450 protein-coding genes, 5 tRNA genes, 4 pseudogenes and 1 riboswitch (2 of these 460 running past the window's edge) are annotated in these 454805 nt (G+C 61.5%); of the genes and pseudogenes, 228 read left to right on the top strand and 231 right to left on the bottom strand.

Translation table 11 applies throughout. The features are described from left to right. The 3 genes from zwf to edd form a co-directional block, all read left to right on the top strand. Positions 1 to 869 carry the 3' portion of a glucose-6-phosphate dehydrogenase gene (gene zwf / locus RL_RS03945; RefSeq protein ID WP_011650507.1) on the top strand. It extends 607 nt beyond the left edge of the window, so 869 of the gene's 1476 nt are visible here — the last part of the coding sequence; the start codon falls outside the window, past its left edge; its stop codon occupies positions 867 to 869. Positions 870 to 879: 10 nt separating this feature from the next. Continuing rightward, positions 880 to 1578 (top strand): 6-phosphogluconolactonase, encoded by a 699-nt coding sequence (pgl, locus tag RL_RS03940; protein WP_011650506.1) that lies wholly within the window; start codon positions 880 to 882, stop codon positions 1576 to 1578. Positions 1579 to 1654: 76 nt separating this feature from the next. Beyond that, entirely contained in the window at positions 1655 to 3478 is a 1824-nt protein-coding gene (gene edd / locus RL_RS03935) for a phosphogluconate dehydratase (protein ID WP_011650505.1), read from the top strand. Between the two features lie 80 nt (positions 3479 to 3558). Here the strand turns inward: edd and RL_RS03930 are convergent, their stop codons facing one another. The 6 genes from RL_RS03930 to RL_RS03905 all read right to left on the bottom strand — a co-directional run bounded on the left by RL_RS03930 (position 3559) and on the right by RL_RS03905 (position 10613). Further along, complete coding sequence (locus RL_RS03930) at positions 3559 to 3912, bottom strand: hypothetical protein (protein ID WP_008523602.1); 354 nt, start codon at positions 3910 to 3912, stop codon at positions 3559 to 3561. Positions 3913 to 4088: 176 nt separating this feature from the next. Beyond that, positions 4089 to 5177: an ABC transporter ATP-binding protein gene (locus RL_RS03925; protein ID WP_011650503.1), complete on the bottom strand. Its 1089-nt coding sequence runs from the start codon at positions 5175 to 5177 to the stop codon at positions 4089 to 4091. 19 nt (positions 5178 to 5196) lie between these two features. Then, entirely contained in the window at positions 5197 to 6849 is a 1653-nt protein-coding gene (locus RL_RS03920) for an alpha-glucosidase (RefSeq protein WP_011650502.1), read from the bottom strand. A gap of 34 nt (positions 6850 to 6883) precedes the next feature. Beyond that, the gene (locus RL_RS03915) at positions 6884 to 8047 is read right to left on the bottom strand and encodes a carbohydrate ABC transporter permease (protein WP_011650501.1); all 1164 of its coding nucleotides are present in this window, start codon (positions 8045 to 8047) and stop codon (positions 6884 to 6886) included. 1 nt (position 8048) lies between these two features. After that, positions 8049 to 9062, bottom strand: coding sequence for a carbohydrate ABC transporter permease (locus RL_RS03910; RefSeq protein ID WP_011650500.1), 1014 nt, complete (start codon positions 9060 to 9062; stop codon positions 8049 to 8051). Positions 9063 to 9251: 189 nt separating this feature from the next. Further along, positions 9252 to 10613 carry an ABC transporter substrate-binding protein gene (locus RL_RS03905; protein WP_011650499.1) on the bottom strand — a complete coding sequence of 454 codons (1362 nt, stop codon included), beginning with the start codon at positions 10611 to 10613 and terminating at the stop codon, positions 9252 to 9254. A gap of 309 nt (positions 10614 to 10922) precedes the next feature. Between RL_RS03905 and RL_RS03900 the strand changes: the two genes are divergently transcribed. After that, complete coding sequence (locus RL_RS03900) at positions 10923 to 11948, top strand: LacI family DNA-binding transcriptional regulator (protein WP_011650498.1); 1026 nt, start codon at positions 10923 to 10925, stop codon at positions 11946 to 11948. A gap of 13 nt (positions 11949 to 11961) precedes the next feature. Here the strand turns inward: RL_RS03900 and folD are convergent, their stop codons facing one another. From folD to RL_RS03770, 26 genes are all read right to left on the bottom strand, one after another. Beyond that, positions 11962 to 12861 (bottom strand): bifunctional methylenetetrahydrofolate dehydrogenase/methenyltetrahydrofolate cyclohydrolase FolD, encoded by a 900-nt coding sequence (gene folD, locus RL_RS03895; protein ID WP_011650497.1) that lies wholly within the window; start codon positions 12859 to 12861, stop codon positions 11962 to 11964. Positions 12862 to 12981: 120 nt separating this feature from the next. Further along, the gene (locus RL_RS03890) at positions 12982 to 14754 is read right to left on the bottom strand and encodes a succinoglycan biosynthesis protein exop (RefSeq protein WP_041936174.1); all 1773 of its coding nucleotides are present in this window, start codon (positions 14752 to 14754) and stop codon (positions 12982 to 12984) included. Positions 14755 to 14975: 221 nt separating this feature from the next. Continuing rightward, positions 14976 to 15815 (bottom strand): WecB/TagA/CpsF family glycosyltransferase, encoded by an 840-nt coding sequence (locus RL_RS03885; protein ID WP_041936173.1) that lies wholly within the window; start codon positions 15813 to 15815, stop codon positions 14976 to 14978. A gap of 291 nt (positions 15816 to 16106) precedes the next feature. Continuing rightward, the gene (locus RL_RS03880) at positions 16107 to 16646 is read right to left on the bottom strand and encodes a hypothetical protein (protein ID WP_011650494.1); all 540 of its coding nucleotides are present in this window, start codon (positions 16644 to 16646) and stop codon (positions 16107 to 16109) included. Then, positions 16646 to 17011, bottom strand: coding sequence for a hypothetical protein (locus RL_RS03875; protein ID WP_003545575.1), 366 nt, complete (start codon positions 17009 to 17011; stop codon positions 16646 to 16648). The genes RL_RS03880 and RL_RS03875 overlap by 1 nt, the downstream gene beginning before the upstream one ends. Positions 17012 to 17135: 124 nt before the next feature. Further along, positions 17136 to 17699 (bottom strand): rod-binding protein, encoded by a 564-nt coding sequence (locus RL_RS03870; RefSeq protein WP_011650492.1) that lies wholly within the window; start codon positions 17697 to 17699, stop codon positions 17136 to 17138. Positions 17700 to 17731: 32 nt separating this feature from the next. After that, positions 17732 to 18145: a hypothetical protein gene (locus RL_RS03865; RefSeq protein ID WP_003545570.1), complete on the bottom strand. Its 414-nt coding sequence runs from the start codon at positions 18143 to 18145 to the stop codon at positions 17732 to 17734. Between the two features lie 7 nt (positions 18146 to 18152). After that, entirely contained in the window at positions 18153 to 18905 is a 753-nt protein-coding gene (locus RL_RS03860) for a flagellar biosynthetic protein FliR (protein WP_003545568.1), read from the bottom strand. Beyond that, the gene (flhA, locus tag RL_RS03855; protein ID WP_011650491.1) at positions 18902 to 20989 is read right to left on the bottom strand and encodes a flagellar biosynthesis protein FlhA; all 2088 of its coding nucleotides are present in this window, start codon (positions 20987 to 20989) and stop codon (positions 18902 to 18904) included. Before flhA ends, RL_RS03860 begins: the two co-directional genes overlap by 4 nt. Positions 20990 to 21180: 191 nt before the next feature. After that, positions 21181 to 21447, bottom strand: a complete 267-nt coding sequence (gene fliQ / locus RL_RS03850; RefSeq protein WP_009992823.1) for a flagellar biosynthesis protein FliQ — start codon at positions 21445 to 21447, stop codon at positions 21181 to 21183. 99 nt (positions 21448 to 21546) lie between these two features. Then, complete coding sequence (flgD, locus tag RL_RS03845) at positions 21547 to 21975, bottom strand: flagellar hook assembly protein FlgD (protein WP_011650490.1); 429 nt, start codon at positions 21973 to 21975, stop codon at positions 21547 to 21549. Beyond that, complete coding sequence (gene flbT / locus RL_RS03840) at positions 21966 to 22415, bottom strand: flagellar biosynthesis repressor FlbT (RefSeq protein WP_011650489.1); 450 nt, start codon at positions 22413 to 22415, stop codon at positions 21966 to 21968. The genes flgD and flbT overlap by 10 nt, the downstream gene beginning before the upstream one ends. Next, positions 22412 to 22759, bottom strand: a complete 348-nt coding sequence (gene flaF, locus RL_RS03835; RefSeq protein ID WP_003545562.1) for a flagellar biosynthesis regulator FlaF — start codon at positions 22757 to 22759, stop codon at positions 22412 to 22414. The genes flbT and flaF overlap by 4 nt, the downstream gene beginning before the upstream one ends. Before the next feature lie 34 nt (positions 22760 to 22793). Then, a complete protein-coding gene (locus tag RL_RS03830) occupies positions 22794 to 23840 on the bottom strand; it encodes a flagellar hook-associated family protein (protein ID WP_011650488.1) in 1047 nt (348 codons plus the stop codon). Positions 23841 to 23843: 3 nt separating this feature from the next. Next, positions 23844 to 25331: a flagellar hook-associated protein FlgK gene (gene flgK, locus RL_RS03825; protein ID WP_011650487.1), complete on the bottom strand. Its 1488-nt coding sequence runs from the start codon at positions 25329 to 25331 to the stop codon at positions 23844 to 23846. A 19-nt stretch (positions 25332 to 25350) separates the two neighbouring features. Then, complete coding sequence (locus tag RL_RS03820; protein ID WP_003545559.1) at positions 25351 to 26652, bottom strand: flagellar hook protein FlgE; 1302 nt, start codon at positions 26650 to 26652, stop codon at positions 25351 to 25353. A 125-nt stretch (positions 26653 to 26777) separates the two neighbouring features. Next, positions 26778 to 27449 (bottom strand): transcriptional activator Rem, encoded by a 672-nt coding sequence (locus tag RL_RS03815; RefSeq protein WP_003545558.1) that lies wholly within the window; start codon positions 27447 to 27449, stop codon positions 26778 to 26780. A gap of 280 nt (positions 27450 to 27729) precedes the next feature. After that, positions 27730 to 28287, bottom strand: coding sequence for a transglycosylase SLT domain-containing protein (locus RL_RS03810; protein ID WP_003545557.1), 558 nt, complete (start codon positions 28285 to 28287; stop codon positions 27730 to 27732). Continuing rightward, positions 28235 to 29668: a flagellar hook-length control protein FliK gene (locus RL_RS03805; protein WP_011650485.1), complete on the bottom strand. Its 1434-nt coding sequence runs from the start codon at positions 29666 to 29668 to the stop codon at positions 28235 to 28237. Before RL_RS03805 ends, RL_RS03810 begins: the two co-directional genes overlap by 53 nt. Then, positions 29665 to 30960 carry a chemotaxis protein MotC gene (gene motC / locus RL_RS03800; protein ID WP_011650484.1) on the bottom strand — a complete coding sequence of 432 codons (1296 nt, stop codon included), beginning with the start codon at positions 30958 to 30960 and terminating at the stop codon, positions 29665 to 29667. The genes RL_RS03805 and motC overlap by 4 nt, the downstream gene beginning before the upstream one ends. A 4-nt stretch (positions 30961 to 30964) precedes the next feature. After that, on the bottom strand, positions 30965 to 32296 hold the full coding sequence (locus RL_RS03795) for a MotB family protein (protein ID WP_011650483.1): 1332 nt from the start codon (positions 32294 to 32296) through the stop codon (positions 30965 to 30967). Beyond that, positions 32293 to 32922 (bottom strand): hypothetical protein, encoded by a 630-nt coding sequence (locus RL_RS03790; RefSeq protein WP_011650482.1) that lies wholly within the window; start codon positions 32920 to 32922, stop codon positions 32293 to 32295. Before RL_RS03790 ends, RL_RS03795 begins: the two co-directional genes overlap by 4 nt. A 201-nt stretch (positions 32923 to 33123) precedes the next feature. Next, complete coding sequence (locus RL_RS03785) at positions 33124 to 34086, bottom strand: flagellin (RefSeq protein WP_003545552.1); 963 nt, start codon at positions 34084 to 34086, stop codon at positions 33124 to 33126. 300 nt (positions 34087 to 34386) lie between these two features. Then, the gene (locus RL_RS03780; RefSeq protein WP_003545550.1) at positions 34387 to 35298 is read right to left on the bottom strand and encodes a flagellin; all 912 of its coding nucleotides are present in this window, start codon (positions 35296 to 35298) and stop codon (positions 34387 to 34389) included. 244 nt (positions 35299 to 35542) lie between these two features. After that, positions 35543 to 36451 (bottom strand): flagellin, encoded by a 909-nt coding sequence (locus RL_RS03775; RefSeq protein WP_011650481.1) that lies wholly within the window; start codon positions 36449 to 36451, stop codon positions 35543 to 35545. A gap of 282 nt (positions 36452 to 36733) precedes the next feature. Further along, complete coding sequence (locus RL_RS03770; protein WP_011650480.1) at positions 36734 to 37639, bottom strand: flagellin; 906 nt, start codon at positions 37637 to 37639, stop codon at positions 36734 to 36736. 429 nt (positions 37640 to 38068) lie between these two features. Between RL_RS03770 and RL_RS03765 the strand changes: the two genes are divergently transcribed. Next, positions 38069 to 40042 carry a glycosyl transferase gene (locus RL_RS03765; RefSeq protein ID WP_011650479.1) on the top strand — a complete coding sequence of 658 codons (1974 nt, stop codon included), beginning with the start codon at positions 38069 to 38071 and terminating at the stop codon, positions 40040 to 40042. A gap of 145 nt (positions 40043 to 40187) precedes the next feature. Here the strand turns inward: RL_RS03765 and fliP are convergent, their stop codons facing one another. From fliP to flgF, 13 genes are all read right to left on the bottom strand, one after another. Then, on the bottom strand, positions 40188 to 40925 hold the full coding sequence (gene fliP, locus RL_RS03760; protein WP_003556541.1) for a flagellar type III secretion system pore protein FliP: 738 nt from the start codon (positions 40923 to 40925) through the stop codon (positions 40188 to 40190). Continuing rightward, complete coding sequence (locus tag RL_RS03755) at positions 40922 to 41428, bottom strand: flagellar basal body-associated FliL family protein (RefSeq protein ID WP_011650478.1); 507 nt, start codon at positions 41426 to 41428, stop codon at positions 40922 to 40924. Before RL_RS03755 ends, fliP begins: the two co-directional genes overlap by 4 nt. A 12-nt stretch (positions 41429 to 41440) precedes the next feature. Further along, positions 41441 to 42157, bottom strand: coding sequence for a flagellar basal body L-ring protein FlgH (gene flgH / locus RL_RS03750; protein WP_011650477.1), 717 nt, complete (start codon positions 42155 to 42157; stop codon positions 41441 to 41443). Beyond that, positions 42154 to 42696, bottom strand: coding sequence for a MotE family protein (locus RL_RS03745; RefSeq protein WP_011650476.1), 543 nt, complete (start codon positions 42694 to 42696; stop codon positions 42154 to 42156). The genes flgH and RL_RS03745 overlap by 4 nt, the downstream gene beginning before the upstream one ends. Continuing rightward, on the bottom strand, positions 42693 to 43814 hold the full coding sequence (locus RL_RS03740; protein WP_011650475.1) for a flagellar basal body P-ring protein FlgI: 1122 nt from the start codon (positions 43812 to 43814) through the stop codon (positions 42693 to 42695). Before RL_RS03740 ends, RL_RS03745 begins: the two co-directional genes overlap by 4 nt. Continuing rightward, positions 43811 to 44293 carry a flagellar basal body P-ring formation chaperone FlgA gene (gene flgA / locus RL_RS03735; RefSeq protein WP_003545535.1) on the bottom strand — a complete coding sequence of 161 codons (483 nt, stop codon included), beginning with the start codon at positions 44291 to 44293 and terminating at the stop codon, positions 43811 to 43813. Before flgA ends, RL_RS03740 begins: the two co-directional genes overlap by 4 nt. Positions 44294 to 44309: 16 nt before the next feature. Further along, positions 44310 to 45098 carry a flagellar basal-body rod protein FlgG gene (gene flgG / locus RL_RS03730; RefSeq protein ID WP_003545534.1) on the bottom strand — a complete coding sequence of 263 codons (789 nt, stop codon included), beginning with the start codon at positions 45096 to 45098 and terminating at the stop codon, positions 44310 to 44312. Between the two features lie 19 nt (positions 45099 to 45117). Continuing rightward, positions 45118 to 45459 (bottom strand): flagellar hook-basal body complex protein FliE, encoded by a 342-nt coding sequence (locus tag RL_RS03725; protein ID WP_028743724.1) that lies wholly within the window; start codon positions 45457 to 45459, stop codon positions 45118 to 45120. A 2-nt stretch (positions 45460 to 45461) separates the two neighbouring features. Next, positions 45462 to 45878, bottom strand: coding sequence for a flagellar basal body rod protein FlgC (gene flgC / locus RL_RS03720; RefSeq protein WP_003545531.1), 417 nt, complete (start codon positions 45876 to 45878; stop codon positions 45462 to 45464). 4 nt (positions 45879 to 45882) lie between these two features. After that, a complete protein-coding gene (flgB, locus tag RL_RS03715) occupies positions 45883 to 46275 on the bottom strand; it encodes a flagellar basal body rod protein FlgB (protein ID WP_003545529.1) in 393 nt (130 codons plus the stop codon). A 254-nt stretch (positions 46276 to 46529) separates the two neighbouring features. Continuing rightward, positions 46530 to 47072 (bottom strand): hypothetical protein, encoded by a 543-nt coding sequence (locus RL_RS03710; RefSeq protein WP_011650473.1) that lies wholly within the window; start codon positions 47070 to 47072, stop codon positions 46530 to 46532. Between the two features lie 2 nt (positions 47073 to 47074). Then, entirely contained in the window at positions 47075 to 48475 is a 1401-nt protein-coding gene (gene fliI / locus RL_RS03705) for a flagellar protein export ATPase FliI (RefSeq protein ID WP_011650472.1), read from the bottom strand. Between the two features lie 113 nt (positions 48476 to 48588). After that, positions 48589 to 49323 carry a flagellar basal-body rod protein FlgF gene (gene flgF / locus RL_RS03700; protein ID WP_011650471.1) on the bottom strand — a complete coding sequence of 245 codons (735 nt, stop codon included), beginning with the start codon at positions 49321 to 49323 and terminating at the stop codon, positions 48589 to 48591. A 254-nt stretch (positions 49324 to 49577) separates the two neighbouring features. On the opposite strand from flgF, the gene motA reads away from it, so the two are divergent. The 6 genes from motA (at position 49578) to RL_RS03670 (ending at position 54885) form a co-directional block, all read left to right on the top strand. Next, positions 49578 to 50450 (top strand): flagellar motor stator protein MotA, encoded by an 873-nt coding sequence (motA, locus tag RL_RS03695; RefSeq protein ID WP_011650470.1) that lies wholly within the window; start codon positions 49578 to 49580, stop codon positions 50448 to 50450. Beyond that, positions 50451 to 51401 (top strand): FliM/FliN family flagellar motor switch protein, encoded by a 951-nt coding sequence (locus RL_RS03690; RefSeq protein WP_003545522.1) that lies wholly within the window; start codon positions 50451 to 50453, stop codon positions 51399 to 51401. It begins immediately after the preceding gene. A gap of 65 nt (positions 51402 to 51466) precedes the next feature. Next, a complete protein-coding gene (gene fliN, locus RL_RS03685; RefSeq protein WP_011650469.1) occupies positions 51467 to 52054 on the top strand; it encodes a flagellar motor switch protein FliN in 588 nt (195 codons plus the stop codon). A gap of 28 nt (positions 52055 to 52082) precedes the next feature. Beyond that, entirely contained in the window at positions 52083 to 53123 is a 1041-nt protein-coding gene (gene fliG / locus RL_RS03680) for a flagellar motor switch protein FliG (RefSeq protein ID WP_003545520.1), read from the top strand. Between the two features lie 233 nt (positions 53124 to 53356). After that, the gene (gene flhB, locus RL_RS03675) at positions 53357 to 54436 is read left to right on the top strand and encodes a flagellar biosynthesis protein FlhB (protein WP_028740339.1); all 1080 of its coding nucleotides are present in this window, start codon (positions 53357 to 53359) and stop codon (positions 54434 to 54436) included. Positions 54437 to 54441: 5 nt separating this feature from the next. Continuing rightward, on the top strand, positions 54442 to 54885 hold the full coding sequence (locus tag RL_RS03670; protein ID WP_011650466.1) for a hypothetical protein: 444 nt from the start codon (positions 54442 to 54444) through the stop codon (positions 54883 to 54885). A gap of 82 nt (positions 54886 to 54967) precedes the next feature. Here RL_RS03670 and RL_RS03665 read toward each other — a convergent pair whose 3' ends face one another. From RL_RS03665 to RL_RS03605, 13 genes are all read right to left on the bottom strand, one after another. Next, a complete protein-coding gene (locus tag RL_RS03665; RefSeq protein WP_011650465.1) occupies positions 54968 to 55714 on the bottom strand; it encodes a transcriptional regulator VisR in 747 nt (248 codons plus the stop codon). Positions 55715 to 55722: 8 nt separating this feature from the next. After that, positions 55723 to 56469, bottom strand: a complete 747-nt coding sequence (locus RL_RS03660; protein ID WP_041936172.1) for a transcriptional regulator VisN — start codon at positions 56467 to 56469, stop codon at positions 55723 to 55725. Between the two features lie 402 nt (positions 56470 to 56871). Then, positions 56872 to 58557: a flagellar basal-body MS-ring/collar protein FliF gene (gene fliF / locus RL_RS03655; RefSeq protein ID WP_011650463.1), complete on the bottom strand. Its 1686-nt coding sequence runs from the start codon at positions 58555 to 58557 to the stop codon at positions 56872 to 56874. A 314-nt stretch (positions 58558 to 58871) separates the two neighbouring features. Beyond that, positions 58872 to 59261, bottom strand: a complete 390-nt coding sequence (locus tag RL_RS03650) for a chemotaxis protein CheT (protein ID WP_003545510.1) — start codon at positions 59259 to 59261, stop codon at positions 58872 to 58874. 16 nt (positions 59262 to 59277) lie between these two features. Beyond that, complete coding sequence (gene cheD / locus RL_RS03645) at positions 59278 to 59832, bottom strand: chemoreceptor glutamine deamidase CheD (RefSeq protein ID WP_003545509.1); 555 nt, start codon at positions 59830 to 59832, stop codon at positions 59278 to 59280. Next, the gene (locus RL_RS03640; RefSeq protein ID WP_003545503.1) at positions 59829 to 60218 is read right to left on the bottom strand and encodes a response regulator; all 390 of its coding nucleotides are present in this window, start codon (positions 60216 to 60218) and stop codon (positions 59829 to 59831) included. The genes cheD and RL_RS03640 overlap by 4 nt, the downstream gene beginning before the upstream one ends. Beyond that, positions 60219 to 61262, bottom strand: coding sequence for a protein-glutamate O-methylesterase CheB (gene cheB, locus RL_RS03635; protein ID WP_011650462.1), 1044 nt, complete (start codon positions 61260 to 61262; stop codon positions 60219 to 60221). Continuing rightward, positions 61259 to 62167: a protein-glutamate O-methyltransferase CheR gene (gene cheR / locus RL_RS03630; protein WP_011650461.1), complete on the bottom strand. Its 909-nt coding sequence runs from the start codon at positions 62165 to 62167 to the stop codon at positions 61259 to 61261. Before cheR ends, cheB begins: the two co-directional genes overlap by 4 nt. Beyond that, positions 62164 to 62631 carry a chemotaxis protein CheW gene (locus RL_RS03625; protein WP_003545496.1) on the bottom strand — a complete coding sequence of 156 codons (468 nt, stop codon included), beginning with the start codon at positions 62629 to 62631 and terminating at the stop codon, positions 62164 to 62166. The genes cheR and RL_RS03625 overlap by 4 nt, the downstream gene beginning before the upstream one ends. 4 nt (positions 62632 to 62635) lie before the next feature. Further along, entirely contained in the window at positions 62636 to 64921 is a 2286-nt protein-coding gene (locus RL_RS03620) for a chemotaxis protein CheA (protein ID WP_011650460.1), read from the bottom strand. 17 nt (positions 64922 to 64938) lie between these two features. Then, positions 64939 to 65304: a chemotaxis response regulator CheY1 gene (gene cheY1, locus RL_RS03615; protein ID WP_003545492.1), complete on the bottom strand. Its 366-nt coding sequence runs from the start codon at positions 65302 to 65304 to the stop codon at positions 64939 to 64941. Then, positions 65301 to 65597 carry an STAS domain-containing protein gene (locus RL_RS03610; RefSeq protein ID WP_003545491.1) on the bottom strand — a complete coding sequence of 99 codons (297 nt, stop codon included), beginning with the start codon at positions 65595 to 65597 and terminating at the stop codon, positions 65301 to 65303. Before RL_RS03610 ends, cheY1 begins: the two co-directional genes overlap by 4 nt. A 63-nt stretch (positions 65598 to 65660) precedes the next feature. Continuing rightward, positions 65661 to 67295: a globin-coupled sensor protein gene (locus RL_RS03605; RefSeq protein WP_041936171.1), complete on the bottom strand. Its 1635-nt coding sequence runs from the start codon at positions 67293 to 67295 to the stop codon at positions 65661 to 65663. 624 nt (positions 67296 to 67919) lie between these two features. Here RL_RS03605 and RL_RS03600 point away from each other — a divergent pair. After that, positions 67920 to 69341 (top strand): ArnT family glycosyltransferase, encoded by a 1422-nt coding sequence (locus tag RL_RS03600; protein WP_011650458.1) that lies wholly within the window; start codon positions 67920 to 67922, stop codon positions 69339 to 69341. An 81-nt stretch (positions 69342 to 69422) separates the two neighbouring features. On the opposite strand, the gene RL_RS03595 is transcribed toward RL_RS03600, so the two are convergent. Beyond that, positions 69423 to 69722, bottom strand: a complete 300-nt coding sequence (locus RL_RS03595) for a helix-turn-helix transcriptional regulator (RefSeq protein WP_011650457.1) — start codon at positions 69720 to 69722, stop codon at positions 69423 to 69425. 34 nt (positions 69723 to 69756) lie between these two features. Here RL_RS03595 and ybaL point away from each other — a divergent pair, with 34 nt between their 5' ends. The 4 genes from ybaL (at position 69757) to RL_RS03575 (ending at position 75555) form a co-directional block, all read left to right on the top strand. Beyond that, positions 69757 to 71577, top strand: a complete 1821-nt coding sequence (ybaL, locus tag RL_RS03590; RefSeq protein ID WP_041936170.1) for a YbaL family putative K(+) efflux transporter — start codon at positions 69757 to 69759, stop codon at positions 71575 to 71577. 54 nt (positions 71578 to 71631) lie between these two features. Continuing rightward, complete coding sequence (locus RL_RS03585) at positions 71632 to 72012, top strand: hypothetical protein (RefSeq protein ID WP_041936169.1); 381 nt, start codon at positions 71632 to 71634, stop codon at positions 72010 to 72012. Positions 72013 to 72095: 83 nt separating this feature from the next. Then, the gene (secD, locus tag RL_RS03580; protein ID WP_011650454.1) at positions 72096 to 74657 is read left to right on the top strand and encodes a protein translocase subunit SecD; all 2562 of its coding nucleotides are present in this window, start codon (positions 72096 to 72098) and stop codon (positions 74655 to 74657) included. A 181-nt stretch (positions 74658 to 74838) separates the two neighbouring features. Continuing rightward, positions 74839 to 75555 (top strand): sensor histidine kinase, encoded by a 717-nt coding sequence (locus RL_RS03575; protein ID WP_011650453.1) that lies wholly within the window; start codon positions 74839 to 74841, stop codon positions 75553 to 75555. 102 nt (positions 75556 to 75657) lie between these two features. Here the strand turns inward: RL_RS03575 and RL_RS03570 are convergent, their stop codons facing one another. From RL_RS03570 to RL_RS03560, 3 genes are all read right to left on the bottom strand, one after another. Then, complete coding sequence (locus RL_RS03570) at positions 75658 to 76095, bottom strand: response regulator (protein WP_003545475.1); 438 nt, start codon at positions 76093 to 76095, stop codon at positions 75658 to 75660. A 30-nt stretch (positions 76096 to 76125) separates the two neighbouring features. After that, positions 76126 to 76830: a response regulator transcription factor gene (locus RL_RS03565; RefSeq protein WP_011650452.1), complete on the bottom strand. Its 705-nt coding sequence runs from the start codon at positions 76828 to 76830 to the stop codon at positions 76126 to 76128. A gap of 480 nt (positions 76831 to 77310) precedes the next feature. Then, the gene (locus RL_RS03560; RefSeq protein WP_011650451.1) at positions 77311 to 77688 is read right to left on the bottom strand and encodes a response regulator; all 378 of its coding nucleotides are present in this window, start codon (positions 77686 to 77688) and stop codon (positions 77311 to 77313) included. Between the two features lie 28 nt (positions 77689 to 77716). Between RL_RS03560 and RL_RS03555 the strand changes: the two genes are divergently transcribed. The 4 genes from RL_RS03555 to RL_RS03540 are packed head-to-tail and all read left to right on the top strand — an operon-like array spanning position 77717 to position 83676. Beyond that, a complete protein-coding gene (locus RL_RS03555) occupies positions 77717 to 80023 on the top strand; it encodes a sensor histidine kinase (protein WP_011650450.1) in 2307 nt (768 codons plus the stop codon). Further along, positions 80010 to 80435, top strand: a complete 426-nt coding sequence (locus RL_RS03550) for a response regulator (RefSeq protein WP_003545468.1) — start codon at positions 80010 to 80012, stop codon at positions 80433 to 80435. The genes RL_RS03555 and RL_RS03550 overlap by 14 nt, the downstream gene beginning before the upstream one ends. 4 nt (positions 80436 to 80439) lie before the next feature. After that, a complete protein-coding gene (locus RL_RS03545; RefSeq protein WP_011650449.1) occupies positions 80440 to 82035 on the top strand; it encodes a response regulator in 1596 nt (531 codons plus the stop codon). A gap of 21 nt (positions 82036 to 82056) precedes the next feature. Further along, positions 82057 to 83676: a VOC family protein gene (locus RL_RS03540; RefSeq protein ID WP_173364430.1), complete on the top strand. Its 1620-nt coding sequence runs from the start codon at positions 82057 to 82059 to the stop codon at positions 83674 to 83676. A gap of 12 nt (positions 83677 to 83688) precedes the next feature. On the opposite strand, the gene RL_RS03535 is transcribed toward RL_RS03540, so the two are convergent. The 3 genes from RL_RS03535 to RL_RS03525 all read right to left on the bottom strand — a co-directional run bounded on the left by RL_RS03535 (position 83689) and on the right by RL_RS03525 (position 86777). Continuing rightward, entirely contained in the window at positions 83689 to 84594 is a 906-nt protein-coding gene (locus tag RL_RS03535) for a DMT family transporter (protein ID WP_011650447.1), read from the bottom strand. A 215-nt stretch (positions 84595 to 84809) separates the two neighbouring features. After that, on the bottom strand, positions 84810 to 86294 hold the full coding sequence (locus RL_RS03530) for an FAD/NAD(P)-binding protein (RefSeq protein WP_011650446.1): 1485 nt from the start codon (positions 86292 to 86294) through the stop codon (positions 84810 to 84812). A gap of 54 nt (positions 86295 to 86348) precedes the next feature. Further along, positions 86349 to 86777, bottom strand: a complete 429-nt coding sequence (locus RL_RS03525; protein WP_011650445.1) for an OsmC family protein — start codon at positions 86775 to 86777, stop codon at positions 86349 to 86351. 144 nt (positions 86778 to 86921) lie between these two features. On the opposite strand from RL_RS03525, the gene RL_RS03520 reads away from it, so the two are divergent. The 6 genes and pseudogenes from RL_RS03520 to RL_RS03500 all read left to right on the top strand — a co-directional run bounded on the left by RL_RS03520 (position 86922) and on the right by RL_RS03500 (position 91121). After that, on the top strand, positions 86922 to 87182 hold the full coding sequence (locus RL_RS03520) for a hypothetical protein (RefSeq protein WP_011650444.1): 261 nt from the start codon (positions 86922 to 86924) through the stop codon (positions 87180 to 87182). A 46-nt stretch (positions 87183 to 87228) separates the two neighbouring features. Then, a complete protein-coding gene (locus tag RL_RS03515) occupies positions 87229 to 87462 on the top strand; it encodes a DUF2188 domain-containing protein (protein ID WP_011650443.1) in 234 nt (77 codons plus the stop codon). An 18-nt stretch (positions 87463 to 87480) separates the two neighbouring features. Continuing rightward, positions 87481 to 87606 (top strand): annotated as a pseudogene (locus RL_RS38945) (Ku protein); the annotation flags it as partial. A 288-nt stretch (positions 87607 to 87894) separates the two neighbouring features. Beyond that, on the top strand, positions 87895 to 88629 hold the full coding sequence (locus RL_RS03510; protein ID WP_011650442.1) for a GDSL-type esterase/lipase family protein: 735 nt from the start codon (positions 87895 to 87897) through the stop codon (positions 88627 to 88629). Positions 88630 to 88672: 43 nt separating this feature from the next. Continuing rightward, positions 88673 to 90028 (top strand): O-antigen ligase family protein, encoded by a 1356-nt coding sequence (locus tag RL_RS03505; protein ID WP_011650441.1) that lies wholly within the window; start codon positions 88673 to 88675, stop codon positions 90026 to 90028. A 67-nt stretch (positions 90029 to 90095) separates the two neighbouring features. Further along, a complete protein-coding gene (locus RL_RS03500; protein WP_025393122.1) occupies positions 90096 to 91121 on the top strand; it encodes an acyltransferase family protein in 1026 nt (341 codons plus the stop codon). Between the two features lie 31 nt (positions 91122 to 91152). Here the strand turns inward: RL_RS03500 and RL_RS03495 are convergent, their stop codons facing one another. Both RL_RS03495 and RL_RS03490 read right to left on the bottom strand, forming a co-directional pair. After that, positions 91153 to 92298 carry a right-handed parallel beta-helix repeat-containing protein gene (locus RL_RS03495; RefSeq protein WP_011650439.1) on the bottom strand — a complete coding sequence of 382 codons (1146 nt, stop codon included), beginning with the start codon at positions 92296 to 92298 and terminating at the stop codon, positions 91153 to 91155. 74 nt (positions 92299 to 92372) lie between these two features. After that, on the bottom strand, positions 92373 to 93032 hold the full coding sequence (locus tag RL_RS03490; RefSeq protein ID WP_011650438.1) for an esterase/lipase family protein: 660 nt from the start codon (positions 93030 to 93032) through the stop codon (positions 92373 to 92375). A gap of 694 nt (positions 93033 to 93726) precedes the next feature. Between RL_RS03490 and RL_RS03480 the strand changes: the two genes are divergently transcribed. The 10 genes from RL_RS03480 (at position 93727) to RL_RS03435 (ending at position 102698) form a co-directional block, all read left to right on the top strand. Next, on the top strand, positions 93727 to 94209 hold the full coding sequence (locus tag RL_RS03480; RefSeq protein ID WP_003545449.1) for an MSMEG_0572/Sll0783 family nitrogen starvation response protein: 483 nt from the start codon (positions 93727 to 93729) through the stop codon (positions 94207 to 94209). 75 nt (positions 94210 to 94284) lie between these two features. Then, positions 94285 to 95331 carry a Nit6803 family nitrilase gene (locus RL_RS03475; protein ID WP_011650437.1) on the top strand — a complete coding sequence of 349 codons (1047 nt, stop codon included), beginning with the start codon at positions 94285 to 94287 and terminating at the stop codon, positions 95329 to 95331. Then, positions 95258 to 96376, top strand: coding sequence for an MSMEG_0568 family radical SAM protein (locus RL_RS03470; RefSeq protein WP_011650436.1), 1119 nt, complete (start codon positions 95258 to 95260; stop codon positions 96374 to 96376). Before RL_RS03475 ends, RL_RS03470 begins: the two co-directional genes overlap by 74 nt. Continuing rightward, on the top strand, positions 96373 to 96915 hold the full coding sequence (locus RL_RS03465; protein ID WP_011650435.1) for an MSMEG_0567/Sll0786 family nitrogen starvation N-acetyltransferase: 543 nt from the start codon (positions 96373 to 96375) through the stop codon (positions 96913 to 96915). The genes RL_RS03470 and RL_RS03465 overlap by 4 nt, the downstream gene beginning before the upstream one ends. A gap of 2 nt (positions 96916 to 96917) precedes the next feature. Further along, complete coding sequence (locus RL_RS03460; RefSeq protein WP_011650434.1) at positions 96918 to 97892, top strand: sll0787 family AIR synthase-like protein; 975 nt, start codon at positions 96918 to 96920, stop codon at positions 97890 to 97892. Continuing rightward, positions 97889 to 99058: an MSMEG_0565 family glycosyltransferase gene (locus RL_RS03455; RefSeq protein ID WP_011650433.1), complete on the top strand. Its 1170-nt coding sequence runs from the start codon at positions 97889 to 97891 to the stop codon at positions 99056 to 99058. Before RL_RS03460 ends, RL_RS03455 begins: the two co-directional genes overlap by 4 nt. After that, positions 99051 to 99338, top strand: a complete 288-nt coding sequence (locus RL_RS03450) for an MSMEG_0570 family nitrogen starvation response protein (protein WP_011650432.1) — start codon at positions 99051 to 99053, stop codon at positions 99336 to 99338. The genes RL_RS03455 and RL_RS03450 overlap by 8 nt, the downstream gene beginning before the upstream one ends. 11 nt (positions 99339 to 99349) lie before the next feature. After that, positions 99350 to 100624, top strand: coding sequence for an MSMEG_0569 family flavin-dependent oxidoreductase (locus RL_RS03445; RefSeq protein WP_011650431.1), 1275 nt, complete (start codon positions 99350 to 99352; stop codon positions 100622 to 100624). A 2-nt stretch (positions 100625 to 100626) separates the two neighbouring features. Then, the gene (locus tag RL_RS03440) at positions 100627 to 101487 is read left to right on the top strand and encodes a Pnap_2097 family protein (RefSeq protein ID WP_011650430.1); all 861 of its coding nucleotides are present in this window, start codon (positions 100627 to 100629) and stop codon (positions 101485 to 101487) included. Between the two features lie 179 nt (positions 101488 to 101666). Further along, positions 101667 to 102698, top strand: a complete 1032-nt coding sequence (locus RL_RS03435; RefSeq protein WP_011650429.1) for a LacI family DNA-binding transcriptional regulator — start codon at positions 101667 to 101669, stop codon at positions 102696 to 102698. Here RL_RS03435 and RL_RS03430 read toward each other — a convergent pair. The 12 genes from RL_RS03430 to RL_RS03375 form a co-directional block, all read right to left on the bottom strand. Beyond that, complete coding sequence (locus tag RL_RS03430; protein WP_011650428.1) at positions 102695 to 103705, bottom strand: zinc-dependent alcohol dehydrogenase family protein; 1011 nt, start codon at positions 103703 to 103705, stop codon at positions 102695 to 102697. The two genes, RL_RS03435 and RL_RS03430, sit on opposite strands and share 4 nt — an antisense overlap. Before the next feature lie 56 nt (positions 103706 to 103761). Beyond that, positions 103762 to 104550, bottom strand: coding sequence for an L-iditol 2-dehydrogenase (locus RL_RS03425; protein ID WP_011650427.1), 789 nt, complete (start codon positions 104548 to 104550; stop codon positions 103762 to 103764). 135 nt (positions 104551 to 104685) lie between these two features. Further along, positions 104686 to 105744 carry a carbohydrate kinase family protein gene (locus RL_RS03420; protein ID WP_011650426.1) on the bottom strand — a complete coding sequence of 353 codons (1059 nt, stop codon included), beginning with the start codon at positions 105742 to 105744 and terminating at the stop codon, positions 104686 to 104688. Beyond that, positions 105744 to 106415 (bottom strand): D-lyxose/D-mannose family sugar isomerase, encoded by a 672-nt coding sequence (locus RL_RS03415; protein ID WP_011650425.1) that lies wholly within the window; start codon positions 106413 to 106415, stop codon positions 105744 to 105746. Before RL_RS03415 ends, RL_RS03420 begins: the two co-directional genes overlap by 1 nt. Beyond that, the gene (locus RL_RS03410) at positions 106415 to 107569 is read right to left on the bottom strand and encodes a Gfo/Idh/MocA family protein (RefSeq protein WP_011650424.1); all 1155 of its coding nucleotides are present in this window, start codon (positions 107567 to 107569) and stop codon (positions 106415 to 106417) included. The genes RL_RS03415 and RL_RS03410 overlap by 1 nt, the downstream gene beginning before the upstream one ends. Before the next feature lie 22 nt (positions 107570 to 107591). Then, positions 107592 to 108416, bottom strand: coding sequence for a class I fructose-bisphosphate aldolase (locus RL_RS03405; protein WP_011650423.1), 825 nt, complete (start codon positions 108414 to 108416; stop codon positions 107592 to 107594). Between the two features lie 137 nt (positions 108417 to 108553). Then, positions 108554 to 109327, bottom strand: a complete 774-nt coding sequence (locus RL_RS03400; RefSeq protein WP_011650422.1) for an SDR family NAD(P)-dependent oxidoreductase — start codon at positions 109325 to 109327, stop codon at positions 108554 to 108556. An 11-nt stretch (positions 109328 to 109338) separates the two neighbouring features. Continuing rightward, entirely contained in the window at positions 109339 to 110064 is a 726-nt protein-coding gene (locus tag RL_RS03395) for an SDR family oxidoreductase (protein WP_003545418.1), read from the bottom strand. A 30-nt stretch (positions 110065 to 110094) separates the two neighbouring features. Continuing rightward, positions 110095 to 111372 carry a D-tagatose-bisphosphate aldolase, class II, non-catalytic subunit gene (locus RL_RS03390; RefSeq protein ID WP_041936168.1) on the bottom strand — a complete coding sequence of 426 codons (1278 nt, stop codon included), beginning with the start codon at positions 111370 to 111372 and terminating at the stop codon, positions 110095 to 110097. Continuing rightward, positions 111372 to 112349: a tagatose kinase gene (locus RL_RS03385; RefSeq protein WP_011650420.1), complete on the bottom strand. Its 978-nt coding sequence runs from the start codon at positions 112347 to 112349 to the stop codon at positions 111372 to 111374. The genes RL_RS03390 and RL_RS03385 overlap by 1 nt, the downstream gene beginning before the upstream one ends. Before the next feature lie 30 nt (positions 112350 to 112379). Further along, entirely contained in the window at positions 112380 to 113594 is a 1215-nt protein-coding gene (locus tag RL_RS03380) for an ROK family transcriptional regulator (protein WP_011650419.1), read from the bottom strand. A gap of 62 nt (positions 113595 to 113656) precedes the next feature. Then, entirely contained in the window at positions 113657 to 114541 is an 885-nt protein-coding gene (locus RL_RS03375; protein WP_011650418.1) for a sugar phosphate isomerase/epimerase family protein, read from the bottom strand. Between the two features lie 297 nt (positions 114542 to 114838). On the opposite strand from RL_RS03375, the gene RL_RS03370 reads away from it, so the two are divergent. From RL_RS03370 to RL_RS03345, 6 genes are all read left to right on the top strand, one after another. Next, a complete protein-coding gene (locus RL_RS03370; RefSeq protein ID WP_041936167.1) occupies positions 114839 to 116272 on the top strand; it encodes an extracellular solute-binding protein in 1434 nt (477 codons plus the stop codon). 97 nt (positions 116273 to 116369) lie between these two features. Beyond that, a complete protein-coding gene (locus tag RL_RS03365) occupies positions 116370 to 117245 on the top strand; it encodes a carbohydrate ABC transporter permease (protein WP_003545408.1) in 876 nt (291 codons plus the stop codon). Positions 117246 to 117249: 4 nt separating this feature from the next. Beyond that, on the top strand, positions 117250 to 118086 hold the full coding sequence (locus RL_RS03360) for a carbohydrate ABC transporter permease (RefSeq protein ID WP_003545407.1): 837 nt from the start codon (positions 117250 to 117252) through the stop codon (positions 118084 to 118086). Between the two features lie 4 nt (positions 118087 to 118090). Then, the gene (locus RL_RS03355) at positions 118091 to 118297 is read left to right on the top strand and encodes a DUF2160 family membrane protein (protein ID WP_003556377.1); all 207 of its coding nucleotides are present in this window, start codon (positions 118091 to 118093) and stop codon (positions 118295 to 118297) included. A 57-nt stretch (positions 118298 to 118354) separates the two neighbouring features. Continuing rightward, positions 118355 to 119416, top strand: a complete 1062-nt coding sequence (locus tag RL_RS03350; RefSeq protein WP_011650416.1) for an ABC transporter ATP-binding protein — start codon at positions 118355 to 118357, stop codon at positions 119414 to 119416. A gap of 11 nt (positions 119417 to 119427) precedes the next feature. Then, entirely contained in the window at positions 119428 to 120153 is a 726-nt protein-coding gene (locus RL_RS03345; RefSeq protein ID WP_011650415.1) for an SDR family oxidoreductase, read from the top strand. 9 nt (positions 120154 to 120162) lie between these two features. Here the strand turns inward: RL_RS03345 and RL_RS03340 are convergent, their stop codons facing one another. The 5 genes from RL_RS03340 to RL_RS03320 form a co-directional block, all read right to left on the bottom strand. Beyond that, complete coding sequence (locus RL_RS03340; protein WP_028740374.1) at positions 120163 to 120432, bottom strand: hypothetical protein; 270 nt, start codon at positions 120430 to 120432, stop codon at positions 120163 to 120165. A 611-nt stretch (positions 120433 to 121043) separates the two neighbouring features. Next, positions 121044 to 122471 carry an L-arabinose isomerase family protein gene (locus RL_RS03335; protein ID WP_011650413.1) on the bottom strand — a complete coding sequence of 476 codons (1428 nt, stop codon included), beginning with the start codon at positions 122469 to 122471 and terminating at the stop codon, positions 121044 to 121046. A gap of 28 nt (positions 122472 to 122499) precedes the next feature. Next, positions 122500 to 123504 carry an ABC transporter permease gene (locus RL_RS03330; protein ID WP_011650412.1) on the bottom strand — a complete coding sequence of 335 codons (1005 nt, stop codon included), beginning with the start codon at positions 123502 to 123504 and terminating at the stop codon, positions 122500 to 122502. Beyond that, on the bottom strand, positions 123501 to 125060 hold the full coding sequence (locus tag RL_RS03325; RefSeq protein ID WP_011650411.1) for a sugar ABC transporter ATP-binding protein: 1560 nt from the start codon (positions 125058 to 125060) through the stop codon (positions 123501 to 123503). The genes RL_RS03330 and RL_RS03325 overlap by 4 nt, the downstream gene beginning before the upstream one ends. Positions 125061 to 125082: 22 nt before the next feature. After that, positions 125083 to 126252: a sugar ABC transporter substrate-binding protein gene (locus tag RL_RS03320; protein ID WP_041936166.1), complete on the bottom strand. Its 1170-nt coding sequence runs from the start codon at positions 126250 to 126252 to the stop codon at positions 125083 to 125085. A 190-nt stretch (positions 126253 to 126442) separates the two neighbouring features. On the opposite strand from RL_RS03320, the gene RL_RS03315 reads away from it, so the two are divergent. Next, positions 126443 to 127312, top strand: a complete 870-nt coding sequence (locus RL_RS03315) for a helix-turn-helix domain-containing protein (RefSeq protein WP_028740378.1) — start codon at positions 126443 to 126445, stop codon at positions 127310 to 127312. A 324-nt stretch (positions 127313 to 127636) separates the two neighbouring features. Further along, the gene (locus RL_RS40410) at positions 127637 to 127822 is read left to right on the top strand and encodes a hypothetical protein (protein WP_028740379.1); all 186 of its coding nucleotides are present in this window, start codon (positions 127637 to 127639) and stop codon (positions 127820 to 127822) included. 38 nt (positions 127823 to 127860) lie between these two features. On the opposite strand, the pseudogene RL_RS40405 reads toward RL_RS40410, so the two are convergent. The 3 genes and pseudogenes from RL_RS40405 to RL_RS03290 form a co-directional block, all read right to left on the bottom strand. Next, positions 127861 to 127950 (bottom strand): annotated as a pseudogene (locus RL_RS40405) (LysR family transcriptional regulator); the annotation flags it as partial. 45 nt (positions 127951 to 127995) lie between these two features. Further along, positions 127996 to 128760: a response regulator transcription factor gene (locus RL_RS03305; RefSeq protein ID WP_011650408.1), complete on the bottom strand. Its 765-nt coding sequence runs from the start codon at positions 128758 to 128760 to the stop codon at positions 127996 to 127998. A 777-nt stretch (positions 128761 to 129537) separates the two neighbouring features. Then, positions 129538 to 130623: a hypothetical protein gene (locus RL_RS03290; protein ID WP_041936165.1), complete on the bottom strand. Its 1086-nt coding sequence runs from the start codon at positions 130621 to 130623 to the stop codon at positions 129538 to 129540. Between the two features lie 464 nt (positions 130624 to 131087). On the opposite strand from RL_RS03290, the gene RL_RS03285 reads away from it, so the two are divergent. From RL_RS03285 to RL_RS03270, 4 genes and pseudogenes are all read left to right on the top strand, one after another. Then, positions 131088 to 131663: a hypothetical protein gene (locus RL_RS03285; protein ID WP_011650405.1), complete on the top strand. Its 576-nt coding sequence runs from the start codon at positions 131088 to 131090 to the stop codon at positions 131661 to 131663. Positions 131664 to 131753: 90 nt separating this feature from the next. Then, positions 131754 to 133469: a type I secretion system permease/ATPase gene (locus RL_RS03280; RefSeq protein WP_011650404.1), complete on the top strand. Its 1716-nt coding sequence runs from the start codon at positions 131754 to 131756 to the stop codon at positions 133467 to 133469. Positions 133470 to 133483: 14 nt separating this feature from the next. Further along, positions 133484 to 134944 carry an HlyD family type I secretion periplasmic adaptor subunit gene (locus RL_RS03275; protein WP_011650403.1) on the top strand — a complete coding sequence of 487 codons (1461 nt, stop codon included), beginning with the start codon at positions 133484 to 133486 and terminating at the stop codon, positions 134942 to 134944. Positions 134945 to 134951: 7 nt separating this feature from the next. After that, positions 134952 to 135209: pseudogene (locus tag RL_RS03270) on the top strand (transposase); the annotation flags it as partial. A 183-nt stretch (positions 135210 to 135392) separates the two neighbouring features. On the opposite strand, the gene RL_RS03265 reads toward RL_RS03270, so the two are convergent. From RL_RS03265 to RL_RS03210, 12 genes are all read right to left on the bottom strand, one after another. Continuing rightward, positions 135393 to 135740 carry a helix-turn-helix domain-containing protein gene (locus RL_RS03265; RefSeq protein WP_011650401.1) on the bottom strand — a complete coding sequence of 116 codons (348 nt, stop codon included), beginning with the start codon at positions 135738 to 135740 and terminating at the stop codon, positions 135393 to 135395. A 9-nt stretch (positions 135741 to 135749) separates the two neighbouring features. After that, a complete protein-coding gene (locus RL_RS03260; RefSeq protein ID WP_011650400.1) occupies positions 135750 to 135995 on the bottom strand; it encodes a type II toxin-antitoxin system RelE family toxin in 246 nt (81 codons plus the stop codon). A gap of 148 nt (positions 135996 to 136143) precedes the next feature. Further along, positions 136144 to 136219: transfer RNA gene (locus RL_RS03255), tRNA-Phe, on the bottom strand. Positions 136220 to 136398: 179 nt separating this feature from the next. Then, positions 136399 to 136611 (bottom strand): DNA gyrase inhibitor YacG, encoded by a 213-nt coding sequence (gene yacG, locus RL_RS03250; RefSeq protein WP_011650399.1) that lies wholly within the window; start codon positions 136609 to 136611, stop codon positions 136399 to 136401. A 129-nt stretch (positions 136612 to 136740) separates the two neighbouring features. Beyond that, positions 136741 to 137361, bottom strand: coding sequence for a Maf-like protein (locus RL_RS03245; protein ID WP_003545339.1), 621 nt, complete (start codon positions 137359 to 137361; stop codon positions 136741 to 136743). Positions 137362 to 137419: 58 nt separating this feature from the next. Next, entirely contained in the window at positions 137420 to 137638 is a 219-nt protein-coding gene (infA, locus tag RL_RS03240) for a translation initiation factor IF-1 (RefSeq protein ID WP_003545338.1), read from the bottom strand. Between the two features lie 123 nt (positions 137639 to 137761). Beyond that, positions 137762 to 138247, bottom strand: coding sequence for a low molecular weight phosphatase family protein (locus tag RL_RS03235; protein WP_011650398.1), 486 nt, complete (start codon positions 138245 to 138247; stop codon positions 137762 to 137764). Continuing rightward, entirely contained in the window at positions 138244 to 138717 is a 474-nt protein-coding gene (locus tag RL_RS03230) for a UPF0262 family protein (RefSeq protein ID WP_011650397.1), read from the bottom strand. The genes RL_RS03235 and RL_RS03230 overlap by 4 nt, the downstream gene beginning before the upstream one ends. A gap of 4 nt (positions 138718 to 138721) precedes the next feature. Beyond that, positions 138722 to 140020, bottom strand: coding sequence for a histidinol dehydrogenase (gene hisD / locus RL_RS03225; RefSeq protein WP_011650396.1), 1299 nt, complete (start codon positions 140018 to 140020; stop codon positions 138722 to 138724). Positions 140021 to 140075: 55 nt separating this feature from the next. Next, on the bottom strand, positions 140076 to 140507 hold the full coding sequence (locus RL_RS03220) for a DUF2948 family protein (protein ID WP_003545314.1): 432 nt from the start codon (positions 140505 to 140507) through the stop codon (positions 140076 to 140078). A gap of 108 nt (positions 140508 to 140615) precedes the next feature. Then, entirely contained in the window at positions 140616 to 141908 is a 1293-nt protein-coding gene (gene murA, locus RL_RS03215; RefSeq protein ID WP_011650394.1) for a UDP-N-acetylglucosamine 1-carboxyvinyltransferase, read from the bottom strand. 107 nt (positions 141909 to 142015) lie between these two features. Further along, positions 142016 to 142210 carry a hypothetical protein gene (locus RL_RS03210; protein WP_025393091.1) on the bottom strand — a complete coding sequence of 65 codons (195 nt, stop codon included), beginning with the start codon at positions 142208 to 142210 and terminating at the stop codon, positions 142016 to 142018. A gap of 153 nt (positions 142211 to 142363) precedes the next feature. On the opposite strand from RL_RS03210, the gene RL_RS03205 reads away from it, so the two are divergent. Next, positions 142364 to 142438 (top strand) — tRNA-Thr (locus RL_RS03205). 582 nt (positions 142439 to 143020) lie between these two features. Further along, the gene (locus RL_RS03200; protein ID WP_011650393.1) at positions 143021 to 143263 is read left to right on the top strand and encodes a DUF982 domain-containing protein; all 243 of its coding nucleotides are present in this window, start codon (positions 143021 to 143023) and stop codon (positions 143261 to 143263) included. A gap of 253 nt (positions 143264 to 143516) precedes the next feature. Here RL_RS03200 and RL_RS03195 read toward each other — a convergent pair whose 3' ends face one another. Further along, entirely contained in the window at positions 143517 to 143780 is a 264-nt protein-coding gene (locus RL_RS03195) for a hypothetical protein (RefSeq protein ID WP_011650392.1), read from the bottom strand. Positions 143781 to 143938: 158 nt separating this feature from the next. After that, positions 143939 to 144199, bottom strand: a complete 261-nt coding sequence (locus tag RL_RS03190) for a BON domain-containing protein (RefSeq protein WP_011650391.1) — start codon at positions 144197 to 144199, stop codon at positions 143939 to 143941. Positions 144200 to 144377: 178 nt separating this feature from the next. On the opposite strand from RL_RS03190, the gene RL_RS03185 reads away from it, so the two are divergent. Both RL_RS03185 and RL_RS03180 read left to right on the top strand, forming a co-directional pair. Next, a complete protein-coding gene (locus RL_RS03185; RefSeq protein WP_011650390.1) occupies positions 144378 to 144644 on the top strand; it encodes a hypothetical protein in 267 nt (88 codons plus the stop codon). Between the two features lie 107 nt (positions 144645 to 144751). Further along, on the top strand, positions 144752 to 146809 hold the full coding sequence (locus RL_RS03180) for an ATP-dependent helicase (RefSeq protein WP_011650389.1): 2058 nt from the start codon (positions 144752 to 144754) through the stop codon (positions 146807 to 146809). 11 nt (positions 146810 to 146820) lie between these two features. On the opposite strand, the gene RL_RS03175 is transcribed toward RL_RS03180, so the two are convergent. From RL_RS03175 to mscL, 5 genes are all read right to left on the bottom strand, one after another. After that, positions 146821 to 147885, bottom strand: a complete 1065-nt coding sequence (locus RL_RS03175; RefSeq protein WP_011650388.1) for an enoyl-CoA hydratase/isomerase family protein — start codon at positions 147883 to 147885, stop codon at positions 146821 to 146823. Positions 147886 to 147968: 83 nt separating this feature from the next. Further along, positions 147969 to 149930 (bottom strand): putative bifunctional diguanylate cyclase/phosphodiesterase, encoded by a 1962-nt coding sequence (locus RL_RS03170; protein ID WP_011650387.1) that lies wholly within the window; start codon positions 149928 to 149930, stop codon positions 147969 to 147971. A gap of 106 nt (positions 149931 to 150036) precedes the next feature. Further along, entirely contained in the window at positions 150037 to 151071 is a 1035-nt protein-coding gene (gene galE, locus RL_RS03165) for a UDP-glucose 4-epimerase GalE (protein ID WP_028740389.1), read from the bottom strand. Positions 151072 to 151448: 377 nt separating this feature from the next. Further along, a complete protein-coding gene (locus RL_RS03160) occupies positions 151449 to 152615 on the bottom strand; it encodes a pyridoxal phosphate-dependent aminotransferase (RefSeq protein ID WP_011650385.1) in 1167 nt (388 codons plus the stop codon). A 122-nt stretch (positions 152616 to 152737) separates the two neighbouring features. Then, entirely contained in the window at positions 152738 to 153175 is a 438-nt protein-coding gene (gene mscL / locus RL_RS03155; RefSeq protein WP_011650384.1) for a large conductance mechanosensitive channel protein MscL, read from the bottom strand. A gap of 222 nt (positions 153176 to 153397) precedes the next feature. Here mscL and RL_RS03150 point away from each other — a divergent pair, with 222 nt between their 5' ends. Continuing rightward, positions 153398 to 156919: a PAS domain-containing hybrid sensor histidine kinase/response regulator gene (locus RL_RS03150; protein ID WP_011650383.1), complete on the top strand. Its 3522-nt coding sequence runs from the start codon at positions 153398 to 153400 to the stop codon at positions 156917 to 156919. A gap of 111 nt (positions 156920 to 157030) precedes the next feature. Here RL_RS03150 and RL_RS03145 read toward each other — a convergent pair whose 3' ends face one another. Continuing rightward, positions 157031 to 157588 carry a TetR/AcrR family transcriptional regulator gene (locus RL_RS03145; RefSeq protein ID WP_041936163.1) on the bottom strand — a complete coding sequence of 186 codons (558 nt, stop codon included), beginning with the start codon at positions 157586 to 157588 and terminating at the stop codon, positions 157031 to 157033. 138 nt (positions 157589 to 157726) lie between these two features. Between RL_RS03145 and RL_RS03140 the strand changes: the two genes are divergently transcribed. Beyond that, complete coding sequence (locus RL_RS03140; protein WP_011650381.1) at positions 157727 to 158929, top strand: MFS transporter; 1203 nt, start codon at positions 157727 to 157729, stop codon at positions 158927 to 158929. 9 nt (positions 158930 to 158938) lie between these two features. On the opposite strand, the gene RL_RS03135 is transcribed toward RL_RS03140, so the two are convergent. Next, a complete protein-coding gene (locus RL_RS03135) occupies positions 158939 to 159382 on the bottom strand; it encodes a YybH family protein (RefSeq protein WP_011650380.1) in 444 nt (147 codons plus the stop codon). A 93-nt stretch (positions 159383 to 159475) separates the two neighbouring features. Continuing rightward, positions 159476 to 159880: a GFA family protein gene (locus RL_RS03130; RefSeq protein ID WP_011650379.1), complete on the bottom strand. Its 405-nt coding sequence runs from the start codon at positions 159878 to 159880 to the stop codon at positions 159476 to 159478. Positions 159881 to 159938: 58 nt separating this feature from the next. Here RL_RS03130 and RL_RS03125 point away from each other — a divergent pair, with 58 nt between their 5' ends. After that, a complete protein-coding gene (locus RL_RS03125) occupies positions 159939 to 160439 on the top strand; it encodes a MarR family winged helix-turn-helix transcriptional regulator (protein WP_049778409.1) in 501 nt (166 codons plus the stop codon). A 190-nt stretch (positions 160440 to 160629) separates the two neighbouring features. Here RL_RS03125 and RL_RS03120 read toward each other — a convergent pair whose 3' ends face one another. From RL_RS03120 to RL_RS03100, 5 genes are all read right to left on the bottom strand, one after another. Next, positions 160630 to 160839 carry a cold-shock protein gene (locus RL_RS03120; protein ID WP_003545273.1) on the bottom strand — a complete coding sequence of 70 codons (210 nt, stop codon included), beginning with the start codon at positions 160837 to 160839 and terminating at the stop codon, positions 160630 to 160632. Positions 160840 to 161103: 264 nt separating this feature from the next. Then, positions 161104 to 163317 carry a 3-hydroxyacyl-CoA dehydrogenase NAD-binding domain-containing protein gene (locus tag RL_RS03115; RefSeq protein WP_011650377.1) on the bottom strand — a complete coding sequence of 738 codons (2214 nt, stop codon included), beginning with the start codon at positions 163315 to 163317 and terminating at the stop codon, positions 161104 to 161106. Positions 163318 to 163333: 16 nt separating this feature from the next. Further along, on the bottom strand, positions 163334 to 163717 hold the full coding sequence (locus RL_RS03110; protein ID WP_011650376.1) for a cupin domain-containing protein: 384 nt from the start codon (positions 163715 to 163717) through the stop codon (positions 163334 to 163336). 2 nt (positions 163718 to 163719) lie between these two features. Next, the gene (locus RL_RS03105; protein ID WP_011650375.1) at positions 163720 to 164928 is read right to left on the bottom strand and encodes an acetyl-CoA C-acetyltransferase; all 1209 of its coding nucleotides are present in this window, start codon (positions 164926 to 164928) and stop codon (positions 163720 to 163722) included. Between the two features lie 141 nt (positions 164929 to 165069). After that, positions 165070 to 166866 (bottom strand): acyl-CoA dehydrogenase C-terminal domain-containing protein, encoded by a 1797-nt coding sequence (locus tag RL_RS03100; RefSeq protein WP_011650374.1) that lies wholly within the window; start codon positions 166864 to 166866, stop codon positions 165070 to 165072. Positions 166867 to 167138: 272 nt separating this feature from the next. Here RL_RS03100 and RL_RS03095 point away from each other — a divergent pair, with 272 nt between their 5' ends. From RL_RS03095 to RL_RS03065, 7 genes are all read left to right on the top strand, one after another. Continuing rightward, positions 167139 to 167840, top strand: a complete 702-nt coding sequence (locus RL_RS03095; RefSeq protein WP_011650373.1) for an SDR family NAD(P)-dependent oxidoreductase — start codon at positions 167139 to 167141, stop codon at positions 167838 to 167840. Between the two features lie 215 nt (positions 167841 to 168055). After that, positions 168056 to 168421, top strand: a complete 366-nt coding sequence (locus RL_RS03090) for a VOC family protein (RefSeq protein ID WP_011650372.1) — start codon at positions 168056 to 168058, stop codon at positions 168419 to 168421. A 327-nt stretch (positions 168422 to 168748) separates the two neighbouring features. After that, a complete protein-coding gene (locus tag RL_RS03085; protein WP_011650371.1) occupies positions 168749 to 172552 on the top strand; it encodes a peptidoglycan-binding protein in 3804 nt (1267 codons plus the stop codon). Between the two features lie 312 nt (positions 172553 to 172864). Further along, positions 172865 to 173788 (top strand): sulfite exporter TauE/SafE family protein, encoded by a 924-nt coding sequence (locus RL_RS03080; RefSeq protein WP_003545257.1) that lies wholly within the window; start codon positions 172865 to 172867, stop codon positions 173786 to 173788. Next, complete coding sequence (locus RL_RS03075; RefSeq protein ID WP_028740400.1) at positions 173788 to 174588, top strand: TIGR02186 family protein; 801 nt, start codon at positions 173788 to 173790, stop codon at positions 174586 to 174588. Before RL_RS03080 ends, RL_RS03075 begins: the two co-directional genes overlap by 1 nt. Positions 174589 to 174789: 201 nt before the next feature. Then, entirely contained in the window at positions 174790 to 175347 is a 558-nt protein-coding gene (locus RL_RS03070; protein ID WP_011650369.1) for a dihydrofolate reductase family protein, read from the top strand. A gap of 143 nt (positions 175348 to 175490) precedes the next feature. After that, positions 175491 to 176072 carry a transglycosylase SLT domain-containing protein gene (locus RL_RS03065; protein ID WP_003545252.1) on the top strand — a complete coding sequence of 194 codons (582 nt, stop codon included), beginning with the start codon at positions 175491 to 175493 and terminating at the stop codon, positions 176070 to 176072. 32 nt (positions 176073 to 176104) lie between these two features. Here the strand turns inward: RL_RS03065 and pdeM are convergent, their stop codons facing one another. The 3 genes from pdeM to RL_RS03050 all read right to left on the bottom strand — a co-directional run bounded on the left by pdeM (position 176105) and on the right by RL_RS03050 (position 180149). Beyond that, positions 176105 to 176830, bottom strand: a complete 726-nt coding sequence (gene pdeM, locus RL_RS03060) for a ligase-associated DNA damage response endonuclease PdeM (RefSeq protein WP_041936162.1) — start codon at positions 176828 to 176830, stop codon at positions 176105 to 176107. 24 nt (positions 176831 to 176854) lie between these two features. Further along, positions 176855 to 179365, bottom strand: a complete 2511-nt coding sequence (locus RL_RS03055) for a ligase-associated DNA damage response DEXH box helicase (protein WP_011650367.1) — start codon at positions 179363 to 179365, stop codon at positions 176855 to 176857. Positions 179366 to 179516: 151 nt separating this feature from the next. Next, positions 179517 to 180149 (bottom strand): YitT family protein, encoded by a 633-nt coding sequence (locus tag RL_RS03050; RefSeq protein ID WP_011650366.1) that lies wholly within the window; start codon positions 180147 to 180149, stop codon positions 179517 to 179519. Positions 180150 to 180282: 133 nt separating this feature from the next. On the opposite strand from RL_RS03050, the gene RL_RS03045 reads away from it, so the two are divergent. The 3 genes from RL_RS03045 to RL_RS03035 all read left to right on the top strand — a co-directional run bounded on the left by RL_RS03045 (position 180283) and on the right by RL_RS03035 (position 181740). Next, entirely contained in the window at positions 180283 to 180783 is a 501-nt protein-coding gene (locus RL_RS03045) for an RrF2 family transcriptional regulator (protein WP_003545245.1), read from the top strand. Positions 180784 to 180805: 22 nt separating this feature from the next. After that, positions 180806 to 181267, top strand: a complete 462-nt coding sequence (locus RL_RS03040) for a carboxymuconolactone decarboxylase family protein (RefSeq protein WP_011650365.1) — start codon at positions 180806 to 180808, stop codon at positions 181265 to 181267. A gap of 71 nt (positions 181268 to 181338) precedes the next feature. Beyond that, on the top strand, positions 181339 to 181740 hold the full coding sequence (locus tag RL_RS03035; protein ID WP_011650364.1) for an endonuclease domain-containing protein: 402 nt from the start codon (positions 181339 to 181341) through the stop codon (positions 181738 to 181740). A 273-nt stretch (positions 181741 to 182013) separates the two neighbouring features. Here the strand turns inward: RL_RS03035 and RL_RS39815 are convergent, their stop codons facing one another. The 3 genes from RL_RS39815 to RL_RS03025 form a co-directional block, all read right to left on the bottom strand. Then, positions 182014 to 182181: a hypothetical protein gene (locus RL_RS39815; protein WP_155251645.1), complete on the bottom strand. Its 168-nt coding sequence runs from the start codon at positions 182179 to 182181 to the stop codon at positions 182014 to 182016. A gap of 153 nt (positions 182182 to 182334) precedes the next feature. Further along, a complete protein-coding gene (locus RL_RS03030; protein WP_041936161.1) occupies positions 182335 to 182970 on the bottom strand; it encodes a YitT family protein in 636 nt (211 codons plus the stop codon). A gap of 211 nt (positions 182971 to 183181) precedes the next feature. Further along, entirely contained in the window at positions 183182 to 184114 is a 933-nt protein-coding gene (locus RL_RS03025; RefSeq protein WP_011650362.1) for a class I SAM-dependent DNA methyltransferase, read from the bottom strand. A 201-nt stretch (positions 184115 to 184315) separates the two neighbouring features. On the opposite strand from RL_RS03025, the gene RL_RS03020 reads away from it, so the two are divergent. The 3 genes from RL_RS03020 to RL_RS03010 all read left to right on the top strand — a co-directional run bounded on the left by RL_RS03020 (position 184316) and on the right by RL_RS03010 (position 186513). Then, positions 184316 to 184582: a DUF6460 domain-containing protein gene (locus RL_RS03020; RefSeq protein ID WP_024321021.1), complete on the top strand. Its 267-nt coding sequence runs from the start codon at positions 184316 to 184318 to the stop codon at positions 184580 to 184582. Between the two features lies 1 nt (position 184583). Then, positions 184584 to 185081 (top strand): CAP domain-containing protein, encoded by a 498-nt coding sequence (locus tag RL_RS03015; RefSeq protein ID WP_011650360.1) that lies wholly within the window; start codon positions 184584 to 184586, stop codon positions 185079 to 185081. A gap of 85 nt (positions 185082 to 185166) precedes the next feature. After that, entirely contained in the window at positions 185167 to 186513 is a 1347-nt protein-coding gene (locus RL_RS03010; protein WP_011650359.1) for an MATE family efflux transporter, read from the top strand. Here the strand turns inward: RL_RS03010 and RL_RS03005 are convergent. Then, positions 186489 to 187577: a quinone-dependent dihydroorotate dehydrogenase gene (locus RL_RS03005; protein ID WP_011650358.1), complete on the bottom strand. Its 1089-nt coding sequence runs from the start codon at positions 187575 to 187577 to the stop codon at positions 186489 to 186491. The genes RL_RS03010 and RL_RS03005 overlap by 25 nt on opposite strands. Next, on the bottom strand, positions 187574 to 187927 hold the full coding sequence (locus RL_RS03000) for a DUF952 domain-containing protein (RefSeq protein ID WP_028740405.1): 354 nt from the start codon (positions 187925 to 187927) through the stop codon (positions 187574 to 187576). The genes RL_RS03005 and RL_RS03000 overlap by 4 nt, the downstream gene beginning before the upstream one ends. Before the next feature lie 284 nt (positions 187928 to 188211). Between RL_RS03000 and RL_RS02995 the strand changes: the two genes are divergently transcribed. The 5 genes from RL_RS02995 (at position 188212) to RL_RS02975 (ending at position 191398) form a co-directional block, all read left to right on the top strand. Next, positions 188212 to 188610 (top strand): hypothetical protein, encoded by a 399-nt coding sequence (locus RL_RS02995; RefSeq protein WP_011650356.1) that lies wholly within the window; start codon positions 188212 to 188214, stop codon positions 188608 to 188610. A gap of 91 nt (positions 188611 to 188701) precedes the next feature. Next, positions 188702 to 189349: a response regulator gene (locus RL_RS02990; RefSeq protein WP_011650355.1), complete on the top strand. Its 648-nt coding sequence runs from the start codon at positions 188702 to 188704 to the stop codon at positions 189347 to 189349. Between the two features lie 121 nt (positions 189350 to 189470). Next, the gene (locus RL_RS02985) at positions 189471 to 190148 is read left to right on the top strand and encodes a S24 family peptidase (RefSeq protein ID WP_011650354.1); all 678 of its coding nucleotides are present in this window, start codon (positions 189471 to 189473) and stop codon (positions 190146 to 190148) included. 11 nt (positions 190149 to 190159) lie between these two features. Then, the gene (locus RL_RS02980) at positions 190160 to 190882 is read left to right on the top strand and encodes a thermonuclease family protein (protein ID WP_011650353.1); all 723 of its coding nucleotides are present in this window, start codon (positions 190160 to 190162) and stop codon (positions 190880 to 190882) included. A gap of 102 nt (positions 190883 to 190984) precedes the next feature. Continuing rightward, positions 190985 to 191398: a tellurite resistance TerB family protein gene (locus RL_RS02975; protein ID WP_003545221.1), complete on the top strand. Its 414-nt coding sequence runs from the start codon at positions 190985 to 190987 to the stop codon at positions 191396 to 191398. A 28-nt stretch (positions 191399 to 191426) separates the two neighbouring features. On the opposite strand, the gene RL_RS02970 is transcribed toward RL_RS02975, so the two are convergent. Next, the gene (locus tag RL_RS02970; protein WP_011650352.1) at positions 191427 to 192302 is read right to left on the bottom strand and encodes a transporter substrate-binding domain-containing protein; all 876 of its coding nucleotides are present in this window, start codon (positions 192300 to 192302) and stop codon (positions 191427 to 191429) included. Positions 192303 to 192880: 578 nt separating this feature from the next. Here RL_RS02970 and RL_RS02965 point away from each other — a divergent pair. After that, a complete protein-coding gene (locus tag RL_RS02965) occupies positions 192881 to 194869 on the top strand; it encodes a methyl-accepting chemotaxis protein (protein WP_011650351.1) in 1989 nt (662 codons plus the stop codon). 207 nt (positions 194870 to 195076) lie between these two features. Here RL_RS02965 and RL_RS02960 read toward each other — a convergent pair whose 3' ends face one another. After that, positions 195077 to 195457 (bottom strand): VOC family protein, encoded by a 381-nt coding sequence (locus RL_RS02960; RefSeq protein WP_011650350.1) that lies wholly within the window; start codon positions 195455 to 195457, stop codon positions 195077 to 195079. A gap of 424 nt (positions 195458 to 195881) precedes the next feature. On the opposite strand from RL_RS02960, the gene RL_RS02955 reads away from it, so the two are divergent. Further along, positions 195882 to 196160 (top strand): hypothetical protein, encoded by a 279-nt coding sequence (locus tag RL_RS02955; protein ID WP_011650349.1) that lies wholly within the window; start codon positions 195882 to 195884, stop codon positions 196158 to 196160. A 79-nt stretch (positions 196161 to 196239) separates the two neighbouring features. On the opposite strand, the gene RL_RS02950 is transcribed toward RL_RS02955, so the two are convergent. After that, positions 196240 to 197388 carry a helix-turn-helix domain-containing protein gene (locus RL_RS02950; RefSeq protein WP_011650348.1) on the bottom strand — a complete coding sequence of 383 codons (1149 nt, stop codon included), beginning with the start codon at positions 197386 to 197388 and terminating at the stop codon, positions 196240 to 196242. 354 nt (positions 197389 to 197742) lie between these two features. Here RL_RS02950 and RL_RS02945 point away from each other — a divergent pair, with 354 nt between their 5' ends. From RL_RS02945 to RL_RS02925, 5 genes are read left to right on the top strand one after another with little or no spacing between them, the layout of a single operon-like run. Next, a complete protein-coding gene (locus RL_RS02945; RefSeq protein WP_011650347.1) occupies positions 197743 to 198789 on the top strand; it encodes a UDP-glucuronic acid decarboxylase family protein in 1047 nt (348 codons plus the stop codon). Beyond that, positions 198789 to 199775, top strand: coding sequence for a UDP-glucose 4-epimerase GalE (gene galE / locus RL_RS02940; RefSeq protein WP_011650346.1), 987 nt, complete (start codon positions 198789 to 198791; stop codon positions 199773 to 199775). Before RL_RS02945 ends, galE (RL_RS02940) begins: the two co-directional genes overlap by 1 nt. Then, positions 199772 to 201679 carry a glycosyltransferase family 2 protein gene (locus RL_RS02935; RefSeq protein ID WP_011650345.1) on the top strand — a complete coding sequence of 636 codons (1908 nt, stop codon included), beginning with the start codon at positions 199772 to 199774 and terminating at the stop codon, positions 201677 to 201679. The genes galE (RL_RS02940) and RL_RS02935 overlap by 4 nt, the downstream gene beginning before the upstream one ends. 19 nt (positions 201680 to 201698) lie before the next feature. Then, positions 201699 to 202637: a glycoside hydrolase family 26 protein gene (locus RL_RS02930; protein ID WP_041936160.1), complete on the top strand. Its 939-nt coding sequence runs from the start codon at positions 201699 to 201701 to the stop codon at positions 202635 to 202637. An 18-nt stretch (positions 202638 to 202655) separates the two neighbouring features. Further along, positions 202656 to 203165, top strand: a complete 510-nt coding sequence (locus tag RL_RS02925; protein ID WP_011650344.1) for a DUF995 domain-containing protein — start codon at positions 202656 to 202658, stop codon at positions 203163 to 203165. Positions 203166 to 203295: 130 nt separating this feature from the next. Here the strand turns inward: RL_RS02925 and RL_RS02920 are convergent. Together RL_RS02920 and RL_RS02915 are read right to left on the bottom strand one after the other, a co-directional pair. Next, positions 203296 to 203369 (bottom strand) — tRNA-Gly (locus RL_RS02920). 58 nt (positions 203370 to 203427) lie between these two features. Further along, the gene (locus RL_RS02915; RefSeq protein ID WP_011650343.1) at positions 203428 to 204522 is read right to left on the bottom strand and encodes a 2'-deoxycytidine 5'-triphosphate deaminase; all 1095 of its coding nucleotides are present in this window, start codon (positions 204520 to 204522) and stop codon (positions 203428 to 203430) included. A gap of 73 nt (positions 204523 to 204595) precedes the next feature. Then, positions 204596 to 204674, top strand: a riboswitch (SAM riboswitch). Between the two features lie 42 nt (positions 204675 to 204716). Here RL_RS02915 and RL_RS02910 point away from each other — a divergent pair. Then, on the top strand, positions 204717 to 205901 hold the full coding sequence (locus RL_RS02910) for an O-succinylhomoserine sulfhydrylase (protein WP_011650342.1): 1185 nt from the start codon (positions 204717 to 204719) through the stop codon (positions 205899 to 205901). 232 nt (positions 205902 to 206133) lie between these two features. Beyond that, positions 206134 to 206526 (top strand): Co2+/Mg2+ efflux protein ApaG, encoded by a 393-nt coding sequence (apaG, locus tag RL_RS02905; protein ID WP_024321046.1) that lies wholly within the window; start codon positions 206134 to 206136, stop codon positions 206524 to 206526. A 135-nt stretch (positions 206527 to 206661) separates the two neighbouring features. Here apaG and RL_RS02900 read toward each other — a convergent pair whose 3' ends face one another. From RL_RS02900 to RL_RS02885, 4 genes are all read right to left on the bottom strand, one after another. Further along, positions 206662 to 207249 (bottom strand): hypothetical protein, encoded by a 588-nt coding sequence (locus RL_RS02900; RefSeq protein WP_041936159.1) that lies wholly within the window; start codon positions 207247 to 207249, stop codon positions 206662 to 206664. Between the two features lie 134 nt (positions 207250 to 207383). After that, positions 207384 to 208376, bottom strand: coding sequence for an Hsp33 family molecular chaperone (locus RL_RS02895; protein WP_011650339.1), 993 nt, complete (start codon positions 208374 to 208376; stop codon positions 207384 to 207386). A 91-nt stretch (positions 208377 to 208467) separates the two neighbouring features. Continuing rightward, positions 208468 to 209382, bottom strand: coding sequence for an ornithine carbamoyltransferase (argF, locus tag RL_RS02890; RefSeq protein WP_011650338.1), 915 nt, complete (start codon positions 209380 to 209382; stop codon positions 208468 to 208470). 42 nt (positions 209383 to 209424) lie between these two features. Continuing rightward, complete coding sequence (locus RL_RS02885) at positions 209425 to 210624, bottom strand: aspartate aminotransferase family protein (RefSeq protein ID WP_028740449.1); 1200 nt, start codon at positions 210622 to 210624, stop codon at positions 209425 to 209427. 420 nt (positions 210625 to 211044) lie between these two features. On the opposite strand from RL_RS02885, the gene RL_RS02880 reads away from it, so the two are divergent. Then, positions 211045 to 211578: a GcrA family cell cycle regulator gene (locus RL_RS02880; protein ID WP_011650336.1), complete on the top strand. Its 534-nt coding sequence runs from the start codon at positions 211045 to 211047 to the stop codon at positions 211576 to 211578. A gap of 320 nt (positions 211579 to 211898) precedes the next feature. Here the strand turns inward: RL_RS02880 and phoB are convergent, their stop codons facing one another. The 8 genes from phoB to phoR form a co-directional block, all read right to left on the bottom strand. Beyond that, positions 211899 to 212582, bottom strand: coding sequence for a phosphate regulon transcriptional regulator PhoB (gene phoB, locus RL_RS02875; protein WP_003545181.1), 684 nt, complete (start codon positions 212580 to 212582; stop codon positions 211899 to 211901). 133 nt (positions 212583 to 212715) lie between these two features. Continuing rightward, on the bottom strand, positions 212716 to 213429 hold the full coding sequence (gene phoU / locus RL_RS02870) for a phosphate signaling complex protein PhoU (RefSeq protein WP_011650335.1): 714 nt from the start codon (positions 213427 to 213429) through the stop codon (positions 212716 to 212718). A 44-nt stretch (positions 213430 to 213473) separates the two neighbouring features. After that, positions 213474 to 214289, bottom strand: coding sequence for a phosphate ABC transporter ATP-binding protein PstB (pstB, locus tag RL_RS02865; protein WP_003545178.1), 816 nt, complete (start codon positions 214287 to 214289; stop codon positions 213474 to 213476). Positions 214290 to 214304: 15 nt separating this feature from the next. Next, complete coding sequence (gene pstA, locus RL_RS02860) at positions 214305 to 215627, bottom strand: phosphate ABC transporter permease PstA (RefSeq protein WP_011650334.1); 1323 nt, start codon at positions 215625 to 215627, stop codon at positions 214305 to 214307. Then, complete coding sequence (pstC, locus tag RL_RS02855; protein WP_011650333.1) at positions 215624 to 217105, bottom strand: phosphate ABC transporter permease subunit PstC; 1482 nt, start codon at positions 217103 to 217105, stop codon at positions 215624 to 215626. The genes pstA and pstC overlap by 4 nt, the downstream gene beginning before the upstream one ends. 165 nt (positions 217106 to 217270) lie before the next feature. Continuing rightward, positions 217271 to 218305 carry a substrate-binding domain-containing protein gene (locus RL_RS02850; RefSeq protein WP_011650332.1) on the bottom strand — a complete coding sequence of 345 codons (1035 nt, stop codon included), beginning with the start codon at positions 218303 to 218305 and terminating at the stop codon, positions 217271 to 217273. 471 nt (positions 218306 to 218776) lie between these two features. Next, the gene (locus RL_RS02840) at positions 218777 to 219178 is read right to left on the bottom strand and encodes an endonuclease domain-containing protein (protein WP_011650331.1); all 402 of its coding nucleotides are present in this window, start codon (positions 219176 to 219178) and stop codon (positions 218777 to 218779) included. A gap of 88 nt (positions 219179 to 219266) precedes the next feature. After that, positions 219267 to 220490 (bottom strand): phosphate regulon sensor histidine kinase PhoR, encoded by a 1224-nt coding sequence (phoR, locus tag RL_RS02835; RefSeq protein WP_011650330.1) that lies wholly within the window; start codon positions 220488 to 220490, stop codon positions 219267 to 219269. 239 nt (positions 220491 to 220729) lie between these two features. Here phoR and ppk2 point away from each other — a divergent pair, with 239 nt between their 5' ends. Then, on the top strand, positions 220730 to 221611 hold the full coding sequence (gene ppk2, locus RL_RS02830) for a polyphosphate kinase 2 (protein WP_011650329.1): 882 nt from the start codon (positions 220730 to 220732) through the stop codon (positions 221609 to 221611). Between the two features lie 97 nt (positions 221612 to 221708). Here ppk2 and RL_RS02825 read toward each other — a convergent pair whose 3' ends face one another. After that, positions 221709 to 222896: a hypothetical protein gene (locus RL_RS02825; protein ID WP_011650328.1), complete on the bottom strand. Its 1188-nt coding sequence runs from the start codon at positions 222894 to 222896 to the stop codon at positions 221709 to 221711. A gap of 285 nt (positions 222897 to 223181) precedes the next feature. Between RL_RS02825 and RL_RS02820 the strand changes: the two genes are divergently transcribed. The 15 genes from RL_RS02820 (at position 223182) to RL_RS02750 (ending at position 235315) form a co-directional block, all read left to right on the top strand. After that, on the top strand, positions 223182 to 224141 hold the full coding sequence (locus RL_RS02820) for an NAD(P)H-dependent flavin oxidoreductase (protein WP_011650327.1): 960 nt from the start codon (positions 223182 to 223184) through the stop codon (positions 224139 to 224141). A gap of 110 nt (positions 224142 to 224251) precedes the next feature. Beyond that, positions 224252 to 224327, top strand: a tRNA-Thr gene (locus RL_RS02815). Positions 224328 to 224638: 311 nt separating this feature from the next. Further along, complete coding sequence (gene ccoN, locus RL_RS02810; protein WP_011650326.1) at positions 224639 to 226282, top strand: cytochrome-c oxidase, cbb3-type subunit I; 1644 nt, start codon at positions 224639 to 224641, stop codon at positions 226280 to 226282. 3 nt (positions 226283 to 226285) lie between these two features. Then, positions 226286 to 227038, top strand: a complete 753-nt coding sequence (ccoO, locus tag RL_RS02805) for a cytochrome-c oxidase, cbb3-type subunit II (RefSeq protein ID WP_011650325.1) — start codon at positions 226286 to 226288, stop codon at positions 227036 to 227038. 18 nt (positions 227039 to 227056) lie between these two features. After that, positions 227057 to 227227 (top strand): CcoQ/FixQ family Cbb3-type cytochrome c oxidase assembly chaperone, encoded by a 171-nt coding sequence (locus RL_RS02800; protein WP_011650324.1) that lies wholly within the window; start codon positions 227057 to 227059, stop codon positions 227225 to 227227. Beyond that, positions 227218 to 228096: a cytochrome-c oxidase, cbb3-type subunit III gene (ccoP, locus tag RL_RS02795; RefSeq protein WP_011650323.1), complete on the top strand. Its 879-nt coding sequence runs from the start codon at positions 227218 to 227220 to the stop codon at positions 228094 to 228096. The genes RL_RS02800 and ccoP overlap by 10 nt, the downstream gene beginning before the upstream one ends. After that, positions 228093 to 228287, top strand: coding sequence for a hypothetical protein (locus RL_RS02790; RefSeq protein WP_018244634.1), 195 nt, complete (start codon positions 228093 to 228095; stop codon positions 228285 to 228287). Before ccoP ends, RL_RS02790 begins: the two co-directional genes overlap by 4 nt. Further along, positions 228288 to 229112 (top strand): DUF2189 domain-containing protein, encoded by an 825-nt coding sequence (locus RL_RS02785; protein ID WP_011650322.1) that lies wholly within the window; start codon positions 228288 to 228290, stop codon positions 229110 to 229112. Positions 229113 to 229125: 13 nt separating this feature from the next. Continuing rightward, positions 229126 to 231393 (top strand): heavy metal translocating P-type ATPase, encoded by a 2268-nt coding sequence (locus RL_RS02780; RefSeq protein ID WP_011650321.1) that lies wholly within the window; start codon positions 229126 to 229128, stop codon positions 231391 to 231393. Then, on the top strand, positions 231394 to 231552 hold the full coding sequence (gene ccoS / locus RL_RS02775) for a cbb3-type cytochrome oxidase assembly protein CcoS (protein WP_028740460.1): 159 nt from the start codon (positions 231394 to 231396) through the stop codon (positions 231550 to 231552). A 34-nt stretch (positions 231553 to 231586) separates the two neighbouring features. Then, positions 231587 to 231898, top strand: coding sequence for a hypothetical protein (locus RL_RS02770; RefSeq protein ID WP_041936157.1), 312 nt, complete (start codon positions 231587 to 231589; stop codon positions 231896 to 231898). Positions 231899 to 232016: 118 nt separating this feature from the next. Beyond that, complete coding sequence (locus RL_RS02765; RefSeq protein WP_011650319.1) at positions 232017 to 232397, top strand: hypothetical protein; 381 nt, start codon at positions 232017 to 232019, stop codon at positions 232395 to 232397. Between the two features lie 259 nt (positions 232398 to 232656). Beyond that, positions 232657 to 234147 (top strand): MDR family MFS transporter, encoded by a 1491-nt coding sequence (locus tag RL_RS02760; RefSeq protein WP_011650318.1) that lies wholly within the window; start codon positions 232657 to 232659, stop codon positions 234145 to 234147. Positions 234148 to 234221: 74 nt separating this feature from the next. Further along, positions 234222 to 234788, top strand: coding sequence for a phosphotransferase-like protein (locus RL_RS02755; protein ID WP_041936156.1), 567 nt, complete (start codon positions 234222 to 234224; stop codon positions 234786 to 234788). Between the two features lie 275 nt (positions 234789 to 235063). Continuing rightward, positions 235064 to 235315, top strand: coding sequence for a hypothetical protein (locus RL_RS02750; RefSeq protein WP_173364451.1), 252 nt, complete (start codon positions 235064 to 235066; stop codon positions 235313 to 235315). 156 nt (positions 235316 to 235471) lie between these two features. Here the strand turns inward: RL_RS02750 and RL_RS02745 are convergent, their stop codons facing one another. After that, a complete protein-coding gene (locus RL_RS02745; RefSeq protein ID WP_011650315.1) occupies positions 235472 to 235849 on the bottom strand; it encodes a nuclear transport factor 2 family protein in 378 nt (125 codons plus the stop codon). A 127-nt stretch (positions 235850 to 235976) separates the two neighbouring features. On the opposite strand from RL_RS02745, the gene RL_RS02740 reads away from it, so the two are divergent. Beyond that, the gene (locus RL_RS02740; RefSeq protein WP_011650314.1) at positions 235977 to 236435 is read left to right on the top strand and encodes a MarR family winged helix-turn-helix transcriptional regulator; all 459 of its coding nucleotides are present in this window, start codon (positions 235977 to 235979) and stop codon (positions 236433 to 236435) included. A 26-nt stretch (positions 236436 to 236461) separates the two neighbouring features. Here RL_RS02740 and RL_RS02735 read toward each other — a convergent pair whose 3' ends face one another. Then, positions 236462 to 238462: an ABC transporter ATP-binding protein/permease gene (locus tag RL_RS02735; protein ID WP_011650313.1), complete on the bottom strand. Its 2001-nt coding sequence runs from the start codon at positions 238460 to 238462 to the stop codon at positions 236462 to 236464. A gap of 164 nt (positions 238463 to 238626) precedes the next feature. Here RL_RS02735 and RL_RS40400 point away from each other — a divergent pair, with 164 nt between their 5' ends. Further along, complete coding sequence (locus tag RL_RS40400; protein WP_028740467.1) at positions 238627 to 238815, top strand: hypothetical protein; 189 nt, start codon at positions 238627 to 238629, stop codon at positions 238813 to 238815. Between the two features lie 219 nt (positions 238816 to 239034). After that, positions 239035 to 239505, top strand: coding sequence for a nucleoside deaminase (locus RL_RS02730; protein ID WP_011650312.1), 471 nt, complete (start codon positions 239035 to 239037; stop codon positions 239503 to 239505). 65 nt (positions 239506 to 239570) lie between these two features. Here RL_RS02730 and RL_RS02725 read toward each other — a convergent pair whose 3' ends face one another. Further along, a complete protein-coding gene (locus RL_RS02725; RefSeq protein WP_011650311.1) occupies positions 239571 to 240470 on the bottom strand; it encodes a GntR family transcriptional regulator in 900 nt (299 codons plus the stop codon). A 226-nt stretch (positions 240471 to 240696) separates the two neighbouring features. Between RL_RS02725 and RL_RS02720 the strand changes: the two genes are divergently transcribed. The 7 genes from RL_RS02720 (at position 240697) to RL_RS02690 (ending at position 248770) form a co-directional block, all read left to right on the top strand. Next, positions 240697 to 242199 carry a UxaA family hydrolase gene (locus tag RL_RS02720; RefSeq protein ID WP_011650310.1) on the top strand — a complete coding sequence of 501 codons (1503 nt, stop codon included), beginning with the start codon at positions 240697 to 240699 and terminating at the stop codon, positions 242197 to 242199. A 150-nt stretch (positions 242200 to 242349) separates the two neighbouring features. Further along, positions 242350 to 243369, top strand: coding sequence for an aldo/keto reductase (locus RL_RS02715; RefSeq protein ID WP_011650309.1), 1020 nt, complete (start codon positions 242350 to 242352; stop codon positions 243367 to 243369). Positions 243370 to 243378: 9 nt separating this feature from the next. Continuing rightward, positions 243379 to 243825, top strand: a complete 447-nt coding sequence (locus RL_RS02710; protein WP_011650308.1) for an RbsD/FucU family protein — start codon at positions 243379 to 243381, stop codon at positions 243823 to 243825. 208 nt (positions 243826 to 244033) lie between these two features. Beyond that, a complete protein-coding gene (locus RL_RS02705) occupies positions 244034 to 245023 on the top strand; it encodes an ABC transporter substrate-binding protein (RefSeq protein ID WP_011650307.1) in 990 nt (329 codons plus the stop codon). Between the two features lie 108 nt (positions 245024 to 245131). Further along, the gene (locus RL_RS02700; protein ID WP_011650306.1) at positions 245132 to 246685 is read left to right on the top strand and encodes a sugar ABC transporter ATP-binding protein; all 1554 of its coding nucleotides are present in this window, start codon (positions 245132 to 245134) and stop codon (positions 246683 to 246685) included. A 27-nt stretch (positions 246686 to 246712) separates the two neighbouring features. Next, the gene (locus tag RL_RS02695) at positions 246713 to 247687 is read left to right on the top strand and encodes an ABC transporter permease (RefSeq protein ID WP_003545129.1); all 975 of its coding nucleotides are present in this window, start codon (positions 246713 to 246715) and stop codon (positions 247685 to 247687) included. 63 nt (positions 247688 to 247750) lie between these two features. Further along, positions 247751 to 248770 carry a zinc-binding alcohol dehydrogenase family protein gene (locus RL_RS02690; RefSeq protein ID WP_011650305.1) on the top strand — a complete coding sequence of 340 codons (1020 nt, stop codon included), beginning with the start codon at positions 247751 to 247753 and terminating at the stop codon, positions 248768 to 248770. A gap of 204 nt (positions 248771 to 248974) precedes the next feature. Here the strand turns inward: RL_RS02690 and RL_RS02685 are convergent, their stop codons facing one another. Next, positions 248975 to 249700 carry a copper homeostasis protein CutC gene (locus tag RL_RS02685; RefSeq protein WP_011650304.1) on the bottom strand — a complete coding sequence of 242 codons (726 nt, stop codon included), beginning with the start codon at positions 249698 to 249700 and terminating at the stop codon, positions 248975 to 248977. Then, positions 249697 to 250938 carry a LysR family transcriptional regulator gene (locus RL_RS02680; protein WP_011650303.1) on the bottom strand — a complete coding sequence of 414 codons (1242 nt, stop codon included), beginning with the start codon at positions 250936 to 250938 and terminating at the stop codon, positions 249697 to 249699. The genes RL_RS02685 and RL_RS02680 overlap by 4 nt, the downstream gene beginning before the upstream one ends. A 521-nt stretch (positions 250939 to 251459) precedes the next feature. Between RL_RS02680 and RL_RS02675 the strand changes: the two genes are divergently transcribed. The 6 genes from RL_RS02675 to RL_RS02650 all read left to right on the top strand — a co-directional run bounded on the left by RL_RS02675 (position 251460) and on the right by RL_RS02650 (position 258289). Beyond that, positions 251460 to 252368, top strand: coding sequence for a glycine betaine ABC transporter substrate-binding protein OsmF (locus tag RL_RS02675; protein WP_011650302.1), 909 nt, complete (start codon positions 251460 to 251462; stop codon positions 252366 to 252368). A 91-nt stretch (positions 252369 to 252459) separates the two neighbouring features. Beyond that, entirely contained in the window at positions 252460 to 253626 is a 1167-nt protein-coding gene (locus RL_RS02670) for an ABC transporter permease (RefSeq protein ID WP_011650301.1), read from the top strand. Continuing rightward, positions 253623 to 254567, top strand: a complete 945-nt coding sequence (locus RL_RS02665; RefSeq protein WP_011650300.1) for an ABC transporter ATP-binding protein — start codon at positions 253623 to 253625, stop codon at positions 254565 to 254567. Before RL_RS02670 ends, RL_RS02665 begins: the two co-directional genes overlap by 4 nt. Then, complete coding sequence (locus RL_RS02660) at positions 254564 to 255313, top strand: ABC transporter permease (RefSeq protein ID WP_011650299.1); 750 nt, start codon at positions 254564 to 254566, stop codon at positions 255311 to 255313. Before RL_RS02665 ends, RL_RS02660 begins: the two co-directional genes overlap by 4 nt. 47 nt (positions 255314 to 255360) lie before the next feature. Continuing rightward, positions 255361 to 255756: a VOC family protein gene (locus RL_RS02655; RefSeq protein ID WP_011650298.1), complete on the top strand. Its 396-nt coding sequence runs from the start codon at positions 255361 to 255363 to the stop codon at positions 255754 to 255756. Between the two features lie 79 nt (positions 255757 to 255835). Continuing rightward, positions 255836 to 258289, top strand: a complete 2454-nt coding sequence (locus RL_RS02650) for a glycoside hydrolase family 2 protein (RefSeq protein WP_041936155.1) — start codon at positions 255836 to 255838, stop codon at positions 258287 to 258289. Between the two features lie 49 nt (positions 258290 to 258338). On the opposite strand, the gene RL_RS02645 is transcribed toward RL_RS02650, so the two are convergent. Then, positions 258339 to 258731, bottom strand: coding sequence for a PRC-barrel domain-containing protein (locus tag RL_RS02645; protein ID WP_011650296.1), 393 nt, complete (start codon positions 258729 to 258731; stop codon positions 258339 to 258341). A 260-nt stretch (positions 258732 to 258991) separates the two neighbouring features. Between RL_RS02645 and RL_RS02640 the strand changes: the two genes are divergently transcribed. From RL_RS02640 to otsA, 3 genes are all read left to right on the top strand, one after another. Then, entirely contained in the window at positions 258992 to 260692 is a 1701-nt protein-coding gene (locus RL_RS02640) for a long-chain fatty acid--CoA ligase (RefSeq protein ID WP_011650295.1), read from the top strand. A 151-nt stretch (positions 260693 to 260843) separates the two neighbouring features. Further along, positions 260844 to 262469: a glucose-6-phosphate isomerase gene (gene pgi, locus RL_RS02635; protein ID WP_028740477.1), complete on the top strand. Its 1626-nt coding sequence runs from the start codon at positions 260844 to 260846 to the stop codon at positions 262467 to 262469. Between the two features lie 550 nt (positions 262470 to 263019). Beyond that, positions 263020 to 264426 carry an alpha,alpha-trehalose-phosphate synthase (UDP-forming) gene (otsA, locus tag RL_RS02630; RefSeq protein WP_011650293.1) on the top strand — a complete coding sequence of 469 codons (1407 nt, stop codon included), beginning with the start codon at positions 263020 to 263022 and terminating at the stop codon, positions 264424 to 264426. A gap of 317 nt (positions 264427 to 264743) precedes the next feature. Here otsA and RL_RS02625 read toward each other — a convergent pair whose 3' ends face one another. From RL_RS02625 to RL_RS02615, 3 genes are all read right to left on the bottom strand, one after another. Further along, positions 264744 to 265670 (bottom strand): carbohydrate kinase family protein, encoded by a 927-nt coding sequence (locus RL_RS02625; protein WP_011650292.1) that lies wholly within the window; start codon positions 265668 to 265670, stop codon positions 264744 to 264746. A gap of 62 nt (positions 265671 to 265732) precedes the next feature. Beyond that, positions 265733 to 266422, bottom strand: coding sequence for an orotate phosphoribosyltransferase (locus RL_RS02620; RefSeq protein WP_011650291.1), 690 nt, complete (start codon positions 266420 to 266422; stop codon positions 265733 to 265735). A 71-nt stretch (positions 266423 to 266493) separates the two neighbouring features. Then, the gene (locus tag RL_RS02615) at positions 266494 to 267150 is read right to left on the bottom strand and encodes a TetR/AcrR family transcriptional regulator (RefSeq protein ID WP_011650290.1); all 657 of its coding nucleotides are present in this window, start codon (positions 267148 to 267150) and stop codon (positions 266494 to 266496) included. Positions 267151 to 267251: 101 nt separating this feature from the next. On the opposite strand from RL_RS02615, the gene RL_RS02610 reads away from it, so the two are divergent. From RL_RS02610 to RL_RS02595, 3 genes are all read left to right on the top strand, one after another. Further along, complete coding sequence (locus RL_RS02610; protein WP_011650289.1) at positions 267252 to 268076, top strand: NmrA family NAD(P)-binding protein; 825 nt, start codon at positions 267252 to 267254, stop codon at positions 268074 to 268076. After that, a complete protein-coding gene (locus RL_RS02605; RefSeq protein WP_028740480.1) occupies positions 268064 to 268561 on the top strand; it encodes a DUF1772 domain-containing protein in 498 nt (165 codons plus the stop codon). Before RL_RS02610 ends, RL_RS02605 begins: the two co-directional genes overlap by 13 nt. A gap of 611 nt (positions 268562 to 269172) precedes the next feature. Beyond that, positions 269173 to 269733, top strand: a complete 561-nt coding sequence (locus RL_RS02595) for a hypothetical protein (RefSeq protein ID WP_032992372.1) — start codon at positions 269173 to 269175, stop codon at positions 269731 to 269733. Between the two features lie 7 nt (positions 269734 to 269740). Here RL_RS02595 and RL_RS40395 read toward each other — a convergent pair. From RL_RS40395 to RL_RS02560, 8 genes and pseudogenes are all read right to left on the bottom strand, one after another. Next, a pseudogene (locus tag RL_RS40395) lies at positions 269741 to 269929 on the bottom strand (diguanylate cyclase); the annotation flags it as partial. Between the two features lie 33 nt (positions 269930 to 269962). Then, positions 269963 to 270499, bottom strand: coding sequence for a glyoxalase superfamily protein (locus tag RL_RS02590; protein ID WP_028740483.1), 537 nt, complete (start codon positions 270497 to 270499; stop codon positions 269963 to 269965). A gap of 190 nt (positions 270500 to 270689) precedes the next feature. Beyond that, entirely contained in the window at positions 270690 to 271868 is a 1179-nt protein-coding gene (locus RL_RS02585) for a GGDEF domain-containing protein (RefSeq protein WP_028740484.1), read from the bottom strand. 180 nt (positions 271869 to 272048) lie between these two features. Next, positions 272049 to 273095, bottom strand: a complete 1047-nt coding sequence (gene pyrC, locus RL_RS02580) for a dihydroorotase (RefSeq protein WP_011650283.1) — start codon at positions 273093 to 273095, stop codon at positions 272049 to 272051. Positions 273096 to 273167: 72 nt separating this feature from the next. Then, positions 273168 to 273800, bottom strand: a complete 633-nt coding sequence (locus tag RL_RS02575) for a nucleoside triphosphate hydrolase (RefSeq protein WP_011650282.1) — start codon at positions 273798 to 273800, stop codon at positions 273168 to 273170. Then, positions 273797 to 274594, bottom strand: a complete 798-nt coding sequence (locus RL_RS02570; RefSeq protein ID WP_011650281.1) for an ATP-binding cassette domain-containing protein — start codon at positions 274592 to 274594, stop codon at positions 273797 to 273799. Before RL_RS02570 ends, RL_RS02575 begins: the two co-directional genes overlap by 4 nt. A gap of 2 nt (positions 274595 to 274596) precedes the next feature. Then, positions 274597 to 275661, bottom strand: coding sequence for an ABC transporter permease (locus RL_RS02565; RefSeq protein WP_028740485.1), 1065 nt, complete (start codon positions 275659 to 275661; stop codon positions 274597 to 274599). 155 nt (positions 275662 to 275816) lie between these two features. Continuing rightward, positions 275817 to 276836: a sugar ABC transporter substrate-binding protein gene (locus RL_RS02560; protein WP_011650279.1), complete on the bottom strand. Its 1020-nt coding sequence runs from the start codon at positions 276834 to 276836 to the stop codon at positions 275817 to 275819. Between the two features lie 228 nt (positions 276837 to 277064). Here RL_RS02560 and RL_RS02555 point away from each other — a divergent pair, with 228 nt between their 5' ends. The 4 genes from RL_RS02555 (at position 277065) to RL_RS02540 (ending at position 281677) form a co-directional block, all read left to right on the top strand. After that, positions 277065 to 278312, top strand: coding sequence for an ROK family transcriptional regulator (locus RL_RS02555; RefSeq protein ID WP_011650278.1), 1248 nt, complete (start codon positions 277065 to 277067; stop codon positions 278310 to 278312). After that, the gene (locus RL_RS02550) at positions 278296 to 278772 is read left to right on the top strand and encodes an RbsD/FucU family protein (RefSeq protein WP_011650277.1); all 477 of its coding nucleotides are present in this window, start codon (positions 278296 to 278298) and stop codon (positions 278770 to 278772) included. Before RL_RS02555 ends, RL_RS02550 begins: the two co-directional genes overlap by 17 nt. A 234-nt stretch (positions 278773 to 279006) precedes the next feature. After that, a complete protein-coding gene (locus RL_RS02545) occupies positions 279007 to 279681 on the top strand; it encodes a hypothetical protein (RefSeq protein ID WP_011650276.1) in 675 nt (224 codons plus the stop codon). Between the two features lie 451 nt (positions 279682 to 280132). After that, complete coding sequence (locus tag RL_RS02540) at positions 280133 to 281677, top strand: putative bifunctional diguanylate cyclase/phosphodiesterase (protein WP_028740487.1); 1545 nt, start codon at positions 280133 to 280135, stop codon at positions 281675 to 281677. Positions 281678 to 281728: 51 nt separating this feature from the next. Here RL_RS02540 and RL_RS02535 read toward each other — a convergent pair whose 3' ends face one another. Together RL_RS02535 and RL_RS02530 are read right to left on the bottom strand one after the other, a co-directional pair. Then, positions 281729 to 282706, bottom strand: a complete 978-nt coding sequence (locus RL_RS02535) for an SDR family NAD(P)-dependent oxidoreductase (RefSeq protein ID WP_011650274.1) — start codon at positions 282704 to 282706, stop codon at positions 281729 to 281731. 45 nt (positions 282707 to 282751) lie between these two features. Then, positions 282752 to 283510 carry an SDR family NAD(P)-dependent oxidoreductase gene (locus RL_RS02530; protein WP_011650273.1) on the bottom strand — a complete coding sequence of 253 codons (759 nt, stop codon included), beginning with the start codon at positions 283508 to 283510 and terminating at the stop codon, positions 282752 to 282754. 160 nt (positions 283511 to 283670) lie between these two features. Between RL_RS02530 and RL_RS02525 the strand changes: the two genes are divergently transcribed. Beyond that, positions 283671 to 284282, top strand: coding sequence for a TetR/AcrR family transcriptional regulator (locus RL_RS02525; protein ID WP_011650272.1), 612 nt, complete (start codon positions 283671 to 283673; stop codon positions 284280 to 284282). A 403-nt stretch (positions 284283 to 284685) separates the two neighbouring features. Here the strand turns inward: RL_RS02525 and RL_RS02520 are convergent, their stop codons facing one another. Beyond that, the gene (locus RL_RS02520) at positions 284686 to 285426 is read right to left on the bottom strand and encodes an SDR family NAD(P)-dependent oxidoreductase (protein WP_011650271.1); all 741 of its coding nucleotides are present in this window, start codon (positions 285424 to 285426) and stop codon (positions 284686 to 284688) included. 99 nt (positions 285427 to 285525) lie between these two features. Here RL_RS02520 and RL_RS02515 point away from each other — a divergent pair, with 99 nt between their 5' ends. After that, positions 285526 to 286176, top strand: coding sequence for a TetR/AcrR family transcriptional regulator (locus tag RL_RS02515; protein WP_011650270.1), 651 nt, complete (start codon positions 285526 to 285528; stop codon positions 286174 to 286176). A 288-nt stretch (positions 286177 to 286464) separates the two neighbouring features. Here RL_RS02515 and RL_RS02510 read toward each other — a convergent pair whose 3' ends face one another. The 4 genes from RL_RS02510 to RL_RS02495 form a co-directional block, all read right to left on the bottom strand. Beyond that, the gene (locus tag RL_RS02510) at positions 286465 to 287502 is read right to left on the bottom strand and encodes a 4-hydroxyproline epimerase (RefSeq protein WP_011650269.1); all 1038 of its coding nucleotides are present in this window, start codon (positions 287500 to 287502) and stop codon (positions 286465 to 286467) included. A gap of 15 nt (positions 287503 to 287517) precedes the next feature. After that, the gene (locus RL_RS02505; protein WP_011650268.1) at positions 287518 to 288228 is read right to left on the bottom strand and encodes an SDR family oxidoreductase; all 711 of its coding nucleotides are present in this window, start codon (positions 288226 to 288228) and stop codon (positions 287518 to 287520) included. A gap of 9 nt (positions 288229 to 288237) precedes the next feature. Further along, positions 288238 to 289488 (bottom strand): NAD(P)/FAD-dependent oxidoreductase, encoded by a 1251-nt coding sequence (locus RL_RS02500; RefSeq protein ID WP_041936154.1) that lies wholly within the window; start codon positions 289486 to 289488, stop codon positions 288238 to 288240. A gap of 181 nt (positions 289489 to 289669) precedes the next feature. Further along, complete coding sequence (locus RL_RS02495; RefSeq protein ID WP_028740492.1) at positions 289670 to 290947, bottom strand: alpha/beta hydrolase; 1278 nt, start codon at positions 290945 to 290947, stop codon at positions 289670 to 289672. Positions 290948 to 291146: 199 nt separating this feature from the next. Between RL_RS02495 and RL_RS02490 the strand changes: the two genes are divergently transcribed. Then, a complete protein-coding gene (locus tag RL_RS02490; RefSeq protein WP_041936153.1) occupies positions 291147 to 291530 on the top strand; it encodes a hypothetical protein in 384 nt (127 codons plus the stop codon). 543 nt (positions 291531 to 292073) lie between these two features. On the opposite strand, the gene RL_RS02485 is transcribed toward RL_RS02490, so the two are convergent. The 6 genes from RL_RS02485 to RL_RS37185 form a co-directional block, all read right to left on the bottom strand. Then, a complete protein-coding gene (locus RL_RS02485) occupies positions 292074 to 292970 on the bottom strand; it encodes an aldo/keto reductase (protein ID WP_011650264.1) in 897 nt (298 codons plus the stop codon). A gap of 308 nt (positions 292971 to 293278) precedes the next feature. After that, positions 293279 to 293914, bottom strand: coding sequence for a TetR family transcriptional regulator (locus tag RL_RS02475; RefSeq protein WP_011650262.1), 636 nt, complete (start codon positions 293912 to 293914; stop codon positions 293279 to 293281). A 19-nt stretch (positions 293915 to 293933) separates the two neighbouring features. After that, on the bottom strand, positions 293934 to 294605 hold the full coding sequence (locus RL_RS02470; protein WP_011650261.1) for a class I SAM-dependent methyltransferase: 672 nt from the start codon (positions 294603 to 294605) through the stop codon (positions 293934 to 293936). A 239-nt stretch (positions 294606 to 294844) separates the two neighbouring features. Then, entirely contained in the window at positions 294845 to 295150 is a 306-nt protein-coding gene (locus tag RL_RS02465; RefSeq protein ID WP_028740495.1) for a hypothetical protein, read from the bottom strand. Positions 295151 to 295304: 154 nt separating this feature from the next. Continuing rightward, positions 295305 to 295676, bottom strand: a complete 372-nt coding sequence (locus RL_RS02460) for a hypothetical protein (protein WP_011650259.1) — start codon at positions 295674 to 295676, stop codon at positions 295305 to 295307. 191 nt (positions 295677 to 295867) lie between these two features. Continuing rightward, positions 295868 to 296188, bottom strand: coding sequence for a hypothetical protein (locus RL_RS37185; protein WP_011650258.1), 321 nt, complete (start codon positions 296186 to 296188; stop codon positions 295868 to 295870). Between the two features lie 198 nt (positions 296189 to 296386). Here RL_RS37185 and RL_RS02450 point away from each other — a divergent pair, with 198 nt between their 5' ends. Next, the gene (locus RL_RS02450) at positions 296387 to 297085 is read left to right on the top strand and encodes a class I SAM-dependent methyltransferase (RefSeq protein WP_011650257.1); all 699 of its coding nucleotides are present in this window, start codon (positions 296387 to 296389) and stop codon (positions 297083 to 297085) included. An 89-nt stretch (positions 297086 to 297174) separates the two neighbouring features. On the opposite strand, the gene RL_RS02445 is transcribed toward RL_RS02450, so the two are convergent. Next, the gene (locus tag RL_RS02445; protein WP_028740498.1) at positions 297175 to 297762 is read right to left on the bottom strand and encodes a hypothetical protein; all 588 of its coding nucleotides are present in this window, start codon (positions 297760 to 297762) and stop codon (positions 297175 to 297177) included. Between the two features lie 211 nt (positions 297763 to 297973). Here RL_RS02445 and RL_RS02440 point away from each other — a divergent pair, with 211 nt between their 5' ends. Both RL_RS02440 and RL_RS02435 read left to right on the top strand, forming a co-directional pair. Next, positions 297974 to 298465 carry a hypothetical protein gene (locus RL_RS02440; protein WP_011650255.1) on the top strand — a complete coding sequence of 164 codons (492 nt, stop codon included), beginning with the start codon at positions 297974 to 297976 and terminating at the stop codon, positions 298463 to 298465. A gap of 216 nt (positions 298466 to 298681) precedes the next feature. Next, on the top strand, positions 298682 to 300160 hold the full coding sequence (locus RL_RS02435) for a hypothetical protein (protein ID WP_011650254.1): 1479 nt from the start codon (positions 298682 to 298684) through the stop codon (positions 300158 to 300160). 26 nt (positions 300161 to 300186) lie between these two features. On the opposite strand, the gene RL_RS02430 is transcribed toward RL_RS02435, so the two are convergent. Then, the gene (locus RL_RS02430; protein WP_011650253.1) at positions 300187 to 300483 is read right to left on the bottom strand and encodes a hypothetical protein; all 297 of its coding nucleotides are present in this window, start codon (positions 300481 to 300483) and stop codon (positions 300187 to 300189) included. Positions 300484 to 300613: 130 nt separating this feature from the next. Then, positions 300614 to 300796 (bottom strand): hypothetical protein, encoded by a 183-nt coding sequence (locus RL_RS02425; RefSeq protein ID WP_011650252.1) that lies wholly within the window; start codon positions 300794 to 300796, stop codon positions 300614 to 300616. A gap of 196 nt (positions 300797 to 300992) precedes the next feature. Here RL_RS02425 and RL_RS02420 point away from each other — a divergent pair, with 196 nt between their 5' ends. Further along, a complete protein-coding gene (locus RL_RS02420; RefSeq protein WP_011650251.1) occupies positions 300993 to 301514 on the top strand; it encodes a hypothetical protein in 522 nt (173 codons plus the stop codon). A gap of 175 nt (positions 301515 to 301689) precedes the next feature. Further along, positions 301690 to 301935 (top strand): DUF982 domain-containing protein, encoded by a 246-nt coding sequence (locus RL_RS02415; protein WP_041936151.1) that lies wholly within the window; start codon positions 301690 to 301692, stop codon positions 301933 to 301935. A gap of 92 nt (positions 301936 to 302027) precedes the next feature. Here RL_RS02415 and RL_RS02410 read toward each other — a convergent pair whose 3' ends face one another. The 8 genes from RL_RS02410 to RL_RS02375 all read right to left on the bottom strand — a co-directional run bounded on the left by RL_RS02410 (position 302028) and on the right by RL_RS02375 (position 311999). Then, positions 302028 to 302246: a hypothetical protein gene (locus RL_RS02410; protein ID WP_011650250.1), complete on the bottom strand. Its 219-nt coding sequence runs from the start codon at positions 302244 to 302246 to the stop codon at positions 302028 to 302030. Between the two features lie 28 nt (positions 302247 to 302274). After that, entirely contained in the window at positions 302275 to 304206 is a 1932-nt protein-coding gene (locus RL_RS02405) for a membrane protein (RefSeq protein ID WP_011650249.1), read from the bottom strand. A gap of 678 nt (positions 304207 to 304884) precedes the next feature. After that, entirely contained in the window at positions 304885 to 306756 is a 1872-nt protein-coding gene (locus RL_RS02400) for an adenylate/guanylate cyclase domain-containing protein (protein WP_011650248.1), read from the bottom strand. Between the two features lie 90 nt (positions 306757 to 306846). After that, positions 306847 to 307598 (bottom strand): IS5 family transposase gene (locus RL_RS38920; RefSeq protein WP_122330842.1). Its coding sequence is split into 2 segments (ribosomal slippage): positions 306847 to 307268 and positions 307268 to 307598, totalling 753 coding nucleotides; the frame shifts between segments, so codons are not numbered across the junction. 143 nt (positions 307599 to 307741) lie between these two features. Continuing rightward, positions 307742 to 308071, bottom strand: coding sequence for a hypothetical protein (locus RL_RS40380; RefSeq protein WP_086935538.1), 330 nt, complete (start codon positions 308069 to 308071; stop codon positions 307742 to 307744). Next, positions 308064 to 308140: transfer RNA gene (locus RL_RS02385), tRNA-Arg, on the bottom strand. The genes RL_RS40380 and RL_RS02385 overlap by 8 nt, the downstream gene beginning before the upstream one ends. A gap of 122 nt (positions 308141 to 308262) precedes the next feature. Continuing rightward, a complete protein-coding gene (locus RL_RS02380) occupies positions 308263 to 309783 on the bottom strand; it encodes an ATP-binding protein (RefSeq protein WP_041936149.1) in 1521 nt (506 codons plus the stop codon). Positions 309784 to 310001: 218 nt separating this feature from the next. Next, entirely contained in the window at positions 310002 to 311999 is a 1998-nt protein-coding gene (locus RL_RS02375; RefSeq protein ID WP_011650243.1) for a methyl-accepting chemotaxis protein, read from the bottom strand. A gap of 419 nt (positions 312000 to 312418) precedes the next feature. Here RL_RS02375 and rpmH point away from each other — a divergent pair, with 419 nt between their 5' ends. The 8 genes from rpmH (at position 312419) to RL_RS02335 (ending at position 318018) form a co-directional block, all read left to right on the top strand. Next, on the top strand, positions 312419 to 312553 hold the full coding sequence (gene rpmH, locus RL_RS02370; RefSeq protein WP_003545006.1) for a 50S ribosomal protein L34: 135 nt from the start codon (positions 312419 to 312421) through the stop codon (positions 312551 to 312553). Positions 312554 to 312573: 20 nt separating this feature from the next. Then, on the top strand, positions 312574 to 312975 hold the full coding sequence (gene rnpA / locus RL_RS02365; protein ID WP_020048241.1) for a ribonuclease P protein component: 402 nt from the start codon (positions 312574 to 312576) through the stop codon (positions 312973 to 312975). Then, a complete protein-coding gene (gene yidC, locus RL_RS02360) occupies positions 312975 to 314768 on the top strand; it encodes a membrane protein insertase YidC (protein ID WP_041936148.1) in 1794 nt (597 codons plus the stop codon). The genes rnpA and yidC overlap by 1 nt, the downstream gene beginning before the upstream one ends. A 152-nt stretch (positions 314769 to 314920) precedes the next feature. Continuing rightward, the gene (yihA, locus tag RL_RS02355) at positions 314921 to 315574 is read left to right on the top strand and encodes a ribosome biogenesis GTP-binding protein YihA/YsxC (RefSeq protein ID WP_011650240.1); all 654 of its coding nucleotides are present in this window, start codon (positions 314921 to 314923) and stop codon (positions 315572 to 315574) included. A gap of 267 nt (positions 315575 to 315841) precedes the next feature. Continuing rightward, complete coding sequence (locus tag RL_RS02350) at positions 315842 to 316051, top strand: cold-shock protein (protein ID WP_011650239.1); 210 nt, start codon at positions 315842 to 315844, stop codon at positions 316049 to 316051. Positions 316052 to 316184: 133 nt separating this feature from the next. Continuing rightward, entirely contained in the window at positions 316185 to 316409 is a 225-nt protein-coding gene (locus RL_RS02345; protein WP_003544998.1) for a hypothetical protein, read from the top strand. 120 nt (positions 316410 to 316529) lie between these two features. After that, on the top strand, positions 316530 to 316805 hold the full coding sequence (locus RL_RS02340; RefSeq protein ID WP_003544996.1) for a hypothetical protein: 276 nt from the start codon (positions 316530 to 316532) through the stop codon (positions 316803 to 316805). Between the two features lie 136 nt (positions 316806 to 316941). After that, entirely contained in the window at positions 316942 to 318018 is a 1077-nt protein-coding gene (locus RL_RS02335) for a sensor histidine kinase (protein ID WP_041936147.1), read from the top strand. Between the two features lie 272 nt (positions 318019 to 318290). Here RL_RS02335 and RL_RS02330 read toward each other — a convergent pair whose 3' ends face one another. The 3 genes from RL_RS02330 to RL_RS02320 all read right to left on the bottom strand — a co-directional run bounded on the left by RL_RS02330 (position 318291) and on the right by RL_RS02320 (position 320225). Continuing rightward, positions 318291 to 318845, bottom strand: a complete 555-nt coding sequence (locus tag RL_RS02330; RefSeq protein WP_011650236.1) for a fasciclin domain-containing protein — start codon at positions 318843 to 318845, stop codon at positions 318291 to 318293. A 124-nt stretch (positions 318846 to 318969) separates the two neighbouring features. Further along, entirely contained in the window at positions 318970 to 319689 is a 720-nt protein-coding gene (locus tag RL_RS02325; RefSeq protein WP_041936146.1) for an anti-sigma factor, read from the bottom strand. Beyond that, positions 319686 to 320225, bottom strand: a complete 540-nt coding sequence (locus tag RL_RS02320) for a sigma-70 family RNA polymerase sigma factor (protein ID WP_041936145.1) — start codon at positions 320223 to 320225, stop codon at positions 319686 to 319688. Before RL_RS02320 ends, RL_RS02325 begins: the two co-directional genes overlap by 4 nt. Before the next feature lie 143 nt (positions 320226 to 320368). Here RL_RS02320 and argB point away from each other — a divergent pair, with 143 nt between their 5' ends. Beyond that, on the top strand, positions 320369 to 321256 hold the full coding sequence (argB, locus tag RL_RS02315; protein ID WP_011650234.1) for an acetylglutamate kinase: 888 nt from the start codon (positions 320369 to 320371) through the stop codon (positions 321254 to 321256). Between the two features lie 67 nt (positions 321257 to 321323). Then, positions 321324 to 322472, top strand: coding sequence for an alpha-hydroxy acid oxidase (locus RL_RS02310; protein WP_011650233.1), 1149 nt, complete (start codon positions 321324 to 321326; stop codon positions 322470 to 322472). 171 nt (positions 322473 to 322643) lie between these two features. Here the strand turns inward: RL_RS02310 and RL_RS02305 are convergent, their stop codons facing one another. The 3 genes from RL_RS02305 to bchE are packed head-to-tail and all read right to left on the bottom strand — an operon-like array spanning position 322644 to position 326069. Then, positions 322644 to 323414 (bottom strand): isocitrate lyase/PEP mutase family protein, encoded by a 771-nt coding sequence (locus RL_RS02305; protein WP_011650232.1) that lies wholly within the window; start codon positions 323412 to 323414, stop codon positions 322644 to 322646. Continuing rightward, complete coding sequence (locus RL_RS02300) at positions 323411 to 324484, bottom strand: bifunctional transcriptional activator/DNA repair enzyme AdaA (protein WP_011650231.1); 1074 nt, start codon at positions 324482 to 324484, stop codon at positions 323411 to 323413. Before RL_RS02300 ends, RL_RS02305 begins: the two co-directional genes overlap by 4 nt. 55 nt (positions 324485 to 324539) lie before the next feature. After that, on the bottom strand, positions 324540 to 326069 hold the full coding sequence (gene bchE, locus RL_RS02295; protein WP_011650230.1) for a magnesium-protoporphyrin IX monomethyl ester anaerobic oxidative cyclase: 1530 nt from the start codon (positions 326067 to 326069) through the stop codon (positions 324540 to 324542). 189 nt (positions 326070 to 326258) lie between these two features. Here bchE and RL_RS02290 point away from each other — a divergent pair, with 189 nt between their 5' ends. Together RL_RS02290 and RL_RS02285 are read left to right on the top strand one after the other, a co-directional pair. Next, a complete protein-coding gene (locus RL_RS02290) occupies positions 326259 to 326984 on the top strand; it encodes a pyrimidine 5'-nucleotidase (RefSeq protein ID WP_011650229.1) in 726 nt (241 codons plus the stop codon). A gap of 104 nt (positions 326985 to 327088) precedes the next feature. Next, positions 327089 to 327730: a calcium-binding protein gene (locus RL_RS02285; protein ID WP_011650228.1), complete on the top strand. Its 642-nt coding sequence runs from the start codon at positions 327089 to 327091 to the stop codon at positions 327728 to 327730. A gap of 75 nt (positions 327731 to 327805) precedes the next feature. Here RL_RS02285 and RL_RS02280 read toward each other — a convergent pair whose 3' ends face one another. After that, on the bottom strand, positions 327806 to 328672 hold the full coding sequence (locus tag RL_RS02280) for an LOG family protein (RefSeq protein ID WP_003544970.1): 867 nt from the start codon (positions 328670 to 328672) through the stop codon (positions 327806 to 327808). 194 nt (positions 328673 to 328866) lie between these two features. Between RL_RS02280 and dapD the strand changes: the two genes are divergently transcribed. From dapD to RL_RS02265, 3 genes are all read left to right on the top strand, one after another. Next, on the top strand, positions 328867 to 329727 hold the full coding sequence (dapD, locus tag RL_RS02275) for a 2,3,4,5-tetrahydropyridine-2,6-dicarboxylate N-succinyltransferase (protein WP_011650227.1): 861 nt from the start codon (positions 328867 to 328869) through the stop codon (positions 329725 to 329727). Between the two features lie 101 nt (positions 329728 to 329828). Further along, a complete protein-coding gene (dapE, locus tag RL_RS02270; protein WP_011650226.1) occupies positions 329829 to 331022 on the top strand; it encodes a succinyl-diaminopimelate desuccinylase in 1194 nt (397 codons plus the stop codon). Further along, a complete protein-coding gene (locus RL_RS02265; RefSeq protein ID WP_011650225.1) occupies positions 331009 to 331605 on the top strand; it encodes a hypothetical protein in 597 nt (198 codons plus the stop codon). The genes dapE and RL_RS02265 overlap by 14 nt, the downstream gene beginning before the upstream one ends. A gap of 6 nt (positions 331606 to 331611) precedes the next feature. Here RL_RS02265 and truA read toward each other — a convergent pair whose 3' ends face one another. The 6 genes from truA to RL_RS02235 form a co-directional block, all read right to left on the bottom strand. Beyond that, entirely contained in the window at positions 331612 to 332430 is an 819-nt protein-coding gene (truA, locus tag RL_RS02260; RefSeq protein ID WP_011650224.1) for a tRNA pseudouridine(38-40) synthase TruA, read from the bottom strand. After that, positions 332430 to 333365: a methionyl-tRNA formyltransferase gene (fmt, locus tag RL_RS02255; RefSeq protein WP_041936144.1), complete on the bottom strand. Its 936-nt coding sequence runs from the start codon at positions 333363 to 333365 to the stop codon at positions 332430 to 332432. Before fmt ends, truA begins: the two co-directional genes overlap by 1 nt. Before the next feature lie 20 nt (positions 333366 to 333385). Next, positions 333386 to 333805 (bottom strand): type II toxin-antitoxin system VapC family toxin, encoded by a 420-nt coding sequence (locus tag RL_RS02250; protein ID WP_011650222.1) that lies wholly within the window; start codon positions 333803 to 333805, stop codon positions 333386 to 333388. Continuing rightward, positions 333802 to 334062, bottom strand: a complete 261-nt coding sequence (locus RL_RS02245; protein ID WP_011650221.1) for a FitA-like ribbon-helix-helix domain-containing protein — start codon at positions 334060 to 334062, stop codon at positions 333802 to 333804. Before RL_RS02245 ends, RL_RS02250 begins: the two co-directional genes overlap by 4 nt. Positions 334063 to 334127: 65 nt before the next feature. Beyond that, positions 334128 to 334643 (bottom strand): peptide deformylase, encoded by a 516-nt coding sequence (def, locus tag RL_RS02240; RefSeq protein ID WP_011650220.1) that lies wholly within the window; start codon positions 334641 to 334643, stop codon positions 334128 to 334130. A 96-nt stretch (positions 334644 to 334739) separates the two neighbouring features. Further along, positions 334740 to 336236: a globin-coupled sensor protein gene (locus RL_RS02235; protein ID WP_011650219.1), complete on the bottom strand. Its 1497-nt coding sequence runs from the start codon at positions 336234 to 336236 to the stop codon at positions 334740 to 334742. A gap of 206 nt (positions 336237 to 336442) precedes the next feature. On the opposite strand from RL_RS02235, the gene RL_RS02230 reads away from it, so the two are divergent. The 3 genes from RL_RS02230 (at position 336443) to RL_RS02220 (ending at position 341451) form a co-directional block, all read left to right on the top strand. Beyond that, complete coding sequence (locus RL_RS02230) at positions 336443 to 337669, top strand: DNA recombination protein RmuC (RefSeq protein ID WP_011650218.1); 1227 nt, start codon at positions 336443 to 336445, stop codon at positions 337667 to 337669. Positions 337670 to 337863: 194 nt separating this feature from the next. Next, complete coding sequence (locus RL_RS02225) at positions 337864 to 338763, top strand: ribokinase (RefSeq protein ID WP_011650217.1); 900 nt, start codon at positions 337864 to 337866, stop codon at positions 338761 to 338763. A gap of 348 nt (positions 338764 to 339111) precedes the next feature. Then, the gene (locus RL_RS02220) at positions 339112 to 341451 is read left to right on the top strand and encodes a methyl-accepting chemotaxis protein (protein WP_028740524.1); all 2340 of its coding nucleotides are present in this window, start codon (positions 339112 to 339114) and stop codon (positions 341449 to 341451) included. 87 nt (positions 341452 to 341538) lie between these two features. Here RL_RS02220 and ptsN read toward each other — a convergent pair whose 3' ends face one another. From ptsN to lptC, 7 genes are all read right to left on the bottom strand, one after another. Continuing rightward, positions 341539 to 342003, bottom strand: coding sequence for a PTS IIA-like nitrogen regulatory protein PtsN (gene ptsN / locus RL_RS02215; RefSeq protein WP_011650215.1), 465 nt, complete (start codon positions 342001 to 342003; stop codon positions 341539 to 341541). Between the two features lie 70 nt (positions 342004 to 342073). Beyond that, entirely contained in the window at positions 342074 to 342649 is a 576-nt protein-coding gene (gene raiA / locus RL_RS02210; RefSeq protein ID WP_011650214.1) for a ribosome hibernation-promoting factor, HPF/YfiA family, read from the bottom strand. Positions 342650 to 342941: 292 nt separating this feature from the next. Continuing rightward, a complete protein-coding gene (locus RL_RS02205) occupies positions 342942 to 343865 on the bottom strand; it encodes a DMT family transporter (RefSeq protein ID WP_028740525.1) in 924 nt (307 codons plus the stop codon). 130 nt (positions 343866 to 343995) lie between these two features. Next, positions 343996 to 345555: an RNA polymerase factor sigma-54 gene (rpoN, locus tag RL_RS02200; protein ID WP_011650212.1), complete on the bottom strand. Its 1560-nt coding sequence runs from the start codon at positions 345553 to 345555 to the stop codon at positions 343996 to 343998. A 173-nt stretch (positions 345556 to 345728) separates the two neighbouring features. Next, complete coding sequence (gene lptB / locus RL_RS02195; protein WP_003556077.1) at positions 345729 to 346505, bottom strand: LPS export ABC transporter ATP-binding protein; 777 nt, start codon at positions 346503 to 346505, stop codon at positions 345729 to 345731. A 40-nt stretch (positions 346506 to 346545) separates the two neighbouring features. Continuing rightward, positions 346546 to 347187 carry an LptA/OstA family protein gene (locus tag RL_RS02190; RefSeq protein WP_011650210.1) on the bottom strand — a complete coding sequence of 214 codons (642 nt, stop codon included), beginning with the start codon at positions 347185 to 347187 and terminating at the stop codon, positions 346546 to 346548. 15 nt (positions 347188 to 347202) lie between these two features. Further along, the gene (lptC, locus tag RL_RS02185; RefSeq protein WP_011650209.1) at positions 347203 to 347868 is read right to left on the bottom strand and encodes an LPS export ABC transporter periplasmic protein LptC; all 666 of its coding nucleotides are present in this window, start codon (positions 347866 to 347868) and stop codon (positions 347203 to 347205) included. 225 nt (positions 347869 to 348093) lie between these two features. Here lptC and sppA point away from each other — a divergent pair, with 225 nt between their 5' ends. The 3 genes from sppA (at position 348094) to RL_RS02170 (ending at position 349858) form a co-directional block, all read left to right on the top strand. Continuing rightward, positions 348094 to 349044: a signal peptide peptidase SppA gene (gene sppA, locus RL_RS02180; RefSeq protein WP_028740526.1), complete on the top strand. Its 951-nt coding sequence runs from the start codon at positions 348094 to 348096 to the stop codon at positions 349042 to 349044. Between the two features lie 29 nt (positions 349045 to 349073). Further along, positions 349074 to 349373 carry an integration host factor subunit beta gene (locus RL_RS02175; RefSeq protein WP_003544934.1) on the top strand — a complete coding sequence of 100 codons (300 nt, stop codon included), beginning with the start codon at positions 349074 to 349076 and terminating at the stop codon, positions 349371 to 349373. Positions 349374 to 349525: 152 nt separating this feature from the next. After that, the gene (locus RL_RS02170) at positions 349526 to 349858 is read left to right on the top strand and encodes a LapA family protein (protein WP_003544923.1); all 333 of its coding nucleotides are present in this window, start codon (positions 349526 to 349528) and stop codon (positions 349856 to 349858) included. Between the two features lie 38 nt (positions 349859 to 349896). Here the strand turns inward: RL_RS02170 and RL_RS02165 are convergent, their stop codons facing one another. Continuing rightward, positions 349897 to 350331 (bottom strand): GNAT family N-acetyltransferase, encoded by a 435-nt coding sequence (locus RL_RS02165; protein ID WP_011650207.1) that lies wholly within the window; start codon positions 350329 to 350331, stop codon positions 349897 to 349899. 37 nt (positions 350332 to 350368) lie between these two features. After that, a complete protein-coding gene (locus RL_RS02160; protein WP_011650206.1) occupies positions 350369 to 350824 on the bottom strand; it encodes a CoxG family protein in 456 nt (151 codons plus the stop codon). 68 nt (positions 350825 to 350892) lie between these two features. On the opposite strand from RL_RS02160, the gene RL_RS02155 reads away from it, so the two are divergent. From RL_RS02155 to RL_RS02130, 6 genes are all read left to right on the top strand, one after another. Continuing rightward, on the top strand, positions 350893 to 351540 hold the full coding sequence (locus tag RL_RS02155; RefSeq protein ID WP_011650205.1) for an NUDIX hydrolase: 648 nt from the start codon (positions 350893 to 350895) through the stop codon (positions 351538 to 351540). Between the two features lie 186 nt (positions 351541 to 351726). Beyond that, positions 351727 to 352824: a class I SAM-dependent methyltransferase gene (locus tag RL_RS02150; RefSeq protein ID WP_011650204.1), complete on the top strand. Its 1098-nt coding sequence runs from the start codon at positions 351727 to 351729 to the stop codon at positions 352822 to 352824. Further along, the gene (locus tag RL_RS02145; protein ID WP_028740529.1) at positions 352821 to 353681 is read left to right on the top strand and encodes a TrmH family RNA methyltransferase; all 861 of its coding nucleotides are present in this window, start codon (positions 352821 to 352823) and stop codon (positions 353679 to 353681) included. The genes RL_RS02150 and RL_RS02145 overlap by 4 nt, the downstream gene beginning before the upstream one ends. Beyond that, entirely contained in the window at positions 353678 to 354181 is a 504-nt protein-coding gene (gene lspA / locus RL_RS02140; protein ID WP_011650202.1) for a signal peptidase II, read from the top strand. The genes RL_RS02145 and lspA overlap by 4 nt, the downstream gene beginning before the upstream one ends. A 55-nt stretch (positions 354182 to 354236) precedes the next feature. Then, the gene (locus RL_RS02135; RefSeq protein ID WP_028740530.1) at positions 354237 to 356519 is read left to right on the top strand and encodes a PAS domain-containing hybrid sensor histidine kinase/response regulator; all 2283 of its coding nucleotides are present in this window, start codon (positions 354237 to 354239) and stop codon (positions 356517 to 356519) included. A gap of 108 nt (positions 356520 to 356627) precedes the next feature. Continuing rightward, positions 356628 to 357506, top strand: a complete 879-nt coding sequence (locus tag RL_RS02130; RefSeq protein ID WP_011650200.1) for a GNAT family N-acetyltransferase — start codon at positions 356628 to 356630, stop codon at positions 357504 to 357506. A gap of 379 nt (positions 357507 to 357885) precedes the next feature. Here RL_RS02130 and RL_RS02125 read toward each other — a convergent pair whose 3' ends face one another. After that, positions 357886 to 360171, bottom strand: a complete 2286-nt coding sequence (locus RL_RS02125) for an NADP-dependent malic enzyme (protein ID WP_003544898.1) — start codon at positions 360169 to 360171, stop codon at positions 357886 to 357888. A 113-nt stretch (positions 360172 to 360284) separates the two neighbouring features. Between RL_RS02125 and mutS the strand changes: the two genes are divergently transcribed. The 4 genes from mutS to murJ all read left to right on the top strand — a co-directional run bounded on the left by mutS (position 360285) and on the right by murJ (position 367993). Continuing rightward, on the top strand, positions 360285 to 363011 hold the full coding sequence (gene mutS / locus RL_RS02120) for a DNA mismatch repair protein MutS (RefSeq protein ID WP_011650199.1): 2727 nt from the start codon (positions 360285 to 360287) through the stop codon (positions 363009 to 363011). A gap of 12 nt (positions 363012 to 363023) precedes the next feature. Next, positions 363024 to 363299, top strand: a complete 276-nt coding sequence (locus RL_RS02115; RefSeq protein ID WP_020048201.1) for a hypothetical protein — start codon at positions 363024 to 363026, stop codon at positions 363297 to 363299. A gap of 154 nt (positions 363300 to 363453) precedes the next feature. Then, a complete protein-coding gene (locus RL_RS02110) occupies positions 363454 to 366360 on the top strand; it encodes a [protein-PII] uridylyltransferase (protein WP_011650198.1) in 2907 nt (968 codons plus the stop codon). 52 nt (positions 366361 to 366412) lie between these two features. Beyond that, positions 366413 to 367993, top strand: coding sequence for a murein biosynthesis integral membrane protein MurJ (murJ, locus tag RL_RS02105; RefSeq protein ID WP_011650197.1), 1581 nt, complete (start codon positions 366413 to 366415; stop codon positions 367991 to 367993). A 23-nt stretch (positions 367994 to 368016) separates the two neighbouring features. On the opposite strand, the gene RL_RS02100 is transcribed toward murJ, so the two are convergent. Continuing rightward, positions 368017 to 368445 carry a YcbK family protein gene (locus RL_RS02100; protein ID WP_028740532.1) on the bottom strand — a complete coding sequence of 143 codons (429 nt, stop codon included), beginning with the start codon at positions 368443 to 368445 and terminating at the stop codon, positions 368017 to 368019. 187 nt (positions 368446 to 368632) lie between these two features. On the opposite strand from RL_RS02100, the gene RL_RS02095 reads away from it, so the two are divergent. From RL_RS02095 to RL_RS02020, 16 genes are all read left to right on the top strand, one after another. Continuing rightward, a complete protein-coding gene (locus RL_RS02095) occupies positions 368633 to 369031 on the top strand; it encodes a VOC family protein (protein WP_041936143.1) in 399 nt (132 codons plus the stop codon). Between the two features lie 130 nt (positions 369032 to 369161). Beyond that, complete coding sequence (gene trpS, locus RL_RS02090; RefSeq protein WP_011650195.1) at positions 369162 to 370226, top strand: tryptophan--tRNA ligase; 1065 nt, start codon at positions 369162 to 369164, stop codon at positions 370224 to 370226. 130 nt (positions 370227 to 370356) lie between these two features. Then, positions 370357 to 370848 carry a universal stress protein gene (locus tag RL_RS02085; protein WP_003544884.1) on the top strand — a complete coding sequence of 164 codons (492 nt, stop codon included), beginning with the start codon at positions 370357 to 370359 and terminating at the stop codon, positions 370846 to 370848. Between the two features lie 219 nt (positions 370849 to 371067). Further along, positions 371068 to 371634: a NifU family protein gene (locus RL_RS02080; protein ID WP_011650194.1), complete on the top strand. Its 567-nt coding sequence runs from the start codon at positions 371068 to 371070 to the stop codon at positions 371632 to 371634. 88 nt (positions 371635 to 371722) lie between these two features. Then, positions 371723 to 372385 carry a tRNA (adenosine(37)-N6)-threonylcarbamoyltransferase complex dimerization subunit type 1 TsaB gene (tsaB, locus tag RL_RS02075; RefSeq protein ID WP_011650193.1) on the top strand — a complete coding sequence of 221 codons (663 nt, stop codon included), beginning with the start codon at positions 371723 to 371725 and terminating at the stop codon, positions 372383 to 372385. After that, positions 372382 to 372882 carry a GNAT family N-acetyltransferase gene (locus tag RL_RS02070; protein ID WP_003556053.1) on the top strand — a complete coding sequence of 167 codons (501 nt, stop codon included), beginning with the start codon at positions 372382 to 372384 and terminating at the stop codon, positions 372880 to 372882. The genes tsaB and RL_RS02070 overlap by 4 nt, the downstream gene beginning before the upstream one ends. Positions 372883 to 372964: 82 nt before the next feature. After that, the gene (locus tag RL_RS02065; protein WP_003544875.1) at positions 372965 to 373393 is read left to right on the top strand and encodes a Fur family transcriptional regulator; all 429 of its coding nucleotides are present in this window, start codon (positions 372965 to 372967) and stop codon (positions 373391 to 373393) included. A 27-nt stretch (positions 373394 to 373420) separates the two neighbouring features. After that, positions 373421 to 374218 (top strand): lysophospholipid acyltransferase family protein, encoded by a 798-nt coding sequence (locus RL_RS02060; protein WP_011650192.1) that lies wholly within the window; start codon positions 373421 to 373423, stop codon positions 374216 to 374218. A gap of 403 nt (positions 374219 to 374621) precedes the next feature. Continuing rightward, positions 374622 to 376043, top strand: a complete 1422-nt coding sequence (miaB, locus tag RL_RS02055; protein WP_011650191.1) for a tRNA (N6-isopentenyl adenosine(37)-C2)-methylthiotransferase MiaB — start codon at positions 374622 to 374624, stop codon at positions 376041 to 376043. Positions 376044 to 376061: 18 nt separating this feature from the next. Then, positions 376062 to 377111, top strand: a complete 1050-nt coding sequence (locus RL_RS02050) for a PhoH family protein (RefSeq protein WP_003544862.1) — start codon at positions 376062 to 376064, stop codon at positions 377109 to 377111. Continuing rightward, on the top strand, positions 377111 to 377626 hold the full coding sequence (ybeY, locus tag RL_RS02045; protein WP_011650190.1) for an rRNA maturation RNase YbeY: 516 nt from the start codon (positions 377111 to 377113) through the stop codon (positions 377624 to 377626). The genes RL_RS02050 and ybeY overlap by 1 nt, the downstream gene beginning before the upstream one ends. Beyond that, a complete protein-coding gene (locus tag RL_RS02040; RefSeq protein ID WP_011650189.1) occupies positions 377623 to 378768 on the top strand; it encodes a hemolysin family protein in 1146 nt (381 codons plus the stop codon). The genes ybeY and RL_RS02040 overlap by 4 nt, the downstream gene beginning before the upstream one ends. Positions 378769 to 378848: 80 nt before the next feature. Further along, complete coding sequence (lnt, locus tag RL_RS02035; RefSeq protein ID WP_028740536.1) at positions 378849 to 380453, top strand: apolipoprotein N-acyltransferase; 1605 nt, start codon at positions 378849 to 378851, stop codon at positions 380451 to 380453. A gap of 152 nt (positions 380454 to 380605) precedes the next feature. Then, positions 380606 to 381022, top strand: coding sequence for a helix-turn-helix domain-containing protein (locus RL_RS02030; RefSeq protein ID WP_003544853.1), 417 nt, complete (start codon positions 380606 to 380608; stop codon positions 381020 to 381022). 178 nt (positions 381023 to 381200) lie between these two features. Continuing rightward, complete coding sequence (metK, locus tag RL_RS02025; RefSeq protein ID WP_003544852.1) at positions 381201 to 382439, top strand: methionine adenosyltransferase; 1239 nt, start codon at positions 381201 to 381203, stop codon at positions 382437 to 382439. Between the two features lie 8 nt (positions 382440 to 382447). Beyond that, positions 382448 to 383149: a tRNA (guanine(46)-N(7))-methyltransferase TrmB gene (locus RL_RS02020; RefSeq protein WP_011650187.1), complete on the top strand. Its 702-nt coding sequence runs from the start codon at positions 382448 to 382450 to the stop codon at positions 383147 to 383149. Between the two features lie 56 nt (positions 383150 to 383205). On the opposite strand, the gene RL_RS02015 is transcribed toward RL_RS02020, so the two are convergent. Continuing rightward, complete coding sequence (locus RL_RS02015) at positions 383206 to 383601, bottom strand: hypothetical protein (protein ID WP_244432346.1); 396 nt, start codon at positions 383599 to 383601, stop codon at positions 383206 to 383208. A 347-nt stretch (positions 383602 to 383948) separates the two neighbouring features. Here RL_RS02015 and RL_RS02010 point away from each other — a divergent pair, with 347 nt between their 5' ends. Further along, positions 383949 to 384215 (top strand): DUF2277 domain-containing protein, encoded by a 267-nt coding sequence (locus RL_RS02010; RefSeq protein ID WP_011650185.1) that lies wholly within the window; start codon positions 383949 to 383951, stop codon positions 384213 to 384215. Positions 384216 to 384266: 51 nt separating this feature from the next. On the opposite strand, the gene RL_RS02005 is transcribed toward RL_RS02010, so the two are convergent. Together RL_RS02005 and RL_RS02000 are read right to left on the bottom strand one after the other, a co-directional pair. Further along, positions 384267 to 384524, bottom strand: a complete 258-nt coding sequence (locus RL_RS02005) for a DUF1150 family protein (protein ID WP_003544838.1) — start codon at positions 384522 to 384524, stop codon at positions 384267 to 384269. A gap of 47 nt (positions 384525 to 384571) precedes the next feature. Continuing rightward, positions 384572 to 384997, bottom strand: coding sequence for an Hsp20 family protein (locus RL_RS02000; RefSeq protein ID WP_003544836.1), 426 nt, complete (start codon positions 384995 to 384997; stop codon positions 384572 to 384574). A 278-nt stretch (positions 384998 to 385275) separates the two neighbouring features. Between RL_RS02000 and RL_RS01995 the strand changes: the two genes are divergently transcribed. Next, positions 385276 to 386220 (top strand): nucleoside hydrolase, encoded by a 945-nt coding sequence (locus RL_RS01995; RefSeq protein WP_011650184.1) that lies wholly within the window; start codon positions 385276 to 385278, stop codon positions 386218 to 386220. A gap of 38 nt (positions 386221 to 386258) precedes the next feature. Here RL_RS01995 and grpE read toward each other — a convergent pair whose 3' ends face one another. Then, positions 386259 to 386891, bottom strand: coding sequence for a nucleotide exchange factor GrpE (gene grpE, locus RL_RS01990; protein ID WP_011650183.1), 633 nt, complete (start codon positions 386889 to 386891; stop codon positions 386259 to 386261). A 110-nt stretch (positions 386892 to 387001) separates the two neighbouring features. Next, on the bottom strand, positions 387002 to 388090 hold the full coding sequence (gene hrcA / locus RL_RS01985) for a heat-inducible transcriptional repressor HrcA (protein WP_011650182.1): 1089 nt from the start codon (positions 388088 to 388090) through the stop codon (positions 387002 to 387004). A gap of 128 nt (positions 388091 to 388218) precedes the next feature. Here hrcA and rph point away from each other — a divergent pair, with 128 nt between their 5' ends. From rph to hemW, 4 genes are read left to right on the top strand one after another with little or no spacing between them, the layout of a single operon-like run. Further along, positions 388219 to 388938: a ribonuclease PH gene (gene rph, locus RL_RS01980; protein ID WP_011650181.1), complete on the top strand. Its 720-nt coding sequence runs from the start codon at positions 388219 to 388221 to the stop codon at positions 388936 to 388938. Further along, on the top strand, positions 388935 to 389360 hold the full coding sequence (locus RL_RS01975) for a VOC family protein (protein ID WP_011650180.1): 426 nt from the start codon (positions 388935 to 388937) through the stop codon (positions 389358 to 389360). The genes rph and RL_RS01975 overlap by 4 nt, the downstream gene beginning before the upstream one ends. After that, positions 389361 to 390005, top strand: a complete 645-nt coding sequence (gene rdgB, locus RL_RS01970; protein WP_011650179.1) for an RdgB/HAM1 family non-canonical purine NTP pyrophosphatase — start codon at positions 389361 to 389363, stop codon at positions 390003 to 390005. A gap of 9 nt (positions 390006 to 390014) precedes the next feature. Beyond that, on the top strand, positions 390015 to 391217 hold the full coding sequence (gene hemW, locus RL_RS01965) for a radical SAM family heme chaperone HemW (RefSeq protein ID WP_011650178.1): 1203 nt from the start codon (positions 390015 to 390017) through the stop codon (positions 391215 to 391217). Positions 391218 to 391285: 68 nt separating this feature from the next. Here the strand turns inward: hemW and RL_RS01960 are convergent, their stop codons facing one another. The 5 genes from RL_RS01960 to mutM all read right to left on the bottom strand — a co-directional run bounded on the left by RL_RS01960 (position 391286) and on the right by mutM (position 397088). After that, complete coding sequence (locus RL_RS01960; RefSeq protein ID WP_011650177.1) at positions 391286 to 392368, bottom strand: saccharopine dehydrogenase family protein; 1083 nt, start codon at positions 392366 to 392368, stop codon at positions 391286 to 391288. A 137-nt stretch (positions 392369 to 392505) separates the two neighbouring features. Further along, on the bottom strand, positions 392506 to 394056 hold the full coding sequence (dnaA, locus tag RL_RS01955) for a chromosomal replication initiator protein DnaA (RefSeq protein WP_028740542.1): 1551 nt from the start codon (positions 394054 to 394056) through the stop codon (positions 392506 to 392508). 857 nt (positions 394057 to 394913) lie between these two features. Continuing rightward, a complete protein-coding gene (rpsT, locus tag RL_RS01950) occupies positions 394914 to 395192 on the bottom strand; it encodes a 30S ribosomal protein S20 (protein ID WP_003544819.1) in 279 nt (92 codons plus the stop codon). A 192-nt stretch (positions 395193 to 395384) separates the two neighbouring features. Beyond that, on the bottom strand, positions 395385 to 396158 hold the full coding sequence (locus tag RL_RS01945; protein ID WP_011650175.1) for an enoyl-CoA hydratase: 774 nt from the start codon (positions 396156 to 396158) through the stop codon (positions 395385 to 395387). A gap of 39 nt (positions 396159 to 396197) precedes the next feature. Continuing rightward, positions 396198 to 397088 (bottom strand): bifunctional DNA-formamidopyrimidine glycosylase/DNA-(apurinic or apyrimidinic site) lyase, encoded by an 891-nt coding sequence (mutM, locus tag RL_RS01940; RefSeq protein WP_011650174.1) that lies wholly within the window; start codon positions 397086 to 397088, stop codon positions 396198 to 396200. A 149-nt stretch (positions 397089 to 397237) separates the two neighbouring features. Here mutM and ubiE point away from each other — a divergent pair, with 149 nt between their 5' ends. The 8 genes from ubiE to RL_RS01900 all read left to right on the top strand — a co-directional run bounded on the left by ubiE (position 397238) and on the right by RL_RS01900 (position 407201). Then, positions 397238 to 398014: a bifunctional demethylmenaquinone methyltransferase/2-methoxy-6-polyprenyl-1,4-benzoquinol methylase UbiE gene (gene ubiE, locus RL_RS01935; RefSeq protein WP_011650173.1), complete on the top strand. Its 777-nt coding sequence runs from the start codon at positions 397238 to 397240 to the stop codon at positions 398012 to 398014. Between the two features lie 62 nt (positions 398015 to 398076). Continuing rightward, positions 398077 to 399651, top strand: coding sequence for a 2-polyprenylphenol 6-hydroxylase (ubiB, locus tag RL_RS01930; protein ID WP_011650172.1), 1575 nt, complete (start codon positions 398077 to 398079; stop codon positions 399649 to 399651). Positions 399652 to 399843: 192 nt separating this feature from the next. Then, complete coding sequence (locus tag RL_RS01925; RefSeq protein ID WP_011650171.1) at positions 399844 to 401430, top strand: aromatic amino acid lyase; 1587 nt, start codon at positions 399844 to 399846, stop codon at positions 401428 to 401430. Between the two features lie 23 nt (positions 401431 to 401453). Further along, positions 401454 to 402833, top strand: coding sequence for a dihydroorotase (locus RL_RS01920; protein WP_011650170.1), 1380 nt, complete (start codon positions 401454 to 401456; stop codon positions 402831 to 402833). Next, positions 402830 to 404110, top strand: coding sequence for a Zn-dependent hydrolase (locus RL_RS01915; protein WP_011650169.1), 1281 nt, complete (start codon positions 402830 to 402832; stop codon positions 404108 to 404110). Before RL_RS01920 ends, RL_RS01915 begins: the two co-directional genes overlap by 4 nt. Beyond that, positions 404091 to 405188: a DUF917 domain-containing protein gene (locus RL_RS01910; protein ID WP_011650168.1), complete on the top strand. Its 1098-nt coding sequence runs from the start codon at positions 404091 to 404093 to the stop codon at positions 405186 to 405188. The genes RL_RS01915 and RL_RS01910 overlap by 20 nt, the downstream gene beginning before the upstream one ends. A 3-nt stretch (positions 405189 to 405191) precedes the next feature. Further along, entirely contained in the window at positions 405192 to 405521 is a 330-nt protein-coding gene (locus RL_RS01905; protein ID WP_011650167.1) for a TfoX/Sxy family protein, read from the top strand. A gap of 18 nt (positions 405522 to 405539) precedes the next feature. Then, a complete protein-coding gene (locus RL_RS01900) occupies positions 405540 to 407201 on the top strand; it encodes a urocanate hydratase (protein WP_011650166.1) in 1662 nt (553 codons plus the stop codon). 17 nt (positions 407202 to 407218) lie between these two features. Here RL_RS01900 and RL_RS01895 read toward each other — a convergent pair whose 3' ends face one another. After that, on the bottom strand, positions 407219 to 407605 hold the full coding sequence (locus RL_RS01895) for a VOC family protein (RefSeq protein ID WP_011650165.1): 387 nt from the start codon (positions 407603 to 407605) through the stop codon (positions 407219 to 407221). After that, complete coding sequence (locus tag RL_RS01890) at positions 407602 to 408852, bottom strand: MFS transporter (protein ID WP_011650164.1); 1251 nt, start codon at positions 408850 to 408852, stop codon at positions 407602 to 407604. The genes RL_RS01895 and RL_RS01890 overlap by 4 nt, the downstream gene beginning before the upstream one ends. 91 nt (positions 408853 to 408943) lie before the next feature. Between RL_RS01890 and RL_RS01885 the strand changes: the two genes are divergently transcribed. After that, on the top strand, positions 408944 to 409822 hold the full coding sequence (locus tag RL_RS01885; protein WP_028740549.1) for a LysR family transcriptional regulator: 879 nt from the start codon (positions 408944 to 408946) through the stop codon (positions 409820 to 409822). Between the two features lies 1 nt (position 409823). Here the strand turns inward: RL_RS01885 and RL_RS01880 are convergent, their stop codons facing one another. After that, positions 409824 to 410729 carry a LysR family transcriptional regulator gene (locus RL_RS01880; protein ID WP_011650162.1) on the bottom strand — a complete coding sequence of 302 codons (906 nt, stop codon included), beginning with the start codon at positions 410727 to 410729 and terminating at the stop codon, positions 409824 to 409826. A gap of 126 nt (positions 410730 to 410855) precedes the next feature. On the opposite strand from RL_RS01880, the gene RL_RS01875 reads away from it, so the two are divergent. The 3 genes from RL_RS01875 (at position 410856) to coaBC (ending at position 413886) form a co-directional block, all read left to right on the top strand. Then, entirely contained in the window at positions 410856 to 411620 is a 765-nt protein-coding gene (locus RL_RS01875) for an SDR family oxidoreductase (RefSeq protein ID WP_011650161.1), read from the top strand. A 135-nt stretch (positions 411621 to 411755) separates the two neighbouring features. Continuing rightward, complete coding sequence (locus RL_RS01870; protein ID WP_011650160.1) at positions 411756 to 412505, top strand: SDR family oxidoreductase; 750 nt, start codon at positions 411756 to 411758, stop codon at positions 412503 to 412505. Positions 412506 to 412680: 175 nt separating this feature from the next. Continuing rightward, the gene (gene coaBC, locus RL_RS01865) at positions 412681 to 413886 is read left to right on the top strand and encodes a bifunctional phosphopantothenoylcysteine decarboxylase/phosphopantothenate--cysteine ligase CoaBC (protein WP_011650159.1); all 1206 of its coding nucleotides are present in this window, start codon (positions 412681 to 412683) and stop codon (positions 413884 to 413886) included. A gap of 10 nt (positions 413887 to 413896) precedes the next feature. Here coaBC and RL_RS01860 read toward each other — a convergent pair whose 3' ends face one another. Continuing rightward, the gene (locus RL_RS01860; RefSeq protein WP_028740553.1) at positions 413897 to 414709 is read right to left on the bottom strand and encodes a class II glutamine amidotransferase; all 813 of its coding nucleotides are present in this window, start codon (positions 414707 to 414709) and stop codon (positions 413897 to 413899) included. 257 nt (positions 414710 to 414966) lie between these two features. Here RL_RS01860 and RL_RS01855 point away from each other — a divergent pair, with 257 nt between their 5' ends. The 5 genes from RL_RS01855 to RL_RS01835 all read left to right on the top strand — a co-directional run bounded on the left by RL_RS01855 (position 414967) and on the right by RL_RS01835 (position 420275). Then, a complete protein-coding gene (locus RL_RS01855; RefSeq protein ID WP_011650157.1) occupies positions 414967 to 415878 on the top strand; it encodes a pirin family protein in 912 nt (303 codons plus the stop codon). Positions 415879 to 416210: 332 nt separating this feature from the next. Further along, positions 416211 to 416888, top strand: coding sequence for a FadR/GntR family transcriptional regulator (locus RL_RS01850; protein ID WP_011650156.1), 678 nt, complete (start codon positions 416211 to 416213; stop codon positions 416886 to 416888). Further along, positions 416885 to 418177, top strand: a complete 1293-nt coding sequence (locus tag RL_RS01845; protein WP_041936142.1) for a CynX/NimT family MFS transporter — start codon at positions 416885 to 416887, stop codon at positions 418175 to 418177. The genes RL_RS01850 and RL_RS01845 overlap by 4 nt, the downstream gene beginning before the upstream one ends. A 100-nt stretch (positions 418178 to 418277) precedes the next feature. Then, a complete protein-coding gene (locus RL_RS01840; protein ID WP_011650154.1) occupies positions 418278 to 419807 on the top strand; it encodes a S10 family peptidase in 1530 nt (509 codons plus the stop codon). Positions 419808 to 419873: 66 nt separating this feature from the next. Then, positions 419874 to 420275 carry a GFA family protein gene (locus RL_RS01835; protein WP_011650153.1) on the top strand — a complete coding sequence of 134 codons (402 nt, stop codon included), beginning with the start codon at positions 419874 to 419876 and terminating at the stop codon, positions 420273 to 420275. Between the two features lie 26 nt (positions 420276 to 420301). Here RL_RS01835 and RL_RS01830 read toward each other — a convergent pair whose 3' ends face one another. Further along, the gene (locus tag RL_RS01830) at positions 420302 to 420883 is read right to left on the bottom strand and encodes an Lrp/AsnC family transcriptional regulator (RefSeq protein ID WP_011650152.1); all 582 of its coding nucleotides are present in this window, start codon (positions 420881 to 420883) and stop codon (positions 420302 to 420304) included. Positions 420884 to 420910: 27 nt separating this feature from the next. Between RL_RS01830 and RL_RS01825 the strand changes: the two genes are divergently transcribed. Continuing rightward, complete coding sequence (locus RL_RS01825; RefSeq protein WP_011650151.1) at positions 420911 to 421297, top strand: RidA family protein; 387 nt, start codon at positions 420911 to 420913, stop codon at positions 421295 to 421297. Between the two features lie 45 nt (positions 421298 to 421342). Here the strand turns inward: RL_RS01825 and RL_RS01820 are convergent, their stop codons facing one another. Continuing rightward, positions 421343 to 422050, bottom strand: coding sequence for a glutathione S-transferase family protein (locus RL_RS01820; protein ID WP_011650150.1), 708 nt, complete (start codon positions 422048 to 422050; stop codon positions 421343 to 421345). Positions 422051 to 422164: 114 nt separating this feature from the next. Between RL_RS01820 and RL_RS01815 the strand changes: the two genes are divergently transcribed. Then, the gene (locus RL_RS01815) at positions 422165 to 423055 is read left to right on the top strand and encodes a LysR substrate-binding domain-containing protein (protein ID WP_011650149.1); all 891 of its coding nucleotides are present in this window, start codon (positions 422165 to 422167) and stop codon (positions 423053 to 423055) included. A gap of 3 nt (positions 423056 to 423058) precedes the next feature. On the opposite strand, the gene RL_RS01810 is transcribed toward RL_RS01815, so the two are convergent. Further along, positions 423059 to 424642, bottom strand: a complete 1584-nt coding sequence (locus RL_RS01810) for a peptide chain release factor 3 (protein WP_011650148.1) — start codon at positions 424640 to 424642, stop codon at positions 423059 to 423061. 91 nt (positions 424643 to 424733) lie between these two features. Here RL_RS01810 and dut point away from each other — a divergent pair, with 91 nt between their 5' ends. Beyond that, entirely contained in the window at positions 424734 to 425204 is a 471-nt protein-coding gene (gene dut / locus RL_RS01805) for a dUTP diphosphatase (RefSeq protein WP_011650147.1), read from the top strand. Continuing rightward, the gene (locus tag RL_RS01800; protein ID WP_011650146.1) at positions 425204 to 426103 is read left to right on the top strand and encodes a GNAT family N-acetyltransferase; all 900 of its coding nucleotides are present in this window, start codon (positions 425204 to 425206) and stop codon (positions 426101 to 426103) included. Before dut ends, RL_RS01800 begins: the two co-directional genes overlap by 1 nt. 6 nt (positions 426104 to 426109) lie before the next feature. Here RL_RS01800 and RL_RS01795 read toward each other — a convergent pair whose 3' ends face one another. Continuing rightward, entirely contained in the window at positions 426110 to 426574 is a 465-nt protein-coding gene (locus RL_RS01795; protein WP_011650145.1) for an Lrp/AsnC family transcriptional regulator, read from the bottom strand. Between the two features lie 99 nt (positions 426575 to 426673). Between RL_RS01795 and RL_RS01790 the strand changes: the two genes are divergently transcribed. Beyond that, positions 426674 to 427588 carry a DMT family transporter gene (locus RL_RS01790; protein WP_011650144.1) on the top strand — a complete coding sequence of 305 codons (915 nt, stop codon included), beginning with the start codon at positions 426674 to 426676 and terminating at the stop codon, positions 427586 to 427588. A 47-nt stretch (positions 427589 to 427635) separates the two neighbouring features. Here the strand turns inward: RL_RS01790 and RL_RS01785 are convergent, their stop codons facing one another. Continuing rightward, positions 427636 to 428154 carry a Dps family protein gene (locus RL_RS01785; RefSeq protein WP_003544754.1) on the bottom strand — a complete coding sequence of 173 codons (519 nt, stop codon included), beginning with the start codon at positions 428152 to 428154 and terminating at the stop codon, positions 427636 to 427638. Between the two features lie 232 nt (positions 428155 to 428386). Between RL_RS01785 and RL_RS01780 the strand changes: the two genes are divergently transcribed. Together RL_RS01780 and cysK are read left to right on the top strand one after the other, a co-directional pair. Then, a complete protein-coding gene (locus RL_RS01780; RefSeq protein WP_011650143.1) occupies positions 428387 to 429004 on the top strand; it encodes a LysE family translocator in 618 nt (205 codons plus the stop codon). Positions 429005 to 429149: 145 nt separating this feature from the next. Beyond that, positions 429150 to 430112: a cysteine synthase A gene (gene cysK, locus RL_RS01775; RefSeq protein ID WP_011650142.1), complete on the top strand. Its 963-nt coding sequence runs from the start codon at positions 429150 to 429152 to the stop codon at positions 430110 to 430112. 227 nt (positions 430113 to 430339) lie between these two features. On the opposite strand, the gene RL_RS01770 is transcribed toward cysK, so the two are convergent. From RL_RS01770 to rsmI, 5 genes are all read right to left on the bottom strand, one after another. Further along, on the bottom strand, positions 430340 to 431872 hold the full coding sequence (locus tag RL_RS01770) for a YifB family Mg chelatase-like AAA ATPase (RefSeq protein ID WP_011650141.1): 1533 nt from the start codon (positions 431870 to 431872) through the stop codon (positions 430340 to 430342). 174 nt (positions 431873 to 432046) lie between these two features. Next, positions 432047 to 432994, bottom strand: coding sequence for a glutathione synthase (gshB, locus tag RL_RS01765; protein ID WP_011650140.1), 948 nt, complete (start codon positions 432992 to 432994; stop codon positions 432047 to 432049). A 94-nt stretch (positions 432995 to 433088) separates the two neighbouring features. Next, on the bottom strand, positions 433089 to 433592 hold the full coding sequence (locus tag RL_RS01760) for a cupin domain-containing protein (protein ID WP_041936140.1): 504 nt from the start codon (positions 433590 to 433592) through the stop codon (positions 433089 to 433091). 112 nt (positions 433593 to 433704) lie between these two features. Then, on the bottom strand, positions 433705 to 434073 hold the full coding sequence (locus RL_RS01755; RefSeq protein WP_011650138.1) for a YraN family protein: 369 nt from the start codon (positions 434071 to 434073) through the stop codon (positions 433705 to 433707). Next, on the bottom strand, positions 434063 to 434980 hold the full coding sequence (gene rsmI / locus RL_RS01750; RefSeq protein ID WP_011650137.1) for a 16S rRNA (cytidine(1402)-2'-O)-methyltransferase: 918 nt from the start codon (positions 434978 to 434980) through the stop codon (positions 434063 to 434065). The genes RL_RS01755 and rsmI overlap by 11 nt, the downstream gene beginning before the upstream one ends. A gap of 259 nt (positions 434981 to 435239) precedes the next feature. On the opposite strand from rsmI, the gene dnaN reads away from it, so the two are divergent. From dnaN to RL_RS01720, 6 genes are all read left to right on the top strand, one after another. After that, positions 435240 to 436358: a DNA polymerase III subunit beta gene (gene dnaN, locus RL_RS01745; protein WP_011650136.1), complete on the top strand. Its 1119-nt coding sequence runs from the start codon at positions 435240 to 435242 to the stop codon at positions 436356 to 436358. Positions 436359 to 436568: 210 nt separating this feature from the next. Further along, positions 436569 to 437168, top strand: a complete 600-nt coding sequence (pmtA, locus tag RL_RS01740; RefSeq protein ID WP_003555979.1) for a phospholipid N-methyltransferase PmtA — start codon at positions 436569 to 436571, stop codon at positions 437166 to 437168. 1 nt (position 437169) lies between these two features. Beyond that, positions 437170 to 437751 (top strand): histidine phosphatase family protein, encoded by a 582-nt coding sequence (locus tag RL_RS01735; protein ID WP_011650135.1) that lies wholly within the window; start codon positions 437170 to 437172, stop codon positions 437749 to 437751. 6 nt (positions 437752 to 437757) lie between these two features. Then, complete coding sequence (gene pyrF / locus RL_RS01730; protein ID WP_011650134.1) at positions 437758 to 438465, top strand: orotidine-5'-phosphate decarboxylase; 708 nt, start codon at positions 437758 to 437760, stop codon at positions 438463 to 438465. Between the two features lie 29 nt (positions 438466 to 438494). Then, a complete protein-coding gene (locus RL_RS01725; protein WP_003544731.1) occupies positions 438495 to 438782 on the top strand; it encodes a DUF1330 domain-containing protein in 288 nt (95 codons plus the stop codon). Between the two features lie 112 nt (positions 438783 to 438894). Next, positions 438895 to 439875, top strand: a complete 981-nt coding sequence (locus RL_RS01720; RefSeq protein WP_011650133.1) for a complex I NDUFA9 subunit family protein — start codon at positions 438895 to 438897, stop codon at positions 439873 to 439875. 681 nt (positions 439876 to 440556) lie between these two features. Here RL_RS01720 and RL_RS01710 read toward each other — a convergent pair. Beyond that, positions 440557 to 441354 (bottom strand): undecaprenyl-diphosphate phosphatase, encoded by a 798-nt coding sequence (locus tag RL_RS01710; RefSeq protein ID WP_011650132.1) that lies wholly within the window; start codon positions 441352 to 441354, stop codon positions 440557 to 440559. Between the two features lie 232 nt (positions 441355 to 441586). Here RL_RS01710 and RL_RS01705 point away from each other — a divergent pair, with 232 nt between their 5' ends. From RL_RS01705 to RL_RS01665, 9 genes are all read left to right on the top strand, one after another. After that, a complete protein-coding gene (locus RL_RS01705) occupies positions 441587 to 442279 on the top strand; it encodes a glutathione S-transferase family protein (RefSeq protein WP_011650131.1) in 693 nt (230 codons plus the stop codon). Between the two features lie 12 nt (positions 442280 to 442291). Next, on the top strand, positions 442292 to 443449 hold the full coding sequence (gene queG / locus RL_RS01700) for a tRNA epoxyqueuosine(34) reductase QueG (RefSeq protein WP_011650130.1): 1158 nt from the start codon (positions 442292 to 442294) through the stop codon (positions 443447 to 443449). Continuing rightward, entirely contained in the window at positions 443449 to 444318 is an 870-nt protein-coding gene (locus RL_RS01695) for an SDR family oxidoreductase (RefSeq protein WP_011650129.1), read from the top strand. Before queG ends, RL_RS01695 begins: the two co-directional genes overlap by 1 nt. 409 nt (positions 444319 to 444727) lie before the next feature. After that, positions 444728 to 445090: a septal ring lytic transglycosylase RlpA family protein gene (locus RL_RS01690; protein ID WP_011650128.1), complete on the top strand. Its 363-nt coding sequence runs from the start codon at positions 444728 to 444730 to the stop codon at positions 445088 to 445090. Positions 445091 to 445234: 144 nt separating this feature from the next. Continuing rightward, positions 445235 to 446524 (top strand): RsmB/NOP family class I SAM-dependent RNA methyltransferase, encoded by a 1290-nt coding sequence (locus RL_RS01685; RefSeq protein WP_011650127.1) that lies wholly within the window; start codon positions 445235 to 445237, stop codon positions 446522 to 446524. Positions 446525 to 446813: 289 nt separating this feature from the next. Next, complete coding sequence (locus tag RL_RS01680; protein ID WP_011650126.1) at positions 446814 to 448088, top strand: imelysin family protein; 1275 nt, start codon at positions 446814 to 446816, stop codon at positions 448086 to 448088. Between the two features lie 47 nt (positions 448089 to 448135). Then, a complete protein-coding gene (locus tag RL_RS01675; protein ID WP_011650125.1) occupies positions 448136 to 449674 on the top strand; it encodes a di-heme oxidoredictase family protein in 1539 nt (512 codons plus the stop codon). After that, the gene (locus RL_RS01670; RefSeq protein WP_041936139.1) at positions 449674 to 450774 is read left to right on the top strand and encodes an imelysin family protein; all 1101 of its coding nucleotides are present in this window, start codon (positions 449674 to 449676) and stop codon (positions 450772 to 450774) included. The genes RL_RS01675 and RL_RS01670 overlap by 1 nt, the downstream gene beginning before the upstream one ends. Before the next feature lie 4 nt (positions 450775 to 450778). After that, a complete protein-coding gene (locus tag RL_RS01665; RefSeq protein WP_011650123.1) occupies positions 450779 to 451858 on the top strand; it encodes a DUF1513 domain-containing protein in 1080 nt (359 codons plus the stop codon). 56 nt (positions 451859 to 451914) lie between these two features. Here RL_RS01665 and RL_RS01660 read toward each other — a convergent pair whose 3' ends face one another. Beyond that, positions 451915 to 452991: a DUF2252 family protein gene (locus RL_RS01660; protein WP_011650122.1), complete on the bottom strand. Its 1077-nt coding sequence runs from the start codon at positions 452989 to 452991 to the stop codon at positions 451915 to 451917. 270 nt (positions 452992 to 453261) lie between these two features. On the opposite strand from RL_RS01660, the gene RL_RS01655 reads away from it, so the two are divergent. The 3 genes from RL_RS01655 to guaA form a co-directional block, all read left to right on the top strand. Next, positions 453262 to 453711 carry a PaaI family thioesterase gene (locus tag RL_RS01655; RefSeq protein ID WP_003544704.1) on the top strand — a complete coding sequence of 150 codons (450 nt, stop codon included), beginning with the start codon at positions 453262 to 453264 and terminating at the stop codon, positions 453709 to 453711. Next, positions 453708 to 454346, top strand: a complete 639-nt coding sequence (locus RL_RS01650; RefSeq protein ID WP_011650120.1) for a 5'-methylthioadenosine/S-adenosylhomocysteine nucleosidase — start codon at positions 453708 to 453710, stop codon at positions 454344 to 454346. The genes RL_RS01655 and RL_RS01650 overlap by 4 nt, the downstream gene beginning before the upstream one ends. Positions 454347 to 454438: 92 nt before the next feature. Continuing rightward, on the top strand, positions 454439 to 454805 hold the start of the coding sequence (gene guaA, locus RL_RS01645; RefSeq protein WP_011650119.1) for a glutamine-hydrolyzing GMP synthase. 1196 nt of this gene lie beyond the right edge of the window; 367 of the gene's 1563 nt are visible here — the first part of the coding sequence; its start codon is at positions 454439 to 454441; its stop codon lies off the right edge, out of view.

Genomic DNA, 454805 nt, shown 5'->3' with positions numbered 1-454805 from the left:
TGTGGAACGCCAACTACATCGACCACGTGCAGATCACCGTGGCTGAATCGGTCGGCCTCGAAGGCCGCGCCGGCTATTACGACACGGCGGGCGCATTGCGCGACATGGTGCAGAACCACATCCTGCAGCTCCTCTGCCTGACGGCGATGGAAGTGCCCTCGTCGATGGATTCGGAAGCCGTTCGCGACGAGAAGCTGAAGGTGCTGCGGGCGCTGAAGCCGCTCAATGCCTCCAACGTCGAGCAGGCGACGGTTCGCGGCCAGTATCGCGCCGGCGCCTCGGGCAGCGGCCCGGTCAAGGGCTACCTCGAAGAGCTCGAAGGCGGCGTGTCGAATACCGAGACCTTCGTTGCCATCAAGGCCGAGATCAACAACTGGCGCTGGGCCGGCGTTCCCTTCTATATCCGCACCGGCAAGCGGCTGACCGGGCGCATGTCCGAGATCGTCATCACCTTCAAGCCGATCCCGCACGCCATCTTCGACCAGGCGGCTGGGCGCATCAACGCCAACCAGCTGATCATCCGCCTGCAGCCGGATGAGGGCGTCAAGCAGTCGCTGATGATCAAGGATCCAGGTCCGGGCGGCATGCGCCTGCGCAACGTCTCGCTCGACATGAGCTTCGCCCAGGCCTTCAACGTCCGCAATCCCGACGCCTACGAGCGCCTGCTGATGGACGTGATCCGTTCCAACCAGACGCTGTTCATGCGCCGCGACGAAGTCGAGGCTGCATGGAAATGGGTGGATCCGATCCTCAAGGGTTGGGAAACGACCGGCCAGCAGGTGCAGGGCTATACCGCCGGCACCTGGGGTCCGAGCCAGGCCATCGCGCTGATCGAGCGTGACGGCCGTACCTGGCATGACGAAATCTAGGACGAAATCGATGGCATCGACCCTGCATTCCTTCGCCAGCGCCGCAGACCTCGCCAGCAGTCTCGCCGACAAGGTCGCGGATACACTTTCGGCGGCGATTGCCGCCCGCGGAACGGCGTCCATCGCCGTTTCCGGCGGCTCCACGCCGAAGGTCTTCTTCCAGGCGCTTTCGACGCGCGACATCGCATGGGACAAGGTGACGATCACGCTTGTCGACGAACGTTTCGTGCCGGCCGACAATCCACGCTCGAACCATCTGCTGGTCGATGCCAATCTGCTGCAGAACAAGGCAAAGGCGGCACACTTCCTGCCGCTCTACCAGGATGCTGCCTCCGCGGAGGAGGCGGCAAGGCTTGCAACCGAGAAGACCAGGGCGATCAGTTCACCCTTCGATATCGTCATCCTCGGCATGGGTGGCGATGGACACACCGCCTCGTTCTTTCCCGGCGGCAGCAATCTTGCCAAGGCGATCGATGCATCGACGCCGCGCGGCATCATCACCATGGAAGCGGAAGGAGCAGGCGAGCCGCGCCTGACCTTCACCTTCTCCAGTCTTCAGGATGCCGCACTCCTGGTTCTCCATATTGAGGGCGAAGGCAAAAAAGACGTTCTCGCCAAGGCGGAAGGCAGCGGTGACGAGGCAGAAATGCCGATCCGCGCCGTTCTGCGCCGGGCCACTTCCCCGGTCGAGATCTACTGGGCTCCCTGATCAGCCTTAGATCCATTGAGATTTAGGCCAGAGCCGCCGAAACAGATAGAGACAACGAACAAGGCAGGGATATTCCATGTCCGCTCACGCACGCATTTCTGCGATCACCCATCGCATCGTCGAACGCTCGAAACCCACCCGCGAGCGCTATCTGGAACGCCTGCGCGCGGCCGCCTCGCAGGGCGTGCAGCGCTCAGTGCTTGGCTGCGCCAATCTTGCCCACGGCTTCGCGGTCTGTTCCCCCGCCGACAAGGATGCGCTCGCCGGCGACCGCATCCCCAATCTCGGCATCATCACCGCCTATAACGACATGCTCTCGGCCCACCAGCCGTTCGAGACCTATCCGGCGATCATCCGCGAGGCAGCCGCCGAAGCAGGCGGCGTGGCGCAGGTGGCCGGCGGCGTGCCGGCGATGTGCGACGGCGTCACCCAGGGACAGCCGGGCATGGAGCTCTCGCTCTTCTCGCGCGACCTGATCGCCATGTCGGCGGGCGTCGGCCTGTCGCACAACATGTTCGATGCCGCCCTCTTCCTCGGCGTCTGCGACAAGATCGTGCCGGGCCTGGTGATCGCAGCCCTGTCCTTCGGCCACCTGCCGTCGATCTTCGTTCCGGCCGGTCCGATGACCACGGGCCTGCCGAACGACGAGAAGTCGCGTGTGCGCCAGCTTTTCGCCGAAGGCAAGGTCGGACGCGCCGAACTGCTGGAGGCGGAATCGAAATCCTATCACGGCCCCGGCACCTGCACCTTCTACGGCACCGCCAATTCCAACCAGATGCTGATGGAGATCATGGGCTTCCACATGCCCGGCTCGTCCTTCATCAATCCGGGCACGCCGCTGCGCGAAGCGCTGACGCGCGAAGCCGCCAAGCGGGCGCTGGCGATCACCGCGCTCGGCAACGAATTCACGCCGGCGGGCGAGATGATCGACGAGCGCTCGGTCGTCAACGGTGTCGTCGGCCTGCATGCGACCGGCGGCTCGACCAACCATACGCTGCACCTCGTCGCCATGGCGCGGGCAGCCGGCATCCAGCTCACCTGGCAGGACATCGCCGAGCTTTCGGAAATCGTCCCGCTGCTTGCCCGCGTCTATCCGAACGGACTGGCCGACGTGAACCATTTCCAGGCGGCCGGCGGCATGGGTTTCCTGATCAAGGAACTGTTGAAGCACGGCTTGGTGCATGACGACGTGCGCACCGTCTTCGGCCAGGGTCTTGCAGCGTATACGGTCGACGCCCGTCTCGGTGGAAACGGCGCCGTCCTGCGCGAGCCGTCGCCGGAAAAAAGCGTCGATCCCAAAGTGCTCTCCAGCATCGAGACGCCGTTCCAGGCGAATGGCGGGTTGAAGATGCTGCGCGGCAATCTCGGCAAGGCGGTCATCAAGATATCCGCCGTCAAGCCGGAGCGTCACATCATCGAAGCGCCGGCGATCATCTTCCACAGCCAGCAGGCGCTGCAGGACGCCTTCAAGGAAGGCAAGCTCAACCGCGATTTCATCGCCGTCGTGCGCTTCCAGGGCCCGAAGGCGAACGGCATGCCGGAACTGCACAAGCTGACGCCACCGCTCGGCGTGCTGCAGGACCGCGGCTTCCGCGTGGCGCTGCTCACCGACGGGCGCATGTCCGGCGCATCCGGCAAGGTGCCGGCCGCGATCCACGTCACGCCGGAAGCGGTCGACGGCGGTCCGATCGCCCGCATCCGCGAGGGCGACATCATTCGCCTCGACGCGATCAAGGGCACGCTCGAGGTGCTCGTCGATGCGGCCGACATGGCCGAGCGTGAACCTGTCGTCGTCGATCTTTCCGACAATGAATTCGGGATGGGCCGCGAGCTCTTCGCACCGTTCCGCCGCGCCGTCGGACCTTCGGACCAGGGTGCGAGCGTGCTCTTCCACCACTGAGCGTGGTCACTGGAGACAGACAAAAACCCACGGGGCGCGCGCAGCACCCCGTGGGTTTTTGATTTCAGTCGGATGGCCCCTCAGGCGCGGATATCGAGAACGTAGTCGCGGTGCGCCGGATGGGTGCTGTAGACGAAGATCTTGTTCAGCTCCTTCTGCGTCAGCAGGCGCAGGAAGCGGACTTCGACCGTGTTGTTGGCGTTGACCTTCATCAGCAGGCAGCCGACCTTGGTGATGCGGGCATCCGGAATATCCAGATAGAACTGCTTCGGCAGGTTGAACTGGGTCAGGATCGCGAGTGTCGCGCTGCTCATCGAAATCCGGACAATGTCGCAGCGGCGCGAAGCCGCGTGCATGACGCCCTTTTCCGTATATTCGATGCGCGCCGCATTCATCGTGTCCTCCATCTTGAACCGCGCCTCGCGGTCATACATGAAGGATTCTTCCTTGCTCAGGAAATGAGATTTTGGCTGTGACGGATTGGAAGCGGCCACGTGCTTATCCCCCTCATAAATTGACGAGGAAAAGGTAGCAGCCGATCTTTAACAGAAAGTGAGAATTCAGCCCATCCCGCACAATTCTTAGGACTATCACCCCAAAAATGGCCGCCTCATTTCCGGTAGGTGTGACCAGTTGCGTCAAAGAGATGCAACTTCTGCCTGTCGGCGGCAAACCGCATCCTCTGGCCCTTCTTCACATCATAGATGCCGGGCAGCTTGACGACGATCGGCTCGCCGGGAACCAGGCCCTCGATATAAAGCAGCGTCACTTCGCCGAGCGCTTCGACGATCGACACTTCCCCCTCGAAAAGGTAGTCGGCGCCATCGGCAACCCGGAGATCCTCCGGACGAACGCCGAAGCTTGCCTGCTTGCCCATTTCGGATGCATCGGTTGCCACATCGAGCGTCACCGACATGCCGCCGGTCAGCGTCACCGTCGTCTGGCTTCCAGTCCCTGATATCGTCGCGGGGATGATGTTCATGGCTGGCGAGCCGATGAATTTCGCAACAAAGAGGTTTGCCGGGCGCTCGTAGAGGTCCAGCGGCGCACCGACCTGCTCGATATTGCCGGCGGAGAGAACGACGATGCGGTCGGCGAGCGTCATCGCCTCGACCTGGTCGTGGGTGACGTAGATCATCGTCGTATCGGCCATCTGTTCGTTCAGACGGGCGATCTCGATGCGGGTCGCGACGCGCAGCGCGGCATCGAGGTTGGACAGCGGCTCGTCGAACAGGAAGACCTTCGGATCGCGGCAGATGGCGCGTCCGATCGCCACGCGCTGGCGCTGGCCGCCGGAAAGCGCCTTCGGCAGGCGACCGAGATATTGGGTCAGCTGCAGGCTCTCGGCCGCCGCTTTGACGCGGCGATCGATTTCCTGCTTGCTTTCGCCGGCGATCTTCATGCCGAAAGCCATGTTATCGAACACGGTCATATGCGGGTAGAGCGCATAGGACTGGAAGACCATGGCGATGCCGCGCTTGGAGGGCGGCACGTCATTGACGAGATGGCCATCGATATACATCTCACCGCCGGTGATCGCCTCGAGACCGGCGATCATGCGCAAAAGCGTGGACTTGCCACAGCCGGACGGACCGACGAAGACGATGAATTCGCCCTGCTTGATATCGAGGTCGATACCGTGGAGAACGTCCACGGAACCGTAGGATTTGCGGATATCCTTCAGCGTCAGTCCAGTCATTTCTCTCTCCCCTTAGTTCCTAGGCAAGACGGGCGAAATACGCCCCCCAGGCCGGAATATCGATCTTGTCGCCATAGTTGTTGCTGGTAAAGCCGTGGCCCGTCAATGCCTGCCATTCTCCCGCAGGCAGAATGACGGCGGCCTCGGCCGGGCTCATGTTGAAGATGCAGAGCAGTTTCTCATTGCCATATTCACGGGTGAAGACCAGGCTATCGCCCTGTTGTTCCTCGAATTCGATCTCGCCCTTGGCAAAAGCCGGGTGCAGCTTGCGGAAGGCGATGAAGCGGCGATAGTGCTCCAGCACGGAAGCCTCGTCGCCCAGCTGGACGCTGACGGCACGCAGGATATGCTCAACCGGCACCGGCAACCAGGGCTTGACCGTCGAGAAGCCGCCCTGGGCGACCTGGCTGTCCCAGACCATCGGCGTGCGGCAGCCGTCGCGGCCCTTGAACTCCGGCCAGAACTGGATGCCATAGGGATCCTGCAGATCCTGATAGGCGAGATCGGCTTCCGTCAGTGCCAGTTCCTCGCCTTGATAGAGGCAGACGGAGCCGCGCATCGTCATCAGCAACGAGGCATAAAGCTTGGCAAAGGCGTCGTGATCGGCGACCAGCCCGCCCCAACGGCTGACATGGCGCATGACGTCGTGATTGGAGAAGGCCCAGCAGGCCCAGCCATCGGGTGCGGCGGCTTCGAAATCCTGCATCACCTCCTCGACGCGCTCCGGCGTCAGCGGATCGGGCGCCAGGAACTCGAAGGCATAGCACATATGCATCTTGTCGTTGCCCGAGGTGTATTCGCCGACGATTTCGAGGCCGCGCTGGCTATCGCCGACTTCGCCGACGGCGGCGATAGCCGGGAACTCCTCGAGAACGGCGCGAAAGCGCTTCAGAAAGGCAAGGTTTTCGGGCCGGTTCTTGTCGTAGATATGCTCCTGAAAATTATAGGGATTGACCGCCGGCGCCGTCGAGGCGTTGCGGCGCTCGGGCGCGAGCGCCGGATTGTCGCGCAGCTGCGTGTCATGGAAATAGAAATTGATGGTGTCGAGGCGGAAGCCGTCGACGCCGCGATTGAGCCAGAAGCGCACCACGTCGAGCAGACGGTCCTGCACCTCAGGATTATGCAGGTTCATGTCCGGCTGCGAAGTCAGGAAATTGTGCATGTAATATTGCATGCGCGTCGGATCCCACGCCCATGCCGAGCCGCCGAAGATCGACAGCCAGTTGTTCGGCGGCGTACCGTCCGGCTTGGCGTCGGCCCAGACATACCAGTCGGCCTTGGCATTGGTCTTGCTGGAGCGGCTTTGCACGAACCAGGGATGCTGATCCGAGCTGTGAGAGATGACGAGGTCGATCATCACGCGGATGCCGAGGCGATGAGCCTCGGCGATCATCGTGTCGAAATCCACCAGCGTGCCGAAGATCGAATCGACATTCTCGTAGTCGGAGACGTCATAACCGAAATCGCGCATCGGCGAGGTGAAGAAGGGCGAGATCCAGATCGCATCGACGCCAAGGCTTGCCACATGTGGCAGGCGGGCGGTGATGCCCTTCAGGTCGCCGATGCCGTCGCCATTCGAATCCTGGTAGGAGCGCGGGTAGATCTGGTAGATCACCGCGCCGCGCCACCAGTCCTTGTCAGGGGTCGAGATCGATTGGGAAGCCACGTTCATGGAATATCCTGTTTGAAGTCACGTTCGGGAATGGTCAGCCTCCCTTGACCGATCCCGCCAGCAGACCGCGCACCAGATAACGCTGCAGCCCGAAGAAGACGAGTAGCGGCACGATGATGGTGACGAAGGCTGACGCCGTCAAAATCTCCCAATTGCCGCCGCGCGAGCCGAGCAGCGCGTTCAGGCTGCCGGTCAGCACGATGTGGTCCTTGTCGGTGCCGAGGAAGACCATGGCGACGAGCAGGTCGTTCCACACCCACAGGAACTGGAAGATGGCGAAGGAGGCGAGTGCCGGGAAGGACAGAGGCAAAACGATGCGGACGAAGATCTCGAAATCACTCGCGCCGTCGACGCGGGCGGATTCGATGATCTCCTTCGGCAGGCCGGCGATATAGGCCCGCAAGAGATAGATGGCGAGCGGCATGCCGAAAGCGGTATGGGCCAACCAGATGCCGGGATAGGTCTTCGACGGCTGGCCGAGGATGTTGCCGATCTCGTTGTAGAGGCGCAGCAGCGGGATCAGCGACATCTGCAGTGGCACGACGATGAGGCCAACGACGAGCGCAATCAGCAGCCCGCGGCCGGGAAACTCCATCCAGCTCAGGGCATAAGCGGCGAAAGCGGCAATCAGGATCGGGATGATCGTCGCCGGAATCGTCACGGTCAGCGAGTTGATGAAGGATTGGCCGATGCCCTCGCTGGTCAGAACCGTGTTGTAGTTCTGCATCGTGAATTCCGGCGGCGCGGAGACGGATGCATAGATGCGCCGCGGGCGTTGGTCGGGCGAAAAGGCGGCGTTCTTCACATAGCGGTAGCTGCCGTCGCTATTGATCTGCAGAGTTTCGCCGTCGCCGAGATCGGCGGTCTCACCGGCCTTGAAGGCGGCCGGCTGCTGCACGCGGTTGCCGAAGGCCTTCACCTCGCGACCGGTCTGGCCTTCCAGCACATTGCCTGAGATGACGTAGCTGGCGCCCTCTTGCTTTTGCTGGTCGGGTGTACCGAGGCGGACCGCGGCGGTTTGCGTCGAGCCGACGAAGGCCGTCCACCAGCCGGAGACAACGATCTGGTCCTTGTCGCGAAGCGCGCTGACGAAAATGCCGAGCGTCGGGATGAGCCAGATGATGACGATCAGCAGAACGGCGAGATGAACGAAGAGCCGGGCGGGGCCGATCTTGAAGTAGCTTCCGATAGCGGTCATCTCAGTGCCCCTTCAGTTCGCGATTGGCGCGGCGCACGTTCCAGACCATGATCGGCGTGACGGCGAGCATGATGATGATGGCGATGACCGCACTTCGGCCGGAATCGCCGCCGCCGCGGAACATCCAGTCGAACATCAGGTTCGCTAGCACCATCGTCTGCCACTGGCCGTTGGTCATCGTCAGCACGATGTCGAAGACCTTGAGGACGAGGATGGTGATCGTCGTCCAGACGACGGCGATGGAACCCCAGACCTGCGGCACCATGATGCGCCAGAAGATCTGCCAGCCATTGGCGCCGTCGATCACGGCGGCTTCGATCGTCTCCTCGGGGATGCCGCGAAGGGCGGCCGACAGGATGACCATGGCGAAACCGGTCTGGATCCAGATCAGAATGATCATCAAGAAGAAGTTGTTCCAGAAGGGAATGGAGATCCACACCTCCGGCGTACCACCGAAGGTCTGCACGATGGCGTTCAGCAGGCCGATCTGGACGTCGTTGCCGCCGCGATATTCATAAATGAATTTCCAGATGACCGAGGCGCCGACGAAGGAGATCGCCATCGGCATGAAGACGATGCTCTTGGCGATATTGCCCCACCAGATGCGATCGGTCATCACGGCGATGACGAGGCCGAAGAAAGTGCAGGCAGCCGGCACGACGGCGAGCCAGAGAATGTTGTTGAAGATCGACTGGCGGAATTCGCGGTCGCCGAGCGCCCATTTGTAGTTGGCGAGGCCGACGAACTGCAGACCGGCACGGTCGTAGAAGGAGAGGATGAAGGTCGCAACAACCGGATAGACGAGATAGACGATGAGCAGGAAGAGCGCCGGGCCGATGAACAACCACGGCCGGACAAGCGCACGTCGGTTAAGATTGCGCGATGCGGCGCGGATGTCACCATCCTTCACCGGCAGAGCGAGATCCAGGATCTTGTTCGAAAAATAGAAATAGGCCGAGCACGCGACAACGGCAACGACCACGACGCTTAAAGCGGACACTATCTGCGACAGCATTTCGTCCCTCCCCCTGCTTCCCCTGATCTTATTCCGACCGGTTTTTATTCTGACCGGTCAACGCCGGTCATCGTCAATCTATTTGTATTGCCCAATCACAATATATCCTGCGATGGCCGGGCTCTTTGCGAGTCCGGCCAGTCATGCAAAGCCATGCCGCCGGCAAGCCGGCGGCATAATTTTGAAAGATTACTTGATGCCGTCCCAGGCGCTCTGGATTTCGCCTGCAGCCTCTTCAGCGGACTTGCCGCCGACGAAATCGACCATGCCGGTCCAGAAGGCGCCGGCGCCGATCTTGCCCGGCATCAGGTCGGAACCGTCGAAGCGGAAGGTGGTGGCGGAGGTCAGGATATCGCCTTCCTTCTTCATCTGCGGGTTGGCATAGGCCTCGGTGCTGACGCTCTTATACGGCGTCAGGAAGCTCGACTGCGCCATCCAGACCTCATGCGCGATCGGGGTCTTCAGGAAGTCGATGAAAGCGCGAGCAGCCTTCGAGTCCTTGGCGATCGAGACGAGCGTGCCGGCGCCGAGAACCGGCTTGCCGAGTTCGGGATGCGAAGCAAAGGTCGGCATGTAGAAGAAGTCGGCATCCTGACCGAGCTTCGTGCCTTCAGGGAAGAAGGACGGGATGAACGAGGCCTGATGGTGCATGTAGCACTTCGGCGGAACCGCGAAGAGGCCCTTCGGGCTGTCGCGGAAATCGGTCGAGGCCACGGCTGCGACGCCGCCATCGACGTATTTCGCGTTCTTGGCGAACTTGCCGAACTCGTCGATCGCGGCGACGACGGCCGGATCGGTGAACTTCAGCTCGTTGGTCGTCCACTTGTCGTAGGCTTCCGGCGGCTGCATGCGCAGCATGATGTCCTCGACCCAGTCGGTCGCCGGCCAGCCGGTGGCGCCGCCGGAACCGAGACCGATGCACCAGGGAACGCCGCCGTCCTTGACGATCTGGTCGGTCAGGGCATGCAGCTCTTCCATGGTCGTCGGGATCTTGTAACCGGCTTCCTCGAAATTCTCCGGAACGTACCAGACCAGCGATTTTACGTCGGCCTTATAGGGGAAGGCGTAGAAGGCTTCCTTGCCGTCCTTGCCCTTGTAGGTGCCGTAACCGACCCAGCTGTCGCCGGCGCCGTAATTGTCCTTGATCCACTTGGAGTTGTCATCGCCGAGCGGCGTCAGAAAGCCCTTGCTGGCGAGATCGGCCAGAAGGCCAGGCTGCGGCAGAACGGCAATGTTCGGCGGCGAGCCCGCCTGCGTGTCGATGACAATCTGCTGTTCGTAGTTTTCGGAAGAGGAGTATTTGGCATCGATGCCGGTGGCTTCGGTGAAATAGGCAAGCACGCTCATGAAGAACGCCTCGTCCTCGCCGCGCCACGGCCCGAAGATCGTCAGCGGCTGACCCTTCAGATCGGCATGAGCAGCCTTGAACTCGTCATAGCTCTTCCAGTTGAACTTGGAATCCTGTCCCGGGGCAAATTTCAAATCGGCCGCGGACGCAGCACCGGCAAAAAGCGCTGCCACGGCAACGCCCATCAAAAATGACTTTTTCATGTGATCAACCTCCCATCACAATCCCAACCGCGCCGAATTCCCTCAATAAGGAAATTTCAAAGCGCTTTGACCCCCAACTCATTCCACTTTCGGTGGAATGGAGTCAAGTCAATTCGCGAAAACCCGCTGTGAACACACCAGATATAGCGGCATATCGCGGCGCAATAGCGCCTATCGGGAAATATGGAGCGATTTTTCTTGAGTCAAGCGCGCCACATGATACACAATTGAAAGCGCTTTGGATGCCACTGGGAGGCGGCAGGCCTTTTCAAGACGGCAGACGGGCGGGGCCGGGAGGAAGCATAGCAGGTGAATCTCAAACAGCTATCGGAATTGCTGGGGCTGTCGCAGACGACGGTGAGCCGGGCGCTCAACGGCTATCCCGAGGTCAATGAGGCGACCCGGGAGCGTGTGCTCCAGGCTGTCAAGGAGACCGGATACCGGCCGAACAAGGCGGCGCAGCGGCTTGCGACCGGCAAGGCAGGCTCGATCGGCCTCGTCATGCCGACGGCGCCCGGCCACCAGTCCGACGTGCATTTCGGTGAATTCCTGGCCGGGCTCGGCGAAGAGGCCGTGCGCCACGATTTCCACTTCGTCATCATGCCGGCCGACCCGGATGACGAGGTGGCGGCGCTGCGCCGCCTTGCGATCAGCGGCAATGTCGATGCCCTGTTCGTCGCCTATATGCGCGGCCACGACCCGCGGCTCGCCATGCTGAAATCGCTCTCGATGCCTTATGTCGTACACGGCCGGTCCTTCGGTTCGGAGCCGGACTATCCCTATCTCGACATCGACAATGAAGGCGCCTTCTACGATGCAACGCGGCTCTTGCTGCAGCTCGGTCATACGCGCTTTGCGCTGATGAACGGACCGATGCATCTCGATTTCGCCATCCGCAGGAAGAACGGCGTCATATCGGCCCTTGCCGAGCGCGGGCTCACGCTCGAGGATGGCTGCACGAGCCACGCGCTGATGACGGACGAACAAGGCCTGCTGGCGATGGAACATTTCCTGCAATTGCCGGAGCGGCCGACGGCGATCCTCTGCTCCAGCACGGTGCTGGCGCTTGGCGCGATCCGCGCGGTCAACCAAGCCGGATTGCGGCTCGGTGAGGATATCTCGCTGATCGCCCATGACGACGTGCTGCCGCTGCTGAAACCGGAAAGCTTTTCCGTGCCGCTGACGACGACGCGCTCTTCACTGCGGGCGGCGGGCGTTCGCATCGCGCAACGGCTAATCGGCACGGTGAAGCAGGCCGGCCCCTTCCCCGACCAGGAGCTCTGGAAGACAGAGCTGATCGTCAGAGCCTCGACCGGTCCCGTTCCCCAGGCCTAGAGCCTTTCCTGGTTCAAAACTGCGGCGGTGTCTGCCCCGCGGTACGGTGGGCGGCAATGACCGTGTTGGCCATCAGCATGGCGATGGTCATCGGCCCGACGCCGCCGGGAACCGGAGTGATGGTGCTGGCGACCGCCGAGACCTCCTCGAAGGCGACGTCGCCGACGAGCCGGGTCTTGCCCTCGCCTGTTTCGGGGGCTGCCACCCGGTTGATGCCGACGTCGATGACTGTCGCACCGGGCTTGACCCAATCGGCCCTGACCATCTCCGGCCGGCCGACGGCGGCCACCAGGATATCAGCGTTGCGGCAGACCTCGGCGAGATTTTTGGTCCTGGAATGCGCAATCGTCACCGTCGCATTGGCGTTGAGCAGCAATTGCGCCATCGGCTTGCCGAACAGGTTGGAGCGGCCGATGACGACGGCGTTGAGGCCGGAGAGATCCTCGCCATGGGTGCGGCGGACGAAGACCATGGCGCCGGCCGGGGTGCAGGAGACCAGTCCGGTCTTCAGGTCGCCGGTGGCGAGCTTGCCGGCATTGACGACGCTCAGGCCGTCGACATCCTTTTCCGGCAGGATCGACTGGATGATCGCCTCGCTGTCGAGCGGCTTCGGCAAGGGCAGTTGCACCAGAATGCCGTGGATCGACGGATCGGCGTTGAGGGCAGCGACGAGAGCTGCCAGATCCTCCTGCTTCGTGTCAGCCGGCAGCGTATGCTGAACGGACTTGAAGCCGCACTCCTTGGCCATGCGGCCCTTGGAGCCGACATAGGCGTGGCTTGCCGGGTCGTCGCCGACGATGACGACCGCAAGGCCAGTGGTGACGCCGCTGCTCTTTTCCAGCGCCGCCGTCGCACTCTTGACCGTCTGAATGACCGATGCAGCTACGTTCTTTCCGTCGATTACTGTCGTCACGCGTCTCTCCGCCCTGTTTCGCGTCAATCTATGGATACTCGGCGAGCGTCAATTGCCCGCTAACGCCCTATCCTGTCGGAAAGCGGCAATGCAATAGCAAGCTTGCAAGGAAATGTTCGTTCAGCGCAGCGGCTGCCGCACTTCGAGCGCATGAACACGAAGCCGGTCACGCAGGCCGGAGATTTCGGAGCGCAGCAGCTCCATTTCGTCGACCGGCGCGGGGGCCGGCACAGGCATCGAGGGCAGTGGGGCCTGCGGCCGGGATACGGGCATTCTTTCCGCTGTGGAACTGGCGACAGGCCTACGCAGCCGGAGCAGGAAAGCCGCGGCAAGGCCGATCGCAAGGCCAGCCGCGGCACCGGCCAGCGCGCGGCCGATCAGACCATCGCTTCCCGATACTGCGGTTGCCAACGCCGGCTTCAGGAGAACGATACCACCGTTGGCGGCCGTTTCCACCGCTGCGGACGTCGCCTCTTCGAGGCGAGAGCGGGCGGCATTCGTCTTTTCGCTGAGTTCGGTCAGGCGTGACAAATCGACGCCGGTGTCCCGGCTCTGGGCGATCAGCGTGTTGCGGCGATCGTTCAGGCCCTTGCGCGCCTCGACGGCGGCCTTGGCAGTGAGGTTGGCAGTCTGGGCAAGACGGGTAAGCTCCTTGCCCATATTCTCCTTCAGACCGTCCGTTTCGGCCTGCTGCTGCAAGAGGCGCGGATGGCGCGGGCCGAGTTCGGCCGAAAGCTGCGCAAGCGTCGTTTTGGCGACGGCATATTTGTCGCGCCAGTCCTGCAGCGCCGGCGAGAGCATATCGGAGGGGAGCGAACCGTCGAGCACTTCGGCAAGTTTTGCGGCCTTGAGCCGGTCGGCCTGCGCCTTGGCGGCAAGGATGTTCTGGTCGGCGGCCTTCAAATCGGCATCGAGCCGGTCGATCTGGCGGCGAAGATCGATCGCCACCTTGACGTTGCCCTCGCCGCTCTTCGCGGTGAAGGCGGCAAGCTCCGCTTTCATCTCGTCATAGGCTTTACGCAAGGCGGTATCGGTCTCGACGTTGCCGCCGGTTCCGTCTGCCGCGGAAACCGCTTCGGCAAGCCTTGCGGCGATGCGCATGGATTTGCCGCTGTCGCCGGTCGTCACCCTGACGAGGATGGTGCCGGCGGCGGCATCGGGCAGTATCTCGACCGCATGTTTCAGCGTCGCCTCGGCGCGCGAGGCCGGATCGGCAGCAGCACCGGTCGCCGAAAGAAGATCGAGAGCGACGCCGAGCGCATTGGCGCTGGCGCCGGCAAATTCGGAATCATGATCGAGTTTCAGGGCGGCGACCGTCGAAGCAACCACCCTCGCCGACAGCAGTCCTTTCGCGGCGGCCTTGGTGAGGCCAGCGCGGCTTGCGGCATCGCTCTTCACCGCAAGCGTCGCCTCGGCACGGTAGAGGGCCGGCGAAGCTGACATCAGCGCCGGCAAGCCCGCGCCGATGATCGTCGCGGCGACCACCATCATCGCAAGGCCGATCCCGCTCGCCCGACGCCGCGGCGCTACCGGCCGGGGTGCGGCGGGTCCTTCAGGGACCGCGGCGAGCGGTTCGGGTGAGATCATCGGCTCGTCGGCCGGAACAATTAGCTCTTCATCGTCCGCCGGCTCCTGAGGAAGCGGATGGCCGACGTCGTTGGCGGCCCGGAGGCGGTTGCCAAGGATGGTTTCGATGCGGTCGACCAGCGGTGCGGTGCGCGCCGTTCTTCCGCGCTGTTCTTCCAGCGCGCGGCCGATGGCGCGCAGCAACTCGGCTTCGGGCGGCGCGATATCCGGCCGGTTCGACCGGGACACCCCATAGGTATCCTCATGAGCACGCGGCCCTGCGGCTGCGCGATCCTGGAAGCTGTTTCTGGCCCTGATATCGTACATTTGCGCCACATCTCATGCACATGATGGCCGAGTTCGCTCATCCGCACGGATGCAGATGATTAAGCCACTCTAAATATTCATGGCAAAGAAATGGTTAACCACTGCAGGCAAGAACTAAGCATAATTCCTCAAATCGGAAACGATTTGAGGACAAAATTATGCGGCAATTTAAGATGCTGCAGCGTTCTTTGCGCGACTGAAAAGACGCGCGGCGCGGTAGGTCAGCCTGCCTTCTTACGATCCGAGTGCGGCTGCAGCGCGCTGCCGTGCTCTTCCGGATGGCTGAGGATCCTTTCGCGCCGGCGGAAGCGGTAGCGCAGGACATGGAAGAGGAAGACCGGGATTCCGATGACGTAACGGCGCCAGAGGCGCGTCGGCTCCTGCAGCAGGCGATAGGCCCATTCCAGGCGCATCATCCGCACCGTCCTCGGCGCGCGTGGGACGGCGCCGGAGACGAAGTCGAAGAGAGCGCCCACCGTCAGCACCAGACGCGCATGATCGGAGCGGATATTGTTGTGAACCCATTTCTCCTGCAGCGGCGTCCCCATGCCGACGATCAGGATGTCGACCTTCTGGCGCTCGAGTTCCTCAATGACATCAGTGGGATCGACCTTGTCGAAGTAGCCGTCGGAAACGACGACGAATTCGTGCCAGGGCGTGTGCCTGCGAAAATTTTCCGCCGCCGCCTCGACGACCGAGCGCTTGCCACCGATGAGGCCGATGCGGCGCGGAACCTCCATGAAGGTCAGGAAGGCCGGTACGAAATCCGTGCCGTTCAGATTGGCCGGAAACGGCGCGCCATGGGCGATCTGCGATGCAATGTTGAGGCCGATGCCATCGGGCAGCACCAGATTGTGCGACATGATCCGGTAATATTCGTCGTCGTGCAGCGCGGTCAGCATGTTGTGGGCGTTGACGAAGCAAACCACGGTCTGGCCGACCGGAATGGAGGCCAGCTCGTTGATGAAAACGAGGGCGTCGTCCCAGCCGAGATCGCAGACCGGCAGATCGAAGATCGTCCGCCGCGATGCGAGCACCGCGAAGTTTGCAATCAGATTCATTCCTACCTCCTGCCGAGGGTGCTGCATGCGCCCGACATCCCGGAAAACAAGCCCATATTTCCGCACCAGATGCCTCGAAAGGACCGGTCGCGTCCCGCCAGGTGGGCGTCGCTCCGATCCCGGATAAGCGGCGCATGCCAAGCTGTGGCACCTGATATAACAGGACGGTTTCAAACAACCCTTAGGAAAATTCCTTGAATTTCCATGCTCGTATAAGTGGTTTATTAACCACACGAGCCAACGACAAACGGCGCCCTCGGGCGCCGTTTGTCGTTGCTGATCTGATAATGTCTAGTGGGCGGCTGGCGCCGGTGCTTCGGTGGCCGGGGCGGTCTCGACGATCTTGACGGGTGTGCCCACCTTCTTCGGCTGACCGGCGGAGCTTTCCTTGACCTCTTCCTTGGAGAGATAGTCGAGCTGCTCCAGCATCACGTCGGCGACGTATTCGCCGCCGAGGCGCTCGTTCATGCCCTTCTTGATCTCTTCGCGGAAAGCCTTCGGATCGAAGGATTTGATATGGGCGATATCGACCATCTTGTTGCCGACCAGCAGGCTGAAAAGCTCGTCCGTCGTCATCTCGCTCAGCGGCAACGTCACGCCTTTCAGCATGTCCTTGTTCATCATGAACGAAACGCGGCCGAGGAAATAGCCGGTGATCGCACCGTTGCCGATGATCGGCACCGTGATCGTTTCGCCCTTCACCAGTTCAAGCGCACTCTGCTTGGAATCCGTTGCTGCGGGCGCCGGCGCGGTCGCCAGGTACACCGAGAAATAGACCGATGCCAAGGTGATGGCGCAAACCCAGATACCGGTGAGGACGAGCTTGATCATCAGTTTCCACGCGCGGCGAATTGTTCCTGGGAATAGGTGCCGTCGGCGTCGGCGTCCTGAACTGCGTTCTTCAGCAGGTCGGCGACAGCGCGAACCGCTTCGAGATGCGCCTCGACGCGACGGGCATTGAGAACCAGCTTCTTCTTCAGGCCGTGCAGCTGATCGAGATGGGCAGCGGCAAGCTCGGCCGGATCGGTATCGCGGAAAAGCATCGACAGCTCGTAGAGGCAGCGGCTCTTATGCGCATTGGAGACCTTGAGATCGAACTGCGGATCGTTGCCGATCCGCGTGTTCTCATTGTCGATGATCATTTCGAGGCGTCCGAGAACGGATTTGATCCTGTATTCGTTCGAAATTATTTCCATTGTACCCTCGATTATGCGTCGCTTAGAGCATGATGCCGAAAAGTGTGATCGGTTTTCGGACGACATCATGCTCTAACTATATAATTTAGAACAGGATTCAGATTTCCGGCCCGTTGGCCTGAAATCATCCTGTTCTATCAGCCTTGGCGTCCGCCGTCGGCGTGCCAAAGGTCTTGCGCTGGAAGTCGTCGATCATGCTGAGCGCAGTGTTGCGGTCATCGTCGTCGGTGGAGGCATTGACGATCTTGCCTTCCTGGCGGCGCAACTGCTCGCTGTACATCTGCTTGGCGATGCCGATGCCGTCTCCCTTGGCCATGACGTTGCCGAGCTGTTCTGCCATCATGCCTTTCCAGATATCGCCGGTCGCGCCCTTGCCGTAGACGTCTTCGCTTTCGTTCGGCAGCATGGACTTGACGAAATTCTGCAGGACCATGGCCTCGAACTTCCGGTAGCTTTCCGGAACTTCCTCGGTCTTGGTGCGGTTCTGGATGTTGGCGAGGCCGCTCTTCTGGCCGACATGATCGAGAACGTCGACCGTATTGGAGAAGCCCTTGCCATTCTCGGCGAGGCTCGTTGCGGCAAAGGCCGCACGATTTGCCTTCAACTTTTCTTGGGCCGCCTGGACCTCCATGGGGTCGGCAGCTTTGACAACGTCCAGGACCAGATCACTGGGGGGCGAAATAGCCACGTTACAATCCTCTGAATTTAAGATCGTAACGACTATGGTTTTTGAAGCTTGCTGGAGGCTGGCGTTGCGAATTGCTGATCGATGACATCGTAGACGGCATTGTCATCGGCCTCGCGGCGCTCGACTTCCAGGGCTTCCTTCATGCCGTCTTCGAGGCGGTCGCCCTTGGCGCGCTCGCGCGTCAGCCGCATCTCGTGGATCTGCTGCATGCCGGTCAGCTGCTGGTCCTTGATGGTGAGCCTGCCGAATCGGTCGGCGTAATTCTGCGAAAAGGCGTGGTGGACGGGGTCCATCGAGCCGAGCGCGAGGATGACGTCGTCCATCGCCACATTGACCTCGACACGCTGACGGCTGGTTTCGGCCAGGTCGTTCTCGGCCATTCTTTCGATATGCCGCTGCACCGAGAGCAGCCGCTTGAGCTTCTGGGAGCGCTTCTTTTCGATCATATCAGCCTCATCGCCCGATATAGATCGAGCCGAAGGACTGGCCGAACTGGCTGACCATCGCCGCAATCGAGAAATAGATCAGGAAGAGCCCGCCCATCAGCAGATAGGGCGTGGAGATGAAGTAGACCGGGATCTGCGGCGCCAGCTTGTTGATGAAACCGATCGAGACGTTGAAGATCAGGCCATAGATCAAAAACGGACTCGACAGCCGCAGCATGATGTAGGTGGTCTGCTCCAGCGTATCGGTAAAGGAGATCAGCGTCGCGCGCATCTGCATCAGGCCGCCGAAGGGCATGGTCGTATAGGAATCGATCAGCGCGCGGAAGACGATGTGATGGAAATCCATGATGAAGAGGATCATCATGCCGGCAAAGGTGATAAAGGCCGACAGGCTGGTCTCCGGCGTGTCTTCGAGGATGTCGGCGGAACCCGGCTGGGTGTAGCCGACCATCATGGCGGTGATCGAGGCGGCGAACTGCATGCCGAGCGTGTAGATCCTCGCCAGCATGCCATACATCACGCCGATCAGCGATTCGCTGAAGATCAGGCCGATATAGGTTCCGGCACCGGTGTGAACGGCCGGATAGACGGTATCCCAGAGCAACGGCATGACGGCGATCGAGAGCGCGCCGGCGATGAAGACGCGCAGCTGTTGGGGCACGCGCGCCGAGGAAAAACCCGGAAGAGCCAGCACACAGCCACCGATCCGGCAGAAAACCAGAAACAGCGCGAGAACGGTCCCTTGCGGGTCTGTTATCATGAAATAGAGCCCAAAATCTTTATCTCGATGCCCTTGGCCAGTTCGACATGCGACAGGATCGGGAGCGTGGCGAACAGCCTCTCGATGATCATGCGCACATAGGAGCGTGTTTCCGGCGACGTGACAAGGGCGAATGGCAGGCCGCGATCCATGAACTCACGGATAACTTTGGTGGCCTGTTCGCTGAACTCCTCCAGGCTGCGCGGATCGATGTCGAATTCGATCACCTCGCCCTTGGCGTCGCGCTTCAGCGCCTGGTGGAAAGCCAGATCCCATTTGCTGCCCAGCCGCAGCACGCGCAGCACGCCGTTGTCGGCGAGATCGCCGCAAAGCTGCTGGGCCATGCGGATGCGGACATGCTCGACGATCTGCTCGGTCTTCCTGACATGCGGAGCGAGCTCGGCCACCGCCTCGAGAATGAGGTGCAGGTTGCGGATCGAGACACGTTCGGCAAGCAGCAGCTTCAACACTGCCTGCAGGCCGGAATAGGACATGTGCGACGAGCAGATCTCGTCAGCGAGCTTCTTGTATTCGGGGTCGAGCCGATCGATCAGCACCTTGACGTCCTTGTAGGACAGCAGCTGCGGCAGGTTGTTGCGGATGACCTCGCTCATATGGGTCAGCACGACGGAGACATTGTCGATCGGCTGGAAGCCCTCGCGTTTCAGATCGTCGGCGAAGTTTTCGAGGATCGAGACGGCAGGCATGCCGAAAGCGGGTTCGCGGATTTCGTCGCCGGGAATGCTCGGCCGGCGGCCGGCGCCGGTAACGACGAGGACTTCGCCGACGCGCAGCAGGTTGGAAGCGACGGTCGTGCCGTGGATACGGATCTGATAGGACTTCTCGGCGATGGCGATATCGTCGGTCACCTTGATCTCGGGCACGACGAAGCCGTATTGGGTGGCGAACTTCTTGCGCATCTTGCCGACGCGGAAGGCGAGCTCCTGGTGGGCGCCGAGCAGGCGCGTCGAGACCATCTTGCCGAGTGCGAGCTCGATTTCGGAGGTGCGCAGCACTGCCTTGACCGAATCCTTTTCCAGTTCCTTGTTCTGGACGACCTTCTTTTCTTCCTGCTCGCGGCGAAGCATGTTCTCTGCCTCGACCTGACGTGGGATGAACCAGGCGCCGAAGGCGAGAAGACCGCCGAGGACCACGAAGGGCACAAACGGCAGACCCGGCATCAAGGCCAGGATGAACATCAGCACCGCCGAGACGGAAAGCGCACGCGGATAACCGCTCAACTGGTTGACGACCGCCTGGTCGGTGGAGCCGGTGGTGCCGCCGCGAGAGACGAGAAGGCCGGCGGCCAGCGAGACGATGAGAGCCGGCATCTGTGCGACGAGGCCGTCGCCGACCGAGAGCTTGACGAAGACGTCAGCGGCTTCGCCGATCGGCATGCCGTGGCGGAAATAGCCGATGATGATGCCGCCGAAAATGTTGATGCAGGTGATGATCAGGCCGGCGACGGCATCGCCGCGCACGAACTTCGACGCACCGTCCATCGCACCGAAGAAGGAGCTTTCCTCCTCGAGTTCCCTGCGCCGGCGCTGGGCTTCCCTCTCGTCGATGATGCCGGCCGAGAGATCGGCGTCGATCGACATCTGCTTGCCGGGGATGGCGTCCAGGGTGAAACGCGCGCCGACTTCGGCGATACGCGTGGCGCCCTTGGTGATGACGATGAAGTTGATGGTGATGAGGATCAGGAAGACGATCAGACCGATGACGAAGTCGCCGGACATCACCAGGCTTGCGAAACCGGCGATGACGCCGCCTGCCGCATCGTGGCCCTCATGGCCATGCGAAAGGATCACGCGTGTCGTCGCGATGTTCAGCGCCAGCCGGGTCATCGTCGCGATCAGCAAAATGGTCGGGAAAGACGAGAAATCCAGCGGTTTCTGGATCCACAGCGCGACCATCAGGATCAGCACCGAGAAGGCGATCGAGAAGGCCAGTCCCATATCGATCAGGAACGGCGGGATCGGCAGGAAGAGGATGCAGATGATACCGATGATGCCGAGGGCAAAACCGACATCGCGCAGGCTCGGGGCGACTTTTGGAATGGGGAGTGCAGGTGGTTGCGCCATGACGATTCCGTCTCTTCATGAGAGGAGGCGGACACGCAGCCCGCCCAATTCGGATCGAGAGTTAAATGGCGAAGCTTGCGCGAAGGTGGCTCAGAGCGGTTCAGCTTCTCATGGAAGGGTAGAACCGCTCTAGCCTTTGTTTCTACGCAATCCCGGACGCAAAACCGCTGCACACTTTTGCTGGAATTGCTCTAGAAGCCGGACTGGATGCGCGAGAAGACCAGATTGGTGAAAATCGAGATCTGCGAGCCGACGAACGGCGCCGTGACGCCGACCGTGATCAGCACGGCGACGATCTTCGGCACGAAGGTCAGTGTCGCTTCCTGCACCTGGGTCAGCGCCTGGATCAAGGCAATGACGAGACCCACCACCATCGCCGCGATGACGGCGGGACCGGCGGCAATCAGGACGGTCCAGATCGCCGCCTGAAACAGATCCAATGCATCAGCTTCATTCATCCGAAGGCAACCTCATATCGCCTTGAAGCGGCCCCGCCAAGGCCGGACCGCCATTGATTGGTATCACCCGAGCTATGCGGCGCACCGGCGCCTTGGGTATCAGGTATCGCTGGTCGGCGCCTTGTCGGCAATAGTGATTCCCGCCTGCACGAGTATATTACCACCATCCGTGGTCGTCGCTATGATTCCGTCCGAATAAACCTTGACGGATTCGATGGTGCCTTTGACGGTGCCGTCGGCGCTTTCCATATATTTGCCGACGTAGCTGCTGGCCTGGGTGAGGCTCGAGCTTGCGAGCAGCGTGTCGAGCTTGGTGTTGGTTTGGATCGTCTGCTCGACCTGCGAGAAGCTCGCCAGCTGCGACATCTGCTCGCTGGCGTCGACCGGATCGGTCGGATCCTGGTTCTTCATCTGCGCGATGAGCAGTTGAAGGAAATTGTCGTAGTTCAGCGTCGCCTTCGACTGGGCCGTGCTCGTCGTGCTTGTCGTGCTCGACGTGCTCACGCTCGATGTTGCATCTACCGCCATGGTGCAATCTCCCTGCGAATCTGCTCGACCATCGTCGGCGGCATTTCGTGGTTGTTGAGGATATTGTCTTCGATCGCGTAGAGACCGCGGATCGCCTTGAGCGCGTCGAAGGCGCGGCCGGTCGAGACGAGCGCATCGATGCGCTTCAGTTCGGCGAGGATCTCCTCGTTCCTGAAGCAGGAGAGCAGCATGGTGATCGACTTGCGGAACAACGCCGTCGAATGGTCCTTGCCCTCAGGGTTGATGAGGATCATCTGCGCGATGAAATAGAGCTGACGCAGCGGCGTCGTGGCTCCCTCCGGCTGGAGGACATGGTTTTCGAGAAGGAACGTCACATCATTCAGGAATTCCAGCGCGACCTTCCGGTCCACGCGCAGGACGGCGCCGTTGATGAAGATTCTTTCTCCGGCTTTCAGAGAAATGCGAAGTGTACTTTTCATTTAAGTCCATCCCTGATGATGGTGGTAACGTCGATGATGCCCTGGTAGTTATTAGACTGACGTTTTCTGATCCTGTCGCATTCCTTCAATATCCAGATCGCGATCGAGATGAGGTTGGCCCTGAGCTCGATCTCCAGCTGGTTGTCGGGATGTTTCAGATCCTCGATGAAGCTGATCCACACCCGGCGGGTATAAAACAGGGCTTCAATGGCTTCCCGGCCGTATTTTTCCTTTTCGCGCGCCAACGACAGCAGGTCTATGGACCGGTCAAGAACCTGCCATTCCCGCTCTTTCGCGTCGGCCACCGAGTCCTGCATGACTTCGGCATATGAGAACTGATACATTCATGCATCCTTCTTTATTGCGCGCCTTTGCTCATCAAAGGTAGTTTACAAGACTCAACTGCTGGATCTTCGAGACGATCGTGTAAGCGGTTTCAAGCTGCGTTTCCAAGGTCTTGACGAGGGTCGAGGCTTCGTAGGGATCGACGCCTTGGAGATCGACGAGCTTGTTCTTGATGATGTTGGACTGGGCGTCGAGGGCGTCGTTGGACTTCTTGACGCGCTCTTGGGAAAGGCCGAGCTGGCTTGCCTGGGTCACGAGGCCGCTGGTCGCCTTCGTCGTATAGCTGATCGCCTGCTTGGACACAGTACTCATCGCATCGCTGCTGAGGCCCTGGCCCAACAGTGCCGAGGTCATCACCGAGGCGAGCGCGAAGTAACGCATGCCCTCGGAATTGGCATTGGTCGAGGATTCGATCACTTCGGAGTTGCTGATGCGGCTCGTCATGTTCTGGCTCGATGCCTGCGACCAGCCGGTCGTCGGGTCGGTCCAGGCCGCCTCGGTGAACATCGGCTCTACCGTCGTGGTGATGAAGGTCTCCATTTCGGTGCCCGTGAGATCACTTACCGACTTGCCGAGACCTGTCGCATACGTGTTCAATGCGGTGACGATGTCAGCGCTCGTCGCGGCGGTCTTGTCGGTGAGTGGCTGAACATCGGTATTGATGCCGGAGAACAGATATTCGCCGTTCACCATGGTATTGGCCGTGTCCATCATGGTGGAGAGCGCGCTGGTCGCCGACTGGATGGCGACGGTGATGCTGCCTGGGTCGTGGCTGCCCTGGAGAGCCGTCAGCTTCGAAACGAGGCCGTCGCCGACGTCCTTCATCTTGGAAAGGCCGAGCTGCGAGGATTCCATGCGCGCGGTGACAAGCGAATTGCTTGATTTGATCGAGGCTATCCGGTCGACCTCGCGGCTGAAGTCGACGCTCCTGGCGGCGTTGCCGCCGAGCGAGACACCGATATCGGCATAGACTCCCGTCGTCGCTTCCATCGTCGCCTTCGTCATCTGGTTCTGCGCCTGACGGATCGTCAACCGCATCGCATTCTGAATGGCCGAACTTGAAATAAATGAGCTCTTCATGGCTTAACTCGCAATATCCAGCAATGACTTCAACATTTCGTCAACGGCGTTCAGGATCTTGGTCGCCGCCTTGTAGGACTGCTCTATGTCGAGGAGCAGCGTCAGCTCCTCATCCAGGTTGACGCCCGTCTCGTTGGAATAGGCTTCGTCGGAGCGTGACAGCGCCGCCGAGGTGTTCTCCGCCGCTGTCGTGGCATTGCTGCGGTACTGTTCGAGCCAGCCGAGGGAATTCGTGGCGAATTCCATGATGCTGACGTTTGAATCGATGCCGGTCGTGGCGTCGAACCCGACCGGCGTCCCCGCCGCTGGGTCGAAATCGATGTCGGAGCCCAATGCGGTATAGAGACGATCGAGTTCAGTCGTATAACCGCTGGCGCCTGACGTGTTCAGGACGAGCCCGGTCAAGTTGATGCCACCATCGCGCAGGCGCATCGGATCGCCGCCTTGCGAGGTGATGACGCGGCTGCTGACCGTGATGGTCGCCGCCATGCCGGCAACCGCGGTGGCGCCGGTATCGACCGTGCCGCCGCTCCAGGTGAAGAGGCCTGGCACATAGGCCGGACCGGCCACCGTGTTCTGCTCCTTGAAGAGCGAGACCAGGCCGCGAGCGACTTCGTCGAGCTGCTTCTGGAAGTTCGGGGCGATTTCGTCGCGCACCTGGAGGAGAGACTGAAGGCTTCCCTGCCCCGTCGTCGTCGATCCGCTGCCGCGCGGTAGTGCCACACCGTCAACATAGACCGAGTTGCCGGCGATGGTCGCGGTATAGACGTCCTGAGACTTGAACGTCACCTCGCGCGGGATCGTCTCGAAGAGGATCGTCCCGTCAGACGTGCTCAGCACCATGTCGTTATTGTCGCGCGTCGTTGTGTTGACACCGACGATCTGCGAAATCTGCTTGAGAGCCTTTTCACGTTCGTCGAGAGCGCCGGAGGCATCCGCACCCGAGGACGTGGCGGTCTTCACCGCGTTGTTGGCCTTCTCGAAGTCGCTGAGAAGTGTATTCAGCTTATCGACGTCAGTGGCGATCTGCTTGTCGGCGGTGGCGCGAACGTTCTGAACGGATTGCGAGGCATTGTTCAGCGAGTTGGCGACGTCCTGGGCGGCGGTGATGGCGCCCTGAGCGGCGACAGTGCTGCCCGGCGTCGTGCGGAAGGCCTGAAGCTTCTGCTGGAAAACACCGAGATAGGTGGATGGCGACGTTTCGTAGTCGTTGCCACCCACGATCGACTTCAGGTCCTCGAGACCGCTCAGCAGGGTCTGCTGGGCGCTGTCCTGAGAGGATGTCTTCAGGTATTGGCGCAGCAGCGCCTCTTCCTGCGCCCGGTCGATCTTGACGACCTGCGCGCCATTCAAGGACGTGGTGAGCATCGCCTGCCGGCGCACGTAATCTTTGTTGCCGGCATTCGAGATATTGTTCGATACGACACTGCTCTGAGTGCCCGTATTGTTGAATATGCTCTGCGCGGTATTAAGTGCTGACGTGAGCGACATGGCTTACACGGTACCTTGCTTATCTCTTGAGGTTGACGAGAACGTCCATAATGTCGGAACCCGTCTGGAACACCTTGGAATTGGCGGTATAGCTGCGTTGCGATTCGATCATCTCGGTCAGCTCGCCGGCGAGGTCGACATTCGAGCCTTCGAGGGCACCTGCCTTGATCGTGCCGAGACCGTTGGTCTGCGGGAAGCCGGTGACAGTGACGCCCGACTGGCCGTTGGCGCTGTAGACGTTGCCGCTCATCAGCGTCAGCTTGTCCGGGCTCGCGACGTTGGCCAGCGGAATGCGGTAGAGCGGCTTGGTGCTGCCATCCTCGTATTTGGCGTAGACGATGCCGTCACCGTCGACGGTGACGTCCTTGACCGGGCTGGCGGCCTGGCCGTTCGGCGTACCGGTGCCGGCAAAGTCGGCGCCGAGCTGCGTGAAGCCCGTGAGATCCATGTCGATCATCTGGCCGGTCCTCGCCGTATCGTCGATCGTGACGGCACCCGTCGAGTTGGTTATTTTTCCAGTGGCGTCGAAATCGAGCGTGGTCGTGCCGATAGCGGCGGTGCTGTAAGGGAAGGAGGTCGTGCCGCCCGTCGCAGCATCGGCGTTGCGGAAGATCGCAACTTCCCAGGTGCTGGCAGTCGCAGGAGTTGCCGGCGGCGGTGTCGTGACCGAGGTCTTCGTGAAATAGAAGTCGTACATCACCTTGTTGCCGAGAGAGTCGTAGGCGACCATCGAGAACTTCTTGGTGTCGGCTGTCGTGGTGGCACTGTTGGCGCTCGGGCGATCCGCCGCGGTCGAAACGACATTGGCGCCGGAATCGAGGTTGCCCTTGAAGACCCCTGATGTCGAGGCGATGGCGGTCAGCCCTTCCTGATTGACATTGACGGGAACGAGGCCATCGAAGCCGTTGACGACGACGGCGGGAGAGCCGGCGTCATAGGAATAACCCATCAGCTGAAAGCCGGCGGCGTTGACGAGGTTGCCTTCGTCGTCCTTGGTGAAGTCGCCGGCGCGGGTCAGGACCGGCGTACCGTCCGCACCCTGGACGATGAAGAAGCCGTCGCCCGAGATCGCGAGGTCGGTGCTCGAGGTGGTGTAGGAAATATCGCCCTGGTCGGAAACGGCCTGGCGGACCGAGGTCTGAACGCCGCCGGAATTGTAGTTGCCGCCCGAGGAGGGCAGAACCAGCGACGAGAAGCTCGTCGACACAGCCTTGTAACCGGTGGTGTTAACGTTGGCGATGTTGTCGGCGACGGTGCTGAGGCGGTTGGCCTGCGCGTTCATCCCCGATACTGCCGTCTTCATGCTGCCGAAAATGCTCATCTGAAAACCTCGTTTTACCTGTTATGCACGAGAGTATTTGTCGGGCCTTGCGTGAAGCTGTCTGTCATGGCGAGTTGCGAGGCCAATATTGACGTTCAGCCGGGCGCCGCCGCCCGGCCGAGAAATCAGGCCCAATCGATGCAGTAGCCAAGGAAGCGCTTGGAATCGACCGGATCGACGCCGAGCTTTTTGCGCAGCTTCTTGCGCAGCTTCGAGATGTGGCTTTCGACGACATTCTCCTCGACCTCTTCATCGAAGATGCCGTAGATGGCGTTGAAGATCTGGGTCTTGGTGACCCGGCGACCGCGATTGGCGATCAAATATTCGAGGATGCGGCGCTCGCGCCGGGGAAGTGCGAAGACTTCGCCGTTGATCTCGGGGTCACGACCATCCGAGAAGACGCGGATCCCGCCGATCTCGGTGTAGTTGGTGATCGCCTTCAGCCGGCGCCGGATCGCCGCCGCCCTTGCGAGGATCTCGCGGGGATGCACCGGTTTGCGCACCACGTCGTCGACGCCGCAATCGAAAAGCGCAAGGGTGTTTTCGAGCGAGTGCTGGTCGCTGACCGCAATCACCGGCGCCATCGACCGATCCCGGATCGCCCGGGGCAGTTCGAAGTTGCGCTGGCCCTGACCGATCAGAAAGGCCTCGACTGCAGCTATATCGGAATCGGCGGCGGTCTGTACCCACTCGCCGAATTCCGCAGGATCAAAGCCGGTGGAGGGAATGCCCTCACGACCGAACAGAGATGTGTATCCATCTTTCACGAGCTCACGCTCATCAACCACTACGATCATTCGTCCGCCTCCGAATCAGTGTGGCACTTCGATGATCTATGGGTACGAATCGCACGAATCGGCGACAACTCGTTAAAGTTAATGGCAGAAACTAATAATTGATTAAGATCTGGGTAGCGATTTGATCTATATCTAGTGGGTATGCCTGCTTATGCACACCAAAATTTCGTGGAAAAGTTAACAGTCGGTTAAATATGACTTGCGCGGGAGATTCCCGCCGGATTCCCGCCACATTGTGACACAGTTTCGTCACAATACGCCTATTCCATCTTCGGTTGAATCAATTTCGACAAAAGTTACTCGCATTGAGAGTCCACTTGCCGTAGCCGGTGGCGACGAGATTGGAGATAACGCGGCAGACATATTGCTTCTGCGCCGGATTGTTGTTGGGTCCGGCATGGTATCTGGCTACCGCCATCGTCCATGTCTCGTGACGGTCATGCAGATTGCGGAGGAATTTTGCCGCATACTCGACGTTGCGATGCGGGTCGAACATCTCCTCGGCGGAGCGGAAATTCTCGCCGTGAAAGTAATGGTTGATCTGCATGCAGCCGATGTCGATGAGCTTGGCGCCGCTGTTGCGGGCGACATCGAACTGCCGCATCGCGTCCTGCTCCGAGGGCGGAAAGATCGCCTTGCCTTCGACGTTCATGGCGTAGGGATAGAGCGAGCCCTTGCGGCCGGTCTCCGTCAGACCGACCGAATAGAGGATGCCTTCCGGGATGCCGTATTTGGCCGCTGCCGACTGGATCTCGCGTTCGCAGGCGCCGGTGGAGGCGATTGCCTCAGAGGTAAACGCCGCCAGTGCCGCTGCTGCCGCCAGAACGAGTGTCTTCAATACTGGTATCGCCTGCGCCATTGAAGCCTCCGTCCGTCCGCTGTGCCGTCTGATTTTGGCGCTCGCGCGCCTCGCCGCCCTGCCCCTGTTGAGGAAGCGACTGCTGCTGAGAGGCCTGGCCCTGATTGCCGGCGTCGGGACGCTCGACCGGCGCCATGCTGATGGTGACGTTTTCGACCGCGTAACCCTGGCTGCGCAGAGCTTCGAGAATCTTGCCGTGATCTTCCTTCATTTGACGATAGGCCGCTCCGGTATCGACCTTGAGGTCGATGTTCAGGGCGTCGCCGGACAGGCGCATGGTCGCCGTCACCAGGCCGAGATCGAGCGGGTTCATCTGGATCTTCAACGTATTGACCACCTTGCCGGTGCTCGTCCATTCCGCCGCGTTGGAGAGCGCCGAGCTCGGCTCCATGGCGCGCGCCCATTCGGAATCGCCGGCGAGAGCGGCGGTGACGGCGGCGGAATTCGTATTCTGCATCAGGCCGATATAGCGGCGCGATTCGAGCACCGAAACGTTTTCGACATCGGCCTTCGTCGTGCCATCTTTCGGCCCGGCCTGATCCGTGCCGATGTGGACATCCATCGACACGCCGCGGCCATCGGCGCGGCTCAACCTGAATGTCTTGCCATCGGCGGCTTCGGCAGTCTCCGATCCGGGAACCTTGATGTCATTCGCCTTGCCGCTCTCGTTATTGCCGCTGACCGCGGCAAGAGCGTCGGACGCATGGCCGCCCGCCTTGGCTTCGATACTATCGAGTTTCTTGTCGCCCGCTCCAGCCTCATCGACCTTGGCGGAGAGGTGATGTGCGGTGGCCGCCGGCAAAGTCACGGTCCCGTCGGCAGGCTCCTGCTTCAGCAGACCCAGGACATCGGAAATGCCGCCGTCATCATCGTCGCTGACCTTGTCCGTATCGGTTTCCAACGCGTCGGCCTTGGTGTGTTTGCCGCCCTTGGCTGCCGGAGCGACCTCGTCTGCGGGACTGTCCTCCGGATCGAGCTTGCCGAAGGCGAGATCGGCCGGCATTTTGACCTCAGCCTTTGCGGGCTTTGTCGTGGCCTTTTCAACACTGGCAATCGTTTCCGGCTGCACCTCGGCCTGTGCCTTCAGCGCGGCGTCGCTAAGGTCGATCAACGGCTTTGCACTGCTGCGGCCGCGGATCGTCCGCGCCACTTTCTCGGCGCCGCCATCGGCAGCCACGCCCTGATCCGGCTGCGCATCGTCGGGCTCGTCATTGACGGCATCGCTGCCTGCCTTGGCAAGCGCGTCGAAGAAGCCGTTCTTCTGGCCGTCGGCATCACCTTTTCCGGCCAGTCGCGCGGATTTCGCAACCGCAGCCGTCTCCGTACCGGAGGCTCCGCCCGAGACGCTTATATCCATCATTGTTCGTTGCCTTCTTGCGCCAGAAGACCGTCGATCTCGTCGAGCTTGGATCGACTGGTCGTCACAAATGCGTTGAATGAGGGGTCGGTATCCTGGCTTTGGCCAGTCGATGCCACACCTCCCGGAACAGGCTCGGAAAGCGCGCCTGGCGCTCCCGGTTGCATGGCTATCGCCGCAGCCTTTTCAGAAGTGATTTCTTGATGATCAGTGTTAAGATTGGAGGCTTGCGTCAAGCTTGCCGGGTCGGGAGCGCGCAGGATCTGCTCGGCAACGGATCGCGCCGCCTCCTGCAGCGCCTGATCCCGCCGCGACAGCGCGTTGCCGTCGATGCCGCTGACATTCTTTGCTGCCTGATCGATATCCTCCGTGGGAAGGCCGGCCATGCCGCCATAGAAATCTGCGAGCGGACCGAAAGCATTGTCGGTGCCGCCGCCAAGCGACTGCACGCGTCCGACCGCCATGCGCGCCAGCTCCGGCTTGCCTGATATCGCGGCGGCGCGGGCGATGCGCAGATAGACCTCGCGTTGGCGCGGTGCGTCCATGAAGGACAGGATGTCGATGACATCCTGCGGTTTCACGTCGTGATCGTGGCCGACGACGAGGGTGACGAAAAGATCGGCGAACTGGCTGGCATAGGGCGAATGCAGGAATCGTCTGACATAGCGTTGCGAATAGGCCATTCCCCTGTCGAGCATCCCCTTGTCGACGCAAATGGCGACTGAGCGGCGCAACGCCGCCTCCTCGACGATCGTACCCGGGGCGGCAAGACGCGCCTGGTCGTAGAGATCCAGCGCGTCTGTCGGTTTCGTCGCGATCAGCACGTTGCCGCCGATCAGCGCAAGATAGGGTCCGATCTTCTTGTCGCGATATTCCCTGGCGGTCTCCTGCAGCGTCTTGGCGACGAGGAGGCCCTTGCCGCTCAGATATTTGCGCAGCACGTCGGTAACGCGGTTGTCGAAATAGCCGTTGACGTCGTGGGCGATCAGATATTCGAGCGTCTGGGGATTGCCGCCGCTCATCGTGTAGATCAGCGCTGCGTCGACATTGCGGTCGTCGTCGAAGATCGACGGTTCGACGGTGCGCAGCCGCGTGTCGATCGTGCCCAGCATGAAGCGCTGCATCTCACCGGCCGAATGATCGCCGGTAACGACGGAATCCTGCACGAATTGCAGCGACCGCAGCATCTTGTAGGGCGCGAGATCGTCCGAATCCTGCGCATTGGCTGCGGCCGGCGAAAGCATCGCCAGGCCGAGGGCCACAAATCCGACGTAACGATGCTGCCGACGCGCCATTCGACTATCCTTGATCCGCCTGCACCAGAATCTCGATCCGGCGGTTGGTCGCGTTGAACGGGTCAGACGGCAGCTTCAGCCGACGGTCGGCGAAGCCGGAGACCTGGGAGATGCGTTTCTCGTCGAGCCCGCCACGTACAAGCATGTAGTAGGCGCTCTGGGCGCGGTCCATCGAAAGCCGCCAGTTCTCGTTCTGCGTGCCCTTATACTGGCGACCGTCCGTGTGGCCGCGGATGGCAACCGCACCACCCCGCTCCTTCAGGATCGCGCCGATCTTTTCCATGGCGAGCACCATTTCCTGGCGCGGAACGGCAGAACCGATATTGAACATCGAATCGTCGGTCTGGTCGGAGATGCTGACCAGCAATCCGCCTTCGGACGCCGTCACTGTCAGGCCTTCGGCGAGCTTGCCGGCCACGCCGCCGATCTGCTGGGCGATCTGCGCCTGCAGCTGCTCGGCTTCCTTCTTCTGCTGCTGCTCGGTCTCGGCGGCACTCTTGTCCGCATCCTTCTGATGATCGGCGTCTTTCTGAGCTTCGGCCTTCTTGTCCTCAGGCGACCTGCCACCCGGCGTCTTGCCGTCCTTAGCCCCGACCGCGCCCTTGGTTTCCTTCGTTTCTTTGGTTTCCTGGGCGGCCTTCTGATCGGTGGTCAGCGGTATCGGCTTGGCGTCCTCAAGCTTGGCGATCTCGGTTGTCTCGCTCTCGACCGCCTGCTCGTCGCTCTTGCCGGGCGGCAACGGCTTGCCGGCCGTCGTGACCTCGACCTGTTTCGTCCAGAAATCCGGATCGAAGGGATCACGATAGGCCTCGCCGCCATCGGCGCCGGTGGCCGGGCCGGAATCGGCGGCACCGCCATCGCCCTTGGCGCTGACATTGGCCTGCTGGCCGACTTCCTGGGCGATCTCGGCAAGAACCGAATAGGGGTTTTCGAAGAAATCGGCCTCGGAATAATTGGTTTGGTCGCCGGAGGTCGATGTCTGGTCGTCACCATCCGCCGCGGCCTTGCCGTCGTTCGGATCTTCTTCCTTCTGTTTCGACTTCTCCTGCTTCTCCTCACCCTCGGCGTTGTCGACGGGCTTCTTCAGGCCCTTCTCGGTCGGCTTTTCGTCGGAGAGCTTGATCGGATTGAAATAGGTCGCGACCGAGGCCTTGGTCTCCTCGTTGGCGGCATTGACCAGCCACATGACCAGGAAGAACGCCATCATCGCCGTCATGAAGTCGGCATAGGCAATTTTCCACGCACCGCCATGGGCGCCATCGTGATCACCGCCGCCATGTCTCTTGACGATGATGATCTCGTTCTTGCCGTGGTGGTGGTTTTCGCCTTCGCTCATTCCAGAACTTTCTTCAAGCTGGCCGCCCAGGCGGACATACGGGTGACGATAACGGAATCACCGATTTCGACGGCAAGATCGATATCGTCGGTCTCAAGGTGGCGAACCGCGCCGGCATGTTCGCCGAGCTCGGCCTTCAATATATCGAAAAGGCGGGTCGAGCCCCTGACGACGATCGCCCCGGCCGCGCCTTCGAGGATCGCATCACGCAGCAGGGCGGCGAGGCTTTCGGCAGCCTTCGCGGCGAGCGCTTCCGTCATTACAGGCGCGATGACCTGAGCAGCGCCGGCGCTGACCAGCTGAGCGACCTCTTCTGCAATATCGCGGATGCGGGATGCAATGACCGCCGCCGCCTCGACTTCGTAGCGAAGCTTCAGTTCATCCAGTTCACGCGCATGGACCTCCGCCAGCGTCCGCGCCTCGCGTTCGTATTTCTCGGTCAATTCCACGGTCGCTGCGGCATGACCTTCCGCGTAGGCTTCGCGGCGCTCCGCCTCGACGTCGATTGCCGGTTCGCTCGGCATTTCGGGGAAATCGTCGCCACCGAAATCGTTCATGTCGAGGATCGGCGCTGACGATTCCGGTTCACCGAAATCCTTCAAATACCGGGAAAGCGTAATGCTCATAAAAACCATCCAGCATTCGGGAGGCATGCAGCATGCCCGCCCCCGCTTAAAGTGACCTTGCGCGCCGGCATCCCCTTCGAAACGGGCAAGGGCCTGACCCTGCACCGGCATGGATTCGGACGATGCCTTCATGCCGGAAACTAGGCAGTCAAACTTGCGCGAGGATGAATGGCGCCGCCGCCACCGTGATCGCGCCCACCCCTATTCCAGCAGGATCAGGATCTTGCTTGCGGCCGTGTTGAGGATCGAGATCGCTTCGACGGCCATCTGCTTCTGGGTCTCGATCGCCTTCTGCCGGATCGAAGCTTCGTCCATGTCGGTGTCGACGAGCGCGCCGACGCTCTTGTCGATCGAATCGGCCAGATCGGCGGTATAGTCGATCTGATCGTCGATGCGCGTCTTCATCACGCCGATGGACGCGGCCGTCGTCGTCAGCGAGGAGAGAAGCGCGTCGGTGACGTCAAGCATGTCGGTGAGTTGCGCATCGGTCGTGTTGTTGTCGATCGCAATTTCCGTACCTGTCGCCGGCGTGGTCGAGTTGGCGTTCAAAAGATAGTAGTTGCGCGACGTCGCACCGCTGTTGTTGATCGCGTTGGCATCGACCGACTTGGTCAACAGGCCGCCGCTCGCATTGTTCTTGTCGATGAGGATGGTCTGCGACGATGGGAAATCTATGGTCTGGGCCTGGTATTCGCCGGTCGGAGCGCGCACGAAACCGGAAATGATCGACCATGTCGGCGGCGCAGCAGTGTCGCCGTTCAACAGCCAGTTCTCTCCCGCAAACGACGTCGATTCGACTATCGTCTGCAACTGCTCTTTGTATTCACTGATCTCGGCGTTGATCTTGTCCTTGTCGGTGCCCGGCTCTCTTGCCGAAACCAGCTTGGCGCGAATCTCACCTATGAGATCGATCGCCGAGTTCATCGCCGTATAGGTCGCATCCACCTTGGCAGCGCCAAGACCGAGCGCATCTCCGACCGTTCCGAGATTGGTGCTGTCCGAACGCATGACGGTCGCGACCGACCAGTAGGACGCATCGTCGGCGGCCGTCTCGATACGATATCCCGAGGACACTTGCTGTTGGGTCTGGCTGGCTTCTTTGTTGATGCTGCGCAGCACCGCAAGCGCATTCACCGCGGCCGCGCTGGTAATCTTAACGGTCATCGACAGGTCTCGGAATCGGGGTGAAAGGGCAGGCCGGATTGCCGGCGGCGACTGGTGTGGCGTCATGCCTCCGGCAGGGTTTCCACCGGTGTGTCGCAAAAGCAAATCAACTCAAAGCGAAGTTAACTCGATATCAACCTGTTGGGCAAGAGCGCGGCGCCGAGCTTGGCGCGTGAACAGAAATTTCGGTCAAACTATTGATATAAAAGAAAGAACCGCGCCGTTTCGGGCGCGGTCCGGGAGGCTTTACACGTGCTGCCAGACGATGGCGCAAGATTCGGTCCAGCTTCAGCGCCTGACTTAGCTGCGGAACAGCGTGAGGATGTTCTGAGCGCTGGAGTTGGCGATCGACAGCGACTGGATGGCCAGCTGTTGCTGGGTCTGCAGGGCGCTGAGCTTGGAGGATTCTTCTTCCATATTGGCGTCGACGAGGCGGCCGACACCGGAGTCGATCGAATCGCTAAGCGCGCTGACGAAGCCTTCCTGCAGCTCAATGCGAGTGGAAATAGAGCCGAGCTGCGATGCAGCCTTGGTCATCGCCTCAAGGCCTGCCTCGATTGACGTCAGGGCCATGGAGATCTCAGGCGAATCGAAGTTGGTGATGTCCATCGAGTAGATCGAGCCGATCGTACCGGATGATGTGCCGATAAGGCCGGAGCTGGTCTCGATCGCGCCGGTCGAGTCCATGCCGAAGAGAACGTTGCCCGCCGAGCTCGTGTCCAGAATGTAGTCCGTCGTCTTGACCGAGACATTGCCGTTGCCATCGCGGACGAACGAGGAAACGACGCTCTTTGTGCCGTCAGCGCCGGCAACCCAGTTTTCACCGGAGAAGGAAGCCGATTGCGCGATGCTCAGGAGCTGTTGCTGCAGCTGGCCGATTTCTTCCTGCACTTTAGCCTTGTCGACACCCTTTTCGGTTGCAGCGACGATCTTCGCCTTGATCTCGCTGATGACATCGATGGCACTGTCCATGGCGGAGTAAGCGGTGTCGACCTTGGCGGCGCCGAGGCCAAGAGCGTCGGAAACGGCAGAAAGTGCCTTGTTGTCGGAACGCATGGTCGTTGCGATCGACCAGTAAGCGGCGTTGTCGGCCGCCTTTTCGACGCGGTAACCCGATGATACGCGGTTCTGCGTGTCCTCAAGGCTGTCGTTGATGCCGCGGAGTGTCTGGAGAGCGGCCATCGCCGCGACGTTTGTCAAAATGCTGGTCATGAAATGATTGCCCCTCGTTGGCAAATGGAAAAAAGGGACATTCCGGAAGGCCACCGGGAACGGGGATCAGCTTCATGCCTGTTAACCGGTTCTTAAATTTGGTTAACTCACCGCCTCGTTGGACGCAGAAAACAGCATTATGGTTAATCATTGGTTAACAGCCATTAAAAAAGCCGCGCTCCATCGGAGCGCGGCTCGATACCATGCCCGCCGGAGACCGGCGGGCTGATGTTTCCGAGGGTTATTAGCCGCGGAACAGCGTGAGGATGGTCTGCGAAGAGGAGTTCGCGATCGACAGCGACTGGACGGCCAGCTGCTGCTGGGTCTGCAGGGCGCTGAGCTTGGAGGACTCTTCTTCCATGTTGGCGTCGACGAGACGGCCGACACCGGAGTCGATCGAGTCGCTGAGAGCGGAGACGAAGTTTTCCTGCAGTTCGATGCGCTTGGAGATCGAGCCGAGCTGAGCGCCGGCGCTGGTCATCGCCTTCAGAGCCGATTCAACGTTGGTCAGAGCCGACTGGATTTCGCCGAGGGTGAAGTTGGTGATGTCCATTGCGTAGACAGAACCGGTCGCACCATTCGAAGTACCGAGGATACCCGTGGAGGTTTCGACCGAGCCGACGCTCATGCCGAACAGAACGTTGCCCATGGAGGAGCTGTCGAGAACATAGTCGGTCATCACGACCGAAACGGCGTTGGAGCCGTCGCGGACGAAGGAGGCAACGACGTTCTTGGTGCCGTCAGCGCCAGCAACCCAGTTTTCACCGGAGAAGGAAGCCGACTGAGCGACGCTCAGGAGCTGCTGCTGCAACTGGCTGATTTCTTCCTGGACCTTGGCCTTGTCGACGCCGCTTTCAGTGGCGGCAACGAGCTTCGCCTTGATGTCGCCGACGACGTCGATGGCGCTGTCCATGGCGGAGTAAGCGGTGTCGACCTTTGCAGCGCCGAGGCCGAGAGCGTCGGAGACAGCCGAGAGAGCCTTGTTGTCCGAACGCATGGTCGTTGCGATCGACCAGTAAGCAGCGTTGTCGGAAGCCTTGCCGACGCGATAGCCGGACGAAACGTGGGCCTGGGTTTCTTGGAGACCCTGGTTGATGCCACGGAGAGTCTGGAGGGCTGCCATTGCAGCGTTATTGGTGTTGATGCTCGTCATAGTTTGCTTGCCCCTTGTTGGCAGATTTTAAACAGGGACATTCCGGATTTTCGGCCGGCCCACAGCGATCAGCATCATGCCTGTTAACCATTTCTGTTAAGGTTAACTCGCCGTTTCGATGGGCCTAGAAAACACCAAGATGGTTAAGGAAAGCTGAATTCGAATTGGAAATTACTTAAAAATATCTGATGGTTAGAAGGATTTTCATTAACCTTATATTAAAATATTTCGCGGCCGGGGATGACCCGGCCGCGAGACTTGGAAACCTTGTGCCGACCGGTCTTAGCGGAAGAGCGACAGGATGTTCTGCGAAGAGGAGTTCGCGATCGACAGCGACTGGATCGCCAGCTGCTGCTGGGTCTGCAGGGCGCTGAGCCTGGAGGACTCTTCTTCCATGTTGGCGTCGACGAGACGGCCGACACCGGAGTCGATCGAGTCGCTGAGAGCGGAGACGAAGTCGTCCTGGGCGTCGATGCGGCTGGAGAGCGAGCCGAGAGCAGCGCCGGCGCTGGTCATGGCCTTCAGAGCCGCTTCAACGTTGGTCAGAGCCGACTGGATCTGGCCGGACGTAAAGCTGGTGATGTCCATCGCGTAGATCGAACCGGTCGCACCAGTCGAAGTACCGAGGATACCCGTGGAGGTTTCGACCGAGCCGCCGCTCATGCCGAACAGAACGTTGCCTGCAGAGCCGCTGTCGAGAATATAGTCGGTCGTGGTGATCGAAACGGCGTTGGAGCCGTCACGGACGAACGAGGAGACGACGCTCTTGGTGCCGTCAGCGCCAGCAACCCAGTTTTCCCCATTGAAGGAAGCCGACTGAGCGATGCTCAGGAGCTGCTGCTGCAGCTGACCGATTTCTTCCTGGACCTTGGCCTTGTCGACGCCGTTTTCAGTGGCGGCAACGAGCTTCGCCTTGATGTCGCCGACGACGTCGATGGCGCTGTCCATGGCGGTGTAAGCAGTGTCGACCTTGGCGGCGCCTACGCCGAGAGCGTCGGAGACGGCCGAGAGAGCCTTGTTGTCCGAACGCATGGTCGTTGCGATCGACCAGTAAGCAGCGTTGTCCGAAGCCTTTTCAACACGGTAACCAGAAGAAACGTGGTTCTGCGTGTTGTTCAGGTTCTGGTTGACGCTGCGCAGCGTCTGGAGAGCGGCCTGTGCGGAAGAATTCGTGTTAATGCTTGTCATAAGTCTGTCCCCTGGAAACTAGATACAAAAAGGAGGACATACCGGACTATAGTACCGGCGATGACGGACCAGCTTCATGCTACTCGGCGCCTGTTTTGTTTGGCCCAAACCCGTCATGTCCAGGGCAATCTCGCAGCCAATGCTTGCCAACTCCTTAAAAATACAGACCCTCGGCCGGCTCCTCGCAGGGCATAGTTAATGCCTTCTCACAAGGCTTAGTTAATGCCTGCTGAAGATAATTTTTGGCATCCGAATTCGAGCGGCAAAAGCGAATTTTACCGGCGGAAGGGGCGCTTTCCTGGGACAGTCGAGGCTTTCCGGACAAAGCAGGTATTCATCGCGCCACCGGTTTCAAGCAAGCTTCGAATGCCAGTATGGCAGATGCCGGATTAGCATCATCGGACTGACCTCGTTTTGGGAGGACGGTCCATGCGCGCTTCGGCGATCGACAGCCATGCCAGAACATTTCCTTCACGGAGTTGGGTTTTGAACAGCAAAGTTTCGTTCTCTGCGGCATCCAAGGATTACCAGATGGGCCGCTACACACAGTCCTTGGCGACGCTCAACCAGTTGATGGACATCCAGCCGGACGCCAAGACCTATGCGCTGCTGGCCAAGAACCTCGTGCAGCTCGGCTTCAAGGCCGATGCCGCGAAAGCCTATGGCCTGGCCGGCAACTGCGAAGGACCGAATTCCTACGAATACCAGAAACAGGCTGCCAAGCTGCATTACGAGACCGGCAACGAGGACGATGCTCTGCTGATCGCCATGCGAAACCTCACCAAGGCGCAGGAAGACCCGGAGCTCGCCTTCATCATCACCGCGATCTATCTGAAGCGCCAGCAGCGGGATATCATCCGCCCGTTCAAGACGGTGCTGTCGCAGAGTGCCAATCCCGATCATATGCGCCTGGCGGCCCTGCTGCTGAGCGACGATCTGAACGACGCAACCAACCAGAACCTCGCGCGCAACATCTTCAAGCGTTTTCCCGGCAACCTCGCATTTCGCTTCCTTCACCTTGTTTTCGCTCGCGAATTCAATGAGTTCGAAGAGGCGAACAAGCATCAGGCGGTGATCGACGCGGCCCTTGCAAAGGGCGATATCGAGATCCTGCGCAAGGACAACCCGTTCTATCATCTGCACTGGTGCGGCAACGAAGACTTCAACCGGTATGCGACGATCGGCACCACCCCCCTCAACCAGGAACGGGTGGCCTTCCGCCGTAACCAGCCGCACAGTTGGTCGGACAAGATCCGTATCGGCTACATGTCATCAGACTTCTGGGATCGCCACGCAACGATGAAGCTCTTGCAGCGCATCCTCGAACTGCACGACAAGGACCGGTTCGAGGTGACGCTCTTCTGCCATACGGGCCCGGAATACCTCAAGCACAACACGATCGACCGCAGCCGCTGGGGCCGGATCGTCACCGTTCACGGCTTTTCCGATCAGGCGGTGCTGGAAGTGGTGCGCGAGCACAATATCGACATCATGGTCGACCTGAAGGGCCACACGTCGGGCAGTCGCGCGACGGCCTTCAACCTGCCGCTCGCACCGGTGCATGTCGGCTGGCTCGGTTTCCCCGGCAGTACGGTCAATGTCGACCTCGACTACGTCATCGGCGACCATTTCGTCCTACCCGAGGTGGCCAAGCCCTTCTACCATGAGAAGTTCTGCCGGCTGCCGGAGAGCTACCAGCCGAACGACCCGATGCATCGTCCGAAGCCGCGTCCTGTCACCCGCGAGCAACTCGGCCTGCCGGAAGACGCCTTCATTTTCGCGTCCTTCAACGGTAACCGTAAGATCACGCCGGAGACGATCGGCAGCTGGTGCCGTATCCTGAAGCGCGCCCCAAACAGCGTACTCTGGTTGATGGCGAATACGCCGCGCAACCAGGCAAACCTTCTGAAGCAATTCCAGGGGGCAGGCATTTCGCCCAAGCGGATCATCTTCTGCCCGCGCGCGCCCTATGAACAGCACATCGACCGCCAGCAGGCGGCCGACCTCGGCATCGATACCTTCCCCGTCAACGGCCACACGACCACCTCGGAGCAGCTCTGGGGCGGCCTGCCGGTTCTGACCGTCAAGGGTACCAACTTCGCGTCACGAGTCAGCGAGAGCCTGCTCAGGGCCATCGACCTGCCCGACCTCGTCGCGCCCGACCTGCAGGCCTATGAGGATATGGCCGTCGAACTGGCTGAGAATCCCGGGCGGATCGCCGAATACAAGGCGCATCTCAAGGAGAAGCGTTATATCGCACCGCTCTTCGATGCCGAACGGTTCTGCGACCACCTGGAGAACGCCTATGAAGTCATGGCCGAGCGCGCCAGGCAGGGTCTTGCACCCGATCACATGGACATTCCGGCGCTGCCGCCGCGCACGGCGCCGTTCGCCGCCGAGTGAGGCTTTTCGACCGCTACAGCGTCGCGCGTCTTTCAGACGGGTAAAGGACGCTGTAGCACTTTGAATTGTTGCATAGTGAAAGAACCCGCCGGAGCAATTTCCGACGGGTTTTCTCATTGGCGAATATCCAAGCGGCGGCAGCCGGTCAGCTGAACGAGCGCACCAGACTGCCGACGAGCAGGTTCCAGCCGTCGATCAGCACGAAGAAGAGAATCTTGAAAGGCAGCGAGATCGAGGTCGGCGGCAGCATCATCATGCCCATCGCCATGGTGATGGTTGCGACGATGAGGTCGATGACGAGGAACGGCAACACGACCAGGAAGCCGATCTCGAAGCCACGGCGAATCTCGGAAATCATGAAGGCCGGGATCAGCACGCGGTAGTCGATCGGATCGGTCGTCTGGATATTCTGTCCGCGTTCGCGCGCGAGATCGACGAAGAGCGCCAGATCCTTGTCGCGGGTATTGGCCGCCATGAAGGTGCGGAAGGGTTCGGCGATACGCTGGACCGCCTCGGTCTCGTTGATCTGATTGGCAAGCAGCGGCTGCACGCCGTTCTGCCAGGCCTGATCGAAGGTCGGCGACATGACGTAGAAGGTCATGAACAGCGACAGCGACAGGAGGATCATGTTGGAGGGCGTGGAGGAGAGGCCCATCCCTGAGCGCAGAATCGAGAAGGCGATGATGAAGCGCGGAAAGCTCGTCACCATGATCAGGATACCCGGCGCGACCGAAAGAATGGTCAGCAGGCCGAATGTGCGGATGATCCAGGCAGCGACGGAGCCATCGACCGGCACGTTCAACAAGTCAGTCGGCAGCTGCTGTGCCACCGCCAGTTCCGGTACCGCCATCATGGCGGCAAGGAAGACTATGAGACGAATCATTCGATGACAAATGTCCTGAACATGACCTTCGATACCCGCCCTTGCGAGCGCAGGTCAACACGTTCCTGTATGTCATCCTTGAGATATTGAAAGCCCCGCGGTCCCTCGATCTGCTGGAGGGAAACGGTCCTGATATAAGCGAGGATATCCTGGTGAATATCCTCGGAAACCTTGACATCCGGAGGCCCGTTGAACAGCAGCGCGACTTCGAGTCGCACCCAGTTTTCTGAGGGGTAGGCGAGGTTCGAGGTGATCGGCTCGAGCTGGACGACGTTGTTGGCCTCGGTCGAGATGCGCGCCAGGCCTTCCTCGGCCTTCTTCTTCGCCTCCGCATCCTTGGCCTGCTCGACCTCCTTGGCACCCTTGATGTTGGGTGCGACGATCGTACCGACCGCCCAGCCGCCGCCGGCGCCGAGCAGGGTCAGGACGGCGATGCCGATGATCGTCATCAGCGAGCCGGATTTCTTGTGCGATTGACCTGCGCTTGCGTCTGGCTCTGCCATCGTCGTTCAGCCTCAAAGCGGCGAGAAAAGATCGACGGCCTGCTGGCCGCGCGGAGGCTGCTGCACTTCCATCAGGCGGCCGCGGCCGCCGTAGGAGATGCGGGCTTCGGCAATCTTGTCGTAGGAGATCTGGTTGTCGGCATTGACGTCCTGCGGGCGAACGATACCGGCGACGTTCAGGATGCGCAGTTCCTGGTTCAGGCGAACTTCCTGCGAGCCCGAGATGACGAGGTTGCCGTTTTCGAGAATGCCGGTGACGACGGCGGCGACCAGAAGGGTGAGCTTGTCGGTGCGCTCGATCTTGCCCTTGCCGTCGGTGCTGGTGTCTGAGCCATAAGTCAGGTCGGTCTTCGACTCGGGCGTCCAGCCGAAGATCTGGGCGTTGACGTCCCAGTTCATGCCGCTCGAATTCGTGCGGCTGCGGTTGGTCTCGTTGTCGAAGGAGGCCTTGTCGTTGATCTGGATGTCGACGGTCAGGATGTCGCCGACGTTGAGCGCGCGCGCATCCTTGAAGAGGGCGGCCTGCGAATCGCTCCACAGCGAATAACCCTGCGCCACGGCGCGCGGCTGCTTCGGATAAAGCGCCATCTGTGGCGTCTGACCGTAGGCGAGGCCGCTGCCGATCGGGCTCATGGCAGGCGCACGGCCGATCTCGCTGACCGCCGTCGGAGACTGGCAACCCGCAAGGAGTGCGAGGGCGGCGATCGCGGCCGGGAAACGCATATTCATGAAGGATCCTTCGACGTATTGGGATCGGACGCACTGGCGATGACGCTGGCGATGACCGCGGCCTTCTCAGGGTCCATCTCGTTGAGGATGAGGCTCGACTGACGCGGGCCGAGCCGCATGATCACGGCGGAGGCCACCTCGATCTTCATGTCCTGCAACTGAAGTGCGGCCGCATCCGGCTTCATCTTCCTGTAGATTTCAGTGAGGCCGGCTTCCGCCTGCTTCAGGAAATCGTCCCGCCGCTTGAGCCAGTCCTGGTATTCGGTCTTGCGCTTGTCCATTTCCGCCATGCGGGCGTCGATGTCGGCGCGAAGCTTTTCCAACTCCTGCTTCTGCAGGAGGTAACGCTGGTCGCGGGCGGGCTCTGCGATGTTGGTGCAGAACTGCTTGATCTCATCCTGGGAGGTGATGTCGCCTGCCGGCGCATGTTCCTGCGCGAAGGCGCCGGGGATCGACAGAAGGACGAGGCCCGCGGCCGGCAGCGCCAGCCGGCGCAGCAATTGCAGAACGGTCATGTCAGGGTTGATGATGTCAATCATTGCAGCACAAGCTCCGCCTGCAGGGCGCCTGCCGACTTGATGCCCTGGAGAATGGCGATGATGCCATCCGGTTTCACACCGATATTGTTGAGGCCGGCGACAAGGGTCCTGAGATCTGGACCATCGATGATGGCGACGCGCCCGCCGGTCTGCTCGGCCGCGATATCGGTCTGCGGCTGGACGGCGGTCCGGCCGCGCGAGAAGGGTTCGGGCTGGATGATCTGCGGCGTCTCGGTGACCTGAACCGTCAGGGTGCCGTAGCTGACGGCGACCGGCGAGACGCGGACGTCGGAGCCGATGACGATCGTTCCGGTGCGCTCGTTGATGACCACCTTGGCCGGCGTGTCGGTTTCGACGATGAGATTTTCGACGTCGGCCATCAGCCGGGTGAGATCAGCCGCGCGCGGCTTCTGGATCACGACTTCCTGTGAATCCTTGGCTTCGGCGACCGGGCCGCCGAAGCGCGCCGAGGCATAACCGTTGACGATGTCGGCGATACGGATCGCAGTCGAGAAGTCTGGGTTGCGCAATTGCAGGACGAGATTGACCGAGTCCTTGAAGCGGGACGGCAGTTCACGTTCGATGATCGCGCCGCCGGGCACGCGGCCTGCAGTGGTCACGCCTTCGGTCACGGTCGCCGCCTGGCCTTGCGCCTGGAAACCGGAGACGATGACAGCGCCCTGCGCAACGGCGTAGATCTGGCCGTCGGCGCCGGAAAGCGAGGTCATGACGAGCGTGCCGCCGCGCAGCGACGTCGCGTCGCCGAGCGAGCTCACCGTGACGTCGATACGACTGCCGGGACTTGCGAAGGGCGGCAGGTTGGCGGTGACCATCACGGCCGCGGTATTCTTGGCGTTGGACTGACCGCCCTGCGTCGAGATGCCGAGATTTTGCAGCATCGCCCGCATCGACTGCTCGGTGAAGGGCGAGGCACGGAAGCCGTCGCCGGTTCCCTGCAGGCCGACGATGAGGCCATAACCGATCAACTGGTTATCGCGCCCGGCCTGAAGGGAGGCAATATCCTTGATGCGGGAGGTCAGCGCCCAGGCGGGCGCGACATTAGCCAAGCTCATGGCGAGAACCGCGACAAGGGTGACGAAACGGAAGAACAATTTCATTTTGCCCTCACATGGACCGTGCCGTCCGCAAGCACCGTGCCGCTGACGATGACGCCGGAGTCCATATTGCGCGCGCGAACGACCTGCCCGATCGTGCCGTCTTCGAGCGGCGTGCCGGCGGCGGAGATCGTCATCGCGCCGAGCGATAAGACCAGGCGGATCGAAGAGCCGCGCGTCACCGTATAGGCCTCGCGCAGACCCGAAACCGAAATCGTGCGGCCCGGCAACAGCGTGCGCTTGGAAACCATGCCTTCGACCTGGGAAATGGATTTGGCATAATCGCCGGCGAGGTTGGGGTTGGTGACCTCGACCTCCTGAAGCTGGCTCGACGACAATGTGTCGCCGGGGTAGATGATCGTCGTCGGGACGACGGCATAACCCATGCCGGCATCCACGTCCGCGGGCAAGAAAATGCCCGCGACTGCGATCGTGGCTGCCGCCACCCATCCTGAGATGTGTCCTGCCCGGCAAAACATCATGTTTCGGCCCTTCCCTTTACTTCAGGTTCTTGCTGACGATGGAGGCCATTTCATCAGCGGTGGTGATCACCTTGGAATTCATTTCGTAAGCGCGCTGGGCCGAGATCAGCTCGGTGATTTCCTTCACCGGGTCGACGTTCGAAGATTCCAGGTAACCCTGCTTCATGTAGGCGAAACCTTCCTCGTCAGGATTGCCGATGACGGCTTCGCCGGAGGCCGGCGTTTCCTGGAAGAGATTGTCGCCGAGCGGCTGGAGACCCGCCTCGTTGACGAAGTCGGCAAGAGTCAACTGGCCGAGCTCGGTCGCCTCCGTCGCTCCCGGCAGCTTGGCCGAGACCTGGCCGGAGCGGCTAATCGTCAGTTCGGTCGAGCCCGTCGGAATGGTGATGCCGGGAAGGACCTCGTAGCCGTCGATGGTGACGAGCTGGCCCTGGTCGTTCTTGTTGAAGGCGCCGGCGCGGCTGTAAAGCGTCGTACCGTCGGTCGACTGGATCTGGAAGAAGCCCTTGCCGATCAGCGCTACGTCGAGATCGTTGCCGGTCTGGGTCAGTTCGCCCTGGAGATGCAGGTTGCGGACCGCCGAGGTCTGGACGCCGAGGCCGATATTGGCACCTTCCGGAACGACGGCCTGGTTGGCGCGGTTGGCGACACCCTTGGCACGTTCGGTCTGGTAGAGAAGATCCGAGAATTCGGCGCGAGCGCGCTTGAAACCGGTCGTATTGATGTTCGCGATGTTGTTCGCGATGACTTCCAGATTGGTCTGCTGGGCATCCATGCCCGTTGCTGCGATGGCGAGCGCTCTCATGTGTTCGTCCTCAAATCAGTTACATCTGCATCTTGGTGACTTCGAGAAAGGCCGAGACGACCTTGTCGCGGATGGCAATGGCGGTCTGCAGCGTCTGCTCGGCCTGGAGCATGGAATCGACGACTTCGCGCGTCGTCGCCGTGCCCTTGATACCGGCAAAGGACATGCTTTCCGCACCCTTCAGGCTGTTGACCGCATCGCTCGCCATGTTGCCCATGACAGAGGCGAAGCTCATGCCATTGGCCGCACCTGCGGCGCCCGGCATTGTGGCGGCAGACGACGAGGCGGAATTTTCGGTGTCGACGGCGCCGAGCGCACGGGTCATCGAAAGGTTGCTGACATTCTGGACGCTGCTGATCATTATTATTGGCTCTTCAGGAGGTCGATCGTGGAGGAGATGAGATCGCGGGTCTGTTTGATGGTCTGCAGATTGGCGTCGTACGAGCGGTTGGCTTCGCGCATGTCGGCCATCTCGACCAGGATATTGACGTTCGGCAGTTTGACGACGCCCTTCTGGTCCGCAGCCGGATTGCTGGGGTCGAATTCAGTGCTGAAGTCGCCTTCGTCGACGCCGACCTTTTTGACGCCGACAGTCTCGACGCCGTTGCTGCGATCCATCTGCTGGCCGAAAGTAATCGTCTTGCGGCGATAGGGGTCGGCGCCGGGCGTGTCGCCGGTCGAGCGGGCGTTGGCGATGTTTTCCGAAACGATGCGCAGGCGCGTCGACTGCGCCTCGAGCCCGGAACCGGCGATTTTCATTGCTGCTGAAAGCGGATCCATGACTTTACCTCCTGACCGTCATCAACATCATGCGGTTGAAGGAACTGACCAGCGAGGTGTTCAGATCGTACTGGCGCTTGATATCGCCCGACTTGGAGAGCTCCTCGGCCAAACCGACCGTATTGCCGGATTCCTGGACGCCGATTTCCTGGTCGAGTGCGGCGTCCTTGACGTCGATATCGCCGCTGTCGCTGAAATCGTTGCCGCTGAGATGCGCCGGATTGGTGCGCGCCATGTTGATATTGGAATTGTCGAGCACCGCATCAAAGGGCGTAACGTCCTTGGCGCGGAACTTCGGCGTATTGGCATTCGCGATGTTGCCGGCAACAACCTGCTGACGGATCGTCAGCCATTCCGCCTGCCGCGAAGCCAAGTCGAAAAGTTGGATCGGTTGCATGAGAACTCTCCGTTTTTACTATCCCGAACCTAGTGCGGTAATCTTGCGTGGGACTTACGGGGAATTCAGGCTTCGGGGCGGTTTTCGGCGAAGGCCGCCGCGATGACAGTGCCGCGCGTCTTTCGGACGCGCAAGGACGCTGTAACTCTTTGAATTGCTGCGCCATTTCTTAAGTCGGAATCGATTTAAGGAAAAAAGGGGGCTCCGGCCGGTTCGCGGCGGAGCCCCTGTTGCCTTCGGCGTTACGGACAGGTTCAATTGTTCTTGTAGATCTCGCCTTTGGAGGTGACGATCACCCATTTGCCGTCGCGCTGCTCGAGTGTCGCAAGGCGGCTTTCGTCGGGCAGGATCGAGCCGATGCGCACCACATACATGCCCGAGGGATCCTCGATCAGCGCCCGGCCGTTGGAAACATGCAGCAGGCGGAAGGAAGATTTGCCGGGGAAAGGCTGATCTTCCTGTATGGCGCGGCCATCGCGCTCCTTGCCGAGATCGGAGACCGTCGCCGTCGTCAGCGGATCGATCGGCGGGGCCTTCTTGTCCGCCTCGTTCTTGTTGACCATGGCAAGCGGCGAGACGCTGAAGACGTTGCGGGCCGGCCAATCCGGCAGTTCACGCGAATTCTCGCTGCCGGCGACATTGATGCCGAATTTGTCCGCGTTGAAGAAGACGTACCAGGGAAAGAAGGCGGAGGCGCCGGCAAGCGCGAGGCCGGAGAAGGTCAGAAACCGATCCAGGATGGCGGCTTTCCTGCGCTGCTTCAGGGAAGCGATACGTTCGTCGTCGAAATCAGCCACGTCTAGCCTCTCCTCTGAATAGGTGCGCCCTGATTGCCCATGCCGGCTGCAGCCTTGAGCGCGCCGGCGAGATCGGCGAAAGCGTCGAGCGAGTCGCGATCGCCCGGAGACTGCTTCAGAACGTCGTAAATAATCGGCACCTGCTTGATCGCCATGTCGAGATCGGGATCAGCACCTTGGCGGTAACCGCCGATCATGCGCAGGTCGCGCGTCTCTTCGAAACGATGGATCAGCACCTTCAGCCGCGATACCAGCTTTTCCTGATCCGGCGTCCAGGCCTTGCGGGCAAGACGCGAGATCGAGGCGAGCGGATCGATCGGCGGATACCGCCCTTCTTCGGCGAGACTGCGCTGCAGGACGATATGACCGTCGAGGATGCCGCGGGTCGAATCGGCGATCGGGTCATTGTGATTGTCGCCGTCGACGAGGATCGAGATGATCGCCGTGATGGTGCCGGCGCCCTCCGGACCGGGACCGGCGCGTTCCAGGAGGCGCGGCAGCTCGGTGAAGACGGAGGCGGGATAACCGCGCGCGATCGGCGGCTCGCCGGAGGCGGTCGCCACTTCGCGGATCGCATGGGCGAAACGCGTGACGCTATCGACGATGAAGAGGACGTTCTCGCCCTTGTCGCGGAAATGCTCGGCGATAGTGACCGCCGTCAGCGGCGCCATCTTGCGCAGCATCGGGCTCTCGTCGCTGGTGGCGACAACGGCGATCGCCTTTTTCATATTGCTGCCGAGCGTATCCTCGATGAATTCGCGCACTTCGCGGCCGCGTTCGCCGACGAGCGCAATGACAACCTTGTCGAAGGCATCGGCGCGAGCGAGCATGGACAGAAGCGTCGACTTGCCGACGCCGGAACCGGCGAAGATGCCGAGGCGCTGGCCGAGGCAGAGCGGCGAGAAGATGTCGATCGCGCGCACGCCGGTCTTGAAGCCGGTCTCGACACGCTTGCGGGTCATCGAGGGCGGCGCGGTATTGGAGATCGAGCGGCGATCGAGGCCCTCGGTGATCGGGCCCAACCCGTCGATTGGCTCGCAGAGCGAGTTGACGGTGCGCCCGCACCAGCTGTCCGTCGGTGAAATGCGGAAGGCGCCCTTGCGGATGACGGTATCATGGATGCCGATCGGTTCGCCGGGTTCGATCGGGCAGACATATATCAGTTCCGGCTCGACGCGCACGACCTCGCCGAGATGGATGCCGGTGGCCGATTTATGGGCCACGAACTCGCCGAGACGAACATGGCGGGAGAGACCGTGAACCGTGTAGTGGCCGGCAGCGATGGTCTGCACGCGGCCGCCATGGGCAACCGCGAACTCCGGCGATGCGTATCGGTCGACGAGGTCGGACAGATGCGCCAGCTTCGGAGAAAGACCGTCCACTGATAGTAGCGTGGTGCTCATGCTTCAAATCCCGCCCTAAAATACGTCGCGTGCAGCTTGCTGCATGCGACGTATTTTGGATCGTTGTTCTTGTGCGTGTCCCAAAACCGCCGGACACTTTTGGGCGACATGCATTAGCGGCTGCCCCCAAGCGTCTGAACGGCTTCCTTGAAGGAATCCTCGCTGTCGCGCATCAGCGACGAGACGCTTTCGAAGGCGCGGTTGACCTCGATCAGCTGGGTGATCTCGCGCATGGCGTTGACGTTGGAGTTTTCGAGATAACCCTGCTCGACACCGACATTGAAGCGGTCGACGACGGCGCGCGGCTGCTCGGTGGTCATGATGCCGCTGTTTTCGTAGCGCAGGTAACCCTTGCTGACATCGGCCTCGAACAGGCCGAGAGAGCCGATCTGGCGGCCGCCCTGATAGATGATGCCGTCTGTGCCGACGGCCGGCTCGCCGCCTGTCGTGTTGAGCTGGATCGGCGCGCCGCCAGCGTCGAGAACCGGGTATCCGCGGATCGAGACGAGTTCGCCGGTATCCTTGATCGTAAAGCGGCCGTCCCGCGTCAGAACCTGGCCGGCCGGCGTGTCGAGCGCAAACCAGGCATCCCCCTTGATGGCGAAATCGAGCATGTTGCCGGTGTGCTGCAACTCGCCATTTCCCTCGTTCAGGTAGTCGTTGCCCTGGGAAACGAAGGCGACCTTGGTGTTCAGCTTGTTCCTGGTGGCTGCCACCATCTCGTCGAACTTCACCTCGGTGGCGCGAAAACCGGTCGTGTTCACGTTCGCCATGTTGTCTGCGATGGTGGTCAGGCGCTTTTCGAGGGCCATCTGCGACGACAGAGAAACATAAAGACCGGATTGCATGTCGGTAAGCTCCAAGCATTGGCGATGAACGGAACGAAAGGCCGGGCGTCGTCTTATGTGGTTCGGCCGGGATTTCGCTGAGGCGGCATCTCAGAAACGGGCGCTCGCACCCATTCGTCCCCTTTAGACTGACGGCAGATGCTTGCGCGAAGCTGGCACGCGGAAATGCCTCGCGAGCGGGCCTTTCATCAGCCTCACGCAAGGCAGAAACCCTATCGGTCTCAATGAAAAGCAACGTTCAGATTGGGCTGACGATGAACATCATTATCGGATTTATAGTGACTTGCGGCTGTGTCATCGGCAGCTTCATGGCGATGGGCGGCGACGTGAACGCTCTGTTCCAGCCCTTCGAATTCGTCATCATCGGTGGCGCCGGTCTCGGCAGCTTCATCATGGCGAACCCGATGAAGGTGGTGAAGGATTCCGGCAAGGCGCTCGGCGAAGCCTTCAAGCATGCCGTGCCTAAGGAACGTAACTATCTCGATACGCTCGGCGTGCTCTATTCGCTGATGCGCGACCTGCGTACCAAGTCGCGAAACGAAATCGAAGCCCATATCGACAATCCGGCCGAATCGACGATCTTTCAATCGGCTCCGACCGTTCTGAAGAACAAGGAACTGACGGCGTTCATCTGCGACTACGTGCGCCTGATCATCATCGGCAACGCCCGCAGCCACGAGATCGAGGCGCTGATGGATGAAGAGCTCAACACCATCATGCACGACAAGATGAAGCCCTATCACGCGATCCAGATCATGGGCGATTCCTTCCCGGCGATCGGTATCGTCGCGGCCGTTCTCGGCGTCATCAAGGCGATGGCCCACATCAACGATTCGCCCGAAGTGCTCGGTCACCTGATCGGCTCGGCGCTCGTCGGCACCTTCCTCGGCATTCTCTTGTCCTACTGCGTCTGCTCGCCGCTGGTCTCCCAGATCAAGGTCGTGCGCAACAAGCAGCACCGCCTCTACGTCATCGTCAAGCAGACGCTGCTTGCCTATATGAACGGCTCGGTACCGCAGGTCGCTCTCGAATACGGTCGCAAGACGATCTCGGCTTACGAGCGTCCGTCCATCGATGCGGTCGAGCAGGAAATGATGAACCCAGGCGGCGAAAACAAGGCGGCTTAAATGACTATGAGCAATGCTTCGCACGACAAACCGGCGATGGATCCTGCCCTCCTCGCCAAGCTGACAGGCGGGCTTGGCGACAGAGGCAGGGTCGCCAAGATCTGCAGCTCCTTCGGGGAAATCTACAGCGAATTCTTTCCCGACGTTATCAAAAGCGAGACCGGCCTCGACGTGACGGTCAACTATCTCGGCTGCGAGATCGGCTACAAGAACCACCTCATCGAAGACCTGAGCGCGAACGTCACACTCGTCGACGCGACGCTGCGCAACTGGTCGCAGAACATTACGCTTGCCTGCGGCAACGGCTTCGTCATCACGCTGATGGAGCATCTGCTCGGCGCCACAGCCGATACGATCGAGGAACCGGCCGACCGGCTGCTGTCGATCATCGAGCTCGATCTGGCGGTCATGGTCTTCGACAAGATCGCCAAAGTGCTGCGCTCGGCCGTCAACGCGCCGGGCGGTTTCGAACCGAGCCTTTCAGCCCCGTACGCCCATGATATGCGCGCCCGGCCGCAGGAGGATCGTCCGGATGAATTCGCGGCCGCCATCAACATGTCGATCACGCTTGCCGGCATCGTTTCGGAATTTTCGTTGATCGTTCCGCAGACGGCACTGCTCAAGACCAAGGTGACGCCGCCGAAGCCGAAACGCCAGGCCAGCAGCAACTCAGCGGAATGGACCGAACAGCTCGGCGACCAGGTCCGCCGCTCGCATGTCACGCTCGAGGCCAAGATCAGGCTGCAGGACCTGACGCTGCGCACCATATCGAAGCTGATGGTCGGCGACGTCATTCCGTTCCGCGACCACGGCGACGTGCGTGTCGAGGTCAGCGCCAACAGCAAGGAATTGTATGTGTGCGAGTTCGGGCGTTCAGGCGAAAACTACATGGTCCGCGTCAAGGATACGATGAACTCGGATGACGAACTCATCCGTCATTTAATGAATTAATCGGTTCTCTGGCTTTTGGGCTGCAAAGGCAGTTTGAGGCAAGTTTCAACTGGAATAGTGATTTCATGGCTACGAAGAAAACACAGCAGAACAGCGACCTCTCCCTGGATCTTCCGGGCAGCGAAGCCGATCTCGACCAGGCGATCGACGATCTGCGCGGCGTGCTGAAGCAGGATGCCGATGGCGACCTGTCGCAGTTTGGCGACGACCCGCAGAGCGACCCCTTCGCAGCAGGAACGGACCTGGCGGCCTTTGGCGGCGAGACTTCGGAAACCCCGTTTGGCAGCGACGATTTCGGCGGCGACTTCGGCGGCGGTGATGCCAGCCCGGCGGCCGGCATGGACTTCGGGAGCAGCCCCTCCTTCGAGGCGTCGCCGGCCCCGCTCGGCAGCGCTTTGAATTCCAACTTCGACCTGATCATGGACATCCCGATCGACGTCCAGATCATGCTCGGCACCAGCCGCATGCAGGTCTCCGGCCTGATGAACCTCAACGAAGGGGCGACGATCGCCCTCGACAAGAAGATCGGTGAACCGGTCGAGATCATGGTGAATGGCCGCAGGATTGCCCGCGGCGAAATTACGGTGCTTGATAACGACGACACGCGATTCGGTGTGAAACTGATTGAAGTTTTGAGTACGAAAAAAGCCTGATCCCTGTGTGGGACGGAGAGGTTAGACCATGATGGACTTTGACGATTTCGGCGGCGCACTAGCCGGGAAACCGTTGACCCAGGCTGAAAAGGCGGCGGCTGTTCTTCTCGCTATGGGAAAGGGCGTCGCCGGCCGGCTGTTGAAATATTTCACCCAGGCCGAACTGCAGACCATTATCTCATCCGCCCAGTCGCTGCGCGCTATTCCGCCGGACGAGTTGCTGTTGCTCGTCTCCGAGTTCGAAGACCTCTTCACCGAGGGCGCCGGACTGATGGACAACGCCAAGGCGATCGAGGCCATTCTTGAGGAAGGCCTGACGCCCGACGAGGTCGACAGCCTGCTCGGCCGCCGCACCGCATTCCAGGCTTACGAAACCTCGATCTGGGATCGCCTCAGCGAGGCGGAACCGACATTCGTCGCCCAGTTCCTGCTGCGCGAACATCCGCAGACCGTCGCCTATATTCTTTCGATGATGCCCTCCTCCTTCGGAGCCAAGGTGCTGCTGCAACTTCCCGACAACCGCCGCGCCGACATCATGAACAGAACGGTCAACATGAAGGCGGTCAGCCCGAAGGCTGCGCAGATCATCGAAAACCAGGTCATGACGCTGCTTGCCGAGGTCGAGGCAGAGCGCAATGCGGCCGGCTCGACGAAGGTCGCCGATCTTATGAACGAGCTCGACAAGCCGCAGGTCGACACGCTGCTTAGCTCGCTCGAATCGATCAGCCGCGAGTCGGTCAACAAGGTTCGCCCGAAGATCTTCCTGTTCGAGGACCTCATGTACATGCCGCAGCGCAGCCGCGTCATGCTGCTCAACGACATCTCGACGGACGTGCTCACCGTTGCGCTACGCGGGTCGCCCCCCGAGATCCGCGAATCGGTTCTCTCCGCCATCAGCCCACGCCAGCGCCGCATGATCGAATCGGATCTGCAGAGCGGCATGGGTGGCGTCAATCCGCGCGAGATCGCGATTGCCCGCCGCGCCGTGGCGCAGGAAGCGATTCGCCTGGCCAATTCCGGCCAGATCGAGCTCAAGGAAAAGGAAGGCGACGCTTCGGCGGCCGCCTAACACGTCGAGACTGTTGACAAATCCGGCATGCCGAAAGGCGGCTGTTGATCGCCGTGCCACAGGCGACTACCCTTCCAGCAATAGACCGTGCTCTAAAGCGCGTCGCATAGAACTCGGTTCTTGCGACGCGCTTTAGGTCCTTGCTCTGATGCATGTCGTCCTTCCAAAAACGCCGCGCGTTTTTGGCCGACATGTATTGGCTGCGGCCTGTTTCTTTGACGGAGGGCCGCGACTTGGCAGACGATGACAAGGACAGCAAAACAGAAGCCCCAACCGCGAAAAAGCAAAGCGATGCCGCGGAAAAGGGCAACGTGCCGTCTTCGCGGGAACTGTCGATCTTTGCGACGATCCTCGCCACCTTCATCTATCTGGTGTTCTTCCTTCCAGAAAGTGTCGGGCGCATGACTGAAATGCTGCGCGACATCTTCGAGCAGCCCGACCAGTGGAAGATCGAGACGGGACCGGATGTCCTGGCGCTGTTCGTCCGGATCGGTTGGGCAAGTGCGGCGCTGGTGGCGCCCGCCTTCATCCTGTTCATGGTGTTCGGCGTCGCCTCCTCCGTCTTTCAGAACCTGCCGACGCCGGTGCTCGAACGCATCCGGCCGCAGGCCTCGCGTATCTCGCCGATCAAAGGCTGGTCACGGCTGTTCAGCGTGCCCGGCCTGGTCGAATTCGGAAAATCGCTGTTCAAGGTTGTCGTCGTCGGGGTGATCCTGTTTTTCGTGCTCAGGAGCGAATATTTCGGATCGATCGACGCGATGTTCTCCGATCCGCAGACGATCCTGGTGCGAATGATGGCAGCGATGCGCAAGATCATCATCGTCATGCTGATTGCCACGGCGATCGTGGCGATCGCCGATCTTTTCTGGACGCGCCATCACTGGTTCACCGAGTTGAAGATGACGCGGCACGAGGTGAAGGAAGAAAACAAGCAGGCGCAGGGCGATCCCTTCGTCAAGAGCCGGCAGCGCTCGCTGATGCGCGACCGGGCGCGCCGGCGCATGATCGCCAACGTGGACCGCGCGACGCTGGTGATTGCAAACCCGACGCATTATGCGGTGGCGCTGCGTTATGCGCGCGAAGAGAACGACGCGCCGGTGGTGCTGGCCAAGGGTCAGGACCTGATTGCGCTCAAAATCAGGGAGATCGCCGAGAAGAACGGCATACCGGTGTTCGAAGATCCGCCACTTGCGCGCTCCATGTTTGCGCAAGTCTCGATCGATAGTGTCATCCCGTCAGTCTTCTATAAGGCGGTAGCGGAGCTCATCCACCGGGTCTACGCTGCGGACGCCAAGAACAAACGGGTCAGATAAGCCGAATGAAAAAATGCCCCCACTCTACCCAGCGTGAAAAGATCCTCGCAGACGCGATCAGCCCGGTCGCCACTGAACTGCGCCTTCTGGATGCTTCTGACCTTATTTCACTGCTGCGCTTCGAGTATTACGGCAACCTTTCCGATCTCGTCGCTTCGGCGGCGGAGCTTTTCTTTCATCCGGGCACGGTGAATTTCGGCCTGGGCGGCAACTATACTCTGGAGTGGGGCGGCAACCCCGAAGTCGTTCTCGATCTGGAAATCAAGCCGCGCGGCGTCACCGTTTACGCGCAGCTCACCCTTGCCGAAGATCACGCCGGCATCGAGATCAGCCATATCGCTTTCCAGGATCCCTCGGCCGATCCGGACGAGAACACCATCTTCCTCAAAAAGAGCCTTCGGGAAGCGCGTTACAGCGTCAACCAGCCGCCGCAGGCGCTGACCGGCTGACTTTCTTCCATGCACACTTTTGCGCGACATGCTCTCGCGCGTCTGAAAAGACGCGCGGCGCTGTAAGCGACAACGCGTGGGTTCAGCTGATATAACCGAGCCGGATCGCCTTGGCTATCGCCTGGATGCGATTGACGGAATCAAGCTTGATGGTCGCCGAGCCGAGATAGGCGTTCACGGTGTGCACGGACAGGCCGAGCTTGTCGGCAATCTCTTCGCTGATGCGGCCGTCGCCGGCAAGCTGCAGACAGGCGATCTCGCGTTCGCTGAGCGCTTCTGCGGCAGCCGTGCGGCGTTCGTCGAGCGAGAGCAGATCCATCATGATATGGCAGCAGCGACCGTGCAGCTCGACGATGGTATCGCTCGATGGATCGATCTCATCGCCGGTGAAAAGGATGAAACCATTGCCGACGGCGCCGAGCCGCACCGGAAAGGCAAGTCCGGAGAAGGGCAGAATACCGTCCTGCAGTCGCGTCATGAACGGCGAGAAGTCTGCCGGACCGGGTGCCGCACGGTCGTAACCGCCCGCCCATGAGAGCGGCAGCAGCGACTTGTCGATATGGTCGAGAAGAATATCGCCGTAGGCGTCCGTGAAGGCCTTGCCGAAACCGGCATTGGAAGAACCCCAGTTCTCAAGCTCGCAGACAAGCCGCTGCTTTGCCGGAAGGCCCGAGCCGCTGACGCGGAAGATCGCGAAGCCTTGCGCTTCGGCGAGCTTCTGCATCGCGATCAGCCGCGGAAAAAGATCGGACCGGCTGGAAATCCTGTTCACACGCACCGTGCGCAGCTGCTCGGCGCTGCTCATCGTCCTGCCTGCTGGATAGCCCATAGATCCCCCTATACGAGATTATTGCGGACGGCGAAGGCTATGGCCTCGGACCGGGTCTTGGTCGCCGTCTTGCGCATCACGCTGGTGATGTAGTTGTTGATGGTATTGCGAGAGATTCCGAGGATCATCGCGATCTCGTCGCTGGTCTTGCCCTCGGCGATCCAGAACAGGCATTCCAGCTCGCGGTCGGTCAATTCGAAATCGCGATCGACCTTCGTCCCACCGCAGCGCAGGAAGCTCGCTACATAACCTGCAAGCAGGCCTACGTCCCGCAGGCGCTCCGGCGAAAGGATGAACCCCTCGCCGAACAGGAACATCAAAGACAGCCGCGACCGGCCGACATTGAAGGTCACCGAACAATATTGACGGCTGGCGCCATCCGGAACCTCGGCACTGTCAGGCAGAAGAGCAAAATTCGGCTGGAAGACCTGCATGCATTTTTCCAGCTCCGTCGACCGGGCATAGCCGCGAACCAGATCATTGGCGATGTCCCTGACCAGATCGAAAGGCCAGTCCGACGAAACAATGAAATCGAGGCCACTTTCCTGAAGAAGATCGCAGCGCGCCAGAAGGTAGTGCGACGCACCCACGTAGTCCGTCAATGCGCGCAAACCAGACTGCAACCTGCCGGTGCTGGCGACGCCATGGAGGCGCTGGAGCAGCTCGTCGCGCGGCAACAGATCCGGCACCACCGCACTCGCGAAATTCGCCATATGCCTCTCGCCTTTGCTCGCCTGAATTACATTCATATCCATTGGCAATGTCCTGCGGCTGAGAAACGATCGAACTCGGTGCAACAGCAATTTTTCTGCAAGGGATTCAAGTCAAGTCCCGCTCGAATCCCATTTCGAATCACCCAAGGGTAAGCCAGTCGATGCAAATCACCATCTCCGACTTCTAGGGATTTACTTTCGCTGCCGCCAATGCACTGATTCGACCGCTCGTTCCAGCCTTCAAGATATAGGGAGGCTAAGGTGATTCTGGCGGTATCGCAACTTGCTTCGCGTTTTACGCGAGTCCATCTCATCATATCGCCCTACAGCCGCATTTTAGTGGTCGGGTCTTTCGCATTTCCAGTCACGGCTTTCCAGCAAACAGCGGTTAGGGATCCAGCTTCGGTACCGACATGAAAAAAGGCCGGTTGCCCGGCCTTTCCTTTACGCTGCTTCGTCGATCGCCCATTTCCTGAGGATTTTCGCGGCGCGTTCCTCGTTGATCTCAACCATACGGGAAAGCTTGCGTTCCGGGCCTTCCTTGACGCGACGATTGAAGTTTCCATCGTCGTCGCCGAGACTGAGCAGGTCCTCGGTACTGTCGAAGCCGAAGTCGGATCCGAAGCCGTCCATGAGAGCGCCGCCGGGTGCTCCCGATGCAGGCGCGAAGTCCGGAAGCTCGAGGCCAGCCGCTTCCGGCGTCGCGTCGCCGAAAGCCGCGGAGGTGCCGTTGATGCTGCGCACCAGAGGCCGCAGGCCCATCCAGACCACCACGAAAGCGACCGCGACAAAGGCGAGCGAGTTGATGATGCCGGCAAGGTTGCGGCTCAGCATGTCCATGACGCGGACACCGCCGGTGGCGTCTTCGAGCAGCTGGTTCTCAAGGAAGTCCATGGCCGTCACGGTGACGACGTCGCCGCGCTTGGCGTCGATGCCGGCCGCCGAAGCGACGATCTTCTGCATTTCGGCAAGATAGGCGTCGACCTTGGCCTGATCGGCGGGCTCACCGACCATCTTGGCGATGCGGCCCTTGTTGACCACCACGGCGATCGAAAGCTTTTCGACCTTATAGCTGCTGCGGGTCGTCGCCGTCGTCTTGCTGTTGATTTCGTAGTTGGTCTGCTCTTCGCGCTTGTCGGACTTATCCTGCGATTCAGGCCCGGCGGAACCGCCGGCCTCGGGAGCCGCCTGCGGAATGTTCTGCTCGACCGTCGTCGCGCTATCGGACTGCTTCTGCTGCGACTGCTGGGCTTCCTTCGTCGAGCGGACCGAGCGTTCGACCTTGGATTCGGGATCGTAGGTCGTTTCCTGGATCTGCTGGGCGTCGGTGTTGAGATCGGCGGTGACGCTGGAGCGGAAGTTGTCCATGCCGAGGAAGGGTGCCAGCGCCTTGTCGATGTTGGATTCGACTTCCTGTTGAACGTTCTGGACGATGTTGAGCGAGCGGTTCAGCGAGCTGTTGCTCGCCTCGTCGCCGGAAGCGAGCAGCTGACCGGCGGAATCGAGGATGGTCACGTCATCGACGTCAAGCCCCGGCACGGCCGAGGCGACGAGGTGGCGGATCGAGGTCGCCGCGCTGCGCCCGGTGGTGGCGCTTGCGCGAATCATGACGGATGCGGTCGGTTTCTGCTCCGCTTTCCGGAAGTTTCCAACCTCCGGCATGACGATATGGACGCGCGCGGCTGTGATACCCGAGATCGACTGGATGGTGCGGGCGATTTCGCCTTCCAGCGCTCGAACCCGCGTTACCTCCTGCATGAAGGAGGTCAGGCCGAGGGAGCCGACATTGTCGAAGAGTTCATAACCGGCATTGGCGCTGTTCGGCAGGCCGCGCTCGGCAAGCATCAGGCGGGCCTTGCCCGTCATCCCCGCGGGAACGCTGATGCTGGAGCCATCCGTGCCGACTTGGAAATTGATGTTGGCTTCGGCAAGCGCCATGCTGATCTGGTTGAGATCCGGCGAATCCAGACCGACATAGAGCGTTTCCTGTGCCGGCTTGTTGACGAAAAGGGCGGCCGCAAGGATGATTGCAATGGAAAGGGCACCGACGCCTCCAAGAATCATCAGGCGTGTTCGGCCCAGGGAACCGAAGTTCTTAAAGATCTGAACTAATTGATTTAACAGATTCATTCTGTTCTCGCACGATTCGTCAAAGACAAAGCAGGCTTATTGCCTCATCAGACGAATAGTCGGCGAAACTTGTGCGAGCGTTTCGTGAGAGCGAGCGGGAGCGAAAAGGCCTAAAGTAATTCCAGCAAAAGTGCGCAGCGGTTCTGCGTCCGGAATTGCGCAAGAATAAGGAGAGAGCGTTTCAGTGACTCGGAGAAAAACGGGGACGTTTTAAAGCATGTCGCGCAAAAGTGTGCGGCGGTTTTGCGATAACGACATGCGTAAAAACAAAGAGCTAAAGCGCAAGGAGCGTATCTGAAAGATCGCGACGCGCTTTAGAAGAAATCGAAGTCGCCGGCTGCCTTGCTCAATGGCTGGGAGTGGCCGTGGCGTGTGGCGCCGCCCAATGCCTTCTGCATCTCCGCCAGCTTGACGAGGCTGAGCGCAGTTGCGACGTCGACTGCCCAGCCGTGCGGGATTTCGCCGGTGATGGTGTCGATGAATTCGGCAAGGCCGCGCGATTTCTGCACGGCCAGATCAATGCCCTGCATGACCTTCATGGCATCCGGCGAATTCAGGATTTCGGCGCCGCCGATTTCGAGAAGCTGCGGCTCGATGCGCTCGATGAGATAGGCGACATCGTGCAGTTCGGAAACGATGCGCATCAGGATGTCGCTCAGCGCTTCGACAGGCGCAGGCGGCTCCATCATCTGGGTAAATGTCATATGAAAATCCTCGCCATCAAAAAAATTCGATACTGGTTTCGACAGGCTTCTGCGGAGCGGCGGGACGCTGCTCGAGAGCGACGGTTCTCTGCGTTTCGGCGCCGGTCAGCGGGTATTGCCGGGCACGACCGGAGACCGGCCAATATTCAAGCTTGCGTCCATGCTCTCCGCCAGTCGAGGAACCGACCACCGGAATGCCTTCATCCCTCAGGAACTGCACGGCGAAGGCCGCGTTCTGCTCACCGACATTGGAGAATGTCGAGATCGTCTTCGCGCCGCCGAAGATCTTTGCCTCCAGCCGGTCGCGCCGGGCGCCCTGCTTCAGGAGACCGTTGATCAGCAGTTCCATCAGATGTACGCCGTAGCGCGTGGCATCGCCGCCTGATGTCGGCGACGTCGCCGAACCGGGCAGCAGAAAGTGGTTCATGCCGCCGACACCGGCGACAGGATCTCTGAGGCACGCAGCCACGCACGAACCGAGAATGGTCGAGAGGACCGCATTCGGATCGTTCAGAACCTTGTACTCGCCCTGAATGATGTGCACGCGGCGGGCTGCCCCCTCAGTGATCATTTCAGGGCTCCAAACACGGCTTCGATCGCCGCTTTCATCTTCTCGATCGTGAACGGCTTGGCGAGCACGTTGTTGGCGCCGAGCTGGGCCGCCTTCTGCACCAGTGCGCGGTCACCCTGGGCGGTCAGGATGATGAAGGCCGCCTTTTTGGTGTTGGGGTTGGTGCGCACGGCCTGAAGGAAGCCGATGCCATCCATCTTCGGCATGTTGAAGTCCGAGATCACCAGGTGGTGCGGCTGCTCGGCCATGATCTTCATGCCCTGCTCACCGTCACCAGCCGATGTGATCTGCTTGAAACCGAGCTGGGTCAGCGCATCGCTGAGCAGCAACCGGCTCGTTACCTGATCGTCGACGATCAGAACTTTGATTTTCTCCGCGAGCGACATTTATTCGGTCCCTTCCTTTCGGGCGGCTGTCATTTTCAATATTTCTTCACCGATGGCAGACAGCGGCAGCTGCTGCTCAACGGCGCCAAGTTCGTGAGCAACCCTTGGCATTCCGTAAACGACACAGGTTTTTTCGTTCTGGCCGAGCGTTCTGGCGCCGGCGTGGCGCATTTTCAACAATCCGGCGGCGCCATCGCGGCCCATTCCGGTCAAAATCACGCCGACGGCGTTGCGGCCCGCCAGTTCCGCGACCGAATCGAATAGCACGTCCACCGACGGGCGGTGACCGTTGACCGGCGCGCGGTCGATGAGACGGCAGCACGGCGCCGAGGCACCGCTGACCTGCAGGTGCCGCTCGCCGCCGGGGGCCAGATAGATCTTGCCGATTTCGAGCCGGGCGCCGTCGGTCGCTTCCTGCACCACCGGCGCACAGAGGCGGTTCAGCCGTTCGGCGAAGCTCTTGGTGAAGGTCGGCGGCATATGCTGGGTGATGACGGTCGGCGGGCAATTCGCCGGAAATTTCTGCAGCACGGCAATGAGTGCCTCGACGCCGCCGGTCGACGAGCCGATCGCGACGATCTTGCGGCCGACGCGGAAGTCGGCCACCGAGGGTGGTGGCGCGACGGCGACGACCGGCTGGGAATACTGGCGTTGCGTGCGCGCGGCGGCCTTGACCTTCTCGGCGAGGTCGCCGAAAGGCCTGAGTTCGCCCGGCGCCGGCTTGCCGACACAGTCGAAGGCGCCGATCTCCAGCGCCGCAAGCGTCGCCTCGGCGCCGCGATGGGTCATCGTGGATACCATGATCACCGGCATCGGACGCAGCGTCATGATCTTTTCGAGGAAATCGAGGCCGTTCATGTTCGGCATCTCGATGTCGAGCGTCAGGACGTCGGGGTTCAGCCGCTTGATCGCCTCGCGCGCTTCCAGAGCGTCGCCGGCCTGGCCGATGACGTTGACCTCGGGGTCGGAACTCAGCACGGCGGTTATCAGGCCTCGCATCGTCGCGGAGTCGTCAACAACGAGAACTCTTGCCGGAGCGCTCATGCCTTCCTCCCGAGACCTTTGGCCGTGTAGCGATAGGTCGTGATGCCGATATTGTCGAAGACGTGTTTTGCCTCACCCGAAACACGCTCGGAATGGCCGATATAGAGATGACCGCCCTCCGGCAGCAGGCCGGCGAAGCGCTGCCAGATCTTCATCTGCGTAGGCTCGTCGAAATAGATGACGACGTTACGGCAGAAGATGACGTCGAACTTGCCCTTGAACGGCCATTGCGCCATCAGGTTCAGCTCGTTGTAGGTGATCAGTCGCTTTACGCGGTCGTCGACCTGGAACTTCCGGCGGCCCTGTATCTCGACTTCGCTGAACCATTGCTTGCGCATGGCAGGCGACACGGTTTCGAGCGCATTTTCGTCATAAGCGCCGGCACGGGCGATCGCGAGGATCTTCGGATCGATATCGGTCGCCAGGATCTTGAAGTCGTAATCCGCGACATTCGGCATCAGCGACAGCACCGTCAGCGCGATCGAATAGGGTTCCTGCCCGTCGGAGGAGGCGGCCGACCATATGCGCACCCTGCCGCCCGATTTCGCCCGCTGCAGAAGCTCCGGCAGGACATGGTCGCGCAGATGGTCGAAATGGTGGTTTTCGCGGAAGAAGCGGGTAAAATTGGTCGTCAGATGCGAGAGCATTTCGCGGCGCGGCGCAGCACCCGCCGGCGAAGCGACAAGGTCGCAATATTCCCGGAAGCCTGACAGGCCGAGATTGCGGATATGCTTCGACAGGCGCGAATAGACGAGCGACGCCTTCGTCTCGTTGAGGAAGATGCCGGCATCCGAATAGATCATCGCAGCGATCTCGGTGAGGTCGCGGCGCGTCAGCGGATATTCTCCGCTCGCCAGGACCTCGTCGGATCCCTGCCTCTGATCTTTTGCGCCCATTACACTCATGCGGCTTCGCTTTCGGTCTCTGGAAAGAGGGATTCGAGTTCGATCAGGCAGATCATGCGCTTCTCGATGGCGAGAACGCCGCGGGCAAATTGACGCTCGAGCTCGGAAGAAATCTCGGGCGTCGGCTGGATGGTTTCGTCGGTCACCGTCAGGATATCGGAAACGGCATCGACCAGCAGGCCGACGACCTTGCGCCGGACCTGGGCGACGATGATGACATGACGGGCAGTCGGATCGGCCGGCTTCATGCCGAGCCGGGCCGCAAGATCGATGATCGGCAGCACCGCGCCGCGCAGGTTGATGACACCCAGCATATAGCCAGGCGAATGCGGCATGGCGGTTGCCGGGGTCCAACCGCGGATTTCGCGAACCGACATGATGTTCACGCAAAATTCCTGATCCCCGATGCGGAACGCGATCAGCTCGCGATCCCCCTCGTTCAGATTTTTTACAGTGTACGACATTCCCTTATCCCACCGCTGCTAACGACATTTCCGCTTTGAGCGACTGGCCGCGCGAGGCGCCGACAACCGCGTCGACATCGAGGATGAGAGCGACACGCCCGTCACCGAGGATGGTGGCGGCGGCAATGCCCGGCACATGGGTGTAGTTCGCTTCCAGGCTCTTGATGACCACCTGGCGCTGACCCTGGATGGCATCGACCATCAGGGCGCGCTGGCCGCCGCCTTCGGATTCCACCAGAAGCGCCACGCCCTCGACCGGATTGGCCTGGGTGGCGCGGAAATTCAGGATGCGGCCGACATCGACGAGCGGGCAGAAGCTGTTGCGGATCGAGATCAACCGGTGGTTCGCACCGAAGGAGTGGATCGCGGCGGCTTCCGGCTGCAGGGTTTCGACGATCGCGGTCAGCGGCACGACCAGCGTCTGGCCGGCGACGGTGACCACCATGCCGTCGAGGACGGCGAGCGTCAGCGGCAGGCTCATGGTGAAGACCGAGCCGTGACCGGGCTTCGAGGTGATGTTGATGCGGCCGCCGAGCGCCTGGATCGAGCGCTTGACGACGTCCATGCCGACGCCGCGGCCGGAGATGTCGGAGATCTTGTCGGCCGTCGAGAAGCCCGGCAGGAAGATCAGGTTGTCGATTTCTTCGTCCGACAGGTTGGAATCGGCCGGGATGAGGTCGTTGTCGATCGCCTTCTGGCGGACCTTCTCGCGGTTGATGCCGGCGCCGTCGTCGGCAAGCTCGATCAGGATGCGTCCCGAGCGATGCTTGGCGGTCAGGCGGACCGTGCCTTCGGTGTTCTTGCCGGCGGCTGCACGCTTTTCGGGCGTTTCGATGCCGTGGTCGACGGCATTGCGGATCATGTGGGTCAGCGGTTCGGCGAGCTTGTCGATGACCGTCTTGTCGACTTCAGTGTTTTCACCTTCGGTGATCAGGCGGATCGACTTGCCGGTCATGTCGGCGATTTCGCGGACGATACGCGACATGCGCTGGAAGACCGGCTTCACCGGCTGCGCGCGGATCGCCATAACCGAGTCCTGGATCTCGCGGGTAAGCTGCTGCAGCTCCTCGAGGCCCATATTGATCGAGGAGGTGCCGGTCGTGTCGTTCTCGATGACGCTCTGCGACAGCATCGCCTGGTTGATGACCAATTCGCCGACGAGGTTGATGAGGCGGTCGACACGGTCGAGATCGACGCGGATCGTCTGGCCGGCGCCGGCGGCATTGTTCTGGGCGGCGGCACTTGCTGCGGCCGCTGCGGCGGCTGCCGATTCCTTCTTCTCGACGCGGGCGGCGACAATCTGCGTGACGTTGGAGGCAGTCTCGGCGGCAGCAACGGCTGCGGCCGTCTCCTCGGCCCGCGCGTCCGAGGCGGAAATCTCTTCCATTGCACCGGTTTCGTCCAGGATCGACAGATCGAAGGGAACCGGCACCATCGGCAGTTCGTCGTTGCTGGTCGCGTCAGCCCTTGCTTCTTCGACCGGCTTGACCGTCAGTTCGCAATCCCACTCGGCGAATTCGAAGACGGTGCGGATGGCGTCCTCGCCCTTGTCGGTCTTGATCGTGACGTTCCAGAAGAAATAAGCGCCTTCCGGATCGAGTTCCTCGAGGCCCGGCAGGTCATCCGTATTGCAATAGATCGTCATTTCACCCAGGCGCGAGAGATCACGCAGCAGCAGGGTGGCGTCATTGCCCTTGGAATAGAGTTCGTAGCGCGGCTTGAAGATGACTTCATAGGTCGGCATGCCGCCCGCATCGTCGTCGCCGCCAAAATCGTCGAAGGAAAAGGGGACCGGCTGGAAGCCGCTGTCGTCAGTCGGCTTGGTGGTCGGCGCCGGAGCGGCCGGAGCAGCCTTTGCGGCGGTCTTCGGCGCAGGCGCCTCGGCTGAGGCCGAGGGAGACGGCAATTCGCCGTTGGCCAGCGCCTCAAGCTCCTTGACGAGGCCGCGGCTGCGGCTTTCATCGACGCTGCCGCCGTCGCGCGCAGCATTCGTCAGGTCGGCGAGCACGTCGGCCGACTTCAGCATCACCTTCAGGACGTCCTGGTTCGGCTCAAGCTTGTTGGATCGAACGCAATCGAGAGTGGTCTCGAAAACATGGGCGAAGGCGACCAGATCGTCAAGGCCGAAGGCGCCGGCGCCACCCTTGATCGAATGCACGGCACGGAACACCGCATTGACGGTTTCCGGATCGCGATCGCCATCATTCATTTTCAGAAGACCGGATTCCAACTCGGCGAGCTGTTCCTCGCACTCCTGGAAAAAGATCTCTTTGATTTCGTTCATATCCATAGGAGCAAATCCTGGGTTTAAGCGGTTACACGCTCAATGGCATCGATCAGCTTGGCCGGGTCGAAAGGCTTGACGATCCAGCCCGTGGCACCGGCCTGGCGGGCGCGGTTCTTCTTTTCCGCGTCGCTTTCGGTGGTCAGGACCAGGATCGGGATCGCCCGATATTTCTCGTTGCGGCGGACACCTTCGATGAAGCCGAATCCATCGAGACGCGGCATGTTGATGTCGGTCACAATGACGTCAGGATTGGACTCTTCGAGGACCTCGAGGCCCTCGATGCCGTCTTCCGCCTGGATCGTCTCGAAGCCGGCATTGTTCAGCGTCACGAGAAGCATGTTTCGGATGGTGCGGGAATCATCCACGGTCAGCACTTTTTTCTTCATTGCCGAATCTCCTTGGCAAGCAGGTGGTCAATATTGACGCCAACCAGCTGCATGGTTTTCTGAAATGCGTCGGACACCTTGGAGAAGGTGAACGGCTGCTTGTCCTGCTCCCAGGTCTTCTCGGCGGACATCAGAACCTGGGCGCAAAGAGCGCCGATCCGTTCGACGCCGGAAGCGTCTATCGAAAGACCGCTGCCCCGGAGAGAAAGGAGTTTATCGCGCAAGGCGGAAGCCTCGTTGAGGTCGAGCACCGCCGTCAAATCCAGCGTCTTGCCACTCTTCTTTGCTGCCATCAGCTTTTCCTTGTCCCCTTGTCCACGGCCCGAAAAGACGAGCTGAGGCAATCATCCGATAGGTTAGTAAACATTCCGCCCACCTCCGACGCTTGCGAACGCTTGCGGAAGGCCAAAATCATCATTTTCGTATTCGTCCGCGACCGGTGCCGGGCGGGTAGTGCCCTCAAGGGCGCGCGGCGGTGTCGCGCGCACCGGCGCCGGGCGCCCGGCAGTGGCATTTTCCCGGGCGATGCGGAATTCGCGAATCGTCTGGCCAAGCTCGAGAATGACAGTGTGGAGGTGGTCGGCGCCTTCGGCCGAGCGCTCCGCAAGGCCGGCGCTGTCGGCCACCTCACTACCCAGACCCTTGACGTCTGATGTCACGCTGTCGAGGCTTGCGGCATGTTCGCCGGTTCGGGTGGCGATGCCTGATATGGCGGCGTTGATGTCGGTGACCTGGCGCACGATGCTGCCGATCGAATCCTGTGTGCGGCCGACCATCTGCACGCCGGCGTCGACCTGCGCCTTGGTCGTCGTCACCAGGGTCTTGATCTCGCGGGCGGCTTCGGCCGAACGCTGGGCAAGGGCGCGGACTTCCTGGGCGACGACGGCAAAACCGCGGCCGGAATCGCCGGCTCGGGCGGCTTCGATGCCGGCATTCAGCGCCAGAAGATTGGTCTGGAAGGCGATCTCGTCGATCGCGCCGATGATCTGGCCGATCTTTTCGGCCGACTGCTCGATATCGGCCATGGCGCTGATCGCGCGGCCGACGACCTCGCCGCTTTCCTCGACGGCAGCGCGCGTCGTGGCGGCCGCCTGTTCGGCAGCGCGGCTGTCGGCAGCACCGTCGCGGACACTACCAGCGATGCCGGCAAGGGCAGCAGCGGAAAGCTGCAGCCGGTCGGCCTGGCCGGACGCCGTGCCGGCAAACTGCCGCGACAGGCCGGCAAGCGAACCTGTCGCCGCTTCGGCCTTGACCGTGCGCTCGGTAATGGTGGTGAACTCGGCCTGGAGGCCGTCCAACGCGCCGTTCAGCGCGACGGCGATGCCGCCATAGGCGCCGTCGCCGTCGACCGGCGCGCGCCGCGTCAGGTCGCGTGCGGAGAGGCTTTCGATAACATCGCCGAAGATCCGGGTGATTTCGGCCTCGTTGTCGGCACGCTGGTCGGCGAGCGCGCGGCTCTGGGCGGCGCGCAGCGCATTGAAGCGGAGCGAGACAGCGATTTCCACATCGACCATGACGATGCGGATGATCGCTGTCATCAGATCGGAGATTTCGCGGGCGCGGCGCTTGGCCGACGGCAGCAGCGGACGGCCGGCGATCTCTTCGGCGAGACCGGAAACGACATGCTCCAGCATGACGCCATGGCCGGCGACGTGCCAGCGCGGGTCGAGGCCCATCTTGCTTTCGGTATCGGAGAGAACCTTGACGCGCTCGGCATAGAGGCTGTCGAACCGCGCATCCGTCAGCACGTCCCAATGCGAGGACTGCAGATCGTGCAGGCGCTCGACCTGGCGCTCGCTCTCGAAATTGCGCGAAGCGTCGGGGAATGTCTGGAACCTATGGAAGAGATCCCTGAGGCCTGCCTTCAGATGGGCTTCGAGCGCCGGCCGGTTGCGGCGCACCAACTCGCACTGGTCGGCATCGAGACCGGCAAAGCGCAGGCGGTCGCGCAAGCTACCTGCCTGCGCTCCACGAGCCTGATCTGATGGCATGTCCTGCCTCAACGCCTGTCCCCAACCACTTTCCGGGCGAAGGCCCGGCCAAAAACTTGCGCAGCATCCGTTGAACGCGAAGCATGGAGACGGTCCTCACCACCGGTTACAACCGGCGGATCGAAACCCCTGATCAGCTATGTTTCGGAGCTGTCTGAAGAGATGGATACCGGATCAACCCGGTACGGCGGGACGGCGTCATGCCTGGTGGGAACGAGTGCATCTTCCCATTCCGACGTGTACATCAATGTTTATGGTTAATTCCTTGCTTGAAGGTTAATAAGCCTTTCGGAGGACAGGCTTTTGAAGCAATTCAAGGCCGTTCGCAGCAAATACTGTTGCGGAGTTGCATGGCTGCTACAAGGTACACGCAAGCTCCGTGTTATATGCCGGTCGATAACCAAGACATGACGTCGACAAGGACAGAGCAATGATTGTTCTCGGATTGGGTGCCTGCTTAATTGCAATGACGCTGCTTGCAGCCATCGCCCGCCTCGATTCCCTCGCCGCAAACCGCGACATCCGCGCCCTTCGGGTGTTCTAAAACCCATCCTTCCCCGTTGGCAGTCCGGCACCTTTGGTGTATCGCACTCGCGCCTTTCATGTCAGCGGAACTATCGGTTCATGTCCCCCAGATCTGGTCTCCTCATCGTTCTTGGCTTCACGCTCTGGCGCGTCGTCATGCTCAATTTCGATGCGACGGACTTTTTCGTCGACGAGGCGCAGTACTGGTTCTGGTCGCAAAACCTCGACCTCGGCTATTATTCCAAGCCGCCGATGATTGCGTGGGTGATCCGGGCGATGACCGAGCTTTCCGGCTCCAACGCCATCTATTGGATCAGGCTGCTAGGACCGCTGATCCACATGGCGGCGGCACTGGTATTGATGAAGACGGCAAAACGTTTCGTCGGGCCGGAGATCGAAGGCTGGACTGGCGCCACCTACATCACGCTCCCCGGTGTGGCGCTTTCTTCGGTGTTCTTCTCGACCGATGTGATCCTGCTGTTCTTTATCGCGATCGCCTTGCTTGCCTATTTCGGCTTGACGCAGCGGCGCTCGGTCGGGCTGGCGCTGGTCATGGGCCTTGGCGTCGGCCTCGCCTTCCTGACGAAATATGCCGTGCTGTTCGTCGTGCCGGGTGGCGCGATTGCCCTCCTCCTCATTCCGGCGGCGCGCATCGCCGTTCGCGATGTCATCATCGCGGTCGCGGTCGCGGCGGTCGTCGCCCTGCCGAACCTCTGGTGGAACCTGCAGCACGACAATACGACGGTGCGGCATACGCAGGACATTGCCCATTGGAGCGAACTCGGCATCAATCTCCGTCGCGGGCTTGAATTCTTCGCCGCCCAATTCGGCGTCGTCGGACCGATCATCTTCTTTGCGATGCTCTGGGCGGTCTACCGCATGATCAGAGGCAGGAGCGACGATCGGGAAAAGATGCTGGTCTGGCTGTCGATGCCGGTGGTGCTGCTCATCACGCTGCAGGCAACGGTCGCCAAGGCCTATGCCAACTGGGCGGTGACTGCCTATGTCGCAGGCACCATCCTTGCCGTCTGGCTGCTTTACCTGAAGTGGCCGAAGGGGCTCAGGCTGTCGCTCACCATCAACGGCATCGCCAGCCTGCTCTTTCCGCTGGCGACGATCTTTCCGCATCAGTTGCTGCTGCCGAACGGTGACGCGCTGATGAAGCGCTATCTCGGCCGCGCCGAGGTCAGCCGCGAGGCCGCCGCACTCGCAACCCAGGCCGGCACCGACATTATCGTCACCGACAATCGCGATATGGTCGCCGATCTTTTCTATACGCTCCGCGATGCATCCTACAGGATTTATGCGCGGGCGCCCGCAGGCCTGCCGGAGAGCTATTACGAACAGGAATTCGCTCTGCCCGCCGACATCACCGGCAAGGTGCTTTTCCTGACGGACGGGGCCTTCACCTGCGCCACCGAGACGCCCGAAGTGCTGAAGAACTGGCAGCCGACGGAGGGCAACTACAAGGGCAAGACGCTTTCCATCTACAAGGTCTCTGCCACCTGCCTGGCGCCCTGAGCAGGTTTCAGCCCGCTCTATGACAGCGCCAAGCCTTTTTCAGAGGTGCGGCGCGCTAACACTTTGAATTTCTGCATGATTTTATGCAGTGGGCAGGCAGAGACCGGTGCCCGTCCCTTCGATCTCCACGAATTTGACGCCGCCTTCCTCGAAGGCGAGGCGCAGCTGCGCCTCCGTCGCCCGATGGATGTCGTGGTGCCGGCCCTCGTAATCGCGGATGGTGCTGCGCGAGACGGCGGCCTTTTCGGCAAGGTCGGTCTGGGTCCAGTCCAGCAGGCCGCGCGCCGCGCGGCAGAGAGCGGGGGTGAGAATTGTTTCCCTTGCGCCTTGACCCATGATTTCAAGTTGCCCATATTGGTCGATATAGACCATATATGTCATGTTACGAACGGGATTTCCAGATCGGGAGACAATGATGCCACACGATACGCCCTTGATTTCGACAATCGTCGGCGGCCTCGTGCTGGCTTTCATCTTCGGCGCCTTCGCCCATCGGCTGCGGATGCCGCCGCTCGTCGGTTATCTGATCGCCGGCGTGCTTGTGGGGCCACATACGCCAGGTTATGTGGCGGATCAGAACCTTGCGCCGGAGCTTGCCGAAATCGGCGTCATCCTGCTGATGTTCGGCGTCGGGCTGCATTTCTCCCTGAAAGACCTGCTGTCGGTGCGCGGCATCGCCGTGCCCGGCGCGATCGTGCAGATCGCTTTCGCGACATTGCTCGGCTGGGGGCTCGGCGCCTTCATGGGCTGGTCGACCGGCGGCAGCCTGGTCTTCGGCCTGGCGCTTTCTGTCGCCTCCACCGTCGTGCTGCTGAAGGCGCTGCAGGAGCGGCGCCTCGTCGAGACGGAGCGCGGCAGGATCGCCGTCGGCTGGCTGATCGTCGAGGATCTCGCCATGGTGCTGGCGCTGGTGCTGATCCCGGCCGCAGCCAGCATCGGCGGTGAGGGTCACGCTCCCGTCGAGCCGCTCTCGGCCGGGCTGAGCCGCCTGTTCGGCCTCGATCTCGGCATCGGCGGCATGATCGCCATGACACTGGTGAAGGTGGCACTGTTCGTGGCGCTGATGCTGGTTTTCGGCCGCAAGCTCATTCCCTGGACGATGCACCGCATCGCCCATACCGGTTCGCGCGAACTCTTCCGGCTCGGCGTGCTGGCGATCGCGCTCGGCGTCGCCTTCGGAGCGGCGAAGCTCTTCGGCGTGTCGCTGGCGCTCGGCGCCTTCTTTGCCGGCATGGTGCTTGCCGAAAGCGAGCTCAGCCATCGCGCCGCGCAGGAGAGCCTGCCGCTGCGCGACGCCTTTGCCGTACTGTTCTTCGTCTCGGTCGGCATGCTGTTCGATCCGAACATCCTGATCGACAAACCGCTGCCGATCCTCGCCACCATCTTCATCATCGTCATCGGCAAGTCGGTCGCCGCGCTCCTCATCGTGCTCGCCTTCAAGAAGCCGCTCGGCACGGCGCTGACGATTTCGGCAAGCCTCGGCCAGATCGGCGAATTCTCCTTCATCCTCGCCGCCCTCGGCGTCGAACTCGGGCTGCTGCCGGAGGAAGGCCGCGATCTGATCCTTGCCGGCGCCATCATCTCGATCATCCTCAATCCGCTGCTGTTCTTCCTCTGCGACCGCATGCGGCCGCTGCTGGATGGTGCAAAGCGCGAAGACGTCGTGGCAGACCCTGCTCCCGCAGCAGATGCGATAGCGGCGCAAGAGGAGATGCCGCCCGAAGACGACGAGGTGCACCCGACCACTCTCAGCGGCCACGCCATTCTCGTCGGCTACGGGCGGGTTGGCAGCATCGTCGGACAGAATCTCAAGTCGTCAGCCACACCTTTTCTCGTCATCGAGGACTCCGACAAGCGCATCGGCGAGCTGAAGGCGCAGGGTATCGAAACTCTGTCGGGCAATGCGGTGATGCGGGAAACGCTCGACCTTGCCAATCTCTCTGGCGCCCGCAGCATTGCCATCGCCATCCCGAACGCCTTCGAAGCCTGCCGCATCATCGAGCAGGCCCGCAGCGTCAATCCATCGATCCTCATCGTCGCCCGCGCCCATTCCGACGCCGAGGTCGATGAGCTGACGCACTATGGCGCCGACACCGTCATCATGGGCGAGCGTGAAATCGCGCTGGGCATGGTTGACCGGCTCGCCCAAGTGCATCATGAGAGTGTGCCCTATGAAGACGGGCATGAGCCTGATACAATTATGCTGACGGATGACCCTCCGCCGGAAAGAGAATAAGAGATTGGCGCGCTTTTGAGCCGATACGGGAGTGACATCGCCGGGACGGAGAAGATGGAGCTGGACCAGCGCCGTCTGACGAGCCGTATCGCCGCTTCCCTCCTCGTCGCCGTCCTTGCCTATCTCGGCCTGCTTTTCGGCGGCAATCTGGTGATCTCGCCGGCCGCCGCCGCCAATACGCTTTCCTCTTCCGATCGGGATTCGCAGCCGCCGCAGCTGACTGCGCGCGATGCCGTGCGCGGGCTGCTTGCCACTGAACGCAAGCTTGCACCGAAGCAGGCGGCGCATGACGCCGGACCGCTTGCCCTTGCCGTCGTCCCGGCTGTCGATTTTTCCGGCTGGACCATGGCCGCGCCTTTTCCGGCATTTGAAGCTTTGCTTCATGCCGCAGTCTCCAGGACCCATCAGCCGCGCGCACCGCCGGTCGCTGCCTGACGCTCGCGCCGATCGGCGCTTCCGACCATTGACGACATGCCGCCAGCGCCCGAGCGCCGGCCCTCGATATCAAGGAATACAACATGCGTACTTCACGATGGCTGGTGGCCACCTATACGGTGATCATCGTACTCGGCCTATTGATCGCCCTGCCGAACGTCCTGCCGCAATCCGTCCTCCAGCGCGTGCCGGCCTGGCTGCCGCATGAGCAGGTGTCGCTCGGCCTCGACCTTCGCGGCGGTTCGCACCTCGTTCTGGAAGTCGACGAAGCCGACCTTACCAAGGAGCGGCTGCAATCGCTGCTTCAGGACGCGCGCCGCGTGCTGCGCGAAAAGGGCATCCAGCCGAAAGCCGTGGTCCGCAGCCAGAACCAGATCGTCGTGACGCTTGCCGATGCCGCGCAGAGCGATGCTGCCGTCACCGAACTCAAGACACTTGCCAACCCGATCAGCACCGGCCTCAGCGCCGGCCAGGCGGATCTCGATGTCACGGCGAACGGCGCCACCATCACCGTCGGCTTCTCGCGGGCCGGCATCGCCGCCAATGTCGACAATGCCGTCCAGCAGAGCCTCGAGGTCATCCGCCAGCGCGTCGACCAGGTCGGCGTCTCCGAGCCGACCATCCAGCGCATCGGCGCCAACCGCGTGCTCGTCCAGCTTCCGGGCGCGCAGGATCCGTCACGCCTGCGCGAACTGCTTGGCTCCACCGCCAAGATGTCGTTCCACATGCTGTCGCCGAACAATGCGCCCGGGCCCGGCGTGACCATGCTGAAGGACGATGAAGGCAGGTCCTATCCGGTCCTCGACCGCGTCGAAATCTCCGGCGACCGCCTTTCGGATGCCCGCGTCAGCTTCGACCCGAACACGCGTGAGCCGATCGTCAGCTTCCGCTTCGACAGCGCCGGCGCCACTCGCTTTGCCGAGATCACCCGCCAGAACGTCGGCAATCCCTTCGCCATCGTCCTCGACGACAAGGTGCTGAGCGCACCTGTCATCCGCGAGCCGATCACCGGCGGTTCCGGCCAGATCTCCGGCAGTTTCTCGGCCGACAGCGCCACGACGCTGGCCGCCATGCTGCGCGCCGGTGCCCTGCCCGCCAAGCTGACCGTCATCGAAGAACGCACCGTCGGCGCCGACCTCGGAGCCGACGCCATCAGGATGGGCATTTATTCCGGCATCGTCGGCTTTGTGCTCGTCGCAGCCTTCATCTTCGTTCTCTACGGCACCTGGGGCTTCCTGGCGAATATCGCGCTGTTGATCCACACGATCCTGACCTTCTCGGCGCTAACGCTGGTGGGTGCGACGCTGACGCTGCCGGGCATTGCCGGTGTCGTTCTCGGCATCGGCCTCGCGGTCGACGCCAACGTTCTCATCAACGAGCGCATCCGCGAAGAAACGCGCAAGGGCAAGAGCGCCTTCGCCGCCATCGACACCGGCTTCCGCCGTGCCTATTCGACCATTATCGACGGCAACATGACGGCCCTGATCGCTGCGGCCATCCTGTTCTTTTTCGGCTCCGGACCGGTTCGCGGCTTTGCCGTGACCATGGCGCTCGGCCTGATCATCTCGATGTTCACATCGGTCGCCTTCGTGCGTGTCGCGATGATCGAGATCACCCGCCGCCGCAAGCTCAAGGTGCTGAACATCCGGCCGTTGATCCCGTTCAGCCCCTATGACAAGCACATCGAGTTCATGAAGGCCCGCTTCTTCGGCGTCACCGTCTCGGCGCTGCTTTCGATTGCCTCCGTCGTGCTCTTCATTCATCCCGGCCTCAACTACGGCGTCGATTTCCGCGGCGGCATCCAGATGGCCGTCAAAACCCAGGGCGCGGCCGATCTTGCGAAGTTCCGCGAAGGTCTTGATAGTCTCGGCCTCGGCGAAATCACTCTGCAGTCCTTCGGCGACAAGAGCAGCATTCTCGTTCGTGCCCAACGGCAGGAAGGCGGCGAAGAGGCGCAGACGGCAGCGGTGACCAAGCTGAAGGCCGAAGTCACCAAGATCGATCCGACCGCCACGGTCGAAGGCACCGACGTCATCGGTCCGAAGGTCAGCGGCGAGCTTGCCTGGGCCGGTATCCTGTCGGTGGTGATCGCAAGCTTCGCGATGCTCATCTACATCTGGGTGCGGTTCGAATGGCCATTTGCCGTCGGCGCCATCGTCACGCTGGTGCTCGACGTCACCAAGGCGATCGGCTTCTTCGCGATCACCGGCCTCGACTTCAACCTGACGGCGATCGCCGCCATCCTGACGCTTGTCGGTTATTCGGTGAACGACAAGGTCGTCGTCTATGACCGCATGCGCGAAAACATGCGGCTCTACAAGTCGATGCCTTTGCGCGAGATCATCGACAAGTCGATCAACGAGACGCTGGCGCGAAGCCTTTACACCAATGCGACGGCCTTCCTCGCGCTGGTGCCAATGGCGATCTGGGGCGGCAGCGCGGTCTCTAGCTTCGCGATCCCGATGGTCTTCGGCATTCTCGTGGCCGGCGCCTCGTCGATCTTCATCGCGGCACCCATCCTGCTCTTCCTCGGCGACTGGCGCCGCCGCCATGCTAAGGCGGCAGCGGCAACCGATGAGGCAGTCGAGATCATTCCGCCCGGAACAGGGTCGCCCGCGCAAGTCCGCGAGCTAATATCCCGTTGACGCATCCTTGAAGAGGGCGCCGGTTGCAGAGCCGGCGCCCTCTTTCTATTGTCGGATACGATAATTCCTGAAATCGGAATCGGTTTAAGGATAAAATAATGCAGCAATTCAAAGTGCTACAGCGTTCTTCGCGCGTCCGAAAAGATGCGCGGCGCTCTTAAAAGATCGGGGAAACCGCCAGATGTCATCCGACCCGACGAGACCGCCGGAAACCAACAGTGCCAGTGACAGTGAGGAGCGAATCAAGCGTTTCCTCGCGACCGCCTCGCACGACCTGCAATCGCCGCTCCGCCATATCGCCATGTATGCCGAACTGCTGCTCGACGATCTCGAGGAGACTCTCGACGGCGAACAGCTTCAGAGCCTGCGGATGATCATGGAAAAGGCGCAGACGGCACAGCGCCTTACCAAGGCATTGATGAGCCTTGCCGGCGGCACACCCCAGGTGACGCCTGAAGAGGTCGATCTGCAGGCGCTCGCCGAAAATGTCTGGGGCGAACTGACCGACGAGACGGCGGTCGGCGAGGCGGCGCTCGAAAGCGACGGCCTGCCCTCCATCCGTACCGACCCTGCCCTCTTCGGTCTGGCGCTGCGGCATCTGCTGACCAATGCCCTCATGTATCGCGGGGAAGCGGCGCCGCATGTGGCCATTGCCGCGGAGCGCGAGGGGACGGACTGGTTCATCCGGATTTCCGACAATGGAATGGGCATCGATCCGGCTTATCGGGAGCGGATATTCGAGCCTTTCTGGAAATTGCCGAAGCCCGGAACGGTCCAGGGCGCCGGTCTCGGATTGACCACGGCGCGGGAGTTTCTGGCGGCGCTTGGCGGCGATATCAGCCTCGAACATTCGGATGAAAGCGGCAGTCGCTTCATCATCCGCCTTCCGATCACTTGAAATCAGCAATTTCCAGCAAAAGTGTGCAGCGGTTTTGCGTCCGGAATTGCGCAAAAGAAAGAGATAGAGCGTTTCCGCGACTCGGAGAAAAGCGCAAATGCTCTAAATGCTGTAATCGTCCTTCCAGAAATCCGGGACGTCATATGTCACATATTCGCGGATGATGTGCTGCAGCGTCTGGGCATCGATTTCGTCCTTGCCGATGCGGAAATCGACGCCGTAATCCGGGAATTCCTGGAAATAGCCGCCCGATATATCGGTCGAGACGACGCCGATCGGACCGGTGTAACCGATGCCGCGCAACTCCGGCACCGTGTCGCGGAAATCGGCATTGGGCAAAAGGCGATTATCGAGCAGGATGAGATCGAAGCGCGCCGCGCGGATCTTTTCCAGCGCGTCACCGATCGATTGCGAATATTCAACCTCGACGGCCGGCTCGGAGAGATCGGCGATCTTCTTCTTGAGCGCGCGGAATTCGATGAATTCGTCGTCGACAAAGAGAACCTTTACGGCATTCCTTCGGCTCGTTTCGGTGATCATCGTCTCATTCCCCCAATCCCGAAACCAACTTCACGAAACCAAACCATTCCTCAAGGCGATCGCCACCATATGAACGCGGTTCACAGCGTCAAGTTTGCGCGCGGCGGCGGTGATGTGCGAATTGACCGTATGTTCGGAAAGACCGAGAATGATGGCGATCTCCGCCGACGTCTTGCCTTCGCTCGTCCATTTGACGATTTCCGATTCGCGCTGGGTCAGGCGTCCGGACATTTCCGGCGTCAGGATTTCCTCGTAGAGCTTGTCAAAAATGCGCATGGCGTCGAGAAGCATGTCGGCGATCTCACTCTGATCCGGCTCCTGACGCTCGCCGCAGAGGACGAGGCAATATCGCCGCCCTTCCGGCGTGAACAGCGGGATGAAGAGAAAGACACCGCTCAGGAACTCGTTAAAAACAAGATCGGACGGATAATCTTCCGGCTGTGCGCTCCGGCCATGGACCGGCGTTGCCAGGAACTGGGCGGTCTTCGCCCGCACGGTGCCCAGCGCTTCCTTCAACGTGGTGATGAAAAGGCCGACACGCCGCTCGGCAACATTGGTGATGACGATATCGCGTTCACCGAAAGGGGCCGAAGCCTCGGAAATGCGGGCCAGCGCGAAATTATCGAAGTTGTAATGCTGTGCCGCCGATTTCAGCAGACGGAAAAAATCGGTGCGGTTGATCGCCCGGCTCAGTTCCGGTCCGGCATGAAAGGGAATTGCCGGGGCATTGTTCATTCCTACTCTTCCTCTCCTCCCGCCAATGCCTCTAATCCCGAAATCTTGGGATATACGTCTTAAACGCGAAGAGCTACAAAAATTGCGAGACGATTGATGAGAGATATCGAAAACGGGGACTTTCGATATGTAAGGCGGAAATCATCAATTATCTCAACGACAGGTGATGCACGGGCAGATTTTACTGAGGGGCAGTAGTTCTTACCTGGGTATCGTATTCTTCCTGCATTCAACATCCATGAATGCGAGAAGGCAGTGCCAGACGTAAGCGCGAGAGAGCCGATAGACCCATTCAGCTAAGGGGTTGGCTGATGTTCGTGGCGGCGAACGCGGGTTGATCGGTTCTCTCAGCGCTTATTTTGCGTTCCATATTCTTCGCTTCGGTTGCATCTTGTGATGCGTCCTCGACCTTGTCAATTGCGGTTTGTCAGATGGCTTGGACGAATGGGAGGGAATAGGGCATACGGCTTTCGCCGTTTTCTACATCTCAAGATTGAGAATGATCGCGGCAAGGTCAAGTGGCTTTTCCAGATAGACATCGGCGCCGGCATCGAGTGAGCGCGCGCGGTCCTCGGCAGCATCCGATCCGCTGCAGATAGCAAGCCGCATCGCCTTGAAACGATCATCCAGGCGCAACCGAGTGATCAGGACGATGCCGCTATCGAGCGGCATGTAGAGATCGGCGACCAGCAGATCGGGCGAGGTCTTGCCTTCCGCCGCGCGCGTCTCCAGTGCCTCCAACGCCATTTCGGCGGTCGAGAAACAGAATAGATCGACGTCTAACTGCTGCTTTTTGCTCATATAGTCGACATAGAAGAGGTCATCCTTGCTGTCGTCGACATAAAATAGGGTGGTCATCTAGCACCGTGATCTGGATATTGTTCGAATGAACCTCGCTGTCCTTCGACATCACCATACCGCGGTTCCACTAAAATTCGATATACCTCATCGCAGATCATTTCGCAAAAAGCGCGGCACCGCCCTGCCTTGCCTCTTGAGTATTCCTCGATTTCGGAAAAGATTGCCGCGCAAACCGAAGGAGGACACACGGGTGCAGGATCAGGGCAACGTGGACCTGCAGGACCAGCCAAGGCGACACTACCGTGGCTTTGCGATTGCCGTCGGCTGCCTGATGTTCCTTCTCGGCGTGACGGCGCTTGCCGGCTGGCTGCTGCAGGCCGAGATTGTCATTTCGCTGGTTCCCGGCTTTCCGTCGATGGCCTTCAATACCGCGCTCTGCTTCGTGCTTTCCGGCGTGGGGCTTGCCGCTTCGACACTCGCCGCCCGCCGTTTTCGAGCAACGGCGGCGATCACGGCAGGGCTTGCGGCGGCGATCGCCGCCGCCCGGCTCGTGGAAATCGTGATGATCGGGCGGAGTTTTCACAATGTCGACGTGTTGATCTCGCGTTTCCTGGTTTCGCCGGATTTCATTGCCGAGATCGGCGGCGGCATGGGGCCGAACACGGCGCTGGTCTTTCTGATCGCCAATCTCTCGCTGCTGCTCTCGCTCCAGGTGGAGAGGTCGAGAAGCCAGGTGGTGCAGGAATTGACGAGCTATGTCGTCATCACCCTCGGCATGATCGCGCTGGCCGGCTATGTCACCGATGCCGAACAGGGCTACCGCTGGGGCCCCTATGCGGCGATGGCGCTGCATACGGCGGTCGGCATGGTGATCTTCGGCTCCGGGCTTCTCGCCCGCTCCTGGTGGATGCAGCCGGCAAACCGGGCGCAGATCCCGCTCTGGATCCCGGCTGCGGTCTGCTTCACCGGCCTTCTCGTCGATCTCTATACGCCGCTGGGTGTCGCCAACGGCATTCTCTATGTACCGCTGGTGCTGACGGCGCTCTGGTTCGGCAACAGAAATGCGCCGCTTTTCTTCGCCTTTGCCTGTACCGTGCTCCTGATGCTCGGCTTCTTCGCCGTCAAGCACGACGAGTCCGGCTTCTGGCAGGAGATCGCCAACCGCACCATTACGGCTGCCACGCTTTGGCTGATCGCGCTCTTCGTCTTCTATTTCATGCGCAACACCCATCATCTGGAAAGCGAGCGTGTCCGCTTCGGCGCGCTGGTGCGCGGCACGCCTGATGCCGTCGTCGTCATCGACGAGCGTGGAACGATCAAGAATTTCAATCCGGCGGCTGAAAGCATGTTCGGCTACTCCCCGCAGGAGACGATCGGCAAAAACATCAAGATGCTGATGCCCGAACCCTACCATTCCGAGCATGACGGCTATCTCGCCCATTACCGGCAGACCGGCGAGGAGCGCATCATCGGCACGACGCGCATGGTCTCCGGACGACGCAAGAACGGCATCGTCTTTCCGATCGATGTTTCCATCAGCGCCGTCGTCACCGGCCATACGAAAACCTTCGTCGGTATAGTGCGCGACATCAGCGAGCGCGTCCGGCAGGAAGAACGGATGAAAACGACGCTTTCCCAGCTCGAGGCCTATACGGCCGAGCTCGAGCGCAGCAACCACGACCTCGATGAATTCGCCTATATCGCCTCGCATGATCTCAAGGAACCGCTGCGCGGCCTGCACAACCACTCCCGCTTCCTGTTGGAGGATTATGAAGACAAGCTCGATGCGGACGGCGTGCGCCGGCTGAACCGGCTCGTGCGTCTCAGCCAGCGCATGGAGAAACTCGTCAACGAGCTTCTTTATTTCTCCCGGCTCGGGCGCCAGCAACTGGCGGTCAAACGCACCGATATCGGCCTGATCGTCAAGGATGTCGTCGCGACGATGGAGTTGCTGCTCGAGGAGCGGCACGCCAAGGTCATCATCGACGGCCGGCTGCCGGAGGTGGTCTGCGATGCGCCGCGGTTGACCGAAGTGTTCCGCAATCTCATTACCAACGCGGTCAAATACAACGACAAGCCGGCGCCGCTCGTCTCGATCGGCTATCTTGACCGGTTCGTCGGCAAGGACGGCACGGTTGCCCGCAACGTGTTTTTCGTTAAGGATAACGGCAAGGGCATTCCGCAGGAATTCCACGAGGATATTTTCCGCATTTTCAAACGGCTGGAAAAGTCGCAGGATTCCGACGACGGGACCGGGGCAGGCCTCACCTTCGTTCGCAAGATCATCGCCCGGCACAATGGCGATATCTGGCTGGAATCCGAGGTCGGCACCGGCACGACATTCTACTTCACTCTGGGAAAAAAGCGCGAGGGGCAGAATGCAGCAGCGTGATACGCAACCGATCCTGATCGTCGAGGACAGCGAAGACGATTTCGAAGCGACGATGCGCGCCTTCAAACGCACCAACCTGCGCAATTCGATCCGCTGGGCGGCCTCCGGTCAGGAAGCGCTCGACATGCTCGCCGAGATGGTGCCGAAACCCGGGCTGATCCTGCTCGACCTCAACATGCCGGGTCTTGACGGCCGCAAGACGCTGGAGGCGATCAAGTCGAACGCCGGCTGGCGCAAGATTCCGGTGGTGATCCTCACGACCTCCGACGACGAACGCGATATCGAAGGCTGCTATGCGCTCGGCGCCAATACCTATGTGCAGAAGCCGGTGGATCTCGACGGGCTCTTCGCCGCGATCCAGCGGCTGAAGGAATACTGGTTCGAAATCGCGATCCTGCCACTCGAGGACTGACAGATTGGCGGAACACTGCTCTATTCTCATCATCGACGACAACATCGACGATCTCGAGGTCTATCGCCGCATATTGGGCCGCGTTTCCAGCACTGCCTATACCGTCGTGGAGGCGGAGACGGGTGAAGAGGGTCGTGCGCTGAACGGCCGGAAACGGCCGGACTGCATCCTGCTCGACTATTCACTGCCGGGGCGCGACGGGCTCGGCGTTCTTGCCGATATCCTGGAGGATGACCCCGCCGCCAACGTCATCATGCTGACCGGCCAGGGCAACGAAACCGTCGCCGTCGAGGTGATGAAGAGCGGCGCGCGCGACTATCTGACAAAGGATTCGCTTTCGCCGGAGACACTGCATCGCTGCATTCAGAACGCCATCATGCACGGCATGCTGGAAGCGAAGCTGGAGCAGAAGCGGCAATCGCTTGAGATCTTCACCCGCGCCATGGCCCATGATTTGAAGGAGCCGCTCCGGACGATCAAATCCTTCAGCCGCATCCTGCACGGTTCTGCGGCGCTTCCGGCCGAAGACCGGGAATTGCTCGATTACGTGCTCAGCGCCGCCGACCACATGGAAGACCTGATCGTCAAGGTCTCGGGCTTCACCAAGCTCGAGGCCTCCGGGGGGCTGGAACTCAGGCCGGTCTCGCTCTCCGATGTGCTCAACCAGGTGGAGGACAATCTGCGCCAGCAGACCGAAAGCCGCGGAGCCGTCATCATCCGCGGGGCGCTGCCGGAGGTCATGGGCGATGCGACGCTGCTGACCCAGCTCCTGCAGAACCTGGTGTCGAATGCCGTCCGCTATTGCGAGCAGAAGGTTCCGGAGATCAGCATCACAGGCGAAGCGCTGGCCGATACCTGCCGCCTCACCGTGCGTGACAACGGGCCCGGCATCGACCCCGAGCACCGCGAGCTGATCTTCCAGCCGTTCAAGCGTCTCGTCGGGCGTGGCATCGAAGGCACCGGGCTCGGCCTTGCCATCTGCCGCCGCATCGCGCAGATGCATGGCGGCTCGATCTGGTGCGAGGCAGAAAATGGGCCGGGCGCCACCTTCATTCTCGAAGTGCCGCTCGCCGAGGCGAGGCCCGCGCCATCAGCCGCATCGGCCGTGCCGCACAGCGCCAGATCGGCGGAGCAGCCAGGCGAAGGTTCGGGCAGGCTCGCCGAAGTGCTGCTGGTCGAAGACAGCCCTGCCGACATCCAGCTTCTGAAGATCAAGCTGATGCGGCGGGACAAGGTGAATTTCAACCTGCATGTCGCCACCAACGGACGCGAGGCGATGCGGCTGCTCGAAGAACGCGCCGGCATCGCCGATGTGCCGCAGATCGACCTGATGCTGCTCGACATCAACATGCCGATCATGGACGGCTTCGAGGTGCTGCGTGCGCTTTCTGTCGATGTCCGTCTCAAGCGCATTCCCGTCTGTATCCTCAGCACCTCAAGCGATGAGACCGACATGCAGCGGGCCAGAAATCTCGGCGCACGTGCCTATATGGTCAAGCCGCCGACCCTGCAGCAACTGGAAGAGGCACTTGAAGATGTCGAGCATTTGGAGTTGTTGCAGCGCGGCGATTCGCTTGCGCTTTGTGCGGAACAAAATTAAGCGATCGTCATTGGCAACGGTATGACCTTCGCAGCTCTCATACTCGCGCTCCTGACGACACCGCTTCAATCAGGACTGCTCTCGATGGTATCAGGCATACATCACATCACGGCCGTCACCCGCAAGGTGCAGGCGAATGTGGACTTCTACGCGGGATTTCTCGGCATGCGGCTCGTCAAGCAGACAGCCGGTTACGAGGACGCGACGCAGCTTCATCTGTTCTATGGCGATGCCGCAGGAACGCCGGGCTCGCTGCTGACCTTCCTCACCTGGGAAGATGGTGCGCCCGGCCGGGCCGGTTACGGCCAGATCAGCGAAATATCGCTGTCGATCAATCCCACCAGCATCGGCTACTGGCTGACGCGCGCCATGAGCTTCGGTCTGAGCTCAGAGGGACCGGCCGACGAATTCGGCGAGCCTGTCCTGCGGCTGAAGGATCCCGACAACATCATCCTCAAGCTCGCGGGCGCAAAGAAGCTCGCATCGCCAGCCGCCTGGGACGGCGCCTCGATCCCGGTCGAGCATGCCGTTCAGCGCCTGCGCGGCGCGACCATGCTGACGGAGAAGCCCGCCGAAAGCCGCACCTTCCTCGAGACGCATTTCGGTTACCGTTTCCAGGCCAGCCGCGGTACGATCGACAGGCTGGTGTCGCAATCCGGCGACATCATCGACGTGCGCGATGCGCGCGGCTTCTGGTCCGGCGCGCCGGGTACCGGGACGGTCGATCACGTCGCCTTCCGCGCTGCCGACGAGGAGACGCTGCTTTCCGTGCGCAAGGCTCTGGAGGCGACCGACGCCTCGCCGACCAACATGCACGACCGCAAATATTTTCGCTCGCTGTACGCCCGCGAGCCCGGCGGCACGCTGGTGGAACTCGCCACCGACAAGCCCGGCATGACTGTGGACGAAGAGCAGGCCGCCCTCGGAGGGAAGCTGTTCGCGCCGCCCGAAGCCATCACCAATCTTCACGACCTGAAGGTGATGCTGCCGCAATTTTCAATGCCCGGCCAGCCGCGTGTCAATTACCGCGAGTTGCCATTCGTCCACCGCTTCTATACGCCCCCGGACCCCGATGGCAGTGTCTTCGTGCTGTTGCACGGCTCCGGCGGCAATGAGACGACGCTGATGCCGCTGCTGAACAAGGTAGCGCCGCGGGCGACGCTGCTCGGCGTACGCGGCCGGGCGACGGAGGAAGGCTTTCCGCGCTGGTACAAGCGCATTACCCCCTTCTCCTTCGACCAGAACGACATCAAGACCGAGGCCGAGGCCTTCGCGGCCTTTATCGAGGGCGCTGTCAAATCCTACGGGCTTGACCCTCAGAAAGTCGTCTATGTCGGTTATTCGAATGGCGCCAACCTTTTGAACTCGCTGCTCTACCTGCACCCGAACCTGGTTCACAAGGCGGTGCTGCTGCGCTCCATGCCTGTGCTCAGCGACTATCCGCATGCCGATCTGAAAGGCACGGATCTGCTCGTCATCAGCGGTAAGACGGATGCCTACGGCAAATATGCGAGCGAACTGGAAGAGAGGCTGAAGAGTTCGGGCGCCACCGTCGATTCCGACGTCATCGCCGGCGGCCACGATCTCGGCGATGCCGACGTGCCGATCATCCAGAAATGGCTGCTGCAGGAAAACCGCTGATCAGCCGCGGCTTCACACCTGAACGCGGGACGTCCGGGCAATCATGATGCCGGCAAGAACGACGGCGCCGCCGAGCGCCTGCATCGTCCCGATCGCCTCGTTAAGCAGCGCCCAGGCAAGGATTGCCGCAACGACCGGCTGCAGCAGCAGTGTCAGCGAGGAAAAGGCCGGCGGCAGATAGGCGAGCGCATAGGTGATCGCCACCTGTCCGCCGGCATGGCTGATAAAGGCGAGGCCGAAGACGATCGACCAGCCGTAGACGGTCGCGGGCAGCATATGGCCCTCATAGATCAGGCCGATCGGAAAGATGCAGACGGCAGCGCAGGCCGTGCTCCACAGCATGATGCGGATCGTATCGAAGCGGCTGCGCAGCCTGCCGATCGCAAGGATGTAACAGGCATAGAAGAAGGCGGCGATCATCGCGATGCCGTCGCCGCGGAGGTCGCCATTGCCGATGGCTGCCGGTCCGCCCTTCAGAATGACGACGCCTGAGAGCGCCACGGCAAGGCCGATCACGAAGACGCGGCTGATCCTCGCGCTGAAAAAGACGAAGGCGATCAGCGTGACGAAAACCGGTGCGAGGTTGGCAAGCAGCGTCGCATTGGCGACCGACGTCATGGTGAGCGAAAGGTGCCAGGCGGCGAGGTCGAGCGCCAACATGACGCCCGGGAGAACCAGCATGGCATAGTCGGAAAGGCTTTGCGGCTTCGGCCCCCTTTCCTTCTTCATCAGCGAGACGATGACGATCGGGATCAACGCCAGCGCCACGCGCCAGAAGGCCGTCGCCATCGGACCGACTTCGGACAGCCTGACGAAGATCGGCGAGCCGCCGATCGCCGCCCCGCCGAGAAGCAGCGCCGCAAGGGCAAAACGATTGGAAGGCGAGGCTTCGGAAAGGGTGGGAGCGGCCTGCGACATGATCTCGATATTTCTGGTCGCCCAAATGCCGGGCCGGCGGGATATTACAGCGCCGCGCGTCTTTTCAGACGCGCAAAGGACGCTGTAACACTTTAAGTTGCTGCATAATTTTATCCTTAAATCGATTTCGATTTAAGGAATTATGCAGTGATGGCCGAGTGACTATCAGAAGTCGATCACCGGGGACAGCCGAAGAGCGACATATTGATGGAAAATCAGGCAGGATGCTTATTCGTCGCGCTCGTCCGCAGCTTTTCGGCGATCTCGCCGGCGACGAAGAACGCATGCTCGGTCACCTGCGGCAGTCCCATCAGCTCGCCGAAGGTGCCGCGCGCCAGCGGGCCGGAGATCAGCAGCGAAGGATCTGCCTTTCCCGACGGGCCGATCGCCTCCGAGCGCTCGGTGCAGGCAAGGCCGAGGCCGGTCGGGTCGAGCGTCAGATGGCCGCTTGCCGCAAGTGCTGCTAGCCAGGGCTGGGTTTGGAGAATACCGCCATGCGCCGGGCCGGTGGTGACGACGACGGCGTCATAGCGTCCCTCCAACGGCTGGCGCTGATGACGCGGCTGCAGGGTGCAAAGAATAAGTTCGCCCTCGATGCGCGCATCGGCAACCGAGCCGGCAACAATGTCGAGGCGGCCCGCAGCAACCGCCGCGTCGAGCACGGCCTCGACCTGCGGGGCGATCCGGAAACGGTGGACATCCCAATAGGGACGCAGATGGCGAACGAGACGGCGTCGTTCGGCAACCGGCAGCGCCTGCCAGAGATCGTATCCCTGCGCCCGCACCTGATCGATCACCCCATGCCAGCTTATGCCCTCTTCCTTCGCCGCACCTATGGCGGCGCGGATCCCTCTCAGCAGCGACACGGCGGAATGGGCCGCATCGGAGACGAAATCGCCGAAGAGCTCCTGCGGTACCGGCGGATGGCCGCGAGACCGCAGACCGCGGCGCGAGATCGCGGTCACCGGACCGTCATGCCCGCGCTCAGCCAGCGAGGCAATGACATCGGCGGCCGTCAGGCCGTTGCCGATGACCAGCACCCGGTCGTGCGGGCGGATCACGTCCAGCGCGCCCGGCTTGGTGGTATCGGCGACGAAACGGGGATGGGCGGCAAGCCGGCTCGCAAGCCGGCCGGGGGCTGTCGGCGGCGGATGGCTGGTGGCGATCGCGACGATATCGGCCTCCGTCACGCCGCCCCTATCGTCGAGGATCGACCAGCGGCCGGCACGGCGTTCGACAGCCGTCGCTGCAGCGCGGCAATGACGCACGCTACCGTCTTCCAGCAGCGGCTTCAGCAGCGAGGCGACATAATCGCCGAACAGCCGGCGCCGGGGGAAGAGCGAGCCATCGGGCTGCCTGGCCTCAGGGTCGCCGGCGACGGCGTCGCGGACTTCGATCCAGGCCAAGAATTCGCCCAGGTCATCGGGCTGCAGGCTCATCTTGGCGGCTGGAACATTGATGCGGTGGGCCGGATCGGCCGTGTCATAGGCAAGGCCGCGGCCGAGTTCGGCGCGCGGCTCGAAGACCATGATGGCAGGGCGCTCGCCGCAGTCGGCTCTGGCGAGATGATAGGCGACACCGGCGCCGGAGACACCGCCGCCGATGATGGCGACGACGGGTTGTTCAGACGTCGGGAGAGGCTTGGGCTGCATGGTGGCCGGGATCATTGCTTTCGATGCCCGAGCATAGAAGCGGGGCATTGGTCACGCAATCCTCCTCCCCCGATTGTCTATAATTATTATGTAGATTTAGCATTACCCCGATATCGTCGTCGCGAACTCGGGATTGCCGCGGATGGTGTTGCTCACCGTGCAGATCTCGTCTTCGGCGGCATGGGCGATTTTCTGTCGGGTTTCTTCGTCGATATCGCCCTTGATCGAAAAGGCGATGTTGAACTTGGCAACGCGCGAAAGGCCTTCCGTCGCCTTCTCGCCGGTGACCTCGGCAGTGATCTCGCTGATCTTGTCGAGAACGCCCATCTGGCTGGCGGCGATGCGGGCGCTGAGCACCAGGCAGGCCGAGAGCGAGGAATAGAGCAGATCGAGCGGATTGAAACCCGGCTGCGACGGCGCGGTGACGATATCGATCTCGCCTTTGGTGGCGGAGGTGACGTGCGGGAAACCGGTTCGGCCGACAACGGCGGTGGCACCGGTCGGGCGGGGACGTGCCTTGAGATCGGCCATGTTGAAATCCTCTTGCGAATATCCTGCAGATGGTGATTTCCGCCTGAGGCGGCAATGGCAAACGCCGCCCATGGGTTTCGGAACCTTTCCATCCGTCATCAGTTGAATACACCTGAACGAAATCAGTGACAAAGGTGGATTGCGATGCCTGACGTCCGCAGCATGGATAACCAAGGCCGGCGGATGGATGCTCGCGATCGACTGATCGTTGCGCTCTATGCGCAGCTGAAGGCCGAGCGGGAAACCCGCGAAACGCTGGAATGGGCGATCCGAAATGGCGCCGTCTCGCAGGAGGTGCTGGAAGCCATCGCTGCCGATCCGGTTCCGGTCGTCACCAGCGAGGATATCGCGTCGCTGGAGAAGATCATTGCGCTCGACGAACGGCGCAAAGCAAATCGGAACTAGCCGACGACATCATGCACCCTATTTGAGTGAGAAGAGGAGATCCGAAATGGCCGATATCACCTATCAGGTCGTGCCGCATGACAATGGCTGGGCCTATAAGCTCGGCGACACACTTTCGGAAACCTATGCGACAGCGGATGAAGCGATTGTCCATGCCAGGGACGCCGCATCGCGCCAGAAGATCGGCGATGGCGATGCGCTGCTCGCCTATCCCGCGCCCGACGGCCGCGGCTGGGCATTTCAGGAACTCGAAACCGACAAGAGCGGCAGCCGGCTCTAATTTGCGACGGAGGATGGAATGGCCGCTCGGGCAAGCTGGAAGGGTCATCTGAAGGTGGGCGACCTTGCCTGCGCCGTCGGGCTCTACACCGCCGTTTCCTCCTCCGATCGCGTCTCCTTCAACATCATCAACCGCAGGACCGGTGAGACGGCGGCGGTGACGAGCGAGAGCTTGAGATAACCTTTCCAGAATGTCTGACGTGCCATGTCTGTCCTGCTCCCGGACACGGTTGGGCATGGCAATCAACGGCGGGTTCGGCCTTTGGTTCCGGGAGTTGAAGATTTCGTCGATAAGATGCGGTCGGTGCATTTCCATTTCATGGATCATGGGCGAGCATTGCGGGCGGAGGGACCAGAGCCACTCTTTCCTTGCCACCGCCACTTTCCTCTTCAATAATGAAAGCCCCAAGACGTCAGGATATCGGTAATCTGAATGTTGCGACTCTTCGCCAACCTCCTCATCGTCCTCGCATGCAATTTCTTTCTCATCGTCGGCAATGCTGGCCCGTCCTTCGCACAGGAATGCCCTGACCCGACAAAAGCGATGAATGCCTCGGCCCAGCAAAAGCAGGCAAGCAAGCGCTTAAATCGCGCTCTTCCCAGCTATCGCGCCAGATCGGCCCGATACAATCTGGCTCTTGTCGGCGATTCGCTCGTCGAACTCTGGCAACCCTGGATCAAGGACAGCTTTCCCACCCGCCCGGTGATGAACCTCGCGGTCGCCGGCGACACCACGCAAAATGCATTGTACCGCCTCGAGGGTTTAGACCTTCCGGATTTCCATCCCGCGGATGTCGTCGTGCTTATCGGCACGAACAACCTTGGTGCGAAAACTGCGCCTTGCGCAGTGGCGGCCGGTGTCGTGGCTGTTGTCAGCAAGGTTCGCGCTCTTTGGCCGGGCGCCCATATCTATGCCTTGTCCATACCGCCTCGGGGCAAGCGCTATGCCTTCTACGAGGATGTCAGAATTCCGGCCAACCAGCTTGTCGCATCGTCATTGGCTGAAATGCCGGGTGTCACGTTCGTTCAAATGAACGATGATATGTTGCGGTGCGGTAAGCCAAGCGATAAGGATTGTTCCAACTACAAGCCTGACCATCTTCATTTCAATGAAGGGGCATACAAGCTGATCACGAGCTTCCTCGCCGCAGCGGGTCTACAGCTTTGATTTTTGCCGCTCAGGTGGTTACCAAAACGTAAGGCGGAATGTCATGAGCACCTCATTTGACAGCTACCAACCGATTGGCCTGCAAAGACATAGACCTAGAGCTCGCGCGCAATATCGCATTCGGCGTGAAACCCTCGTTCGGATCCTCCTCTCGGCAATATTTTATATTTCCCTCTGGAGAGCGACCGGCATGTGGTACGGGCTGCCCGCCGACTTCCAGGAGGGTGTCGGCAAAGATCCCATGCCAATGCGACTGTTGCTGATGTCGCTCGTTCCACTCATTGGTCTCTACTGCTTGCTGGAGCCCAGGCGAGTCGTTGAATTGCTCCGCAGCGCCTCGCCGCTGGTCGGCATAGTCTGCTTATGCGTCTTTCTCTCGATTGCTTTTTCCGTCAGCGTTACAGCCTCGCTCCGGGCGCTCGTCGCCGTCGCATTGCTGACAGCTGGACCCCTTCTTTACAGAGCCCGTTATGGAGCCGTCGACACATTTGAAAGCTTGGCCAAGTTTGCGATTGCGACGGCTTTCATCAATATTCTTTACACGGCAGCCTTTCCCCGGTTTGCGGTGATGAGAGGCAGCTATGCCGGGATGGTGAAAGGGGCCTTCTACCACAAAAACATGCTCGGCCAGTTTTCGGCAGCAAACTTCATCCTGCTGCTTCCAGCCCTGCCGATGTGGCGTCTGCGCTATTATGATCTGCTGCGATGGGCGGCAATGCTGCTCTACCTCGTGCTCATCGTGCTGGCGAAATCATCAACGGCGATCATCCTGCTTTCGATCGGAGTTGCCGTATACTACGGAATGAGCTGGATTCAGCGCTTTCCAGGCCGCATCTTCAGATCCTTCGTCGTTCTTCTTGCATTCGCCCTGCTGGGCTTCGTCGTCTCCGTCGCGTTGATGGGCGTGGCACAGGCGATTGCCGAGTCATTCGGGAAAGACCTTACGCTCAGCGGACGTACGAATGTCTGGGAACAGTTGCTGCCGTTGATCTACGAGCGGCCGCTTACTGGCTGGGGATTTGCCTTGTTCCGACAACCCGACATCATGGAGCAATATGTTCGCCTTACGTGGGACGCTCAATCCACCCACAACACCTATATCGAACTTGCGCTGAACATAGGCATACCCGCAACCATAATCTGGACGTCGTTCGTCGTGGTGCGGCTCGTGGCGAAGATGACCTCGTCGCCCCTCAATCAAGCGCTCGCCATCACTAAGAGAAAGGAGGTTGTCATTATCCTCCTGATCTTGATCGGCGCATTCACCGAAGCCGGAATGATGCTCGCCCCCTTCATCTTATGGCCCCATACCGTGATCGCGCTTACGAGCCTTGGCCCGGAGTTCCTGTCCCGCTTCCGCAAACCGACCCAGGCAGGCGCGCAACATGCATCAGGCTAAAAAGATGACTTCAAGTAATCGTAGACTGGTTGGCCTCGATGGCATTCGTGGCTTGGCGGCCATTTGTGTGGCAGTGCATCACACCGAAGGTTTTGTCGGATTTGATGCAGCACCGGCTGCCTATCTCGCCGTCGACCTGTTTTTTTGTCTCAGCGGCTTCGTGATCGGCCACGCCTATGAGAGGAAACTCATTCAAGAGTCTTCGCTCTCTGCCAATGATTTCGCCATCAAGCGTCTCATCCGCCTATACCCCCTCTATCTCCTCGGTTTGCTGCTCGGCGTCCTCGCCTATGCGGGCATGTCGCTCAGCAGAAATCAGCAAATGGACCCCATGCTGTTTGCCACCTCGTTGATTGCCTCGATGTTCTTCCTGCCGGCGATCGGTGGGACATCGCTGAAGGCGCCAAACCTGTTCCCTTTCAACGGTCCGTCATGGTCTCTATTCCTGGAGATCGTGATCAACCTCGCCTATGGCTATACGGCGAGATTACTGTCCAACGGTGTGCTCGCTGTCATCCTGCTTGCGTCATGGGTTTGGCTGGCGGCGCAAACGCTGGCCCATGGAAGCGCCGACCTGATACCGCTCGACGGCGCCTTGCTCTCCGGATTTCCCCGCGTTCTCTTTTCTTTCAGCCTCGGCATCCTGATGTACCGCTACCGTCAGCGGCTTTCCCCTTCGGGCATCGGAAAAGCAGCCGCAGTGACAACAATCGTCGTCGCGACTGCTCTTCTCGTCTTCCAGGCGCCAGCCGCACTGGTTGGCATAAAGGACCTGATCGTCATCACTGCTTTATTTCCTCTCGCCGTGCTTGTCCTTTACACAGCCAACTTCGATGGCGTGCTGCGGCAGCCCCTTCTTATTGCGGGAGAGGCGTCCTACGCGCTCTATGCAATTCATGTTCCGCTGCTGGGATTGCTGTTGGGAGCCTGGAAAGCCGCCGGCCTGGGACAACCGCCGGCCTGGGCGATCTTTGCCATTGTTCTTCCGCTGATCGTCGTATTGGCCATTGTCGTCACCCGCCTCTACGATGAGCCGGTTCGCAAAGCGCTCAGCGCAGGAAAGGCCATGAGGCTTCGCTGGCGTCGATCCTGATTTTGCGCGATCCGGGTGTCCGTCGCACCGTCTAAATCGAGAGATAGCGCTTGCGCCACGGCAGCTTGTGTTCCTGCCATGCCCGCGGCGTGAAGTCGTCATAGGCAGTCTCCGCGATCGCCAGCATCCAGTTCTGCGCCTTGCGGGCCAGTAGAACGCATGACAATTCCATGCCGGGCTCGACCGTAATGGAAGGCCGGTTGGCGCCTGGGATATCGATGCCCTTGTTCCGCCACTGGATGCGGATTTCGTCGGGCTCGGATGTCCACTCGCCGGAGGCAACGGACGCGTTGCCATCGGGCTTGAAACGAAGCGGCGGCGGGGTGACGTTCAGAAAGCTGCCATCGTTGCGATAGTTGCCATCGATATCACCCGCAGTCGTTTTGCCGTTTCCCTTGAGAACGATGTCCTGCTCGCACCGCAGAAATATGTTGCGCCGAAAGCTGCCGGACCACCGACGGTTGGCGAAGAACGCGATGTCGCATTGGCTAATGACGTTGTCGTGGATATCGATATCTTTGCGAAATGCCAGCTCCTGATCCGAAAAACCGCTCAGGCTGACGCCACGATTGGTGTTCTCGATCCAGTTATCATAAATGTGATGGCCGGCGTGGTCGGCCTTGTCGCCGACGCCGTAGCCGAAGGAATAATCATTCATCCTGCCATCGCGCATGATGTTGCTGCGCACCACGGCGTCATCCCCAATCGACGAAAAGGAGAAATTCTTACCGCCGATGAAATTGTATTCGACCAGGTATTTTCGCGTTCTGTCGCAGACCAGCGCGCCCTTGTTCGATGCGCTCGCCGGCGACTGCAGGAAGAGATTGCCGCGGATCACGATATCGGAGCTGATATTGTCGTCGCTGTTTTGATAGGCGAACTGGCAGCAGTCTGCTCCCTCGCCCGGTGCCGCGCCGATGCGGTTATTCTCCAGCAACACGTGCGTCGTCTTCGTCAGGTAGATGCCGTCGCCGTTCACATTCTCCGTTTCGCAGCGCCTGACGGTGAGATTCCTGCCATTGTGAAATTTGAAGCCTCGAGGAGAATTCTTGACGATAACGTCTTCGATCACCGTATCGGAAAACACCTGATAGGCGACGCCGACATCGGGCGCACCATCGATGACCTGTCCGCGTGTAGACGCGCCGTGAACTTTCTTTCGCAGGATGGCGGTCATTACATTTCCTTCGATACCGGTGCCGCGGGGAATTAAGCAGAGGGCATGTGGCGGATGTTTGAATATTTGGAAATTCAGCTTGTAAACCGTCCATCTTTCAAAAACGACAGGGTCTGGCTCCACATCACCTTGTTGACGGGCAAGAAAGTGTGGTTTGCCGGAATGACGATATGCGCTGCCGCGCCGTCGAGACGGGTGCTCTCCACCGAAACCTTTCCATCATTCGGAACCCTGAGGCCGATGATAAGGGAGGAGACCGGGTCGATGGTCCGATTCCCGGCGATGATGCCAAGTTCGTAGTCGACCGTGCCGAACAGCTCGGTCATAGCGGCTTGATCGGTAACCAGCTGCTGTCCTGCCGGTCCATAGACCTTCCTGTATAAGGGCCAGTTCTTGAGAAAATCGGCAATCTGACTGCCGTTGTTCGGCGTTCCGACCATGACCACCCTTCCCAAGTTGGCTGGGCGATAGCGCCTGAGAAAAGCGCGGATGATCAGCCCACCCATCGAATAGCCGACGAAATGGACCCGGCCCTCGCCTGCGTCCTTCGCAGCGGCATCGATCTCAGGTCGGATGATGTCGATGAGGTCGCTGAGGTCGCTGATCGAAAACTTGGTAGAGGGGTAACCGACGTTCACAACCCGATAGCCGTGGCCGGACAGGAAGCCGGCGAGCTTCGCCATGCTTTTCTTCGTCCGGGCGATGCCGTGAAAAAGGAGGACAGTGTCGTTCATCATGTGTCCGCTCAACGGGGCTGCTATCGATCAGGCCTATCCTCTAGCTCTCAAGTTGAAGCGTGTCGATTCAATGCCGAACAGCCTGACATCCGGACAGTTTCGTTGTGGCGCACACGTGCTCGAAGCTAAGAGCGACACGGCCGTGATCGGTGAGAACGAAATCCAAGCATTCCCTTTCGACGCAGGAGAGGCGCAGGTTAGCCTCCGCTTTTCCGCCGACGGAATTGGCGGCTTACTCCGTTGGCGCCCGAACAGCCCGCGCAATACATCCAAATGCATTGATTGATTGCATTCAATATAGTTAGAATTTTCCGATTTGATGCGGCTAGGCATCTTGACGCAAGGGCCTCCCTCGCACCCATGGCCATGTGACCAGCACCAAAAGTGGCAAGATCGAAGAGCTTCCCCGGAACCCAGCCGCGAAAGCGGCTCATGCTGCACAAATATTAGGTCTCCTTGCACTGATTGACGATCAATTGAATGCATCTGTTTTGAACTTTCGTGCATTCGTTTTTTGCATTCGATCGCCCAGAAAATCAGCTTTAAAACTTTAACCCTCGCTTTTGATTGCATAATTGAATGCATTATTGCTAGTTTTGACTGCTATTTATGCATAATCAATCTGGCATGACGCTTGCAATTGGATGGATGCTCCCCGGATGGGGATCGGATTTCAATCAAGGAGCCATCCATGCCCGCAGTGACTAAGCCAGCCAATCAAAAAGGCGACTTTCTTGTCGATTACGAGGACAAGGTTTTCGAGGACGTACAGGCCGGCGAAGGCGAAAAAGCCCTCGTCACCTTCCATACCGTGGCCTTCGAAGGATCGATCGGATTCGTCAACCTGCTGCAGGCGACACGCCTGAAGCGGAAGGGTTTCGAAACCTCGATCCTTCTCTACGGCCCGGGCGTGACACTCGGCGTCCAGCGCGGTTTTCCGACGCTCGGCGCGGAGGCCTTTCCCGGCCATCTGAATTTCAACAACCAGATCGTCAAGTTCATGGAAGAAGGCGGCAAGGTCTATGCCTGCCGTTTTGCCCTTCAGGCGCTTTACGGCCATGGCGAAGGCGCGCTGATCCCCGGCATCACGCCGATCAGTCCGCTCGACGTTCTCGACCTGATCCTGATCCATCGCCGTGACGGCGCCTTCATCCTTGATACCTGGACGCTCTAAGCGCCAGGCGCCCCAAAGAAGAAGAGGCGGAGCCTTGGCGCTCCGCCTCCTGCCCCGTCAATCGAGGATTTCGTCATGGAGAAAAAACCGAGCGTCCGGGTTGCCGCCGCGCAGATCGCGCCGGATCTGACCTCGCGCGAGAAAACACTGGCCCGCGTGCTGGATGCAATTCGTGAAGCAGCCGCCAAAGGCGCCGAGCTGATCGTCTTTCCCGAAACCTTCGTCCCCTGGTACCCCTATTTTTCTTTCGTGCTGCCGCCTGTTCTCTCCGGCAAGGAGCACGTGCGACTTTACGAGGAAGCCGTCACGGTGCCGAGTGCCGCCACCGATGCCGTCTCGGCAGCCGCCCGCGAGCATGGCATCGTCGTGGCGCTTGGCGTCAACGAGCGTGACTACGGATCGCTCTATAATACTCAGCTGCTGTTTGATGCCGATGGCACGCTCATCCTCAAGCGCCGCAAGATCACCCCGACCTTTCACGAGCGGATGATCTGGGGCCAGGGCGACGCCTCCGGCCTGAAGGTGGTCGACAGCGCCGTCGGACGCCTTGGGGCGCTGGCCTGCTGGGAGCATTACAATCCTCTGGCCCGCTACGCCCTGATGGCGCAGCACGAGGACATCCATATCGCCCAGTTTCCGGGCTCCATGGTCGGGCCGATTTTTGCCGACCAGATGGAGGTCACCATCCGCCACCACGCGCTGGAAAGCGGTTGCTTTGTGGTCAATGCCACAGGCTGGCTGACCGACGAGCAGATCGCCTCCATCACCTCCGACGCCGGCCTGCAGAAGGCCCTGCGCGGCGGCTGCATGACCGCGATCATCTCGCCCGAAGGCAAACACGTCGTGCCGCCGCTCACGGAAGGCGAAGGCATCCTGATCGCCGATCTCGACATGAGCCTGATCGTCAAACGCAAGCGGATGATGGATTCGGTCGGCCATTATGCCCGACCCGAGCTGCTGCATCTTGTCATGGATGGCCGGGCCACGGCGCCGATGGTCACCACCACCCAGCCATCTTTCCCCACAGCCGAAGCAAGGATCCTTTCCGATGGAGAATACGACACGTCTGCCGACCGAGGTTCTGATCAACGAATTGCAGTCCTACGGAGCCCGGCTCGTTGATCCCAAGGCCGGACATGAAAGCCGCCGCGGTGGTGCCGGACCTTCCGACCACAAGGCACTGACCATTGACGGCATGACGGTGATGGTGCCGGTTCACACCGCACCTGCGTTCGAGAGCCCCTATCTGGTGGAAAAGCCGGACGAGATGGGCCGCAGCCGTATCAGCCGGGATGGCACGGTGCTGGGCGAGGTCTCCTTTCCCTTGCGCCCGCGCTTCTACGAGCGCTCGACCGCCGATGGCATTCCCTATTCGCAGATCGCCGTTCTGCACGGCAAGGACGTGCTTGCCACGACCGTGCTGCAGACCTGCATCCGCTATCAGAGCCGCACCAAGACCTGTCAGTTCTGCGCCATTGGCCAATCGCTGGCCGCCGGCCGCACCATCGCCCACAAGACGCCAGAGCAGCTTGCGGAAGTCGCCAAGGCCGCCGTCGAACTGGACGGCGTCAAGCATATGGTGATGACCACCGGCACGCCGAAGGGCGACGACCGCGGCGCTGCGATCCTCGCCGACAGCGCCCGCGCCATCAAGGCGGCCGTCAACATTCCCATCCAGGCGCAATGTGAGCCGCCGGAAGACGATATATGGTTCACCCGCATGAAGGAGGCCGGCGTCGATGCCCTCGGCATGCATCTCGAAGCCGTGACGCCGGAGGTCCGTGCCCGCATCATGCCGGGCAAGGCGCAGGTCTCGATCGCCAAATACATGGCCTCGTTCAGCGCTGCAGTGGGGGTCTTCGGGCGCGGCCAGGTCTCGACCTATATTCTGGCGGGGCTCGGCGACAGCCGTGAAGCCATTCTGGAAATCTGCGAAAAGCTGGTTGCGCTCGGCGTCTACCCCTTCGTCGTGCCCTTCGTACCGATCTCCGGCACGCCGCTCGAAAGCCACCCGGCGCCGAGCCCGGACTTCATGCACTCGATCCTCGGACCCTTGTCCAGGATGCTGGTCGCCAGCGGCTTGAAGGCCGTCGACATCAAGGCCGGCTGCGGCAAATGCGGCGCCTGCTCCGCCCTTTCCACCTATGAAAGGATGCTCACCAAATGATGGTCGAAGCCTTTGCTCCCTATCGCTCGAGCGAATTCCAGGTGAAGTTCGCAACCTCCGCCTGGGAGCGCAGCCAAGCGCATGCGCTGCGCCGTGCCGTCTTCTGCGAGGAACAGCAGATCTTCGAGGGCGATGACCGCGACGCGATCGACGATCACGCCATCCCGATCGTGGCGCTCTCCATGCTCGGCATTGCCGCCGATCAGCTGGTCGGAACGGTGCGCATCCATCAGGCCGAACCCGGTCTCTGGTGGGGCTCGCGACTGGCGGTCCATCGCGATTTCCGCAAGATCGGCGCCCTGGGGGCGACCCTGATCAAACTCGCCGTGTCCTCCGCCAACGCGATCGGATGCCATACGTTCCTCGCCAATGTGCAGGTTCAAAACGGTCTGCTGTTCCGCAGGCTGCACTGGGATGTGATCGAGGAGTTCGAGGTCTATGGCAAGCCGCATCTCAGGATGAAGGCCGATCTTGCCTATTATCCGCCTTGCGCCACTCCCGAGGCAGGCTTCACCGCCCTTTCCAGAAAGGCGGCGTGAGAATGGTCCCGATCGACATCGAGAGCCTGGCTGCCAAAGTCTCGGCCAGCAGCGGCATCGCCGCCAAGCAGGATATCGGCACGATCGCGGCAAGGCTCGGCCTTCAGGGGCAGCAGATTGCCGTCGGCGACGATTGCGCCGCGCTGCCCGACGGCGACGGCTATCTGCTCTTTGCCATCGAAGGCTTCATGAACGAGTTCGTCGCCGCCGACCCCTGGTTCGCCGGCTGGTGCGGCGTCATGGTCAATATCTCCGACGTCGTTGCCATGGGCGGCCGGCCGATCGCTGTGGTCGATGCCGTCTGGGCCAATGGCGAGGCTGGCGCGACACCCGTTCTCGAAGGCATGCGGGCGGCATCCAGCGCCTTTGGCGTGCCGATCGTCGGTGGTCACACCAATATCCGCAGCGAACGCGGCCAATTGTCGGTCGCCATTCTCGGTCGCGCCAAGACCCTGCTGACGAGCTTCGATGCCAAGCCCGGCGATGTGCTGGTTGCAGCCATCGACCATCGCGGCCGCTACCGCGAACCCTTCAACAACTGGGAAGCCGCCACCGACGCCGCGCCGGCGCGCCTGCGCGGCGACCTCGAGCTGCTGCCCGAGATCGCCGAGGCCGGGCTGGCGCTGTCTGCTAAGGATATCAGCCAGGGCGGCATCGTCGGCACGGCCATCATGCTGGCCGAATGCTCGCATGTCGGCATCGACATCGACGTCACCGCCATTCCCCTGCCCGCCGGTGTCAGTCTCGATCGCTGGCTCGTCACCTTTCCGAGCTTCGGCTACCTGCTCTCGGTCGCGCCGAAAGATGTGGCCGATGTCGTCACCCGCTTCACCGCGCGCGGCATCAGCGCTGCGGTCATCGGCGCGGTCGTGGTCGGCGCCGAAGTCGCGCTGGTCGACGGCGAGAGCCGTGCAGTGGTGCGCGATCATACCGAAACACCCCTGCTGCAGCTCGGTCGGCAGGATGTCGCCGCATGAGCCTCAAGTCGCACCGAACGCTCCGCATTGCCATGCTGACCCATTCCACCAATCCGCGTGGCGGCGTGGTTCATGCCATGCAGCTTTCGGAAGCGCTGACCTCGCTTGGTCATCAGGTGGTCCTGCATGCGCCGGATGCCAAGGGGGCAGGCTTCTTTCGTCAACCCTCCTGCGGCGCGGCCTGCATTGCCGTGCCGCCGGCACCCGCCGACATGACGCAAATGGTCGAGCAGCGGATGGCAGACTATGTCGACTATTTCCGGAGAACGGGAACCGACGGTTTCGACCTCTTTCACGCCCATGACGGCATTTCCGGCAATGCGCTGGCGACACTCAAGCTGGAAGGCCTGATCCCGAATTTTGCCCGCACTGTCCACCACATCGACCAGTTCGCCGATCCGCGCCTGATCGCTTTGCAGGATCGCGCGATCGATGCGGCCGATATCTTCTTCGCCGTCAGCCACCTCTGGCAGGACAGGCTGAGAGACGAGCGCGGCATCGAGGCGACAGTGGTCGGCAATGGCGTCGACACCAACCGCTTCTCGCCTGCCTGGAGCGGGGAGCAGGTCGCTCTGCGCGACAGGCTGCAGCTGGGAAGCGGGCCGATCTTCCTCAGTGTTGGCGGCATCGAGGCGCGAAAGAACACCCTCGGTATTCTCGAAGCCTTTCGTCAGGTCCGCGCCATCCGGCCGGATGCCCAGCTTGTCATTGCCGGCGGCGCCTCCCTCCTGGACCATGGCGACTATCAGGAGGAGTTCCGTTCTTGCCTCGCCTGTCTCGGTCGGGATGCCGCAGCGGTGCACGTCACCGGTGCGATCGCGGATGCCGACATGCCGAGCCTCTACCGGTTGGCGGATGCGCTGGTGTTCCCCTCGCTCAAGGAAGGCTTCGGCCTCGTCGTTCTGGAAGCCATGGCCAGCGGCATTCCGGTCGTGACATCCTCGATTGCGCCCTTCACCGAATATCTGGGACCCGGCGATGCGATCTGGTGCGATCCGCATCATCCGGTCTCCATTGCCGAAGGCATGGCGTTGGCGCTGGTCGCACCGATCCGCGAGCAGATCATTCCCCGTGGTCTCACGGTTGCCGCCCGCCATGGCTGGCAGCAAACCGCGACCGCCCATCTTGCCCGCTATCACACGCTGCTGGAGCCCGACCATGCCTGAAATGCGCTTTGTCATAACCTGGCCCGATGGCCAGGAAGAGAGCTGTTATTCCCCCTCGCTGATCATCCGTGAGTTTTTCACCGAGGGTGAAAGTTATTCGGTCGCCGATTTCGTCGATCGCAGCCGCAGGGCGCTTACCATCGCCAGCGATCGCGTGGAGGCGAAGTTTGGTTTTGCCTGTTCATCCGCAAACGACCAACTCGCCCGAATTGAAAGCGCCGCTGTCGCCTTCCTGCATGACGCAGATGCCCGCGTCCACTGCAAAACCTTCATCCTTTGAAAGGACCCATCATGCCCACACCATCCCTCAAGAGCCATTACAGCGCGGTTGTCATCGGCGGTGGCCAGGCCGGGCTCTCGGCCTCTTACTATCTGAAAAGCCACGGCATCGACCATGTTGTCTTCGAGAAGAAGACCGTTGCGCATAAGTGGAAGAACGAACGCTGGGACGCCTTCTGCCTGGTGACGCCGAACTGGCAGTGCCAGCTTCCCGATCATCCCTATGACGGCACGGATCCGCACGGTTTCATGGTCAAGGACGAGATCCTTGCCTATGTCGACCGCTTTGTGAAGAAGGTCGATGCTCCGATCTTCGAGCAAACCGGCGTGACGTCGCTCGAAAAGCATGGCGGCCTCTTCCGGCTCGAAACCTCGGCTGGCGCGGTGACCGCCGATGCCGTGGTGATCGCCACCAGCCTCTATGCGGATCCGGCCATTCCGCGTGCCGGCGAGCGCCTGCCCGAGGACATCACGCAGATCCACACCGCCGCCTATCGCAATGCCGATCAACTGCCGGATGGCGGCGTCATCGTGGTCGGCTCCGGCCAGTCCGGCTGCCAGATTGCAGAGGATCTGCATCTTGCGGGCCGCAAGGTGCATCTCGTCACCGGCAATGCGCCGCGTTGCGCCCGATTCTATCGCGGCCGCGATGTGGTCGACTGGCTTTCCGATATCGGCCAGTACGACATCACGGTCGAACATGGCGGCATGACGAAGAAAAAGCACGACACCAACCACTATCTGACGGGACGCGACGGCGGACGCGATATCGATCTGCGCAAGTTCGCGCTGGAAGGCATCGCGCTGTATGGCCGCATGTCCGGCGTCGCCGCCGGCCGGATGCTGTTCGAGCCGAACCTGAAGGCCAATCTCGACGGCGCCGACCGTGTCTATAACGGCATCAATGCCCTGATTGACCGGCATATCGCCGAAAAAGGCATCGAGGCTCCGGCCGGATCCCCCTATGTCCCCGTCTGGGAGCCTGAGGCGGAGATTGCCGAACTCGACCTGAAGGCGGAGGGGATCACCTCGGTCATCTGGGCCACGGGATTCAGCCCGGATTGGTCCTTCGTCGGACTGCCGATCTTCGACGGCAACGCCTATCCCGTTCATCGCCGTGGAGTCACCGCCGTCGATGGCGTCTATGTTCTCGGACTTCCCTGGCTCTGGACCTGGGGCTCGGGCCGGTTCCTCAGCGTCGGCAGGGATGCCGAACATGTGGTCGGGCATCTCGCAGCGCGACATTCGGCACAGACATCGTCTCTCAAGCAATCGGTCAGCGCCTGATCATGAGCGCAGCCCTTCTCGACTTTCCGCCCGCAGGACCTTCGGCACGCGATCTGATGGAACGTGCCCTTGATCCGCATATACTGCTGGGCATGCCGCATTTGAATGGAAACGGGCTGTCGGAGACCTGGCTGATGAAGGAACTCGGCCATCGTCACTGGCTGATGCTTGCGTGTCATCTCGGGCTCGATAATGCGGATTTCAGAACGGCCGATGGAGAGGAGGCCTATGCCGCAATCTGTGCAACGTCACTGACGGATGCACGTTTCGACGTGGTGCAGGCGAACGACATTTTGACCATCCACTCGAGACTGTCCGCAGTCTCGCGAACCCGGACGTCGACCCGGCACGAGTTGTCTGTCCACGGAAGAAGCGTCGGCGTGGTCGAACTCATCTCCACCTTCGTTCACAGAACGATCAAAGACAACAATCACTCGATCGCCCGTGTGACGTTGCGTGCGCCGCAGGGACAGCGGTTCCAGCCCAGCCGTCTGGCCCAGAATGCTGCAGACATCCGGAATGGGCGGTTGGGGACGCATTTCGGGTTTCCTGTCCTCGCCAACAAAGCGCTCCGAACCTTTCGGTTCGATCCCAGCGCCTCGCAGGAGTTCAACGGCGCGGGACTATTTTACTTTGCCGAGTATCAGGCGCTCGCCGATCGCGCCTTGGAAGACTGGTTTCCCCGCAAGGGGCCGGTCGTCCGAAAGGACGTCTTCTTCCTTGGAAATATCGAACAAAATGAACGCGTTTTCTTCGACCTCCTTGATTTTTCTGAAGAGCAAAAAACTGTCCATGGGCAGCTACGACGCGAAAATGGGAAAGTGATCGCCAAAATATTCGGCACCTGGAAAAGTCTTTGCTGAGCCTGCACGGGAGTGCACCAGCGGCGCGCTTGATGCGGCGTCCCGCTAGTGATCTAGTGGATAATGAAATGAAGGTGAACTTCAGCAGCCCGTCTCATGAATGTTCGACCGCCCCTATGCTAGCCTCCTTCGCGCGTCTGAAAGGACGCGCGGCGCCGTAGAGAAAGAAATGCGAGCACGTGACGACCAGCATCCGACATATCGCTAAACTTGCAGGAACGTCAGTCTCTTCGGTCTCGCGCGTGCTCAACAACAGCGGTTATGCCTCGCCTGAGCTCAGGGAGCGGGTCGAGGCGGCTATCCGAACGCTGAACTACACGCCCAGCAAGGGTGCCCGTATGCTGCGCGGCGCACCAAGCCGGATGATCGGACTGATGCTGCCGTCGATTGAAGTGCCTTTCTTCGGCATCCTGGCCCATGCGATTGAACAGGAACTGTTCCAGCACGGCTATCAGACGCTGATCTGCAGCACGGCGGAAAATATGGACCATGAGGTGCGCTACATCTCCATGCTGCTCGCCCAGCGCGTCGACGGCGTCATCGTGGCAAGCGCCTTCGGCAGCATCGAGCATTTCGGGGTGCTGCGGGACGCTGGCATTCCGATCATCGCCATTGACCGCGAGCTGAGCGGCATCGCTGACGACGCTGTCATGGCCGATCACGAGGAAGGCGGGCGGCTGATGGCGCGCCATCTGATCGATCTCGGCCACCGGGCAATCGCCATCGTCGGCGCGCCGGCCCACAGCCAGCCGATCCAGCTTCGCCTTAAGGGCATCACGGCGGAGATGGCGAAAGATGGGATCGCGCCTGCCATCGTGGCGATGGCGGAAGAGCACAGCTTTGCAGAAACCTACCGGCTGGCGCGGGAATTGCTGGCGTCTCGACCCGAGGTCACCGCGATCATCGGCACGACCGACGTTTCAGCGATTGCCGCAATCCATGCCATCCAGGATCGCGGATTTTCCGTTCCGGGCGACTATTCGATCGTCGGCTTCGACGATCTGCCGGAGGCTGCCTACGTCTTTCCACGGCTGACAACGGTCGCGCAGCCGATCCGCGATGTTGGACAGCAGGCAGCACGGCTGCTGGAAGCGCTGATCGAAGAGCACCACACGGGAGACGAATCTCGACAGGGTGCGATCGTCAAAGTGCCGGTCACGCTGATCGAGCGTGATTCCACCGGCGCTGTTCGCAGGGCGCGGCCAAGCTAGGGTCGGACGATGACCTTGATCTCGCCTGGCAATGGCGCGTTGCCCACCACGTCGGCGACCTCCTCGAGACCGATGGTTTTGGTGACCAATGCGTCCAGCTCCAACGCCCCGCTCGCGACCATTGCCGCAGCGCGCGAATGGGTGAAGGGGTTGAGGTAGGCCGGCCTGATATCGACTTCGTTTACGAGCAGATCGAAAGGCAGAACCGGCACCTCGACCCCCGCCGGTGTGACCCCGAAAAGCACGAAGCTACCGCCGCGCCGCGCCATCTTCAGACCGCTTTGCAGCGTGTCGCTGACGCCGGCGCACTCGATGACCACGTCGGCGCCGCCTTTGGTGACCTCTCGAACGGAAGCGATTGTGTCTGAAGCGGCCGGGTCGAAGGCGTGCGTCGCCCCCAGGCGCAGAGCCGTTTGGCGTCTCGATTGCTGCCGCGTAATCAAAACCACCTCGCCTGCCCCAGCCAGGCGGGCCAGTTGCACCATGAGCAGGCCGATCACGCCCCCGCCGAGGATCGCGACGCTGTCGCCCGGACGGATCCTTGCCTTGTCGATGGCATGGATACAGCAGGCCAGCGGTTCACTGAAGACGCCGTGAACGGGATCGAGGTCGGCCGGCAGGACGAAGGCCTGGGCCTGCGGCACCGCCACATATTCGGCAAAGCCGCCATCCCGTGTCACACCGATGGCGGTCAAGCTCTCGCACAGGTTCGGCCGTGCCTGCGTGCAAGCCCGACAGGTACCGCAGGCAATATTCGGGTCCACCGTCACAAGCTCACCGCCGGTAAAGCGGGTAACGGTATCGCCGATCGCTTCGACTATGCCGCAGAATTCGTGGCCCAGCGTCACGGGGATAGCCGTCGGATACTCGCCCTTGTACATGTGGCGATCGGAACCACAGATGCCGGCCACCGAAACCCGGACAAGCAGCTCGCCCGGCCCGGCAACCGGTTTCTCGACGCTGCGCATGGTCAAAGACCCGATCGACTCCAAACGTACAGCTCTCATTCCACTCCTCCAGACATCAAGTTCGATTGCCTATTCCGGCTGATGAAGCCAAGCGCTCAGCTCATGACATTGCCGCCGTCGACATTGTAGCACTGCGCCACGATGTATGCTGCATCGGGTCCGGCCAGGAAGGCGGCCATGGCAGCTTGTTCTTGGGGGGCGCCAAATCGTCCGGCCGGGACGGCGGCGGCCACGCGGCGCTTGACGTCACCGGGTCTCAAACCTTCCCGGCTGCCGAGCTTTGCATCGACGACGTCCCACATCGGCGTATCGACGACGCCGGGAGCGATGGCGTTGACGTTGATCCCGTAACGGATCAGCTCCAGAGCGCAGCTTTGGGTGATGCTGATGACGGCCGCTTTGGAAGCGCAGTAAGCCACTGCCGGTCCTTCGCCCCGACGCCCAGCCTGGGACGAGAAGTTGATGATGCGGCCACCTTCCCCTCTTTCCACCATGTGGCGGGCAACGGCCTGCGTCATGAAGATCAGGCCTTCGATATTGACCTGAAATACCCTAGCGGTCCGTTCCCGGGATATTTCCAGGATGGACTCGACGTCGTAAATGCCTGCGGCGTTGACCAGGATGTCGATCTGACTAGCGGTGGCGATGGTGAAGCGCGCGGCTTCTTCGATGCTGTCCTGACTGGTCACGTCAAGCGCTACACCCCAGGCCTGAGGGCCGATCGCTTCGGCCACCCGTGCGCATCGTTCACCGTCGAGATCCGCCACGACAACCCTCGCGCCTTCGGCGGCAAAGCGCTCGCAGACCGCCTTGCCGATGCCGCTCGCTCCTCCCGTGACCAATGCCACCTTGCCGGAAAGTCGCGCCGTTTCCGTATGTGTCATTGCACTGCCTCCCCGGTCGCGCCTAAATCGGCAAAGGCGCCGTGCGCGGCTGCCGTAACGAATAGCTTCATGGTTGCTCCTCCCCTTTTGACTGAACGATAATCGGAACCGCCCTCCTGAGGCGACGCCAATGGGCTAAGCGGATTCCGGCTTCGTCTCCTTCACCTCGCGAAGAAGGACGGACATGTCGGGGATGCCATCTGTGGCCGTCGCCCCCTCGAGGCAACGCGCAGCTGCGGCGTGGGCGACGGCGCAGATATGCTCGACCGGCCAGTTCTCATGCAGGCCGTAGAGCACGGCGGCGCAGAAAGCGTCTCCTGCGCCGACGGTACTGACGATGTCATCGGGATCGACAGGTCGTGAACGCGTGATGATCGGGGAAGCACCCGGCGCAAACCAGAAGCAGGTTTCCGGCGCATGGATGATCGCGCCCTTGGCGACACCAGCCGCAAGCAGGCGCTCGCCCGCTTCCAAAAGCCCTGCCTCGATCAAATCTCCCTCCGCATCGCGGACGATAACGCCGGTTGCCCGCCCCGCCTCCATCTCGTTGATGATCAGGAAATCGCAGAAGGGCAGAGCGACGCCGACCTTGGCCGCAAATTCCGGGTCTTCACTCGATACGAAATCCACGCAGGTCGTCAGTCCGGCGCGCCGCGCCGCTTCCAGCAGGCGCGATGCTCCCGAACGGCCGTCAGGGCCAATGCGGTCGAGACCCGGCAACAGCATGAGATAACCGAGATAGAACAGCCGATAGCCGGCCTTGGCGAAGGTTGCCGGTGAGACAAGCTTGTCGGTGACGGCATCGTTGGCGCCGCCATGATAGAAGAAGGTCCGGTTCTGGCCAGGCACATTCATGACATGGGTATGCGCCGTCACCCGGTCGGCAAGCGCCGTCAGCCCACCGACATCGACGCCGGCAACCGCAAGGCGGGCCTTGACGATTTCTCCGTCCTGATCGGCGCCGATGCATCCCGCCGCCGCCAGCTTTCCGGGAAATCCAAGCGAGGCCAGATCGGTGACGACGTTGGCCGCCCCGCCCCCCACGCCCAGATCCTGGTGCAGGATATGCGCGAGATTGCCCTGTTCGGGCCAATAGGACAGGGTGTGGACGCGATCGACGATGAAGTTTCCCGCGCAGACGATGCCGCCCTGCTTCCGACTGTCGCGATCGTGAACCCCCTCCCCGGCTCGCATCAGCTGACTCCTTCGTTCCACAAGGGTCTCAGCGGCGGCTCGTCTTCCTCGATCGCGGCAAAGCGTGCGATCGGCTCCAGAAAGAAATTGTCGCTGTTGTCGTCGTTGACCTGACTGACCTCGCCGACAAGGACAGGTCCGCCGCCTTTCCTGCCGTAGAAGCGGTGATAAAGCCCGGTGCGGATCGTCACGCTCTGGCCAGGCTGGAGGATCAGCGGCTCCCATGCAGCGAGCCGGTGCGGCAGCCCGTCTACCGGCACCGTCACATCCTCCGTCAGCACATTGCCATCGGCATCGGTTGCGGCGAATTCGATGACGAGATCGCCACCGGCGCGATTGATGATGTCTTCCATCTTCGCCGCATGACGGTGCGTCGGCGTGACCTGCCCTTCGCCAACGAAGAGCAGCTTTTCGGCATAGGTCCGTTCACCCCTGATATCAACGATGCCATTGCGCAGGCAAAACAGCACGAGGCCGCATTCGGCGAAGCGGTTCGAGCCGAAATCGGTGACATCCCAACCCAGCTGATGGGCGCGCAAATAGGCCGATGCCTCGGGATGAGAGGTAAAATCCGCCGCCGTCCAATACCCCCATGCCGGCAGGGACCAGTGCCAGCGCTCGAGGGTCTCGGTTGCCCGCAGCAACGCGGCGTTGATCTCGGAGCGCTTCATCAGGCTGACGCCCCGTCATAGGCGACCGGCACCACGACGTCCTCGCGACCGGATTTGAGGGCTGCCGTCAGGACCGCGTGATGCGCCTGCGCCTCGGCCGGCGTCGCACAGCCGAAACCGTTGGCATTCCCGCCGGCAAGTTCATCGACGAAGGCCGCCCACATCTGCTGTATGGCGTCGGCAAAACCGAATTCGAAGATCTTGCCTGTGATGGCCGGAAACAGCGAGCCATAACCGAGATCCTCGGTGCTCCAGGCCTGGGCACCGCCATTATAATCCATCCACTGCCACTGGCGCGGCGACTTCGTGCTGAAGAACGTGCTCTTCTTCATGCCGAGAACGCGGATGTACCAGGTGTTGGATTCGCCGGGCGCGATGCGCCAGGTTTTCAGCACCATCGGGAAATCCTGATCCCCGGTGCGCACGCGGCTGCTGATTGTGGCGTTGTCCCAGGTGGTGCAGGGCAGCATGCCGCCCTTGCCGTCAGGACGTTCGGTGACCTTCTTGACCAATTGCGCGTGCAGGGTGGTCGGGCGCCAGCCGAGACGCAGCGGCACGTGCAGCACATGCATGCCGAGATCACCCATGCAGCCATAGTCGCCATTGATATCGGCCATGCGCTTCCAGTTGATCGGCTTCTGCCGGTCGATATCCGAAGAGTGCAGGAAACCCGCCTCGACTTCGAGGATATCCCCCATCTCGCCGCTTTTTGCGAGCGCGATGACCTTCTGTGCGCCAGGGAAGAAAGGCATTTCCGACGAGCAGCGGACCAGGCGTTCGGGATGCTCGGCGAGAACCGCCATGATCTCCCGGTTCTGAGCGGCGTCCATGCCGAAGGGCTTTTCGCCGAGAAGATGCTTTCCGGCCTTCAGGATGTCGATGTAGAATTGCTGGTGCAGCACATGCGGGACAGCGCAATAGACCGCATCGACCTCGGGATTGGCCAGAAGCTCCTTATAGTCGGCGGTGAATTGCCGAACGGTCGGCACATGATCCCTGAACCAGTCGAGCAGCGTCGCGTTGGTGTCACAGACGGCGACGATTTCCGGTCGCGCCTTCACATCGGCCAGATGCAGCCAGCGCGCCGCAGCACTCGCGAACTCGCGCCCCATCAGACCGCAGCCGATGACGCCGAAGCGGAATATTTTCGTCATGACATCTCCTCCCAGACGCGCGTCAGGCTATATGCAGCAAGGCTTGCTCGACGGAAGCCTTGTCATGGACGATCGCCATCAAAGCCCGCGTCATGCCGGCGGGATTCTGATGCTGGATGACGTTGCGGCCATAGACGATGCCACGGGCGCCTTGCTCCATCAACTGCTTGGTGCGGATCAGGATTTCCTGATCCGAAACGCGGCCGCCGCCGCGCACGAGCACCGGCAGACCTTGAGCGATCTCGACCACGCGGTGATATTCCTCGACATTGTCGCACGGGTCGGCCTTGATGATATCAGCGCCGAGTTCGGCCGCCTGGCGCACGAGCGGCAGGATCTTGTCGATCGCGCCGTCGACCATGTAGGCGCCCTTGGAATTGTCCTGCATGACGAGCGGCTCGACCATCAGCGGCATGCCGTAGATCTCGCATTCGCGCTTCAGGCTGTTCACATTGCGCACGCAGGCGCGGTAGACTTCCGGCTGGTCCGGCAGCATCAAAAGATTGACGACGACACAGGCGGCATCCAACGCAACGCCCTGTTCCACCGCCCTGTCGATCATCTCGGAAAACAACTGAGACGGCAGGGGATTGCCATAGATGTTGGCGATGTCGGTGCGCAGCACCAGTGCCGGGCGATGTTTGCCGGGGATCGCCTGCAGAAGGGGTGCGGTCCCTGGCGGGAGCTGAATGGCATCCGGCGCCGCGTCCGCGATCACCTCGATCGCCGTCTTCATGTTCTCGATGCCGGAAAGGAAGGTCCGTTCATTGAACATGCCGTGATCGATAGCAACGTCAAAACAATTTCCGGACACGCCGAAAAGTCGGTTCAACCGTGCGGATTTCATCAAACTTCCTCCCAATATGGTATCGTTTCCACATTTGGATAAACGCAGCAGGTATACGAGTCAAGATAATGTGGTAACGTTTCCATACTGGTTTCCAGGTGTGGGCGAGGTGCCGCTCGCACCTCGCCCGGGACCGACTACCAGCAGGTGAACCCAGCATCGACGTTGACGATCGCCCCGGTCATGAGGCTGGCGGCGCCCGATGCGAGGAAGAGGACGGCGCTTGCAACCTCTTCCGGCGTTCCCATCCGCGCCATCGGCGTGTCGGCGAGCCAGAGCGGGATACGCTCCCGATTGGCTTCGACGGCCACCACCATCGGCGTCTCGATGTAGGTGGGCGCGACGGCGTTTACCCTGATGCCGTGATGGGCCCACTCGGCGGCCAACGAGCGCGTGAGGTGATGGACCGCCGCCTTGGAGACGTTATAGGCCGTCTGAGGTTGGGGCCGGTTGCAGATCGTCCCCGACATCGAGCCGAGGTTGACGATGGCGCCGCGTTTCATCGAAATCATGGAACGACCAAAGGCGCGCGAGCACCAGAAGACGCCGTTGAGATTGACGTCCATCATGCGCAGCCAATCGGCGTCAGTGAGATCCTGCGCCGGGATGCCGCTCTGGCCAATTCCGGCATTGTTGACCAGGATGGTCGCCGGCCGCCCGCCATCGGCAAGCTCGGTTGCGATCGCGTCCATTCGGGCCGCGTCGGTGACATCACCGACCCGGACTTCGACGTCGTAGCCTCTATTCCGGAGAGCAAGCGCTTGCTCAGCGTCGGCCTCGCTGCGTTCGATGACGACGACGGCGGCGCCCGCCTCCGCCAGCGCCTCGGTGCAGCAGAGACCGATCGCCCGCCCTCCGCCTGTGACCACCGCACGTTCGCCGTCGAGGCGAAATTTCTGCTGGTAGCTCATCTCACGTCTCCTCAAATGTCAAAGGCGCTTGGAAGCACGACGATATCGCGGATGGTGACGTTGCGCGGCCGGGTTAGCATGAAGATGATCGCGTCGGCGACTTCCTTGGGCTCGATCAAAGCTCCGGCCTCCTTGGCCTTGCGAAGGTTTTCCTCCGGCCAATCCGCAAGCAGAGCGCTGATCACCGGTCCTGGAGAAACCGACCCCACGCGAATGCCACTTTTCAGAAGCTGGCGTCGCATCGTCTGGACGAAGCAGGTCATCGCCCATTTCGATGACGAATAGACAGGTTCCCATGGAATCGCCGAGTGCCCGGCGACAGAACTCGTGACGACAATGTCGCCGGTGCCGCGTTCGATCATGTGCGGAATGACGTTTCGAACGTTCTTGATGACGACATTGACGTTGAGATTGAGCATCCGATCGATGGTATCGAGATCGGTCTCCATCAGGTCGCCGCCGATATAGGTGCCTGCATTGGCATGCAGGATATCGAGCTTGCCCGTCTTCGACAGGATGCCCTCGAGCAATCCCGCGCACTGGTGCGGATCCAGCAAGTTGAGCACCAGCGGAATAGCGCGCTCGCCAAGCCGGGCACAAACCGTCTCAAGGGCCTTCTCATCGCGGTCGACCAGCACGACCGTCGCGCCAGCGGCGAGCATTGCCTCCGTCGAAGCGAGCCCTATTCCGGACGCAGCACCCGTGACCGCCGCGATCTTCCCATTCAATTCCGTCATCGATTTTTCCTCCTGTCTTGATCCTGATTGTCAATTCTTCCCGACGCCGCAAGCGGCATGATAGTCCGAGAGACTCTTCGTCACTCTCCAGATCAAAACCTGTTCCGGATCGAGCGGCGCATCTGCGAAATCCTGTGCGGCCGGCATATGCTGCCAAAGCAACGGCAGCGGTACGGTTTGCCCTCGAAGGGCCCCGCACAGGCGCCGGACGGCCTCTTGTACCTCCGCCGACGCCCAATAATAGCGGATGCGGTCAGACAGCGAGTAATGCCGCAGCCAGCGCATCTCGGCGTCTGTGCCGTGGTAGTGGCGGCTCCAGTTGCCTGGCTGATCGAGCATCAGCGCTTCCATCGCCGCATAGAGCGGACGCTGGCCGTAATCGGGCAAAAGGTCCGAAGCGATCGCATCCAGCGCGTAAAGCGCTTCGCGCAGGACGAAGGTCAGCTCAGGACCGACCTTCAGAATGGGAAAGCCGTCCTCTACCAGCGCGGTCAACGGCCGGGTTCCCTGATAGTCCGTCGAGTGAGCCTCGAAGACGAACTGCGGCTCGTCGGTGAGCACTGATTTCAGCGCGTCTATCTTGTTCCGGTCGTACAGGATGACATTCTGATTGCCGAACTCGACGCCCGGCTGAACGACCAGCCCGATGGCCCGTTCAAACGCCTGGCCGAGTCCGGCCTCCGCAAAGATCCGGCGGTGGACTTCGATCGTCGTCAGCGCCGCTGCAGCCGCCGTCGGATCGATGGTTGTCAGGGTATGATCGGCCCCGCCTGGCGGCGGCACTTCGGTGCCGATGACATAAACCGGCATTGCGCCGCCGGCCCTCTTCGCCGAAGCCTCGGCGACCGCCGCAAGCCGGGCGGCGCGATGGGCCGTGGTTTCGTCATCGAGCGCCACCGGCTCGCCCTTGCAGCCCATCGAGGCATCGAGGTGAATCTTGCGGAATCCGGTCTCGACATAGGCGGCAACCATCTTCTCCGCCTCGGCCATGGCCTCTTCTGCCGGGCGATCGCGCCAAGGATTGGGGCCGAGGTGATCGCCGCCGAGAACGATGAGTTTTTCCGGGCACCCCTCCTCGATGGCTATTTTACGGACGAGGGACGCAAAGTCGCTTGGCGTCATCCCGGTGTAGCCGCCGAGGTGGTTGACCTGGTTGCAGGTCGCTTCGATCAGGACGGTGCTTGCCTGTTGCCGCCCGTGTCGGAGCGCTGCTCGAAGCACGATCGGATGGGCGGAGCATACGGAGGTCACGCCTCTGGGGCGCCCCTCGATCCTCAGCCTGGCCAGTTCATTGAGATGCACCTGCATCACGGACGCCTTTCCGTTGAAGCGATGAACGCATCGAGTTCTTGCTGAGTGCCGGCGCCTTCCATCGGACCCAGCACCGTCACGTTGCGGGCGCCGGCGGCCGAGCCATAGGTCAGAGCTTGCTGCGGAGACATTCCGAGCCGCCGGCAGGTGAGATAGGCACCGCCGAAGCAGTCGCCGGCGCCGGTGGGATCGACCTCCTGAACAACAAATGCCGGAGCGTCGATGCGGTCTCCGTCCCTGCCGAAGTAGGTCGCGCCTTCGGCTCCGCGCTTCAGCACGATCTCCTTGACGCCCACCTCGAACAAGCGGCGGATTGCTTCTGCCTTGCCTTCGACACCGGCGGCACGCTCAAGCTCCTCTCCGGACGGCAGAAGCAAATCGGCGGCAGCGACAAGCTTGGAAAACCGACGCTCGGTGTCCTTGTCCAGCTTCAATTCCTTGCGAATGTTCGGATCCACCGAGAGCGTTCCCCCGCGTGCCTTGACGATGCCGACCGCCTTGTCGATCACCGCGCGCGCGCTGGGGACCGACAGAGCGGAACCCATCACGTGAAGATGGCCGCTCCGATTGATGAGATCGCCGACCGTTTGAGACCAGCCGAAGCGTGCGGCTGCTGATGTGGCGATGTTGTAGACGAAATCCCGGGAGCCATCCTTGCGGTAGCGGACAAAGGCGCTTCCTGTGGGATAATCCGGATCGATCGAGATCGTCGAAACATCGACGCCGTCGCGTTTGAGGCGATCGGTATTGACACGACCGAAATCGTCATCGCCGACGGCGCCGACCATCGCGGCCTTGCCGCCGAGGCGCCCGCATTGCGAGATGAAGATCGCCGGCGCTCCGCTCGCGAACGGACCGACGAGCGGCTGGGCTTCAAGAAAACCGTCTCCGACCGTCGTGGCGACGATCTCGACGAGGATCTCCCCTACGCAAACCGTGGGACCAAGCTGGTCCGGAGCCAGTACTGAAGTCATTTGCAATCCTGCTTTCGATCGTTCTTGTCATCAACTCGTCGCCGACTGGACCGGCGCACCGTCCTCGCCGCCGAACTCCTCGCTCTCCAATGACAGAAAGCGCTGGTGCAACATGCACGCCGCCCCGAAGGCGGAACCGAACTCCGCATCATCGTCCACGACGATCTCAGGCGTGGGGAAAGGTATATTCTGTCCCTCCGACATGTGGACCGCCACACGGGCCGCCACCATCGGGTAGAGAGACGCCACGGAGCCACCCAGCACGATCCTGTCGGGGTCGAGCAGCCGACAGGCCTGCAGCAATGCGTATGCGAGATGGCGCGACCAGGTTTCGGCGATATTGACCGCGGCCGGGACACGGTCATGAACGTCGCCAAGGAACTCCTGCAGGTCGACGTGCTTACGTCCAATAGCCTCGCGATACTGCCTGATCAGCACTTCGCGACCGATCAGTTGCTCAAACTTCTGACCGCCGCTTCCCGGCACCAGGGTGTGGCCGATTTCTCCCGCCAGGCCGTGGCCGCCCCGGAACAGTTTGCCATCGATCATGATGCCGCCGCCGACGCCCGTTTCCATCAGCAGGAACAGGGTCACGCCTGAGACGCCGTGACGATAGCTGTCGCCGATCGCAAACGCGTTGGCGTCGTTTTCAACGGCGATCGGGACGGCGGCCGGGAAGGCGGACTGCCCAATCTCCTTCAACGACACCTCCCGCCAGCCGATGATGGGTGCGAGGGTGACAATTCCGTCCGGCCGGATGTGGGCCGGCGCCGATATGCCGAGACCCTTGCACCGTCCGATCATCCTCTTTTCCATCGCACTGACAATCAGCTCGACGCCCTCGGCCACGGCCTTTTCCACGGTCGAAGACATGGTGTCGAACGCCATTTTCCGACATGCCCGGACGTCGGCGGAGAGATCGATAACTGCCGCCGAAATATGCTCGACGCCAATTTCGATCCCGACGAAGAATGCGGCATCGGGGACCAGTTCGAGCATGATACCAGGACGCCCGGCACGGGAATGTTCCAGGCGCTGCTTGCCGCTCTCGTCCGACTCCTGAACGAACCCACCTTCCGTCAGTTCGGCGACGATCTCTCCCGAGGATGAGCGATTCATCCCGAGCTTCCGGGCGAGATCCGCCCGGCTGAGGCTTCGGTGGGCATAGATCGTCTGCAAGGCGGCGACGATATTGTTCTGCCGGATCCTGCGCGGCGAACTTCCGATGGAGACGGTGTCGTTCATCTTTCAATTCCCTTCAGTCGGCCCAACCCTTACACGACTGGAACAGGCTGTCAGAGGGATAATCAGGGCCGCGCGTTTGTGGCGCGGCGACGCTTGGCCTCTTCATATTTCAGCTCGATGTAGCGCTTCGCGTGCGCGGCCAGCGGATCATTATCCTCCCAGGTGTCGCGCCAGATCGCACAGGCGAGCGACAGGCCTTCGTCCACGACCGTCGTCGAGAAGCTTTCGAACACGATGTCGCGCTTGTAGTCGATGTCGAGCAGAGCGTCGAAGATCAGATCGAAGTTGATGACACCGTCGCCGAGGTAACCGCGATTGCTCTCGCCGATGTGGAAGTAGCCGATCTTGTCGCCGGCCAGGCGGATCGCGGCGGCCGGATTGGCTTCCTCGATGTTCATATGGAATGTGTCGAGGTGGAGACGGACATGCTCTGATCCCGTCTCGGCGATGAACTTCAGCCCCTGCGCCGCCGTATTCAGCAAGTTCGTCTCGAACCGGTTGACAACCTCCAGGACGAGGTCGACGTTCGCTTGTCTCGCGACTTCGGCGATCGCGGCGATCGCGGCGACGCTGTTGTCCCAGCCCTTCTTCGTCGGCTGGCGATTGTACTTGGTGTGCGCGGAATAGAGAATCCCGCCGAGCTTGTTGCCGCCGATGTCACGGACCGCCCGAACGGCGTCGGCCAGCGTCTGCTTGCCGGCGGACACAGCAGAGGTATCCTCACTCGATACGTCCCTGTCGAGCGACAGGCCCATCGTCACGCCAATCTCCACGTCAAGCGACTGCGCAAGCTTTGCCAGTCGATCGAGATTGAATTTCTCGGGGCGCAGATAGGCAAATTCGATGGTGCGATATCCGTGTTCGGCCGTCTTGTTGAGGGCCGTCTCCAGCCCTTCCTGCGTTTGGCCGCCTGTCCATACAAATGAATGGATACCCAATCGACGCATAGCCTTTTCCTCCAAAAAATGCCTTTGGCTGCGGACAGTGCTATGCCATTTAGTTTGGCAAGACAACAAATAATTTTGGCTGAAAATCCTTTGCTGCTTTGCAAAATTACCTTGCAATGCAATATTTTAAGCCTGTGCGCATTGCATTCCACTCTCCGCCGGAAATTACTTTCTGCAAAAATCAATGAGATAGATCCATGATTTGCATGTTTAGACAACAAATGTTGCGCCGGTGGTTTTTTTGGCCTACACAAAGGACCGGCGAAATGATCTCGCTGCAATTTGGGAGGATTGAAAATGAACTATGCTTTGAAGGCTAGCGCGCTTGCGCTGACGCTCAGCCTCGCCACGACCGCGTCGCCGGCCTGGGCTGATTTCTGGTCCGACGCCGGCGCCAAATTCAAGGGCGTGACACTGCACGGCGTCACCGAAAGCACCCCGCCATCGAACTACATCAGGAACGTGCTCGCTCCGGAATTCGAAAAGAAGACCGGCATCAAGGTCGACATCGAGACGACGTCCTGGGATCAAATGTACGACAAGGCCATCAAGGACATGGAAGCCAAGACCGGCATCTATGACATGGTCTACATCGAGCAGGACATCATCTACTCCTATCTCGCCAGGGATTTCCTCGTCGACATCACGAAGACGCTGAAAGACCAGCCGGATCTGAAGGCGCCGACCTACGACGATGCGAACTTCACCAGCTTCGCCGACTACTTCAAGGACTCGAGCGGCGATCTCTTCGGCGTTCCGATGGAAGCCTTCCTGAAGGCGTATCTCTATCGCAAGGACCTCTTCGACGATCCGAAGATCAAGGAAGCCTTCAAGAAGGAAACCGGCAAGGACCTGAAGCCGGCGACCACACACGCGGAATACACCGAGATCGCCGACTTCTTCACGAAGTACGGCAAGGACAACGGCATGGAGCTCTGGGGCACCACCGCTCAGGCACATACAGGCCATCCGGCGTCCTGGTATGAATTCTTCGAGTCCATCGCGCCGACCTTCGGCGTCTACAATTGGGGCATCGACGCCAAGAACAACTATGCGGCGACGATCGAACATGGCGGCGCGATGAACGGCGACAAGGCAAAGGCCGCGTTGAAGTACTGGCTGCACCTGCGCGACATCGCTCCTCCGGAATCGACGCAGTCAACCTGGACGGAAACCGCGACGACCTTCGCCGCGGGCCGCGTCGCCCAGGGACTGATCTATGGTGAGAACGCCGCGTGGATCGCGAGCGATCCGGCGCAGTCGAAAGTGGTCGGCCAGGTCGGTTTCGCTCTGCCGCCGCTCGAGCCGGGCGTGCTGGACGACGCGAAAGCTGGAAAGGGCTATATCGGCTACTACGATGGCGGCGCCTTCGGCGTGCCGGTTACGTCCAAGAACAAGGAAGCGTCACTGCTGTTCCTCGAATTCATCGGTCAGAACGAAGTGCAGCCCGATTGGGCCATCGCCGCACCGCGCATCACCAATACGGCGACGTTCGACGATCCGAAGGTGAAGGAGATGGACGTCAAGCTCGGCGGCTTCTACACGATGCTGAAGGACGACGGCAAGCTCTTCGCCGGCGCTCCCCCCTACCCCTTCCATGCGCAGGTGCGTGAAGCGACCGCGCCTATCTTCTACGACATCCTGACCGGCAAGATCGGTCCCGATGAAGGCCTCGACCAGATGGCGGCCAAGGCCGAAGAAGAGCTCACCTCGCTCGGCTATCGCAAATAAAAAATCCTCCCCAACTTGACGGGTCGTTGCGACGACCCGTCATCTTCCGTTCCCAGATGGGCCGGACATCCACATAGTGTTCAATGGGGGATAGGCGATGCATTCGCAGAAGCTCGGGTGGCTGTTGCTGTCACCGACCATAGTGATCCTCGGACTGTTCGGGATCTTTCCGTTCATCTACGTCCTCTGGGTCTCTTTCCATTCATGGAACCCGTTCGCGGCCAATCCGGGCATGATCTTCAACTGGGCTGAGAACTATCGGCGGCTCGTCTTCGACCCGCAGTTCCTGGCATCGCTCGGCATAACCCTGACATTCGTCTTCTTCGCGGTCGTGTCGGAGCTGGTCCTCGGCTACATCCTCGCCCAGGCGCTGCTCAAGGACTTTCCCGGAAAAGCGGTGTTTCGCACGATCCATACTCTGCCCCTGATCATGGCGCCGATCATCGTCGGCTCGGTCTGGAAGCTGATGACCACCCCGTCCATCGGCATCATTCCCTATCTTCTGAGGAGCTGGTTCGGCTACGATCTGAATATCGGCCAGAGCGCTGTCGCGGCCTTCACCGTCACTGTCATCATGGACATCTGGCACTGGACGCCGCTCGTCACCCTCTCGCTGATCGCCGCACTCGTCTCGCTTCCATCAGACCCGTTCGAGCAGGCGCAGATCGACGGCGCCGGCAAAAGCCAGATCTTCTGGCACATCACGCTCCCCCTGATCCGCCCGGCCCTGCTCGCCACAGTGTTCATCAGGCTGATGGACGCGCTGCGCACCGTCGACGAAGTCCTGATGCTGACCGGCGGCGGTCCGGGTTCTTCGACGCGCTACATCGGCGTCCATATCTTCAGGGAAGTCTTTCCCAAGACGAATTACGGCTACGGTTCGGCGATCTCCGTCATCGTCCTCTATCTCACCATCGTCGTCTGCTGGCTGCTCTATGTCGGTTTGATTGCACCCCGCGTGAAGAGAGGTTGAAGCGATGAAGACCCGTTTTCCCTGGCTTCCGGTCGTCCTCTGGACCCTGATAAGCCTCGCGACCCTTTTCCCGATCTACTGGCTCTTCGTCATATCGGTGAAACAGCCCTTCGACCTGTTCTCGACGCCCGATGTCATTCTCCGGAGCTTCTTCTGGAAGAACTACCAGGACGTGCTGACCAATCCGACCTTGCGCGGATACATGCTCAACTCGATGATCATTTCGTCGGGCAACGCGCTGCTCGTCACCACGCTCGGCTTCCTTGCCTGCTACGCCCTGACGCGCTTCGACCTCGCAGGCAAGGAAAGCATCTTCTTCTGGACGATCACCAACCGCATGGCGCCGCCGGCGGTCTTCCTGCTGCCGCTTTTCCTGCTGCTGACGCAGGTCTACAAGATCGGCGACTTCTCGCTCGCCGATTCCAAGCTGGGCATGATCCTGGTCTACTGCTCCTTCAACCTTCCCTTCGCCATCTGGACGCTGCGCCCGACCGTGGAAGGCATTCCGAAGGAATTGGACGAGGCGGCCTATATGGACGGCGCGAGCCCATGGACCGTCCTCTATGATATCATCTTTCCTTTGGCACGGCCCGGACTTGCGGTGACGCTGATCCTGACCTGGGTGTTTGCCTGGAACGAATATCTGCTGGCGGCGACGCTTACCAACTTCCATGCGCGGACACTCACCACCGGCCTGTCGGAATATGTGACGACGACGGGGACGGCCTGGGGCATCATGGCCGCGATCTCCATGCTGACCTTGGTTCCGGCGCTCATCGTCTTTTCGGTGGTGCAGCGTCACATCGTCGCCGGCCTGACCTTCGGCGCCGTGAAAGGATGAAACGATGACGTCTCAATCAGGAAATAACGAACGCAAGCCGGGGTTTCTGCCGATCGAAACGAACTGGTTCGACCGGCTCTTCATCTCGATCGTGATCTGGGTCGCGCTCTCGCTGTTCTGGATGCGGTTCATCGAGCCGTTCGGGCCTTCGGTATGGTTTGCGGCGGCAATCTCGGCGGTCCTTGGCGCCTATGTCGTCTGGAAGGGATGAGATGATGAATTCCGTCAACGACATCAAGTCACAAGCTGCGCTTTAGGGGGAACGACATTGGCAAACGTACAGGTTAGCGACGTCACCAAGAAATATGGCTCTCTTCAGGTCATGCATGGCGTCAGCGTCGACATCGAGGACGGCGAATTCGTCGTTCTGGTCGGTCCCTCCGGATGCGGCAAGTCCACCCTGCTCCGGATGATCGCCGGGCTGGAGACGGTCAGCAGCGGAGACATCCGGATCGGCGGCCGTGTCGTCACCGACGCTCCTCCAAAGGAGCGTGACATCGCGATGGTCTTCCAGAGCTACGCGCTCTATCCCCACAAGACGGTCGCCGAGAATATGGGCTTTCCGCTGAAGATGGCCAAACGTCCGAAGGCGGAGATCAACGAGAAGGTCGGCAGGGCGGCAGAGATCCTCGATCTGACGCGTTATCTCGACCGCTATCCGAAGCAACTGTCGGGCGGACAGCGTCAACGCGTGGCGATGGGCCGTGCCATCGTCCGAGATCCGAAGGTCTTCCTGTTCGACGAGCCATTGTCGAACCTCGACGCTAAACTCCGCGTCACCATGCGCGTCGAGATCAAGGAGCTTCACCAGCGGCTGAAGACCACCACCGTCTACGTCACGCACGATCAGATCGAGGCGATGACGATGGCTAACAAGATCGTGGTGATGCGCGATGGTAGGGTCGAGCAGATCGGCAAGCCTCTCGATCTCTACGACTTCCCCGTCAACCTCTTCGTCGCCGGCTTCATCGGCAGCCCATCGATGAACTTCCTTGAGGGCCGCATAGCCACCCGCGACGGCAGGAAGATCGTCGTCACCGACCAGGGCATCACCCTTCCCATGGCGGATACGAATGCAGATGAAGGGAGAGCCGTTACCTACGGCATCCGACCGGAGCACATCACGATCGGCGAAGAAGGCGTTCCGGTCGAGGTATCGGTGTTCGAGCCGACGGGTTCCGAGACATTGATCTTCGGTCGCACGGGAGGCGTGCCGATCGACGCCCTGATCCGTGAGCGTATCGAGGTCGACCCCGGACGGACGATGTACTTCCACATCGATCCCCGACGTGCACATATCTTCGATCGGGAAACAGGCCAGAGACTTTAGGAGAACGACCCATGGAGTTCAAAGGAAAGACGGTGATCGTGACCGGCGCCGGCAAAGGCATCGGACGCGAAATTGTAAGGATGCTCGTCGAACGGGGTGCGCAGGTCGTCGCGCTTACCCGCAGTGCTGCCGACGTCGAAGCGCTGCGAGGGGAATTCGGCTGCCGGGCCATCCAGGTCGATCTCGCGGATGCCGATGCGACCAGAAAGGCGGCAATCGCTGCCCTTCCCGCAGATTTCCTTATCAACTGCGCCGGCACGACCGAGCTTCAGCCGTTCCTGGAGACAACCGTCGAAGCATTCGATCGTCTCGTCGCGGTCAACACGCGTGCTCCGATGATCGTCGCCCAGGAATATGCCCGCTCGCTGATCAAGGAGGGCCGTCCAGGCGCCATCGTCAATGTCTCGTCGGTCGCATCCTTCGTCGGCATCCCCGATCACGCGGCCTATTGTGCATCGAAGGGTGGATTGGATGGCTTGACGCGGGTCATGGCAAAGGAGCTCGCGCCTCACGGCATCCGCGCGAACGGCGTCCACCCAACGGTAACGTTGACACCAATGGCGGTGAAGGCATGGAGCGATCCCGAAAAGGCCGCGGGGATGATGAAGCGAATTCCGGTCGGTCGCTTCGCCGAGCCGGCAGACATCGCCGAGGTTGTTCTTTTCCTGCTCTCCGACCAGGCTGCCATGGTGAACGGCATATCGATGCCGGTGGACGGCGGTTATATGATTGCCTGAAGGTCAGGACTAACGTGCAGTACGACCCTGCCGAGTAGTACGATGCTGCGATTGCAATACGGGAAGCGGCGAGGTTGACCGCCGCACCAACCGGCGCAGCTCATCTTGATCGACAAAGTGATCCGTCACTCCAGCTTCTTTATCTGGATGACTGAAGACAAGACCGTCGGAATCCTCAAGCTTCAGCGCTTGCTCCGTATTCATGATCCCCAGTGCCTGGCGCTCGTATTCGGACTCGAGCGCCGCCTCGACGATGGCTTTTTTCTTGCGCATGTCCATGTCCTCCGTTGCTTAAAAGATAACGGACAGGCGGAGTCGCGGTTCCCATCAGGGCATCACGATATGAAACCCGTTGAAACGAACGCCCCGTCGATACACGGCCCGCCATCGCGCGGCCCGAACTGTTTTTATGGCCTCACTACGAGGTTTGGCGCTGCCACCAGCATGCCACTACGGCCGCCAAACAGGCGCCTTTTTCCAAGGCCAAAAATTCGCTACTGATGCAAGGAAAATCAAAGTGGTGCAGCAAGAGTCAGCTGAGCGAGAGCCCTTGAACGTCATTTTAGAACTATCGCCTTGACAGGAATCGAACCGAGAACATGAAAGCGGCCACATTTACCGCGACCGGCGCGATAAATGTTCATGCCCCGGGGGAGACCTTCAATGCGCGGGCTCAGGCGCACCCCTTGAGGCTCCAAGGCTTTGCGCTGACGCAATACCCTTTGCCCTCGCGAGAAATCGATCACCGCGCCGCCGGTGAGGCGGCAAGAACGGGCAGTCGTCTGGGATTTGATGAGCAACGCCGGCAAGATAGGCAGAGGAGCTGCGATCGTTTTGACGGGTCTTTTTATTCGTCAAGCAGTTCCCGCAGCGAGAAATATTTTTGACAATTAGCAAATTCTCACGAACTCGACATCCAACAGCTTTCCTAATTTTTCGATGCTGCTCCCAATGTGTCCGACGCCGACTGCGCAATGATGCGCCGGTCCTTCGGCGTTCCAATTTTCGACGAACGCGCGCGCCCCGATTGGAAATTGATAGCGGCTGTTGGTGTTTCCAATCTCCAGGATCGGTCCGGGCACCGATTGTCCTTCGGCGCACAACAGCTTCACTTTTCCGGCGCACTCCACCACCGAGAGCAGTGTTACCGGGCCATTCCTAACCGACATTTCGACACTAACGCCGGAGCCGACCTTGCCGTGATAGACCTCCAGAGGACGGATCTTGGTTCGACCCTCTGCAATTTTGGTATGGCCTGGACCATCATGGCCCATCAGGACCACATCTGCATCGAAATCCATTGCATAATATTCGGTGAAGGAACCTCCGGTGCCGAAACTGTCCATGATCTTCATGGCCTGCGCGTTCTTGATCTCATATTCGCCAGCAACCGGTATGCCTTCGGCGGTGAGCATCGAACACCCAACGATTACCGACGTGATGACGTCCTCGTATTCATGCCCGGACACCGATTCATAATAATAGGCGAGCGAGCCGAGACGCTTCGCGTCAACGAGTTTGCGCAGCGCGACAGCAGTTCTTGCCGCCCGCGCCAGTTCGTCCGGATCGCAATCCGGCTGCACGTCGAATTCCGTTCGGATTCTGTCCAAGCAGGCCGCCACTTCCGCCTCGCCAACATCGCGTCTCAGGCGTGCTAGTTCGTCAATCTCCACCACTTCGATGTGTGTCCCGAATGCCGTGCTTTGGGCTGTGAGATCGGAATAGATATCGAGCATGCCGTTGTAATAGCGCCCCATGACGCCAAGGCGATTATGCGACATGACGTGGGCTACCCGTGCGGCCTCGATCCACTCCTCGATCTCGTTGTCGACAAACGGGTCATCGTTGAGAACGCCTGTTACTTGGTGGAACCGAATGCCCGCTCGAGTGAACACATTGGCAATCTCGGGCACCGGGCATGCAGCGCAGTGCGCCAGCCACTCGCCGGTCATGGCAGTCCTGTTGCCGAGTGCGTTGAAGGACGCGTAGTCGATCGCACCAGCCGGCTGCAGATTCAAAATAATGACCGGCACCTTTGCACGCCGAACAACCGGCAAGACGGTCGACGATAGAGCGTAGGTGGTGATGTAAAGGAAAATGATATCGACATCGGCCTGGCGAAACAGATGGCCGGCATCGACGGCCTTCTCCGGAGTATCGACGAGGCCAAGATTGACGACTTCGACCCCGGGCCGTTCCAGCTTGGACGCGACGACATGTACATATCCGCGCAGCCTTGCTTCGAGACCGTCAAACTGCGGCCAATAGGCCTCCAGACCGATACCGAACAGGCCGGCCTTCAAGGGGCGATCAGACATTCCATTTTCTCCTGGAATTATGGCGGGGTCAGCCCTGCAGGCGGACACGAAGCTGGTCGAGGCCCACGGCCAGAAGCAACACGACACCGCGCGTGACATCCTGCCAGAAACTGGACACGTTCATGAGGGTTAGGCCGTTGTTCAGAGTTCCGAGGATCAGCACCGCAATCAGCGTACCCCAGACGCTTCCCCGCCCGCCAAAGAGGCTCGTGCCTCCAAGAATGATAGCGGCGATGATCGTCAGCAGATGCTGACTTGCTGCATTCGGGGCTGCCGCGCCGAGCATTGCTGCAAGAATGATACCAGCGGCAGCGCCTGAAATGCCTGAGATCACGTAGAGGATCATCTGGGTGCGCTCGACAGGCACGCCGAGAAGACTGCTGGCCTCGGGATTGCCGCCGGTTGCGTAGACAAACCGTCCGAACGGCGTCTTGGCAAGCACGAGCCAGAGGACGGCAAAGACGATCAGCATGACGATGACGGGAAACGGCACGGAAAAGATGCGACCTGAACCAAGCCAGTTGAAGGCCGGCACGAAAAGCGGCTTGCTCAAGCCACCCGTCATGACCATCGACAGGCCCGAGAAGATGCTCATCGTCCCGAGTGTCACGATCAGGGGATTGAGGCGCAGCTTGGTGACGATCACGCCATTCAAAATTCCGACCCCGGCGCCGATGACCAAGGCTGTCAGGCATCCAACCCAGATATTGATCCCGTTGGAATGCATCAATGCGACGATGACACCGGCCAGTCCGGCAACGGCAGCCACCGACAGGTCGAGTCCACCGCCAATGATCAGCGGCGTTCCGGCTGCGGCCATGAGCCCGATGAAGGCCATGTTCGTGCCGATATTGGCAAGATTGCTCACCGACAGAAAGAACGGCGACAGCATAGCGAAAGCCGCAAGAAGGATGACATAGAAGCCCAGCAGAACCACGATCCCGGCGGCCGGTCTGGCAAGGATCTCCGTCATCGACTGGCGTTGGCTGGTCGTCTTGGGTTCGCTTGCAACGATCGAGTTTGACTTGTTCATGCTTTCTCCAATTCGTTCGCAGCAGACACGGAGTGCGACTCCGCCGCCTGCATCAGCTCGGCGGCCGATGCATTGGCTCCCAGTGCGGCCACGGCCCGGCCCTCTTCGAAGACGATCGCTCGGTCGGCAAGACCGGCGACTTCCTCAGCGTCCGATGAGACGAGGAGTATGCCCAATCCGTTCGCTGCGAGCCGGCGGATCTCCTCATAAATCTCTCGTCGAGCGCCGAGGTCGACCCCGCGGGTCGGTTCCTCGAGAATGAGCAGCTTGGGGTCGCCGAGCAGCCATCGCGCCAGGCACACTTTCTGCTGGTTGCCGCCGGACAGGAGTCTTATCTCCTGCTCCGGACCCGTCGTCTTGACGCGCAGGGTGCGGATCCAGTGTTGCGACATTGCCCGCTCCCGATTGTCATCGACGAGCCCGAAGCGCGTAAAGCGCGTGAGGTAAGGAAGGGTCGTGTTGGTACGGACGGTGAGGTTGGCGATCAGGCCTTGCCGCTTGCGCTCGGCTGCAACGAAACCGATACCGCTTCGAATGCTTGACCGCGGGTTCGACAACGCCGTTTCGGCTGTCCCCATCCGGATTGAACGGACCCTCGCCTTGGGCTCCGCCCCATAAATGGCTCTGCCGACCTTCTCAATCCCGGAGCCGATCAAGCCGAACGCACCCAGGACCTCGCCGCGGTGCACCGAAAAGGACACGTCGCTGAGCCAGCCTGGCAGCGACAGTCCTTCGACAGCCAGGATCGTCTCGTCCGGCAGGGATTGCGGCTTTGCCGGAAAAAGATCGCCGAGATCGCCTCCGAGCATCGCCCGCAGCACCTCGTCGTGACTGGTGGCGCTCGTCTGGAACTGGCCGCGTACCTCGCCGTCCCGCAATACGACGATCCGGTCGGAGAGGCGAAACACCTCGTCGAGGTAGTGGGAGATATAGATGATCGTGACGCCGTCGGCGCGAAGCGCATCGATCACCCCGAACAGGGTTTCGGCATCTGCTTCTCCGAGTGCAGCAGTCGGTTCATCCATGATCAGAATACGAGCCTGGCCGGCCAATGCCCGGGCGATCTCGACGATCCGCTGCTCCGGAAGCGATAGCGATCCCATTCTCCGGCTCGCAGAGACATGACCGAGCTTCAGTCGACCGAGCAGCGTCGTCGCTTGCCTCTGCATGGCGGCACGGTCGACGAAACTTATGCCGGCGATCTTGCGCTGGGGCATCGATCCCAATGCGATGTTCTCCGCGACCGACAAGTCCGGATGCACGGACAGTTCCTGCGGCATCAAGCGAATGCCCGATGCTATGGCCGCACGTGCCGACGTGATGTCGACTGCGGCCCCATCGATCTGTATCTGTCCGGCGTCGCAGGAATAGACGCCGGACAGGATCTTCATCAGCGTAGATTTGCCTGCACCGTTAGCCCCGAGCAGCGCCACGACCTCGCCAGCATCGGCCGAACAGGTGACGTTTTTCAGGACCTGCACGCCGGAGAAGGACTTGGTGACGTTGGTGATTTGGAGCCGCGCCACGCGGTTCTCCGTGCTTGATACAGTCTGCATCAGAATCGCCTCCGACCCCAGATCATTGCTTGGGGAGAATTGCCTCGTAGCCCTTCAACCAATCCTCTTTTTTCAGACCGGAGAGATAGCTTGCGAACTCCGCCTCGGGAAACGTGTAACCGTCGGCTTCGCCGGCGCACGCGAACTCCTTGTAGAATTTGCAGATGTTTGCCTTGGTTACCATCTGATGGGTGACGAAGGTTGCCTCCGGCACGGCCTTGCCGGCGAGCGCAGACAGTGCAATCGGAATGAGATAATTCCCGTAGCTGCCTGGAAACGAACCCGTCGCCGCCACGAGTTTCGGGTCCGTGGCAAGCGCCTCGGCTTCATCCGCGCCGTTGCCGACGGCGATGGCCTGATCAACACGTCCGGCTGCTCGGACGGCCTGCAGCATGCCCATGGTCGCCTGGTCGTTGATCGCGATGATCAAAATCGGCGCGCCTGGCGGAATGCGGCCGAGCACATTGTTCATCTGGGTGTAGGATTCCTGCAGCGTATTCTTCGTATCGATCTCGATGATGTGGTCGGCCGGGAAATCCTTGGTCAGGGCCAGGAAGCCGGCGCGCTGACCTTCCGTGCGCATGCGCGGGATGACGCCCGACTGGGGCAGTGCGCCGATGACGAGATAGCCGCTTTTTACCGTGTCCGCGCCAAACTGTTTTGCCGCAGCCGTTGCAAGGTAGGACCCGCCCATGAAACCGGACTTCGGATTGTTCACGCCGAAGAAACTTGCACCGGGCATGGGGATATCGATTGCCGTAACCTTGGTGCCATCTTGCTTGAACACGTCCATCACGGTCTGACCGAAGTTTGCGTCGGTCTGAAACTCGATGACGTAGTCAACCTTGCGTTCGGCAAAAGACTTGGCATTGGCAAGCGCGGTCGGCCCATCGAGGCGGTTGTCGGCGACGACGAGTTCCACGCCGGCAGCATCGGCGTTTGCCTGAATGCCTTTCTCCACGAGCACCCCGAAAGCGATGTCACGCTGAAGATTGGCAAAGCCGATGCTGTACTTGCTGCCGTTTTTCGGAGGCGTCACTTTCGACGCGTCGGCGGCCATGGCTTTGAGCGCCTCGGCCGAAAGCATATTGCCGTCGAACTTCGCGGGATCGAACCCGTGGAAATCATCGGCATAGGCAGCAGATGCGGCGAGGCAAGTGGCTGCGACCAGCAGTCTGGCGTGGGTTTTCATGTTTATTCTCCTCCCAGCCGCTACCCTCCCCGGCAGCGGCGATAGCTGATGCAATCAGCGTTTCGGCAAATTCAATCGACTTTGCCCTGACCTGATGACGGTACCATCGGCCACACCTGTTGACACGACGCCAAAATCCACAAAAGTGATCATTTGCATACAAAAAATGATCCTAAAAAGGCGACGTCAAATGACGGAAAACTACTTCGTCTACATGCCTGACAACAGAATTTCTGCAGCATGGGGCTGCACCGCTGTCTCGACGGGCTATTCGGTCATTGCGCCGCACTCCAGTTACCCTCCGAGCCGTCATCCGGACGACCACCATTTCAGCTGGTCTCGAGGCCGCATCCTCCAGGCCTATCAGGTCGTGCTGATCAGCGCCGGCAACGGGAAGCTCGAATTCGGAAACCTGCGCCGACAGGTGCGCGTCACGGAAGGATCGATTTTTCTCCTGTTCCCGGGCGTGTGGCACAGGTTCGCGCCCGATCGGCGAACCGGCTGGACCGAGCACTGGATAGAGTGCCGGGGAACCGCTTTCGATTTTGCGGTGGATGCTGGCCTCCTGCATGTCGAACGCCCGCTCAACCCGGCAAGCGATGAGATCGATCATGTGTTCGCCTCAATCCATGACCTGGCGCGGCAGGATCCCGTGCTTCATCAGCTGGTGATATCCACGCTCGGGTTGCAGCTCCTTGCGCTGCTCTGCCGGCCGGACGATCTGGCAACCGGCGCCGGCGCGCGCCTCGTCGATCGGGCGCGCATGATCCTGATGGAACGCTGCGGAACCTCACAATCGGTCGAGGATCTCGCGGCAGAGATGGGGGTGAGCTACCCCTATTTTCGCCGGCTGTTTCGTGAGCAAACCGGGATGTCGGCGAAACAGTATCAAATGAACGTCCGCATTCAGCGAGCACGCGATTTCCTCGTGAACACCGACAAATCGGTAAAAGAAATCGCCGGCCTGCTCGGCTTTCATTCCGCCTTCCATTTTTCCAGCCAATTCAAAAATGCGGTTGGCTGCGCACCGACGGAATATCGTAGGACCTCTGAGAATTGAGAAGTCTGCCGATCCGTGGCACCGCGCGACCCCAGACGTCCCTCAGTCTGTCTTCGATGTCAGGGACCAGCGGCAGCGTCGAAGACGCAGAAAAGATCATCGCGCAATATGGAGCGATCGGAAGGCATCCGACAAGGCTGCACGCCGTTTCACGGCGTAGAAACGAGAGCGGCTGCTCGACGTGCAATCAGTGGCGAAGCCGCACGTCCGCCAGTCGCTGAAGAGGCGGCGCACCGGCCAATGGGGACCACGATTTTCGGAAGACCTCTTATTTCATTGAAAGCTAATTTGAACTTCGGTAGCTTCCTTTGCGGGAGGACTACAATGCAACACATTGATTCGAATACTGCCGAGCCTATCGTAGCGGCGAAGGTCTGGTGCATCGCGGACTTCTGCTCGCAACACCGATTGGATGGCAAGGAGCAAGCCAAGCTTACTGCTTTGTTCGGTGAGTTCGCGACCATCAGCGAACTCGTCCACAATGTAACGCGTAGATCAAGGTCAAGGTGAAGAGGCCGACCCGGCGAAACGGCTGACGTTTCATGCGCTCACCTGGCCGGCGGCACCAGCGAGCGTGCGATATCGATGATGTCGTCACGCGAGGTTGTCGGATCTTCCCTGTTCCAGGCCATCACGATATGAGACCCATTGAAACGAACGCCCGCCGATACTGGCGACACCGCCTAACTCGGCGAGACGTCAGGCCGACCGGCGGCTCTTTGAATTAAGCGGGCAACCACTTCAGTGCGGTTCTGCGCCTGCAACTTGCGCATGATGTGTTGCAAATGCATCTTCACCGTATGCCCCGACAGATTGAGTTTTCCCGCAATGACCTTATTTGAACAGCCGCATTGCAGCTCTGCGAGGACATCCGCTTCCCGGGGAGTGAAATCAGCAATCGCCAGGTACTGCGTCCTATCATCCAAGCTCTTTTCGGCTTCACTTCTGGCCGGACTATGCTCGCTTGAGCCGTTTGTACCAGCTCCCAATAGCTGCGGGAAAAATGTTCCTCCTGCCAGAACGAGACGAAGACCGGCAAGAGCAATGTCAACGGGAAGTGAAGTCGAGAAAAAGCCGCGGATGCCCATCTTGAGTGCCTGACGGGCTATGATGGCGTCATCCGTACCTGAGAGCAACGTGACAGGGGCCTCAGGACAACGTGCAGCAATCGCCGCGAGATCATCACGCAGGCTGGTGCTCTCAACACTTCTGCCGGCCAGACCCAATACAATCAAACGCACCTCAGCTCCAAGAGCACTATCGAGACTCTCGGTCGAGATCAAATCTATAACGTTCCATCCGGCGAGTTCGCGCTCAAGAAGCTTCACCACGGTGGTGCGCGCCAATGTAGAATGCTCGATGATGATCACAGTTGGTGCATTGCGCCCCATACGGCGCCTAGTTCCAGTAATGTCGGACACTTGCGTGCTCCCCACGAATATTTGCAACGCAACAGCTATTCATATTATTCCTGTTCTCACTACATGTCATGAGAAAAAGTGAGTGTATATCAGATATCAATAGTCTGATCTCTTATGATAATTCTTATAGTTTATAAGATATCAACGATAGATAACTGGGCTTGCAAAGAACATTGAAGAGCTTTTTCATGAATTCCTGCCGGTTCGACTTGTCGCCGTAGACTTTCCAGCCTTCGTCGAATTCACGTACGGCAAGCGGGTCAACAAAGCTTACAAAGGCACTGAAAAGGCAACCAATCTGCCACAGACCCACTTCGGAAAGCGCCATTGGATATAACGAGCTGCCGATCGGCTCGGCCTTGTTTCCATATCTCAATTCAAAGCAGTCGCAGATCCGACAGCAAAACGACAAACGCGAAAATCAACAAAAGCCTGAGATCGCCGACTACCCGTTATGATTAGTGAAACTGTGCTCTAATGACGCATTAATACCAGTTAGCATTGTTCTCCCGCAGGCGGTACTACGCCGGCACCGACCGATAGCGGCCGGAGGTCACGGCCTTGGCGGCCGAAATCGACGGCAATGCGATGAGATCATGTTGGAATGTTCGGGATCAGCCCGCCGTTCAGTGCCATGTCGCCCAAGGAGCCGAATGCCGGGCGGAGGAAACAATTCAACATATGGCTTGAAAGATCGCACGAAGAACGGTTTCGTGCAGTTGAGCCACCGCAATACAAGTGGGGAGTCTATCCGCGAGAAGAGGATGTCCTCCGAAAACCGCTCACACTTTTCGGCATCATGCTCTAGCTATGCATGAAGCTCAGAATGTCGTCTACGAGAGCCGAATGGGTGTCCGTGAGGTTACCGTCTCCGCCGTGGCCGGCGATGCCGGCCAACTGAAGCGCTTGCTGATCATAGAGAACATGATCGGTCTGTTGGGCGTCCGCCGTCCCGCCGGCGGGAACGGCAATGTTGATGGGATGGAAATAGGCGAAATTGACGTCTACCATGCTGCCGGTTGACGATCCGACCCCGCCACCGCCACCGCCGAGCGCATGGTTGCCGGTAAAAATCGTATCCGACGACAGGTTGAAGCCCCCGCCATTGCCGCCGATCTGCACAGTGCCCTGATCGAAAATGACATTGTTTGTCTGATGAGCCTCCGCCGATCCGCCTGCGGCGCCGATGGCGATGTTGATCGGCGAGAAGATGGCGATACTCACGTCGACCATGCTGCCGACGAAATATCCATCGCCGCCGTGGCCCGCATAAAAATCGCCGGTCAATGTCAACGCAGTTCCTGGGCTCATCGACGGGCCATGGCCCGTGACGTTATGGTCTCCGCCCGAGCCGCCCATGCCGCCGATCTGGGTTGCGCCCTGCAGGAACAGTGCGTTGTTCGTTTGATCGGCGTGAGCCTCCGCGCCGGGGCCCGCAGCCACGGCAGTATTGACGGGGGCAAACAGCGCAACTTCGGTGCTTACAAGTCCACCGTAAAAAAGCCCATTGCCGCCGGTGCCGGCATGATTGGCGCCATCGCCGCCGCCGATGGCAACATTGCCGCTTCCGCCATTCCCGCCTATCCCCGCCATTTCAGTGGGATGCTGATTGATGAGCGCATCATTGCCCTGGAAAGCGTCGGCACCCGAATGAGGTCCCGCAATGGCGGCATTGGACGGCATGAAGACGGCCAATGAATTGCTGCTGATCACGCCTTCGCTTATCCCGTCACCACCGCTGCCGGCTGAATTATGACTTGGACCGGAAGCGACATCCAACGGAAGCCAGGTCGGCACCAATGCCAGATGCCCCGCGGCCACATTGGAGGCGAGGTATTGATCAGCGCCCGTCTTGGGCTGATCTTCCAATAAGGGACGAGTTTCAGCCATTACCGTCTCCATTCGCGTCGACCGCACGTCCACCGAGCATGCGGCCCTATGCAGCCTGATTTGTTCAGACATTGTGCATCTGAACGCAGGAAAAGCAGAGCCTGCAATTCGTCTACATCCTGTCGGCTAGTTCCATAGCCATTTGGCTGTCATGGCCGCAGCGGCCGTTATGCGACTGTGCGAGCACTAATCCGCCTTGGTTTAGAGGCGCTGGCGTCGCTCCGACGAGTGATCATGACCATGCCACCCTGCACCAAATTGCCAAGCACAGATCCAAATAACGCCCCGCCACCTCCAAGTATACACCCGAATGAGTGTCGCCGAATATCTGGATAGGCCAAAGATTAAATCGCAGGCAGTATTTGTCGGCGGTTGTATTGGCTGCGGTGACATGCTGGAACGCACGCTGCAGGGGGACGCCGTAAAAGTAACACTGACGAAACGAAGTAGAAGGAGTGACATCAATGCCTATTCCACAGATATCCGACACGATTCATCTCAACAATCCGGATGCCGGTGACGCGAATGCCGGCAACGGCGGTGATGGCCACAACGATGGGAACATCAACTACAACCCGGTTGCATATGTAGACCCCGTGCAAACGGTCTACGGGGCAACGACCGATCTGCACAATGGCGATCACGTTTGGCAGAAGGCAGGTTGGGACGCCGGCAGTGGCGGAGACGGTGGCTTTGCTCAGGCCAAGAACGGCTTCCTGGCAGCGGTCAAGAACAGCGGCGACGGCGGCGCGGGGGGAGATTCAAACTCCAACGGCAGCCAAGGAAACTCGAGCGGCGGCGACACGGCTACCGTGAATGCGGCTACGACCGCGACACAATATACGCAGCTTGTGGCCGATCAGCACGCGACCATCCTCGCAGGCGTCGGCGGCAACGGCGGCAACGGAAACAACGCTCTGGGCGGCGATATCTCGTCAGCTCTGGTTCACACGGATCCCGAAACGACGACGGTGAACAATTCTCTCGATCACTTCATAAACGCCTTCGGCCATATCGACGTCGATCATCTCGGCTCCTGAACTCAGACTCTGAGGGCCGCTGGTTTCGGCCGGCGGCCCTCAAGGTAAGCAGCCTCTTCTTGTCAGTATCAAGTGCAGCGAGATCTGATAATGACAACGATTTCCATAAAGCCACCGCGCCCGCAGACACAGCTTGTTGTTGCGCTCCGGGCTTGTGCCGGAGCCTTCGGGTTGGTCTTCCTCTACAGCTGCGGCTACAATCTCTTTCTTCTGGCGCCTTCCATCTATCTCCTGCAGATCTATGACAGGGTCCTGTCGAGTAGAAGCGCTGACACGCTCCTGATGCTGACGATGATCATCGCCATCGCCGTGGTGGTCGGGTCCACGCTGGATATCGTGCGCAGGGCAGCTCTTTCGCGCATCGGCAGTTGGCTGGATCACAGGCTGCGGCCCATGGTGCTGACCGCATCGTTCGAATATGCCGCTCGTGCCGATACGGGAGCCGCCGCGGAATGCTACAGGGACCTGGCCGCATTGCGCCAGTTCCTCGATTCACCGGCTAGCTCGCTTTTTTTTGACGTTCCCTGGGCGCCGCTATTCCTGCTCCTGCTCTTTCTTGTTCATCCGCTGCTTGGGACCATCGGTCTTCTGAGCGCAGTTGCACTGCTGCTGTTTGCATTCATGACGGAACTGGCGACGCGAGAGCCGCTTGCCCACGCCAATCTTGCCCTTTCGAGGAGCTATCTGCGATTTGCGACCGCCCTCAAAAACATCGAGGTAATCAGGGCAATGGGCATGCAGGATGGCGCCGCGCTGATCGTCTATCGCGATGCAGAAATGGCAAGAAGGGCGCAGGACATCGCGATGCATCGGACGGAGATCATTCTTGGTTTCTCCAAATCGATCCGCACACTCGCGCAGATCCTGATGATGGGATCGGCGACATGGCTAGTGCTCGCGAACAACGGCAGTCCCGGGATCATCTTCGTTGCGAGCCTGCTGCTCGGGCGCGGGCTCGCACCAATCGAGGGCGCAATAGGTGCATGGCGCTCCCTTACGTTTGCGCGCAATGCCTTCAATCGCCTGAACAGAATGCTGATATCAGTTGCATCTGAACACGATGCCCGAATGGTGCCGCGACCGGAACCCAATGGACTCGTTCTCGATAACGTCAGCTATTTCAAGCCATTCGCCGACCGGCCAATATTGACGGATATCACATTGCGCCTCGCGCCCGGCGATTGCATAGCGCTCATCGGTCCGTCGGGATCGGGAAAATCGACACTTGGTCGCATCATAGCAGGCGTTGTGCCAGCTACGAGCGGATATGCTCTTCTCGGTGGGGTCGATATTTCGGCTCTGCGCCTTTGCGGGGGGACCTGCCACGTCGGATATCTGCCGCAGGACATCGAACTTTTCGGAGGAGCGATCAAGGATGTGATCGGCCGGCTGGACGGAGGAGATCCCGGCAAAGCCATCGACGCCGCGAAGCTGGTTGGGTTGCACGAAGCGATCATGCGGCTGCCGCAGGGCTACGAGACCGATATCGGTGAAGGTGGAAACCTGCTCCTTCGAGCTCAGCGCCAACAGCTTGGATTGGCACGGGCGGCCTATGGAAATCCGTCCCTGATTGTTCTCGACGATCCGAATTCGAGCCTGGATTATGACGGCGAACGGATGCTGTTCACGGCAATCGAGCGCATGAAATCCAGGGGGATGACCGTCGTTATCATAACTCACAGGATGGGAATCCTGCCAGTCACCAACAAGATTGCCATCATGCGTAACGGGACTGTGGCTGCTGTCGGCGACAGCGAGCGGATTTATGAAACTTATCTTCAACCACCGTCGCGAACAGGAACGTAGGGAGAAACGCTGCCATGGCCCTTGTTCAACTGGACGCAACGCCGGCGAGATTTCCAAATTCGTCATTTCCAGATTCGTCGGGGACGGGTCGGCGGTTGGCTCAACGATCGACAGCGACAGCCAAGCAACAGACGGCCTATTTGCCGGTGATCGAGTCGAAACAGCGCGGACCCGCGCCCCCCTCGCCCATGCCGGGGCTCAGAGGCGCTGTCTGGACGGGGAACCTGTTGATCCTGGTTTTCATCGTCGGATTGGGAATCTGGTCAGTCCTGGCGCCGCTGAAAAGCGCTGCGATCGCATCGGGCGTGATCGAACCGGAGTCCAGCCGCAAGACCATTCAGCATCTGGAAGGCGGAATTGTCCGACGGATACTGGTCAAAAACGGCGATGCGGTCATGGGCGGGCAAATCGTGATAGAGCTCGACGATACGAAGTCCCGCTCGGAGAGAGACAGCATTCAAGGGCAACTTTGGGACGCCGAAGGAAGCCGTGCCCGCCTGCTTGCGGAGCAGACGGGCGGCGACCGTGTCGCCTATCCTGATGATCTCAGGGCAGCAATGGACAGATATCCTTCGGTCAGCGCGATTCTGATCGGGCAGCAGAAAATCTTCGAGGCCCGTCGCCGCGTCATGCAGGCGGAAATTCAGATCGCCAATGAAAAAATCGCGCAGGTGCGGCAGGAAATCGTCGGGCTTGGCGCGCAGAAGGCAGCACTGGCCGACAGAGCCACAATCTCGAGCCAGGAACTGGATCAGGTTACGATCCTCAGCGCCAAAGGACTGGAAAGAAGGAGCAGACTTCTCAACCTCCAGCGGGAAAAAGCAGACCTTGATGGCCAGCAGGGTCAAGTCGAGGCACAGATCTCTCGCGCCTACCAGGTGATCAGCGGCTCACAGGCCGATCTCGCAAAGCTCGAGAGCGACCGGTTGAGCGAAGTCGCCCAAGGCATGCGCGATACGGAGAGCCGGATCATGCAACTGCGCGAGCGCTTGCGGGCGATCGACGACCAACTCTCAAGGACCGACATCCGTGCTCCCGAGGATGGAACAATCATGAACCTGCGCGTCCACACATCAGGTGGGGTGATCGGCGCGGGTGAACCGCTCGTCGATCTTCTGCCACGCACCGATCGCCTTGTCGTGTCTGCCCACGTCAGACCGGAAGACATTCATCTCGTCCGTGCCGGGCTCGAGGCACAGGTCCACCTCCTTCCATATAATCAGCGGCGCGTTCCACTCCTGAAAGGTCGAGTGGAGTATGTATCAGCGGACCGTCTCACCGATCCGCAGAGCGGCCAGCCCTACTTTGCTGCGACGATCCGCGTAACGGACGAGCGGTTGGCGAAAATGAGCGATGTCGAATTGGTCGCCGGCATGCCCACACAGACACTGATCGAAACGGGCCAAAGCAGCGTGGCGCTCTATGCCGTCAGACCACTCCTCGACAGTTTCAACAGAGCATTTCGCGAGGACTGAGGCGGTGATGGGCAAGAGAAAATTCGACGACGACCAGATTACCGGTATTCTGAAAGAACACCAAGCCGGAGTGACGGTGGCAGATGTTTGCCACAAGCACGGTATCAGCGAGCCGACCTTCTATCGGTGGCAATCCTTGCAGGTCGGAAATGCCGGTCTCCATGCCAAAAGGTTGAGAGCACTGGAGGAAGAGAACCAGAAGCTCAAGAAGCTTTTGGCCGAATCCATGCTCTCGGCGGCTACACTGAGCGAGATGCTGGCGAAGACATCGAAAGGGCGACACTAACTTCTGAACACAGGAGTTTGTTGGCCGCCTTCAGGCCCCCGCATATCGGGCGCGCGGCATCATATTTGGACGACGGAGCCTCCCTAAGAAGGGGACAAAGGGATACGGTCCGAAAAGTAGCAAGCTCGATCACAACGTGGCCGCCTTGGGAATGCGTATGCATCAAGCCACATCGTCAAGATCGACGTCCAGCGCGCTGGCGATCGACCTAAGTGCGTCCAGGGAGCCCTCCTTCTTTCCGGTCTCGATTTCCGAAAGATAGGGCTGGGAGAGCCCGGACTTTTCAGCCAGCTCCTTGATGCTCATACCGCGATGCTTACGGAACACCCGGACAGGATCTTCGCCGGCAATCAGCGCCTTGACGACGTCTTCAGGCCAGGTCTCTTCGCCAGCGCCGATACGCGCCTTTGCGGCACGCGCCTCGCTGATGTCGACAAGGTCCTGATAGTCGTCTTCGGAAAGCAGCACGTACCCCTTGCCGTCGATGGTCAGTTTCTGGATTTCACCCATGGTGGTTCCCTATTCGTTATAGATGTCGCCACGTGGGCCGGCCTTGATGACGAGGACCTGCATGGTCTGATCGTCGATGATGACACGGTCCTGCCCGACACGAATTCGAAAAAATTCGCTGCCTTGCAGCTTCTTGAGGTCGACTGACTCACCGTTGGCGAAGGCTTCGACCCTGGCGACGATCGCCGCGGCGCGCTTCGGCTGCATTTTGCGGAGTGCCTTCGTGGCGGCCTTGCTGTAGGCGATCTTTTTCATGGGTAAATATAGCTGAAAGCGAATTATTTCGCAACAATAATATTGCCAGTGGCGATACTTGCGAAATTCTGCAGGTTCTTTCGATCGGATGCCCGCACGCATCGATGATGCGGATACAAAAATGAAATGAAAACATCGTGGATGGCAGTGGTGCCCAGGACCGGAATCGAACCAGTGACACGCGGATTTTCAATCCGCTGCTCTACCAACTGAGCTACCTGGGCTAACCTGCTTCCAATGGTCCCTTTCGGAAAAGGAACCGCGGGGCCTTGGTTCACCCCGGAAGCGAGCGGGGTTATAGCATCTTGTTCGGCCATGGCAAGCGTCAAATGACTCTTTTTTGACGGTCTTGCCGGCTTTACGGATTCATGAGGAAAAATAAGAGCTTCGCAGGCGAAATTCTCTAGTTTTCCCCATCGGGATATTCGGCCTTGGTCTCATCGTCGGCAACCGGAATGGCATAGGCGCCGGTCAGCCAGCGGGAGAGATCGGCCTCGCGGCAGCGGTTGGAGCAGAAGGGGTAATGTTCGCGGTTGGAAGGTTTGCCGCATTCGGGGCAAGGGCGCGTCTTGCGCAGCGGTTCGACCTTGGCGGCCGCTTTCTTGTCTTCAGGCATATCCGTCCGTCCTAAAGCATGTCGCGTAAAAGTGTGTAGCGGTTCAACGACATGCGTAAAAACACAGCCTTAAAGCGCGACGCGCGGATCTGAAAGATCGTGACGCGCTTTAAGCATCGGCCGTCGGGCTCAGCCCTCGGGCCACCGGCTATGCACATCGAAGCCTTCGCCGGTCAAAAGCAGAATGGTTTCATAAAGCGGCAGGCCGACGACATTGGTGTAGGAGCCCACCATCTTCTGCACGAAGGTGCCGGCGAGGCCCTGGATGCCGTAGGCGCCTGCCTTGCCGCGCCACTGGCCGGAGGCCAGGTAATTCTCGATCTCGAAGCCGGAGAGACGCTTGAAGCGCACCTTGGTCTCGACGATCTTCTGACGGACCTTGCGATCCGGGGTCACCAGGCAAACGCCGGTGTAGACCATATGGTTGCGTCCCGAGAGGAGATGCAGCGAGTTCAACGCCTCGTCAGCGAACTCAGCCTTGCCGAGAATGCGCCGGCCGACAGCGACCACGGTATCGGCGGACAGGATATAGCTGCCCTTCCAGGTGATATCGCCCTTGATGGCGGCAAGAGCCGCTTCAGCCTTCTCAGCCGAAAGCCTGCGGGCGAGCGAACGCGGATGCTCCGACTTCTTCGGCGCCTCGTCGATATCCATCGGCATCAGGCGCGAAGGCTCGATGCCGGCCTGGTTGAGCAGGTCAACGCGACGGGGCGAGCCCGAGGCCAGAATGAGCTTGTATTTCAGCGCCATGGAACCTCGACCATCGTCAGACGGGAGCAAAAACCCTTGCGGGGACCTTCGGGCAAACTTACTTGAAACGGTAGGTGATGCGGCCTTTGGTCAAATCGTAGGGCGTCATTTCCACAAGCACCTTGTCGCCGGCGAGAACGCGGATGCGATTCTTGCGCATGCGGCCCGCGGTGTGGGCGATGATCTCGTGTTCGTTTTCGAGCTTCACGCGGAACGTCGCATTCGGCAGAAGTTCGGTGACGATTCCCGGGAATTCGAGGACTTCTTCTTTAGGCATATAAGTGTTTTCTTCCTGTGGGTTGAATAGGCAGCGCAGCGCGCGCCTTTAAAATTTGGGCGGAAACTACACAATCAACGCAGGTTTGTGAACCTCGTTGATCAGGCTTTCCTTTATTTGTTTTCATGCCGATTGCGCGGCAATGCCATTTCGTTTGAGTAGCCGGCTTTCGATGAGACCGGCCAGGTGATCGCGGACCTCGCGGTAGCTCTCCAGAATCTGCTCGCGCGTTCCGATTGCAACCGTCGGATCCATGGTCGGCCAATAGACCACATCGACCGCACTCGACCGCGTCAGCTCGAGTGCTGCGTGATGGGCCTGCGGCGACAGCGTGATGATCAGATCGAAGTAATCGTCCTCGAGCTCTTCCAGCGTCTGCGGCTGGCGGCGCCCGAGGGAAAGCCCGATTTCATCGAGCACGACATCCACAAAGGGATCGCGCTCGCCGGCGCGAACGCCGGCAGACCTGATATAGGTATTGGCTGGCAAAATGCTACGGGCGATCGCTTCGGCCATCGGCGAGCGGATGGCATTCATCCCGCACATGAAGAGGATGGCGCCCTGCCGCTTTCCCTCCTCGACGTCGACGGCGAGCTCCATTGCCGTCATCCGCGCCAGTAGAGCACGCAGACCAGCGTGAAAAGGCGGCGGGCGGTGTCGAAATCGACCTCTATCTTGCCGGCCAGCCTATCCTTCAGCGTCTGCGAGCCTTCATTGTGGATGCCGCGCCGGCCCATGTCGATCGCCTCGATGCGGCTCGGCGTCGACGAACGGATCGCTTCGTAATAGCTCTCGCAGATCATGAAGTAATCCTTGACGATCCGCCGGAAGGGCGTGAGCGACAGGATATGGGTGGCGACGCCGCCGCCTTCTTCGGTGGTGATGGCGAAAACGAGTTTCGAATCGACCAGCGAGATGTTCAGCCGATAAGGCCCGCCGGCATGGCCGAGCGGCTCGAACCTGTTCTCCTCGATCAGGTCGAAGATGGCGACGGCGCGCTCATGCTCGACATCGGGCGTCGAACGGCCGATCGTATCGTCAAGGACGACGTCGCAAAGCCGGAATTCGCCCTTCGCCATGCCCTCACCTTTCGAGGTTGAGGCGGATCGCGACCGATCGCGCATGGGCATCGAGGCCTTCGGAGACAGCAAGGGCGATCGCCGCCGGGCCGAGGGTCCGGAGCTGCTGGGGCCCAAGGCGCAGGATCGAGGTGCGCTTGACGAAATCAAGCACCGAAAGGCCGGATGAGAAGCGCGCCGAACGCGCCGTCGGCAGCACATGGTTCGAACCGCCGACATAATCGCCGATCACCTCAGGCGTATGGGCGCCGATGAAGATCGCGCCGGCATTGCGGATGCCGTCGAGCAGCCGGTCCGGATCGGCGACGGCGAGCTCCAGATGCTCGGCAGCGATGCGGTTTGCCAAGGGAATGGCCTGTTTCAGATCGGCAACGAGGATGACCGCGCCGAAATCGCGCCAGCTTGCCGCCGCCGTCTCGGCCCGATTCAGCGTCTTCAGCTGGCGTTCGACTGCCTGCTCCACCGCCTTGCCGAATGCGGCATCGTCGGTGATCAGGATCGCCTGGGAACTGACATCGTGCTCGGCCTGGGCCAAGAGGTCGGCTGCGATCCAATCCGGATTGTTGTCCTTGTCTGCAATGACAAGCACTTCGGAGGGGCCGGCGATCATGTCGATGCCGACAGTGCCGAAGACATGGCGCTTGGCGGCGGCGACATAGGCATTGCCGGGGCCGGTGATCTTGGCGACCGGGGCGATCGTCTCGGTGCCATAGGCAAGAGCCGCGATCGCCTGGGCGCCGCCGACACGGTAAATCTCGGTGACGCCGACAAGCTTGGCGGCAGCAAGCACCGCCGGATTGACAGCGCCGCCGGTGGCGGGAACGGCGATGACGATGCGATCGACGCCGGCGACTTTGGCCGGTACGGCATTCATCAGCACCGAGCTCGGATAGCTCGCCGTGCCGCCCGGAACATAGAGCCCGACCGCTTCGATCGCCGTCCAGCGCGAGCCGAGACCGACACCCATATCGTCCTCGTAGATATCGTCCTTCGGCAGTTGCCGGCGATGATGGGATTCGATGCGCAGTGCCGCGAGCTTCAGCGCCCCCAGCACTTCCGAAGGCACCGCCTCGACGGCGGCGTCGATCTCTTCAGCTGTGACACGCATCGGGACGGTGGCGTAATCAATGCCGTCGAATTTCAGCGAATATTCGGCAAGCGCCACATCGCCGCGGGCGCGCACGTCATCGATGATGGCGCGAACGACGATGTTCACATCCTCGGAGACTTCACGCTTCGTCGTCAGGAAGGCGGCAAAATGCTGCTCGAAACCTTCCGATGCCTGATCCAGCCAGATTGCCAAGGCCGATATTCCTTCTCAACTCGAAACTGCGATGTTCAAACTTTCGGGCGTCATGTCAGCGGTGGCGAGGCTTGGAAGATGCCTCCCAGGCTCCGCCGATATCGGCCAGCTGGACCTCGATGCATTCGACATCGAGCGCAATCGAGGCCGTGCCGGACAGCGACAGCTCGACGGTGCCTTCCGGCCCCTCGCCCTTCTGCTCGAAGCGCAGCGCCAGCAGCGACAGCACTTCATCGCGTTTTCCACGATCGATGCCAAGCGAGCGGACGGCAAGCACGCGCTTGAAGACCAGGGCAGCACGACGGCGCTCGAAACCCTTGCGCTTGCGCTCGGCACCTTCCCAGACGAAACGATTGGCGGCAAGCGCGAACTGCGCGTCACGCGGCGACCAGTCGATGTCGCCGACCTTGAAGACGCTGTCCTGCATATGCGCGGACATGATCGCAAGATCCTCGTTATCGAGCGCAACAAGTTTCAGGTCGGTCATTCAGCCTCATCCCATTACCGGCCTAGGCCGGGCACCGCCGGAATGGCGATGCGTCAGACAAGGGAAATAAGGCGCGGCGACCAATTACGCAACCGGGATGAACGGTGCTTACTCGCTGATGCGCTCGACGATGGCGCCGCAGCGGGTCAGCTTCTCCTCGAGCCGCTCGAAACCGCGGTCGAGGTGATAGACGCGGGAGACCGTGGTTTCACCCTCGGCGGCAAGGCCGGCGATGACGAGCGAGACGGAGGCGCGCAGATCGGTCGCCATGACAGGGGCGCCGCGCAGGCGTTGGACACCCTCGATCTTCGCCGTCTGGCCGGACAGCGAGATCCTGGCGCCGAGGCGGGCAAGCTCCTGCACATGCATGAAACGGTTTTCGAAGATGGTCTCGGTGACATGCGAGACGCCGGAAGAACGGGTCATCAGCGCCATGAACTGCGCCTGCAGGTCGGTCGGGAAGCCCGGGAAAGGATCGGTGACAATATCGACCGGCCTGATGCCGGCGCCGTTGCGCTTGATGCGCATGCCGTTGTTGGTCGACGAGATTTCCGCGCCGGCGCGGCGCAGCGTTTCCACCGCGGTTTCGAGCAGCGCCACGTCGGTATTTTCGAGCACGACGTCGCCGCCGGCCATGGCGACGGCCATGGCGTAGGTGCCGGTTTCGATGCGATCCGGCAGGACGCGATGGCGGGCGCCAGAGAGCGAGGTGACGCCTTCGATGGTGATCGTCGCAGTACCCGCGCCCGTTATCTTGGCGCCCATGGCGTTCAGGCAGTTGGCGAGGTCGACGACCTCAGGCTCGCGGGCGGCATTGCCGATGACAGTCGTGCCGCGGGCAAGTGTTGCCGCCATCATCATCACATGGGTGGCGCCGACGGAGACCTTCGGGAAGGTGTAGCGTGCGCCGATCAGGCCGCCGGCAGGCGCCTTGGCGTTGATATAACCGGCATCGATCTCCATGGTCGCGCCGAGCGCCGTCAGGCCCTCGATGAAGAGATCGACCGGGCGCGTGCCGATGGCACAGCCGCCCGGCAGCGAAACGCGGCAATGGCCTTCGCGCGCCAGCAGCGGGCCGATGACCCAGAAGGAGGCGCGCATCTTAGAGACCAGCTCATAGGATGCGGTCGTATCGACGATGGTGCGGCAGGTGAAGTGGATCGTGCGCGAATAGGAATCTTCCTGGCGCTCGCGGCGGCCGTTGACGGCGACGTCGACGCCGTGATTGCCGAGGATGCGCATCAGCAGCTCGACATCGGCCAGATGCGGCACGTTTTCGAGCGTCAGCGTATCGCTGGTCAGAAGCGAGGCGATCATCAGCGGCAGTGCGGCATTCTTGGCGCCGGAAATCGGAATGATGCCATTCAGCTCATTACCGCCGACGATTCTGATACGATCCATGTGCGCTTACGGGCCGAGCCCGCCTTTCCTGAAAGTTCTGCCTTGGAATAAGGAGTGAGGTGTTTAGGGGATTTCTCGACACGCTTCAATTCGCGACGGACGGAACATTACGATTCGTCCATTTTTGCGGCGGGAAGCCCATTTGTTTCGTCGGCTTGGCCCGAACGGCGGGCGCGGACCTGCTGTTTGCGTCGCCCCAGATTTTCCCTGAGCTTTTCGGCGGCACGGTCGCGGCGCAATTTCGCCTGCGCTTCGATCGCCTGTTTGCGGCTCTGCTGGCCGGTTTCGGTCTTTTCATTCATGCGACAGGATTAGCCGAATTCGCGCCAATCCAAAAGGCCCTTTGCCTCAATCCATACGAAGTTGGAATTTGCGGCTTGCGCTTGCCGCCAAGCTGTGGCAATAGCCCCCCGTTCTCGCGATTGAGCCACCCGGCTCGCACGGGTCCTGGTCCTGCTGCCGTAGCTCAGTGGTAGAGCACACCCTTGGTAAGGGTGAGGTCGGTGGTTCAATCCCACTCGGCAGCACCAGTTTTTCTCTTAGATATCGGGAAATCACTTTTCTCCGTCAGCGAGGCGGGGCAACATTCCGACTTAGTAGATCGGCGAGACCAGCCCCTCATCCGGCTGCCGCCACCTTCTCCCCGTAAACGGGGCGAAGGGGATATGCCGCGACCTCTCCGTCCCTCGCTCACCTCTCGCAGGGCACGTCCCCTCGCCCCGTTTTTACGGGGAGAGGGTTAGGGTGAGGGGCAGCCATCTGCATGAACCGGACAGCCACGCAGCGCAATCGGGAAGCTCGGTTACTTCGAGATGACAAGATATGAACGGGGAAAACTGCCACAGGTCGAACATTTCTCCGGTTACCAAGTCTTCACCTGGAATTGGCGCGTGAGGCCACGAAGTCGTCCATCGTACGACTACCCAAAATTCCTCTTAGGTTGCGCGCGCCTGCGATCCGTCTTACGCAAGCTGACATTTCGCCTCATCAGCAACCAACGATTCACCATTGTTGACCGCAAAAATCACGCTAGAGTAACTATCGCAAAGTCTCCCCGGAGGAACTGGGAGATGCTGCGCTTCGTTTCTGTCGAAAATCGTGGAGGAGCGTCGATGGCAACTGAAAGATGGAACAGCCCGGTCAAGGTTGGTTTCGAAGGTGCCGATGCGCGAACGGTCAATGGGCCGTTCGATGCGCTGAAGTGCCTGGCGGATCTTTGGCCGAGTATGCGCGGGCTTCGTTATATCAAGGCCCGCAGCGCCTGCCGGGCAGCGCTCGATGGGCGCAAGAGCGTGGAAGAAGCAAGAGCCGAGTTTCTGGCGGCCGCCGAAGAGGCGAAGCTGAAGCTGCATTAGCACTTCGGCAAGGAATTTCGGGCGATTTTCGCCTTCTGGGCGCGCAAGCGTGCCGGAATGGGAGGATGCTTTAATTTTGGGCTTTAATTTTGGTTTAACCCTGCAACAAGTGCGTCCCGGGTTTTGGTGCAAAGGGCGTTGCGCCTGGTACAGCTGCATCAATAGAAGATGACCAGCCATCATGATGATGGTTAGAGGCTCGTCACCTCTGCGGAAACGCAGGCGAGCCTCGTCCGAGCAGGACCGCCTTTTTTCAGCAATCCGCGCCGCTCTCATTATCGATCTCGACATAACCGACGCCGATGATCGTGCCGTCCGTCGCGCGAATGAAAGAGGGGAGATAGTGAGGCTCTACCGGTGTGCAGGCGACGGCCCCGGTATATTCGTTGAGGGCGATCTGGTCCTTCGGCAAAGCGGAATAATTCGTGCCGGTTTCCAGCGAAGCATGGGCGGAGCCGGCAAAGACACCGCAACCCACTATCAAGGTCGTTGCCCAGAGGCGAGGAAGCAACTGCATGAGAGTCTCCAGCGTTTAGGTCCGGCCTTTCAACACGCGAGAGAGCATTTTGGTTCCCTTCATGCATCGCAAAGAGATGAGCGCGCAGACCGGCGCCGGACTTTTATTTGATGCATGTCGTTGTCCTAAAACCGCTGCACACTTTTAGGCGACATGCATTAGCGTCGCAGCAGGCGAGCACGCACATAGCCCCGGCCGACGACGCCCTCAGCGATCTGGAGCGCCCGCTCGACATCACCCCGCTGGCGCACGAAACCCTCCAGGATGACATAGGAGCCCGATATGCTGACGGTGATTTCGCCGGCTTCGAAATCGGCGGCCGCATGAAGGGCGCTTTCCACCGAGGCGCGCGTCGCGGCATCGCTGTGGCCCTGCCGGCCGGGCTCGCCATGCCCCGTGAATGCTGGAAAGCCGAGCACCGTGAACGTTTCCTGATGTTGGTTGATGTCTGTTAACTCCGCAGCGACACATTTCGTTGCGTCCCCCGGAAAAGAAGAGCCTGCTCGACAGCGATACCTGCGCGGTGGCATGGGCACCCCTTGGCGAAAGGCGACGGGGCTTCCATATCTCGCTGCAGTCGAAAGAGGGGTGACGACGATGAAAGCGCTTTTGCCTGCCTTGTTTGCCGGGGCAATGCTTGCCGGCTGCTCCTCGGCCGATACGCCGGCGCTGGAACCCATTCCCGGCAGCATTACCTATGGCGGCCAGCCGCGAACGAAGCTTACCAAGTCGCCGGTCGGCAGCGCCGTCTACAACCAGTTCTACAACGGGACGGGCCAGCGTGTGGAGGAAACCTATATTCTTCAGCCGGACCGCAGCCTGAAGCTGGTGCGGCGCGAGATCGGCCCGGATTTCCCCGACTGAGATGTTGCTCGCGCGCCAGATCGCTTGACAGGGACGGCAATCGCGAACATTCAAGGAACATCTAATCTTTCCCCAGTGATTCTGCGGGAGCCCGACCGGACGGCTGGATGTATCTCGAAAAGCTCAATCCGCAGCAGCGCATGGCCGTCGAGCACGGCACGCTCATCGACGGCAGCCATATTGCCGGGCCGCTGCTGGTCATTGCCGGCGCCGGCTCGGGCAAGACGAATACCTTGGCGCATCGGGTCGCCCATCTCATCGTCAAGGGCGCTGATCCGCGCCGCATCCTGCTGATGACCTTTTCGCGCCGGGCGGCAGCCGAGATGGCGCGACGCGTCGAGCGCATCTGCCGTGACGTGCTGGGTTCGAATGCCGGCGTCATGGCGGATGCGCTTTCCTGGTCCGGCACCTTCCACGGCATCGGCGCCCGGCTGCTGCGCGATTATGCGGAGCAGATCGGTCTCGATCCTGGGTTTACCATCCACGACCGCGAAGACAGTGCCGATCTGATGAACCTCATCCGGCACGACCTCGGTTTCTCGAAGACGGAAAGCCGCTTTCCCACAAAGGGCACGTGCCTTGCCATCTATTCCAGGGCGGTGAATTCGGAAACCGCGCTCGACCTCGTGTTGCGCGACGTCTTTCCCTGGTGCGCGACGTGGGAGAAACAGCTGCGCGAACTGTTCGCCTGTTATGTCGAGGCCAAGCAGAGCCAGAACGTGCTCGATTACGACGATCTGCTGCTCTACTGGGCGCAGATGGTCGGCGAAGCGATGATTGCCGAGGATATCGGCAGCCGCTTCGACCATGTGCTGGTCGACGAATATCAGGACACCAACCGGCTGCAGGCCTCGATCCTGCTGGCGCTGAAGCCCCAAGGCCAGGGGCTGACCGTCGTCGGCGACGACGCACAGTCGATCTATTCCTTCCGCGCCGCGACGGTGCGCAATATCCTCGATTTTCCCGCCGCCTTCAGCCCGGCCGCCAATATCGTCACGCTCGACCGCAACTACCGCTCGACGCAGCCGATTCTCGCCGCCGCCAACGCCGTCATCGATCTCGCCTCGGAGCGCTTCACCAAGAATCTCTGGACCGAACGGCAATCGGCCGACCGGCCGCGCCTCGTCACGGTGCGCGACGAGGCCGAGCAGGCGCGCTACGTCGCCGACATGGTGCTCGACAATCGCGAGGAAGGCCTCACGCTCAAGCAGCAGGCCGTGCTCTTCCGCGCCTCGCATCACAGTGGGCCGCTGGAGGTCGAGCTGACCCGGCGCAACATTCCCTTCGTCAAGTTCGGCGGGCTGAAGTTTCTCGACAGCGCGCATGTGAAGGACATGCTGGCCGCCCTTCGCTTCGCGCAGAACCCGCGCGACCGGGTGGCGGGCTTCCGGCTGATGCAGATCCTGCCGGGCGTCGGGCCGTCGACGGCGCAGAAGACGCTCGACCTGATGGCCGAGGATGCCAGCCCGATTTCTGCTCTCGCTGCCATGCCGGCGCCACCGCGCTCCGGCGAGGACTGGACAATGTTCGTTTCGATGCTGCAAGAGCTGAAGACCGGCAAGGCCGGGTGGCCGGCGGAAATCGGCCTGGCACGGCAATGGTACGCGCCGCATCTTGAACGGCTGCACGAGGACGCAGCGACTCGGCAGGCCGACCTGCTGCAGCTCGAGCAGATCGCTAGCGGTTATGCCTCGCGCGAGCGCTTTCTCACCGAGCTCACGCTCGATCCGCCGGATGCGACCAGCGACCAGGCGGGCGTGCCGCTTCTCGACGAAGACTACCTCATCCTGTCGACCATCCATTCCGCCAAGGGCCAGGAATGGACGAGGGTCTTCATGCTGAACGTCGTCGACGGATGCATACCGAGCGATCTCGCCGTCGGCACCACCGCCGAAATCGAAGAGGAACGCCGGCTACTCTATGTCGCCATGACGCGCGCCCGGGATGGTCTCGACCTTGTCGTTCCGCAACGCTTCTTCACCTATGGGCAGAACTCTCAGGGCGACCGGCACGTCTATGCCTCGCGCAGCCGCTTCATTCCCGCCACACTGCTGCAGTTCTTCGAGGCCTGCAGCTGGCCGCAGGGGAAATCGGAGGCCGCGCAAGCCCAAGCGCGGCAGGTGCGCATCGATGTCGGCGCCCGCATGCGCGGCATGTGGCGATAACCGGATAGAGTTCAGAGTGAAAGCGGCGGCTCAGCCGGTTTCAGGAATTGCTCGACCGTTGATGCCCCCACAGCCTCGACTGATGCCGGCGACCATTGCGGATTGCGGTCCTTGTCGATGACGGCGGCGCGAATACCCTCGAAGAAATCGGGATTATCAAGCATCTGCAGGCAGGCGCCGAGTTCGCGGCCGAGGCATTCGGCAAGCGAGGCGCTGCGGCGGCCGGCCCGCAGCAGCCGCAAAGCGAGCTTCAGGCTGGTCGGTGAACGCGTCAGCATCACCCGGCACGTCTCGGCGGCGAATTCGCCCTCCTCCTCGGCAAGCGCTGCCAGGATCTCCTCGACGCTGTCGAACCGAAATGCGCGATCGATCGTCGCCGCGTTCTGCTTGAGCCGGCTTTCTCCCTGAGGCTCAGAAAGCGCCTGCAGCACGGCATCGACATCGCCGGATGAGCTGGCGCGCGGCAGGTCCGACAGAGCATCGATCGTTTCGCCGAGCAGCGACGAGGCGATCTGAAGGTCGGCAAGGCGGGCGTGGATCGCATCGGCCGCACCAATATCGAGCCCCGTCAGGCCGAGCCATGTTCCGGCCTCGCCGGGGCCACGCGGCAGCAGCCAGGTGGCGCCGACATCCGGGACATAGCCGATGCCGGTTTCGGGCATGGCAAGGCGCGTGCGCTCGGTGACGATGCGGTGGCGGCCGTGCGACGACAGGCCGACGCCGCCGCCCATGGTGATGCCGTCCATCAGCGCGACATAGGGTTTTGGGTAGGAGGCAATCAGATGGTTGAGGCGGAATTCCTCGCGCCAGAAGCTTGCCGCCAGGCCATCGCCGGCACGGGCACTCTCATGCAGGGCGCGGATATCGCCGCCGGCACAGAAGCCGCGTTCGCCCTCCCCCATCATCACGACACTCGCCACCTCGGAATCTCGGGCAAAAGCGTGAAGGGCCCCGGTGATCGTGCGGATCATCGGCAGCGTCAGGCTGTTCAGCGCCCGCGGCCGGTTGAGCCTGATGACGCCTGCGGTGCCTCGCCGTTCAATGATGACTTCGTCTTGCCGTTCGCCGTCCTGCATGGTTCACCTCATCTATTGCGACCATGAATAGACGACGGTGAAGCATCACTCCAGTCGATTTGCGGCGGATCGAGATCGATCGTTCAGGCAGACAGCGAATTGCGGGCGGAGGCTTCGGCCTCGCACCGGGCGGCGTAATCGATGGCAAGTTCGAGCGGCAGCGGCCGCGAGAAATGATAGCCCTGCGCCAGACGAACGCCTATCGCCTTCAATCCCTCGGCAATCTCTTCGCTTTCGACGCCTTCAGCGACGGAGGCGATGCCGAGATTCTGGCAGAGATTGGCGACCGAGCGGGTGATGTTCATACAACGGGCGTCGCGATCGAAATTCATCACGAAGGACTTGTCGATCTTCAGCTTGTCGAAGCCGAGGCGATGAATATGGCTGAGGCTCGAATAGCCGGTGCCGAAATCGTCCAGCGCAATCGAGATGCCGGCAGCGCGCAACATAGTGATCACCTGGTCGGCGGTGTCGAAATCGGAGAGCAGCGCCGTCTCGGTAATCTCGAATTCGATGCGCCTGGGATCGATGCCGGAGCGGGTGATCATGGCAAGCAGCGCCATCGAGGTCTCGTGGTCGCAAATATCGCGCGCCGAGAGATTAAAGGACAGCCTGAGATGCCGTGGAATGATCGCCAGCGCTTCGAGCGCCTTGGCGAAAAGGATGCGGGTCATGCGGCCGATGACCGCCGTGCGCTCGGCGGCCGGAATGAAGGCGTCTGGACTGATGCGGCCGAAGCGGGCGCTGTCCCAGCGGGCGAGCGCCTCGTAAGCGACGACGCGGCCGCTCCTCAATTCGACGATCGGCTGATAGTCGAGTTTCAATTCCTTGGCGAAGTCGTTCGCCTGCAGTTCGAGTTCGATCAGGTGGCGCTGCGTCAGGATCTTCTCGTGCTCGGCTGAGAAGAATTCGACGCCGCTGCTGCGCTTGCTCTTGACCTGGTAAAGAGCGAAATCCGCTTTCTCGTAGAGATCCTCGGCCGTGTACTCGCCGATATCGGGATAGACGATGCCGCAGGAACCGAAGACGCGGACCGAGCCGTCGGGAATTTCGAAAGGATCGCGGACGACGGCGCAGAGCGCTTGGCCGAGATCGGCGATCGCCTGGCGTGTCATCGAGCAGGGGAAGATGATCCCGAACTCATCGCCGCCGAGACGGGAGACGATGCCCTCTTCGCCGACCAGCGCGACGAAGCGGCGGGCCGTCTCCTTGAGCACGAGGTCGCCGGCGGCATGGCCGAAGACGTCGTTGACCGGCTTGAAGCCGTCGAGATCGAGAATGCCGAGGACGGGCGGCGAGGACGGATCCTTCTGCAGCCGTTTTTCCAGCGAGAGAAAGAAGCTGCGGCGATTGGCAAGGCCGGTCAGCTGGTCATGCAGCGCGTTACGGCTGTTGACCAGGTTCAGCTCCTCGGCTTCCGCCTGCTTCTGCTTCAATTCCTCGGTCAATTGCACGAGACCGACGAAATTCTGGAAGTAGCTGTTGATCACCCGGAGGAAGGGCAAGATCAGGAAGAGGCCACTGACGGCGGTCGCCACGAAAACGGGATTGCCCGAGAACAAGAAGGTCGCGACCATGGCCGAGAAGGTGATGACCGTGGTCAGCGCGGCCGCCATCGGCAGGTGCATCAGGCAAAAGATGCAGGAAATCCCCGTCACGACGAGGAAGTAGGCGATCTGACCCTGCTGGGAAGCATCGCCATATTGGTAAAGCGCGATCGCCCAGCCGCCGAAAGCGACGGCCAGGATGCCGGCCCCTGATATCGTGAGCTTCATCAGCCTGTAGGCCCGCTCGGCGGTTACGTTTTCCTTGCCCCGGATCTCCCACCAGCAGAGACGGAAGACACAGACGACGCTCAACGCCACGGGAATGTAGAGCGAAAGCCAAAGGGGCGCGGATTTGAGGTGGGTGATCGCCACCGCAAGGGCATTGATGATCAGCAGGACATAGAGAATGGGAATCTGCGACGACAGGGCTCGGAACTGCGCCAGCAGAAGCGTCGGATTGTCTTTTTGCAGCTGCAATGAGGCCAGAAAGTTCTTCATCGTCTCTTTTCCGTTGGCCCGAGCCAGCCAGAGAAAGCTTGATTTTTCCTTATTCACGTTACGGCATGCAGACCCGCAGGCGCGGGGATGGGAAACGGGTTCTGGATCAGAAGGACGCGGCGGCGAGCGCCCGGTGGATGCTGTGCAGGTCGTCGACATTCTTATTCGACAGGAACAGTTCCCAATCGAGCGAGCTCTGGACGATGGTTTCCAGCGAATCGTATCTGGGCTTCCAGTCGAGCACCTGCCGGGCGAGCGAAGCGTCTGCGACGACGCTTGCGGAATCGCCGGCGCGCCGCGGCGCCATGTGGATCTTGAAGGAATGCCCGTGCAGGCGGGTGACCATGTTCAAAACGTCGAGCACGGAATAGCCGCTGCCATAACCACAATTAGCCACGAGCGAGCCCTTGCCTCTGCGCAGGTGTTGCAGCGCTTTCAGATGTGCATCCGTGAGATCGCTGACATGGATGTAGTCGCGCACGCCGGTGCCGTCATGGGTAGGATAATCGATGCCATAGACATTGACGCTGTCGCGCGTGCCAAGTGCTGCCTCGCAGGCGACCTTGATGAGGTGCGTGGCGCCTGAGGTCGACTGGCCGGCGCGGTGGTGCGGGTCGGCGCCGGCGACGTTGAAGTAGCGAAGCGCGACATAGTTGAAATCATAGGCGGCGGCGGCATCGCGCAGCATGAACTCGGTCATCAGCTTCGACTGGCCGTAAGGATTTTCCGGATTGAGGGGGGCCGTCTCCTTCACCGGCAGGTCGGTCTTTTGTTGGCCGTAGACGGCCGCCGTCGAGGAGAAGACGAAGTTACGGATACCGGCCTTGACCGAAGCGCTCAGCAGCGCCCGGGTCTTGCCGGAATTGTTGTCGTAATAGGAGAGCGGATCGGCGACCGAGACCGGGACGACGGCGGAGCCGGCGAAATGGATGATCGCCTCGATGTCGTTTTCGATGAAGACCTTTTTCAATATGTCGGGATCGGCAACGTCGCCGAGATAGAAACGCGCCGCCGGCGCCACGGCCCAGCGAAAGCCTGTGGAGAGGCGGTCGAGCACGACCACATCCTCGCCCGCATCGAGCAGCGCCCAAACCATGTGACTGCCGATATAACCGGCCCCGCCCGTCACCAAAACCGCCATGTCCCGCATCCCCGCTTTCGTTTTTACAAGCAGGGGCATCAGGCGCCGGTTTTTCTTTCCAATTTTCTTATCGAACGGTCTTTGGAAGGCCTTTGAACGGGTATGTTTGGAGTCGTGGTTAGAGGCCGATTTCGGGCTTTGCTAGAGTTTTATCGATCCGGCGATTCCGGCACAAATCGCGGCATTCTTGGCTGATGGCTGCCCCTCACCCTAACCCTCTCCCCGTTCTGACGGGGAGAGGGGACGTGCCCTGCGCGACGTCAATGGGGACCGAGAGGTCGCCGCATACCCCTTCGCCCCGCGAGCGGGGAGAAGGTGGCGGCAGCCGGATGAGGGGCAGCCCTCGCCGATCTCCTGGGCTGTGGATGACGCTGATTTCAGAGCTTGAGGATATAGTCGCAGAGGCGCTCGGCCGCGACCGCCACCTGCGTGGGGTCGCGCAGGAAGCAGGCGCGCAGGAAGAGTTCGCCGCCCTGTCCGAAAGCGGTGCCGGGAGCAAGGCCGACGCCTGTCTTGTCGACGATGTCGAGCGCTGCCCTGCGGCTCTCTGTGACGCCGTCGATCTTCAGGAAGGCATAGATCGCGCCGTCCGGTTTCAGTGTCTCGACGCGGTTGGTGGCGACAAGCGCATCGCAGAGAATATCGCGGGAGCGGGCCGCCTTGGCGATATTGGCAGCGACGAAATCGTCGCCTTGATCAAGGGCGGCGACGGCGCCCTTCTGCATGAACTGCGCCACCCCCGATGTCGAATACTGGATGAGATTTTCGAGCACCTGTCCCATTTCAGGGGGTGCTACGATCCAGCCGACGCGCCAGCCGGTCATCGACCAGTTCTTCGAGAAGGAATTGACGAAGATGATCTTGTCGCCCTCGTCCATCACATCGAGGAAAGAGGGCGCGCGGCCGCCGGCAAAGGAGTAGCGGGCGTAGATTTCATCTGCCATGATCCAGAGGTCGTGCTTGCGGGCAAGCGCCAGGATATCGCCAAGATCCTGCTTCGTTGCGGTCCATCCCGTCGGGTTCGACGGCGTGTTGATGAAGATGCCCTTGGTCTTCGGCGTGATCGCGGCTTCGATGCGGTTCAGATCGACCGCCCATTTACCGCCTGCGAACTGCAGCTCAACACCAACGGAGCGCGCACCGGATATTTCGAGAGCGGCGGCGATGTTCGGCCAGGAAGGCGAGAGGTAAACCAGTTCGTCGCCCGGCGAGGTCAGCGCCTGCACGGCGATCTGGATCGCCTGCATGCCGGAGCCGGTAACGTAGAAATGCTCGACCGGGAGCCGGATTCCGAAGTGTCTGTCGTAATAATCGGACAGCGCCTGGCGAAGCTCCGGAATGCCGCGCTGCCAGGTGTAGAAGGTCTCGCCGGCGGCAAGCGCGTCCATCGCCGCCCTGCTGATGAAATCGGGGGTCGGCAGATCGCCCTCACCCACCCAGAGCGGCAGCAGGCCTTCGCGGCCACGGGCATAGTTGACGAGTTCGACGATCCCGCTTTCGGGCGCCGCCAGGGCGCGCGGGCTGATGCTGCTGACGATCGACATGCATATCTCCGGTTTCCGCCTTCATAGCGGATTTGCGCCGGCAAATCTCATGACATCCAGTGATGGCATATCGATTTTGGTGATGAATGAGCCCGGCCGGAGCGGACGGGCTCCAGCCCGGATCAAGCCGTCGGGCGCCTGGCGAGAAGATCGCGGATTTCCGTCAGCAGCTGAACGTCTGCCGGCGGCGGGGGCAGCTCTTCCGGTGCCGCCTTTTCCTGGCGCTCGATCTGGGCACGCATGGTGTTCACGCCCTTGACCATCAGAAAGATGATCCAGGCGAGAATGAGGAAGTTGATGAGCACGGTGAGGAAGCTGCCATAGGCAAACACCGCTCCCTGCTCGCGGGCGGCGGCGAGCGACTGCGCGTTGACGGCCGCCGAGAGCGGGAGGAAGTAATTCGAAAAATCGAAGCCGCCGAAAATGGCGCCGACGATCGGCATGATAAGGTCATCCACCAAAGATTTGACGATACCACCGAAGGCGCCGCCGATGATGACGCCCACTGCAAGATCCATGACATTGCCGCGGGCGATAAAGGCCTTGAACTCATTGAGCATCGGATCCGTCTCCCTTCGATCCATTTCAAAGATATGCAATGGAATTTATTAGCTACATCTTCACTGCAATTAATCAATCGGCAATCGCAATTATTCGGCAATACCTCTCCCGCGGTCTTTGACTTAAGGCCTAGACGGCCAGGAATTTTCAAAGCGTCTGAAATGACTTAAGCTGCCCACGTTGCAGGAGGTCCCGGCGGGTTTTCCGCCGGCGGAGGGTCAATGCTTCCAGGCTGGGTTATATTCGCGTCTGCCTTCGGCTATCTGCTCCTGCTTTTCGCCGTGGCAAGCTATGGCGACCGCAAGAACCGCGGCCAGGGCACGCTGGAAGGCGGCCCGGGCACGCTGGGCGGATGGCCGGTGGTCTATGCGCTAAGCCTTGCGATCTACTGCACCTCCTGGACCTATTTCGGCAGCGTCGGGCTTGCGGCGCAGCGCGGGTTGGAGTTTGCCGGCATCTATATCGGCCCCATCCTGGTCTTCACGCTCGGCATGCCGCTGCTTCGCCGCATCATCGAGCTCGCCAAGGCGGAGAAGCTCACCTCGGTTGCCGATTTCGTCGCCGCGCGCTACGGCAAGAACCCGACGGTCGCAACGATCGTCGCCCTGATCTCGCTGATCGGCGCCATTCCTTATATCGCGCTGCAGCTCAAGGCGATCTCCAGCACCGTCAGCGCCATGGTCAATCCGTCCGATTACGGCATCGGCAGCGGCAATCTTTATTTCCTCGACCTGCCGCTAGCCGCGACGCTGGTGCTTGCCTGCTTCGCCATCATGTTCGGCACGCGGCATACGGATGCGACGGAGCATCAGGATGGCCTCATCCTCGCCGTCTCGATGGAATCCGTGGTCAAGCTCGTCGCCTTCCTGACGGCCGGCGTCTGCGTCATCTGGTTTCTGTTCGATGGCCCGACCGATCTCTGGCGCAAGACCGTCGACAACGAGCTGGTCATGTCGGCGCTCAGCTACCATACGCCGATCAGCCGCTGGATCACCCTGATCGTCTTGTCGGCCTTTGCGATCATCCTGCTGCCGCGGCAATTCCACGTGACGGTTGTCGAAAACCGAACCCCGAAACAGCTGAAACTCGCAGGCTTCCTGTTTCCCACCTATCTGATCGCCATCAATCTCTTCGTGCTTCCGGTGGCGATCGGCGGGCTGCTGACATTCGGCGGCACCGGCAATGCCGATTTCTACATGCTGTCGCTGCCGCTTGCCGGCCAGATGCCCGTCATTTCGCTGATCATCTTCATCGGCGGTTTCTCCGCCGCAACGGCGATGGTCATCGTCGATTCCGTCGCATTGTCGATCATGGTGTCGAACGACATCATCATGCCGATCTTCCTCAGGCGCAAACTCGCCGGCCGCGCCGGCCAGCGCGACAATTTCGCCAAGACGCTGCTCAACATCCGCCGCAGCGCCATCTTCGCGGTGCTGCTGTTCGGCTACGCCTATTACCGCTCGACCGACAGCACCGCCGGCCTTGCCTCGATCGGCCTTCTTTCCTTTGCCGCGATCGCGCAGATCGCCCCAGCGCTGTTCGGCGGGCTGATCTGGCGGCGGGCGAATGCGCGCGGCGCGATCCTCGGGCTGACCTCCGGCTTCGTCATCTGGATCTACCTGCTGTTCCTGCCCTCGCTCGGCGGCCCCGATTATTCCTATGTGGCGAGCGCCGTGCTCGGCTTCATCTTTCCCGGGACTACCCTGTTCACCGCGCCCGACGCCGATCCGCTGGTCAATGCGACGGCGATGAGCCTGCTGGTCAACAGCGCCTTCTTCGTCGTCGGCTCGCTCACCCGCAACGCCAAGCCGCTGGAGCGCATCCAGGCCGGCATCTTCGTCAAGCGGCATTCGCGCTCGCAATTTGCCACGCGCGGCTGGAAAACCCGTATCAGCGTCGGCGATCTCAAGGCGGCGATCTCGCGCTATCTCGGCGAAGAGCGCATGCAGCGCTCGTTGACGACCTACGAACAAAGCTCCGGCCGCAAGCTCGAAGACGAGCAGCCGGCCGACATGGCGCTCATCCACTTCAGCGAACAGCTGCTCGGCAGCGCCATCGGCTCGTCCTCGGCCCGGCTGGTGCTGTCGTTGATCCTGCAGAAGATCGAGGATGCCTCTTCCGACACCGCCTGGCTGCTCGACCAGGCGAGCGAGGCGCTGCAATATAACCAGGACATGCTGCAGACAGCGCTTTCGCAGATGGACCAGGGCATTGCCGTCTTCGACAGTTCCAACCGGCTGACGATCTGGAACCGGCGCTTCCGGCAATTGCTGGACCTGCCTGAGAATGCCGGCCAGGTCGGTTTTCCCTTGTCCGAAATCGTCACCACGCTCAGCCAGCGCGGCGACATCGCGCCCGGCGATCTCAGCCAGACGGTGCGGCATTTCCTGACGCTCGACAAACCTTTTTCGCTGGTGCTCGGCGGCGGCGAGCGGATCATCGAGGTGCGCTCCAACGCCATGCCCGACAAGGGCATCGTCGCCACCTTCACCGACATCACCCAGCGCGTCAGTGCCGACAAAGCGCTGAAACAGGCAAATGAGACGCTGGAGCAGCGCGTCGCCGAACGCACGGCCGAGCTTACCCGCGTCAACCGCGAACTCGGCGAGGCGCGCGCCGCCGCCGACGAGGCGAATATCGGCAAGACACGCTTTTTCGCCGCCGCCGGCCACGATATCCTGCAGCCGCTCAACGCCGCCCGGCTCTATTCCTCGGCATTGGTCGAGCGCATGGCGCAATCCGACAACGCCCCGATCGTGCGCAACATCGATTCCGCGCTGGAATCGGTCGAGACCATTCTCGGGGCGGTGCTCGATATATCCAGGCTCGATACCGGCGCGATGCGGCCGCGGCTCGCCTCCGTCGCGCTCTCCGACCTGCTGGAGCGTATCCAGACCGATTTCGCGCCGATCGCTCGCGAAAAGCAGCTGAAGCTGGTGGTCATGCCGACGTCGTTACGCGTCCGCTCCGATCCCAATCTGCTGCGAAGACTGGTGCAGAACCTGGTTTCCAACGCCATCAAATACACGATCACCGGCAAGGTGCTGGTCGGGGCGCGGCGGCGCGGCAACCAGGTGATCATCCAAGTGATCGATTCCGGTATCGGCATCCCGCCGTCGAAATTCCGCACCGTGTTCAAGGAATTCGCGCGGCTGGACGAAGGCGCGAAAACCGCCTCCGGCCTCGGGCTCGGCCTGTCGATCGTCGATCGCATCGCCCGCGTGCTCAACCATCCGGTCGAGCTCCAGTCGACGCATGGCAAGGGCACGGAATTCCGCATTGCCATGCCGCTCGACATCTCGCGCCCGGCCGCGGCCGCAGCAGCGGTTACGCCCGCCGACCGTCCCGGCCAGCCGCTGAGCGGGTTGAAAATCCTCTGCATCGACAACGAGCCGAAGATCCTCGAAGGCATGAAGCTCTTGATCAGCGGTTGGGGCTGCGAGGTGGAGGCGCTCAATTGCCTCGCCGAGGTCAACGCCGTCGATGGGGAGGAGGGACCGCCTGATATCGTCATCGCCGATTATCATCTTGGCGACGGCACCGGCATTGCCGCGATCCTGCATCTGCGCCGGCGGTTCGGCGCCGATATCCCCGCTTTGCTGATCACGGCCGACCGCACGCCGGAGGTGCGCAGCGAGGCCGAGCGACACGGTATCGCCGTTCAGCACAAACCGGTGCGGCCGGCAGCACTGCGCGCCTATATCACCCAGATTTCCGGCATCAAGCGCGCCGCCGCGGAGTAAGCGCAACCTCAGAGCATTTCCGTTTTTCTCCGATTCACGGAGATGCTCTATCTCTTTGTTATCACGCAATCCCGGACGCAAGACCGCTACGCACTTTTGCTGGAATTGCTCTTAGTCCGTCGTGCTGATGACACGCGCAACCAGATCGCGCACGCGTTTTGTCGCCGGCACATCGCCAAACAGGATGCGGTACATGATCGGCGCCACGACCTGGTCCATGACACGCTCGACATCCGGAAAGGTCTCGCCACGAGCCCTGGCCCTCTCGGCGATGACGTCGATCTGCTGGCGGGTATATTCGCTGCATTTACAGGCATTCGCGCCCGCCTGCGCCGCCAGCACGTCCCGGATCATCTCGCGGCCCGGGCCGGAGGACATTTCCTCGGCATATTGCTCGGCCCAGGTTTCGAGATCGGCCTTGCCGCTGCCGGCATCGATCGGCTGCATATCCGGCCGCAGCCGATCGACGGCGACATCTGCGAGAAGCTCCTGCAGGTCGCCCCAGCGGCGATAGATGGTCGACGGCGTTACCCCCGCCTTGCCGGCGATCAGCGGTATCGTCACGTCGGCGCGGCTCATCTCGGCCATCAGCTCACGGACCGCCTTGTGCACCGATGCCTGGACCCGGGCGCTTCTGCCGCCCGGACGGAGATTCTCTTTCGCTGTCATGCCTGCAACCCGACTTTCGCCCTTTGACACCGGATGGTTCAAAATCTTTGACAGACCTATTAATGCAAAGAATTTGCTTTTACGAAATGCCTGCTCTACACAAGCTAACGCAACGGTTTAGCTTTAAGAGGCTTATATATGTTCGCCGCAGCCAAATCCACCGAGAATTCGCCGCGCCCCTCGATCGGCTTTCATGCGCTGACGCTCGCGACCTTTTTCGGCGCCTCCGCGGCGCCGACGCCGCTCTACCGGATCTATCAGGAAAACTTCTCCGTCTCGCCGGTGCTGATCACGGTGATCTTTGCGGTCTACGCCTTCGCGCTGTTGGCGGCGCTGCTGACCGCCGGTTCGATCTCCGACCACCTCGGCCGCAAGCCGGTGATCTTCTTCGCCCTCGTGCTTGAAATCGTCGCCATGGCGCTCTTCGTCGTTGCAAGCGGTCCCGGCTGGTTGATCGCAGCACGGATCGTGCAGGGGCTGGCAACGGGGATCGCCGGCGCCTCGCTCGGCGCGGCGCTGGTCGATGTCGACAGGGCAAAGGGACAGATCGTCAACTCGATCGCGCCGCTTTGCGGCATGGCGGTGGGGGCAGTGGGCACCAGCGCCCTGATCCAATACGGCCCCTTCCCGATGCATCTGGTCTATGCGCTGTTGCTTTTAGCCTTCACGCTGCAGGCGGCGGCCATCTGGCTGACAGGCGAGACCGGCGGCACGCGACCCGGCGCACTCGGTTCGCTGATACCGCGGGTCACCGTTCCCAAGCAGGTGAAGCGGCCGCTCTCGCTGGTGACGCCGATCAACATCGCCAACTGGACGCTTGCCGGCTTCTATCTCTCGCTGGTCCCGTCCTTGGTCGCCACCACGACCGGCAGCCGCGCGCCGCTGACGGGTGGGGCCGTCGTCACTGCGCTCATGGTGAGCGGAGCAATCGCCGTATATCTCAGACGCAGCAAGACGGCATCGGCCAATCTCGCCTTCGGCGTATCGGCCAAGACGCTCGGCATCCTAACCGTCGTTGCCGGCGTGCATCTTGCCAATGTGCCGCTGCTGCTCGTCGGCACAATTTTTACCGGCGTCGGTTTCGGCACCAATTTCCTCGGTTCGATCGGCACCATCATGCCGCTTGCGAAGGCGGACGAGCGGGCCGGGCTGCTATCGGCCTTCTACGTCCAGAGCTACCTCGCCTTCAGCCTGCCGGCGATCCTGGCCGGGTTCCTAGCGAAATCGGCCGGTTACGCGCTGACGACGGACATCTATGCGACGGCGATCCTGCTTTTGATGGGCGTCGGACTGATGAGCATTCGCGCCGATCGGCGCAGGGTGGCGGAGAGCGCGGCCTGAGGACCCAGTTCACGGCTTCAGATCGAGCAGCGCCCGGCCACTACCGTCCATGGCGAAGGGCACCGAGGCGTGCTGATGGGCAACCAGCCAGCGGCCATCCTGCTTGACGAGGCCGAGGGTCTGGCGGAACCAGAGATCGACCGCGGCGCCATCGGTCTTGGTTCCGGTCATGCGCATGAGGCCGCTCCAGAAGGCGACATCGTCGCCAACCGTCAGTCTGGCATCGCGCACCTCGCCGCCGATCGGGCCTTCCCAGGTATCGAACCAGGCCTGCAGACCCGCTTCGTCCTGGCCGTGGTAGACGAGCGGCGGCGCCAGCGAAAATTCGACGGAATCCTCGGCCTCATAGGAAAGCGCGTCGCTGGCGTTCTTCTCACCCAGCGCTTTGGCGCGCATCATCAGCATGGCGATGATCGCCTCTTCCTCGATCCTGGCATTCGCTTCGTCTTTCACGGTCGTTCTCCTTCTCCGTTATGGACAGAGGACGAAGGGGAGGACGACGATCCGACATCAGCGACAGAACCACTGCGCACTTTTGGAATTGCGTCAGAGATAACTCGTCACCGCCGGTTCGTTCCACCAGGCATCGTGCCTGCCATCGGCATAACGGACAGGCAGTGCTGCCAGTTCCTCAGGGGTGATATCGTCAAGGCAGGCGATGTTGATCGAGACATAGGCGCCACCAATCGCTTCGACATAGCCGTCGCCATAGGCCGGCACACCGCAGGTGCGGCAGAAGCGGTGATGACCGCTCATGGTGTTGAACTGGTAGTCGGACGTTTCCGCCTGGTCGCACATCAGCCGGAAGTCCTCCGGCTTGACGTTGGCGCCCCAATAGCGGCGCTTGGCGCAGATCGAACAATTGCAGCGGCCAGTGCCTTCCTCGAGGTCCATGTCCACCTCATAGTGCACTTTGCCACAATGGCAGCTTCCCTTGTAGGTTTTCTTCACGGCGCTCTCCTCCTTCGGCGTTGCCTTCAGTCTCTATATATGACAATATGTTGTCATGATGGATGAGATACAAAATCGACAACATGTTGTCAAACAGAATCGACCGGAGCGGACGATCGAGGGGGATGCCTTTTCCGCTTTCGCAATCACCGCACTTCGCCTCGCCGGCCATCTGACGGCGGCCGGCGACCGGCTGGCAAAGCCGGCGGGACAGACGAGCGCGCGCTGGCAGGTGCTGGCCGCGGCACGACGTGGCGGCATGTCGGTGGCGCAGATCGCCCGCGCGCTCGGCCTCGCCCGCCAGGGCGTGCAGCGGCTTGCCGACGTGCTGGAGAGCGAAGGGCTGATCGCCTATGCCGACAACCCGCAACACCAGCGCGCCAAGCTGGTGCGACTGACGGAAGAAGGCGCGGCGCGGCTCGGTGTCATCGAGGTCGCGCAAGCCGGTTGGGCCGACGGGCTGGGCGCCGCGTTTACGTCAGCCGAGCTCGATGCGGCACGGTCGGTGATGGCGCGGGTCATGGAGATGCTGGAGGGCAACGAGGCGGCAGGCGGTTGAGCGACTTACCTGTCTTGCGGGACTTGTTGTCGCCGGCGACGCGCAGACGCATTTCTCGGGAAAGGGCACGGCATCAAACGGCCAGACACAAAAAAAGGCCGGGTTAACCCGACCTTCCCTGCTATCTCAACGAACCGTGCCAGTACATCCGTGGTCACGATCCGGAGATGATATTTGGAGCCTTGAAGGCTCAGGCCGCCTGGAGGCGGTCTGCCGACATCTTGCCGGACTTGTTGTCGCGGACGAGCTCGTAAGACAGCTTCTGGCCATCCTTGAGATCGCGCATGCCAGCGCGTTCAACGGCGGAGATGTGGACGAAAACGTCGGCTGCGCCGTCATCCGGCTGAATGAAGCCGAAGCCCTTGGTTGCGTTGAACCACTTTACGGTACCTGTGCTCATGACGATATCCTTTTCGAATCGTTCATAGAAGATTGCAGCTCGGATAGATGCCAAGCGGCGATGAAAACCGATTTTGGAGGAAGTTCGCCAGGAACGACGCGAGGCCGTTTCAAAGTTCATCTAGCAAGATCGATGCGCGAACATGTAATCGGAAATTGTGTCCGTGACAAGGCCGTAGCAAGGGAAAGTCGAATTCAAATGGCGAGGGTGAAGTCGAATAATTCTTGAGCGCCGTAGCGCCGCGGCAGGATGGGTAAAGGCGGCCTAAGCCGCCTTCCCTAGCTTCGCATAGGGGTCGAACCGGCCGTAGAACGTCTCGCCCTTGGCGGCCATGTCCTTCAGCAGCGGTGTCGGCTTGAAGTGATTTCCGTAAGCAGCAGCTAACTTTTCTGCCAATTCCGCGAAAGCCTTCGCACCCATCCCGTCGATATAGCTCAGCGCCCCGCCGGTATAGGGCGCGAAGCCAAAGCCCAGGATCGAACCGACATCCGCTTCGCGCGGATCGGTGACGATGCCTTCCTCCACGGTGCGGGCGGCTTCCAGCGCGATGGTGACGAGGAATCGTTGTTTCAGGACGTTGACGTCGACCTCATCCGCCTGCTTCTGCGGATAGAAGGTCTTGAGGTCGGGCCAGAGGGACTTCTTCGCCGGCTTCGGCGGATAGTCGTAGAAGCCCTTGGAATTCTTGCGGCCGAAACGGCCCTCCTTTTCCACCATGCGGGAGATGAGTTCCATATGCCTGGGGTCGATGGCTTTTTCGCCAAGATCGGCGACCGTCGCCTTGAGGATCTTCAGCGAGAGGTCGATGGCGACCTCGTCGTTGAGCGCCAGGGGACCGACCGGCATGCCGGCCATCTTGGCGGCATTCTCGATCATCACAGGCGGCACGCCCTCGATCAGCATGTCGTAGCTTTCCGACATGTAGCGCAGCACGCAGCGATTGACGAAGAAGCCGCGGGTGTCATTGACGACGATCGGTGTCTTCTTGATGGCTGCGACATAGTCGAGAGCGACGGCCAGCGCCCTGTCGCCGGTGTCGCTTCCGAGGATGACCTCGGTCAGCATCATCTTCTCGACAGGCGAGAAGAAGTGGATGCCGATGAAATCGGCAGGGCGTTGCGAATTCCTGGCGAGACCTGAGATCGGCAGGGTCGAGGTATTGGAGGCGAAGACCGCGCCTTCCGGCAGCACGGCTTCGACCGCCTCGATGACCGCCTTCTTCACCTCGCGATCCTCGAACACCGCCTCGATGACGAGATCGGCATTGGCGAGGTCGGCATAGTCTGCCGAGGGCGTGATGCGGGAGAGTAGTGCAGCCGCTTCGTCCTGCGTAAGACGTCCCTTACCGACAGAATCCTTGACCAGGCCTTCGGAGACGGTCTTGCCCTTGGTCGCCGCTTCGATATCGCGGTCGATCAGCGTCACCGGAATGCCGGCGGCGGCCGTGACATAAGCGATCGAGGCGCCCATGAAGCCGGCGCCGACGACGCCGATATGTTTCAGCTCGGTCTTCGCGTGACCTGCCGGGCGGCGGGCGCCCTTGCCGAGCTCCTGCATGGAGATGAACAGCGAACGGATCATCGAGAAGGCTTCACGGGTCTGCAGCACCTCGGTGAAATAACGCTGCTCGATCTTCAGGCCGGTGTCGAACGGCACCTGGAGGCCTTCGTAGACGCATTTCAGGATGGCAAGTGCTGCCGGATAATTGCCCGATGTTTCCCGGCGCAGGATTGCCGGGGCTGCCGGCCAGAGCTGGGCGGAAGCCGGCGTCCAGATGCCGCCGCCCGGCGCCTTGAAGCCCTTCTCGTCCCAGGGGGCGACCGGCTTCAGGCCATCCTTGATCATCTGCTTGGCGGCGGGGATGAGTTGATCCGGCTCGACCACCTGATGCACGAGGTTCATCGCCTTGGCGCGGGACCCGGTCAGCGACTGGCCCGTCGTCATCATCTGCAGCGCATCCTGGGCATTCGCCAGCCGCGGCACACGCTGGGTGCCGCCCGCACCGGGGAAGATACCGACCTTGACCTCGGGCAGCGCGATCTTGACGCTCTTGGCATTGGAGGCGACGCGGCCGTGGCAGGCGAGCGAGAGTTCGAAAGCGCCGCCCATGCAGGTGCCGTTGATGGCGGAAACCCAGGGCTTGCCCGATGTTTCGAGTTTGCGGAACAGGCCGCTCATGCGGCCGACCAGACCGAAGAGGGCCTGCACCGCCGTCTCGGGGCTCTTTGCCTTCTCCTCCTGGTAGGAACTGAACATCGACTTGATCATCGACAGATCGGCGCCGCCGGAGAAGGAGGACTTGCCGGAGGTGAAGACGACGCCCTTGACGGCCGCATCGGCGGTCGTGGCGTCGATAATCGCGTCAAGTTCGGCCATCACCTCCGCGGTGAAGACGTTCATTGATTTGCCGGGCATGTCCCAGGTGACGAGCGCGATGCCGTCGGCGTCGGTTTCGAGCGTGAAATTGGTGTAGGTCATTGGGTTTCCTCCCCGATCAGGCCGGCAAATGGCTGCGCTGCGCGTCTAAGGTCTTCGTCTTTTCGGTGACGACATCGCCGGTATGCTTGGTCTGCGACGGCTCGAAAAGCACGATCCAGCATTCCTCTTCGGCAATAGGATTATGCTCGACGCCCCTCGGCACCACGTGAAAATCGCCGGCCTTCAGATGCACATGCGGGCGGTCGCGATATTCGATGGTAAGCGACCCCTTCCAGATCAGGAAAAGCTCGTCCTCGTCGCGGTGCGAATGCCAGGCGAGCTGGCCCTGAACCTTGGCGAGCTTGACGCTCTGGCCGTTGAGATCGGCGATGACGCGGGGCGACCAGTGTTCGGTGACCTCGGCATATTCGGTTTCGATCGTGCCGGTGTTGAAGCCCATCGTCAGACCCTCTCGATAACCGTTGCCGTGCCCATGCCGGCGCCGATGCAGAGCGTCACCAGCGCGGTGTTGAGGTCGCGGCGTTCAAGTTCGTCCAGCACCGTGCCGAGGATCATCGCGCCGGTGGCGCCGAGCGGATGGCCCATGGCGATGGCGCCGCCGTTGACGTTGATCCTGTGGTGGTCGATGTCGAAAGCCTGCATGTAGCGCAGCACCACGGCAGCGAAGGCCTCGTTCAACTCGAAGAGGTCGATGTCGGCAAGGCTCATGCCTGATCGTTTCAACAATTTCTCGGTGACGTCGACTGGCCCGGTCAACATCAGGGCCGGATCGGAGCCGATATTGGCGAAAGCCTTGATGCGGGCACGCGGCCTTTTGCCCATGCTCTCACCGCCGGCTTTGGAGCCGAGCAGGACCACACTGGCGCCATCGACGATGCCGGAGGAATTGCCGGCATGGTGGACATAGTTGATGCGTTCGATCTCCGGATGGGCCTGGATGCCGACGGCCTCGAAGCCGCCCATCTCGCCGGGCATCTGGAAGGACGGATTGAGGGAGGCGAGCGCCTGCATGTCGGTGCCGGGGCGCATGTGTTCATCCTTTGCCAGGATCGTCAGGCCGTTCTGGTCCTTGACCGGGACGACCGACTTGTCGAACCAGCCCTTTTCCCAGGCATGGGCTGCACGCTTCTGGCTCTCGACCGCGTAAGCGTCGACATCGGTTCTGCTGAAGCCGTATTTGGTGGCGATCAGATCGGCCGAGACACCCTGCGGCATGAAATAGGCCGGGAAATTCACCGAAGGATCCATGAACCAGGCGCCGCCGGACATGCCGAGGCCGACGCGGGACATGCTTTCCACACCGCCGGCGATGACGATATCGTCGGCCCCTTGGGCGATCTTGCCGGCGCCGAAATTGACGGCATCGAGGCCGGAGGCGCAGAAGCGGGAAATCTGCATGCCAGGCGCCTTCGTGGAGTAACCGGCTTCGAAGGCAGCGGCCTTGGGGATGACGGCGCCGGCATCCATGACCGGATCGACGCAGCCCATGATGATGTCGTCGACCGTGCCCGTGTCCAGCCCGTTGCGGTCGCGGATTGCCTCCAGCGTCTTTGCCGCGAGGCGGACGGAAGGCACCTCATGCAGGGCGCCGTCCTTCTTGCCGCGGCCGCGCGGCGTACGCACGTGGTCGTAAATGAAAACCTCGGTCATTGTCTCATCTCCCTGACGGCGCGGCGGCGCCGGTGAATTTCGGTCTTCCCTCTTCTGCCCAACGGGCCACCTCTGCCTGGGTCGAGCCACCGGTCTCGACCCGTCCTTCGGCCCCCCGCTGGGGAGAAGAGGGAATTCGTCTCAAAACGCTTCGGCGGCCAGTTCCATCATCGTGTCGGCGCCGGCTTCGATGCGGGCCTTGCGAAGCGCGGTTTCCGGCATCAGGCGTTCCATGAAGAAGCGGGCGGTGACCAGCTTGTTCTTCAGGTAATCCTCGCGGGCGGCATCGCCGGATGCAAGGCCGTCCTCGGCGGCCTTGGCCATCTTCGCCCACATATAGCCGAGAATGACGAGGCCGAAGAGGTGCATGTAGTCGGTCGAGCCGGCGCCGGCATTGTCGGGCTTGGCCATGGCGTTCTGCATGAACCACATGGTCGCGCCCTGGACGTCGTTCAAGCCCTTCTTCAGATGCTTGGTGAAGAAGGAGAGCTTTTCGTTGCTGCGGTTCTCCTCGCAGAAATCGCCGATCTCCTTGAAGAGGGCCATGGCGGCGCGGCCGCCGTTCAAGGCGAGCTTGCGGCCGACGAGATCGAGCGCCTGAATGCCGTTGGCGCCTTCATAGATCATGGCGATGCGGGCATCGCGCACATACTGGCTCATGCCGTGCTCTTCGATATAGCCGTGGCCACCGAAGACCTGCTGGGCCATGACGGCGTGATCGAAGCCCTTGTCGGTCATCACGCCCTTGAGGATCGGGGTGACGAGGCCGAGAATATCGTCGGCCGTCTGGCGCTCCTTCTCGTCGGCGGCGCGGTGGGCGATATCAGACTTGAGCGCGGTCCAGAGCAGGAAGGCGCGGCCGGCCTCGTTGAAAGCGCGGATGGTCATCAGCGTGCGGCGAATATCCGGATGGACGATGATCGGATCGGCCTTCTTATCAGGCGCCTTGGGGCCGGACAGCGAACGTCCCTGGATGCGGTCGCGGGCGTAGCTGGCGGCGTTCTGATAGGCGATCTCGGAAATGGCGATGCCCTGCAGGCCGACCATCAGGCGGGCCTCGTTCATCATCACGAACATGGCGTTGAGGCCGCGGTTTTCGGCGCCGATCAGGAAACCGGTCGCCTCGTCGTAATTCATCACGCAGGTGGCGTTGGCGTGGATGCCCATCTTGTGCTCGATCGCGCCGCAGGAGACAGCGTTGCGGGCGCCCGGTGCGCCGTCCTTGCCGACGAGGAATTTCGGAACGATGAAGAGCGAGATGCCCTTGGTGCCGTCAGGCGCACCCTCGATACGGGCCAGCACCAGATGGATGATATTGTCGGTCAGGTCGTGCTCGCCGGCGGAGATGAAGATCTTCTGGCCGGAGATCTTGTAGCTGCCGTCAGCCTGCGGCACGGCCTTGGTGCGCAGCATGCCGAGATCGGTGCCGCAATGCGGCTCGGTCAGGTTCATGGTGCCGGACCACGTGCCGTCCACCATCTTCGGCAGATAGGTGGCCTTCTGTTCATCGGAACCGTGGACGAGGAGTGCGGCGATCGCGCCCTGCGTCAGGCCGGGATACATCATCAGCGACATGTTGGCGGCGGAGGTATATTCGCCGACGGCGGTATGCAGCGTATAGGGAAGCCCCTGGCCGCCGAATTCCTCCGGCACCGCAAGGCCGATCCAGCCGCCTTCGCGATAGGCTTTATAGGCCTCCTTGAAGCCCTTCGGCGTCGAGACGCTGGCATCGTCGTGACGAGCGCAGCCTTCCTGGTCGCCGGAATAGTTCAACGGAAAGAGAGCTTCCTCGGCAACCCTTCCGGCCTCGCCGAGGATCGCTTCGATCATATCGGGGGTCGCATCGGCAAAACCCGGCAGATTGTTGTAGCGTTCGAGACCCAGCACGTCGTTCAGGACGAAGAGCGTATCGTTCACCGGGGCCTTGTAGACTGGCATCTCTCAAATTCCTCCCATTCGACTGACCGGATTGCTCCGGCCTCGGGCACTGTCTTACAAAATATTGACGTTTGCGTAAACGTCAAATTTTGCGGTTGCGCCGTCTTTTCTCGAAAAAAATCGAGAGCGCGAACCCGCCGCGATGAAGCACTGGAGGAGAGCAGACGCCATCTCATCTTGCTTGTCCATCGCAGAACGGAGTATCGGCCGGGCAGTAGCGCAAGTCGTTCCGACGTCCTACGTCTGTCGGACGATCCATCGAGGAAGACATCATGATCGATTTTCCCTATGAGAGCGCGCTCATCGTCGGTGCGGGCTCCGGCATCAGCGCATCGCTTGCCCGGCAATTGTCGGCGCAGGGCGTCAAGGTCGGGCTCGCCGCCCGCAATATCGAGAAACTGCAGGGACTCATCGAGGAGACCGGCGCCAGCGCCTTTACCGCCGACGTCTCGCAACCTGCAAGCGTCGCGGCACTCTTCGAAGCGGCCGCTGCCGCAATCGGCGGGCCTGACGTGGTGATCTTCAATGCCAGCGCGCGTCAGCGCGGCCCGCTCGCCGAACTCGATCCCGCCGAGGTCGAGAAGGCGATTGCGACCACTGCTTTCGGCGGTTTCCTGGTGGTGCAGCAGGCGGCGCGGCGGATGATCCCGCGCGGCCGCGGCGCCATCCTCATGACGGGCGCGTCGGCAAGCGTGAAGGGCTTTGCGCAATCGGCCCCCTTCGCGATGGGCAAGTTCGCGCTGCGCGGCCTTGCCCAGAGTGCCGCCCGCGAACTCGGGCCGATGGGCATCCATGTCGCGCATTTCGTCATCGACGGCGCGGTGCGCTCGCAGATCCGGCCGGACCGGGTGGACAAGCCGGATGGCACGCTGCTGCCGGATGCGATCGCCCAGACCTATATCGATGTGCTTCGCCAGCACCGCAGCGCATGGTCGCTGGAGGTGGAAGTCCGGCCCTGGACGGAGAGCTTCTAAGTCTCCCTCGCTGGCCGCGGCCTGCCTCCGCAGGGGAAGCAACTTTCACGACACTCTCAGACGGGCTAGGCTTTGCCGTCAAGGCTAGAACAGGATGATTTTAGGCCTGTTCGGCCTAACATCTGAATCCTGTTCTCAATTAAAGAGTTAGAGCATGATGTCGACCGAAAACCGCTCACACTTTTCGGCATCATGCTCTAGCTGGGAGGATACCGATGCCGCGTCTGGACCATGTCACCATCGAGACCCGCGATGCGCCTCAGATGATCGCCTTCCTGGAAACCGTGCTCGGCGTTAGCGAGGGCTATCGGCCGCCCTTCGCCACGCCCGGCCACTGGCTCTATCTGGACGAACGCCCGGTCATCCATCTCAGCCTGACATCGCGCAACACCGATTTTCCGCCCGGCATCTTCAACCATGTCGCCTTCAGCCTTTACGAATTCGGCCCGGCGCTGGAACGCATCAAGGCAGGCGGCTATCGCTACGAATATTACGATATTCCCGACACCGATCTCGGCCAGGTCTTCGTCTATGGCCCCGAAGGCGTGAAAATCGAGCTGCAATATCCCAGGCCCGCCTGAGCGCGCACGTGGCCATTCGATGTGACGCGTTCGGGGGCAATTGCCGTCAAAAACGGCGTTTGGAACACAAACGTTAAAAAATTCCCATCGGCATTAACGGCTTGTTTACCACGTTTCGTGAAAGGTGCGGATTGAGCAGTAGTGATCCGCATTCCTTTCCCCCGTCTCGCGTTCCTTAAGGATGCCGCTACATCGTTCAGCTTGAGGAAAGTCTAATTGACTATCGTCTTATGAATGGTGCGCTCAGGCCCGCGTAAAGCGGGCAGCAGACGAAAAGCCAACGATCGAGCTCTGACGAGGGGTCGAGCAGTCGAAGCGAGCAAGAAGATGAACGGATCGCGATCAAATCCTTCCCGACAGTCCGACAGGACCTCGCTCGATGCGCTGAACCGCACGATCGAAGGGCTGGAGGCGCGCATCGAAGGGCTGATGGGCAGCGGGCGCGAACAGCGGCCGCGCACGGCAACGGCCGAGCGCGATCCTTATGCCGCTTCCCATGCCCCCCGGCCCGCAAAGGCCCCGCCCGAGCCGCGGCCGGATCCGCTCGCCGAAATTCGTCAACGCCAGCGCGCGCTTGAAGCCGGCCGCGAGCGGCCTTACGCACGCGAGCAGGCTCCGCAGCTTCGCGAATCTGCGCCACGCGCCGCCGCCCCAGTGCTGGCGCCGGCCTTGCGCGCCGGCGACGATACGATGACGGAGATTGCCCAGGCCCTCGTCAACCTGCGGCAGGACCTGAAGCGCGACATTTCCGAGGGCGTCACCCGCGAAATGAACGCGCTGCGCACCGAGCTGCGCGAGATCAAGACAAATGCCGGAGACGGCCGTTTCGCCGACGACATGCGCGCCGATATGGGCCGCCTTGCCCAGAGCATCACCCAGCTGACCGGCCGCTCCGCCGCACCGGAGGCCACGGGCCTGCGCGAGGATTTCGAAGAGCTGCGCTCGCTGATGGACGGGCTGGCGCGCGAGGATTCGCTGCGCCATATGGAAAACCGCTGGGACGGCTTCGAAAACCGGCTTGCGGCGCTCGATACCGAGGGGCTGCAGGAAGAACTCGTTTCGCTCGCCTATCGGCTCGATGATATCAAGCGGCATATCGGCGGCATGGGCGAAAGCCCGGCCGTTCGGGCGCTGGAAGACAAGCTGATCTCGATCGCCACGGCGATGGAGCATTTCGGCAATATGATCCAGCCGCACGACCGGGTCATGTCCGAGCAGTTCGCCGCCATGGACATGCGGCTCGACGAGATCAGCCGGGCGATTGCGGCAAGCGGGCGCACGGCCACTGCCAATGATCCGGGCCTGATGCAGCGGCTGGAAAGCCGGCTTGCGGCGCTCGCCGACCAGATCGACCTGATGAGTCATGATGCGGCCAGCCGCGTGAACCCGGCCGACGAGCTGGCGATGCGGCTGGAGGCGCTGACGGGACGCGTCGAGGAGCTGACGAAGGCGGAAGCGACGTCGCGGCTCGACGAACGGCTGGAACATCTATCCTATCTGCTGGAGCGCACGCAGGAGACGGCGCCGCAGGCCGACCTCACCGGCACGCTTTCCGACATTTCCCGCAAGATCGACGCGCTTGAGAACGGCGCCGTCAACGACGCGCTGGCGCAGCGGCTCGACCATCTCGCCCGGCGCATTGACGAGATGGCCTATCAGCAGCAGGCGCCGGCCGCGGTAGTCGACGACAGCGCCTTCCTGCGTCTCGAAGGACGGCTGAGCGACATTGCCGCCCGGCTCGAAGAGAGCACATCGGCAGCGCCGACCGATCCGCACGCGCTGAAGAACCTCGAAGACCAGATTGCCCATCTGTCGGCGCTGATGAGCGCGCCGCGCGAAAGCGCCGTAATACCCCCCGAACTCGACCAGCGCATGGGCGCGATCGAAGACTATATGGCGACGAGCGATGAATATATCATCGAGGCGGCACGCCAGGCGGCAGAGGCCGTCGTCGAAGCCTATTCGCGCCATGGCGGTCCACAGGGTGTCATGCCCGCCGCCGACATGTCGGCGCTGACGGCGCTGGCCGAGGATCTGCGCCACCTCGAGGATCTCAGCCGCGACAGCGAGGAGCGTACGCACAAGACTTTCCAGGCGCTGCACGAGACGCTGGTGCATATCGCCGACCGCCTCGACGGCATGGGAGATCGCGGCCGGCCGGCCGCCCAGATGCCGATCGCCGACGTCGATTTCGATGTCGATCCCTATGCGTTGATGGTGGCCGAAGCCGACATGAACAGGACGCCGGCCGCTGCCCCGACAGCGAAGGCTTCTCCTGTTATCCGCACGGCCGAGGTCGCAGCCGAAGCTGCCGCCCCGGCACAAGCCACCGCCCCGGCACAAACCAACGCCATGAGCGGAACGAGCGCGATCGCCATCGAAGCCGCGACCAGGACGACGGAGACAGCAGCGACATCGGCAGGGACACGGGCACCGGCAAAGGCCAGCCTGCTCGCCAACCTCGGCAAGCGGCTGCTGCCCGCCAAGAAGGCCGAGAGCCGGACGACCGAACGGCCGATGATCGACCCCGCGCCGTCGATCGATCCCACCGACGTGGTGCCGACGGATGCGGCAAACGAACTGCTCGAGCCGGGCTCGGGCGCGCCTGACGTGAAGAAGATCCTTGAACGGGTTCGCGCCAGCCAGAGTGCGGCGCGCGGCAAACCTGCCGGCGAAACCGATCGCGCCGATTATATCGCTGCCGCGCGCCGTGCGGCGCAGGCGGCCGCGATGGAGGTGGATGCCAATCCGAAGCAGGCAGCCGGCAAGGCCGAGAAGAAAGGCGCGAATGCCGACAAGGCCGGCAAGGCTTCCGACAAGACGGGCAAGACCAGCGCCTTTTCGCGCTACCGGCGGCCGATCCTGCTGGCGGTCGGCGCCGTGCTGCTCGCGATCATGGCCTTTCCGCTTGCCCGAACGCTGACAACAGGCGAGCGCGCGCCGCAGCCGCCAGCAGAAGTCTCGGCGCTGACCGGCGCGGAAAACCCGGCGCCGGCCTTGCCTGACGCGACACCCGCCCAGCCGGATGCCGCCGCTCTCGGAACGACCGCTCCGGCAGCGGATGCCACGCCGCCCGTCGCCGAACAGGCGCAGCCGGAAGCGACCCCGCCTGACGCCGGCGAGCATCTGACCGACGTGACGCCGCTTGACGGCGAAGGGGCTGCGACCCTTGCCCCTCCCGGTCCGTCGGGTGCGGCGCAGGAGACATCGGGCTTCGTTCCGAACGCACCGGCTGCGGCAGCACCCGCACCGGCCATCACCGTTCCCGACACCGTCCAGCCGAAATCGCTTGCCGATGCGGCGAGCGGCGGCGATGCGCTGGCGCTGTTCGAGATCGGCGCGCGTTATTCGGACGGCCGCAACGGCATGACGGTCGATCAGAAGCAGGCGGCGAGCTGGTACCAGCTTGCGGCCGACAAGGGCTTTGCGCCGGCCGAATACCGCCTCGGCAGCATGTACGAAAAGGGCAACGGCGTCGAACGCGACATCGCCAAGGCGAAGGGTTTTTACGAGCAGGCGGCAAACCAGGGCAATGCCAGCGCCATGCACAATCTCGCCGTGCTCTACGCCTCCGGCGCGCTCGGCCAGCAGGATTATGCGACGGCCGCCTCGTGGTTCACCAAGGCTGCGAACCTCGGCATCACCGACAGCCAGTTCAACCTGGCGATCCTCTGCGCGCGCGGCAACGGGGTTCCGGCGGATCTCGAAGAGTCCTACAAGTGGTTTGCGATCGCCGCCAAGGGCGGCGACAAGGATGCGGCGCAGAAGCGCGACGAAGTGGCCAAAGCCATGAAGCCCGACCAGCTCGAACGGGCGCGCGCCAAGGCCGATCTCTGGAAGGCGGAGCCGGTCGACCATCGCACGAACGCCATCGACATCCCCGACGAATGGGCCGGCACCGGCGCCAAGACGGCGAGCGTCGACATGAAGAAGGCGATCCGCAACATCCAGGCGATCCTCAACAATAACGGCTTCGACGCCGGCGTGCCGGACGGCGAAATGGGCGCGAAGACCGTGACCGCGATCAAAAACTTCCAGAAGTCGGTCGGGCAGGAGCCGGACGGCAAGGTGACCGATGCGACCGTGAAGGCGCTGCTCGAACGCAACAAACAGGGCAGCAAGGCAATCTGAGGCCCGCGTCGCATCGACGCAGGAGTGTCTCTCTATTGCGGGCGATGAAAAACGCCTGGCGGCACTATGCCGCAAGGCTTTTTTCAATTTTGCCGTCGCCTGTCACAAAACCTGAAAAAAGCCGGATTATGCCCGGACATATCGATCCGCGCATCCGGCGAATCCTCTGCCACCGATCTCTCCGTCAATCTCTATGGCTAATCACGGGGCCGATCGAAAGCCTCTGGCAACGATTTCACAGTATGGTGCGCATTCGAACGGGGACGTGACAAGAAACCGCCCGGCAGGAGCGGTCATCATTCGGGGTCGGCTGTGACAATCTATCTGCCCATCGCAGAATTGTCGGTGAACATCTTCATCATTCTCGGCATGGGGGCGGCCGTCGGATTCCTGTCTGGAATGTTCGGCGTCGGCGGCGGTTTTCTCATCACGCCGCTGTTGATCTTCTACAACATTCCCCCCGTCGTTGCCGTCGCGACTGGCGCCAACCAGGTTGTGGCATCGTCGATATCGGGCGCGATCACGCATTTCCGGCGCGGCTCGCTCGACGTCAAGCTCGGCACGGTGCTGCTGGTCGGCGGCCTTGCGGGTGCGACGGTCGGCATCTGGATCTTCTCTTTACTGCGCGCCATCGGCCAGCTCGATCTCATCATCTCGCTGATGTATGTCATCTTCCTCGGCACCGTCGGCGGACTGATGCTGCTCGAAAGCGTCAACGCCATGCGGCGGGCAGCGCGCAACGAGCCGCCCGCACCGCGCAAGCCCGGTCACCAGCACTGGGTGCATAAACTGCCGCTGAAGGTGCGCTTCAAGAAATCGAAGATCTTTCTCAGCGTCATTCCGATCGTCGCGCTCGGCTTTGCGATCGGCATCCTCACCTCGATCATGGGTGTCGGCGGCGGCTTCATCATGGTGCCGGCAATGATTTACCTGCTGCGTATCCCGACCAACGTCGTCGTCGGCACCTCGCTGTTCCAGATCATCTTCGTGACCGCCTATACGACGATCGTGCAGGCGGCGACGAACTTTTCCGTCGACATCGTGCTCGCCTTCATCCTGATGGTGGCGGGTGTCATCGGGGCACAATACGGCGTGCGCGTCGGCCAAAAACTGCGCGGCGAACAGCTGCGCGCCCTGCTCGGCCTGCTGGTGCTCGCCGTCGGCGTGCGTCTTGCGATCGCTCTGGTGGTGACGCCGGCCGACGTCTATTCGGTGGTGATGGGAGCGGGCAATTGATACGCCTGGCTGCCGCTGTCATCGCATTGCTTTGCCTGCTGCCGGCCTCTGCCGGAGCGCAGTGGCTGCCGGGGCAAGCAACGGAAGCCGTGCGTGAAGGGTTGGAAATCGGCACGTCGACCAGCGAAATCGCCATCACCTCGGATTTCCACGGTGCGGATCTGACCATCTTCGGGGCGCTCTCGAATACCGACCAGCTGCTGCTCGCCATCGGCCAATATGACGTGGTCGTGGTGCTGGAGGGCCCGCGTGAGGATGCGACGGTGCGCAGGAAGGAACGCGTCTTCGGCATCTGGGTGAACACCCGCTCGATGACCTTCGAAGCGGTGCCCCATTCCTATTCGATGTCGAGCTCGCGCATGATCGACGATCTGACGACACCGCTCGAGCTGACCGATCAGGGGATCGGCATCGACCACATTCCGCTGACGCCGGTCGGCTTCGTCGGCGACGGCAGCAATCTCGGCGAGTTCCGCGACGCCTTCCGGCGACTGCAGCAGGGTGGCGGGCTCTACGACCGCAACCCGAGCGGCGTGCGGTTCGTTTCCTCCAACCTCTTCAAGGCGAGCCTGCGCTTGCCGGCAAACATTCCGAACGGCGTGCACACCGTGCGCGCCTATCTGTTCAAGAGCGGGCTTTTCGTGACCGAGAAATCGCTGCCGCTGCGGGTCATCAAGACCGGCATCGAGCAGACGATCACCGACGCTGCGCATGAGCAGCCGATCCTCTACGGCTTTGCCGCCGTGCTGCTCGCCGTGATCACCGGCTGGGGTGCCAGCCTGATCTTCCGCAAGGACTGATCCACAGCCAAGGCGCTCAAAATTTCTTCCCGAAAATAGGCTCGGCAAGGCGCTGAGCGCGAAGGCCTGCAGGAACAGCTGTTTGCCCGAATGTTCTACTCCAAAAAAACCGCTTGCATTTTGCTATCAGTCTGCCTAACTTTCAACCAGTTGTTAAACGCAACCGGTTTTGGTGGTTGGCAATCCAGAAGGAGGATGGAAATGAGAAAGCTTATCGTCTGGAACCTGATGACGCTCGATGGCTATTTCGAAGGCACGAAGCCTTGGGATATCGACTTCCACAATTTCGCCTGGGGACCCGAGCTGCAGCGCTATGCCGAACAGTTCGGCAGGGAAAGCGATCTGCTGGTGTTTGGCCGCAAGACCTATGAGGGCATGGCCGCCTACTGGCCGACCGCCGAGGGCGAAGGTGAGATCAAGGCCTATATGAACAGCATCGCCAAGATCGCCGTGTCGCGGACGATGAGCGAGCCCGGCTGGAACAATGCCCGCGTCGTCAGCGATCCGATCCCCGAATTGACGAGGCTCAAGCAGGAGGATGGCAAGGCGATCTTGATCTTCGGCAGCGCCGAGCTTGCCGACAGTCTGCTGAAAGCCGGCCTTATCGACGAAATCAGGGTTTGCCTGGTGCCGGTGATCCTCGGCGGCGGCAATCCGCTTTTCAAACCGGCAGAGAGCCAGATGCCGCTGAAGCTCATCGAATCCTCGACGACGGAAGGCGGCGCGATGATCCTGCGCTACGAGCCCGTCAAAGCGTAGTGGATGGGATGGCGTCCCGATGGTCAGGCCAGGGTATCGATCCCTGGCCGCACAAGGAAGCAGTCAGGGAAGTTCGCATTCGACTAAAAACCGGTTTTTAACATTTACGAGTTAGTAATCTCTCGGAAACGAGAGGTTTTGTCATGCGTACTCGTATCGTTCTGACGGCCGTGGGTCTCGCGCTGCTTGCCGGCTGCGCGACGGCGCCGAAGCAGACGAGGAACATCTGTGCCGTCTTCGACGAGCGCGACGGGCTCTTCTCCAGCTGGCAGAGTGCCGCCGAACGGACGGAGAAGAAATACGGCGTGCCCGTGCCGATCCTGATGGCGACGATGTATACCGAATCCGGCTTCCAGCCCTATGCGCGGCCGCCACGCACCAAGCTGTTCGGCTTCATTCCCTGGACCCGGCCTTCGACCGCCTACGGCTATTCGCAGGCACTCGACGGGACCTGGGATCACTATCAGTCACAGACGGGAAACTGGACGGCGCGGCGGGCGAACTTCGCCGACGCGATCGATTTCATCGGCTGGTATCACTATCAGAACAGCGTGGAGACCGGCATTCCGCTGAACGATGCCTATAATCTTTACCTTGCCTATTATTCCGGTCCGACGGGATACAAACGCGGCGACTGGCGCTCGAACGGGCAACTGCAGCAGACGGCGCAGAAGTTTGCGCGGATGGCAGGGACGTATCAGCGGCAGCTGCAGGAGTGCGATTGAGTTTAGGTGGTGCCGTCCAAATATGAAGGGCACTACCCCCACAAATTCCCGTACCTGACCGAATAAATCCGATCCCGCCCCAACAGGTGCGCCACCAGCAAAGCCTTGTCGAACAGGCCCTTCATCGCCTGATGACCGAGATCCAGACCGCCGCTCATGAGGCCGAAAGCCGGCATCAGCAGGCGGGCGCCGTCGGTGGCAAAGCAGGGACGGCGGACGGATTTCTCGCGGCGGCGGACGGTCGCCGAGGGGTGCAGGTGGCCGGCGATTTCGCCGATCTGCAAGCCGTTCTTCGGCTCATGCCGGAAGGTCAGGCCGGCATAATGCATCTCGTCGGCAGATGTGCCCGGCAGATCGACAATGCCATCCGGATCATGGTTGCCATTGATCCAGATCCATTCGCGGCCGCGCGCCATCTCGACGATCAGGGCGCGAAAATTCTCCGGCAGGTGCTTGGAGCCGATGCGATCGTGGAAATTGTCGCCGAGCGAGATGACGAGCTTCGGATCATAACGCGAGATGACGGCGGCAAGGACGGTCAGCGTCGCCAGCGTATCGTAAGGCGGCAGCATCATGCCGCGGCGGGCGAAGGCTGCGCCCTTTTCCAGATGCAGGTCGGAAACGACGAGCAGGCCGGCATCCGGCAGATAGAGGGCGCCGAGCGGATCGCAGACGGCGGCAATGCCATGGACTGCCGTTTCGACGCCTGATGTCGCGGCCAGTCCCGATATGTCGCGCGCCAGCGCCAGGCGGTTCATCACGGTGTTTTTTCCTAGTCGTCATCATGCCAGAGCTTCGGCGATCAGATCGTCCGCCGCTTCGGCGAGCAGCGCATCATGAGCCTCGCCCGGTACCGCCTCGCGTCCGATTTCCAGCATCACCGGCACGGCGAGCGGAGAAATATGGTCGAGAGCGCGGTGGGTGATGTGGCCCCTGATTCGCCTCAGCATATCGCCAAGACGGCCAATATCCAAAAGTCCCGTTGCCGCATCCTGCCGCGTCGCCTGCAGGAGGATGTGATCAGGTTCGTGGCTGCGCAGCACGTCGTAGATCAGATCGGCGGAGACGGTGATCTGGCGGCCGCTCTTTTCCTTGCCCGGATGGCGGCGCTCGATCAAGCCTGCAATCACGGCGCAATTGCGGAAGGTGCGCTTCAACAGGAAGGATTCGTCCAGCCAGGCTTCGAGATCGTCGCCGAGCATGTCTTCGTCGAAGAGGTCGGAGAGGCTGAGCCGGCCATTGCGGATCATCAGCCCCATATCCTCGAGGCCCCAGATGGCAAGCGAATAATCGGTGGCGACGAAACCGAGCGGCTTGGTGCCTATCCGCTCCAGCCGGCGGGTCAGCAGCATGCCGAGCGTCTGGTGGGCGAGACGGCCTTCGAAGGGATAGGCGACCATGTAGCCGCGGCTGCCGCGCGGAAAGGTTTCGATCAGGAACTCGTCACGCTTCGGCAGCATCGACTTGTCGTTCTGCAGCGACAGCCAGTCGCGCACCTGATCCGGCAGCCGGCGCCAGCGATCGGGATCGGCGATCATCGCCCGCACCTGCTCGGCGAGATAGGTCGATAGCGGAAACTTGCCGCCATTATAGGAGGGGATCTTCGGATCGAGCGAAAAGGCCTGCGACGCTAGGCACTCATTTTCGCGAATGCCCTCGAAGCGCAGCACCTTGCCGGAGAAGACGAAGGTATCGCCCGGCGACATTTGCTCGAGGAAATATTCCTCGACCTTGCCGAGGGTGGCGCCGCCGCGGCCGATCCTGCCGCCCTCGCCGCGCTTGACCATGCGGATATTCAGCATCGGGCTTTCGACGATGGTGCCGAGGTTGAGGCGATATTGCTGGGCGACAGCCGGATTGGAGACGCGCCAGCGGCCCTCCGCAGTTTTGCGGATACGGGCGTAACGCTCATAGGTGCGGAGCGCATAACCGCCGGTCGCGACGAAATCGACGATGCGCTCGAAGGTCTCCCAGCTCAGATCGGCATAGGGCGAGGCGCTGATGATTTCATCGTAGAGTTCCAGCATGTCGAAAGGTTCGGCGCAGGCCATGCCGAGTACGTGCTGGGCAAGCACGTCGAGCGCGCCGCGGCCGACCGGCGGGGTGTCCTGCGCGCCGATATAATTGGCATCGAGAGCGGCCTGGCACTCCATGACCTCGAAACGGTTGGCAGGCACGAGGATCGCCTTCGAGGGCTCGTCCATGCGGTGGTTGGCACGACCGATGCGCTGGGCAAGACGCGAGGCGCCCTTCGGCGCGCCGACATGGATGACGAGATCGACATCGCCCCAGTCGATGCCGAGATCGAGGGTGGAGGTGGCGACGACGGCGCGCAGCCGGTTTTCGGCCATCGCCGCCTCGACCTTGCGGCGCTGGGCGACATCGAGCGAGCCGTGATGGAGCGCGATCGGCAGGTTGTCGTCATTGATCGTCCAGAGCGCCTGGAAAAGCATTTCCGCCTGGCTGCGGGTGTTGACGAAGAGCAGCGTCGTGCGATGTTCGACAAGCTTGTTGTAGACGTCTGGGATGGCATATCGGGCGGAATGGCCGGACCAGGGAATGCGCTCTTCGGTCGACAGGATCGAGATATCGGGCTTGGCGCCGCCTTCGACGACGACGAGGCCGGCATGATGTTCGCTACCCTCTTCCTGGCCGACCAGCCATTTCTGCAGATCCATCGGTTCGGCGACGGTCGCCGACAGGCCGATGGTCTGGAGACCGGGGGCAAGGCGGCGCAGGCGGGCAAGGCCGAGCGAGAGCATATGGCCGCGCTTGGAGGTGACCAGCGAATGCAGCTCGTCGAGGACGACATATTTCAGGTCCTTGAAGAAGCGCTCGGCCTCCCGGTTCGCCAGAAGCAGGGCGACCTGTTCCGGCGTCGTCAGCAGAATGTCCGGCGGGTTGAGCTTCTGGCGCTGGCGCTTGGCGTTCGGCGTGTCGCCGGTGCGGTTTTCGACGGTGACCGGCAGGCCCATCTCCTCGACCGGCTTCGTCAGGTTGCGCTCGATATCGATGGCAAGCGCCTTCAGCGGCGAGACGTAGAGCGTGTGGATGCCAGTGAAGGCGGAGCCGGGCGGGATCCTGCCGCGGCGGGTAAGATCGGTCAGCGAGGGCAGGAAACCGGCGAGCGTCTTGCCGGCGCCGGTCGGCGCGATCAGCAGCGTGCTTTCGCCGGCATCAGTGCGGGCGAGCAGTTCCAGCTGATGGGCGCGCGGGCGCCAGCCCTTTTCCGCAAACCAGCGGGTAAAGGCGGCAGGAAGCAGGGTACGGGCTTCGGAATCGATCTGGTCCACGCCATGAAACTAGTGAAACGCCGGGGAAAAAGAAGAGCGGCCAAAGCATGTCGCGCAAAAGTGTGCCGCGGTTTTGCGATAACGACATGCATAAAAACAAAGACCTAAAGCGCGATGAGCGAATCTGAAAGATCGCGATGCGCTTTAGCCTTCACATGGCGATATAGCGGTCCTTGCGGTGGTTGATGGCAATCGTGAGGTTGAGAACGATCGCACCAAGCACGGAGCAGGCGATAATGAAGGGGCTTGCGACGAAGAAGGAGAGCGCCAGGATGATGCCGTCGAAGCCGAGCTGGACGAAGCCGGCGCGCCAGCCGAAGCGATCCTGGATATAGAGGGCGAGAATGCCGATGCCGCCGAGGCTGGCGCGGTGGCGGAAGAGCGCCAGCATGCCGGCGCCGATGACGAGGCCGCCGAAGAGCGCGCCGGCGATGGGATCGACATGCGCCATGCTGATGAAGCCCGAGACGAATTCGGACAGGACCGAGGTCAGCGCGATGGCGGCGAAGGTCTTGATGGTAAAGGCGGCGCCCAAGCGGCGGAAGGCGAGATAATAGAAGGGCAGGTTCACGGCAAAAAAGCAGAGGCCGAAGCTGAAGCCCGTCGCATAATGGGCGAGGAAGGCAAGGCCCGCCGTGCCGCCGGCAAGCAGCCCCGCGCCGGAGAGAAGCGTTACGCCGAGCACGGCGAGCATGCTGCCGGCGACGATGCCCTGGGCGTCGTCGAAGAGCGAGTGACGGTCGGCGCTGGAATTCAGAAGGCCCGCGAAAGCGTTGGATGCCATGTTATTCCCCTGTCGGCGTTTCCGTCTTCTATCCGGGGTCAGGATAAAGGCAAGTGGCAAGCAGCAAGCCCGCCTCTTGACATCACACATAATCGTGGATATTTTTTATCCACGAATTGAGGAGACCAGGTGCATGAAGATGGGCGATGGGGTCGAGCAGGCCATTCACAGCGTTGCGATGCTTTCCGGCCTCTCCGAAGGCGGCGTGCTGTCGGCGGCCGCGCTGGCGGAATTCCACGGCGTTTCGACGAGCTATCTGCTGAAGCATCTGCAAGCGCTGTCGGGCGCCGGCATCCTCGATACCGTACCGGGGCCGAAGGGCGGATATCGGCTGGCAAAAGCGCCGAAGGAGATTTCGCTGCTCGACATCGTGCTCGCGGTCGAGGGGTCTGCACCGGCGTTCCGCTGCGCCGAAATCCGTCAGCGCGGACCGAACCCGGTCTCCGATCGCTTGTTCGCCCAGCCCTGCACCATCAACGCGGCGATGCTGAAAGCCGAACGGGTCTATCGCGCCGAACTCGCCAAGACGAGCCTGGCCGATATCGGCATCGAACTTGCCGCCGTCGATGACGGATCGATCGCAGCCAGAGGCTGCGCCTTCCTTGAAATCCATGAACGCAAGACGGCTCGTTGAGCCATAACAAAGGAGAAAGAGCATGCAACCACGTTTCAACTTCGCCAAAGCCGCTCCCGATGCCTACAAGGCAGTCGCCGCGCTCGAGCAATATGTCCAATCCTCCGGGCTGGAGCGCCGCTTCATCCACCTGATCAAGCTGCGCGCCTCGCAGATCAACGGCTGTGCCTATTGCGTCGACATGCATGTGAAGGAAGCCCGCCATGATGGGCTCTCCGAACAATGGATCAACCTGATGTGCGTCTGGCGCGAATCGCCGGTCTATGACGCCCGCGAACGGGCGCTGCTCGGCTGGGTGGATTCAGTGACCAATATCGCCAAAACAGGTGCCCCGGACGCTGACTACGAGACGCTGAAGGCACATTTTTCCGAGGAAGAGATGACGAAGATCACGGTGGCGATCGGCGCCATCAACATCTGGAACCGGCTTGCCGTCGGCTTCCGCTCACAGCATCCGCTCGATGCGGCGCAGAAGGCGGCGTGAAACTTGTCCCCTCTCCCCGTTTTTACGGGGAGAGGGTTAGGGTGAGGGGCAAATCACACGGAACGACTTTCATGAGAGGTCCCAAGCCCAAAACCACCGCCCGAGCGCGATCGTTGCGTCAGTCGGACAATGATGCAGAGGACAGACTGTGGAATGAGCTGCGCGATCGGCGGCTCAACGGAAACAAGTTTGTCCGACAATTGCCGATTGGTCCCTATTTTGCAGATTTCGCCTGCCGTGAATTGCGGCTCGTCATCGAAATCGACGGCAGTCAACATGCGGAAAGTCGACGAGACGGCATTCGTGATGTCTTCATGACCGGTGATGGCTGGTCGGTGGTGCGCTTCTGGAATGTGGATGTTCTGACGGCACTGCCATCGGTGCTGGATACTATTCTGGCAATTTGCGACGGCCGGCTGGTTGAACGGGTCGAGGTGGCGGATTTGCGATTCTTTCCGGCGGCACGTGACTAGCGATGGTTTGCCGTGTGACATGCCCCTCACCCTAACCCTCTCCCCGTAAAGACGGGGAGAGGGGACGTGCCAAACGCAGCGTTGAAGTTGAGGAAGCCCGTGCGGCATATCCTTCGCCCCCGATTACGAGGGTCCGAAGGACGGGGCGAGACCCGTGGCTCGACCCCGGTTTGGTGGCGGCAGCCATGAGGGGCTGGTGAGGGCGCAGTGACTGATGGCGAGGAATTCATCCTGGCAACCGACCCGAAAATCTCGGGTCGGTCGAATATCGGGTCACTCGTGATTCCTGGTGGCCCGTATGGCAACGGCGTCAAACCGATCGCCCGAGAGGTCGATGCTGTTGAATAGGTCGCGGACGACTTTCGCAATTTCTTCTGCGGAAGCGCCCTTGGCATATTCTTCCTGCATACGGCGTCTCACAAGCTTTTCCAAATCTGACATAGTTCACCTCATCAAATCCGGCGCGAGCAGAGTTTCGCGCCGCGACTGATCACAGGCAAGTTACGTTTTGTTTAGAATGGCTTACCGATTTGTAATGTTGGAGCATGTCGCGCAAAAGTGTGCGGCGGTTTTGCGGAAACGACATGCGCAAAACTAAAGCGCAATGTAACGGTCGGCGCGGTGATTGATGGCGACGAAGAGGTTGAGGACGACGGCGCCGAGCACCGAATAGAAGACGACAGGCGGCGTAGTGACGAAGAAGGCGGCGGCGAGCACGCACATGTCGATGACGAGCTGGACGAGGCCGGCGCGGATGCCGAAACGCTCCTGCAGGTAGATGCCGAGAATGCCGACACCGCCGAGGCTGGCGCGGTGGCGATAGAGCGCCAGCAGGCCGAAGCCGAGCAGCAACCCGCCGAGAAGTGCCGCCCAGGCCGGATGAATGCTCGAAATGGACAGGAAGCGCGACTGCACATCGGCAAGCACCGAGGTCAGGCCGATGGCGATGAAGGTCTTGATGGTGAAGGCGATGCCGAGGCGCTTCCAGGAGAGATAGAAGAACGGCAAGTTAAGCAGGAAGAAGGCGAGGCCGAAATTGACGCCGAAGGCATAATGCAGGAGGAAGGCCACACCGGCCGTGCTGCCGGTGAGAAGGCCGGCGCTGGCGAGCACATAAAGGCCGAGTGCGGCAACGAGGCTGCCGGAGAATATGCCCTGCACGTCTTCGATCGGGGTGTGGCGCGTCGCAGTCGTATTCCAGAAGCCAAGGGCATTGATGAGCTGTGTCATGTCGCCAGTCTCCACGGCAGACGAGTTCAAGAACGCGCTTGGGAAGGCCCGGGCGCGACGGAATTTTGGATCATGAAAGGAGCCCGAGCGCCTCGGCGTAATATTGCCGGGCTCTCTGCCGATATGGTGCAGTATCGGGTTTTTCGGTCTTCCGATCAAGCGAAATAGGTAAGCAATACTGACCTATTCAAAAATCGCAAGAAATGTTCGCTCACGCGGGCTTGCGCGTAAGGAACAGAATGCCGGAAACCGGTTTTCCGCCATCTTTGCGAATGACCGACTTGACGGTCTTGAGGATCTCCAGCCCGTGACGGGCAAGAAGCATCCTGACATAGCTTTCCGAATGGGCGTAGCGCAGCGACGGGGCGAGATGGAAGCCGTCACCCTCCCCCGCATCCTCGACGGAAAAGGCGATATCGGCGCCTGATGCGGCGAGTTCTCCGACGATGGCAAAGACGCTTTCGAGATTGCCGAGATACATCAGCACGTCGGCTGCCGTCACCAGGTCGGCGCGATGGCGCCCGGCATCGGCAAAGACGCCGGAGAGATCGGGCGCGAGCGAGAGATCGGCTTGGGCGAGACCGTCATAGACATGTTTCTCGGCGGCCTTCGCCAGCATGTTCTGCGAGAGATCGAAGCCTTCGAGGCGGCCGACATTGGCGCGGATCTCCGGGCCGAGCAGGCCGGTGCCGCAGCCGAGATCGACGGCCAGTTCGTAGCGCCTGCCGGTGGAGGCGATGAGCGCTGCCAGTTTCTGCGGGACGCTGTAGTCGAGCTTTTCGACAAGCGCTGATTCGAAACGGTCGGCATAGTCGTCGAAGAGGCGCTCGACATAGCGGCTCGGCGGCAGGTCAGGCGTGGCTGCGTCGCCGAGAAGGGCGAGCTTGAGGGCGGCGCCAAAAATGTCGTCGGGATCGAGGGTAAGCGTCCTGCGATAGGCCTCGATCGCGGCTTCACCCCTGCCCGCCTTTTCCAGATAGGTGGCAAGGCGATACCAGCCGGCCGCCCAGGCGGGCACGAGCTCGAGGGCCTGCTCCATCAGCTCGGCAGCCGCTTCCGGCTCGCCGCCTTCTTCGAGCATCCTGGCATAATCGGCGCGGCGGTCGGCGATGACGTCGCCTGACGAAAGCTGGTGGGGCTGCATCAATGGGCCTGTAGCTCTTTGTTTTATGCATGTCGTTTTCCCGGAACCGCTGCACACTTCCGGGCGACATGCATTGGCCCGCATTTGGCGGCGGCCACAAAAAAACTCAAGTCCTATTTCAGAGGCGAAGCGGCCAATTCCGGAAAGGGCTTGCGGGCAGCGCGCCGCGACCTTATTCCAAGGGCAAACAGGAGATGGCTTATGTCCGATCAGGCGAACAGGTTCCTCGGCGATTCAATCGGCCGCACATTGATAAAACTTATCGTGGTGTCGCTGATCGTCGGTTTCGTCATGACCGTTTTCGGCCTGACGCCGTGGAGCATCATCGACGGCGTCCGCGACTTCATCCTGGAAATCTGGCACCGGGGCTTCTCGGCTCTCGGGCGCGTCGGCGACTATCTCATCCTCGGCGCGACGATCGTCATTCCGCTCTTCGTCATCCTTCGTCTTTTCAGCTACCGCCGGTAACATGACATCCATCGATCTTTCCAGACGCGGCCTGCTACGCCTTTCCGGACTTGCGCTCGCCGCCGGCATCGCCGGCTGCACCACGACCCCGCGGATGGCCGGCACGCCGTCAGACGGCGAAGACGAGACGGCGAGCGTGCTGCCGCTCGTCAACCAGCTCAGGGCCAAACACGGCCTGCCGGCGCTTGCCGTCGATCCGGCGGCGAGCACTGCCGCCTTGTTTCAGGCAAAACGCATGGCGAGCGCCGGCAAGATGGCGCATCTCATGGGCATGACCGACAGCTTCGGTGCGCGCGTCAAGGCGAGCGGCGTGCGGCTGCCGGCGGCTGAGAATATCGCCGCCGGCCAGCAGAGCGTCGATGCCGTGGTGACGGCCTGGATCAACTCGCCGCATCACCTGGAAAACATGCTCGGACGTTATGGCGGCCTTGGCGTTGCCGTCGCCCATAATACATCTTCCAGGAACCTGCCCTATTGGGCCATGGTGCTTTCCAGCTGAGGTGATTCCGCCTGCAGCAGTTCAAGTGATGCAGCGTCTTTTGCGCGTCTGAAACGACGCGTGGCGCTGCCGCGACGAGGCCGGCATGGATACACGCAGCAATCACAACGCGCTTGCATTCGACGTAACGCACCTAATGGTGCTGTCGATCGCCATTCCGATGACGCTCGGCTTCATGACGACGCCGCTGCTCGGGCTGACGAACACCGCCGTCGTCGGCCGCATGGGCAATGCGGAAGCGCTGGCAGGGCTGGCGATCGGCGCGATGCTCTTCGATCTGATCCTCGGCAGCTTCAACTTCCTGCGCGCCTCGACGACCGGGCTGACGGCGCAGGCCTATGGCCGTCACGACCAGCACGAGCAGCAAGCGGTCTTTTCCCGGGCGATGATTTCGGCGCTCGGCTGCGGACTGGCGCTGCTCTGTCTTTCGCCGCTGCTGATGGCGGCGGGGTTGAGGCTGATGGGGGCGGAAGGCGCGATCGCCGAGGCGACCAGCACCTATTTCTCGATCCGCATGCTGGCAGCACCCGCGGCATTGGCAAATTATGCCATCCTCGGCTTCGTGCTCGGGCGCGGACAGGGCAATATCGGACTGCTGCTGCAGGCGATCATCAACGGCATCAACATCCTGCTTTCCATCTATCTCGGCCTGACGCTCGACTGGGGCGTGGCAGGGGTGGCCTGGGGAACGATGGCCGGCGAAACCGTCGGCGCGCTCGCCGGGCTTTTCATCGTGCTCAGCGGCTTCGGCAAGGCATCGCGGCCGGCATGGTCCGAGGTCTTTTCCCGCCACCGGCTGGCGGAGCTTTTCGCGCTCAACCGCGACATCCTGATCCGGACTTTCGTGCTGATCGGCGCCTTCACCATCATGACGCGGATCGGCACCAGCTTCGGCGCGGTGACGCTTGCCGCCAATGCCGTGGTGATGAATTTCTTCCTACTATCCGGCTATTATCTCGACGGGCTTGCCAATGCCGCCGAACAGATCATCGGCCGCGCAATCGGCGCCCATTACCGGCCGGCCTTCGACCGCGGGCTGAAGCTCACGACCTTGTGGTCCTTCGGGCTGGCGGCGCTCGGCTCGGCCTTCTTCTTCCTCGCCGGCCCCTGGCTGATCTCGGTGCTGACGACCTCACCCGAGGTGCGGCAGGCGGCTGAAACCTATCTGCCCTGGGCGGCGGTGACGGGCCCGACCGGCGCGCTCGCCTTTCTGATGGACGGGGTCTTCATCGGCGCCACATGGTCGGCCGACATGCGCAACCGGATGCTGATATCTTTCGCCGGCTATCTCTTGATGCTCGCGGTCTTCGTGCCGCTCTTCGGCAATCACGGCCTCTGGCTGGCGATGAACGCCTTCCTGCTCTTTCGCGGTTTCTTCCTGGCGATGCTGGTCAAGCGACGGGCCGATCAGACCTTTCGCGCTGCCCAGTAATCGACCCTGGTATCGCGCAGCTCGCGGATCGAGGCGGCCTTTTCGCGATCCAGGAGTTTCGAGAGGCCGCGGACGACATCGCCGGCCAGACCGGGGCCCTCGTAGACCATGCAGGAATAGAGCTGGACGAGATCGGCACCCGCCCGGATCTTCTCCAGCGCGGTTTCGGCCGAGGAGACGCCGCCGACGCCGATGATCGGCAGATCAGGGCCGACGCGCTTGCGCATCCTGGCGAGCACCGCCGTCGACTTTTCGAACAGCGGCACGCCGGAAAGGCCACCCGTCTCCTTCGCCTGGCGCTGATCCTTAAGTCCGTCGCGCGACAGCGTGGTGTTGGAGACGATCAGGCCGTCGAGCGCATGCGAGAGCGCTTCCGCGGCAATATCGTCCATGCCTTCCTCGGTAAGATCAGGCGCGATCTTCAGAAAGACCGGGATCTTCCGGCCGGATGCCGCCCCCATTTCGTCACGCGCCGCAAGCACAGCAGACAACAGCACCGCAAGGCTTTCGCGCCCCTGCAGATCGCGCAGGCCAGGGGTGTTCGGCGAGGAGATGTTGGCGGTGAAATAGCGCGCGACGGAATAAAAGCGGCGGATGCCAGCGACATAGTCGGCGATGCGATCCTCGCTATCCTTGTTGGCGCCGATATTGACGCCGATCATGCCGCCGCCCCTCAGCGCGGCGAGGCGCCCGAAAGCGGCATCATGGCCTTCATTGTTGAAGCCGAGGCGGTTGATGACGCCTTCATCCTCCACCAGGCGGAAGATGCGCGGCCGCGGATTGCCGGATTGCGGCTTCGGCGTCACCGTGCCGATCTCGGTAAAGCCGAAGCCGAGCTTCAGCAGCGCCTCCGGCACCTCGGCATTCTTGTCGTAGCCGGCGGCCATGCCGAGCGGATTTTCGAAGGTAAGGCCGGCAACGGTCTGGCGCAGGCGCGGATCGGGTGTCAGCTGGCAGGCGGGCACGAGGCCGGATTTCAGCGCGGCGATCGACATGCCGTGCGCCGTTTCCGGATCGAACAGGAAGAGACCCTTGCGGGCGAGACGCTTGAAGGGATCGATCATGGCTGCAACTCCGGAAAGACATGGGCGCCGGTTTCGTCGAGCGGCAGCAGCGCCTCCCAGAGCACGGCGGCAAGCGGCAGATCGGCGTAGAGATGCGGGAAGAGATCGCCGCCGCGCGAGGGTTCGAAGACCAGCTTGTCACTGAGGCCGCTGCCATCGACGGCAATCAGCAGCAGGCCGGACTGGCCGGCAAAATGCAGCGCGGCGGTCTGCTTCACCTGGTCTGCCGTCGAGAAATGGATGAAGCCGTCCTTGAGATCGATGCCGGCGCCATGAAAAGTGCCGGTTTGTCTGGCTTGCTGCCAGAGCGTTTCCGTCACGATCTTGTAAAGGGTCGGTGTCAGGGTCATCATGGCCTCACGATAGGCTGTTCCTTGGTCACGAGGGCTTTGCCGGAAAGAGGCGGCGATGTCCACGCCCCGGCTCCGAAAAACGGGACCGCTAGAACAGAATTAGAGCATGATGTCGTCCGAAAACCGCGCACACTTTTCGGCATCATGCTCTCCTGCATAATTCCTTAAATCGGAATCGATTTAAGGATAAAATTATGCAGCAATTTAAAGTGCTACCGCGTCCCTCGCGCGTCTGAAAAAGACGCGTGGCGCTGTAGTAACAAAATCCGGAGGATGAGACGATGAAGGCATTCGTTATCACGCTTGGCGTTTTTCTGATGCCGTTGGCCGCGGCGGCCGTCGAACCCGATGCGAGCCGTTTCCAGCTGGAAAAGAGCGGCGACCATTTCGTCCGGCTTGACCGGCAGACCGGGGCAATGTCGATCTGCCAGGACAAGGAGGGCGCCCTCGTCTGCCGGATGGCAGCCGACGAGCGGGCGGCCTATGAGGACGAACTCGACCGGTTGGCAAAGCGGGTGACGGCGCTCGAACAGGGCGGTGTCATCCAGCGCGCGCTGCCGAGCGATGCCGAGGTCGACCGTTCGATCAGCATCATGGAGCGGATGATGAAGAGTTTCATGGGGATGGTGAAGGAGTTCCAGGCCGAGGAAAACACCAATCCCCTTCCGCAGAAGACCTGATCTGATATAGTCGGCATGAGCAAGCTGGCGTGCAACGCGGAGGGGCGGCGGCACATGCCGGCATGGTCGGGCTCTTGGGAGGGAGTTTTCGATGCAGGAACACACCATCATCATTGCGGACGATCATCCGCTTTTCCGCGATGCGCTGCGCCAGGCGGTGATCGGCATGGAAGGCCGGCAGTCGATCGTCGAGGCCGGCGATTTCGCTGCCGCGCGCCGGGCGGCCGGCGCCCATGCGGATGCCGATCTGATGCTGCTCGATCTCGCCATGCCCGGGGTCAGTGGTTTTTCCGGCCTGATGGCGCTGCGCTCCGAATTCGCCAGCCTGCCGATCGTCATCGTCTCGGCAACCGACGATGCGACGACGATCCGCCGGGCGCTGGAACTCGGTGCTTCCGGCTTCATTTCGAAATCCTCCGGCATCGAGGATATTCGCCGCAGCATCCAGACGGTGCTTGCCGGCGATATCGCCACGCCGGAGAGCTATCGCGACGGGCAGGAGCAGGATCCCGATGTCGCCGATCTGATCCACCGCCTGCATACGCTGACGCCGCAGCAGAGCCGGGTGCTGACCATGCTCGGCGAAGGGCTGCTTAACAAGCAGATCGCCTACGAACTCGGCGTCTCCGAGGCGACGATCAAGGCGCATGTCTCGGCGATCCTGTTGAAACTCGATGTCGACAGCCGGACGCAGGCGGTGATCCAGCTCGGCAAGATCAACATGGCGATGGTCGCCTGAGCGATACATTTCCTTTGGCAACAGGATTTTATTCCTCTTCTATCTTTACTCGGGCGGCGCGGTCGGTTAATATTCCGCCGGGTTGGAGCGCGGCGTTGAATGAGCCGCGACGGAATCGCGCATGCTGTCACACAACCAGATCTGGGAAGCGCTCGACAGGCTTGCCGAACGGCACGAGCTGACGCCGTCCGGTCTTGCGCGGCGCGCCGGCCTCGACCCGACCTCCTTCAACAAATCGAAACGGCTTTCCGCCGACGGGCGGCTGCGCTGGCCCTCCACGGAATCGATCGCCAAGGTGCTCGACGCCACAGGGGCAAGCATGGAGCAGTTTCTGGCCTTCATGCGGCCGGACGCCGGCCCCTCCGAGCAGCAGGCCAGGCAGCAGGAAAACGCGTTTCAGCCGCAGGGCGGCTCCATTCCGCTGCTCGGCTTCGCCCAGGCGGGCGCCGGCGGTTTCTTCGACGATGGCGGCTTTCCGGCCGGCCAGGGTTGGGACGTGGTGGAATTTCCGGCCGCCCCTTCGCAGAAATCAGGCGTCTATGCACTGGAGGTGCAAGGCGAGAGCATGATGCCGCTTTATCGCGACGGCGACGTGCTGATCGTCGAGCCGGGGGCGCAGGTGCGCCGCAACGACCGCGTCGTCGTGCGCACAAATGAGGGCGAGGTGATGGCCAAGGTGCTGCTGCGCCAGAGCCCGCGATCGATCGAGCTGCTGTCTCTCAATCCCGAACATCCCAACCGCACCCTCGAGCTTTCCGACGTCGACTGGATCGCCCGCATCATCTGGGCCAGCCAATAGGAAGATATTCCATGCGCCCTGCCGCCTTCATCACAGGTATCACCGGGATGGCGGTGGTGGCCGGCCTGCTGCTGGCAGGCGAAGCAAGGCTTGGCGGCGGCACGGCCGGCGAAGAGATGGCGTCCGCGGAGGAGACAGCGACCGCGTCGGCGGATGCCGCCCCTGAGGCCGGCGAACGTGCGACAATCTCGGACGACCGTGCCGAAATGATTGCTCGCTCAGTGGAGCCGACGGCTCCGCCTTCTCCGGGGTCGGGGCCGGTGTCGGGCGACGGCGGGGCACCCAAACCGACCGATGCACCGCAACAAGCGGAGACGCCGGCCGGGCAAACGGCAAGTCCGGCTGCGAAAAAGCCTGTGGAGCTGGCGCGGCCGATGGTCGACAATGGCGGCATTCTGTCCTTTGGCGAGCGCCGGCTTCAGCTTGCCGGCATCGTGCCGACGCCGGTCGACAGGATATGCGGGCCGGCGGGCCGGCAATGGCCCTGCGGCATGATGGCGAAGACGGCGCTGCGCCTGTTGTTGCGCAACCGCAGCGTCAGCTGCGATCTCGAGACGGTGGAATGGAAGGAAACAGTAACGACTGCCTGCCGGCTCGGCACAGAGGATCTCGGCTCATGGCTCGCCGAAAACGGCTGGGCGGAACCGGCGGCGGGTTCGCCGCTTACGGCTGCCGCCGAAAAGGCCAGGCAGGCAGGAAAAGGCCTCTACGGCGATGATCCGCGCCGCAATTAAACCGGCAGCCACGACAGTGGTCGGACAGCCCCGGATCGGGCCGATCCCTTGTAATGGCTGTCGTCAATTCCTAATCTGGGCTGACCGAAAAAGGAATCAGAGATGAACAAGCCGCTTTCCGCCCATGACGCGCTGATCTACGTGATGGTGATGGCATCCGCCGTCGACAGCACGATGAACGACAGGGAGATGACAAGGATCGGCCAATTGATCGGATTCCTGCCGGTTTTCCGGGATTTCGACGACGACAAGCTGATTGCAGTAGCGCGCGACTGCGCCTCGCTGCTGGCCGGGCCGGAAGGCCTCGACGTCGTTCTCGAAACCGTGCGCGATACCCTGCCCGCAAAGCTCTACGACACGGCCTATGCGCTGGCCGTCGAAGTGGCATCCGCCGATCTCTCGGTCAAGGCGGAGGAGTTGCGGCTGCTCAGCCTGCTGCGCGATCGGCTCGGCCTCGACAAGCTCACCTGCGCGGCGATCGAGCGCAGCGCGATTGCCCGCTTCCGCAAGGGCTGAATGCATCAGCTTTGGACTGCTGCATAATTCAATAAAGCCCGTAGGGGAAATAACGCAGATAGATTTCCTGGAGGCGGCCGTTGCGCGACAGCGTGGCGAGCGCGTGGTCGATGGCTGATGTCAGCACGCTGTCCTTCTGCCGCAGCATGATCGTCATGCCCTCGCCGAGGAAATGCTCGGAGAGATAGGGGCCGTCGAACAGCGCGCAGCATTTGGCTGAGGCCGGCGAAGAAACCCAGAAGGAAAGCTGCAGCGCATCGGCAAAGGCGGCATCGACCTTGCGATCCTTGAGCGCCGCAAGCAGGGCGTCCTTCGTGTCGAACGGCTCGGCCTTGAGCGTGGGGAAAAAGGCTGCCAGCATCGCCTCGTGCACCGTCCCCCTGACCACGCCGACCGGGTGGCTGGAAAGCGCGGCAGCGGTCTTTCCGTCGAGCGGCACGCCGAGATTGCGCACGAAGCGCGCCGGCAGCATCAGATAAGGTCTGGAGAAGAGGAATTGCCGGCGCAGCTCCGGGGTCACGGCAAGACCGGCGATGACGGCATCGCCCTGCGAGGCGGCAAGCGCATCCCTGAGGTCGGCGAAGGGGATCGCCTGGATCTGGCACTTATCGGATATTTCCAACTCGCTGCAGATTTCGCGGGCGAGGTCGACATCGAAACCGGAAAGCTTGCCGTTCTGATCGGTGAAATTGAAGGGCGGGAAATCAACCGAGGTCAGGAAGCGCAGGCGCACCAGCGAGGAGAGATCGGGCCTGGCAAGACGCTCGCGCGCATCGAAGAGCAGCGGCAGCGAGGGCGCCGCCTGCTGGGCCGATGCGGCAAAACTCGAAAAGAGCACGCCCAGAAACAGGCCGAGCGTGAAAAAACCCTTCAGAGTCAGGGATGCCAGCTTGGATTGCATCATCGTGATTGTGGTCTCTGGGTTAAGCGCGAAGCATTGCGACGTCGGCGAGATGTATCAGAGTCATGCGTGGCGGGGAATATGCGTGGGAGTGAGCCGGATCGTGCTGCCGTGCGAAGAGCAGCCTTCATGCGACATCCCTGGCCCAGGAGATCTCAGAACCAGCCCCTCATCCGGCTGCCGCCACCTTCTCCCCGTAAACGGGGCGAAGGGGATATGCCGCGACCTCTCGGCTCCCATCCGACCCTCGCATGGCACGTCCCCTCTCCCCGTTAGAACGGGGAGAGGGTTAGGGTGAGGGGCAACCACTAGCGCGAACTGGATAGCCTTGGCGCAGGACCCGAGACGACAATTCAGCCCCAAAAAATCACAGCCAACCACCGCCTCGTGTTAGCGCGGAATTAAAGAATATCGCCTTTATTTATTGCGACGACATCGGACCCCGCCAGCCGATCGCATGATGCAAGCGTCAGCCCAAACGTAATCCCTAAACCGCGATATTGAAGCAGCGTTTTTCTGCAGCAATTGATTTCAAAAGCAACGGGCGCGCGAGCACGCCCCGTCAATCGGGTGACATTTCCATGCTGAAACATCTGAAAATCCGCACCAAAATCATATCGGTCGTGGCGCTCCTGGGGCTCATCACCATGGCCGGGCTGATCTATGTCATTTCCGAGTTCCGCCGTGCGGACGCCGCCTACAGCGCCTTCATCGATCATGAGGCGCAGGCCTCGATGCTGAGCGCGCGCGCCAGCGCATCGGCGGTGGCCTCGGTGCTGCAGGTAAGCCTGCTTGCCGACATGAAGCCCGATACGGCCGAATTCCAGAAGGCGCTCGCCATACCGAGCAAGCTGCCACAGGCGCGTGACCGCATGAAGCAGGCGCTGGCGCTGGTGCCCAGCCGCAAGCCGGCGATCGATGAAATTCAGGCTGGCATCGATGAGATCGAAGCGCTGGCGAACAAGATCATCGAACAGAGCAAAGCCAAGGACAGCGCCGGCGCCCAGGCGAATGTTGCCCTGATCAATGCCAAGCTCGATGCGCTGACGCCGAAGATGATCGCCAACAATGATGCGATGATGGCGATGCTCAACGATGGCGGCGACGCGCTCTCGGCTTCCGTCAACGGACGGATCGTCTTCTGTTTCGTGCTGATCGGCATCGCCGTTCTTGCCGCCGTCGGTTTCAGCGTGGTCGTCGCCCAGAAGGGTATCGCCGGCCCGATGACGCAGTTGCGCCAGCGCATGACGCGGCTTGCCGAGGGCGATACCACAAGCGATGTCAGCGGCCTCGACCGCGGCGACGAAGTCGGCCAGATGGCAAAGGCCGTTTCGGTCTTCCGCGACAATGCAATCGAGCGCGCCCGGATCGAAGCGCGCGCCGAAGCAGACCGCGACGTCAGCGACAGCGAGCGCCGCGACCGCGAGGCGCAGAAGGCCCGTGAAGCATCCGAACTCGACCGCGCCGTCACCGCGCTCGGCGACGGCCTGCGCCGCCTTGCCGCCGGCGATCTCGCCTCGCATATCGCCGAGCCCTTCGTCGCGCATCTCGATGCGCTGCGTGAGGATTTCAACAACTCGGTCGAGAAGCTCAACGAAACCCTGCATACGGTCGGCGCCAATGCCCGGGCGATCGGTGCCGGCGCCAACGAGATTCGTTCCTCCGCGGACCAGCTTTCGCAGCGGACGGAACAGCAATCGGCCTCCGTCGAAGAAACGGCAGCAGCGCTCGAGGAGATCACCACGACGGTGCGCGACGCCGCCAAGCGGGCCGAGGAGGCAAGCCAGCTCGTCGCCCGCACCCGCCTCGGTGCCGAAAAATCAGGCGAGGTCGTCCGCAAGGCCGTCTCCGCCATGCAGCAGATCGAGAAGTCCTCGGGCGAAATCTCCAACATCATCGGCGTCATCGACGACATCGCCTTCCAGACCAATCTTTTGGCCTTGAATGCAGGCGTCGAAGCCGCCCGCGCCGGCGACGCCGGCAAGGGCTTTGCCGTCGTCGCCCAGGAAGTGCGCGAACTTGCCCAGCGCTCGGCAAAGGCGGCCAAGGAGATCAAGGCGCTGATCAGCACCTCCGGCTCGCATGTGCAGACCGGCGTCTCGCTGGTCGGCGAAACCGGCAAGGCGCTCGACGCGATCGTCCACGAAGTGCAGGAGATCAACCAGCACGTCCACGCGATCGCCGAAGCCTCCCGCGAACAGTCGATCGGACTGCAGGAGATCAACACCGCCGTCAACACCATGGATCAGGGCACGCAGCAGAATGCGGCGATGGTTGAAGAATCCACTGCCGCCAGCCACAACCTCGCCACCGAAGCGGCAGCGCTCAACAACCTGCTCGGCCAATTCAGGCTGACGGGCACCGGCGGCTTCACCACTAGTGCGCCAATCGCCACAACACCACGCGCTGCCGCCCGCCCGGCAGCCAGGTCGCCGGTCCGCGTCGCCCGCGAAGGCACCGCCCGCCCGGCCGCCTCGCCGGCCCGCGCGCTCGGCCAGAAAATCGCCAACGCCTTCGGCGCCGGCAGCAGCACATCGCCGAGCCAGGATCCCGACTGGACGGAATTCTGAGCCGCTTGAGGCTTGCCCCTCATCCGGCTGCCGCCACCTTCTCCCCGCACGCGGGGAGAAGGGATATGCTGCAACCTCTCCGTTCCCCGCCCGCTCTCGCATGGCACGTCCCCTCGCCCCGTTTACGGGGAGAGGGTTGGGGTGAGGGGCGGCCCTCGACGCAAAACCGGTGACCGCCTTTTCTCTGAGCGGAACCTCCTGTCAGACCTAACCCGGCCGCCAGCCGCTCTCGACGAGGATATTTCCAGGCGCCGTGCAATAAAACAGCCAGCCGCCGCGCATGGCGACGGGCGGACCGGACAGATCAGCACCGGCAGCAGCAAGCCCGGCATGGACCGCATCGACATCCGCCCTTTCGGGCAGAATGAAGCCGATGTGATAGGTCTTGCGACCCATCTCCACCTGATCGGCGGTGCCGAATTTTGCGATTGCGTGGCTGAGGACGATTTCGAGGCGGGTATCGTCTTCCAAGATCGCGAGGCCATTCTGACCGCGCATATCCTTAAGCTTTAGGCCGAAATGGCGGATCAAGAAATCCGCCGTGGCCGTGATATCGGGTACGTGGAAATCGAGATGGTTCAAGCGCATGACAGGCTCCGTTCGAAAAAATCCCGGGACTGCCTTTTTGCAGTCTCCGCACGCCGCCGGGATGCCGCACCTTGATGCGGATCACGTCGCGGGTTCTCGTGCCATGGCACGGAGCAGAGCTTCCGCGAGAGCGCGCTTGACGCTCGAACGCAAGGGACCGGGCTTACCTCAACCGATCCTGCCTTTTTCGACGATGCCGATCTAGCAGACGGCACCGGTTTCGGCAATGGATGCGTCGGCGCGACTGGCGGAACGGGATTTTCACCCTAATATCCATATAGGAGGATGTCGCGTCCGGCCGCTCGATCACGGCGTCCCCGGCGACGCTTCCCGAAGGATTGTAGCGCGGCATGGGCATACGTGTCGTCAACCCTATCCGGCGACGTGTAGAGTAATATTATTCACGGCATTGGGAGGGATGGATATGAAACCTGCAATCATCGGCCTCGTCGGCACGCTCGTTCTCGCGGGATGCAACACCGTCAGCTACAGCGGACCGGGCCTCGAACCCATCCCCGGCAGCATCACCTATAGCGGTCAACCGCGCACCAAACTCACCAAGTCCCCGGTTGGTTCCGCCTTTCCGCATGATTTCATCGACCAGTACGGCCAGCAGGTGGAAGAAACCTACATCATCCAACCCGACCGGAGCCTGATCATCGCGCATCGCCGATACAAGCCGATCCGGTTTTTCGGGGATTAGGCTTGGTCGGCGTGGTTTGCGGGAGATGGAGCGGGCGCCGCTTAACCGACTTCGAGTCTGGATTTCAGCCCGAGCCGGATCAACCCGTCAGGGCCAGCCAATCACCGATCGTTTTTCCGTAACGCCGCGCGGAGCGGATGGCCGGAGCCGGCCGCTGTTGGGTTGCCACCGTTCTTCGGATTTCACGCGGGCTCAGCCCGAATTCGTGGATGAAGGCGCGCGTAAAATTGGCGGCGACCTCGAAACCGGCGGCTTCTGCGATTTCTGAAATCGGCCTGTGGTCGGCCGAATTGCTGAGATCCGCATAGGCCTGCAGCAATCGCCGCTTGCGAATATAATTGAGCACGCCTCCGCTCGCCTCAAACAGTTGATAAAGCCGCGTACGCGAAATCCCCAACGCGCGGCACATCACGTCCGGCGTCAAGTTTTCCGAATGGAGATTGACGTGAATGTAACGGTGCGCCCGCTCCATCAGTCCCATGTTGGTCTGGTTTTGACCGGTATCAGTCCTTGTGGACGATGCGGCGCCCGCAACGACCATATCGCCGATGGTTTGGATGATCCGGGGCACTTCCCCTATCGTCAGATTGCCGAGGTTCGTTTCGAGGCCCGTGAGATAGCCCGTGAGCAACTCGGCGTGGCTGCCCGAAAGAACCGTGTTGCCGGCGCTCTGGAGAAGGCTCGCATCGCGAGCCAGCATCTCATACGGCAGGAACACGAGCAAAGCTTCGGTATCGGTCATCCGTCCGCGATACGGGCTGCCGAGCGACATGAAAAATATCTCGCCGGCACCGGTCTCGGTGACACGACGGTTGACCTCGGTCCAGGCCTGGCCGCTGCGCTGCAGGCCGACGTTCCAATGGTCGATAGGGCTCGATCGAAGCATGGCCTGATCGCGGACATATCTGTGGGCATGCGCGCGCTGCTGGACGATCAGGATATCGCCGAGATGCCAGCCGGTCTGCTCCGCGAGGAACCCGTCTTCCGGTGATTTTCCCTCCGGCAGATGAACATCCACGAGCGGCGCCATATGTGCCCGCCAGGCCTGGAATTGTTCTGCCGGTGGCAGGTCCTGCGTCGAGAATCGCAGCGGCTCGAGTGCAGGGGAGGCATGGGATAAGCGTTCCTTGCGCATGGCCGGTTCACGCGGCCAGCGCCGCCGCTCCATATGCGCCGGCCGTTCCTGTTCCGCGGCAGGATCATCGTCGGATTCAGACCCTGTAGCCATCCAATTCCTCCAGCGCATAACCCGACCCGAGCCATGGAAATTGAGAAAAGCAATTGTTTTTGCGGCTGAAATCTCCGCAGAACTCCGTCTGAAAAAGCGGAAGTGCCCGAAGAGTCTCCTCCATAAGTTGTTTATCATATTCCTTTTCGCTCTGAAATGTACGGAGCGATAATTTCCAGGACGTGAGGATAACGACAATTGCCTTTCTTAGCTGTATCTAAATAAGCATCGGTTCATTCCAAAAGAAAAACCGGACGAATAAAATATTCGCATGATCGAACGACTTTGTTTCGCGATATGTCGAAGTAAATATCGAATATCTCATAGCAACATCTGAAAACACGGGAGGTAGTCGTGAACTATCTTGGCAGGATTCGTGCGCACTCTGTACAAGCTTCGGCTCGTGATGCAAATTGTCCATCCGGAATACATCGCGCTCCCAAGAGAGTTCTTGTCACCGGCGGTGCAGGTTTCCTCGGATCGCATCTGTGCGAGACGCTTTTGGCCGCCGGACACCAGGTGATCTGCCTCGACAACTTTTCCACCGGCATGCGGCGCAATATCGTCCATCTGAAGCGAGTCGATCGCTTCAATGTCGTCGCCCACGATATCGTCCACCCGCTCGATCTGGAAGTCGACGAGATCTATAATCTCGCCTGCCCGGCATCGCCCCGGCATTATCAGGCCGATCCGATCCATACGACAAAGACCTGCGTGCTGGGCTCCCTCAACCTTCTGGAGCTGGCCGCGCGCACCGGCGCACGTATCCTTCAGGCATCCACATCCGAAGTCTACGGCGACCCGAACGTCCATCCGCAGGTCGAAAGCTACTGGGGCAACGTCAATTCGTTCGGGCCACGCTCCTGCTATGACGAGGGCAAGCGATGCGCCGAGACGCTGTTCTTCGACTTCCACAACACGCACGGCGTCGAGATCAAGATCATCCGCATCTTCAACACCTACGGCCCGCGGATGCGTCCGGACGACGGCCGCGTCGTCTCGAATTTCATCGTTCAGGCTCTGACGGGGCAAGACATCACGATATATGGCGACGGTTCCCAGACCCGCTCGTTCTGTTTCGTCGATGATCTCATCGGCGGCATGGTCCGCATGATGGCCTCACCGTCGTCGCTGACGGGGCCCGTCAATCTCGGCAATCCGGGCGAATTCACGATCCGGGAATTGGCCGAGCAGGTGATCGGATTGACCGGTTCCAGGTCGCAAATCATCCATCGCGCTCTGCCGGTTGACGATCCCCGTCAGCGTCGCCCCGATATTTCGCTGGCCATGCAGGAACTCGACTGGCGGCCGAAGATCGACTTGTCGAGCGGCCTGCGTCAGACGATCGACTATTTCGATGGCCTTCTCGCCCGTCCGGCACGCGAACTGGAGGCGGTCTGATGGATGCGCCCCGGGTCCTGGTCACGGGCGGTGCCGGCTATATCGGCAGCCACACCGCCAAGCTCCTCCGCTCGGAGGGGATTGAGCCTGTCGTCTACGACAATCTCACGACCGGAAACCGTTCGTCCGTGCGCTGGGGCCCTTTCGTCGAAGGTGACGTCCTCGACACGTCATGCCTGATCGAGGTCATCGAGAAATATGCTCCCGATGCCGTCATCCACTTTGCCGCCTCGGCCTACGTCGGCGAGTCCGTGGAAAACCCAGCGAAATATTACAACAACAATGTCTGCGGTGCATTGTCGCTTATCGATGCCTGCCGGCAGACGGGGCTTCAGAACGTCATCTTCTCATCGAGTTGTGCCGTCTACGGCGTCCCCTCCGTGCTGCCGATCGATGAGACCTTGCCGAAGGCTCCGATCAATCCCTACGGCAAGACCAAGCTGATCTTCGAGCATATGCTCGCCGATTATGCGGCGGCCTACGGCCTGCGGTATGTTGCCCTGCGTTACTTCAATGCCTGTGGAGCCGATCCGGACGGCGAGCTTGGCGAATGGCACGTTCCGGAAACCCATCTCATTCCGCGGGCGCTGCTGGCCGCGGCCGGCCGGATTCCGCACCTGGAGATATTCGGCGATGATTACGATACCCCTGACGGGACCTGCATAAGGGACTATATTCACGTCGCAGATCTCGCGCGTGCCCATGTTCAGGCCTTCACCCATCTCGCCAAAGGCGGAGCAAACCTCGCTGTCAACCTCGGCACGGGGCGGGGTTATTCCATCAGGGACGTCCTGCGCGTGATCCAGGAAACGACCGGGCGCGAAGTCCCGGTCGTCATCCATCCACGCCGGCCGGGCGATCCGCCCAGCCTCTACGCCGACGCCAGCCTGGCCCGCGAGACGCTCTGCTTCCAGCCTCGATATTCCGACCTCGAAACCATCGTGCGGACGGCGGCTCCGTTCTTCGGACTGGAGGCGCGCGCGTGACCGAACTTGCGATTACCCAAGCGACGCATGCTCCGGAACCTTCCCACGAGCCGCTTCTTGTCCCGGTTCTGACCGGACATCGGCGGGTCGAATATCTGTTCCTGACGGCCGTATGGGCCTGCGCCTTCGCCTATTTCTGGATCTGGTGGCTGGAGTCGCGCCATCACGTCGATGCTTTCGGCACGATTACGGTGAGCCTCGTTCTTGCCTGGGTTACCGCTCTGCCGGCCTATTTCATCGTCGTCTTCTATCGGGCGGCAAGACCGAACGGTCCCTTGCGCCTGCCGGCGGGCAGCCGAGTGGCCATGGTCGTGACCAAGGCGCCGGCCGAACCCTTCTCGGTCGTCCGTGAAACCCTGCTGGCAATGGTTGCCCAGGAGGTGGAACACGACACCTGGCTTGCCGACGAAGACCCTTCCCCCGAGACTCTTAACTGGTGCTCCGAGCACGGGGTCTTCGTCTCGACCCGCAAGGGGCGATCCGATTATCATCGGACGTCGTGGCCCCGACGCACGCGGTGCAAGGAAGGCAACCTCGCCTTCTTCTACGACCACTACGGCTACAGCCGCTACGATTTCGTGGCGCAACTCGATGCGGATCATGTTCCCGCGCCCGACTATCTCTTCCACATGCTGCGTCCGTTCGCCGATCCAAAGGTCGGCTATGTCTCGGCCCCCAGCATTTGCGACAAGAACGCTTCCGAAAGCTGGTCGGCACGTGGAAGGCTCTATGCCGAGGCCAGCATGCATGGTTCGCTCCAAGCCGGTTACAATGGCGGCCTGGCGCCGATGTGCATAGGGTCGCATTACGCGGTACGTACCGTCGCCCTCGAACAGATCGGCGGCCTCGGTCCGGAGTTGGCTGAAGACCATTCGACGACATTGATGATGAATGCCGGCGGCTGGCGGGGTGTGCATGCGCTGGATGCCATCGCCCATGGTGACGGCCCCAGAACCTTCAGCGATCTCGTGACGCAGGAATTCCAGTGGTCGCGCAGCCTGGTCATGGTGCTGTTGCGGTACTCGCCGAGCCTCGTCGGCCGGCTGCCGGCCCGGCTCAAGTTCCAGTTCCTCTTTTCGCAACTCTGGTATCCGCTTTTTGCGTTCTTTATGTTGCTCATGTTTGCGTTGCCGATCATCGCGCTCGTGCGCGGCCAGAATTTCGTGACGGTGACCTATCCCGATTTCCTGGCGCATTTCGCACCGCTTTCTATCGCTCTCGTGGTGATGGCTTATCGCTGGCGCGCCAGCAGCTCGTTCCGCCCCTACGACGCCAAGATCCTGAGCTGGGAATGCATGCTCTTTCTCTTCGCCCGCTGGCCCTGGGCGCTCGCCGGCACGCTGGCTGCGGTGCACGATTTTGTAACAGGCTCCTTCGTCGATTTCCGCGTCACGCCGAAAGGCCGGTCCGAAGTCGATCTGCTGCCGGTGCGTGTCCTGGCGCCCTACGCTTTGCTGGCGCTCATGGCGGTATTGCCTGCCCTGGCAATCGGCGATGCCGGCGCCTCCAAGGGTGGTTACTTCTTTACCATCCTGAACGCGGCAATCTACTGCGCGCTGCTGTTGGTCATCGTCGGGCGTCATTCGAAGGAAAATACGGTTGCGGCGGCCCCGCGTTTCTACCGTCCGGCGATGGCGACCGTGCTTCTTGCGCTCGTCGCGTTGCCGGGGGCTGCAACCATCATGCGCGGAAAGGATGCGACCGAGGCACTCGCCTGGGGCAGCGGCCGCCTTCAGCTGTTCGAAGAGCGCTACGCCGCCTCCGGTGCAGGCCGGGGCGGGACCGCACTGCGCACGATCTTCTTCAAACCACGATGGATTTCCGATCCGGAGGAAATCCAACTGAGAACGGATGCCGCTCACCCGGATGTGCGGCCGAGCGTGGAGGAAATACACAATGCATAGCCCATCCAAAATAGCCCTGTTGTCGTTAACCGGCCTGTTGCTGTCGGGAGTCGCGGTCCTGCCGACCGCTCTGGGCAGTTCTGCCGAAGGGCAGCCGCTTGCAATGACGACATCGTCCATTGCGCCGCCGACCAAAATGCCGGTCGTCACGAAGGAGTCGATCACGTTCGGCGCCTATGATCCGCACGGAGATTTAGGCGCCTCGTCCGATTCGAAGATCGAACACCTCTTCCTGCCCTGGGAAGATGTCGATCTGCGCACGCTCGCCCTCGCCGACGATTATGCGCAAGCGCGTGGCCGCACTCTGCTGATCTCGGTCGAGCCCTGGACCTGGTCGACCGGTTGGCGCCAAACCTCGCAGGAATTGCTGCACAGCATCCTCAACGGTTCGCGCGATGCGAACATGGCCGCCGTCTGCTCGACTGCTGCCAAGCTGAAAAGTCCGCTCATCATTCGCTGGGGACAGGAAATGGACGAAACCGACAGCCAGTTCTCCTGGTCGCATTGGCAGGGCGCCGATTATGCCAAGGCCTATCGCCGGATGGTTGAGGTCTGCAAGGTCCACCTGAAGACGGCCAAATACATGTGGTCACCGAAGGGCAATGAGGGGCTTCAAGCCTTTTATCCCGGCAACGATGTCGTCGATCTCATCGGGCTCTCGGTCTTTGGCCTGGAGCAATACGACAGGGACAAGACTGGCCGTGACCAGACGTTTGCGGAGCACCTTGCGCCCGGATACGCCCGTGTCGCTGGTTACGGCAAGCCCATCATGGTTGCCGAACTCGGCTACGAAGGCGGCGATTCCTTCGTGCGAAACTGGGCTGAGAGCGTAACGAAACGCTATCCCCAGTTCCCGGCGCTCAGCGCCGTTATCTACTTCAACGACCGTGAAGTCTATCCGTGGCCGGACGGCTATGGCCGCCCCGACTGGCGGGTCGTCCGCGAAAGCATCAATTGAACAAGAAGGAATCTGAACATGTCCATGCTTCAAAAAATGCTCCTGGCCGTGGTCCTGACCGGCGGTATCGCCACGGCCGCGTCCGCTGCCGGAACCAATGAGCCTGCGGGGATCGAGACCGCAAAGCCGATGAGCAGCGCGGAAATCTATCGGCTCTACAACCAGAATACCTGGATGTGGAAAGCCGGCGCCGGCTACTTCTCCGCAAAGGCGCGTCGCTTTACCGCCTGGTCGCGGGAAAATGGCTCGCCGTCCTTCGGCATGGGCCGCTGGTTCATCACGGAGTCGGGTAAACTCTGCTTCAACGCCGACTGGCACGCCAAGACCGGAACGGCGACGGCAATCACCTGCTTCAGCCACCGCAAGAAGGGCGGCCTGATCTATCAGAAACGCGAACCGGACGGTGAATGGTACGTTTTCAAGAGCGCACCGGCACAAGCCACCGACGAATTCGCAAAGCTTCGCCGCGGCGACTACGTGAGTTCTCAATTGGGGGGAATTGAGACGAGCGTCAGTAAGACCAGATAAAGGCGAAGCTAGGGGTTGCGCGCGGCCGAGGCGCCATCTGTATCCTTGTAGGAGCCGATGCCTGCGCGCAACCCTTTTCATAAAAGATCACGAAGCGCCTTCAAAAGGCGGCGAACGGCCTGAGGGTGAGTGGAGCGGGTGAAGGGAATCGAACCCTCGTATTCAGCTTGGGAAGCTGCTGCTCTACCATTGAGCTACACCCGCGACGAAGCGAGATTTCCAACAGATGGGGGCCGCTGTCAAGTCGCGGCCGCCGGAAGGCTCAGATGCGGAAGTGTTTCGAGAGTTTCAGGCCCTGGGCCTGGTAGTTGGAGCCGAGGCCGGAGCCGTAGAGGCTGGCGGGTTTTTCCTGCATATGTTCGTAGACGAGGCGGCCGACGATCTGGCCGTCTTCGAGGATGAAGGGCACTTCGTGGCTGCGCACTTCGAGCACGGCGCGACTGCCGCGTCCGCCGGCAGGCGCATGGCCGAAGCCCGGATCGAAGAAGCCGGCATAGTGGACGCGGAATTCGCCGACCAGCGGATCGAAGGGGGTCATTTCGGCGGCATAATCCGGCGGCACGTGCACGGCCTCGCGCGAGACGAGGATATAGAACTCGTCGGGATCGAGGATCAGCTCGTTGCGGCCGCGGCTGTGGAGCGGTTCCCAGAAATCATAGATGTCGTGCTGGGCCTTCTTGTCGACATCGACGACGGCAGTGTGATGTTTGCCGCGATAGCCGATCAGGCCTTCCTTGTCTCCGGCGAGGTCAATCGACAGCGCGATGCCGCCGCCCGAAACATTCGGCAGCTTGCTGGCGACCAGCGTCTCGCTTTCATGCAGCTTCAACAGTTCCGGCTCGCCGAGCAAGGCCTGGCCGACGCGGAAACGGATCTGCGACAGGCGTGAGCCGCGGCGCACGACGATCGGGAAGGTGCGCGGGCTGATTTCGAGATAGAGCGGGCCGGAATAGCCTGATGGAATCTTGTCGAATTCCTGGGCGTAATCGGTGATGACGCGGGTGAAGATATCGAGGCGCCCGGTCGAGCTCTTCGGATTGGCCGAGGCCGACATGTCGGCCGGCAGCGCCAGGCTCTCCATCAGCGGCACGATATAGACGCAGCCGGTTTCGAGCACCGCGCCTTCGGAGAGGTCGATCACATGCAGGCTCAGCCGGTCGAGCTTGTCGGACACCAGATGCGAGGGGCCGGGCATGAAGCTGGCGCGCACGCGAAAAGCCTTGCCGCCCAAGCGCAGATCGAGGCTTGCCGGCTGGATCTGGTCGCGGTCCAGCTCACGTTCGGAGATCAGACGCCCCGTTTCGAACAGCGCGGAGATCGCGCGATCCGCCAGAATTCCCGTTTCGCGAGCCATCATGCCTCATCCATCATTTGCCGCCGACAAAACCAAACTCGGGGAATTGACGCAAGCAGCTAACAGCAGTATTGCAGAATTATCCCGTGGTGATTTGGCCGGTCGGCTTGCAGCCACGTTAAACAAGTGGCTAAAAAGACCGGGTTGAAACCGGTCTGCTTTTGCGACCGGTTTTTTTGTTATGTGAAGGTGATGGCATGAGCAAGACCTGGCGCCCGGCAACCCAACTCGTCCACGGTGGCACGCTGCGTTCGCAATACGGCGAGACGTCCGAGGCAATCTATCTCACCCAAGGCTTCGTCTACGAGACGTCGGAGGCGGCCGAAGCCCGCTTCAAGGGCGAGACGGAGGGCTTCATCTACGCCCGTTACGGCAGCCCCACCAACGACATGTTCGAAAAGCGCATGTGCCTGCTCGAAGGCGCCGAAGATGCCCGCGCCACCGCTTCCGGCATGGCCGCCGTCACCGCGGCCATCCTCTGCCAGCTGAAATCAGGCGATCATATCGTCGCGGCCCGCGCCCTGTTCGGCTCCTGCCGCTGGGTCGTCGAGACGCTGGCGCCGAAATACGGCATCGACTGCACGCTGATCGACGGCCGGGATCTGGCGAACTGGGAAAAGGCGATCACGCCGAAGACCAAGGTGTTTTTCCTGGAAAGCCCGACCAACCCGACGCTCGAAGTGATCGATATTGCAGGCGTCGCCAAGCTCGCCAACCAGATCGGCGCCAAGGTCGTCGTCGACAATGTTTTCGCGACACCGCTCTTCCAGAAGCCGCTGGAACTCGGCGCCCATATCGTCGTCTATTCCGCCACCAAACATATTGACGGCCAGGGCCGCTGCCTCGGCGGCGTCGTGCTTTCCGACAAGGAATGGATCGACGAGAACCTGCACGACTATTTCCGCCATACCGGCCCGGCCATGTCGCCGTTCAACGCCTGGACTTTGCTGAAGGGCATCGAGACGCTGCCGCTGCGCGTGCGCCAGCAGACCGAGAATGCCGCAAAGATCGCCGACTTCCTGGCCGAGCAAGGCAAGGTCGCCAAGGTGATCTATCCCGGCCGCAAGGACCACCCGCAAGCCGATATCATCGCCAAGCAGATGACCGGCGGCTCGACGCTGGTCGCCTTCGAGCTGAAGGGCGGCAAGGATGCGGCCTTTGCGCTGCAGAACGCGCTCGAGATCATCAAGATCTCCAACAATCTCGGCGACAGCAAGAGCCTGATCACCCATCCGGCGACGACCACGCACAAGAACCTGACGGATGAGGCGCGCGCCGAACTCGGCATTTCTCCGGGCACGGTCCGCCTTTCGGCCGGCATCGAGGATACCGACGACCTGATCGAGGATTTCGCGCGGGCGCTTGCCAAGGTTTCGGCCTGATCGACAGTCATAACGGCCGGGCCCGCCCGGGTTCGGCCGGACCTCAGCCGCACCAGCCGCGGAACAAGTTTGCCCGCCGCGGCGTTCCGAAACGGAATTAACACTGACAATTAGGCTTAACGTTCGAAAACCTTCGGATCACAGCCATTTCAGCGATGATAATTGTTCCGTTTCTTGACGGACAGGGCCTCTTATAAGATACGGGTAACATATCTTGACTAAGGTGCAAGGCATGTATCGCGCCCTCACAAGAGAGATCGAAGTAGTTGTCGAGCCGTTCTATCTGGAGGAGCAATCCGATCCGGAAGACGATCGCTATGTCTGGGGTTACCGGATTGTCATCAGCAACAATTCCGGCATAGCCGTTCGGCTGGTCAACCGTTACTGGAACATCACCGACCAGAACGGCCAGGTGGACGAGGTGACCGGCCCCGGCGTTGTTGGCGAACAGCCGCGGCTCAGCCCCGGCGACACCTACGAATATTCCTCCGGCTGCCCGCTCGACACGCCCTCAGGACTGATGTTCGGCCATTACCAGATGGAAACGGATGAAGGCGAGATGTTCGATGTCGACATCCCTGCCTTCTCGCTGGATTCGCCTGGGCTGCTGCGCGTGCTCAATTGAGAGCGTAGGTTCGCGGTCGTTTCGTCAGCGCAAGCACGGCGCGTAGATGCGGCCGGCTGCAGCCTTCCCGTCAGTACCAACATGGACGCCGTACCCTCGGTCGTAGATCCTCGGGCTTGCCCAGTCATCAATCTACTAAAGGTCAAAAGGGTCCGAGGCCTGGGTGCCTGGCTTTGCTTCGAACGGATCTTTTGATTGTGGCGGCGCCGGATGTTTTGCGACCGCATCGTTTACCGCCTTTTGGCAGGCGAGCAACTCATCCGCTGCACTGGCGGAATCTTTCAAACCGAGAGCCACAATCTGCTTTCCTCCAAAGCTGGCGCGGAAACTCAGTTTACCAGCGAACTCCTCAATCAAGTCGGGATCCTCGAAATCAATCCATAATGATTTGAGGCCATCGAGATCCAGACCTCTCGCATCAGCCGTCCGTTTAGACTGGTCGAACGAGAGTTCGACGGGATAATGCTTACCTTTCTCTAAGGATTTCCAGTTCGGGTTTCCGAGCAGAATGTAAAGAGGGTTGTCCTTTTTGCGGAAATTGAAGCCAAGACGAAAAATGGTGTCGTCATCAAAGGAAGTCAGAACAAAACAGCCATTGTCTAAAGTCGGGTCGACAGCCACGCTCCAGCCCCCGACCTCTTTCCATGGGACTGTCTCGTCATCAGCCAAGCTCACTGGTGGCATCGCAGCTATGAGCGCGAGTACAAAAAACAAAAGTCGCATCAACGCCCCATCCCGCTTTCTCAGGCCAGAACCAATGAAACAGAATAGGTGCACAGTGACTCCGCAAAGTCGAGTCACCGTGCTGCATCATTCGCTAATCTTTTATTGTTCGCTGTGCGTGTCCTTAACCGCGCCTATTCAGCCGGCTGAAGCTCGGCCGGCTCGAAGCGGTAGGTGGTCGAGCAGAATTCGCAGGTGACTGCGATTTCGCCATCTTCCTGGCTGGCCTCGATCTCCTCGGCCGAAAAGCCCTTAAGCACGCCCTTGATCTTGTCGCGCGAGCAGCTGCAGCGGTCGAAGACGGCGCGCGGTTCGTAGACGCGCACGCCGCGCTCGTGGAACAGGCGGAACAGCAGCCGCTCGGTGCCGACCAGCGGATCGGTGAGTTCATCGGCATCGATGGTCTCGACCAGCGAACGCGCTTCGAGCCAGGCATCGTCCTCGCCGTGCGGGCGGCTGCCGGTATCGCCGTCGCCGCCGTGGAGATCCGGTTGGCGCATGCGCTCCGGCGCTTCCGGAAGGAACTGGGCGACGAGGCCGCCTGCCCGCCAGCGATGGCGCGGCTTGCCGGCATCGTCACGGTCGAAGAGCTCGGCCGCGGCAAGGCGGACGCGCGTCGGGATCTGCTCCGACTGGCGGAAATAGACGCCGGCAATGTCTTCCAGCGTGGTGCCGTCGAGCGGAACGATGCCCTGGTAGGGCTGGCTGAACTTGCCCTGGTCGATGGTGAAGGCGAGAATGCCCTTGCCGAGCAATTGCTCCGGCTCGGTTTCGCCCGACTCGATCGCCTTGTTGAGCAGCGCCTGATCGAAACGGGCATAGGCGCGGACATTTTCCGGCGTCGAGAAATCGGCGACGAGAAGATCGACCGGGCCGTCGCCCTTGGTCTGCACCGTGAACTTGCCGTCGAACTTCAGCGAGGTGCCGAGCAGCACCGTCAGCACGACGACTTCGGCAAGCAGCCGGGCAACGGGTGCGGGATAATGATGGCGCTCGAGGATCGCATCGAGCATCGGGCCGAGCTGAACGGCGCGGCCGCGCACATCCAGCCCTTCCACCTGGAAGGGGACGACATGGTCATCGCCGGCGAAATCAAACTGGCCGAGGGCGGCTGCAGCTTCTGCCATGGCTTTTAACTCCTAGTTTTCAGAGCGATGGGTCAGCGTGCCCTTCGCTCACGCGGTCGCGAGTCTGTCTCTCGCGACGTCCGATTATGGTTCAGATCGCGCCCAGGCACCAAGCAAGAATCGACTTCTGCGCATGAAGACGGTTTTCCGCCTCATCGAAGACTACGGATTGCGGACCGTCGATCACATCATCAGTCACTTCCTCACCGCGATGGGCGGGCAGGCAATGCATGAACAATGCATCATTGCCGGCTTTCGCCATCAAGGCCGCGTTGACCTGATAAGGCTGGAAGACATTGTGACCCCGGGCCCGATGTTCCTGATTCATGGAGACCCAGGTATCGGTCACCACGCAATCGACGCCGGCGACCGCACGGTCGGCATCATGGCAAAGCATGATTTCGGCGCCCTCATTGCGGGCCCAGTTCAGATAGTGATCCTTGGGCTCCGAGCCAAGGGGCACGGCCATGTTCATGCGGTAGCCGAAACGCGCAGCCCCTTCGACCAGCGAATGCAGCACATTGTTGCCGTCGCCGGTCCAGGCGATGGTCTTGCCCTTGATCGGGCCGCGGTGCTCTTCGAAGGTCATGATATCGGCCATGATCTGGCAGGGATGGGTGTCATCCGTCAGCGCATTGATCACAGGCACGGTCGCATGCTGAGCCAGTTCCAGCAGCCGCGAGTGCTCGGTGGTGCGGATCATGATTGCATCGACATAGCGCGACAGCACCTTGGCGGTGTCGCCGATCGTCTCGGCGCGGCCGAGCTGCATCTCGGTGCCGGACAGGAACAGCGTTTCACCGCCGAGCTGGCGCATGCCGACGTCGAAGGAGACGCGGGTGCGCGTCGACGGCTTCTCGAAGATCATCGCCAGCATCTTGCCGGCGAGCGGCTTGTCGCCCGTGCCTGCCTTGAAGGCCTGCTTACGGGCGAGCGCATCGTTCATGATCGTTCTGAGATCGGCGGATGTGACCGCCGAAAGATCGAGGAAGTGTTTAGGGCTCATATCGTCTTCTTACCTGTGCTGCGCCCGAAGGCGGCAATTTCTTCAAGCCGTCTTCTTGACCTTGGAAGCGCGAATGCTCTCGGCGGCGCGCTCAATGCGGACGAGCCCCTCGCGGGCTTCCTCGGCGGTGACAACGAGCGGCGGAAGAAGGCGGATGACATTGTCGCCGGCGGGCACGCCGAGCAGATGGGCGGCGCGGATCGCCTGCAGCAGTTCGGCTGAGGGAACCGCAGCCTTGATGCCCAGCAAAAGGCCCTCGCCTCTGATATCCTCGATCACATCGGGATAACGATCCTTCAGCGAGGCGAGGCCCTGGCGGAAGACAAGTGCTACGTCGCGCACCTGCTGGAGGAAGCCATCGGCAAGGATGATGTCGAGCACGGCACTGCCGACGGCCATGGCGAGCGGATTGCCGCCATAGGTCGAGCCATGCGTGCCGGCCTTCATGCCGGAGGCGGCCTCTGCTGTGGCAAGGCAGGCGCCGAGCGGGAAACCGCCGCCGATGCCCTTGGCGACAGCCATGATATCCGGGGTGATGCCCGACCATTCATGAGCGAAGAGCTTGCCGGTGCGGCCGACGCCGGTCTGGACCTCGTCGAGGATCAACAGCAGGCCGTTGTCGTCGCAGAGCTGGCGAAGCGCCTTCATGAACTCAGGCGTGGCAGGACGGACGCCGCCTTCGCCCTGCACCGGCTCGATGAGGATGGCGGCCGTCGCCTCGGTGATTGCGGCGCGGACCGCCTCGATATCGCCGAAAGCCACCTGATCGAAACCCGGCGCCTTGGGACCGAAGCCCTCGAGATATTTCTCCTGGCCGCCGGCAGCGATCGTTGCCAGCGTCCGTCCGTGGAAGGCGCCTTCGAAGGTGATGATATGGAAGCGCTCGGGATGGCCCTTGGAAAACTGGTAGCGGCGCGCCGTCTTGATCGCGCATTCGAGCGCCTCGGCGCCCGAATTGGTGAAGAACACCTTGTCGGCGAAGGTGGCGTCCGTCAGCCGTTTTGCCAGACGCTCCTGGCCGGGGATCTCATAGATGTTCGACAGGTGCCAGACCTTGTCGGCCTGCTCCTTCAGCGCACCGACCACATGCGGATTGCTGTGGCCGACGGAGGTGACGGCGACGCCGGCGCCGAAATCGAGATATCGCTCGCCGCTTTCGGTGATCAGCCACACGCCCTCGCCTCGCTCGAACCGCAGCGGGGCACGAGAATAGGTGTCATAAAGCGGCGCGGCTTCAGCCATGGCGCGATCTCCATCAAAGTTGGCAGGCAATGACTCCGGCTAAGGAAACCAGGCCCGAAAAATCAAAAATGCCGCCTTGCGGCGGCGAGTGGCACTATTTCCTTTTCGCGCTGCAATGTCAACAAAACGGCGCCCTTAGCGTATGCAGCACAGGTGTACAGCGGCATTTTCAGTCTTCAACAGGCATTATTGCAGAAATGCCACGCAGGGGCAGCAAGTTGGGGAAAACTACGAATTCGATTCATCCGGATTCATGCGACTCTTGTCACGGAGTCAGCCTCACACTAGGTTAAAGATCAATTACTAGACTGCATGCGGCGGAACTAGTCACCAAAATTGATCAAGCGTTTCTTGTTTCGGAGCTCCCGGGACAACGGTGAGGGATTCTGCCATCACCAACGCAAAAGGTGGAGACAGGGCATGAACTGGACAGACGAGCGGGTCGAGAAACTCAAGAAGCTTTGGGCCGAAGGACTGAGCGCCAGCCAGATCGCGGCACAACTTGGCGGTGTCAGCCGAAACGCGGTCATCGGCAAAGTGCACCGACTGTGCCTACCGGGCCGTGCCAAGGCCGGCGGCACCAACACCGCGGCGCGAACGCCGAAGCGCAACACATCGGCGCCGCGCGCGCCGAACTACGCCTCCCGGATCACGACCCGCACCGTCACCCGCCAGCAGGGCGCGACGATGCTGAAGGAAGAGATCGAGATCGAAACGATCGAGGAAATGGAATACGTGCCGAGAGGCAATGTGGTGGTGCCGATTTCGCGCCGCCTCGGCCTGACGGAACTGACCGAGCGCACCTGCAAGTGGCCGGTCGGCGATCCGCTGAAGGACGACTTCCATTTCTGCGGCTGCGAGTCCCCCGATAATTCGCCTTATTGCAGCTATCACCAGAAGCTCGCCTACCAGCCGGTCAACGAACGCCGCCGGGCGGCAGCGCGGGCCAGCTGAGCGGGCAACATCGTTAGAATGCAGAAACGGGCCGAGCGGCCCGTTTTTTTATGCGTGGATGGAAGCGCTCATTGCGGGGATGGCTGCCCCTCACCCTAACCCTCTCCCCGTAAACGGGGCGAGGGGACGTGCCACACGAGAGGTGGAGGACGGGGAACGGAGACGTCGCGGCGGGGTCCCTTCGCCCCGCGAGCGGGGAGAAGGTGGCGGCAGCCGGATGAGGGGCAGTCCATCGCCGCGAACCGGACAGTAGCGGTGCAAGCCCGAGCATGACGAAAAAGCCGTCGGCCGACTTTGCCAGCAGACTCAGATGGAAGCCCTCAGGCTTCCATCGAATAGCCGGCGCCGCGGACGGTGCGGATGACGTCCTGCATGTTGGAGAAATTCAGCGCCTTGCGCAGGCGGCCGACATGGACGTCGACGGTGCGCTCGTCGACATAGATATCGTGGCCCCAGACGCCGTCGAGAAGCTGTGAGCGGGAGAAGACCCGGCCCGGCGACGACATCAGGAATTCCAGCAGGCGGAATTCGGTAGGACCGAGGCGAACTTCGCGGGTCTTGCGATGGACGCGATGGGTTTCGCGGTCGAGCTCGATATCGCCGCATTTCAGCACCGTCGACAGCACCTCGGGACGGGCGCGGCGCAGCATCGCCTTGACGCGGGCAACGAGCTCGGGGGTCGAGAAGGGTTTGACGACATAATCGTCCGCACCCGTCGACAGCCCACGGACGCGCTCGCTCTCCTCGCCGCGCGCCGTCAGCATGATGATCGGCAGGCGCTCGGTTTCCGGCCGCATGCGCAGGCGCCGGCAGAGCTCGATGCCAGAGACACCCGGCAGCATCCAATCAAGGATGAGAAGATCGGGTGTGCGCTCCTGAAGCCGCATTTCGGCTTCGTCGCCACGAAGGATGGTATCGACCTCGAAGCCTTCCGCTTCGAGATTGTAGCGAAGAAGCACGCTGAGGGCTTCCTCGTCTTCAACAACTGCAACTCTCGGGATCATGCGTGTCGGTCTCCTCGCGCATGATCCTTAAACCAGGGTGATTTAAGCAATGCATCCTGCGCAAATTCAAAAATTGGCTGCGACCTCTTTGCGCGCCCGGACGGGCGCGCACGCAATTGACGGGTGCGGGCGGTTATTCCGTGACCGCGCCGACGGTATTGGCGCTGTCATCCTTCGGACGATCGCCTTCCGGCTGTGCGCCTGTCGTCATGTAAAAGATCGTCTCGGCGATGTTGGTGGCATGGTCGCCGATGCGCTCGATATTCTTGGCGCAGAAGAGAAGATGCGTGCAGCTGGTGATGTTGCGCGGATCTTCCATCATATAGGTCAGGAGTTCGCGGAACAGCGAGGTGTACATCGCGTCGATCTCGTTGTCGCGTTCACGGATCGCATTGGCCTTGTCGGCTGAACGATTGGTGTAGACATCGAGCACTTCCTTGAGCTGGACGAGCGCCAGCTCGGACAGATGCTCGAGGCCGCGGGCGAGCTTGCGCGGAACGCCGGTGCTTTGGACGGCGATGACACGCTTGGCGGTGTTCTTGCCGAGGTCGCCGACGCGTTCGAGATCGGCGGCGATGCGGATCGAACCCATGATCTCGCGCAGATCCGAGGCCATCGGCTGACGGCGGGCGATCGTCACGATCGCCTTGTCGCCGATTTCGCGTTCGGCGTGATCGAGGATCACATCGTCCGAGATGACCTTCTGCGCCAGCGCGGTATCGCCATTGACGAGGGCGCGCACGGATTCGCCGACCATCTGCTCGGCCAGGCCGCCCATTTCGGAAATCCGCCTGGACAGGAACTTCAGATCATCATCATAGGCAGAAAAAATATGTGTCGATGCCATGGGGCTTTATCCTCGAATAACGGGAAGGCTTGGTGTCGCCAAAATCAACCGAAGCGACCCATGATGTAGTCCTGGGTGCGCGGATCGTCGGGATTGGTGAACATCTTGTCGGTGTCGTTCTCCTCGACGAGGTTGCCGAGGTGGAACATGGCGGTGCGCTGCGAGACACGCGCGGCCTGCTGCATGGAGTGGGTGACGATGACGATCGTGTAGTTCTCGCGCAGCTCGTGGATCAGTTCCTCGACCTTGGCGGTGGCGATCGGGTCGAGCGCCGAGCAGGGCTCGTCCATCAGGATGACTTCCGGGCTGACGGCAACGGCACGCGCAATGCAGAGGCGCTGCTGCTGGCCGCCGGACAGGCCGGTGCCGGATTCGTGCACGCGGTCCTTGACCTCGTTCCAGAGGCCGGCGCGCTGCAGGCTGGTCTCGACGATCTGATCGAGGTCGGCCTTCGACTTGGCAAGGCCATGGATGCGCGGGCCGTAGGAGACGTTTTCGTAGATCGTCTTCGGGAACGGGTTCGGCTTCTGGAAGACCATGCCGACGCGGGCGCGAAGTTCGACGACGTCGATATCGGGATCATAGACATCGTCGGTGTCGAGGGTGATCTTGCCGGTGACGCGGCAGCCGTCGATCGTGTCGTTCATGCGGTTGAGGCACCGCAGGAAGGTCGACTTGCCGCAGCCGGACGGGCCGATCAGGGCGGTTACGGTGTTTTCGCGGACGTTCAGGTTCACATCGAAAAGCGCGCGCTTCTCGCCGTAGTAAACCGAGACATCCTTTCCGATCATCTTATACGGGACGTTGCTCATCTTGTGATCCAGCGCCTTTTCAACTGCAGCTTCCGTCAACATGTTCATGATGTGTAACTCCGTTTACCAGCGGCGCTCGAAGCGACGACGCAAGAGGATGGCGCCCATGTTCATGACGATCAGGAACAGGAGCAGGACGATGATGGCACCCGAAGTACGCTCAACGAAGGCACGTTCTGCCTCGTTGGCCCACATATAGACCTGTACGGGCAGAGCCGTCGAGGGATCGAGCGGTGTCGTCGGCGCGTTGGCGACGAAGGCGACCATGCCGATCAGGAGCAGCGGCGCGGTTTCGCCGAGCGCGTGCGCCAGACCGATGATCGTGCCGGTCAGGATGCCGGGCATGGCGAGCGGCAGCACATGGTGGAACACCATCTGCATTTTCGAAGCGCCGAGGCCGAGCGCTGCGGCGCGGATCGACGGCGGCACGGCGCGCAGTGCCGCACGCGTCGCGATGATGATCGTCGGCAGGGTCATCAGCGTCAGCACCAGGCCGCCGACCAGCGAGGCCGAGCGCGGCAGGCCGATGAAGTTGATGAAGACGGACAGACCGAGCAGACCGTAGACGATCGAAGGGACCGCGGCGAGGTTGTTGATGTTGACCTCGATCAGGTCCGTCAGCTTGTTCTTCGGCGCGAACTCCTCGAGATAGATCGAGGCGGCGACGCCGATCGGCAGAGCAAGGACGAGCACGATCAGCATCAGGTAGAGCGAGCCGATCAGGGCGACGCCAAGGCCTGCGGCTTCCGGACGGCTGGAATTGCCGTTGACGAAAAGGCCGGTGTTGAACTGCTTGTGGAGAGCGCCGCTCGCCTTCAGTTCGTTCATCCAGCCGACCTGCTTGTCGTTGACCTTGCGGTTCTTCTCATCGACCGAGAGATCGATCTGGCCCTTGTTGGCGCTGTCGACATTGGCGTCGGCAAGCACCGTGACATTGATCGTCTTGCCGATGATCGACGGATCGGCCATCACCATATCGCGCAGCTGGATCGGCGCACTCTTCGACAGCATGGCGGTTGCATCGCGCACGTCGGGACGGCTCGAAGCATTGACGTTCAGCTGCTTGACGATCGCGTCACGCAGGAGAACCGGATAATTGGCGGCGATCAGCACCGAAGGGTCGGTCGCACGCTTGTTGTTCGGGTCGATCGTCTTCTCGACGAATTCGATCGGCAGGGTGATCGCCGTCTGCTGGAAGGCGGTATAACCTTTGCCGATCACCGTCCACAGCAGGATGAAGAGGAAGACGAGGCCGAAGGTGATGGCGGCGATGCCGTAGGCCTGGAACCGGCGCTCTGCGGCATAGCGGCGCTTGATGCCGATATCGCGGCGGGCGGGCGCCTTGGAAACGCTGACGCCTGATGTGGGAGAAACAATATCCGTCATTCGTACTGCTCCCGGTATTTGCGCACGATGTAGAGCGCATAGATATTGAGGCAAAGCGTGATGCAGAACAGGGTGATGCCAAGGGCAAAGGCAACCAGCGTCTGCGGCGAGGTGAACTCAAGGTCGCCGGTCAGCTGGTTGACGATCTTGACGGTCACCGTCGTCATCGGCTCGAAGGGGTTGATCTGGATGCGGGCAGCCACACCGGCGGCCAGCACGACGATCATGGTTTCGCCGACGGCGCGCGAGGCAGTCATCAGCAATGCGCCGACGATGCCGGGAAGGGCTGCGGGAAGGACCACCTTTTTGATGGTTTCGGAGCGCGTGGCGCCGAGACCGAGCGAACCGTCACGCAGTGACCGCGGCACGGCGGTGATGATATCGTCCGACAGCGAGGAGACGTAGGGGATCAGCATGATGCCCATGACGATACCGGCCGTCAGTACGCTCTGCGCCTGAATGAAGTTGCTGTAGTTGCCGGACAGAAGGCCGCTGACCTGGGCGGAGAAATCGCGCAGGAACGGGCCGACGGTCACAAGCGCGAAGAAGCCGTAGACGATCGTCGGAATGCCGGCGAGCACTTCCAGCAGCGGCTTGGCGACCGAGCGCACCTTCATCGAGGCGTATTCGGCCATGTAGATGGCGGCAAAGAGGCCGACCGGCACCGCGACCAGCATGGCGACCAGGCCGATATAGATCGTGCCGAGCAGCAGCGGGATCAGGCCGAACTGACCGAAGGACGAGCTGCCGGCGCCGGCAAAGCGCGGATCCCAGACGGTGCCGAAGAAGAAGTCCATTGCGGGAACGGCCGCAAAGAAGCGGGCGGCTTCCGACAGCATGGAGAGCACGATGCCGATCGTCGTCAGAATGGCGATCGAGGAGGCGAGCAGCAGGCCCCAGAGTATGACACGCTCGACCCGGTTGCGGGCACGGAAGCGCGGAGCGATGGAGCGCAGTGCATAGAAGGCGCCTGCGACGGCGAGCGCGAAGACGATCGCCGTCATGGCGATGCGGCTCGTCATGCTCATGGCGTTGAGCGTCCTGGCGGCGTCGATCATGTAAGGCAGCGGCTGGCCGGCAAGCGGCACGCCTTTTTCGAGGAGCTTGGCCTGAAGCGCAGCTGGATCGTTGCCGACCGCCGCAGTTTCATCCGAGGTCAGCATCGTCAGGCCGCGGGCGACCGTCGCCACCGTCGAATAGCCAAGATCCTGCTCGACCGAGACTTGAGCCTGGATGTCGTCAGGGAAAGCGCTGCGAACCGAAGACTGGATGATGCCGGGGCTGATGGAGAGCCAGAGGCCAAGGACGATGAGGGCGGGAAGAACTGCCCAGATCGCCGCATAGGCGCCGTAATAGGCCGGCCGTGAATGCAGTGAGGAGGATCTGCCTCCGGCAAGCGCCGTGGCACGGTTGCGCGCGACCAGATAGGCGGCGACTCCGATCACCACAAGGCACAAAAGTATGATGGATGTGCTCATTCGTTACGTCCCCAGGCCCATAGCCCCAAAAAGCCCGGCAGCTTCGTCAGCTGCCTTCAGCTTCCAATCATGGAGAAGGAATTCAACCCTGCAGCTCCGGAACCGCCGGCGCGCAGGGCATAAGCAATGCCGGCGCGGGCTGAAAGGCACCGCGCCGGCAAAACATTACATAGCCTTACCGGCTTCGACTTCCTTGCGGATCGCTTCGCGCTCGGCATCCGGAGCGGCAACCAGGCCGTATTCGACGAGCGGGCTGTCAGGGCCGATCATCTGGTCGGATACGAAGAAGTTGACGTATTCCTTCAGGCCCGGAACGGCGCCGAGATGTGCCTTCTTAACGTAGAAGAACAGCGGGCGGGAAACCGGGTAGGTGCCGTTGGAGATCGTTTCGGTGGACGGAACGATACCGCTCATGGTCGCAACCTTGAGCTTGTCGGCGTTGTTTTCATAGAAGGAAAGGCCGAATACGCCGAGGCCGGTCTTGTTGGCGGCGATGCGTGCCAGGGTTTCCGGATAGTCGCCGTCGATGTCAACGGCGACGCCGTCCTTGCGGACTGCGACGCAGGCCTTGCCCTGGGCAGCCTTGTCGGCGATTTCCTTGGCGATGACGTCGGTTGCGCCAGAGGCCTTGCAGCCGGCAGCGAGAACGTTCTGTTCGAAGACTTCGCGGGTGCCGTGCTTTTCGCCCGGAATGTAGGCAGCAATATCAACAGCCGGAAGCTTCGGGTTGACTTCCGACCATTTCTTGTAGGGGTTGGCGACGAGCTTGCCGTCGACGACGACCTGGGCTGCGAGGGCCTTGTAGATATCGGCAGGAACGTAAGCGAGATCAGGGTTGGAAGCGTCGGTTGCGAAGACGATGCCGTCATAACCGATCTTGACTTCCTGGATGTCCGTTACGCCGGCAGCCTTGCAGGCTTCCAGTTCGTTCTTGTTGATCGGACGCGATGAATTCGCAATATCGATGGTGTCTTCGCCAACGCCCTTGCAGAATTCCTTCAGACCAGCGCCCGAGCCGCCGGATTCGACGATCGGCGTCTTGAAGTTGGTGAAGGTTTCGCCGAAGGACTCGGCAACGATCTTTGCGTAAGGCAGGACGGTGGACGAACCAGCGACCTGAATCTGGTCGCGGGCGACGGCGGCGCCAGCGAAAGCAGCAGTTGCAGCGAGCGCGGCAACGGTGAGCTTGAAGGTGTTCATGTAAATCTCCCGGCATTTGGGCTTGTGTGAGTGCGGCCTTAGAGAGGCCCTCGCATTGCCTTTTTTCATCGGCGAGACTCTCTTAGCGCTGTAAGCACCGTCCTTTTATGACAAACCGATGAAACATTTATGACAGCTTAAGTCTCTGATTTATAACGCTATATTTTAAATGGACCGTTCGATCATGTCGGGCGACCGGCAAAGTTCGGCGGTCAATCCACCTCGCGTTGTAAAAACGGCTGTAGATAGGCGAAAGGTTGCTGGCACTTTCCGCTTGCGTCCTCTTGTCAAGGTCGTTCCGCGTGATTTGCATCCGGCTGCCGTCACCGTCCTTCGGACCCCCGCTCGCGAGGCGAAGGGACATGCCGCAACGTCTCCATTCCCTGCCCGCTCTCGCATGGCACGTCCCCTCTCCCCGTCTTTTACGGGGAGAGGGTTAGGGTGAGGGGCAAGCCACACGGCAAGCCATCGCTAGTCGCTTGCAGCCGGAAAGAACCGCAAATCCGCCACCTCGACACGCGCGGTCAATCGCCCGTCGCAGATTGCCAGAATAGTATCCAGCACCGATGGCAGCGCTCTCAGCACGTCCACATTCCAGAAACGAACAACCGACCAGCCATCGCCGGTCATGAAGACATCACGAATGCCGTCTCGTCGACTTTCCGCATGTTGGCTGCCGTCGATTTCGACGACAAGGCGCAGTTCACGGCGGGCGAAATCTGCAAAATAGGGACCGATCGGCAATTGTCGGACAAACTTGTTTCCGTTGAGCCGCCGATCGCGCAGCTCATTCCACAGTCTGTCTTCTGCATCATTATCCGACTGACGCAGCGATCGCGCTCGGGCGGTGGTTTTCGGTTTGGGACCTCTCATGAATGTCCTTCCGTGTGATTTGCCCCTCACCCTAACCCTCTCCCCGTTTTACGGGGAGAGGGGACTACGTCTGAGGCTGCCTGTCACGTCAAAAACGGACAGTAAAATCGGTGCCCTTGCCGACTTCCGACCTGACGATCAGACGCGCCCGGTGGCGGGTGAGGATATGTTTGACGATGGCAAGGCCGAGGCCGGTGCCCTTCTTCGAGCGGCTGTCCTCGATGCTGACGCGATAGAAGCGCTCGGTCAGGCGCGGCACATGCTCGGCCGGAATGCCCGGCCCCCTGTCGACGATGCTGACCTCGACCGGCTGGCCGGCTCCGTTCTTCAGCCAGACATCGACGATCTCGCCCTCCTGGCCGTATTTGCAGGCATTTTCCATCAGGTTCTCGAAGACCTGGACAAGCTCGTCACGGTCTCCGAGCACTTCGACCTTGCCGTCGGGCAGATGCAGGTTGATGTCAACGCCGACATCCCTTGCCAGCGGCAACAGCGCATCTCTGACATGGCCGAGCAGCGGCACCAGATCGACCTTCTCATCCGGCGCGATGTGCGATTTCAGCTCCAGGCGCGAGAGCGACAGCAGGTCGTCGACCAGCCGGCTCATGCGCGTCGTCTGGTCGAGCATGATGTTGAGGAAACGCGCCTGCGCCTTCAGATCGTTCTTCGCCGGCCCCTGGATGGTCTCGATGAAGCCGCGCAGCGAGGCAAGCGGCGTGCGCAGCTCATGGCTGGCATTGGCCACGAAATCCGAGCGCATGCGGTCAATGCGGCGGACCTCGGAGATATCCCGGAAGGACAGGATGAAATAGCGCTCATGCGGCCCGTCTCCGGCCGCGAATTCTATGGGCGCGCTGCGCACGATATAGACGCGCTCGGAGGGCAGCCGCTCGGAATGCTCGATCTGGTTCGGCGCGTTGGTGGCGATGGTTTCGCGCACCATGTCGAGCACGCCGGGCGAGCGCAGGCGGGCCGATATATGGGCGCCGAGCGCCACTTCGCCAAAAGCTTTCTCGGCAGCGCGGTTCTGGAAGAGCACCGAGGCATCGTCCGACAGCACCATGACCGGGATATCGAGGCCGGAGAGCGTGGCGGAAACTTCCGGCAGGTGGCTTGGCAGCACCTCCGGCTCGATCTCCACCGGCGGGGCCGGGTCGGCCGCGATGACCGGGGCCTCATTAAAAAGCGCGGTGAGGATCATCACAAGCAGGAGGCCAAGCACGACCCATTTGTTCATGCCGGCGGCAAGCGCAGCGAGCGCGCTGAGGATTGCCGCAAGCAGCACCGGCCGCTCGCGCCTTATGCGCGCCAACAGGCTTTTTCTCCACGGAGTTTCGTCTTGCAAGTGCCCTCGCGGCGTCGATTCGTTTTCTTGATATTGAACTCTGCCTGATAGCGGCAATTCATGACAGAAGTTTTCGGGCTGCTGCTCAGATGCGAAGGGCCGCAGCAGAAACCGACGAAAATTGCCGGCCGACCGCGAAAGATTTGATTTTCAACGGTAACTATGTTCGCCTGCGGGAAGAGAACAATCAGGCTGAGGAGGACCATATGGGCGAGACCGTCGAAAGCAGGGCCGTGGAGCTGGATATCCACGGAAACAAGCGCATCTTCGACGTCGACGATCCGGTCCTGCCGGTATGGGTGGACGAATATGCGCTGGCATCCGGCGATTTTCCCTACAAGAAGAAGCTCAAGGAGGAAGACTATCTGGCGCAGCTGCAAAAGCTGCAGATCGAACTCGTCAAGGTGCAGTTCTGGCTGCAGGCGACCGGCAAGCGGGTGATGGCGCTGTTTGAGGGGCGCGACGCTGCCGGCAAGGGCGGCGCGATCTCGGCCTCTTCGGCGCATATGAACCCACGCCTTGCGCGCGTCGTGGCGCTGACCAAGCCGACCGAGCGCGAGCAGGGGCAATGGTATTTCCAGCGTTATGTCGCGCAGTTTCCGACATCAGGCGAATTCGTGCTGTTCGACCGCTCCTGGTACAACCGCGCCGGCGTCGAACCGGTCATGGGCTTCTGCACGCCGCAGCAATATGAGGACTTCCTCAAGCAGGCGCCGCAGCTCGAAAAGATCATCGCCCATGAGGGCATCTTCTTCTTCAAATTCTATCTCGATATCGGCCGCGAGATGCAGATCAAGCGCTTCCACGATCGCAGGCATGATCCGCTGAAAGTCTGGAAACTGTCATCCATGGATATCGCGGCGCTGACGAAATGGGGCGATTACAGCGACAAGCGCAACCGGATGCTGAAGGAAACCCATACGGATTTCGCGCCCTGGACGGTGATCCGCGCCAATGACAAGCGGCGGGCGCGCCTCGAGCTCATCCGCCACATGCTGAACAAGATGGATTATGACGGCAAGGACAAAAAAGTGCTGGGCACGGTCGATACGGAGATCATCGGCTCAGGGCCAGGTTTTCTGAAATAGGGCACCGATCGCATCGGGACCGGGGCCACCGGCTCCGCCGGGACTGCGGTCACCGGCTCTGCCGGGACCGAGGCCACCGGCTCTGCCGGGACCGAGATCACTGTCCCGGCAGGATGCGGATGGCGAAGAGGTTGATGCCGCGCGCCTTGCCGTCGAGATCGCTGTTGATCGTCAGTGTACCCGGCGAATTCGGCGCCAGCGAGCGATCGAACTTCACCTGCAGCAGCGCATCCGACTTTTCCCGGGTAACGGTGAAACGATGGCGGGCGCAATTGCCGAGCGTCTGGAAATTGCACTCGACGGTGATCTGGGTCGGCTCGTCGGTGGTGGATTGCAACGTCAGCGCGATCGTCGAGGATTTGCCGGCAAGCTGCTGCAGCACCGAAGGCGGCACGCTGATCGAGATATTGCCATCGGCGGCACCGCTCTCGGAGATCAGCCGGACGGCGGGACCGTCATTCTCGGTGATTTTTTCGGTCCGCGCCCGCGGGCCGCTTTGAATCTTGTCGGCATCCTCAGGCTTGAACAGCGGGATCCAATCAGCCGAGAAACTGTTCTGCGGATCGATGGTTACCGGCTGATCGGTGTGGGAGGCGGCATTGCCGGCGCTGTCGTCATTGCCGGTGAAATCCTCGGGCTGGGTGCTGGCCGGCGGATTGGCAACGCTGGTGTCGCGCTCGGCCGCCGTCATCAGCAGGCCCGATGTATGCGCCCACCAGGCGCCGATGCCGATGAAGGCCAGCAGCACGCACCAGACGAGCAGCCGCGAAAAGAACTTTCTGGGCTTGCGGCGGCCTGCCGCCCGCTCCGGACGGAAATCCATATTGGTGGCGCGCTGGCCGCGGGCAAGGCGCTCCTCGCCGACGGGGGCGGCGGCAAGGTGATCGGTACTCCCGGCATGCACGTCGTCGAGGCTGGACTCGTCGCCGCGGCGTTGGACCACCTCGGCCGCGCGGGTCTCGCCCGACACTGCGGGGCCGTCGAACTGATCGACGTCGGCTTGGTGAACCGGCGGCGCCGGCATTTCCACGACCGGCGGCACGGGGACTTCGGGCGGCCTCTGGCGGGGGTGAAGGCGGTCGCGCTCCTCGCCTTCGATGGCGTGGATGGTGCTTTCCAGGCGATGGCGGTGATGGGCGACGACCTCGGTGTCGGTGATATCCTGCTTGCGCAGCCCGGCTTCCAGCGCCTGGCGGGCCGACTGGTAGATCCTCGCTCGAACCTCCGGATTGTCACGATCGGAATTGTCGAGTGCCGTTCTGATGGCCGTTTCTAATCCGCTCACATTCAGTCCTTCACCTTGAATTCGGCATCGGACTGCAATCCCCGCCGTTCTCCATCAAAATTCGGTAGCGTCAAGTGCGGCAAACCGCAAGCCTTGCGGGCCCGGCCGCGGTCGATCGGCGGGGATATCGGCAGCTTTCACCGCTTGCGGGCCTTATTATATGAGCTTTCTTGGACGTATATATTCGGGCCGAAATCGACGAAGGCATGGCAGCCGGCCTTTTATCGCCTTTTCATCTCTGTTATGAGATTGACGTTTTCGTAAACGTCAATGGAGGTGATGACCATGGCCCTGCCCCCGATCCTGAGGGATAGATTGAGACTGCCGGTCATCGGCTCGCCGCTCTTCATCATCTCGCATCCGGCGCTGACGCTGGCGCAATGCAAGGCGGGCATCGTCGGGGCGTTTCCGGCGCTGAACGCCCGGCCGGAAAGCCAGCTCGACGAATGGCTGGCTGAGATTACTGAGGAGCTTGCCCGCCACGACGCCGCTCATCCGGAGCGGCCGGCGGCGCCTTTTGCCGTCAACCAGATCGTCCACATGTCGAACAAGCGGCTGGAGCACGACCTTACGCTCTGCGTCAAATATAAGGTGCCGATCGTCATCTCCTCGCTCGGCGCGGTGCCCGAGGTCAATGCTGCCGTGCATTCCTATGGCGGCATCGTGCTGCATGACATTATCAACAACCGCCATGCCCATTCGGCGATCCGCAAGGGTGCGGACGGGCTGATTGCGGTGGCGGCCGGCGCCGGCGGCCATGCCGGCACGTTATCGCCCTTCGCGCTCGTCCAGGAGATCCGCGAATGGTTCGACGGGCCGCTGCTGCTGGCCGGCGCAATCGCCACCGGCGGCGCCATCCTTGCCGCAGAGGCGATGGGCGCCGACATGGCCTATATCGGCTCGCCCTTCATCGCCACCGAGGAAGCCCGCGCCGCGGACGCCTACAAGCAGGCGATCGTCGCAGGCGCTGCTGGCGACATCGTCTATTCCAACTATTTCACCGGCGTGCACGGCAACTACCTCAAGCCCTCGATCGTCGCCGCCGGCATGGACCCTGACAACCTGCCGCTTGCCGATGCCTCGAAGATGGATTTCGAGCAGGCTGTCGGCGGCGCCAAGGCCTGGAAGGACATATGGGGCAGCGGCCAGGGCATCAGCGCCGTCAAGGCGGTCGAGCCGGTGGCAAATCTCGTCGACCGGCTGGAGGCCGAATACAGGGCGGCGCGTGCCCGGCTGGCGCTCTGAGGCGCCCTCCCCTCTTTTTTGCCAAAGCCATGACAGGGCGCTTGAAATCTTCGATCAATGCCTGTATCAGCGCCATGCAAATCGCAGGCCGCATGCTTCGGCCGTGAAACGCCGCTTTAGCTCAGGTGGTAGAGCACATCATTCGTAATGATGGGGTCGCAGGTTCGAGTCCTGCAAGCGGCACCATTTCTTTCAAGCACCTCGGCCGGCTTCAGTTTTCTCGCTCATCCTATTGCATAATTCAAAGTGTTACAGCGTCTTTGGGTCTGAAAAGACACGCGGCGCCTCGACCAGTGCCAAAGCTCATCTGCGTCAATTAATACGGGAACGTTCGCTCCCATGACCGAATAACACGGTCTTCAGCTTCAGGCCCAATCGGTCCAACGGCGATTGTGATAGACGATCTAGCCTATCTTCGCGTGTGCACGCTCACAGAACTGATTGCCTTTCAACGCTTTGTAGAGCACCATCATCGGCACAGCCGGGGGGATGGAACAATGGGACAGCTCACGAGCGCGGAGCGGGGTTCCGCGGCAGCTATACTTATTGCTTTGATGGTTGTTGGTGTCGCGATGGCGGCCGCTGGCCGCTTTGATCCCATCGGCATACACGGCGCTATCGTCCTTGTGTATTGCGGCGCGTTGTTCTGCTACATCCTGACTTCAGCTTTCAGCGAAGAACCGGATGCTTCGCGCTTTTCCAGCTACTATGACGATCCGATCAAGGTCGGCGTGGCCCTCACACTGGCGTGGGCGGTCTTTGGCATGTTCATCGGCGTTTGGGCAGCTGCACAGCTTGCCTGGCCGAGCCTGAATTTCGATACGGCGTGGTCGAGCTTCGGCCGTATACGGCCCGCCCATACGACAGGGGTGATCTTCGGCTTCGGCGGAAACGCGTTGATCGCGACATCATTCCATGTCGTTCAGCGAACATCGCGCGCAAGGTTGGCCGATCAACTCTCGCCGTGGTTCGTGATCTTCGGCTTCAACCTTTTCTGTCTGATCGCGGTCAGCGGGTATTTCATGGGCGTTACCCAGTCCAAGGAATACGCGGAAGCGGAATGGTATGCCGACCTCTGGCTCGTGATCGTTTGGATCGCCTATTTCGTGCTTTTCGTACGCACCTTGGCACGGCGCAAGGAACCTCACATCTACGTTGCCAACTGGTACTATCTCGCCTTCATCATCGTGGTAGCGATCCTCCATATCGTCAACAACCTGGCAGTGCCCGTATCGTTCGGACACGCCAAAAGCTACACGGTCTGGTCCGGTGTACAGGATGCGATGGTCCAGTGGTGGTACGGGCACAACGCCGTGGCGTTTTTTCTGACGTCGGGCTTCCTAGGGATGCTCTACTATTATCTGCCGATCCGCGCTGAGCGGCCGATTTTTTCCTATCGATTGTCCATTCTCAGCTTCTGGGGGATCACCTTCTTCTACATGTGGGCGGGGTCCCACCATCTCCATTACACCGCACTGCCTATCTGGGTGCAAAACCTTGGAATGACGTTCTCGGTCATGCTGCTCGTTCCGTCGTGGGCGTCGGCCGGGAACGCATTGCTCACGTTGAACGGGGCTTGGCATCGCGTGCGTGACGACGCCACTCTTCGCTTCATCATGATGGCGGCGTTCTTCTATGGGCTGTCGACATTCGAAGGGTCTTTCATGGCAATCAGACCCGTCAACTCACTGTCTCATTATACCGATTGGACGGTCGGCCACGTTCATGCCGGTGCGCTGGGCTGGGTTGCCATGATAACGTTCGGCGCGTTCTACACACTCGTTCCATCGATCTGGAAACGCGAAAGGATGTATTCTGCAGCCCTGGTCGAAGTCCATTTCTGGTTGGCGCTTGCAGGCACACTCATCTACGTCTTCGCCATGTGGAATTCCGGCATTATCCAGGGATTGATGTGGCGCACATATTCAGCCGACAACACCTTGGTCTATTCATTCGTCGACAGTCTGCTGGCGATGTATCCCTACTACATCGCACGCGCTTTCGGAGGGCTGCTTTTCCTCCTTGGGGCGATCGTGGCAAGCTTCAATATCTGGATGACCGTCCGAACGGCTCCCGCCGTGGGAGCAGTTCACGATGCGCCCCTGACTTCTGGCATTCTCGAAAACGCGCCGGCGGAGTGAGAGATGAGCGAACGTCTGCATGGAAGACTGGAACGGACGGCCGTCGGGTTCATGCTGGCTATCGTTGTGGCGGGAAGCGTCGGCGGGCTTGTCGAGATCGCCCCGCTGTTCACGATCCACGAGACGGTCGAGGACGCCCCCGACATGAGAGTGTACACACCCCTCGAGGCGGCGGGCCGGAACATCTATGTGCGAGAAGGCTGCTACGCCTGCCACAGCCAGATGATCAGAACGCTGCGGGACGAGGTCGAGCGGTACGGTCCTTATTCTCTTGCGGTCGAATCCAAGTATGACCATCCCATGTTGTGGGGGTCAAAGCGCACGGGTCCCGATCTGGCGCGCATCGGCGGGAAGTATTCAGATCTCTGGCACGTGGCCCATTTGATCAACCCTCGCGAGGTCGTCCCGGAATCCAACATGCCGTCCTATCAATGGTTGGCGACAACCCCGCTCGATCTGGGCGATCTGCGTGACCAACTGGCGGCCCTGAGAACCGTGGGAGTGCCTTATACGGATGACATGGTCGCAAACGCATCTGCCGATGCCTTCGGCCAAGCCAATCCGGACAGCGAACAGTCCTCAGGCGTCACGGAACGTTATGGGCAAGACACGCAGGTCTCCGCGTTTGACGGCGTAAAAACCAGCGTGACTGAAATGGACGCCATGGTCGCGTATCTGCAGGTGCTTGGCCGGCTCACAAAGGCTGCCTACCAGAACACTGCGGCACCGGAGCAGATGCCGAACCCCAACAATTGATTGCTCAGGGGATTTGAAATGGATCTTACCCACGAAACCATGTTGGAACTGTCCAAGGTTTGGGGCCTGTTCTATCTCATTGTGTTTTCGATCGGGGTAATCATCTACACCTTCTGGCCTTCCAACAAGGCGCGTTTCGATCGGGCGGAAACGGACATATTCGACAAGGACGACACCCCATGGCGATAGAGGAAGTCGATCCCGTAACAGGCCGGAAGACGACGGGACACATTTGGAACGGCATCAAGGAGCTCGATACTCCTGTACCGCGCGGGGTTCTGCTCTTCCTGATCATCACGCACCTGTTCGCCGCTCTCTGGTGGATACTGTATCCGACCTGGCCGCTTGGAAACACGTATACGAGGGGCCTGATCGGCACGGGTCAAAAGCAGGCGGTAGAGCGAAAGATCATAGAAGCTGATGCTTCGCGCGCGCTCTGGATCGAGAAGATCGAGACCAGTTCCTTTGATGAAATCCGTGCCGACGAAAAGCTGATGGAGAAGGTGGCCTCCAGCGGCCACCAGTTGTTCGGAGACAACTGCGCCGCCTGTCATGGACGGGACGGCAAGGGCGGACGAGACTTCCCCGATCTTACCGATGACGACTGGCTTTGGGGTGGAGGACCAGAAAAAATCGTCCAGACCATGACGGTGGGCGTCAATACGACGCACTCGCAAAGCCGCGTGTCGCAGATGCCTGCGTTCGGAACAGACGAAATGCTCAACCGAAAACAGGTGAGCGACGTCGCCGCCTATGTCTATTCGTTGAGCAATACGTCCACCGAATCCGTAGACGCCAGCCAGATCGCTGCTGGCCGCCAAGTGTTCATGGCTAGCTGCGTGGCATGCCACGGCGAAGATGCCAAAGGCAAACAGGATGTCGGTGCGCCGAACCTGACCGACGGCCGCTGGATTTACGGCGGGGGTATCGAACGGATCGTCCAGTCGATCCATGGCGGACGGCAGGGACATATGCCCACCTGGGAGGAACGCCTAAGTCCAGCTGAGATAAAGATACTCGCGCTTTATGTGAACAAGCTGGGTGGGGGTCGGCAGTGACGCCCGAAGCGAAGAGCCCCATACCCCGCGTTTTCAAGTGGCTGCTGATCGGACTGACCGGCGCGATCTTTGTCGGCGCTAACGCCCATTTTGTTTACATGGCGATCACCACTCAGCCCGCCTGCATCGAGCATATCAAGGAAAAAGGCCAGCAACCCAACCAATTCAGGGCCGCCGCTTCAGCTTGCTGAATGCGCGAGGAGGATCAGATGCCGCAGGACGACACTTCCGGCCGATATCGGAGCGAGGTATCAGGGATACAGGAGACGATGAATCCCAAGTGGCAGCGGCATCTGCCCCTCGGCGCTCCTCTCGGTTGGCTTGGCAAAGGTTGGCAGGACTTGATCCGGCAACCCTGGCCAAGTCTGGCCTACGGGTTCGTGGTGTTCTTACTCGCGTTGGCGGCCACCGTGATGCTGTTTCGGCTCGAGCGCGACTATCTTCTCTTTCCTGCGTTGGCGGGCATATTGATCGTCGCCCCGCTCTTTGCCGCAGGGCTCTATGTCAAGAGCAGGAGTTTGGCGAACGGCGAGCGCATCTCGCTTCGTCAGATGTTGTTCGTCCGGCCGAGAGCTGGAGGGCAGGTGTTTTTCACGGGGATGCTGCTGTGCATGGTGATGCTGCTCTGGATGAGGGCGGCGGTCATTATCTACGCGCTCTTTTTCGGCGTTAATCCGTTCCCCGGCCTTGATGGCGTAGCAAGGCTATTGGTCACCACTCCCTCGGGCTGGGGCATGCTGATCGTCGGCTTGTGTATCGGCGCATTGTTCGCTGGATTCGCTTTTGCAATCGGGGTGTTCTCAATCCCGATGCTTCTGGATGAGCGCATTGACGCCTTCACAGCCATGGGCGTCAGCGTTGTCATGGTCTGGAACAACATGGGACCGTCAATGGTCTGGGGTGCGATCGTACTCGCCCTCTTCCTCGCCAGCCTGCTGACGGGACTTGTCGGACTGATCGTCGTTTTTCCTTTGCTCGGCCACGCCACATGGCATGCCTACAAGGCAATGAGGTAGCGAGGAACGGACAATGACCTGCTGCGCGTCAATTGCGTCGTCACTCCACGAGCCCGGACCAAGAAGGCCGGGGGTGGACGAGGTTGCGTTGGCAAGCAGGGATTTGGGCAATGGTCTCAGGCAGATCACCCTGTCCGTTCCGGACATGCGATGCGGCGCATGCATGGCGCTTCTGGAATCGACCCTTGGCAAGCACCCCGAAGTTCACATGGCGCGCGCCAATCTGACGGCAAAGCGTGTAACCATCCATTGGCAAGCGGAAAATGGTTCGCCACCCGATTTTGCCGCTCTAATCGGAAAGATCGGTTACACGGCCGTCTTGCCGGCGGAAGGCCGCGATCAACCGGACGGTGAGATATCGGGCCTGTTGCGCGCGCTGGCAGTCGCTGGCTTTTGCTCGATGAACATCATGGTGTTGTCCGTATCGGTCTGGGCGGGCGCGGACCCGGCAACACGTCAGACGCTCCACCTGATGTCGGCCGCGCTCGCACTACCCGCCGTTATCTACTCCGGGGCGACATTCTACCGGTCGGCGTGGCGGGCGCTCGCGCACGGTCGGGCAAACATGGATGTGCCGGTCAGCATCGGCGTCCTGCTCTCTTTCGGTCTCAGCGTATACGACACGTTCGCCGAAGGACGGCAAGCCTACTTCGAGGCCAGTACCTCGTTGATCTTCATTTTGCTCGTCGGACGCACGCTGGACCATCTGATGCGACGCAGGGCGCGATCGGCGGCGGCGTCTCTGGCCGACATGATGCCAAAAGGCGCGAATGTGATCCGCGCGGATGGACGGATCGAATATGTTCCACTGAGCGACATCGTTTCCGGAACCCGCACCCTGATTGCCGCCGGCGATAGAATTCCGGCCGACGGGACGATTCTCTCCGGCATGTCGGAACTTGACCGTTCGTTGCTGACGGGAGAGAGCCGTTGTGAGACGGTTGGACCAGGTGGACAGGTTCGCGCGGGCGATTTGAACGTCGGCCATCCCCTGACTGTCGAAGCCACCGCCGCACCGGGAGATTCGACACTCGCCGAGTTGCATAGGATGCTGGAAGCCGTCGAGGACTGCCGGTCTCAATACCGGATACTCGCCGACAGGGCCGCGCGTCTCTATGCTCCCGTTATCCACGGACTGTCGGTGCTGACATTCCTTTCGTGGTTTGCGGTGACACAGGACATCCACCTCGCCCTGACGATTTCGATCTCGGTCTTGATCATTGCCTGCCCTTGTGCGCTGGGGTTGGCGGTTCCGATGGTTCAGGTCGTTGCAGCACGCAGATTGTTCACCCGGGGCATCGTGGCAAGGGACGGATCGGCATTGGAACGTTTGGCGGAAATCGACACCGTCGTTTTCGACAAGACCGGTACGCTGACGCAATACGAGCCGAGGCTGTTGACCGGGAACTGGACCGGACCACTGGAATTTTCACTGGCTGCGTCGCTGTCACGGTTTTCGAGCCATCCGATGTCGAGAGCGATCGCGGATTACGCCTCACGGCGCGAGTGGGAGGCTCTCGCGCTTGATGACGTCCGGGAAATACCTGGCAACGGTCTCGAGGCGTCTTTCCGAGGGGAAGTTTATCGACTTGGGCGAGCGGCATGGGCGGCGAGCGGCGATGCAGACGACCGGACTGGCGCAGCTTCGACTGTCGTCCTGACGCGACAGGGAGAAATCCTCGCCTCTTTCGTTTTTGGAGAGAAGGTTCGAGCCGGGTCGGCGATGGCGGTGCAGTTCTTGAAGAACCGCGGCATCGCCGTCGAAATGCTGACCGGCGATGTCCCCGAAGCGGCTCTTGCCGTGGCACGGGAAGTCGGAATCGACTCGGTAAGAGCTGCCGCCCTCCCCAAGGACAAGGCCGAGGCGATCGATGCGTTGCGCAGTCTCGGTCGCAAGGTGATGATGATTGGTGACGGAATAAACGACGCGGTCGCGCTGAAGGCCGCGCATGTTTCCATGGCTCCGGCATCAGGAAGCGACATCGGTCGCAGCGCCGCCGATTTCATCCTGCTCAATGGAAACATGGACGGAATAAAGGTCGCACTGACGACGGCGGGTCGTGCGGCCGTGCTGATCCGCCAAAATTTCGCTTTGGCTATCGTCTACAACGCGTGCAGCATTCCTCTCGCGCTGTTGGGTTATGCCAACCCGCTCATCGCCGCGATAGCGATGTCGACGTCGTCGATATTGGTCGTCGCGAATGCGATGAGGCTTGAGATCGACCGCACGCCACCAGAGCGGGAAATGCGGCGGATAAATAAGCTGGCGGGAGTGGGATAAATGAGCGCATTGTCGTTTCTGATACCCATAGCTCTGTTCATGGGCATCGCCGGGCTTGGCGCCTTCCTTTGGTCCCTGCGCAACGGTCAGTACGAAGATCTAGATGGCGCAGCAGAAAGGATATTGTCCGAAAAGGACGACAAGCCTCTCGGCGGCTGAAGGATCGATTGTAAATGCTTTGAAGGAGGGTCGAATGGAAGACACGGATAGCCAGTCTCCACCGGTTGAACATGATACCGCCCATGCGTCACGCATCCGTACCATTGATCCATCGGAGGCTGTGACGGGGGTTGCCATTGTCTTGGGCATCCTTGGCGGAGCAATCGGCGTCGTTTCCACATTGGTCCTGGCCGATGCATCCAGTGTCGGCTCCTGGATCGCCTACTGCCTCATTGCAGCGTTGGCGGGCGGCTCTGCAGGGATCGTCGTTGGCGGAATGTTTGGAGCGATTTTCGCGGTAACCAGGGGAATAACGGTACCCGCCCACAGTGATCGTCAGGGCTGAAGAGGCTAGGCCGGGGTCACCGCCTCCGGCGCAATAGTGCCAACCAGCCCAACCCATCCCGGAACAATGCTCCCGCGGATCAAGTTTTCTCCCTGAGACAACAAGCATGGAGAAAATCATGTCCGGCAAGTTCATCGCAATATCGCTGCTTTCGATCGGTCTGGCCGGCCCGGCGCTGGCGCAGACGGCCGGGGGTGCGGATGCCAATGGGCGGCTTTCGGTGGCGCCTGTTATCGGTGGATCGGGGAGTTCGGGCGGCGGTTCCGCAGGCGCCGGGTCGGCTGGCACTGGGTCTGTCGGCACCGGCTCGACGGGAACCGGGTCTGTCGGGACCGATCCCGGCACCACCGGCAGCACGACCGGCAATGGCGGCGTCAATCTCAACAGCGGCCGCAGCACCATCAATCCCGGCGGGGTTAATCCCAACCTGCAGCAGACGCCGGGTTGCACCAGCGGCAGCGCCGACACCGGCTCGCTGGGCGAGGCATGCCCGCAATAAGGATGAGGTGATTGTTCGCCTTTCCTTCTGACAAAACGAAGGTCCGGAGCGGAATGGCGCCGGGCCTTCGCTTTCGACCTCCACTTCGCCGACATCACGCGAAAACAATGGCTGGCGTCAGAAACCGGTCGCGGCCTGCTTTACCGGCCGGGCTTGAGGTCGTAAAAGGACGGCATCACTCCGCAAGCGGCGCATCGCCCCACATCTCGCCAGCCTGCCGATATTTCCGGCATCTGCGGAGCACCCGAAGAGGATCGTCATGTCGAATGCAGCGCAACGCTCGAACCGCGTGCTTATCGTCGCCACCATCATGCTCGCGACCTTCATGGTGGCGATCGAGGCGACGATCGTGGCGACCGCGATGCCGCGCATCGTCGGGGAGCTCGGCGGCTTTTCCTATTACAGCTGGGTGTTTTCGGCCTTCCTGCTGGCGCAGTCGACGACGACGGTCATCTACGGCAAGCTTTCCGACATTTTTGGGCGCAAGCCGGTGCTGATCGGCGGCATCCTGATCTTCCTCGTCGGCTCTTTGCTCTGCGGGCTTGCCTGGTCGATGATGTCGCTGGTGCTGTTCCGGCTGCTGCAGGGGCTCGGCGCCGGCGCCATCCAGCCGGTGACGATGACGATCATCGGCGATCTCTTCAAGCTGGAGGAGCGCGGCCGCGTGCAGGGCGCGATGGCGACCGTCTGGGCGACCTCGGCCGTCGTCGGGCCGCTGGCCGGCGGCATCATCGTCGACAATATCTCCTGGGCCTGGATCTTCTGGATCAACCTGCCGATCGGCGTCATCTCGATCATCGCCTTCATGGTCTTCCTGAAGGAGGACGTGGCGCACAAGCAGGCAAAGATCGATTACCTCGGATCGGTGCTGTTTTCGATCTCGATCGTCGCACTTCTCGTCATGCTGACGGAAACCGATGCGAGCGCCTGGATCCTGCTTTCGCTTTTCGCCGTCTTCGTGGTCACGGGCCTGCTCTTTCTCGCCCAGGAGAAGCGGGCACCGGAGCCGATCATCTCGATCCCGCTCTGGAGCCGAAGGCTGATTGCGACCAGCAATACGGCGACGCTGCTGGCCGGCATGGCGCTGATCGGGCTTTCGACAATCCTGCCGCTCTATGTGCAGGGCGTGCTTGGCCGCTCGCCTCTTGTCGCGGGGTTCACGCTCACGATGCTCGTCGTCGGCTGGCCCTTGGCGGTGATGCTCTCCAGCCGCTTCTACAAGGCCTTCGGCATCCGCCGCACTCTGCGCGTCGGCAGCCTGATGTTTCCATTCGGCGCCTGTTTCCTGTTGTTCCTCACCCCTGACAGTTCGCCGGTCGTTGCTGGCGCCGGCTCGTTCTTCATGGGCTTCGGCATGGGTCTCATCAGCCTCACCAGCATCGTGCTGGTGCAGGACAGCGTCGAATGGTCGATGCGCGGCAGCGCCACGGCCTCGATCATCTTTTCCCGCAGCCTCGGCAATACGCTCGGCGCCACCGTGCTCGGCGCCATCCTCAATGCCGGCATCAACCACTATGCGAGCGGCGATGCGGCGGCAGGTCTGCACGAGGCGCTGAACCAGCCGACCGGGCTTTCGGCGCTCGCCGCCGATCCGGCGATCCGCTCCGTCTTCAATGCGGCCCTGCACTGGAGCTTCTGGGGCGTGGTCGTCGTCGCGGTGCTGACCTTCTTCACCACCTGGCTGATCCCGGTCGGGCATGGTCAGAAGGGCGAAGGGGCGGCGGTTCCAAGCGAGGCCGCTTCGCATTAATCGGTTCGGCTTGTGGAAACGCAGACAAGCTGCGTTTCCACAGCGGTGGATTGTGTCGGGAAAGTTGTCGGACGATGAGTGTTTTCGTGCTGCTCTTGGGGTTCCCGGGCGTCGGGAAGCTGACAATCGCTAGAGAACTCGGCTCGCTGATATCAGCAAAGATCGTTGATAATCACTGGTTCAACAACCCGATCTTGCGCCTCCTCGACGAGGATCAGACCGCTCCGCTGCCGAAGGGCATATGGGAATACACCGGGAGGGTCCGGCAGGCCGTCCTGGATGCAATCACCGCCTATAGCGGCCCGTCGGCGAATTTCATCTTCACCCATGCCGGTGTCGAAGGCGATGAGCGCAGCACACGGACGTACCAACAGTTTGTTGACGCCGCCGGACGGCGCGCCGCGGTCTTCGTTCCGGTGCGATTGCTGTGTGCCGAAGAAGAATTGGCGCGTCGCGTTTCGTCGCCCGCACGGCGCGACCATTTGAAAACCACCGATGTCGAGACGTCGAGGAGCCGAAGCCGACAGGCCCTGGTTCTTGATACCCCACACCAACACGCGCTAACGTTGGATGTGACGTTCACGTCGCCGTCAGAAAGTGCAGCGGCAATACGGGATCATATTGCGAGATGCAGCGCCTGAGGAGCGCAGCCCTTCGCGCCGATAGCGAAAGATCGGCCTCGGGCCGCAATGCGCCGCTGATGTCGGGATTCAATGGAAATAAGCGCCATCGGGCCAATCGCCAGGCGCGACAAAACCTGGTGGGACGGAGTGATTGAATTGACCAAGACTATTGGAGCTTTTATACAATAGCTTTTGCGAAACTCCGGATTAGCCAAAAATAATCCTTTTAAATCAATGGGCTTCTCCTGGATGGCGCCAAATCAAGAATGCGGAACAAGCGGATTGCTGAAGCGATGCAGCCCGGCTGTATGCATCGGCCATGGAGAAGCAACATTATAAAGATCATGGTCTTGCTGCACAGAGCCGATGGCATGGCTTGGCAGTCTCCCCCTAAAGGCACCAGCCTGAAGACATTGAGCGAAGCCGAGGAGCAAGGCTTCATCTTGATCCGCGGGGAATTTCAGAAACGCCAATTCCGTCTGACGGAGCTGGGCTCCGACTATGTCGAGCGCGACAAGCGGCGTCTGGAAGCGCGCAGGCTCTGAACCGATACCGCCGGCTAAGTGCGAATTGAACGCACAAGCCAGGCCCCCGACGGCCGAAAAGCGGGCCTGACAATGGCGCGTCGCAACAGGAGCGGTCATCCCCGCACGGGAAGTACCAGCTCACAGAGCATGCTGGGCTTACAGAGCATGCTGGGCTTACAGGGCATCCCGAATATCGAAGCGGACGATCTTGTCGCCTTCCATGCGGAAGATATGCGTCACCGTCTTGTCCTTCAGGCCATGGGTCTGTCCCTCCAGCGGCCGGCCATCGAGGTCAAAGACCGACTGGATCACCTCGACAGCGACGGCGCCACCTGGCGTTTCCTCAAATGCCATGGGCTCGACATGCGGACTGATGACGGCCCATTGGCGTGTCCAATAGTCGCGCACGGCCTCACGGCCATGAACGTGGCCGCCATCCATGCCGTTGGCCCAGGCGACATCATCGGAAAGAACGGCAAGGACAGCGTCGATGTCTCTGGCGTTGAAGCTGGCATAGATGCGCTTGATCATTTCGACGTCGTTTTGAGACATGTCGTTTCCTCTATGGAGATTGAAACATTCGCTGGCGGCATCGAAACGGCCTTGCCTCGTGCTGCACATCAATATACATACGTACATATATATCTCGCGGTCAAGCGCAGGCAAGAGGTGATCGGAATTGGACGAAGATGTGCTTTCTACGCCGGGGCATCTCATCAGTCTTGCGGCGCGGGGCTTTGCCCGCCTCAGCGAGTCACGCCTCAAACCGCTCGGCTTCGGTGTCGGCCAGTTGCCTGTCCTGGTCGCGCTGCAAAATGGCAAGGCCAGCACGCAACGCGACCTCGCCCGCTTTGCCAGGGTCGAGCAGCCGCCGATGGCGCAGATGCTCGCTCGCATGGAGAGGGATGGCCTAATCGAGCGGACACCCGACCCGGCTGACGGTCGCAGCAGCCGCATCGTGCTGACGAAAACCGCACAGGAATGCATGCCGAAGGCAATTGCGGCCCTATTCCAAGGGAATCGTGAGGCACTGGCCGGGTTCACGGATGCGGAAGCGGGACAACTTGCAGATCTGCTGACGCGGCTGATCGACAATCTGGATCAAATTGCGAGCGCAGAGCTTTCGTCAGGTGATTGATGGTTTTGTGGCCAAACGGCGAGTTTCTATTCGGGGACTGTGCCGCCTTCATTCGAGGTCGTACTGCCTTTTGGCGGGGAGCGGCGCTTCTCCAAAACGCGTGACAGCAAGTTCCGTTTTCTCTTGCGCTTGATCAGATCGATATCGCTGACAAGCTTTGCGCCGCCCTCGCGCCGCTCGAGCGTGATCTTGCGGCTATGGAAGACTTCCAGCTCAACGCGATGCGCGACGCTTAGGATGGTGACCTCCGGCAATTCATCGATCACCATCTGCATCATCTTATCCTGGCTCTTCTCATCGAGTGCTGCCGTTGCTTCATCCAGCACGATGATATCGGGTTGGTGCAGCAGGAGACGCGCAAATGCGAGCCGCTGCTTTTCGCCGCCCGACAAGGTCTGGTCCCAGGGCGCATCTTCCTCGATCTTGTCGTTCAGATAATCCAGTCCCACCTTGTCGAGGGCCGACTTGATCTCATCCAGCGGCCAGCTATCGGCGGCGCCGGGATAGGCGACGGCGCGGCGAAGCGTGCCCGAAGGGATATAGGGCCGTTGCGGCAACATGAACAATCGCCTGTCGGCATGGAAATTGACGCTGCCGCCGCCCCACGGCCAGAGACCTGCGATGGCCCGCACCAGCGTGCTCTTGCCCGACCCGGATTCACCTGACACAAGCACCCGCTCGCCGGGTTCGATCTCGACCCGGGTTTCCGTGACCACGGCGGTGCCATCGTCAAGCGACACGGAGAGATCGTTGAGGCTGAGCATCGCCTCGCCTTCGGTTTCACCATGCTTGATGCGTCCCAGAGAGTCGCTCTGTTCGGCGCGCTCCAACCCGTCAAGCGACATCATCAGCGAGGCGATGCGCCGTGCACAGGCATTCCAATCGGCAAGACGCGGATAGTTGTCGACCAGCCAGCCGAACGCGCCCTGAACGATGGCAAAAGCAGAGGCGGCCTGCATGACCTGTCCGAGGGTCATGCTGCCTTCGAGAAATTTTGGTGCGCAAAGCAGAACCGGTACAACAGGCGCAATCAGCATCGATCCATGCGACACTACCGTCGTGCGCATGTGCTGGCGGGCAAGGAGCGCCCATTGCTTCAGCACATTGGTGAAGGTTTTGTCGAGGTCGTTACGCTCCTCCTCTTCGCCGCCGAGAAGCGCGATGCTCTCGCCATTTTCCCGCACATGCGTCAGCGTGTAGCGAAACTCAGCTTCTGCTTGATTTTTGGCCTCGGAGACGTGGACGAAATAGCGGCCGATGACCGCCATCGAAGTAGAGGTGATCGCAGCGTAGAGGACCGCAGTGATGACGAGAAAGCCGGGAATGGTAACGGTGAAACCTGCGATCGGCAGAGTCAGAGCCCCGCCGATCGTCCAGAGCACCACGATGAAGGTCGAGGCCGCCAGAAATGCGGATATGACACCGGCGACGAAATCGACGGGTGCTTCGGTGGCAATCCGCAAATCCTCGGAAATGCGCGCTTCGGGGTTCTTGTGGTCGCCGCCGATGAGATTCAACTGATAGTAACGGCCGTTTGCGAGCCAGCGCGCGATGACGGCTGTCGTCAGCCAGGAACGCCAGCGGCGCTGAATCATCATGCGAACGGCGACTTGTATCGTGACAATGGCGACAGTTCCGAGCACGAGCGGCACGAACACGCCGCTCAAGAAATAGACGGTGCCGGCATCGTGTCGCTCTATGGCGTCGAAGATCCCGCGGTTCCACAGATTGATTCCGTACTGGAAGCCGACATTCATGCAGATCATCGCCAATAGCCCGATCGAGAGGGGCCAAGCGAACTTGTCGCCACCGCGGCCCCAGTAACGGCGCGCGCTGATCCAGAAACGCTTGAGCAAATACCGCTTGCGCGCCTGCTCGGCCTCTTCAGGCGTCAGCTCCGGATCGGGTTCGATGGCATCTGGCGGCGGCATGACCTCGACAGTCGATGCCGTCTCCTGGGGCGAGTTTCCGGCACCGTGCGGTTCGGTGCCGTCGACCGATTTCGGTTTGAGTTTAGCGTCGGCCATAAGCGCGATAACGGCTTACAGATCGAAATGTTTCATGATGCGATGCTGGCCATCGGTTTTCAACGAATAACGATAACTTGATCGACCGGCACAGTTATCGGAAGGCACAGCGGCCCTACTTACCCATGAACTGCACTGACCGATTTTGGGCAGCGGGGGGTTAGATGCTTCAAATTCGCAAACTATTGGCTGCCTTGACAGCCGTCATCGTGGTCGCGATAGCGTCGTCATCCTGCACTACGGCCTCAAATAGCTCGATGCAGACGGGCTCGATTGGTTACGGAAGCGCCGACCTTTCTCTCAGACCAGCTTGCCGAGGCGGTTTCGGCAATGATCGTCCGTGCAGCTATTAGCGGCAGAAAACCGGAAGTGGTGCCTGGGTTTCGACCATTCGGCACCCGTTAAGGTATGAACCCGGAAAATCTGTCAAACATGCCCACCCCGTGGTTATGGCTTGCCAATCCATGCCGGTCTCCTTCCCCCAGCCAGCATCTTGAATCTGATTTGCAGCCCTTGGCAATGCCCTGGATTCAAGACAAAATCACCCGGCTCTAGTGTTTGGGGAAATTCTGATGGAAAACCACGAGCCGTTTTTACGCGAGGCGATTGCGCTCTCGAGATCCGCGGTGGAAAACGGCGACGAACCGTTTGGCTCGCTGCTGGTGAAGGACGGCGAAGTCATCCTGCGCGCCGAAAACAGCGTCTTCACCGGCCACGACATGACGAACCACGCCGAGATGAACCTGGTTAAACTGGCAGCGCAGCACTACGACACTGCTTTTCTCGCTGATTGCACGCTTTACACCAGCACCGAGCCGTGCGCGATGTGCTCCGGGGCGATTTACTGGTCGGGCATCGGGCGGATGGTGTTTGCGTGCTCCGAAGCGCGGCTTGGCGAAATCGCCGGGATCGGGTTGAACGTGCCGAGCCGGGCGGTGTTACAAACCGGCGCGCGCATCGTCACTGTGGTTGGCCCGAACCTCGAAGACGAAGCCGCCGCAGTCCATCAAGAATTCTGGCCGAAGCATCTGGGCAAGGCGTAGCCTCTTTCGTCCGAAATGCCGCTGGCGGGCACACCGAGGCGGTGCCCGGAGTTGCTCTCATCTGATCAGGCGGTTTCGGTGGCGATCTGCGGCAGGGATTGCAGCAGGGTCTGGCGGGCGGAGTGCAGATGCGCGCGGCAGGCGGCATCGATCGCGGCCTGGTCGCCGGATTCCAGCGCTGCGATATAATCCAGATGTTCGTGAATGGCGCGCTCGTTGCGCTGGCGGGCGGCGGTCTTGTTCCACTGGTAGTGATAGTGGAAGACGATGGCGATGGCGTCGTAGAAATCGGCGATGAAGCGGTTCTTCGAGGCGCGATGGATCAGCAAGTGGAAGCGTTCGTCGAGGACGGAGAAATCCTTGAAGCGCTGGTTGATGTCGGCAAGCATGGCGTGATGTTCGTCGCGCATAGCGGCAAGATCGGCCCAGCTCTGATTATCCCTGGGAAGCCGGCCGAATTCGGCGGCGGAATGCAGCTCGAACATCTCGCGCACATCGGCAAGTTCGAGGGCGAATTCGCGGGTGAAGCCTTTGAGCGTCCAGTGGCTGTTCGGGCGCTTCTCGATGAGGCCGAAGCGGGAGAAGCGGATCAGAAACTCGCGCACGCTGGTCGTGCCGGTGCCGATCTCGCGGGCGAGCTCCAATTCGTTGATCTGCATGCCGGGTGCTGCATCATCTGCAAGGATGCGCTGCATGAAGCTGCGCTCGATGATATCGTGCAGGGAGTCGGTTTCTTCGGAGGGAAAGAGGTCATGGTCGGTCGGCTGGCGCAGCACGATCTTCTGGCGCTTGTTCCAGCGGATGATGCCTTCTTCGCTGAGCCGGGTCAGGATGGCGCGCGCCGTCGAGCGGCTGACGCCGAGCTGGGCGGCGATCTCCGGTTCCGAGGGCAGCGCGGTATCCGTGCGCAGGGCTACGGCATACCTGTTGTAGGCTTCCTTGAAGACCGTATTCTGCCTTGCCACCAGACCCCGCTTTCCGCCCTCGTGACCGTCGTTCCGCTTCAAAGCAGGGCAGAACAGACCGGGGCTTGTTCAAACGACCTTTAGCTTATTTCCGGTCGCCTGCGGCTCATTGCCTCCCTCGTCCACAGGATCAATATTCCCGTTGACTTGAAAATGTTTATTGTAGATAAAAAACAAAATCAATGCGCTTTCGCCGATGCAGCGAGCCTTTCCCAGGGAGAATAAATTGGACAAACTGCCTTGGATCATCCTTTCGGCCGGCGACAATGTCGCGGTCGCAACGGCGGCAATCGCGCCGGGTTCGACGGTTGCCGGCATTCAGACCCGTGAGAAGATCGACCCCGGCCACAAGGTGGCGATAGCGGATATTCCGCTCGGGTCACCCGTGGTGAAATACGGACAGGCGATCGGCCGCACGACGGCCGAGGTCAAGGCCGGCGACCATGTGCACAGCCACAACCTGCATTTCGAAAACGACCGGCTGGCGGCGACCGCCAATTCGGCGCCGGAAACGGCCACAGCCGACGACGTCGGGCGCACCTTCATGGGCTATCGCCGCGCCGATGGGCGGGCCGCGACCCGCAACTATATCGGCATCATCGCCAGCGTGAACTGTTCCACCACGGTCTGCCGGGCGATCGCCGACGAGGCGAACCGGACGATCCTGCCGCATTATGAAGGCATCGACGGTTTCGTGCCGATCGTGCACGACCAGGGCTGCGGCATGAGCTCGACCGGCGACGGCATGAACGTGCTGCACCGGACGCTGGCCGGCTACACCAGACACGTGAATTTCGGCGGCGTGCTGATGATCGGCCTCGGCTGCGAGGTCAACCAGCTGACGCTTTACGGCCAGAGTGGTGCGGGCGCCTCCAAGCGGCATTTCAACATCCAGGATGCCGGCGGCTCGCGCCGCGCGGTGGAGCGCGCCATGGGCATGCTGCGCGAAATTGCCGCCGATGTCGGCAAGGAAAAGCGCGTGCCGATGTCGATCGGCGAGATCATCATCGGTCTGCAATGCGGCGGCTCGGACGGCTTTTCCGGCATCACCGCCAATCCGGCGCTGGGTGTCGCGGCCGATCTGCTGGCAGCAGCCGGCGGCACGGCGATCCTGTCGGAGACCTCGGAAATCTATGGTGCGGAACATCTGCTGCGCAGCCGCGCCGTCAGCGACGAGGTGGCAAAGAAGCTCGACGACAAGATTGCCTGGTGGGAAGATTATGTCGCCCTGCACGGCGCCTCGCTCGACAACAACCCCTCGCCCGGCAACAAGCGCGGCGGGCTCACCACCATTCTCGAAAAGTCGCTCGGCGCGGTTGCCAAGGGCGGGCGTTCGCCGCTGACGGCGGTCTATGGTTATGCCGAGCGGGTCACGGCCCCCGGCCTCGTCTTCATGGACACGCCCGGCTACGACCCGGTCTCGGCGACCGGCCAGGTGGCCGGCGGGGCAAACATGATCGCCTTTACCACAGGCCGCGGCAGTTGCTTCGGTTGCCGGCCGGCGCCGTCGCTGAAGCTTTCCAGCAATTCGGCGCTCTATGCCTCGATGGAAGAGGATATGGACATCGATTGCGGCACGATCGCCACCGGCGACGCGACGATCAGCGGCAAGGGCCGCGAGATCTTCGACCTCATCGTCGATACGGCCTCGGGCAAGAAGACCAAGAGCGAGCTCTTCGGCTACGGCGACAATGAATTCGTGCCCTGGCATCTCGGTGCGACGCTCTGACCTTTTTGTTTTACGCAATCCCGGGCGGAAAACCGCTTCACACTTTTCCTGGGATTGATTTGAAGTACGCAATCCCGGGCGGAAAACCGCTTCACACTTTTCCTGGGATTGCTCCCTAGACCAAGCTCAAGTTCTTCGCGAGGAGGCATGATGAAGACGAGACGGATCGGCAAGACCAAGCTGGAGGTGACCGAAATCAGTTTCGGCGCAGCCGCTCTCGGCGGTCTCTACCGCGCCTGCCCGCGCGAGGTGGCGATGGACACGCTGCAGGCGGCCTGGGACAGCGGCATCCGCTATTTCGACGTGGCGCCCTGGTATGGGCTCGGCCTTGCCGAACGGCGGGTCGGCGATTTCCTGCGCGACCAGCCGGATGGGTCTTACGTGCTGTCCACCAAGGTCGGCCGGCTACTTCGGCCGGTGCCGACCGGCACGGTGCCCGACTACAGCTATGTCGACCCGCTCTCCTTCGATGCCGATTACGACTATTCTTATGACGGTATCATGCGCTCGGTCGAATTCAGCTATGCGCGGCTCGGCCTCAACCGCATCGATATTCTCTATGTGCACGATCTCGGCGTCTATACACATGGCGCGGCGAAGAATGCGGTCCACCAGAAGCAGTTTCTCGATTCCGGCGTGAAGGCGCTGGAGGAACTGAAGTCGTCTGGCGCGATCTCCGCCTTCGGCCTCGGCGTCAACGAAGTGCCCGTCTGCCTCGACGTCACGCGCCATTCCGATCTCGACTGCATTCTGCTCGCCGGCCGCTACACGCTGCTCGACCGCTCGGCGGTCGCCGAACTGCTGCCGCTCTGCCGAGAGAAGGGCACCTCGCTCGTTGTCGGCGGCGTCTTCAACTCCGGCATTCTCGCCACCGGCCCGGTGCCGGGTTCGCATTTCGACTATATGCCGGCTGATGACGACGTGCTTGCCAAGGTCGGCGCCATGGAGGCGATCGCCAATCGCCACGGCGTGCCGCTGGCGGCGCCCGCCCTGCAGTTTCCGCTGCGCGAGGCGATCGTCGCATCGGTGCTGATCGGCACGGCCAAGCCGTCGAGCCTCACGCGCAATATGGAGATCGTCGAGCCGCGGCTTGCCGACGAGATCTATGCCGAATTCGAACCCTATACGCTGGTCGCGCCGCCGCTCGGCGCCGAAGCCGTGCGAGTCTGAGGAGAGATTATGCTCAAGGGTATTCATCCGCTGCTTGGCCCCGACCTGCTCCATGCGCTGAAGACCATGGGACATGGCGACGACATCGTCATATCGGACGCCAATTTTCCCTCGGGCTCGATGGGTCCGCCTGTCATTCGCGCCGACGGCGTCAGCGCCACCGCGATGGCCGAGGCCATTCTGACGCATATGCCGCTCGACACTTTCGTGCCGGAAGCGGCATGGCGGATGGAGGTGGTCGGCGATCCCGATGCGATGCCCGAGGTCTGCACCGAATTCCAGCAGATCGTTTCCAAACACGCCGGCGATTTCCGCATCGTGCCGGTGGAGCGTTTTGCGTTTTATGCGATGGCTCGCAAGGCCACCTACATCGTCGCGACGACGGAATTCCGGCTGTACGGCAACCTGATTTTGAAAAAGGGCGTCGTCCATCCGCACGAGGTCGATCAAGCCTGATACCTATTTTAGGGTATCGTTGTATTGGAATGAAATCAGTTGCTTGGCGGGAGTTTACCAAAGCAAAAAAGCCGGTTTGGCGCTCTTGCAATTTGATTGCGCCTCGGCTAGCTTCACCTGGCAAATGTTTTTTATCGATAAAAATCGTCCGCCTGCGTTCAGCGGCCGATTTATTTGGAGGAGAACGCACCCTGAGAGGAGAACCCTTATGAGTATCGTGAAATCCCTTCTGTCCCGCCGCGCCTTTACCGCGCTTGCAGGTGCCGCAGTCATCGCCACGGCGATGCCGGCACCGTCGTTTGCAGCCGACGTGACGATCCCGATCATCGTCAAGGACACGACGTCCTTCTATTGGCAGATCGTTCTCGCCGGCGCCCGCAAGGCCGGCCAGGATCTCGGCGTCAACGTACCGGAACTCGGCGCACAGGCCGAATCCGACGTCAACGGCCAGATCAGCATTCTGGAGAACGCCGTTGCCGGCAAGCCGGCCGCTGTCATCATTTCGCCGACCGAATTCAAGGCGCTCGGCAAGCCGATCGATGAAGCCGCCAAGTCGGTTCCGATCATCGGCATCGACTCCGGTGCCGACTCCAAGGCGTTCAAATCGTTCCTGACGACCGACAACGTCCAGGGCGGTCGCATCGCAGCCGATGGTCTGGCTGCCGCCATCAAGGGAATGTCGGGTAAGGAAGAGGGCGAAATCGTCATCCTCACCAACCTTCCGGGCGTCGGCTCGCTGGAACAGCGCCGCGAAGGCTTCCTGGATCAGGTGAAGACCAAATATCCGGGTCTGAAGGTCATCGCCGACAAGTATGGCGACGGCCAGGCAACGACCGGCCTCAACATGATGACCGACCTGATCACGGCAAACCCGAACCTCGTCGGCGTCTTCGCCTCGAATCTGATCCTGGCGCAGGGCGTTGGCCAGGCGATCGCCGAAAACAAGCTCGGCGAAAAGATCAAGGTGATCGGCTTCGACAGCGACGACAAGACAGTCGGCTTCCTCAAGGATGGTGCGATTGCCGGCCTCGTCGTTCAGGACCCATACCGCATGGGTTATGACGGCGTGAAGACCGCGCTTGCCGTCTCCAAGGGCGAGAAGGTCGAAGAAAATGTCGACACCGGCGCAAACCTCGTCACCAAGGCAAATATGGCCGATCCGAAGATCGACGCGCTGCTGAACCCGAAGATCAAGTAACAACGACAGACAGGCCGCGCCGGCTTCAAAAACCGGCGCGGCCTTTTCCATCCGTGCTATGTTTTGCGGGGGATGGAGAGCAGACGCGACACAAGGAGGAGAGGTCCCATGATCGGACTGGAAGAGGTCAGTCATCGCCATGATGACAGTGCGACGCTGAAAGAAGCCAATCGAATTCCCGCCGGATCGCCTATCCTCGAACTCAAGGGCCTGCAGAAGAATTACGGTCATGTGCAGGCGCTGAAGCCAGCGACGCTGACCTTTCTTGCCGGCGAAATCCACGCCATCGTCGGCGAAAACGGCGCCGGCAAATCCACCCTCATCAAATTACTGACAGGCGTCATCACCCGCACCGCCGGCGAGGTGTTGTGGTGCGGCCAGCCGGTGGCGCTGGCGACGCCGAACGAAGCGATCGCCCGCGGCATCAACGCCGTCCACCAGGAGGTCGTGCTCTGCCGGCACCTGACGGTCGCCGCCAATCTTTTCCTCGGCGACGAGGTCAACCGCTTCGGCCTGATGCGCAAGAAACAGATGGAGAAGATGGCGCAGGCCGTGCTCGACGATCTCGGCTTCGGCCTGCCGGCCGGTGCGCTGTTGAGCTCACTGACGATCGGTCAGCAGCAGCTGGTGGCGACGGCGCGCGCGGCGATGCGCGGCACGCAGTTCCTGATCTTCGACGAACCCACAGCCTATCTGACGCGCCAAGAATCGGCGCAGCTCTTCAAGCTGATCCGCCGCCTGCAGGGTGAAGGCGTCACCATCGTCTATATCAGCCACCGCATGGAGGAAGTCTTCGAGCTTGCCGACCGTGTCTCGGTGCTGCGCGACGGCACGCATGTCGGGACCCGCCTGATCGGCGAGACCAACGACGCCGAGCTGATCGCGCTGATGATCAACCGCTCGATCGAACAGATCTACCACAAGGAAGAGATTGCGATCGGCGAGACGATCCTTGCCGTCAACGGCCTTTCCGGTCCGGGCTTCAATGACGTGTCGCTGAGTGTCAAGGCCGGGCAGATCGTCGGGCTCTATGGCCTGATCGGCGCCGGACGCAGCGAATTCGCGCTCGGGCTCTATGGCCGCCAGCCGACGACATCAGGCGATGTCCAGTGGATGGGCAAGCGTGTCGACATCCGCAACGAACGCACGGCGATGGAGCTCGGCATTGCGCTGGCGCCGGAAAGCCGGCGCGACCAGGGGCTTTGCCTCAACCAGTCGATCGGCCTCAACATCAACCTGCCGGTGTTCGGGCGGCTGAGCCACGGTCCGGTGATCAATCACACGCGCGAATCGGCCAATGCCGACCAGCAGATCCGCAATCTCAGCATCAAGACGCCGAGCCGGCGCGTTCCGGCCTCCAGCATGTCGGGCGGCAACCAGCAGAAGATCGTCATCGGCAAGTGGCTGAGCCATGGCGCCCGGCTTTTCATCTTCGACGAGCCGACCGTCGGCGTCGACGTCGGCACCAAGGCGGAAATCTATCGGCTGTTCGCCAAGCTTCTGAAGGACGGCGCCGGCATCATCCTGATCTCCTCCTACCTGCCCGAGGTCTACGAACTGGCCGACCGGCTGCACGTCTTCCGCGCCGGCAAAATCGTCGCGAGCCATGATTATCACGCGGCGACGCATGAAGAAGTGCTCAGCGAAGCGATCGGCGTCTGAGCCAAAAGAATAAGAGGGAGAAAATTCATGACTGCCACCCCCACCGAAATCGTCGCGCCGCCGCCGCGCCGGAAAATGAACATCCTGTTCGGCCTGACGCTGATCGGCCTGCTGATCTTCCTCTGGATCGTGCTTGGCGTCGTCACCCCGAGCTTCTGGACGCCGCTCAATATCTCCAACCTGCTGCGGCAGGGTGCGATGACGGCGATCCTGGCGCTTGGCCAGACCTTCGTCATCATCACCGCCGGCATCGACCTTTCGGTCGGCGCCATCGTCGGCTTCTGTACCGTCATCATCGCCTGGCTGCTGCAGGCGGGCGTGCCGGTCTGGGGTGCGATCGCGCTGACGCTGCTCATGGGTGTGGCGATTGGCGCCTTCCATGGCTTCGGCATCGTGCATATGGGCCTGCCGCCGTTCATCATCACGCTGGCAACCCTGACATCGCTGCGCGGCATCGGCCTGTTGATCACCAACGGTTCGACGATCAACATCACCAATGAGGGCTTCAGCAATTTCGCTCGCGCCGATCTGCTCAGTATTCCGAGCTTGTTCTGGATGGTGATCTTGGTGGCGGTCCCATCCTTCATCTTCCTGCATCTGAGCCGTTGGGGCCGCTATCTCTTCGCGGTCGGTTCGAACGCCGAGGCGGCACGCCTTTCCGGCGTCAACGTCAAAGGCATGATCTACCTTGCCTACATCCTCTCGGCCTCCTTCGCCGCCTTCGTCGGCGTGCTGCTTGCCTCGCGCATTGCGATCGGCAATGCGACACAGGCCGACGGCTGGGAACTGCAGGCAATCGCCTCCTCCGTCATCGGCGGCACCAGCCTGTTCGGCGCGGTCGGCTCGGTGCACGGCCCGCTGATCGGCGCCTTCATTCTCGCCACCATCAACAACGGCGCGAACCTTCTGAACGTCAACTCCTTCTGGCAGCGCATCATCACCGGTCTGCTGATCATCGTGATCGTGTTCTTCGACCAGCTGCGCCGCCGCCGGAGCAATTGAGCGACAAGAGACAGCCGGCCTGAACAAGCCGGCTTCTTCCATTCCAGGAATGCGAGACCCGTCATGAAAGCAGTTCTTTGCCGGGAGCCCGGCGTGCTCGATATCGTCGAGCGTCCTTCGCCAGCGGCTCCCGCCGCCGGCTGGGTGCGGCTTGCCGTCAGCCACGTCGGCATCTGCGGCACCGATTACCACATCTTCGAGGGCAAACATCCCTTCCTCGAATATCCCCGGGTGATGGGGCATGAGATCTCGGCAACGGTGCTGGAAGCGGGCGACGGGGTCACTATCGCAGTCGGCACGCCCGTCATCGTCAATCCCTATCTCTCCTGCGCGCAATGTATCGCCTGCCGCCAGGGCAAGCCGAATTGCTGCACCAACATCAAGGTGCTCGGCGTCCACACCGACGGCGCCTTCTGCGAGGAGATTTGCGTTCCGGCCGAGAACCTCTATGCCGCCAAAGGTGTAAGCCTCGAAGCGGCGGCAACGACCGAGTTCCTGGCGATCGGCGCCCATGCGGTGCGCCGTTCGATGACCGATGCGGGAGCACGGGCGCTCGTCATCGGCGCCGGGCCTATCGGGCTCGGGGCGGCGATCTTCTCGCGCATCGCAGGACATGAGGTGACGCTGCTCGATACCAGCACCGAGCGGCTGCAGATGGCGTCCGAGCGTTTCGGCTTCACCTCCGGCATCGTTGCGAACGAGGCGACAGCGGAGGCCGTGCGGGAAAAGACCAATGGCGACGGTTTCGACGTGGTCTTCGACGCGACGGGTTACGGCCCTTCGATGGAAAAGGCCTTCTCCTTCGTCGCCCATGGCGGCGCACTGGTGCTGGTCAGCGTCGTCAAGGACGATATCCGCTTCTCCGATCCCGAATTCCACAAACGCGAGATGATGGTGATCGGCAGCCGCAACGCCACCCGCGTCGATTTCGAGCATGTCGCGGATTCGATCGCCAAAGGGCTGGTGCCGGTGGACAAGCTCATCACCCACCGCACGACGCTTGCCGATGCACCGCGCGATCTCGCGCGCTGGGCGCATGAGAAGAATGGGCTGATCAAGGCGGTGATCAGTATTGGTGCTTAGGGCGTTTCCAGCGAAAGCGTGACGTGATTTCCGTGCGCTTTGCGCCGGCGGCTGCCCCTCACCCTAACCCTCTCCCCGTAAAACGGGGCGAGGGGACGTGCCCTGCGAGAGCTGGGCGGGGGACGGAGAGGTCGCGACATATCGCCTTCGCCCCGCGAGCGGGGAGAAGGTGGCGGCAGCCGGATGAGGGGCAAGCCGCGGTCGCTAACTCACCGCCTCGATCGCCCTGCGCATCTGCCTGACGACGGCGACGTCCGTCTTGTTCGTGCTTTTCGCTTCGAAACCAAAAGCAACGGCGCGCGGATCGGCGCTTTCGACCGGCGAACTGCAGGAACCGTGGATCTCGCGGGCGCCGGTCGCCTGCAGGATCTCGCCGACATTTGCCGGGCGGATGCCGCTGCCGGGCATGATGGCGATCCGGCCGGCGGCCTTTGCCGAAATGCGCTTCAGCGTTTCGAGACCGTCGGTGGCCTTCAGCGCGCAGCCGGAGGTCAAGATGCGTTCGCAGCCGAGTTCGACCGCCTGCTCCAGCGCCTGATCGGCATCCGGCACCAGATCGAATGCGCGATGCAGCGTCGAGCCGAGGCCCGCCGCATGCGCCTTCAAACGATGGATCAACGGCATGTCGAGCGTGCCGTCCGGTCGGTTGGCGCCGATGACCACACCGGCAAGGCCAGCGGCGCGCACGGCATCGATATCGATCATCATCGCTTCCTCGTCGGCCCCGTCAAAGATGAAAGGTCCGGCATGAGGGCGGATCATCGCGTAGACCGGAATGGGAGCCCGAGCGGCGATCCGCATCAGGCTCGGCAGCGGCGTCAGGCCGCCGAGCTCCAGCGCCGAGCAGAGCTCGATGCGCCCGGCACCGCCTTCCATCGCGGCGGCAAGGCCTTCGGCGCTGTCCACGCACACTTCGAGCAAAATCGTCACGCTGCAGTCTCCCTGGCTCCGGCGTCCGTCGGCCTTATGGTGCGCGCGACGGTTTCCGAGGTAATTCTCGCCGCCACCTCGATGATGACAGTGCAGGCATCGGCGGCGGCTTTTCGATGGTTGAAGGCGACGTGATAGGACATCGGCAGATGCTCGTCGAGATCGACGATGCGCACCTTGTCGGCAATCGGCATGGCGCTGACCCGGCCGAGGAAGGAGACGTAACCGTGATTGGCGACGAGGTCGACAATGACGGGCAGCGAATCCGCCGCGGTGATATCCTGGCTGCGCAGGCGCCGGTTGGGCGCACGCTCGTAGCTGAAGGCCATCGCCGCATGGCCGAGGCCGGTGCGCGGGCTCGGCATGCAGATCGCGTGGCTGGCGACGAGATCGGCGACACTGGTCTCGGTACTGTCAGGCGGCGCGATCACCACCATGTCGGTCTGCAGCAATTCGCGATGCCGGAAACTTTCCAGCCCGAAGACAGAATCCAGGATTGCGACATCGATGCGGCCGCTCTTCAGCGCCTCGCGCAGATCGTCGGCGGTCATCGATACCAGCGAGATCGCATTGTTGTTGCGGCGCACATTCCATTCCGAAACCAGCGAGCCCAGGCAGCGTGCCACCCAGCTCTCCGATCCGGTCGGAATGATCGAGCCGATGCGCAGCGACCGGGCGGTGCGCCGATAGCGCTCGTCGGCCGACGATTTCAGATCGTTCCACGCCTGGCTGATCGCCATGAAGATCTGGTAGGCGCGCCTGCCCTCCTCCGTCAGCACCGACCCCTGCGCCTGGCGCTCGAACAGGCGATGGCTCAGAAATTTCTCAAGATTGGCAAGCTGAAGCGAAAGCTGCGGCTGACCGAGGCGAAGGCGGCGGGCGGCCCGGTTGATGCTGCCCTGGTCGGCCACTTCGAGAAAACGCTCCATCGTGACGATCTTGACGGGAATGCGGGATGCCCAGGCCTCGTCGATCCCGGCGCCGTCGTGACCGGCCCATTGGCCGAGTTCGCCGATCGCAGCCATGATCGGCTCCAGGCCTTCGAGCACCCTGCCGCTCGCGATCAGCGTCGCCAGCTCCCCGGAAGCGCGTTCCGTCAACGTCATCGCCAGTTCGGTCTCGAGATTATGGATTGCCGTCGAGACGGTGGAAGGCGACAGCTGGAAGCGCCGCGCGGTCTCGCGGACCGAACCGGAGGTCAGGACATGGCTTGCGATGAACAGGGCACCAAGATGCAAACGGCCGCCTCCGGAAAGCGCTGGAAAAACCGGACGATATGATGTGTTCAGGAAAAAAGATATCCCTGCCTCCGGAGAGGCGGGCTATCGTTCGATCATAGAAAAATCCGGGCGGCGGGAATCCGCAACAGAGCCTGGGAGTATCGTGGAAACACGCAAGGGGACAAAAACAAATCGCGCCGGCCTTGGAAAAGGGAATGCGTTTCCGCGCGCGGAGGTGCATTCGCCGCCATAATCGTGCCGCGACCGCAAATACTGGAGGGGGCTTGCATCGATTTTTCGGGCATGCACGCTATTTCCATCACGCACGCAATTCCGGCATGATGGCGACTTGGTCGCCTTCGCCGGCGGATTTTTCTGCGCGCAAGCCTCCCGCCAAGGGCTTGAGCAACTGCATAATTCCTGAAATCGGAACCGATTTCAGGATAAATTATGCAGCAATTCAAAGTGCTACAGCGTCCTTGCACGTCTGAAAGACGTGCGGCGCTGTAGGTCAACGGTGTTTAACAAGGGGATATTCCATGCTGAAGAAACTCGCACTTGCCGTTTCGCTCTCCGCCTTCGCGGTGGGTGCGGCCCATGCCGCCGACATCGTCGTTTCGTCGAAGATCGACACGGAAGGCACGCTGCTCGGCAACGTCATCGCGCTCGCTCTCGAAGCGAACGGCATCAAGACGCAGGACCGCATCGCGCTTGGCGCGACACCCGTCGTGCGCAAGGCGATCACCGCAGGCGAAATCGACATCTATCCCGAATATACCGGCAATGCCGGCTTCTTCTTCAACAAGGCCGATGACGCCGCCTGGAAGAACATCGACCAGGGCTATGAGCTGGCGAAGAAGCTCGATTACGATGCCAACAAGATCGTCTGGCTGACGCCGTCGCCTGCCAACAACACCTGGGCGCTCGCCGTGCGCAGCGACGTCGCCGGCCCGAACAAGCTGAAGAGCCTCACGGACTTCGGCAAATGGGTTGCCGGCGGCGGTGCCGCCAAGCTTGCCGCCTCCGCTGAATTCGTCAATTCGGCCGGCGCGCTTCCCGCCTTCCAGACGACCTACGGCTTCCAGCTGAAGCCCGACCAGATGGTCGTTCTTTCCGGCGGCGACACGGCGGCAACGATCAAGGCGGCCGCCGACCAGACGAACGGCGTCAACACCGCCATGGTCTACGGCACCGACGGCGCCATCGAAGCGGCCGAACTCACCGTTCTTGAAGACGACAAGAACGTGCAGCAGGTCTATGCCCCGACGCCGATCATCCGCGAAGAGGTGTTGAAGGCCAATCCGAAGATCGAGGAAGTGCTCTCGCCGATCTTCAAGAGCCTGACCGCCGACGAGTTGCGCAAACTCAACGCCAAGATCCAGGTCGATGGCGAGCCGGCAAAGTCGGTCGCCGAAGGCTATCTCAAGGAAAAAGGCTTCCTGAAATAGTCATTGCCCGCTCCGCCCGATTACGGGCGGAGCTTTCTTTCCTGACAGGATTGGCTTTCCTGACAGGGTTGGCCAGACAGGATTGGGATTCATGGCAGAAACCTTAGCGGTCCGCAGGCTGGACCGGCTCGGCGTGGTTCTGGTGGCCGGCGGCATCGCGGCGACTGCACTGATGCCCTTCATCTACGTGAAGGCGAACCGCATCGCCGCCGGCAAGCCGATGCTGCTGATGCAGCTTCTTCCCCAGCCTTCCGTCATCATCCTGACCGTGCTTCTCCTTCTCACCGCCTTCGCCACGCTGTTCCTGCGCCATGCGATCGTGCGGCTTGCCATCGCCACACTCTGCCTTGCGGCGCTGATCGTTGCGATCGGCCTAGTCTCGGCGGCGGCAACGCCCACCGGCAGCACGGTGGCGCGCATGACGCCCGGCGGCGGCTTCTGGGTGCTGTTTGCGGTGATCGGCCTCGTCATATCCGATGCGCTGGTGAAGATCCGCCTGGCGCCCTGGATGCGGATCGCAGCCCTTGCAGCCTATACGGCGCTGCTCTTCATCTCGCTCTCCTCCGGCCTGCTCGACAGCCTTTCGATCATGAAGGAATTCTCGACGCGGGCCCCACAGTTCGAAACCGAAGCGATCTCGCATCTGCTCTTGGCGTTCGGCTCGCTCGCCATCGCCATTGTTCTCGGCCTGCCGCTCGGCATCCTCTGCTTCTGGGTGCCGAAGCTGCGCGCCATCGTGCTGCAGTGCCTCAGCCTCATCCAGACGATCCCGAGTCTGGCGCTCTTCGGCCTGTTGATGCTGCCGCTCGGTTACCTCGCCACCCATGTGCCGCTCGCCGCCGCGATCGGCATTCGCGGCATCGGCACGGCGCCGGCGCTGATTGCGCTGGTGCTCTATTCGCTACTGCCAATCGTCGCCAACACCGTCGTCGGCCTGCAGGGCGTCGATCCCTCGGTGCGGGACGCTGCGGCCGGCATGGGGCTGACGCGGTGGCAGATTCTGACCGGCATCGACATGCCACTCGCCTTTCCTGTGATCCTCACCGGCATCCGCATCGTGCTGGTGCAGGCGATCGGCATGGTGACGATCGCCGCGCTGATCGGCGGCGGCGGCTTCGGCATCTTCATCTTCCAGGGGCTCGGCCAGACGGCCATGGACCTCGTCCTGCTCGGCGCCGTGCCGACCGTCTTCTTCGCCTTCTCATCGGCCGTCATCCTCGATGCGGTCATCGAAAGCATCCGGGGATCTGCCGCATGACTATGATCGAGATCAGGAACGTTACCAAGCGCTATGGCGCCGCCACCGTCGTCGACAACGTCTCGATGAGTGTCGAGAAGGGCGAGATCACCGTCATCGTCGGCACGTCTGGCTCCGGCAAATCGACGCTGATGCGGATGATCAACCGGCTGGTGCCGATCACCGAAGGCGAGATCTTCGTCGGCGGGCAGAATGTGATGGACGTTCCGGTGACCGAGCTTCGCCGCAAGATCGGCTATGCGATCCAGGGGCACGGCCTCTTTCCGCACCGGACCGTGGCGCAGAATATCGCCACCGTGCCGCAGCTTCTCGATTGGGATTCCGCCCGCATCGCCAAACGCGTCGAGGAACTGCTCGGGCTTTTCAACCTCGATCCGGCAACATTTGCCGACAAATATCCGCATCAGCTCTCCGGCGGCCAGCAGCAGCGCGTCGGCGTCGCCCGGGCGCTGGCGGCCGAACCGGAGCTGCTGTTGATGGACGAGCCCTTCGGGGCGCTCGATCCCGTCATCCGCGGCAAGGCGCAGGACGATCTTTTGGCGATCCAGAAGCAGTTCGGCACGACAGTCATTCTCGTCACCCACGACATGGACGAGGCCTTCCATCTCGGCAACCAGATCGCGGTGATGAGCGAGGGCAGATTGCTGCAATGCTCGACGCCGGAAAAAATCCTCACCGAACCCGCCGATCCCTTCGTGCAGCAATTGACCGGCACCTCCGACCGGGCGCTGAAGCTGATGTCGCTGCTGCCGCTGAAGGAAAGCATGGAGCCAGCAAAGAATGGCCTCGCCTATGCCCTGCCGCAATCGCTGAGTCTCCGCGATGCGCTGGCCGAAATGATCTGGCAGGGGGTCGACGAGGCGGCGGTGCAGGATGCGCAAAAGGCGCCTGTGGGATCGATCTCGATGACGCGGCTGCTTGAACTGGGCCGCAAGGCATGAAGCTCGTCGTCGCCAATCTCTTCCGTGTGGCGGCGCTGGCTTTGCTGCTCATCCTGCTGTTCAGGACGGAGTGGCTTTCCTTCATGCTGGTGCCGCTGACCAGCAACAATGCGCCTGCCGTCTATACGCAAAACAGCCTTGCTTCGCTGGCCGCCGGTCATCTGCAGCTGGTGATCGGCTCGATCGTCTGCAGCGCCGTGCTCGCCGTTATCGGCGGCATCTTCGTGACGCGGGAAAGCGGCGCTGACTTCCTGCCGCTGTCGCGCGCCGTCGCCAATGCGGGGCAGACCTTTCCACCCGTCGCAGTGCTGGCGCTCGCGGTTCCCGCCACCGGCTTCGGCGCCATGCCGACGCTGATCGCGCTCTTTCTCTACGGCCTGCTGCCGATCTTCGAAAACACCGTCGCCGGGCTGAAGCAGGTTTCGCCGCAGGTTCTCGACGCCGCCGACGGCATGGGCATGAACGGTACGCAGCGGCTGTTTCGCGTCGAGCTGCCGCTTGCCCTGCCGCTGATCCTCGAGGGGCTGAAGGTCGCCACCGTGATCAATATCGGCACGGCGACGATCGGCTCGACGGTTGCGGCCAAGGGTCTCGGCGAGGTCATCATCGCCGGGCTGATCTCCGACAATACCGCCTTCATCCTGCAGGGCGGCCTGATCGTCGGCCTGATGGCGGTGCTGATCTATGATGCCATGGGCTTGGTCGAAGGAGTGATCACCCGAAGAATCGGCTTGCGCGCGGCGTAAGAGGACGGGTACCAAGGCTGCGGTGATCGGCACATTGGGAGGCAGACTTGGCGAAGATGATCCACTCCATGATCCGCGTTCTCGATGAGGCGCGCTCCGTCGAATTCTACGAGAGGGCATTCGGCCTTTCGGTCGCCGACCGCGTCGATTTCGAAACCTTCACGCTGATCTATATGAGCAATGCCGAGACCGGCTTCGAGCTGGAACTGACCGTCAACAAGGGCCGGACCGCGCCCTATGACCTCGGCAATGCCTACGGCCATCTCGCCGTCTCGGTCGAAGAGGTGGCGGTCGAGCGCGAGCGGCTGTCAAAGCTCGGGCTGAAGCCCGGTGAACTGGTGGAGCTCAACCGCGACGGCAAGCTCTTTGGCCTGTTCTTTTTCATCAGCGATCCCGATGGCTACAAGATCGAGGTGCTGCAGCGCCACGGCCGGTTTCTCTGAGGCATCTGGCCGAACCACCGATACGTTCCAATCCACAGATAATCCCACAGCTTCAAGCGGCATGCATCAGGAGCCCGCCATGATCGAAAAGACTGCGCTCAATTCCGGCTGGACGCTCTCCTGCAACGATACAGCCGGGCCCGGTCTGCCGGCTGCAATACCCGCGACGGTGCCGGGCTGCGTGCATCTCGACCTTCTCGCCAACCGGCTGATCCCCGATCCCTATATCGACGTCAACGAAATCACCAATGACTGGATCGGCAAGACCGACTGGACCTATCGCTGCAGCTTCGAGGCGATACCTGACGATGCCAGGGTGCAGGAACTGGTCTTCGACGGGCTCGATACGATCGCGGTGATCTCCCTCAACGGCGAAGAGATCGGCCGTACCTTCAACATGCACCGCAGCTATCGTTTCGATGTTTCCCGGCTTCTGAAGGCTGGCCAGAACGAACTCACGGTCACCTTCCGCTCCGCCTACGCCTATGGAGCGGAGATGGAAAAACATTACGGCTACCGTCCCAACAACTACCCGGGACCGGGCAATCTGATGCGCAAGATGGCCTGTAATTTCGGCTGGGACTGGGGGCCGACGCTGGTGACGGCAGGCCTCTGGAAGCCGGTCCGGCTGGAAAGTTGGGATCGGGCGCGGCTTGCCGAAACACGGGTATCGGCAATACTTTCCGGCGGTGACGGCCTAGTGAAGGTCCATGCCCGGCTGGCGCGGCATGGAGATAAGACGCCGTTGAGGCTCGTTGCCGAAATCGGCGGCGTGAGCAAGACGGTGGCGATTGCGCCTGATGAAGACGCGGTTTCCTTCGAGCTTGCCCTCCCCTCGCCGCAGCTCTGGTGGCCGCACCATCTCGGCGCGCAGCCGCTCTATCCAATGACGCTGAGGCTGTTCGACGAGGCCAGCGACGATCTGCTCGACAGCTATCAGCGTGAACTCGGTTTCCGCTCGCTGCGGCTCGATACCGCAGCCGACGACCATGGCTCGGCCTTTACCTTCATCATCAACGACGTGCCGCTCTTCATCTGCGGGGCAAACTGGATTCCGGACGATTGTTTTCCCCCGCGGTTGACGGCCGAGCGTTATGCCGCGCGGATCGAGGAAGCAAAGGCCGCCAATATTCATATGTTGCGCGTCTGGGGCGGCGGCATCTTCGAGGCCGACGAGTTCTATGAGACCTGCGACCGCGCCGGCATGCTGGTCTGGCAGGATTTCCTCTTTGCCTGCGCCGCCTATCCGGAGGAAGAGCCGCTCGGAAGCGAGATCGAGGCGGAGGTGCGCGACAATGTCGTGCGGCTGATGCCGCATGCTTCGCTGGTCCTTTGGAACGGCAACAACGAGAACATCTGGGGCTTCGACGAATGGGGCTGGCGGCCGATCATCAAGGCGGGCGAAAGCTGGGGGCTCGGCTACTATCTCGACCTGTTGCCGAAACTCTGCGCCGAACTCGATCCGGACCGGCCCTATTATCCCGGCAGCCCCTATTCCGGCTCGATGGAGATCGAACCGAATGCCGACGGACATGGCTGCAAACATATCTGGGATGTGTGGAACGATGTCGGCTACGAGGTCTACCGCAATTATATCCCGCGCTTCTGCTCCGAATTCGGCTGGCAGGCACCGGCTGCCTGGGCGACGATCGAAGAAAGCGTGCATGATGCGCCGCTGACGCCGCAATCGAACGGCGTCTTCCACCATCAGAAGGCAACGGAGGGCAATGACAAGCTGATCCGCGGCCTGTCCGGCCATCTGCCGGAGCCCAAGACGATGGACGACTGGCACTTCGCCACCCAACTCAACCAGGCGCGCGCCATCCGCTTCGGCGTCGAGCACATGCGCTCGCATCGGGATATCTGCAAGGGTGCGGTGGTCTGGCAGTTCAACGATTGCTGGCCGGTGACCTCCTGGGCCGCCCTCGATTCGGCCGGACGCCGCAAACCGCTCTGGTATGCGCTGAAGGCGGCCTATGATCCGCGCCTGCTGACGATCCAGCCGCGCGGCGGCGGGCTTTCGGCGGTTGCGGTCAATGAACGAACGCTGTTCTGGCGGGCGAAGATCAGCGGCAAACGCATGACGCTCGACGGCACCGTGCTTGCCGAATTCGAATTCTGGCGGCTGCTGTGCGACCGCTTCGAGGCAAAGGAATTTCCGCTGCCCGAGGATATCGTTACCCCCGGCTTACCGAAGGACGAGCTCATCGTCGTGCAGATGCTGGACAGGCGGGCCTTCCACTATTTCGTCGAGGATATCGAGCTTGCCCTGCCGGCGCCGCGGCTGACGGTCGATGTCGTCGGGATCGACGGCGGGTATGCGGTCAAGGTGACGGCGCAAAACTTCCTCAAGGATCTTTGCCTGATGGCCGACCGGCTGGATCCGCATGCCGTCGTCGACACGATGCTGGTGACGCTGCTGCCGGGCGAGAGCCATGTGTTTGCTGTGAAGACGGCAAGGACGATTGAAGCAGGTGACATCACCGTCGGCACCGTGCTGCGCTCGGCCAACGATCTTGTTGTCACACACTAAAAGGGCCCCGCATCCGCGGGGCCCTTCCAGCTCGGCCTATCGGACGACGTTACATCCAGTAGGGCGGCACGCCGTAGTAATCATAGACCCGGCGGCCATTGTCGTTGTACCAGGTGTCGTCATCGTCCGAATAGCTCGGGGCTCCTTCGATCTGCTCCTTGGTCAGGTCGATGCGATAGCCATCCAGCTGGGTGTCGTAGTTCAGCTTTTCCCAGGGAAGCGGATAGTGATCGTGACCGATGCCCAGGAAACCGCCGAAGCTCAGCACGGCATAGGCAACACGGCCGTCGAGCTTTCCGATGATCAGGCGTTCGATCGAGCCGATATGCTTGCCATCGGCCCCATAGACACGGGTGCCTTCGACGCGGTCGCTGGCGATCAGCGAGTGTGTGCTCTTGACATTCGGGTCACGGCGGGTGGCGTCAGTATCCTGGTTCAACATTGTGCACCTCCTTTTGGTGTTTCCTCATGATGAGTATGCAAGATCAACGTCATGGCGGACTCAAAGTTCCCCACCTTCCGACGATCGTGCGGCGAGCGAATGTTGACGTTTACGTTAAGGTTAGTATAGCTTCATTCGGCTTGAACCGTTCAAGCAATGGCATAAGCTGCCGGACTGGAAGATGGAGGACTCTTCCAGTCAATTGCGGGCCAGTCGCTTGCCGGCTCGGCGCCGGCGGCGGCAAGGGAGAGAGGACAAAGATGAACAGCATTTCCGTCCATCCGAACGGAGCCAAGCCCGACAAACCCTGGCTTGCCGCCTATCCCGATATCGTTCCGGCAGAGATTCCGCCGCTGGAATATGCCTCGCTTGCCGAACTGCTCGAAAAATCCTGCGCCCGTTACGCCGACCGGACCGCCTTTTCCAGCATGGGCAAGGGGATGCGCTATCGCGAGCTGGAGAGCCAGACGCGCAAACTCGCCGCCTGGCTGCAAAGCACCGGCCTTCAAAAGGGCGACCGCGTCGCCGTGATGATGCCGAACGTGCTGCAGAACCCGATCGCGACCTACGCCATCCTGCGCGCCGGCCTCGTGGTCGTGAACGTCAACCCGCTCTATACGCCGCGCGAGCTCGAACACCAGTTGAAGGATTCCGGCGCCAAGGCGATCTTCGTGCTGGAGAATTTTGCCCGCACGGTGGAGCAGGTCCTCAACAAGACGGACCTTCGCCATGTCGTCGTCACCTCGCTCGGGGAAATGCTGGGGCCGAAGGGGCTGATCGTCAATTTCGTCGTGCGCAAGGTGAAGAAGCTCGTTCCCTCCTGGTCGATCCCTCAGCACAAGAGCTTCGGCCAGGTGCTGCGCGAAGGTGCGGGAAAAGAGCTCCAGCCGGTGACGCTAACAGGCGGCGATATCGCCTTCCTGCAATATACCGGCGGCACGACGGGCGTCGCCAAGGGCGCGGTGCTGACCCATGAAAACCTGCTCGCCAACAAGCTGCAGCTGTCGCTCTGGCTGCGATCGGCCTTCGAGCGCAAGAAAGAGCCGGAGGTGCTGAATTTCCTCTGCGCCCTGCCGCTGTACCACATCTTCGCGCTGACGGTGAATTCGCTGATGGGCATGTCGCATGGCGCCCACAATATCCTGATCGCCAATCCGCGCGACATTCCTGGCCTCGTCAAGGAATTCGAAAAATCGAAGGTGCACATCTTCCCCGGCCTCAACACGCTGTTCAATGCGCTGATGAACAATGCCGATTTCGCCAAGCTCGATTTCTCGTCGCTGATCATGTCGCTTGGCGGCGGCATGGCCGTCCAGCGCCCGGTCGCCGAACGCTGGCTGAAGATGACGGGCACGGCGGTGACGGAAGGCTACGGCCTTTCCGAAACATCGCCTGTTGCCACCGCCAACCGCTTCGATTCGCCCGAGTTCACTGGCACGATCGGCCTGCCGCTTCCCTCCACCGACCTCGATATCCGCGACGAGGAAGGCAATTCGCTGCCATCAGGCCAGGTCGGCGAAATCTGCATCCGCGGGCCGCAGGTGATGGCCGGCTACTGGCAGAAACCGGAAGAGACGGCGCGGGTAATGACCGATGACGGCTACTTCCGCTCGGGCGACATGGGCTTCATGGACGAACGCGGCTATACCAAGATCGTCGACCGCAAGAAGGACATGATCCTGGTTTCGGGCTTCAACGTCTATCCGAACGAGATCGAGGAAGTCGCCGCCATGCATGCCGGTATCCTCGAGGCCGCGGCCATCGGGGTGCCGGACGGACATTCGGGCGAGGCGGTGAAGCTCTTCGTCGTCAGGAAGGATCCGAACCTGACGGAAGCGGAGGTGAAAGCCCATTGCATCGCCAACCTCACCAACTACAAGCTCCCGCGCTTCATCGAATTCCGCACCGAGCTGCCGAAGTCGCCGGTCGGCAAGATCCTGCGCAAGGACCTGCGCGGCTGAATTTAACGATTGGATGAATTAGAGGCTTTCCTGAAGGGGCCATCCGCTTGCCGCGGGTGGCTTTTTTCCATTTCCGCAGGCGACTGAACTTGATTTGCGGGTGAGAAAGCGAATAGTTTCCGCAACCTTTCCGCCTCCAAAGGAGCCTCCCATGAACGCCATCGTCGAACAGCTGAAAAGCACCGCTGATGCCACCAAGGCAACAGATATCCGTGCCGCCTTCGCCGCCGATTCGCAGCGCTTTTCGCGCTTTTCCGTTTCGCTCGACGACCTGCTGATGGATTTCTCCAAGACGGCGGTGAATGACGACATCCTCAAGCTCTTGGTGAAGCTCGCCGAGGAAGGCGGCGTCGAGAAGAAGCGCGAGGAAATGTTCTCCGGCAAGGCGATCAACTTCACCGAAGATCGCGCCGTTTTGCACACCGCATTGCGCAACCGCTCCAACGCACCGGTTCTGGTCGACGGCAAGGACGTCATGCCCGACGTCAATGCTGTGCTTGCCGCCATGGGCAAGTTTGCCGACGACGTCCGCTCCGGCACGCTGAAGGGCGCCACCGGCAAGGCGATCACCGATGTCGTCAATATCGGCATCGGCGGCTCGGATCTCGGGCCTGTGATGGCAACGCTGGCGCTTGCCCCCTTCCATGACGGCCCGCGCGCGCATTTCGTCTCCAACATCGACGGCGCCCATATCGCCGACATCCTGAAGCTGGTGCAGCCGGAAACGACACTGTTCATCGTCGCCTCGAAGACCTTCACCACCGTCGAGACGATGACCAATGCGCAGACGGCGCGCAATTTCATCGCCAAGGCGCTCGGCGAAGCGGCCGTGCAGCACCATTTCGCCGCCGTCTCGACGGCGCTCGACAAGGTCGCCGCCTTCGGCATCGACAGCGCCCGCGTCTTCGGCTTCTGGGACTGGGTCGGCGGCCGTTACTCGATCTGGTCGGCGATCGGCCTGCCGCTGATGATCGCCGTCGGGCCGGAGAATTTCGGCAAATTCCTCGACGGCGCCCATGCCGTCGACAATCATTTCCGTAAGGCGCCGATTACCGAAAACCTGCCGATACTGCTCGGCCTGATCGGCTTCTACCACCGCAATGTGCTGGGCTACCCCACCCGCGCCATCCTGCCCTATGACCAGCGCCTGTCGCGCTTCCCGGCCTATCTGCAGCAGCTCGACATGGAATCGAACGGCAAGGGCGTCACCATCGACGGCACGCCGGTCGAAGGCAATTCCGGCCCGGTCGTCTGGGGCGAGCCCGGCACCAACGGCCAGCATGCCTTCTATCAGCTCATCCATCAGGGCACGAGCATCATCCCGGCAGAGTTCATGATCGCTGCCAACGCCTTCGAGCCGGAGCTGCGCCACCAGCACCAGCTGCTGATCTCCAACGTGCTTGCCCAGTCGGAAGCGCTGATGAAGGGACGCACCTTCGCAGAGGCCAAGAAGCAGCTGACCGACAAGGGCATGGACGACAAAAAGGCCGACTTCATCGCGCCGCACCGGGTCTTCACCGGCAACCGGCCGTCGATCACCTTCGTCTACGACAAGCTGACCCCTTATGCGCTCGGCCGCCTGATCGCGCTTTACGAACATCGCGTCTTCGTCGAAGGCGTGCTCTTCCGCATCAACTCGTTCGACCAGTGGGGCGTCGAGCTCGGCAAGGAACTGGCGACGGGCCTGCTGCCGGTCGTCGAAGGCAAGGAAAGTGCAGCATCGCACGACTCCTCGACGCAGGGCCTGGTTGCGGCACTGGCGAAGCTTGCGAAGTAAGCGATCGAGATTGCCCCTCACCCTAACCCTCTCCCCGTTCTGACGGGGAGAGGGGACGTACCCTGCGAGAGGCGAGTGAGGAACGGAGAGGTCACGGCATATTCCCTTCTCCCCGTCAGAACGGGAAGAAGGTGCCGGCACGCGGATGAGGGGCGGACGCTGGCTCCCGTCTCAAAGCCCGATCTCACGCGGCCAGTGCTGACTGCCGCCAACATCGTCATTGCGTCCGCAAATGATGCACTGATATCAACGAGGCTGGTGCATCCGCATGATGGGCTTCGCTAAGCGAAATCGGATTGAACGTTCTTCTAATCAAAAATTGTAGAATGAATTCTTTCAATTCGTTGGAATCGCCCTAGATTCAAGCAAAATCTATGCGGAAAATGCTCCGTTCGTTGTTCTTGTTGGCATCTGCACCGGGGCGCTCGCGCCCGGGTCGGCTCTGTCGATGTCGGCGCCTTCACTGCATGGTCCCTGCCCAAGTTCAGGAGATGCCTCAAGACGCTCGTCACACAGCGTTTTCATGGCCCATCTCCACCAAAGGAAGCTCATGAGCCGTCTTGTCGTCGTTTCCAATCGTGTTCCCATGCCGGCCAAGGATGGGAGCGCCGCTGCCGGCGGCCTGGCCGTCGCGCTGCAGGCAGCCCTGCAGGAGCGTGGCGGCATTTGGATGGGATGGTCGGGAGAATCGAGCGGGGACAGGGAACCTGGCCCGCTGTCGCAGCTGCAGAAGGGCAACATCACCTATGCGCTGACCGATCTCACCGATACCGACGTCGAGGAGTATTATCGCGGCTTCGCAAACCGCGTTCTGTGGCCCATCTGCCATTATCGACTGGACCTCGCCGAATATGGCCGGAAGGAAATGGCCGGCTATTTCCGCGTCAACCGCTTCTTCGCACATAGGTTGGCGCCGATGATCGAGCCGGACGACATCATCTGGGTTCATGATTACCACCTCATTCCGCTGGCGGCCGAACTCCGCCAAATGGGGCTGAAAAACCGGATCGGCTTCTTCCTGCACATTCCCTGGCCGCCGGCCGACATTCTCGTCACGATGCCCGTCCATGAGGAAATCATGCGCGGGCTCTCGCATTACGATCTCGTCGGCTTCCAGACCGACTACGACCTCCAGAACTTTGCCGGGTATCTCAGAAGGGAAGGAATTGGCGACGACCTCGGAAATGGATTGTTCGATTCCCATGGGCGGATATTCAAGGCCGGCGCCTATCCGATCGGGATCGAAACTGCGGGCTTCGCCGAATTCGCCGAGAGAGCCGCAAACAATATCATGGTACAGAAGACCCGGCGCAGCGTTGAAGGCCGGGACATGATCATCGGGGTCGACCGCCTCGATTATTCGAAGGGCATCATTCAGCGGCTGGAAGCGTTCGAAACCTTCCTCACCAGCAATCCTGCCTACCAGAACAAGGTCACCTATCTGCAGGTCACGCCAAAATCGCGATCGGAAGTTCCCGAATACGAGCATATGCAGAAGATGGTTGCCGAACAGGCCGGCCGCGTGAACGGCGCCATCGGAACGGTCGACTGGGTGCCGATCCGCTATGTCAACCGATCGATCAGCCGCAACGTGCTCGCAGGCATCTACCGGCTGGCGACGATCGGGCTGGTCACGCCGTTGCGCGACGGCATGAACCTCGTCGCCAAGGAATATGTCGCCGCCCAGGACCCGGATCGGCCGGGCGTATTGGTGTTATCGCGCTTCGCCGGCGCGGCTCGAGAGTTGAAGGGCGCACTGCTGGTCAATCCTTACGATGTCGAAGGCACTGCCAATGCCATCGCCAAGGGCCTTTCCATGTCGCTGGAGGAGCGCCGCGACCGCTGGAGCATGATGATGGAGCATCTGCTTTCTCACGACGTCTCACTTTGGTGCGAGAACTTCTTGGGGGATCTGGTGCTTGCTCCCGAGCTTCGCCCGGAGCATGATCCCGGATAGTCTCCTGATCGATCGGCATCGACCGGTCCTTCGGACCCGAGGGAAGAAGAGGGAATCGAGACGTTGCGGCGTATCTCTTCTCCCCTCGGGGAGAAGGTGCGGCAGGCAGATGAGGGGGCCGCACGGCACGCCCTCTCATCTAAAACCCATCCCGAAATGCCGTGCCCCAACGCCTTGAACAAGGTCGAGACGATTCCAGCGCGGCCGAACCCCGTAGGAGCGTTGTTAAGACCGGCTTCGCCGGCCCCCTCATCCGCCGTACGGGCACCTTCTCCCCGCTGGGGAGAAGAGGGAATCGAGATGTTGCGGCTTAAGTCTTAAAGCCCGATCTCGCGCGCCCAGGGCGGATTGGCGCCGGCGCGGGAGACGGTGACGGCGGCGGCTTTGGCGCCGAGGGTCAGGGCGTTGCGCAGCGCCTTTTCGTCCAGCGAAGCGACCTGCGCCTTGGTCAGCAGATTATCCATCTTCAGCGACGCCAGGATACCGGCATCGAACGTATCGCCGGCGCCGACCGTGTCGACGACGGTGACGCGCTCACTCGGCACCGTTACCTTGCGTTCCTTGGTATAACCGGAAGCACCTTCCGCGCCCTTGGTGATGACGACGAGCTTGGCGCCGTGGTTCAGCCAATGGGCGGCGAGCGCATCATGGTCGCCTTGCAGGCCGAACCATTCGAGATCTTCGTCGGAGAATTTCACGATGTCGGCTTTCGCAGCCATGCGCTTGATGCGGGCCATATGCGACGGCTTGTCCTTGATGAAACCGGGACGGATATTCGGATCGAGCGAGATGACGCGGCGAGCGGCTTCACGGTCGAGCAGGGCTTCATAGGTTTCGCCGCAGGGGCTGGGGATCAGGCTGATTGCGCCGAAATGCAGCGCCTCGCAATCATCGCCGAGATCCGGCAGGTCGGCTGTGGTGATCATCCGGCCGGCCGTGCCCTCGTCGTAGAAGGCATAGGTCGCCTGGCCGTTGACCAGCTTGACGAAGGCGATGGTCGAGGGACGCGGCGTGATGGCGCACGGGCTGTAATCGACATTGCTCGCCTTCAGCGTCTCCAGCAGGATTTCGCCCATCATGTCATCGGCAATGCCGGTGAAGAAGGCCGTGGGGATGCCGAGGCGGCCGAGCGCGATTGCGGTGTTGAAGATCGCGCCGCCGGCATAGGGCGCAAAGCCCTTTTCGCCCAGCGTCGTGTCCCTCGGCAGCATGTCGATCAAGGCTTCGCCGCAGCACAAAATCATCGTATTCCTCCCAACAGCACTTATGTGTTCATCAACCGATTAAGCGAGCTTTTGTCAACTAGCTAGAGCGAAAGCTCACTAACGCCACCATTTCTTCCCGACCAAGCGAGCGGCGCATCGAGGAAGGCCTCGACTTCCGACAGCGTCTTGTCGTCGAAGAGCTTCTGTTCTTTGGCAACAGCCAGAACATTACGCCAAGTGGCGATGTGATGCAGCCTGACCTTGCCGTCGGCAAAGCGCTCTTCGCCGAATATGCCGTAGAAGAAAAGCGCGATGCCGTGATCGACGATGCCGCCGGCGGCACGGATGGCATCGATGAACTTGAACATGCTGCCGCCTGCTGTCGTCAGGTCTTCGATAACAAGCACGCGCGAGCCTTCCGGCATGTTGCCTTCGATCTGGGCATTGCGGCCATGGCCCTTCGGCTGCTTGCGGACATAGATCATCGGCAGGCTGAGGCGGTCGGCAAGCAGGGCGGCGAAGGGAATGCCGGCGGTCTCGCCGCCGGCGATGCAATCGAATTGCTCGAAGCCGGCATCGCGCAGCAGGGTGCTGGCGGCGAAATCCATCACCGTCGAGCGGATGCGCGGGAAGGAGAGCAGCTTGCGGCAATCGATATAGACCGGGCTCGCCATGCCGGAGGAGAGTTTATAGGGCTGGGCGGCATTGAAATGCACCGCCTTGATTTCCCAGAGCATCTTGGCCAGCAATTCAGCCATCACGGCACGGTCGGGAAATGTGGTCTGGATCATGCGGCTCTCCTTCGGCTTGGATCCTTGCGGGAATAGCAGCAAGAGCCCGCCGTTTCCAGACGAAAGGCGGGCTATTGCTGTAGCAGGCGGCCGATATCAACGATCTGCATTTTCTTGAAGAGGGCGATCGCCTGGGCGCCCTCCTCCGCATCCAGCGAAACGGCATAACGCACGGCGGCGGCAAGCAGCTGCATCGTCAGCCGGGCGATGGCGAGCAGTTCCTTGCGGTCGCGATCCGGCCACAGGCGGACCAGCACGGCGAGAAATGCCTGGGCATGGAATTCCATGTCCTCGGCATCGACCTGCTGCAGCAGCTTATCGGTATGGGTCGCATGCCAGATGTCGCGCATGACAGGCTCGCGGCGGAAGAAGGCATAATATTCGTCGACGATATTGGCGAGCGCGCCCTGCAGGTCCGCAGCGTCGGTCACCTTCGCCAGTTCCTCTTCGACGCAGCGCCTGCCCTCTTCGTTGAAGCGCTCGGCCAATGTGCGGATGATCGAGGTCTTGTCGGGGAAATACTGGTAGAGGGCGCCAAAGGAGAGACCGGCCTTTTCGACGATCTCGCTCATCTTCAAGCCGTCGCTGCCATGGCTTTCGATCAGCTCGGCGGCCACCGCGAGGATCTTTTCGAAGCGCTCGCGGCCGCGCTGCTGGCTGGGAATGCGGCGCAGCTGGCCGGTAGACTCCTGCTGGCGCCTGCGCGTTGCGACCGGCTGTTCCGACATGCTCTCTCCTTTTCCACGTTGACAAACAAAATAAGAGAGATTATCTCATTTTGCAAATGAGAGAGTTTCTCTTGTTTTCAAAGTTTGGGAGGAGTTTTGACATGCAGACTTCCGAAATCGTCCTCGTCGGTGGATCGGGAAAGACCGGCGGCCGCATCATCAAGCGCCTGGAAGAGCGCGGCCTCACCGTCCGCGCGGCATCACGCTCCAGCGCACGGCCCTTCGACTGGGAGGACAGGTCGACCTGGCGCGGCGCGCTTGACGGCGCATCGAGCGCCTATGTCGCCTTCCAGCCGGATCTTTCTGTCGCCTGGGCGGCGGAAGCGATCGAAGCGCTCGCCAGGGTCGCTGTGGAATGCGGGCTTGAGCATATCGTGCTGCTTTCCGGCCGCGGCGAAGAGGGGGCGCAACGGAGCGAGGCGGCGCTGAAGGCGTCCGGCATGAACACCACCATCCTGCGCGCCTCCTGGTTCTGCCAGAATTTCAGCGAGGGCGCCTTCCTGGAGCAGATCCTGAGCGGCCGCCTGCAATTGCCGGCGGGCGAGATCAGCGAACCTTTCATCGATGCCGACGACATCGCCGATGCCGCCGTCGCCGCCTTGACCGATCCGCGCCACCGCAACAAGACTTACGAACTGACCGGCCCGCGGGCGCTGACGTTCCGCCAGGCGGTCGCCGAGATCGCTCAGGCCACCGGGCGGGCGATCGAATATGAGCAGGTGTCGATGGCGGATTTCTCCGGCGGGCTTGCGGATGCCGGCCTGCCGCGGGGCCTGATCGAACTTCTGGAGGAGCTTTTCGGCCAGGTACTCGATGGCCGCAACTCCAACGTGATGGGCGGTGTCGCCGAGATTCTCGGCCGTCCGGCCACCGATTTCAGCGAATATGCCCGCCGGACCGCGGCAACCGGACTATGGAGCGCCTGACCATGCAGATCATTCTCATCCTCTCCCTCGTGGCCGCGGCGATCGGCAGCGGCCTCGTCGCCGGCATCTTCTTCGCCTTCTCGACCTTCATCATGACCGCCTTCTCGCGGATCCCGGCGGAGCAAGGCATCGCGGCGATGAACTCGATCAACGTGACGATCGTCCGCTCGCCCTTCATGGGCCTCTTCGTGCCGACAGCGATCCTCTGCATCGTCATCGCCGTGCTCGCCCTGATCGACTGGCGCGGCGGGGCATCCGTTCTGATGCTGGCGGGTGCAGCCCTCTACATTTTCGCCTCCTTCCTCTCGACCATCATCTTCAACGTGCCGATGAACGATGCGCTGGCAAAGGTCGGCGGCAACGGCCCGGAAGCGGTTCAGCTCTGGACCACCTATGTCAGGGACTGGACGTGGTGGAACCATGTGCGGACCATCGCCTCGCTGCTCGCCTCGGTGGCCTTCGTACGGGCGTTGATGGTCGTCTGAGAAGAGGCGGATGCATTCAAGGAGCAGCGTTGCGGCGCGTCCTTCGAGGCGATCCAGCGGATCGCACCTCTGGATGAGGTAGATTGGGAGGGTGCCGCAGCCTCGCCTCCGCCTCGGTCACCGGCTCCTGGAAGCGCGCCAAGCGGAGATCACGGCGAGCAAAAAGAACAATCCCGCCAAACCGGCCCACAGAGAAGCGCCTTGCGTCAGGTTGTCACCGTCGGGAGTGAGGCAGCTGGACAGGGCTTGCGATATGCAATCTCGAAACTTCCAGTACCTTTCATAGAATAACCATCCGAAGACAATCGACAGAAGCGCTAAAGTCAGGACCGAAACATATTTCATCTGGTTCCCACCCTGCCGACCAGGACTCATTTCCATTGAAACAACGTCGATGGTGTGACTGTAGGTTCCAAGGACGGAGATGCAAGCGCCGACATCCAAGGGAGCGCCATCCTTGTCGTTTGTCGTTGGTGTATAAAGGGGCTCCGCGACCTCTTAGACGCAGCCAAAATGGTTTTTGCTGCCCTGATCGTGCCCCTTGAAGCCGCCAGCCGAAATGTGTCACAGAGTGATTGACAGGTTGCGATGTAAAGAGCGGTACGTTGTCCATGGGGTCGAAGGAAGAGAGTGTCAAATGGTCGCTCGGTAAACCGGGCCGGATCCTTCTGACTATGTTGCTTTTGCCGGCCGTACTTTCCATTTTCGTCCAGATATCCGGCCTTAACTTTCTGCCGTCAAACGAGTGGATCTCCAAGGCGGCCCTTCCTGCTCTCGCCGTCGGCGTGGTCTCTGCGGCATTGCCGTTTTGGCTCACTTTGAAGAGCAGGCGCGAGATCGACGGCGTGAGGAAAGGTTTCGGCCTGCTAATCGCTCCGATCGCTGGTTATTTCTTCGGAAAGCATCTCGTCATCATCGCAGTGCCGATGCTATTCGCCTTTATCGCTGGCCATCTGGTGGAGCTTTCTTTCACCGTCGTCGACGCCCATGAAAGGGGTAGCAAAAAATGCCGGTCACCGGTTCAGGTCGAAGGGGTTCCGATGCTATTCGACGAAATTTGCTGGGTCCCTGAGAACGTCAGGCGAGAACTTGGACCCGGACAGCGGATCGCCGTTTCGGGCCGAGGCACCAGTCGGGGTGTCTTTGTGGAAAGTCTGCGCCGGGTAGATTGAAGAAACGCCGCGCCTCGAAGGCTTTCCGGATGAGCTCGGCCCGGCGGGGCATGATCTCCGTCAGCACCAGCGCAAACTCTTCGCCGCCGAGCCGGGCCGCGGTATCGCCGGGGCGGCCACGGGCCGTCAGGTCATCGGCGAAGACCTGGAGCACGCGGTCACCGGCGGCCTGGCCATAGCGATCGTTGACCGATTTGCTTGCCACCTATAAGCCAAGCTGCGCTGACCACTATCTCTGTTCGCAAAAGGCGATGCGGTTGCTGAAGGGGTCGGTGACGGTCATCTCCAGCCCCCACGGCGCTTCCTCGACGCCGGGCTTCATGTAGCGATAGTCCTTGCCTGAGAGTTCGGCGTGATAGGCCCTGATATTGGCGACGCGGACGAAGGCCTTGGCGCCGGGGCTAGCGTCGCCGGAATGCTCGCTGAGGTGCAGCGCCATGCCGTCACGCGAAACCTGGCAATAGAGCGGGAAGTTTTCGCCGAAGCGGTGCTCCCAATCGAGATGGAAGCCGAGGAAGCCGCAATAGAACTCCTTGGCCTTTTCAACCGAGAAGATGCGGAAGATCGGCATCGGCGGCTCGATGCCGATGGCAGAGGGGTTAGCCCCTGCCGCATCGATCTTTGCCGAGAGGATATTCCATTGATCGAGCCCGAACTGCCGGGCGACGATTTCGAGCGTCTCGCTGTGGGTCAGCGAAATGTCGCGGTCGGCAAGGGCCTGTCGCAATGTCTTTGCCATGAGCTTGGCATCGCGAAAATCGCGCATGATGTCATCCTTCCGTTGGCGGCAAACAGGAAGATCAGTGCCCGCGTCTGCTGACCCGTTCGCCATCGATCGCCAAACGGCAAGGGATGTGAAGGATGTTGTCTGGATGCATTCACCTTAACGCAGAAGCGTCGCGGGGCGGCTGGCCGCATCCGGCCGAGGGCGATAATATGAGAGAGTCGGTCAGGAATCAAGACGCGGTGCGTGTTGCCTCGACGGGAACCGCCTTGAGGTAGCTGGCAAGCTCGACCCGGTTGCGGCCGGCGCGCTTGGCGACATAGAGCGCCTTGTCGGCGGCACTCAGCATGGTGTCGAAATCCAAGCTCTTTGAACGGCCGGGGGCGACGCCGACGCTGACCGTGCATGTCAGCACCTCGTCGTCGATATGGATCTCGCGCGCCTCGAACGCTCGGCGGATGCGCTCGGCCGTCAGTTCCGCCCGGCCGGGCATGATCTCCTTCAGCACCAGTACGAATTCCTCGCCGCCGAGCCGGGCAGCGGTATCGCCGGTGCGGCAATGGGCCGAAAGTTCGCCGGCGAAGACATTGAGAACGCGGTCGCCGGTGGCATGGCCGAAGCGATCGTTGACGGATTTGAAATGGTCGATATCGAAGACGATGACGGCGGTGGTCGTTCCCATCGGGCGTGTGCCGTATTGGTCGAAGAGGGCGCGGCGGTTGAGCAGGCCGGTCAGCGGATCGGTGATCGCATCGAGACGATGGCGGGCAGCGAGCCGCCATTGATGCAGCGCCAGCGACAGCGCACCGATCCCGGTCATGCCGGCGATGCAGACGGCAAGGCTCAGATCTTCGGCCCAGTTGCTGGGGGCGTGGCCCAGCACCAGCTTGCCGTCTGATATCAGCACGGCGGCGCAGAGAAAGAAGGAGATCGCCGTCAACGTATAAAGCGCTGTGATGCCGAGGAGCGGCGCGGGTGCTTCGGCACGGGCGAGCCAATATTGCCGGGCGGTGGCAAAGAGCAGAAGGGCGATGGCGAGATTGTCGGCGATGAAGGCCAGGCCGTCATAGCCCGACAGCATCGGCACGACGGAGAAGACCATCGCCGCAAACGCGCGGATCGCGATTGCGGGGAGAAACACCCGGCCGGTGAGGAATTGTTTGCCGGCCCCCCAGATGGTGGCAAAACCGGCATGGAACAGCACGAAATTGGCGACGCCGAGCCATTTCTCCGGCGTATTGACATAGGCGCTATAGACGAAAATGCCGCTGACGACGAGGACAAGGCCGACGGTGGCGGTCAACAGCACGGTCTCCGAGCGGCGGACAAGCCAACTGCCCATCAGCGTCACGGCCAGGCAGGCCGCGGAGACGCCGAGCGCCAACAAGAGGGAGTTATAGTCAAGCATCATGCTTTTCAGTCTCCGCGACTGCAGCCGCGCCGGATGATGTCGGCAGCTCATGGGGTCGGTGCTGAGGAATGTCTTATGCATCCGTTAACAAATGATGCACCGCACAATACAAATGTTACGCGTTTAACGTTACACCGGAATTTAGGATAACAAATCTATTTAAAATTGAAATCTGAAAGCTTACGCCTGCTGCACCACCTGCCAATGCAGGGGAAACATGGGATCGAACACCGTCACGGGACCGGCGCCAGTTTCAATCCTCGCGGGAAAGACAACCGGTTCGGCCTGCCTCGACAGGGTGATGCGCTCCTCGTTCGGCTGTAGCCCGTACCAGGCCGGCCCGTTCAGCGACACGAAGGCTTCGAGCCGCTCCAGCGCGCCCTCCTGTTCGAAGACATGGGCGAGGCAGCTCATCGTGTTGACCGAAGTATAGATGCCGGCGCAGCCGCAGGCGCACTCCTTCAGCGGATCGACATGCGGGGCGGAATCCGTGCCGAGGAAGAAGCGCGGGTCACCGCTGACGGCCGCTGCACGCAAGGCCAGCCGGTGGTTTTCGCGCTTGGCGACCGGCAGGCAATAATAATGCGGGCGGATGCCGCCGACGAGGATGGCGTTGCGGTTGATGATCAGATGGTGGGTGGTGATCGAGCCGGCGAGATTGCCCCTGGCCGCCTTGATGTAGTCGACGCCATCCGATGTCGTTACATGCTCCATCGTCACCTTCAACTCCGGCAGGCGCTGCCGTAGCGGGTCGAGCACGGTGTCGATGAAGACGGCCTCGCGGTCGAAGATATCGACCTCCGGCGTCGTCACCTCGCCATGGACGCAGAGCGGCAGGCCGATCTTTGCCATGCGCTCCAGCACCGGCATCGCCTTTTCCATGTCGCGGACGCCGCCATGCGAATTGGTCGTGGCGCCGGCGGGATAAAGCTTGACGGCGGTGATGAGGCCGCTGTTCTTCCCCTCCTCGACGTCGTCGGGGCTGGTATGCTCGGTCAGATAAAGCGTCATCAGCGGCTGGAAACGATGACTATCAGGCAAGGCCTTGAGGATGCGCTCGCGATAGGCCTTGGCGTCAGCTGACGTGACGACCGGCGGCACGAGATTGGGCATGATGATGGCGCGGGCGAAGGTGCGGCTCGTATCGGCGATCACGCCCTCCAGCATGGCGCCGTCGCGCAGATGCAGGTGCCAGTCATCAGGACGGCGGATGGTGATCGATTGCATGGCAGGCCTCCGAAGCGATGCGTCTGCCGTCTCGATAGCACTATCTTTTACATGAAAACAATCGCCGCTGCATCACGCCAGCGCGATCTCCAGCGTCACATCGGCCGGACGGCGGTTTTCGAGGATCAGCCGGCCGTTCGGCAGGTCGTTGCCGTAGACCTTGGCGTTGGCGGCCTCTTCGGTCAGGTTGTAACCGCGCCAGCGATCCCAAAGGCGCTCTTCCAACACCTCGATTGGTGGGGCGAGCATGATCGTATAGTCGAAGATGCCGTCGAGTTCGGCCCATTTGCCCTGCGTGAAGAGCAGATAATTGCCTTCGATGATGATGAAACGATCCCCGGGAGCGATCGGGCGGGCAGAGGCAATCGCAAGCTCGCGCGAGCGGTCGAAGACGGGGACGAGAACTTCCTGATCTGCGGGGCGAACCGCGCGGACGATATCCAGGAAGCCACGCACATCGAAGGTTTCGGGAATACCCTTGCGGGCAAGCAAGCCGCGTTCAATGAGAATGGCATTGTCCATGTGGAAACCATCCATGGGCAGCACCGCGACACTCTCGCCTTTCGCCCTCAGGGCGTTGGCCAGATTGTCGGCCATGGTCGATTTGCCGGCACCCGGCGGTCCGGCAATGGCGACCAGGAACCGCCTGGAATGGCCGGCGCGGTCAAGCACCTCGCCGGCGATTTCATCGATGCGTGCGTTCATGCGGCGACGGGCTCCGTCGGCACCGCCTTGGCGCCGGTCATGAAGGCGACGGCGTCGGACATGGTGTATTCCTTCGGATCAATCACCGTCAGCCGCCGGCCGAGGCGGTGAATATGGATCCGGTCGGCCACCTCGAAGACATGCGGCATATTGTGGGAGATCAGCACGATCGGCAGGCCGCGGGCGCGCACGTCGAGGATCAGTTCCAGCACGCGCCGGCTTTCCTTGACGCCAAGGGCCGCCGTCGGTTCGTCCATGATGATGACCTTCGAGCCGAAGGCGGCGGCACGGGCGACCGCGACACCCTGGCGCTGACCGCCGGAGAGCGTTTCCACCGCCTGGTTGATGTTCTGGATGGTCATCAGGCCGAGTTCGGTCAGCTTGTTGCGCGCCAGCTTTTCCATGGCCGGCCGGTCGAGCATGCGGAACATCGAACCGAGCACGCCCGGTTTGCGGATCTCGCGGCCGAGGAACATGTTGTCGGCGATCGACAGCGCCGGCGACAAAGCGAGATTCTGATAGACGGTCTCGATGCCGGCCTCGCGCGCTTCCATCGGCGAGCGGAACTGCACCTGCCGGCCTTCGAGGGTAATCACCCCCTCGTCCGGGGTGACGGCGCCCGATATCGCCTTGATGAGCGAGGATTTGCCGGCGCCGTTATCGCCGATGACGGCGAGGATTTCACCCGGATAGAGGTCGAAATCGGCGTTGTCGAGCGCGGTCACGCGGCCATAACGCTTGACGAGACCCCGGGCAGTGAGAAGGGGGGCAGTGAGAAGGGGTTCGCTAGCCATGATTACACCGAAACCTTTCTGATCCACTGATCGATGGCGACGGCGGCGATGATCAGCACGCCTGTCAAAAGGACTTTCCATTGCGGGTCGGCGCCGAGCATGTTGAGGCCCATCGAGACGACGCCGACGATCATGGCACCGAAGAGCGTGCCGAGAATGGAGCCGCGGCCGCCGAACAGCGAGATGCCGCCGATCACCGTCGCGGTGATCGCCTGGAGGTTAAAATCGGTGACGGCCGAGGACGGCGAGATCGAGCCGTTGCGGCCGATCGAGACCCAGGCGGCCAAGCCGGCAATGACGCCCGATATCGCGTAAACGGTCAGCAGCACCTTCTTGGTCTGAATGCCGGAGAGCTTGGCCGCCTCCGGATCGTCGCCGACCGCATAGACATGCCGGCCCCAGGCGGTGTGATTGAGGACATACCAGAGCACCAGGACGAGCAGCACCATGGCGATGACGCCGAGGGTCAGCACGGCGCTGCCGAGCTTGAAGCTCACGGCGAAAAGATGCAGCAGCGGTGCCTTTTCGTCGACGTCGGTGTCGCGGATCGTCTCATTGGCGGAATAGATGAAATTCGTCGCCATGACGATGTTCCAGGTGCCGAGCGTGACGATGAAGGGCGGCAGCTTCATGTAGGCGACGAGGAAGCCGTTCAGCAATCCGCAAAGGCCGCCGACGACAAGCCCGGCGATCACTGCAATCGGCGTCGGTATGCCGTAAGTGATGGCGACATTGCCCATGATAACCGCCGAGATCACCATGATGACGCCGATCGAAAGATCGATGCCGGCGGTCAGGATGACCAGCGTCTGGGCGGCGCCGAGAATACCGACGATGGCGATCTGCTGCAGGATCAGCGTCAGCGTATAGGACGAGAAGAACCGTCCGCCGATGGTGAGCCCGAAGATGACGATCGCCAGCACCAGCACGATCAGCGGCACGGCGGCCGGCGTCGAGTGGAGAAAATGCTGCGCGCGCTTGATCAGCGAGACTTTCTCGTGCTCGAAGGAGGCAACGCTCTTGTCGCTGCCGTCGAGGACACGTTCGAATTCCTGTGTTCCGGTCATGGTTCCTCCTCCGCATCCGCGCGCCGAACTCGCGCGGGGGCCGTCACCGATATCCATCCGGTCTTTGATTAGCCGGTTCGTGAGGCGACGGCACATCGTCCGTCGAAAACGGCCGGGGATCAAGCCCCGGCCGGTCTGCTTTCAACAATCAGGGCTCAGCCCCAGCACTTGTCCGTGCCTTCTTTGGTGTCGATCGACTTGACGCCGGAAACCGGCTTGTCGGTGACGAGCGAGACGCCGGTGTCGTAGAAGGACTTGCCTTCGGTCGGCTTCGGCTTTTCACCATTGTCGGCGAACTTCTTGATCGCTTCGACGCCAAGGGCTGCCATCATCAGCGGATATTGCTGCGAGGTGGCGCCGATGACGCCTTCCTTGACCGACTTCACCCCTGGGCAACCGCCGTCGACCGAGACGATCAGCACGTTCTTTTCCATGCCGACGGCCTTCAGCGCCTGATAGGCGCCGACAGCGGCCGGCTCGTTGATCGTGTGGATGACGTTGATGCTCGGATCCTTCTGGAGAAGGTTTTCCATGGCCTTGCGGCCGCCTTCTTCATTGCCGTTCGTCACGTCATGACCGACGATACGAGCATCGTCCTCGTCGCCGATCTTGTTCGGGTCCTTAGGATCGATGCCGAAGCCCATCATAAAGCCCTGGTCGCGCAGAACGTCGACCGTCGGCTGCGACGGGGTCAGGTCGAGGAAGCCGACCTTGGCATCCTTGGCCTTGTCGCCCATCGTTTCCTTGGCCCACTGGCCGATCAGCTTGCCGGCGAGCAGGTTGTCGGTGGCGAAGGTGGCGTCGGCGGCATCGGCCGGCTCGAGCGGTGTGTCGAGAGCGATGACCAGCAGGCCGGCATCACGGGCCTTCTTGACCGAAGACACGATGCCCTTGGTGTCGGAAGCAGCAATCAGGATGCCCTTTGCGCCGTCGGCAATGCAGCTTTCGATCGCGGCCACCTGGCTTTCGCTGTCACCGTCGACCTTGCCGGCATAGGACTTCAGCGAGACGCCGAGTTCCTTGGCCTTGGCCGTCGCACCTTCCTTCATCTTGACGAAGAAGGGGTTGGTGTCGGTCTTGGTGATGAGGCAGGCAGCAACGTCAGCCGCCATGACAGGAGCGGAAAAGGTGACACCAAGCGCGAGCGCGCCGAAAGCGAGAACAGACTTCTTCATGGAACTCCTCCCAGAGTTTGCCGGCGCCGCCCCTGCGGGGCCGGAAGCTTAAGATATGACACTTCGCCGTGGATCGCTAATGCCTCCCAGCGGTCCCGTGCCCTTGACGACGGCAATTAAGAGCGAAAAGAAATCGGCTTGTCAATAAATAAATCCAATTGAATTATTAATTCGATGTGGCATGCTCCATCGAATTCGGGCATAGGCCAACGATCGGGAGGAGCGGCCATGTCGACCTTGGATGGACCGGAACACACGCCGGTCCCGCCACCAATTCTGAATCCGGCCGGAGGTGCGAACCAGGTCAGGGTGCGGGCCTATAACGAACGGCTCGTGCTGTCGCTGGTGCGTCTCTACGGCGCGCTGTCGAAGGCCGATATCGCGCGCCGCAGCGGGCTGTCGGCACAGACCGTCTCCGTGATAATGCGGGTGCTGGAGAAGGAAGGGCTGCTGTCGCGCGGGGAGCCGGTGCGCGGCCGTGTCGGCCAGCCGTCGATCCCGATGCATATCAATCCCGATGCCGTCTATTCCTTCGGCCTGAAGATGGGCCGGCGCAGCGCCGATCTGGTGCTGATGGATTTCGTCGGCCGCATCCGCATGCAGTTGCACCGGACCTATGCCTACCCACTGCCGGATGAAATCCTCGCCTTCGTCATCTCGGGCATCCGGGAGCTGGAAGAGCGGCTCGACGACAAGCAGCGCTGCCGTATTGCCGGCCTCGGCATCGCCGCGCCTTTCGAGCTCTGGAATTGGGCCGAAGAGGTGGGGGCGCCGGCTGGCGCCATGGAGGTCTGGCGGGAGATCGACCTGCAGGCCGACATCGCCTCCCGCGTCTCGCATCCGGTCTTCATGCAGAACGATGCGACCAGCGCCTGCGGGGCCGAACTCGTCTTCGGCGTCGGGCCGTCCTATCCGGATTTCGTCTATTTCTTCATCGGCTCCTTCATCGGCGGCGGCATCGTCCTCAATTCGGCGATCTTTTCCGGCCGCACCGGCACGGCAGGCGCGATCGGCCCCCTGCCCGTGCGCGGCAAGAACGGCGAGACGAAGCAGTTGCTCGAAATCGCCTCGATCTTCGTGCTCGAAAACATGCTGCGCGAGCGTGGCATAGATCCCGAGCCGCTCTGGTATTCGGCCGACGACTGGGTGGATTTCGGCGAGCCGATGGAAGCCTGGATCCAGGATAGCGCCAAGGCGCTGGCGCAGGCGATCGTCGCCGCCGCCTCGATCCTCGATTTCAGCGCGGCTGTGATCGACGGCGGCTTTCCCAGCTGGGTGCGCAGCCGCGTCGTGCAGGCCACCATCGACGAAGCGGCCAAGCTCGACCTGCAGGGCGTCGTCATGCCCGAAATCATCGAGGGCGCGGTCGGCGCCCAGGCGCGCGCCATCGGCGGCGCCAGCCTGCCGATCTTCGCGCGTTACCTCACCGACCAGAACGTACTCTTCAAGGAGGTAGACCATGCTGAAAGGACTTGATCCGCTGTTGAGCCCGGAGCTGCTTTTGACGCTTCGCGCCATGGGCCACGGCGACGAGATCGCCATCGTCGACGGCAATTATCCGGGCGTCGAACATGCCCGCCGGCTGATCCGGCTCGACGGCCACCACCTCATACCGGTTCTCAACGCCGTGCTCAGCGTGCTGCCGATCGACGACTTCGTGGCGGAGGCGATCTTCCGTTCGACCGTCAAGGCCGAGCGCGACAAGCTCGACCCCGTGCATGAGGAGATGATCGACTGCTGCGCCCGCCACGAGCCGCACCGGCAGGTAGTGCCGCTGATCGGCCAGGATTTCTACGGCCGGGTGAAGACCGCCCATGCGGTGATCCAGACCGGCGAGCCCAGGCTCTATGCCAACATCATCCTGCGCAAGGGCGTGATCTATCCGAAGGAGCCGGGAACCCATGCCGCGGCCGGGGTCGATCCGTTCGTCTACTAGAATAATTCCGGCAAAAGTGCGCAGCGGTTTGGTCGTCGGTAAGCTTTGGCTTTCGATCCGGCTGAAGGTCAGACTTTCGGCATTCGTTCGATGGATGTTATGGTGCGGTGGTTGCGTTGGTGCACCGCGCCGGCAAGCCGCTCGGTAAGCCAAGTGCTGCGAACGGCGACGTCGCGCGGCTGCATGGGCACGTGCGGGATCAGGCCGGTGAAGCGATGAAGACACGGATATCACATGGCACCTGACATGAGCGCGCCTCCTCGTCGCAGCACCACTGGTCTGCGCAAGTTTCTGGATCCTGAGCAGCAGCGCGATTGGATGGAAGGCGAGGCGGAGTTGATCGACGCCGAAGAGCGCCTGGAGTCCCTGGAACAGCGGTTCAAGTATGTCGCCCGGTACGAGAAGCTGCTTCGTCGCCCGCAGGCGCAAGACATTCTGGAAATTCTCAGGCTATACGGACAAAGCTGCATCCCCATCCCGCGCAAGACCGAGCGTCACTACTGGTCGGTTTCGTGCCTGCCCTCGACTTCCGACAAGCCGCTCATCCGCGTCAATGCGAGCTGGATGGAGCTTTTCACGCTCTATGCCGACGGCGAAGGTCTGCGTGCACGATTCCTGGTGCATCTTTCGCATTTCACCACGGACCATTCACCCGCGCAGGGCGATGTGGACGAGCCTTTTCTTGAGGACTGCGTCGCGACGCCCGAAGACGTCGGTTATTTTTTTCCGCGCGGCGAGGACATTTTCGGCATCACTGTGCGAGGCTCCGCCTCGATCCGCAAATTCCTCGCGGAGCGCCGCATCTTGCGCGCCATTCGGACTTTCAATGTGACGCACATGAACCGAGGTCGAAACGCTTATCAGGCGAGCCACTGCTACAGCCTGGGGGATACCATGCTGGCAGGTTGATCGGCCCTGGGATGCGCCCTACCTCGGCGAGATTGCCGAGCCGCTCCGCAGTCGCCGGTGACGCGCAGATGCTGAAAAGACGCGGGGGCGCTATAAACCCGTCACGCCCATTACTGATCCTCTGGCGGTTCTTCAGCCGTCCGAAGAATGGCAGATAGCGGCGACCGGCAGACACCATGGAATCGAGGCCTCATCCGATTTACGGGAAAGATATCCAATTCACGCAGCGAAACGCTCGCACCTTCGTCAATGCAACCCGCCATTAACCTTCGGAGGTAACGATCTTACGGACCTGTCGGTGCTGCGCAGCTTGATCAACGACTGCAAGGCCCGACCCGGCATTCGGTGATACGAGCATCAGCCATGTCGGCTGTTGATTGAAAACATGTCGGGGACGATGCGGTTCTCCAAACTGGCCATGACGGCTCGTCACACAACAGGAGCCTGTTATATGCCTCGCATCCAACCGACCAGACCCCAGGTGGAGATCGTTGCCTGGCTCGCGGTCTTCCTGCTTCTCTTCTGCCTGTCGTGGTTCTTCGACTGGCATGAGGGGCTGGATGCGTTCATCGAGAAGCATCATGACTATCCGCTCGACCATGCGCTCCTTGCCCTGAATATCTCCGGGTTTCTCGGGCTCATTTATTCCGCGCTGCGAATCCGGGATCTTTCGAGGGAGGTTCATCGCAGGTTGCAGGCCGAAAAGAACGTGGACTGGATTGCCTGTCACGACACGCTGACCGAACTGCCGAACCGCAGATTTCTGGATTCCGTCTGCGCGCAGGCGATGAGCGATCAAAGGGAAGAAACCTATGCCGTGTTCAGCATCGATCTCGATGGCTTCAAGAAGGTCAACGACCTCCTGGGGCACGATCACGGTGACGCGGTGCTGAAGACTGTCGCTCAGCGGCTCTCTTCCCTCTTTCCGCGTGAGCACGTTTTTCGTCTTGGCGGAGACGAGTTTGTCGTTCTGGCGCGGCGCACCGGAAATCCCGATCTTGCCGCGTTGGGGAACCGCATCGTGAGCGTGATCGGCAAACCCTTCGCATTCAATGGCGTCGCCGTCGACCTCGGCGCGAGTGTCGGCTTCGCACTTTATCCGGAGAACGGCGATGACCTCAGCGAGGTCATCCGACATTCGGACTGTGCGATGTATGTCGCCAAAAAGCAGGGGCGCAATCTGGTGAAGCCCTTCGTCCCTTCGATGCAGGATGAGTTGGCGAAACGGATTCGGGTGGAAGCCGATCTAAGAGCCGCCATCAGGAAGGCTGAGATCGTTCCCTACTATCAACCGCTCGTGGACCTGAAGACAAACAAGATTATCGGCTTTGAGGCGCTGGCACGCTGGAAGTCGGCCTCCGGCGAATTCATCCCGCCGAACGAATTCATTCCTGTGGCAGAGGAAGCCGGGCTGATCGTCGAATTGACGGACCAACTGCTTCGCCACGCCTGCACCGATGCGCTTTCCTGGCCAAGTGAGCTTGTCCTGTCATTCAACCTTTCTCCGATCCAGCTGAGCGACCGGTTGCTGGGGCTCAGAATTCTCAAGATATTGGGCGATGTCGGTCTGCCGGCGCACAGGGTCGAGCTGGAAGTGACGGAGAGCGCCATCATCCAAGATGCCGTCACGGCACGAATCGTCCTCGACGATCTGGTGAACGCCGGCGTCAGGATTGCCCTCGACGATTTTGGAACAGGCTATTCCAGCCTCTCGCAACTCTCCAACTACCGGTTCGACAAGATCAAGATCGACAGGAGTTTCGTCTCTTCATTCGAAACCAATGACAAGCAGGACAAGGTGATCAAGGCCATCATCGCTCTCGGCGCCGGACTTGGCGTGACAATAACCGCCGAGGGTATCGAAGAAGAGAGCCAACTTCAGCGGCTTCAGGATCTGGGTTGCGACATCGGCCAAGGATATCTGCTTGGTAGGCCAGCGCCGGCCGCGGAGCTTGCCACAGATCACATCAGCACCAGAATTTTGCAACGCCGTTGATGGGCCGCAGCGTGTCGGCTCTGATTCAGAGCCGACACCAGCTTACCGACTTCAAATGGCGGCTGTGTTTGCGCCTATCCATTCCTCACTTTTCGCCCAAAGCCGCTTGGCTTTGTCGGCGTCGAGCGCATAGGACCTGACGCCGTCGGCAAACGGGTTGGGCGTGTCGTTGATCGGCGCGACGGCGCAATCATCGAGATAGTGTCCGCCGATCTCGTCCTTGTCAGCCACGACGGCGGCCCAGACCGAGGTTGCGGCCACCTGCGGGATGTCTTTCAGCTCCGCCGGAGGCAGACCGGCTTCGGCGCGGGCCTTGCCAACGGTCTCGAACAGGCCCTGCAGGTCTTCCTGCCGGAGATGGCGGGGGAGATCGGTGAGGCTATTGCCAGGCATCACCGAGGCGGCTCGGATGCCGCGATCGCGATGCCGCTTATCAAATTCTGCGGCGAAGAGAGAGGTCGCCGTCTTCGATCGGCCATAGGCGACCCATGGGTCATAGGCCTGTCGCTCGAAATTCGGATCGTCCAGATCGACATCGGCGACGCGATGCGCCTGCGACGACAGCACCACCAGGCGGCCGTTATCGGCAAGTAGCGACGCGATCCGATTGACCAAAGCGAAGTGACCGAGATGGTTGGTCCCGAACTGCAGTTCGAAGCCGTCGGCCGTCCGAGCGAACGGCGTTGCCATGACGCCGGCGTTGGCGATGATGGAATCGAACCGCCGGCCGTCAGCCAACAGCCTGTCCGCGCAGGCGCGAATGCTTTGCAGGGATGCCAGATCGAGCTCAGTCAGTTCCAGAGTGCCACCTCCTTGCGACGCAGCGTCACGGACCGATGCCGTGGCTCGCTCCGCCTTCGCGCGGTCCCTGACCGCGCCGACGACGCTTGCGCCGTGAGCCACCAGTGCGCGGGCGGTTTCGAGCCCAATGCCCGACGATACGCCCGTAATGAGAAACCGCTTTCCCCTGAGATCAACGCCGGACAGCACCTCGTCGGCGGTCGACTTTGCACCAAATTTCTCAGTCATTTCTTTTCCTTCAATTGCGTGAGTAAGAGTCTTGGTCTTCGACCTTCAGATGGCCAGGCCACCGGCCACGTCGATCACGCCGCCGGTGATGTAGCCGCCATTCGGCCCGGCCAGATGACGGATGAGGGCAGAGACTTCCTCAAGCGTTGCGATCCGGCGGATGGCGTGCAGGTTCATGAGCGCCTCGGGGACACCATCGCCCAGCACCTCTGCCGCCATGTCGGTCGGCATCACACCCGGCTGGATGACATTGACGGTGATATTGCGTCCGCCAAGATCGCGGGCGACGCCCTTCGCATATCCGACGATCGCCGCTTTGGTTCCGGCGTAATCGGCAGCGCCGGTAAACGGGACGTGGGTGCCGAGAGCCGAGCCGATGAAGATGATCCGGCCGCCATCCGGCAGTACCGGCGCTGCTGCGCGCGTGGTCGCCACGGCGCCCATGACGTTGATCTGCCACTGGCGATCGAGATTGACCGTGTCGAGATCGGGGTCGTCGACCGTCTTGCCCTGCACGGCGATCGCCGCATTGTTGACGAGGATGTCGAGCTTGCCGAAGTAGGCCACCACCTTCTCGACCAGCGGCTTGGCCGCCGCCATGTCGGCCTGGTCGCTTTGGATCGCCAGCGCCCGCACACCCCGCGCCCTCAGCGTCTCGACCACGGCTTCGGCCTTTTCGGCAGAGGCGACGTAGCTGATCGCAACATCCGCCCCCTGGTCGGCCAGCGCCTCGGCCGTGGCGGCGCCGAGCCCGCGCGAGCCGCCAGTCACGAGGGCGACCTTGCCCTTCAATATGTTCGACATGGAAATCCTTTCGGTACTTGATCCGGTCGCTGTGTGGGTCTTGACTAAAGACAGCGATTTATTTTCATAACGATTATTACGATAACGACCGGTATGAAATTTGACATGCGCTGTCAACCGGTTTAATAACGGTCATTATGAAAAAAACCGAGTTGACCTGATGGGACGCCATCGTGAATTCGATGTGGAGAAAGCGCTCGACGCCGCTTTATGCGTCTTCTGGCGCAAGGGCTACGAGGGTTCCTCCTATACCGACCTGACCGAGGCTGCCGGCGTCGAGAGACCCGCCCTCTATTCTGCATTCGGCAACAAGGAAGCCCTCTTCCGTCTGGCGCTGGCTCGCTATTCCGAGCGATTCCTGCACTATATTCCGGAGGCGCTTCAGCTCCCCACAGCGCGTCAGGTTGCTGCCCATATCCTCGTCAACGCAGTCGATCTCAATACGCGTTATCCCGACCATACCGGATGTCTCGGCATCAATGGCGCCGTAGCGGGATCGGATGACGCCGAACCTGTGCGGCAAGCATTGATCGATTTTCGTGCGGCTGGTCAGGCGCAGCTTCGTGAACGCTTCGAACGAGCCAAGACAGAGGGCGACTTGCCGGAGACGGCCAAAGCCGATGCCCTTGCAGCCTTCGTGATGGCTCTCACGCACGGCATGGCGGTGCAGGCCAAAGCCGGGTTTAGCCGCGAGATGCTCGAGGCTGTCGTCGAACAAGCGCTGTCCACCTGGCCGACCGGCCGTTCCACGCTCTCCGAAACGTCATCTTAAAGCTTGAGGAAGAAGCACGCCGGCCGTCGTCGTCTCCGTGACATCCTCGGGTCAAGCGGCGTATCCAACGAAGCATCGTGCAGACGCTGACACCTCGCCAGCGCCCGGAGCGGCGGCGTTTAAGAGAGCCTCATCCTGAGGAGCCCCCAGGGGCCTCGAAGGACGAGGCGGGCATTCCGGCGCCCGATCATGCGAGGAGCAGCGCTGTGGCGTGTCCTTCGAGGCGATCCTGCGGATCGCATCTCTGGATGAGGTATGTTGGAGGGTGCCGCGGCTTGGCTCCCCCCTTCTCCTCAACGGGGGCTGGAGGACGGGTTAGAGCGATGGCCCTCAGACCGAAAGAAGGGACCGACCTCCGTCGATCCCCCGTGTCGTTTACCGTTCGCAGGCAACAGACTCCAATTCAGGTATTCAAGCCGCCATCCACCGTGAGGACGGTTCCGGTGATGTGCTTTGCAGCAGGGCTTGCGAGGAAAGCTACAGCGGCGGCCACATCTTCCGGCTCACCGTAACGTCCAAGTGGAATCAGGGCCCGCTGGAAGTCGGCGAAGTCGCCATTGGCGGGATTCATATCGGTGTCGGTCGAACCCGGCTGGACGAGGTTTACGGTGATATCGCGAGATCCGAGTTCCCGCGCGAGGCCGCGGGTAAACGAGTGGAGCGCGGATTTCGTCATGAAATAGACCGTCCCGGTGTCACCGACGATGCGTTCGGCGCCGACCGAGCCGATGGTGATGACGCGGCCTCCCGCCTGCAGATAGGGAATGGCGGCCTGAGAAGCGAGCAAAGGCGATCGTACATTGACATCCAGCAGCGCATCGATCTGCTCGACGCTGACGTCGGCGATCGCGCCGTAAAGCGCGATTGCGGCATTGTTGACGAGGATGTCGAGGCCGCCAAGTGCCTGAGCTGCCTCGTCGACCGAGCGCTTCACGGCCGCCGGATCGGCGCTGTCGGCCTGGATGGCAATCGCTTTGCGGCCCTTGCCCTCGATCGCCCGGACGACTTCGGCGGCGCGATCGGCCGAACGCTCATAGGTGATGGCGACATCAGCGCCTTTGTCGGCAAGCGCCAATGCGATGGCGGCACCAATGCCACGCGAGCCACCTGTGACGAGGGCACGCTTTCCAGCCAGTTCTGTCATGATCTTCTCTTTCTGTAGTGATCGACACATAAATAGCTAGGCACGTTGCGATGAGGTGTCAATGGGTTTATATAATGATCGATGCAGAAATCGGATGAGATGTCGAACGTCGATGAAACCCCTGCCCGCAGTCGCGGGCGGCCGCGGGCGTTCGATCGGGAAGCAGCCTTGGCGCAGGCGACCCGCTTGTTCTGGATCAAGGGCTTCGAGGCGACTTCGATCGCCGATCTCACCGAGGCGATGGGGATCGGCTCGCCGAGCCTTTACGCGGCGTTCGGTTCGAAGGAGGCGCTCTATGCCGAGGCGCTGCGCCACTATCGCGACAATAACGAGGCGCTCGTCTGGGCAGGGTTCTTTTCCGCAGGCACGGCCCGTGACGCGGTGATGTCGCTTCTGATGGATTCGGCCGCTGCGCTGACCGGCTGTGTCGCGGATATTCCCCGCGGCTGCATGGTGACACTCTCCTCGGTCGGCAGCGAAGGCCACGTGGAACTCGGCGAACTCGTGCGAACCGCCCGCGCCATCACGCTCGAGCGCCTGAAGCTGCGCATAAACCAGGCGATATCAGAGGGCGAAATTCCGGCCTCGGCCGACGTCCACGCGCTTGCCCGCTTCGTCCAGACCGTTCAGAACGGCATGTCGATCCTGGCCCGCGACGGAGCGACCCGCAGCGAACTGGAGGCAGTGGCCGAGCTGGCCATGCTGGGTTGGGACACTCGAACCGGGGCTGCTAAGCGCAGGCAGGGCTGATCGCGTTTCGAATATCGTTACGCAGATACTCATGTGCTTTGGTCAGTTGGTCGAGGAAGCTTGATAAGATCGCCGGCGCGTGCCGCTGCCCCTCATCCGGCTGCCGCCACCTTCTCCCCGCAAGCGGGGAGAAGGGCATATGCCGCGACCTTTCCGTTCCCCATCGGCCTCTTGTATGGCACGTCCCCTCTCCCCGTTTTTACGGGGAGAGGGTTAGGGTGAGGGGCAGCCATTGGAGCAAACCGGTCAGGAAACCGCTTCACACTTTCGGCAACATGCTCCTCGCAGTCAAATCTCTCCCGCCGCCGGCCCCCAGACATCCGTCAGCGCAAAACCGTTCGGATGCGGGTCAAAGGGGTCGAGAGCTACCTGGGTCAGGCCGAAGGTGAAGCCGCGGCCGGTGATGGTGGGGATCACCGCGGGGCGGCCGGCCACCTCGGTTACTGCCTGCAGCCCGACCTCGAATTCGGAGCCGATGATCGATTTCGAGGTGAAGGTGTCGCCGACCTTGACCTTGCCGCGGGCATAAAGTGTGGCGAGATTGGCGGAGTTGCCGGTGCCGCAGGGCGAGCGGTCGGCCCGGCCCGGCCACATGGTGGTGCAGGTGCGCACCGTGCCATCGGCTTCGGTATCGCGGAACATGACATAGGCGACGCCCGAGATCGCCGGGATCTCCGGATGGACGACCTTGATGTCGCGGTTGATCAGTTCCTTGAGGATCATGCCGGCCTGGACGAGGCCGGCGGCATTGGCCTTCTCGATCGTCAGACCGATCTGGCCGACATCAACAAGCGCATAGAAGATGCCGCCATAGCAGATATCGGCCTTGATCCTTCCCCAATGCGGCGTGTCGATTGCGACATCGAGCTCATGCACGAAGGAGGGCACCATGGTCAGCTTGACCTTCTCGCAACGCCCGTCGCGGCAGGTCGCCGTTGCCTTGACGAGGCCAGCGGCGGTTTCGAGTGTCACGATCGTCTCCGGCTCCTTCATCTCGACGATGCCGGATTCGAGAAGCGCCGTGGTGACGCAGATCGAGTTCGAGCCGGAGCTCGCATGCGCCTGGTCGGGTTGCAGGATGATGAAGGCGGCGTCGGCCTCGGGGTGTCGTGCCGGCAGCAGCAGGTTGACCGAGCCGATCGGCGCGCCGCGCGGCTCCAGGCAAAGGAAGCGGCGCAGTTCGTCACCCTTCGGATCGGTGTTCAGCCAATGCAGCTGGGCGGCAATGGTATCGCCGGGGATCTTCGGCACGCCGCCGATCGCGACGCGGCCGATCTCGCCTTCGGCATGGACATCCAGCAACTGGATCGTGCGCTTCCATCTCATATCGAAAACTCCAGATCAGACGTGACGGGTGACGCCGCCATCGACGCGAATATTCTGGCCGGTGATATAACCCGCGCCATCGGAGAGCAGGAAGGCCGCGGTCTTGGCGATCTCCTCCACATGGCCGATGCGCTTCATCGGGACCTTCTCGGCTGTCTCCGGCTTGTGGTTGAGGCTATCGATATAACCCGGCAGGATGCAGTTCATGCGGATATTGTCGGCCGCATAACGATCGGAATAGAGCTTGGTGAAGGCGCCGGCAGCGGCGCGATAGGTGCAGGAAACCGGGAAGACCAGCGTCGGCTCATAAGCGGCGAAAGTGGTGATGTTGACGAAGGCGCCCTTGCCCTGTTTCAGCATGACCGGCGTCACCAGCCGCGCCATGCGCACCAGCGACAGGATCATCATGTCGGAACCGAGCGTCCAGTTCTCGTCCGAAATATCGAGCAGGTCGCCCTTCGGCGGATGGCCGCTCAGGTTGACGACGGCGTCGATGCGGCCATAGGTCTTCATCGTCAGGTCGAAGACCGCCTTCAGATCCTCGGCCTTTTCGGCCACGCCGCGCGAGGCGACGCCGTCGAGTTCAGCCGCCAGCTTCTCACAGCTTTCGGACGGCGACATCAGCGCCAGCAGATAACCCTGCGCGGAGAGCTCGCGGGCGATCGCCTCGCCCATGCCGCGGCCGCCGCCGGTGATCAGCGCTACGGGTTTGGTGGTTTCGGACATCGGGACCTCCTAATAACGGTCTATGCGGAACGGGGTCATATCGAGGGATGGTTTGAGCCCGGTCACCATATCGGCGATCACCAGCGCTGTCGTTGCCGAAAAGGTCAGACCGAGATGGCCGTGGCCGGTCGCATAAAAGACGCCGGGCAGTTTCGACGAGGGCGAAATGATCGGGATCGTATCGGGCAGCGCCGGACGATGTCCCATCCATTCCGTCGTCTCCTCGACCTTGAGACCGGGCAGCGCGCGCTGGGCATGGCGCACCAGCACCCGTGGACGGCGGAAATCGGGCGCGGCATCGAGACCGGCGAGCTCGACATTGCCGCCGACCCGGATGCCGCCCGCCGTCGGCGTCACCATGAAGGCGCGATGCGGCCAGATCACCGAATAGCGCATCTCGATGCCGGGCTTCATGATCTGCGTGTGATAGCCGCGCTCGGTTTCGAGCGGGATCGGCTCGCCGAGCTTTTCGGCAAGGAAACGGGTGTGGACGCCGGCGGCAAGCACGACCGAATCCGCCTCGATACGCCTGCCATCCTCGAGGAGAACGACGGCGGTGCCATCGCCCCTGCGCTCGATATTCCGCACAGTGCCGGAGACGAAAGTCGTGCCCGCAGCCTTTGCGGCGTCCGTGAGTTTCACCACCAGCTTGTAGGGATCGCGGATCGACTTGTTGTCGGGAAGCAGCACGGCTTTGGCGATTGCCGGTGACAGAGTGGGCTCGTAATATTGGATGGCGCCGTTGCTCAAAACCTCGAATTCGAGGCCGTAGCGCTGCATCATGGCGAGATGGCCGCGATCGGCGGCAAATTCCGCCTCCGTCTCGTAGATCGCCAGACAGCCCTCCTCCGTCATCAACTCGGGCGCACCGATCGCCTCGAGCATCCCCCTGAAATCGCCGAGCGCGCGATGCGACAGGCTCATGCCGGCATCCTCGATCTCTCTGAGGCGCGAGGGCCGGCCGGCAGCGAGGAAGCGCAGGAACCAGGGCAGCATCCTGGCGGCATAGGAGGGACGCAGCCAGACCGGGCCTTCGGGATCGAGCAGCCAGCCGGGGATCTTCTTCCAGGTCGAGGGGCCGGAACCGGCGGCAAAGTCGAGCGCGATGCTTGCCATATTGCCGAAAGAGGTGCCGCGTCCCGGCTCGCCCTTGTCGATCAGCGTCACCTCAAACCCGCGCCGCTGCAGCTCGAAAGCGATCGAGGCGCCGATCACGCCTGCGCCGACGACCGCCACACTCTTCTTCGTCTCATCCGCCATGCCATCAACCCATCGCACGGCAGACAGAAGTGCCGTCGTGAATCTGATATATCACAACAAGATGCGATGCCTAGAGAATTTCCGTTTTCCGAAACACGGAAATTCTCTATCTCTTTGTTTTTTCGCAATTCCGAAACGCAAAACCGCTGTGCACTTTTGCTGGAATTGCTCTTTGGAATTTTTACTGGCTTTCCGGCAGGCTGGCGCCGACGCTGTCGCCAACCGAACCGACGGTGTTGTTCATCGACTGGCCGAGACGCTTCACCTGGGCGTCGTAGTTGCGCCGGGTGCGCGGATCGAAGATCGCAATCGGCGTGCTAACGGCAACACTGACGGCACTTCCGGCGGTCTGGGCAGCACCCATCGCCACGGCGCCGACGGCCTCGCCGAGACCGACATTGGAATCGGTGATCGTCTGGCCGGCAATCAGCCGATCGCCGATCAGCTTCACCACTTCGGGGCTTTCGGCGAACTTGCCGTGGTTCAGCCGGTCGCCGCCCTTGAGCTTGGTGAGGTCGAGCACGGTGATGCCGGCCGCCTCGAGCTTGCTGCGGTAAGGTTCGGCGGAAGGATCGATCTGGCCGAGCCGGTCGACATTGCCGGAGATGCGCCGCGACAGCGCCAGAGCGCGATCGTCCTGCGAGACGAAGATGGTGAATTGCGGTCGTTCCTTGCCGAGGCTTGCGAACTGACGGCCGAAGACATCGACATCGAGATCCGGCGAGGCGAGGATGACATTGTTGATCTTCGGTGCGACGTGGCCGTTGCGGATCGCCATCTGCCTGAGCGCTTCGACCGTTAGCCACGTGCCCATCGAATGGGCCATGATGGTAATGTCGCTGACAGCCGGATTGGCGGCGGTGCGGGTCAGCAGCTCCTCCAGCGCGTCGCGGGAATAGTTGGTGCTTTCCTTGTCGTAATTATAATCGAAGATGCTGCCGCGCGACGGCCAGGTGAAGACGACGGGGGCGACGTCGGCATGCGAATCGTGGACGATCTGCGCGAAGCGGTAGACGGCGTCCTCATAACGATTGTTGAAGCCGTGGACGAAGACGAGCACGCGGCGGCTCTTCGGCATATGGGTCTTCAGCCAGGTCTCGCCGGCCCGCTCACCTTCCAGCGGATCGACGGAAACGGTGACGAAATTGCGCAACGGATCGGCCGGCAGGCGGCTTGGCCATTGCACCTGGCCGACCTTGCGATTGGCTTCCGGCGGGATCGAGACGTCGACGGCATTGACGGCGAGCCCGGTGCCGCGTTCGCCGGAGAAAAGCACGGCGGGATTGTCGTCGGCAGCGCGCGTTGTTGCGACGAGAAGATCGACCTTGGAGGTGCCGGGGGCCGCGGTGCCGGCCGCCTGCATGACACCGACCGGCCTGCCGCCGCAGCCGGCGAGCGCCATCGTTGCAATCAGAAGACCTGTCAGAGCCGCGGGCAAGCCGCGTCTTTTGCCGATCATGACCAAACTCCAATCGGTTCACGCACCGGACAGGCGGCGCCCGTTCAAATAGTCCGACGAGGCTTGCCGAGTCAAACCGCGGGAGGTGGACAAGAGCAATCCTGTGAAAACCGCTGCGCGCTTTTGCTGGAATTGCGCCTGAAACTTTCGGCTATCCGCGGCGTTTTGCCCGATCAGGTTCAATCGATGGATCACGGTGATGAAATTGCTCGGGATCACATGCTTGTCGACATTGATGCTGATGCCTTCGCTCGGCTCGACGGAGACGCTCGGCGAGGCCGATATCCGCCGCGACATCATCGGCAAGACGGTCTACCTCTCCACGCCGCTCGGCGGTGAACTGCCGCTGATCTTCCGCTCGTCCGGCAAGGTCGACGGCAACGGCCAGGCGATCGGCCTCGGCCGCTATGTCAAACCCAGCGATACCGGCCAATGGTGGATCGACGCCAACCGCCTCTGCCAGAAATTCCAGAGCTGGAACAAGGGCAAGCCAATGTGCTTCGAACTCGAACGCGCCGGCGCCAACACGATTAAATGGACCTGGGACAACGGCAAAACCGGTGTTGCCCGCATCGGTAATTGATCGACTTCGACCTGGAAGAAACAGACTTGGAGAAAAGAAAAAAGCCCGACGCGGGAGGAGGTGCGCCGGGCTCTTGATCCTGACTGACAACTGGGAGGAGGAGTGTTGTCAGTCCGATGTAAGAGCGCTGGGAGGAGGAGTGCGCTGCTTACGAAGATAGTAATAGCCAATTCTTTTGATTCGGAATAGCGAAAATACCGCAATGCAGCAATGCGCTGAACGCAAGGCTTGCCTCCTAAATGGCACGCCGCCGCCTCATTTTGCAGCATGTTTGACCAGATGGTCAAAATTATGCCGAAAATTGCGGCCTCGGCCTGGATCGCCGACTTGCACCTCATCCGCCTGCCGGCACCGACCGGGGTCGAGCCACGGGTCTCGACCCGTCCTTCGGACCCCCGCTCGCGGAGCGAAGGGGGGCATGCCGCAACCTCTCCGTTCCCAACGCACCCATCGCAGGACACGTCCCCTCTCCCCGTCTTTTATGGGAGAGGGTTAGGGTGAGGGGCAGCTACTAGCGCAAACCGGAAAGCCGTGGTTTGCCCGTCAAGCAGCCTTGAAGACCTTGCTGCCCTCGGCGTCGAGGGCGGAGAATTCTTCGTTCGAGAGGGTGATGTCGACGGCGGCGACGTTTTCCTCGAGATGCTTGACCTTGGAGGTGCCGGGGATCGGCAGCATGACCGGGCTGCGCTTCAGCACCCAGGCGAGCGCGATCTGGCTGGGTGCTGCATTGTGCTTTTTGGCGATGCTATCGAGCAGCGAGCCGGGCTTGGCGAGATCGCCGGCGGCCAGCGGATACCACGGGATGAAGCCGATATTGTGCTTGGCGCAATAGTCGAGCACATCCTCGCTGGTGCGGTCGACGAGATTGTAGCGGTTCTGGACGGTCGCGACCTTGAAATGCTTCGAGGCTGCCTCGATGTCGGCAACGGACACTTCGCTCAGACCCGCATGGCGGATGAGGCCGGTATCGAGCAGCGATTTGATCGCATCGAACTGCTCCTTGGCCGGCACCTTCTGATCGATCCTGTGCAACTGCCAGAGATCGATCTGCTCGACGCCGAGATTGCGCAGGCTCTTATGCGCCTGCTGGATCAGATATTCCGGGCGGCCGACGGGCAGCCAGATATCGGGGCCGTGGCGGGTCAGGCCACCCTTGGTGGCGATGACAGACTTGCCGCCATAGGGATGCAGCGCTTCCTTGATCAGCCATTCGGAGACATCGGGGCCGTAGGAATCGGCCGTATCGATGAAGTTGACGCCGAGTTCCGGCAGGCGCTTCAGCGTACGGATGGATTCGGCATGATCGGAAGGCTCGCCCCAGATGCCCTTGCCGGTGACGCGCATGGCGCCGAAACCGAGACGATTGATCTCGATATCCCCGCCGATCTTGAAGGTGCCTGACTTTGCCGCGTTGTATTGGGCTGCGTTGTGACTGGACATGGTCTTTCCTCTCTTATCAATCAATCATTGAAATCGGTGGAACGGTCGGAGGCGGTTCAACAGCCGCGGCACGAATGCCGAGGCTTTCGGAGATGCCTTCGAGCGCGAATGTCTGCCCTGATCGAAAGCGATGCCCGGCATGGTGAAGATCCGCCTATCGCGGGGATCATCAGAATGTGGTCGCTGCGACGCTTGCAGATATAGGACGGCCCGGTTCCGATAACAGGGCCTGATCACAGGGATGAGCGGAAACATCGACATCGAGCCGATGTCGCTGAAGTGCGCACGGAGGCTCAGGCGGTCCCGCGTCAACGCCTGGTCTTTGCCTCGTCGCCGAATTCCGCCAGCATCTTCCAGAGGTCGGCGAAAATCTCCCGGGCGAAATCCTGCGGCGAAGCACTTGGCGGGCGCTGCTGCCAGAGCTCAGCCCCGACGCGCAGCGCACCGATGACGATTGCCGCAAGGACGCGCATGCGGGGCCGCTCAAGCGGATCACCTGCCTTGCGCAGAAGCAGCGCCTCGGCGAGCTTCTGTTCGAGTTTGGCATATTTCAGCTGGTCGCGGGCCTTCAGCGCCGGCGTGCGATGGATGAGGTCCCCACGCGCCAGACCAGGCTCGTCGACGGAAGCGATGACGGTTGCGGTGATCGCCGCCTCTACCGCCGCGACCGAGGATTCGCCCGCCGGCCTTGCGGCGACCGCCGCCATCAGGCGATCGGCGAAGGCATCCTGCCAGGCGAAAACCACCTCTTCCTTGGATGGGAAATAATCGAAGAAACTGCGCTTGGAGACATCGGCCGCCTCGGTGATGTCCTCGATCGTCGTGGCCTCGAAGCCGCGCTGCAGAAAGAGGGTCATCGCCGCCTGCTCGATGCGCTCGCGCGTCTGCCGCCGCTTGCGTTCCCGCCTGCCTTCCGTCGTTTCTGTCCGCTTGTTCTCAGCCATTCCGGCCCGGCATCATCGTTCAGCCGCCGGTTTCGTTGGAAAAGGCGGCGACATCGTCGACGTCAGCCGCGCTCGAGCGATAGCTGAATCGCTCGCGCGACAGTTCCAGCGGCTTGCGGCGCGAAATCCGGTAGACAGAGGCCGGCGGCAGGTTGCGCACCGTGCCGCCGATGCGCACCGCCTTCAGGCCGAGACGGTCGAGGATCGGCCGCGGCACCGGGCAGCGCGGACCGTAGGTGAACTGATAGACGGCGCCGCCCGGGCGCATATAGGCGAAGGCGCCGGCCAGGATCGAGGCGATCTTGCGCGGCGACATGGAGAGGAGCGGCAAGCCGCTGACAACCGCGCCGACCGGTTCGCCTTCGAAAATATCGGCATGGGCGAGATGGGCGGCATCCATCTGCAATACGCGCGCCGTTGGGAACCGCGCCTGCAGCGAGGTGATGAACTCCGGGCCATACTCGATCAGAGTCAGATCCGCTTCACTCACCCCGCGCGCCAGCAGCGCCCGGGTGAAGACGCCGGTTCCCGGGCCGAGCTCGATGATCGGCCCGTCGAGTGCGGCAATTTCACTGGTCATGATCCTGGCAAGCGAATCCCCCGATGGCGCGATGGCCGCGACCCGAAGCGGATTACTGACCCAGGAGCGGAAAAAATGCAGGAAATCGGAGCATGCGGCCTTTGCAGTCATGACTATCCCACCTGTCTGAAATTCGATTGATTATGAAATGCGACCATCGCGGCGAGCATGGCAATTCCAAGGCAAACGCGTCAATCGCTCTTGGCTGCGGCTTTTCGCAACACCACTGCCAACAGTTGCTGCATTTCGTACTTATTGCATTTTTGCAGCCAATGCAAGATTATCAATCGACACGCGAAAGGGGCAGCCTGGAAGCCGCCCCGCTCAAATCGCGAGATGCCGAGGTGTCCTCAATAGTTGCAGCTGGAGCCGCTCCCCGGGTTGAAGCCGAGCTTGCAATCCATCTTGAGGGGCTTCTTCGGGTTCATCATGTAGGGCGTCATCCGACCTGAGGTTTCCGAGGCGCGATCGCCGATCGAACCCGTCGTGCGCCTGTCGTGCTCGACCTTGGTTTCTTGGCTCGCAACCGGACGCTCGGCTGCGCCCTGCTCTGTCGCGCTCGACTGGAGGGGAGCTGCCGTGGCCGAGAAGGCCGAGAGGCCGAGGATTGCGCCGAAGGCAGCGGCCATCAGGCCGGTCTTGAAAGTCGTGGTCATCATCGTCTCCTTCGGAGGATTCGTGGAATTTACGTCCCGGAGTTAGGAAGGCGATCTGTCACATACTACGGTGTCAAATAAGAGGTCACGGATATGTGAGCGGCGGCCCGATCGAGAAAAAGGCGGCTCATCGCCGCCTCCTTCATTTGCCGGCTCAATAGCCGTTATCACACGGCATGCTGCCGGGACCGATCGATCCGGAAAACGTAGGGTTGCACATTTCCGGAGCTGCCGGCCTGTTCACCGGCGGGCGGACGATGGAGCCCGTGGTGCCGGCCTCGACGCCGAAAGCGGCAAGCGGATACCAGTAGCCATCGGAGTGGCGGCGGGTGCCGGGGCGCTCGGTGCGAAAGCCCCGATAGCCATGCCATGAACCGGCATGTGGTTTATATTGCACCACTTTTACGTCCGAGACAGCGGGCGGCCGAGCCGTCTGAACGGGTGCTGCCTGCACAGGGATGATCGACGTGAGGGCGAGAAGGGCGCCGAGGGCGGCGGTGGAAGGGGTGAGACTGAGCATCTTCATGATAAACCCTCCTTACTGGATTTATCTCGGGAAAATGCGCTTCCCAACTGCGGAGTTCCGCCGCGGCGCGCAACTTCCAAAACTCGTGATTGCAGGCGATCGGGCGTGACCAAATCGCCAAAAAACGTGAAAAGTCGTAATCAGAAAGAGGGCTCAAACGGCGTTTGTGAGGAAACGTGAATTCTCTGTTCTCAATTCGCGTATAATGTCCGGTAACCCTGGCCGGAGAGGCAAGCGACATATTGGCGATGGGCGGCAGCGCGCGCTATCGTTTCGGCCTCAAGCTCATCGGCCTGAGCATATCCGGTCAGCTGGGCGCGCAGCTGATACTGCTTCCTCGCCTCGTCATACATGGCGTTGCCGTCGGTCATGCAAAGGCCGTGCGCAACGACCGGCGGATTGACCGGCACGCCGACCGCCAGGAGCACGGGATCATTGGCATGGTCGATGCAGCCGCCAAGGGCCGTCATCATCGCCAGGACAGCCAGAGCCCGAAAAAGTCCCACCGTCATGCATTCCTCCGGCTGAAGCGCCTCTGAATCACCAGACCTGCGGATACATCAGGAAGGTTGCGCGAAACTAGGCTGACGGCTTGCCTGCCAATTCCGGCCGGACGCGCCACTTGCCCAGACATGCTTAAAACATTGCTAAAATATTATATTAATGCTTACTTATAGTCGTAAACGCTAATCTTTCGGGAGGGAAAGATTATGGCTTCGCCGTGGGTAAACGACGCGCTCTCGCACGCACAATCAGCATTTTCCAGCAAGACTGATACAAATATCCTTGAGGTCGGGGGCGGCTCCCGCACGCATATCCCCTTGAAAGGTGCGCGATATACCGTTGTCGACATCTCCAAGGAGCAACTCGAAAAGAACCAGGACGCCGCTGAGAGGATCCTCGGCGACGCTCAAACCATCGACTATGGAGATCGTCACTTCGACGCCTGCGTCTTCTGGGACGTCCTCGAACATTTGGAAAGCCCGCGCTCTGCCTTGTTGAGAGCCCATGATACCCTGTCTCCCGGTGGTCTGGTGTTCGTCAAGGGTCCGATCCTGAATTCAGCCAAAGGGATCTTCACCGACCTGACGCCCTGGTGGACCCACGTCTTGTTCTATCGCTACGTTCTCAGGCAGAAAAACGCCGGAAAGCCGGGCTATGCGCCGTTCCGCGTCGAGCATGCCGCAGAGGCATCCCATTCGGAGATTGCCGGGACATTGAAAGACCTCGGGATGGATGTCGTCTTTGTCGGCGAATATGTGTCGACGCAGGTGCATGCGCTCAAGGATAGAATTCCCCCGCTTTATTGGCTCTATGAAGCTTTCGGTCTTGTGCTTCGCACCGTTTCGGCCGGGAAGATCGGGGGTCGGGAGACGGAGTTCCTGATCGTGGCAAAGTGTCTTCGTTAGGGACACCCCACCAAGATCTATATAGCACTTCGGAATCCCGAAATTGGTTGCGGCATTGAAACCATTCAATTTTTCCTCATGGCGACATCTCACGAAGCGCGGCGGATTTCGGAATCCCGAAGCGGGGGGATTTCGGGATTCCGAAGTGGGGATTTTTTCTTCCTGCCGACGCGCCCGCGTTTGTCGGCGGCAATCTTGCGGTCGGTCTCGGACCATTTCCGGCACCTCTCCGCCGTGCATCGCTTCCACTCGTCGGTGGGTGGCGCACCTTCATGGTCACCGACAAAAGTCAGCGTGAACCGGTTGGGATGCGCGACACCACTGCCCGCCCGGCCGCGGCGAACTTTTATCAGCCCCTTATATTCGAGCTCATCGATCGCATCGGCCACATATTCGCCGGTCACGCCGTAGGACACGAACTGAGGGTGGGTCACGATCAGCTTGCCGTTTTCCAAGGCAGCGTGGGCCGTGTGCTCGATGACGATGCGGAAGAAGGCGCGGCAGGCGTTCGCACTCAGGGTCGTGAAGGCCGCAGATTCCAGCAGCTGAATGGTGAACCATTGCCAGCGAAGGCTACCGTCATCCGCCGCGCCCGGCGGAGCAGTATGCTTGCGCACCATCGCCCGCGTCTTTCCCTGACTGGTTCGGCTTTTGTCGCGAGGGTTGAATTCCGCCATCAGCCCCTCGCCCGTGTTGTCGGTCGGTATCCGCCCGCCCTCCGGAGCCTGTTGCGGAAACTCCGTTCATGCAGCGCGCGACGGCCACAGCTCGCCCGCGCCATCACCTCACCCCTGAGAAAAAAATTACTCAGCATCTAACAGTCCGTGGTTGCGATGGCGGCAAACCTACCGCTAGAACGATCCATGAACTAGGAAAATATTCTTAGTTATGATCTTCTACTATCCAGTCCCTTCTGCTAGGATCGCTGCAATGAATCTTGGGGGTAGAAGCGCGATGCGAATAAGCGGTATGGGGGAGAAGAGCGTGGTCGTTTGCGTCCGGCGATTGTTGGTATTGATTTCGATCTTGCTGGGAAGCACCGTCCAGGCTTTTTCCTGCGATCAGCCGATCATGATATCTAACTGGTCGTTCTGTGCGATCGCCAACGTGACCGATGAGGGCGGCGACGCTGATTGGAAAGTCGTGCCTGCATGGACTCGCGAGAAAGCCATAAGCGCGTATTTCGGAAACGATCCGCGGCTGCTGGCAAACCACGGACTTTGCAACGCCAAATTCCATCGCGTTGTACTCTGCCAGCCGGGATGGCAAACGGGCAACCCGGATGAGTGCTCATATCTGGTTTGCAGCGGCTATTACTCATCCTTGGTCGGGAAGGAAGAACGGGATGCATATTCAAGAGACTACCCGATCGCGCAATAGTTTTTCGTTTCGCTGCCTTGGGGCCGAAACTGTAGCGGCCGATGAGAAGTGCTTAACCTTGATCTCCCGATCTCAATCTTGAAAACCTGAAGCAGTTTCGCGCAAAACGGTTATTGCGGCAACGGCACTACCCATCCTCTTCATATGCAAATATGCTCGCGCGCCGACAGCCGGAAAGCGCCCTACAACCTTCAATGTTCAGAGGCCCCTGCCCGCATGACATCGCCGCACTGGAAGAGATTTGCCTGGTTTTGCATTTGCCTCATACTCTCCCATCCGGCATGGTCCGCCGGCGGCGTCACGATCCCCGGCTACGCGCCAGCGACCGGCGTCGAGCGCAGCTACCGCGTTCAAAAAGCGACCGAGACCGATATGTCGTTCTGGTTCGACAAATCAGGCACCCCGCCGGTGACGGCGCGCGGCGCGTTTCGCCAGGCTATGACCGTCCTGTCGCGGGATGAAGACGGCATGCGGGTCCGCTGGTCCCTCAGCGCAGATTTGCCGGAAGGCATGGCTGGTCTTGCCGACAGCTATCAGATGAACCTACTCTATCGGAATTCCCTCACGGCCTATGGCACCGCTACGCTCGAACTCGAAACCGACCTGAACGGCAACCCGCGCGATGTCGCCGGTGTCGACCAGATCGTGGCGCACATGCGGGCGATGGTGGCCAATGGACCGGGCGGGGTCCCCGCGGCACCCGAAAGCGGGCTCTATGAGATCATCAACACCATCGAGGCAAACCCTCTTCAAATTGTTGCCGCCATGGTGCCGGAGGCGCAACTGCTCGCCACGGGACAATCCTACAAGGATGAGACCATGGACGTCGGACCGGCCTCGGCGACCTCGCGGGATGAAGATTATGGCGGAGTCAGTGTTCCGGTGATATCGACCTGGACCCTGAAATCCACCGACGCGACCGCACACACGGCAACCCTTTCCCTGTCGGAGGAAGCCGACGCCGCAGCGTTCAGCCAGTCGCAGCAGCCGGCGATCGCAAATTTGATGACGGGCTTTGCCGAGCGAGCAAAGAACCTCACCGCCGATCAGCTGGCTTCCCTCAAACGCGCCAGCAAGAGCCGAAGCGTCGAGCTCATGGTGTCCCTGGACGATGGTTCGACACTCGAAGCGTCGGAGATCGTCACCGTTGAGGCAGGAGGGACGAGGTTGCGCACATACACCCACATCCAACGCGAGGATATGCCGGCCAGCTTGCCGCTTCCCGCCGTGCTGACGGCAAGAGACTTGCAGACGCCCGATTTGCATATCGAGCCGCTGCCATCGGCCAGGGCCGGGCCGGGCATCATGGATGACCTTTCGACACCGCCTGCCCCGCCAACGGCATCGCAGGATACGACCGTTACGACGGGCGATGACGCGGCCACGGCGATCGCACCCGTCTCGCTTGAGGTGAAGAGTGCGGAGGTAAGCCTGTCCCCCATGTCCTACGACCAGGGCCTGAATATCGTGCTCACCCCGGAAAGCGCCGCCACATTCCGCGATTTCACGCAGGCGGTATTGGGCCGACAAACGCAGATGCTGATCAAAGACAAGGTCGTCATGGAACCCTGGATGAGGGAGCCGATCATGGATGGTCGTATCGTTCTGGCGGGAACAGATAGGAAGGATCTGGAAGCGCTGGCGGAACAGTTGAGGGTTCCTGGAGCCAAGATTCTCGTCCGGTTACGCCCATGAGGGCGCCAGCTGTGTAAAGGCGGACTTCAAACTTTCGCTTCAGAGATCAGACGTATCAGAGTTCCGTCACTCGCCGCGGCACTGATTGCCGTTGCGATCTGCCGGAACGGCCCACGCGCGACGAGCGTCTCTGGCGAAGGGTGTTTTCCGGGACCCGGATCGATAAAGGCCGAACACTGGTGATCCGAGTCGAGCATCGCCATAAATGATGTGGCGACAATCGTTTCGCCGCAGGCGGCGCATCGAAGAATGTAGGAACCGCGGTGGATGATCGATTCTGTTTTGTCCAATCCGCCGGACGGGCAGGCCAACATCTCGGTCATTGCTTCACTCCAGCGTGAGCACGCGGCTCTAGAGCATTCCCGCTTTTCTCCGAATCACGGAAATGCTCTATCTCTTTGTTTTCACGCAATTCCGGACGCAAAACCGCTACGCACTTTTGCTGGAATTGCTCTAGGAGGCAGCGGCCAGAACGATGGCGATCGCGAGCAGCAAGGGACCCATCCATTTGAAATGGCGAAGCAGGGGCGGCCGGCTGGCCGGCTTGCCTGGATATGGCAGATAATCAAAGCCGACGGATGTCATCCATAGGCCGGCGCAAAACATGATGATTTCGTCAAAATAGGCTGCGATCATGACTCTCCTGCCTTCGGATCGGCGCTGCGATATCTCCGTCTCGGCGTCCGATAGCACTTATCCTACCCATCAGCGCGGCCAGACGGAAGAGAAGAGTGGAGCCGAGAGATTAAACTTTGGGTAGCATAACTGCTTCGGATCCCCTAGGCATTCGCAACACACGAATCCACGACAGCCACTTTCTCGGGAATGTTTCATGCGCAACGCCAAATTCATTCGCTACGCCGCCTTCTCTGCGTACGTCGCTTTTGCGACATTTCAGGCTGGACAGGTTCTTGCCGACTCGGCCAATGACAAGTTCTTTGACGCAGCCCTTTGCAAGCCACCCTATACGATGACATCGGCAATGAAGATCTATGATGTCGTGGAAGCTCTGGCCAAGCCGGACACGTCATCCTTGGGCGCGGCGATCTACAAACTCCCGAACCAGATAGGCCGCGACGGCTTTAAGTCGACCGAGATTTTCTTTGCTAGCAACGCTGTTGGCGTCTTGATCGAGGGCGAACGCGCCGACGATCTGGCCGCGAAATACGGTTTGAAGGCAGAGACCTCAGACCTGCTCGGCACATCCACGAAGGGCTATTCGCTTGAACTTCCCGCAGATCTGCAGCCGGAACCCGGAATGGCCGGGCCTGGAAAGGTCTCTATCATTGCCCGCCAAGGCAATGCCTTACCCGGCAAAACCTTGCTGGCGTGTGAATTCGTGCAGGAATTCTAGGAGGCGCCGCATAAGCGCGCAAAACGGCGGCAAGAACCCTTTTCGAAAAGCACATCCCAGTAGTTCGCTGCTCGAGAAAAGCATCTCGTTCATACTGCGCCTCGCCACGCCGGATGAATCGCCCTATGTGTGCAGGTTGCAACGGCAGAGAGCACGCAGCGGAGGTCCTGAGATCATGGAAACCAATTGGAAGAAGCCGGTAACGCTTGCCCTAGAAGGCCCGGATCAGTGGGTGGTGATCCAGACGACCCAGGCCGCTACATGGGCGCTAGTCGAAGACTGGCCGACCGAAGAGGGGCCTGCCTTGGACAAGGCCTGTGCGGTTTGCGCGGATGTCATGGCGGGAAAACGAAACCGGGAAGAGGCGCGGCAGGCCTTCATCGACGCTGCGATCGAAGCCGGAATCCCCATCAAAGAATGAGGCCACGACCCGTGCGGCGCCTATTTGGCGCTGGAAGGCGAGCGGTCATCGCGGCCCGCCATCCAGCGTGATGATGAAGAGATTATAGGCGATCAGCCATCATAATGGCCCGACAATGCCGCCTCCGCAGACTTGACAACCACGGCCAGATTGACGCCCTTCGTCACGATTGACCCGGTCGCGCGAAGGTCGGTCACCGCTTTCAGCCCGCCCGACTTGGGAGACGGAAGAGGCACGACCGTGCCGGCGTCAAGATCGGCGACCCAGAGAGCATCGTCGCCTTCAACACTAATAACAACAACTCTAGCCATGCTTTTTCCCTCTTCTAATGATTGGTGTTTAAAATCCAGCTTTCTTCAGGCCTTCTCGGTAAAGATCCTTATGCCATTGCTCCTTACTCGGAACCGCGGACAGCCATTTGTCCACGTCGAAGTCCGGGTTGACTTCGCGAAATCTCCTGACGAAGGTCCGCGCCTTGTCCTGATGGCCCAACATGGCCCAGTTTGCGGCCGCCAGCCTGTCGGCCAAACTGGCATCGGCCATTTGCCCAATGTAATCCAGCGAAGCTTCGAATTCGCCAAGGGCATAATTTGCTCCGGCAGCGGTCCAGAAATAGGTGTCGGGACTGAGCGGGTTCAACTCAATTGCCCGCTCGATCTTTCGCAAGGCGATGGCAGGGAGCGAACAATGAACCAAAGTGTCCGCGTAGTCGGCAATAACATCCGCATAATGCGGGGCAAGGCTCTCTGCCACTTCCATTGCCTCGGCGCTTTGGTCAAATGCACCCTGCAACAATTTCGCAACGCCAAACTCGCGATATCCATCGGCAAAATCCGGACGCGTTTCGGTGGCCTGCGTTGCCAAAGTCTCTGCCGTTTTCAACAGATCGATATCGCCTCGCGCGGTTAACAACCATTCCTTGGAGTAAGTCCGTGCCATCGAACTCAGCGCCGGTGCGAAATCAGGGCTGACGCTGAGCGCGGCTTTCATCTCCTTGCGCGCACGCCGCAGGTTCGGAAGCGTCAGGCGCGCAAGGTGCCGCCTGCCAACGAGATATCGATGGTAAGCAGCTGGGTTCAGATCCTCGCGCAACGCCTCATGGCGCTCGATTTCGCTGGATATGGAAAGAGCAATCCGTCGAGAGACAGTCCTCCTGTCTTTGACAAGATCCCTATGATCAAGGCTGAATCTCTCTGCCCAGACAATTTGATTCTGGTCAAAAAAGATCAGTTGGGCGAACAGGGTGACGTCATCGCCCGCATTGCTGATCCGAGTGTCGAGAATGTAGTTGACGTGGTGTCGTTCGAAGAAAGCCTTCTGGGTCTCCATGTGGTGGCCAATTTGCACCGCCGAATATGGCGCTATGACCTGCAGGCTGTTGAAGGCACAAAATCCAATCGTGATATCCTCCACCAAAGATGCTGCTAAAAAACCGGCTTGGGGATGAATGGATTGATTTCTGGGTGGAAGCAGCACCAGGCGAGGGATTGCAATGCTGATGTCCTCGGGCTCAAGGGAAACAGCTGTTGCGTGTTTTTCCCTTGAAGGCGCTAAAGCCGGGAGAACGGGTTTTGTGTCACCGCCGTCGGATGCGGTGCGTACAGCGATCCCTCGCGAAATCGAAATGCGCCGCTGTTCGAAATGATTTCGAAGGGATTCAACTTCTTCCTCCGCCTTGAATATCTCTATCAGCAACTGCAGCGTATCCGGATCCTTCGGTTCCGTCCGAAACAGGATAATGGCGGCCTTTCGCAGGAGTTCGGATTCCGTTCTCGACTGCGCTCGTTGAGATACCGCTTTCAATGTATTTGCGAGAAGGTCGATATGGCTTTTTTCGCGCTCGGCAAGCCAGTGTTGAAACTCGCGACTGTGACAGTGAACCGGCCCCAGAAAGGGCTGGTTCAGCAGCTTCACAAGATGCTTAAGCAGGGAGAACGAGGCGACCGCTTCGTCGGTTTCAGATAACAGAAGGTCGGAAGACAAGGACTCTCGGTCGAGAGAGACCATGTTCCCCTGGGATGAGAGGATGTTTATTCCGAGTTCGGTTTGACGGGCCTTTATTCTCGAAATCAGCTTACGCAAAGTCGAAAGCGCAACGTCCCTGTCGGCATCGCCCCACAGAAAACGAGCCAAACTCGTTCGATCCGCCGAACCTTCACCGGTCGTCAACAAATAGACGAGAAGCAGCAACCCTTTCTCGGGAAACGCGACGAGGCTCCCCTGCCCGTCAACGAGCTGCAACCTTCCAAAGGTGTTCAAAACAAAAGTCATTTTGCCTTTACGTCACCACGTACCCGGGGTGTTCACATGAAAAGTGAAATGCGCGCATTGCAATAATAAAGTCGCGAACTCGTTACGCGGCGGGCACCTTGTCCCAATGTCCGACGGAATTCAATATCCGAATGAGACGCAAAGGTTGCATTATGCTTGAGATCCTCGCCATTACGAATAGATTTTTCACAAACAAACTTAATGCCGGTTATCTTTAGAATAATTCTATATACAAGATCGTTTTCCCAAACACGCGCGATAGTCGTGTCTACACATATTCCGCGGCGTTAGAGATATCCTTAGAAAATGACCGCAAAGCCGAGAATCAAAATCAGTCAATTGAACAGCCTAATTGCGCTGTTGTTGGTGAATCTTTCACCTGATTGCCCGAACGAAGGCAAGTTTCGATAAAGCATCTAAAGCATGTCGCGCAAAAGTGTGCCGCGGTTTTGCGACAACGACATGCGTAAAGACAAAGAGCTAAAGCGCGAGGGCGAATCTGAAAGATCGCGACGCGCTTTAGAACGGCGGATTTTTCCCTATGGCGCAAAACGCCAGGGCAGATTTTCAGTGAAAGAGAGAAATAGCGCACCCGACGAGATGAAAATGGGCACTCCTATGCAATGGTTTTTCCTATTCTGTTTGGCATAACCAATTGCCGCGACGCTGACAGCAACATCAAGCCGTCTCGGGGGCTTTGGCTCTCGCCAGGTCCTGCAGGAACTCTTCCATCAAGGGCTCGTCGCCGAACCGGCGATAAGCCCTTTCCGCTTCCAGCGAGAATGCCGGATGGGCTTCAACAAGGCTCGCCATGGTAGCCTGCGCCTTTTCAAGCTCTCCGCTTCCACCCTGCAACGCGGCTTGGATGAGAAGGCAATTCGCATCCCGGGGCGCTCTGACAAGGCACTCGCTGATGACCGTGGCCGCCTCTTCGCGGCGGCCATCGGCATAAAGCGCCTGACCATGCACGTAGGCATAGTATTCCGGTGCCATGGGGTGCAGTCGGCGCGCCCGCTCCGCGTTGGCGACAGCGTCCGGATAGTCTCCGAACCGGACCTGCGCTTTGGCCAGCGCAATCATACTGTCGGGATCGTTGGGGTTTAGTTCGACCGCACGCTGCGCCGCCTGAAGCCCGCCGGAGTAGTCCGCCTGCAGTGCAAGTCCGAAACTGATTACCTGATATCCAAAACCGAGATTGGGATCGAGCCGCACGGCCTGCCGCGCCTCACTGAGACCCAAATCCAGCTCGGGCGCGGCGGCTTGACCGCCGGGCCTTTGCGCCACTTCGCCGATATAGGTCAACGCAAGACCTGCGCGGGCTGCAGCATAAGCCGGGTCCATTTCCAGGGCGCGCTGATACAGGCCACGGGCGGCGAGGATAGCGTTATGGTCAGTGGCGCCGTGCCGGTAACGGTCGCGGGCCTGCAAGACGAGATCATAGGCCTGCAGACTATCCGTCGGCCGCAGCGCCGCCGCTGCCGCTTCGCTTCGGCCGATATAGGGCGCGAGTTGCGCGACGATTTCCGTGGTGAGCTCGCTCTGTACGGTGAAAACGTCAGCAACCTTCTTGTCGAAGCTGCGCGACCATAAGTGCGCGCCCGTGCCGACATCAATGAGCTGCGCCGAAACGCGGAGCTGGTCGCCTTCCCGGCGCGCGCTGCCTTCAACCACGTAATCAACGCCAAGCTTTGCCGCGAGCTTACGCACATCCGTCTCCTGACCGCGCACGGCATAGGTGGAATCGCGGGCGATGACCTGAAGCTCGGGATTGCGAGCAAGCGCCGTGGTCACGTCTTCGGTCAGTCCGTCCGCAAAGTAAGGCTGGTTACCGCTGCCGCTCATGGTTGCGAACGGCATGACGGCAATCGAGGGCCTGGGGTCTCCACGGGTCTGGTCCAGAGAGAGTGCAGCCGGGATGCCGCTCACCATCGCTGCCAGCGGAAGAGGTGAAATCTGGGTGCCGATGAGAACGAGAGCGATGGCGGCAATGCCATATGACCAGCGCGCCGCGCTGCCGCGCAGGACATGTGGCATCTGCCGCCAGATCGACCAGGGAGAGCCCGCCCGCCTTACGCGGTACACTTCAAGCAGCTCGGGAATATTCTTGGCGCGCCTGCGGCCGACCCGGGCGAACAGATCGCCGCGGTTGCGCTCGGCGGCCATCACCACAGCGCCGCTGACGAATATCTGGCCGGGCTCGGTCATGGCCTCAAGCCGGGCCGCGACGTTCACCCCATCCCCATAGACATCGCCATTATCCTCGATAACATCACCGAGGTTGATGCCGATACGCAGCTTGAAAGGGCCGTCGTCAAAGCCTTGCTGGATGGCAAGCGCCGCATCAACGGCCTCGTTGACGCTCGGGAACATCGCAAGGAAGCCGTCACCCGTCGTTTTGAAGGTGGTTCCGCCATGGCGGGCGACAGTGGGGTCGATCAGCTTGTCAAAAACAGTGCGCAGCTCTGCGTAGGTGGAAGACTCGTCCTCGGCCATCAGCCGGCTATAGCCGACGATATCAGCGGCCATGATTGCCGCGAGCTTGCGTTGCATTTCAGTCTCCCAACGGAGTGGCTTGGCACACGGCCGGCACTGCTAACAAATTAGTGCGCAGCGATCATTCAGACTAGGGGCTGTTGAGAATCATCTTGAGTTTATAACGGCTGCCGCGAGGTGAATGATTGCGCTGAAACTTTGGTCGGTTTTGTCCGCTCGCATTGCAATGCGTTTGAACTCTTTGAGTTTGCAGAAGAAATTCTCGATGAGGTGCCGCCATTTGTAGATTTCGCTGTCGAGTGGAAGAGGTGCTTTTCGTCGTGGATGCTGGGAGATGACGACCTTAGCTCCACGCTCGTTTAAATCAGCGACGATTTGGTTGCTGTCGAAGGCCTTGTCAGCGATCAGCCCGTCAAAACCAATGCCATCGATGAGCGGAGCAACGCCCACCGTGTCGAAGCGATGACCGGGCAGAAGAACAAAGCGTACGAGATTTCCAAGTGCGTCAGTCAACGCAAGGATCTTGGTCGTCATGCCGCCCTTCGAACGCCCTATAGCCTGGCTCTGAGTCCCCCTTTTGAGCCCTGTCCGTGGCGGTGGACCTTGACGATGGTGGCGTCAACCATGGCATATTCCATGTCAGGCTCATCTGAGCAGACCTCAAAAAGCCTTGTGAAAACATCGGCTTTGACCCAATCGCGATACCGTTTGTAGATCGTGTTCCAGTTTCCAAAAACCGTGGGAAGATCTCGCCACGGGCTTCCTGTACGCACAATCCAAAGAATTGCCTCGATGAAGCGCCGGTTGTTGCTGCCACTTCGGCCGGGATCAGACGGCTTGCCGTGGCAATGTGGTTCCATTTTCGCCCATTGGGCGTCCGTCAGCACAAATCGTTCCATCTGCAGCTTGAATCACAAACAAGCCCCAGAAGAAACCCTGAACCTCAACAGCCCCTAGTCCTGCAATTCGGGAAGCGGTTATCACTACAGCTCATAAATGCGTGAATATTGAGACGGTCCGTCAATTGGCGGTCCGCCGGCCGCTACTTCGTCTGGAGCAGTCCCGTCGCCTGACCGATGAGGACGAGCTCGATCACGCGAAGGCCGCGCTGGAGCGAGCGTTCGCCGCGTTGCGCCCCGACACGCGCATGACTGAGGAGAAGATCGACGCGTTCGCCCGCCTCATGCGGGAGAAGGCAACGCAAGGGCCGATCCCTTTCCGCCGCGCCTACCTTCGCTCCGTTATCGATCAGGTCGAAGTCGATGACGATGGAAACCGCATCTTCGGAAAGCGGGACGTTCTGGAACGTCTGGTGGCGAGCGGAGAGGCTGCGGCTGGAGTGCCCAGTTTTGTATGGAAAAGAATGGCGCACCCGAAGAGATTCGAACTCCTGACCCCCAGATTCGTAGTCTGGTGCTCTATCCAGCTGAGCTACGGGTGCGTGCAAAATGCGGCGGTGCCGCTTGCGTGGCGATCCTCTAAAACGTCCTTCGGGACAATGCAAGAGCATTTCTGAAAAAATCGCGTCTTTGTCTGCCCGCAGCCACGCCTTGGCAAACCCCGTCACTTTTCAACATGCGTCCGGCTGCGGTAATCCTCCAGCGAAACCGGGCGATCGGGGATCTCGATGCGGAACTGCGTGCCGACCGTTGGTTTTTCCACCAGCGCGATCGTGCCGCCATGGGCGAGCACCAGTTCGCGGGCGATGGTGAGGCCGAGGCCGGTGCCGCCGGAACGGGCGGAGCCGCGGAAGGCGGCAAAGAGGTTCTGGCGCGCCTTCAGCGGCATGCCGGGGCCGGTATCATCCACCGTGATGCTGACGACGCTGCCGACGCGCTGGGCGGAAACGGTGATCCGCCTGACGGAGCCCGGGCCGCCCTCGCCCGGCGACGTCAGCGCCTGCAGCGCGTTGCGGCAGAGATTGTGGATGACTCGGAAAAGCTGCTCGCCATCGGCATCGACCTCAAGCTCGGCGCCGATCTGCTCCGCGAATTCGATGCCGCTTTGCGGATCGATCGCCAGCATGTCCTTGACGTCCTGGGTCAGTTCCAACAGGCGGATATGGCGGCGGCGTGGCGCGGATTCGCTCGCCTTGCCGTAGGACAGCACCTCGGTGGTGTAACCGACGGCGCGGTCGATGGTGCGCAGCAGTTTCGGGGCGAAGCTTTTTACCATCGGATCATCGACATCGACCAGCCGATCGGACATCAGCTGCGCAGACGCCAGGATATTGCGCATGTCGTGATTGATCTTGGAGACGGCCAGGCCGAGAGCGGCAAGGTTCTTCTGCTGCTTCAGCGTCTTTTGCAGTTCCATCTGCATCGAGGTGAGGTTGCGGCCGGCGACCGCCAGTTCGTCGCGGCCGCCGTCGCCGATATAGATATGGGCCGGGTTGTCCGGATCGGAGGAGAATTGCTGCATGCTGCCGGTCAGCCGGCGGATCGGACCGATGAGGATTCGGTTGATAGCAAAGAAGATCAGCGTCGCCGTGAACAGCGAGATCAGCACCGACAGCAACAGGACATTGCGGGAATAGACGAACATCGCCCTGCGCAACTGCCGGTCCTTCATCACCACCTCGACGCCGGTGTTGGTTTCCCCGACGGGGCCATAGACGCGGATTATCCTGCTGCCGCCGAAGACCAGCGTATCGAGTGCGTCGCGTATCGCCGTTACCGGCGGCACGTCGGTGAGATCGTAGGACTCGTCGACGGAGGCCGGCATGTCGGTCGTCGCCAGCAGCCGCGAGGTGCCGTCCTTGCGCAGCACGATCGCCTTGGTGCCGGTCGCCTCCAAGGTCTCCTTCTGAAGCGCGCGGGGCAATTCGACCGGCTGCAGCCCATCGATGACGATGGCGGCGGCAGCGGCCGTATTCAGCCGGTCCTGCAGCCAGCGTACGCGCATGCTGGCGACCGAGGGGAAGAAGATCAGGATTTCGGCGAGCATGATAAAGAAGACGGTGAGCCAGAGCAGCTTGCCGGAAAGACCGCCGAACAGGCCGGCAGACGGGCACGGCGCCCTTACGGCCTCGCCGGCCGCCGGGTTTTCCGCCGAAGGATTGTCGCCCTGGTCTCTCATCGGCATTCTCGTCTCGCCCGATCGGCAGCACCCAGGCCGCCCTTACCGTTGAGCTCTATATTAGACCAAGATGCTCCGCTTTCAAATCTTTGCGAGCAGCGTCATGTCGTCACAAAGAAACGCCGCCCGGAGGCGGCGTTAGAGTGGCGTGACTCCAGTCTTTTATTTTACGCAATTCCGGACAGAAAATCGCTTTCACACTTTTCCTGGAATTGCTCTGAGGATCAAAACTCTTCCCAGTTCTGCTCGGCTGCAGCCGCATTGCCGCCAAAGGCGCGGGCGACCTTGGCGATCGCCCGGCGGGCGGGCGAGGCAACCGGTCTTTGCGGCTCGTTGCGGACGAGCGCCACGGGCGTCGGCGCATCATCCGGCAGCTTGAAGCGGGCAATGAGGCGCACCAGTCCACCGGCTTCGGCCGACAGCCTGTGCGTGGCGGCGGAGGTCTCTTCCACCATCGCGGCATTCTGCTGTGTCACCTGGTCCATCTGGTTGACGGCGGTATTGACTTCCTTGAGGCCGGTCGACTGTTCGGTCGCGGCGGTGGCAATCGAATGGATATGATCGTTGATGGCAATGACGCGGGTGCCGATTTCGGCCAGCGCCTCGCCGGTCGCCTGGACCAGCTTCACGCCAACCTGCACCTCGTTGCCCGACTTGGTGATCAGCGCCTTGATGTCCTTGGCAGCCGTTGCCGAACGCTGGGCGAGTTCGCGAACCTCCTGCGCCACCACCGCGAAGCCCTTTCCGGCATCGCCGGCGCGTGCCGCCTCGACGCCGGCATTCAGCGCCAGAAGGTTGGTCTGGAAGGCGATCTCATCGATGACGTTGATGATCTGGCTGATTTCGCGCGACGCCTGCTCGATGCGGCCCATGGCCTCGACGGCATTGCCCACAACGACGCCGGAGCGGCCGGCATTCTCCTTGGCTTCGGACACCATGATGGTGGCTTCATGCGCCCGCTCGGTGGAATTCTGGACGACGGCGGTGATCTCGTCGAGGGCTGCCGAGGTCTCTTCGAGGGCGGCCGCCTGCTGCTCGGTGCGCTTCGACAGGTCGTCGCTGGCATTGCGCAGCTCGGCGGTGTTGCCGTTCATCGCTTCCGTCGTCTCGCGCACTTCGCGCATCGTCGCCTGCAGGGTGACGAAAGTATTGTTGACGTTCCGCTGCAACTCGGCAAAGGCGCCCTGGAAGCTGCCGCTCATGGTCTGGGTGAGGTCGCCTTCGGCAAGGCTTGCGATGACGCGGCGGGTCTCGCCGATGCCGGCATCGACGCTCGACAGCAGCGTGTTGATGTTGCCGGCGAACTGGTTGAGGTTGTCGTCCTCATAGTCCTTGCCGATGCGATGACTGAAATCGCCGGCCGCAGCCGCAGCCACGACGACGGACATGCTCGACTGCAGGTCGTCGCTCTTGGCGCGCATCGCCGCCTCCTGGGCGTTCAGGCGCTTGACGGCGAGGCCGTTCGCCTTGAAGACCGCAACCGCTGCAGCCATTTCGCCGATTTCGTCCCGGCGGCCAGCAAAGGGAACCTCGGCCTCGAAATTGCCGTCGGCGACCTCCTTGATCGCATGGGTGACGCGCTTGATCGGGCGGCTGAGATGGCTGGTGCCGATATAGAAGCCCATGCCGATGCCGACGGCGATGCCGATGCCGGTGATGCTGAGCACGAGCATCAGCACCCAGGAGCGGAAACTCTCGATCTCGGCGTTGACGGTTTCGAGCGCCGCCTTGTCGGTGGAGACGACGGCGTCGATTTCGGCCTGGAACGCCTTGCGGTTGGCGCGGTTGGCGTCGTTGTTGCCCTGTTGGCCGGCGGCTTCGGGGCCGACTTCCGTGCCGAGGCGGGCCGTTTCCGTGCGGAAGGTGCGGAATTCCGCGGCGCGGGCGACGAGCTTGGCAAAATCGGCCTTCTGGCTCTCGGGAACGAGCGGCGCCCAGCCCGAGATGACCTTGTCGATCTCGTCGAGCCCGGCCATCAGGCCCTTGGCGAAGTTCGGCGTATCCTTGATCGTTTTGGCGGCATAGATGCCGCGCGATTCCATGACCACGGCGGTGACGAAACGATTGAGGCGTTCGCCGGCATAGGCGCGGCTGGCGGCGTGCTCGTAAGCCGTCAGGTTGCGACTGTATTCGTGCATGGCGGACAATGCCGTTGCACCGATCAGAAGTGCCACCGCGCCCATCACGCAAACCAGCAGATTAATTTTGCCACGGATCTTCAATGCAATGCCTCCTAGCTACGCCACTGCCTGGAAAGCCAATTCCCAGTCGATGCGTTGAATATCGGCGAAATTTATTAAAGTTAGATTTCTAATATTTACGATTATGGCTTCGGAAGCGATCCATGCCGAATGTAGCCGGAAGGCGTAAACGCCTGAAAACCGGGGCGATCGGTCTGCCGCGGCGCAAACTACAACCACTCAGGGCATGCCTCATTTCTTAACACCAGAGTGCGAAATTACTTTCGGGGCCAGCAGCGCAGAGTGAAATTATCCGGCATAATTGACTTTTATGGGCTTCATCCTTATAAGCCCGCGCACGTCCGGTCACTCAAGCCTTTCATGGCCCGCCCGTTCGAAAAACAACGCTCCTTGCATTATGCAAATTCAAGAAGGGCCGCACTCCGCGGTGTTTAAAATAAATGAAGCGTACCTACCAACCATCCAAGCTTGTTCGCAAGCGTCGCCACGGTTTCCGTGCCCGCATGTCCACGAAGGGTGGCCGCAAGGTCATCGCAGCCCGCCGCGCGCAGGGCCGCAATCGTCTGTCGGCGTAAGCCGGGTTGCCCGGTAAAAGATGGCGGGCGAATTGACGATCAGTGAGAAGAAACACACTGTCGGGCGGCTGAAGAGCCGCCCGCAGTTTCTTGCCGTGCGCGAGGGCGAAAAACGCCGGGGCGGCTTCTTCCTTCTCGAGGTCCTCGACCGGAAGGAACCCGACAGCCAGGCACGCGTCGGTTTTACAGTCACCAAAAAACATGGCAACGCGGTCGAACGGAACCGTATGCGCCGCCGCCTGAAAGAGGCGGTGCGGCTTCATGCGGGGTTTGCAATGCAGCCCGGACACGACTATGTGGTTGTCGCGCGCAGGGACGTGCTTGACGCGTCCTTCCAGGAATTGGCCGCGGAACTGAAATCCCGCGTGGAAACCAGGCCGAAACACCGGCGCTCCGGAGACGGACGCCCCAGGAACGTATGATGGAAAACAACCGCAATTATTTCATTGCGATCGCTCTCTCGGTGCTGATCGTCCTCGGCTGGCAGTTTCTCTATATGAATCCGCGCATCGAGGCCCAGCGCAAGGCGCAGGAAGCCCAGAAGGCGCAGCAACAGACCGAGCAGGTGCAGCAGCCCGCAGCAGGCGGTCAGACTCCGGCCCAGACGAGCGGCGCTGCCCCCTCCGGCCAGGCGGCCGCGACGGCGACGCTCGAGCAGGCGCTGCAGAAGTCCCCGCGCGTTGTCATCGACACCCCGGCGCTTTCCGGCTCTATCAACCTTGCCGGCGCCCGTCTCGACGATCTGAAGCTCAAGGGCTATCACGAGACCGTCGACGACTCGAGCCCGATCATCACCCTGTTCAGCCCGGCGGAAACCAAGGACGGCTATTTCACCGAACTCGGCTACATCGGCAGCGACGCAACGGGCAGCGTTCCCGGTCCCTCGACGCTCTGGACCGCACCTGAGGGCGCCAAGCTCACCGAAAAGACGCCGGTGACGCTTTCCTACACCAATGACAAGGGCCTGACCTTCACCCGCACTATTTCCGTCGACGAACGCTACATGTTCACCGTCGCCGACAAGATCGAAAACACAGGCCAGGCGCCCGCTGCGCTCTCTTCCTACGGCCGCGTGACGCGCTACAACAAGCCGACGACGCCGTCCGTCTACGTCCTGCATGAAGGCTTCATCGGCGTGATCGGCGATGACGGCCTCATCGAAACCAAATATAGCGCCGTCGAGAAGGAAGCCGTGGCACCGGCGAAGTCCACCGGCGGCTGGCTTGGCATCACCGACAAATATTGGGCGGCGACTATCGTTCCGCCGCAGAGTGCCGCCTATGAGGCGCATTTCTCCTATTTCGCCGATGGCCAGCCGCGCTATCAGGCCGACTACAAGGACGATGCCTTCACCGTTGCGCCGGGCCAATCGATCGAGCTGAAGAACCTCGTCTTCGCCGGCGCCAAGGAAGTGCCTGTTATCGACGGTTATGAGGCCAGCTATTCGATCCCGAAATTCGACCGGCTGATCGACTGGGGCTGGTTCTATTTCATCACCAAGCCGATGTTCAAGCTGATGGACTTCTTCTTCCGCTACTTCGGCAATTTCGGCGTGGCGATCCTGTGCACCACCATCGTCGTCAAGGCTCTGTTCTTCCCGCTCGCCAGCAAGCAGTACGCTTCGATGGCGAACATGAAGCGCATGCAGCCGAAGATGGAGGAACTGAAGGCGAAATTCGCCGACGACCGCATGGGGCTGCAGCAGGCAACGATGCAGCTCTACAAGGAAGAAAAGATCAACCCGATCGCCGGCTGCTGGCCGGTGGCGCTGCAGATCCCGATCTTTTTCTCGCTCTATAAGGTGATCTATATCACCATCGAGATGCGGCACGCACCCTTCTTCGGCTGGATCAAGGACCTTTCCGCGCCCGATCCGACGACGATCGTCAATCTGTTCGGCCTGCTGCCTTTCGAGGGGCCGACGCTGCTGCACCTCGGCGTCTGGCCGCTGATCATGGGCGTCACCATGTTCGTGCAGATGCGCATGAACCCGACGCCGCCCGATCCGACACAGGCGATGATCTTCAACTGGATGCCGCTGGTATTCATGTTCATGCTGGCAAGCTTCCCGGCCGGCTTGGTCATCTACTGGGCCTGGAACAACACGCTCTCGGTGGCGCAGCAGGGGCTGATCATGAAGCGCCACGGCGTCAAGGTCGAACTCTTCGACAATCTGAAGGGTCTGTTCCGACGAAAAGAAGCGCCGTCGAAATGACGCTTGCCAAGCCCCGCTCCGGCGGGGCTTTTCTTTTCCGGCAGCGGAAGAAGGAAACAAGGCATGCCGCGCAGGCGCCTGAAAAGCTTGACATCCGCCCGCAAAACCATGAAGCCCGGTAAAAGACCGAACCCAGAGATTGCAGAACCAGCATGCCCGAAACCGAAAAACCGCTCTTCGGCCACCCATGGATCTTCATCCGCGGCGTGCCGTCCCTGAATTTCCTGCCGCCGGAAGGGCCGTTGGAAGTGGCCTTCGCCGGTCGCTCGAATGTCGGCAAATCCTCGCTGATCAATGCGCTGGTCGGCCAGAAGGGCCTAGCGCGCACCTCGAATACGCCGGGACGCACGCAGGAACTGAACTATTTCGTTCCGGATGGTTATTCCGGCGAAGGCGGTGACCTGCCGCCGACGGCGATCGTCGACATGCCGGGCTATGGTTATGCGCAGGCGCCGAAGGAGCAGGTCGACAAGTGGACCAAGCTCGTCTTCGATTACCTGCGCGGCCGCGCAACGCTGAAGCGCGTCTATGTGCTGATCGACAGCCGCCACGGCATCAAGAAGAACGACGATGACGTGCTTGATCTGCTCGACAAGGCGGCCGTCTCCTATCAGATCGTGCTGACCAAGACCGACAAGATCAAGGCGGCTGGTGTGCCGAAGCTGCTTGCGGAAACGGCGGAAAAGATCCGCAAGCGCCCGGCCGCCTATCCCGGCGTGCTGTCGACCTCGTCCGAAAAAGGCGACGGGCTGGACGAATTGCGCCAGGCGATCGCCGAGACCGTCGGCATCGCCCGCTGGAAGTAGAAGGCCTGCGCACGCCGGATGCGAAGCCGTGTTTGGTGTAAAGGTTGCCGTTACATCTCAAAGTTGAACATGACACCGACGGAAAACTAACGGTTGACGACGCAAAGTTGATGAGCTAGATAGCGGGCATCGAATTTTGCTTGCTGGATTGGTTATCGCGCGATTGGCACCGCGCCCTGAACGAACTTCCTTTCAAAAATCGCTATCACCATCCGCATCGCCTTGGCGTTGTAGTTCTTCAATATTGCTATGAAAGGGTTCATCATCATGACCACCGGCACAGTTAAATGGTTCAATTCCACCAAAGGCTTCGGCTTCATTCAGCCTGACAACGGCGGCGCTGACGCCTTCGTTCACATCTCCGCTGTCGAGCGCGCCGGAATGCGCGACCTCGTCGAAGGCCAGAAGATCGGCTTCGACCTCGAGCGTGACAACAAGTCGGGCAAGATGTCCGCTTGCAATCTCCAGAACGCTTAAATCGGTATCTGCTTCCCTTTGACCACGGATGTACTGGCACTGCCGGAAGCACGTTATCAATCCAAGGCCAGGCGATTTGCCTGGCCTTTTTTGTTTTCGCTCGCGCGTCGAGCCCACCCATATCGGAGCCAACATGACAGAGACATACAGCAAATCGCGCCAGCGGGCGGAGATTGCCTTCGGCAACGTCCAGACCCAGTTCTTCGCGAAGAACCAGGCGGCCGAAGAGCTCCAATCCGACGCCCAATCGCAACAGGCAAAGACGTTGCGGCTTCGGGAGGCACGGCTTGCGCGGGAACATAGTAATCGTTCATCGGCAACCTCTGCCCTCATTGCAAAACGCGCCAGGGCCCGCTGAGACCACAACCAGATCGCCACGGCTCGATATTTGAACGCGTCTGAAGCGGCGGGCTTGCAGATCGCGCGCTGCAGCACGACCCAAAGCGTGCTGGCATTCACTCACATCATGGAAGCATCAATGGCAGAGACTCCGCAGGAACTTCAGTCGATCAATACGGCCTGGCAGATCGCTATTCAGGAAATTCTGCGCATGGTGATCAGAGATATGTATCACGGCGGCGGCGAGGCTTCGTTCAAGACGCATATCAAGCGTATCGAAGAAGCGGCCGTCGACAGTATTTACACGGATTTGCGGCTGCGCGGGACTGATGAATGGACGGAAGTGCTGGTCAAGGAAAGGGCGAGCAATTTCGTCACGACCCTGCTGACGTCATTTACGTATGACCGGACTTAAATCACGAACAATCGCCGAGTTAAGAAACGGCTTGCGTGGACTGACCGGCGTTGATTGCGCTTGCGTCCCTGCAGTTTTTGAAGCAACCCTAGTTCTCCTGCTGCGCAGGAGCAGCCGCGTCCACGAGTAATATTTGATGACTGAAAGCAACGACCAGCCGCTTTCGCCGGAAGGCGTCGGCAACTTGCCCCATCTTGCCGAAGCCCTTGATGACAACCGGTTTCGACACTTTCTCGATCATGTGCCATTCGCGGTGGCTGTCTCCGAACTCGCTGGCAATGAACCACTGATTTACGTCAACCTCGAATTCGAACGGCTGACGGCGCTTGAGGCAACCGAGGTCCAGGGAAAACCTTGGCCGGAAATTGAATTGAACTCCACCGCCGTCTCCGGAGAGGTTCCGCTCACGGCCGCTGTGACCTCTGCGGAGGAGTATATTGGTGCCTTCTCGCTGGTGGCCGAACCCGAGAGCACGGTCGTTATCGATGTCTGGTCGAATACCATCGTCGACGATGATGACACGCCGCTTTTCCGATTGGTGGCCTTTGCTGCCCGCAATGAGGCGACGGCCGCTGAGAGTTTCAGCGAACTGCTGACGGAGAAAGATGTCCTTCTGCGTGAACTTCAGCATCGCGTGAAGAACAATCTTCAGATGATCACGGCGCTCATCCGAATGGAGGCGCGCAATGCTCAGCAGAATGAGGAAAGCGAGAGATTTGCGCGGCTTGCCGGGCGGATTGAAGCCTTGGCCCTTCTCTATCGTTCGCTGTCGGACGAAGAGAAAGGCGCCACAGTCGATCTTGGCACCTATGTCAGCCAGATTGCCGCCTCGGTGATGGCGGCCCATGCCGTGGAAGGGATCCGGCTGGACATGAAGGTCGATACCTGGCCGGTTTCCGTCGATGTCGCCATGCCGGCCGGCCTCGTCATCAACGAACTCCTCACCAATACGCTGAAGCATGCTTTCGTGGGGCGCGATGGCGGAGAAATCACGCTTCGCTGTGTGGTCGGCGATACCGGCTGCAGGATTACCGTTGCCGATAACGGGGTCGGTCTTCCCCAGGATGTGACCTGGCCGCAGCCTGGGAAGCTAAGCGCGATGATCGTACAGTCGCTGAAACAAAACGCCCGCGCCGAGGTTGAAGTCAGCTCGTCCCCTGATACCGGCATGAGTGTCACCCTCGTCTTCCCGAGAGCCGAAGCGGCCCGATAGAGCGCCGCGCGTCTTTTCAGACGCGCTAAGGACGCTCTATCACTTTGAATCTGCGCGTAATCCTTTCCGAAAATCGATTCCGATTTCGGGGTTATGCGCTAGCCACCTCATCAATCTGTGTTTGGGGCGCCATTAGAGCGGTTCAGCTTTTTATGGAAGCGCAGAACCGCTCTAACCTTTTGTTTTTGCGCAATTCCGGACGGAAAACCGCTCTGCACCTTTCCTGGAATTGCTCTAGGAGCGCCCCAATGCGTCTGCCGATACGAGCGGGTTTACATCTTCGGCAGCAGCACCTTGTCGACGACGTGGATGACGCCGTTCGACTGCTTGACGTCGGCGATCGTCACATGGGAGACGCCGCCGTTTTCATCGGTCAGGGTGATCTTGCCCATGCTTTCCTTGGCTTTCAGCACGCAGCCGCCGACGGTCTTGATGTCGTGCTCGCCGCCGTCATCCTTGATCATCTTGGCAACGGTCTTGGCCATCGCATCGGCGGCAACGACGTGGCAGGTCAAAACCTTGGTCAGCGTCGCCTTGTTTTCCGGCTTCAGCAGCGTATCGACGGTGCCCTTCGGCAGCGCGGCAAAAGCTTCGTTGGTCGGCGCAAAGACGGTGAAGGGGCCCTTGCCCTCGAGCGTGCCGACGAGGCCTGCTGCCTTGACGGCGGCGACCAGCGTCGTGTGATCCTTGGAGTTCACGGCGTTCTCGATGATGTTCTTGCTATCGAACATCGCAGCACCGCCGACCGTCGGGTTTTTCGCGGCGGCAAAGGCGACGGCGGACATGGCAGTGGCGAGCGCGAAGCCGCGCAATACGGACTTGATCATGATTTTCTCCTCACCGGACACCATCCGCGGGCTTTATGCCTGAGCGTCGTCCGGACATTTTGAACTACGGAGAGCCGCGCGGAAGAGTTTCAGGCAGGAGAAAATGATTTATGGCCGACACAGATTATGGTCGGCGCAGGGGACCGCTTGCGATCACCGGACCAGTCGCCTGGCCGGTCGGCGAACCGCCGAAGGGTTCGAGACTGACGGCAAGCGTTGCGCCATCGGCTATCATGCTGCGCAGTTCGGCGGGAATAACGAGTTCACCGCTTTCGCCCGGCTGGAAGACACCGAGCGATCTCGTCATGCCGCTGCCCGGGACCAGCCAAAGTTCCAGCGACTTCTCCTCCGGCTTGCCGGCGGCGACCGGCACGATTTTCAGCCGGCCGCTCTGAAGCTCGTAGGAGGCAAGAAGATTGATGGTGCTGTTCTGGCCCGAAAGCGAGGCTACCAGTGGTGCAGGCCCCTGCGGTTCCGGCACCACGCCCGAGGCGAAGATGACGGCGCTGGCGGCGACGACGATGCAGGCGAAGCTCAGCGAGCGCCAGAAAACGGCGGAATTCCAGAGCCCCTGCGAAAAGGAGGGGGGCTTTTGGCCATCGCCGAAAAGTCGCGCCTCGATCTGCTTGAAGGTTTCCCGGTTCGGAGCAACGCCTTCATACTCGTCGTTGAAGGCGGAGAGGTTGGTTTCCCAGCGGCTGACGATCGCGGCGAAGGGGCGGTCGTGCCGCATGCGCTCTTCCACCACCCGGCGATCCTGCAACGACAGGACGCCAAGCACATATTCGCCGGCGAGAACCTCGTCGCGGGAGCGGTCTCCCTTGCTTTTGTCGGGCGATGTCATCGTTCCATGCACTCTCTCAGTTTCAAGAGGCTGCGCCTGAGCCAGGTCCGCATCGTGTTCAGCGGGACACCAAACTGATCGGCCAGTTCCTGATAGCTCAGCCCTTCGACATAAGCCCGTTTCACCGCGACCGCGCGATCAGCTTCCAACTCTTCCATGCAGGTGTCAATCCGCCTTCCTTCATCCTTGGTCACCGTCTGCATTTCCGGGTCGGGTCCGGCATCGGCAAGATCGTAGACCGTGTCCAATTCGTCGGCGACGGGCTTGCGTGCCCGCAGCGCATCGATCGACCGGTTGCGGGCAATTGCGGCCAGCCATGCCGAGGACGAACCCGAGGCGACGGAGAAGCTGCGAGCGCGTTGCCAGATGCTGATATAGACTTCCTGCAGGGCTTCTTCGGCTTCCGTGCGATCCTTCAAGATACGCAGGCAGATCGAAAAAAGTTTCGGTCCTGTCTGATTGTAGAGGGCCACGAAAGCCCTGCGATCGCCGAGTGCGACGCGGCCGATCAAGTCTGCGATCTCATCGCCTTGCATGCCGTTCCTCATCTCAAGCTTGCGTGCGCCAGACGGTAACGACGTCCGGCTCCGCGACAGATACGAAAAACTATTGCCCTCTGGATTATTCCCTCTGTCAGAAACTTGCGATAAAAGGCCGCGAACAATTCTGCGGGGTTCCCATGAACGAAACCGAAAGCGAAATGCAGGCACGGCTTCTGGCCAAGGCACTGCCCTTCATGCAGCGTTACGAGAACAAGACGATTGTCGTGAAATATGGCGGCCACGCCATGGGCAATCCCGAGCTCGGCAAGGCCTTTGCCAGCGACATCGCGCTCTTGAAGCAATCGGGCGTCAACCCGATCGTCGTTCACGGCGGCGGCCCGCAGATCGGCGCCATGCTGAGCAAGATGGGCATCGAATCGAAATTCGAGGGCGGCCTTCGCGTCACCGACCAGAAAACGGTCGAGATCGTCGAGATGGTGCTCGCCGGCTCGATCAACAAGGAAATCGTCGCGCTCATCAACCAGACCGGCGAATGGGCGATCGGCCTTTGCGGCAAGGACGGCAACATGGTCTTCGCCGAAAAGGCGCGCAAGACCGTGAAGGATCCGGATTCGAACATCGAGCGCGTGCTCGATCTCGGTTTCGTCGGCGAAGTGGTCGAGGTCGACCGGACGCTGCTCGATCTGCTTGCCCGCTCCGAGATGATCCCGGTTATCGCCCCCGTGGCGCCTGGCCGCGACGGCGCCACCTACAATATCAATGCCGACACGTTCGCCGGCGCCATTGCCGGTGCGTTGAACGCCACCCGGCTGCTGTTCCTGACCGATGTGCCCGGCGTGCTCGACAAGAACGGCCAGCTCATCAAGGAGCTTTCCGTCGCCGAAGCGCATGCGCTGATCGCCGATGGCACGATCTCCGGCGGCATGATCCCGAAGGTCGAGACCTGCATCGATGCGATCAAGGCCGGCGTGCAGGGCGTCGTCATCCTGAACGGCAAGACCGCCCATTCCGTCCTGCTCGAAATCTTCACCGAGCACGGCGTCGGAACGCTGATCGTTCCCTGAACGAGGCTGCGCCCTTCACCACGAGGGCGGATCTTCCTGGCACGGGAACAGGGTATCGAGGAACGAAATGCGCCTGACAGACTGCTATAATTTTCACGATTTCCGGCGCATGGCCAAACGGCGTCTTCCCGGACCGATATTCGACTATATAGACGGCGGCGCCGATGACGAGGTGACCTACCGGCGCAATACGGCCGCCTTCGAGGCTTGCGATCTGGTGCCCGACGTTTTGCGCGGTGTGGCCGATGTCGATATGTCGGTGACCGTCATGGGGCAGAAGCTCGCAATGCCGGTCTATTGCTCACCGACGGCGTTGCAGCGCCTTTTCCACCACCAGGGGGAGCGGGCGGTCGCGGCCGCGGCGGCAAAACACGGGACGATGTTCGGCGTCTCCTCGCTCGGCACGATTAGCCTGGAGGAAGCGAGACAAATCAGCAACGGGCCGCAGGTCTATCAGTTCTACTTCCACAAGGACCGCGGCCTCAACCGCGAGATGATGGCGCGCGCGAAAAATGCCGGCGTGCAGGCGATGATGCTGACGGTCGACAGCATCACCGGCGGCAACCGCGAGCGCGACAAGCGCACGGGCTTTGCCATTCCCTTCAAGCTCAATCTTGCCGGCATGACCCAGTTCGCGGTCAAGCCCTCCTGGGCGATCGACTGGCTGACGCACGAGCGCTTCCGGCTGCCGCAGCTCGAAAACCACGTCAAGATGGATGGCGGCGCGCTGTCGATCAGCCGATACTTCACCGAGATGCTTGACCCCTCGATGTCGTGGGACGACGTGGCGGAGATGGTGCGCGAATGGGGCGGGCCATTCTGCCTGAAGGGCATCATGTCGGTCGAAGACGCCAAGCGCGCGGCCGAGATCGGCTGCAGCGGCATCGTGCTTTCCAATCATGGCGGGCGCCAGCTCGACGGCTCACGCAGCGCATTCGACCAGTTGGCCGAGATCGTCGACGCCGTGGGCGACCGGATCGACGTGATGATGGATGGCGGCGTGCAGCGGGGAACGCATGTTCTTAAAGCGCTGTCGCTGGGGGCGAAGGCCGTCGGGCTCGGGCGCTACTACCTCTTCCCGCTTGCCGCTGCCGGACAACCCGGCGTCGAACGGGCGCTGGAGACAATGCGCACCGAGATCGAGCGCGGCATGAAGCTGATGGGCTGCACCTCGGTCAGCCAGCTGACGCGGCGAAATCTGCGCTTCCGTTCCTGAGGGGAACGGGATTTCATTGCGGGCCGCAGCCTGTCGTACTAAAGCGCGTCGCGATCTTTGGGATTCGCTCGTCGCGCTTTAGCTCTTTGTCTTTACGCATGCCGTTGTCGCAAAACCGCTGCACACTTTTGCGCGACATGCTTTAGATCTGCGGCCCTCGGGCATTCGACGTCAGAGCAGGCTATAAATCGCCGCCGCCTCCTGTTTCAACTTTTCCATCATCGACCGGTAAGGCCCCGGACCATAACTGACGCGGCCGACGCCGAGCTTGGCCAGCGCCTTCACATCCGGGGCGCCCGTCCGCATCATGATGTTGACCGGCAGCGGCGATGCCGCGCAGACCTTCTCGATCAAGGCGGGATCGATCAAACCAGGCACGAAGAAGCCGCTGCCGCCGGCGGCCGCATAGGCCTTGCCTCGCTCGATCGCCTCGTCCACCAGACCGGCATGTTTGGAAAGATCGCTCTCGGCCAGGAAGAGATCGGTGCGGGCATTGATGAAGAAGGGAATGCCCTTGCCTTCGGCCATGGCGCGAATGGCGCGGATGCGGGCCGCCTGTCTCTCGGCCGGATAAAGCCCGCCACCGCCTACCACCTGATCCTCGAAATTGATGCCGATAGCGCCGACCTCCACCAGCTTGGCGACATTGGCGGCCGCACCTTCAGGCTCGGTCGAATAGGCGCCTTCGAAATCGACCGAAAGCGGCAGGTCGACGGCAGCGGTGATGGATTTTGCCGTCTCGACCAGCACCGACATCGGCAACTTCTCGCCGTCGGCATAACCATGGGCCGCGGCGACCGACCAGCTTCCTGTTGCAAGCGCCTTGGCGCCGGCGTCGCCAACCGCCTTTGCCGTCCCGGCATCCCAGATATTGTAAAGAACAACCGGATCGCCTTTGCGGTGTAATGCACCGAACGCCTTGGCCTTTTCACTCTGGTTCATGCTGTCTCCTCCATCTTTGCTTGCGTGCTGATCTTCTCTTCATGCCGCAGCAGCCATTGCTTGCGCCAGAGCCCGCCGCCATAGCCGGTTAGCGAACCATCCGCGCCGAGGATGCGATGACAGGGCACGATGATGGCGAGCTGGTTGGCGCCGTTGGCGCGGCCGACGGCACGCACGGCCTCCGGCCTTTCCATCTCCCTGGCGAGATCGCCGTAGGCGCGCGTCTGGCCGGCAGGAATCTCCATGAGCTTTGCCCAGACATGTTTTTCGAAAGGCGTGCCGCCGTGCGCCAATGGCGTCTTGAAGACGGTCAGCCGCCCTTCGAAATAATCCCGGATCTCCGTCTCGATCTGGTCGATCGCCGGCGTGCGGCCGATCGCAACCGAGGAGCGGACGCGCTTCTGCAGCGCCTCGAGCTCGGTCGGCAGCGCCTTACGGTCGTGGAATTCGAGAAGATGCAGATGCGTCCGGTCGGCGACGGCTATCATCGGCCCGAGCGGGGTGTCGAACCAGTCGGCAAAGAGCAGTTTGCGGTTCTGCGACAGCGCCGGCGCCATGCCGACCAGCCGCTGGAAAGCCGCCCGAAAACCACTTGCGGAGTCATATCCCGCATCGAGCTGCGCATCGATGACGCGCGCGCCATCGGCCAGCTGCCGGGCCGCCTCGCCCAGCCTGATATAGCGGACGATATCGTGGAAGGTCATGCCGAGCCCGCGTTTGAAGGCGCGGCGCACGGTCGAAGGATCGTGGCCCCGGCGCATGAGCTCATTCTCGGTCCAGCGCAGCTGCGGCTCGCGGTCCAGGGCAGCAAGCAGCTCATCGACGATCGGCTCCCTGCCCGGCTGCTCCAGCGGCCTGCAGCGCTGGCACGGGCGGAAGCCGGAATGCATGCAGGCGGCGATCGTATCGAAAAAGAGTGTATTTTCCCGCTTCGGCTTGCGCGCCGGGCAGGTCAGACGACAGAAGATGCCTGTCGTCTTGACGCAGACATAGGCCTGCCCCTCATAATCGGCGCTGCGCGCGATCAGGGCATCATAGAGCGTATCGTCATCGGGGCGTTCGAAGAGCATGACCGCTTTCTAGCATTCCGTGCCTGCGCCGTCCGCCGAAAATCGGGCGTCTATTTTATTCCGCCGCGTCGAGGCTTTTCACATACCGTTGCGGGCGCAACATGGATTCCTCCTCTGAATCCTGCGGGGCGCCCCAGAAATTCTCGAGCGTCGGGCCATCCTTGAGATGGCGGCGGCGAAAGAGGAATTCGAGGATCTCGTGAAACCAGACGCGACGACCCATTTGCGTATACCAGCGCATGGAATGGCGTTGCTCGCGATCGCGATGGAAGAGTATGCGCAGCAGTGCCTTCGGCCGCGCCTGGACCGCCACCTCGATGAGCTTGACGCAGGCGACCAGCACGATCGGGTTGAGATGCCGCATCTTCAGTACCTGATGCTTGTAGTCCCATTTACGGATGTCGGTTTCGATGACCTGTCGATCGCGGGCGATACGGAAGAACGGCGTCCAGCGATGTGGCGTCACATAGAGCGCCTGGATCTGATCGGGATCATAAGAGAGCAATTGCCGGAAGCCCCGCAAGAGGTGGCTCAATGTCTCCTCCTCGAAACCGACGACCCAGGTCGCCATGGACAGGATATCGTGTTGGCGCAGAAGACGGATCGCCTCACGATCAGTTGCCTTGGCACCGCCCTTCTTGATCAGCGTCAAGGTCGCCTCATCGGTGTTTTCCATGCCGATCAACCAGCGCACGACACCCGCCTTGCGATAGAGATGCAGGATATCGGCATCGCGGACGATATCATCGGCCCGTGTCGATCCGACGATCTGCACCGGCACATTCTCGATGATCATCGCTTCGAGAAAAGCGAGCCACGCCTTTCGCGAGGAGGTCGGATTCTCGTCGGCGAGATTGATAAGTTCTACACCCTCTTCGCGATAAAGCCTGGCGATCTCGCGGGCAAACAGTTCCGGCGAGCGGTGACGCCAGCGGGTCCAGAAACCGCGCTGGCCGCAGTAGTTGCAAAGATGCGGACAGCCGCGCGAAAACTGCATGACGACGGCGCGCTTGCCGCCCCAGTAACTGTAGTGGCGATGATCGATCAACTCCCAGCCGACACGATAGGCATCGAGATCGGCGAACGCCTGTGCCGGCTGTGTTGCCAGGATTTCGCCATCGCCATTGCGATAGGCGATGCCGGGAACGGTTGCGAGCGGGCGGCCCGCCGTCAGGGTGCCGGCCAGCCGCCGCATCGTTTCCTCGCCTTCGCCGCGCACGAGGATATCGAACGCCTCGGTCTCGGCCAGCACCTCCCGCCAGTGATAGGTCGGGAAGACACCGCCATAAACAATGCGGATAGCACGATCGCTGTGCTTGACCGCCTCTGCGATCGCGCGGGCGGTGGGATGGGCCGAGGTCGAGCCGGAATGACCGATCAGCACCAGATCGGGGCCGCTGGCCGCCACACGGCTGACAATCTCCGCTATCGTCATCGGTCCGAACTCGGCATCGATGAGACCGACGATATGACCGTCGTCGATCAGCGGGCCACCGACCGAAAGAAGGCCGAGCGGGGGAAGGTGATCATCGGGAATGCGACTGCCGATCGCCGTATGCGGCGGATTGATCAGAACGATCTTCATGCGACTTTACCCCTTGCGGGCCCCCTGTCTGACGCAGGCAGAAGTCACCAGCGATCAATGGCAATATTCAGCCAAAATCCTCTTAAAGTTGTGAAAATCTGACGGCATTTTTGCGGAAGCTGCTGTTTCAGGCGAACTTGGGAGCCAAAAGCCTTTTGTTTCCCACAGGAGCCGTGCCATAAGACCGCCATGACCAAGATCGACCGCACGCCTGATAAAGCCGATTTCGAGCACGTCACAGACTGGGTCTTCGACCTCGACAACACGCTCTATCCGCATCATGTCAATCTCTTCGCACAGATCGACAAGAACATGACCGCCTATGTTGCGGCACTCCTGCAGATGGAGCGGGAAGAGGCGCGCAAGCTGCAGAAGCAATATTACCTCGACCATGGCACGACGCTGCAGGGCCTTATGATCCATCACGGCATCGACCCGAACGACTTCCTCGAAAAGGCGCATGCGATCGACTACACGGCGCTGACGCCGCAGCCGGAACTCGGCGAGGCGATCAAGGCGCTGCCGGGGCGCAAGTTCATCTTCACCAATGGCAGCGTCAGGCATGCCGAAATGACGGCGGAGGCGCTCGGCATTCTTGAACATTTCGATGACATCTTCGATATCGTCGCTGCCGACTACGTGCCGAAACCGGCGCAGGCGACCTATGACAAGTTCGCGGCGCTGAAGCGGGTCGAAACCAACAAGGCGGCCATGTTCGAGGATCTGCCGCGCAACCTGACGGTGCCGAAGGCGCTCGGCATGCAGACCGTGCTGCTCGTACCGCGCAATCTGGAAGAGACGGTCGTCGAATGGTGGGAAAAGACCAGCGGCGAGGAGGATCATATCGATTTCGTCACCGACGACCTCGCCGCTTTTCTTCGCAAGATTATCGGCCTCGGCAAGATTACCGGCTGAAGCATTACGAAGTCTTCACTTAGCTTACCGATGTTTAACTGGGTCTTCCGGGTCCGCGGCCATATCTTCTTTCGTGAAGGGACACCTTACGAAAGGCAAACACGATGTACCGCAACAAGCTGATACTGGCAGCGCTTTCCTCCACCCTCATCTTCGGCGCCGCCGCCGGGGCAGTTTTTGCCGCACCGGGTGACGGGCCGCGCCAGCATGCCGGCATGGGCCGGCCCGGTCCGGGCGCCGCTGCCTTCCGCGAAATCACCTATGTCCGCATGCTGAAGCAATTCGATACGAACAAGGATGGACAGGTCTCCAAGGACGAGGCGACCGCCGGCCTCGACAAGATCTTCGCCGCGATCGACACCAACAAGGATGGCTCGCTGACCCCGGGCGAAATCCGTGAGTACCGGAAAACGCAGATGCAGGCGATGCGAGACCAGCGCAAGCAGGAGGCCGGCGAAAGCAAGGATGCGAACGCCGCACCCACGGCACCTGAAACCGCCGACAACAATGACCAGGGACGGCCGCCGCGCGACGGCCACGACGGTCGTGACGGACATCGCTGGATGCGCCATGGTGGCAACATCATGCGTGCCTCGATCATGATGCACCGGGTCGACACCGACCAGAACGGCCAGATCTCCAAACAGGAAGCCGAAGCCGCCATGGGCAAGCTGTTCACTCGGATGGACCGCAACAAGGACGGCGTCATCTCGATCGACGATATGCCGGACCGGCCGCTTCTCTAAAGCCAAGCGACGACTTGTCCTTGCCTTTCCCCGCCTCGACGGGGAGAGGCTCCGAAGTTTGTGCCTCTGAAGCGCCTATTCGCGGTGTTCGTAGAAATTCTGAACGATCTTCCATGCTTCTTCGGCCGTATCGACAAAGCTGATCAGCTTGACGTCGTCGGGCGCGATCGTGCCGAACTCGGCCAATGCGTCGAAGTTGATGATGCTCCGCCAGAACGCCTCCCCGAAAAGGATCAGCGGCAGGCGCTCCATACGGCCGGTCTGGATCAGCGTCAGGCATTCGAAGAATTCGTCGAGCGTGCCGAAGCCGCCGGGAAAGACGGCGATCGCCTTGGCGCGCACCATGAAGTGCATCTTGCGGATGGCGAAGTAGTGGAAGTTGAAGCTGAGCTCCGGCGTCACATAGGCGTTCGGCGCCTGCTCGTGCGGCAGCACGATGTTGAGGCCGATCGAAGGGGCGCCCTCGTCGGCCGCGCCGCGATTACCCGCCTCCATCACGCCGGGGCCGCCGCCGGTGACGATGACATATTCGTGGAAATTCAAGGTGGCCGAATATTTCGAGCAGAGCCGGGCGAATTTGCGCGCCTCGTCATAATAGACGGAGGCCGCCTCCAGGTTGACGCGCTGGATATCGTTGCGGGCTGCCCAGGCGCTTTGGCCGGGGGCGGGAATGCGGGCGCCGCCGAACATGACGACGGTCGACTTGATGCCGCGTTCGGTCAGCATCATCTCCGTCTTCAACAACTCCAGCTGCAGGCGGATCGGCCGCAATTCCTCGCGGCAGAGGAAATCCTCGTCGACATAGGCAAGGCGGTAGGCAGGCGACAGCGTCTGCGGCGTCTTCGGCACGGCTTCGGCGCGCTGCCTGTCGGTCGAGCTGCTCTTCAGCGGGTCCCATACGCCATCCTTGCGCCGCGAACCGCCGTTTCGTCCCTTCGCCATGTCGAAATGCCTTTCAGTATTGCCGGCTTCGAAGCCGGATATGTCGCTATAACGCCTTGAATCCAGATATGATCTTGTCGGAAAAATCATTCCGTTCTACGGGTTCATACTGTAGAGCAGGATTGACCCCCGCCAACCGCAATTCCGGAGACCCCGCCGTCTCCACGATAAAGATCGAAGTTTAAGGAATTCTCATGAGCGCCACCGACCTCGCATCCCTCGAAAAGATCATCGAAGCCGCCTTCGACAATCGCGACAATGTGAACACGTCGACGAAGGGCGAGGTTCGCGATGCGGTCGAATCAGCGCTCGATCTGCTCGATGCCGGCAAGGCCCGTGTCGCCGAACGCAGCTCCGACGGCGCCTGGACGGTCAATCAGTGGCTGAAGAAGGCCGTGCTTCTGTCCTTCCGCCTCAACGACATGGACGTGGTCAAGGGCGGCTCGGGCAATTCCACCTGGTGGGACAAGGTTCCTTCGAAATTCGAGAACTGGGGCGAGAACCACTTCCGCGCCGCCGGCTTCCGCGCCGTGCCGAACTGCGTCGTGCGCCGCTCGGCTTACATCGCGCCGAACGCGATCCTGATGCCTTCTTTCGTCAATCTCGGCGCCTATGTCGGCGAAGGCACCATGGTCGATACCTGGGCAACGGTCGGCTCCTGCGCGCAGATCGGCAAGCATGTGCATCTCTCCGGCGGCGTCGGTATCGGCGGCGTGTTGGAGCCGATGCAGGCGGGCCCGACGATCATCGAGGACAATTGCTTCATCGGCGCCCGTTCCGAGGTGGTCGAAGGCTGCATCATCCGCGAAGGCTCGGTGCTCGGCATGGGCGTCTTTATCGGCAAGTCGACCAAGATCGTCGACCGCGCCACTGGCGAGGTGACCTACGGCGAAGTGCCGCCCTATTCCGTCGTCGTCGCCGGCTCGATGCCGTCGGGCAATGCGACCATGGGCAACGGCCAGCCGGCGCCGCATCTCTACTGCGCCGTCATCGTCAAGCGCGTCGATGAAAAGACCCGCTCGAAGACCGGTATCAACGAGCTGCTCAGAGATTGATGACACCGAGACGTTGATCCGGTAAACAGACGGCGTCTTTTTACGCGAGGCGGCCCCGCCTTGCCATGTCTTTGCCATTCCCGCCGGATAGTTCGACCGCCATGACCGCTACCGACCCCGTCGCCAATCTTCAGACGCTGATTCGCTGCCCGTCCGTGACGCCCGCCGAAGGCGGCGCGCTGTCGGCGCTGGAGGCAATGCTTGCGCCGCTCGGCTTTACGGTCGACAGGGTAAAGGCGAGCGAAGAGGGAACACCCGACATCGAAAACCTCTATGCCCGCCTCGGCACGGACGGCCCGCATCTGATGTTTGCCGGCCATACCGATGTCGTGCCGGTCGGCGACGAAGCCGCCTGGACGCATCCGCCCTTCGCAGCCGAGATTTCGAAGGGCGAGCTTTTCGGCCGCGGCGCCGTCGACATGAAGGGCGGCATCGCCTGTTTCGTCGCCGCGGTCGCCCGCCATATCGAGAAAAGCGGGCAGCCCAAGGGCTCGATCTCCTTCCTGATCACCGGCGACGAAGAAGGTCCGGCGATCAACGGCACGATCAAGCTGCTACAATGGGCAGCCGAACGTGGCGAACGCTGGGATGCCTGCCTGGTCGGCGAGCCGACCAATCCGGACAGGCTCGGCGACATGATCAAGATCGGCCGGCGTGGCTCGCTGTCGGGCAAGATCACCGTGCACGGCGTGCAGGGCCATGCCGCCTATCCGCATCTTGCCGACAATCCGGTGCGCGGCATGCTGCAGATGACGCACGCGCTGATGGACCCGCCGTTTGACGGCGGCACCGACGATTTCCAGCCCTCGAACCTCGAAGTGACCACGGTCGATGTCGGCAATCCGGCGACCAACGTCATTCCGGCAAAGGCGTCGGCGAGTTTCAACATCCGCTTCAACGACAGCTGGACCGTCGAAACGCTGCGGGCCGAGATCCTCCGGCGCCTCGATGCCGCCGCCGGCAATGGCGAGTTGCGGCCGGGCCGCGATCCGGTGAAATACGATATCGTCTGGGCCGACCGGCCGAGCCATGTCTTCCTGACGCGCAACAATGCGCTGATCGCCTCGCTGTCTTCAGCCGTCGAAAGCGTTTCCGGCCAGTCGCCGAAGCTTTCGACCACCGGCGGCACATCGGATGCGCGCTTCATCAAGGATTATTGCCCGGTCGTCGAGTTCGGCCTCGTCGGCCAGACGATGCACATGGTCGACGAACGCGTCGCTGTCGCCGATCTGGAGACGCTGACGGCGATCTACGAAACCTTCATCGCCCGCTGGTTCGCCAATGCCGGGCTTTAGGGAGGTTCAGTACTATCTGGCCGGCCTCTGGCTGCTGATCCGGCTGGATCCGCGCGGCTTCCGCTACCTCGACATGTCCGAGCGCGGCGTCAACCGTTCGTTCTGGGCGATGCTCTGGTGCCTGCCGCCGATGGGCATTTCCTGGCTCTGGTGGCGACAGGCCTTCCTGCGGGCGATGCCGCCGGAAGCCGATGTCGATTTTCCCTTCTATATCAGGCTCGGCCTCGTCGAGCTCGCCAACTGGTTCGTGCCGCTGGTCTTTGCCGGGTTTCTGCTGCTTGCCTTCCGCATGGGCGAGCGTTTCGCCCCCGTCGTCGTCAGCGTCAACTGGCTCGGCGTGCCGCTTTCCTATATCAACGGGCTGCTGCTGGCGCTGGTGTTCTTCCTGCCCGGATCCGTCGGCCTCGTCTCGCTGCTGCTGCTCGCCTTCATGCTGGCGCAGGTCTTCGTGCTGGCGCGCATTCTCCGGATGATCTGCCACGGTCATGCGCTGATGGTCGGGGCGCTGACGCTGGTGCTGCTCGTGCCATCGATGATCCTTTCGGAATATCTCCAGCACTTCCTCGGCATCTATCCTGCGTGATCAAGCCTAAGATAGATCGTCACTTTCATCGGCGCCGTCATCGTTATCGGTGACCGGTCTGCGACGGTCGACGATGACGTCGGGATAATCCACCTGCATGAAATAGAGCCCGTCCGGCGGCGCCACCGGGCCGCAGGCCTTGCGGTCGCGCGCCTTAAGCGCTGCCTCGACATCGTCAGGCGTCCATTTGCCTTCGCCGGCAAGCTTCAGCGTGCCGGCGAAGGAACGGATCTGGTTGTGGAGAAAACTCTGCGCCGTGGCGCGGATCTCGATCAGCTCGCCGCGGCGCGTCACATCCAGCCGGTCGAGCGTGCGCACCGGGCTGTTTGCCTGGCAATGGGCGGCGCGGAAAGTGGAGAAATCGTGCCGGCCGACCAGCCTCTGGGCGGCGGCATGCATGACCTCGTGATCGAGCACCTTCGGCACCCACCAGGCCTTGCCGGCTTCGAGCGCCAGCGGCGCCCGGCGGCTGACGATGCGATAGAGGTAATGGCGCCGCAGCGCCGAAAAGCGGGCATCGAAGAATTCGGGAGCCGCCTCGACGTCGAGTACGGAGACACGCTCGCCGGCAATCCTCAGATGCGCGTTCAAGGCATTCTGCAGCTGGTAGGGCGACCAGTCCTTCGAAAGATCGGCATGGATCACCTGCCCCATGGCGTGGACGCCGGAATCGGTGCGTCCGGCGCCGCGGACCGACACCGTCTCACCGGTCAGCGACAGCACCGCGGCCTCGATCGCACCCTGCACCGAGGGGCCGTTCTCCTGCCGCTGCCAGCCGACATAGGGGCCGCCGTCATATTCGACGGTCATGCGGAAACGCGGCATCAGGTGAGCCTCGTGCCCGCCGCAAGCGGCGTGCCCCTGAGGAAATCGGCCGCTGCCAGCGGCTTGCCGCCGGCCTTCTGCAGCCTGGTGAGCCGCACCGCGCCCGAGCCGCAAGCGACCACGAGATCATCCGTCAGCAATTGCCCGGCCACACCCTGCCCCTCAGCCGGTTCGGACGCCAGCACCTTCACCCGTTCCGGCTTGCCGCCGATTTCGAGCTCGAACCAGGCACCCGGAAACGGCGCCAGGCCGCGGATGTGATTGTGCACATCCCCGGCATCCCTGGAAAAATCGATGCGCGTCTCGGCCTTGTCGATCTTGGCGGCATAGAGCACGCCGTCTTCCGGCTGCGGCGTCAGCGGCAGGTCGTTCATCTCGAGTTTCACCATGGCCTCCGCCATCGCCTTGGCGCCGACCAGCATCAGCCGGTCGTGCAGTTCGCCGGCCGTCATGTTCGGGCCGATCTCGACCTCGCGGGTGAGTGCGACGGCGCCGGTATCCAGACCCTTGTCCATCTTCATCACCATCATGCCGGTCTTTGCGTCGCCGGCCATGATCGCCCGCTGGATGGGTGCCGCACCCCGCCAGCGCGGCAGCAGCGAGGCATGGCCGTTGTAGCAGCCATCGCGGGTGCCGTTCAAAATCGCTTCCGGCAGCAACAGCCCGTAGGCAACGACGACGCCGACATCGGCATTCAGGCCACGAAACCTTTCACGCTCCTCGGGGTCCTTGAAATTGACCGGGGTGAAGACCGGCAGGCCGAGCAGTTCGGCCGCCTGATGCACCGGCGATTTCTGCAGATCGAGCCCGCGCCGCCCGCCCGGCCGCGGCGGTTGCGTATAGACCGCAACGATCCTGTGGCCGGCATCGACGAGCAGGCGCAGGGTCGGAACCGAGAACTCCGGGGTTCCCATGAAGATGATGCGAAGAGACATTTTATCTCGCCAATTGAGGATCAACCGTCTTCAAACGGGTTTACGAGCTTGAGATCAAGCCCCTCGAAATCTCGGGTATTGCGGGTCGCAAGCGTCGCGCCGTTTGCAAGGCAGATGGCGGCAATCATGGCATCCTTCGTTTCCATCGGCCGCCCCGCCTTTCTGCGCTCGGCAGCCAACAGGCCGTAGCGATGCGCCGCACTGAGGGCAAAACCGAGGATGCGGCCGGCAAATTCCGACTCGATCCGATTGAAGTCGGACACCAGCGCTGTCTTTCGCCTGCCATCATCAAGGAGTTCAAGACCGTAACGCATTTCCGCGACGGCAATCGTCGTCAGGAAAAGCGTCTCGACGTCGTAGGCGTCCAGCCAGTTCAATATCCGATCGCTGTGGGTCCGCCCCTGCATTTCGGAAATCACATTCGTATCGAGAACGATCATGTGTCGAAACGCGGCGGTTCGCGGTCGCGTTCATGGCGAGATGCGGCAATGGCCTCCACCTCATCTTCGCTCAATCTTTCCTCACTCATCAGGGAACGCAGGCGCTGCCCGGCGGAAGCCCCCGAGCGCTCCACCGCAATCTGTCGGCGCATGATTTCGATCGCCTCTTCCGAAAGACTGCGGCCGTTGCGTTGCGCGCTTTCCTGAAGCTGCCGCTTCATCGCATCCGGAACGTCTCGAATAAGCAGGTCGCCCATTTCGGCACCTCCATCATGATATCAGCGATATCATAGTGCGTCGCCGGTGAATTTTCAATGTAGCGTCAGAGCGCCTTCGACTTCGCCGCCTTGGTGAATTTCTTGATCACCATCTCCCGCTTCAGCCGCGAGATGTAATCGATGAAGAGCACGCCGTTCAGGTGGTCGATCTCGTGCTGCAGGCAGGTGGCGAGCAGGCCGTCGGCTTCCACGGTCTGTTCCTTGCCGTTGCGATCGAGATATTTGACCGAGACGACAGCCGGGCGCTCGACCTCGGCATAATAATCCGGAATCGAAAGACAGCCTTCCTCATAGAGGGAACGCTCGTCTGACGATTTGACGATCTCAGGATTGATGAAGACCTGCGGCTGCTTTTCCTCGCCCTCGCGCGAGATGTCGATGACGAGCATACGGCGCGGCACGCCGATCTGGATCGCGGCAAGGCCGATGCCCGGCGCGTCGTACATGGTTTCCAGCATATCGTCGGCAAGACGCTGCAGGTCGGAATCCACCCGCTCGATCGGCTTGGACAGCTGGCGGAGAACGGGATCGGGAAGAATGATGAGTGGCTTGATGGTCATGGCGTTCCCATAACCCATCTTTTCCGACTATGGAATTATCCGGCAGGCGGGGAATACGCTTTTTTGCATCCCCGCCTGGAATTTCGCCATAGAGCCTCAGGCCGCCCGGCGGGCAGCACTGGCGGAATGGCCCTCCGGCCGGGCGCGGAAGCGCCGCAGCAGCTCGATCAGGCTCTCCACCTCGTCCTTGAGCCGGCGGGTTTCTGCCGAGGAGTGCTCGACCATGTCCGAATTCTGCTGGGTGATCGCACCCATGTTGCGGACCGCGACGCTGACCTCGTTGACGCCAGTCGCCTGATCGCGGGCGGCGGCGGCGATATCGGCGACGAAACGGTTGATGATGTCGATGCGGCTGATCATATCGTTCAGCGCCTCACCGGTGCTGGAGACGATGCCGACGCCCTGATTGACCTGGGTCGAACTCTGAGAGATCAGGTTCTTGATCTCCTTGGCCGCTTCCGCGGTGCGCTGGGCGAGCTGGCGGACTTCCTGGGCGACAACGGCAAAACCCTTGCCGGCATCACCTGCGCGCGCCGCCTCGACACCGGCGTTCAGCGCCAGCAGGTTGGTCTGGAAGGCGATCTCGTCGATAACGCCGATGATCTTGGAGATCCCGGTCGAGGATTTCTCGATGCCGGCCATCGCCGAAACGGCGCTGGTGACGAGTTCGCCGGAGTTCTTCGCCTTCTCTTGCGTCTCGCGCACGGCGGCCGAAGCCTTCTCGGCATTGGCCGCCGTCTGGCCGACGCTGACGGACAGCTGCTGCAGGGCGGCCGAGCTCTCCTCGACGCCTGCCGCCTGCTGGGCGGTACGCAGCGCCAGATCGTTGGTCGCATTGGATATAACGTCGGCGCCGCTCATGATGTGGCCGGAGGTCTCGCGCACGGACGCGAAGGACTGGCTTAGCGCCCTGACGGCGCGATTGTAATCCTCCGCCATCTGCCGGAAATTGCCCGGCAGGTCTGTCGGCAGAGTGGCTTCGAGATCGCCTTTCGACAGCGCTTCCAGACCGCGGCGCAGCTGCTCCAGTGCGATCGCCTGATCGGATTCGGCCTCAGCGCGCTCTTCTTCCAAGGCGCGACGCTTGGCCTCGAGCGTCTCGAGATAGACCGAGATGGAATAATCCATGTCGAGCATGCCTGATTTGATGACAGCCGACAGCTTCTCGGCCAATGCCTTGCCTTGCTGGCGTGCAAAGATCGACGGCCACTGCTTCTCCATGATGCCCTTGACGAGCTCGGACATGACGATGGCGTAACCGCCGATATACCAGCGCGGCTCCAGCCCGATGCGGGCGTGGGTGCGGCCGACTGCGGTCACGCCGTTGACATAGCTCTCGTCGAATGCGCCGCCGGCGAGATTGGCCCAATGATCCTGCTGGCGCTTCTTGGCATGGCCGACATGGTTCTTATCGGCGAAGAAGCCTGCGACAGCCGGGGTCTTGGCGATCTTGGCGTAGAATTTATCGAGGGCGCCACCGATCAGCTCTGATATGACAGGGCGCAAATCCCGCATCGACTTGCGCGCCGCCTCATCCAGTTCGATGAAATCGAGGCGCTGCCTGAGGGCACTGTCGGTCTGCTGGGCGGTCATGGAGATCTCTGTACTTGGCGCGACGCACGCGGGGAGGAATTTCTGCGCCGCAGGTTTTGGCCAATATGGTTGAGCAATCGTTAAATCGGACGGCGATTTCTTCTCCCCGAGCGAGGAAGAGCGATAGCGTGCGAGGATATTGCGGGTCGCCCATTCCGTTCACGTTTTGATCTATATATCGCCGTTTCTTCTGTTATGCTTGCGGCATGACCATCCATTCCGAATCGCTCGCCCTTGCCCTTGCCTCGATCAGCCCGGCCATGCTGGCGCTTGTCGGCGGCGCTCTCGCCGCCCTCGCCCTGCTGGTGATCGTGCTTCTGCTGCGCGGCGCCAGCCTTCGCCGCGAGCAGGCGGAGGAAGCGAGCTTTCGTGCTCAGGAAAACGAAGCGCGCATGGCCGAGCTTTTGAAGATCCAGGCGGAGATGCAGGGCCGCATCGCAGCGATGACCGAGGTGTTCGGCGCGCGGCAGAGCGAACTCAACCAGACGATAAGCCAACGCCTCGACGGCATGTCGCAGCGCGTCAGTTCGACGATCACCGAGCAGACGAAATCGACGCATGAGAACCTGCAGCGGCTGCAGGAGCGGCTGGCGGTCATCGATGCCGCGCAGAACAATATCCAGACGCTCGCCAAGGATGTCGTCGGGCTGCAGGCCATTCTGTCCAACAAGCAGACGCGCGGCGCCTTCGGCCAGTCCAGGATGGAAACGATCGTCGCCGACGGTCTGCCGATGGGCGCCTACGCCTTCCAGCAGACGCTTTCCAACGGGTCGCGGCCGGACTGCACGATCCGCATGCCGAACGGCGCGCCGCCGCTGGTGATCGACGCAAAATTTCCGCTCGAAGCCTGGAACGCGATCCGCGACGCCGGCAGCCCCGAGGCCGGCAAGATCGCCGGCCAGCAGTTCCGCCGCGACATGGAGGTCCATATTAGGGACATTTCCGAGAAATATCTGATCCAGGGGGAAACCCAGGATACGGCCTTTCTCTTCGTGCCGTCCGAATCGATCTTCGCCGAGATCCACGAGCACTTCGAGCCGGTGGTGCAAAAGGCGCACCGCGCGCGCGTCGTCATCGTCTCGCCGTCGCTGCTGATGCTGTCGATCCAGGTCATCCAGGCCGTGCTCAAGGATCAGCGCATGCGAGCGCAGGCGCATCTGATCCAGGGCGAAGTGGCGATCCTGATGGACGATCTCAGTCGTCTCGACGAGCGGGTGCGCAAGCTGCAGGGCCATTTCGCCATGGCGCAGAAGGATATCGACATGGTGGTCACGTCAGCCGACAAGCTCACCAGGCGCGGCGCCAGGATCGAAGCGCTGGAATTCGAGGCCGCCGTCGGCGATGCCAAGCCCGCCCGCGACAGCGAAGCCGCGGGCAAATCGGTGGAAAGCCGCACCGGTCTTCTGAAGCTCCGGGTGGTTGACGAGGAGTGACCGCTTCGGGCAGTGTCTCGCCCGCATGAAACATGCAGGAGCATGATGTCACTTGCAGGCTCCAGAACAGGATGATTTTAGGCCGGGTCGGCCTAAAATCTGAATCCTGTTCCAAATTATATAGTTAGAGCATGATGTCGTCCGAAAACCGATCACACTTTTCGGCATCATGCTCTGGAAGACGGGACACATTCATGATCACAGTTTTCGGGTCCATCAACATGGATCTCATCGCCACGACCGAGCGCCTGCCGAAGCCCGGCGAGACGGTGGCCGGCAACGGCTTTGCCACGGCCGCCGGCGGCAAGGGCGCCAACCAGGCGCTGGCAGCGCGCCGCGCCGGACGCTACGTGCATATGGCCGGCGCCGTCGGCAAGGATGCCTTCGCTGCGGAGGCGCTGGCCCTGCTCGATGATGCAGGTACCGACCTTTCCCTGATCAAACATGTCGACGGCCCCACAGGCACGGCGCTGATCCTTGTCGGCGGCGACGGCGAAAACATGATTGCCGTCGTTCCCGGCGCCAATGGCCAGGTCACGCCTGCCGATGCCGAGACGGCGATCGGCCGCATGAATGAAGGCGATATCCTGATGCTGCAGCTCGAAGTGCCGGTTGCGGCCGTCGAACGCGCGCTGTCGGCCGCCCGCGCCAAGGGCGTCACCAGCATCCTCAACCTCGCGCCGCTGATCCCCGATGCGCCGCGTCTCGGTCGGCTTGCCGATATCGTCATTGCCAACGAGACCGAATTCGAGCGGCTCGCCGGACAGGAGGGCATGGACGCGCAAGCGCGCGAGGCCGCCCTTGTGCGCCTGCACGCGGAGACGGGCCAGACATTGATCGTGACGCTCGGCGCCGATGGGGTCATCGCCATCCGCGACGGAGCGATTTCAAGGGCGCAGGGTCTCAAGATCGAACCTGTCGATACGGTCGGCGCCGGAGACACTTTCTGCGGCTATTTCGCTGCAAGCCTCGACGACGGCCTCGATTTTGTCTCGGCGCTGCGTCGTGCGGCGGTTGCCGGCTCGCTCGCATGCCTCGAGGCCGGCGCGCAACCTTCGATCCCCTTGAGCGAGGAAGTCGCAGACAGGATATAGAGGCGTCTCTTTGCGAAGCCGCCGGCAAAACTCCCTGTAATTCAGGGCGTTCCGGCGATTTTCCTTGTCTCGATCGATCGAGTTTCATTCAAATTTAAGAGATCTCCGGCGATGTTGCTCGTGGCCGCCGGCTCCTTCCCGCCTTTCGGATTCCGGCCATCCACTGCATCATTCCTTAAATCGGAATCGATCTAAGGGGAAAATTATGCAGCCATTCAAAGTGCTGCAGCGTCCCTCGCGCATCTCGAAAAGACGCGCGGCGCTGTAGGCGGCTGCCCCATGATGGGGCGAAGCCTTTGCTGCTGCGCCGGAGAATGCCCGTTCGGCGCATCCTTGCCTGAGGACCCCATGTTCATTTTTCGCATGAAATCGCTTGCCGCGAAACTCATCGTTATCACCGGCATCGCCATCGCGCTTGTTCTCATCGTTTCGAACTTTTTCCTCATCGGCCAGACCCGTGATCGTGTCCAGACGCTGACGATGGATCAGGCCAACCTCGAGGCGAAATCGATCGCCAATGATATCGCCGCCAATGTCGGCGAACTCGCCAGCGCCGCGCGCACCATGTCGGGCGTCATCGGCCGCGGCCATGAAGGCAAGTCGCTCGATCGCAAGGGCATGATCAACGTGCTGAAGGCCAATCTCGAGCAGAATGCCTTCGCCTTCGGCAGCTGGTTCTGCGAGCAGCTCGGCGCGTTTGACGGCAAGAGCACCGAGATCGCCAACAATAATGACGAAGGCACGAACAAGAACGGCGCCTTCACGCCCTACTGGTCGAAGACCAAGGACGGCGGCATCCAATATTCGACCTTCGACAATGATTATACCGCCGCATGGTGGAAGCTCGCCGCCGACAGCGGCGAGGGCGCGATCACCACGCCCTATATGGCTGAGGGAACAGACGTGCCGACGCTGCTGACCTCGATCGCCTATCCGGTCATGTCTGATGGTAAGATGATCGGCGTCGGTGGCGTCGACATTTCGCTGAAGTCGCTGACCGACAAGCTGCAGGCGCTGCATCCTTTCGGTTCGGGCCGCGTCACGCTGCTGTCGCAGGCCGGCAACTGGATCGTCGCGCCGATCCCCGAGCTGATGACCAAGGAATATGACGGCGAGGGCGCCGACATCGTCAAGTCGGCGCTGTCGAGCAAACAGCCCGGTCTGGTCAGGAACCTCACCTATGATGGCCTCGATCCCTTCGATCGCGTCGTTTATCCATTCGCAGTTCCCGGCGTCAACGCCACCTGGGTCGTGCTCGTCGACGTGCCGCACACGGCAATCAACGCGCCGGTGCGGGACCAGACCTACATGATGATCGTCAACGGGCTGATCGTGCTTGGCGCAGTCATGCTGGCGCTCTATTTCGCCGTCCGCTCTTTCGTGCAGCGGCCGCTCGACGGGCTGGTCGCCAGCGTCAAGGCGTTGAGCGACGGCGAGTATGGCGAACCGGTCGCCGCCCAGGACCGCAGCGACGAAGTCGGTTCGGTCGCCAAGGCGCTCGAAGGCTTCCGCTTCACCCTCGCCGACAGCCGCCGCCTCGAGGACGAGGCCGCAGACCAGAGGCAGGCGGCCGAGACCGAGCGCAGCCGCTCGGAATCGGAGCGCCAGGAATCGGTGTCGCTGCAGCGCCATATCGTCTCGATCGTCGGCGCCGGCCTTTCCGAACTGTCGCAGGGCAATCTCAGCCACCGCATCACCGACGAGTTCCCCGGCGAATACGGCAAGCTGAAGCAGGATTTCAACGCCGCGCTCGCCAGCCTCGAAGAGACCATCAACACGATGAACCTCAGCGTCGCCAATATCGGCTCAGGCACCGGTGAAATCAGCAACAGCGCTTCCGACCTCGCCAAGCGCACCGAGCAGCAGGCTGCCAGCCTGGAAGAGACGGCGGCCGCGCTCAACGAACTCACTGCGCAAGTCGATTCCAGCGCCGAGAATGCGCGCACGGCGGCCGATAACGTCAACCTCGCCTGCCAGGACGCCGAAAAATCCGGCGAAGTGGTGCAGAAGGCGATCGCCTCGATGCAAGGGATCGAACAGTCCTCGACGGAGGTTTCGCGGATCATCGGCGTCATCGACGAGATCGCCTTCCAGACCAACCTGCTGGCATTGAATGCCGGCGTCGAGGCGGCCCGTGCCGGGGAAGCCGGCAAAGGTTTTGCCGTCGTCGCCCAGGAGGTGCGTGAACTCGCACAGCGTTCGGCCAATGCCGCCAAGGAGATCAAGACGCTGATCAACACCTCGGCCGTCCAGGTCAAGGAAGGCGTCGATCTCGTCGGGCGCGCCGGCGGCACGCTGCACAAGATCGCCGAACAGGTGATGGGCATCAACGACCTCATCCGGCAGATCTCGGCATCGGCCAGCGAACAGGCTGTCGGCCTGAAGGAAATCAACCAGGCCATGAACCAGATGGACCAGGTGACGCAGCAGAATGCGGCCATGGTAGAGGAAGCGACCGCTGCCAGCGTCGCACTCAACGACGAGGCACAGACGCTGAAGGCGCTCGCCACGCGCTTCAACGTCTCGGGTTCGGGCAACGCCGCAGCCCTTGCCTCCGTCGCGCAAAGGATGAGGGCACCGTCGACTTCAGCCCCTTCGCATCGCGCGGCCGCCCCGGCGGTCCGCCGCGCGGCTGCCCCGTCGCGCGGATCCGCTGCCGTGGCGCAGGACAGCTGGGAAGAGTTCTGATCGTTCAGCCCTTCATAATGCAAAAGGCGCCTGGGAGATCAGGCGCCTTTTGCATTCGAGAATTAATGCGTTATCGCGCCACGCGCGTCAGGCAGCGTTCGACGTCTGCTCTTCGTTGAGGAAGGCGTAGATCGCCGAGGCGGATTCGGTGGCGCGCAGCTTGGCGACCAGATCGTGATCGCGCAGCACGCGGGCGATACGCGACAGAGCCTTGAGATGATCAGCGCCCGCGCCCTCCGGCGCAAGCAGCAAGAACACGAGATCGACGGGCTGGTCGTCCAGCGCCTCGAAATCGACCGGCTGCTCCAGCCGGGCGAAGATGCCGACGATCGAATGGATATTTCCCAGCTTGCCGTGGGGAATGGCGATGCCGTTGCCGACGCCGGTCGAGCCCAGGCGTTCGCGCTGCAGGATGACGTCGAAGATCTCCCGTTCGGAAAGCCCGGTGATCCTGGCGGCTCTTGCAGCCAATTCCTGAAGCAACTGTTTCTTGGAATTTACTCTGAGGGCGGGAATGATCGCATCCTGATGGAGCAAATCTGCCAATGCCATTTCTTTTTCCTTCTGTCGCCGGGATCAAATGCAAGGAGCGGCGGCAACACCGCCGCTCACCACGCTGATCTCAGCCTTTGATACTGGCTGAATCGATCCAGCCAATATTTCCGTCGTGCCGACGGTAAACGATGTTCAGATGTTCCTTGCCGGGGCTGCGGAACAGGAGAAGCGGCTCGTCGGTCATGTCGAGCGCCATCACTGCGGTGGCGACCGACATGGTCTTCAGCTGCTTCGTGCTTTCTGCGACGATCGCCGGAGCGAAATCGTCGGCGATTTCATCATCGTGATCAGGAACGGAATCCATAACCGTGTAGGAGACCTCTGCAAAACCATTCAGATGGCTTCCGGCGTGATGGTCCTTCAGCTTGCGCTTGTATCGCCGCAGCCGCTTTTCGATCCGCTGGGAAGCCGCGTCGAAAGCCAATTGCGGGTCGGTCGCCTCGCCGGCCGCATGCAGCACCACCCCGCTGTCGAGATGCAGCTTGCAATCCGCCGAGTAACGAGAACTCGCCTTTTCCACGGTCACCTGGCCGGAATATCCCCCGTCGAAGTATTTCGTGATGGCCATACCAATTTGGTCCTCGATCTTTTGACGGAACGATTCACCAATTTCCATATGTTTCCCGGATACACGCACACTCATGGAGTTTCCCTTCTTATGGTCGTTTGCGGGTATCAGTTTACGCCAAGCCTCGGGTTCATCCAAGCACTTCGCACAATCTCAAGCAAGATCGGCTTAGGCCTGCGGGTCCTTGGTGCCCTTCTGATGCTGGGGATAACTCCAGACGCCGTTCACGGCATCGATTGCGGCGGGCTTCTAGCCAGAGCGTACCGAAAAGTCAATAGGGCGCCGAATCACCCTCGGCGGCACGCGGTCAACGTGTGGCGGATACCTTGTCGGCCAAAGCATGTCGCCGGTCGCCAGTCCATCAACTTTACGCGTTTCGCGCTTGCGTTGCGCCCCTTCTTGCAGGGATCGTCATGGCGGCGACACCTGATATGACGCAGATGAGTCCGATCCAGGCCGTCGGGCTCAGCCTTTCGCCGAGGAAGACGATGCCGATCGCCACACCGATCGGCACTCTGAGATAGGCTTGCGCGGTGGTTCCGACCGAACCCAGCGTCTGGACGAGACGGAAATAGATCACAAAGGCAAGCGCCGTCGAAAAGGCGGAGAGGGCCAGCAGCGCCAGCATCGATGCCGCCGAAGGATCGAGTTCCCACGGCCGATCGACGACGAGGCTCGTCGGCAAGAGAATGACCGCGCCTGAGATCAACGAGCCGGCCGCCGGCACTGCCGGATCGAGCCCCTTGAAATTCTTGCTGAAAATCGCGGCACCTGCATAACAGATGGTCGCCAGGATGATGGCAAGCTGCGCCGTCAGGTTTTCACCGAGACCACTGAGCGCCTCGACGCCGATGACGAGGCAGATGCCGGCAAGCCCGGCCATGACGCCGAAAAGCCTTCGCAGCGTCACCTGCTCATGGTGGGTGATCAGCACCGCCAGCAGGAAGGTGAAAATCGGCGTTGCCGAATTCAGGATGACCGCCAATCCGGCATCGACGGACTGTTCCGCCCAGGCGATTAGCGTGAAGGGGACGACGCTGTTCAGGCAGGCCTGAACGAAAAACCGCCGCCAGGTGGCACGATCGCGCGGCAGACGGACACGCCGGTGGTGCAGGACGGCCAGCAGAATGCCCCCGGCAATCAGCGTGCGGGCGGCGATCAACGTTATCGGCGGGATCGTCTCGACGCCGATCTTGATGAAGCTGTAGGAGGAACCCCAGAGGGTCGCCAGCACCAGCAGCAGGAAAAGCTCTCTGGCAAGGCTGGAATTTTGCGGCGTCATGGTCGGCATTTCGATATTCGTTGAAGACAATTCAAAGGGTTGCAGCGCCATTGCGCGTCTGAAAAGACGCTGGGGCGCTGGAGAGGAATAGCGGGATTTGCGGACAAGATGCTTCGATCGAGGTCGAAGCATTGCTGCGTCAGAAGCCCGCGACCTTGGCGAGCGCCCGCTTCTCGCGGCGGCGCTGGACCGACGAGGCGATGTTCATTGCCTCCCGGTATTTCGCAACGGTGCGGCGGGCGAGATCGACGCCGCCCTTCTTCAGCATGTCGACGATATCGTCGTCGGAAAGCACCGCCTCCGGGCTCTCCTGCAGGATCAGCGCGCGGATCTTGTGACGCACGGCCTCGGCCGAATGGCTGTCGCCGCCGGCGACGGCGCTGATCGAGACGGTGAAGAAATATTTGAGTTCGAAGAGGCCGCGCGGCGTCAGCATATATTTGTTCGACGTGACGCGGCTGACGGTGGATTCATGCATCTTGATTGCCTCGGCGACCGTTTTCAGGTTCAGCGGGCGCAGGTGATCGACGCCGTGCAGCAGGAAGGCGTCCTGCTGGCGGACGATTTCGCTTGCCACCTTCATGATGGTTTTTGCCCGCTGGTCGAGGCTGCGGGTCAGCCAGTTGGCGCTCTGCAGGCAATCGGAGAGGAAGGCGTGGTCCTCGCCGTTCTTCGTCACACGGGAAAAATAGGACTGGTTGACCAGCACGCGCGGCAGCGTATCCGGATTGAGCTCGACCAGCCAGCCGCCGTCCGAGGCGTGCCTGACGACTACATCCGGCGTGATCGCTTCGGAAACACCCGCTTCGAAGCCGCTGCCGGGCTTGGGATTGAGCTGACGGATCTCGCCGAGCATGTCCAGAAGATCTTCCTCGTCGACGCCGCAGAGCCGCTTCAACGTGGCAAAGTCGCGCCGGGCCAGCAGTTCGAGGTTTTCGACCAGAGCCTGCATGGCCGGGTCGTATCGGTCCTTCTGCCTGAGCTGGATCGCCAGGCATTCGGCGAGGCTACGGGCGAAAACACCCGGCGGATCAAGGCTCTGGAGCGTAGCAAGCACGCGCTCGGCCTGTGCGAGGCTCGTGCCCAGCCTCTCGCCCGCCTCGACGATATCGGCCTGCAGATAACCACAGTCGTCGAGCTGGTCGACGAAATTCTGCGCGATCAGCCGGTCGGCCATGTCAGGCAGGACGAAGGGGATCTGCTGGGCGAGATGATCACGCAGCGACACTTGGCCGGCGACGAAATCGTCGAGATCATAGTCGGCGCCCTCGCCGCTGCCCGGCATCGACTTCCACTGGCTGACGAGCTCCGGCGCATCGAGGCGCTGCGGGGCACCGTCATCAGGAAAGACATTGGTGTAATTGGCGTCGAGTTCGTCGTTCAGCCGGCTGGTACTGGCGCTGCCGCCATTGTCATACCAGTCGCTGGAGAGCGCCTCGGTGCGGTTGTCGTAGCCATCGTCCGACCCGGCATCCTCCGGCTGATGAGCATATTCTCCATCTTCGGCTTCGCCGCGTTCACCGCCCGCCTCGCCGTCATTCGACGGAAATTCGAGTAGCGGGTTCTTCTCCACTTCCAGGGCGATAAACTGGTTGAGTTCGAAATGAGTCATCTGCAGCAACTGGATGGATTGCATCAGTTGCGGTGTCATCACCAAAGACTGGGTCTGGCGCAGGAAAAGATTGGCGGACAGTGCCATGACGGACGCGAAACTCCCCTCGATTCCTCCGGGAAACCGCGTCCGATCAAGGCTTCAGGCCACGGAAATCCAAGTTGGCCCAAAAATTGCTTTTTTATTGTATTTGGTCAAGCGGAACTATGACGGCACGGTGAATTTCTGCCGATCCGGCCTAAAATCATCCGGATCCGGCGTCAGAGGCTGAAATTGTCGCCGAGGTAGAGCCGGCGCACTTCCGGATTGTTGACGATGTCGTTCGCCCGACCATGGGTCAGCACCTCACCGGCATGGATGATGTAGGCGCGGTCGATAAGGCCCAGCGTCTCGCGCACATTGTGGTCGGTGATGAGCACGCCGATGCCGCGTGCCGTTAGGTGGTGAACGAGATTCTGGATGTCGGCGACCGAGATCGGGTCGACGCCGGCAAAGGGCTCGTCGAGCAGCATGAAGGTCGGGTCGGTCGCAAGTGCACGCGCGATTTCGAGGCGGCGGCGCTCACCGCCGGACAGGGCGACGGCGGCACTTTTGCGCAGCTTCTGGATATGGAATTCTTCCAGCAGCTCGTTCAGCTTCTGCTCGCGCTCGGCCTTGTCCTTCACATGCACTTCGAGGACAGCGCGGATATTCTCTTCCACCGTCAGGCCGCGGAAGATCGAGGCTTCCTGCGGCAGGTAACCGACGCCGAGGCGCGAGCGGCGGTACATCGGCATGGTCGTGACATCGTTGCCGTCGATCTCGATCGTGCCTTCATCGACCGGCACCAGGCCGGTGATCATGTAAAAACAGGTGGTCTTGCCGGCGCCGTTCGGGCCGAGCAGGCCGACGGCCTCGCCACGGCGCACCACCAGCGAGACGCCGTTGACGACGCGCCGCGTCGCATAGGTCTTCGTCAGACCCCGTGCGATCAGCGTTCCCTGATAGCGGCTCTTGTCGGCGGCGCCCGCAGCTTGTGGCCCGGGCTTGCCGAACATGGTGGATAGCGATGATAATTTCACGTGGGAGGCCGGCTTCTCAGTTCTGCTTCTGCTGCTGCGCATTCGGCTGCGATTTCGGATCGAGCTGAATCTGGACACGCCCACCGCAGCTTTCAAGCTCCGCCTGGCCAGTCTGCATGTGAACCGTCAGTTTGCAGCCGGTAAAGACGTTCGGCCCGTCCGACAGAATAACTTTATTCCCCTCATCCGCGGTGAGGATGAATGTCTGCGAGGCCATGTCGAAATTGCCATCATCGGCGGTCGCCGTCTGCGTGCCCGAGCTCAGAAAGACCTTGTCCGTCACCAGGATCTTGTCGATATCGGCACTTCCCGATGCAAGCGAGGCCGACTGATCCGGCTGCGCTGCGGGCTGCGCGCCGTCAGCGGCCGGCTTTGCCGCCTTGTCCTTGTAATAGACGGTCATCTTGCCGGACTGCATCGTCGTCGTCCCCTGGACGACCTTGACGTTGCCGGTGAAGAGCGCGGTGTGTTCCTGGTCGCGGATCTCCAGCTTGTCGCTTTCGATCTGGATTGGCTGGTCGTTGGACAGCTTCATGCCCGGCATCGTCGCCGTCGCCTGCTGCGCGCCGGCGCCCGAGGCCGTCAGAATAAGGGCAAATGCGCCGGCAATGAATGCCATGCCTGTCTTGCAAGTGGAAATGCGACAATCTTTTGTCATGGATGACCCGGCTGGTTAAGTGCCCTGTTTATGGATGGTGGATGGATCGACATTCATTCGAACATTCCCCTCGAATGTGATCACCCGCCCCTTATCGGTTATCTGAAGCGTCTTCGCAACAATGGAGGCATTGTCCTTGGTGATGGTGACGGGGTCGTCGCTCCGCATGTTTCCGCCCTTGATGTCGAGCTCTGCGGACTGAAAATTCGCATTGAGGCCGCTGCTCAGCACCAGGGTGAAGGGGGCCGTCATATGCAGGTTGTCGGTGGTGCGGTTGTAATCAGCGGTCGAGGCTACGACGCGGGCGATCAGGCCGTCATTCATCGGCACGGCGGCCTTGATGGTCTCAAGCGTGATGAGATTGGGATTGCGGATATCCTGCAGAGCCCTTTCGGCCAGCATCGAATAGTTGATGCCGTCGGAATTGCGTCCTGATATCGCCGGCTTTTCCATCACGACCTTGCCGTTCTCGATCTTGGCGCCTTCCATCTTGACATTCTCGGGCAGATAGATGCTGACCAACGCCACCGCGGTGAGGCTCGCCGCGATGATGAGGGCCGCCACCGGCAGCAATATCTTCAGCCGCCGCACGCGGGCGGAATGGAACAAGGCATCGCCATAGGCATTCCTGCCGGACCCTGAATAGGCGGCATGTCCGTTGTTCTTCAGGGTATCGAGCATAGGCCTCGTCCATGTGCGGTGATCGCCGCGCCTCGATAACAAAGCCGGCCGCCAATCACAGTTCGTTTCGCATTATTACATTGGCTTGCCAATATGGAATTTTTTCTGCAACAAGCAACAAAACGGAAAAACATTGAAAATTGGCATTCGTACGGGCCGCTGCCACCCTATTTCACCGGATCGATCGGCGGCATGCCGAAGCCGGTGCCAGCGCTGGAGGTTTCTATGGACAGTTCGATCATCGCCGATCGCCGGCGGTTGCGCCGCAAGCTGGGCTTCTGGCGCCTCATCGCGGTGGCCCTCATCGTGGCACTTGGTTTCGCCTTCTACCGCTTCGCCCTCGGCGATGCCGGGACGCAGCGCCCGCACATCGCCCATGTGACGATATCCGGGCTGATCGTCGATGACGACGAGCTTCTCGAGCGGTTGAAGAAGGTCGAGACCAGCGACCAGGTGAAGGCAGCGGTGATTTCGATCTCCTCGCCCGGCGGCACGACCTATGGCGGCGAAAAAATCTTCAAGGCGATCCGTGCGATATCTGCCAAGAAGCCTGTCGTCTCCGACGTGCGCACGCTTGCCGCCTCCGCCGGCTACATGATCGCAACCGCCGGCGATACGATCATTGCCGGCGACAGCTCGATCACCGGTTCGATCGGCGTCATCTTCCAGTATCCGCAGATCCAGCCGCTGCTCGACAAGATCGGCGTTTCGCTGCAGGAGATCAAGTCCTCGCCGCTGAAGGCCGAGCCCTCGCCCTTCCACGAGGCGAGCGAGGAAGCCAAGACGATGATCCGCAACATGGTGGTCGACAGCTATAACTGGTTCGTCGACCTGGTCGCCGACCGGCGCAAGCTGCCGCGCGACGAGGTGCTGAAACTGGCCGACGGCACGATCTATACCGGCCGCCAGGCGCTGAAGGTGAAACTCGTCGATGCAATCGGGGGCGAGGCAGAGATCCGCGCCTATCTGACGTCACGCGGCGTCGACAGCGATCTGCCGATGGTGGACTGGGACAAGAAGAGCAATACGCCCTTTCTGCTCGCTGGGGCTGTTTCTCGGTTGATTACGATCTTCGGTTATGATGATCTCATGAAAACCCAGGATATCAATGGAATCCTGCCCCCAAAGTTGCTTCTTGACGGGCTGCTTTCAGTTTGGCAGGTTGGCCACGATTGATAAGAAATCAATAATTTAAGGGGGCGAAAGTGATCAAGTCCGAATTGGTGCAGATTGTTGCCGCACGCAACCCGCATCTCTATCATCGCGACGTCGAGAATATCGTCAACGCGGTTCTCGACGAGATCACGGATGCATTGGCTGCGGGTAACCGAGTCGAATTGCGCGGCTTTGGCGCCTTTTCGGTCAAGAACCGCCCTTCGCGCTCCGGTCGCAACCCACGGACCGGCGATACCGTCTTCGTCGAGGAGAAGTGGGTTCCCTTCTTCAAGACCGGCAAGGAGCTGCGCGAGCGGCTTAATCCCGGCCAGGCCGACGAAGAGGATTGAGCCGTCGCTGCCTGCGGCGAAACCGCACTTGAACTCGGGGGCCGTTTTCCTATTCTGGTAACGCATCGTGCTTTGCGTGTCCTACATAGCGCTGCAAGCATGAAACGCGCCCAGCAAAAAGACCGGCGCAATCTGCCGCGTGGAGACATCAAATGGCCAAGAAGATCGTCAACCTGTTGATTCTGCTGCCGCTCGGCGTCATCCTCATCGTCTTCTGCGTCGCCAACCGGCAGAGCGTCACGCTCGCCTTCAATCCGTTCCGGCCGGAAGATCAGGTGCTTGCAGTTTCAGCGCCCTTCTTCGTCTTTCTGGTCGTCGCGCTGATCGCGGGCATGCTGATCGGGGCGGCCGCCACCTGGTTCAGCCAGGGCAAACACCGCAAGCGCGCCCGCACCGAGGCCAAGGAAGCCATCCGCTGGCAAAGCGAGGCCGACCGCCACAAGAACCGCGCCGAGGAAATCGCCGGGCAGCTGCCGGCGCGGTGAAACTGGTCAATATTCGATTGGCTCGGGCTCGGCTGCCGTCAAGCCGGAAAAAAGCTCAGTTCCTCATAATCGCCCTCCGGCGAGGTGCCGTTGCCGGTCACGTGGAAACCGTGGGCAAGGTAAAACGCCTTTGCCCGCCGGTTCTTCACCAGGCATTTCAGCCGGTATCGGTGCTGCGGCCATTCCGGCAGGGCGTGCAGCAGCGCCGTGCCTGCACCCTGACCCTGGAATTCGGGGCTGATATAGAGCATGTGGATGAAATCGTCCTCCGGCCAGAGCGACAGGAAGCCGGCGACGCTGCCGTTTTCATGCGCGCAGACGAAGACTGTCTCGCCATTGGTATGGGCGGCAAAATCCTCGCGATAGAACTTGCCGGGATCGACCCAGACGAATGTTTCGCGGCGCACGGAAAGATAAATCTCCGCGAGCATTTCCTGGTCTTCCGCCCGCGGCGGCCTGATGGTCCACGTCATGACGTCGATTTAAACAAACCCTTCGCCCGCGCCAAGCCTAACCGGCCGCCATCTTCGCGACGACGGCGGCATTGAAATCCGAAAAGAACCCTTCGGCGAGCTTCTGCGAGGTCGAATCGAGCAGGCGGGCACCGAATTGAGCGAGCCTGCCGCCGAGTTCCGCCTTCGACCGGTAGCGCAGGATCGTCTCGACGCCCCATTCCTCGAGCACGATATCGGCGCTGCCCCTGGCGAAGCCGGCAAGACCACCCTTGCCTTCGGCCGACAGCGTGTAGCTCTTCGGCGCATCGACATTGGAAAGCGTCAGCAGCCCATGAAAGGTGGCAGACAGCAGACTGACCTTGACCTTGATCGTCGCCTCGAAGGCGCTCAGCGACAGCCGCTCGATGCTCTGGCAGCCCGGAATGCAGCCGCGCATGATCTCGGGATCGTTGAGCGCTGTCCAGACGACGTCCCGTGGCGCAGCGATGCGTTCTTCGCCGGAGAAATCCATTCGATGGCCCCATCTTCGATTCGCTCATCTTATTCCAGCGGGAAAGCGCTTTGCCAAGGCGGGACGGAATGTTATCTGCCGGGTTCCGATCTGGCACACATTTGACACACATAGGGGATGGGCCGATGAACGACGAACTGAAGCCCTGGAGCGTGACGGCAAGCCGCATCTCCTATGAAGATCGCTGGATCCGGGTCCGGAGCGACGATTGCATCACCGCCGATGGAACTGTCGTCGCGCCCTTCCATGTGCTCGACTACCCCGACTGGATCAACGTCATCCCTGTGATGCCTGACGGGCGCGTGCTGCTGACACGGGAATATCGGCACGACCGCGGCGAGATCGTGCTCGGTCTGGTCGCCGGCAGCCTCGAACCCGGCGACAGCAAGACCGGCGACGCGGCGATGGCGGCCGCCCGGCGCGAACTGCGGGAAGAGACCGGCTATGAAGCCTCGACCTTCATCAAGCTGCTCACCTCCTATCCGAATGCCGCCAGCCAGAGCAATATGGTGACGAGCTGGCTGGCGCTTGGTCTCAGCCGGGCCGGCGAACCGTCTTTCGACCCCGGCGAGAAGGTCGAGCTGCTGTTTGCGGATCTTGCTGCCATCCTCGGCGAGTTGCAGTCCGGCGCGGTCATCATGCAGTCGATGCATGTGGCAGCCCTCTATGCGGCGGAAAGCTGGCTTCGCATACAGGCCTCCGAGGGCTTGAAATAGGCGCCGCGCCGGGAAAACCCTGTCCTCTTGCCCGGGCTGACCGGCAGCGCAGTTGATCCGCCCCGCTTTTCTGGGCTACTGCATATTCAAAGTGCCGCAGCGCGCTTTGCGCGTTTCAAAAGACGCGCGGGCCTGCAGCCGAAGCAAATCCGATAAGACACCCCGACAGAGACGCGGAAGAGCACGTTGAAACAGAGAGAAGGCCGGCCGGGCCAGAAGAAAACATCAGGTCCTTCCGGTGAAAGCCGCAGGGACGATCGGGCAGGCCGGCCGCCGAAGCCGGTCGCGCGGCCTGCGGCAACCCGTGAGGCGGTGCGCGAGGCTGCTGTGCCTGCCGCCGTCGCGCGTCCTCTGATGACACGCAGCGGCGAGCGTCCGACCGAGCGCGTGCCCGTCATCCTCGAATCGCTCGGGGCCGGCGATTTCCATCTGATCGACAGCGGCAACGGCGAAAAGCTCGAGCAATACGGCCCCTATCGCATCATCCGTCCGGAAGCCCAGGCGCTGTGGCGGCCTTCTCTGCCCGGCCATATTTGGGAAAAGGTCGATGCCGCCTTCACCGGCGACACCGACGAGGAAGGCACCGGCCGCTGGCGTTTCCCGAAGGAGGCGCTCGGCGAGACCTGGCCGCTCAATCTGCTCGGCGTCGATTTCCTCGGCCGCTTCACCTCCTTCCGCCATGTCGGCGTCTTCCCCGAACAGATCGTCCACTGGAGCTGGATGAAGGATGAGGTCGAAAAGGCCGGCCGGCCGCTGAAAGTGCTGAACCTCTTCGGTTATACCGGCGTCGCTTCGCTGGTTGCCGCCGCAGCCGGCGCCGAGGTCACCCATGTCGACGCCTCGAAGAAGGCGATTGGCTGGGCGCGGGAAAACCAGGCGCTCGGACGCATGGAGAAGCTGCCGATCCGCTGGATCTGCGAGGATGCGATGAAATTCATCCTGCGCGAGGAACGCCGCGGCAGCCAGTACGATATCATCCTCACCGATCCGCCGAAATTTGGCCGCGGCCCCAATGGCGAGGTCTGGCATCTCTTCGAGCATCTGCCGTTGATGCTCGATGTCTGCCGCGAGATCCTGTCGCCGAAGGCCGTCGGCCTGGTGCTGACGGCCTATTCGATCCGCGCCAGCTTCTATTCGATCCACGAGCTGATGCGCGAGACGATGCGGGGCGCCGGCGGTGTAGTCGAATCCGGCGAGCTGGTGATTCGCGAAGCCGGCACCGACGGCAAGACGCAGGGCCGCGCGCTTTCCACCTCCCTCTTTTCCCGCTGGGTGCCGAAATGAGCAAGGATTTCCACGATCAGGGACCGCGCAGGGTCGGACAGGTGAAGGAAGTCACCTCGCTCGCCAATCCGATCATCAAGGATATCAAGGCGCTGACGAACAAGAAGTCGCGCGAGGAAAGCGGTACTTTCCTCGCCGAAGGACTGAAGCTCGTCATCGATGCGATCGAACTCGGCTGGGCGATCCGCACGCTGGTCTATGCCAAGGCAGCCAAGGGCAAGCCGCTGGTGGAGCAGATGGCGGCAAAGACCGTCGCCTCGGGCGGGCTGGTGCTCGAGGTCAGCGAAAAGGTGATCGCCTCGATCACCCGCCGCGATAATCCGCAGATGGTCGTCGGCATCTTCGAACAGCGCTGGAGGCCGCTGAAGGGTATCCGACTGAGCGAGGGCGAGACATGGGTGGCGCTCGATCGGGTACGCGACCCCGGCAATCTCGGCACCATCATCCGCACGGCCGATGCGGCCGGGGCTTCCGGCATCATACTTCTCGGAGAAACGACCGATCCCTTCTCGCTCGAAACGGTGCGGGCAACCATGGGCTCGGTCTTTGCCGTTCCGCTCGCGCGGGCGACGCCAGAGGAATTCATCGCCTGGCGGAAATCGGCCGGCGTTTCCGTCGTCGCGACACATCTTGCCGGGGCGGTCGATTACCGGACGATCGACTACCGGAAAAAGCCCGTCGTGCTGTTGATGGGCAACGAACAATCCGGCCTGCCCGAGCAGCTGGCCAGGGAGGCCGACGCGCTTGCCCGTATTCCGCAGCAGGGCCGCGCCGATTCACTGAACCTCGCCGTTGCCACCGCCGTCATGCTTTTCGAGGCGCGCCGCCATCTCCTCTCACTTGCCGAGGGCAAATGACCGAACAGACGCATGCACGCCCGGCGCTGTTTTCGCGCCCGGCGCCGATCCTCTTCTTCATCGTCGTCGCCGTTCTGATCGACCAGGCCGTCAAGATCGCCGTCGATCATTACCTGCCGCTGCAGGAGGCGGTGCCCGTCGTTCCGATGCTGGCGCTCTACCGCACCTACAATCTCGGCGTCGCCTTTTCGATGCTATCAGGCATGGATGGCTGGTTCATCGTCGGCATGCGGCTCATCATCGTCGCCTTCGTCATCTGGCTGTGGTACCGCACGGCGAAGGATCGCTGGATCGCCCATCTCGGTTATGCGCTGATCATCGCCGGTGCGATCGGCAATCTCGTCGACCGCTTCGCCTATGGGCATGTGATCGATTACATTCTTTTCTACACCGAGAGCTGGTCCTTCGCGGTCTTCAATCTCGCCGACAGTTTCATCACCATCGGGGCCGGCTGCGTCATTCTCGACGAGCTGCTTTTGCCGAAAAAGGCCGGCCGCTAAAATCTTATCGAAATCCTGAAGGCATTCGGAACGGGCCTCATGTTAGCTAGATAGCATGCAGAACCTGGGACAGTTGCAGGAAAGATTGTCCGCCGCCTTCGGTGGACCCGCCGCCAAGCCGCTTGAGAAGCGGATGGAGGTCTTTTCCCCACGGCCCAACGCAGCGGCACCCCGGGGCGCCGATGACCGCCAGGGCGGGCCTGCACCGACACGGCGCCTGCTGTTCTACTGGCTGGGCGGCGCCGGCCTTCTGGCCGCAACAATCCTGATGCTGCTAGCCCATGCCGGCGATCCGCTGCTGCTTTCTGGCGGTCTCGTCGTTCTTGGGCTTGCCGTCATCGCCAGTTATGCCCTGCTGATGGTTCGCTCGCGCAGGGCCGGGCAGCGCCCCGGTCAAACCATGCCGGATGGGAACGGCGGCGCAAAGCTGTTCGCCGACGTGCACGACGTGCTCGGCGACATCACGGTCAGCCGCACCATGGACCGGCGCATCATCTCCGCCAACGACACATTTCGCCGCCTGACCGGGCGGCTGCGCCCGGAAGGAAAAACCTGCGAGGAAATCGGGCTTGCTTTCCGCCCCGGTCCGATACCGCATTGCTACGATGTCGAGATCTCGACACCGGAGGGCCAGCGTATCTTCCTCTGGCGCGATGTCGTCACCCGCGACCCGGCGAACGGCCGTCTGCTGCTGCAGAGCGTTGCCCGCGACGTGACCGACGAGCGGCTGATCGCGCAGGGCCGGGAGGAGGCCCGCCAGAAGGCCGAGTATAACAGCGCCGCCAAATCGAGGCTGCTTGCCACCGTCAGCCACGAGGTGCGCACGCCGCTTTCCGGCATCCTTGGCATGACACATCTGATCGCCGAGACGCGGCTGACGCAGGAACAGCAGAACTATCTCGCGAGCATCCGCCAGTCCGGCCATGCATTGACGCAGCTCGTCGAGGATCTGCTCGATTTCTCCACCATCGAGGTCGGCCGCTTCGCGCTGCACCCGCGCTCGGAATCGCTGCGCAAGCTTCTGGAAAGCGTCGTCGAGATGCTTGCCCACCGGGCGCATGAAAAGGGTATCGAGATCGGCGCCACCGTGTCATCCGACGTGCCCGAAAATATGAGCTTCGACCCGGCGCGGCTGCGCCAGGTTCTGTTCAACGTTATCGGCAACGCCGTGAAATTCACCCAGGTCGGCGGCGTCTTCATCCGCGTGTCGCTCGACGGCGACGACCTGTCGATCACCGTGACCGACAGCGGCCCCGGCATGACGGCGGAGGAGCAGGCGCGCGTCTTCGGCGAGTTCGAGCAGGGCGGGAGCGTTACCGACAAGAGCAGCGGCACCGGGCTCGGCCTTGCCATCTCCGCCCGCATCATGCGCGAATTCAACGGCGCGCTGACGGTTGCCAGCGAAAAGGGCAGAGGCAGCGAATTCACCATCCGCTTTCCTGTCGATATCGGCAGCGAGCGCCCCGACCGGCGAAACACGCTGCTTGCCGGCAACAGCGTCGTACTGCTGGCGCCGGCAGGTGCGGCGCGCACTGCCATCGCCGAAACGATCACTGCGCTCGGCGGCCTCTGCCATCTCGTCGGCGACGGCGAGACGGCGCGGGCAACACTGCTCGAGCTGGCAAAGGGCGGACGGCGGCCGACCGACATCATCATCGACCATCGCATGTCGGCGGAATTTTCCGCCCATCTTGCCGATCGCGCCGACATCGCCGCACTTGGCCTGCGCAAGGTCCTGCTCGTCAATCCGGAAGAGCGCAGCGCCCATCCGCTCGACCTCTTCGATGCCTGGCTGATCCGGCCGCTGCGCGAACAGTCGCTGATCGACGTACTGCGCGGTCGCATGCGCGGCATGGAGAAGCGCGACGCGTTGAACGACAACCAGCCGGGCTTCGGCCTTTCGGTGACGGAGACAATGGTTGCCACCCGCGGGCTCAGCATCCTGCTCGGTGAAGACGATCCGATCAATGCCATGCTGGTGCGTGTCGTCCTGGAAAAGGGCGGGCACAAGGTGCGCCATGTCGAGGATTTCGAGACCCTGCTCGACTATGCGCTCTGCGAGGCCAATGACCGGCCCGATATCATCATCAGCGATCTCTCGATGCCTGGCGGCAACGGCATCGACATGCTGGGACGCCTGCGCGGCCACGAGCGACGGCTCGATCTCGCCTCGGTGCCGGTGATCGTGCTGACTGCCGACAAGAGCGACGAATCGCGCCGCCAAGTCTTGCTCAACGGCGCCAACCGCGTCATGATAAAGCCGGTCGATCCGGTGCGGCTGCTGACCGAAGTTCAGGCGGTCGCCGCCCTTTCCGCCCGTCGGGCAGAGGCGCGGTGAGCTCCTCAGAAACCGGCACGCTTCTTGCGGCTGGAAATTCAAAATGTCACTTTCCTGTCGTAGAGAAGTGTTTTATGGCGTCGATAAGCCGGCAACGGGAGAATCGTCATGTCCGCCATCGACATCCTGAATCGTGACACCACGGCGGAGGCTGCACGGCCCTCGACGGCTGCCGTGCAGAAGGACGGCGATATCCTCGGCCGCATCGGCAATCTGGAGACCCGCCTTGCCCGCACGGCACGCGAGATCGATGCCGCCCAGGCCGTGCGCTACCGCGTTTTCGTCGACGAAATGAAGGCGCAGCTGCCGCTGGACGCCATGCGCCGCCAGCGCGATGTCGACGCCTATGACGCTGTCTGCGATCATCTTCTCGTTCTCGACCGCTCGATCGAGGGCGACCCGGAAGACCAGATCGTCGGCACCTACCGTCTGCTGCGTCAGGATGTCGCCATCGCCAATGGCGGTTTTTACTCGGCTTCCGAATTCGAAATCGAGGGCCTTATCGCCAAACATCCGGACAAGCGCTTCATGGAGCTCGGCCGCTCCTGCGTGCTGCCGGAATACCGCACCAAGCGCACCGTCGAGCTGCTGTGGCAGGGCAACTGGGCCTACGCGCTGAAGCACGGCGTCAGCGCCATGTTCGGCTGTGCCTCTTTCCCCGGCGTCTATGCCGAAAGCCACGCGCTGGCGCTGTCCTTCCTCTACCACAATGTGCTGGCGAAAAACGAATGGGCCGTCGGCGCCCTGCCGCATCTGGCCCGCAACATGGACCTGATGCCGGTCGAGGCCATCAACCCGAAGCGGGCTCTGATGGCCCTGCCGCCGCTGATCAAGGGCTATCTGCGCCTCGGTGCGATGGTCGGCTCCAGCGCGGTCGTCGATCATGCCTTCAACACGACCGACGTGCTGATCGTGCTGCCGATCACCAGCATTTCGGACCGTTACCTGAATTATTACGGCGCCGACGCCGGCCGCTTCGCGAGCTAGAGCCCCTGGTCGCCACGACCCTAGCCATCAATTTCGTATAAGCGAAACAGCTGGCGACCACGATGGCTAGAACAACAAGCTTGTTACTCAACTTGATCTCATGTTCAGGAGGCGCGCTCGAGGCCGAGCACGATCGGCCGGCAATGGCTAGAGCATGATGCCGAAAAGTGTGCGCGGTTTTCGGACGACATCATGCTCTATTTCTTTGATTTAGATCAGGATTCAGATTTTAGGCCGATCGGGCCTAAAATCATCCTGATCTAGTAGGCCTTGGCGATCAGGATGATTCACCCCTCGGCGCCAGTCTAAAGCCGGATAAATGCCCGGCCGACGCACGTCAGCCGGGCACCAAAAGGCGTCTCAGAAACGCCGGACGAGGTTACGAACCCGCCCCGTAGGCGGCGATCGCCGCCATGTTGACGATGTCGCTGTCCTTGGCGCCCATCGAGGTGATCTGCACCGGCTTGTCGAGGCCGACGAGAATCGGGCCGATCACCGTGGAGCCGCCGAGCTCCTGCAGCATCTTGGTCGAGATCGAGGCCGAGTGGAAAGCCGGCATGACGAGAACGTTGGCCGGCCCGGAGAGGCGGCAGAAGGGATATTGCTCCATCACTTTGCGGTTCAGAGCGACGTCGGCGGCCATCTCGCCGTCATATTCGAAATCGACGCGGCGCTTGTCGAGGATTTTCACCGCCTCGCGCACCCGCTCGGAGCGTTCGCCCGAGGGATGGCCGAAGGTGGAATAGGCCAGCATGGCGACACGCGGCGGATAACCCATGCGCCGCGCCAGACCGGCGGCCTCTTCGGCGATATCGGCAAGCTCTTCGGCCGTCGGCATGTCGTGCACCGCCGTATCGGCAACGAAAACCGTGCGGCCGCGGCAGAGCGCCAGCGACACACCGATGACGCGGTGGCCCGGCTTCTCGTCGATGCAGCGGCGCACATCTTCGAGCGCCGTCGAATAGTTTCGGGTGATGCCCGTCACCATGCCGTCGGCATCGCCGAGCGCCACCATGGTGGCGGCGAAGTGGTTGCGGTCGTTATGGATCAGCCGCTGGGCGTCGCGGTGGAGATAACCGTGCCGCTGCAGCCGGGCGTAGAGATAGTCGATATAGGCCTCGACCCGGGTCGAAAGCCGGGCATTGACGATTTCGAGGCCCGGCCGGTTGAGATCGATGCCGGCGCGTTCGGCCGTCGCCCGGATCAGGTCCTCGCGGCCGAGCAGGATGGCGGTGCCGAGCTGCTGGTTGGCGTAGGACATCGCCGCACGCAGGACCTGTTCTTCCTCGGCCTCGGCAAAGACGATGCGCTTCGGACGGCGGCGGACGCGCTCGTAAAGGCTGGCGAGCGTCGAGGCGATCGGATCGCGGCGCGCCGAAAGCTCGCGGGCATAACCGGCCATGTCGGTGATGACCTTGCGGGCGACGCCGCTTTCGATCGCGGCTTGCGCGACCGCCACCGGGATCGCCGAGATCAGGCGCGGATCGAAGGGAACGGGGATAATGTATTGCGAGCCGAAACGCGGCCGGTTGCCCTGATAGGCGGCAACGACGTCATCGGGCACGTCCTCGCGGGCCAGGTTTGCCAGCGCGTTGACGGCGGCAATCTTCATCGCGTCGTTGATTGTGGAGGCGCGCACATCTAGAGCGCCTCGGAAGATATAGGGAAAGCCGAGGACGTTGTTGACCTGGTTCGGATAGTCCGAACGGCCGGTCGCCATGATGGCGTCGTCGCGGATGCGGGCCACCTCTTCCGGGGTGATCTCGGGATCGGGATTGGCCATGGCGAAGATGATCGGCCGCTCCGCCATCGAGCGGATCATCTTGGCCGAAAACGCGCCCTTCTGCGACAGGCCGAAAACGACGTCCGCACCTTTCATCGCCTCTTCCAGCGTGCGCGTGTCGGTCTTTGCCGCATGCGCCGATTTCCACTGGTTCATGCCCTCGGTGCGGCCCTGGTAGATGACGCCCTTGGTATCGCAGAGGATGACGTTCTCTGGCGCAAAACCCATCGCCTTGATGAGTTCGACGCAGGCGATCGCCGCAGCACCCGCACCGTTGCAGACGAGCTTCGTCGTCTTCAGGTCGCGGCCGGTCAGCTCCAGCGCATTGATCAGGCCGGCAGCGGCAATGATCGCCGTTCCATGCTGGTCGTCATGGAAGACGGGAATGTCCATCAGCTCGCGCAGCCGGCTTTCGATGACGAAACAATCCGGCGCCTTGATATCCTCGAGGTTGATGCCACCGAAGGAGGGACCGAGGAAACGCACGCAGTTGATGAACTCGTCGACATTTTCCGTATCGATCTCGAGATCGATGGAATCGACGTCAGCAAAGCGCTTGAACAGCACCGCCTTGCCTTCCATGACGGGCTTCGAAGCCAGCGCGCCGAGATTGCCGAGGCCGAGGATCGCCGTGCCGTTGGAAATGACCGCAACCATGTTGCCGCGGGCCGTGTAGTCATAGGCCGTCTGCGGATCGGCGGCGATCGCCTTGACAGGCACGGCAACGCCCGGCGAATAGGCAAGCGAAAGGTCGCGCTGCGTCGCCATCGGCTTGGTCGGGTTGATCTCCAGCTTGCCGGGCCGACCCATTGCGTGAAAATCGAGCGCCTCCTGGTCGGTAACCGAGGTCACCGGCCGGTCCTTCTTATCGATATCGGGCATAAATCCTCCAACGTCCTGTGGGCGACGCTTTGCTCTTCCTCAAATGCTGTTGTCATCTATAGCGGCGCGCGGATAGGGTTGGCACCTGTTTTTTTGGGAAAAACTCCACCTCCGTGAACGCACGAATAGATACAGGGAATGAAGCCTTTTCGGCTGCCGAGCTTGCCACGGCGGAAAGCCGTGCCTCGGCGACGCCGATGATGGAGCAATATATCGAGATCAAGGCGAACAATCCGGATTCGCTTCTGTTCTATCGCATGGGCGATTTCTACGAGCTGTTCTTCGAGGATGCGCTGGAAGCCTCACGCGCGCTCGGGATCACGCTGACCAAGCGCGGCCAGCACATGGGCCAGGATATCCCGATGTGCGGCGTTCCGGTGCATGCGGCCGATGATTATCTACAGAAGCTGATTTCGCTCGGCTTCCGCGTCGCCGTCTGCGAGCAGATCGAGGATCCCGCGGAAGCGAAGAAACGCGGCGCGAAATCCGTCGTCAGGCGCGACGTCGTCCGCCTCGTCACTCCCGGCACGATCACCGAGGAAAAGCTGCTTTCGCCCTCGGAATCCAACTATCTGATGGCGCTGACCCGCATTCGCGGCAGCGGCGAGGCCTTGCTGGCGCTTGCCTGGATCGATATTTCCACCGGCGTCTTCCGGCTTGCCGAGACCGAAGCCTCGCGCCTGCTTGCCGATATCCTGCGCATCGATCCGCGCGAACTCATCCTGCCCGACACCATCTTCCACGATCCCGAACTCAAGCCGGTCTTCGACGTGCTCGGCCGCACAGCCGTGCCGCAGCCTTCCGTGCTCTTCGACAGCGCCAGCGCCGAAGGCCGGATCGCGCGGTATTTCGGCGTCGCGACGCTCGACGGCTTCGGCACCTTTTCGCGCGCCGAGCTGGCGGCCGCGGCTGCCGCCGTCGCCTATGTCGAGAAGACGCAGATCGCCGAGCGGCCGCCGCTTGGAAAGCCGGAGCGGGAAAGTGCGGCTTCGACGCTGTTCATCGATCCTGCCACCCGCGCCAATCTCGAACTTGCCCGCACGCTGTCTGGCGATCGCAACGGTTCGCTGCTGAAGGCGATCGACCGCACCGTCACCGGCGGCGGTGCCAGGCTTCTCGCCGAACGGCTGATGTCGCCGTTGACCGACCCCGCCCGCATCAATGCGCGGCTCGATTCGATCGGCTTCCTGATCGACGAGCCCTTGCTCTGCGGCAATCTGCGCGACACGTTGAAACATGTGCCCGACATGCCGCGTGCGCTGTCGCGGCTGGCGCTCGACCGCGGCGGCCCGCGCGATCTCTCAGCGATTCGCCAGGGCCTTGACGCGGCGGGCGGAGTTGCGGTGATGCTCGGCAAGGCGGTGCTGCCCGAAGAGCTCGGCCAGGCGCTGTCCGAGCTGCAGGCCCTTCCCGCGACCCTGGAAAAGCTGCTTGCCGAAACGCTTGCCGAAGAATTGCCGCTGTTGAAACGCGATGGCGGCTTCCTGCGCGACGGCGCCAACGCCGAGCTCGACGAGGTCCGGGCACTGCGCGACCAGTCGCGTCGCGTCATCGCTGGCTTGCAATTGCAATATGCCGAGGAAACCGGCATCCGGTCGCTGAAGATCAAGCACAACAACGTCCTCGGCTATTTCATCGAAGTCACCGCCGGCAATGCCTCGCCGATGACGGAGACGGCGGACGCGAAGGCCCGCTTCATCCACCGCCAGACGATGGCGAACGCGATGCGCTTCACCACGACCGAACTTGCCGATCTCGAAAGCCGCATCGCCAATGCGGCCGACCAGGCGCTTACGATCGAACTCGAAGCCTTCGACAGGATGACGGCGGCCGTCGTTGCGGAAGCCGAGGCGATCAAGTCGGGCGCCCGGGCGCTCGCGGTCATCGACGTCGCCGCAGGCCTGGCGCTTCTCGCGGAGGAGCAGGCCTATTGCCGCCCGCAGGTCGACGGCTCGAAGATGTTTGCCATCGAGAGCGGGCGCCATCCGGTCGTCGAGCAGGCGCTGCGGCGGCAGGCGGGCGGCCCCTTCGTCGCCAATCATTGCGATCTGTCGCCGAAGACCGGCGACCGGGACGGGGCGATCTGGCTACTGACCGGCCCGAACATGGGCGGTAAGTCGACCTTCCTGCGCCAGAACGCGCTGATATCAATCCTGGCGCAGATGGGCTCCTTCGTGCCGGCGACATCGGCCCATATCGGCATCGTCGACCGGCTTTTCTCGCGCGTCGGCGCCTCCGACGATCTGGCGCGCGGGCGCTCGACCTTCATGGTCGAGATGGTGGAAACGGCGGCGATCCTCAACCAGGCAAGCGACCGTTCGCTCGTCATCCTCGACGAGATCGGCCGCGGCACCGCGACGTTCGACGGCCTGTCGATCGCCTGGGCCGCCGTCGAGCACCTGCATGAGGCCAATCGCTGCCGCGGCCTCTTCGCCACGCATTTCCACGAGTTGACCGTGCTTTCGGAAAAGCTTGGCCGGCTGTCGAACGCGACGATGCGCGTCAAGGAATGGGACGGCGACGTCATTTTCCTGCACGAGGTCGGGCCGGGTGCGGCTGACCGCTCCTATGGCATCCAGGTCGCGCGCCTTGCCGGGCTTCCGGCCTCGGTCGTGGCACGCGCCCGCGACGTACTCACCCGTCTGGAAGATGCCGACCGCAAGAACCCGGCGAGCCAGCTGATCGACGACCTGCCGCTCTTCCAGGTGGCGGTGCGCCGCGAGGAAACGGCCCGCGGGGCCTCCAAGGTCGAGGAGGCGCTGAAGGCGATGAGCCTTGACGACATGACGCCGCGCGAGGCAATGGATGCGCTTTACGACCTCAAGAAAAAGCTGAAATAGGAGCGGCGCGCCATGTTCATGGAAAAACTGGTTCGCGAAACCGAGCGCCTCCAGCTCATCTGCTCCATGCTCGATACGATGCGGCGCGCCGATAAGGACCGCAATGCGCGCGGCTGGACGTCGCCGATAGGCATGCTGAAAATCACCCGCTGCTGCGCAGTGATCTCGGAGCTCGGAACCTCGATCGCCAAGGCCGGCTATCGCGAATGCGACAGGCAGGCGCTTGAGGAGATCATGCGCGAGACACGGCAGGTGCTGCATTTGCTGAATGCGCGGGCCGCCGGCTGAGCATTTCGGGAAAGCCTGAGAATTTCCGAGAAAGCCGGCGCCTTGTGTCAAAGCGCCATCGCCTGTTGCGGCGAACCAACACCATTTCGCCAAATTTAAAGGTTCTTGCAGTATGAAGGCCCGTGTCAATCGCCGGGCAAAGGGGCTATAGCGCATGCAGACGAAACAAGCGGCAGGCCGTGAACCGGCAGTCCGGCATGAACAGGAAACCGCCCCGGCGACAGCGATGCGCGACCTCGATTTCACCAATATCCTCGACGTCGAGCTCTTGCAGAAGCAGTGTGACGCCGTTGCCGAGGCCAACCGGAACCGGCCCGACGTCCTGCGCGCCGATCTTCTGGCGGTGCTGAAGAAGGCGAGCACCGAAGGCCGGCAGAAGGCGCGCGAGGCACTGATGGCCGACGGCGGCGGGCTCAACTGCGCCTACCGGATTTCCTGGCTGCAGGACCAGATCACCACCGTCCTCTACAATTTCGCCACCGCCCATATCTTTCCGCAGCAGAAGGACAAGTTCGCGGTCACCGCCGTCGGCGGCTACGGCCGCGACACGCTAGCGCCGGGCTCCGATATCGACCTGCTGTTCCTCTTCCTGCCGAGGCCGGCCGAAGAGACGCACAAGGCGGTCGAATTCATGCTCTACGTGCTCTGGGACATGGGCTTCAAGGTCGGCCACGCCACCCGCACGGTGGAGGAATGCATCGCGCTTTCCAAGTCCGACATGACGATCCGCACCGCCATCCTGGAGATGCGCTACATCTGCGGCCTGCAGCGGCTGGAAACCGAGCTCGAGACCCGCTTCGACAAGGAGATCGTCACCGGTACCGGTCCCGAATTCATCGCCGCCAAGCTTGCCGAGCGCGATGAGCGCCACCGCAAGGCGGGCGACACGCGTTATCTCGTCGAACCGAATGTCAAGGAAGGCAAGGGCGGGCTTCGCGACCTGCACACGCTGTTCTGGATCTCGAAATATTATTATCACGTGCGCGACCAGGCGGAGCTGGTCAAACTCGGCGTGCTCTCCAAGCACGAATACCGCCTGCTTGAGAAAGCCGACGATTTTCTCTGGGCGGTGCGCTGCCACATGCACTTCCTGACCGGCAAGGCCGAGGAGCGCCTGTCCTTCGATATCCAGCGCGAGATCGCCGAAGCCTTCGGCTATCACACCCGCCCGGGCCTTTCGGCCGTCGAGCGCTTCATGAAGCACTATTTCCTCGTTGCCAAGGATGTCGGCGATCTCACGCGCATCCTCTGTGCTGCGCTTGAAGACCAGCAGGCGAAGTCGATCCCGGGCCTGACCGGGGTCATCAGCCGCTTCACCCACCGCAACCGCAAGATCGCCGGCAGCGTCGAATTCGTCGAAGACCGCGGCCGCATTGCGCTGGCCGACCCCGAAGTCTTCAAGCGTGATCCGGTCAACATCATCCGGCTCTTCCACGTCGCCGACATCAACGGGCTGGAATTCCATCCGGACGCGCTGAAACGCGTCACCCGTTCCCTCGCTTTGATCGACAACGCCTTGCGGGAAAACGACGAGGCGAACCGGCTGTTCATGTCGATCCTGACGTCGAAGCGGGATCCGGCGCTAATCCTTCGCCGGATGAACGAGGCCGGCGTGCTCGGCCGCTTCATCCCCGAATTCGGCAAGATCGTCGCGATGATGCAGTTCAACATGTATCACCACTATACGGTCGACGAACATCTGATCCGCACCGTCGACATTCTCTCCGAGATCGACAAGGGCCGCGCCGAGGATCTGCATCCGCTCGCCAACAAGCTGATGCCCGGCATCGAGGACCGCGAGGCGCTTTATGTCGCAGTGCTCCTCCACGACATCGCCAAGGGCCGGCAGGAGGATCATTCGATCGCCGGCGCCCGCGTCGCCCGCAAGCTTTGCGTCCGCTTCGGCCTGTCGCAGAAGCAGACTGAGATCGTCGTCTGGCTGATCGAGGAACATCTGACCATGTCGATGGTGGCGCAGACCCGCGACCTCACCGACCGCAAGACCATCACCGATTTCGCCGACCGCGTGCAGTCGCTCGACCGGCTGAAGATGCTGTTGATCCTGACGATCTGCGATATCCGCGCCGTCGGTCCCGGCGTCTGGAACGGCTGGAAGGGACAGCTTCTGCGCACGCTCTATTATGAAACCGAGCTGCTGCTCGCCGGCGGCTTTTCGGAGGTCTCCCGCAAGGAACGCGCCAATGCCGCCGCCGAGGCGCTGCATTCGGCGCTCGCCGACTGGAGCCAGAAGGACCGCAATACCTATACCAAGCTGCACTACCAGCCCTATCTGCTTTCCGTGCCGCTGGAAGACCAGATCCGCCACGCCCATTTCATCCGTCAGGCGGATAAAGCGGGCCAGGCGCTCGCCACCATGGTGCGCACCGACAGTTTCCATGCGATCACCGAGATCACCGTGCTGTCGCCCGACCATCCACGGCTGCTCGCCGTCATTGCCGGCGCTTGTGCTGCGGCCGGTGCCAACATCGTCGATGCCCAGATCTTCACGACGTCGGACGGACGGGCGCTCGACACGATCCATGTCAGCCGCGAATTTACCGACGATGCCGACGAACTGCGCCGGGCTGCGACGATCGGACGGATGATCGAGGACGTGCTGTCCGGCCGCAAGCGGCTGCCCGAGGTCATCGCCACGCGCGCGCGCAATCGCAAGAAGAGCAAGGCCTTCGTCATTCCGCCGTCGGTCAACATCACCAACAGCCTGTCGAACAAGTTCACGGTCATCGAAGTCGAATGCCTCGACCGGCCGGGACTGCTGTCGGAGATCACCGCCGTCCTGTCCGATCTGTCGCTCGACATCCAGTCGGCCCGCATCACCACCTTCGGCGAGAAGGTGATCGACACCTTCTACGTCACCGATCTGGTCGGCCAGAAAATTTCCGGCGACAGCAAGCGCGCCAACATCACCGCCCGGATGAAGGCCGTCATGGCCGAGGAAGAAGACGAGCTGCGCGAGCGCATGCCCTCCGGCATCATCGCACCCGCCGCCACCGCCCGGACCCCGCCCGCCAGCGAAAAGAAGGCCGGTTCCCCCATATGAGCCTGAACGCATGAGCCCCCACGCATGAGCCCAAACGCATGAGCCCAAACGCATGAGCCTCGTCAAGAAATTCGCGACCGTCGGCGGCGCCACCCTCGGCAGCCGCATCTTCGGCTTCGCCCGTGAAACGCTGATGGCTGCGGCCCTCGGCACCGGACCGATGGCCGACGTCTTCTACGCCGCCTTCCGCTTTCCGAATCTCTTCCGCCGGCTGTTTGCCGAAGGCGCCTTCAACGCCGCCTTCGTGCCGCTCTTTGCCAAGGAGATCGAGGCGAACGGCACGGATGGCGCCAAGCGCTTTTCGGAAGAAGTCTTCGGCGTGCTGTTTTCGGTGCTGCTGCTCATCACCATCGTGATGGAGCTTGCCATGCCGCTCTTGGTGCGCTTCGTCATCGCGCCGGGCTTTGCCGACGATCCCGAAAAGTTCTCGATCACGATCCGCATGGCGGCCGTGATGTTTCCCTATCTGATGTGCATGTCGCTGACGGCGATGATGAGCGGCATGCTGAATTCGCTGCATCATTTCTTCGCCGCCGCCATCGCGCCCGTCTTCCTCAACGTGGTGATGATCGGGGCGCTGTTTTATGCGCTCTATACCGGCGCCGATCCGCTGGCGACCGCCTGGTACCTCTCCTGGGGCGTTCTTGCCGCCGGCGTCCTGCAGCTTGCCGTCGTCTATGCCGGCGTGCTTGCGGCCGGCATGAGCATCGGCTTCCGTTTCCCGAAGATGACGCCGAACGTCAAGCGGCTGCTGATCCTGGCGGTGCCGGCTGCGGTGACGGGCGGCATCACCCAGATCAACCAGTTGATCGGCCAGGCGATCGCGTCGTCCCGCGACGGCGCGATCGCAGCGCTGCAATATGCCGACCGCATCTATCAGTTGCCGCTCGGCGTCGTCGGCGTCGCCGTCGGCGTCGTGCTTCTGCCGGAACTGGCCCGGGCGCTGAAGGGCGGCAACCTGCGCGAGGCCGGAAACCTGCAGAACCGCTCGATCGAATTCGTGCTGTTCCTGACAATCCCCGCCGCTTTCGCGCTCTGGATCCTCTCCGACGAGATCATCCGCGTTCTCTACGAGCGCGGCGCCTTCCATCAGGAAAACACCGCCGTCGTCGGCTCGATCCTGGCGATTTACGGCATCGGCCTGCCGGCTTTCGTGCTGATCAAGGCGCTGCAGCCCGGCTTCTATGCCCGCGAAGACACCAAGACGCCGATGCGTTTTTCGGCCATCGCGGTTGCGACCAACTGCGCCACGGCGCTGACCCTCTTTCCCTATATGGGCGCGCCCGGCATCGCCGTTGCCGAAGCCACCGCCGGCTGGATCAGCACTGTACTGCTATTTGCCACGCTTTTGCGCCGTGGCCACCTGACATGGGAATGGGCGCTGGCAAAGCGCACCGCTTTGCTGATCGTCGCTGCGGCCGTCATGGGTGCGGCCATCGTCTTCCTCAAGCAATATTGGGCGCCGTCGCTTGCTTCCGGCGCGCCGCTTCTCACCAAGATCGGCACCCTCGGGTTGCTGATTGCGATCGCCATGCTGATCTATTTCGCCGCCGCTTTCCTGGTCGGCGGGGCAAACCTCAGCATGATCCGACGCAATCTGAACCGCAAGCCGGCGCCGGCAAAGGACGGGTGAGGTCGCATTTTCCTGGTATTGCTTCAGCAATCCACCCATCGTCGCTGCGGTCCGACGTCGACATGAATGATGCCGTTGCAATAGCTGCCGATGCCGCCGATGCCCGGCGCGCTTCTTGCGGCAGCCATGATGGTGCGCTCCGACAGGCCGGGCATCCTGAAATCGGCCGCCAGACATTTTCCATGCAGGGAGCCATGGCGGCGGGGATGCGGCCTGTGGCCCGAGGTTATCACAGGGCGTCGGCCGGTCTTTGCAGCAATATGCGACAGGACCGCTCGCAGGCGCCCTGGAAAGCAGCCGGCACGAACGCTGACGGTCTGGACCGTGTAGGCGAGACGTGCCTGATATTTTGGAAGATGAGCGGCATGCCTTTTCATGTCTTGACCGACGGCACCCGTTGCTGATTGAAAGGCGAAAAGGCCTGCCATGGCGAGCAAAATTGCGTTCTGCATGGTCGCTCCGATCGGCTATCCAGCGACCCCAACGGCGCCGGCAACACGCGCAGGATTTTCGGTTCAAAAAAAGCTTTTTTGTGAAATTTTATACTCAATTATGAGTAAGGCGGTTGATCAATTCGGCTTAAAATCAGGGGAATTGCCACTCACAACTGGAATAAACATCTCAAACGCGAGGCAGCACATGGTGATCCAGTCTCTTTTCCTCGTCACCCTCGTGGTCGACGATTACGACCGCGCCAAGGCTTTTTATTGCGATGGGCTTGGTTTCGAGTGCCTTCAGGACGAGCTGCAGCCGGAGGGCAAGCGCTGGGTAGTGGTGAAGCCGAGGGGTGAGGATGGAGCCGCCTTTCTGCTCGCGCAGGCGGCAGACGAGACGCAGCGCGCGGCCATCGGCAATCAGACCGGCGGGCGTGTCGGCTTCTTTCTGAAGACCGACAATTTCGCCCGCGACCATGCCGCGATGCTGGCAGTCGGCGTGCGTTTTCTGGAAGAGCCGCGTCACGAGGTTTACGGCACAGTGGCGGTGTTTGCGGATCCCTACGGCAACACTTTCGATCTGATCCAGCACACTGCCGCCTGAACCCCTTGATTGCGACCGGTTGCCCGTGCATAAGCCGCGGCGTTAACAACATGGGCGCAAAGCCCTGCTGCATTCTGCAGCAATTCAAACTGTGACAGCGTGGGCCCTCCACCAGCCTATTGAGGACGACATGAACGAATTCAAGAAACTCGTATTCTCCGGCGTGCAGCCGACCGGCAATCTGCATCTCGGCAATTATCTCGGCGCGATCCGCCGCTTCGTGGCGCTGCAGGAAGGCAATGACTGCATCTACTGCGTCGTCGACATGCATGCGCTCACCGCCCAGCTCGTGCATGAGGACATGCCGAGCCAGACGCGCTCGATCGCCGCCGCCTTCATCGCCGCCGGCATCGATCCGGAAAAGCATATCGTCTTCAATCAGTCGGCCGTGCCGCAGCATGCCGAACTCGCCTGGATCTTCAACTGCGTCGCCCGCATCGGCTGGATGAACCGGATGACCCAGTTCAAGGACAAGGCCGGCAAGGACCGCGAGCAGGCCTCGCTCGGGCTCTACGCCTATCCGAGCCTGATGGCCGCCGACATTCTCGTCTATCGCGCCACCCATGTGCCTGTTGGTGAGGACCAGAAGCAGCATCTGGAGCTTGCCCGCGACATCGCGATGAAGTTCAACCTCGACTATGCCGAGCATATCAGCAGGACCGGCTACGGCGTCGACATCACCGTCGGCAACGAGCCGGTGCATGCCTATTTCCCGATGGTCGAGCCGTTGATCGGCGGGCCGGCGCCGCGCGTCATGTCGCTGCGCGACGGCACCAAGAAAATGTCGAAGTCGGACCCTTCCGATCTCTCGCGCATCAACCTGATGGACGATGAGGACGCGATCTCGAAGAAGATCCGCAAGGCCAAGACCGACCCTGACGGCTTGCCGAGCGAGATCGACGGGCTGCAGGGCCGTCCGGAAGCCGACAATCTCGTGGCAATCTATGCCGCACTCGCCGACAAGTCGAAGGCGGACGTGCTTGCCGAATTCGGCGGCCAGCAATTCTCCGTCTTTAAGCCGGCGCTGGTCGACCTGGCAATCAACGTGCTCGCGCCGATCACCGGCGAAATGCGCCGGCTGATGGACGATACCAGCCATATCGACGCGATCCTGCGCAAGGGCGGCGAACGTGCAAGGGCCCGCGCCGAGGTGACGATGCGCCAGGTGCGCGACGTCATCGGCTTCCTTTATTGAGATAGATCTCCCCTTTTCCCTGTCGTGGGGAGAAGAGAATCTTCCCCTGGGGAGAAGAGTATTTCTTCCGGGGCATCAGGGCAAAAACTGGGCTTGCAAATTTTCCGCTTCGGGTGTCAGAGTCCGCGCCATGGTATCAAAGCGACTCTCACGGCTCGAAGGTCACCGCCGCAAATTCATGGCGGTAATCGACGGTACACCCGAATGCCAACGCGCCGTTCATTATGCCGGCCGGCGCGCGAAAAATTCCAATGGCGGGCTGGTGCTGCTCTACGTGATCCCCGACGGGGATTTCCAGCAATGGCTCGGCGTCGAAGAGATCATGCGGGCCGAAGCGCGTGAAGAGGCCGAGGCGGTGGTTGCCAAGATCGCCCAGATCGTGCGCGAGACCATCGGCATCGAGCCTGAGGTCGTCATCCGCGAGGGCGGTGCTGCCGAACAGATCAACGCCGTGATCGAGGAAGACCGCGATGTGGCGATCCTGGTTCTGGCCGCCGGTTCGGCAAAGGAAGGTCCAGGGCCGCTGGTCTCCTCGGTCGCCGGTCGCGCAGCGGCGTTTCCGATCCCGGTCACCGTGCTGCCGGATACGCTGACCAACGAGGAAATCGATGCTCTCTGCTAAAGCATGATGCCGAAAACTGTGAGCGGTTTTCGGACGAAATCATGCTCTAACTATCTAATTTAGAACAGGATTCAGATCTTAGGCCGAACAGGCATGAAATCATCCTGTTCTAGCATTTCTTGAGTACAAGTCTCTTGATTAGAGCCGTCAATCGGCTTATCTTCTTTTGAAGCATTCTAAAGACGGCCGAAACCATGGGCCGGCCGCATGGAGAATCAGATGTTCATTCAGACCGAAGCCACGCCGAACCCCGCTACGCAGAAGTTCCTGCCGGGCAAGGTGGTGATGGAAAACGGCACGGCCGAGTTCCGCAGCACTGAGGAGGCTCAAGCCTCGCCGCTTGCTGCCCGCCTGTTCGAAATATCAGGCGTCACCGGCGTCTATTTCGGCTATGATTTCATTTCCGTCTCCAAGGACAATGCCGACTGGCAGCATCTTAAGCCGGCTATATTAGGCTCGATCATGGAGCACTTCATGTCCGGCAAGCCGGTCATGGGCGATGCCTCCATCCTCTCCGAAGACGCAGATGCCGACGACGAATTCTTCGACGAAGGCGATGAATCGATCGTGCTGACCATCAAGGAGCTTCTGGAGACCCGCGTGCGCCCGGCCGTTGCCCAGGATGGCGGCGACATCACCTTCCGCGGCTTCAAGGATGGCAAGGTCTATCTGAACATGAAGGGTTCCTGCGCCGGCTGCCCGTCTTCGACGGCAACGCTGAAGCACGGCGTCCAGAACCTGCTGCGCCATTTCGTTCCGGAAGTGCAGGAAGTGATTGCCGCTTAAAAATCCTGAATTCGTCCCGCCGTTCATCTCAGGTTCGGCCGAACGGATTTATCGATAGGCGACACTGGTTTATTCGGAAATTGATGGCATGATCATTCTGGCGCTCGACACGGCAGGTGTGGACTGCGCTGCCGCCGTCTATGACAGCGGCAGGGATACGGTGCTGGGGGAGGCATCGGACATGATCGGCAAGGGCCATGCTGAACATATGATTGGTATCGTCGATCGCGCACTCGATCAGGCGGGACTGGCCCTTTCGGATATCGACCGCCTTGCCGTCACCATCGGTCCCGGCTCCTTTACCGGCATCCGCGTCGGCGTTGCCGCAGCCCGCGGTTTTGCGCTTTCCCTCAATGTGCCGGCCGTCGGCGTCACCACGCTCGAAGTCATGGCATCAGCCCAGCGCGACAAGACGCCTCATCGCGCCGTGCTGGCGGCGATGGATGCCAAGCGGGACGAAATCTACCTCCAGTCCTTTGCCGCCGACGGTTCGCCCCTCGACGCGCCACGGGCAGTCAGCGTTGCGGAAGCGCAGGCTTTTGCCGCCGGCTTCGACGGCGAGATTACCGGTTCGGCGACGTCCCTCCTCAAGGCCGACGCCGGCGGCGATCACACCAACAGATTCCCGATCTCCGTCGTGGCGCGCCTGGGCGCTGCCGCCTCCCCCAATGCCGGAAAGCCGAAGCCCCTTTATCTGCGCGGACCCGATGCCAAGCCGCAGGCCGGGTACGCGATTGCGCGACGAGTATGACGATGCTGGAAGCCTATCTGACGCTGAAACCGGAATTCGAGATCATCGCCATGGAGCGCGAGGATTGCCGCGATGTCGCCGTCCTGCACGGCGAGCGCTTCGCCCGGCCCTGGGGCGACGGTGAATTTCACGGCCTGCTGATGCAAGATACCGTCTTCGGCTTCGTCGCGCGCCAGACCAATGCCATCCTGAAAAAGCCGCTTCCGGGGTTCATCCTCGCCCGCCATGTCGCCGGCGAGGCGGAGATCCTGACGATTGCGGTGCAGGCGAAGGTCGCCCGTGCCGGGCTAGGCTGGCGGCTGATGCAGGCGGCGATGCGGGAAGCGCGCTCGCGCGGCGGCGAGAGCATGTTTCTCGAGGTCGACAACGGCAATACCGCAGCGCTTGGCCTCTACCGCAAGCTCGGCTTCGAAAAGGTCGGCGAACGTCAGGGTTACTACAAACAAGAAAACGGCGCCCTCTCCACGGCGCTTGTCATGAAGCGCGTTCTTCGGTAGTTCCCTGGCAGCGAGATAACATGCAGGCCGGCGCAAATGCCGTGCGGCGTTGTCGAAACACGAATATCTCTATAGGCCGGCGATGACTGATGTAGCCAAGACCCTTGAGGAGCTTTGCACCGAACGCGGCATGCGCATGACCGAGCAGCGCCGCGTGATCGCGCGCATCCTGGAAGATTCGGAAGACCATCCCGACGTCGAAGAACTCTACCGGCGCTCGGTGAAAGTCGATGCGAAGATCTCGATCTCGACCGTCTATCGCACCGTGAAACTGTTCGAGGATGCCGGCATCATCGCCCGGCACGACTTCCGCGACGGGCGCTCGCGCTACGAAACGGTGCCGGAAGAGCATCACGACCATCTCATCGACTTGAAGACCGGCACGGTCATCGAATTCCGCTCGCCGGAGATCGAGGCGCTGCAGGAGCGCATCGCCCGCGAGCACGGCTTCCGGCTGGTCGACCACCGCCTCGAGCTCTACGGCGTTCCGCTGAAGAAAGAAGATCTCTGAAGCAATGGCAGCCCGGGAGACCAGCATTTGATCGCCTGGCTGCGCATCGCCTTCGCCGCGGTCGTCATCCTTGCCGTCAGCATCGTGCTCATGCCGCTGCAGGTATTGGCGCTGCGGTTCGACTGGCGGCTGCGGCGCCGGCTTCCGCGCGCTTGGCACCGGATCGTCTGCTATTGCCTCGGCATCCGCGTCCGCGTGAGCGGCAAGCTGGAAGATCGCCGGCCGCTGATGCTCTGTTCCAACCATTCCTCCTGGCTGGATATCATGGTGATGTCGGCCGTTGCCGACGTCGTCTTCATCGCCAAGATCGAGGTGCGCGAATGGCCGATCTTCGGCACGCTCGCCAAGCTGCAGAAGAGCGTCTTCGTCGTGCGCGAGGAGCGGCGCAAGACCGGTCATCAGGCAAATGAGATCGCCGGGCGAATGGCCGACGGTGAGATCGTCGTGCTCTTCCCCGAGGGCACGACCTCGGATGGCAACCGGCTGCTGGAGGTCAAGTCCTCGCTATTCGGTGCCGCCGCGATGGCCGTGCCTTATTCGCCGACGGGAACGGTCGTGGTGCAGCCGGTGGCGGTTGCCTATACCAGGGTTCACGGCATCGCCATGGGGCGTTATCACCGGCCGCTCGCCGCCTGGCCGGGTGATATCGAGCTGCTGCCGCACCTCCTCGACATCGTGCGCTGCGGCGCCATCGACGCCGAGGTTTCCTTCGGCGAGGCGGTGGATTACCGCGCCGAGACCAGCCGCAAGGAGGTGAGCGCAACGATCTCCTTGCGCATCCGCAACCTCCTGAACAGCCGCCTGCGCGGGCGGGAAATCTCTTAGAGCCTTTCCTGGTCAGATTGCAGCATTCTGCCGGAGCAGGTTTTTGTCAGGGCAGAGGCGATTGGCGACGGGCATACCTCTTGGTACGTCCGAGTCGATCGCCTCTGATCCTGGCGGAAAGATGCCCGGCCCACCGGCCGCACTGCTTCGCCATGCGAAGCAATAGGTGCGTCCGGCGATTCTAAAGTCTTGCAGATTTGCCAGGCAAATCTGCGGGAGGGTTGGCTGAAACGGGCCGCCTGCTCGATCGGCCGGCTTGGCCGTAGAGCCGGGCTACGACGCGCGCCGGCCGGTCGAGCATTCGACTCCGTTTGAGCCAACAGAATGCTGCAATCTGACCAGGAAAGGTTCTAGAAGAAGATTTCGATTTTCTCCGGCGGCAAAAACCACTAAATAGCGCGCCATGACACAGGACAGCGCCCTTCTCCAGGCCCCCGAGGCAATTCCCAGCGAGAGCCTCCGCGACGGCAGCAACAGCCGCAAGGTCTTCATCAAGACCTATGGCTGTCAGATGAACGTCTACGATTCCATGCGCATGAGCGATGCGCTCGCCCGCGACGGCTATGAGCCGACGGAAGATATGGAAGTGGCGGACCTCGTTCTCCTCAACACCTGCCATATCCGCGAGAAGGCGGCCGAGAAGGTCTATTCGGCGCTCGGGCGGCTGCGCGAGATGAAAAAGAAGAAGGCGGCGGACGGACGGGAGATGATGATCGGCGTTGCCGGCTGCGTCGCCCAGGCCGAAGGCGAAGAGATCCTGCGCCGTGCACCCGCCGTCGACGTCGTCATCGGCCCGCAGACCTACCACCGCCTGCCGGAGGCGTTGCGCCGGGCCAAACAAGGCCAGCGCGTCGTCGACACCGAATATGCGATCGAGGACAAGTTCGAGCATCTGCCGATCGCCGAGAGCCGAAGGATCCGCGCCCGCGGCGTCACCGCCTTCCTGACGGTGCAGGAAGGCTGCGACAAATTCTGCACCTTCTGCGTCGTGCCCTATACACGCGGCTCGGAAGTGTCGCGTTCGGTTTCCCAGATCGTCGAGGAAGCCGAAAAGCTCGCCGACAGCGGGGTGCGCGAAATCACCCTGCTCGGGCAGAATGTCAACGCCTGGCACGGCGCCGGGAGCCAAGGCGAGGCATGGAGCCTCGGCGACCTGCTCTACCGGCTGGCCGAGATCCCCGGCCTTGCGCGGCTGCGCTATACCACAAGCCATCCGCGCGACATGGACGACCGGCTGATCAATGCCCATCGCGACCTCAGCGCACTGATGCCTTATCTGCACCTGCCGGTGCAATCGGGCTCCGACCGCATCCTGAAAGCGATGAACCGGCGCCACACGGCGGCCGAATATCTGGCGCTGATCGAGCGCATTCGCACGGTGCGGCCCGACATTGCGCTGTCGGGCGATTTCATCACCGGCTTTCCGGGGGAGACAGATGAGGATTTTAAGGATACATTGAGACTTGTGGAGGAGGTCCGTTATGCACAGGCCTTCTCGTTCAAATACTCGACACGGCCGGGCACGCCCGGCGCGGAACTGAAGGACCAGGTGCCGGAAGAGATCAAGGCAGAACGGCTGGAACGCCTGCAAATGCTTCTTCTGAAGCAGCAGCAGGAATTTGCCGAATCTTGCGTCGGCAAAGAGATCGACCTGTTGCTCGAAAAGCCCGGTCGCATGCCGGAACAACTAATCGGACGTTCTCCCTGGCTTCAATCAGTGAATGTTGATGCAAAAGCATCGCAAATCGGTGACATTATTAAAGTGCGAATCACAGGGACCGGAACAAACAGCCTGTTTGCCGAACACGCAGAGGCTGCGGTCTAACCCAAGGAGCCTGACCGCTTGAACGGACAAGAATTGGTTTCTTCTTCACCGCGCCACCCCCGCACGCCGAGCGATACCAATCACTTCGTCCTGACGTTCGAGAACAACCGGTTCGCCAGCGAGCTCTTTGGTCAATTCGACCAAAACCTCAAGCTGCTCGAGCAACGGCTGAACATCGATGCGCGGGCACGCGGCAATTCGGTCGTCATCACCGGCGATATCGTGACCACCAACCAGGCGCGGCGCACGCTCGACTATCTCTATGAAAAACTTCAGAAAGGCGGCAGCGTGGAACGATCCGACGTCGAGGGTGCAATCCGCATGGCGGTCGCCGCCGACGATCAGCTCAGCCTGCCGACCATGGAGCGCAAGGCCAAGCTGACGATGGCGCAGGTTTCCACCCGCAAGAAGACGATCATCGCCCGTACGCCAACCCAGGACGCCTATATCAGGGCGCTGGAACGCGCCGAGCTTGTCTTCGGTGTCGGCCCGGCCGGCACCGGCAAGACCTATCTCGCCGTTGCCCATGCCGCCCAGCTCTTGGAGCGCGGCGCTGTCGAAAAGATCATCCTGTCGCGCCCGGCCGTCGAGGCCGGCGAGCGCCTCGGCTTCCTGCCCGGGGACATGAAGGAAAAGGTCGATCCCTATCTTCGCCCGCTCTATGATGCGCTCTACGACATGATCCCTGCCGACAAGGTCGACCGGGCGATCACTGCCGGCGTCATCGAAATCGCGCCGCTCGCCTTCATGCGCGGCCGCACGCTCGCCAATGCCGCCATCATCCTCGACGAAGCGCAGAACACGACGTCGATGCAGATGAAGATGTTCCTGACGCGTCTCGGCGAAAATGCGCGCATGATCGTCACCGGCGACCCGAGCCAGATCGACCTGCCGCGCGGCGTCAAATCCGGCCTCGTCGAGGCCTTGCAGCTTCTGAACGGCGTCGAAGGCATCTCGATCGTGCGCTTCACGGATACCGACGTCGTCCGCCACCCGCTGGTCGGGCGCATCGTCAGGGCCTATGATTCCACCTATGCCGTCGCCGAAGACGTCAGCCGGCAGGGCTAATGGCCGAACTCGACATCCAGATCAGCGTCGAGGACATCGGCTGGCCCGGCGAGGAGACGCTGCTGTCGTTTTGCGAACGTGTGCTCGGTGCCGCCGCGGTTTATCTCCGCGACAGCGAGAAGCAGCCCTTCCCGACGATGGCGCCCGAGGTTTCGCTTGTTTTCACCGACGACGCCTCGATCCAGGACATCAACGCCGAGTGGCGCGGCAAGGACAAGGCGACCAACGTGCTCTCCTTTCCGGCCTTTCCGGTTCAGCCCGGCAAGATGCCCGGCCCGATGCTCGGCGACATCATCATCGCCCGGGAGACGCTGGAGCGGGAAGCGGCCGAGCTCGAAAAGAGTTTCGACGACCACCTGACCCATCTTCTGGTGCACGGTTTCTTGCATCTTCTCGGCTACGACCATATGAATAGTGCCGAAGCCGAAATTATGGAGGGGTTGGAGACTCGCATTTTGGCGCAGCTCGGCCTATCTGATCCCTACGAGGGTCAAGACCTTAAAATGGAACCATGAGCGACTTTACGACGAAGCCGGCGGCAGACGCCAAGGACTCCGAGCCATCCTCCTCTTCGGACGAGGCAGGCAGTAGTAGTCGGCCCTCTGGCCGATCGCAATCCTTCTGGTCGCGCGCCGCGCGCATCCTTCGCCCGCAGCAGGGCTCGCGACTGCGCGAGGATCTCGCCGACGCGCTGATGACCGATGCGGCCGGCGACGACGCCTTTTCGCCCGACGAACGGGCGATGCTCAACAACATCCTGCGCTTTCGCGAGGTCCGCGTCGCCGACGTGATGGTGCCGCGCGCCGATATCGAGGCGGTCGACCAGAACATCACCATCGGCGAACTGATGATCCTCTTTGAGGAATCCGGCCGCTCACGCATGCCTGTCTATGCCGATACGCTCGACGATCCGCGCGGCATGGTGCATATCCGCGACCTGCTCTCCTATGTCGCCAAGCAGGCCCGCAACAAGCGCCGCGGTCCGACAAAACCGACCACCGTCGTGCCGGCGATCGAGGTTGCACCCGAAAACATCCAGAAGACCGCGCGTTCGGCCAAGCAGAATTTCGACCTCGCCCGCGTCGACCTGCAAAAGACGCTGGCCGAGGCCGGTATCATCCGCAAGATCCTGTTCGTGCCGCCGTCAATGCTGGCGTCAGACCTGTTGCGACGGATGCAGGTGAACCGCACACAGATGGCGCTCGTCATCGACGAATATGGCGGCACCGACGGGCTTGCCTCGCATGAAGACATCGTCGAAATGGTGGTCGGCGACATCGACGACGAACATGACGACGAAGAGGTGATGTTCAAGCGCGTCGCCGAGGACATGTTCATCGCCGACGCCCGCGTCGAGCTGGAAGAGATCGCCCAAGCGATCGGGCCGGATTTCGACATCAGCGAGCAGGTCGACGAGGTCGATACGCTGGGCGGCCTGATCTTCTCCGCACTCGGCCGCATCCCGGTGCGCGGCGAGGTCGTCCAGGCGCTGCCGGGCTTCGAATTCCACATTCTCGACGCCGATCCGCGCCGCATCAAGCGGCTGCGCATCACCCGCAAGCGCCACGCGATCCGCCGCCGCGCGAAGGCGGACGGCGACGCCGCTCCCGGCTCCGAGACCGGCGACGATCGGCCGGCGAAATCGACCGCCAACTGACAGGACCCAACTGACGGGACAAAGAGCCGCTTTTTTGAAAGACTGCGAATGGGTTGATTCGCGGTTTGATGGGAGTGCGCATGGAGCGGCTTGCGGACAGGGTTATCCTCGTCTGGGGTTTCAAACGGTCGCTGCTGGCTATCGCAGCCGGGGCATTCGCGGTTCTGGCGCTGCCGCCTATCGGCTTTTTCGCGGCGATGTTCGTTTCCTTCACCCTGCTCGTCTGGCTGATCGACGGGGCGGCTGCTTCGCCTGAAAGCGGCCTGATCGGCAGGCTGTGGCCGGCGTTTGCCACCGGTTGGCTGTTCGGTTTCGGCTATTTCGTCGCCGGCCTCTGGTGGCTCGGCCATGCGCTGCTGGTCGATCAAGAGGAATTCGCCTGGGCGCTGCCGCTGGCAATTTTCGGGCTGCCGGCCTGTCTTGCGATCTTCTACGGCCTGGCGGCCGCCCTTGCCCGCATCGTCTGGTCTGATGGCATGGGGCGGATCGCCGCGCTTGCGGCAGGCTTCGGGCTGATGGAATGGCTTCGAAGCGTGATCCTCACCGGCTTTCCCTGGAACGCCATCGGCTACGGCATCATGCCGGTTCCGCTGATGATGCAGTCGGCGCATGTGATCGGGGCGATGGGCGTGACGGCCCTCGCCGTCTTCGTCTTTTCTGCGCCTGCCCTTGCCGGGACGCGGCAAGGGGCACGGACGGGCATCGCGCTCGCCGCCCTCTTCTTTGCCGCCCATCTCGGTTATGGCGCCTATGCTCTCCATCTCGCGCCACGACCGGACACATTGCCTGAGGACAAGCGGCCGGTGGTGCGGCTGGTGCAGCCGGCGATCGACCAGACAGAGAAAATGGATAACGACGTCGACCGCGCCGCGATCTTCGAGACGCATCTGAAGCTGTCGGCCGAAGCGCCGAAGAATGGCGGGCGCAAGCCCGATATCATCGTCTGGCCGGAAACGTCGATCCCCTTCATCCTGACCGACAATCAGGATGCGCTGACGCGGATTGCCGATACGCTCGACGACGATCAGATCCTGATCGCCGGCGCCGTACGCGCCGAGGAGATGGGGCCAGGCACGCCGCCGCGCTACTATAATTCCATCTACGTGATCGATGGCCGCGGCCAGATCATCGCCGCCTCCGACAAGGTGCATCTGGTGCCCTTCGGCGAGTATCTGCCCTTCGAGGACGTGCTCACCGAATTCGGCATCCAGAACGTCGTCGAGATTCCGGGCGGCTTTTCGGCCGCGGCAAGCCGGCACCTGCTGGCGCTGCCCGGCGGGCTCAATCTCTATCCGCTGATCTGTTACGAGATCATTTTTCCCGGCGAAATGACCGGTGACATAAAAGACGCCAACGCAATCCTCAATATCACCAATGACGCTTGGTTTGGCGTGACGCCCGGCCCCTACCAGCATTTCCAGCAGGCGCGGGTACGGGCTGTTGAAACCGGCCTGCCGCTGATTCGCGACGCCAATAGCGGCATTTCAGCGCTGGTGAATGCGCATGGGGAAATTATTGCGGGCCTCGATCTTGGAGAAACCGGCTTCGTCGATGCAACGCTCGATAGCATCAGCGATGGAGTCGGAACGACATTTCCCCGACAAACATACTTCTGGTTGACCGAGGTGCTGCTGATTTTGATTGCGCTAATTTCTCGCAGAGGTTTTATTTCCGGGTTGAATTGACCAAAAACCCCTAAAATTGCATAGTGATGTCAATCGGCGTTCTTAACGTATGTTTGCAGGTGGGTTCCTCACCGCTTGCAACGTGGCGTTTTGGGATGGATCAGGGGCATGCCGGTTAGAAACAGGTTGAAATTCTTAGCTAGGGCACGACCATGATTGAAAACAAGAAGAAGCCGAATCCGATCGACATCCATGTTGGCAGCCGTATTCGCCTCCGCCGTACGATGCTGGGCATGAGCCAGGAAAAGCTTGGCGAAAGCCTTGGCATCACCTTCCAGCAGATCCAGAAATACGAAAAGGGCACCAACCGCGTCGGCGCAAGCCGCCTGCAGAACATCTCGAACATCCTCAATGTTCCGGTGTCGTTTTTCTTCGAGGACGCGCCCGGCGAACATTCCAGTGCCGGCGGCGGCATGGAAGCCTCCAGCTCGAATTACGTCGTCGATTTCCTGTCGTCCTCGGAAGGACTGCAGCTCAATCGCGCCTTCGTCAAGATTTCCGATCCCAAGGTTCGCCGCAAGGTCGTGGAGCTGGTGAAAGCCCTGGCCGCTGAAGCCGACGCCGACTGAACCAAGACCAGCGCAGAATTCGAAAGGCGGTCGAAAGGCCGCCTTTTTTGCGTTTTTGGGGCAAAATTTGTCACTTTGCCGCAGATATAAAGATATATTTATGTCCTTCTGCGCTTGTCATCGGCCCTCGAACTGAGTACCTACTAGCTGGCTTTTATTCTTTGAGGGGAATCCCGAAATGCGCGCGAATTATCTCTTTACCAGCGAGTCTGTTGCCGAAGGTCATCCGGACAAGGTCTGTGACCGCATCTCCGACGAGATCGTCGATCTGGTCTACCGCGAAGCGGCCAAGACCGGCGTCAATCCGTGGGGCGTGCGCATTGCCTGCGAAACGCTGGCGACGACCAACCGCGTCGTCATCGCCGGCGAGGTCCGCCTGCCGCCGAGCCTGATGAAGAAGGACAAGGATGGCAAGGACGTCATCAATCCTTCGAAGTTCAAGGCTGCCGCCCGCCGCGCCATCAAGGATATCGGCTACGAACAGGATGGCTTCCACTGGAAGAAGGCAAAGATCGACGTGCTCTTGCATTCGCAGTCGGCCGACATCGCGCAGGGCGTCGACAGCGCCGCCGACCAGCAGGGCGACGAGGGCGCCGGCGACCAGGGCATCATGTTCGGTTATGCCTGCCGCGAAACGCCGGACCTGATGCCGGCCCCGATCTATTATTCCCACAAGATCCTGCAGCTGCTCGCAGTTGCCCGCAAGAAGGGCGACGGCGAAGTCGCCAAGCTCGGCCCCGACGCCAAGAGCCAGGTGACCGTGCGTTACGTCGACGGCAAGCCGTCGGAAGCAACCTCGATCGTGCTTTCGACCCAACATCTCGACGAGAGCTGGGATTCGAAGAAGGTCCGCGCCGTCGTCGAGCCCTATATCCGCGAAGCGCTCGGCGAGCTGAAGATCGCCGACGATTGCAAGTGGTACATCAACCCGACCGGCAAGTTCGTGATCGGCGGACCGGACGGCGATGCGGGCCTCACCGGCCGCAAGATCATCGTCGACACCTACGGCGGCGCCGCTCCGCATGGCGGCGGCGCATTCTCCGGCAAGGACACGACGAAGGTCGACCGTTCGGCCGCCTATGCCGCCCGCTATCTTGCCAAGAACGTCGTCGCCGCCGGTCTTGCCGACCGCTGCACGATCCAGATCTCCTACGCGATCGGCGTCGCCCAGCCGCTGTCGATCTATGTCGACCTGCACGGCACCGGCAAGGTCACCGAGGATCAGATCGAAGCGGCTATCCGCAAGAACATGGACCTTTCGCCGACCGGTATCCGCCGCCATCTCGACCTCAACAAGCCGATCTATGCCAAGACCTCCGCTTACGGCCATTTCGGCCGCAAGGCCGGCCGCGACGGTTCGTTCTCCTGGGAGCGCACCGACCTCGTGAAGGCGCTCAAGGAAAGCGTGAAGGCCTGAGATAGAGCATGACGGATATGGAACGCCGCGGCCGGGCGACCGAAGCCTTCTTCGGTCGTCGCAAGGGCAAGGCCCTGCGCGAACAGCAGGCCGAGACGCTGAACAGTCTGTTGCCGGCATTCCTTATCGATCTCTCGGCGGCTCCCCCGGAGCCGCTGACTTCCCTCTTCCCGGTTCCGGTCGAAAGATTGCGGCTGGAAATCGGTTTCGGCGGCGGCGAGCATCTGATCCACCGTGCGCTGGAGACGCCTTCGACCGGCTTCATCGGCGTGGAACCCTTCGTCAATTCCATGCAGAAGCTGTTGTCGCGCATCGGCGAGACGGGTGCCTCCAATATCCGCGTCTATAATGACGACGCGACCCAGCTGCTCGACTGGCTGCCGGACGGCGCACTCGATCAGATCGATCTGCTCTATCCCGATCCCTGGCCGAAGCGGAAGCACTGGAAACGGCGTTTCGTCTCGAAAACCAATCTCGACCGCTTTCATCGCGTGCTGAAGCCCGGCGGCCTGTTCTGCTTCGCCTCCGACATCGACACCTATGTGAACTGGACGCTGATCAAATGCCGCGACCATGGCGGTTTCGAGTGGATAGCGGACAATGCAGCGGATTGGCTGACCCCCTATGAGGGCTGGCCGAGCACACGTTACGAGGCCAAGGCGCGGCGCGAGGGCCGGTCTTCGGCCTATCTGACCTTCAGGAAGGTCTGAGGCCGCCGGCAAGTCGGCGAACGGATTTCCGTGCCGAAGGGATGGCCTATCCAAGTTTAGCGATGGTTGGGGCCGTATACAGTCAGATAGCTGGTTGGAACGCGAGCGCTGGCCACCCTTGGGCCTTCCATCTCTGCTGGGTCATAGAACAGACCGTTTTCGGCGTCGTAGAGCATGAAGTGATCCCCCTGAACGTGGACGATGGCAACCCCCTGGATATCGCTCCATCGACTGGTTTTGATCGGGGTTTCGACAGACAATCCGATCTCCGCCAACACGCCGCAAAGATCGTTCCAGGTTGTATAATGCGCCGACTTATCGCCCCAATCGATCATGGCTGCCACATCGTCGTAGCTCATGCCGGTGAGCATCTGCAGGACAAAGACCCCGCATCCATCGTCTCTCGGGCATTGTGTGTGAAATGGAAATCGATTTGGCTGCGATTGGTTCAATGCAAGCTCCTTTCGTCGCCGACCATGAACAAGCCAACGCGGAATAGATGCACTCGACGTAGCATGAAAAGGCACCCGAACAGATGACCGCTGTTGGCGGCGCAAGGAGACGTCGCCCACGGCAGCTTCTGATGAGGAGACGAATTCAGATTTCAGCTCGATTAGATCCAAAATGATCCGGCTCTAAAGCCGACAGCGACAACAGACCGAACTGAAGGCGCTGCGCCCTAACTTGCGGCGCGGAGAGTTCCGCCGTTGGGCCGGTTGCCATTGGCGCTCACGCGACTATTTTCTGTGCTGGCCACCCTCCTCTCAAATGGAAGAAAGACAATGACCGGGAGCAAGTCATGTGCCGAAATATAAAACCCCTGTTCAATTTCGACCCGCCAGCGACGGACGACGAGATCCATGACGCCGCGCTCCAGTTCGTGCGCAAGGTGAGCGGAACGACCAAACCGTCGAAGCGCAATGAGGTCGCATTCGAGCACGCGGTCAGTTCGATCGCGGCATGTGCCCGCGAGCTGCTCGATTCGCTGGAAACGTCTCAACCTCCTCGTGATCGCGAAGAGGTAGCGGCAAAGGCGCGCGCGAGAACGGCGGTCCGGTTCGCTTAAGGAAACCCTGTCACGCAGAGATCTCAATCAAGGCTCAAATGGCCTTGACGGTCAGTGCAGGCTGACCGTCTTCAATTCGTCCTCGGCAGCCTTGAAAAAGGTGCTGGAGCGGTTGTCCGTCAAAAGGATCGGCGTGCCGTCGGCGCCGAAGAGTGCCCAGAGATCGACGTTCGGATCGATATCCGGCGCCTCGGGAAAGCACTTGGCGACCTCATCGGTGCGCATTTTTCTGATATAGGCGACCTCGCCGTTGCCGATGTGGGCAAGCTCGGATTTGGTCAAGTGAGACGTGGCTTCTTTCATCAACATTCCTGTTCCTCCGGGAGAAGGGACCAACGGTTCGACAAACCGTTGTGCTACTGTGAGACCGAAATGTTAATTTTCTTGACCATGCGCGCGGGTTCCGGACGAATTAGATCGACGGAGAGCAGACCGTTCTTCAGGCCGGCGCCGAGCACCTGCATGCCGTCGGCAAGAACGAAAGTCCGCTGGAACTGACGGGCGGCGATACCGCGATAAAGATAGTCCCGTTCACCCTGTTCGACCTGGCGGCCGCGGATCACAAGCTGGTTCTCCTCAATGGAGACATCGAGTTCCTCCTCGCTGAAGCCGGCCACGGCAAGGGTGATACGCAGACGTTCCGGCGCGCCGGTGTCGGCGGCGATGCGTTCGATATTATAAGGCGGATATCCGTCACTCGCCTTGGAAATGCGCTCCAGCGTCTTTTCCATGGCATCGAAGCCCAGAAGCAGCGGGCTGGCGAAAGGGGTAATGCGGCTCATCTCGTTTCAAGTCCTTGATGCAAGCGACCATCCCGGACCTTAACGGCAGCATCCGGATGCCGCTAATATGGGGAGAGGAGCCCGGCGCTGCAAGGCATGGGACGCGACGGCGGGTGTCAGCCTCTCAATTTAAGGCGGTGCCGACAGGCTCTTTCCTTGACAAAGCGTCTGCTGCCTCGCATCAAAACATGCCCGCGCGGATTGTGCTGATTTGTGACGGGAGGTGAAGACATCGGTGCATGCCCGATAACACGCAGTGCGAGGATGGAACGACCGGAATGGCAAGCGCAAGAAAGATCATCATCGACACTGATCCCGGCCAGGACGACGCAGCCGCCATCATGCTTGCCTTCGGCAGCCCCGATGAGCTGGAGGTGCTGGGGATCACGACGGTCGCCGGCAATGTGCCGCTTTCGCTCACCAGCCGCAATGCGCGCATCGTCTGCGAGCTCTGCAGCCGGACGGAGACGAAGGTTTTCGCCGGCGCCGACGCGCCGATCGCCCGCAAGCTGGTGACCGCCGAACATGTGCATGGCAAGACCGGCCTTGACGGTCCCGAACTCAGCGAACCGACAATGGCGCTGCAGCCCGGCCATGCCGTCGACTTCATCATCGAGACGCTGCGCCGCGAGCCGGAAGGCACGGTGACGCTGTGTACGCTCGGGCCGCTCACCAATATCGGCTTGGCCTTCCAGAAAGCGCCCGACATCGTCCCCCGCATCCGCGAACTGGTGATGATGGGCGGCGGCTTTTTCGAGGGCGGCAACATCACGCCGGCGGCCGAATTCAACATCTATGTCGACCCAGAGGCGGCCGATATCGTCTTCCGCTCAGGCGTTCGGGTCGTGATGATGCCACTAGACGTGACGCATCAACTGCTGACCCGCAAGGACCGGGTGAAACGCATGGCCGAGATCGGCACGGCGCCGGCAAAGGCCATGGTCGAGATGCTGGAATTCTTCGAACGTTTCGACATCGAGAAATACGGTTCCGACGGCGGGCCGCTGCACGACCCGACCGTCGTCGCCTATCTGCTGAAGCCGGAGCTTTTCAAGGGCCGGGACTGCAATGTCGAGATCGAGGTCCAGTCCGAACTTACCGTCGGCATGACGGTCGTCGACTGGTGGCATGTGACCGAGCGCAAGCGCAATGCCAAAGTCATGCGCCATGTCGATGCGGACGGCTTCTTCGATCTGCTGATCGAACGCTTCGCCCGCATCTAACTTCGGTTTCCTTCCTCGCGAGCAGGAAGGAGACGATCTCAGGCGTCTTTTTCGTCGAAGACGGAGTTGGTTTCCGCTTCGGCCGGCTTCGGGCCGCCCTTGGCGACACCGACCATGGCCGGGCGCAGCACCCGCTCGCCGATGGTGAAACCTGCCTGCACGACCTGGACGACCGTGTTGTTCGGCACGTCCGGGTTCGGCACCTCAAACATCGCCTGATGGAAATTCGGATCGAACTTCTGGCCAACCGGCTCCAGCTTGCGAACGCCGTGGCGCTCGAGAGCCGACAGCATGGCGCGCTCGGTCATTTCGACACCCTCGATCAGCGTGCTCAGGCCGGCATCGGCCGTAGCCTTGGTCTCCGGAGAGATGGCATCGAGCGCGCGGCGCAGATTATCCGAGACGGCGAGCATGTCGCGCGCGAAACCCGCGACGGAATAGGACTTGGCATCCTTGACCTCGCGCTCAGTGCGGCGGCGCAGATTGTCCATCTCGGCAGCAAGGCGCAGATAGCGGTCGCGCAGTTCGCCGTTTTCGGCTTTCAGAAGCTCGATCGGGTCCGGCTGGGCGGGCTCTTGCTGCGCAGTTTCGTTCTCGACGTAGGCGGTAGCGTCGGCTGCGGCATCGGCCGCAGTTGCGTCAGGTCCGTTTTTCGTCGTGTCATCGGTCATGACGGTCTCCGGTTGGTGTCTTCAGATGCGCCCGATATCGAGGTTTGACCGAAAAAAATCAAGTCTGCGTGACAAAGAAGCGAAAATTCCGCGTGACTGGTAGCTGCGCGTCAAAGCTGACTGCGCGAAAGGCGGGAGACGAGCTGCGCTGTATAGTCCACCATCGGCACGATGCGGGAATAATTGAGCCGCGTCGGGCCGATGACGCCGACGGCACCGACGATGCGATCGTCGTCGTCACGATAGGGCGCGACGATGAGCGACGAGCCGGACAGCGAGAAGAGCTTGTTTTCCGAGCCAATGAAGATACGCACGCCCGAACCGCTTTCGGCGAGATTGAGGATCTCGATCAGGCTGTCCTTCTTCTCGAGATCGTCAAACAGCAGGCGCAGCCGGTCAAGATCCTCGGCGCCGGCGAGGCCTTCGAGCAGGTTGGCGCGGCCGCGGATGATCAGCTGCGTCGGCTTTCCCTCGTCCGGGCTGCCGGCCCAGACGGCAATGCCGCGCTCGACCAGATCGCGCGACAGGGCATCGAGCTCGTGACGGACATCGTCCTTCAACCGGCTTAGTTGTTTGCGGAGCTCCGGCAGGGTCTGGCCGGACATATGGGCATTGAGGAAATTCGCTGCCTCAGTCAGCTGCGAGGAGGTGACACCCGCCGGCAGTTCGATGATGCGGTTTTCCACCTGATCATGATCGCCGACGAGCACGGCTAGCGCCTTTGTCGGTTCGAGCCGGATGAACTCGACATGTTTCAGCACCGGATCGCTTTTCGAGGTGATGACGAGGCCGGCGCCGCGCGAAATGCCGGATAACATGCGGCTTGCCTCGTTCATCATCGATTCGACGGGATTGCCGCCGCTTTCGACCCGTACCTGGCGGTCGATGCTGGCGCGTTCCTCGGCCGACAGGTCACCGACTTGCATGAAGGCATCAACGAAGAAGCGCAGGCCGATCTGGGTCGGCAACCGGCCGGCGCTGACATGCGGCGAATAGATCAGGCCGAGCTCTTCGAGATCGCTCATGACGTTGCGCACCGAGGCCGGCGACAGCGACATCGGCAGGATACGGGACAGGTTGCGCGAACCGAGCGGCTCGCCGCTTTCCAGATAACCTTCGACGATGCGACGAAAAATTTCCCTGGAGCGCTCGTCCAGCGCAGCTACGGCATCCGAAACCGACGTCGACCTGATGCCCATGAAGCTTTCGAACCCGTGCTGATGATACTTCCCGAAAAGTAAGTCAAACTAACACCCGTGGCAAAAGGGAATTTGCAAATGAGCGCCGCCAATCGTAGAAGCGGTCAAATAAACCCCAGGAGATAAGAATGCGGCCTTCAGGCAGAAAAATCGACCAGATGCGCAAGGTCTCGTTCGAGCGCAATTTTTCCAAGCATGCGGAAGGCTCCTGCCTGGTGAAGTTCGGCGATACGCATGTGCTCTGCACGGCGAGCCTCGAAGAAAAGACGCCGCCATGGCTGCGCAATACCGGCAAGGGCTGGGTCACGGCCGAATACGGCATGCTGCCGCGGGCGACCGGCGAACGCATGAAGCGCGAAGCCGCCGCCGGCAAGCAGGGCGGCCGCACCCAGGAAATCCAGCGGCTGATCGGCCGGTCGCTGCGCGCCGTCGTCGACCTGCAGGCGCTCGGCGAACGGCAGATCACGCTCGATTGCGACGTCATCCAGGCCGATGGCGGCACGCGGACCGCCTCGATCACCGGCGGCTGGATCGCGCTTTACGACTGCCTGAAATGGATGGAAAGCCGCAACATGATCAAGGTCGACCGGGTCCTGAAGGATCATGTCGCCGCCATCTCCTGCGGTATCTTCGCCAGCCAGCCGGTGATCGATCTCGATTACCTCGAGGATTCCTCGGCCGAGACCGATGCGAACTTCGTCATGACGGGCACCGGCGGGATCGTCGAGATCCAGGGCACGGCCGAAGGCACGCCGTTCAGCGAGGGCGAATTCACCTCGCTGATGCAGCTTGCCAGAAACGGCATCGGCGAACTCGTGGCGCTACAGAAGCAAGCCGTCGAAGGATGAACCCCATGCTGGAAGGCATGTTGGAAACGGCGCTCTATGCGCGGGATCTCGATAAGGCCGAGACGTTCTACGAAGACGTTCTCGGACTTGAAAAGATCGCCCGCGCCGCCAACCGGCATGTCTTCTTCCGCTGCGGGCCAGGCGTTCTGTTGATCTTCAACCCTAAGGAAACGGTGAAGCCGCCGGCGCCTGAAGCACTGCAGGTGCCGCCGCACGGCACGAGCGGCCAGGGCCATGCCTGTTTCCGGGTGTCCGGCCGCAATATCGATGCCATGGCCGAACGGTTGACGGCGGCCGGCGTTGCGATCGAATCCGAGGTGCGCTGGCCGAACGGCGGCCGCTCGATCTATTTCCGCGATCCTGATGGCAACAGCCTGGAATGCGCGGAGGCTAAAATCTGGGGCATCGAACAGGACATCTGAATGCGCAAGCTTGAAACGAAGACCATCGTCGTCGCCAGCCACAATGCCGGCAAGATCCGCGAGATCCAGGAATTGATCGGGCCGCTCGGCTTCACCGCCAAATCGGCGGCCGAGCTGAATTTCGTCGAGCCGGATGAGACGGGCACGAGCTTCGAGGAGAATGCGACGATCAAGGCGGTCGCCTCGGCCAATGCCTCAGGCATGCCGGCGTTGTCGGACGATTCCGGGCTGGTGGTCGATGCACTCGGCGGCGATCCCGGTGTCTACACCGCCAATTGGGCGGAGAAGGCAGACGGCACGCGCGATTTCGACATGGCGATGGCCAAGGTGGAAAAGGCGCTGCAGGATGCGGGCGCGACAAAGCCGGAACAGCGCACGGCGCGTTTCATCAGCGTGCTCTGCCTCGCCTGGCCGGATGGGCATACGGAGCTGTTTCGCGGCGAGGTGGAAGGCAGCGTCGTCTGGCCGCCGCGCGGCACCCAGGGCTTCGGCTACGACCCGGTCTTCCAGCCCGAGGGCTATGACATCACCTTCGGCGAAATGAGCGGCGAGGAAAAACACGGCTGGAACGTCGGCAAGCCGCAAGCGCTGTCGCACCGCGCCCGCGCCTTCAAACTCTTTGTCGAAACCTGCCTGGAGGCATAGAGTCGGTCCGTGGACAATTTCGACACGCCAAGCACCTCGCGCGACGCGGCTCTGCTGCCCGATACCGGCGAGCCGGGCTTCGGCGTCTATGTGCATTGGCCCTTCTGCGCGGCGAAGTGTCCCTATTGCGACTTCAACAGCCATGTGCGCCACCAGCCGGTGGATCAGGAGCGCTTTACATCAGCCTTCCTGACGGAGATGGCGGCGGTCCGGTCGATGAGCGGGCCGAAGACGGTGACGAGCATCTTTCTCGGCGGCGGCACGCCTTCGCTGATGAAGCCGGAAACGGTCTCCGCCATTCTCGACGGCATTGCGCGGCACTGGCATGTGCCAGATGGCATCGAGATCACCATGGAGGCCAACCCTTCGAGCGTCGAGGCCGAACGGTTCCGCGGCTACCGGGCGGCCGGCGTCAATCGCGTCTCGCTTGGCGTGCAGGCGCTGAACGACCGGGATCTCAAATTCCTCGGCAGGCTGCATGATGTCGCCGACGCACTGAAGGCGATAAGGCTGGCACGCGACATCTTCCCGCGCATGTCCTTCGACCTGATCTATGCCCGGCCGGAGCAGACGGTCGAGGAATGGGAAAAGGAACTGAAGGAGGCGATCTCCTATGCGGTCGACCATCTTTCGCTCTATCAGCTGACCATCGAGGAAGGCACGCCATTCTACGGTCTGCACAAGGCCGGCAAGCTGATCGTGCCGGACGGCGAGCAATCGGCACTGCTCTACGAGGCGACACAGGAGATCACGGCGCGCGAGGGCATGCCGGCCTATGAGGTTTCCAATCATGCCCGGCCGGGTGCTGAAAGCCGGCATAACCTGACCTACTGGCGCTACGGCGATTATGCCGGCATCGGCCCAGGCGCCCACGGCCGGCTGACGCGTGGCCCGGAGAAGCTTGCGACGGCGACCGAGCGCAAGCCGGAAACCTGGCTCGACATGGTCGAGCGTGATGGGCACGGCATTCTCGACGAGGAGCGGCTCGGCTTCGAGGAACAGTCCGACGAGCTGCTGCTGATGGGGCTGCGGCTGAGGGAAGGCGTCGATCTCGCCCGCTGGCAGCAGCTTTCGGGCCGCGACCTCGACCCGAAACGCGAGGAATTCCTGCTCGAACACAAATTCATCGAGCGGATCGGCAATTCACGCCTGCGCTGCACGCCATCAGGCATGCTGATCCTCGATTCCGTCGTCGCCGATCTCGCCTGCTGACACCCATACGATGTGTGGATTTGGCAGCGCGGCGGCATTGACATCACCGCCGCGCAGGAAGGCATGTCTCAGCCGTGGCTGGTGGCGCCCGCCTTGAAGAGGCTGCCGGTCGGTGTTTTCAGGAACATCTCCAGCGGAATATGCTCCTGGTGCAGGAAGCCGGTCACCGGCAGCAGACCGTCGCGGACCATCTCGATGACGGCGACGACGGAGGCTGACGTCGTCCAGGCGATCGCCGTGCGGCGCGCGCCGGCAATCTCGATCGGGTAATAGGCGCGCACGAACTCCTTGCGGCGCAGGCTGCCATTCTCGGTCCCCTCGGCGGCGACATGAACATAGACGACATCGTCTTCAACCGGCGGCTTGGCATTGGTAAGGATCTCGCCGGCGAGCTTGCGCTTGTCGCGCATCAACAGCTCGTGGAAGAAGAAGTTCATCAGCTCCATATGGCCGGGATACCGCATGGTCTTGTAATCGAGATTGTCGATCTTGCCGAGCATCGTATCGCACATGGTGCCAAGGCCGCCCGACGTCGTGAAGGCTTCGAGCTTGACGCCGCCGACATAGACGGTCTCGTGCCATTCCATCGGCGAGACGAGCTTGCGCACACCGCCCTCGATGACCTCGCAGTCGTTCAGATATTCGTTGACGACGCCCTCGGGCGACCAGTTGAAGGCGTAGCCGAGCAGCCCGGTCGGATGCTGCGGCAGGGCGCCGACGCGCATGCGGATCGACCGGCAGCGATCGAAGCCGTCGGCCAGGCTTGCGCCGACGATGCCGACGAAACCCGGCGCCAGGCCGCATTGCGGCGCCATCAGGCCGCGGGCGGTCTTCGACAGTTCGATGATGAAATTGGTTGTGGGAACATCTTCGGTCAGATCGAAATAATGGATGCCGGCAAGATGGGCGGCGCGCGCCAATTCGATGTTCAAATGATAGGGCAGGCAGGAGAGCACCGCCTCGACATTCGAGAGCAGTTCGCCGATCACTTGCGGGTCGGAGATATCGCCGGTGCGGCACTTGAAGGGAACGTCGCTCAGCGGCAATTGCGCGTCGACGCCGATGACCTCGAAGCCGCCTTCATGCAACAGCGTCGCCGCCAGCCGTCCGACCTTGCCCAGGCCGAGAACGGCGATCTTTTCGAAACTCATTCATTCCTCCCACGCGCCGTTTTGGCGCTTCAGTCTTTGACATGCACGTGATGCGCGGGAGGTATAGAATAAAAAACTTATAAAAGAAAACGGCCGAAATCGCTTCCGGCCGTGGATTTTTCGGAAAAACTCGACGATTATTCGTTGATCAGGCGCTTCAGAAGCTCGACTTCGTGCGAAAGCTTGGTGTCTCCTGAAATCAGCTCCTCGATCTTGCGCACGGCATGCAACACGGTCGTGTGATCGCGCCCGCCGAACCGGCGGCCGATCTCCGGGAAGGAGCGTGGCGTCAGGGTCTTCGACAGATACATGGCGATCTGGCGCGGCTTGACGATGACGCGGGTGCGGCGGTTCGACACCAGTTCCTGGCGCGAGACATTGTAATGCCTTGCGACGATGCGCTGGATATCCTCGATGCGCACACGGCGCGGCTCGCCGGAACCGACCAGATGGGCAAGCAGTTCGTCGACGCGTTCGATCGACAGGTTCGGCTCGAAGGAGCGGCGGAAGACCAGCTGGTTGAAGGCGCCTTCGAGTTCGCGGCCGCTGGCCGTGACGTTGCGGGCGACGTGCTGGAGCAGTTCGGCCGGAATTTCGAGCGACGGATCTTCGAGCCGGGCGACAGCAAGGCGACGCTTGAGGATTTCGAGACGCATCTCGTAATCCGGCGCGTCGAATTCGATCGCGACACCGCCCTGTAGGCGCGAGCGAACGCGGGGGTCGAGCGACTCCAGCTCCCAGGGCGCACGGTCGGCGGCAACGACGACCTGCTTGGCGCTGTCGAGCAGCATGTTCAGGAGATGGCAGAATTCATGCTGGATCATCTTGCCCTGCAGGAACTGCATGTCGTCGATGATCAGGAGATCGATGTTGCGCAGCGAATCCTTCAGCGTCAGCGCATCATTGTCGCGTATCGCGGTGGCGAAGCGCCACATGAAATATTCGGCCGTCAGATAGACGACGCGCAGAGACCTGGGGTTCTGCACTGCCGCATTGGCGACCGCCTGCAGCAGGTGGGTCTTGCCGAGGCCGACGGTCGAATGGATGAAGAGCGGGTTGAAGCGCACAGCGCCCTGACCAGCTTCCGCGATGGTCTTTGCAGCCGCAAGTGCTACCCGGTTCGAGCTGCCTTCGACGAAGGTGTCGAAGGTGAAGCGGCTATCGAGCGGCGAACCGAAGAGCGGCGAGCCAAAGCTTGCAGGCCTTGCGGCGGCAACAGCCGAAACCGCTTGCTGGACGGCCTGACCGGCCGGCTGCGCGCTTGTCGGGCGACGCATCTGGGTGGGGGCGGCTGGTTCCGGCGCGACCACCTCATCGAGCGCCTTCGTGCCGTGCCGCGTTGCCGTGCGCACCAGGACTTCGATTTTCAGAATTTCCGGATCCTCGGCCTGGAACAGACCGGTGATGAGATCGAGATAACGATTGTTGATCCACGACTTCAGGAAGGTCGTGGGAACCGAAAGGCGAACCACGCTCTTCGATACCGAATGCAGCTTCAGCCTGGCAAACCAGCTGGCATAGACGTCAGGACCGACCTGGGCCTTCAAGCGCGCGCTGACGCGCTCAAACAAAATGCTCTGCTTCATTTCCGCCTTTGCTTCGCCCGCTTCGAGGCCAATGGAGCCGAACGCTTGCGGTGCCGCATCCCCATTGTCGAGCCCGCCCGTCGTCATCGTATTCATCTGCATAATGCCGCCTTTCAATTCCACCGGGCGGCATCCGCTAAACAGCCGCCCGATCATTCCCCGCTTTGGCGGGCTGACGGATCCTCATGAGCCGCTCGCCTGCCGGTTCACTCAAAACACTGGCCCCTCAAAGGGACCGACGCAGAACTCCGTTGCAGGGGCCGCATTCATGCAGCAACCTTCATCGGCTTTCCGTGTCAGGCTGTCGGTCGAACCTCGTTTTCGGCCGACCAGCCCGAACGCAATATTACTTTACCTTCTCCGGCGGCCTCGCCTTAAACGTGTGACCACTGAAGGCACAAAACATCCCCGCTCCGTAACAGCCACGTTACGGCCCAAATCCGTCGAGTGCTTGAAAAAACGGAAGCGCAGGGCTCCGTAACAAAAGGCACAAACTCATCGCCCTGCCGACGTGGCAGTTAAAACCGAGCCTCTGCAGGTGATGTCCGCGCCCTCTGTTGGAAGCCATTTAGGCAGGATCAAACGGCAATATCAACGATGAATTTTACGCAAAATTAACAAGCGGCCATTGACTCCGCCTGCCGTTTTCGGGCGTCACACCAGCGTCAAAAAAGAATCGCAGTTGAATCAAAGAGATTCCCCCGTTCGGGCTATTTTGACACGCATTGAAAGAAAAAAAATAAAATCCTCTTGACTCGCCTGTGGTCCCGGAAGCTTGGGGCAGAGTCGCGCAGTGCAAAAGCATCCTTGCGCAAGCCATTGTTTTTAAAGACTTTTTCCTGTCATGGCGCTGACACGAAACAGTCGTGAGATTAACCATGCAGGGGCTGATCGGTTGAATCGAAAAAGCCCGGTAAAATTACCGGGCTAATCATAAAGAAGAAGTCCTTAACGGAAGATTACGCGGTCGTGGTGACCGAAAGAGCCTTCACACGAGCAGCCAGACGCGAGACCTTGCGCGATGCCGTGTTGGAATGCAGCACACCCTTGCTGGCGGCGCGGGCAAGCTCGGGCTGAGCAGCCAGGAAAGCTTCCTTCGCCTTGGCGGCGTCACCGGATGCGATGGCCTCTTCGACCTGGCGAACGAAAGTACGAACGCGCGAGCGACGAGCCTTATTGACGTCGGTACGGCGGGCGATCTTGCGGGTCGCTTTTTTCGCCGAAGTTGTATTGGCCATGGATGCCTCTCTCAAGAATTCGAACAAACTCCGCCATTACCGCGGGCCCTGCGGCCACAAAATCCAGCAATGCGGGAGCAATCGCGGAAAACCAAACCGGCTTTCCGAACCGTGGGCGGGCATATAACTCTAAAGCCGGCCCACGTCAACGCGGATTTTCAAGCTTTACCACCGGCAAGCGCCTAAAAGCATTCAACGGTGCGTAAAAGCAGGTTTGCGCTTCTCGACGAAGGCCGCCATGCCTTCCTTCTGGTCGTCCGTGGCAAAGAGACTGTGAAACAGGCGGCGCTCGAAACGCAATCCCTCCTCCATCGTCGTCTCGAATGCGCGGTTGACCGCCTCCTTGGCCATCATCACCGAGGGGCGCGACAGCGAAGCGATCTTTTCGGCTGCGGCAAAAGCCTCGTCGAGCAGACGTTCGGGCGCCACCACACGCGAAACGAGTCCCGATCGTTCGGCTTCCGCCGCATCCATCATGCGGCCGGTCAGGATAAGATCCATCGCCTTCGCCTTGCCGACGGCGCGCGTCAGCCGCTGCGAACCGCCCATGCCGGGAATGACGCCGAGGGTGATTTCCGGCTGGCCGAACTTCGCCGTCTCCGAGGCGATGATGAAATCGCACATCATGGCGAGCTCGCAGCCGCCGCCGAGCGCAAAGCCGCTGACGGCAGCGATCACCGGCTTGCGTGCCTTGGCGACCTCATCCCAGCCACTGATGAAATCACTCTTATAGATATCGGCGAACTGAAGCGGCTGCATCTCCTTGATATCTGCGCCGGCAGCGAAGGCGCGCTCGGAACCGGTCAGCACGATCGCCCCGACCGTCTCGTCGGCGTGGAAGGCGGCATAGGCCTCTTTCAGTTCCTTCAGGACGGTGGAATTCAGCGCATTCAGCGCCTGCGGGCGGTTCAGCGTGACGAGGCCGACATTACCTCGGGTTTCGACGATCAGGGTCTCATAGGCCATGCTGTTCTCCCGGTTTCTCACTCTTAACGTCTGGCAGGCTTACTTCTGGCAGGTGGCGCAATAGAAGGTGGAGCGACCCGCCTGGACGATGCGGGCGACCGTACCGCCGCAGCCGGGCGTGCGACAAGCCTGACTTTCGCGATCATAGACGGAGAAGGAATGCTGGAAATAGCCGAGCGATCCGTCGGTCTGGATGTGGTCGCGCAGCGATGATCCGCCGGCGGCGATCGCGTCGGCGATGACGTCGCGGATCGAAGCGACGAGCAGGTCGAGCTGCGCCTTCGGCCGGCCACCTGCCGTCACCAGCGTGCCGGCGGCGCGGATCGGCGAAAGATGCGAGCGCCACAATGCTTCGCAGACATATATATTGCCGAGACCGGCAATGTTCTTCTGGTCAAGCAGCGCGCTCTTCAGCGGCTGCGCCTTGTCGCGGAAGCGTTCGGCCAGATAGGCGGCGCTGAGCTCGTTTCCTGTCGGCTCCGGGCCGAGATCGCGGAAGAATGGATGGGTGGCGAGATCGGCGCGTCCCACCATATCCATAAAGCCGAAACGGCGCGGGTCGTTATAGACGACGCGGCGGAGGCCGCTGGCCGCTTGCAGATGGAAGACGACGTGATCGTGCTTCTCGTCCTTCGAGCGGGCATGGTGGAATTCGCCCGGCACGCCGGAGGCGGCACCCTCCTCGATGCGAAAGGAACCGGACATGCCGAGATGCGAAATCAGCGTGTTGCCATCGTCGAGATCGACCAGCAGATATTTGGCGCGGCGGCCAAGGCCAACGATGGTGCGGCCGGAAACCCTGTCCGCGAAAGCGTCGGGAAAGGGGAAGCGCAGATCGCCGCGGCGCAGCTCCAGCCTGGTGACGCGGGTGCCCTCCATCGCCGGCGTCAGGCCGCGTTTCACCGTCTCGACTTCTGGCAATTCCGGCATCTTAACCCATCTATCTCTAACGTGTTTCAACCGACGACGATGTGCGCTATAGCGCCAGTGTGTCGCGGAAAACGCGGCCCATAGATAACGTCGCGCGCGGTCTTTCGCTATGGCCGTCGCGCCCGAATCTTCAGGAACGGAGCAGTCTGATGTCAGAAAGCCGCACTTCCGCCGATGGCGGCATGGAGACCTCCTACGGCTTCCGCGAGGTGCCTGATGGCCAGAAGCAGGGCCTGGTCAACCAGGTGTTCCACAAGGTCGCCAAGCGCTACGACATCATGAACGACGTCATGTCGATGGGCATGCACCGCGCCTGGAAGGATGCGATGATCTCGGCGCTGAACCCGCGCAAGGAGCCTGGCTACAAGGTACTCGACGTTGCCGGCGGCACGGGCGATATCGCCTTCCGCATCGTCGAGGCCTCGGGCAGACAGGCGCATGCCACGGTGCTCGACATCAACGGTTCGATGCTCGGCGTCGGCGCCGAGCGGGCGGAAAAGAAGAAGCTTTCCGGCAATCTCACCTTCGTCGAGGCGAATGCTGAGGAACTGCCTTTCGAGGCAGGCAGCTTCGACGCCTATACGATCGCCTTCGGGATCCGCAACGTGCCGAGGATCGATGCGGCGCTGTCTGAGGCCTATCGCGTCTTGAAGCGCGGCGGACGGCTTCTGGTGCTGGAATTTTCCGAAGTCGATATGCCGCTTCTCGACAAGATCTACGATGCCTGGTCGTTCAACGCCATTCCGCAGTTCGGCAAGGCGATCACCGGCGATGCCGAACCCTACCAATATCTGGTGGAATCGATCCGCAAGTTCCCGAACCAGGAGAATTTCGCGGCAATGATCCGCCAGGCCGGTTTTTCGCGCGTCACCTTCACCAATTATACTGGCGGCATCGCCGCACTCCATTCCGGCTGGAAGCTCTGACGCATGACGCCGAAAAGTGTAGAGCGGTTTTCGAATAGCGTCGCGCGAGAATCAAACAGAACATGAGTACTTTCGGCGCATATTTCCGCCTTTGGCGCGTCGGCTGGGTGCTCGTGCGTGAGGGTGTCGTGTCAGCCCTTCCTTCCGAAGGGCTGCCGCCTCCGGTCGCGCTCGCCAAATCCTTCGTCACGATTTTCGAGCGAAGCAAGGCGCGGCATCAAAAGCGCAGCGACAGGCTGGCCCAGGCTGTCGAGCGGCTCGGTCCCTCTTATGTGAAGATCGGACAGTTCCTGGCAACGCGGCCGGATGTCGTCGGCGTCGAATTCGCCAACGACCTGTCGCAGCTTCAGGACCGCATGGCCTTCTTTCCCTCTGCTGCCGCCAAGGCCAATATCGAAGGCTCGCTCGGACGGCCGATCAGCGAGCTCTATGCGAGCTTCGGCGATCCGATTGCCGCCGCCTCGATCGCGCAGGTGCATCCGGCCGAGGTCGAGAGCGCCGAAGGCCGGAAGAAGGTCGCCGTCAAGATCGTGCGGCCTGGCGTGCGCCAGCGTTTTGCCCATGACATCGAGGCAATGTATCTCGTTGCTCATATGCAGGAGCGTTTCCTGCCGTCCAGCCGGCGGCTGCGGCCGGTCGAGGTAACGAAGACGCTGGAGCAGACGACGAAGGTGGAGATGGATCTTCGCCTGGAGGCGGCCGCCCTTTCCGAGATCGCCGAGAATACCGAACGGGATCCCGGCTTCCGCGTGCCGAAGGTCGATTGGGAGCGCACCGGGCGCGACGTCATCACCATGGAGTGGATCGACGGCACGAGAATGTCCGATGTCGAGGGCCTGCGCGCGGCGGGCCACGACCTCAATCTGCTTGCCGATACGCTGATCCAGTCGTTCCTGCGCCACACGCTGCGCGACGGCTTCTTCCATGCCGACATGCATCCGGGCAATCTCTTCGTCGATGCTGATGGCATGATCGTCGCCGTCGACATGGGCATCGTCGGGCGGCTGGGCAAGAAGGAACGGCGGTTCCTCGCCGAAATCCTCTATGGCTTCATCACCCGCGACTATATCCGCGTCGCCGAGGTGCATTTCGAGGCCGGCTATGTGCCCGGCCACCACAATGTCGAAAGCTTCGCCCAGGCGATCCGGGCAATCGGCGAGCCGATCCACGGACAGCCGGCCGAGACGATCTCGATGGGCAAGCTGCTGACGCTGCTTTTCGAAGTGACCGAGCTCTTCGACATGGAGACGCGGCCGGAGCTGGTGATGCTGCAGAAGACCATGGTCGTGGTCGAAGGCGTATCGCGCATGCTCAATCCGCGCTTCAACATGTGGAAGGCCTCCGAGCCCGTCGTCGGTGACTGGATCCGTACCAATCTCGGACCGAAACGGATCGCCACCGATCTCAAGGACGGGCTGAAGGCGGCGGTCAAGCTCGCCGAAGCCGTGCCGGAAATCGCAGCGAAGACCGAAAAATTCCACCATCAGCTGCTGCATATGAGCGAGCACGGCTTACGTTTCGATGCTGAGACGGCGGAGGCGATCGGCAAGGCCGAAGCGCGGCACAACCGTTCGGCCAAGATTGCCCTGTGGATCATCGCATTGACGCTTGTCTATATTGCCTGGGTGCTGAGCTGATCCGCCTGCCAAAAACATGCTGTGTTCGGCATTTGGGATATCCCATGTGACGGAGGGCTCGCTTAGTCTCGTCTTCAAAGCATGATGCCGAAAAGTGTGAGCGACATCATGCTCTGACTCTTTAATTTAGAACGGGATTCAGATTTTGGGCCGATCGGCCTAAAATCATCCCATTCTAGGGAGATATGGCACATGAAGCACGAACGCCCTGGCATCGAACTTTCCGGACGACCGCTCGGTTTTGCCGAGATGGTGACAATCGGGGCGGGCAAGGCTGCGGTTTCGGCTTCGGCGACAGGCATGGCCCGCATCGCGATCGCCCGCGAGGTCGTCGAGGATGCGATTGCCTCCGGCATGCCCGTCTACGGCTCGACGACAGGCGTCGGCGCCATGAAGGATGTGGAGTGGTCGGCCGACGAACTCGACACCTTCAATCTCGGCTTGGTGCGCGCCCATCATTTCGGCACAGGCACCCCCTTTTCCTGCAATATCGTGCGCAATGCCATGGCGATCCGTATCAACACGGCGCTGACCGGCCAGGTCGGCTGCACGCCGGAGCTGATCCAGGCCTATATCAGGATGCTCGAGGCCGATCTCATCCCGGTCGTGCGCCGCACCGGCTCGATCGGCTGTGCGGATATCGGCCTGATGGGACAGATCGGCGCGGTGCTGACCGGCGTCGGCGAAGCAATCTATCGCGGCAACCGGATGCAGGCGGCCGAGGCTTTCCAGGCGGCCGGGCTGGAACCGATGCGGATGGCGCCGCGCGACAGCCTCGCCTCGCTCAGCGTCAATGCGGTGAGCTTTGCCTCGGCAGCGGAAACGACGCGCAACGCCGCGGCCTCGATCCGCGTCCTGCTGGCAACGGCGATGATGGCGGCCGGCGCGCTCGGCGCCTCCCGCGATCCCTGGAAGGCGGTCCGGCATGTCGGAACGGCGCGCGAAGCGCTGATCGGCGCCTGGCTCTGCAATGCCTCCGACGAATGGAACTGGCCTGTGGCAACGCATGTGCAGGATCCCCTCAGCCTGCGCATGATCGCGCAGGTGTTCGGCGCGGTGATCGAGAACCTGCTATCGACCGGCCACAAGATCCTTGCCGCCACCGGGCGCTCGGACGACAATCCCGTCGTGGTCGAAGGCCGGGTGATGACGTCAGGCGGCTCTCTGCCGCTCGATGTGACGATCCTGCTCGAATCGGCCGCGCTCTGCATGGCGCATGCGGCGCGCAACGCCTTCAACCGCTGCGTCATTCTCGGCAACGGCCAGCGGCGCGACCTACCGGTCAATCTCGTGCCACCGGGGCGGATTGCCACCGGTTTCGGGCCGATCATCAAACTTGCCGGCGAGATCTTCTCGCGCGTGCTGTCGATGTCCAATCCCGTGTCGGCCCAGTCGCTGGTGGTTGCCGCCGGACTGGAGGACGAGGCTGCCTTCTTGCCGCTCGTCATCGAGCGCTTCGACCGGCAGATGCGGGCGCTGAAGCGTCTCGCAGCCCTCGAGGCACTGCTGTCTGCCCAGGCGATCGACATTCTCGGCGATGAACCGAAAGGTGTCGCCGCCATGCTCTACGAGGTCGTGCGCAAACATGCGGATTTCTATACGGTCGACCGGCCGCTTTCGGCTGAAGTGGAGGCGATCGAGGAAGAACTTGGTTCGGACGAATTCGTGACCAAGCTGACCGAGCAGGTTCCGATCGCCTCCTTCGACGATTTCTTCGCCCTCGGCTCGCTGCAGCGCATCGAGGAACGGCTAACCCATCACGAGCCGGCAGCGGTCTGATTTCCAGTTACGGAGGAAGCAGCATGGACTTCGATCTCGTTCTGCAGGGCACGGTGGTGCTGCCGGACCGCATTGTCGACGAGGGCTATGTCGCCGTGCGCGACGGCAAAATCGCCGAGGTCGGCCTCGGCGTACCGCCTGCGGGCCGCGAACGGCATCTGCTCGGAAAAGCGCTGATCCTGCCCGGTGCGATCGACGCGCAGGTGCATTCGCTTTCCCAGAAAGACCAGGAGGATTTCCTCTGGTCGACACGATCGGCAGCGGCCGGCGGCGTGACTGTCATTGTCGACATGCCCTATGACGAGGGCAATCTCGTCTGCTCGGCGGCGGCGGTGAAGCGGAAGATCGACCATGCCGGCCCGCAGGCGCTGGTCGATTACGCGCTTTACGGCACCGTCGATCCCGAAGAAGGCCCGGTGCGCATCCGTGAGATGGTGGAGGCAGGCGTTGCGGCCTTCAAATTCTCGACCTTCGGCACCGATCCGAAGCGCTTTCCGCGCATTCCGCCGGCCCTGCTCGACGCCTGCTTTGCGGCAATCGCGCCGACCGGGCTGACGGCGGGCGTGCACAATGAAGACGACGAGGCGGTGCGCACTTACATGGAACAGGTGAAGGCGAGCGGCATCACCGACTGGCGGGCGCACGGCCTGTCGCGGCCGCCGATCACCGAACTGCTGGCGATGCATACGATCTTCGAGACCGGCGCCAATACCGGCTGCCCGGCGCATGTGGTGCACTGCTCGCTCGGACGCGGCTACGATATCGCGCGCGCCTATCGCCGCGACGGCTTTGCGGCAACAGTCGAATGCTGCATCCACTACCTGACGCTCGACGAGGAAAGCGACGTGAAGCGGCTCGGCGGCAAGGCGAAGATCAATCCGCCCGTGCGGCCGCGCGCCGAGGTGGAGAGGCTCTGGCGGAAGGTGGCGGAGGGCGATGTCTGGCTGGTCTCGACCGATCACGTCAGTTGGTCGGAAAACCGCAAGACCAATCCCGACATGCTCGCCAACGCCTCCGGCGTTCCCGGCCTCGAGGTGATGGTGCCGCTTTTTGTCAAAGGTGCCGTCGAACGCGGCATTCCGCTGACATGGGCCGCCAGGCTGATGGCGGAGAACCCGGCGAAGCATTTCCGGCTCGACCATATCAAGGGCGCGCTGACCCCTGGCAAGGATGCCGATATCGTCGTGCTCGAGCCGCGCGAAAGCGTCTATGATGCCGCAGCCAGCGGTAACAACGTCGTCGGCTGGAGCCCCTATAACGGCATCCGCCTGCCCTGGACCGTCTCCGCCACCTATCTGCGCGGCGAAAAGATCGCCGAGGGCGCGAAGGTGCTGGCCAAGCCCGGCACCGGCAGGTTCGTGCGGCCGCTGCCGCGCCAGGTCATTGCGGGAGCTGAAGCATGAGCCGCAATCTTCCCGTCAATGCCAGCCGGATCGCCGAAGATATCGAGGCACTGGCCGGGATTACCGAGCCGGGGCATCCCTGGACGCGGCGGGCCTTCTCGCCGCTCTTTCTCGACGGCCGCGCCTATATCGAAGGACGGATGAAGGCGGCGGGGCTGGAAACGCGGATCGATGCCGCCGGCAATCTGATCGGCCGGCGGACAGGCCGAAAACCATGGCTCGGCACGATCATGATCGGCTCGCATTCCGACACGGTGCCGGACGGCGGCCGCTTCGACGGCATTGCCGGGGTCATCTCGGCACTGGAGGTGGCGCGCGCGCTTGTTGACCAGAATATCGAGCTCGATCACGATCTGGAAATCGTCGATTTCCTTGCCGAGGAGGTGAGCATCTTCGGCGTGTCCTGCATCGGCAGCCGCGGCATGACCGGCCAACTGCCGGAGGCCTGGCTTTCGCGGGTCAGCGACGGGCGCGACCTCGCAGAGGGCATCGCGCAGGTCGGCGGCAGACCCGATGTGCTGATGCAGCAGAACAGGCCCGATATAGCAGGCTTTCTGGAGCTTCATATCGAACAGGGCCCGGTGCTCGAAGCCGAAAAGGAGGATGTCGGCATCGTCACCGCGATATCAGGCATCACCCGTGTCGAGATCACCGTCGAAGGGCGGGCCGACCATGCCGGCACGACGCCGATGGACCGGCGGGCGGATGCGCTGGTGGCGGCGGCGCAGCTGGTGCTCGACATCCGCAATGCCGCCGCCGAGCTTGCCAAATCGCCGGGGCATTTCGCGGCGACGGTCGGCGAATTCCGGATCGAGCCGAATGCCGCCAATGTCGTGCCGTCGAAGGTGGTGCTGCTGATCGATGGCCGTGCCGAAATCCGTGCCGACATGGAAGCATTCTGCCGCTGGCTCGACGGTCATGTCGAAAAGCTGGCGGGCGCCTACGGCGTGACGATCAAGACGCCGAACCGGGTTTCCGACAATCAGCCGACGCCTGCTGATCCCGGGCTACTGTCGATGTTGGAGGCTGCCTGCGAACGTGTCGGCGCAAAACATCGGCGCATGGCCTCCGGCGCGGGGCACGATACGGCCTGGATCGCCAAGGTGGCGCCGGCGGCGATGATCTTCGTACCCTGCCGGGAAGGCCGCAGCCATTCGGCCGACGAATGGGCTGACAATGACGATATCACGCTCGGCACCGCCGTGCTTTTCGAGGCGGTGCGCGAGATGGACACGAGCTTGAATCAGGAGAGGACCGATGGGACGCATACTCGTTGAGAAGGACGTGGAAGCTGCCGTCAAGGGCGGCTCCGTCTATGCCGCCGGCGGCGGCGGCTGGGCCGATCACGGACGGATGCTCGGTTATGCCGCCGTCAATGTCGGCAAGCCGGAGCTGGTCTCGATCGACGAATTGCGGGACGAGGACTGGATTGCGACTGCGGCCGCGATCGGCGCGCCGGCCTCCACCACCCCCTGGGAAATGCAGGGCATCGACTATGTGAAATCAGTGCAATTGCTGCAGGAGGCGCTGGGTGAAAAGCTTTCCGGGCTGATCATCGGCCAGAATGGCAAATCCTCGACGCTGAACGGCTGGCTGCCATCCGCGATCCTCGGCACCAAGGTGGTCGACGCCGTCGGCGATATCCGTGCGCATCCCACCGGCGACATGGGCTCGATCGGCATGGCGGGCTCGCCCCAGCAGATGATCCAGACCGCCGTCGGCGGCAATCGGTCCGAGAACCGCTATATCGAGCTGGTTGTGAAGGGCGCGACGGCGAAGATCTCGCCGGTGCTGCGCGCTGCTGCCGACCAATCCGGCGGCTTCATCGCCAGCTGCCGCAATCCGCTCCGCGCCTCCTATGTCCGCACCCATGCGGCGCTCGGCGGCATCTCGATGGCGCTTGCGCTCGGCGAAGCAATCATCGCGGCGGAGAAGCGCGGCGGATCTGCCGTCATCGACGCGATCTGCAAGACGACGGGCGGCCATATCCTTGCCGAAGGCGTCATTACCCGCAAGGACGTCGTCTACACCAAGGAAGCCTTCGACATCGGCACGATCACCGTCGGCGCAAGCGAAAAATCGGTGACGCTGCACGTGATGAACGAATATATGGCGGTGGACGATGCGGATGGCAAAAGGCTTGCCACCTTCCCCGCCGTCATCACCACGCTTTCACCGGAAGGCGAGCCGCTCAGCGTCGGCCAGCTTCAGAGCGGCATGCATGTCTTCATCCTGCATGTGCCGATGGAGATCATTCCGCTGTCGGCAAGCGTGCTCGATCCGACCGTCTATCCCGTCGTCGAAAAGGCGATGGGGATCGAGATCGCACGTTATGCACTGGCGACGAAGGCCTGATCCATGGCGCGCGATCCCGGCTTGGAAGAACTGATGCGTGAGGAACTCGGCGGTCAGCCGGGCCTTGCCGAAAAATCGATGTTCGGCGGCTGGGCCTTCATGCTGAACGGCAATCTTCTCTGCTGCGCGCGCCAGGACGGCATGCTGATCCGTCTCGGCAAAGGGAATGACGGCTGGGCGCTGGCGCTGCCAGGCGTGATCCAGATGCTGTCGGGCGAGCGGGTGATGCATGGCTGGGTGCGCGGCAATGCCAAGGTTTATGGCGACGATGCTCTGAGACGACGTTTGCTCGATGCGGCGCTCGCCTATGTGGAATCGCTGCCGAGCAAGTAGCAAAACGAGGAACCCACGATGCCGAAGGCCAATCCACGTCATCCGAAATTTCCGATTCCCGGCGGGCCGGAACTGCGCGCCAAGGGCTGGCGGCAGGAGGCGCTGCTGCGGCTGCTCGAAAACGTGCTCTCCGTCGGCGAGGATCCCGACAACCTGATCGTCTATGCCGCGCTCGGCAAGGCGGCCCGCAACTGGGCGGCGCACAGGGGCATTGTCAAGGCGCTGACCGAGATGGAGGAGGACCAGACGCTGCTCATCCAGTCCGGCAAGCCGATCGGGCTCGTTCGAACGCATGCCAAGGCACCGCTGGTCATCATGGCGAACTGCAATATCGTCGGGCAATGGGCAAAGGCCGAAGTATTCTACGAGCTGCAGCGCAAGGGACTGATCTGCTGGGGTGGGCTGACGGCCGGCGCCTGGCAATATATCGGCAGCCAGGGCGTCATCCAGGGCACGTATGAGATCTTCATGCGCATCGCCGAGCGGCGCTTCGGCGGCGATCTCCTCGGCCGGTTCGTGCTGACGGCCGGCCTCGGCGGCATGGGCGGGGCGCAGCCGCTCGCCGGCCGCATGGCAGGCGCTGCGATCCTCTGCGTCGACATCGATCCGGAGCGGGCCCGCAAGCGCCAGCAGATCGGTTACCTCCAGGAGATCGCGCCTGATCTCGATAGCGCCCTTCAGATGATCGATGCGGCGGTGAAGGACAAGCGGGCGCTTTCCGTCGGCCTCGTCGGCAATGCGGCGGAGGTCTATCCGGAAATCGCCCGGCGCGGCATCGTGCCCGACATCGTCACCGACCAGACCTCGGCGCACGACCTCGTCTATGGCTACGTGCCGAAGGGCATGAACCTCGATCAGGTCAAGGGTCTGCGTGACGACGGCCAGGGCCAGCTGATGGCGGCAAGCCGCGCCTCGATCGTCGAGCATGTGACGGCGATGCTGGAGTTCCAGAAAAAGGGCTCGGAAGTCTTCGACAACGGCAATCTGATCCGCACGCAGGCCAAAGAGGGCGGTGTCGCCAATGCCTTCGACATTCCGATTTTCACCGAAGCCTATCTCAGGCCGCTGTTTGCCCGGGCGATCGGCCCATTCCGCTGGATGGCGCTATCGGGCGAGGAGAGCGACATCGCCCGGATCGACGACCTGCTGCTCGAAATGTTCCCCGACAACAAGATCATCACCAACTGGATCCGGCTGGCGCGCGAGCACGTGCCCTTCGAGGGGCTGCCGGCCCGCATCGCCTGGCTCGGCCATGGCGAACGCACGGCACTCGCCCGGCGCGTCAATGCGCTGGTGGCGAGCGGCGAACTCAAAGGCCCCGTCGCCTTCTCCCGCGACCATCTCGATGCCGGCGCCATGGCGCATCCCAATATCATGACCGAGGGGATGAAGGACGGCTCGGACGCGATCGCCGACTGGCCGCTGATTGACGCGATGATGCTCTGCTCGTCGATGGCCGATCTGGTCGTCATCCATTCCGGCGGCGGCGGCTATGCCGGCTACATGACGAGCTGTGGCGTCACCGTCGTCGCCGACGGCACGGACGACGCTGACGAACGGCTCGACCATGCGCTGACCAACGATACGGCGCTTGGCGTCATGCGCTACGCCGATGCCGGTTACGAGGAGGCGCTGGATGAGGTGGCGAAGAAGGACGTGCCCTATATCCGGCTTGGTTGATGTGCGGGAGGCGGACGTCAGGCAATCAGATTGGAGACCTCGATGAGGTTGCCGTCGGGATCCCTGAAGTAGACCGAGCGCAGACGTCCGGTCGCACCGGTGCGCTCGACGGGACCCTCTTCGATCGCAACGCCCGCGGCCTGTAGATCAGCGATGACATCGGCCAGCGGTGTCTCGGCGATGAAGCAGAGGTCGCCGGAGCCGGGTGTGGGATGTGTCGCCTTGGGATCGAATTCGTGTCCGGCCTGATGCAGGTTGATCTTCTGCCCGCCGAATTTCAGTGCTTTTCGGCCTTCCGCGAAGGTTTCGACCGACATGCCAAGGATGCGGGAATAGAAATCGCAGGTGATGGCGATATCGGCGACGGTCAGCACGAGATGGTCGAGACGGTCTATGCGGATCATGCTTTTCTCCTCGCGAGGTGCTGGGCAAGACAGGCGGAGACAAAGGCCAGCGCCAGCATGGCAAGCGTGAAGATAACGACAGCGGCCCAGCCTTCAACCGCGAAGAACCAGCCGCCCGCCGAACCCATGAGGCTGGAGCCGACATAATAGGCGAGCATATAGAGCGACGAGGCGTGGCCCTTGGTGCCATGCGCAAGCTTGCCGACAAGGCCGCTGGCAATGGAATGGCTCATGAAGAAGCCGGTCGTCAGCACAATGATGCCGAGGATGATAACCGGGAGAGAGGCTGCGAGCGTCAGTGCGCTGCCGGCGGCGGTAAGCGCCAGACCGAAGAGAAGCACGGAAAAGTGCCCGATCCGGTCTCCCAGCAGGCCGCCGATCGAAGAGGCGCCGATGCCGAAGAGATAGACGGTGAAGATCAGGCCGAGTTCGGTTTGGTTGAGGCCATAGGGCGGCGCCATGAGGCGGAAACCGGCATAATTGTAGATGGTCACAAAGGATCCCATCGCCAGGAAGGCGATGGCGAAGATGAAGGGCAGCGCCGGATTGGTGAGATGGCCGAGCCAGGCTTTTGCATGAAAGCGCGGATCGAAGCCCGGCCGGCGGACGAAATTGCGTGACGGCGGCAAGAGGGCGATGAAGCCGATCGCGGCGGCAAGGCCGATGGCGCCGATGATGAAGAGCGCCGGACGCCAGGTGAGATATTCGGCGAAGATGCCGGTCAGCACGCGGCCGGACATGCCGCCGAAGGCCGTGCCGCCGACATAGAGGCCCATGGTGGCGCCAAGGCCTCGCGGATCAATTTCCTCGGCGAGATAGGCCATGGCGACGGCCGGCACGCCGCCGAGAACGAGGCCTTGCAGGGCGCGGATGACGAGCAGCAGGTGCCAATTCGGGGCAAAGGCCGTGGCGATGGTCAGCAATGCCGCGCCGACCAGCGATATCGACATCAGGCTGCGGCGGCCAAGGCCTTCCGAGACGGCGGCGGCACAGACGATCGCGACTGCGAGGGAACCGGTGGAGAGCGAGAGCGACAGCGAGCTTTCGGCCGGGCTGACGGAGAATTGCTGCGAGAAGATCGGCAGCAGCGGCTGCACGCAATAGAGCAGCGAGAAGGTGGAGAAGCCGGAAAGGAAGAGCGCCAGGCTGGCGCGGTGATAGGCGCCGGTGCCACGGGTCAGGTATTGCTTCTGCCCTGGGATTGCGGCTGTCTCGGCGGTCTTCACGGCATGCACTGACGTCGGCATATCTTCATCCTTCCGGTCTCCGATCTAGTCAACGCCACTCCATTTGTCCAATATATGAAACTGGCGATTCCGATAGGTTTTGGAGATGGCGATGGAGTTGCGGCATTTGAGGTATTTTCTCGCGGTGGCAGAAGAAGGCAATTTCACCCGTGCCGCCGGCAAGCTCGGCATCGGGCAGCCGCCGCTCAGCCAGCAGATCCGCGATCTGGAGAGGGAAGTGGGTGCGGCGCTGTTTCACCGCGTGCCGCACGGCGCCGAATTGACGGCAGCGGGTACGGCCTTCCTCGGCGAGGCAAAGGCGTCGCTCGCGGCCGCGGAAAAGGCGAAGCTTGCGGCGCAAAGCGCCAATCGCGGCGAGACCGGCCGGCTGTCGCTCGGTTTCACCGCCTCCTCCGCCTTCAATCCCGTGGTCAGCACGACGATCCGCCGCTTTCGCGCGTGCTGGCCGGAGGTGCAGCTATCGCTGACGGAAATGAATACGCTGGCGCTGATGCAGAAGCTGGAACGCGGCGAGCTGGACGCCACCTTCATGCGCCCCAGCCTCGACGATCCCGCCGGTATCCGGCTGCGGCGGCTGCCGGATGAGCCGATGGTGATCGCCCTGCCCGCCGGCCATCCCTTGGCACGGCGCAGCAAGCTACCGCTTGCGGCGCTGGCGGACGAACCCTTCATCCTCTTTCCGCGGCTCGTGGGCTTGAGCCTCTACGACGATGTCGTGCTTGCCTGCCGCAAGGCGGGATTCGAGCTGACCGTGGCACAGGAGGCGCCGCAGATTTCATCGGTCGTCAATCTGGTGGCGGCCGATCTCGGCGTCTCGATCGTGCCGGCCTCGATCTCGCAGATCAAGCTCGAAGGTGTGGCCTACCGGCCGATCGAGGGGCCGCCGGCCGTGGCGCGCCTGGCGCTGGCAATCCTGAAAACACATCGTTCGCCGGTCACCGAGAACCTGATCAGCCTGCTGAGTACATGAGTTAACCCACCGGATCCCAATAGGGCGGATCGCCGAAGCTCTTCTTCAGGTGGTCGGCGATGGCGCGGAGCTTGGCGGAGGGATTTCGGCCCTCGGGATGTGCCATGTAGATGAATTCGGCCTCCGGCTTGTGGCCGACATCGATTTCGGCAAGCCGGCCCTCGCGGATGGCCGGGCCGGCGATGAAGGCTGGCAGCAGCGCGATGCCGAGCCCGGCAATCGCGGCGTCGCGGAGCATATCGCCATTGTTGATGCCGAGCGCCAATTTCGCGCGCACGACGATCGCACCGTCGAACGTCTGGAACCGCCAGTCGGCAACGCCGCGATTGGTGTAGAAGATGCCGCGATGGCTGTTGAGATCAGCCAGCGACGACGGAATTCCCTGGCGGGCGAGATAATCCGGTGAGGCGCAGAGAAGGCGGCGGCTATGAGCGAGCTTCCAGGCGACCAGCCGGCTATCGGCGATCGGGCCGTTGCGGATGATGGCATCATAACCGTCCGAGGCGGCATCGACGCGCCGGTCATCGATATCGAGGGTCAATTCGATCTCGGGATGTTCGGCAAGAAAAGGATAGAGCGCCGGGCCGAGATGCATGCGGCCGAAGGTGACGGGGGCGGCGATACGGATCGGGCCGGACAGCGTTCCGCGCCGCTCCGCCATATCTGCCGCGGCTTCCTCGATCTCGCGCACGATGCGCGCGGCGCGCCCAAGGAAGACCGTGCCATCCTCCGTCAAAGTGAGCTTGCGCGTCGTTCGGTGCAGCAGCATGCCGCCCAGCGATTTCTCCAGTTCCGCCAGCCTTTCGCTGACGACGGATTTGGATAGCCGCAGGCGCCGGGCCGCCTCGCTGACCGAGCCCGCCTCAACCACGGCGACGAAAGCCGCAATACCTTCGATCCTGATCATCGTTCGGCTTTTCCGAATTCGAATTCCCCAATCTGAAGACTAATCCGAACGAAAGGAAAATGCCATCTTCCCTTCATCGAAAGGGACGGCAGGGGCCGCCTCACCTTAAACCCAGGAGATGGAACCATGAACCGCTTGAACAACAAGGTCGCGATCGTCACCGGCGCAAGCTCCGGCATCGGCCGCGCCACGGCAAAGCTCTTCGCCGCCGAAGGCGCCAAGGTCGTCGTCGGCGCCCGCCGCCAGGGCGAACTCGACAGTCTCGTCGCCGAGATCAAGGCAGAGGGCGGCGACGCCATCGCCATTGCCGGCGACGTGCGCTCGGAAGACTATCACAAGGCGCTGGTCGCCGCCGCCGTGACGAAATACGGCAAGCTCGACATCGCCTTCAACAATGCCGGCACGCTCGGCGAAGCCGGTGCGAGCACCGGTGTTTCGGAAGCAGGCTTCAGCGAGGCGCTGGCGATCAATCTGACGGCCTCCTTCCTCGCCGCCAAGCACCAGATCGGCGCAATGGTGGAAAATGGCGGCGGCTCGGTGATCTTCACCTCGACCTTCGTCGGCTACAGCTTCGCCTTTCCGGGCGTTGCCGCCTATGCCGCCAGCAAATCCGGCCTGATCGGCCTGACACAGGCGCTTGCCGCCGAATTCGGCCAGCAGGGCGTGCGCGTCAATGCCATCCTGCCGGGTGCTGTTGATACCGACATGTATCGGGACATGAACGACACGCCTGAGAAGCAGGCCTTCGTCACCAATCTGCATGCGCTGAAGCGTGTCGCGACACCCGAAGAACTCGCCCGCTCGGTTCTCTATCTCGCCTCCGACGATGCGAGCTTCGTCACCGGCACGGCATCGCTGGTCGACGGCGGCGCCTCGATCACCCGCAGCTGAGACGGCAGGGCGCGATTATCCGCTGCGGGTTGGTGATCCTTCAACGCGCCGGCTTATCGCGCCGCTTTTTTCAGAGCATTCTCCCATCCAACAACAACGGGCCGCGGCCCAAAATTCGATCAAAGGAACGTCATCATGTCACGCCTCCAGAACAAGACAGCCCTCATCACCGGCGGCACCAGCGGCATCGGTCTCGAGACCGCCCGCCAGTTCATCGCCGAGGGCGCCCGCGTCGTCGTTACCGGCAGCAGCACGGCAAGCGTCGAGGCGGCCCGCGCCGAACTTGGCGGCAAAGCCACCGTCATCCAGGCCGATGCCGGCAATGCGGTCGGCCAGAAGGCCGTCGCCGATAGCGTGAGAGAGGCTTTCGGCACGCTCGACATCCTCTTCGTCAACGCTGGGGTCGCCGAATTCGGGCCGCTGGAACAGTGGAGCGAAGCCGCCTTCGACAAGTCTGTTGATATCAACGTCAAAGGACCGTTCTTCCTGATTCAGTCGCTGCTGCCGATTTTTTCGAAGCAAGCCGCGATCGTGCTCAACACCTCGATCAACGCCCATATCGGCATGCCGAACTCCAGCGTCTATTCGCTGACGAAGGGCGCGCTGCTGACGCTTGCCAAGACATTGTCGGGCGAACTCATCGGCCGCGGCATCCGCGTCAACGCCGTCAGCCCCGGTCCGATCGCCACGCCGCTTTACAGCAAGCTCGGCGCTTCGGAAGCCCAATCCAAGGCGATGGCCGAGCAGATCCAGGCCCAGATCCCCGTCGGCCGCTTCGGAAATCCCAGCGAAGTCGCCAAGACGATCGTCTTCCTCGCCTCCGATGAGGCGGCCTATATCGTCGGTAGCGAACTCATCATCGACGGCGGGATGAGCAACCTCTGACCCACGAGCGCGGCGGGACCAGCTGCCGCGCTGCTTGCCGGCTTCGGCATGGCGATCGCGATCGTCATGCAGCGGCTACCCGAGCAGGTCCGCTGCATGTCGTCGGCGCGATTGCATGTTCTCCGCCAAAGGCTTAGGGTCGAGGACGGTCAGAAAAGGCGACGGGTAGAAGGCCATGGCTCTCAGCGGCAAACGCATCCTCCTCATCATCTCCGGCGGCATCGCGGCCTATAAGAGCCTGGATCTGATCCGCCGGCTGCGCGAGCGCGGCGCGAGCGTGCGCCCTGTGATGACCAAAGGCGCCCAGGAATTCGTCACGCCGCTTGCCGTCGGTGCACTGGCGGCGGACCATGTCTTCCTCGATCTGTTTTCGCGGCAGGACGAACAGGATATCGGCCATATCCGCCTGGCGCGCGAATGCGACCTCGTGCTGATCGCCCCTGCCACCGCCGATCTGATGGCGAAGATGGCGAACGGGCTTGCCGACGATCTCGCCTCGACCGTGCTTCTGGCGACCAACAGGCCGGTGCTGGCCGCACCGGCGATGAACCCCGCCATGTGGGCGCATCCGGCGACGCGGCGGAATGCGGCGATGCTCAGAGCCGACGGCATCCGCTTCGTCGGGCCGATGGCCGGCGAGATGGCGGAAAGCCGGGAGGCCGGGCTCGGCCGGATGGCGGAACCGCTGGAGATCGTCGCTGCTGCCGAAACCATGCTCGACGATGGAGATAAGCCGCTCAAGGGACGCAAGGCAATCGTCACGTCAGGACCGACGCATGAGCCGATCGATCCGGTGCGCTATATCGCCAACCGCTCCTCCGGCCGGCAGGGCCATGCGATCGCCGCAGCCCTTGCAAAGCTCGGGGCGGAGGTGACGCTGGTGTCAGGGCCGGTAACAATTGCGGACCCCGTCGGCGTAAACGTCGTGCATGTCGAGCGGGCAGAGGAAATGCGTGATGCCGTGCTTGCGGCGCTGCCGGCCGACATCGCCGTGATGGTCGCGGCGGTTGCTGACTGGCGCGTAGCCTCGGCGGCCGACCAGAAGCTGAAGAAACATCCGGGCGAATCCATTCCGACGCTGGCGCTGACCGAGAATCCGGACATCCTGAAAACCGTCGGCCATCATACGATGCGGCCGAAACTGGTGATCGGCTTTGCCGCCGAGACGCAGGACGTGGAAATCAATGCGAAGGCGAAACTCGAGAGGAAGGGCGCCGACATGATCGTCGCCAATGACGTTTCTCCCGCGACAGGCATCATGGGCGGCAGCCGCAACAGGGTCAAACTCGTCCGCCGCGACGGGGTCGAGCAATGGCCTGACCTGGCGAAGGAAGAGGTTGCCGAACGGCTCGCGGCGCTGATCGCCAAGCAGTTCAGCTAACGCCGAGAGTTTAGGCAGGAATAGCCACGCGCAGCGGTTTGGCGGCACTCCGCTTCTCCGGCCGGAAGTCGGCGACGTCGATGCCATCTTTACCGACGGTGACGGCGCTGCCATCCGGAATTTCAGCCCAGGCATCGACATCGTCGTTCAATGGTTCCGACACAAGGCAATAGCCCGCGCCGACGGGAGAAGCATAGAGCGTCGGCGCCTTGCGATCGGTCGCGTAGCGGATGGCATAAAGCGCCTTGCCGTCGGAGAAGGCAGCGGTAAAGCGCAGCAGGATCGAGCCGATGACGCTTTCGGCCAGATCCTCGATCACACCGATCATTTCCGCCATCGCGGCGACCGGCGCCTCGCGCAGGCCGAACTGCAGCGCCAGCAGGAACATCAATTCGGAATCGGTCGTGCCGCCGCGGGCATTGAACAACTCGTCGTCGAGCATCGCCTCCATCGGCCGGCGCAGGCGCTCGAAGCCGGAGATCTGGCCGTTGTGCATGAAGGACCAGGTGCCCTGGGTGAAGGGGTGGCAGTTGTCGCGGCGCGTGCCGCCGCCTGTGGCAGCCCGGACATGGGCGAGGAAGAGCGGCGAACGGATCTGCCGCGCCAGGCTCTTCAGATTGCAATCCGACCAGGCGGGCAGGATATCGCGGTAGCGGCCGGGCTCGGGTCTATCGCCATACCAGGCAATGCCGAAGCCATCGCCATTCGTCGCGGTCTTGGCGCGGGTGGCGCAATGCGACTGCTCGATCAGGGAATGGGCGGGCGAGGATACCAACTCCTCGAGATAGAGGGGGTCTCCGCGATAGGCTGCCCAGCGACACATGGCTCTTTGCTCCGGAACCCGCCGCATCGGCGGAAAATGCTGAAACGACAACTGAATTGTCGAATATCGTCGCTAATAACAGCTTAACGCCCTGCCGGTTTGCAAGTGAAACATGACGATTTCTTGACGTCTGACCTCTTCAAATTCGGCGAAACGCTGTGTTCTTTTGTGAACACTGCGTTGTCTGTCCCGCAGACTTCGCGCCCGGCAGCCGGGCGGCTATAGTCGCCGCCAAGTTGAACCCCTAGGAGGACGCCATGTCGATCCGCCCCGTCAAGCATGAAAGTACTGCCACACCGACCATGGAAGGCGCCGGCGTCAAGCTGCACCGCGTCTTCGGCTTCGGCGATCCCGCGATGACCGATCCCTTCCTGATGATGGATGATTTCCGCAACGACAATCCCGCGGAATATATCCGCGGTTTTCCCTGGCATCCGCATCGCGGCATCGAGACGATCACCTATGTGCTCGCCGGCACCGTCGAGCACGGCGACAGCTTGGGCAATAGCGGCCTGCTCGGCGCCGGCGACATCCAGTGGATGACGGCCGGCAGCGGCATCATGCACCAGGAGATGCCGAAGGGCGATTTTGCCGGCCGTATGCACGGCTTCCAGCTCTGGGCGAACTTGCCCTCCTCGCTGAAGATGACGCCGCCGCGCTACCAGGACGTCAAATCCATCGATATCCCTATCGTCGTCGATGATGACGGCACGGCGGTGCGGGTGATCTGCGGCGATTTCTGGGGCAAGGCCGGTCCGGTCGATGGCGTCGCCGCCGAGCCGATCTATCTCGACGTTTCGGTGCCGCCCGGCCGGAAGAAGCGCCTGCCGGTCGATACCTACCGCAATGCCTTCGCCTATATCTTCGCCGGCTCCGGCACCTTCCGCGATGCATCGAAACCCTTCGGCGTGCGCGTCGAGAAGGAAGTCGACGGCGAGGAATTGAATATCCGCGACATGTCCGGCAACCGCACGCTCGTGGTCTTCGACAGCGGCGACGAAGTGACGGTGCAGGCAGGCGACCAGGGCATCCGTTTCCTGCTTGTCTCCGGCAAGCCGATCGAGGAGCCGGTTGCCTGGCACGGCCCGATCGTGATGAATTCGCGCGAGGAAATCATGCAGGCGATGCGCGAACTGCAGAACGGCACCTTCATCAAAGCTGCGCACTGAACGCATTTCTCTCTTGCATCTGCGAAGAATCGGCCTACTTTTAAGTCATCAGCAACAGAACGAAAGGAAGGTGATCCAATGTCTAATGAGATTTCGGACCTCGTAACGGGCATGGAAGAGGTGACGAAGGCGAGGCAGCCCTCGCTCTAATCCCCGCCTTCCTGGGGCTGCATAGACAGTCCAGGCCAGTTTGAGGCCAAACTCATGGAAAGGGTCGCTGAGGCGGCCCTTTTTTATTGTCTTGATGCCTTTATTGTCTCGATGCCGGGCGTTGACGAAAGATCGAAATCCCACTACTCATAAAGTCATCAGATGACTTTATGAGTAGTGGGATGAGAGCGCTCAGCAAGACCAATCTCGCCGATGAGGCGATCGAGGCGATCCGCGGCGACATTCTCGGCAAACGCTGGGCGGTCGGCGAGAAATTGCCGAATGAGGCCTCCCTGTCGGCCATGCTGTCCGTCAGCCGCGGCACGGTGCGCGAGGCGGTGCGCGTTCTCGTCTCTCAGGGTTATCTCGAGACAAGGCAGGGTTCGGGCACCTATGTCCGCGCCACCAGCGATGCCGGCCGACCGCTGACGATGGCGCGGCGCGCCAGCCTGCGTGACCAGTTCGAGGCGCGCCTGGCGCTCGACGTCGAGGCCGCCCGGCTGACAGCGATCCGCAAGACGCCGGAGATTGTTGCCGGGCTTCGCAGGCTGCTTGCCGAACGCGGCAATTACGACGGCGGCAACCAGGCCGCCTTCATCGAACGCGACCTCGCCTTCCACAAGGCCGTCATCGCCGCTTCGGGCAACCGGGCGATGATCGAGATCTACGATTTCTTTTCGGCCTCGATCGCCGACACCATCGCGGCGACGCTCGGCAAGGATATTCCGGAACCCGATATGCAGGCGCATGCCGAGATCGTCGACGCCATCGAAACCGGCGATCCCGACAAGGCGGATGCGGCGGTGCGCCGCTTCATGGCGCCGGTTCTTGCCGCGCTCGAGCGGATGATCCTGTCATGAACACGCCTGCCAACCATGCCGCCAGCGCGCTCGACGCCGCCGACGAATTGCTGATCGATGCCGAGGCCGGCAGCCTTCCGCCGCCGCAGGCCACGCCGGTGCGGGGAGCTGCGGGTCGTTTTCTGCTGGGCGCAAGCCTGGTGCTGATCGCCTTCAACCTGCGCCCGGTCTTCTCCAGCGCCTCGGCGCTGCTGCCGGAAATCCGCTCGGAGCTCGGCCTCAGCGCGCTGGGCGCCAGCCTGCTGACGACGCTGCCGGTGGTCTGCCTCGGCGCCTTCTCGCCGCTTGCGCCCCGTCTTGCCCAGCGCTTCGGAACGGAACGCACGCTGCTCGGCGTTCTCCTGCTTCTGGCGCTCGGCACGGGTTTGCGCGGGCTTTCCTCCGTGCCGCTGCTCTTCATCGGTACGGCCCTTGCCGGCGCCTGTATCGCCGTCGGCAACGTGCTGCTGCCGGGGTTGGTGAAGCGGGATTTCGCCGGGCGCGCCGCGCTGATGACCGGCTTCTATACGATGGCGCTCTGCGCCGGGGCGGCAAGTGCCGCCGGGCTGACGCTGCCGATCGAGCACGCGCTCGGCGGCTCTCTCGAGGGCGCCCTCGCCGTCTGGGCGCTGCCTGCCCTCATCGTCAGCCTGCTCTGGCTGCCTGAGGTTCTTCGCAGCGGCAGGCAGGCAAGACGGAACGGCTTCCACGTCAAAGGCCTCTGGCGCGACCGGCTCGCCTGGCAGGTGACGCTGTTCATGGGGCTGCAATCGGCACTTGCCTATTGCGTCTTCGGCTGGCTGGTTCCGATCTTGCGCGAACGCGGGCTCGACGGCGTCACCGCCGGGGCGATCGTTTCCCTGTCAGTGATGGTGCAAGCGGCATCCTGCCTGATCGTGCCGCATATCGCCGTCCGCGGTCGCGACCAGCGGCTGATCAATGCGAGCCTCTGCGGCGTCGCCGTCACCGCCCTGCTCGGCCTGCTCTTCGCACCGCTTTCGACGGTCTGGCTATGGGCGGTGCTGCAGGGCATCGGCCAGGGTGGGCTGATCGCGGCGGCCATGACGACGATCGTGCTGCGCTCGCGCGATCCCGATGTCGCCGCCCATCTTTCCGGCATGGCGCAATGCGTCGGCTACCTGCTCGCCGCCATCGGCCCGCTCATCGTCGGCCTCATCCGCGGTTGGACCGGCAGCTTTTCCTGGTGCGCAGCCCTGTTCGTCGCACTCGGACTGGGCGCGGCGATCAACGGCTGGAAGGCCGGCCGGGCGGTCGAGATCAATGTCCATGCCGCCGAAAAGGACGGTTGATCCGCCCGCTCACCTGTCCATCACCATCTCTTGATGCCGGTCGTCGGCCGCGGATGCTACGCTATCTCAGCCTCTCATCCCGACCGCCGGAGGAAACATCTTGCGCATACGAACCCTGTTTCTGCTCGCTACGTTTATGGCGTCGCTGGCACCTGCCCTGTCCCATGCACAGGAAAGCAATCAACCGAGGGCAAATGTCCAGAGCGGCGCGCGCGACGGCGTGCTGAAGCTGTTGCCGCCCGATTCCGTCACCGAGCATGCGCTGACGATCGGCGACCGGAAGTTTGCCTATACCGCCACCGCCGGCACGCTGGATCTCTTCGGCCAGGACGGCGCGCAGACCGGCGCGATCTTCTACACCGCTTATGTCGCAAGGGATAGCGGGGCGAACCGGCCTCTGACCTTTGCCTTTAACGGCGGACCGGGTGCCGCTTCCGCTTATCTCCATCTCGGGCTGGTCGGGCCGAAGGTGCTCGATTTCGGGCCGGATGGACGTGACGGCGCCAATGCGAAACTCGTCGACAACCCGCAAAGCTGGCTCGATTTCACCGATCTCGTGCTGATCGATCCGATCGGCACCGGCTGGAGCCGCACGACAAAGGCGGATGACGCCAACTATTACAACGTCGACGCCGACGCCCAGAGCATTGCCAAGGCGATCGCGCTCTATGTCGCGCACAACAACCGCTCCACCTCGCCAAAATATCTTCTCGGCGAAAGTTATGGCGGCTTCCGCGCCGCCAAGGTCGCCTCCGTGCTGCAGCAAAGCCAGGGCATCATCGTCGCCGGCGCAGTGATGCTTTCACCCTTGATCGAGGGCCAGCTGATGTTCAATGCCGATCAGTTCGCGCTCGGCGCGGCACTGGAGCTGCCGTCGCTCGCCGCCGCCGAACTCGACCGGCACAAGGCCTTTGACGAAGAGAAGCAGAAGGAGGCCGAAACCTTCGCGCTCGGAGACTATCTGACGACGCTCGCCGGGCCGCCGCCGACGGGGGCCGATGCCGCCGCCTTCTACGGCAGGATCGCTCGCCTGACGGGCATCCCCGAGGATATCGTCAGCCGCAACCGCGGCTTCCTCGGCAGTTCCTTCGTCAAGCATTCGGACGCCGGCAGCGGCGAGGTGATGAGCTCCTACGACGCCTCCTTTGCAGCACCCGATCCCTACCCGGAATCGGATTACGATCGCGGCGACGACGCCATCCTCGACGGTTTCACCCGCGCCTATGGCGGCGCCTTTGCCGATTACGCCCGCAACGAACTCGGGTTCAGGACCGAAATGACCTATTCTCTGCTCGACGGCGATATCAGCCGACGCTGGGAATGGGGCGGCGGACGCGGCGGCGGATCGCGCTTCCAGGCCAGCGCCACCGACGACATCCGGCAACTGCTCGCCGCGAACCCGGCCTTCCATCTGCTGATCGCACATGGCTACAGCGATGTGGTGACGCCTTATGGCGTCAGCCGCTACGTGGTCGACCATCTGCCGCCCTCGCTCGCCGGCGGCCGTGTCGGACTGAAGCTTTATCGCGGCGGCCATATGTTTTATACAAGAGCTGAACAGCGGGCCGCCTTCACGGCGGATGCAAAAGCCTTCTACGCCACACATTTAGCCGCTCAGCCGGCGGACTAAAGCGCGGCGAGTCTTTGTCGCTAAACCGCTGTACAGTTTTGCGCGACCTGCTTTGGGGACTTGCCGATGCATATTACCGGAGGATGCCACTGCGGCGCGATCCGCTATCAGGCGGAGATCGACCCGCAGCGGGTGTCGATCTGCCATTGCACCGATTGCCAGCGGTTGACGGGCTCGGCCTATCGCATCACCGCGCCGGCGCGGCCGGAAAGTTTCACGCTCACTTCAGGCGAGCCGAGAGGCTACGCAAAATATGGCGACAGCGGTGGTCTCAGCCGGCAATTCTTCTGCCCGAATTGCGGATCGCCGCTCTACCGCACGGACGGCGAAGGCGGCGCGATCGGCATTCGCGTCGGCAGCATCGACCAGCGGCAGGAACTGGTGCCGAGGAAACAGATATGGTGCCGCTCGGCCCTGCCCGGAGTGGAGAATATCGAAACGCTTCCACGCTTCGAGGGCGAGGATTAGGCTGGCCTCGGCTTAACATCCCGCCTTCATTCCGGCAGAGGCATGTCCGGCCAGCTATCGGTGACGCCGGCCTGTACGGGACGCTCCAGATAGGTGGAAAGCGCAATATAGCTGCGGGTGCCGGTGACGCCGGGAACGGCGTGGATCTGGGCGAGAAAAGCTTCCAAGGCCTGCGGGCTGGCGGTGCGGACCTTGAAGAGAACGCTGGTGTCGCCGGCGACCGAATGCATCTCCTCGACCTCGGGAAACTGCAGGACCTGCATCAGTCGCTCGCTCTTGCCCCAGCCGGCCGCCTCCACATGCACGAAGGCAAGCAGCGGCTTGCCAAGCGCTGCGCCATCCAGCGCAGCATGCACGCCCTTGATGGCGCCGGATTGCCTCAGGCGACGCACCCGTTCATGCACGGCCGGCGCCGACAGGCCGACCGCTTCGCCAAGCCTGGCATAGCTCTGGCTGCTGTCGGCGGCGAGCGCGGCTAATATTCTTCGGTCGAATGCATCGATGACCGGCTGCTGCCTGCGTCCCAGCCGAAGATCGTCTGTATTTTTCGCCATTCCGCAAACTCCCCTTTCTGCCGAAGAATAATCGCCGATACTGACATTCTTCAATAGGATATTCGGAAGAGGAGGAATCTCATGGAGATGATCGCGCACAATCCGGCAAACGGGATCTATGCGGCGAGCCCCGATTACATCCATGCGCTCGAGGTCAGGCAATCGTCCCGGCTGCTCTTCGTCAGCGGCACCATGGGTCTCGATCAACAGGGAATGGCGGCGGCGGATCTGGAGGGCCAGTTGGAGCTCATCTGGTTCAATCTGCGCGCCATCCTCACCTCCGCTGATATGACGGTGGACAATATCGTGCGGCTGACGAGCTATCTCAGCGACGGCGTCTTTATGGAGGCGAACCAGAATGCCCGTGTTCGGGCGCTTGGCGGCCGCGCCGTGCCGACCACGGCGATCATCGTCGAAACGCTGCGCGACGACTGGCTGGTCGAGATCGAAATCATCGCCGCCGGCTGACGGCAGATCGGCCGCCGCACCGCAGGGGCGCGACGGCTGAGGCGATCAGGCCGCCTGTTTCAATAGGCCGAGCCCCTCGGCCAGATCGACCTCGCCGCGGAAACCGCCGCTGCTTTTCGCCTCCTGCCGATGCTCGATCGCATGGGCAAAACGCACGGCCGGCTCCTGCTGCATGCGCTCATAGAGGCGATGCAGGCCGGGAAACTGCCGGCGGTCGACGACCTTGTGAAAGTCGTTCCAACGGGCGATGCCGACGAAATAGGCGTCCGCCAAGCTCGGGCCGTTGCCGAGAAGCCATTCGCGGCCATCGAGCAGACGCTCCAGCCTATGATGCGCCTTTTCGACCGCGGCGATGCCATAGGCCGTGAGGGCCTGCTTCTCTTCCGGCTCCAGCGGATGCTCGATCGCATACCAGAGCGGGCCGAAGGCCTGGAAGAAGGTGGTGTTGAGAAAGGCCAGCATCTGATTCAGCCGATCGAAATCTGCCGAGCCCTGCGCAAAACCCAGACCGCTGCCGATCGTACAGGCGCCGATATGGTGGAGGATCGCCATGCTTTCGCTGATCGTCCTGCCATCTTCGAGCAGCAGCGACGGCGTTTCGCCGACCATGTTGATCCGCTTGTATTCTTCGCTGGAGACTATTTCCGGCATCTCGACGCGGCAGAGCCGGTAAGGCAGGCCGGACCATTCCAACGCGACGATCGAGCCAAAGGAGCAGCCCTCCGGCACGCCGTAAAACAATATGGGTGACATCAATCGTTCCTTTCAGAATTGAACCCGTTTGGACGCGATGAATGTGATGATGTGGACGATCATGCGGTAGAGGCTATAAATGCATCGCAATGTCCACATATCTGGAAGCTGGCAATGGCGCTCTTCAACCTCAACGACCTCCATCTTTTCGTACAGGCCGTCGACAGCGGCAGCTTCACCGCTGCCGCCAGGCATCTCGGCATTCCGAAATCGACGGTGAGCAAGCGGGTTGCGGAGCTGGAGGCACGGCTTGGTGTGCGGCTGATCCAGCGCACGTCGCGAAGCTTCGCACTGACCGAACTCGGCCGGGAATTCTTTCAGCATGCCCAGGCCTCGATCATCGAGGCGGAGATGGCCGAAGGCATCGTGCGGCGGCATCTGGCCGAACCCGCCGGCAGCGTTCGCCTGACCGCCTCGGTGCCGACGGCGCAGTTTACCTTGACGGAGCATCTGCCGGCGCTGGCTGTGCGCTATCCGAAGCTCCGGCTCTCCGTGCACGTGACGGACCGCTTCGTCGATATCGTCCAGGAAGGTTTCGATATTGCGCTGCGCAGCCACCGGACGCCGCTGCCGGATTCGGCGCTGGTGCAGCGGAAGCTCGCCAGCCATCCGTTCTTCATCCTCGCCTCGCCGGATTATGTGAGCGTCCACGGGCAACCACGCCGCCCGGAGGAACTGGCGCAGCACGCGACGATCATGACCAGCCTGACGGAGGACCTGTGGCGGCTTTACTCGGGCGGCGACGAGGTTCTCGTCGCGCTGCAATCCGTCATGGCCGCGGATGAGCCTTATGTCTTGATGGAAATGGCCATGTCGGGGCTTGGCATCACCTGCCTGCCGACATCCGTCTGCCGCAAGGCGCTGGCAGACGGGCGGCTGGTGCGGGTGCTGCCGGAATGGACGGCCGGCAGCATCGAGACGACCATCCTGATGCCGCACCGGCGCGGCCAGCTGCCGGCGGTGCGCGCCGTCGTCGACTTCCTGGCCGAACGGCTGGCGGGATGATGATTACGCCGCCTTGGCGGCGTGATATTCCTTGATGGCGACCATCTTGATCGCCGGATGGCGCTCGGACTCGTAGCGCAGCGAAAAACCATCCTGGGCGAGGAAGACCGGATCGCCGTCGAGATCGCGGGCGATATCGCCGCGCTTGACGGTGAGGAATTTTTCCAGATCGGCCGGCTGCTCGGCCGAAATCCAGCGGCAGACGGAGAAACGCGACATTTCGAAGGAGACCGGCAGGCCGTATTCGGCCATCAGCCGCTCCTTCAAGACGTCGAGCTGCAGGGCGCCGACGACGCCGACGATCGCCGGCGAGCCGTCTTCCGGCGAGAACAGCTGGACGACGCCTTCCTCGGCCATCTGCTGCAGGGCTTCCTTCAGCTTCTTCGCCTTCATCGCATCTTCCAGACGCACGCGGCGCAGGATTTCCGGCGAGAAGTTCGGTACGCCCTGGAAGACCAGCGATTCACCTTCTGTCAGCGTATCGCCGATCCGGAGCGTCCCGTGGTTGGGAATGCCGACGACGTCGCCGGCATAGGCGGTGTCGGCGAGCTGGCGCTGCGAGGCGAAGAAGAATTGCGGCGCCGTCAGGCCGAGCTGTTTGCCGGTGCGGGCAAGCCTTGCCTTCATGCCGCGCTCGAGCTTGCCGGAGCAGATGCGGGCAAAGGCGATGCGGTCGCGGTGGTTGGGGTCCATGTTCGCCTGGATCTTGAAGACGAAGGCCGTCATCTTGTCGTCGGTCGCGTGCACGGTCCTCGTATCGGCGACCTGGTCACGCGGCGGCGGCGCAAAATCGCCGAGCGCGTTGATGAGGTCGCGAACGCCGTAGTTGCGCAACGCCGAGCCGAAAAAGACAGGCGTCATATGACCTTCCAGGAAGGCCTGACGGTCGAACGGACGGCAGGCCTCGATCGCCAGCTCGGTCTCCTCGACGAAGACCTGGCGCTCGTTTTCCGGCAGCCTGCCGGCCACGCTTTGCGGGCCATTGACCGGCGTTCCCTCGATTTCGGTATCCGAACCGCGCACCGTGTTGGCGGCGATATTATAGGATCCGCAAAAGGTCTTCGAGCGGCCGATCGGCCAGGTGATCGGCGCCGTATCCAGCGCCAGCTTCTCTTCCACCTCGTCGAGGATCTCGAAGGGATCGCGGCTTTCGCGGTCCATCTTGTTGATGAAGGTGATGATCGGGATATCGCGCATGCGGCAGACTTCGAAAAGCTTCAGCGTGCGCGGCTCGATACCCTTGGCCGCATCGATGACCATGACGGCGGCGTCGACGGCGGTCAGCGTGCGATAGGTGTCGTCGGCGAAATCCTCGTGACCCGGCGTGTCGAGGATATTGAAGACATTGTCGTTATATTCGAAGGTCATCACCGAGGTGACGACGGAGATGCCGCGTTCGCGCTCGATCTTCATCCAGTCGGAGCGCGTCTGCATGCGATCCTTCTTCGCCTTGACTTCGCCGGCAAGCTGAATGGCGCCGCCGAACAGCAGCAGCTTTTCGGTGAGCGTCGTCTTACCCGCGTCCGGGTGGGCGATAATAGCGAATGTGCGGCGGCGGGAGACCGCCTCGGCGAGACTTTCGGCCATGCTTGTGAATCCTGTGGAATTGCCGCGTATCTAGCGATTAAAGCCCGGCAATGCAATTGACCTCGGGCCTTCGGGCGCAAAGTAATGGGCCATGACCATTCATCACGATCTCAGCCCGACGCTGAACCTCATCCGCTTAGCCAATGGCGAAGGCCTCGATCTGCCCGCCTATGAAAGCAAGGGAGCGGCCGGCATGGACCTGCGTGCCGCCGTCGACGAGGCGGCACCGCTGACACTTCTGCCCGGCAAGCGGGCGCTGGTGCCGACCGGCTTCATCTTCGAGATCCCCGAAGGTTTCGAGGGACAGGTTCGGCCGCGTTCCGGCCTGGCCTTCAAAAACGGTATCACCTGCCTGAATTCGCCGGGCACCGTCGATAGCGACTATCGCGGCGAAGTGAAGGTACTGCTCGCCAATCTCGGCGAGGAAGCCTTTGTCATCTCGCGCGGCATGCGTATCGCCCAGATGGTGATCGCGCCTGTGACCCAGATGCGGGTGGCCGAGATCACCGAGGCCAGCGAAACGATGCGCGGCGCAGGCGGCTTCGGCTCCACCGGCGTCTGATGGCACAACGCCTCGACAGCGCTGGCCTGACCTTCCGGCAGGACTATTTCGGCGACCCTGCCGGCTGGGCGGCGCTGGTCTGCCTGCTCAGGGATATTTTCGGCATCGATATCGGACCGCTGCAGCAGCTCGGCGGACCCGATCCGACGAGCATGCCCTTCGGCTGGTTTGATGCCGACGGTGGGCTTGCGGCCAATATTTCGGCCTTTGCGCTGCCCTTCGTCCTCAACGACAGGATCGTCCATGCCGCCGGGCTGCAATCCGGCGCCGTGCGGCCGCCATGGCGCGGCCGCGGCCTCTATCGCGACGTCACGGTAAAAGCGCTCGACTGGTGCGAGAAGCAGGGTTTTGAAGCCGTCATCCTTTATACCGACAAGCCGTCGCTCTACGAAGCCTACGGTTTCCGCGCGATACCGCTGCACCGATACGAGGGAGCGGCACCCGCCCCTTCGACACCAGCCGCACCCGCCCGGCCACTTTTACCGACGAATGCGGATGATCTTGCGCTGCTGCATTCGCTGTTGAAAGGACGAAGCCCGGTTTCGACCTCGCTGGCGGTCACAGGCAATGCGGCGATGTTTCTGATCAACACCCGGCTCGATCCCGATGTCCGGATCAGCTTCCTGGAAGACAAACAGGCGGTGATCGCCTGGAAGATCGATGAGACGGGCCGCTTCAGCCTTCTCGACGTCGTGGCGGCTGACATGCCGCCGCTTGCCGCGATCCTCGCCGGACTGGAGATCGCCCCCGCTTCCGTCGAGGTGCTTTTTCGTCCCGACAAGCTCGGCTGGGAGGGTGTTCCACAATCATTGGAGAGCGGCACGAGGCTGATGCTGCGCGGGCTCGGCGACGCCACCCCGGATTTTCCGGCGATGCTGTCGCCGATGGCGGAATTCTAGATCCCCCTATTTCCGGCGGGAAAGCGGCGGCAGGCGGCGTTTGACGGGCGAGGCTTTGATCATCGCCGTGTTGGTCTCCGCCCTTTCGGCAACCCGGTCGAGAATGCCGTCGAGGTCGGCCATCGAGCGGATGACCAGGCGGGCGATAAAACAATCATCACCCGTCACCTTGTCGCATTCGATGATTTCGGGAATGTCCTGGATGATCCGCTCGACGATGTGCAGCTGTCCCGGCAGCGGACGCACGCGCACGATCGCCTGCAGGGGATAACCGATGGTGGCGAGATCGAGATCGATGGTGAAGGCCTTGATGACGCCGCGCTCCTCCAGCCGGCGCAGGCGCTCGGCGGCACTCGGCGAAGACAGGCCGACCTGCTGCGCCAGCTCCTTCAGCGAGATCCGCGCATTGCCGGCCAACGCCTCCAGAATGGCCTGATCGATTTCGTCGAGCGATTGAACATCATTAGCCACGGCGATCTCTTCTCCTATTATGATTAGGATAATTCGTTCATTTTCCTTCTTATCCTTATATAAAATCGCCTCTCGCCGCAATATTCTTATGTCACCGAAATGGAGGCAATCATGGGCAGCGACATCAGACGAGGCACGGCGGAAATGACGGCAGCGATGCTGATCTCGGGAACGATCGGCTGGTTCGTCGTCATGTCGGGTCAGCCGGTCAGCGGCGTGGTCTTCTGGCGCTGCCTGTTCGGCGCGCTCACCTTGCTTGTCATCTGCGGCGCTCTCGGGCTACTGCGGCCCGGCATCATCACGCTGCGCGCCTTCGGCATCGCCATTTTCGGCGGCATCGCCATCGTCTTGAACTGGCTGCTGCTGTTTGCCTCCTATTCGCATGCGACGATCTCGATCGCGACGACTGTCTATAACACCCAGCCCTTCATGCTGCTGGTGCTCGGCGCGCTCTTTCTCGGCGAGAAGATCACCGCCACGAAGCTGTTCTGGCTGACGCTGGCCTTCGCCGGCATGATTGCCATCGTCGAGGCAAAACCGGAGACTGGCGGGTCGACATCTGACGGTTACGGCCTCGGCATCCTGATGGCGCTGGGGGCTGCCTTCTTCTATGCGCTCGCAGCCCTTGCCGCGAAATGGCTGAAAGGCACGCCGCCGCATCTGATCGCGCTCATCCAGGTCGCAACCGGCATGCTGATGCTGGCGCCGATGACGGATTTTTCCCATCCGCCCGGCGATGTCAGGTCCTGGGCGATCCTGGTGACCGTCGGTGTCGTCCATACCGGGCTGATGTATGTTCTGCTCTACGGCGCGATCCAGAGGCTGCCGACGCATCTCACAGGCGCCCTGTCCTTCATCTATCCGATCGCAGCAATCCTCGTCGATCGGCTCGCCTTCGGCCACGCACTGCAGCCGATGCAGATATTAGGCGCGGCGATCATCCTGCTTGCAGCCGCCGGCATGAATCTCGGCTGGACGCCGCGTTGGCTGCGGCCGCGGGCGCTGGAGAGCTGAGAACCGGGCGTCCCGATCGGGATGGCTGAGACGCCCGGTTGCCGACATTACCTCTGCGGGCGCGTCGTTTCGAACAGGAACCAGGTGCGGCGCTCGCCCTCGTCGATCCAGTTCTCGATCAGGCTGGCGGTCGCGACATCATTATGCTCGTCGCAGAGGCCATGCACCTCGCGCAGCAGCGAAACGAGCTGAACGTTATCCTCGCGCAGTTCCGACAACATGTCCTCGGGCGTGACGAAATCCGCGTCATTGTCCAAAAGGCGCTGCTGACGGGCGATCTGGCCGATCGAGCGCAGCGTCGTGCCGCCGATCTTGCGTGCACGCTCGGCAATGTCGTCGGTCATCGCGAAGATCTGTTCCGCCTGTTCGTCGAGCAGCAGATGATAGTCGCGAAAATGCGGGCCGGACATGTGCCAATGGAAATTCTTGGTCTTCACATAAAGCGTAAAGACATCGGCGAGCAGCGCGGTCAGCGCCGCCGAAATATCGGTCGTGGCGTTGGTCGACAGGCTGGACGGCGTCTTGAGTGGCGAAAGCCTGCGGGTTTCGGCTGGCGTATGGGACATTTAATCTCTCCTTGGTGATGAAAATCTCCAGCGCCACCGGCCGGGAAAACGCGGCGGGCCGCGCTGATCGCGCATTTGCAGAGAGAGAAATAGCAAGGCCGGGTCGCTTTCCAAGTAGATCATGGTCGAGCAGACCTATTCCTTATGGTTATGGACCGATCAGCGCCAAAGCATTGATGAGGAAGCGGCGCTTGCCTATAGATGGGCGGTGGAAGCCCTGAGGGTTAAGAAGATGAGCCTCACCGTCCTGATCACCTATGCCGGAGCGCTGTTCATCGCCGCGGCCATTCCGGGACCCGGGATTACCGCAATCGTCGCGCGTGCGCTCGGCTCGAATTTCCGCGAGACCTTCTTCATGGGTCTCGGCCTGGTGCTCGGCGACATGATCTATCTCACGGCGGTCATTCTCGGCCTTGCCTTCGTGGCGCAGACCTTTACCGAGGTGTTCATAACAATCAAGATCGCCGGCGTCCTCTATCTCGGTTACATCGCCTGGAAACTCTGGACGGCGGGGCTGCTGCCACAGGATATCGCGGCGCGCAAATCCACCAATATCGGCCTATCCTTCCTCTCAGGCCTGCTGGTGACGCTCGGCAATCCGAAGACGATGCTCTTCTATGTCGCCCTGGTGCCGACGCTGATCGATATCGGCAATATCGGCCTGCGAGACTATGCACTCCTGCTTACCGCCACCTTCGTGGTCCTGATCGTCGTGCTCGTGCCTTATATGCTGCTTGCCTCGCGGGCCCGGACGATGCTGAAGCAGCCGCGGGCCTTGCAGGCGCTGAACCGGGTTGCATCAGGCATCCTCGCCGGCACGGCAGCCTTCATCGCCACGCGGGCCGGCTGAAATAAACATTCGGCAAGAAACGGTTTTCAAAGGTTTTTTTCTCTCCTGATCGCCTCTCCAGGTCGAACGCGGTCTGGCCTAGACGGGCCTTTGACCCTATTCTCCCCCTCGATTTCAGGAGCAGGATTTCAAAGGGAGAGCACCCATGTCGCACAAGCCCGGCCGCGGCCGCATCTATTCCTCGATCACCGAGACCATCGGCGACACGCCGCTCGTGCGCTTCGACAAGCTGGCGCGGGAAAAAGGCGTCGTGGCGAACCTGATCGGCAAGCTCGAATTCTTCAACCCGATCGCCTCCGTGAAGGACCGTATCGGCGTCGCGATGATCGAGGGTCTCGAAGCGCAAGGCAAGATCACCCCCGGCAAGACGGTGCTGATCGAGCCGACCTCCGGTAACACCGGCATCGCGCTCGCCTTTGCCGCCGCCGCCAAGGGTTATCGGCTGATCCTCACCATGCCGGAGACGATGTCGGTCGAGCGCCGCAAGATGCTGGCGCTGCTCGGCGCCGAACTGGTGCTGACCGAGGGCCCGAAGGGCATGAAGGGCGCCATCGCCAAGGCCGAGGAACTGGCCTCATCGCTTGACGATGCCGTCATTCCGCAGCAGTTCGAGAACCCTGATAATCCAGAGATCCACCGCAAGACGACGGCCGAGGAAATCTGGAACGATACCGACGGAACGGTCGATATCGTCGTCTCCGGCATCGGCACCGGCGGCACGATCACCGGCGTCGGACAGGTGCTGAAGAGCCGCAAGCCCGAGATCAAGATCATCGCCGTCGAACCGGCCGATTCGCCGATCCTCTCCGGCGGCAATCCCGGCCCGCACAAGATCCAGGGCATCGGCGCCGGTTTCGCGCCGAAGATCCTCGATACCGGCATCTATGACGAGGTCGTCACGGTGACCAATGACGAGGCCTTCGAACAAGCGCGCCTGGTCGCCCGGCTTGAAGGCGTGCCGGTCGGCATCTCCTCGGGTGCTGCGCTGACCGCCGCAATCAAGGTCGGCATCCGTCCCGAGAATGCCGGCAAGAACATCGTCATCATCATCCCCTCCTTCGCCGAACGCTATCTTTCGACGGCGCTGTTTGAGGGGCTGGGGAGCTGAGGCAGGGCTTTCCCGGTTATCATCCTCGCAGAATATCGGGGCGCTTCGGCGCCCCGTCAGACTGCTGACAAAGCCGGCCAACTTCTCTTACGTCATGCTCGGGCTTGTCCCGAGCATCTGCAGCCGGTTGATATGTAGCAGATCCTCGGCACAAGGCCGAGGATGACGCCGAGTAAAGGGCGAGGCTTGTCGGCAAACTGTCGAAACGCATTCGGCGCCCCTATCCCTCACGCAGCCGCCGTCAGCCTTTCGCCGGCGATGCGGTAGGAGATGGCTTCGGCCAGATGGATGCGGCCGACCGTCGGCTTGCCGTCGAGATCGGCCAGCGTGCGGGCGACCTTGAGCACGCGGTGGTAGCCGCGGGCGGAGAATTTCATCTTTTCGGCGGCGTCGCGCAGCAGCTGCAGGCCGCTGGCATCGGGCTCGGCCAGTTTCTCAATCATCGCGGTGGAGCAGCGGGCATTGGTGCCGATGCCTTTCGCGCCGGTGCTTTCGAAGCGCTCCTGCTGGATTTCGCGGGCGCGGGCGACCCGGCGCGCGACGTCGGCGCTGGATTCGGCCGCCATTGGCCGGATGAGATCGGCGGCGGAGACGGCCGGCACGTCGATGCGGATATCGATGCGATCCATCAGCGGGCCGGAGATGCGGGCCTGGTAATCGCTCATGCAGCGCGAGCCGCGGGCGCAAGTATGGCCCGGCTCGCCCGCCATGCCGCAGCGGCAGGGGTTCATCGCCGCGATCAGCTGGAATTTCGCCGGATAGGAGACGCGGTGATTGGCGCGCGCAATGACGCATTCGCCGCCTTCGAGCGGCTGGCGCAGCGCATCCAGCGCCTGCGGCGTGAACTCGGGAAACTCGTCGAGAAACAGTACGCCGTGATGGGCAAGCGAGGCTTCGCCCGGACGGGCGCGCAGGCCACCGCCGACGAGGGCCGCCATGGTGGCGGAATGATGCGGGGTGCGGAAGGGCCTACGATCGGAAAGCTTGCCGCCGGAGAGCTGACCGGCGATCGAATGAACCATCGACACCTCCAGGAGCTCGGCGGCCGAAAGCGGCGGCAGGATCGATGGCAGCCTTGCCGCCAGCATCGACTTGCCGGAGCCCGGAGGACCGACCATCAGAAGGTTATGACCGCCGGCCGCGGCCACTTCGAGCGCCCGCTTGGCGCTTTCCTGGCCCTTGATCTCGGCAAGGTCCGGCAGGTTTGCGGCATTGGCACGGATCGACGCCTCCGGCCGAGATAGGACCTGCGTGCCGCGGAAATGATTGGCAAGGGCAATCAGGCTGCGGGGGGCGAGAATGTCGACCTCGGCACCTGCCCAGGCGGCTTCGGCACCGCTTTCAGCCGGGCAGATCAGCCCCTTGCCGAGCGCATTGGCGCCGATCGCGGCCGGCAGCGCGCCGGATATGGCGGCGATCGTTCCGTCGAGATTGAGCTCGCCGACGACGACAAAATCCGACAGCGCATCGGCGGGAATGGCGCCGAGGGCGGCCATCAGGGCAAGCGCGATCGGCAGATCGAAATGCGAGCCCTCTTTCGGCAGGTCGGCAGGCGCCAGGTTGACCGTCACGCGCTTGGCCGGCAGCGCCAGGCCGGAGGCGTGGAGGGCCGCCTGCACGCGTTCGCGGCTTTCGGCCACCGCCTTGTCAGGCAGGCCGACGATCTGCATCCCGACTTTTCCGGGAGCGACCATGACCTGGACCTCGACCGGCACACCTTCGATGCCCTGAAATGCCACCGTACTGACACGCGCGACCATATGCCCATCCCCTTGCCGCAAACTCTTATACCGCCCCCGGCCGTTCAGGGCCAGCGGTTGCAATCTGGCATGGAAGCCGGAATAAAACAAGAACAATCAAGGAACATAGTCAGGCATCCGCTGTGACCTTGGTTGTGCTCGGTCGCGGGACCAAATCGGTCATGGGCGGCTGGCTCAGCCGCGCTTGCGTTCGATCGCGTCCCAGAGCAGGCTCGCTATATCGGCGCCGCCGAACTTCTTGACCTCGCGGATGCCGGTGGGCGATGTGACGTTGATCTCGGTCATGTAATCGCCGATCACATCGATGCCGACGAGCAGGAAGCCGCGCTCCCTCAGCGCCGGGCCGATGCGGGTGCAGATTTCCTGTTCGCGCGGCGTCAGTTCGGTCGCCTCAGCGCGGCCGCCGACATGCATGTTGGAGCGGCTGTCGTGCTCGGCCGGCACGCGGTTGATGGCGCCGGCGAATTCGCCGTCGACCAGGATGATGCGTTTGTCGCCCTTGCGCACGTCGGGCAGATATTGCTGGGCGATGAAGGGCTCGCGGAAAAGCTGGCCGAACATCTCCAGCAGCGAGGAGAGGTTGCGATCGTCGCGGGTCGAATGGAAGACGCCGGCGCCGCCATTGCCGTAGAGCGGCTTCAGGATGATGTCGCCCATCTCGTCGCGGAAGCGGCGGATCTCGGCGGCATCCTTGGTGATCAGCGTCTTCGGCATCAGATCGGAGAATTCGGTGACGAAGATCTTCTCCGGCGAATTGCGCACCCAGGCGGGGTCGTTGACGACGAGCGTCTTCGGATGGATGCGCTCGAGCAGATGCGTCGAGGTGATATAGGCCATGTCGAAAGGCGGGTCCTGGCGCAGCAGCACGACATCCATGGTCGCAAGGTCGACGCGCTCCGGCACGCCAAGCTCGTAGTGATCGCCCTTGAGGTCGCGCAGCACCATCGGCTCGACGCTGGCATAGAGCTTGCCGTCACGGAAGCTCAGGCGGTCGGGGGTGTAATGGAAGAGGTTGTAGCCACGCACCTGGGCTTCCAGGCTCATGGCGAAGGTGGAGTCACCTGCGATATTGATGCCTTCGACATGGTCCATCTGGACCGCTACATTGGTGATCTTGGCCATTTCCATCCCTCGCTGAATGCCGGACAGATGTAGGTCGGCCGGATATCAAACGCAACGGTCAATCAAGGGCTTCCGGCGCCTCAACGCGGGGCGTTCAGGCGGCGATGCCCTGGTTGCCGCTGTTGCGCAGCATGTTGCGGAGACGGTAGGCGATCGCCAAGGGCTTCGGGAAGGGCTTGCGCAGGAAGGCGACCTTGCGGACGTAATTGTCGACCCGCCAGCTTGCCCAGGTTCCACCGGCGAAAAAGGCGACATCGCCGGCGCTGAGGGTTCGTTCGGTGCCGTCCTCGGCGGTGATATGGACCTCACCTTCGAGGATCATCACCGTCTCGTCCCAGCCGAAATACCAGCGGAATTCGCCGGCCGTACAATCCCAGATCGCCGTCAGCGAGGCCTCGTCATGACCGCGCGAATGTTCGGCGGTGCGGGCCTGCGGATTGCCGCTGACGATCCAGTCCGGATTGATCGGCGTCGATTTCAGCGGCAGCAGATCGCTCGCATGCGCGACGAAGGATTTTCCGGCCGGCTTCGCCACGGCATACGGCACCGAGCGCGCGGCCATGGCGACCGCACTTGCAAGCATCAGCTTCCAGGCCATGAAACAACCCCCAATTGCTACCCTACCGAGTCGATAGCAGAGAGTCGTAAGGACCTGGTTCAAGCGGGAACTAAAATTTTAACGATCCGGAAATCCGATGGATCGAAAGAGGTCAGAAGGCATCCAGAAAGTGCCGCGGCAGCCGGCCCGGCATGATCGCGACGATATCATAACGCTGGGAAAGGCGGGCCTGATCCGCCTGGCGGGCAAGCCAGAGATCGCTTGCCGCCCGTATGCGCTTTTGTGCGGCGACAGAGACGGCATCGACCGCCGCGGCCTCGCCATGACGGGCCTTGACCTCGACGAAGACGGCGAGATCGCCCTTTCGGGCGATGATATCGATCTCGCCGAGCCGGGTGCGGTGGCGCAGCGCCAGGATGCGGTAGCCCTTCAGCATCAGGAAGACGGCCGCGACATATTCCGAGATGCGGCCCCGGCGCAGCGCCTTCCTTCTGATCGCGGTGAGATCGCTATCGCCCATCGGCGTTCTTGATCTCCAGCAGGCGCTGGTAGAGCACCTTGCGCGGCAGGCCGGTAAGGCGGGCGGCCTCGGTCGCGGCGCCTGCCGTCGGCATGGTCTTCGACAGGTCGGCCAGCATGGCTTCGACATCGGCCTCATCCGTCTCGACCGGCTCCGGCGGACCGATCACGAGAACGATCTCGCCCTTGACGTTTTCCACCTGCTGATAATGCGCGGCAAGCTCTGCAAGCGTGCCGCGGCGGAACTCCTCATAGGTCTTGGTCAGCTCGCGGCAGACGGAGGCGGGCCGCGTGGGCCCGAGCACATCGGCGGCGGCCAGAAGCGTTGCGCCAATGCGGTGCGGCGATTCAAAGAAGATCAGCGTTGCGGGTGCTGCGGCAAGTTCACCGAGACGGTCGCGGCGGGCCTTGTCCTTGGCCGGCAGGAAACCGGCGAAAAGAAAGGCATCGTTCGGCAGACCGGAGCCGACAAGGGCTGCGAGCGGCGCGGAGGCGCCGGGAATGGGAATGACGCGGTAACCTGCGGCTATCGCCTGCTGTGCCAGCCGATAACCGGGATCGGAGACCAGCGGTGTGCCGGCATCGGAAACCAGCGCCACCGAGCGTCCGGCTTCGAGCGCCTGCAGCAGCCTTGGACCGGCCTCATCGGCATTGTGCTCGTGATAGGCGAAGGGGCGGTTCTGGATGCCGTAGCGGTCGAGCAGCACGCGGGTGACACGTGTATCCTCGCAGGCAAGCACGTCGGCGCCGGCCAGCGTTTCCAGCGCCCGCAGCGTAATGTCGCCGAGATTGCCGATCGGGGTGGCGACGAGATAGAGCGCCGGCTCCAGCGGCCGCGCCGGCACCGCCATATTGTGCAGGCGGAAGCTTCGCCGGCTGGCGGCGTCCGCTGTGGTTTCCTCATTCATGCCATTTGCTTTCGTCCCGCCGGCTCGTCGCCGGCATCGAACCCTTATGGGCGAGCCGCACCGCTTCGGCAAGGGTTCGGATTTCTGTGAGCATTGCTCTGGAAAACCGCAAATGCAGGGGTGCCGGCGTCCATGCCTCTTGCAAAGCAATGCTGAAGTCTGCCATTTTGCCCGTCCACTCCCCCGGCCTCAAGCCGGGACAGCATTCTTCGGGTGCTCGACGCGCCCGGAAAGTCACGGTCGAAAGCGGTAGCATCCCATGCGTATTACTATTGAGCGGTCAAACCTGTTGAAATCGCTGAACCACGTCCACCGCGTGGTCGAACGTCGCAACACGATCCCTATCCTGTCCAACGTATTGCTCAAGGCCGACGGCCAGAAGCTCGACATGAAGGCGACCGACCTCGACCTCGAAATCACCGAGGCGACCCCTGCTAGCGTCGAGCAGCCCGGCGCCACCACCGTTCCCGCGCATCTTCTCTACGACATCGTGCGCAAGCTTTCCGACGGCTCGGAAGTGCTGCTTGCCACCAGCAGCGATGGCGGCTCGATGACCGTGCAGTCCGGCCGCTCGAAGTTCTCGCTGCAGTGCCTGCCGGAATCGGACTTCCCGGATCTCACAGCCGGCACCTTCACGCATTCCTTCAAGCTGAAGGCGACCGATCTGAAGATGCTGATCGACCGCACCCAGTTCGCAATTTCGACGGAAGAGACGCGTTATTATCTCAACGGCATCTTCTTCCACACGATCGAGAGCAACGGCCAGCTGAAACTCAGGGCGGTTGCGACCGACGGCCACCGGCTGGCGCGCGCCGATGTCGATGCGCCCTCCGGCTCCGAGGGCATGCCCGGCATCATCATTCCGCGCAAGACGGTCGGCGAGCTGCAGAAACTGGTCGACAATCCCGAGGTGATGGTGACCGTCGAGGTCTCCGACGCCAAGATCCGGCTGACCATCGGCTCAATCGTCATGACCTCGAAACTGATCGACGGCACCTTCCCGGATTATCAGCGCGTCATCCCCACCGGCAACGACAAGGAAATGCGCGTCGACTGCACGAGTTTCGCACAGGCCGTCGACCGCGTCTCGACAATCTCCTCCGAGCGCGGACGCGCCGTCAAGCTGGCACTTTCCGAGGGTCAACTGATGCTGACCGTCAACAATCCCGACTCCGGCAGTGCGACCGAAGAGGTCGCCGTCGGCTACGACACGGATGCGATGGAAATCGGCTTCAACGCGAAATACCTGCTCGATATCACCGCGCAGCTTTCCGGCGAGGAAGCGATCTTCCTGCTCGCCGATGCCGGCTCGCCGACGCTGATCCGCGACACGGCGGGCGACGATGCGCTCTACGTGCTGATGCCGATGCGCGTCTGACGGAAACGAAGGCTGCACACCTCCGTTTTTCCTCCTGCGCGCGCCTGTCGACGCCGATCACTTGGCCGAAAGGCTCGCCGATCTCATGCCTCGTTCAGCGCCGAAAGCCGCATGAACTGTTGATGCCGATGTCCTTGTTGCGAAAATCCTTGTCCCTTAAGCGACAAGCGGCATATTAAGGCATTCGATCAACATGCGGATGGGTGGAGAATGAGCTTACGGGTCAAGGTGAAGGAACGGCTGGGCAAGAGGTTCGACGACGAGATCCGCTTCTTCCGTGGCATGATGCAGGGGCCGAAGACGGTGGGCTCAATCGTGCCGACCTCCTCGATCACGGCCAAGCGCATGGCAAGCGTTGTCGATATCCATTCCGGGTTGCCGGTGCTTGAACTCGGACCGGGCACGGGCGCTATCACCAAGGCCATTCTCGGCCGCGGCGTCCGTCCGGAAAATCTCGTCGCAATCGAATATTCGACGGATTTTCATAAACATCTGCAGCGGACCTATCCCGGCGTGCACTTCATCAACGGCGATGCCTTCGATCTTCAGGCCACCCTTGGCAATTTCAGCGGTCTCACCTTCGATTCCGTCGTCTCGGGCATTCCGCTGCTGAATTTCCCGATGGCGAAGCGCATTTCGCTGCTCGAAAGCCTGCTCGATCGACTGCCGGCCGGCCGGCCGATGGTGCAGATTTCCTACGGCGCGATCTCGCCGATCGCCGCCAATCCCGACCGCTACCATATCCAGCATTTCGACTTCGTCATGCGCAACATTCCGCCGGCGCAGCTCTGGATCTATAAGCGCGGCTGAGATGTTCGGGATCTACATCACTCATCCGCAGGTCAGGATCGACGCCAACGTGCCGGTGCCGAAATGGGGACTTTCCGATGTCGGCGCGGCGCGCGCCCGCAAAGCGGCAGAGAGCGGCTGGGCGAGGCAATTGCGGCGCATCGTTTCCAGCGACGAGACGAAGGCGATCGAGACGGCCGAAATCCTGGCGAAAGCTTCCGGTGTGACCGTGGAGATCGTCCACGCCATGCACGAGAACGACCGCACGGCCACCGGCTTCCTGCCGCCGCCGCAATTCGAAGAAGCAGCAAACTGGTTCTTTGCCCATCCGGAGCAGAGCTTCAAGGGCTGGGAGCGCGCCGTCGACGCGCAGGACCGCATCGTCGAGGCTGTTAACGCCGTTCTCGCCACGCATGATGCGACGGCGCCGATCGCCTTTGTCGGCCATGGCGGCGTCGGCACGCTGCTCAAATGCCATCTGGCGGGCAGGCCGATCTCCCGCGACCGCGACCAGCCGGGCGGCGGCGGCAATCTCTATGCTTTCGGTCTTGCGGATCGGCGCCTAACATGCGACTGGACGCCCATCGAAGACTGGCAGGGGTGACTTCAGATGGGCGCACGCGAGCGGTTGATCGTCGGCCTGGATGTTCCAACGATCGGCGAGGCGGAAAGACTGGTTTCCACGCTCGGCGACGACATTCTCTTCTACAAGATCGGCTATCAGCTGGTCTTTGCCGGCGGCTTGGAATTCGCCCGCGATCTTGCCGCCAGCGGCAAGAAGATCTTTCTCGACATGAAGCTGCTCGACATCGACAACACCGTTGCCTCCGGCGTCGAGAACATCGCCAAGATGGGCATGTCGATGCTGACGCTGCACGCCTATCCGAAGGCCATGAAGGCGGCGGTCGAGGCCGCGGCCGGCTCCGGCCTCTGCCTGCTCGGCGTGACCGTGCTGACCTCGATGGATGCCGACGACCTTGCCGAGGCCGGCTACAGCCAGGATCCGCATAGCCTGGTGCTGCGCCGCGCCGGACAGGCGCGCGCGGCCGGCATGGGCGGTATCGTCTGTTCGGCGGAGGAAGCGGCTGCGGTGCGCGAGATCGTCGGACCCGACATGGCGATCGTCACCCCCGGCATTCGCCCCGATGGTAGCGATAAGGGCGACCAGAAGCGGGTGATGACGCCTTTCGACGCACTGAAGGCGGGAGCGACGCATCTCGTCGTCGGCCGGCCGATCGTCAAGGCGCCGGATCCCCGTGATGCCGCCCGCGCGATCCTCAGCGAGATGGTGAGCGCACTCTGGCCGGCAAATCGCTGACCGCAATCAACGACAAAAGGGAGAAGACCATGGCCAAAGGATACTGGATCGCCCGCGTCGACGTTCGCGATGCCGAGCGCTACAAGGATTACGTGGCGGCAGCCAAGCCGGCTTTCGAAAAATACGGCGCGAATTTCCTGGCGCGCGGCGGCGCCTTTACCGAACTCGAGGGCAAGGCGCGCGTCCGCAACGTAGTGATCGAATTCCCGTCGATGCAGCATGCGGTCGACTGCTACAATTCGCCGGAATACCAGATCGCCGCGAAAATCCGCCAGGAAGTCGCGGATGCGGAAATGGTGGTCGTCGAAGGCGTCTGAGCGCCCTCGCATTCTCAAAAAACTGACGGTGTGATGGGCCTTCCCGTCGCGCCGGGATTCGGCTAAGACGGAGCCAATCAAGCATTCCGCAAAGCCTTTCGAGGAGCCTGCCATGACCCTTGCCAACCTGCCGCCGCTCGTCACCGTGTTCGGAGGGTCCGGCTTCGTGGGCAGGCACGTGGTTCGGGCGCTGGCCAAGCGCGGCTATAACATCCGCGTCGCCGTGCGCCGTCCCGATCTCGCCGGCTTCCTGCAGCCGCTCGGCAATGTCGGCCAGATCTCCTTCGTCCAGGCGAACCTGCGCTACCGCAGCTCGATCGATCGCGCCGTCGATGGTGCGAGCCACGTCGTCAACTGCGTCGGTATTCTGCATGAGACCGGCCGCAACACTTTCGACGCCGTGCAGGAATTCGGCGCTCGTGCGATTGCCGAGGCGGCGCGCGGTGCAGGTGCGACGCTGACGCATATTTCGGCGATCGGCGCCGACGTGAAATCCGATTCGGATTATGGCCGCACCAAGGGCCGCGCCGAAACGGCCATCCTGTCGGTCAAGCCCGATGCAGTGATCTTCCGTCCGTCGATCGTCTTCGGACCGGAAGACAGCTTCTTCAACAAGTTTGCCGAGATGGCGCGCATGTCGCCGATCCTGCCGCTTATTGGCGGCGGCAAGACGAAATTCCAGCCTGTCTATGTCGAAGATATCGCCGAGGCCGTCGCCCGCGCCGTCGACGGCAAGGTTGCCGGCGGCAAGGTCTATGAGCTTGGCGGGCCTGAGGTGCTGAGCTTCCGCGAATGTCTCGAGACGATGCTGAAGGTGACATGCCGCAAGAACCCGCTGGTATCCTTGCCCTTCGGCGTCGCTTCGATGATCGGCAGCATCGCCTCGCTGATCCCCTTTATCACGCCACCGATCACGCCGGACCAGGTGCGCATGCTGAAGCGCGACAATGTCGTCTCCCCGGAAGCCGAGGCGGAAGGCCGCACGCTGAAAGGCCTCGGCATCGCGCCCACGATGGTGGCATCGGTGCTCGGCTCCTATCTGGTGCACTATCGTCCGCACGGCCAATACACCGGCACCGGCAAGGCCGCCTGACCATCTTTTCCAGCTGATAAGACTTGGCCCCTGCGGATGCCGCGGGCGGCCTTATGGCGTTGCCGTGTCCCGCAAAGCCCGGCGCAAGTTTGAAGTGTTCTGGTGCGCGGCATATTCAGCAGCGTTGCATAAAAGACGCATCGGAAATTTTGTGGAATTAACGCCAAATTTAGCAGGAACGATTATTGCTATTAGTCATTCCACTGACTACCAAACCCGCGCGTCTTCCAACGGACTCAACACCTTCGGTCGCGTGCGGCAATCACTGTGAAAGGCATTTCTCAATGGGCAAGTCAATCGCGCTCCTGTTTGCGTGTGCGGCGCTGGTTATCCTTGCAGGCTCTTTCGTTGCGCCCGGTTCGGTCGCGGCGGTAAAGGGCGATTGCTCGCCGGCCTACGGCGTCGATCCTTGCTCTACGGCTTCGATCATCCATTGACGAAAGGCCGGTCCTGCGCCGGCATCCTGCTCCAAGCAAGCAGCGATCGGAACGCCTGAAAGAGGGCGCTCCACAATGAACGTTCAGTCTCGCCTGCATCAACAACGGCGGCGGGCGCTTATCCTCTCAATGTTGCCTATCTGAAAAATCGGCGCCCTGCCGGTAATCGAGTTTATTCGCGAAGTCCGACGGGACATTTGCATTCGCGCCGGGAGTTGCGCGAATGCAATGCGGGACAGATGTCTCAGGCAATCAAGCCGGTCGCGGCCATGCCGAGCAGCAAGACACCGAGAATGATGCGGTAGATGGCAAACAGCGTAAACCGGTTGCTTCTGATATAGGCAAGCAGCCATTTGACGGCGATGAAGGCAACGACCGTGGATACGACGAAGGCGATGCCGAGCGCCGTCCAGTCTTCGCCTGCCGCTCCGCCATCCCTGAACGTCTTCAGCAATTCATAGGCGCTTGCCGCGTACATTGTGGGTATGCCGACGAGAAAGGCAAATTCGGTCGCGGAGGCGCGGTTGCCCGTGCCTGCCAGCATGGCAACGAAGATGGTGGCGCCGGAGCGCGAGGTTCCCGGGAAGACGCCGGCAACGATCTGGGCGATGCCGACCAGGATGGCGACAAGCCAGGTAATCTCTTTATGCGGCGGCCTGCGCGCAGCGGCCCATTCGGCAAAGATCATCCAGATACCGCCGATGATGAGCGCCCAGGCGATCGGTGTCGCGGTCTCCGGCAGTTCAAAGCCGAGCTTCTTGACGACCAGTCCGAGAATGGCGGTGATGAGAAATGCGACGATCAGCTTGGCGGCATAATCGCGATTGACCGGGTCGCGCCAGCCAAGCACCAGATCCACCAGACGACGCCAGTAAATGATGGTGACGGCGAGGATGGCGCCCGCTTGAATGACGATGTTGAACATATCCGACCGATGTCCGAGCCATTGCTCCGCAATGATCAGGTGGCCGGTGCTCGAGATCGGCAGGAACTCGGTGATCCCCTCTATGACGCCGAGAATTGCAGCATTTATATAATCCATATATTGTCTCCGGTTTAAAGTTCGGTCGGGCCTGAGCGCTTGGGTCGATCAGGCTGCCGCTTCCATTCGTTCGTTAGACCGTGTTTCGCCATTATCAGATGGCCTGAAAAATCCGATTCGCTTGTATTGGCGGGGCCAAGCTCCTATAGCTTCAACCAATCAGTCATGACTAGGGCGCTATAATTGAGCTGCCACACAGTCCTGTAACAGCAATCAGAACGCCCGAGTATCGATGCCCACGCTTTATCATCATCCCATGTCATCCGCATCTCGCTTCGTCCGGCTGATCCTGGCCGAATACGGCTATCAGGCGGATCTGATCGAAGAGCAGACATGGGAGAAGCGCCGGGATTTCCTGGCGCTCAATCCGGCCGGCACGCTGCCTGTTTATGTCGACGACAGCATGCGCGCGCTCTGCGGCGCGAGCGTCATTTCCGAATATCTGGACGAGACGCATGGCGTCTTGAAGCGCGATCGGCGGCTGCTCGCCGAAGACCCTTTCCAGCGGGCGGAAATCCGCCGGCTGACCGAATGGTTCATGCAGAAGATGGAAAACGATGTGACCAAGCCGCTCGCCCGCGAGCGTGTCTATAAGTTGCAGATGACCGCCGATCAGGGCGGCGGCGCGCCGGATTCGAAGATTCTGCGCACGGCCCGCGCGAATATCCGTCAGCATATGCGCTATCTCACCTGGCTTGCCGGCTCGCGTCAGTGGCTGGCGGGCGAGCGGATGAGCTATGCCGACCTTGCCGCCGCGGCCTCGATCTCGATCCTCGACTATCTCGGCGAGATCGAGTGGGCGGATTCGCCGGTCGTCAAGGACTGGTACCAGCGGCTGAAGTCGCGTCCGTCCTTCCGGCCGATGCTGACCGAGCGCGTGCGCGGCCTGACACCGGTTTCACACTATGCCGATCTGGATTTCTGACGAGGGCTCTTCATGCCCGAACCTGACAATGACGACAAAGAGCGCCGCCGCCGCGACAATTTGACCGAGTTCGTCCGGGCGGAATCTGCCGCCAAGGGCTTCGATCTCTGCCGCATCACGCGCCCGGACGCGATCCCGCAAGCGAAGGAGCGTCTCGGTCAGTTCATCGATGCCGGGCGCCACGGGACGATGGACTGGATGGCGGAGACGCGCGACCGGCGTGGCGATCCCCGCACACTCTGGAGCGAGGTGCGCTCCGTCGTCGTCTTCGGCCTGAATTACGCCCCGGAAGAAGATCCCCGCGCTATCCTCGACAAGCCGGATAAGGCAGCGATTTCGGTCTATGCCCGCAACCGCGATTATCACGACGTCATCAAGGGCCGGCTGAAGGAGATCGCCACGCGCTTTGCGGCGCGGGCGGGCGCCGATGTGAAGGTCTTCGTCGACACGGCGCCGGTCATGGAGAAACCCTTAGCGGCGGCAGCCGGGATCGGCTGGCAGGGCAAACACACCAATCTCGTCAGCCGCGTTCATGGCTCCTGGCTGTTCCTCGGCACGATGTTCACCACCGCCGATCTTGTGGTCGACGCGCCGGAAGCCGATCATTGCGGCTCCTGCCGCGCCTGCCTCGACATCTGTCCGACGGCCGCCTTCCCGGCGCCTTATCAGATCGACGCACGGCGCTGCATCTCCTATCTCACCATCGAGCACAAGGGGCCGATCGACGCCGATTTGCGCGTGCTGATCGGCAACCGCATCTATGGCTGCGACGACTGTCTTGCCGCCTGTCCCTGGAACAAGTTCGCAAGCTCCGCCTCCGAGATGAAGCTACAGGCGCGGGAAGATCTGAAGGAGCCGTCGATCGCCTTTCTGCTGACGCTTGGCGATGCCGCCTTCCGTGCCTTCTTCAGCGGCTCGCCGGTGAAGCGCATCGGCCGCGACCGCTTCGTCCGCAACGTGCTGATCGCCGCCGGCAATTCCGGCGACAAGGTGCTCATCGGGCCATGTCGCCTGCTTTCGGACGATCCCTCGCCCGTGGTGCGCGGCATGGCGGTCTGGGCGCTCTCACGGCTGATGGAGGCTGGCGAATTTGCAGCCTTTGCCGCACAAAGGGCAGACGAGAGAGACGACGACGTATTGAACGAATGGCGATTGGCGGGAGTGGGCTGATGCATGTGATGATCTTTGGCTGCGGTTATTCCGGCACGGCAATCGCCAAGGCCTTTGCCGGCGACGGCGTGCGGGTTTCCGGCACCACGCGCTCGCCTGACAAGATGGACATGCTCCGCCAGAAAGGCATCGAAGCATTCCTTTTCGACGGCGAGAGCATGGAAGAGGGACTGCGCCAGGCTTTGGACAGCGTCACCCATCTGGTGCAGTCGATCGCGCCTGGAAAGGCCGATCCGCTGCTGCGGCTGCTCGGTAAAGACGGCGCACGCCTGCTGCCGAAGCTCGAATGGATCGGTTACCTCTCCACCGTCGGCGTCTATGGCGATCACCAGGGCGCCTGGGTGACTGAGGAAACGCCGTGCTTGCCGGTTTCCGGGCGGTCGACCGAGCGGCTCGAGGCGGAAGAGGGCTGGTTGGCGATGGGCCGGGAGCGCGGCGTGCCGGCGGCGGTGCTGCGCCTTTCCGGCATCTATGGACCAGGCCGCAACGCCTTCTCCAACCTGGACAAGGGCACAGCACGACGGCTGATCAAGAAGGACCAGGTGTTCAACCGTATCCGCGTCGAGGATATTGGCGCGGCGGCACGTTTCCTGTCGGAGCGCGGCCTCGGTGGCATCTATAATGTCACCGACGACCGGCCCGGCCCGCCGCAGGATGTGATCGTCGAGGCAGCCCGCCTGATGGGCGTCGAACCGCCGCCGGAGCAGGCGTTCGAGACCGCCGAATTGACGCCGATGGCGCGCACTTTCTACGGCGAGAACAAACGGGTTTCGAATGCGAAACTCAAGGCCGCCGGCTTCGCATTTTCCTTCCCGAACTATCCCATGTCGCTTGCGCAATTGTGGCGGGACGGACGCTGGCGGGGGTAGTAGAACTCAGTCCTGTTTGCGACGGATGCGCTCACCCGAAATGAGTAGGAAATTCCTACTTTCCCGCTTTGGCCGGACAATTTTCGCCGCATCTTATGGTTAACGGCCTTTGAATTTGCCCAAATGTGGCAGTAAATATGGCGAAATCGGAAAAATATTTTCGCGATTTTCGTGAACACCATGACGTTAACTATCCCTTCGGAAAATTCGTTCTGATTTTAACTGATTTTATTAGGTTTTTTCCACGTTTGCGCGCGGCGCGCATTGCTGAAATCCCGACACCACACTCACGAATGTTACAGATTGTAATATTCCGTGAACTGACTCGGCACTTTTTCGCCACTTTTTCACAGATTTAAGCCCCGCCGCCTGCAAGGGCGTGAGTTCAATAGTTGAGGGATACTCTGTTTTGAAGAACATACGTCGTTCTATTATCGCCGCTGTAACTATTGCAGCCTGTTCTTCCATGCTTCCGGCGGAGGGTTTTGCTGGCAATGGTTGTGGCGGTGCTTCATGGTACGCACTTCGCTCCAAAACTGCTTCCGGGGAACGTATGAACCCTGCCATCTTGACTGCCGCACATCGTTCGCTTGCTTTCGGCACCAAGGTGAAGGTCACCAACCGCAACAATGGCCGCACCGTCGTCGTTCGCATCAACGATCGTGGTCCGTTCATTCGTGGTCGTGTGATCGACCTGTCGCGCGCCGCCGCCCAGAATATCGGTATGGTGAGCTCCGGCACTGCGAAGGTCTGCTACCAGGTCGTCAGCTGAGACCATCATTGACTGCGCCGGAAGCGGCGCTTGCTCTTGCCGTCAATCGCGGTTACCACCCGGTTGAGACTTGTGAACAATCCGATGCGTGACACTCGCGTTTGCGCTGATCGTTCACTCGCCACGGCAACAGGAGACATGTGAATGCGTCTGGGCGGCCGCCTCGAAGGGGCGATTTCTGTGCTCGCGGACATCGATGCCCGCAAGCGGCCCGTCGCCGACGCGCTGAAGGACTGGGGCCTCGCGCACCGCTTCGCCGGCTCCGGCGATCGTGCGGCGATCGGCAACATCGTCTATGACGCACTGCGCATGCGGCTTTCCCATGCCTGGCTGATGGATGACGACAGTCCTGCGGCCATTGCCCATGGCGTCATGTTCCGCCAATGGGGTTTTTCACCTGACAGTCTTGCCACTGAGCTGGCGGATGACAAGTTCGCGCCGGCGCCGCTTTCGGCCGACGCCGTCTCGGCCTTTCAAAGCCGCTCGCTCGACGATGCGCCGCCGCATATCCGCGGTGATATTCCAGAATGGGTCCAACCCTCCTTCGAACAGGCCTTTGGCGCCGGCTGGCTCGCCGAGGCACAGGCACTCGCCGCCCGACCGACGCTCGATCTGCGCGCCAACCTGCTCAAAGCCTCTCGCGACAAGGTCGTCAAGGCGCTCGAAAGAGCCAACGCGCATGCAGCGAAGATCGCCCGCTACGGTATCCGGATTGCCGCTGGCGAAGGCGCCTCGCGTCTTCCCAACGTGACTGCCGAGCTTTCGTTCCAAAAAGGTTGGTTCGAAGTTCAGGATGAGGGATCGCAGATCGTCGCCGACCTGGTGCTCGCCCATGATGGCGAACAGGTTCTCGACTATTGCGCCGGCGGTGGCGGCAAGACGCTCGCCATGGCGGCGGCCATGCAGAACAAGGGACAGGTTCACGCCTATGACGCCGACCGCAAACGGCTGGCGCCGATCATCGAGCGGCTGAAGCGGGCGGGCACACGCAATGTCCAGGTGCATGACGACGCCAGGGCGCTCTCCGCCCTTGCCGGACGCTGCGATAAGGTGCTGGTCGACGCGCCCTGCACCGGCACCGGCACATGGCGCCGCCGCCCCGATACGAAATGGCGGCTGACGGCGAAGAACCTCGACGAACGCACCGCCCAGCAGCAGGACGCGCTGGCGCAGGCGAGCAGCTTCGTCAAATCAGGCGGCGAACTGATCTATGTGACCTGCTCGGTCCTGCCCCAGGAAAACGAGGAGCAGGCGCGCCGCTTCACGGCTGACAATCCTGATTTTCAGATCGTCAGTGCCCTGCCTGCCTGGGATCAGCTGTTCGGAAAGGACGCCCCGCGTCCGCACTCTTCCGACGGCCTGTCGGTGACTTTGACCCCCGCCTCCACCGATACAGACGGCTTCTTCTTCTGCCGCATGCAGCGGAAGGGCTGACGCGACTTAGCGGAGGCCTCCGCAACTGCCGGTTTTTCAAGCAAATGCCGTTCAAAAATGACCGGTTAGCCACGCCTGTCCATTCTTAAAATCATTCCAAACTAGAGTGTTTGACACCAGTTTGCTTTTGGGCGAAGAGACGGAGCCCGATTACAGCGCCGCGCGTCTTATCAGACGCGCAGAGGACGCTGTAACACTTTGAATCGACGCATCGTGCTTTCCGAAAATCGATTCCGATTTTCGGAAAGCACGATGCGGTAGACGGAAAATCCCGTCACAGGAGAGGATCATGAAGCTCAACACATTCCGCGCAGCCGTGCTGGCGATCGCCCCCGCCGCCCTGCTCGCGCTTCCCGCGCATGCCGAGACCGATGCCGCCGCCGTGGTGAAACACTATGCCGACGTGGCGCATGCGAAATACGAAGACTCGCTGACGACGGCCAAGGCGCTCGACGCCGCGATCGACGCCTTCCTGAAGGCGCCGACCGACGCGACGCTCAAGGCCGCCAGGGAGGCCTGGATCAAGGCGCGTGTTCCGTACCAGCAGACGGAAGTCTATCGCTTCGGCAATCCGATCGTCGACGACTGGGAAGGCAAGGTCAATGCGTGGCCGCTCGATGAAGGCCTGATCGACTATGTCGATGCCTCCTACGGCACCGAGAGCGACGAAAATTCTCTCTATGTGGCAAATGTCATCGCCAACAAGACGATCAAGATCGACGGCAAGGATGTCGACGCCTCCAAGCTGACGCCGGAATTCATCTCCGGCACGCTGGCCGAGGCCGGCGGCATCGAAGCCAATGTCGCGACCGGCTACCACGCCATCGAATTCCTGCTCTGGGGTCAGGATCTGAACGGCACGGGTCCCGGCGCCGGCGATCGTCCGGCAACCGACTACGACCTCAAGAATTGCACGCACGGCAATTGCGACCGCCGCGCCGAATATCTGAAGTCCGCCTCCACCCTGCTGGTTTCCGACCTGCAGGAAATGACCGACAACTGGAAGCCGGATGGTGCAGCGACGAAGAATGTCGAAGCCGATCCGAAGGCCGGCCTGGTGGCGATCCTGACGGGCATGGGTTCGCTTTCCTACGGCGAGCTTGCCGGCGAGCGCATGAAGCTCGGCCTGCTGCTGCACGATCCGGAAGAAGAGCATGATTGCTTCTCGGACAATACCTACAACTCGCATCTCAACGACGCGATCGGCATCGCTGCCGCCTATACCGGCAACTATACCCGCGTCGACGGCACCAAGCTCAGCGGCCCGTCGCTGCACGATCTGGTGGCCGCCAAGGACAAGGCGCTCGATGCCGAAGTTGAAGGCAAGCTCAACAAGACGCTCGATGCGATGAATGCCATGGCAAAGCGCGGCGAGACCGTCGAAAAGTACGATCAGATGATCGGCGAAGGCAACAAGGAAGGCAACGCCGTCGTTCAGGCCGCTATCGACGGGCTGATCGACCAGACGAAATCGGTGCAGCGCGTTATTGCCGCACTCGATCTCGGCACGGTTCAGCTTGAAGGTTCCGACAGCTTGGATAATCCTAACGCCGTCTTCCAATAAGCAAAAAGGCGGGCCGCTTCGAAAGCCGGAGCGGCCCGGACCCTGAAATGTCGCATGCCCCGGCCCGCCGATTGATCGCCAGCGCAGCGCTCTGCGCCACGCTTGCCGGTTTTTCCGTCAGCATCGCCGCCGGTTTCGACCTGCCGCGGAAACGCACCGACCTCTCCGAGGCCGATCTGAAACGCGTCGCCGACGTCACCCGGCCGACAGCGGATTTTTCCAAGGCCGAACAATACGAAGCCATGCAGGCGGGTGCGACGACCTCGATCGACCCTGTCACCGAGGACAGCTTCTCGCATATTTCGGCCAACATCCCTTTCGAGGAAGAGCAGAATTTCAAGCTCGGCAATGCGCTTTTCCGCAAGCTCTGGGTGTCCTCTCCCTCCTCGACGCAGGCTTCCGATGGCCTCGGGCCGCTGTTCAACGCCCGCTCCTGCATGAGCTGCCATGTCAATGACGGCCGCGGCAGACCGCCGGAGGGGGCCGCGAGCGCCACCTCGATGTTCCTGCGCCTTTCCCGCGCCGCCACGACGCCGGAGGAAGAAAAGGCGGTCGCGCGTGCCGATGTCGTCAATTTTCCCGATCCGGTCTACGGCCATCAGCTGCAGGATCTCGCCGTTCCCGGGCTTGCTGCCGAAGGGAAGATGGCGATCAGCTATCGCGAAGAGAGGGTGACGCTCGGCGACGGCGAGACCGTCTCGCTGCGCCGGCCGAGTTATGCGGTGACGAACCTTGGCTATGGGCCGCTCGATCCCGCGACGACGATTTCGCCGCGTGTCGCCTCGGCGATGATCGGCCTCGGACTGATCGAGGCCATTCGCGAGGCCGACATCCTTGCCCATGCCGATCCTGATGATGCCGACGGCGACGGCATTTCGGGGAAGGCGGCGATCGTGCGCGACCACCGCAGCGGCAAGATCGCGCTCGGACGATTCGGCTGGAAGGCACAGAACGCCACGGTGCGCGACCAGAGTGCGGATGCCTTTGCCAATGATATCGGCATCTCGACGCCCGATCAGCCGAATGCGCAGGGCGACTGCACCAAGGCGGAAGAAAAATGCCTTGATATGCCGACAGGCGTGCAGAAACGACTTGGCGCAGAAGAAGCGCCGGGTCCCATTCTCGACCTCGTCACCTTCTATTCCGAAAATCTCGCCGTTCCGGCACGGCGCAAGGCGAGTTTCGCCGAGACGCTGCGGGGCAAGCGGATCTTCTACGAAAGCGGCTGCATTTCCTGCCACGTGCCGAAATTCGTCACCCGGCGGGATACGCCTGAAAAAGCACAGTCCTTCCAGCTGATCTGGCCCTATTCCGACTTTCTTCTGCACGACATGGGCGACGGGCTTGCCGACGGGCAGCAGGTCGGTCTTGCAAGCGGACGTGAATGGCGCACGCCGCCGCTATGGGGTATAGGACTGACCCGAACTGTCAGCGGACACAGCTTTTTCCTGCATGACGGCCGTGCGCGGAGCCTCACCGAAGCGATCCTCTGGCATGGCGGCGAAGCTGAAAGGGCCCGCAACGCTTTCTCCTCCCTGCCGAAAGACGACAGGGCGGCCCTGATTACATTCCTGGAGTCACTTTGATGCGCCTATGGCACCCCCTGCTCTGCCTTACTCTGATCGGCCTCGCGACATCAGCGGCCGCCCAGACGGCCACTCCCCCGGCAGGGCTGAACGAGGATGCCGTTCCCGCCGTCATGCAGCGCGCCGTCGACGAGGTGATCCGTCCCGGCTATCGCAACATGCAGCAATCGGCCGCCCGGCTGACGACGGCGATGAAGGATCTTTGCAGCGACGGCACGCAGCAGACGCTCGACAAGGCGAAGTCCACCTTCGACGATACGATCCGCTATTGGTCGATCATCGAGATCGTCCAGACCGGGCCTGTCATCCAGGACAATCTCTTCGAGCACATCCTGTTTTATCCCGACCGCAAGGGCGTCGGCCTGAAGCAGGTGCAGGCGCTGATCGCCAAGGCCGATCCGAACGACGCGACCGTTGATGCGATCGCCGGCAAGAGTGTTGCGTTGCAAGGCCTGACGGCGCTGGAATACGTGCTTTACGGCAATGGCTCCGACGATCTCGTCGGGCAGAAGGGCAGTTTCCGCTGCCTTTACGGCGAGGCGGTCGCCGGCAATATCCAGCGTGAAGCCGGCGAAGTCGTCGCCGCCTGGGAAAAGCCCGACGGCGTGCAGGCGAGCTGGAAACATCCAGGCCCGCAGAGCAACGATTTCATGGACAACAAGGAAGCGGTGACGGCGCTGCTCGGCATTCTCGTCCATGGTGCAGAGAATGTCCGCGACCAACGGCTGGAACAGTTCTACAAGGGCAAGGACACCGCGCCGCGGCCGCGCATGGCGATCTACTGGCGCTCCAAGAACACTTGGAAATCGATGGCCGCCAATCTGGAGGGCCTGCGCACGCTCTGGCAGAAGGCCGGCATGGCCGAGCTTCTGCCGCCGGACAAGCAGTCGATCGCCGCCTCGATCGACGAGGACTTCAAATCGCTGCTCGACAGCGTGCCGAAGCTCAATCCCGACATCGACGTCGCCATAAGCGATGCGGAGAAGGCCAAGCTCGATACGCTGCTTGCTGAAAGCCGCGACCTGATCACCCGGATCAGCGACGAATATGGCGCAGCCATCGGCCTTTCGGCCGGCTTTTCCTTTTCGGACGGAGACTGAGACGATGATGCAAAGTGCCGCGATCAACCGACGCAGCTTCGTCAAGGCGGCGGGGCTCGGCTTCCTTGCCACCTTGACGCCAAGGTCGCTGATGGCGCTGGAGCGGGCCGATGCGGTCTATGCCTCGGGCATTCGGGCAGCCGACGGCTCCTTTGCCATTGCGACCGTGACCGAGCGCGGCGAGATCGTCGATCAGGTGGCGCTTCCTGCCCGCGCCCACGGCATAGCCTTCAGCGCCAGTACCGGCAAGACTGTCGCCTTCGCGCGCCGGCCCGGCACCTATGCGATGATCTTCGATCCCTGGAACAAAAGCGAGCCGATCGTCATCAGCTCCAGGGAGGACCGGCATTTCTACGGCCACGGCGCCTTCTCTCCTGACGGCCGTTTGCTCTACGCCAGCGAGAACGACTTCGACGGCAATCGCGGCATGATCGGCCTCTACGACGCCACAGACCGCTTCACCCGCATCGGCGAATTCGAGACCTACGGCATCGGTCCGCACGACATGACCGTTTCCGACGACGGACGCCTGCTCATCGTCGCCAATGGCGGCATCGAGACGCATCCGGATTTTGGCCGCACCAAGCTCAATCTCGGAGAGATGCAGCCGTCGCTGGCGCTGATCGATGCGGCGACCGGTGCGCTGGTCGAAAAACATGTGCTGCCGGCGGAATGGGCAGAACTCTCCACCCGCCATGTCGATCTCGATGGCGCGGGCCGCATCTGGTTCGCCTGCCAGTATGAAGGCCACCGCAAGGATTTGCCTCCGCTCGTCGGCCATTTCGCCAAGGGGGAGGATCTTTCCTTCATCGACCTGCCGGAGGAGACGACGCGCAGGCTTGCCAATTACGTCGGGGCGATCGCCGTCAATCGCAGCGAAGGTCTCGTCGGCATCACCTCACCGAAGGGCGGCGCCTCGGTGACTATCGACGCTAGGACGGGCAAGATGCTGGCCGAGACTTCCGTTCCGGATGCGGCGGGCATCGCGCCGGCAAGAAACGGCTTTGCCGTCTCCTCCTATGACGGCGATTTCCTGTCGACCCGCAGCGACGTCGCCTGGGATCAGCACATCGTGCGGATCTAAATCAGAGAAGCGCAATTCCGGACGCAAAACCGCTGTACACTTTTGCTGGAATTGCTTTAGCCGGCGCGGGAATAGGCTTTCTGCTCGGTGCTGATGCTCGATGCCGCGGCCCTTGCCGCCTCATGCAGCCATTCGTTTCCCCGCGCCGCCAAATCCTTCAGGATTGCGGCCGCCGCCGCCGCATCACCGGAATGGCAATTGGCGATCTCAAAGCCCATCAGTTCCAGCATCGTCGGCGAAAGCAGGATCTCGGGGTGTCGGTCGATTTCGACCTTGCAGCTGTTCGGCGAGAGCCGGCGCACGAGGATGCGGCCGGAGGCCCGGTAATGCGGATCGGCTGAGCGCGCCCGCCCATTGGCGATCTCGCTTGCATGGATCGCCACATCCTGCGGGTTGTGGCGAAGCGACCAGGCGGACGGCACCAGCGCCTTTGCCTCGCGCAGCACCGGTCCACCCTGCCATTCGGCATAGGCGACGAAACGCGGCCGGCCGAGGCTGCCGGTGCCGCCGCTGCGTGGCTTCGCCAAGAAAGGTCCTGATCCCAACGGCAGCGCGTCTGCGAGCGCCTTGACATAGGCTGGTGGTGCCGGCTTCTTGCCGGGCTGCAGCATTTCGTATTTCTCCCAGAATTCCCGGCGTTCGGAATTCGGCAGCAGCAGCGCCTTGCGCAGCCATTTGTGGTCGCGCTCGAGGATGACGGGCAGCGGATTTTCAAGGCCCCGGCGATAGCCGCTCAGGATCAGTTCGCCGATCATGCGAACCGAGGGACCGTCACCGCTGCGGGCCAGCACGGCGCTTGCCGCAAGGCGAACGAGATCCAGCGCATAGGGCATCACCGCTGCGTCATCGAAATCATTGACGCCCCAGACGAGCCGGCCCTCGACATCGCGCCATGTGCCGAAATTCTCCAGATGCGTATCGCCGATCGCGAGTACCTGAGGCGCGCCCGTCAGTTCCGGGCAGATATCGAGGATGATCTCGCACCAGCGCCAATAGGTGGCGCGCAGGAAGACGAAATCGTCGCTCCGCATCTTCTCATGCTTCTCCCGGAGATCGTCCTTGACGAGATCGTCGCCGAGTTCACCGGCCAGCCAGGCCTCGAAATTCCGCACCGATTGCGATATCGTCGTCATGCCGCCGGCGCTCCATCATTTCGCGATCCGATGCGGACAATACGCGCGCCGCGCGAAGCTGCAATCGTCTTCGCATCGGATCGCCACAATACAGCGGTAGTGGCCAGCGGTACCGGCCAGCTGTGCCGGCTCGCACGGCGACCGAAAGGTGAAGGGTTGCCTCGGCGACACGGTCCCGGGTTTCCATCGCCGCCCGGACCGATTTCAGCAATGTCCAGCTTGTCGAATGCGGCGCGCCATGCCAATTTCGCGGCTGCAAGAGGGGCAGACATGAGCGAGACTGACAGGGGCGATTTCCGCGCGCGAATCCGCCGGAATTTTGCGCGGCAGGCGGCGATGGAGACGATCGGCGCGGAGCTGACGCGCGTCGAGCACGGCGTCGTCGAGATCGAGCTGCCTTTCGACGTCAAACTGACACAGCAGCACGGCATCCTGCACGCAGGCATTATTTCCGCAGCGCTCGATTCGGCCTGCGGCTTTGCCGCCTACAGCGTCATCGACCCGGAAGCCTCGATCCTGACGATCGAGTTCAAGGTCAATCTCATGTCGCCGGGGCGTGGCGATCGTTTCCTGTTTCGCGGGGAAATCACCAAACCAGGCTCCACCATCATCGTCGCCGACGGACGAGGCTACGCGATCAGCGACGGGCCGGCGAAACTCATCGCCTCCATGACCGGAACGATGATGGTGATCCGCGGTAGAGAGGGCATTACGGGATGAAGTTCGAACTGAAATCGGTCGCGGGGAAGTCCATTCTTTTCGTCATGGCGGCGGAGGCCGAGTACGGTCCCTTCCTGCGTTCGCGCATCGAACCTTTGATGACCGGCGTCGGCCCGGTCGAGGCAGCCATCGCGCTGAGCAAGACATTGGCGCGGCTGGATGCCGTCGACGACCTGCCCGATCTCGTCGTCTCCCTCGGCTCGGCCGGCTCCGCGAAACTGGAGCAGACCGAAATCTATCAGGTGACCTCGGTTTCCTACCGCGACATGGACGCCTCGCCGCTCGGCTTCGAAAAGGGCAAGACACCCTTTCTCGACCTGCCGGCAACGCTCGAGCTGCCGCTGCGCATTCCCGGCATTGCCGAAGCAAGCCTTTCCACCGGCGGCAACATCATCTCGGGCGTCGCCTATACCAATATCGACGCCGACATGGTCGACATGGAGACCTATGCGGTGCTGCGCGCCTGCCAGGGCTACAAGCTGCCGCTGATCGGCCTGCGCGGCATTTCCGACGGCGCCGTCGAGCTGCAGCATATTTCGGGCTGGACCGAATATCTGCACATCGTCGACCGCAAGCTCTCTTACGGCGTCGACAGCCTGTTCACGGCGCTGGAGGACGGGGTTTTCTGGTTCTGAGCCTTAGAATGCGGGACAATTGGAACAATAAAAACCTAATGCCGCCGATTTCCCGGATTGCCAGGCGGGGCGCTTTTCATTAAAGCCTCGCCATGACCCAGACAGCACATCCCGACTCCGTTCTCATCGTCGATTTCGGCAGCCAGGTGACCCAGCTCATCGCACGACGCGTGCGCGAGGCCGGCGTCTATTGCGAGATCGTTCCCTTCCAATCGGCCGAAGAGGGCTTCCACCGCCTGCAGCCGAAAGCCGTGATCCTGTCCGGCAGCCCGGCTTCCACGGTGGACGAGGGATCGCCGCGAGCGCCTGATATCATCTTCGACAGCGGCCTGCCGGTGTTCGGCATCTGCTACGGCCAGCAGACGATGTGCATGCAGCTCGGCGGCAAGGTCGAGAGCGGCCATCACCGCGAATTCGGCCGCGCCTTCCTCGAGGTCGACAGGGACTGCCAGCTGTTCG

The sequence above is a fragment of the Rhizobium johnstonii 3841 genome (genome assembly GCF_000009265.1).
GTDB lineage: Bacteria > Pseudomonadota > Alphaproteobacteria > Rhizobiales > Rhizobiaceae > Rhizobium > Rhizobium acaciae.
This window is presented reverse-complemented; position numbering and strand designations above follow the sequence as displayed.

Coding starts and splice junctions, on each gene's coding strand:
- cheR (WP_011650461.1), bottom strand. CDS start 62,167: ATGAGTGTAATGGGCGCAAAAGATCAGAGGCAGGGATCCGACGAGGTC.
- RL_RS03040 (WP_011650365.1), top strand. CDS start 180,806: ATGCAACCACGTTTCAACTTCGCCAAAGCCGCTCCCGATGCCTACAAG.
- flgA (WP_003545535.1), bottom strand. CDS start 44,293: ATGATGTTTTGCCGGGCAGGACACATCTCAGGATGGGTGGCGGCAGCC.
- RL_RS01850 (WP_011650156.1), top strand. CDS start 416,211: ATGAGAGCGCTCAGCAAGACCAATCTCGCCGATGAGGCGATCGAGGCG.
- RL_RS02550 (WP_011650277.1), top strand. CDS start 278,296: ATGCTGAAAGGACTTGATCCGCTGTTGAGCCCGGAGCTGCTTTTGACG.
- RL_RS03050 (WP_011650366.1), bottom strand. CDS start 180,149: ATGGCATCCAACGCTTTCGCGGGCCTTCTGAATTCCAGCGCCGACCGT.
- RL_RS03280 (WP_011650404.1), top strand. CDS start 131,754: ATGACAACGATTTCCATAAAGCCACCGCGCCCGCAGACACAGCTTGTT.
- RL_RS02675 (WP_011650302.1), top strand. CDS start 251,460: ATGCTGAAGAAACTCGCACTTGCCGTTTCGCTCTCCGCCTTCGCGGTG.
- RL_RS02995 (WP_011650356.1), top strand. CDS start 188,212: ATGAAGGCATTCGTTATCACGCTTGGCGTTTTTCTGATGCCGTTGGCC.
- ccoP (WP_011650323.1), top strand. CDS start 227,218: ATGGCGATAGAGGAAGTCGATCCCGTAACAGGCCGGAAGACGACGGGA.
- RL_RS01845 (WP_041936142.1), top strand. CDS start 416,885: ATGAACACGCCTGCCAACCATGCCGCCAGCGCGCTCGACGCCGCCGAC.
- RL_RS02460 (WP_011650259.1), bottom strand. CDS start 295,676: ATGAAGATGCTCAGTCTCACCCCTTCCACCGCCGCCCTCGGCGCCCTT.
- RL_RS03105 (WP_011650375.1), bottom strand. CDS start 164,928: ATGACCGAGGTTTTCATTTACGACCACGTGCGTACGCCGCGCGGCCGC.
- RL_RS02125 (WP_003544898.1), bottom strand. CDS start 360,171: ATGCCCGATATCGATAAGAAGGACCGGCCGGTGACCTCGGTTACCGAC.
- RL_RS03030 (WP_041936161.1), bottom strand. CDS start 182,970: ATGACACAGCTCATCAATGCCCTTGGCTTCTGGAATACGACTGCGACG.
- RL_RS02615 (WP_011650290.1), bottom strand. CDS start 267,150: ATGTCGGAACAGCCGGTCGCAACGCGCAGGCGCCAGCAGGAGTCTACC.
- RL_RS01960 (WP_011650177.1), bottom strand. CDS start 392,368: ATGAGTTTCGAAAAGATCGCCGTTCTCGGCCTGGGCAAGGTCGGACGG.
- RL_RS02880 (WP_011650336.1), top strand. CDS start 211,045: ATGAACTGGACAGACGAGCGGGTCGAGAAACTCAAGAAGCTTTGGGCC.
- RL_RS01780 (WP_011650143.1), top strand. CDS start 428,387: ATGAGCCTCACCGTCCTGATCACCTATGCCGGAGCGCTGTTCATCGCC.
- RL_RS03465 (WP_011650435.1), top strand. CDS start 96,373: ATGATGGTCGAAGCCTTTGCTCCCTATCGCTCGAGCGAATTCCAGGTG.
- RL_RS02190 (WP_011650210.1), bottom strand. CDS start 347,187: ATGACAAAAGATTGTCGCATTTCCACTTGCAAGACAGGCATGGCATTC.
- flbT (WP_011650489.1), bottom strand. CDS start 22,415: ATGAAAAGTACACTTCGCATTTCTCTGAAAGCCGGAGAAAGAATCTTC.
- raiA (WP_011650214.1), bottom strand. CDS start 342,649: ATGAGTGTGCGTGTATCCGGGAAACATATGGAAATTGGTGAATCGTTC.
- RL_RS02220 (WP_028740524.1), top strand. CDS start 339,112: ATGTTCATTTTTCGCATGAAATCGCTTGCCGCGAAACTCATCGTTATC.
- miaB (WP_011650191.1), top strand. CDS start 374,622: ATGACACAGGACAGCGCCCTTCTCCAGGCCCCCGAGGCAATTCCCAGC.
- RL_RS02155 (WP_011650205.1), top strand. CDS start 350,893: ATGTTATCTGCCGGGTTCCGATCTGGCACACATTTGACACACATAGGG.
- RL_RS01655 (WP_003544704.1), top strand. CDS start 453,262: ATGAGCGAGACTGACAGGGGCGATTTCCGCGCGCGAATCCGCCGGAAT.
- RL_RS37185 (WP_011650258.1), bottom strand. CDS start 296,188: ATGACGGTGGGACTTTTTCGGGCTCTGGCTGTCCTGGCGATGATGACG.
- RL_RS03145 (WP_041936163.1), bottom strand. CDS start 157,588: ATGACAGCGAAAGAGAATCTCCGTCCGGGCGGCAGAAGCGCCCGGGTC.
- RL_RS02010 (WP_011650185.1), top strand. CDS start 383,949: ATGTGCCGAAATATAAAACCCCTGTTCAATTTCGACCCGCCAGCGACG.
- RL_RS02085 (WP_003544884.1), top strand. CDS start 370,357: ATGGTATCAAAGCGACTCTCACGGCTCGAAGGTCACCGCCGCAAATTC.
- RL_RS02265 (WP_011650225.1), top strand. CDS start 331,009: ATGCCGGGCTTTAGGGAGGTTCAGTACTATCTGGCCGGCCTCTGGCTG.
- RL_RS03100 (WP_011650374.1), bottom strand. CDS start 166,866: ATGCCAGTCTACAAGGCCCCGGTGAACGATACGCTCTTCGTCCTGAAC.
- RL_RS03415 (WP_011650425.1), bottom strand. CDS start 106,415: ATGAAGCGCTCCGAGATCAACGCCGCGTTGCTGCGGGCAACCGAGACC.
- RL_RS03315 (WP_028740378.1), top strand. CDS start 126,443: ATGACGGAAAACTACTTCGTCTACATGCCTGACAACAGAATTTCTGCA.
- RL_RS01680 (WP_011650126.1), top strand. CDS start 446,814: ATGAAGCTCAACACATTCCGCGCAGCCGTGCTGGCGATCGCCCCCGCC.
- RL_RS02335 (WP_041936147.1), top strand. CDS start 316,942: ATGACTGAAAGCAACGACCAGCCGCTTTCGCCGGAAGGCGTCGGCAAC.
- RL_RS02770 (WP_041936157.1), top strand. CDS start 231,587: ATGGAAGACACGGATAGCCAGTCTCCACCGGTTGAACATGATACCGCC.
- RL_RS02320 (WP_041936145.1), bottom strand. CDS start 320,225: ATGCAAGGCGATGAGATCGCAGACTTGATCGGCCGCGTCGCACTCGGC.
- RL_RS01760 (WP_041936140.1), bottom strand. CDS start 433,592: ATGGCCTGGAAGCTGATGCTTGCAAGTGCGGTCGCCATGGCCGCGCGC.
- RL_RS02690 (WP_011650305.1), top strand. CDS start 247,751: ATGAAAGCAGTTCTTTGCCGGGAGCCCGGCGTGCTCGATATCGTCGAG.
- flgK (WP_011650487.1), bottom strand. CDS start 25,331: ATGTCGCTCACGTCAGCACTTAATACCGCGCAGAGCATATTCAACAAT.
- RL_RS03905 (WP_011650499.1), bottom strand. CDS start 10,613: ATGAAAAAGTCATTTTTGATGGGCGTTGCCGTGGCAGCGCTTTTTGCC.
- RL_RS03595 (WP_011650457.1), bottom strand. CDS start 69,722: ATGACATATATGGTCTATATCGACCAATATGGGCAACTTGAAATCATG.
- RL_RS03765 (WP_011650479.1), top strand. CDS start 38,069: ATGCGCGCTTCGGCGATCGACAGCCATGCCAGAACATTTCCTTCACGG.
- RL_RS01855 (WP_011650157.1), top strand. CDS start 414,967: ATGTCGATCCGCCCCGTCAAGCATGAAAGTACTGCCACACCGACCATG.
- RL_RS03450 (WP_011650432.1), top strand. CDS start 99,051: ATGCCTGAAATGCGCTTTGTCATAACCTGGCCCGATGGCCAGGAAGAG.
- RL_RS03790 (WP_011650482.1), bottom strand. CDS start 32,922: ATGAGCATTACGCTTTCCCGGTATTTGAAGGATTTCGGTGAACCGGAA.
- RL_RS02575 (WP_011650282.1), bottom strand. CDS start 273,800: ATGAACGCACGCATCGATGAAATCGCCGGCGAGGTGCTTGACCGCGCC.
- RL_RS02165 (WP_011650207.1), bottom strand. CDS start 350,331: ATGACGTGGACCATCAGGCCGCCGCGGGCGGAAGACCAGGAAATGCTC.
- RL_RS03275 (WP_011650403.1), top strand. CDS start 133,484: ATGGCCCTTGTTCAACTGGACGCAACGCCGGCGAGATTTCCAAATTCG.
- RL_RS03745 (WP_011650476.1), bottom strand. CDS start 42,696: ATGATTGACATCATCAACCCTGACATGACCGTTCTGCAATTGCTGCGC.
- RL_RS02535 (WP_011650274.1), bottom strand. CDS start 282,706: ATGACTGAGAAATTTGGTGCAAAGTCGACCGCCGACGAGGTGCTGTCC.
- RL_RS03365 (WP_003545408.1), top strand. CDS start 116,370: ATGCATTCGCAGAAGCTCGGGTGGCTGTTGCTGTCACCGACCATAGTG.
- RL_RS03510 (WP_011650442.1), top strand. CDS start 87,895: ATGTTGCGACTCTTCGCCAACCTCCTCATCGTCCTCGCATGCAATTTC.
- RL_RS01650 (WP_011650120.1), top strand. CDS start 453,708: ATGAAGTTCGAACTGAAATCGGTCGCGGGGAAGTCCATTCTTTTCGTC.
- RL_RS03625 (WP_003545496.1), bottom strand. CDS start 62,631: ATGTCGTACACTGTAAAAAATCTGAACGAGGGGGATCGCGAGCTGATC.
- RL_RS03195 (WP_011650392.1), bottom strand. CDS start 143,780: ATGCAGTTGCTTCCTCGCCTCTGGGCAACGACCTTGATAGTGGGTTGC.
- RL_RS02350 (WP_011650239.1), top strand. CDS start 315,842: ATGACCACCGGCACAGTTAAATGGTTCAATTCCACCAAAGGCTTCGGC.
- RL_RS01660 (WP_011650122.1), bottom strand. CDS start 452,991: ATGACGACGATATCGCAATCGGTGCGGAATTTCGAGGCCTGGCTGGCC.
- RL_RS02755 (WP_041936156.1), top strand. CDS start 234,222: ATGAGTGTTTTCGTGCTGCTCTTGGGGTTCCCGGGCGTCGGGAAGCTG.
- flgG (WP_003545534.1), bottom strand. CDS start 45,098: ATGAGAGCGCTCGCCATCGCAGCAACGGGCATGGATGCCCAGCAGACC.
- RL_RS03395 (WP_003545418.1), bottom strand. CDS start 110,064: ATGACGGAATTGAATGGGAAGATCGCGGCGGTCACGGGTGCTGCGTCC.
- RL_RS02095 (WP_041936143.1), top strand. CDS start 368,633: ATGGTGATCCAGTCTCTTTTCCTCGTCACCCTCGTGGTCGACGATTAC.
- RL_RS02985 (WP_011650354.1), top strand. CDS start 189,471: ATGCTGTCACACAACCAGATCTGGGAAGCGCTCGACAGGCTTGCCGAA.
- RL_RS03420 (WP_011650426.1), bottom strand. CDS start 105,744: ATGCGAGCCGGGGAGGGGGTTCACGATCGCGACAGTCGGAAGCAGGGC.
- RL_RS02570 (WP_011650281.1), bottom strand. CDS start 274,594: ATGGCTAGCGAACCCCTTCTCACTGCCCCCCTTCTCACTGCCCGGGGT.
- RL_RS02525 (WP_011650272.1), top strand. CDS start 283,671: ATGGGACGCCATCGTGAATTCGATGTGGAGAAAGCGCTCGACGCCGCT.
- RL_RS02430 (WP_011650253.1), bottom strand. CDS start 300,483: ATGACCGAGATGTTGGCCTGCCCGTCCGGCGGATTGGACAAAACAGAA.
- RL_RS03340 (WP_028740374.1), bottom strand. CDS start 120,432: ATGGACATGCGCAAGAAAAAAGCCATCGTCGAGGCGGCGCTCGAGTCC.
- RL_RS03430 (WP_011650428.1), bottom strand. CDS start 103,705: ATGAGAGCTGTACGTTTGGAGTCGATCGGGTCTTTGACCATGCGCAGC.
- RL_RS03175 (WP_011650388.1), bottom strand. CDS start 147,885: ATGCAGGACGGCGAACGGCAAGACGAAGTCATCATTGAACGGCGAGGC.
- RL_RS03815 (WP_003545558.1), bottom strand. CDS start 27,449: ATGATCGTAGTGGTTGATGAGCGTGAGCTCGTGAAAGATGGATACACA.
- flgB (WP_003545529.1), bottom strand. CDS start 46,275: ATGCAACCGATCCAACTTTTCGACTTGGCTTCGCGGCAGGCGGAATGG.
- RL_RS02585 (WP_028740484.1), bottom strand. CDS start 271,868: ATGATGCTTGACTATAACTCCCTCTTGTTGGCGCTCGGCGTCTCCGCG.
- RL_RS02115 (WP_020048201.1), top strand. CDS start 363,024: ATGTTCATGGAAAAACTGGTTCGCGAAACCGAGCGCCTCCAGCTCATC.
- RL_RS01895 (WP_011650165.1), bottom strand. CDS start 407,605: ATGATCCGCATAGACCGTCTCGACCATCTCGTGCTGACCGTCGCCGAT.
- RL_RS02505 (WP_011650268.1), bottom strand. CDS start 288,228: ATGTCCGAAACCACCAAACCCGTAGCGCTGATCACCGGCGGCGGCCGC.
- coaBC (WP_011650159.1), top strand. CDS start 412,681: ATGGCTCTCAGCGGCAAACGCATCCTCCTCATCATCTCCGGCGGCATC.
- RL_RS03115 (WP_011650377.1), bottom strand. CDS start 163,317: ATGACCTACACCAATTTCACGCTCGAAACCGACGCCGACGGCATCGCG.
- RL_RS02005 (WP_003544838.1), bottom strand. CDS start 384,524: ATGTTGATGAAAGAAGCCACGTCTCACTTGACCAAATCCGAGCTTGCC.
- argF (WP_011650338.1), bottom strand. CDS start 209,382: ATGAGCCCTAAACACTTCCTCGATCTTTCGGCGGTCACATCCGCCGAT.
- lptB (WP_003556077.1), bottom strand. CDS start 346,505: ATGTTCGGCAAGCCCGGGCCACAAGCTGCGGGCGCCGCCGACAAGAGC.
- ybeY (WP_011650190.1), top strand. CDS start 377,111: ATGGCCGAACTCGACATCCAGATCAGCGTCGAGGACATCGGCTGGCCC.
- rsmI (WP_011650137.1), bottom strand. CDS start 434,980: ATGAATGAGGAAACCACAGCGGACGCCGCCAGCCGGCGAAGCTTCCGC.
- cysK (WP_011650142.1), top strand. CDS start 429,150: ATGTCGCACAAGCCCGGCCGCGGCCGCATCTATTCCTCGATCACCGAG.
- RL_RS02030 (WP_003544853.1), top strand. CDS start 380,606: ATGATTGAAAACAAGAAGAAGCCGAATCCGATCGACATCCATGTTGGC.
- rph (WP_011650181.1), top strand. CDS start 388,219: ATGCGGCCTTCAGGCAGAAAAATCGACCAGATGCGCAAGGTCTCGTTC.
- trpS (WP_011650195.1), top strand. CDS start 369,162: ATGAACGAATTCAAGAAACTCGTATTCTCCGGCGTGCAGCCGACCGGC.
- pstB (WP_003545178.1), bottom strand. CDS start 214,289: ATGAACATGTTGACGGAAGCTGCAGTTGAAAAGGCGCTGGATCACAAG.
- galE (WP_011650346.1), top strand. CDS start 198,789: ATGGATGCGCCCCGGGTCCTGGTCACGGGCGGTGCCGGCTATATCGGC.
- fliI (WP_011650472.1), bottom strand. CDS start 48,475: ATGAGCACCACGCTACTATCAGTGGACGGTCTTTCTCCGAAGCTGGCG.
- RL_RS03930 (WP_008523602.1), bottom strand. CDS start 3,912: ATGTATGACCGCGAGGCGCGGTTCAAGATGGAGGACACGATGAATGCG.
- RL_RS02545 (WP_011650276.1), top strand. CDS start 279,007: ATGGCACCTGACATGAGCGCGCCTCCTCGTCGCAGCACCACTGGTCTG.
- motA (WP_011650470.1), top strand. CDS start 49,578: ATGAACATCATTATCGGATTTATAGTGACTTGCGGCTGTGTCATCGGC.
- RL_RS02000 (WP_003544836.1), bottom strand. CDS start 384,997: ATGAGCCGCATTACCCCTTTCGCCAGCCCGCTGCTTCTGGGCTTCGAT.
- RL_RS02625 (WP_011650292.1), bottom strand. CDS start 265,670: ATGATTTTGTGCTGCGGCGAAGCCTTGATCGACATGCTGCCGAGGGAC.
- RL_RS01905 (WP_011650167.1), top strand. CDS start 405,192: ATGGCGCGCGATCCCGGCTTGGAAGAACTGATGCGTGAGGAACTCGGC.
- RL_RS02800 (WP_011650324.1), top strand. CDS start 227,057: ATGGATCTTACCCACGAAACCATGTTGGAACTGTCCAAGGTTTGGGGC.
- RL_RS03505 (WP_011650441.1), top strand. CDS start 88,673: ATGAGCACCTCATTTGACAGCTACCAACCGATTGGCCTGCAAAGACAT.
- RL_RS02555 (WP_011650278.1), top strand. CDS start 277,065: ATGTCGACCTTGGATGGACCGGAACACACGCCGGTCCCGCCACCAATT.
- gshB (WP_011650140.1), bottom strand. CDS start 432,994: ATGGCCAAGATCACCAATGTAGCGGTCCAGATGGACCATGTCGAAGGC.
- RL_RS02605 (WP_028740480.1), top strand. CDS start 268,064: ATGGAGCGCCTGACCATGCAGATCATTCTCATCCTCTCCCTCGTGGCC.
- RL_RS01890 (WP_011650164.1), bottom strand. CDS start 408,852: ATGCCGACGTCAGTGCATGCCGTGAAGACCGCCGAGACAGCCGCAATC.
- pgl (WP_011650506.1), top strand. CDS start 880: ATGGCATCGACCCTGCATTCCTTCGCCAGCGCCGCAGACCTCGCCAGC.
- fmt (WP_041936144.1), bottom strand. CDS start 333,365: ATGTCTCTTCGCATCATCTTCATGGGAACCCCGGAGTTCTCGGTTCCG.
- RL_RS02665 (WP_011650300.1), top strand. CDS start 253,623: ATGACTATGATCGAGATCAGGAACGTTACCAAGCGCTATGGCGCCGCC.
- RL_RS03355 (WP_003556377.1), top strand. CDS start 118,091: ATGACGTCTCAATCAGGAAATAACGAACGCAAGCCGGGGTTTCTGCCG.
- RL_RS02730 (WP_011650312.1), top strand. CDS start 239,035: ATGGAAAACCACGAGCCGTTTTTACGCGAGGCGATTGCGCTCTCGAGA.
- RL_RS03610 (WP_003545491.1), bottom strand. CDS start 65,597: ATGGCAGCAAAGAAGAGTGGCAAGACGCTGGATTTGACGGCGGTGCTC.
- argB (WP_011650234.1), top strand. CDS start 320,369: ATGAACGAAACCGAAAGCGAAATGCAGGCACGGCTTCTGGCCAAGGCA.
- RL_RS02950 (WP_011650348.1), bottom strand. CDS start 197,388: ATGGCTACAGGGTCTGAATCCGACGATGATCCTGCCGCGGAACAGGAA.
- RL_RS02900 (WP_041936159.1), bottom strand. CDS start 207,249: ATGCGACTTTTGTTTTTTGTACTCGCGCTCATAGCTGCGATGCCACCA.
- ubiB (WP_011650172.1), top strand. CDS start 398,077: ATGAGTACTTTCGGCGCATATTTCCGCCTTTGGCGCGTCGGCTGGGTG.
- RL_RS03600 (WP_011650458.1), top strand. CDS start 67,920: ATGTCCCCCAGATCTGGTCTCCTCATCGTTCTTGGCTTCACGCTCTGG.
- flgF (WP_011650471.1), bottom strand. CDS start 49,323: ATGCAATCCGGTCTTTATGTTTCTCTGTCGTCGCAGATGGCCCTCGAA.
- RL_RS03920 (WP_011650502.1), bottom strand. CDS start 6,849: ATGAACGTGGCTTCCCAATCGATCTCGACCCCTGACAAGGACTGGTGG.
- mscL (WP_011650384.1), bottom strand. CDS start 153,175: ATGCTCAATGAGTTCAAGGCCTTTATCGCCCGCGGCAATGTCATGGAT.
- queG (WP_011650130.1), top strand. CDS start 442,292: ATGCCCGAACCTGACAATGACGACAAAGAGCGCCGCCGCCGCGACAAT.
- RL_RS02980 (WP_011650353.1), top strand. CDS start 190,160: ATGCGCCCTGCCGCCTTCATCACAGGTATCACCGGGATGGCGGTGGTG.
- RL_RS03025 (WP_011650362.1), bottom strand. CDS start 184,114: ATGCAGCCCCACCAGCTTTCGTCAGGCGACGTCATCGCCGACCGCCGC.
- RL_RS03820 (WP_003545559.1), bottom strand. CDS start 26,652: ATGAGCATTTTCGGCAGCATGAAGACGGCAGTATCGGGGATGAACGCG.
- RL_RS02970 (WP_011650352.1), bottom strand. CDS start 192,302: ATGATGCAATCCAAGCTGGCATCCCTGACTCTGAAGGGTTTTTTCACG.
- RL_RS03925 (WP_011650503.1), bottom strand. CDS start 5,177: ATGACTGGACTGACGCTGAAGGATATCCGCAAATCCTACGGTTCCGTG.
- RL_RS01815 (WP_011650149.1), top strand. CDS start 422,165: ATGGCGCTCTTCAACCTCAACGACCTCCATCTTTTCGTACAGGCCGTC.
- RL_RS02645 (WP_011650296.1), bottom strand. CDS start 258,731: ATGTTGAACCAGGATACTGACGCCACCCGCCGTGACCCGAATGTCAAG.
- RL_RS02230 (WP_011650218.1), top strand. CDS start 336,443: ATGACCATCCATTCCGAATCGCTCGCCCTTGCCCTTGCCTCGATCAGC.
- RL_RS03065 (WP_003545252.1), top strand. CDS start 175,491: ATGCGTACTCGTATCGTTCTGACGGCCGTGGGTCTCGCGCTGCTTGCC.
- pyrC (WP_011650283.1), bottom strand. CDS start 273,095: ATGCAATCGATCACCATCCGCCGTCCTGATGACTGGCACCTGCATCTG.
- RL_RS01920 (WP_011650170.1), top strand. CDS start 401,454: ATGGACTTCGATCTCGTTCTGCAGGGCACGGTGGTGCTGCCGGACCGC.
- RL_RS02300 (WP_011650231.1), bottom strand. CDS start 324,484: ATGCTCTTCGAACGCCCCGATGACGATACGCTCTATGATGCCCTGATC.
- RL_RS03560 (WP_011650451.1), bottom strand. CDS start 77,688: ATGACCACCCTATTTTATGTCGACGACAGCAAGGATGACCTCTTCTAT.
- RL_RS03880 (WP_011650494.1), bottom strand. CDS start 16,646: ATGATCAAGCTCGTCCTCACCGGTATCTGGGTTTGCGCCATCACCTTG.
- RL_RS01860 (WP_028740553.1), bottom strand. CDS start 414,709: ATGTGTCGCTGGGCAGCCTATCGCGGAGACCCCCTCTATCTCGAGGAG.
- rdgB (WP_011650179.1), top strand. CDS start 389,361: ATGCGCAAGCTTGAAACGAAGACCATCGTCGTCGCCAGCCACAATGCC.
- truA (WP_011650224.1), bottom strand. CDS start 332,430: ATGCCGCGTTTCCGCATGACCGTCGAATATGACGGCGGCCCCTATGTC.
- galE (WP_028740389.1), bottom strand. CDS start 151,071: ATGGCGGTTTTGGTGACGGGCGGGGCCGGTTATATCGGCAGTCACATG.
- RL_RS03535 (WP_011650447.1), bottom strand. CDS start 84,594: ATGTCGCAGGCCGCTCCCACCCTTTCCGAAGCCTCGCCTTCCAATCGT.
- RL_RS02705 (WP_011650307.1), top strand. CDS start 244,034: ATGAGTATCGTGAAATCCCTTCTGTCCCGCCGCGCCTTTACCGCGCTT.
- RL_RS01810 (WP_011650148.1), bottom strand. CDS start 424,642: ATGGCCGAAAGTCTCGCCGAGGCGGTCTCCCGCCGCCGCACATTCGCT.
- RL_RS02925 (WP_011650344.1), top strand. CDS start 202,656: ATGTCCATGCTTCAAAAAATGCTCCTGGCCGTGGTCCTGACCGGCGGT.
- RL_RS02490 (WP_041936153.1), top strand. CDS start 291,147: ATGAAATTGCTCGGGATCACATGCTTGTCGACATTGATGCTGATGCCT.
- RL_RS02965 (WP_011650351.1), top strand. CDS start 192,881: ATGCTGAAACATCTGAAAATCCGCACCAAAATCATATCGGTCGTGGCG.
- RL_RS02695 (WP_003545129.1), top strand. CDS start 246,713: ATGACTGCCACCCCCACCGAAATCGTCGCGCCGCCGCCGCGCCGGAAA.
- RL_RS01770 (WP_011650141.1), bottom strand. CDS start 431,872: ATGGTCGCGCGTGTCAGTACGGTGGCATTTCAGGGCATCGAAGGTGTG.
- RL_RS03090 (WP_011650372.1), top strand. CDS start 168,056: ATGCCGCGTCTGGACCATGTCACCATCGAGACCCGCGATGCGCCTCAG.
- RL_RS03035 (WP_011650364.1), top strand. CDS start 181,339: ATGAGAGGTCCCAAGCCCAAAACCACCGCCCGAGCGCGATCGTTGCGT.
- RL_RS03915 (WP_011650501.1), bottom strand. CDS start 8,047: ATGACCGCTATCGGAAGCTACTTCAAGATCGGCCCCGCCCGGCTCTTC.
- dnaA (WP_028740542.1), bottom strand. CDS start 394,056: ATGCAGATGAATACGATGACGACGGGCGGGCTCGACAATGGGGATGCG.
- cheD (WP_003545509.1), bottom strand. CDS start 59,832: ATGATCACTGAGGGGGCAGCCCGCCGCGTGCACATCATTCAGGGCGAG.
- RL_RS02520 (WP_011650271.1), bottom strand. CDS start 285,426: ATGACAGAACTGGCTGGAAAGCGTGCCCTCGTCACAGGTGGCTCGCGT.
- RL_RS03650 (WP_003545510.1), bottom strand. CDS start 59,261: ATGACATTTACCCAGATGATGGAGCCGCCTGCGCCTGTCGAAGCGCTG.
- RL_RS03525 (WP_011650445.1), bottom strand. CDS start 86,777: ATGGCCGATCTCAAGGCACGTCCCCGCCCGACCGGTGCCACCGCCGTT.
- RL_RS02170 (WP_003544923.1), top strand. CDS start 349,526: ATGGCCAAGAAGATCGTCAACCTGTTGATTCTGCTGCCGCTCGGCGTC.
- lnt (WP_028740536.1), top strand. CDS start 378,849: ATGGAGCGGCTTGCGGACAGGGTTATCCTCGTCTGGGGTTTCAAACGG.
- RL_RS03160 (WP_011650385.1), bottom strand. CDS start 152,615: ATGTCGATCGTCAGCAGCATCAGCCCGCGCGCCCTGGCGGCGCCCGAA.
- RL_RS01725 (WP_003544731.1), top strand. CDS start 438,495: ATGGCCAAAGGATACTGGATCGCCCGCGTCGACGTTCGCGATGCCGAG.
- RL_RS03475 (WP_011650437.1), top strand. CDS start 94,285: ATGGAGAAAAAACCGAGCGTCCGGGTTGCCGCCGCGCAGATCGCGCCG.
- grpE (WP_011650183.1), bottom strand. CDS start 386,891: ATGACCGATGACACGACGAAAAACGGACCTGACGCAACTGCGGCCGAT.
- RL_RS03640 (WP_003545503.1), bottom strand. CDS start 60,218: ATGTCGCTCGCGGAGAAAATCAAAGTTCTGATCGTCGACGATCAGGTA.
- metK (WP_003544852.1), top strand. CDS start 381,201: ATGCGCGCGAATTATCTCTTTACCAGCGAGTCTGTTGCCGAAGGTCAT.
- RL_RS01790 (WP_011650144.1), top strand. CDS start 426,674: ATGGAGGCAATCATGGGCAGCGACATCAGACGAGGCACGGCGGAAATG.
- RL_RS02540 (WP_028740487.1), top strand. CDS start 280,133: ATGCCTCGCATCCAACCGACCAGACCCCAGGTGGAGATCGTTGCCTGG.
- RL_RS01685 (WP_011650127.1), top strand. CDS start 445,235: ATGCGTCTGGGCGGCCGCCTCGAAGGGGCGATTTCTGTGCTCGCGGAC.
- ccoO (WP_011650325.1), top strand. CDS start 226,286: ATGAGCGAACGTCTGCATGGAAGACTGGAACGGACGGCCGTCGGGTTC.
- pyrF (WP_011650134.1), top strand. CDS start 437,758: ATGGGCGCACGCGAGCGGTTGATCGTCGGCCTGGATGTTCCAACGATC.
- yihA (WP_011650240.1), top strand. CDS start 314,921: ATGCCCGAAACCGAAAAACCGCTCTTCGGCCACCCATGGATCTTCATC.
- RL_RS03345 (WP_011650415.1), top strand. CDS start 119,428: ATGGAGTTCAAAGGAAAGACGGTGATCGTGACCGGCGCCGGCAAAGGC.
- RL_RS03460 (WP_011650434.1), top strand. CDS start 96,918: ATGGTCCCGATCGACATCGAGAGCCTGGCTGCCAAAGTCTCGGCCAGC.
- RL_RS39815 (WP_155251645.1), bottom strand. CDS start 182,181: ATGTCAGATTTGGAAAAGCTTGTGAGACGCCGTATGCAGGAAGAATAT.
- RL_RS03150 (WP_011650383.1), top strand. CDS start 153,398: ATGCTTCCAGGCTGGGTTATATTCGCGTCTGCCTTCGGCTATCTGCTC.
- RL_RS02820 (WP_011650327.1), top strand. CDS start 223,182: ATGGCCCTGCCCCCGATCCTGAGGGATAGATTGAGACTGCCGGTCATC.
- RL_RS03245 (WP_003545339.1), bottom strand. CDS start 137,361: ATGGCGCTGAAATACAAGCTCATTCTGGCCTCGGGCTCGCCCCGTCGC.
- RL_RS01695 (WP_011650129.1), top strand. CDS start 443,449: ATGCATGTGATGATCTTTGGCTGCGGTTATTCCGGCACGGCAATCGCC.
- RL_RS03220 (WP_003545314.1), bottom strand. CDS start 140,507: ATGACCGACCTGAAACTTGTTGCGCTCGATAACGAGGATCTTGCGATC.
- RL_RS02065 (WP_003544875.1), top strand. CDS start 372,965: ATGACTGATGTAGCCAAGACCCTTGAGGAGCTTTGCACCGAACGCGGC.
- RL_RS01755 (WP_011650138.1), bottom strand. CDS start 434,073: ATGGGCGATAGCGATCTCACCGCGATCAGAAGGAAGGCGCTGCGCCGG.
- RL_RS03400 (WP_011650422.1), bottom strand. CDS start 109,327: ATGAGCTACCAGCAGAAATTTCGCCTCGACGGCGAACGTGCGGTGGTC.
- fliG (WP_003545520.1), top strand. CDS start 52,083: ATGATGGACTTTGACGATTTCGGCGGCGCACTAGCCGGGAAACCGTTG.
- RL_RS01885 (WP_028740549.1), top strand. CDS start 408,944: ATGGAGTTGCGGCATTTGAGGTATTTTCTCGCGGTGGCAGAAGAAGGC.
- ptsN (WP_011650215.1), bottom strand. CDS start 342,003: ATGGCATTGGCAGATTTGCTCCATCAGGATGCGATCATTCCCGCCCTC.
- RL_RS02745 (WP_011650315.1), bottom strand. CDS start 235,849: ATGTCTCAAAACGACGTCGAAATGATCAAGCGCATCTATGCCAGCTTC.
- fliN (WP_011650469.1), top strand. CDS start 51,467: ATGGCTACGAAGAAAACACAGCAGAACAGCGACCTCTCCCTGGATCTT.
- RL_RS02780 (WP_011650321.1), top strand. CDS start 229,126: ATGACCTGCTGCGCGTCAATTGCGTCGTCACTCCACGAGCCCGGACCA.
- rnpA (WP_020048241.1), top strand. CDS start 312,574: ATGGCGGGCGAATTGACGATCAGTGAGAAGAAACACACTGTCGGGCGG.
- RL_RS01705 (WP_011650131.1), top strand. CDS start 441,587: ATGCCCACGCTTTATCATCATCCCATGTCATCCGCATCTCGCTTCGTC.
- RL_RS01785 (WP_003544754.1), bottom strand. CDS start 428,154: ATGTCCCATACGCCAGCCGAAACCCGCAGGCTTTCGCCACTCAAGACG.
- RL_RS02130 (WP_011650200.1), top strand. CDS start 356,628: ATGTCCGCCATCGACATCCTGAATCGTGACACCACGGCGGAGGCTGCA.
- flgC (WP_003545531.1), bottom strand. CDS start 45,878: ATGGATCCGCTTTCAGCAGCAATGAAAATCGCCGGTTCCGGGCTCGAG.
- RL_RS02080 (WP_011650194.1), top strand. CDS start 371,068: ATGTTCATTCAGACCGAAGCCACGCCGAACCCCGCTACGCAGAAGTTC.
- RL_RS03550 (WP_003545468.1), top strand. CDS start 80,010: ATGCAGCAGCGTGATACGCAACCGATCCTGATCGTCGAGGACAGCGAA.
- RL_RS01925 (WP_011650171.1), top strand. CDS start 399,844: ATGAAGCACGAACGCCCTGGCATCGAACTTTCCGGACGACCGCTCGGT.
- pstA (WP_011650334.1), bottom strand. CDS start 215,627: ATGACGGATATTGTTTCTCCCACATCAGGCGTCAGCGTTTCCAAGGCG.
- RL_RS02465 (WP_028740495.1), bottom strand. CDS start 295,150: ATGACCACGACTTTCAAGACCGGCCTGATGGCCGCTGCCTTCGGCGCA.
- cheB (WP_011650462.1), bottom strand. CDS start 61,262: ATGAGCGCTCCGGCAAGAGTTCTCGTTGTTGACGACTCCGCGACGATG.
- ubiE (WP_011650173.1), top strand. CDS start 397,238: ATGTCAGAAAGCCGCACTTCCGCCGATGGCGGCATGGAGACCTCCTAC.
- dut (WP_011650147.1), top strand. CDS start 424,734: ATGACCATTCATCACGATCTCAGCCCGACGCTGAACCTCATCCGCTTA.
- RL_RS02610 (WP_011650289.1), top strand. CDS start 267,252: ATGCAGACTTCCGAAATCGTCCTCGTCGGTGGATCGGGAAAGACCGGC.
- RL_RS02405 (WP_011650249.1), bottom strand. CDS start 304,206: ATGACTTTTGTTTTGAACACCTTTGGAAGGTTGCAGCTCGTTGACGGG.
- RL_RS03260 (WP_011650400.1), bottom strand. CDS start 135,995: ATGAAAAAGATCGCCTACAGCAAGGCCGCCACGAAGGCACTCCGCAAA.
- RL_RS03120 (WP_003545273.1), bottom strand. CDS start 160,839: ATGAGCACAGGTACCGTAAAGTGGTTCAACGCAACCAAGGGCTTCGGC.
- dapE (WP_011650226.1), top strand. CDS start 329,829: ATGACCGCTACCGACCCCGTCGCCAATCTTCAGACGCTGATTCGCTGC.
- RL_RS03805 (WP_011650485.1), bottom strand. CDS start 29,668: ATGATGGATATAAGCGTCTCGGGCGGAGCCTCCGGTACGGAGACGGCT.
- RL_RS01735 (WP_011650135.1), top strand. CDS start 437,170: ATGTTCGGGATCTACATCACTCATCCGCAGGTCAGGATCGACGCCAAC.
- RL_RS02380 (WP_041936149.1), bottom strand. CDS start 309,783: ATGCCGATGAGAGACCAGGGCGACAATCCTTCGGCGGAAAACCCGGCG.
- RL_RS02345 (WP_003544998.1), top strand. CDS start 316,185: ATGACAGAGACATACAGCAAATCGCGCCAGCGGGCGGAGATTGCCTTC.
- RL_RS02250 (WP_011650222.1), bottom strand. CDS start 333,805: ATGATCGTTCTCGATACGAATGTGATTTCCGAAATGCAGGGGCGGACC.
- RL_RS02445 (WP_028740498.1), bottom strand. CDS start 297,762: ATGGCGGAATTCAACCCTCGCGACAAAAGCCGAACCAGTCAGGGAAAG.
- RL_RS03755 (WP_011650478.1), bottom strand. CDS start 41,428: ATGGCAGAGCCAGACGCAAGCGCAGGTCAATCGCACAAGAAATCCGGC.
- RL_RS02070 (WP_003556053.1), top strand. CDS start 372,382: ATGACGATGCTGGAAGCCTATCTGACGCTGAAACCGGAATTCGAGATC.
- fliP (WP_003556541.1), bottom strand. CDS start 40,925: ATGATTCGTCTCATAGTCTTCCTTGCCGCCATGATGGCGGTACCGGAA.
- RL_RS02910 (WP_011650342.1), top strand. CDS start 204,717: ATGAGCAAGACCTGGCGCCCGGCAACCCAACTCGTCCACGGTGGCACG.
- secD (WP_011650454.1), top strand. CDS start 72,096: ATGCGTACTTCACGATGGCTGGTGGCCACCTATACGGTGATCATCGTA.
- RL_RS02990 (WP_011650355.1), top strand. CDS start 188,702: ATGCAGGAACACACCATCATCATTGCGGACGATCATCCGCTTTTCCGC.
- RL_RS03010 (WP_011650359.1), top strand. CDS start 185,167: ATGGATACACGCAGCAATCACAACGCGCTTGCATTCGACGTAACGCAC.
- RL_RS03575 (WP_011650453.1), top strand. CDS start 74,839: ATGTCATCCGACCCGACGAGACCGCCGGAAACCAACAGTGCCAGTGAC.
- RL_RS03265 (WP_011650401.1), bottom strand. CDS start 135,740: ATGGGTGAAATCCAGAAACTGACCATCGACGGCAAGGGGTACGTGCTG.
- RL_RS02885 (WP_028740449.1), bottom strand. CDS start 210,624: ATGGCTGAAGCCGCGCCGCTTTATGACACCTATTCTCGTGCCCCGCTG.
- RL_RS03455 (WP_011650433.1), top strand. CDS start 97,889: ATGAGCCTCAAGTCGCACCGAACGCTCCGCATTGCCATGCTGACCCAT.
- RL_RS40400 (WP_028740467.1), top strand. CDS start 238,627: ATGCTTCAAATTCGCAAACTATTGGCTGCCTTGACAGCCGTCATCGTG.
- RL_RS02225 (WP_011650217.1), top strand. CDS start 337,864: ATGATCACAGTTTTCGGGTCCATCAACATGGATCTCATCGCCACGACC.
- RL_RS03605 (WP_041936171.1), bottom strand. CDS start 67,295: ATGCCATCAGATCAGGCTCGTGGAGCGCAGGCAGGTAGCTTGCGCGAC.
- ybaL (WP_041936170.1), top strand. CDS start 69,757: ATGCCACACGATACGCCCTTGATTTCGACAATCGTCGGCGGCCTCGTG.
- flgD (WP_011650490.1), bottom strand. CDS start 21,975: ATGGCGGTAGATGCAACATCGAGCGTGAGCACGTCGAGCACGACAAGC.
- RL_RS03795 (WP_011650483.1), bottom strand. CDS start 32,296: ATGAGCGAAGGCGAAAACCACCACCACGGCAAGAACGAGATCATCATC.
- RL_RS02485 (WP_011650264.1), bottom strand. CDS start 292,970: ATGTCCAGTCACAACGCAGCCCAATACAACGCGGCAAAGTCAGGCACC.
- RL_RS02400 (WP_011650248.1), bottom strand. CDS start 306,756: ATGCAACGCAAGCTCGCGGCAATCATGGCCGCTGATATCGTCGGCTAT.
- RL_RS03885 (WP_041936173.1), bottom strand. CDS start 15,815: ATGAATCTGATTGCAAACTTCGCGGTGCTCGCATCGCGGCGGACGATC.
- RL_RS02495 (WP_028740492.1), bottom strand. CDS start 290,947: ATGATCGGCAAAAGACGCGGCTTGCCCGCGGCTCTGACAGGTCTTCTG.
- murJ (WP_011650197.1), top strand. CDS start 366,413: ATGAGCCTCGTCAAGAAATTCGCGACCGTCGGCGGCGCCACCCTCGGC.
- RL_RS03495 (WP_011650439.1), bottom strand. CDS start 92,298: ATGACCGCCATCCTGCGAAAGAAAGTTCACGGCGCGTCTACACGCGGA.
- tsaB (WP_011650193.1), top strand. CDS start 371,723: ATGATCATTCTGGCGCTCGACACGGCAGGTGTGGACTGCGCTGCCGCC.
- fliQ (WP_009992823.1), bottom strand. CDS start 21,447: ATGAATGAAGCTGATGCATTGGATCTGTTTCAGGCGGCGATCTGGACC.
- motC (WP_011650484.1), bottom strand. CDS start 30,960: ATGGCGCGTCGGCAGCATCGTTACGTCGGATTTGTGGCCCTCGGCCTG.
- RL_RS03470 (WP_011650436.1), top strand. CDS start 95,258: ATGGAGAATACGACACGTCTGCCGACCGAGGTTCTGATCAACGAATTG.
- RL_RS03320 (WP_041936166.1), bottom strand. CDS start 126,252: ATGAAAACCCACGCCAGACTGCTGGTCGCAGCCACTTGCCTCGCCGCA.
- RL_RS02500 (WP_041936154.1), bottom strand. CDS start 289,488: ATGGCGGATGAGACGAAGAAGAGTGTGGCGGTCGTCGGCGCAGGCGTG.
- RL_RS03565 (WP_011650452.1), bottom strand. CDS start 76,830: ATGAACAATGCCCCGGCAATTCCCTTTCATGCCGGACCGGAACTGAGC.
- RL_RS02765 (WP_011650319.1), top strand. CDS start 232,017: ATGTCCGGCAAGTTCATCGCAATATCGCTGCTTTCGATCGGTCTGGCC.
- RL_RS03085 (WP_011650371.1), top strand. CDS start 168,749: ATGAACGGATCGCGATCAAATCCTTCCCGACAGTCCGACAGGACCTCG.
- RL_RS02420 (WP_011650251.1), top strand. CDS start 300,993: ATGCGCAACGCCAAATTCATTCGCTACGCCGCCTTCTCTGCGTACGTC.
- RL_RS02110 (WP_011650198.1), top strand. CDS start 363,454: ATGCAGACGAAACAAGCGGCAGGCCGTGAACCGGCAGTCCGGCATGAA.
- RL_RS03110 (WP_011650376.1), bottom strand. CDS start 163,717: ATGGGCTTCAACACCGGCACGATCGAAACCGAATATGCCGAGGTCACC.
- RL_RS01875 (WP_011650161.1), top strand. CDS start 410,856: ATGAACCGCTTGAACAACAAGGTCGCGATCGTCACCGGCGCAAGCTCC.
- RL_RS02330 (WP_011650236.1), bottom strand. CDS start 318,845: ATGATCAAGTCCGTATTGCGCGGCTTCGCGCTCGCCACTGCCATGTCC.
- RL_RS01945 (WP_011650175.1), bottom strand. CDS start 396,158: ATGGCCTATGAGACCCTGATCGTCGAAACCCGAGGTAATGTCGGCCTC.
- RL_RS03440 (WP_011650430.1), top strand. CDS start 100,627: ATGAGCGCAGCCCTTCTCGACTTTCCGCCCGCAGGACCTTCGGCACGC.
- RL_RS03425 (WP_011650427.1), bottom strand. CDS start 104,550: ATGACACATACGGAAACGGCGCGACTTTCCGGCAAGGTGGCATTGGTC.
- RL_RS02595 (WP_032992372.1), top strand. CDS start 269,173: ATGGGGTCGAAGGAAGAGAGTGTCAAATGGTCGCTCGGTAAACCGGGC.
- RL_RS02510 (WP_011650269.1), bottom strand. CDS start 287,502: ATGAGATGGAAGCGCACGATCCAGTTGCTGGATGTCCATGCCGAAGGC.
- RL_RS03890 (WP_041936174.1), bottom strand. CDS start 14,754: ATGTACGATATCAGGGCCAGAAACAGCTTCCAGGATCGCGCAGCCGCA.
- RL_RS03325 (WP_011650411.1), bottom strand. CDS start 125,060: ATGCAGACTGTATCAAGCACGGAGAACCGCGTGGCGCGGCTCCAAATC.
- RL_RS02470 (WP_011650261.1), bottom strand. CDS start 294,605: ATGACTGCAAAGGCCGCATGCTCCGATTTCCTGCATTTTTTCCGCTCC.
- RL_RS02975 (WP_003545221.1), top strand. CDS start 190,985: ATGAACAAGCCGCTTTCCGCCCATGACGCGCTGATCTACGTGATGGTG.
- RL_RS03780 (WP_003545550.1), bottom strand. CDS start 35,298: ATGACCAGCATTTTGACAAACGTCGCGGCGATGGCCGCTCTCCAGACA.
- RL_RS03555 (WP_011650450.1), top strand. CDS start 77,717: ATGAACCTCGCTGTCCTTCGACATCACCATACCGCGGTTCCACTAAAA.
- RL_RS02590 (WP_028740483.1), bottom strand. CDS start 270,499: ATGCGCGATTTTCGCGATGCCAAGCTCATGGCAAAGACATTGCGACAG.
- RL_RS02650 (WP_041936155.1), top strand. CDS start 255,836: ATGATCGAAAAGACTGCGCTCAATTCCGGCTGGACGCTCTCCTGCAAC.
- RL_RS03020 (WP_024321021.1), top strand. CDS start 184,316: ATGTCCGATCAGGCGAACAGGTTCCTCGGCGATTCAATCGGCCGCACA.
- phoB (WP_003545181.1), bottom strand. CDS start 212,582: ATGATCCCGAGAGTTGCAGTTGTTGAAGACGAGGAAGCCCTCAGCGTG.
- RL_RS02560 (WP_011650279.1), bottom strand. CDS start 276,836: ATGAAGAAGTCTGTTCTCGCTTTCGGCGCGCTCGCGCTTGGTGTCACC.
- RL_RS02160 (WP_011650206.1), bottom strand. CDS start 350,824: ATGGATTTCTCCGGCGAAGAACGCATCGCTGCGCCACGGGACGTCGTC.
- RL_RS03540 (WP_173364430.1), top strand. CDS start 82,057: ATGACCTTCGCAGCTCTCATACTCGCGCTCCTGACGACACCGCTTCAA.
- RL_RS03045 (WP_003545245.1), top strand. CDS start 180,283: ATGAAGATGGGCGATGGGGTCGAGCAGGCCATTCACAGCGTTGCGATG.
- dnaN (WP_011650136.1), top strand. CDS start 435,240: ATGCGTATTACTATTGAGCGGTCAAACCTGTTGAAATCGCTGAACCAC.
- RL_RS03670 (WP_011650466.1), top strand. CDS start 54,442: ATGAAAAAATGCCCCCACTCTACCCAGCGTGAAAAGATCCTCGCAGAC.
- RL_RS01880 (WP_011650162.1), bottom strand. CDS start 410,729: ATGATCAGGATCGAAGGTATTGCGGCTTTCGTCGCCGTGGTTGAGGCG.
- yidC (WP_041936148.1), top strand. CDS start 312,975: ATGGAAAACAACCGCAATTATTTCATTGCGATCGCTCTCTCGGTGCTG.
- RL_RS02955 (WP_011650349.1), top strand. CDS start 195,882: ATGAAACCTGCAATCATCGGCCTCGTCGGCACGCTCGTTCTCGCGGGA.
- RL_RS03860 (WP_003545568.1), bottom strand. CDS start 18,905: ATGATAACAGACCCGCAAGGGACCGTTCTCGCGCTGTTTCTGGTTTTC.
- RL_RS02410 (WP_011650250.1), bottom strand. CDS start 302,246: ATGGCTAGAGTTGTTGTTATTAGTGTTGAAGGCGACGATGCTCTCTGG.
- RL_RS03775 (WP_011650481.1), bottom strand. CDS start 36,451: ATGACGAGCATCAACACCAATAACGCTGCAATGGCAGCCCTCCAGACT.
- ccoN (WP_011650326.1), top strand. CDS start 224,639: ATGGGACAGCTCACGAGCGCGGAGCGGGGTTCCGCGGCAGCTATACTT.
- RL_RS03515 (WP_011650443.1), top strand. CDS start 87,229: ATGGCCGATATCACCTATCAGGTCGTGCCGCATGACAATGGCTGGGCC.
- RL_RS03330 (WP_011650412.1), bottom strand. CDS start 123,504: ATGAACAAGTCAAACTCGATCGTTGCAAGCGAACCCAAGACGACCAGC.
- RL_RS01975 (WP_011650180.1), top strand. CDS start 388,935: ATGAACCCCATGCTGGAAGGCATGTTGGAAACGGCGCTCTATGCGCGG.
- RL_RS03725 (WP_028743724.1), bottom strand. CDS start 45,459: ATGATCAGCAGCGTCCAGAATGTCAGCAACCTTTCGATGACCCGTGCG.
- RL_RS02135 (WP_028740530.1), top strand. CDS start 354,237: ATGCAGAACCTGGGACAGTTGCAGGAAAGATTGTCCGCCGCCTTCGGT.
- hrcA (WP_011650182.1), bottom strand. CDS start 388,090: ATGGGCATCAGGTCGACGTCGGTTTCGGATGCCGTAGCTGCGCTGGAC.
- ccoS (WP_028740460.1), top strand. CDS start 231,394: ATGAGCGCATTGTCGTTTCTGATACCCATAGCTCTGTTCATGGGCATC.
- RL_RS03200 (WP_011650393.1), top strand. CDS start 143,021: ATGGCAACTGAAAGATGGAACAGCCCGGTCAAGGTTGGTTTCGAAGGT.
- RL_RS03140 (WP_011650381.1), top strand. CDS start 157,727: ATGTTCGCCGCAGCCAAATCCACCGAGAATTCGCCGCGCCCCTCGATC.
- RL_RS01720 (WP_011650133.1), top strand. CDS start 438,895: ATGACCCTTGCCAACCTGCCGCCGCTCGTCACCGTGTTCGGAGGGTCC.
- RL_RS03180 (WP_011650389.1), top strand. CDS start 144,752: ATGTATCTCGAAAAGCTCAATCCGCAGCAGCGCATGGCCGTCGAGCAC.
- RL_RS03830 (WP_011650488.1), bottom strand. CDS start 23,840: ATGAAGAGCTCATTTATTTCAAGTTCGGCCATTCAGAATGCGATGCGG.
- RL_RS02700 (WP_011650306.1), top strand. CDS start 245,132: ATGATCGGACTGGAAGAGGTCAGTCATCGCCATGATGACAGTGCGACG.
- cheY1 (WP_003545492.1), bottom strand. CDS start 65,304: ATGAAGAAAAAAGTGCTGACCGTGGATGATTCCCGCACCATCCGAAAC.
- fliF (WP_011650463.1), bottom strand. CDS start 58,557: ATGAATCTGTTAAATCAATTAGTTCAGATCTTTAAGAACTTCGGTTCC.
- RL_RS03095 (WP_011650373.1), top strand. CDS start 167,139: ATGATCGATTTTCCCTATGAGAGCGCGCTCATCGTCGGTGCGGGCTCC.
- RL_RS03570 (WP_003545475.1), bottom strand. CDS start 76,095: ATGATCACCGAAACGAGCCGAAGGAATGCCGTAAAGGTTCTCTTTGTC.
- RL_RS03375 (WP_011650418.1), bottom strand. CDS start 114,541: ATGCGTCGATTGGGTATCCATTCATTTGTATGGACAGGCGGCCAAACG.
- RL_RS01800 (WP_011650146.1), top strand. CDS start 425,204: ATGGCACAACGCCTCGACAGCGCTGGCCTGACCTTCCGGCAGGACTAT.
- sppA (WP_028740526.1), top strand. CDS start 348,094: ATGGACAGTTCGATCATCGCCGATCGCCGGCGGTTGCGCCGCAAGCTG.
- RL_RS03405 (WP_011650423.1), bottom strand. CDS start 108,416: ATGAAATCCGCACGGTTGAACCGACTTTTCGGCGTGTCCGGAAATTGT.
- RL_RS02850 (WP_011650332.1), bottom strand. CDS start 218,305: ATGAACACCTTCAAGCTCACCGTTGCCGCGCTCGCTGCAACTGCTGCT.
- RL_RS02040 (WP_011650189.1), top strand. CDS start 377,623: ATGAGCGACTTTACGACGAAGCCGGCGGCAGACGCCAAGGACTCCGAG.
- phoU (WP_011650335.1), bottom strand. CDS start 213,429: ATGGCATCGACACATATTTTTTCTGCCTATGATGATGATCTGAAGTTC.
- RL_RS02715 (WP_011650309.1), top strand. CDS start 242,350: ATGAAGACGAGACGGATCGGCAAGACCAAGCTGGAGGTGACCGAAATC.
- RL_RS03070 (WP_011650369.1), top strand. CDS start 174,790: ATGAGAAAGCTTATCGTCTGGAACCTGATGACGCTCGATGGCTATTTC.
- RL_RS03360 (WP_003545407.1), top strand. CDS start 117,250: ATGAAGACCCGTTTTCCCTGGCTTCCGGTCGTCCTCTGGACCCTGATA.
- RL_RS01820 (WP_011650150.1), bottom strand. CDS start 422,050: ATGTCACCCATATTGTTTTACGGCGTGCCGGAGGGCTGCTCCTTTGGC.
- RL_RS03770 (WP_011650480.1), bottom strand. CDS start 37,639: ATGACAAGCATTAACACGAATTCTTCCGCACAGGCCGCTCTCCAGACG.
- RL_RS01665 (WP_011650123.1), top strand. CDS start 450,779: ATGATGCAAAGTGCCGCGATCAACCGACGCAGCTTCGTCAAGGCGGCG.
- RL_RS03620 (WP_011650460.1), bottom strand. CDS start 64,921: ATGGATATGAACGAAATCAAAGAGATCTTTTTCCAGGAGTGCGAGGAA.
- RL_RS02710 (WP_011650308.1), top strand. CDS start 243,379: ATGCTCAAGGGTATTCATCCGCTGCTTGGCCCCGACCTGCTCCATGCG.
- RL_RS03530 (WP_011650446.1), bottom strand. CDS start 86,294: ATGCCCCGCTTCTATGCTCGGGCATCGAAAGCAATGATCCCGGCCACC.
- apaG (WP_024321046.1), top strand. CDS start 206,134: ATGTATCGCGCCCTCACAAGAGAGATCGAAGTAGTTGTCGAGCCGTTC.
- RL_RS01870 (WP_011650160.1), top strand. CDS start 411,756: ATGTCACGCCTCCAGAACAAGACAGCCCTCATCACCGGCGGCACCAGC.
- RL_RS02960 (WP_011650350.1), bottom strand. CDS start 195,457: ATGCGCTTGAACCATCTCGATTTCCACGTACCCGATATCACGGCCACG.
- RL_RS03445 (WP_011650431.1), top strand. CDS start 99,350: ATGCCCACACCATCCCTCAAGAGCCATTACAGCGCGGTTGTCATCGGC.
- RL_RS03380 (WP_011650419.1), bottom strand. CDS start 113,594: ATGAACGACACCGTCTCCATCGGAAGTTCGCCGCGCAGGATCCGGCAG.
- RL_RS03665 (WP_011650465.1), bottom strand. CDS start 55,714: ATGGGCTATCCAGCAGGCAGGACGATGAGCAGCGCCGAGCAGCTGCGC.
- RL_RS02235 (WP_011650219.1), bottom strand. CDS start 336,236: ATGACCGCCCAGCAGACCGACAGTGCCCTCAGGCAGCGCCTCGATTTC.
- RL_RS02450 (WP_011650257.1), top strand. CDS start 296,387: ATGGCTTCGCCGTGGGTAAACGACGCGCTCTCGCACGCACAATCAGCA.
- rpsT (WP_003544819.1), bottom strand. CDS start 395,192: ATGGCCAATACAACTTCGGCGAAAAAAGCGACCCGCAAGATCGCCCGC.
- RL_RS03785 (WP_003545552.1), bottom strand. CDS start 34,086: ATGACCGTTAAGATTACCAGCGCGGCCGCGGTGAATGCGCTTGCGGTG.
- RL_RS03865 (WP_003545570.1), bottom strand. CDS start 18,145: ATGATCGAAAAGAAGCGCTCCCAGAAGCTCAAGCGGCTGCTCTCGGTG.
- pgi (WP_028740477.1), top strand. CDS start 260,844: ATGAACGCCATCGTCGAACAGCTGAAAAGCACCGCTGATGCCACCAAG.
- RL_RS02620 (WP_011650291.1), bottom strand. CDS start 266,422: ATGATCCAGACCACATTTCCCGACCGTGCCGTGATGGCTGAATTGCTG.
- RL_RS03335 (WP_011650413.1), bottom strand. CDS start 122,471: ATGTCTGATCGCCCCTTGAAGGCCGGCCTGTTCGGTATCGGTCTGGAG.
- RL_RS02785 (WP_011650322.1), top strand. CDS start 228,288: ATGCGCGAGGAGGATCAGATGCCGCAGGACGACACTTCCGGCCGATAT.
- RL_RS02340 (WP_003544996.1), top strand. CDS start 316,530: ATGGCAGAGACTCCGCAGGAACTTCAGTCGATCAATACGGCCTGGCAG.
- def (WP_011650220.1), bottom strand. CDS start 334,643: ATGACCATCAAGCCACTCATCATTCTTCCCGATCCCGTTCTCCGCCAG.
- flgH (WP_011650477.1), bottom strand. CDS start 42,157: ATGAATATGCGTTTCCCGGCCGCGATCGCCGCCCTCGCACTCCTTGCG.
- RL_RS03660 (WP_041936172.1), bottom strand. CDS start 56,469: ATGGATATGAATGTAATTCAGGCGAGCAAAGGCGAGAGGCATATGGCG.
- RL_RS03480 (WP_003545449.1), top strand. CDS start 93,727: ATGCCCGCAGTGACTAAGCCAGCCAATCAAAAAGGCGACTTTCTTGTC.
- RL_RS03410 (WP_011650424.1), bottom strand. CDS start 107,569: ATGACGAAAATATTCCGCTTCGGCGTCATCGGCTGCGGTCTGATGGGG.
- RL_RS02760 (WP_011650318.1), top strand. CDS start 232,657: ATGTCGAATGCAGCGCAACGCTCGAACCGCGTGCTTATCGTCGCCACC.
- RL_RS02895 (WP_011650339.1), bottom strand. CDS start 208,376: ATGGCAGAAGCTGCAGCCGCCCTCGGCCAGTTTGATTTCGCCGGCGAT.
- pstC (WP_011650333.1), bottom strand. CDS start 217,105: ATGAGCACATCCATCATACTTTTGTGCCTTGTGGTGATCGGAGTCGCC.
- RL_RS03290 (WP_041936165.1), bottom strand. CDS start 130,623: ATGGCTGAAACTCGTCCCTTATTGGAAGATCAGCCCAAGACGGGCGCT.
- RL_RS01825 (WP_011650151.1), top strand. CDS start 420,911: ATGGAGATGATCGCGCACAATCCGGCAAACGGGATCTATGCGGCGAGC.
- RL_RS03005 (WP_011650358.1), bottom strand. CDS start 187,577: ATGATCGATCCCTTCAAGCGTCTCGCCCGCAAGGGTCTCTTCCTGTTC.
- RL_RS02515 (WP_011650270.1), top strand. CDS start 285,526: ATGTCGAACGTCGATGAAACCCCTGCCCGCAGTCGCGGGCGGCCGCGG.
- RL_RS03170 (WP_011650387.1), bottom strand. CDS start 149,930: ATGAAGAACTTTCTGGCCTCATTGCAGCTGCAAAAAGACAATCCGACG.
- lptC (WP_011650209.1), bottom strand. CDS start 347,868: ATGCTCGATACCCTGAAGAACAACGGACATGCCGCCTATTCAGGGTCC.
- yacG (WP_011650399.1), bottom strand. CDS start 136,611: ATGCCTGAAGACAAGAAAGCGGCCGCCAAGGTCGAACCGCTGCGCAAG.
- RL_RS02915 (WP_011650343.1), bottom strand. CDS start 204,522: ATGATGGCTCGCGAAACGGGAATTCTGGCGGATCGCGCGATCTCCGCG.
- RL_RS02425 (WP_011650252.1), bottom strand. CDS start 300,796: ATGATCGCAGCCTATTTTGACGAAATCATCATGTTTTGCGCCGGCCTA.
- RL_RS02415 (WP_041936151.1), top strand. CDS start 301,690: ATGGAAACCAATTGGAAGAAGCCGGTAACGCTTGCCCTAGAAGGCCCG.
- RL_RS01670 (WP_041936139.1), top strand. CDS start 449,674: ATGCGCCTATGGCACCCCCTGCTCTGCCTTACTCTGATCGGCCTCGCG.
- RL_RS02440 (WP_011650255.1), top strand. CDS start 297,974: ATGATCTTCTACTATCCAGTCCCTTCTGCTAGGATCGCTGCAATGAAT.
- RL_RS02020 (WP_011650187.1), top strand. CDS start 382,448: ATGACGGATATGGAACGCCGCGGCCGGGCGACCGAAGCCTTCTTCGGT.
- RL_RS02245 (WP_011650221.1), bottom strand. CDS start 334,062: ATGGGCGACCTGCTTATTCGAGACGTTCCGGATGCGATGAAGCGGCAG.
- ppk2 (WP_011650329.1), top strand. CDS start 220,730: ATGGGCGAGACCGTCGAAAGCAGGGCCGTGGAGCTGGATATCCACGGA.
- edd (WP_011650505.1), top strand. CDS start 1,655: ATGTCCGCTCACGCACGCATTTCTGCGATCACCCATCGCATCGTCGAA.
- RL_RS02750 (WP_173364451.1), top strand. CDS start 235,064: ATGCAGCCCGGCTGTATGCATCGGCCATGGAGAAGCAACATTATAAAG.
- mutM (WP_011650174.1), bottom strand. CDS start 397,088: ATGCCGGAATTGCCAGAAGTCGAGACGGTGAAACGCGGCCTGACGCCG.
- RL_RS02310 (WP_011650233.1), top strand. CDS start 321,324: ATGCGCCTGACAGACTGCTATAATTTTCACGATTTCCGGCGCATGGCC.
- RL_RS03385 (WP_011650420.1), bottom strand. CDS start 112,349: ATGACTTCAGTACTGGCTCCGGACCAGCTTGGTCCCACGGTTTGCGTA.
- RL_RS01910 (WP_011650168.1), top strand. CDS start 404,091: ATGGGACGCATACTCGTTGAGAAGGACGTGGAAGCTGCCGTCAAGGGC.
- pdeM (WP_041936162.1), bottom strand. CDS start 176,830: ATGAACCGCCTGGCGCTGGCGCGCGACATATCGGGACTGGCCGCGACA.
- RL_RS03875 (WP_003545575.1), bottom strand. CDS start 17,011: ATGGAAATAATTTCGAACGAATACAGGATCAAATCCGTTCTCGGACGC.
- RL_RS03585 (WP_041936169.1), top strand. CDS start 71,632: ATGGAGCTGGACCAGCGCCGTCTGACGAGCCGTATCGCCGCTTCCCTC.
- RL_RS02100 (WP_028740532.1), bottom strand. CDS start 368,445: ATGCAGAACGCAATTTTGCTCGCCATGGCAGGCCTTTTCGCCTTTCAA.
- RL_RS03490 (WP_011650438.1), bottom strand. CDS start 93,032: ATGAACGACACTGTCCTCCTTTTTCACGGCATCGCCCGGACGAAGAAA.
- RL_RS03015 (WP_011650360.1), top strand. CDS start 184,584: ATGACATCCATCGATCTTTCCAGACGCGGCCTGCTACGCCTTTCCGGA.
- RL_RS02660 (WP_011650299.1), top strand. CDS start 254,564: ATGAAGCTCGTCGTCGCCAATCTCTTCCGTGTGGCGGCGCTGGCTTTG.
- RL_RS01710 (WP_011650132.1), bottom strand. CDS start 441,354: ATGGATTATATAAATGCTGCAATTCTCGGCGTCATAGAGGGGATCACC.
- RL_RS02840 (WP_011650331.1), bottom strand. CDS start 219,178: ATGAGAGGTCCCAAACCGAAAACCACCGCCCGAGCGCGATCGCTGCGT.
- RL_RS03185 (WP_011650390.1), top strand. CDS start 144,378: ATGAAAGCGCTTTTGCCTGCCTTGTTTGCCGGGGCAATGCTTGCCGGC.
- RL_RS02475 (WP_011650262.1), bottom strand. CDS start 293,914: ATGGCTGAGAACAAGCGGACAGAAACGACGGAAGGCAGGCGGGAACGC.
- RL_RS03285 (WP_011650405.1), top strand. CDS start 131,088: ATGCCTATTCCACAGATATCCGACACGATTCATCTCAACAATCCGGAT.
- RL_RS01675 (WP_011650125.1), top strand. CDS start 448,136: ATGTCGCATGCCCCGGCCCGCCGATTGATCGCCAGCGCAGCGCTCTGC.
- flaF (WP_003545562.1), bottom strand. CDS start 22,759: ATGTATCAGTTCTCATATGCCGAAGTCATGCAGGACTCGGTGGCCGAC.
- flhA (WP_011650491.1), bottom strand. CDS start 20,989: ATGGCGCAACCACCTGCACTCCCCATTCCAAAAGTCGCCCCGAGCCTG.
- RL_RS02145 (WP_028740529.1), top strand. CDS start 352,821: ATGAGCAAGGATTTCCACGATCAGGGACCGCGCAGGGTCGGACAGGTG.
- RL_RS01835 (WP_011650153.1), top strand. CDS start 419,874: ATGCATATTACCGGAGGATGCCACTGCGGCGCGATCCGCTATCAGGCG.
- RL_RS02530 (WP_011650273.1), bottom strand. CDS start 283,510: ATGTCGAACATATTGAAGGGCAAGGTCGCCCTCGTGACTGGCGGCTCG.
- RL_RS02735 (WP_011650313.1), bottom strand. CDS start 238,462: ATGGCCGACGCTAAACTCAAACCGAAATCGGTCGACGGCACCGAACCG.
- RL_RS40410 (WP_028740379.1), top strand. CDS start 127,637: ATGCAACACATTGATTCGAATACTGCCGAGCCTATCGTAGCGGCGAAG.
- RL_RS01915 (WP_011650169.1), top strand. CDS start 402,830: ATGAGCCGCAATCTTCCCGTCAATGCCAGCCGGATCGCCGAAGATATC.
- RL_RS03230 (WP_011650397.1), bottom strand. CDS start 138,717: ATGGCGAAGGGCGAATTCCGGCTTTGCGACGTCGTCCTTGACGATACG.
- lspA (WP_011650202.1), top strand. CDS start 353,678: ATGACCGAACAGACGCATGCACGCCCGGCGCTGTTTTCGCGCCCGGCG.
- RL_RS02325 (WP_041936146.1), bottom strand. CDS start 319,689: ATGACATCGCCCGACAAAAGCAAGGGAGACCGCTCCCGCGACGAGGTT.
- otsA (WP_011650293.1), top strand. CDS start 263,020: ATGAGCCGTCTTGTCGTCGTTTCCAATCGTGTTCCCATGCCGGCCAAG.
- RL_RS03690 (WP_003545522.1), top strand. CDS start 50,451: ATGACTATGAGCAATGCTTCGCACGACAAACCGGCGATGGATCCTGCC.
- infA (WP_003545338.1), bottom strand. CDS start 137,638: ATGCCTAAAGAAGAAGTCCTCGAATTCCCGGGAATCGTCACCGAACTT.
- dapD (WP_011650227.1), top strand. CDS start 328,867: ATGAGCGCCACCGACCTCGCATCCCTCGAAAAGATCATCGAAGCCGCC.
- rpoN (WP_011650212.1), bottom strand. CDS start 345,555: ATGGCACTGTCCGCCAATCTTTTCCTGCGCCAGACCCAGTCTTTGGTG.
- RL_RS01995 (WP_011650184.1), top strand. CDS start 385,276: ATGGCAAGCGCAAGAAAGATCATCATCGACACTGATCCCGGCCAGGAC.
- RL_RS03210 (WP_025393091.1), bottom strand. CDS start 142,210: ATGAATGAAAAGACCGAAACCGGCCAGCAGAGCCGCAAACAGGCGATC.
- RL_RS02285 (WP_011650228.1), top strand. CDS start 327,089: ATGTACCGCAACAAGCTGATACTGGCAGCGCTTTCCTCCACCCTCATC.
- RL_RS02435 (WP_011650254.1), top strand. CDS start 298,682: ATGACATCGCCGCACTGGAAGAGATTTGCCTGGTTTTGCATTTGCCTC.
- RL_RS02290 (WP_011650229.1), top strand. CDS start 326,259: ATGACCAAGATCGACCGCACGCCTGATAAAGCCGATTTCGAGCACGTC.
- RL_RS02640 (WP_011650295.1), top strand. CDS start 258,992: ATGAACAGCATTTCCGTCCATCCGAACGGAGCCAAGCCCGACAAACCC.
- RL_RS03235 (WP_011650398.1), bottom strand. CDS start 138,247: ATGACGGCAATGGAGCTCGCCGTCGACGTCGAGGAGGGAAAGCGGCAG.
- RL_RS02565 (WP_028740485.1), bottom strand. CDS start 275,661: ATGACCGGAACACAGGAATTCGAACGTGTCCTCGACGGCAGCGACAAG.
- RL_RS02280 (WP_003544970.1), bottom strand. CDS start 328,672: ATGGCGAAGGGACGAAACGGCGGTTCGCGGCGCAAGGATGGCGTATGG.
- RL_RS02205 (WP_028740525.1), bottom strand. CDS start 343,865: ATGCCGACCATGACGCCGCAAAATTCCAGCCTTGCCAGAGAGCTTTTC.
- RL_RS03390 (WP_041936168.1), bottom strand. CDS start 111,372: ATGCAGGTGCATCTCAATGAACTGGCCAGGCTGAGGATCGAGGGGCGC.
- RL_RS03125 (WP_049778409.1), top strand. CDS start 159,939: ATGGATGAGATACAAAATCGACAACATGTTGTCAAACAGAATCGACCG.
- RL_RS03910 (WP_011650500.1), bottom strand. CDS start 9,062: ATGCTGTCGCAGATAGTGTCCGCTTTAAGCGTCGTGGTCGTTGCCGTT.
- RL_RS01900 (WP_011650166.1), top strand. CDS start 405,540: ATGCCGAAGGCCAATCCACGTCATCCGAAATTTCCGATTCCCGGCGGG.
- bchE (WP_011650230.1), bottom strand. CDS start 326,069: ATGAAGATCGTTCTGATCAATCCGCCGCATACGGCGATCGGCAGTCGC.
- RL_RS02305 (WP_011650232.1), bottom strand. CDS start 323,414: ATGAACCAGAGTGAAAAGGCCAAGGCGTTCGGTGCATTACACCGCAAA.
- RL_RS02670 (WP_011650301.1), top strand. CDS start 252,460: ATGGCAGAAACCTTAGCGGTCCGCAGGCTGGACCGGCTCGGCGTGGTT.
- RL_RS03520 (WP_011650444.1), top strand. CDS start 86,922: ATGCCTGACGTCCGCAGCATGGATAACCAAGGCCGGCGGATGGATGCT.
- RL_RS03370 (WP_041936167.1), top strand. CDS start 114,839: ATGAACTATGCTTTGAAGGCTAGCGCGCTTGCGCTGACGCTCAGCCTC.
- murA (WP_011650394.1), bottom strand. CDS start 141,908: ATGGATCGTATCAGAATCGTCGGCGGTAATGAGCTGAATGGCATCATT.
- pmtA (WP_003555979.1), top strand. CDS start 436,569: ATGAGCTTACGGGTCAAGGTGAAGGAACGGCTGGGCAAGAGGTTCGAC.
- RL_RS03000 (WP_028740405.1), bottom strand. CDS start 187,927: ATGACCCTGACACCGACCCTTTACAAGATCGTGACGGAAACGCTCTGG.
- rpmH (WP_003545006.1), top strand. CDS start 312,419: ATGAAGCGTACCTACCAACCATCCAAGCTTGTTCGCAAGCGTCGCCAC.
- RL_RS03740 (WP_011650475.1), bottom strand. CDS start 43,814: ATGAAATTGTTCTTCCGTTTCGTCACCCTTGTCGCGGTTCTCGCCATG.